Origin of the sequence: Luteibacter sp. Sphag1AF (assembly GCF_014192715.1) — a bacterium.
In the GTDB taxonomy this organism is placed as follows: Bacteria; Pseudomonadota; Gammaproteobacteria; order Xanthomonadales; family Rhodanobacteraceae; genus Luteibacter.
On the sequence record NZ_JACHYH010000002.1, the window covers coordinates 171,549 to 520,296 of the forward strand.

The 348,748-nt window shown below is 62.6% G+C and carries 341 protein-coding genes, 8 tRNA genes and 8 pseudogenes (1 of these 357 running past the window's edge); 166 read left to right on the top strand and 191 right to left on the bottom strand.

What is annotated here, in order from left to right; all coding sequences use genetic code 11:
- The 7 genes from smc to asnB form a co-directional block, all read right to left on the bottom strand.
- A protein-coding gene (smc, locus tag FHW69_RS07635) for a chromosome segregation protein SMC (RefSeq protein ID WP_183422456.1) crosses the window boundary here: on the bottom strand, positions 1-3,451 show its 5' portion. 50 nt of this gene lie to the left of the window's left edge; only the first 3,451 of its 3,501 coding nucleotides appear in the window; its start codon is at positions 3,449-3,451; the stop codon falls past the left edge of the window.
- A 142-nt stretch (positions 3,452-3,593) separates the two neighbouring features.
- Entirely contained in the window at positions 3,594-3,857 is a 264-nt protein-coding gene (locus tag FHW69_RS07640) for a BolA family protein (protein ID WP_183422457.1), read from the bottom strand.
- Entirely contained in the window at positions 3,854-4,153 is a 300-nt protein-coding gene (locus FHW69_RS07645; protein WP_183422458.1) for a YciI family protein, read from the bottom strand. The genes FHW69_RS07640 and FHW69_RS07645 overlap by 4 nt, the downstream gene beginning before the upstream one ends.
- 48 nt (positions 4,154-4,201) lie before the next feature.
- Positions 4,202-4,657: a hypothetical protein gene (locus FHW69_RS07650; protein ID WP_183422459.1), complete on the bottom strand. Its 456-nt coding sequence runs from the start codon at positions 4,655-4,657 to the stop codon at positions 4,202-4,204.
- A 5-nt stretch (positions 4,658-4,662) separates the two neighbouring features.
- Entirely contained in the window at positions 4,663-6,195 is a 1,533-nt protein-coding gene (lysS, locus tag FHW69_RS07655; protein WP_183422460.1) for a lysine--tRNA ligase, read from the bottom strand.
- A 96-nt stretch (positions 6,196-6,291) separates the two neighbouring features.
- A protein-coding gene (gene prfB / locus FHW69_RS07660; RefSeq protein ID WP_183422461.1) for a peptide chain release factor 2 occupies positions 6,292-7,417 on the bottom strand; the annotation gives its coding sequence in 2 pieces (ribosomal slippage) (positions 6,292-7,341 and positions 7,343-7,417; 1,125 coding nt in all).
- 90 nt (positions 7,418-7,507) lie between these two features.
- Positions 7,508-9,178: an asparagine synthase B gene (asnB, locus tag FHW69_RS07665; RefSeq protein WP_183422462.1), complete on the bottom strand. Its 1,671-nt coding sequence runs from the start codon at positions 9,176-9,178 to the stop codon at positions 7,508-7,510.
- Between the two features lie 341 nt (positions 9,179-9,519).
- Between asnB and FHW69_RS07670 the strand changes: the two genes are divergently transcribed.
- Positions 9,520-10,062, top strand: coding sequence for a hypothetical protein (locus tag FHW69_RS07670; RefSeq protein WP_183422463.1), 543 nt, complete (start codon positions 9,520-9,522; stop codon positions 10,060-10,062).
- Positions 10,063-10,067: 5 nt separating this feature from the next.
- Here FHW69_RS07670 and FHW69_RS07675 read toward each other — a convergent pair whose 3' ends face one another.
- The 15 genes from FHW69_RS07675 to FHW69_RS07745 form a co-directional block, all read right to left on the bottom strand.
- Positions 10,068-12,155, bottom strand: a complete 2,088-nt coding sequence (locus FHW69_RS07675) for an ImcF-related family protein (protein WP_183422464.1) — start codon at positions 12,153-12,155, stop codon at positions 10,068-10,070.
- The gene (icmH, locus tag FHW69_RS07680; RefSeq protein WP_183422465.1) at positions 12,152-13,291 is read right to left on the bottom strand and encodes a type IVB secretion system protein IcmH/DotU; all 1,140 of its coding nucleotides are present in this window, start codon (positions 13,289-13,291) and stop codon (positions 12,152-12,154) included. Before icmH ends, FHW69_RS07675 begins: the two co-directional genes overlap by 4 nt.
- Positions 13,288-14,625 (bottom strand): type VI secretion system baseplate subunit TssK, encoded by a 1,338-nt coding sequence (tssK, locus tag FHW69_RS07685; protein WP_183422466.1) that lies wholly within the window; start codon positions 14,623-14,625, stop codon positions 13,288-13,290. Before tssK ends, icmH begins: the two co-directional genes overlap by 4 nt.
- 3 nt (positions 14,626-14,628) lie before the next feature.
- Positions 14,629-16,665: a type VI secretion system tip protein TssI/VgrG gene (tssI, locus tag FHW69_RS07690; RefSeq protein ID WP_183422467.1), complete on the bottom strand. Its 2,037-nt coding sequence runs from the start codon at positions 16,663-16,665 to the stop codon at positions 14,629-14,631.
- Positions 16,655-17,044, bottom strand: a complete 390-nt coding sequence (locus FHW69_RS07695; RefSeq protein ID WP_183422468.1) for a DUF4280 domain-containing protein — start codon at positions 17,042-17,044, stop codon at positions 16,655-16,657. The genes tssI and FHW69_RS07695 overlap by 11 nt, the downstream gene beginning before the upstream one ends.
- Positions 17,041-18,018 carry a type VI secretion system baseplate subunit TssG gene (gene tssG / locus FHW69_RS07700; protein ID WP_183422469.1) on the bottom strand — a complete coding sequence of 326 codons (978 nt, stop codon included), beginning with the start codon at positions 18,016-18,018 and terminating at the stop codon, positions 17,041-17,043. Before tssG ends, FHW69_RS07695 begins: the two co-directional genes overlap by 4 nt.
- A complete protein-coding gene (gene tssF / locus FHW69_RS07705) occupies positions 18,015-19,823 on the bottom strand; it encodes a type VI secretion system baseplate subunit TssF (protein ID WP_183422470.1) in 1,809 nt (602 codons plus the stop codon). Before tssF ends, tssG begins: the two co-directional genes overlap by 4 nt.
- Positions 19,816-20,208, bottom strand: coding sequence for a GPW/gp25 family protein (locus FHW69_RS07710; RefSeq protein WP_183422471.1), 393 nt, complete (start codon positions 20,206-20,208; stop codon positions 19,816-19,818). The genes tssF and FHW69_RS07710 overlap by 8 nt, the downstream gene beginning before the upstream one ends.
- A gap of 107 nt (positions 20,209-20,315) precedes the next feature.
- A complete protein-coding gene (locus FHW69_RS07715; protein WP_183422472.1) occupies positions 20,316-20,810 on the bottom strand; it encodes a type VI secretion system tube protein Hcp in 495 nt (164 codons plus the stop codon).
- Positions 20,811-20,850: 40 nt separating this feature from the next.
- Positions 20,851-22,329: a type VI secretion system contractile sheath large subunit gene (gene tssC, locus FHW69_RS07720; RefSeq protein WP_221195458.1), complete on the bottom strand. Its 1,479-nt coding sequence runs from the start codon at positions 22,327-22,329 to the stop codon at positions 20,851-20,853.
- Entirely contained in the window at positions 22,326-22,802 is a 477-nt protein-coding gene (gene tssB / locus FHW69_RS07725) for a type VI secretion system contractile sheath small subunit (RefSeq protein ID WP_221195478.1), read from the bottom strand. Before tssB ends, tssC begins: the two co-directional genes overlap by 4 nt.
- Before the next feature lie 37 nt (positions 22,803-22,839).
- On the bottom strand, positions 22,840-23,832 hold the full coding sequence (locus FHW69_RS07730; RefSeq protein WP_183422474.1) for a type VI secretion system ImpA family N-terminal domain-containing protein: 993 nt from the start codon (positions 23,830-23,832) through the stop codon (positions 22,840-22,842).
- A 98-nt stretch (positions 23,833-23,930) separates the two neighbouring features.
- Entirely contained in the window at positions 23,931-25,652 is a 1,722-nt protein-coding gene (recJ, locus tag FHW69_RS07735; protein ID WP_183422475.1) for a single-stranded-DNA-specific exonuclease RecJ, read from the bottom strand.
- Entirely contained in the window at positions 25,649-26,563 is a 915-nt protein-coding gene (locus FHW69_RS07740; protein WP_183422476.1) for a phosphoglycerate mutase, read from the bottom strand. The genes recJ and FHW69_RS07740 overlap by 4 nt, the downstream gene beginning before the upstream one ends.
- Before the next feature lie 2 nt (positions 26,564-26,565).
- Positions 26,566-28,446, bottom strand: a complete 1,881-nt coding sequence (locus FHW69_RS07745; protein WP_183422477.1) for an ATP-binding cassette domain-containing protein — start codon at positions 28,444-28,446, stop codon at positions 26,566-26,568.
- 196 nt (positions 28,447-28,642) lie between these two features.
- Here FHW69_RS07745 and FHW69_RS07750 point away from each other — a divergent pair, with 196 nt between their 5' ends.
- The 6 genes from FHW69_RS07750 to FHW69_RS07775 all read left to right on the top strand — a co-directional run bounded on the left by FHW69_RS07750 (position 28,643) and on the right by FHW69_RS07775 (position 33,072).
- Positions 28,643-28,987 (top strand): hypothetical protein, encoded by a 345-nt coding sequence (locus tag FHW69_RS07750; protein ID WP_183422478.1) that lies wholly within the window; start codon positions 28,643-28,645, stop codon positions 28,985-28,987.
- A gap of 121 nt (positions 28,988-29,108) precedes the next feature.
- The gene (locus FHW69_RS07755; protein WP_183422479.1) at positions 29,109-30,155 is read left to right on the top strand and encodes an agmatine deiminase family protein; all 1,047 of its coding nucleotides are present in this window, start codon (positions 29,109-29,111) and stop codon (positions 30,153-30,155) included.
- On the top strand, positions 30,152-31,042 hold the full coding sequence (locus FHW69_RS07760; RefSeq protein WP_183422480.1) for a carbon-nitrogen hydrolase: 891 nt from the start codon (positions 30,152-30,154) through the stop codon (positions 31,040-31,042). The genes FHW69_RS07755 and FHW69_RS07760 overlap by 4 nt, the downstream gene beginning before the upstream one ends.
- A 31-nt stretch (positions 31,043-31,073) precedes the next feature.
- Positions 31,074-32,306: a TraB/GumN family protein gene (locus FHW69_RS07765; protein WP_183422481.1), complete on the top strand. Its 1,233-nt coding sequence runs from the start codon at positions 31,074-31,076 to the stop codon at positions 32,304-32,306.
- A 77-nt stretch (positions 32,307-32,383) separates the two neighbouring features.
- On the top strand, positions 32,384-32,704 hold the full coding sequence (locus FHW69_RS07770; protein ID WP_183422482.1) for a cytochrome c: 321 nt from the start codon (positions 32,384-32,386) through the stop codon (positions 32,702-32,704).
- Between the two features lie 17 nt (positions 32,705-32,721).
- Positions 32,722-33,072 (top strand): cytochrome c, encoded by a 351-nt coding sequence (locus tag FHW69_RS07775; protein ID WP_183422483.1) that lies wholly within the window; start codon positions 32,722-32,724, stop codon positions 33,070-33,072.
- Positions 33,073-33,119: 47 nt separating this feature from the next.
- Here FHW69_RS07775 and FHW69_RS07780 read toward each other — a convergent pair whose 3' ends face one another.
- Positions 33,120-33,728 carry an NfuA family Fe-S biogenesis protein gene (locus tag FHW69_RS07780; protein WP_183422484.1) on the bottom strand — a complete coding sequence of 203 codons (609 nt, stop codon included), beginning with the start codon at positions 33,726-33,728 and terminating at the stop codon, positions 33,120-33,122.
- A 144-nt stretch (positions 33,729-33,872) separates the two neighbouring features.
- Between FHW69_RS07780 and FHW69_RS07785 the strand changes: the two genes are divergently transcribed.
- Both FHW69_RS07785 and FHW69_RS07790 read left to right on the top strand, forming a co-directional pair.
- Complete coding sequence (locus tag FHW69_RS07785) at positions 33,873-34,214, top strand: 4a-hydroxytetrahydrobiopterin dehydratase (RefSeq protein WP_183422485.1); 342 nt, start codon at positions 33,873-33,875, stop codon at positions 34,212-34,214.
- Complete coding sequence (locus tag FHW69_RS07790; protein ID WP_183422486.1) at positions 34,214-35,611, top strand: CPBP family intramembrane glutamic endopeptidase; 1,398 nt, start codon at positions 34,214-34,216, stop codon at positions 35,609-35,611. The genes FHW69_RS07785 and FHW69_RS07790 overlap by 1 nt, the downstream gene beginning before the upstream one ends.
- A 10-nt stretch (positions 35,612-35,621) precedes the next feature.
- On the opposite strand, the gene FHW69_RS07795 is transcribed toward FHW69_RS07790, so the two are convergent.
- Positions 35,622-36,566: an RluA family pseudouridine synthase gene (locus FHW69_RS07795; protein ID WP_183422487.1), complete on the bottom strand. Its 945-nt coding sequence runs from the start codon at positions 36,564-36,566 to the stop codon at positions 35,622-35,624.
- A 351-nt stretch (positions 36,567-36,917) separates the two neighbouring features.
- On the opposite strand from FHW69_RS07795, the gene FHW69_RS07800 reads away from it, so the two are divergent.
- Entirely contained in the window at positions 36,918-40,481 is a 3,564-nt protein-coding gene (locus tag FHW69_RS07800) for an Rne/Rng family ribonuclease (protein WP_183422488.1), read from the top strand.
- Between the two features lie 466 nt (positions 40,482-40,947).
- Here the strand turns inward: FHW69_RS07800 and FHW69_RS19010 are convergent.
- Positions 40,948-41,088: pseudogene (locus FHW69_RS19010) on the bottom strand (IS3 family transposase); the annotation flags it as partial.
- Between the two features lie 301 nt (positions 41,089-41,389).
- Complete coding sequence (locus tag FHW69_RS07810) at positions 41,390-42,043, bottom strand: response regulator (RefSeq protein ID WP_183422489.1); 654 nt, start codon at positions 42,041-42,043, stop codon at positions 41,390-41,392.
- 308 nt (positions 42,044-42,351) lie between these two features.
- Here FHW69_RS07810 and FHW69_RS07815 point away from each other — a divergent pair, with 308 nt between their 5' ends.
- A complete protein-coding gene (locus FHW69_RS07815) occupies positions 42,352-42,630 on the top strand; it encodes a hypothetical protein (RefSeq protein WP_183422490.1) in 279 nt (92 codons plus the stop codon).
- A gap of 93 nt (positions 42,631-42,723) precedes the next feature.
- Entirely contained in the window at positions 42,724-42,888 is a 165-nt protein-coding gene (locus FHW69_RS07820; protein ID WP_183422491.1) for a hypothetical protein, read from the top strand.
- Between the two features lie 212 nt (positions 42,889-43,100).
- Here the strand turns inward: FHW69_RS07820 and FHW69_RS07825 are convergent, their stop codons facing one another.
- From FHW69_RS07825 to FHW69_RS07900, 15 genes and pseudogenes are all read right to left on the bottom strand, one after another.
- Complete coding sequence (locus FHW69_RS07825) at positions 43,101-44,189, bottom strand: fimbrial protein (protein ID WP_183422492.1); 1,089 nt, start codon at positions 44,187-44,189, stop codon at positions 43,101-43,103.
- A gap of 27 nt (positions 44,190-44,216) precedes the next feature.
- The gene (locus FHW69_RS07830; protein WP_183422493.1) at positions 44,217-44,774 is read right to left on the bottom strand and encodes a fimbrial protein; all 558 of its coding nucleotides are present in this window, start codon (positions 44,772-44,774) and stop codon (positions 44,217-44,219) included.
- Between the two features lie 103 nt (positions 44,775-44,877).
- The gene (locus tag FHW69_RS07835; RefSeq protein ID WP_183422494.1) at positions 44,878-45,441 is read right to left on the bottom strand and encodes a fimbrial protein; all 564 of its coding nucleotides are present in this window, start codon (positions 45,439-45,441) and stop codon (positions 44,878-44,880) included.
- Positions 45,438-48,242, bottom strand: a complete 2,805-nt coding sequence (locus FHW69_RS07840; protein ID WP_183422495.1) for a fimbria/pilus outer membrane usher protein — start codon at positions 48,240-48,242, stop codon at positions 45,438-45,440. Before FHW69_RS07840 ends, FHW69_RS07835 begins: the two co-directional genes overlap by 4 nt.
- A gap of 118 nt (positions 48,243-48,360) precedes the next feature.
- Entirely contained in the window at positions 48,361-49,107 is a 747-nt protein-coding gene (locus tag FHW69_RS07845; protein ID WP_183422496.1) for a fimbria/pilus periplasmic chaperone, read from the bottom strand.
- A 75-nt stretch (positions 49,108-49,182) separates the two neighbouring features.
- Positions 49,183-49,761, bottom strand: a complete 579-nt coding sequence (locus tag FHW69_RS07850; RefSeq protein WP_183422497.1) for a fimbrial protein — start codon at positions 49,759-49,761, stop codon at positions 49,183-49,185.
- A gap of 623 nt (positions 49,762-50,384) precedes the next feature.
- Positions 50,385-50,828: pseudogene (locus tag FHW69_RS07855) on the bottom strand (SDR family NAD(P)-dependent oxidoreductase); the annotation flags it as partial.
- A gap of 141 nt (positions 50,829-50,969) precedes the next feature.
- Positions 50,970-51,045 (bottom strand) — tRNA-Gly (locus FHW69_RS07860).
- 113 nt (positions 51,046-51,158) lie between these two features.
- A complete protein-coding gene (locus tag FHW69_RS07865) occupies positions 51,159-51,506 on the bottom strand; it encodes a hypothetical protein (protein ID WP_183422498.1) in 348 nt (115 codons plus the stop codon).
- 1,418 nt (positions 51,507-52,924) lie between these two features.
- Positions 52,925-53,434 (bottom strand): hypothetical protein, encoded by a 510-nt coding sequence (locus FHW69_RS07875; RefSeq protein WP_183422499.1) that lies wholly within the window; start codon positions 53,432-53,434, stop codon positions 52,925-52,927.
- Positions 53,435-53,603: 169 nt separating this feature from the next.
- Positions 53,604-54,470, bottom strand: coding sequence for a hypothetical protein (locus FHW69_RS07880; protein WP_183422500.1), 867 nt, complete (start codon positions 54,468-54,470; stop codon positions 53,604-53,606).
- A gap of 45 nt (positions 54,471-54,515) precedes the next feature.
- The gene (locus tag FHW69_RS07885; protein WP_183422501.1) at positions 54,516-54,692 is read right to left on the bottom strand and encodes a hypothetical protein; all 177 of its coding nucleotides are present in this window, start codon (positions 54,690-54,692) and stop codon (positions 54,516-54,518) included.
- A gap of 60 nt (positions 54,693-54,752) precedes the next feature.
- Positions 54,753-55,025: a hypothetical protein gene (locus tag FHW69_RS07890; protein WP_183422502.1), complete on the bottom strand. Its 273-nt coding sequence runs from the start codon at positions 55,023-55,025 to the stop codon at positions 54,753-54,755.
- 249 nt (positions 55,026-55,274) lie between these two features.
- Positions 55,275-55,640, bottom strand: coding sequence for a hypothetical protein (locus tag FHW69_RS07895; RefSeq protein WP_183422503.1), 366 nt, complete (start codon positions 55,638-55,640; stop codon positions 55,275-55,277).
- Positions 55,641-55,795: 155 nt separating this feature from the next.
- Positions 55,796-56,620 carry a hypothetical protein gene (locus tag FHW69_RS07900; RefSeq protein WP_183422504.1) on the bottom strand — a complete coding sequence of 275 codons (825 nt, stop codon included), beginning with the start codon at positions 56,618-56,620 and terminating at the stop codon, positions 55,796-55,798.
- 24 nt (positions 56,621-56,644) lie between these two features.
- Between FHW69_RS07900 and FHW69_RS07905 the strand changes: the two genes are divergently transcribed.
- On the top strand, positions 56,645-56,926 hold the full coding sequence (locus FHW69_RS07905) for a hypothetical protein (RefSeq protein ID WP_183422505.1): 282 nt from the start codon (positions 56,645-56,647) through the stop codon (positions 56,924-56,926).
- A 515-nt stretch (positions 56,927-57,441) separates the two neighbouring features.
- On the opposite strand, the gene FHW69_RS07910 is transcribed toward FHW69_RS07905, so the two are convergent.
- The 13 genes and pseudogenes from FHW69_RS07910 to FHW69_RS07975 form a co-directional block, all read right to left on the bottom strand.
- Entirely contained in the window at positions 57,442-57,969 is a 528-nt protein-coding gene (locus FHW69_RS07910) for a hypothetical protein (RefSeq protein WP_183422506.1), read from the bottom strand.
- Between the two features lie 415 nt (positions 57,970-58,384).
- Positions 58,385-58,819 carry a hypothetical protein gene (locus FHW69_RS07915; protein ID WP_183422507.1) on the bottom strand — a complete coding sequence of 145 codons (435 nt, stop codon included), beginning with the start codon at positions 58,817-58,819 and terminating at the stop codon, positions 58,385-58,387.
- 2,172 nt (positions 58,820-60,991) lie between these two features.
- A complete protein-coding gene (locus FHW69_RS07920) occupies positions 60,992-61,177 on the bottom strand; it encodes a hypothetical protein (protein ID WP_183422508.1) in 186 nt (61 codons plus the stop codon).
- A complete protein-coding gene (locus FHW69_RS07925) occupies positions 61,177-61,455 on the bottom strand; it encodes a hypothetical protein (RefSeq protein WP_183422509.1) in 279 nt (92 codons plus the stop codon). The genes FHW69_RS07920 and FHW69_RS07925 overlap by 1 nt, the downstream gene beginning before the upstream one ends.
- Before the next feature lie 101 nt (positions 61,456-61,556).
- Complete coding sequence (locus FHW69_RS07930; RefSeq protein ID WP_183422510.1) at positions 61,557-61,760, bottom strand: hypothetical protein; 204 nt, start codon at positions 61,758-61,760, stop codon at positions 61,557-61,559.
- A gap of 47 nt (positions 61,761-61,807) precedes the next feature.
- A pseudogene (locus FHW69_RS19015) lies at positions 61,808-62,698 on the bottom strand (DUF5309 domain-containing protein).
- Between the two features lie 62 nt (positions 62,699-62,760).
- Positions 62,761-63,330 (bottom strand): hypothetical protein, encoded by a 570-nt coding sequence (locus FHW69_RS07945; protein ID WP_183422512.1) that lies wholly within the window; start codon positions 63,328-63,330, stop codon positions 62,761-62,763.
- 33 nt (positions 63,331-63,363) lie between these two features.
- On the bottom strand, positions 63,364-63,624 hold the full coding sequence (locus FHW69_RS07950) for a hypothetical protein (protein WP_183422513.1): 261 nt from the start codon (positions 63,622-63,624) through the stop codon (positions 63,364-63,366).
- A 360-nt stretch (positions 63,625-63,984) separates the two neighbouring features.
- Complete coding sequence (locus FHW69_RS07955) at positions 63,985-64,287, bottom strand: hypothetical protein (protein ID WP_183422514.1); 303 nt, start codon at positions 64,285-64,287, stop codon at positions 63,985-63,987.
- A 125-nt stretch (positions 64,288-64,412) separates the two neighbouring features.
- Entirely contained in the window at positions 64,413-65,822 is a 1,410-nt protein-coding gene (locus FHW69_RS07960; protein ID WP_183422515.1) for a hypothetical protein, read from the bottom strand.
- A 432-nt stretch (positions 65,823-66,254) separates the two neighbouring features.
- A complete protein-coding gene (locus tag FHW69_RS07965; protein ID WP_183422516.1) occupies positions 66,255-66,530 on the bottom strand; it encodes a hypothetical protein in 276 nt (91 codons plus the stop codon).
- A gap of 473 nt (positions 66,531-67,003) precedes the next feature.
- Positions 67,004-67,657: a phage terminase large subunit gene (locus FHW69_RS18870; RefSeq protein ID WP_343204001.1), complete on the bottom strand. Its 654-nt coding sequence runs from the start codon at positions 67,655-67,657 to the stop codon at positions 67,004-67,006.
- Positions 67,658-68,784: 1,127 nt separating this feature from the next.
- Positions 68,785-69,024 (bottom strand): phage tail protein, encoded by a 240-nt coding sequence (locus FHW69_RS07975; RefSeq protein WP_183422517.1) that lies wholly within the window; start codon positions 69,022-69,024, stop codon positions 68,785-68,787.
- A 1,362-nt stretch (positions 69,025-70,386) separates the two neighbouring features.
- On the opposite strand from FHW69_RS07975, the gene FHW69_RS07980 reads away from it, so the two are divergent.
- Positions 70,387-70,557, top strand: a complete 171-nt coding sequence (locus FHW69_RS07980) for a hypothetical protein (protein ID WP_183422819.1) — start codon at positions 70,387-70,389, stop codon at positions 70,555-70,557.
- A gap of 618 nt (positions 70,558-71,175) precedes the next feature.
- Here the strand turns inward: FHW69_RS07980 and FHW69_RS07990 are convergent.
- The 15 genes from FHW69_RS07990 to FHW69_RS08060 form a co-directional block, all read right to left on the bottom strand.
- A complete protein-coding gene (locus FHW69_RS07990) occupies positions 71,176-71,610 on the bottom strand; it encodes a hypothetical protein (protein WP_183422518.1) in 435 nt (144 codons plus the stop codon).
- Positions 71,611-71,625: 15 nt separating this feature from the next.
- Positions 71,626-72,450, bottom strand: coding sequence for a metallophosphoesterase (locus FHW69_RS07995; protein WP_183422519.1), 825 nt, complete (start codon positions 72,448-72,450; stop codon positions 71,626-71,628).
- A complete protein-coding gene (locus tag FHW69_RS08000) occupies positions 72,450-72,914 on the bottom strand; it encodes a hypothetical protein (RefSeq protein WP_183422520.1) in 465 nt (154 codons plus the stop codon). The genes FHW69_RS07995 and FHW69_RS08000 overlap by 1 nt, the downstream gene beginning before the upstream one ends.
- Positions 72,915-72,995: 81 nt before the next feature.
- A tRNA-Gly gene (locus FHW69_RS08005) sits at positions 72,996-73,069 on the bottom strand.
- Positions 73,070-73,272: 203 nt separating this feature from the next.
- Complete coding sequence (locus tag FHW69_RS08010) at positions 73,273-73,776, bottom strand: hypothetical protein (RefSeq protein WP_183422521.1); 504 nt, start codon at positions 73,774-73,776, stop codon at positions 73,273-73,275.
- Positions 73,773-74,126 (bottom strand): hypothetical protein, encoded by a 354-nt coding sequence (locus FHW69_RS08015; RefSeq protein ID WP_183422522.1) that lies wholly within the window; start codon positions 74,124-74,126, stop codon positions 73,773-73,775. Before FHW69_RS08015 ends, FHW69_RS08010 begins: the two co-directional genes overlap by 4 nt.
- Positions 74,123-74,452: a hypothetical protein gene (locus FHW69_RS08020; RefSeq protein WP_183422523.1), complete on the bottom strand. Its 330-nt coding sequence runs from the start codon at positions 74,450-74,452 to the stop codon at positions 74,123-74,125. Before FHW69_RS08020 ends, FHW69_RS08015 begins: the two co-directional genes overlap by 4 nt.
- Before the next feature lie 10 nt (positions 74,453-74,462).
- Positions 74,463-74,717, bottom strand: coding sequence for a hypothetical protein (locus FHW69_RS08025; RefSeq protein WP_183422524.1), 255 nt, complete (start codon positions 74,715-74,717; stop codon positions 74,463-74,465).
- Positions 74,711-75,001 (bottom strand): DUF1364 domain-containing protein, encoded by a 291-nt coding sequence (locus FHW69_RS08030; RefSeq protein ID WP_183422525.1) that lies wholly within the window; start codon positions 74,999-75,001, stop codon positions 74,711-74,713. The genes FHW69_RS08025 and FHW69_RS08030 overlap by 7 nt, the downstream gene beginning before the upstream one ends.
- 138 nt (positions 75,002-75,139) lie before the next feature.
- On the bottom strand, positions 75,140-75,547 hold the full coding sequence (locus tag FHW69_RS08035) for a hypothetical protein (protein WP_183422526.1): 408 nt from the start codon (positions 75,545-75,547) through the stop codon (positions 75,140-75,142).
- 5 nt (positions 75,548-75,552) lie between these two features.
- Positions 75,553-75,738 (bottom strand): hypothetical protein, encoded by a 186-nt coding sequence (locus FHW69_RS08040; protein ID WP_183422527.1) that lies wholly within the window; start codon positions 75,736-75,738, stop codon positions 75,553-75,555.
- Between the two features lie 194 nt (positions 75,739-75,932).
- Positions 75,933-77,270: a DnaB-like helicase C-terminal domain-containing protein gene (locus FHW69_RS08045; RefSeq protein ID WP_183422528.1), complete on the bottom strand. Its 1,338-nt coding sequence runs from the start codon at positions 77,268-77,270 to the stop codon at positions 75,933-75,935.
- A 187-nt stretch (positions 77,271-77,457) separates the two neighbouring features.
- Complete coding sequence (locus FHW69_RS08050) at positions 77,458-78,078, bottom strand: hypothetical protein (RefSeq protein ID WP_183422529.1); 621 nt, start codon at positions 78,076-78,078, stop codon at positions 77,458-77,460.
- A gap of 209 nt (positions 78,079-78,287) precedes the next feature.
- The gene (locus FHW69_RS08055) at positions 78,288-78,494 is read right to left on the bottom strand and encodes a hypothetical protein (protein WP_183422530.1); all 207 of its coding nucleotides are present in this window, start codon (positions 78,492-78,494) and stop codon (positions 78,288-78,290) included.
- A 30-nt stretch (positions 78,495-78,524) separates the two neighbouring features.
- The gene (locus FHW69_RS08060) at positions 78,525-78,710 is read right to left on the bottom strand and encodes a hypothetical protein (protein ID WP_183422531.1); all 186 of its coding nucleotides are present in this window, start codon (positions 78,708-78,710) and stop codon (positions 78,525-78,527) included.
- Between the two features lie 257 nt (positions 78,711-78,967).
- Here FHW69_RS08060 and FHW69_RS08065 point away from each other — a divergent pair, with 257 nt between their 5' ends.
- From FHW69_RS08065 to FHW69_RS08135, 15 genes are all read left to right on the top strand, one after another.
- The gene (locus tag FHW69_RS08065) at positions 78,968-79,756 is read left to right on the top strand and encodes a S24 family peptidase (RefSeq protein WP_183422532.1); all 789 of its coding nucleotides are present in this window, start codon (positions 78,968-78,970) and stop codon (positions 79,754-79,756) included.
- 674 nt (positions 79,757-80,430) lie between these two features.
- Positions 80,431-80,610 carry a hypothetical protein gene (locus tag FHW69_RS08070; RefSeq protein ID WP_183422533.1) on the top strand — a complete coding sequence of 60 codons (180 nt, stop codon included), beginning with the start codon at positions 80,431-80,433 and terminating at the stop codon, positions 80,608-80,610.
- A 64-nt stretch (positions 80,611-80,674) separates the two neighbouring features.
- Positions 80,675-80,968 carry a hypothetical protein gene (locus FHW69_RS08075; RefSeq protein ID WP_183422534.1) on the top strand — a complete coding sequence of 98 codons (294 nt, stop codon included), beginning with the start codon at positions 80,675-80,677 and terminating at the stop codon, positions 80,966-80,968.
- Positions 80,965-81,351, top strand: a complete 387-nt coding sequence (locus FHW69_RS08080) for a hypothetical protein (protein ID WP_183422535.1) — start codon at positions 80,965-80,967, stop codon at positions 81,349-81,351. The genes FHW69_RS08075 and FHW69_RS08080 overlap by 4 nt, the downstream gene beginning before the upstream one ends.
- Positions 81,352-81,495: 144 nt before the next feature.
- Positions 81,496-81,720: a hypothetical protein gene (locus FHW69_RS08085; RefSeq protein WP_183422536.1), complete on the top strand. Its 225-nt coding sequence runs from the start codon at positions 81,496-81,498 to the stop codon at positions 81,718-81,720.
- A 152-nt stretch (positions 81,721-81,872) separates the two neighbouring features.
- Complete coding sequence (locus FHW69_RS08090) at positions 81,873-82,148, top strand: hypothetical protein (protein ID WP_183422537.1); 276 nt, start codon at positions 81,873-81,875, stop codon at positions 82,146-82,148.
- A 68-nt stretch (positions 82,149-82,216) separates the two neighbouring features.
- Positions 82,217-83,005, top strand: a complete 789-nt coding sequence (locus tag FHW69_RS08095; protein WP_183422538.1) for an AAA family ATPase — start codon at positions 82,217-82,219, stop codon at positions 83,003-83,005.
- A 2-nt stretch (positions 83,006-83,007) separates the two neighbouring features.
- Positions 83,008-84,063 carry a hypothetical protein gene (locus FHW69_RS08100; protein WP_183422539.1) on the top strand — a complete coding sequence of 352 codons (1,056 nt, stop codon included), beginning with the start codon at positions 83,008-83,010 and terminating at the stop codon, positions 84,061-84,063.
- A 9-nt stretch (positions 84,064-84,072) separates the two neighbouring features.
- On the top strand, positions 84,073-84,330 hold the full coding sequence (locus FHW69_RS08105) for a hypothetical protein (protein WP_183422540.1): 258 nt from the start codon (positions 84,073-84,075) through the stop codon (positions 84,328-84,330).
- Complete coding sequence (locus tag FHW69_RS08110; protein WP_183422541.1) at positions 84,327-84,650, top strand: hypothetical protein; 324 nt, start codon at positions 84,327-84,329, stop codon at positions 84,648-84,650. Before FHW69_RS08105 ends, FHW69_RS08110 begins: the two co-directional genes overlap by 4 nt.
- Before the next feature lie 103 nt (positions 84,651-84,753).
- On the top strand, positions 84,754-85,434 hold the full coding sequence (locus tag FHW69_RS08115; protein WP_183422542.1) for an ERF family protein: 681 nt from the start codon (positions 84,754-84,756) through the stop codon (positions 85,432-85,434).
- Positions 85,431-85,835: a single-stranded DNA-binding protein gene (locus FHW69_RS08120; RefSeq protein ID WP_183422543.1), complete on the top strand. Its 405-nt coding sequence runs from the start codon at positions 85,431-85,433 to the stop codon at positions 85,833-85,835. The genes FHW69_RS08115 and FHW69_RS08120 overlap by 4 nt, the downstream gene beginning before the upstream one ends.
- On the top strand, positions 85,813-86,454 hold the full coding sequence (locus tag FHW69_RS08125; protein ID WP_183422544.1) for a hypothetical protein: 642 nt from the start codon (positions 85,813-85,815) through the stop codon (positions 86,452-86,454). The genes FHW69_RS08120 and FHW69_RS08125 overlap by 23 nt, the downstream gene beginning before the upstream one ends.
- Positions 86,455-86,691: 237 nt before the next feature.
- Positions 86,692-87,396: a hypothetical protein gene (locus tag FHW69_RS08130; RefSeq protein WP_183422545.1), complete on the top strand. Its 705-nt coding sequence runs from the start codon at positions 86,692-86,694 to the stop codon at positions 87,394-87,396.
- Positions 87,397-87,961: 565 nt separating this feature from the next.
- Positions 87,962-88,171: a hypothetical protein gene (locus FHW69_RS08135; RefSeq protein ID WP_183422546.1), complete on the top strand. Its 210-nt coding sequence runs from the start codon at positions 87,962-87,964 to the stop codon at positions 88,169-88,171.
- A 372-nt stretch (positions 88,172-88,543) separates the two neighbouring features.
- Here the strand turns inward: FHW69_RS08135 and FHW69_RS08140 are convergent, their stop codons facing one another.
- The 12 genes and pseudogenes from FHW69_RS08140 to FHW69_RS08195 form a co-directional block, all read right to left on the bottom strand.
- The gene (locus FHW69_RS08140; protein WP_183422547.1) at positions 88,544-89,515 is read right to left on the bottom strand and encodes a site-specific integrase; all 972 of its coding nucleotides are present in this window, start codon (positions 89,513-89,515) and stop codon (positions 88,544-88,546) included.
- Positions 89,516-89,668: 153 nt separating this feature from the next.
- Positions 89,669-89,752 (bottom strand) — tRNA-Leu (locus FHW69_RS08145).
- Between the two features lie 45 nt (positions 89,753-89,797).
- A tRNA-Cys gene (locus tag FHW69_RS08150) sits at positions 89,798-89,871 on the bottom strand.
- Between the two features lie 74 nt (positions 89,872-89,945).
- A tRNA-Gly gene (locus FHW69_RS08155) sits at positions 89,946-90,021 on the bottom strand.
- A gap of 46 nt (positions 90,022-90,067) precedes the next feature.
- Positions 90,068-90,673, bottom strand: coding sequence for a CDP-diacylglycerol--glycerol-3-phosphate 3-phosphatidyltransferase (gene pgsA, locus FHW69_RS08160; protein WP_183422548.1), 606 nt, complete (start codon positions 90,671-90,673; stop codon positions 90,068-90,070).
- Between the two features lie 29 nt (positions 90,674-90,702).
- The gene (uvrC, locus tag FHW69_RS08165) at positions 90,703-92,541 is read right to left on the bottom strand and encodes an excinuclease ABC subunit UvrC (protein ID WP_183422549.1); all 1,839 of its coding nucleotides are present in this window, start codon (positions 92,539-92,541) and stop codon (positions 90,703-90,705) included.
- 198 nt (positions 92,542-92,739) lie between these two features.
- On the bottom strand, positions 92,740-93,528 hold the full coding sequence (gene kdsB, locus FHW69_RS08170) for a 3-deoxy-manno-octulosonate cytidylyltransferase (RefSeq protein WP_183422550.1): 789 nt from the start codon (positions 93,526-93,528) through the stop codon (positions 92,740-92,742).
- A gap of 111 nt (positions 93,529-93,639) precedes the next feature.
- Complete coding sequence (aroA, locus tag FHW69_RS08175; RefSeq protein ID WP_183422551.1) at positions 93,640-94,950, bottom strand: 3-phosphoshikimate 1-carboxyvinyltransferase; 1,311 nt, start codon at positions 94,948-94,950, stop codon at positions 93,640-93,642.
- Positions 94,947-96,059, bottom strand: coding sequence for a histidinol-phosphate transaminase (gene hisC, locus FHW69_RS08180; protein ID WP_183422552.1), 1,113 nt, complete (start codon positions 96,057-96,059; stop codon positions 94,947-94,949). Before hisC (FHW69_RS08180) ends, aroA begins: the two co-directional genes overlap by 4 nt.
- Positions 96,056-97,123: pseudogene (gene pheA, locus FHW69_RS08185) on the bottom strand (prephenate dehydratase); the annotation flags it as partial. The gene hisC (FHW69_RS08180) and the pseudogene pheA, both read right to left, overlap by 4 nt.
- A 112-nt stretch (positions 97,124-97,235) precedes the next feature.
- The gene (gene serC, locus FHW69_RS08190) at positions 97,236-98,318 is read right to left on the bottom strand and encodes a 3-phosphoserine/phosphohydroxythreonine transaminase (protein ID WP_183422554.1); all 1,083 of its coding nucleotides are present in this window, start codon (positions 98,316-98,318) and stop codon (positions 97,236-97,238) included.
- Between the two features lie 34 nt (positions 98,319-98,352).
- The gene (locus FHW69_RS08195) at positions 98,353-99,123 is read right to left on the bottom strand and encodes an FHA domain-containing protein (protein ID WP_183422555.1); all 771 of its coding nucleotides are present in this window, start codon (positions 99,121-99,123) and stop codon (positions 98,353-98,355) included.
- A 144-nt stretch (positions 99,124-99,267) separates the two neighbouring features.
- On the opposite strand from FHW69_RS08195, the gene FHW69_RS08200 reads away from it, so the two are divergent.
- Positions 99,268-99,543: a polyhydroxyalkanoic acid system family protein gene (locus tag FHW69_RS08200; protein ID WP_183422556.1), complete on the top strand. Its 276-nt coding sequence runs from the start codon at positions 99,268-99,270 to the stop codon at positions 99,541-99,543.
- Between the two features lie 86 nt (positions 99,544-99,629).
- A complete protein-coding gene (gene infA, locus FHW69_RS08205) occupies positions 99,630-99,848 on the top strand; it encodes a translation initiation factor IF-1 (RefSeq protein WP_183422557.1) in 219 nt (72 codons plus the stop codon).
- A 170-nt stretch (positions 99,849-100,018) separates the two neighbouring features.
- Here infA and clpA read toward each other — a convergent pair whose 3' ends face one another.
- Entirely contained in the window at positions 100,019-102,286 is a 2,268-nt protein-coding gene (clpA, locus tag FHW69_RS08210) for an ATP-dependent Clp protease ATP-binding subunit ClpA (protein WP_183422558.1), read from the bottom strand.
- A gap of 76 nt (positions 102,287-102,362) precedes the next feature.
- Complete coding sequence (gene clpS, locus FHW69_RS08215) at positions 102,363-102,695, bottom strand: ATP-dependent Clp protease adapter ClpS (protein ID WP_183422559.1); 333 nt, start codon at positions 102,693-102,695, stop codon at positions 102,363-102,365.
- A gap of 120 nt (positions 102,696-102,815) precedes the next feature.
- On the opposite strand from clpS, the gene FHW69_RS08220 reads away from it, so the two are divergent.
- Genes FHW69_RS08220 through hflD form a run of 3 tightly spaced genes read left to right on the top strand, consistent with a single transcriptional unit; the run spans position 102,816 to position 105,062 of the window.
- Positions 102,816-103,304: an NUDIX hydrolase gene (locus FHW69_RS08220; protein WP_183422560.1), complete on the top strand. Its 489-nt coding sequence runs from the start codon at positions 102,816-102,818 to the stop codon at positions 103,302-103,304.
- Entirely contained in the window at positions 103,301-104,401 is a 1,101-nt protein-coding gene (gene mnmA, locus FHW69_RS08225; protein WP_183422561.1) for a tRNA 2-thiouridine(34) synthase MnmA, read from the top strand. Before FHW69_RS08220 ends, mnmA begins: the two co-directional genes overlap by 4 nt.
- 34 nt (positions 104,402-104,435) lie before the next feature.
- A complete protein-coding gene (hflD, locus tag FHW69_RS08230; protein WP_183422562.1) occupies positions 104,436-105,062 on the top strand; it encodes a high frequency lysogenization protein HflD in 627 nt (208 codons plus the stop codon).
- A 7-nt stretch (positions 105,063-105,069) separates the two neighbouring features.
- Here hflD and FHW69_RS08235 read toward each other — a convergent pair whose 3' ends face one another.
- Positions 105,070-106,005, bottom strand: coding sequence for a LysR family transcriptional regulator (locus FHW69_RS08235; RefSeq protein ID WP_183422804.1), 936 nt, complete (start codon positions 106,003-106,005; stop codon positions 105,070-105,072).
- 215 nt (positions 106,006-106,220) lie between these two features.
- Here FHW69_RS08235 and acnA point away from each other — a divergent pair, with 215 nt between their 5' ends.
- Positions 106,221-108,962, top strand: a complete 2,742-nt coding sequence (gene acnA / locus FHW69_RS08240; protein ID WP_183422563.1) for an aconitate hydratase AcnA — start codon at positions 106,221-106,223, stop codon at positions 108,960-108,962.
- Positions 108,963-109,049: 87 nt separating this feature from the next.
- On the opposite strand, the gene FHW69_RS08245 is transcribed toward acnA, so the two are convergent.
- Positions 109,050-109,481: a hypothetical protein gene (locus FHW69_RS08245; protein WP_183422564.1), complete on the bottom strand. Its 432-nt coding sequence runs from the start codon at positions 109,479-109,481 to the stop codon at positions 109,050-109,052.
- Between the two features lie 125 nt (positions 109,482-109,606).
- Here FHW69_RS08245 and FHW69_RS08250 point away from each other — a divergent pair, with 125 nt between their 5' ends.
- Positions 109,607-111,292 (top strand): AMP-binding protein, encoded by a 1,686-nt coding sequence (locus FHW69_RS08250; protein WP_183422565.1) that lies wholly within the window; start codon positions 109,607-109,609, stop codon positions 111,290-111,292.
- Between the two features lie 37 nt (positions 111,293-111,329).
- Here the strand turns inward: FHW69_RS08250 and FHW69_RS08255 are convergent, their stop codons facing one another.
- Together FHW69_RS08255 and dinB are read right to left on the bottom strand one after the other, a co-directional pair.
- On the bottom strand, positions 111,330-111,695 hold the full coding sequence (locus FHW69_RS08255) for a PilZ domain-containing protein (RefSeq protein WP_183422566.1): 366 nt from the start codon (positions 111,693-111,695) through the stop codon (positions 111,330-111,332).
- Positions 111,696-111,810: 115 nt separating this feature from the next.
- A complete protein-coding gene (dinB, locus tag FHW69_RS08260) occupies positions 111,811-112,995 on the bottom strand; it encodes a DNA polymerase IV (protein ID WP_255494713.1) in 1,185 nt (394 codons plus the stop codon).
- 367 nt (positions 112,996-113,362) lie between these two features.
- Between dinB and FHW69_RS08265 the strand changes: the two genes are divergently transcribed.
- From FHW69_RS08265 to arsC, 4 genes are all read left to right on the top strand, one after another.
- A complete protein-coding gene (locus FHW69_RS08265) occupies positions 113,363-114,256 on the top strand; it encodes a ScpA family protein (protein WP_183422568.1) in 894 nt (297 codons plus the stop codon).
- Positions 114,257-114,353: 97 nt separating this feature from the next.
- On the top strand, positions 114,354-115,214 hold the full coding sequence (scpB, locus tag FHW69_RS08270) for an SMC-Scp complex subunit ScpB (protein WP_183422569.1): 861 nt from the start codon (positions 114,354-114,356) through the stop codon (positions 115,212-115,214).
- The gene (locus FHW69_RS08275; RefSeq protein ID WP_183422570.1) at positions 115,211-116,788 is read left to right on the top strand and encodes a pseudouridine synthase; all 1,578 of its coding nucleotides are present in this window, start codon (positions 115,211-115,213) and stop codon (positions 116,786-116,788) included. Before scpB ends, FHW69_RS08275 begins: the two co-directional genes overlap by 4 nt.
- Before the next feature lie 6 nt (positions 116,789-116,794).
- Entirely contained in the window at positions 116,795-117,139 is a 345-nt protein-coding gene (gene arsC, locus FHW69_RS08280) for an arsenate reductase (glutaredoxin) (RefSeq protein WP_183422571.1), read from the top strand.
- A 102-nt stretch (positions 117,140-117,241) separates the two neighbouring features.
- On the opposite strand, the gene hisIE is transcribed toward arsC, so the two are convergent.
- From hisIE to FHW69_RS08325, 9 genes are read right to left on the bottom strand one after another with little or no spacing between them, the layout of a single operon-like run.
- Complete coding sequence (gene hisIE / locus FHW69_RS08285) at positions 117,242-117,865, bottom strand: bifunctional phosphoribosyl-AMP cyclohydrolase/phosphoribosyl-ATP diphosphatase HisIE (protein WP_183422572.1); 624 nt, start codon at positions 117,863-117,865, stop codon at positions 117,242-117,244.
- On the bottom strand, positions 117,862-118,632 hold the full coding sequence (gene hisF / locus FHW69_RS08290; RefSeq protein ID WP_183422573.1) for an imidazole glycerol phosphate synthase subunit HisF: 771 nt from the start codon (positions 118,630-118,632) through the stop codon (positions 117,862-117,864). Before hisF ends, hisIE begins: the two co-directional genes overlap by 4 nt.
- Complete coding sequence (hisA, locus tag FHW69_RS08295; RefSeq protein ID WP_183422574.1) at positions 118,626-119,378, bottom strand: 1-(5-phosphoribosyl)-5-[(5-phosphoribosylamino)methylideneamino]imidazole-4-carboxamide isomerase; 753 nt, start codon at positions 119,376-119,378, stop codon at positions 118,626-118,628. The genes hisF and hisA overlap by 7 nt, the downstream gene beginning before the upstream one ends.
- Positions 119,375-119,965 (bottom strand): imidazole glycerol phosphate synthase subunit HisH, encoded by a 591-nt coding sequence (gene hisH, locus FHW69_RS08300; RefSeq protein WP_183422575.1) that lies wholly within the window; start codon positions 119,963-119,965, stop codon positions 119,375-119,377. The genes hisA and hisH overlap by 4 nt, the downstream gene beginning before the upstream one ends.
- On the bottom strand, positions 119,965-121,029 hold the full coding sequence (gene hisB / locus FHW69_RS08305; protein ID WP_183422576.1) for a bifunctional histidinol-phosphatase/imidazoleglycerol-phosphate dehydratase HisB: 1,065 nt from the start codon (positions 121,027-121,029) through the stop codon (positions 119,965-119,967). Before hisB ends, hisH begins: the two co-directional genes overlap by 1 nt.
- Positions 121,026-122,087 carry a histidinol-phosphate transaminase gene (hisC, locus tag FHW69_RS08310; RefSeq protein ID WP_183422577.1) on the bottom strand — a complete coding sequence of 354 codons (1,062 nt, stop codon included), beginning with the start codon at positions 122,085-122,087 and terminating at the stop codon, positions 121,026-121,028. The genes hisB and hisC (FHW69_RS08310) overlap by 4 nt, the downstream gene beginning before the upstream one ends.
- Positions 122,084-123,391 carry a histidinol dehydrogenase gene (gene hisD, locus FHW69_RS08315; protein WP_183422578.1) on the bottom strand — a complete coding sequence of 436 codons (1,308 nt, stop codon included), beginning with the start codon at positions 123,389-123,391 and terminating at the stop codon, positions 122,084-122,086. The genes hisC (FHW69_RS08310) and hisD overlap by 4 nt, the downstream gene beginning before the upstream one ends.
- Positions 123,388-124,281, bottom strand: coding sequence for an ATP phosphoribosyltransferase (gene hisG, locus FHW69_RS08320; RefSeq protein ID WP_183422579.1), 894 nt, complete (start codon positions 124,279-124,281; stop codon positions 123,388-123,390). The genes hisD and hisG overlap by 4 nt, the downstream gene beginning before the upstream one ends.
- Before the next feature lie 8 nt (positions 124,282-124,289).
- Entirely contained in the window at positions 124,290-124,619 is a 330-nt protein-coding gene (locus FHW69_RS08325; RefSeq protein ID WP_183422580.1) for a YerC/YecD family TrpR-related protein, read from the bottom strand.
- Between the two features lie 152 nt (positions 124,620-124,771).
- Here FHW69_RS08325 and FHW69_RS08330 point away from each other — a divergent pair, with 152 nt between their 5' ends.
- On the top strand, positions 124,772-125,470 hold the full coding sequence (locus tag FHW69_RS08330) for a response regulator (RefSeq protein WP_183422581.1): 699 nt from the start codon (positions 124,772-124,774) through the stop codon (positions 125,468-125,470).
- On the opposite strand, the gene FHW69_RS08335 is transcribed toward FHW69_RS08330, so the two are convergent.
- Complete coding sequence (locus FHW69_RS08335) at positions 125,458-127,362, bottom strand: aromatic amino acid lyase (RefSeq protein ID WP_183422582.1); 1,905 nt, start codon at positions 127,360-127,362, stop codon at positions 125,458-125,460. The genes FHW69_RS08330 and FHW69_RS08335 overlap by 13 nt on opposite strands.
- 50 nt (positions 127,363-127,412) lie before the next feature.
- On the bottom strand, positions 127,413-128,795 hold the full coding sequence (hisS, locus tag FHW69_RS08340) for a histidine--tRNA ligase (RefSeq protein ID WP_183422583.1): 1,383 nt from the start codon (positions 128,793-128,795) through the stop codon (positions 127,413-127,415).
- A gap of 155 nt (positions 128,796-128,950) precedes the next feature.
- Between hisS and FHW69_RS08345 the strand changes: the two genes are divergently transcribed.
- Positions 128,951-129,027, top strand: a tRNA-Pro gene (locus tag FHW69_RS08345).
- 161 nt (positions 129,028-129,188) lie between these two features.
- Here FHW69_RS08345 and FHW69_RS08350 read toward each other — a convergent pair.
- On the bottom strand, positions 129,189-130,571 hold the full coding sequence (locus FHW69_RS08350; protein ID WP_183422584.1) for an MFS transporter: 1,383 nt from the start codon (positions 130,569-130,571) through the stop codon (positions 129,189-129,191).
- A gap of 97 nt (positions 130,572-130,668) precedes the next feature.
- Here FHW69_RS08350 and soxR point away from each other — a divergent pair, with 97 nt between their 5' ends.
- Positions 130,669-131,115 (top strand): redox-sensitive transcriptional activator SoxR, encoded by a 447-nt coding sequence (soxR, locus tag FHW69_RS08355; protein WP_183422585.1) that lies wholly within the window; start codon positions 130,669-130,671, stop codon positions 131,113-131,115.
- On the opposite strand, the gene FHW69_RS08360 is transcribed toward soxR, so the two are convergent.
- From FHW69_RS08360 to FHW69_RS08390, 7 genes are all read right to left on the bottom strand, one after another.
- On the bottom strand, positions 131,099-131,503 hold the full coding sequence (locus FHW69_RS08360; protein WP_183422586.1) for a globin: 405 nt from the start codon (positions 131,501-131,503) through the stop codon (positions 131,099-131,101). The two genes, soxR and FHW69_RS08360, sit on opposite strands and share 17 nt — an antisense overlap.
- Positions 131,504-131,626: 123 nt before the next feature.
- Positions 131,627-131,719, bottom strand: a tRNA-Ser gene (locus FHW69_RS08365).
- 69 nt (positions 131,720-131,788) lie between these two features.
- Positions 131,789-131,995, bottom strand: coding sequence for a carbon storage regulator CsrA (csrA, locus tag FHW69_RS08370; RefSeq protein ID WP_183422587.1), 207 nt, complete (start codon positions 131,993-131,995; stop codon positions 131,789-131,791).
- A 281-nt stretch (positions 131,996-132,276) separates the two neighbouring features.
- The gene (gene alaS / locus FHW69_RS08375) at positions 132,277-134,910 is read right to left on the bottom strand and encodes an alanine--tRNA ligase (RefSeq protein ID WP_183422588.1); all 2,634 of its coding nucleotides are present in this window, start codon (positions 134,908-134,910) and stop codon (positions 132,277-132,279) included.
- A 76-nt stretch (positions 134,911-134,986) separates the two neighbouring features.
- Positions 134,987-135,532, bottom strand: a complete 546-nt coding sequence (locus FHW69_RS08380; RefSeq protein WP_183422589.1) for a regulatory protein RecX — start codon at positions 135,530-135,532, stop codon at positions 134,987-134,989.
- A 57-nt stretch (positions 135,533-135,589) separates the two neighbouring features.
- Positions 135,590-136,627 carry a recombinase RecA gene (recA, locus tag FHW69_RS08385; protein WP_183422590.1) on the bottom strand — a complete coding sequence of 346 codons (1,038 nt, stop codon included), beginning with the start codon at positions 136,625-136,627 and terminating at the stop codon, positions 135,590-135,592.
- 95 nt (positions 136,628-136,722) lie between these two features.
- Positions 136,723-137,247: a CinA family protein gene (locus tag FHW69_RS08390; protein ID WP_183422591.1), complete on the bottom strand. Its 525-nt coding sequence runs from the start codon at positions 137,245-137,247 to the stop codon at positions 136,723-136,725.
- 711 nt (positions 137,248-137,958) lie between these two features.
- On the opposite strand from FHW69_RS08390, the pseudogene FHW69_RS08395 reads away from it, so the two are divergent.
- The 28 genes and pseudogenes from FHW69_RS08395 to FHW69_RS08525 form a co-directional block, all read left to right on the top strand.
- Positions 137,959-138,297 (top strand): annotated as a pseudogene (locus tag FHW69_RS08395) (hypothetical protein); the annotation flags it as partial.
- 217 nt (positions 138,298-138,514) lie between these two features.
- Positions 138,515-139,525 carry a type IV secretion system protein gene (locus FHW69_RS08400; protein WP_183422592.1) on the top strand — a complete coding sequence of 337 codons (1,011 nt, stop codon included), beginning with the start codon at positions 138,515-138,517 and terminating at the stop codon, positions 139,523-139,525.
- The gene (locus FHW69_RS08405; protein WP_183422593.1) at positions 139,525-140,283 is read left to right on the top strand and encodes a TrbG/VirB9 family P-type conjugative transfer protein; all 759 of its coding nucleotides are present in this window, start codon (positions 139,525-139,527) and stop codon (positions 140,281-140,283) included. The genes FHW69_RS08400 and FHW69_RS08405 overlap by 1 nt, the downstream gene beginning before the upstream one ends.
- Positions 140,280-141,581 carry a TrbI/VirB10 family protein gene (locus tag FHW69_RS08410; RefSeq protein ID WP_183422594.1) on the top strand — a complete coding sequence of 434 codons (1,302 nt, stop codon included), beginning with the start codon at positions 140,280-140,282 and terminating at the stop codon, positions 141,579-141,581. The genes FHW69_RS08405 and FHW69_RS08410 overlap by 4 nt, the downstream gene beginning before the upstream one ends.
- Before the next feature lie 18 nt (positions 141,582-141,599).
- Positions 141,600-142,640, top strand: a complete 1,041-nt coding sequence (gene virB11, locus FHW69_RS08415) for a P-type DNA transfer ATPase VirB11 (RefSeq protein WP_183422595.1) — start codon at positions 141,600-141,602, stop codon at positions 142,638-142,640.
- Positions 142,641-142,682: 42 nt separating this feature from the next.
- Positions 142,683-143,708: a lytic transglycosylase domain-containing protein gene (locus FHW69_RS08420; protein WP_183422596.1), complete on the top strand. Its 1,026-nt coding sequence runs from the start codon at positions 142,683-142,685 to the stop codon at positions 143,706-143,708.
- A gap of 214 nt (positions 143,709-143,922) precedes the next feature.
- Positions 143,923-144,366: a TrbC/VirB2 family protein gene (locus FHW69_RS08425; protein WP_183422597.1), complete on the top strand. Its 444-nt coding sequence runs from the start codon at positions 143,923-143,925 to the stop codon at positions 144,364-144,366.
- Entirely contained in the window at positions 144,359-144,664 is a 306-nt protein-coding gene (locus tag FHW69_RS08430; RefSeq protein ID WP_183422598.1) for a VirB3 family type IV secretion system protein, read from the top strand. The genes FHW69_RS08425 and FHW69_RS08430 overlap by 8 nt, the downstream gene beginning before the upstream one ends.
- Before the next feature lie 66 nt (positions 144,665-144,730).
- The gene (locus tag FHW69_RS08435) at positions 144,731-147,199 is read left to right on the top strand and encodes a VirB4 family type IV secretion/conjugal transfer ATPase (protein ID WP_183422599.1); all 2,469 of its coding nucleotides are present in this window, start codon (positions 144,731-144,733) and stop codon (positions 147,197-147,199) included.
- A 28-nt stretch (positions 147,200-147,227) separates the two neighbouring features.
- Positions 147,228-148,118 (top strand): hypothetical protein, encoded by an 891-nt coding sequence (locus tag FHW69_RS08440; RefSeq protein WP_183422600.1) that lies wholly within the window; start codon positions 147,228-147,230, stop codon positions 148,116-148,118.
- A 138-nt stretch (positions 148,119-148,256) separates the two neighbouring features.
- Positions 148,257-149,402, top strand: a complete 1,146-nt coding sequence (locus FHW69_RS08445; protein WP_183422805.1) for a type IV secretion system protein — start codon at positions 148,257-148,259, stop codon at positions 149,400-149,402.
- Positions 149,399-149,881 (top strand): DUF4189 domain-containing protein, encoded by a 483-nt coding sequence (locus FHW69_RS08450; protein WP_183422601.1) that lies wholly within the window; start codon positions 149,399-149,401, stop codon positions 149,879-149,881. Before FHW69_RS08445 ends, FHW69_RS08450 begins: the two co-directional genes overlap by 4 nt.
- A 56-nt stretch (positions 149,882-149,937) precedes the next feature.
- Positions 149,938-150,423, top strand: a complete 486-nt coding sequence (locus tag FHW69_RS08455) for a DUF4189 domain-containing protein (RefSeq protein WP_183422602.1) — start codon at positions 149,938-149,940, stop codon at positions 150,421-150,423.
- A gap of 219 nt (positions 150,424-150,642) precedes the next feature.
- On the top strand, positions 150,643-151,125 hold the full coding sequence (locus FHW69_RS08460; protein WP_183422603.1) for a DUF4189 domain-containing protein: 483 nt from the start codon (positions 150,643-150,645) through the stop codon (positions 151,123-151,125).
- A gap of 332 nt (positions 151,126-151,457) precedes the next feature.
- Positions 151,458-151,820: pseudogene (locus FHW69_RS19205) on the top strand (lysozyme inhibitor LprI family protein); the annotation flags it as partial.
- A 129-nt stretch (positions 151,821-151,949) separates the two neighbouring features.
- Positions 151,950-152,459 (top strand): hypothetical protein, encoded by a 510-nt coding sequence (locus FHW69_RS19210; RefSeq protein ID WP_343204002.1) that lies wholly within the window; start codon positions 151,950-151,952, stop codon positions 152,457-152,459.
- Positions 152,460-152,545: 86 nt separating this feature from the next.
- On the top strand, positions 152,546-153,835 hold the full coding sequence (locus FHW69_RS08470; RefSeq protein WP_183422605.1) for an XVIPCD domain-containing protein: 1,290 nt from the start codon (positions 152,546-152,548) through the stop codon (positions 153,833-153,835).
- 47 nt (positions 153,836-153,882) lie between these two features.
- Positions 153,883-154,464, top strand: a complete 582-nt coding sequence (locus FHW69_RS08475; protein WP_183422606.1) for a hypothetical protein — start codon at positions 153,883-153,885, stop codon at positions 154,462-154,464.
- 3 nt (positions 154,465-154,467) lie between these two features.
- Entirely contained in the window at positions 154,468-155,805 is a 1,338-nt protein-coding gene (locus FHW69_RS08480; RefSeq protein WP_183422607.1) for an XVIPCD domain-containing protein, read from the top strand.
- Positions 155,806-156,004: 199 nt separating this feature from the next.
- Positions 156,005-156,589, top strand: coding sequence for a hypothetical protein (locus tag FHW69_RS08485; RefSeq protein ID WP_183422608.1), 585 nt, complete (start codon positions 156,005-156,007; stop codon positions 156,587-156,589).
- The gene (locus FHW69_RS08490) at positions 156,586-158,031 is read left to right on the top strand and encodes an XVIPCD domain-containing protein (protein WP_183422609.1); all 1,446 of its coding nucleotides are present in this window, start codon (positions 156,586-156,588) and stop codon (positions 158,029-158,031) included. Before FHW69_RS08485 ends, FHW69_RS08490 begins: the two co-directional genes overlap by 4 nt.
- Before the next feature lie 81 nt (positions 158,032-158,112).
- Complete coding sequence (locus tag FHW69_RS08495; protein ID WP_183422610.1) at positions 158,113-158,433, top strand: hypothetical protein; 321 nt, start codon at positions 158,113-158,115, stop codon at positions 158,431-158,433.
- A gap of 81 nt (positions 158,434-158,514) precedes the next feature.
- Positions 158,515-160,200 (top strand): type IV secretory system conjugative DNA transfer family protein, encoded by a 1,686-nt coding sequence (locus FHW69_RS08500; RefSeq protein ID WP_183422611.1) that lies wholly within the window; start codon positions 158,515-158,517, stop codon positions 160,198-160,200.
- 44 nt (positions 160,201-160,244) lie between these two features.
- Entirely contained in the window at positions 160,245-160,688 is a 444-nt protein-coding gene (locus FHW69_RS08505; RefSeq protein WP_183422612.1) for a lysozyme inhibitor LprI family protein, read from the top strand.
- Positions 160,689-160,711: 23 nt separating this feature from the next.
- Positions 160,712-162,283 (top strand): peptidoglycan-binding protein, encoded by a 1,572-nt coding sequence (locus tag FHW69_RS08510; protein ID WP_183422613.1) that lies wholly within the window; start codon positions 160,712-160,714, stop codon positions 162,281-162,283.
- A gap of 140 nt (positions 162,284-162,423) precedes the next feature.
- Positions 162,424-162,723 (top strand): hypothetical protein, encoded by a 300-nt coding sequence (locus FHW69_RS08515; protein WP_183422614.1) that lies wholly within the window; start codon positions 162,424-162,426, stop codon positions 162,721-162,723.
- A gap of 223 nt (positions 162,724-162,946) precedes the next feature.
- On the top strand, positions 162,947-163,240 hold the full coding sequence (locus FHW69_RS08520) for a TM2 domain-containing protein (protein WP_183422615.1): 294 nt from the start codon (positions 162,947-162,949) through the stop codon (positions 163,238-163,240).
- 85 nt (positions 163,241-163,325) lie between these two features.
- On the top strand, positions 163,326-164,159 hold the full coding sequence (locus tag FHW69_RS08525) for a hypothetical protein (protein WP_183422616.1): 834 nt from the start codon (positions 163,326-163,328) through the stop codon (positions 164,157-164,159).
- A 481-nt stretch (positions 164,160-164,640) separates the two neighbouring features.
- Here FHW69_RS08525 and FHW69_RS08530 read toward each other — a convergent pair whose 3' ends face one another.
- The 6 genes and pseudogenes from FHW69_RS08530 to FHW69_RS08555 all read right to left on the bottom strand — a co-directional run bounded on the left by FHW69_RS08530 (position 164,641) and on the right by FHW69_RS08555 (position 168,580).
- On the bottom strand, positions 164,641-165,141 hold the full coding sequence (locus FHW69_RS08530) for an Hsp20 family protein (RefSeq protein ID WP_343203996.1): 501 nt from the start codon (positions 165,139-165,141) through the stop codon (positions 164,641-164,643).
- A 245-nt stretch (positions 165,142-165,386) separates the two neighbouring features.
- Positions 165,387-165,550, bottom strand: a pseudogene (locus FHW69_RS19020) (DUF892 family protein); the annotation flags it as partial.
- A gap of 295 nt (positions 165,551-165,845) precedes the next feature.
- Positions 165,846-166,159, bottom strand: a pseudogene (locus FHW69_RS08540) (transposase); the annotation flags it as partial.
- Positions 166,160-166,239: 80 nt separating this feature from the next.
- Complete coding sequence (locus FHW69_RS08545; protein WP_183422617.1) at positions 166,240-166,662, bottom strand: hypothetical protein; 423 nt, start codon at positions 166,660-166,662, stop codon at positions 166,240-166,242.
- On the bottom strand, positions 166,659-167,654 hold the full coding sequence (locus FHW69_RS08550; protein ID WP_183422618.1) for an RHS repeat-associated core domain-containing protein: 996 nt from the start codon (positions 167,652-167,654) through the stop codon (positions 166,659-166,661). The genes FHW69_RS08545 and FHW69_RS08550 overlap by 4 nt, the downstream gene beginning before the upstream one ends.
- A 437-nt stretch (positions 167,655-168,091) precedes the next feature.
- A complete protein-coding gene (locus FHW69_RS08555) occupies positions 168,092-168,580 on the bottom strand; it encodes an RHS repeat domain-containing protein (protein ID WP_183422619.1) in 489 nt (162 codons plus the stop codon).
- Between the two features lie 453 nt (positions 168,581-169,033).
- Between FHW69_RS08555 and mutS the strand changes: the two genes are divergently transcribed.
- Both mutS and FHW69_RS08565 read left to right on the top strand, forming a co-directional pair.
- Positions 169,034-171,571, top strand: coding sequence for a DNA mismatch repair protein MutS (gene mutS, locus FHW69_RS08560; protein ID WP_183422620.1), 2,538 nt, complete (start codon positions 169,034-169,036; stop codon positions 171,569-171,571).
- A 125-nt stretch (positions 171,572-171,696) separates the two neighbouring features.
- Entirely contained in the window at positions 171,697-173,181 is a 1,485-nt protein-coding gene (locus FHW69_RS08565) for a catalase (protein WP_183422621.1), read from the top strand.
- A gap of 114 nt (positions 173,182-173,295) precedes the next feature.
- Here the strand turns inward: FHW69_RS08565 and FHW69_RS08570 are convergent, their stop codons facing one another.
- From FHW69_RS08570 to htpX, 4 genes are all read right to left on the bottom strand, one after another.
- Entirely contained in the window at positions 173,296-173,691 is a 396-nt protein-coding gene (locus tag FHW69_RS08570; protein ID WP_183422622.1) for a S4 domain-containing protein, read from the bottom strand.
- The gene (locus tag FHW69_RS08575) at positions 173,691-174,602 is read right to left on the bottom strand and encodes an AEC family transporter (RefSeq protein ID WP_183422623.1); all 912 of its coding nucleotides are present in this window, start codon (positions 174,600-174,602) and stop codon (positions 173,691-173,693) included. The genes FHW69_RS08570 and FHW69_RS08575 overlap by 1 nt, the downstream gene beginning before the upstream one ends.
- A 216-nt stretch (positions 174,603-174,818) precedes the next feature.
- Positions 174,819-176,684, bottom strand: a complete 1,866-nt coding sequence (gene htpG, locus FHW69_RS08580) for a molecular chaperone HtpG (RefSeq protein WP_183422624.1) — start codon at positions 176,682-176,684, stop codon at positions 174,819-174,821.
- 143 nt (positions 176,685-176,827) lie between these two features.
- On the bottom strand, positions 176,828-177,721 hold the full coding sequence (gene htpX, locus FHW69_RS08585; protein WP_183422625.1) for a protease HtpX: 894 nt from the start codon (positions 177,719-177,721) through the stop codon (positions 176,828-176,830).
- A 189-nt stretch (positions 177,722-177,910) separates the two neighbouring features.
- On the opposite strand from htpX, the gene gluQRS reads away from it, so the two are divergent.
- Positions 177,911-178,774: a tRNA glutamyl-Q(34) synthetase GluQRS gene (gluQRS, locus tag FHW69_RS08590; RefSeq protein ID WP_183422626.1), complete on the top strand. Its 864-nt coding sequence runs from the start codon at positions 177,911-177,913 to the stop codon at positions 178,772-178,774.
- 69 nt (positions 178,775-178,843) lie between these two features.
- Positions 178,844-179,584, top strand: coding sequence for an acetoacetyl-CoA reductase (gene phbB / locus FHW69_RS08595; protein ID WP_183422627.1), 741 nt, complete (start codon positions 178,844-178,846; stop codon positions 179,582-179,584).
- A gap of 16 nt (positions 179,585-179,600) precedes the next feature.
- Here phbB and FHW69_RS08600 read toward each other — a convergent pair whose 3' ends face one another.
- Positions 179,601-180,380, bottom strand: coding sequence for a tRNA threonylcarbamoyladenosine dehydratase (locus FHW69_RS08600; protein ID WP_183422628.1), 780 nt, complete (start codon positions 180,378-180,380; stop codon positions 179,601-179,603).
- A gap of 112 nt (positions 180,381-180,492) precedes the next feature.
- Between FHW69_RS08600 and FHW69_RS08605 the strand changes: the two genes are divergently transcribed.
- The 4 genes from FHW69_RS08605 (at position 180,493) to cqsA (ending at position 184,834) form a co-directional block, all read left to right on the top strand.
- Positions 180,493-180,882: a cytochrome c gene (locus tag FHW69_RS08605; protein WP_183422629.1), complete on the top strand. Its 390-nt coding sequence runs from the start codon at positions 180,493-180,495 to the stop codon at positions 180,880-180,882.
- 2 nt (positions 180,883-180,884) lie between these two features.
- Complete coding sequence (locus tag FHW69_RS08610) at positions 180,885-182,267, top strand: HAMP domain-containing sensor histidine kinase (RefSeq protein ID WP_183422630.1); 1,383 nt, start codon at positions 180,885-180,887, stop codon at positions 182,265-182,267.
- Positions 182,267-183,325 (top strand): response regulator, encoded by a 1,059-nt coding sequence (locus tag FHW69_RS08615; RefSeq protein ID WP_183422631.1) that lies wholly within the window; start codon positions 182,267-182,269, stop codon positions 183,323-183,325. Before FHW69_RS08610 ends, FHW69_RS08615 begins: the two co-directional genes overlap by 1 nt.
- 249 nt (positions 183,326-183,574) lie before the next feature.
- A complete protein-coding gene (gene cqsA / locus FHW69_RS08620; protein WP_183422632.1) occupies positions 183,575-184,834 on the top strand; it encodes an alpha-hydroxyketone-type quorum-sensing autoinducer synthase in 1,260 nt (419 codons plus the stop codon).
- Positions 184,835-184,858: 24 nt separating this feature from the next.
- Here the strand turns inward: cqsA and FHW69_RS08625 are convergent, their stop codons facing one another.
- From FHW69_RS08625 to FHW69_RS08635, 3 genes are read right to left on the bottom strand one after another with little or no spacing between them, the layout of a single operon-like run.
- Complete coding sequence (locus tag FHW69_RS08625) at positions 184,859-185,161, bottom strand: DUF962 domain-containing protein (protein ID WP_183422633.1); 303 nt, start codon at positions 185,159-185,161, stop codon at positions 184,859-184,861.
- Positions 185,162-185,181: 20 nt separating this feature from the next.
- Complete coding sequence (locus FHW69_RS08630) at positions 185,182-186,057, bottom strand: pirin family protein (RefSeq protein ID WP_183422634.1); 876 nt, start codon at positions 186,055-186,057, stop codon at positions 185,182-185,184.
- A gap of 21 nt (positions 186,058-186,078) precedes the next feature.
- Positions 186,079-187,137, bottom strand: coding sequence for an NADH:flavin oxidoreductase/NADH oxidase (locus FHW69_RS08635; RefSeq protein WP_183422635.1), 1,059 nt, complete (start codon positions 187,135-187,137; stop codon positions 186,079-186,081).
- A gap of 242 nt (positions 187,138-187,379) precedes the next feature.
- Between FHW69_RS08635 and FHW69_RS08640 the strand changes: the two genes are divergently transcribed.
- Positions 187,380-188,249, top strand: coding sequence for an aldo/keto reductase family oxidoreductase (locus FHW69_RS08640; RefSeq protein WP_183422636.1), 870 nt, complete (start codon positions 187,380-187,382; stop codon positions 188,247-188,249).
- Between the two features lie 18 nt (positions 188,250-188,267).
- Here the strand turns inward: FHW69_RS08640 and FHW69_RS08645 are convergent, their stop codons facing one another.
- From FHW69_RS08645 to FHW69_RS08660, 4 genes are all read right to left on the bottom strand, one after another.
- Positions 188,268-189,101 (bottom strand): alpha/beta fold hydrolase, encoded by an 834-nt coding sequence (locus FHW69_RS08645; protein ID WP_255494714.1) that lies wholly within the window; start codon positions 189,099-189,101, stop codon positions 188,268-188,270.
- Positions 189,102-189,195: 94 nt separating this feature from the next.
- On the bottom strand, positions 189,196-189,399 hold the full coding sequence (locus FHW69_RS08650) for a cold-shock protein (RefSeq protein WP_183422807.1): 204 nt from the start codon (positions 189,397-189,399) through the stop codon (positions 189,196-189,198).
- Between the two features lie 318 nt (positions 189,400-189,717).
- Positions 189,718-189,930, bottom strand: a complete 213-nt coding sequence (locus FHW69_RS08655; RefSeq protein WP_183422638.1) for a cold-shock protein — start codon at positions 189,928-189,930, stop codon at positions 189,718-189,720.
- A 305-nt stretch (positions 189,931-190,235) separates the two neighbouring features.
- A complete protein-coding gene (locus FHW69_RS08660; protein WP_183422639.1) occupies positions 190,236-190,445 on the bottom strand; it encodes a cold-shock protein in 210 nt (69 codons plus the stop codon).
- A 406-nt stretch (positions 190,446-190,851) separates the two neighbouring features.
- Between FHW69_RS08660 and FHW69_RS08665 the strand changes: the two genes are divergently transcribed.
- Entirely contained in the window at positions 190,852-191,322 is a 471-nt protein-coding gene (locus FHW69_RS08665; RefSeq protein WP_255494715.1) for a hypothetical protein, read from the top strand.
- Here FHW69_RS08665 and FHW69_RS08670 read toward each other — a convergent pair.
- Complete coding sequence (locus FHW69_RS08670; RefSeq protein ID WP_343203997.1) at positions 191,319-192,554, bottom strand: crosslink repair DNA glycosylase YcaQ family protein; 1,236 nt, start codon at positions 192,552-192,554, stop codon at positions 191,319-191,321. The genes FHW69_RS08665 and FHW69_RS08670 overlap by 4 nt on opposite strands.
- A 161-nt stretch (positions 192,555-192,715) precedes the next feature.
- Here FHW69_RS08670 and FHW69_RS08675 point away from each other — a divergent pair, with 161 nt between their 5' ends.
- Positions 192,716-193,135, top strand: a complete 420-nt coding sequence (locus FHW69_RS08675) for an EF-hand domain-containing protein (RefSeq protein WP_183422640.1) — start codon at positions 192,716-192,718, stop codon at positions 193,133-193,135.
- Positions 193,136-193,307: 172 nt separating this feature from the next.
- Positions 193,308-194,327, top strand: coding sequence for a phospholipase A (locus tag FHW69_RS08680; protein ID WP_255494735.1), 1,020 nt, complete (start codon positions 193,308-193,310; stop codon positions 194,325-194,327).
- Positions 194,328-194,400: 73 nt separating this feature from the next.
- Here FHW69_RS08680 and FHW69_RS08685 read toward each other — a convergent pair whose 3' ends face one another.
- A complete protein-coding gene (locus tag FHW69_RS08685) occupies positions 194,401-194,883 on the bottom strand; it encodes a peptidylprolyl isomerase (RefSeq protein WP_183422642.1) in 483 nt (160 codons plus the stop codon).
- Positions 194,884-195,045: 162 nt separating this feature from the next.
- Between FHW69_RS08685 and FHW69_RS08690 the strand changes: the two genes are divergently transcribed.
- The 13 genes from FHW69_RS08690 (at position 195,046) to FHW69_RS08750 (ending at position 207,816) form a co-directional block, all read left to right on the top strand.
- Complete coding sequence (locus tag FHW69_RS08690) at positions 195,046-197,040, top strand: biotin carboxylase N-terminal domain-containing protein (protein ID WP_183422643.1); 1,995 nt, start codon at positions 195,046-195,048, stop codon at positions 197,038-197,040.
- A gap of 15 nt (positions 197,041-197,055) precedes the next feature.
- Positions 197,056-197,955 (top strand): hydroxymethylglutaryl-CoA lyase, encoded by a 900-nt coding sequence (locus FHW69_RS08695; protein WP_183422644.1) that lies wholly within the window; start codon positions 197,056-197,058, stop codon positions 197,953-197,955.
- A gap of 17 nt (positions 197,956-197,972) precedes the next feature.
- Positions 197,973-198,461: a GNAT family N-acetyltransferase gene (locus FHW69_RS08700; protein ID WP_183422645.1), complete on the top strand. Its 489-nt coding sequence runs from the start codon at positions 197,973-197,975 to the stop codon at positions 198,459-198,461.
- Positions 198,462-198,475: 14 nt separating this feature from the next.
- Positions 198,476-198,940: a GNAT family N-acetyltransferase gene (locus tag FHW69_RS08705; RefSeq protein WP_183422646.1), complete on the top strand. Its 465-nt coding sequence runs from the start codon at positions 198,476-198,478 to the stop codon at positions 198,938-198,940.
- On the top strand, positions 198,937-199,512 hold the full coding sequence (locus FHW69_RS08710; protein WP_183422647.1) for a GNAT family N-acetyltransferase: 576 nt from the start codon (positions 198,937-198,939) through the stop codon (positions 199,510-199,512). Before FHW69_RS08705 ends, FHW69_RS08710 begins: the two co-directional genes overlap by 4 nt.
- Before the next feature lie 62 nt (positions 199,513-199,574).
- Positions 199,575-200,342, top strand: a complete 768-nt coding sequence (locus FHW69_RS08715) for an SDR family NAD(P)-dependent oxidoreductase (RefSeq protein ID WP_183422648.1) — start codon at positions 199,575-199,577, stop codon at positions 200,340-200,342.
- A gap of 42 nt (positions 200,343-200,384) precedes the next feature.
- A complete protein-coding gene (gene yeiP / locus FHW69_RS08720) occupies positions 200,385-200,948 on the top strand; it encodes an elongation factor P-like protein YeiP (protein WP_183422649.1) in 564 nt (187 codons plus the stop codon).
- Between the two features lie 76 nt (positions 200,949-201,024).
- On the top strand, positions 201,025-203,094 hold the full coding sequence (locus FHW69_RS08725; RefSeq protein WP_183422650.1) for an FUSC family protein: 2,070 nt from the start codon (positions 201,025-201,027) through the stop codon (positions 203,092-203,094).
- A 57-nt stretch (positions 203,095-203,151) separates the two neighbouring features.
- Entirely contained in the window at positions 203,152-204,162 is a 1,011-nt protein-coding gene (locus tag FHW69_RS08730; RefSeq protein ID WP_183422651.1) for an amidohydrolase family protein, read from the top strand.
- A gap of 12 nt (positions 204,163-204,174) precedes the next feature.
- A complete protein-coding gene (locus FHW69_RS08735) occupies positions 204,175-204,672 on the top strand; it encodes a hypothetical protein (RefSeq protein WP_183422652.1) in 498 nt (165 codons plus the stop codon).
- 10 nt (positions 204,673-204,682) lie between these two features.
- On the top strand, positions 204,683-205,957 hold the full coding sequence (kynU, locus tag FHW69_RS08740) for a kynureninase (protein WP_183422653.1): 1,275 nt from the start codon (positions 204,683-204,685) through the stop codon (positions 205,955-205,957).
- Positions 205,957-206,661 (top strand): hypothetical protein, encoded by a 705-nt coding sequence (locus FHW69_RS08745; protein WP_183422654.1) that lies wholly within the window; start codon positions 205,957-205,959, stop codon positions 206,659-206,661. The genes kynU and FHW69_RS08745 overlap by 1 nt, the downstream gene beginning before the upstream one ends.
- An 18-nt stretch (positions 206,662-206,679) precedes the next feature.
- Positions 206,680-207,816, top strand: a complete 1,137-nt coding sequence (locus FHW69_RS08750; RefSeq protein ID WP_183422655.1) for a lysozyme inhibitor LprI family protein — start codon at positions 206,680-206,682, stop codon at positions 207,814-207,816.
- A gap of 19 nt (positions 207,817-207,835) precedes the next feature.
- Here the strand turns inward: FHW69_RS08750 and FHW69_RS08755 are convergent, their stop codons facing one another.
- The 10 genes from FHW69_RS08755 to FHW69_RS08800 form a co-directional block, all read right to left on the bottom strand.
- Positions 207,836-209,077 carry a glutamate-5-semialdehyde dehydrogenase gene (locus tag FHW69_RS08755; protein WP_183422656.1) on the bottom strand — a complete coding sequence of 414 codons (1,242 nt, stop codon included), beginning with the start codon at positions 209,075-209,077 and terminating at the stop codon, positions 207,836-207,838.
- A gap of 20 nt (positions 209,078-209,097) precedes the next feature.
- Positions 209,098-210,216 carry a glutamate 5-kinase gene (gene proB / locus FHW69_RS08760; protein WP_183422657.1) on the bottom strand — a complete coding sequence of 373 codons (1,119 nt, stop codon included), beginning with the start codon at positions 210,214-210,216 and terminating at the stop codon, positions 209,098-209,100.
- Between the two features lie 23 nt (positions 210,217-210,239).
- Entirely contained in the window at positions 210,240-211,529 is a 1,290-nt protein-coding gene (locus FHW69_RS08765) for an argininosuccinate lyase (protein WP_183422658.1), read from the bottom strand.
- Between the two features lie 13 nt (positions 211,530-211,542).
- The gene (gene argC / locus FHW69_RS08770) at positions 211,543-212,490 is read right to left on the bottom strand and encodes an N-acetyl-gamma-glutamyl-phosphate reductase (protein ID WP_183422659.1); all 948 of its coding nucleotides are present in this window, start codon (positions 212,488-212,490) and stop codon (positions 211,543-211,545) included.
- 4 nt (positions 212,491-212,494) lie between these two features.
- Entirely contained in the window at positions 212,495-213,760 is a 1,266-nt protein-coding gene (locus FHW69_RS08775; RefSeq protein ID WP_255494736.1) for an acetylglutamate kinase, read from the bottom strand.
- A 37-nt stretch (positions 213,761-213,797) separates the two neighbouring features.
- Positions 213,798-214,898 carry an acetylornithine deacetylase gene (locus tag FHW69_RS08780; protein WP_183422661.1) on the bottom strand — a complete coding sequence of 367 codons (1,101 nt, stop codon included), beginning with the start codon at positions 214,896-214,898 and terminating at the stop codon, positions 213,798-213,800.
- A complete protein-coding gene (locus FHW69_RS08785; RefSeq protein WP_183422662.1) occupies positions 214,895-215,332 on the bottom strand; it encodes a GNAT family N-acetyltransferase in 438 nt (145 codons plus the stop codon). The genes FHW69_RS08780 and FHW69_RS08785 overlap by 4 nt, the downstream gene beginning before the upstream one ends.
- Positions 215,333-215,349: 17 nt before the next feature.
- Positions 215,350-216,552 (bottom strand): argininosuccinate synthase, encoded by a 1,203-nt coding sequence (locus FHW69_RS08790; protein ID WP_183422663.1) that lies wholly within the window; start codon positions 216,550-216,552, stop codon positions 215,350-215,352.
- 58 nt (positions 216,553-216,610) lie between these two features.
- The gene (locus FHW69_RS08795; protein ID WP_183422664.1) at positions 216,611-217,645 is read right to left on the bottom strand and encodes an N-acetylornithine carbamoyltransferase; all 1,035 of its coding nucleotides are present in this window, start codon (positions 217,643-217,645) and stop codon (positions 216,611-216,613) included.
- A 314-nt stretch (positions 217,646-217,959) separates the two neighbouring features.
- A complete protein-coding gene (locus tag FHW69_RS08800; RefSeq protein ID WP_183422665.1) occupies positions 217,960-218,502 on the bottom strand; it encodes a glycine zipper 2TM domain-containing protein in 543 nt (180 codons plus the stop codon).
- Between the two features lie 207 nt (positions 218,503-218,709).
- Here FHW69_RS08800 and cysS point away from each other — a divergent pair, with 207 nt between their 5' ends.
- On the top strand, positions 218,710-220,092 hold the full coding sequence (cysS, locus tag FHW69_RS08805; RefSeq protein WP_183422666.1) for a cysteine--tRNA ligase: 1,383 nt from the start codon (positions 218,710-218,712) through the stop codon (positions 220,090-220,092).
- Positions 220,089-220,520, top strand: a complete 432-nt coding sequence (locus FHW69_RS08810; RefSeq protein WP_183422667.1) for a SufE family protein — start codon at positions 220,089-220,091, stop codon at positions 220,518-220,520. The genes cysS and FHW69_RS08810 overlap by 4 nt, the downstream gene beginning before the upstream one ends.
- 96 nt (positions 220,521-220,616) lie before the next feature.
- Here FHW69_RS08810 and dksA read toward each other — a convergent pair whose 3' ends face one another.
- The gene (dksA, locus tag FHW69_RS08815) at positions 220,617-221,105 is read right to left on the bottom strand and encodes an RNA polymerase-binding protein DksA (protein WP_183422668.1); all 489 of its coding nucleotides are present in this window, start codon (positions 221,103-221,105) and stop codon (positions 220,617-220,619) included.
- Between the two features lie 163 nt (positions 221,106-221,268).
- On the opposite strand from dksA, the gene FHW69_RS08820 reads away from it, so the two are divergent.
- The 4 genes from FHW69_RS08820 to FHW69_RS08835 are packed head-to-tail and all read left to right on the top strand — an operon-like array spanning position 221,269 to position 224,311.
- The gene (locus FHW69_RS08820; RefSeq protein ID WP_183422669.1) at positions 221,269-221,877 is read left to right on the top strand and encodes a hypothetical protein; all 609 of its coding nucleotides are present in this window, start codon (positions 221,269-221,271) and stop codon (positions 221,875-221,877) included.
- Between the two features lie 25 nt (positions 221,878-221,902).
- On the top strand, positions 221,903-222,175 hold the full coding sequence (gene yidD, locus FHW69_RS08825; protein ID WP_183422670.1) for a membrane protein insertion efficiency factor YidD: 273 nt from the start codon (positions 221,903-221,905) through the stop codon (positions 222,173-222,175).
- Positions 222,168-223,505, top strand: a complete 1,338-nt coding sequence (locus FHW69_RS08830; RefSeq protein WP_183422671.1) for a dihydroorotase — start codon at positions 222,168-222,170, stop codon at positions 223,503-223,505. The genes yidD and FHW69_RS08830 overlap by 8 nt, the downstream gene beginning before the upstream one ends.
- An 8-nt stretch (positions 223,506-223,513) precedes the next feature.
- Positions 223,514-224,311 carry a M23 family metallopeptidase gene (locus FHW69_RS08835; protein ID WP_343204003.1) on the top strand — a complete coding sequence of 266 codons (798 nt, stop codon included), beginning with the start codon at positions 223,514-223,516 and terminating at the stop codon, positions 224,309-224,311.
- 44 nt (positions 224,312-224,355) lie between these two features.
- Here FHW69_RS08835 and folE2 read toward each other — a convergent pair whose 3' ends face one another.
- The 7 genes from folE2 to efp form a co-directional block, all read right to left on the bottom strand.
- Complete coding sequence (folE2, locus tag FHW69_RS08840; RefSeq protein WP_183422673.1) at positions 224,356-225,279, bottom strand: GTP cyclohydrolase FolE2; 924 nt, start codon at positions 225,277-225,279, stop codon at positions 224,356-224,358.
- Between the two features lie 98 nt (positions 225,280-225,377).
- On the bottom strand, positions 225,378-226,214 hold the full coding sequence (locus FHW69_RS08845) for a squalene/phytoene synthase family protein (RefSeq protein WP_183422674.1): 837 nt from the start codon (positions 226,212-226,214) through the stop codon (positions 225,378-225,380).
- Positions 226,211-226,891, bottom strand: coding sequence for an HAD-IA family hydrolase (locus tag FHW69_RS08850; RefSeq protein WP_183422675.1), 681 nt, complete (start codon positions 226,889-226,891; stop codon positions 226,211-226,213). The genes FHW69_RS08845 and FHW69_RS08850 overlap by 4 nt, the downstream gene beginning before the upstream one ends.
- Positions 226,888-227,595: a bifunctional 2-polyprenyl-6-hydroxyphenol methylase/3-demethylubiquinol 3-O-methyltransferase UbiG gene (ubiG, locus tag FHW69_RS08855; protein ID WP_183422810.1), complete on the bottom strand. Its 708-nt coding sequence runs from the start codon at positions 227,593-227,595 to the stop codon at positions 226,888-226,890. The genes FHW69_RS08850 and ubiG overlap by 4 nt, the downstream gene beginning before the upstream one ends.
- Before the next feature lie 35 nt (positions 227,596-227,630).
- On the bottom strand, positions 227,631-227,900 hold the full coding sequence (locus tag FHW69_RS08860) for a YciI family protein (protein ID WP_183422676.1): 270 nt from the start codon (positions 227,898-227,900) through the stop codon (positions 227,631-227,633).
- Positions 227,897-229,234, bottom strand: coding sequence for a TRZ/ATZ family hydrolase (locus FHW69_RS08865; protein WP_183422677.1), 1,338 nt, complete (start codon positions 229,232-229,234; stop codon positions 227,897-227,899). The genes FHW69_RS08860 and FHW69_RS08865 overlap by 4 nt, the downstream gene beginning before the upstream one ends.
- Before the next feature lie 111 nt (positions 229,235-229,345).
- The gene (gene efp / locus FHW69_RS08870) at positions 229,346-229,924 is read right to left on the bottom strand and encodes an elongation factor P (RefSeq protein WP_183422678.1); all 579 of its coding nucleotides are present in this window, start codon (positions 229,922-229,924) and stop codon (positions 229,346-229,348) included.
- Between the two features lie 87 nt (positions 229,925-230,011).
- Between efp and epmB the strand changes: the two genes are divergently transcribed.
- Both epmB and FHW69_RS08880 read left to right on the top strand, forming a co-directional pair.
- Positions 230,012-231,031: an EF-P beta-lysylation protein EpmB gene (gene epmB, locus FHW69_RS08875; RefSeq protein ID WP_183422679.1), complete on the top strand. Its 1,020-nt coding sequence runs from the start codon at positions 230,012-230,014 to the stop codon at positions 231,029-231,031.
- 88 nt (positions 231,032-231,119) lie between these two features.
- A complete protein-coding gene (locus tag FHW69_RS08880; protein WP_183422680.1) occupies positions 231,120-233,183 on the top strand; it encodes an EAL domain-containing protein in 2,064 nt (687 codons plus the stop codon).
- Positions 233,184-233,310: 127 nt separating this feature from the next.
- Here the strand turns inward: FHW69_RS08880 and rplS are convergent, their stop codons facing one another.
- From rplS to ffh, 5 genes are all read right to left on the bottom strand, one after another.
- Positions 233,311-233,718: a 50S ribosomal protein L19 gene (gene rplS / locus FHW69_RS08885; RefSeq protein ID WP_183422681.1), complete on the bottom strand. Its 408-nt coding sequence runs from the start codon at positions 233,716-233,718 to the stop codon at positions 233,311-233,313.
- A gap of 10 nt (positions 233,719-233,728) precedes the next feature.
- Positions 233,729-234,511, bottom strand: a complete 783-nt coding sequence (gene trmD / locus FHW69_RS08890; protein ID WP_183422682.1) for a tRNA (guanosine(37)-N1)-methyltransferase TrmD — start codon at positions 234,509-234,511, stop codon at positions 233,729-233,731.
- Between the two features lie 31 nt (positions 234,512-234,542).
- Positions 234,543-235,058: a ribosome maturation factor RimM gene (gene rimM, locus FHW69_RS08895; RefSeq protein WP_183422683.1), complete on the bottom strand. Its 516-nt coding sequence runs from the start codon at positions 235,056-235,058 to the stop codon at positions 234,543-234,545.
- The gene (rpsP, locus tag FHW69_RS08900; protein ID WP_183422684.1) at positions 235,058-235,309 is read right to left on the bottom strand and encodes a 30S ribosomal protein S16; all 252 of its coding nucleotides are present in this window, start codon (positions 235,307-235,309) and stop codon (positions 235,058-235,060) included. The genes rimM and rpsP overlap by 1 nt, the downstream gene beginning before the upstream one ends.
- Positions 235,310-235,462: 153 nt before the next feature.
- Positions 235,463-236,842 (bottom strand): signal recognition particle protein, encoded by a 1,380-nt coding sequence (gene ffh / locus FHW69_RS08905; RefSeq protein WP_183422685.1) that lies wholly within the window; start codon positions 236,840-236,842, stop codon positions 235,463-235,465.
- Between the two features lie 127 nt (positions 236,843-236,969).
- Here ffh and ccsA point away from each other — a divergent pair, with 127 nt between their 5' ends.
- On the top strand, positions 236,970-237,767 hold the full coding sequence (gene ccsA / locus FHW69_RS08910; RefSeq protein WP_183422811.1) for a cytochrome c biogenesis protein CcsA: 798 nt from the start codon (positions 236,970-236,972) through the stop codon (positions 237,765-237,767).
- A 115-nt stretch (positions 237,768-237,882) separates the two neighbouring features.
- Here the strand turns inward: ccsA and radA are convergent, their stop codons facing one another.
- From radA to FHW69_RS08950, 8 genes are all read right to left on the bottom strand, one after another.
- Positions 237,883-239,271: a DNA repair protein RadA gene (radA, locus tag FHW69_RS08915; RefSeq protein WP_183422686.1), complete on the bottom strand. Its 1,389-nt coding sequence runs from the start codon at positions 239,269-239,271 to the stop codon at positions 237,883-237,885.
- A gap of 73 nt (positions 239,272-239,344) precedes the next feature.
- Positions 239,345-240,433, bottom strand: a complete 1,089-nt coding sequence (alr, locus tag FHW69_RS08920) for an alanine racemase (protein WP_183422687.1) — start codon at positions 240,431-240,433, stop codon at positions 239,345-239,347.
- Between the two features lie 209 nt (positions 240,434-240,642).
- A complete protein-coding gene (locus tag FHW69_RS08925; protein ID WP_183422688.1) occupies positions 240,643-241,608 on the bottom strand; it encodes a CsgG/HfaB family protein in 966 nt (321 codons plus the stop codon).
- 200 nt (positions 241,609-241,808) lie between these two features.
- Positions 241,809-243,209, bottom strand: a complete 1,401-nt coding sequence (locus tag FHW69_RS08930) for a replicative DNA helicase (RefSeq protein WP_183422689.1) — start codon at positions 243,207-243,209, stop codon at positions 241,809-241,811.
- 205 nt (positions 243,210-243,414) lie between these two features.
- Entirely contained in the window at positions 243,415-243,867 is a 453-nt protein-coding gene (gene rplI / locus FHW69_RS08935) for a 50S ribosomal protein L9 (RefSeq protein WP_183422690.1), read from the bottom strand.
- Positions 243,868-243,972: 105 nt separating this feature from the next.
- Positions 243,973-244,203, bottom strand: coding sequence for a 30S ribosomal protein S18 (gene rpsR, locus FHW69_RS08940; RefSeq protein ID WP_056006113.1), 231 nt, complete (start codon positions 244,201-244,203; stop codon positions 243,973-243,975).
- A gap of 15 nt (positions 244,204-244,218) precedes the next feature.
- Complete coding sequence (gene rpsF / locus FHW69_RS08945; protein WP_183422692.1) at positions 244,219-244,647, bottom strand: 30S ribosomal protein S6; 429 nt, start codon at positions 244,645-244,647, stop codon at positions 244,219-244,221.
- Between the two features lie 149 nt (positions 244,648-244,796).
- On the bottom strand, positions 244,797-245,123 hold the full coding sequence (locus FHW69_RS08950) for an iron-sulfur cluster assembly accessory protein (protein ID WP_183422693.1): 327 nt from the start codon (positions 245,121-245,123) through the stop codon (positions 244,797-244,799).
- A 121-nt stretch (positions 245,124-245,244) separates the two neighbouring features.
- On the opposite strand from FHW69_RS08950, the gene asnS reads away from it, so the two are divergent.
- From asnS to FHW69_RS08985, 7 genes are read left to right on the top strand one after another with little or no spacing between them, the layout of a single operon-like run.
- Positions 245,245-246,648 (top strand): asparagine--tRNA ligase, encoded by a 1,404-nt coding sequence (gene asnS, locus FHW69_RS08955; protein ID WP_183422695.1) that lies wholly within the window; start codon positions 245,245-245,247, stop codon positions 246,646-246,648.
- Between the two features lie 10 nt (positions 246,649-246,658).
- The gene (locus FHW69_RS08960; protein WP_183422696.1) at positions 246,659-247,465 is read left to right on the top strand and encodes a MalM family protein; all 807 of its coding nucleotides are present in this window, start codon (positions 246,659-246,661) and stop codon (positions 247,463-247,465) included.
- Positions 247,466-247,480: 15 nt separating this feature from the next.
- Positions 247,481-247,798, top strand: coding sequence for a hypothetical protein (locus FHW69_RS08965; RefSeq protein ID WP_183422697.1), 318 nt, complete (start codon positions 247,481-247,483; stop codon positions 247,796-247,798).
- Positions 247,799-247,816: 18 nt separating this feature from the next.
- Positions 247,817-248,605, top strand: coding sequence for an SDR family oxidoreductase (locus tag FHW69_RS08970; RefSeq protein ID WP_183422698.1), 789 nt, complete (start codon positions 247,817-247,819; stop codon positions 248,603-248,605).
- Positions 248,606-248,640: 35 nt separating this feature from the next.
- Positions 248,641-250,092: an aldehyde dehydrogenase gene (locus tag FHW69_RS08975; protein WP_183422699.1), complete on the top strand. Its 1,452-nt coding sequence runs from the start codon at positions 248,641-248,643 to the stop codon at positions 250,090-250,092.
- Between the two features lie 3 nt (positions 250,093-250,095).
- Positions 250,096-250,758, top strand: a complete 663-nt coding sequence (gene can, locus FHW69_RS08980; RefSeq protein WP_183422700.1) for a carbonate dehydratase — start codon at positions 250,096-250,098, stop codon at positions 250,756-250,758.
- The gene (locus FHW69_RS08985; RefSeq protein ID WP_183422701.1) at positions 250,755-251,174 is read left to right on the top strand and encodes a Rid family hydrolase; all 420 of its coding nucleotides are present in this window, start codon (positions 250,755-250,757) and stop codon (positions 251,172-251,174) included. Before can ends, FHW69_RS08985 begins: the two co-directional genes overlap by 4 nt.
- Before the next feature lie 68 nt (positions 251,175-251,242).
- Here the strand turns inward: FHW69_RS08985 and FHW69_RS08990 are convergent, their stop codons facing one another.
- The 4 genes from FHW69_RS08990 to FHW69_RS09005 form a co-directional block, all read right to left on the bottom strand.
- Positions 251,243-251,464: a hypothetical protein gene (locus tag FHW69_RS08990; RefSeq protein WP_183422702.1), complete on the bottom strand. Its 222-nt coding sequence runs from the start codon at positions 251,462-251,464 to the stop codon at positions 251,243-251,245.
- A 145-nt stretch (positions 251,465-251,609) separates the two neighbouring features.
- Complete coding sequence (gene hutG, locus FHW69_RS08995) at positions 251,610-252,392, bottom strand: N-formylglutamate deformylase (protein WP_183422703.1); 783 nt, start codon at positions 252,390-252,392, stop codon at positions 251,610-251,612.
- A gap of 25 nt (positions 252,393-252,417) precedes the next feature.
- The gene (gene gorA, locus FHW69_RS09000) at positions 252,418-253,776 is read right to left on the bottom strand and encodes a glutathione-disulfide reductase (protein WP_183422704.1); all 1,359 of its coding nucleotides are present in this window, start codon (positions 253,774-253,776) and stop codon (positions 252,418-252,420) included.
- Between the two features lie 71 nt (positions 253,777-253,847).
- Positions 253,848-255,107 (bottom strand): FAD-dependent oxidoreductase, encoded by a 1,260-nt coding sequence (locus FHW69_RS09005; protein WP_183422705.1) that lies wholly within the window; start codon positions 255,105-255,107, stop codon positions 253,848-253,850.
- A 132-nt stretch (positions 255,108-255,239) separates the two neighbouring features.
- Between FHW69_RS09005 and FHW69_RS09010 the strand changes: the two genes are divergently transcribed.
- The 3 genes from FHW69_RS09010 (at position 255,240) to FHW69_RS09020 (ending at position 256,747) form a co-directional block, all read left to right on the top strand.
- Positions 255,240-255,794, top strand: coding sequence for a C40 family peptidase (locus tag FHW69_RS09010; protein ID WP_255494716.1), 555 nt, complete (start codon positions 255,240-255,242; stop codon positions 255,792-255,794).
- Positions 255,795-255,869: 75 nt separating this feature from the next.
- On the top strand, positions 255,870-256,325 hold the full coding sequence (locus FHW69_RS09015) for a MarR family transcriptional regulator (RefSeq protein ID WP_183422706.1): 456 nt from the start codon (positions 255,870-255,872) through the stop codon (positions 256,323-256,325).
- Positions 256,322-256,747: an organic hydroperoxide resistance protein gene (locus FHW69_RS09020; RefSeq protein WP_183422707.1), complete on the top strand. Its 426-nt coding sequence runs from the start codon at positions 256,322-256,324 to the stop codon at positions 256,745-256,747. Before FHW69_RS09015 ends, FHW69_RS09020 begins: the two co-directional genes overlap by 4 nt.
- A 94-nt stretch (positions 256,748-256,841) precedes the next feature.
- On the opposite strand, the gene FHW69_RS09025 is transcribed toward FHW69_RS09020, so the two are convergent.
- Both FHW69_RS09025 and FHW69_RS09030 read right to left on the bottom strand, forming a co-directional pair.
- Positions 256,842-257,333, bottom strand: a complete 492-nt coding sequence (locus FHW69_RS09025) for a peptidylprolyl isomerase (RefSeq protein WP_183422708.1) — start codon at positions 257,331-257,333, stop codon at positions 256,842-256,844.
- Positions 257,334-257,388: 55 nt separating this feature from the next.
- Positions 257,389-258,627 (bottom strand): MFS transporter, encoded by a 1,239-nt coding sequence (locus FHW69_RS09030; RefSeq protein ID WP_183422709.1) that lies wholly within the window; start codon positions 258,625-258,627, stop codon positions 257,389-257,391.
- Positions 258,628-258,778: 151 nt separating this feature from the next.
- On the opposite strand from FHW69_RS09030, the gene FHW69_RS09035 reads away from it, so the two are divergent.
- The 3 genes from FHW69_RS09035 (at position 258,779) to FHW69_RS09045 (ending at position 261,389) form a co-directional block, all read left to right on the top strand.
- On the top strand, positions 258,779-259,072 hold the full coding sequence (locus FHW69_RS09035; RefSeq protein ID WP_183422711.1) for a hypothetical protein: 294 nt from the start codon (positions 258,779-258,781) through the stop codon (positions 259,070-259,072).
- A gap of 57 nt (positions 259,073-259,129) precedes the next feature.
- Entirely contained in the window at positions 259,130-259,786 is a 657-nt protein-coding gene (locus FHW69_RS09040; protein WP_183422712.1) for a class I SAM-dependent methyltransferase, read from the top strand.
- A 250-nt stretch (positions 259,787-260,036) separates the two neighbouring features.
- Positions 260,037-261,389, top strand: coding sequence for a DEAD/DEAH box helicase (locus FHW69_RS09045; protein ID WP_183422713.1), 1,353 nt, complete (start codon positions 260,037-260,039; stop codon positions 261,387-261,389).
- A 45-nt stretch (positions 261,390-261,434) separates the two neighbouring features.
- On the opposite strand, the gene rimJ is transcribed toward FHW69_RS09045, so the two are convergent.
- Together rimJ and fghA are read right to left on the bottom strand one after the other, a co-directional pair.
- Positions 261,435-261,971, bottom strand: a complete 537-nt coding sequence (gene rimJ / locus FHW69_RS09050) for a ribosomal protein S5-alanine N-acetyltransferase (RefSeq protein ID WP_305067780.1) — start codon at positions 261,969-261,971, stop codon at positions 261,435-261,437.
- 19 nt (positions 261,972-261,990) lie between these two features.
- Positions 261,991-262,833, bottom strand: coding sequence for an S-formylglutathione hydrolase (fghA, locus tag FHW69_RS09055; protein ID WP_343203998.1), 843 nt, complete (start codon positions 262,831-262,833; stop codon positions 261,991-261,993).
- Positions 262,834-262,987: 154 nt separating this feature from the next.
- Between fghA and FHW69_RS09060 the strand changes: the two genes are divergently transcribed.
- The gene (locus FHW69_RS09060; protein WP_183422715.1) at positions 262,988-264,880 is read left to right on the top strand and encodes a DEAD/DEAH box helicase; all 1,893 of its coding nucleotides are present in this window, start codon (positions 262,988-262,990) and stop codon (positions 264,878-264,880) included.
- Positions 264,881-265,032: 152 nt separating this feature from the next.
- On the opposite strand, the gene FHW69_RS09065 is transcribed toward FHW69_RS09060, so the two are convergent.
- Both FHW69_RS09065 and FHW69_RS09070 read right to left on the bottom strand, forming a co-directional pair.
- Positions 265,033-265,380 carry a YkgJ family cysteine cluster protein gene (locus tag FHW69_RS09065; RefSeq protein ID WP_183422716.1) on the bottom strand — a complete coding sequence of 116 codons (348 nt, stop codon included), beginning with the start codon at positions 265,378-265,380 and terminating at the stop codon, positions 265,033-265,035.
- 56 nt (positions 265,381-265,436) lie between these two features.
- Positions 265,437-266,309 (bottom strand): neutral zinc metallopeptidase, encoded by an 873-nt coding sequence (locus FHW69_RS09070; protein ID WP_183422717.1) that lies wholly within the window; start codon positions 266,307-266,309, stop codon positions 265,437-265,439.
- 111 nt (positions 266,310-266,420) lie between these two features.
- Between FHW69_RS09070 and FHW69_RS09075 the strand changes: the two genes are divergently transcribed.
- Entirely contained in the window at positions 266,421-266,825 is a 405-nt protein-coding gene (locus tag FHW69_RS09075) for an MAPEG family protein (protein WP_183422718.1), read from the top strand.
- A gap of 8 nt (positions 266,826-266,833) precedes the next feature.
- On the opposite strand, the gene FHW69_RS09080 is transcribed toward FHW69_RS09075, so the two are convergent.
- The gene (locus FHW69_RS09080) at positions 266,834-268,405 is read right to left on the bottom strand and encodes a TerC family protein (protein WP_183422719.1); all 1,572 of its coding nucleotides are present in this window, start codon (positions 268,403-268,405) and stop codon (positions 266,834-266,836) included.
- 122 nt (positions 268,406-268,527) lie between these two features.
- Here FHW69_RS09080 and FHW69_RS09085 point away from each other — a divergent pair, with 122 nt between their 5' ends.
- Entirely contained in the window at positions 268,528-269,328 is an 801-nt protein-coding gene (locus FHW69_RS09085) for a CPBP family intramembrane glutamic endopeptidase (protein WP_183422721.1), read from the top strand.
- Here the strand turns inward: FHW69_RS09085 and FHW69_RS09090 are convergent.
- Positions 269,321-269,932 (bottom strand): class I SAM-dependent methyltransferase, encoded by a 612-nt coding sequence (locus FHW69_RS09090; protein ID WP_183422722.1) that lies wholly within the window; start codon positions 269,930-269,932, stop codon positions 269,321-269,323. The genes FHW69_RS09085 and FHW69_RS09090 overlap by 8 nt on opposite strands.
- A gap of 100 nt (positions 269,933-270,032) precedes the next feature.
- Here FHW69_RS09090 and FHW69_RS09095 point away from each other — a divergent pair, with 100 nt between their 5' ends.
- The 3 genes from FHW69_RS09095 (at position 270,033) to FHW69_RS09105 (ending at position 273,213) form a co-directional block, all read left to right on the top strand.
- On the top strand, positions 270,033-270,362 hold the full coding sequence (locus tag FHW69_RS09095) for a hypothetical protein (RefSeq protein ID WP_183422723.1): 330 nt from the start codon (positions 270,033-270,035) through the stop codon (positions 270,360-270,362).
- A gap of 136 nt (positions 270,363-270,498) precedes the next feature.
- Positions 270,499-272,010, top strand: coding sequence for a DUF1800 domain-containing protein (locus tag FHW69_RS09100; RefSeq protein ID WP_183422725.1), 1,512 nt, complete (start codon positions 270,499-270,501; stop codon positions 272,008-272,010).
- Positions 272,011-272,022: 12 nt separating this feature from the next.
- Positions 272,023-273,213: a DUF1501 domain-containing protein gene (locus FHW69_RS09105; RefSeq protein WP_183422726.1), complete on the top strand. Its 1,191-nt coding sequence runs from the start codon at positions 272,023-272,025 to the stop codon at positions 273,211-273,213.
- 14 nt (positions 273,214-273,227) lie between these two features.
- Here the strand turns inward: FHW69_RS09105 and FHW69_RS09110 are convergent, their stop codons facing one another.
- Both FHW69_RS09110 and FHW69_RS09115 read right to left on the bottom strand, forming a co-directional pair.
- Positions 273,228-274,112 carry a sensor domain-containing protein gene (locus FHW69_RS09110; RefSeq protein ID WP_183422728.1) on the bottom strand — a complete coding sequence of 295 codons (885 nt, stop codon included), beginning with the start codon at positions 274,110-274,112 and terminating at the stop codon, positions 273,228-273,230.
- Positions 274,109-274,474: a PadR family transcriptional regulator gene (locus tag FHW69_RS09115; RefSeq protein ID WP_183422729.1), complete on the bottom strand. Its 366-nt coding sequence runs from the start codon at positions 274,472-274,474 to the stop codon at positions 274,109-274,111. The genes FHW69_RS09110 and FHW69_RS09115 overlap by 4 nt, the downstream gene beginning before the upstream one ends.
- Positions 274,475-274,626: 152 nt before the next feature.
- Here FHW69_RS09115 and FHW69_RS09120 point away from each other — a divergent pair, with 152 nt between their 5' ends.
- Together FHW69_RS09120 and FHW69_RS09125 are read left to right on the top strand one after the other, a co-directional pair.
- Positions 274,627-276,072: a hypothetical protein gene (locus tag FHW69_RS09120; RefSeq protein WP_183422731.1), complete on the top strand. Its 1,446-nt coding sequence runs from the start codon at positions 274,627-274,629 to the stop codon at positions 276,070-276,072.
- Between the two features lie 65 nt (positions 276,073-276,137).
- Complete coding sequence (locus FHW69_RS09125) at positions 276,138-276,575, top strand: acetyltransferase (protein WP_183422733.1); 438 nt, start codon at positions 276,138-276,140, stop codon at positions 276,573-276,575.
- A 59-nt stretch (positions 276,576-276,634) separates the two neighbouring features.
- On the opposite strand, the gene FHW69_RS09130 is transcribed toward FHW69_RS09125, so the two are convergent.
- On the bottom strand, positions 276,635-277,840 hold the full coding sequence (locus FHW69_RS09130) for a hypothetical protein (protein ID WP_183422734.1): 1,206 nt from the start codon (positions 277,838-277,840) through the stop codon (positions 276,635-276,637).
- A gap of 415 nt (positions 277,841-278,255) precedes the next feature.
- Here FHW69_RS09130 and FHW69_RS09135 point away from each other — a divergent pair, with 415 nt between their 5' ends.
- Together FHW69_RS09135 and FHW69_RS09140 are read left to right on the top strand one after the other, a co-directional pair.
- The gene (locus FHW69_RS09135) at positions 278,256-279,836 is read left to right on the top strand and encodes an SDR family oxidoreductase (protein WP_183422736.1); all 1,581 of its coding nucleotides are present in this window, start codon (positions 278,256-278,258) and stop codon (positions 279,834-279,836) included.
- A 73-nt stretch (positions 279,837-279,909) separates the two neighbouring features.
- The gene (locus FHW69_RS09140; protein WP_183422737.1) at positions 279,910-280,845 is read left to right on the top strand and encodes a peptidylprolyl isomerase; all 936 of its coding nucleotides are present in this window, start codon (positions 279,910-279,912) and stop codon (positions 280,843-280,845) included.
- Between the two features lie 8 nt (positions 280,846-280,853).
- Here the strand turns inward: FHW69_RS09140 and FHW69_RS09145 are convergent, their stop codons facing one another.
- The 7 genes from FHW69_RS09145 to FHW69_RS09175 form a co-directional block, all read right to left on the bottom strand.
- Positions 280,854-281,657 carry an RDD family protein gene (locus FHW69_RS09145; RefSeq protein WP_183422738.1) on the bottom strand — a complete coding sequence of 268 codons (804 nt, stop codon included), beginning with the start codon at positions 281,655-281,657 and terminating at the stop codon, positions 280,854-280,856.
- A gap of 150 nt (positions 281,658-281,807) precedes the next feature.
- Positions 281,808-282,623 (bottom strand): DUF3014 domain-containing protein, encoded by an 816-nt coding sequence (locus FHW69_RS09150; RefSeq protein ID WP_183422739.1) that lies wholly within the window; start codon positions 282,621-282,623, stop codon positions 281,808-281,810.
- Between the two features lie 88 nt (positions 282,624-282,711).
- On the bottom strand, positions 282,712-283,722 hold the full coding sequence (locus tag FHW69_RS09155; RefSeq protein ID WP_183422740.1) for an RDD family protein: 1,011 nt from the start codon (positions 283,720-283,722) through the stop codon (positions 282,712-282,714).
- Entirely contained in the window at positions 283,719-284,108 is a 390-nt protein-coding gene (locus FHW69_RS09160; protein WP_183422741.1) for a VOC family protein, read from the bottom strand. Before FHW69_RS09160 ends, FHW69_RS09155 begins: the two co-directional genes overlap by 4 nt.
- Positions 284,109-284,136: 28 nt before the next feature.
- Entirely contained in the window at positions 284,137-284,958 is an 822-nt protein-coding gene (locus FHW69_RS09165) for an alpha/beta hydrolase-fold protein (RefSeq protein ID WP_255494717.1), read from the bottom strand.
- 5 nt (positions 284,959-284,963) lie between these two features.
- The gene (locus FHW69_RS09170) at positions 284,964-286,283 is read right to left on the bottom strand and encodes a hypothetical protein (RefSeq protein WP_183422742.1); all 1,320 of its coding nucleotides are present in this window, start codon (positions 286,281-286,283) and stop codon (positions 284,964-284,966) included.
- 165 nt (positions 286,284-286,448) lie between these two features.
- The gene (locus FHW69_RS09175; RefSeq protein ID WP_183422743.1) at positions 286,449-287,342 is read right to left on the bottom strand and encodes an alpha/beta fold hydrolase; all 894 of its coding nucleotides are present in this window, start codon (positions 287,340-287,342) and stop codon (positions 286,449-286,451) included.
- Positions 287,343-287,496: 154 nt separating this feature from the next.
- Between FHW69_RS09175 and FHW69_RS09180 the strand changes: the two genes are divergently transcribed.
- Both FHW69_RS09180 and FHW69_RS09185 read left to right on the top strand, forming a co-directional pair.
- Complete coding sequence (locus tag FHW69_RS09180; RefSeq protein WP_183422744.1) at positions 287,497-287,844, top strand: YXWGXW repeat-containing protein; 348 nt, start codon at positions 287,497-287,499, stop codon at positions 287,842-287,844.
- 191 nt (positions 287,845-288,035) lie between these two features.
- Positions 288,036-289,139, top strand: a complete 1,104-nt coding sequence (locus FHW69_RS09185) for a Glu/Leu/Phe/Val dehydrogenase (protein ID WP_183422745.1) — start codon at positions 288,036-288,038, stop codon at positions 289,137-289,139.
- A 385-nt stretch (positions 289,140-289,524) separates the two neighbouring features.
- Here the strand turns inward: FHW69_RS09185 and FHW69_RS09190 are convergent, their stop codons facing one another.
- On the bottom strand, positions 289,525-290,199 hold the full coding sequence (locus FHW69_RS09190; protein WP_183422746.1) for a hypothetical protein: 675 nt from the start codon (positions 290,197-290,199) through the stop codon (positions 289,525-289,527).
- Between the two features lie 623 nt (positions 290,200-290,822).
- Here FHW69_RS09190 and FHW69_RS09195 point away from each other — a divergent pair.
- The 18 genes from FHW69_RS09195 (at position 290,823) to FHW69_RS09280 (ending at position 308,178) form a co-directional block, all read left to right on the top strand.
- Positions 290,823-291,092, top strand: a complete 270-nt coding sequence (locus tag FHW69_RS09195; RefSeq protein WP_183422747.1) for an acyl carrier protein — start codon at positions 290,823-290,825, stop codon at positions 291,090-291,092.
- 11 nt (positions 291,093-291,103) lie between these two features.
- Positions 291,104-291,880, top strand: coding sequence for a glycosyltransferase family 2 protein (locus FHW69_RS09200; RefSeq protein ID WP_183422748.1), 777 nt, complete (start codon positions 291,104-291,106; stop codon positions 291,878-291,880).
- Entirely contained in the window at positions 291,880-292,503 is a 624-nt protein-coding gene (locus FHW69_RS09205) for an outer membrane lipoprotein carrier protein LolA (protein ID WP_183422749.1), read from the top strand. Before FHW69_RS09200 ends, FHW69_RS09205 begins: the two co-directional genes overlap by 1 nt.
- The gene (locus FHW69_RS09210; RefSeq protein WP_183422750.1) at positions 292,503-294,860 is read left to right on the top strand and encodes an MMPL family transporter; all 2,358 of its coding nucleotides are present in this window, start codon (positions 292,503-292,505) and stop codon (positions 294,858-294,860) included. The genes FHW69_RS09205 and FHW69_RS09210 overlap by 1 nt, the downstream gene beginning before the upstream one ends.
- 31 nt (positions 294,861-294,891) lie before the next feature.
- Positions 294,892-296,118, top strand: coding sequence for a beta-ketoacyl-ACP synthase (locus FHW69_RS09215; RefSeq protein WP_183422751.1), 1,227 nt, complete (start codon positions 294,892-294,894; stop codon positions 296,116-296,118).
- On the top strand, positions 296,115-297,314 hold the full coding sequence (locus tag FHW69_RS09220; RefSeq protein ID WP_183422752.1) for a beta-ketoacyl-[acyl-carrier-protein] synthase family protein: 1,200 nt from the start codon (positions 296,115-296,117) through the stop codon (positions 297,312-297,314). The genes FHW69_RS09215 and FHW69_RS09220 overlap by 4 nt, the downstream gene beginning before the upstream one ends.
- Positions 297,311-298,048 (top strand): beta-ketoacyl synthase chain length factor, encoded by a 738-nt coding sequence (locus FHW69_RS09225; protein WP_183422753.1) that lies wholly within the window; start codon positions 297,311-297,313, stop codon positions 298,046-298,048. Before FHW69_RS09220 ends, FHW69_RS09225 begins: the two co-directional genes overlap by 4 nt.
- Positions 298,024-298,812, top strand: a complete 789-nt coding sequence (locus tag FHW69_RS09230) for a lysophospholipid acyltransferase family protein (protein WP_183422754.1) — start codon at positions 298,024-298,026, stop codon at positions 298,810-298,812. Before FHW69_RS09225 ends, FHW69_RS09230 begins: the two co-directional genes overlap by 25 nt.
- A complete protein-coding gene (locus FHW69_RS09235) occupies positions 298,809-299,078 on the top strand; it encodes a phosphopantetheine-binding protein (protein ID WP_183422755.1) in 270 nt (89 codons plus the stop codon). The genes FHW69_RS09230 and FHW69_RS09235 overlap by 4 nt, the downstream gene beginning before the upstream one ends.
- Complete coding sequence (locus tag FHW69_RS19025; RefSeq protein WP_255494718.1) at positions 299,066-300,253, top strand: hypothetical protein; 1,188 nt, start codon at positions 299,066-299,068, stop codon at positions 300,251-300,253. Before FHW69_RS09235 ends, FHW69_RS19025 begins: the two co-directional genes overlap by 13 nt.
- Complete coding sequence (locus tag FHW69_RS09245) at positions 300,246-301,193, top strand: glycosyl transferase (RefSeq protein ID WP_343203999.1); 948 nt, start codon at positions 300,246-300,248, stop codon at positions 301,191-301,193. Before FHW69_RS19025 ends, FHW69_RS09245 begins: the two co-directional genes overlap by 8 nt.
- Before the next feature lie 4 nt (positions 301,194-301,197).
- Complete coding sequence (locus FHW69_RS09250; RefSeq protein ID WP_183422756.1) at positions 301,198-301,620, top strand: acyl-CoA thioesterase; 423 nt, start codon at positions 301,198-301,200, stop codon at positions 301,618-301,620.
- A gap of 34 nt (positions 301,621-301,654) precedes the next feature.
- Entirely contained in the window at positions 301,655-302,377 is a 723-nt protein-coding gene (locus tag FHW69_RS09255; protein ID WP_183422757.1) for a class I SAM-dependent methyltransferase, read from the top strand.
- Positions 302,374-303,561 (top strand): beta-ketoacyl-ACP synthase, encoded by a 1,188-nt coding sequence (locus tag FHW69_RS09260; protein ID WP_183422758.1) that lies wholly within the window; start codon positions 302,374-302,376, stop codon positions 303,559-303,561. Before FHW69_RS09255 ends, FHW69_RS09260 begins: the two co-directional genes overlap by 4 nt.
- Positions 303,561-304,031 carry a hotdog family protein gene (locus tag FHW69_RS09265; RefSeq protein WP_221195466.1) on the top strand — a complete coding sequence of 157 codons (471 nt, stop codon included), beginning with the start codon at positions 303,561-303,563 and terminating at the stop codon, positions 304,029-304,031. The genes FHW69_RS09260 and FHW69_RS09265 overlap by 1 nt, the downstream gene beginning before the upstream one ends.
- Entirely contained in the window at positions 304,024-304,752 is a 729-nt protein-coding gene (gene fabG / locus FHW69_RS09270) for a 3-oxoacyl-ACP reductase FabG (protein ID WP_183422760.1), read from the top strand. Before FHW69_RS09265 ends, fabG begins: the two co-directional genes overlap by 8 nt.
- Positions 304,753-304,781: 29 nt before the next feature.
- Positions 304,782-306,911, top strand: coding sequence for a YccS family putative transporter (yccS, locus tag FHW69_RS09275; protein WP_183422761.1), 2,130 nt, complete (start codon positions 304,782-304,784; stop codon positions 306,909-306,911).
- A 109-nt stretch (positions 306,912-307,020) separates the two neighbouring features.
- Positions 307,021-308,178: an isovaleryl-CoA dehydrogenase gene (locus tag FHW69_RS09280; RefSeq protein ID WP_183422762.1), complete on the top strand. Its 1,158-nt coding sequence runs from the start codon at positions 307,021-307,023 to the stop codon at positions 308,176-308,178.
- Between the two features lie 49 nt (positions 308,179-308,227).
- On the opposite strand, the gene FHW69_RS09285 is transcribed toward FHW69_RS09280, so the two are convergent.
- Complete coding sequence (locus FHW69_RS09285) at positions 308,228-310,993, bottom strand: autotransporter serine protease (protein WP_183422763.1); 2,766 nt, start codon at positions 310,991-310,993, stop codon at positions 308,228-308,230.
- 307 nt (positions 310,994-311,300) lie between these two features.
- Here FHW69_RS09285 and FHW69_RS09290 point away from each other — a divergent pair, with 307 nt between their 5' ends.
- The 6 genes from FHW69_RS09290 (at position 311,301) to FHW69_RS09315 (ending at position 319,292) form a co-directional block, all read left to right on the top strand.
- On the top strand, positions 311,301-312,482 hold the full coding sequence (locus FHW69_RS09290; RefSeq protein WP_183422764.1) for an acetyl-CoA C-acyltransferase: 1,182 nt from the start codon (positions 311,301-311,303) through the stop codon (positions 312,480-312,482).
- Between the two features lie 196 nt (positions 312,483-312,678).
- Positions 312,679-313,071 carry a hypothetical protein gene (locus tag FHW69_RS09295; RefSeq protein WP_183422765.1) on the top strand — a complete coding sequence of 131 codons (393 nt, stop codon included), beginning with the start codon at positions 312,679-312,681 and terminating at the stop codon, positions 313,069-313,071.
- A gap of 183 nt (positions 313,072-313,254) precedes the next feature.
- On the top strand, positions 313,255-314,862 hold the full coding sequence (locus tag FHW69_RS09300; protein ID WP_183422766.1) for a carboxyl transferase domain-containing protein: 1,608 nt from the start codon (positions 313,255-313,257) through the stop codon (positions 314,860-314,862).
- Positions 314,863-314,959: 97 nt separating this feature from the next.
- Positions 314,960-316,303, top strand: a complete 1,344-nt coding sequence (xseA, locus tag FHW69_RS09305) for an exodeoxyribonuclease VII large subunit (RefSeq protein WP_183422767.1) — start codon at positions 314,960-314,962, stop codon at positions 316,301-316,303.
- A 72-nt stretch (positions 316,304-316,375) separates the two neighbouring features.
- Positions 316,376-317,806, top strand: a complete 1,431-nt coding sequence (locus tag FHW69_RS09310) for an aldehyde dehydrogenase family protein (protein ID WP_183422768.1) — start codon at positions 316,376-316,378, stop codon at positions 317,804-317,806.
- A 58-nt stretch (positions 317,807-317,864) separates the two neighbouring features.
- Complete coding sequence (locus FHW69_RS09315; RefSeq protein WP_183422769.1) at positions 317,865-319,292, top strand: phospholipase; 1,428 nt, start codon at positions 317,865-317,867, stop codon at positions 319,290-319,292.
- A gap of 5 nt (positions 319,293-319,297) precedes the next feature.
- Here FHW69_RS09315 and FHW69_RS09320 read toward each other — a convergent pair.
- Positions 319,298-319,374: transfer RNA gene (locus FHW69_RS09320), tRNA-Arg, on the bottom strand.
- A 59-nt stretch (positions 319,375-319,433) separates the two neighbouring features.
- Positions 319,434-319,700 (bottom strand): hypothetical protein, encoded by a 267-nt coding sequence (locus FHW69_RS09325; protein WP_183422770.1) that lies wholly within the window; start codon positions 319,698-319,700, stop codon positions 319,434-319,436.
- A 205-nt stretch (positions 319,701-319,905) separates the two neighbouring features.
- Between FHW69_RS09325 and FHW69_RS09330 the strand changes: the two genes are divergently transcribed.
- The 5 genes from FHW69_RS09330 to murB are packed head-to-tail and all read left to right on the top strand — an operon-like array spanning position 319,906 to position 325,079.
- On the top strand, positions 319,906-321,441 hold the full coding sequence (locus tag FHW69_RS09330) for an aldehyde dehydrogenase family protein (protein WP_183422771.1): 1,536 nt from the start codon (positions 319,906-319,908) through the stop codon (positions 321,439-321,441).
- Positions 321,442-321,461: 20 nt separating this feature from the next.
- Complete coding sequence (locus FHW69_RS09335) at positions 321,462-322,211, top strand: SDR family oxidoreductase (protein ID WP_255494719.1); 750 nt, start codon at positions 321,462-321,464, stop codon at positions 322,209-322,211.
- Positions 322,212-322,222: 11 nt separating this feature from the next.
- Entirely contained in the window at positions 322,223-322,999 is a 777-nt protein-coding gene (locus FHW69_RS09340) for a class I SAM-dependent methyltransferase (protein ID WP_183422773.1), read from the top strand.
- 11 nt (positions 323,000-323,010) lie between these two features.
- The gene (locus FHW69_RS09345) at positions 323,011-324,039 is read left to right on the top strand and encodes a quinone-dependent dihydroorotate dehydrogenase (protein WP_183422774.1); all 1,029 of its coding nucleotides are present in this window, start codon (positions 323,011-323,013) and stop codon (positions 324,037-324,039) included.
- Positions 324,036-325,079 (top strand): UDP-N-acetylmuramate dehydrogenase, encoded by a 1,044-nt coding sequence (murB, locus tag FHW69_RS09350; protein WP_255494720.1) that lies wholly within the window; start codon positions 324,036-324,038, stop codon positions 325,077-325,079. Before FHW69_RS09345 ends, murB begins: the two co-directional genes overlap by 4 nt.
- A gap of 192 nt (positions 325,080-325,271) precedes the next feature.
- Here murB and FHW69_RS09355 read toward each other — a convergent pair whose 3' ends face one another.
- Entirely contained in the window at positions 325,272-326,522 is a 1,251-nt protein-coding gene (locus FHW69_RS09355) for an MFS transporter (protein WP_343204000.1), read from the bottom strand.
- A 114-nt stretch (positions 326,523-326,636) separates the two neighbouring features.
- Between FHW69_RS09355 and FHW69_RS09360 the strand changes: the two genes are divergently transcribed.
- The gene (locus tag FHW69_RS09360) at positions 326,637-327,443 is read left to right on the top strand and encodes a helix-turn-helix transcriptional regulator (protein ID WP_183422775.1); all 807 of its coding nucleotides are present in this window, start codon (positions 326,637-326,639) and stop codon (positions 327,441-327,443) included.
- A 116-nt stretch (positions 327,444-327,559) separates the two neighbouring features.
- Positions 327,560-329,722, top strand: coding sequence for a polyphosphate kinase 1 (gene ppk1, locus FHW69_RS09365; protein WP_183422776.1), 2,163 nt, complete (start codon positions 327,560-327,562; stop codon positions 329,720-329,722).
- A 109-nt stretch (positions 329,723-329,831) separates the two neighbouring features.
- On the opposite strand, the gene FHW69_RS09370 is transcribed toward ppk1, so the two are convergent.
- The 3 genes from FHW69_RS09370 to FHW69_RS09380 are packed head-to-tail and all read right to left on the bottom strand — an operon-like array spanning position 329,832 to position 333,798.
- Positions 329,832-332,099: a thiamine pyrophosphate-dependent enzyme gene (locus FHW69_RS09370; RefSeq protein WP_183422777.1), complete on the bottom strand. Its 2,268-nt coding sequence runs from the start codon at positions 332,097-332,099 to the stop codon at positions 329,832-329,834.
- A gap of 51 nt (positions 332,100-332,150) precedes the next feature.
- On the bottom strand, positions 332,151-332,639 hold the full coding sequence (locus tag FHW69_RS09375) for a hypothetical protein (RefSeq protein ID WP_183422778.1): 489 nt from the start codon (positions 332,637-332,639) through the stop codon (positions 332,151-332,153).
- Positions 332,629-333,798 (bottom strand): acyl-CoA dehydrogenase family protein, encoded by a 1,170-nt coding sequence (locus FHW69_RS09380; protein WP_183422779.1) that lies wholly within the window; start codon positions 333,796-333,798, stop codon positions 332,629-332,631. The genes FHW69_RS09375 and FHW69_RS09380 overlap by 11 nt, the downstream gene beginning before the upstream one ends.
- 196 nt (positions 333,799-333,994) lie before the next feature.
- Here FHW69_RS09380 and FHW69_RS09385 point away from each other — a divergent pair, with 196 nt between their 5' ends.
- Positions 333,995-334,531, top strand: coding sequence for a hypothetical protein (locus tag FHW69_RS09385; protein ID WP_183422780.1), 537 nt, complete (start codon positions 333,995-333,997; stop codon positions 334,529-334,531).
- Positions 334,532-334,603: 72 nt separating this feature from the next.
- The gene (locus FHW69_RS09390) at positions 334,604-335,497 is read left to right on the top strand and encodes a DMT family transporter (protein WP_183422818.1); all 894 of its coding nucleotides are present in this window, start codon (positions 334,604-334,606) and stop codon (positions 335,495-335,497) included.
- 14 nt (positions 335,498-335,511) lie between these two features.
- On the opposite strand, the gene FHW69_RS09395 is transcribed toward FHW69_RS09390, so the two are convergent.
- The 3 genes from FHW69_RS09395 to FHW69_RS09405 all read right to left on the bottom strand — a co-directional run bounded on the left by FHW69_RS09395 (position 335,512) and on the right by FHW69_RS09405 (position 342,249).
- Positions 335,512-336,447: a 5'-nucleotidase gene (locus tag FHW69_RS09395; RefSeq protein WP_183422781.1), complete on the bottom strand. Its 936-nt coding sequence runs from the start codon at positions 336,445-336,447 to the stop codon at positions 335,512-335,514.
- 20 nt (positions 336,448-336,467) lie between these two features.
- Entirely contained in the window at positions 336,468-337,229 is a 762-nt protein-coding gene (locus FHW69_RS09400) for an NAD kinase (protein WP_183422782.1), read from the bottom strand.
- Positions 337,230-337,326: 97 nt separating this feature from the next.
- Entirely contained in the window at positions 337,327-342,249 is a 4,923-nt protein-coding gene (locus FHW69_RS09405) for an NAD-glutamate dehydrogenase domain-containing protein (protein WP_183422783.1), read from the bottom strand.
- Positions 342,250-342,525: 276 nt separating this feature from the next.
- On the opposite strand from FHW69_RS09405, the gene FHW69_RS09410 reads away from it, so the two are divergent.
- Genes FHW69_RS09410 through FHW69_RS09420 form a run of 3 tightly spaced genes read left to right on the top strand, consistent with a single transcriptional unit; the run spans position 342,526 to position 347,837 of the window.
- Entirely contained in the window at positions 342,526-343,182 is a 657-nt protein-coding gene (locus FHW69_RS09410; RefSeq protein ID WP_183422784.1) for a TetR/AcrR family transcriptional regulator, read from the top strand.
- Positions 343,179-344,435 (top strand): efflux RND transporter periplasmic adaptor subunit, encoded by a 1,257-nt coding sequence (locus tag FHW69_RS09415; protein WP_183422785.1) that lies wholly within the window; start codon positions 343,179-343,181, stop codon positions 344,433-344,435. The genes FHW69_RS09410 and FHW69_RS09415 overlap by 4 nt, the downstream gene beginning before the upstream one ends.
- A gap of 12 nt (positions 344,436-344,447) precedes the next feature.
- A complete protein-coding gene (locus tag FHW69_RS09420) occupies positions 344,448-347,837 on the top strand; it encodes an efflux RND transporter permease subunit (RefSeq protein ID WP_183422786.1) in 3,390 nt (1,129 codons plus the stop codon).
- 110 nt (positions 347,838-347,947) lie between these two features.
- Here FHW69_RS09420 and FHW69_RS09425 read toward each other — a convergent pair.
- On the bottom strand, positions 347,948-348,748 hold an 801-nt coding region (locus tag FHW69_RS09425), incomplete at its 5' end, for an XVIPCD domain-containing protein (RefSeq protein ID WP_221195468.1).

Genomic DNA, 348,748 nt, shown 5'->3' on the forward strand with positions numbered 1-348,748 from the left:
GGCGGGACACGCCCGGTTCGCGCATCGTAACGCCGCACAGCTGATGCGCGGCTTCCATCGTCGCCTTGTTATGGCTGACGAAGATGAACTGAACCTTTTCACTCATCTCTCGCACCATGGCGGAGAAGCGGCCCACGTTGGCTTCATCCAGCGGTGCGTCCACCTCGTCCAGCAGGCAGAACGGCGCGGGATTGAGACCAAAAATGGCAAACACCAGCGACACGGCGGTAAGCGCCTTCTCGCCACCGGACAGCAGCGTGATGTTGCTGACGCGCTTGCCGGGCGGTCGGGCCATGATCGCCACACCGGTATCGAGCAGGTCTTCGCCGGTCAGTTCGAGGTAGGCGTGACCGCCGCCAAACAGGCGCGGGAAGAGCTCCTGCACACCTGCATTGACGCGGTCGAAGGTTTCCTTGAAGCGCTGGCGGGTTTCGCGATCAATCTTCTTGATCGCGCCCTCCAGGGTTTCCAGTGCGCTGCCCAGATCGGCCAGCTGCGCATCGAGGTAATCCTTGCGCTGCGACTGCTCGGCGTGTTCCTGGATGGCGGCCAGGTTGACCGGTTCCAGGCGCACGATTTTCTGCGCCAGATCGGTCAACTGCTGCTGCCAGCGATCCGGCTCGGCATCTTCGGCAAGCTCGGCCAGCAGCGTGTCCAGTTCGAGGCCGGAGGCCACGATGGCATCGGCCAACTGTTGCGCGCGAAGCTGCAATGCCTGCGCAGCGAGACGTTTCTCGCCCACGCTTTCACGGACCTGATTGAGCGCGTGCTCGATGCGCTGACGTTCCTGTTCCAGTCGGCGGAACTCGGCGTCGCAATCTTCCAGCGCCCGGCGCGCTTCAACCAGCTGCCTGTCGACCAGCAGGCGCTGGTCGAGGTAGGTCTGGCGTTCCGCTTCCAGTTCCGCGATGGGATCGCTGCCGGCTTCGAGCTGCGCTTCAATATCGGTGCGGCGCGCGATGATCTGGCGCAACTGGGCGTCCATGCGCGCCAAAGCCTGCTCCAGCGAGGCCAGCGCGGAACGCTTCGATTCCATGCCCAGCGCCAGCTGATGCGACTGCTCTGCCGCTTCACGGGCGTTGATGCGTGCTTCTTCGCGGGCTTCCAGCAGTTCGCGGCGCTCGTTTTCCAGCGCGCGACGCTCGTCTTCCATGTCGCCCATGTTGCCCACGGACTCATCCAGACGCGCGCGCGATTCCCGCGTGGTGCCGTCCAGTTCGTCCAGTTGTTCGACCAGCACGGCGATTTCACCGGAGACTTTCTCCGAGCGCGCACGCGCCGTTTCCATCTTGCCACGATGGCTCTGCAACTGACCGGCCAGCTCGGACAGGCGGCGGTGTGCTGCGTAAAGCTCGCGCTGCGCGTCGTCGCGCTGGCGCTCGGTTTCAAATTTGCGCGTGCGCAGCGTTTCGAGCTGTTCGGTCCACTCTTCCGTGCTGCCTTCCAGCGATTCGATCTGGTCAGCCAGCTGGCGGATCTCGCGCTCACGCGCCAGCACACCTACCTGGTTGCCTTGCGCACGCAGGATGCGCGCCCAATGCGGACCCATCCATGCGCCGTCGCGCGTGATGATGGATTGATGTGGCGCCAGCGACTCCACGCGTGCGCGGGCCTGCTCCACCGAATCGGCGACAAACACCTGCGACAGCAGTGACACGGCGGCGACCGGGCCACGCACATGCGCGGCCAGCGTGCCTTCGGGACCGGGGCCCGCCTGCTCGCGTGCGAACAACGCAACGTCGGCATCGCCCAGATCAGCGAATTCACCGGACAACGCGATGGGCGAGTCGACCAGCACGCCATCGAGAACGCCAGCCAGCACGGTTTCCACGGCAGATTCGTAGCCGCCGTCCACTTGCAGCGTTTCGCCAAGGCGACGCGATTTATCCAGACCCAGCCGGGCAAGCCAGCCGCTGGCGGCCGTTTCTTCCTGCCCCAGTGCCGCGTGCTGCAAGGCTTCCAGCGAGGCCTGGCGGCCGCGCGCGGTCTGCAACTGCTGGCGGGCCTCGTTGAGTGACGACTGCACTTGACGCTCTTCGTCCAGCACGCGCTCATGAGCGACCTTGTGCTGGTCCAGCAGCGAGCCAAGCGATTCGACGCGCTCGCGCTGGGTGTCATGTTCGATGTCCAGCGACTCGGCGGCCGCTTCCAGCGACGTGAGGTCGGTAGCTTTCTGTTCGGCTTCCAGTGCTTCGCGGCGCTTGGACAAATCCACCGACTGACGGTCGAGGTAAGCGAGCTTGGTGCGCTCCACTTCCGCCGCACGCGCCGCCTCACCCGCCGAACGGGTATGGGTGTCCCAGCGCGACTGCCAGTCGGCCAGACGGGCTTCCGTCACCCGCTGGGTGTCGCTGGTTTCGTCCTGAATCTGCTGCAGCGCTTCGAGTTTGGGCTCGCCTTCGGCAAGCGCCATGCGCAGCGTTTCGATCTGTTCGTGGTCGGCGCTGATATGACCTTGAAGTTCGTCGTGCTCGCGCGCTGCTTCAGCCAGCGAACGGGTAAGACGTTCGTTGAGGTCGCGGCTGTGGCGCACCTGCTGCTCAACGCGCGCGATTTCCGAGCCAACCTTGTAGACCTCGGCCTGAACCAGATTCAGATGCTCGCTGGCGCCTTGATGACGATCACGCACGCTTTCCAGCTGCGCTTCCACCTGGCGCTGCTCGGCGATGCGCTTTTCGATGTCCAGCTCGGCCTGACGCAGACCGTCGCCCTCGCCTTCGTGGCGACGATGCAGCGTGCGGTATTCCAGCGCGCGCAACTCGGCCTCACGGCGGGTCTGTTCTTCCTTCAGCGCTTTCCAGCGCTCGGCCGCGCGGGCCTGGCGGTTCAGGTGGTCCAGCTGCTTGTCCACTTCGTCGCGCACGTCACGCACGCGGTCGAGGTTTTCGCGGGTGGCCTTGATGCGGCTCTCGGTTTCTTTCCGGCGTTCTTTGTACTTGGAGATGCCGGCGGCTTCTTCCAGGTGGGTGCGCAGGTCTTCCGGAGCAGCCTCGATAATCTGGCTGATCATGCCCTGTTCGATGATCGAATAGCTGCGCGGGCCCAGGCCCGTGCCAAGGAACAGGTCCGTGATGTCGCGGCGACGGCAGCGTGCGCCATTCAAGTAATACGAGGACTGACCATCGCGGCTGACCAGACGCTTCACCGAGATTTCGGCGTAGGTGGCGTATTCGCCCTGGATGGTGCCGTCGCTGTTGTCGAAGATGAGTTCGACCGTGGCCTGGCCCACCGGCTTGCGCGCGCTGGAGCCTGAGAAGATCACGTCAGTCAGCGAGTCGCCGCGCAGACGGCTGGCGGCGCTCTCGCCCATCACCCAGCGAATGGCATCGATGATGTTGGACTTGCCGCAGCCGTTCGGGCCGACAACGCCGGTCATATTGGTAGGCAGATGCAGCGTGGTGGGGTCAACGAACGACTTGAAACCCGCCAGCTTGATCGTGGTCAGACGCATGAATTCTTCCGGTGGGACAGCCCGTTTCCCCTAAGGAACGGACGAATCGGTCACTCTGCCAAAGGGGCCGACCGGGCGCAATCGGGCGAGTATACGCGAGCGGAGGTTAGCTTTCCCCCGCATCCCTTTGGATTTCCGGCATTTATTCGCCGGGAGCCTTGGCCTCGATGGCCAGCGCGTGAATCTGATCCGGCATCATGGACGCCAGCGCCCCATAAACGAGCCGGTGCCGGCCGATGGCCGACTGCCCCGTGAAGGCCGGGCTGACGATGCGGACAAGAAAGTGCCCCTTGCCTTCCCCGCCATGCCCCAGGTGCTTGTAGCCCTCGTCGACCACTTCCAGCGAATCCGGGTCAAGCGCACCGGCCAGCAGGTTGTAGATCTGATCGACCTTTTCAGCGGTCATGGCAGCGTCTGGCGGAACGGGCGCACCGACACGTCTTTATAGACGCCCGCAGCCTTGAACGGGTCGGCGTCGGCCCAGGCGGTGGCGGTGGCTAGGTCGGCGAATTCGGCCACGATCAGGCTGCCAGTGAAGCCGGCTTGTCCCGGATCGTTGGAGTCGATGGCCGGAAACGGGCCGGCAAGCACCAGACGACCTTCGGCCTGAAGAGCTTTCAGGCGATCCAGATGAGCCGGACGATGGGCCATGCGGCCTTCCAGCGAATTGGGATGATCGAGTGCGGTGATGGCATACAGCATAGGGATGCTCTCCGTGGGATGAGGAAGGCGCCGCGTGGGCGTCGCCGGTCAGTCGATGGCGTGAAACAGACCTTCGGCCGGGTCAGTGGCGTCGGTTTGCAGGCGACCGCTTGCGCTGTCCACCTGGAAGCTGAAGACGCGCGGCGACACGCCCGGATCGCCACCGCAGGTGTCGTCGTGCCGTTCGTGCACGTCCACGATGAAGCCGGTGCCCGCCGAGTACGGGATATAGCTCAGGCACTCGGGCTTCAATGTGGTCAGGTGGTTCTTTTCGATCGAGGCTTCGACCCGCTGGACCGCTGCCTTTTCATCAGCCACGACCGGAATGGGCGCCGCCTCGGCATCGGCCGCCACAGCCGGAACATTCGCAGGCGCCGTGGCCGCCGCAGCGGCCGGAGGAACCGCCGGCGTTTCCGCCGCCTTGTCGTTCTCGTCGTGCGAGCAGGCTGCCCCGCTCGCCACGAGCAACCCTGCCGCGACCCACTTCAGGACGCTACGGGCCATGAGCCTCAGGCCTCCGGGCGCATGTAGGGGAACAGCAGCACGTCACGGATGGACGAGGCGCCGGTCAGCAACATCACCAGACGATCCATACCGATGCCCAGACCGCCCGTGGGCGGCAGGCCCACTTCCAGCGCGCGGATGTAATCGGCGTCGAAGTGCATGGCCTCATCGTCACCGGCGTCCTTCGCGTCCACCTGAGCCTGGAAACGTGCGGCCTGGTCTTCGGAGTCGTTCAACTCCGAGAAGCCGTTGGCAATTTCCTTGCCGTTGATGAACAGCTCGAAGCGGTCGGTGATGCCCTTGTTGGTGTCGCTTTCGCGCGCCAGCGGCGAGACTTCCACCGGATGGTCGGTAATGAAGGTGGGCTGCACCAGCGTGTGCTCGACGGTGGCCTCGAAGATTTCGAGAAGGATCTTGCCCCAGCCAAAACCGGGCTTCACGTGAATGCCAAGACGCTTCGCGTGCGCGGCCATCTTCTCGCGATCGCGCAGGTCCGATGCCTGAATCCCGGGATTGAGTTCAAGCACCGCATCTTCCATGCGCCAGCGGCGGAACGCCGGAGCCACGTCGATGCTGGCACCGTCCCACTCAAGCGTGGTCTTGCGGACCACATCCTGCGCCAGGGCACGGATCAGGCCTTCGGTGATATCCATGATGTCGTGATACGTGGCGTACGCCTGGTACAACTCAAGCATGGTGAACTCGGGATTGTGCCGGGTGGACACGCCCTCGTTGCGGAAATTGCGGTTGATTTCGTACACACGGTCGAAGCCGCCCACCACCAGGCGCTTGAGGTAAAGCTCCGGCGCCACACGCAGGTACAACGCCATGTCCAGCGCGTTGTGGTGAGTGACGAACGGGCGCGCCGTAGCGCCGCCGGGGATGACGTGCATCATCGGCGTTTCCACTTCCATGAAGCGACGCGGCGATTCTTCCAGCCAGCGACGCGTATGGCCGATGATCTGCGAACGCAGCGCGAAGGTGCGGCGCGCTTCCTCGGTCACGATGAGGTCAACGTAGCGCTGGCGATAGCGCTGCTCCACGTCGGCCAGACCGTGATGCTTGTCGGGCAGCGGACGCAGCGACTTGGTGAGCAGGCGCAGGCTGTCTACCTTGATCGAAAGCTCGCCGGTCTTGGTGCGCATCAGCACACCGGTGGCACCGATGATGTCGCCAAGGTCCCAACGCTTGAAGGTGTTGTAAGTCTCTTCACCCAGCGTGCCCTGATGGACGAAAAGCTGGATGCGGCCGGTACCGTCCTGCATCTGCACGAAGCTGACCTTGCCCTGCCCGCGCATCAGGATGATGCGGCCGGCTACGGCGACGCGACGCGGTGTGGCCTCGATGGCCTCGGCGGTGAAGGTTTCCGCATCCTCGAACTCTTTCTGCAGGTCGCCCGCGAAGCTGTCGACCCGGAAATCGTTAGGGTACGCGATGCCCGACTGGCGCAGCGCCTTGAGCTTTTCGCGGCGTTCGGCAATCAGCTTGTTCTCGTCGGCGACCGGCGCGGTCGGCGTCTGGGTAGCGTTGTCAGTCATGGGAAGCTCTTCGCGTTGAATGGAGGGGATGGGGTTCTGCCGGTAAAACGTGCGAGGGACGCGTGGGCAGGGATGCCTTCCGTGGCACCCCTTTTATTACGCGTCCAGACGTTTGGAACCCGCTTCCAGGCCGGACTTCAGGCTGGCTTCCACGAAGCCGTCGAGGTCGCCGTCGAGCACCTTCTGGGTGTCGGTGCGCTCGATGCCGGTGCGCAGATCCTTGATGCGCGACTGGTCGAGCACGTAGTTGCGAATCTGGCTGCCCCAGCCGATATCCGACTTGGTGGCTTCCAGCGCATCCTTTTCGGCGTTGCGCTTCTGCACTTCCAGCTCGTACAACTTCGCCTTCAGCATCTTCATGGCGCGGTCGCGGTTGGCGTGCTGGCTGCGCTCGGTCTGGCAGGCCACCACCGTGTTGGTAGGCACGTGGGTGATACGTACCGCCGACTCGGTTTTATTGACGTGCTGACCACCGGCACCCGACGAGCGGTACACGTCGGTTTTCAGATCGGCCGGATTGATGTCGATTTCGATGTCGTCATCCACTTCCGGCGACACGAACACCGAGGTGAAGCTGGTGTGGCGGCGGTTGTCCGAATCGAACGGGCTCTTGCGCACCAGACGGTGCACGCCGATTTCCGTTTTCAGCCAGCCGTAGGCGTAGTCGCCTTCCACGCGGAACGTGGCGGACTTGATGCCCGCCACTTCGCCCGCGCTGACTTCCATCATCTCGACCTTCCAGCCTCGCGACTCGGCCCAGCGCAAGTACATGCGCAGAAGCATTTCGGCCCAGTCCTGGGCTTCGGTGCCGCCCGCGCCAGCCTGCACATCGACGAATGCCGAGGCCGAATCCAGCTCGCCGGAGAACATGCGCTGGAATTCCAGCTTGCTGACCTGCGCGTCTACCTTGCTGAGGTCCTCGAGGATGGCGTTGATCGTGTCCTCGTCGCCATCGCTGGCGGCCATGTCGAGCAGGTCTTTCGCGTCGTCCAGGCTGGCCGACATGGTGTCGATGCCGATGACGATCTGTTCAAGACGGGCGCGCTCGCGACCCAGTTCCTGGGCGCGGGTGGGGTTGTCCCACACGGTGGGGCTTTCCAGCTCGCGACTTACTTCTTCCAGCCGTTCTTTCTTGACAGCGTGGTCAAAGATACCCCCTAAGCGACTCGACCCGGCCCCGAAGGTCCGAAATCTGCGCAAGGATCGGATTGATCTCGATCATTGTGTTTACCCGAAGTGTGCGGCGCGGGAGGCGCCTGCAAAGACCAGGAATCTTAGCAAAACCCCTCCCTTGCCGCATCGCCGCATGGCGTCAGCCAGCCAGCGCCTCCCGGTGTACGCCCCGGACGGCACGTCCGGAAGGGTCGGCGGCGGTGGCGAAGGCCGGATCCCAGGCCAGCGCTGCCGGAGATGAGCAGGCAATGGACTTCCCGCCCGGCACCGTGGCCGCACAGGCTTCACCCGGGAAATGCCTCTCAAAGAGCGCGCGGTACAGGTAGGCCTCCTTGCTGGCCGGGGTGTTGTGCGGGAAGCGGCTGGCGGCGGCGGCGAACTCACGGTCGCTGACGGTTGCCTCCGCATGCGCTTTCAGGCCGTCGATCCAGCCGTAGCCCACGCCATCGCTGAACTGCTCTTTTTGCCGCCAGAGGATTTCGTCCGGCAGCAGGCCCTCGAAAGCCTCGCGCAGAATGCCCTTCTCGATACCCTTGCGGCTGACCATCTTCGCCTGCGCGTCGAACGACATCGCCACGTCGAGGAACACGGTGTCGAGGAACGGCACCCGCGCTTCCACGCCCCAGGCGGCCATCGACTTGTTGGCACGGAGACAGTCGTAGTTGTGCAGGGCGTCCAGCTTGCGCACCGTTTCTTCGTGGAAGGCGCGCGCCGAGGGCGCCTTGTGGAAATACAGGTAACCGCCAAACACTTCGTCGGACCCTTCGCCCGACAGCACCATTTTCACGCCCATGGCCTTGATCCGGCGCGCCAGCAGGAACATCGGCGTGGAGGCTCTGATCGTGGTGACGTCGTAAGTTTCGATGTGCCGGATCACTTCGGGCAACGCGTCCAGTCCTTCCTCGAAGGTGTACCGGAACCCGTGATGCACGGTGCCCAGGGCCTCGGCAGCTACGGCAGCGGCGGCCAGATCAGGCGAGCCTTCCAGACCGATGGCGAAGGAATGCAGGCGAGGCCACCACGCTTCGCCCCGATCATCTTCCTCGATGCGTCGACGCGCGAACCGTGCTGCGATGGCGGCCACCAGCGAGGAATCCAGGCCACCGGACAGAAGCACGCCATACGGCACGTCGGTCATCATCTGGCGATGCACGGCGGCTTCAAACGCTGCGCGAAGTTGCGCCGGTTCGATCTGCTGCCCGGCCGTGGCATCGTATTCGCGCCACGGACGCTGCCAGTAGCGCACAAGTTCACCCTGCGCGCTGTCGTAGTAATGGCCGGGCGGAAACGCCGAGGCGTCGGCGCACACGCCCACCAGCGCCTTCAGTTCCGAGGCCACGCAAAGGCGCCCTGCCCGGTCGTGACCCCAGTACAACGGCACGACGCCCATCGGATCACGCGCGATGAGGAAGCGACGCTTCGCGCTGTCCCACAGGGCGAAGGCAAACATGCCGTTCAACTGGTCCAGAAAGTCCACACCGTGTTCGCGATACAGCGCGTTGATGACTTCGCAGTCAGACGCTGTCGTGAACGGATAGGCGCTGTCACGACGCAGTTCGCGATGGTTGTAGATCTCGCCGTTTACTGCCAGCGCCAGTTCGCCATCGGGCGAGCGCAATGGCTGGGCGCCACTGGCGGGATCAACGATGGCCAGGCGCTCGTGTACAAGGATGGCGCCATCGTCCACATACACGCCGCTCCAGTCCGGACCACGGTGCCGCTGCCGCTGCGACAGCTCCATGGCCTGCACGCGAAGGGCCGCCAGATCGTCATCGGCATGAAGATGGAACATTCCAAAAATCGAACACATGACACGGGGCTCCTGGTTATCGGACGTCAGAAACGCAAAAGGCCCGCCTTGGAGGGCGGGCCTTTTGCGTAGGTTTGGTGGATGTCTATCCGCCTAAACGCCGGCCCTCCCGATGTTCCGGGCATTATTATTGGCGTTATTGGCGTTCACGCGCGGCATCGCATTCGCGGGAAGCGAATGGTTGGCACATACGGCAAAGTGAGCGCGGGACATCATGGATCGAATAGATCACGAACGATGTCCTGCGCGCAATAGGCACAGTGCAGGAAATTGTGAAATGCCACCGGCCACGGCAGGCCGTCATGGCGTAGGGTCCGGTGCCTGCAAATGGAGCTTGCAACGTGCACAGCGAAAAACGGGCCATACCATTACGACGCAGCCAGTCGATCACCGACTACCTGTCCCGGCCGTCCGGACAACGACGGCTGGTCATCGGTTGCGGGCGCACGCCCGAACACGTGCACATGGGTTCGGTGGAGGGCATGCCCTGCTCGCTGGGCCAGACGCACGAGCACGACTTCACGGTGGACGTGAACCCGGACGCATCGCCGGATATCACGATGGATATCATGCTCTGGCGCAGCTCCCCTCTTTTCACGCTGGGTACGGGACAGTTCGATCAGGTGACGTTTGAGTATCTTCAGCGAGGACCCAGGCGCCCGTTCAGTGCGACCCACATCGACCTGTGGATCGACGCAGCCCATGCGCTGCTGGCACCGGGTGGCCTGCTGCGGTTTTATTCCGGGCTGCCCGCCTATCTGAATGCGGCCACGCAGGCCATGAACAGGCACGGCTATCGCGTGCAACGCGGGACTATTCCGCCCCAGGGTGTGCCGCATAACCGGCATGGGCACCAGTGGTGTGAAGGCGCGCGCCCGCGCTGAAGCACTCACGTGCCCGCGCTCGACGTTGCCGGAGGCGGGGCCTCTCCACGCTTTCGCATCATGGCCCGCGCGGCGGGAAGCACATCGTCAAACAGATGGCTGAACACGCCAGGCCCCTGTGCGACCGTGGCGGCCAGACGATCCACCGCGCCGGGATCGTAGCCCGCCGGGGTAATCGCATCAGGCGCGGCGGCGACCACGTCCAGTTGCAGGGCCAGTGCCGCGAGATCGGCCCGCAATACACGGCCCCACGCATGCGGTGCCGGACCATCCGCCGAGCGCATGGCGCGAAAGCGCCACGCCAGCGGATCGTCGTCGTTCACTCCGGAGGTTTCCACGGCCACCCCATGAATCAGGCTGGCCAACGGCGAATCCTCACCAGCGAGCAGGTTGAGACGCCGCGCCAGCGCGGAAGGTGACGTCGCGTTGACCACGCGCAAATCCGATAACGCGGCCTGCCAGACGGCAATGTTCTCGCGGTGATGCAGGTCCAGTACCGCCTCGCGGGTTGTCTCCAGCGGCAATCGCGCCCCCATGACCCACGCTTCGTCTTCAAGCGCCTGCTGGGTCGCAGTGGACACGCGGGCCACGAATTCGCGATGACCACTTGCCGAAGCCCAGAGCGGCAGCACCGCGTGCAGGGACACGCCGCTGCGCCTGCGAAGCAGCCCTGCGGCGGCGCCACGTGTCATGGAAGCGATGGATATCGTCCTCCCCCGCGCAGGCATGATCTCCGTGACGGCGCGGCGGTAGATGCGTTCCACGGGCGAGGTCCGGCCCAGTTGCGCGCGCGCAGCCGTCACCAGTTGCATGTCCACACGGCTGTCCGGTGGATGGGTGAATCCTTCCAGATGCCTGTGCGCAGCCGCCTCGGTCAGCCACGGCGACAACGCGGTCATGTCTGGCCCGGCGGCGTGCAGGGCGAGATAGGCACGCAGGGCGGCATGCAGACGATCCGGTGCTTGTGTCGCTGGCGAACTCAGCACGGCGTGGATGCGCCCGGCGACCGCAGGCAGCAGGCGCCCCGCGATCGCATCGTGGTATCGCTCCGCTGCCGTGCCGCGCAAATCACTCACGCGCGCATCCTGCGCATCGGTGTCGGTGTCGGTGGATGCCAGTGCCCGCAATGCGTCGAGGTGGCGCCACGGGCCCTTGTCGGCATCCGCAAGCGTGGCTTCGGCGGACACCACCCGACCGGTCATGCTGTCAAGCGCGCGACTGCCCTGATGGAAACGCACGCAGCCAAAGGCCAGACCCGCCACACCGATCAACACCAGGCTTCCCGCGATGAGTCGTCTTCGCCACATGCGGCTCACGCGACGGCGCAGACCGCGCGCGGCGTCCAGTGCATCATTCAACGACAACGCAGGTCGCGCGGCAACGTCGAAGTGAATGCTCGCAGGCCATAGCCGTCGCGCCCTGCCCTCGCCCGGAAACATCTGCGTGATGCTGGCGGCAAGCACCTGCGCCATGGCGCTCCACGTACGCGGGAAGCGATAGATGTCCCCACACGCTGTCACGTCGGGTGCGCGGTGAAGGCGTGACACCGGGCAGACCACGTCTGCACAGGAGCGTTCCTGCAACACGGTGGCGAGAGCGTGCATGGAAGCCGGAGCAACCGCGACATGGCCAGCAGCGGCGACTCCTGTCGCCATCCAGCGCGTGTAGCCGGGAATGTCATCACACCCGGTCACCAGCACCCGTACCTGAGGACGGCGACCAGCGACATCGACGATATCCCCCAACAGCTCCCGCCAGTGCAGCGCTGCCGCAGCACGTGTGGCCGGCGCGGCAGCGCGCAGGAAGCCCGCGTGCACAACAACCATCACCAGACACGGACGGCGACGTCCCCGCAGCGCGTCGACTACGGCTTCCCAGAGCGTGGTTTCTTCACTCTGGCAAACGTTTCTTGCAACCGTCAGCAGCGCATGACCGTTGACGCGTGACACACGCACGTCCTCCCGCAGCGGCTCCGTGACATCCCCCTCTCCGAGCAGCAGCGCACCGGGCCAGTGACGAAGCTGCGCGCACCAGCTGCGCACGGTTTCCCGAATGGCGTGTCGACGCGCGTCCAGTTCGCTGGTGGCCGTCATGCGGTGGGCGCCTGTGCATCCAGATAAATGTCGACGCGACGGTTGACCGCGCGATCTGCGCTCGTGTCATCCGGGCCGAGGGGACATGCCGCACCCTTGCCGTCCACAAGGACAGTGTGGTCATGCGAGCGAAGTTGCATCAGCTGATGTACCTGCTGCGCACGCCGCAACGACAGTGCACGATTGGCAGCCGGGCCGCCTGCGAGAGGCATGCTGTCGCTGTGTCCCACAATGCGTACCGGCCCAGGCCACTCGTCCAGAAGCCCACCCAGGCGACGCAGGGTATCTGCATGACGGGATGCAACGCGGGCCGATCCGGAAGCGAACAGATCAGGCGCCACCAGACGCAGATGAGGTGCCGGCGAAGCGCGGACGATTTCGAGCATGTCGCCACTGACGGAAGCGGCGATGCGACGGATGAGGTCTTGCGAGGAATCGGCACGCGGCACGGGATCGGCCGGCGGCGGAGACAGGGCAAGAATGCGCTGCTCAAGTGCGCTGGCCCTCCTGTCGAGGTGACGCTGCGTGAAGACGTGCAGACACGCTATGAGCATCACCACGGCCGCACCGGCGAACAGGTATCGGACCCACGGAGGATGACGTCGAGGCTCCGCACGAGGGGGTGGCTCCGCATCCCCGACCAGAAGGTACAGATGATCGCGACGCCGCCGGATTTCTTCCTTGCCCTCGGCGTCGATGCGATAGCGCCCCTCCATGCCAAGTGCGAGACACACGTAGTAAAGCTCGGCAAGAGCGAGGTCAGGAGGATCGCTCCAGCGGCAGGTGTCTATCAGGTCGAAGACGCGCTCACCACCTCCGCGCTCGGCGTGAAAGTGCATGAGCAGACTGCTGGCCGCCCAGCGCCCTGCCCCCCAATCGGTGGAGCCAGCCATTTCGTCCAGCAAAGTGCACAGTGCATAGCTGCCGTGCGCAATGCTATCGGGGGCCACACCGGCCTTTCGCGACGTGGCCTGGAAACGGACGATCGCGGCGAGCATGCCTTTGCGAAGCACGGCGATGTCGGGCGTGGGATGCGATCCCTTGAGGAGTGCCGCGATGTGCAGCGCGTCTGACGCAAATCCGGTCAGCGTCCCGGTGGAAGGCGCCGGGGTTTCGGGCACCCGTTGTGCTCTCACGACTCCCCCCGGATGGCCCACAACGCAAACCGTGGCGCAGGCAGATCCCCTGACACGTGCATGCCTATGCCCGCCGAGCCAGCGAAGCCGACCCATTGCGGATGTCCCCGGTCAAACTCGAAATAGCTGAAGCCGGGATAGGCCGGAAGCTCCGGTGGAACGCCCGGCAATGCCTGCACGGGCAAGCCCGGCAGTTGCAGGTCCACCAGATCGCGCATGCGCTCGGAGGGTCCGACTTTCAACGCTTCCGGCAACGTGCGAAGGAGCCGATCCACCGGCAACGACGAGCTGACGCCGAGCACGAAACGTGCGTTGGCATAGAGCGATGCGTCAGCAACAGGTGCGTGATAAAGACCGAAGGTGCGCTCCTCAATCGGCAATGCAATCACATTGTCCGCCACAGCTACCGCGATGGCGCGGCCAAGCTCGCCCATCAATGGCGCGAAACAGGACGCCAGGCCATCATGCCGATACGGTGGCAGCGATGGCATGCCTCGTCCCCGCTCGAACACAGCCAGTTCGCCACGCAGTGCCACCAGTCCTTCATAGATGCGCTCCGGATGCATCAGCTGTTGTCCCGTGACGTGGGCCAGCCACGCTTCGGCACGTCCCAGCACCTGAGCCAGGAGGAACTGCTGCACTTCGGTGAAGCCTCCCACACCCGGACGGCGCAGCCCTTCATACAGGCCATGCACGCGCTGCCTGAGCTGGGTGAGGAAGGAGTGCAGCATCGTGGCGAGGCGTCCGGACACGCGCCAGCCGAGCACCGGGGGAATGAAATGTGGATCGAGCTGGACCACGCCGGCCTCGTCGCGGCACAGCACGCGCACCACACCCATCCACGTATGTCCCTGCACGGCCTCTCCCGCCGGCATCAGCGACAGGTGCGGCCTGGCCAGTTGTAACGTGGCCGGATCGCCGCCGTGATAGTGGCTGTCTGCCACATCGGCCTCGAATACCGCGAAACGCGCGAGACTGGCCGGCGACGGATCGGCCTGGGTTTCCACCGCACCACGGCGCCTGAGTGGCAACGCAAGCACGATGTCCGTTTCGCGCGCTCCTTCAGGAATGGCGCAGGCCACGCTGGCAATGTCGTCGCGCAGGTCGAACGGCGTACCGTCACGCATCACGCCCGCGCAACGGGTCAGCCGGATGCGGCCGCAGGCGAGCTCGCCCTGGTCAATGTCCAGCTCCGTGAATCCCCAGCCATGCATGCTGGTCGCGCGGATGGTGGCCGCAATCTGCGCAGCCACATGCCTGTCCTGCTGTTGAAAGTGATGTGGCTGGAGAAACATGCCTTCCGACCACACCACCTTTTCGCCTCGTTCAATCATGGATCATCCATTTCCTGCCGCTTCCTGCGGCACAGCAGAGGGTTCAGTTATCGTTGCGGCCCGGGGCGGCTTAGGGCGGCGGGGCGTGGCCCGCTGCGCATTGCGTGCATGGCGCGAGGGTGGAGGCGCGCCACCATGAATGAGCACATCGCCCGAGCCATCCAGGGTGATTTTTGTGCCGTGGAGTGCAATGCCATCGGCGTCGATCACCAGAGAACTTGATCCCGCGCGCAGAATCAGCGCATCGCCGGTCTCTATCGTGACCGTGCCTGTGACTTTGACGTCGATGTCTGCGCCGGCCGTGAGGACCGTATCCGCATCGATGCAGAGTTGAACGGAGCCCGCGACGGTCTGTTCCAGGTCGCCTCCCACGCGCTGGACCTGCCTGCCCAGCACGTCGCAGTGCGCGTCACCGCGAACCAGCCGGAACGTGTCGCCGCCCGTGTCGGCGTGGCAATCGGCGGCATGACGCGCGAACGCGTTGCCGTCGATCACGTGATGCGACTCGTGCTTCACGTGCACCGCGATGTCGTGGTCGACGATCAGCGACGCATCGCGGCCCGCATGCATGTCCAGCGATTCTTCGCCTGCCGTGTCGTCGAAGCGCAGCTCGCTGCTGATGGCGGCGTCGCCCAGCGAGCGGGACCGATAACCCGCCAACGTTCGCGCTGGCAGATATTCGTACGGGGGCCGCTGTCCTGCGTTGTAGACGGAACCGGTGATGATCGGGCGATCCGGATCGCCGTCCAGATAGCCCACCACCACTTCCTGCCCCACTCGCGGCAGGAAGCTCGCGCCCCATCCCGCGCCCGCGAGCGGTTGCGCCACACGCACCCAGCACCCGGCGTCGTCGGACGGACTGGCCGCGTGCTCCCAGTGAAAGCGCAGCTTCACACGCCCGTCGGCGTCCGATACCTGCGTGCCCATGTCACCACCGACCACGATGGCGGTCTGCACGCCGGTAATGACGGGTCGGGGGATCGGATCGGCGCGAAAGGAACGCTGCACGGAGAGTGCGTGAAATTCACCACGAATGACTGGCTCGACGTGGTTGCCCACGTTCTCCGATGGCGCACTGATACTCAGCGTCAGCCGCGTCACGACAAACCGGCCACTCTCCCCGGCCATACGCTCGTCGTCCAGCGCAATGGCCTGACCGACGCTGATGGCCGGATGGCGGGTGCCCGCCCGGCAAAGATTCGCTGCGGCCTGCACGGCATCCAGCTGCTGGCGTGCCAACGCGTCGGCATGACCGCGCTGCTCGCTGCCCGCCGGGTAATCGTAGATCGCCAGTGCGTATTCGTCCGCTGGCGCCATGGCTTCGCCACAGAGCATTGCTGCGCTGCGGTTCGTGGCCCGTTGCCAGGCGAAGTCACCCAGCGTCACCGCCGTGGACGTTACGGCGGCGGCAGACTCCCAGGTCACATTGCTGTCGCCCATGGCGGCCAGCCATGGCAACGCCTCGCCATCGGACACGGCATGCGAGGCCGCCGAATCAACAATGACCATTTCTTCGCCCGCGGGCGTGTGCCGGAAAAAGAAGTACACACCGATATCGGCGAGCAGGCGCGTCACGAAGCGATAGTCGCTCTCCCGGTATTGCACGCAATGCTCCCGGGGCGGGTCGTCGGGCGAACACTCCCACGCCACCCGTGCCGGATACGCAGACAGCACCTCATCCACGATGCTGCGTACGCTGCGCTGGCGGAAAATCCGGCAGTCAGCAGCCAGCGTAGCCAGCCACAGCCACGGGCGAAGAACAAAGCGATAGCGCCCGCGCTCCATGCGAACCACCTGCGCCAGCACGCCCTGGAAACGACGGTACACACGCTTGCCTGCGCACACTTCCAGTGTGGCCAGCGCGCCAGCCAGCGATTGCGCGGTGCGCTCGGGCAACGCATCCGGACAGGTCAGCTGATAGGTGGGAAGTTCGCTCAATGCATCGGACAGCATGAGATGGCTGACGCGCAGCGGCTTGCCTGCGTTCTCAACGATCAGCCAGCAACGAAAGACGTCCACGGCATCAGATTCACGCGACATGGGTGCGCACCGCCTGCGGCATGGAAATGCGAACGACGCCGCCCCACATGCATCGGCATTTGCAGTTCGCGTCGAGCACGGCAGCCACGGCCACCCGCGCTTTCTTCGCGCCGGGCTGCCATGGCGGCTGTGTGGCAGGTACACACGGCTGCGGCGTCAGCACGCCCATCGCCGCCGACGTGGCAGCGGCCACAGTGGGATTGGCCAGCGAGCGGCACATGCCGAAGGGTTGAATGTTGAGCAGGGGCACACCGTCCATCACCGTGGCGGCCATCTGGCCCTCGATGCGGAACCTGTGCCCCGGAGCCACCACCAGGCGCGATGGTGCCATTCCGAACGAACAGATCAATGTGGCTCCCGCCACGGCAGCAAGCGTCATGAGTTCTTCCCTGATGAGTCTGACTCGTGTGTCCGCGCAACGGCGTAACGCACGGAGTCGTAAATGAAGCCTTTCGAGCCGCCCCTGGCACGTCCTGACAGCCACGCGGAATGGCCAAGACGGTAGCCATCGCCCAGTCGCATCACAGGGCAGGCCCCGGGTTCGATGCACAGCGATGCGCGCCACTGCATGCTGCCGTCCACGTGAGAGTCCACCATGCGCGCCAGATCGCGGCCATCTGGCTGATCGGGGAGCAGGCGGCGGTACGTCGGCCACGGCAACGGCCCCAGGCGAAGGTGAAACGCGTGCTGGATATTCCACCCGCGCTGGCCAGCCAGCGTGTCCACGCCAAGCCGCGCGGGCCTTCCGCCTCCCAGTTGCAAGCGGTCGAGGCGATGGCGCGCCATCCATCGTCCGGCGAAGGGAATGACCCGCGCCTGGACGTGAAAGCGGGAGCGGAGACGTTGTTCAAGCGCGTCGGCGCTACGGCGCTGATCGCTGTACACCAGACGGATATCGGGCAGTGCCATGGGCGTCGCGCGGCCACCCAGAGCGCACAAGGCCGCTGCGAAGACGTCCGGATCGTTGATATCGCCATGCGGTCGCGCCTGAGCCCAGGCGCGATACAGCAGGCAGACCAGGCGGTGATGGAGCATGTCCATCAGCCGCGGCATCGGGTCGTCGGGGAGGCAGGCACGCATCAGTACTTCTTCGCTGACGTGCCGGGGCATGGGCCCATTCACGCCAGTCAGGCCGAAGAACGTGACTTCGACGTGCGGCGTGCTGAACGGCGCGGCGCGCGAAGGAAAGCGCACCTCCGCCGGATCGAAGGCAAGCGAGAGCCCCGGCACGAAGCGCACGGGATCATCGGCAGGGCGCGTTGACGTGCCGACGCGGGGCAAGTCCGGACGAAGGCGTTCCCACGCCCGCACGGCGCCGAAGAAGCTTCGGTTGTCCGGGATCACGCCCGTCACAGCAGGATGCCCCTGCCCGCCCGCGCCGGCCACGATGCCACCCGACCGCGCGTTGCTGTTTCCACCGAGGTTTCAGTGAATGTGTTGAGCGCGGCGTAGCGCGCAAAGAATGCTTCCAGCGCTGCGCCGGCAACCCGCACACCCACGCCTTCGCAGGCGTCGTCATCAAGAGTGACAGTGAGCCGCAGGCCGCGTGCAAACGACACAGGGCCGGGGCCGGGCACCCTGCGAAACACGCTCTCCGAACGCAGTCCGATCAGACCGTCGATGAACCGCTGTGCTGCCGCGTTGCCATGGTCGGTCTGCGAGCGCAGCAATTCGCCCAGCGTGGCCGCCCCTCGCCAGGCATCGTCCGAGCCCAGTTGCAGATAGCTGCGCGATACGTGGGACAGCGCATGCCACAGGCGACGGTCGGGCGGCGGCGAACTCATGGGTCGGGACGGACCCGCCAGACAGCGCACGTTCTTCACCGGCGCGCTGGCATCAAGGACCGCCGAACCGCCACCCGCCTGCGCGATGGCGTAAGGCAGCACGCCATTGGAACACCAGGCCACGATGGAGAGCTCACCCGCACTGACGCCAGCCGCAGACGCCGGATCGTCGATCAGGCTGATATGCGTATCGCCGTGAACATAGTTGCCCTGGGGCACATCGGCGGGGATGGACAGGCGGGGCGTTCGGCGAAGGCGATAGTAAGCACCCTCCGGAGAAGGCGCCGTGGAGTACACCGGCATGATGGCGCGCGTGCGTCCCTGCCCCATGTGCGCGGTGACGTCGGCGATGCTGTAGATGTCGAAATCGCGGGGCCGCGAACGATCCACCACGATGCGCAGGTCGTCCGCGCGCCCGTCCAGCACGATGCGTTCGGGTCGTTTGCGAAATAGATTGATCGCAGGCGCACAGAACAACGCCAGACAGCCGTTTTCCAGGCGCGCGGGCAACTGGCGTGCCGCGCGGCCCAGCGGCAACAGCACATCGAAGGCATCCCCGGCGCAATCGGCCAGAGCGCCACGCAAACCCTTCAGTCGCACAAAGCGACATGCGGCAGGAAACGCGAGAAAGTGGCGCAGGTTGCGCAACGCGCTGTCGCCCAGATCGGGTAACACGTCAGGCACCGGAACATCGGTGGGTTCGGCCGAACAGCGGATGACGTGGCGCGTTGCCGCTGCCGGATCGCCTTCCACACACGCACGGGCAAATGCCACGCCCGATGGCGCGGACAGGGTGTCGTACAGCGCGTTGGTCAATGCCCCGCTTCCGGTCACGAACAGAACCAGCTCGTCCATCGCAAGGGATGCGAGCCGGTGACCGGTGAGGGCGCGAAAACGCAGGCGAAGATGTGACCCCGCACGCCCGGTTTCGCGCACCTGCTCGACGCCGGCAAGGCTGAGCGGCCACAGCGTGGCGTCACGCAGTGTGCGAAATTCGCAGACCCGGGTATGACTCCCGGACACCCGGACAGGCGTGCCAGCGCGCAACGGATGACCGAAAGCAAGCGAGCGCTGCGCGGCATCCGGATCGAAATGCAGTACGGCCATGGACGGAACGGGTGCCAGTGCAGCCGGGTCAATCAGCGCCAGAAGGCTTTCACTGAATTCCGGCAGGCTGGCATCCATCCGCTGTTGAATGCGTGCGGTGAGAAATGCCAGGCCTTCCAGCAGACGTTCCACATCCGGATCGACCGTGGCGTCTTCGCGCATGCCCAGTTGCCCGGCTGCCGAAGGATACGTGCGCGCGAATTCGGCGCCCATCTCCCGCAGAAATCGCAGTTCCTGCTCGTAGTGATGCAGCAGCGCGCTATCCATGCGCACGCTCTGCGCCGCTGGCGAAACGGACGCGCGCCACGCCGGTCTCGGCATCCCACTGCGAATACGCCCGAAAGCCCATGCCCTCGTCCGCCCCCGCCAGTTCACCCACGATGGCAAAAGTCACCTGAGCACACGGCAGGTCTGGCAGCCAGACACGTTCGACGGTCAGGGTGTGACGCTTCACGCGCGGCTCGAAGGCCACGATGGCGGAACGAATCTGCTCCGCCAACGTGTCACTTGCGGCGCCGGCCACCAAACGCCCCGCGATGTCGCCGAGCCCATAGTTGAGGACCGACCGAGCCGCTTCGCGATAGCGCCCACGCGTCACCTCATCCACGGACGCGGTGGTGTTGAACAAGGCGGAAAGACTCGCCTTCAACATCGATGCCGGATCATCGGGGACCGCCGTCTTCGGCGCGCATGACGCGCGGCGAAGACGTTCGAACAGGCCCGCCCGGGAACGGAGCGGCACCCTCGCCGCACGCATGGTCATCCGCGTCGGCGTTCCCGCAAATCCCACACCTTGGGCGTACCGGTGAGCTGCTTGGCACCATCGTACTGGTTGCCCTGAATCGACAGCTTCATGAAGTGAAGCTGGAACGTCTCGGTAGGACGACCCATGGACGCGGAGGTATTGAAATGCGTGATGAGCACTTCGTCCATCTTCATTTCGACGAGCACTTTCTCGGCGTTGGCGGACCCTGTTTCAAGCACCCGCAGCGTGGCGGCGCCAAGCGACGCACCATCCACGGAATTGATGAAAAGCTCTGCGGACGCCATGTCAGCCGTCTTCGTGCAGAGCATTTCAGACACCTGGCCCGCGCCGGTCTTGCGGTTGTTGCTTCCCTCGTCCATCACCACGCCACGCCCGCTGGACACGCTGTAGCTTTGCAGGAGAATCCAGTCCTTGTGCTCGGGAATGCTCGACGAGCCTTTGATTTCCTTGTCGAACTTGATGACGATGTTGTTGACGCTCGAACTCATGAGTTGACCTTTTCAGTGAATGAACGCGCGCAGGCGCGGCTTACCCGGTGATGGACGGGAGTCGTGATACGAGGCGCAGCGAGACGGTGAGCCCCTCCAGCTGGTAGTGCGGGCGAAGGAAGAATTTGGCCTTGTACATGCCCGGATTACTCTCATCCTCTTCCACCACCACCTCCGCGCCGGCCAGTGGCTTGCGCGCCTTGTCGAAATCAGTGGCCGTAGACGGGTTGTATTCGACGTATCGGCCGATCCAGTTGTTGAGCCAGGTTTCCATGTCCGCGCGTTCGCGGAAGCTGCCGATCTTGTCGCGCACGATGCACTTGAGGTAGTGCGCGAAACGGCAGGTGGCGAACAGATACGGAAGCCGCGCGGAAAGCTGTGCGTTGGCCGTGGCAATCGGATCGTCGTACTCCTGCGGACGATGCAGGGACTGCGCACCTATGAAGGCGGCCGATGTCGTGTGCTTGCGGTGCACCAGCGGCATGAAACCATTGCGGGCCAGTTCCAGTTCGCGACGGTCGCTGATGGCGATTTCCGTCGGACAGGTCATGTCCACGCCACCCTCGTCTGTCGTGAACACATGCACGGGCAGCCCGTCCACGCGGCCACCGGACTCGATGCCACGAATCTGCGAGCACCAGCCGTAGAGGCTGAACGACCGGTTGATGTTCACGCCCATGGCATAGGCTGCGTTGGCCCAGACATAGCGCGACGAGTCACCGGCCGTGTCCTCTTCGAAATCGAAATCGTCCACCGGCAATGTGCGCGCGCCATACGGCGGTCTCGCGAGAAAGCGCGGCATGGTCAGACCCACGTAGCGCGCGTCGTCGGATTGGCGGAACTCGCGCCACGCAGCATGCTCGGGGGTCTGGAAAATCTTGCCGAGGTCTCGGGGATTGGACAGCTCGGCCCACGAATCCATCAGCATCACAGAGGGGTCTGCCGCCGCGATGAGCGGCACGTGCGCGGCAGCGGCAATACGCGACAGGGAACGAAGCAGGTCGATATCCGCCGCCTCATGACTGAATGCCATGTCTGCGACGATCACACCGTAAGGCTCACCTCCGAACTGACCGTACTCGTGTTCGTATATCTTGCGGAACAGCGGGCTCTGGTCCCACGCAACACCACGATACTTGCGCAGTTCGCGGGCAAGTTCCGCCTTGCCGGCGTCCAGCACGCGGATTTTCTGCCGCTCGCTGGTCTCGGTGTTGGACACCAGGTAGTGCAGTCCCCGCCAGGAGGCTTCCAGCGCCTGCCACGACGGATGATGAAGAATGGCGTTGATCTGGGCGGTAAGGCGCTGGTCGATGGCGGCAATCAGCGCCTGCATGGTGTCGATGACATCGCCGGTGATGATGTCCAGCGACTGGAGCGCCTGCTCGGCCAGCGTGCGCACGGCCTGCTCCACGGCCGCGCGTGCTTCGTCGGAGCGCGGATGAAGCTCCTGCTGGAGCAATGCCGTGAAATTGCCGGCGTCGAGGTCCAGCGTATCCAGCTGCTGGGTAGCTACCATCATGATGCAAGCGCCTTCATCACATCCGGGCGCGCGAGCAACGATGCAACAAGTGCCTCGGCACGCGCCTTGCCATCCATATAGGTGAGCAGTGTGGCCAGTTGCTCGCGCGCCACGAGAAGCTGACGCAGCGGTTCGACATGGCGGGCGATGGCGGCAGGGGCAAAGTCGTCCATGGACTGGATCGTTACGGTGACGGGCAACTGCCCTTCTCCGGTCAGCGCGTTGTCGACAACACACTGCACGGTCGGCCCGATGGCACGCAGGCGTTCGTCGAAATTGTCGATGTCGATGTCCAGAAACTGGCGATCCGCAAGCGGCTGCCTGCGCGCATCAGCAGAACCGGCCAGGTCGGCAATGACGCCGGTGACCAGCGGCAGTTCAACGACGGCCTGCGCGCCGTTGACCTCCACGTCGTATTCAATCTGCACACGTGGTGGGCGATTTCGCGCGAGAAACTTCTGACTACTTTCCATGCCGGTCATTGATGGTTCCTGATGGGCGTTAGGTTTGCTAATCGTCTGTCGAGGCGCCCAGCGCATCGCGGAACTCCCGCCCCGCGGACGGGGAAAGTTCGTCGACAACACCGAGAAAATCGAGCGACGCCAGACGACGTACGCGCTCCACCAGAAAAGGCACGGGACTCGAAGGCTCGCATCGCACGTAGTAGGCACTGACGGCATCGAGCAACCGGTACACGTCGTCTCGCGAGCTGCATGGGGTGGCGCCGGGTACGACCGGTGCGGGCGCACTGGGCTCTGCAATGCGCGGTACCTGCGACGCCTGACGGGCTACCTGCGCGATGCTGACCGAAACGGTACGCAGGAACACCGATAGCGGTTCCAGCGCGTTGCTGCCGTTGGCTTCGCGATCAAGGCAGCCAACGACACCGTCGACGCTGTCGATCAGCCTGTCTATCAGTGACGCAAAGCTGCTGAAGCGCTCAACGTCAATGGATGCGGCCCACGCACTGAGGGCCATCTGCGTTTCCGCCGACGTGCGCGCTGCCAGCGCATCGCGCAGCCGCAGCGGCGTGGCGAGCGGGTGCGATGGAAGGCTCCAGCGCCCCAGGGACGACAGCACGTCGACGGAAGACAACCCGACGAGCGCGTTGACCCGCGCGACAGGATCAGCACCGTCTTCGTCGTAGAGCTCCGGCCACGCATCCTGCCAACGCTCACTGACGACATACACGATCAGATCAAGGCCGGAAGCGAAGCCTTCCAGACCGCGACGCTCCATCCATGCGCGTGTCAGCCATACGGCCACGCGCAGATCGCAGGAGCGCTCCAGCATCGAAAGACAGGTATTTTCGATGGACAGCCAATCGGTGGGCGGAGCGGCGAACACGCGGTCGCCATATTGGGCATCCGGGCGCCCCTCCACACGCATGGCGAGGGTCACAAATTCGGCATCGGTTTCCAGATCGATGCCGCGCTCACGTCCGCGAAGACGTGCGATCAGCGTGGCCGCATCGGGTACGGGTGTTTCCAGACGGTTGTCCATACAAGCTCCACAAACATCGCATTGCCGCGCGACGTCCAGGGACTTTAGTCATCGTATGAAACGAAGGCTCTCAGACCAGTCTGAAAAATCCGGTTTTATTACGGGCCCTGGTCGCAGGCTTCCATGTGCTGCACCAGCAACCGAACAGACTCCCTGCCCTGCCAGTCGTTGATGGTCAGCTCATAGGCCACGCGTACCTGCGCCGGAGGGGGGGTGCCGTGATACGCGTTGAACATCACCGCGTCGTGAACCACGCCCGATTGATGGCAACGCAGTTGCAGGCGCAGGTGCCGCTGTCCCATCACCTTCCAGGACACGCACTCGAAGCGCTGCTCGAATACCGGCTGCGGGAAGCCCTGCCCCCAAGGGCCGGCATCGCGCAGCTGGCGGGCAAGGTCCAGTGTGTGATCGTGTCCGTGAATTTCGCCATCGGTGACCACGAGTGCCTGAAGCCGCTCGTCGTCCAGCTGGGCACGTGCCAGCGTGTCAAAGGCCGCTGCGAACGCATCGAAGTCACTCGCGCGCAGACTGAGGCCTGCCGCCATGGCGTGGCCGCCAAAACGCAGGATCAGGCCGGGGTGCCTGGCATCAATGTCCGCCAGTGCATCACGGATATGAAAGCCAGGGATCGAGCGGGCCGAGCCGCGCAGTTCATCGGAGTCGTCGCCCGCGGGGGCAAATGCCATCACCGGTCGGTGCAGCTTTTCTTTCAGCTTCGATGCAACCAGCCCGACGACGCCCGGGTGCCAGCCCGCGTCGAATAGCGCGACCCCGACGGCGTCGCTATGTGCGGCGCTGGCTGCCATGGTCTCAGCTTCATCCACCATGCCCGCCTGCAACTCGCGCCGCTCCTGATTGATGGCCGAGAGCTGATCCGCGTAACGACGCGCCTGCGCGGCATCGTCCGTGATGAGGCACGCAACGCCCAGCGACATGTCTTCCAGCCGACCTGCCGCATTCAGGCGCGGGCCGATGGCAAAGGCCAGGTCGGTGGCGCTGATGGTGGACGTTGCCCGCCCGCTGGACTGAATGAGCGCCATGATGCCTGCGCATGCGCGACCGGCGCGCATCCGCTTCAATCCAGCATCCACAAGCACGCGATTATTGAAATCCAGCATGACCAGATCAGCCACGGTGCCCAGCGCGACCAGGTCCAGCAATACCTGCAAATCCGGCTCGCCATCCGTAAAAGCATTCTGTGCACGCATCTGCGCACGCAGCGCCAGCAGCAGATAGAACATGACGCCTACGCCAGCCAGCGCCTTGCTGGGGAAACCATCGCCACGGAGGTTGGGATTGACGATGGCATCCGCATCCGGCAACGCATCGCCGGGCAAATGGTGATCGGTGATGACCACGGCCACCCCGCGCGCACGCGCTGCTGCCACGCCCGCGATGCTGGCTACGCCGTTGTCGACGGTGACAATCACGTCGGGCGCAGGATCAAGCGAGGCAACCAGCGCTTCGCTCAAACCGTAGCCGTGCACAAAGCGATTGGGCACCACATGCGCAACATGCCGCGCACCCAGCATGCGCAGCCCACGTACGGCTACTGCCGTGCCGGTCGCGCCATCGCAATCGTAGTCACCGGCCACCACGATGCGCAGATCGCGCTCAATGGCATCCATGAGCAACGCCACCGCGCGATCCATGCCGCCCAGCAGTGCCGGTGAAAGCAATCGCGCAAGGCGATGTTCTGCGCCTTCGGGCGTCGCCACACCTCGCGCCGCGTAAATGCGCTGAATGACGGGATGCACGTGGGCCGGCCAACCCGACGGCTCATCGGTCACGGGGCGGCGGCGCCATTGGCGCGTGGTCATGCTGCCGGCGCCCGGCGCCAGAACCTCAACCGATGGGCGGAGCGCAGAAGGTAACGTTCGCCACTTGCGAAACAGATGCGCAGGTCGTCGCCGCCACGCAGGCGGGCGGCGAGTGCCGGCCACCAGTCGCGCGCGAAGGTGCCAGCATCGGTGTCCTGAAGATCGACCAGTGCGAAATCGGGCGCGTCGCTGATACGCGCGACGTCACGACCAACGGTGTCGACACCGGCACGGGCAGCAAGCGCCCAGACCAGAAGGTCGTCGCTGATGACCTGGCCCATGCCGCAATCCACCCAGCCGGGTAGCGCACCACCACCCCACAGCCACACGCTGTTGACCGGCGTGCCGCCATGCGCGCGGCGCGTGACGTTCCATGGAGCGTTGTGCAGCACGATCTGCGCCTCGTTGATGAGTGCGCGCCAGCGACGGCCCACCTCACCCTGCGGCAGTTGCTCAAAGAGGTCCGCGCCCAGCGCTTCTTCGGGTTCCGGAAAACGTGGCAGGTCGAGATAGCTGGGCACCTTCAATTGCCAGTGCTCTGCGTCACCCACGTGCAATTCCATGCCTTCAGAAGCAAACGTGGCCGACAGCTCGTTCACCAGTGTGGCGGCATCGTCCCGACGCAGGCCCAGATTGCCGCATGCCAGCAGGCGCGCGCCGTTCATTTCCGGCTGCACCCATGCCGGATCAGCGCACAGCCACAACGCATCCCCGGCATCGCCCGCCACAAGCTGGCGGATCAATGCAGCGACAGGAAGCGGACCTTCGGGCAGGCCGAAGTGCTCACGCAAAGCCACTACGTAACCGGCGTCCTGGTCGGCAAGGCGCGTGCCGCGCGCCAGCCAGCCGGCGAAATCGCTGCTACCTGTGTAGCGCGCCGATGAGCCCAGCAGAACGTTGAGCGTGCCCATCCTCAGGCCTCGATCTGCTCAAGCAGATCCATCCATTCCGCTTCCAGTGTTTCCTTTTCGCGGCGCAGGTCGCCCTGGCGCTGGCTGAGTTTCATCAGCTCGCTGGTGGAACCTTCATAGATGGACGGATCAGCGAGCTTGCCCTGGATGGTGCCCAGTTCGCGATCCATCGTTTCCACCAACCCTTCAATCTTCTTGATACGTGCGCGCAGCGGTTTTTCTTTCTCGCGCTGCTCTGCGGTGGCCTTGCGACGGTCGCGTGAGGATTCCGCTGCGACCGGCGCCGACGCGACAGCCGCGGTGGTCTTGGTGGTCTGACGGCTGCGTAGCCAGCGCGCGTAGTCGTCCAGATCGCCGTCGAACGGCTCGACCACGCCATCGGCCACGCGCCAGAATTCGTCGCAGACCATGCCCAGCAGATGGCGATCATGGGAAACCAGCACGATGGCGCCATCAAACTCGGCAAGCGCATCGGCAAGCGCTTCGCGCATGTCCAGATCAAGATGGTTGGTGGGCTCATCGAGAAGCAGGAGGTTGGGCTTGTCCCAGGCGATGAGCGCCAGCGCGAGTCGCGCACGTTCACCACCGGAGAACGCATCCACCGGCTCGAACGCACGATCCGCCGGGAAATTCCAGGTGCCCAGGAAGTCGCGCAGTGGCTGCGCGCCAACGCCCGGCGCCTTTTCCTGCAGATGATCGAACGGGCTTGCGCCTTCGCGCAGGCTTTCCACCGTGTGCTGCGCGAAGTAACCGATGCGGACGTCCCGATGGAATGCGCGTTCGCCAGCCAGCGGCTCAAGATCACCCACCAGCGACTTCACCAGCGTGGACTTGCCGGCGCCGTTGGGACCCAGCAAACCGATGCGATCACCCGCTTCCAGACCGAAACCCACATCGTGCAGCACCACGTGGTCGCCATAACCGGCATCCACGTGATCCAGGCGCAGCATGGAGGTGGGCAGTTTCTCCGGCTTGGCAAAGTCGAAGCTGAAACCGCGCTCGGCGCGCACGGCTTCGGTGCCCGCCATTTTTTCAAGGCGCTTCACGCGCGACTGCGCCTGCTTGGCCTTGCTGGCCTTGGCCTTGAAGCGGTCAATGAATGATTGCAGATGAGCGCGCTCAGCCTGCTCGCGCTCGTGCGCAATCTGCTGCTGACGCAGGTGTTCGGCGCGCTGGCGTTCGAATGCGGTGTAGTCGCCCGTGTAGAGCTTGGCGGTGCCATCGTGCAGGTGCAGCGTGTGCGAGATCACGCCATCCATGAATTCGCGGTCATGCGAGATGACCAGCAGCGTGCCCTGGTAGCGGCGCAGCCACTCTTCCAGCCACAGCACGGCATCCAGATCCAGATGGTTCGTGGGCTCATCGAGCAGCAGCAGGTCCGACGGCGCCATCAGCGCGCGAGCCAGGTTCAGGCGAACGCGCCAGCCACCGGAAAACGAGGCGACGGGACGCTCATGGGTTTCGGCCGGAAAGCCCAGGCCGTGCAGCAGGCGGCCAGCGCGGGCACGCGCGTCGTAACCGTTGAGTTCTTCGATGCGGATATGCGCCGCGGCCACGGCTTCGTGATCTTCCGCCGCCGCGGCAGCCGCTTCGGCGCGTAGCACGGCAGCCACTTCTTCGTCGCCGCCCAGCACGTATTCAATCGCCGGATCGGGCAATGCGGGCGTTTCCTGAGCCACGGCGGCCATCCGCACGCGCGAGGGCATGTCCAGATTGCCCACTTCGGCCTCGATTTCCCCCTTCAGCGCGGCAAACAGACTGGACTTGCCGCAGCCGTTGCGGCCGACAACGCCGACGCTCCAGCCACTCTGCAAGGTGAGGTCAACGTTGGCGATCAGCGTACGGCTGCCGCGACGCAGGGCGAACTGGCGAAAGGAAATCATCGGAAAGGGGTCTGAACAGCGAGATCAACGCCCATGATACCCGGCCTTAGCCTTCGCGCGTCGGAGCGCCCCTTGTTACGCCAAAACGCGACGGGCGCCACAACGATGAAAGCCGGAGAACAACTCCGATGGCGTGAAGGCCCCACATCTGTTACAACGCTGCCGCAGCGCTACGTGGGGAGCGTGGAGAGCCGACATGTTGAAGTTCAAGCCTTTTGTATCGACGATCGCCCTTGTGGCGGCTCTGGCCGGCGCGGCCCCGTGGCACACCGCTCGTGCAGACAGCCTGCTGATGAAGCGCGTGCAGCAGGAACAGGGCATGAACCTGCCGGGCAAGGGCATGAGCATGGCCGAGGTGGAACGCCGCTTTGGCGCGCCCACCGCAAAGCTGCCCCCGCGCGGTGGCGGCAGCAAGCAGCAGCCGGTCATCAATCGCTGGGAATACCCCGGTTATATCGTGTATTTCGAGCGCAGCCACGTGGTTCACACCGTGCTGAACACGCCCGCTGGCAACAATACCAACCCCAGTCAGGCTCACTGACCCACCTGACGTGGCCCACGGGCGCAAACCCGCCCCCGCCACTGCACGACCCGTTACAATGCCCGGCCCCGGGCATTGCCGAGAGCGATGCCGTCCCCATATCCGACGAATGACATCGCCCATGAGCCAACACACCCTTCGACTGCCTGCGGAATGGGAAAACCAGTCCGCCGTGCTGATCGCGTGGCCGCACGCCGACACCGACTGGGCCGACCGCCTCGCCGCCGTCGAAACGACGTATGTGGCACTAGCAGCGGCCGTCACCCGCTTTGAAGACCTGATCATCGTCGTAGCCGACGCAGCACTGCGCGCTCACGCCGAAGCCGCCATCGGCGCCGCCGGCGCCGATCTGGCGCGCGTCCGTTTCGTGGAATTGCCGTACGACGACACCTGGCTGCGCGACTCCGGCCCCATCACCCTGGTGGGTGACGGTGGCAAGGCGCAGCTCACCGATTTCCGCTTCACTGGCTGGGGTGGCAAGTTCGGCGCCGAGCAGGACGACGCGCTGGTCGCGGGCCTGGTTGAGGCCGGCGTCTTCGGCAACGCCGCACATCGCCGCATCGACTGGGCGCTGGAAGGCGGCGGCATCGAGAGTGATGGCGAAGGCACCGTGCTGACGACGTGGCGCTGCCTGGTGCAGCGTCACCCGGACGAATCGCGCGAGGCGATGAGCCAGACGCTGGCCGACGGCCTGCATGCCAGCCGCGTGCTGTGGCTGGACTACGGCTATCTGGAAGGCGACGACACCGACGCACACATCGACACCCTGGCCCGTTTCGCACCCGGCCACGGCATCGTGTTCCAGGCATGCGACGACGCCTCGGACCCGCATCACGACGAACTGACCCGCATGGGCGCCGAACTGGCTGCCCTGCGCACGGTGGACGGCCAGCCGTACACGCTGCATCCCCTGCCCTGGGCGCAGCCGATCATCGACGAAGGCCGTCGCCTGGCCGCGTCCTATGCCAATTACCTGATCGTCAATGGCGCAGTGCTCGTACCCGCCTACGGCGATGCAGCCGACGATGAAGCCGCACGCATCATCGGCGTGGCGCATCCGGGCCGCGAGATCGTGCAGGTGCCCTGCCGTCCGCTGATCTGGCAGAACGGCAGCCTGCACTGCATCACGATGCAGCTTCCCGCCGCCCTTTCCGGGAGAACCGCATGACCCGCAAGACCCTCAAAGTTGCATTGCTTCAGGAAACCGACCGCGGTAGCCGCGACGCCAACCTGGACGCCATCGAAGCGGGCCTGCGCGAAGCCGCGAGGGCTGGCGTGGAACTGGTGCTGCTGCAGGAACTGCACAACGGCCCGTACTTCTGCCAGCGCGAAACAGTCGACACGTTTGACCTCGCTGAAACGATCCCGGGCCCCAGCACCGAGCGCCTGGGCAAGCTCGCCGAAGAGCTGAAGCTGGTAGTGATCGCGTCGCTGTTCGAGAAGCGCGCCACCGGCCTGTATCACAACACGGCCGTCGTCTTTGATCGTTCGCGCGAGATCGCCGGCCGCTATCGCAAGATGCACATCCCTGATGATCCGGCGTTCTACGAGAAGTTCTACTTCACGCCGGGCGACCTCGGTTTCGAACCGATCCAGACCTCCGTCGGCAAGCTCGGCGTGCTGGTGTGCTGGGACCAGTGGTATCCGGAAGCCGCGCGCCTCATGGCGCTGGCTGGCGCCGACCTGCTGTTCTATCCCACCGCCATTGGCTGGGACCCGACCGACGACGACGCCGAGAAAGGTCGTCAGCGCGAAGCATGGATCACCGTGCAGCGCGGTCACGCGGTGGCCAATGGCCTGCCGTTGCTGGCAGTCAATCGCACCGGCTTCGAGGCAGACCCCTCGGGCGTGGGCAATGGCATCCAGTTCTGGGGTTCGAGCTTCGTTGCAGGTCCGCAGGGCGAGTTCATCGCACAGGCCGGCACGGACGGACGCGCACTGCTGATTGCAGACGTGGACATGGAGCGCAGCGAACACGTTCGCCGCATCTGGCCGTTCCTGCGCGACCGTCGCATTGATGCGTACGCCGACATCCTGAAGCGTTACCGCGACTGACACCTTATATAAGACAGGACTTCCCGCGCGAATGAATGCCCACGAGAACGACGTCACCTTGCCCGCCGCCCTGGAAGGCCAGCCCATCGAGCGCATGACGCGCGACGGCATCGAGTACGTGGTGCTCGGCACGGCGCATGTATCGCGCGCCAGCGTGGACGCCGTCAATGCGCTGCTGGAAAGCGAGCATTTCGACGCCGTGGCGGTCGAGCTGTGCGCCAGCCGCGCGCATGGCATCCGCGATCCGGAAGCGTTCAAGCAGATGGACCTGTTTCAGGTCATCCGCCAGGGCAAGGCGGGCATGGTGGCGGCAAGCCTCGTGCTTTCCTCGTTCCAGAAGCGCCTGGCTGCGCAGTACGGCATTGAGCCGGGCGCGGAGATGAAGGCCGCGATGGATGGTGCCGATCAGCGCCGCACGGCCATCTGGCTGGTGGACCGCGAAGTGGGCACGACCCTCAAGCGCGCATGGCGCAGCGTGGGTTTCTTCCAGCGCTTCGGCCTGCTGGCCGGCATGCTGGCCAGCGTGTTCGAGCGCGAGGAAATTGCCGAGTCGGACATCGAAAAACTCAAGCAGAGCGATCTGCTGGAAAGCGCTTTCAGCGATTTCGCCCAGGGTTCTGCGCCGCTCTACCGCGCATTGATCGGCGAGCGCGACGAATACATGGCCGCTCGCCTGCGCGAAAACGCAGCACGCTTTGAGCCGGGTGAAAGCAAGCGGGTGCTGGTCGTGATCGGTGCCGGTCACCTCAAGGGCATGGTCGAACAGTTGCGCACACAGGTAGCGGACCCGCAGTCCACCGCCGACATGCTGGCGCAGACGCCGCCGCCCTCGCCGTGGCCCAAGTGGATTGCCATTGCCCTCGTGCTGGCCGTATTCGTGGCCATCGGCTTCGCCTTCCACCGCAACACCGAACTCGGCGCTGCCGCACTCAAGAGCTGGATTCTGTTTACCGGTGGACTGGCCGCACTGGGCGCACTCATTGCGGGCGGTCATCCGCTGAGCATCATAGCGGCGTTCATCGCAGCACCACTCAAGCCATTCCGTCCCGGCATTCCGGCAGGTGGCGTCAGCGCCATGGCCGAAGCGTGGGTACGCAAACCTCGTGTTGTGGACTTTGAAAACCTGCGCGACCAGATCACCCACTGGAGCGGCTGGTGGAAAAACCGGGTGGCCCGCACGCTGCTGAACTTCTTCCTGGTCAGCGTCGGCACCATCGCCGGCGAGTACATCGCTGGCGTGCATATCCTGCGCAGCCTGTTCTGAGTTGTCGCCCGGAGCGAACGGCCTCTATACTCGGTGGGCTTTCAACCCGGTCGCAACCGGAACTCCAGGGACCCTCCATGAAGCGATTGCAATTGCTTGGCCTGGCCATTGTCGCCCTGTGCGTCACTGCCGGGGCACATGCCGAAGGTGATAAGGCGCACGGCCGTGAACTGGTTTACACATGCGCCGGTTGTCATGGCGTTGATGGATATCAGAACGTCTACCCGTCGTACAACGTGCCGCACATCGCGGGCCAGAACGAGCAATACATCATCAATGCCCTGCACGCCTACAAAAATGGCGAACGCAAGCATCCGACGATGACCGCCCAGGCTGAAAGCCTGTCCGACAAGGAAATCGCGGACGTCGCCGCCTACCTGTCCAGTCTCGCCAAGTAAGTCGCCGAGGACTACGCATGAAGCATGCGATCACGATATTTACGCTCGGCGCCGTACTGGCGCTGTCCGCTTCCCAGGCGTTTGCAGCCGGCGATGTGGCCCGCGGCAAAACCAAGGTGGCAACGTGCGTGGCCTGCCATGGCCAGGACGGTCAGTCGATCGACCCGCAGTACCCGCGACTCGCGGGCCAGTACGCCAGCTACCTGGCGCAGAGCCTGCACGAGTACAAGGACGGCCGCCGCACCAACGCCATCATGAAGGGCTTTGCAGCCGGGCTGTCCGATCAGGACATCGACGATGTGGCCGTGTATTTCTCCAGCCTGCCCACCAAGCTGGACGGCCTGGAACATCACATCCAGGGCAACTGACCCGTCGCCTACACACAGACAGGCCCGCTTGCGCGGGCCTTTTTCGTTCAGGTGAGCGCCGATGCGCCTGAGGCACCCGCATAGAACGGGGTCTTGCCGCTCTTGTGGTCGGTGGCATCACGCACTTCGGTGATTTCCGGAATGCGCTCGCGCAGGGTTTTCTCCACGCCGTTCTTCAGCGTGACATCCACCATGCCGCAGCCATGGCAACCGCCGCCGAACTGCAGGATGACCACGCCGTCGGCATCCACCTCAATGAGTGAGATGCGACCGCCGTGCGAGGCCACGCGCGGGGCGATTTCGGCCTCAAGCACATAGCGCACGCGCTCAACGAGGCTGGAGCCTTCGCCCGGCTCTTCCCCCTTGATGCGTGGCGCGCGGATATTGAGCTGACCGCCTGTGGCATTGGTTTCGTAGTCGATGTCGGCCGGATCGAGCCAGCGGACGCTGTCGCCATCCACGTACAGGTTGAAGCCCTTGCACTCGACCGTCCACTCGTTGCCCGTGAGCTCGCCCGCCTCGCAGAATTCCAGCTCGCACTGTGCTGCGGGCGTGCCTGCCGCGACCACGCGCAGGCGAATGCCCAGCCCGTCGCTGCCCTGCGTGGAAAGCAGACGCAGGAAGTGGGCCTGCGCCCGTTCGGAAATGTCGATCATGATTGCTCCAGTACGGCGCTCCGGTGGGGAGCCGGAGGAAACAGTACGATTTTAGTCCAGATTCAATCTGGATGCGGAGCTTTGACATTTCAACGGCAACCTTCGACGCTTCGCATCCCATCCGCCCCAGGTGACCAACGGACCATGAGCACTCATCCCCTCGCTTCCCAGCACTGCCAGCCGCGAAGCGGTGCCGAACACGCGCTGGATCGCGCCGCCATTGAGAAGCTGCTTCCCGAGGTCCCCGGCTGGACGGTAACGCCTGATGGCAAGGCGCTGGTCAAGGACTTCCGTTTCCACGATTTCCATCGCACGCTCGGCTTCATCAATGCCGTGGGCTTCATGGCCAACCACGAAGACCACCACCCGGACATCGAAGCCGGCTACGGCCACTGCCACCTGCTGTGGTCGACCCACGACGTGGGCGGGCTGTCGCTGAACGACTTCATCTGCGCCGCCCGCACCGAGGCACTGATCGCCCGTTGATGAGCGTGATCCGCGCCGGCCGCGCCCTCCTTCCGTGGATCATTGCGGCAGCCATCCTGTGGCTGCTGCCCCTGCTGGCTGCACGGGTGGTTTCTCACGAACTGGTGGCTCAGAGCGAGCGCGAGACCGCCGCCTATGACAGCGACTCATCGCCATGGGCGTGGTCATTCCGGCGCCCGGAAGACCTGGTGGCCTCACGCGCCTTCGGCGGCGGTCGCCTGGACAGGGTGCATGGCAGCCTGAAGGTGACGGCCGTGGCCGACACGCCAGTGGAGGTCGGCTTTCCCATGAGCCGCCCGGCGGACATCGTGGATCTATCGCGCCTGCGCCTGGACGTGACGGCACCACCCGCCACCCCGATGACCCTGCTGGTGCGCGAGCACCTGAATACCCCGGCCGTCACGGCCACACTGCCGGCGAACGTGACAGCCCAACGCCCGTTCGAGGTGTCGCTGGGCAAACTCCCCTGGAAAGACGATGCCGGTCACGACGTGGCGTCGCCGAAGCGCGCGGCCATGCTCCGCCTCGTCCTGAATCTGCCCAAGGGCGGCTCAGCGGACCTGCATGCCGCCGCCCTTCTGCCCTTGAGCCCACTCCGCGCGACACCCGTGGCATTGCCCGCCCGGGGAAGCGCCGAAGCCCTGCTTCAATGGCGCGATCTCATCTGGGCCGGAGACCCTTCAGCCCGACTGGGCAGCATGCCGCTTCACGGCCGGGAACCCCGTGGGCCGGTGCTCGACTGGTTGATCCTGGCGATCTATGCCTCGGCGCTGGTCGTCCTGACCCTGCGCCCCGTCCGGGGCCGTGGCGGGCAAATCGTGGAGGCGCTGGCCGCCGTGGCCGGCCCTCTCTGGCTGATCGCGGGCATGAGGCTCGGCCCCGTCGCCGTCCTGCCGGCAGGCATCTGCTTCTTGTGTGGGCTTGGATTCGGCGTCGGTCTGGCGATACGCAGGCGGCTTCCCGAATGGCATTGGCTGGGCAGTGCCCGCGCCATGGCGCTGCCGTTACTTGCGGTTCCCGCAGCCACGCTTGTGGTGGCGGCCTTTGGGCACGCGCTTGCCTGGCCCGCACCGGGGCGCGCACTTCTTTATGTGGCCTGGGCGTTGTTGCAGCAGTGGCTGATGCTGGCGGTGACTGCGGCCCTGCTTGACCGACTCGTTCCCCGCGCCTGGGCCGTACTGGCCGTGGCGACACTGTTCGCCCTGCTCCATACGCCCAACGGGCTGCTGATGCAGATGTGCTTCGTGGCCGAACTTGGCTGGGCGTGGTGCTTTCTGCGCTACCGCGCACTGGGCCCCATCGCGCTGGCCCACGCGGCCAGCGCCGTGTTGCTTCAGGCGGGCCTGGCCGGCGGGATACTGCGCTCGCTGGAAGTGAGCGCGCGGTTCCTCAACTGACGAACCGATCTCAGAGCTTGTCGAGAAAGGCCTTCAACTCGTCCGGCAGGGGCGAGGAAAAATCATAAGAGCGGCCGTCCAGCTCGAAGCTCATGTGCGACGCATGCAGGAACATCCGCTTCAGGCCCTTGGCCCGGAACTTCTTGTTGGCCTCTTCGTCGCCGTACTTCGGGTCGCCCGCCAGCGGGTGACCGATGGACTGCGCATGGACGCGGATCTGATGCGTGCGCCCCGTACCCAGAGTAGCCTCCATGAGGCGCGCTCCGGAGTATTGCTCCAGCTCGCGGAAGAAGGTCAGCGAAGGCTTGCCCGCATCGTCCACGCGGACCATACGCTCGCCGCCGTGCATCACTGACTTGAGCAGCGGCGCGTTGACGTCGAATTTTGCCTTGCGGGGATGACCCACCATCAGGCACATGTACTGCTTCACGACCTCATTGGTACGGATCAGCGCCTGCAGGCCGGTCAGGCCGGCCCGGGTACGGGCAAACACGAGGATGCCGCTGGTGTCCCGATCCAGGCGGTGGACCAGCTCCAGGTGCTCGGTGGGCCGGGCCGCCCGCAGAAGCTCGATGGCGCCGTGGCTGACGCCGCTGCCACCATGGGCCGCAATGCCCACGGGCTTGTCGATGACGAGGAAGTGCTTGTCTTCAAAGATGATCGAGTCGGTTACCGCGCGGACCATGCCTGTGGGGGCGGACCCGGTCGACTCCTTTTCAGCCACGCGCACCGGAGGAATGCGCAGCATGTCGCCCGCTGCCAGGCGTGTGTCGGGCTTGGCACGCTTGCCATTGATGCGCACCTGACCGGTGCGCAGAATCCGGTAGACCAGACTCTTGGGCACGCCTTTCAGGATGGTCATCAGGGCGTTATCCACCCTCTGCCCGTCTCGTTCCGGGCCGATTTCCAGCTGCCGTACACCTTGGCCGCCGTCGAGGGAAGTTGCCGTCTGCATTGATAAAACTCGAAATTGATAGGATACTCGGGGAGCGCCAAGCCCCGCCTGCGGAGTACATCCCTTTCGGGGCGCCCGTCCGCCACGTCGGCGAGGATTGCGCCGAACCCGCCCCTTGGCGGTCGGTCGCAGCTCCCTTTCATCGTAACGGTTCGGGTCGCAGTTGTCCGGTAATTCCACAGGGATGCGGGACCGGTTGCGAAGCGCAATGCCAAGAATCACGCCGGGACCAGGAATCGGTCACGGAACCTAAAGTCGCTTCACGCTTCACCGCTTGCGGCGCGTTCCCCGGCAGGCCGCCATAAGGCGCCACCGCGGCGCGCGGCCGCGCGGCAAGGCCGAGGAACTACAATGAAACGCATGTTGATTAACGCGACTCAGCGCGAAGAGTTGCGCGTGGCCATCGTTGATGGCCAGAATCTTTACGATCTCGACATCGAAATCCCGTCCCGCGAGCAGAAAAAGGCCAATATCTACAAAGGCCGCATCACCCGCGTCGAGCCCTCCCTTGAAGCCTGCTTCGTCGATTACGGCGCTGAGCGTCACGGCTTCCTCCCCCTGAAGGAAGTGTCCCGCGACTACTTCCTGGAAGGCGGAAAAGGCAACAACATCCGCGATCTTCTGAAGGAAGGTCAGGAAATCATCGTCCAGGTCGAGAAAGAAGAGCGCGGCAACAAGGGCGCTGCCCTGACCTCGTTCATCAGCCTGGCCGGCCGCTACATGGTGCTGATGCCCAACAACCCGCGTGCGGGTGGTGTGTCCCGTCGCATTGAAGGCGAAGATCGCCAGGCCCTCAAAGAGGCCATGGAGCACCTGAACGTCCCGGACGAAATGGGCCTGATCGTGCGTACCGCCGGCATGGGCCGCGACGCCGAAGAGCTCCAGTGGGACCTGGACTACCTGCTGCAGCTCTGGAAGTCGATTTCGTCGGCAGCCAACTCGCAGAAGGCCCCGTTCCTGATCTATCAGGAATCGAAGCTGTTCATTCGCGCCCTGCGCGACTACCTGCGCAACGACATCGGCGAAATCCTCGTGGACGAGGAATCGCTGTTCAACGACGCACGTGATTTCGTCCAGCAGGTGATGCCCAACAACCTGCGCAAGCTCAAGCTGTATCAGGACCCGACGCCGCTCTTCTCGCGCTATCAGATCGAAACCCAGATCGAGAGCATCTTCGAGCGCAGCGTCCGCCTGCCCTCGGGCGGGTCGATCGTCATCGACCAGACCGAAGCGCTGACCGCCATCGACATCAACTCCTCGAAGGCCACCAAGGGCAGCGACATCGAGGAAACGGCGTTCAACACCAACTGCGAAGCGGCGGTGGAAATCGCTCGCCAGCTGCGCATCCGTGACGCTGGCGGCCTGATTGTCATCGACTTCATCGACATGGACAGCCCGCGCCACCAGCGCGAAGTCGAAGAGAAACTGAAGGAAGCCCTCAAGGCCGACCGCGCCCGCGTCCAGATTGGCCGCATCTCGCGCTTCGGCCTGCTGGAAATGTCGCGCCAGCGTCTTCGCCCGAGCCTCGGCGAAGCCACGCAGATCGTCTGCCCGCGTTGCGAAGGCCACGGCCACATCCGCAGCGTGGAATCGCTTGCCCTGTCGACCCTGCGCCTCATCGAAGAACACGCGATGAAGGAAAACACGGGACAGGTACTGGTCCAGTCGCCACCCGCCGTCGCCAACTTCCTGCTCAACGAGAAGCGCGCCAGCGTGGTCGAGATCGAGCTGCGCCATGCCGTGCACGTGGTGGTGGTGGCCGACGACAAGCTGGAAACCCCGCACCTGGAAATCACCCGCATCCGCGAAGCGGACATGGGCGAGCACAGCAAGCCGAGCTACGAGCGCGTGACGCCCGTGTCTGCCACCGCGCTGCCCAAGATGGGTCAGGCGCTGGGCAGCGGCGAGCAGCCGCTGGTGACCGGCGTCGTGCCCTCCACGCCCGCGCCGGTGCGCGACGAAGCCGCCGAGGCTGTCGAGGCACCGGTAGCTGCCGCACGCCCCGCCAGGGCGCCCGCACAGAGCGGTGGCTTCTTTGCAGCCATCGCCGGCTGGTTCCGTCGCGCAACGGCCGCACAGCCGGAGGCCGACGCCGCACCGAAGCGTCAGGACAACCAGCCGCAGGCTCAGCGCGGCCAGCGTCGTGATCGTGATGACCGCGGCCAGGCCCAGGGCCGTGGCAACAACAACCAGCAGCAGCGCCAGCAGCGCGGCGGCAAGGAACAGCAGGGTCGCGGCGGCAAGGATCAGCAGCCCAAGAGCGGCAAGCAGCCGCGTGCCGAGCGCGGTGAGCGTGCCGAGCGCCCGGAGCGCGACAACAGCCAGCAGCGCAACGCGCAGGCACAGGCCGGTGGTCGCCAGGGTCGTCAGGATCAACCGCAGCAGCAGGCCAGCGAGCCGCGCAAGCAGCAGGCACAGCAGCAGCCCAAGGCCGAGCGCCAGCAGCAGCCGCGCCCGTCCGCCGAAAAGCTTCCGGCTGCCGCCGCCACTGCCGAGGCGGTGATCGACAAGGACAAGCTTGTCGTCGTCTCCGCCGGTGATGACGCCGTCCATGGCGATACCTCCATCGTGGACGTCAACAACGCCTCTGCTCCCACCGATGGCACCAAGGACACCGAGGGTGGCCAGCGCCGTCGTCGTGGCCGTCGTGGTGGCCGTCGCCGCCGTCGCCAGGATGAGACGGGTGCAACGAATGCCGGCTCCGCCGATGGTTCCGATTTCGACGACGAAGACGGTGTCGACGAGGGCGAAACCTCGAACGAAGCACCGCGCAAAACCGAACGCGTCAGCGCCAGCGTCCCGCCGGTTCTGGACACGGCCGCTGCATCCGAAGCCGCTTTCGCGGTGGAAGCCCCCACGTCTGCCGCTGCCACGCGCCCGTCGCGTGACGCCGACAGCAAGCCCGTTGTGCCCGCACCGGTACTGAGCCTGCCGCCGCTGCCGCCCATTCCGGGCAGCACGCCGCCGAAGGCGAACGCTGCGGCCACGCCTGCGCCCATCAGGCCGGCCCCGGTGGCCACGGCCACGCCTGCCGATGCCGCCGACGCCCGCACGACCGAGCGCGACCAGACCGAGTCCACAGCTCCGCTGGCCGAGGCCACGCGCCCGGCTGCGCCCGTCGTCGCCCCGACGCCGGCCGCTCCGGCGGTTGAAGCTCCGGTGACGCCGGCTCCGGTGGAGAAGATCGAGGCATCGTCCGCTCCGGCTGAAGAAGCCCCGAAGCGCACGCCCGCTCCGATCGAAACACCGACGCCGACCGCCAAGGCTCCGGATACTGCCGTTCACGCAGAACCCGAAGTGAAGGCACCCACGCCCGTCATGCCCGAAGCCAAGGCTCCGGTGGCTGCGGCTCCGACGCCGGTGGCCACGCCGGTTTCGAGTGAGGCTCCGGCCGTCGCCGCAACTGCCGCTCCGTCGCATGCCGCCAAGGAAGTCAGCGAAGCCGCACCGGCTGCGGTTGCACCGCCCACGCCTGCGCCGACACCCGCCCCGACTGCCGAAGCTGCAAAGCCGGTGGCCGAGCCGGTGAAGGCTGAAGCGCCGAAAACGCCTGCCATCGAGCCGGTGGTTGTCAGCGAAAAGCCCGCCTCGCCGCTGGACGCTCCCGCTCGTGGCATGCTCCCGGACGCAGACGAAAGCACCGACGCTGCCGCACCCGTGACCACGCCGGCGCCCGTTTCCAGGCAGGTTCAGCCGGTGGAAACCAAGGCGCCCGTCGTGGCCGCGCCGGAAGCGCCGAAGACTTCGCCGGCCCCCGTCGTCGTTGCCCCGGTCGCGCCGAAGGCACCGGAAGCACCGGTCAGCTCCGACGTGAAGGTATCTGCGCCCGCGTGGACGCCGCCTGCCCAGGGTGATCTCCTGACGCGTCCGCGCCAGGAACCGACGGATGTACGGGACCCGTCGAAGGAAGACTGATCGCCCAGTCTCCGTGCCCGTCCTGATTTAGGTTGACACCTGCAAGGACGGTATAGCAGCAGGCTGGTACTGCCGAAAGAACGCCCGATGAGGTCCATCGGGCGTTCTTCATTTTGGCGGTAGGTGAGGACGCTCGTGGTTGTAGATAGCCACCGACTCCCTGACCATCTGTCGGGCCTGTCGCAGATCAGCCGGCCGTTGCAGCGGCAACTCCCCTTTCCTGCTGGGCGCGACCAGCAAGCGGGCACCCCCCGGCAGCGCAAACAGGGCATCACGTCCCAGCCGATGCCGATACGAGGCTTGCGCAGCCGTACCTCCTGCACCTGGCCCACCACCGTGGCGCTGCGAACCGCGCGATCCGCTTGTCGTCGACAGTGCTGGTAATACCCTTGCCGGCTCCAAGCCGGGGACGGGCTTTTGCGCGAGGACTTGCCCAAAGGCTTTTTTACGCGACCCATGACGCACTTTTGGTCCAGTCGTGCCGACCATGCTCGCGCAGCCACACCAGCACCGTCGAGCGCCCCTGGATCCCATAGCGTGACTGCGCCTGCTTATCGGTCAGCTCGCCTTTTTCCACCTGCGCCGCCACGGACCATGTAAAGGCCAGGGTGTAATCACGCTGCGTTCGTTTGACCCTGAATTCACGGACTCGCCTTTTCTTGAGGGAAAAGGTGTCAGCTCATTTCAGGACGGGCCACCGGACGTAAAGGCGAGGTCGCGTCGCGCCTGCATGAGTAAATGCTCAATCTCATCACCCAACCATGTTCCGCAAAATCCGTGGACGCCCGTTGGCGGGGGGCGAGTTCGGGGGCGCAGGACGCTCGCGAAAATACGTCACTCCAACCCCAAAACAAAAAAGCGCCGGACAAGCCGACGCTCTTCACTTCACAACATTGGGCTGCGTTTTATCAGGCACCGACCTGATGGTTATGGGTATCCAGAAGCCCATGCACGGTCATCAGATGCGCCAGGCCGACGATGTGATCGACGTGCAGTTTTTCCATCAGACGCTGCTTGTAGGTCGATACTGTTTTCGGACTTAGATTCAGACGGTCACCGATCATCGTGAGCGGCATGCCGCGCACCAGCATCATGGCCACTTCCATCTCGCGACTGGAGAGGCTGTCGAAAGGTGAATCAGACCCGTCCAGCGTGGCCAACGCCAGCTGCTGAGCCACGGAAGGCGCCAGATAACGCTTGCCGGAAGCTACCTGACGGACAGCCGACATGAGCTCTTCAGCGGAGCAGGCCTTGGTGAGATAGCCGAGTGCACCGGCATCCAGAAGACGCTTCGGAAAGCGCGCGTCATCGACCACCGTCAGAATCACTACATTCGTACGAAGCTTGGCGCGGACAATGCGCTCGGTCAGCTCCACGCCGCTCATGCCGGGCATATGCACGTCAATCAGCGCGAGATCAGGGCCTGTTGAACGAATCAGGCGCATGCCCTCTTCGGCCGTGCCCGCTTCGCCACGTATCCGCACGTCGGGGTGCTGTTGCAAAATCATCCTGAAGCCGGTGCGTACCAGCTCGTGGTCATCAACGAGTACCACGTTAATCATACGATTGCCCTCCCTGGGCCGACTGTATATCGGTTACGCCCGACTGGGCCGGAAATTGACAGGTCCGGCATACAATGCCAGATGTGCAGGGCCGACAGCCAGCGCCCCGACATCATCGTCGTTAGCCTTGTCACTCAATAGCGGCCAGCGCCTACGCACTTGCGTGACACGGCCTGAGGATCGTGTCATCTTCTCCCCCAGCGGCTCGCACGGGATTATGCCGCGCCCGTCTGTCGGTTTTACGACAGGATACTTCGGGTTCGGAGACGTCAGGCTCACCGGCCCGGTTAACGACAAGGAAGGCATACATGGAAGATTCTCCCTACCTGCGCGGCTCACTGGCTGCTGCCCAATCTGCTCTTGAACTCGCTCTGGCCACTCATCCGCATCCGGAAACCGTCATCCAGGCGGTCTCCGAGGCCATGACGACGTATCGGCCTGACGACGATCTGGGCGATGTACGCGCCTTTGCCGAAGGCTGGATGGCCGTACTCGTACCCCTGCTGACCGAGCAGGCGCTGCGCGACAGCTTCTACAACTCCCCTGACGCAGTCGCCCTGCCACGCGGGCGCCGCACGCACCACTGAGCACGGCACGCTCACGAGGCGCCTACGCCGCCGTCAGGGCACAGGCGCCATGGTTCTCCTCAAGGCAATCGTGCCCTTGCAAGGAGATCCGTTATGGCGAACGAAAAAAATCGTCCCCCGGCTGTGCCCGGTCAGGAAGCTGACGCCGAGGCCCGTCGAAAGGATGACCGGAATCCTGACCGGCAAACGCCCACCGACTCGTCAGGCGATGCGCTGGACGGTACCGGCGAAGACAACCACAAAGCAGACAGAAGCTGACCTTTCCGCGCGCACGGCACGTGCCGTGCGCGCGAAAGACCAGTATGGACCGCGAGGACACTGGCAACAGTTTCGCCAGAAACCAGTCGCGTGCGATTTCTGACCGGTGTCGTTCGCTGCGACACCCACGGCAATGCCAGGGCGAAATTTCTGAAGCTGAAATGCGACGCCGACCAACTGCGCGAGCCTGTCGCAACACGAAGCGACGTTCGTCAGTTGTAGCTCATGTTGAGCCGGACCTGGCTTTCCACAGCGCCTTTACCGACCGACGCCCCGGTTTTGTAGTACTGCGCTTTTAATGGCAACGTCGCGCTACCGCCCGTGATCGTGACCCGACGTGAGTTGTTGGTTCCATTGGCACCGATGGTTTCGTCTGCACCGGTAAACAGGCGGATGCCTACCCCCGTTGCACCACCCACGCTTGTGTTTTTGAAGATGAGCGGGTTTGCAGGGTCCGGAGTGCCATTGGCAAAAGTGAAGGTCGCAGCGATCGCCCCCAGACGGCATTGATCTGCGCGAATGCTGAATTCCGTGGTGCCAATACCCGGCGTATCACGAAAATCGTGCGCTCTCACCGGATTGAGCTTCACCCGCTTATTCAGATCGCCCACGCTGATATCACACGTGGGATTTTCAACGATGACCTGACCCCATCCGTTATTGAACTCGATAGCCGTCTGAGTGGCGACAACGGTGGCATGCGAGATCGCGGAGGCCCCTAATGGCGTGTTCAGAGTGCCTCCACTGCCCACGCTCTCGCGCGTTCTGTAGTAGTCGATCTGAATGCGCCTTTCGCGCGGCGGCAAAGGGCGACCCGTTCCATCCATCGTGAAATACCAGTCGATCCCAAAATAGACGTGAGAATGAGTCCAGTATTTGCCGGTGTCCGGATCCTTCACGGTAAATCCGACTCCCGAAATGTTCGTTCGTTGAATCGGCATGTTCTCACTGTTGAAGGAACCTGAGAACGTGGGGGTATAAACCATGACCGGCCCGGGGTTCACGTTGGAGTCGTATGGATCACAACGGAAGCCATCAGCGGAATAGGTCTTCGTTTCGCTCCACAGAACCTTTCCAATCGGATCGTACTGACTTACCTTGATTTTTGGTGATGTAAACAGGACGTAGATGCCCAAGCCCACGACACGGCAAGACGCGGCTTGAACGATACATGGTGCGCACAACAGCACCAGACAAAGCGACCTGCGAAAAAACACCAAATCAAACGTGAGCACCATCATTACCTCTGACAAAAAGGGGCTGCCAACTTGCTGGCGCGATCCCGATGTCTGCGCCAGCACGATGCATCTGCGCAGACGAAAACGTCGCTACAGATAACTCATGTCGAGCTGAATCGGGGCAATGACACTCCCCGCCACGACATTGTTTCCGACCTTGTAATACTGCGCCGCGACGTGCAAACGGGATTGATGGTTGGTCACCCACCAGTCGATATGGCGCCCGGGGTAGATCACCGAGTCCGACCCATCTCCCTTGAAGTAGATGCGTACGCCTACACCTTTTGCGTCACCGAGATTCCTGAAAACCTCATGGAACGGCGGATCAGCTGCGCTTCCGGAAAATGCGAACCGCGCGATCAAGGCATCGTCATCGCAGTTGTCGACGGTGATGAAAAAATCCTTGTCGCCTCCACTCACGTTGCTGTTGAAGTGCGATGAGGGAAGGGTAGCCAGCTCGACTGTCCTGTCACGATCTCCTACCGAAATGTCGCACGTACCTCCCTCCACGATGCCTTTGATCGTGACCGTGGTCGTATTCTCTGCAAGCGCCTTGTGCGAGAACACTGCCAGCAAGGACGCAGCAAGGGACGGAAACGCAATCTGCATGAGGAAGCAATTGCGTGCCGGCGTCGAAAGCGATGTCATGAACTTCTCCCGCACATGATGTCTGACGCCAGGGATGCGCATCAGAACAGACGGCCAAATCGAACAGAGTCGACGTATTTCAGTTTCAGCTCGTGGAAGGCCGCTATTCGTAAGACATTTCAACCGTTGCCTCTGCCAGCACGGACCCCGAGCGGGCAGCCGTGCCTGACACCCGCCAATACGCCGCAATGAGATCAATCGTTGCCTGGCCTGCTGTCACGGCCACCGTGCGCGCGTTGTTCTTTCCGTTCGCATCAATCGTGGCGCCTTTTGCATCGGTAAGCTCCACGGCCACGCCGCGTGCGGTGCCGGTATTCAACCAGCGCAATGGATCAATGGGGTCTCCTCTGCCGGTGAAGGTGAACGTTGCATCGACAAGGCCCGGGCTGCAGTTGATGACCTGCAATTGAAAGTCACCGCCAGCAGGAATCACTCCGCTGGCCGGCAGGTCAGCAAGGGTGATGGCCTTCAGTTCAACCTTCTTGTCGCGCGAGCCCACCGACAGCTCGCACGTCCCCTGTTCAATCGCTCCCCTTACCGTGATCGTTGTGCTGTTGTGCGCCTGCGACGGCACGACAGGCGTGCCCAGTGCGGCAAGACCCATCACGCACGACAAGGCGCGGTGTCTACTGACATGTCGACGAATCATCACGATATGGATGGTCATAGGTCCTGGGTTCTCAAAGAGAGAAACACGTCGCGCTTAACCGGCTCGTCGTGCCGCTGCGACATGAGCGGCTGAGGCTGAGATGGACACGTTGCGACCAGGCCGTTGTGAACGGGCGTCATGGCGGTCCAGTTGGCATCCGGCCCATATCGACCGGTCCACTGCCTGGAGTCGCGCTCTTTGACACACGGAAGGTGAAATCGCTCGAAGTCACGCTGCTTTTTTTTGTCGCTCGCTGGCGGCAGATCCAACTGGATGCGGCAGCGCTCGTCGGCCGAACTACCCCACTTCACGACCAGCCCGGATGACTCGTCTATCCCGCGTACAAACACGCGACCGCCCTGCCCCACCACGCCAACGCTCTCGCCTTCGGCGTTGTACACGACGGCGCCGAATGGCAGTGCCGCGCCATCGGAGAGCACTGAGTCAATCATCAATGCCCGGCCGCTGACCGTTTCATACGTCAGCGCCACCACCGAGCGGGCGCGCGGCGCCACACTGGCCGTGGTCGTCTTCAGCTCAAGGCCGGCGCGGCTTCCCTTTGGATCGATGGATACGGTATTGCGCTGATAGGGCTGCAGGCCTGCGACCACTGCGTAGCCGCGAGCGTCAACAACAGCGCTCTGCACGCCTTCTACGGAGGCGCCCGCCGCGTCCGGCGCATGCACCAGCGCAAAGGTGTCGCCGGAATACGGCGTCAGCGTGAATCCGCCGGAGTGCGCAACCACGGTACCGGAAGCATTCGCGCTTACCTGACGATAGCCCCGCCCCTGTCCGATGCCCGCCGCCAACTGGGCAATCGGGCTTCGATAATTCATGTTCGCATTGATCGCGTTGCCGTTGGCATTCTGGCTGAGGTTGATGCCATAGCCTGCACTGGCCTTCCTGCCCAGCGCACCACTGACGCTCAATTGCGTGCTGTTTCCACCCTGCTGCGCGCGATCGAACGTCGCCGCGAGATGCGGCGATCTGCTTGCTGTGCCCAGTGGCATGCTGATTGTGACGAAGAACCGAGTATCGCGCCGGCCTTCCACCCGGTTGGGACGAAACGTCGGGGCAACGCCACCGACGTCGTAGACAGGCGCCAGGACGGAGTAGTCACTGATCCTGCTGCGCTGCGCTGTAAAGCTATAATTGATCGACTTCCAGCGATGGCTGTAACCAGCCGAGAAATCTATCTGGCGACCGCCGCCTGCCCAGAAATCCCGTGTGGAACTGGTCAGGAACAGTTGCCCCCGATCTTCGCCCAGCGGCTGATTGATGTTGACGTCAAAACGGCTTCGCTGGCGTTGCACGTCGGCACCCTGGGGGCCACGCGCGCTGGCGTCGCGCAGAAGGACCGCATCGTCGAGCCCTACAAAACCGCCCGTGGAGTAACGATAAGCACCCAGTGCAATGTTGGTACCCGTGACCGGAACATTGGCACTGTATCCCAGGCGATAACTCCAACCGCGGGTCTTCCGATTCCCAGGGGCATGATTACTGGCGTGCGTGACATCCAGCGACACGGCCCCCATACGCGTATTGAAAGCGGAACCGACAACGGCAGACCGGTAACCGTTGGCATACGTGATACCCCCGTAGGAGGTGACGCTGTTTGACAGGCCACGCTGAAGCGTCGCCTGGACCAGACCGGGGGTTTCGCGCAGATTTTGCTGAGTAACCTGCCCTGCCGCCACACTCCACTGCACCTGACCGGGCCGAAGCAACTCGGCGATGGATGCGTACGGCACAACGATGTGATTGACGCGACCGTCCGCCTCGATGACCTCCACATTCAGATCACCGTTGGTTCCTGTTGGATAGAGATCGTCGATCGCGAACGGACCCGGCGCAACATTCGTGTCATAGATGACGTAACCGCCCTGGCGTACAACGACGTGCGCGTTCGTTTCGGCGATACCACGAACTACCGGCGCGTAGCCGCGCTGCGAGTTGGGCAACATGCGCGGGTCGCTGTATAGACGCATGCCCCGCACGCGCACGCTATTGAACATGTCGCCGGGGGTAAAGGTGTCACCCACGACCAGTTGCCCCATCACCGAGGCAATGTCGTGCTGGAGATAGGTGGAACTGTTCTGGTAGTTGCGCCCCGAGCGTTGTGACCAGTTCAGTGCGCCAACATGCATCACGTGCCACGAGCCGAGATTCAACGATGCGTTGATGCCAACGTAACCGCTGGTGTCCGACGTATTCTGGCTTCCCGAGCGATAAACATTCGCGTTGTAGTTGAGAACACCTGCATTGATTCCGTCGTCCCACTGGGACGGATCGACGTAGCCCCGGGCCGTGCTCGCCATGTATATCTGGGGAACATTGATCGCCAGCTCCTGTGTGGAAACATCGAACAGGGCTGAAGCGCCAGGCACGTAATCTTCCAGCGCACCACAGAACGTACCCGCCGCTGGTATCGGCCTGGCCGGCGCGTGCGTTGCATCGCTTGCAATCGCCTGCAGATCCACGCCGAAGCCGCTTAGCGTCTTCACGTCGAAGCATGGCTGCACACTCTCGCCATCGCTCGCGCTGACAAAGGTGATATCCGAGCGCGACTGCCAGGACGTGTTGACGATGATGTCGCCCCGGTACGTGCCGGGAAGGACGGCGTTGGCCCTCTCGAACCGGGTCAGATCCACCTTTGCGTTGGAACTACCGGATGACAGGAAGTTCTCGTTGAACTGAATGAGCTCTACCCCAGACGCGTCAACGGCCTCGACTGAAGCGGCGCCAGCCGGCGCTGCTACAGAACCGAGAACGAGCGCAGGAAGCAACGAGGTCTTCCACGGGGAATCGGGCAGACTCACCTCTGGCCTCCTGGCACGACACAACATAGCGATACCTCCAAACAAGCGGCCAAAGCCAACACCTTGCCGCTTGAAAGCAGCATGGCCGATCACGCCGGCGATTGAGTGCGGCGGAGGGTCAGCGACCGATTGGCGCGTCCATGGATTTCACTGCGCCATAGTCATTGATGACCTTGAAGTGCGCCCTCGCTTCACCAAGGTTCATACCGGAAGAATCCGGCAGCGGAAAAGTTGTCGTACCACGGGGAAGCACCATGCCACCATTACGCGACCGGGCAGACCGGTCGCCGGCCATCAGCCCGACTTCGCTGAAGCTCACGTGATAAGGCGTCGGGTTGACGACTTCCAGAATGACATCGCTGCTGGCGTCGTTTCTGGCCAGCTTCCACGTGAGCTGGGACGCCGCGGACTCGACCTCACCGTGAAGCCCTTCCGGCCGGAAGAAAACCTTGATGCGCGTTCTCAGCGCAAACTGAAGCGCGTTGGTCGCATCCTTCCCTGCCTTTGGGGGAATCTCAAGCACGTTGAACCAGAACAACGTTTCTTTGTCCTTCGGCAACGGCTCATCCGTGTACACCAGGCGCACGGCCTGTCCCTTGCCACCTTCCATGCGAAACACAGGAGGCGATAGCACGAACGGAACCTTGGCCTGTTCAGGTGACAAGGAGCTGTCGCCTGAATCAAGCCACGCCTGCACGAGCACCGGTCGCTCCCCCTTGTTGGTGAGCTTTACCGTCACCTCCTTCTCTTCCGATGAATAGACCACGCGCGTACCGCTGATGATCACTCCACTGCGTGCCTGTCCTGCGAGTGCTCCCAGGCACACCGCGAACGCCGCAATGGCGCAATGCCGGATGTAGGACATGCCAGATGTCTCCTGTCGTCGGAGTGTCAGCGACCGAACAAACGGTCGCTGACGCGGAAATCAACTACGAGGGAATCAGTTGTAGTCAACCGAATAGATCAGGTCGGCCTTCACCTGACCGGACGTCGCTGCACCACCAGCGGCCAGATAGCGCGCCTTGTAAACAAACGAAGCTTCGCCATTGGCGTCAATCACTGCATCCTTGACATACGAGCGCGCCAGGTTGATCGGCGTGTCGTCTTCTTCGGTCAGCTGGATATTGACGTTGGTCGCTGCCGCGCCAAGACCTGTCCAGATATTTTCCAGAGCACCGGTGGACGGATTGATGTTGCCCAGCGTCTGGAACGAGAGACGTGCCAGCTTGGTGGTGTCGCAATTGTCTTCCGGCAGCGAACCCACCAGCATCGAGAACGTGCGACCTGGATGGGTGTCGCCCGCGGCGGCCAGGTCCGACTCATTCACGTCATCCAGGCGGACTTCAAAGCTGCCACGACCCTGGTTCGTGCCCGGACCACCCACCACGGAGCAGGTGTTGTCCTTGACCGTTCCGTAGAACGTGATGGTGCCGCCGCCAATGGTAGCGGCGTTGGCCATGCCAGCCGCCACGATACCTGCGGTCAGCACGATGGCGGAAACGATCTTGATATGCTTCATTCGCATGAATCCTTCGATGGTTGTTTCATCCATCGGGAGGATGTGGTCGCCACAAGGGTAGCGACCGCATCCTCCCGACATGCATAAGGACATGGAAATCGCACGGACGTCCAAACGACCTCGCCCATGGACTGCCAAAGCCCCATCCGACACGCGACCTCATGCACTTCATCGTGAAGCGTGCAACGCATGCGTCCGCGCACTGGTCCTTCACAGGATCAGTGGACGCGGATGGTAGGAGCGGCGTGGCAAGTGCCCGGATAGAGATCGTCTGAAATGGCGTGATCTCCATCTTTGCCTTGCAAGGATGGTTCCGGCGCAGCGCACGCGAAAGCGGCCGGACACTGAACTTCATTGGCCGGCGTGATCGTCCTTGAGGGCACCAGTCAGACGTTTCGGCGAGAGCGTGTGGTCATCTGCTTACACACGTACGGATGCGGGCTTACTCGACGACGAGGCATTCTCCTACAAGGATAAGCGCGCCATTCACACACGGAACGTGCGCGGTGAATGCCACGCAGAGGTATCGACAGGAGCGCTGTGCGGCGAGGATGTGTCGATTGCACAGCGCCCGGCTTTTCACGGGAGCGGATTGCCGCCAGTAACACCATGGATTCCTGATGCGTCTGCTTTCCAGCCACATTGACGAGGATGTCCAGCCCACCCAGCGCAGCGCTGGCGTCGGCAACCAGCGACTGGCAGAAGGCTTAGCTCTTCAGGTCACCGGCCATGCCTCGCGCCGTCCTGCCCTCCGCTTCGATCAACGCGATCACCTCATGCGCGTCAGCTTCTTCGCTGGGCAGATACGCGATCACCACGTCAGCTCCCTCGCGCGCAAACGCAATCGCCACCGCGCGGCCAATCCCGCTATCGCCCCCCGTAATCAGCGCTCGGCGGCCGTTCAATTTGCCCGAGCCGCGATAGCTTGTTTCGCCGTGATCGGCTTTAGGTTCCAGCTTGTTTACCGATCCTGGCGCGGACTGCTTCGGCGTATCAAACGGAGGACTGGGGAATGTTTTCGTCGGATCGACAAGACGAGGCGCATGGTCAGCCGGGGGCTTGGTCATAAGAACTCCTCAATGCGTGAGGAAGCCAAGACAGGCGGCGCTGCGTAGGGATGCCGTACATGCCCCGTCAAGGACTGGGCAGCGCTTTGCACGACGGAAAAAAACAAAACCCCGGGCAAGCCCGGGGTTTTGTTTGAAATCTGGAGCGGGAAACGAGACTCGAACTCGCGACCCCGACCTTGGCAAGGTCGTGCTCTACCAACTGAGCTATTCCCGCGTCGTGAGCCGCTTAGTCTAAAACAGACGATGGGCACATTACAACTACCTGCATTGAATTCGAAACACAGAAATCAAAACGTTCGCGATGCTGGCTCGGCGCTGGCCGGCTGGTTATTCCAGCTCCATGCGCTCGTCGGGGTCCATAGGCTCACGAAACCCAAGAACAATCTGAAGTGGTGTGTCGCGGCCGGCCTGGCACGACGCAACGAACAGGAAGCGGTCACCGCGCTCCCAGGCGCTTAGTGCACCGGCATCGGGATGAAGCTCCCATACCCACTCCCCACGCGTCTTGTGCGTCGCGTCGGGCGTCCCTAACTTCGACTCGCACAGTTCGCGCCAGCTGGCGAAGCGAGCCTTGTGTTCCATCAGTATGGCGTCGAGAGCCCCCTCCCCGTTCTCGTCATCCACACCCGGCACTTTTTGCTGGAACACCACCAGCTCATCCGAGGGGTTAGCCAAGAATGCGTCCAGTACCTCGGTATCGTTCCCCACCATGTCGACTTATCCCCTGTCATGCGCTGACTTGCGCCCGAGAATTCTCAAGCGTTGCTGCGCAACGGGTCAAAACGCCTTTGGAACCCTCAGATGGTGCCCGGACTGGGAATCGCAAATTGGCTTAAGATGGGGCTTTGAGGCGTACCATGTGCAACATATGTGCAGATTTTTAAATCACCGCGAACGCCTCCGCCAGTGATTCTCATGGATTGATTACATTCTGTTGTCCGTTACCGTGAAGCTCTTGCTTCCCGTGGCTCCAGCAGCGTCAGTGGCGACAACACTATAAACGCCGCTCACCGTCCCGGCCGGTGGGTTGGCAAGGCGGCGGAATGCCGTTGTTGGGCTGGTAGGTGTGGAAATGGTAAACGCGGCCCCCGAGACATACGAAATATTGTATGTGTACGGTGGCGTTCCACCTGATGCGCTTGCCGAAGCCGATCCAATGATGGCGTTGCCCGTGCCTACCGATGTCGATCCCGTCACGTCGGGCTGAGTGACGTTGATGGTGGTGGTTGCGGATGCTCCGCAAAGCTGCCCCATAGATATAGGGAGTGCGGTCGGGACATTTGCGTTCTGGGCCGTGTTTGGCACATAGGGTCCGCCGCGAAGAAAGAATCCAAGAGGACTACCTGCGGGTGCCCCAAACTCAGCGTAGACCTGCCCAAGCGTAATAGGTGGCGTTGCAGGAAGCGTCACAGTAGCCCCGCCTTCTTCAGGACGCCTTCAAGGAAGGCCACTCGCTCCAAGGCAATAGCTGCCTTGTCGATGCCAAGGTATCCCTCGTGGGTCGTAAAGACGTACTCAGGGGCGACCTTGCGAACCTCCTGAGCGACAAGGCCAACGGCGTACTCGTCCGTCTTCTTCCACGTCCAACTCTTGAGCTGGAGGCATGAAAGATTTCGCGGCTTGAACTTCCCAATGATCCTCTTGAGGCGCCTGTCAGAGGTCTGGATGACAGTCGGAGCCGTAATGGTCCCTCCGAATGTGACCTAGCCTCCGCTAGCATTGAAGCTCATGGGTAGAGCCACTGATGCCGCATCGCTGTAGGAATCAATGGCTGTGTTCGTTCCGCCCGTGGCCACGTACATATCCACTCGCTGGCCGGTTCCAGAGGCCCCTCGCGTAACACGTAGAACGGGGAAATCGGTGGCTCGGACGATGGCCCCGAAGCCGCTCGTCACAACGGCATTAAGCTACCCAGTGGTAGTAGTTCCTGTCACTGACAGGGCTCCAGGAAGATTCACGGAAGTGAGGCCTTCATGGACAACCCGGTAAGTCGTTGTGGTTAGCGAACCTCCACCAATCTTTAGTACATTGTCTGCGTCTAAGCCGAAGTTTATGCCGTACTGCCCTTGGCGAATGAAGTTGATATAAGCGGCCTAAGCCGATGTACCGGAAACCTCAGCCTGAATGACAAGGCCCCTTGTTGGGTTATTGACTGAATTAGCGATGGTGGAATCTTTCGCAGAGACGAGATTTTTCCCGCTGAGGGTAATGTCGCCAACCGGACGCGATGAGTTTACCTGCGTCCAGTTGCCTGAACCTTGACTGCGAAAGGTAATCACGTCTCCAGCATTTGTCGTGATGTCTCCGCCACCGACGAGAACAATTGCCGATGAGTTTTTGATCGTGCAGGCGCCCGAGAAATACACCTCTCTCTTTATGCCTGCCGCGACGGTTCCGAAGCTAGTGATAGTAGAAGCCCCGGTGACCGTAACCGCCTCTGCGTCAGCCGTACCGAGATCGGTGGTAGAGGCCGAGGGAATGGACGCCGAAGAAATGCCGTTCGTGCTCCGGGTGATTGCGAAGCCTGCGCGCAGGTAATCATCAAGACTATTTCCAATTGCGTCCGAGCCAGCGGGGCTGTTGTTGGCAGCAATCGTGAACAAATCCTACATCTTTACAGGAACACCCATGTTTGATCCTCAATCGTTCTTCGTTCGACTATTCTTAGGGCTGATTATTGCGCCAGCAATAGGAATTTTGCTCTTCGGGACGGCCCGACTCATTGCCATGGCCATTGCTAAGTGGATGCCGGAATCAGCGTTGAAACGCCGCCTACTGACGGACACCGAGAGCGGACGACTGGCTTACAAGCCCAGAAGCTCCGGCCGCGACATCCGCAAGGGCTGAGCGCTGCTTGGCTGTCATCCTCGCGATGATTGCCTGCGACTCAGGCGCCTGCGGGTTGGCGATTACGCCGGCCAGCTTAGACTTTATCGTGTCATTTGTTCCGAACATTTTATAAAGAGCGTCCAGCGGCCGCAGGACGGTCCCCAGTAGACCGCTGTCGGCAAGACCTGGCAAGCCCAGTCCGTTAGCAGCCTCTCCCAAAAGGTTCTGGCTGGCAAGGTTCTGGACAGTATTAGATCCTGCCGACTTTCCGACACTGTTAGCCACTTTGACGCGACTCAGATCACCCAGAAGGGACTGGATGCTTTCCTTCTGCTGTGGGCTAAGGATGGCGTCCGCTGAGGCATTCTTTTGCCCCGTAATCTTCGCTGCCATCTGATCGAGACTGCCAACCGCGCGACCGAACGCGTCAGGCCGGATCACCTGATTACCTAGCGCGTCGATGTCTGCTGGATTGGCCGTGACGCGGCCAAGTAGGCCCTGAGCTAGCTCAAGCCGATTTACTGGAGCGCTACCCTGGGCGAACGACTGCCGTGCCTCACGGTACGCCGGGTTCTGCCGCTCCAATTCCCCGACAAATTCCCGTTTGGCGCTGGCGATGGCGTTCTGTTCCGCCTTTCCGATACCCATCTGAGGGGCGACGTTAAGCGCATCGTCCAGAGCCATCTTGACGTAGTGCTGGCCCTGCAACGTGCTCATCGGATCACCGATGTCTATGCCTGCATTCGCGGCGATATTTTTCGCCTGTTTAATCGCCGACTGGATTACCGGGCGTTGAGCAAGCTCCTGCATTTTCCCGGACGGAGCGAGGATGCTTGATGCCTATTCTTGGGCAGCCTATTGAATTTGCTTCGGCATGCCAGACCCCGCCAGAAGACCGGCATCCGCTTTTCCTTGCACCAGCGTTGCTGCTGCGTTCTGCTCCCTGGCGAGTCGCTGCGAATTGAAGTCGGTAAAGGCCTGGCCATACTTGGCCTGCGCCAAGGTATCCCGAGCTGATTTAGCTGCGGCCACATCAGCTTCCGTGCCAGCCATCTGCTGAAGGAGGCCAAGACGTGATGCGTTGTTCCCGGCCTACTGCTCGGCGAACTGGCGAGCGATGGCCGGATCGCTATCCGAAACGGCTCGCCGAAGCTGGGCAATACCTGCGTCACCGGTCTGCTCTGCAAGGTCCGCGTTAACCCCCGGAACGGCACTGGGCGTCGCCCGTTTGGCGGCATCACCGCCGAACCGGCTTAGCGTGTTGGCAACAATCTGGTCCTGACCACCACCAAAGAATGGGGCTAGAAGACCTTTCGCGCCACGGATACCTGCCCCGATGACGTTGACAGCCCCTTGGCCAGCCACGCCAGCACCAGCACCAAGCAACGTGTTGCCTGCTCGGCTCAACTCCGTCTAGTCACCTGCCAGCGGCTGTAGCGCACCCAGAAGGCCGCCAGATGCCGCCGCACCACGGTAGCCAGCAGGAAGAATGCCGCCGCTTAGGCCCGCCCCCTTGAGCGCTGTGCCGCCAGCAACCGCCATCCCTGCCTAGCCCGCAATATTGCCTGCGATACCGGCTTTCGTGTGCATGAGGGCCGCATCTTGATCGTTCGTCTATTGCTGCTCTTGCTTCAGGCGGTCATAAATGCTCGCCGGATTGATCGCGTCAGGGATGGCGTCCTGCGATCCGAGGGAGTGTCGCTGAATAAAGGCTGGGACGGCGATTGCGGCCTGCTTAAGGCCCTGCCACGTATCCGCAACAGCCTTTCCCGCACCCGCACCGAAGTTCTGAGAGTCAGTGCCGAGACCGTTAGCCGGAGCATCATCCAGTCCCACTAGATGCCCTAGCCCAGCCTTCCTGTAGAAATCTGGCGCAGGAACATCGGCGTAGTATTTTTGCCGGATAGCAGCCGCAAGCTTTCCGTCCGGAACATCGGCGTACTGGGGGTACTGCTGTCGAATGTCATCAAGTATCGTCACAGGCCAAGTCCAAGCGGGTCTTTTGCGTTGAGGTCGATAGTTCCGCCACCCATCTAAGGCGCGGCAGCATGTCCGTCGCCACCAGCAAGTTTTGCAAAGGTTGCGGCTGCTTTAGGAGTGACTACCTAGAGGCTCTTGGACCCATAACCGAGGGACTAGTTGGCCTGATCTTGCATTGCGGCCAGCCGACTCTGAACAAGTTCAGCATATGTCCTTAGGGTGGCCTTCAATTGTTCTTTCGGTAACCCTGCGTCAAGGCTATGAGCAATCTCTTGCCGGTCGCCTAGAGCGCTTTGACCACCTGCGAACAACTTCGCAGATTCATCGCCAACTGCTTTCGCTGCGGTGCCATAGGTACCTAGAGATGTAGCTCGGCCTGTGTTACCGAGGGAAGCGCTGATATTGTTCAGCTTATTCAGTGGGCCAAAATTGCTATTGTCGAGCTGGTCGAGTGCATCGTTTAGAGTACTCAGATGACCAGCGAGAGTATTCAGAGACTTCACCTGCTCGCCAAGCTTCCCCGAAGTGAATGCCTGGCGAGCTGCCGCACGCGACTTGTAGTTTCCAGCGTCAAGGGTTGGGTCTACCTGCTGTGCCACCTGCACGAGGCGTTGCCAGTTGGGGTCCATTGCCTGCTTGCCAGTCGGAACAGGATAGCGTCCGTCCACAATCGACTGCACGGTGGCCTTGTCAGCGGGAGACAGACTGTCGAACGTAACCGGTGCGCCGCTGGCGGCACCGCCAATCCCCAGCTTTGCCCTAATGTCATCCTCGCTCGCCCCGTACTGCTTGAGAAGCGCAATCTGCTGGGCAAGAGCTGATGTCGCCGATTGCTGAGGGGCAAAGCGTCCTGCCGTGGCAATTGTCTTGTAACTGCCATCGGCCTGTTGTTCCTGTGTGAGGATGTTGCTCCCCTGCTCGATCTTTCGGATGTCGGGCGTATTCAAGTCACGCTGCGCTTTCTGCGACTGCAACCCCACCAACTGATTCCGCAATTCGTTTTGATGAAGCTCCATCGCTGCCTACGGGTCGAGCTGACTAAGTGCCGACTGATAGCCCGGCATATCAAATGTTCCGTCAGGCTTGGCGAACTTAAGGGCAAGGTCCTATATCTGCTGGCGTCGCTGCATCTACTGCTGCTGATCCTGCATCTGCGCCTGCTTGAAGCGGTCCTGTATAAGCTGCTGACCGCCCTGCTGCACCGACTGAAGTCCTCCGAGAAGTCCACCTGCAAGAGCCTCGCCGGGGCTGACCTGCCGGGAATTGTTTGCAGCAAGTGCGGATAAGCCTGCTTGCAGAAGACCACCGCGCACCAGTTGCTGCTTATCGGCTTCGCTCAGTCCTGGCTAGTCACCAACAATACCGTCATACCAAGCCATTAGCGAAGCCCACCAAGAAGAGTCGGATAATTAGGAAGCACGTAGCCCGCAGGGGACTACTGAACTTGCCCAAGTTGGGCGACGGAGCTACGTCCTGGCAGCTGTGGCGTCTGGCCGGTGGCCTGAGTGGGTTTTGTCGCACCATAACTTGCGAGCAGCTTTTGCCAGTCCGTTCCAGGCTGGCTCTAGCCAGAACCGGGGAACTGATTCTGCTAAAGGGCCCACTGGCCTATTTTGGAGAAGTCCAGGCCCTGAGTGACCGGCGCAGCATTGCCACCGCCAAGGATTTGCGAGTAGTCCATCCCCTGCGGCGATCCCGCATTCCCAATGCTCTAATACTGCTATGCGTTAGCCCCCGCCACAGCATTCTGATTGGGAGCCGATGTTCCGGAAAGAAAGTCAAAAGTACCCATATCTACGCCTTAAAGGTAGTAAGAGAGCGCGCCTGCGGCCGCTCCGATGGCCGTTCCCCATCCCGGATAAATCTGCGAGCCAGCCGCTGCACCTGCGCCCGCCGAGGCCAGCGCACCGCCTGCCGTCTTGGGCCTGTATGCGGGGTTTGCTCCCGTCGTGGCCGTGCTCTGAAAGGACCCGGAGGTAGAGTTCAGGGCGTTTCCGTAGTTGGCCAGACGCTGCTGATCGTAACCGTAGTTTTTCTGATACCAGTCGTTGTAAGCCTGGTCGATATTTCCCTGGTTGTAGTCCTGCTGCAACTGGCCAAGCCCTGCATACGAATTAAGATACTGGTTCTGCAAGGCGCCCGTGCCAGTGATGGCGTTAGAAGCGTTGAGGATGGTCCCTGCGTTCTGCTGTGCGGCGGCAAGCTGATTTTGGAAACCCTGCTGCCACCTGTCGGCCTGAGCGTTGTAGTCCTGATAGCGCAGATTGCTTGTGTTGTCTGAAAGGCTCTTCGCCAAAGTCTGCTGACTGGCATCCTGAGCCTGTTGCATCGCAGATCCACCGAATGCACCGCCCTATGCGAACTGCGTAGGAAGTCCCACGCCAGCCCCGCGTAGGTATGAGTCGGTGATGTCGCGATTCGAGTTACTCACTACCTGATCGATATACTGGTTCGGGCCAGCATATGGGCTCTGCTGAGCATTCACGCTCTGGCCGCCATTCAGTAGGTTCTGGAGAGCAACGTTCTACGACTGGTTGCCTTGCGCACCCATCCGGGCAATCTGAAGCGCATAGTTCTAGTCGGCCGTGGGTGCCGCCGTGAGGTCGCCAGAATAAGACTGATACGGCTTAGCGTTTACTGCGTTCGTCTGATTGAAGAAGGACGTATAAGCATTCGACAGCCATGCTGGAAGCTCTGTCTTCGTGGTCGTGGTCGTGTTGCTCGGGGTTCCGCCGCCGCCCATATCAATTCACCTCATACCATGTGTGCAATTTAGTGGCGTACCGTTCCGGCCACTTGTCTTGCGGTGTGCAGAAAACAAGCCTCTCGTAAGGCGAGTTAGCCAGAACCATCTTCGCAATCTCGATGCCATAGTGCCCCGTGGATGGCTCCTTTGTGTAGCCGAGCCACAGATTCAGGGCCGGAGGCATAAACGGAAAGTGGTGAGGGGCAAGGACCGCAAAACCTGCGTACTCGTGCCCACCTTTCGTCACCATATACATGGCAGCGTGGCCCGACGCGATAGCGTGAAAAACATCCTCCGGGATGAATGGCTCATGGTTCGTGGAAATGATTTCCTCAATCCCCGGCCGAACAATGGGCCAGACCTGCCGAATGTCATGGACATGACTGAAGTGCATTACGCCATCAGCCGTTACACCATTAATCAAGTCGTTCATCAGTTGCCCGTCAGTGTTCTAACCTGAACCCATGTGCCCGGCGTGCCTGCCGCCACGCACTGCCAGCCGTGCACGATATATTTCGCACCTGCTGAGCCAGCTTCGACAGGCGCGGAATTTCGCACGAAGTCACCCAGCGCGTTCTGCCCCTGAGTTGGAATGGTAGCCTGCGCGTTGTACACAGCCGCCGTTCGTCCCTCCGTCAGTAGATTGACCTACGTGGCGATATTTCGGAACAGATCAGACAGCCTTAGAACGAGCTGCTGGGAGTCCGATGGAAGGGTGGGATTTACCTAAAGTTTCATTCGGGAGTTGTTGCCTTCAAGTCTGGCGTATACCCATCAAGAGATACCGTGCTCGGCCAGTCAATGCGAACACGATGCCACCGGGCTACGCGGAGAAAATCGAAGCGCTGCCTTGCCTAGGCAATCGTTGAGTCCTGAATCGGCGTTGATCCAAGGTCATAACGGTAGAGATTGGTCGCCTAAGCCGATGGCGGCGTGATCCGGTAGCGCGGCGTCACCCTTTTGAGCAGGGAGTAATTCGTCTCATCGCCAATATCGCCCGTCACGATGTACGAGGGGCCAGGGACGCCAGTCAAACTATAAAGCTTGTGATCCGTCGAAATAACGCCAGGGACAGTGTTGTCCGCGATCCAGAATGGCGAGTCGTAGGCAATATTCGGGAGATTGTCATACGTGCTGTACAGCGACCCAAGGCCGTCATAGGTAACCGTGCCAGAAGAGTACTGGATCACAGCCTCGATGGATCGGGAAAACTTACCCCACTTGTTTGTACGGATATTGTACACCACGCACATATCGCACACTCCGGTGCTGGCCGTGCTTGGGAAGTACCAGTAGACCAGGTCACGCGTCAGGTCCGCACCTCCCCTGATATTGGCACGCTGCTGGCCGTTTAGGTTAGTGAAGAACCACTCTCGGACGGGAGCGCCGATAGATCTAGGCACTGTGCCGTCATAGACAAAGAAGTCATTCGGTCCAACGAAGAAATGGCTCGCAGCTACAACAACGACAGCCTCCTACCCGGAACAGCCGATATCGCCCGGGATGCGTTGCCACTGCCAGATCAGCGGGGGGCCGACATACTGCCCTCGATACATGGACTTTTCTTTGTAGGCAACGACATCCGCCCCGAATTCACGCGCCGCAGTGATTGGACCAGGAGAGTCAACGATTCTGGCGTTTGCAGCTTGAGAGCCAAGCGTGGGCGTCCATGCAGTCTGGTCAAAAAGGTTGGAACACCACCATCCATCCGGCTGATCGCCGTAACTTCCCGTTTGATCTGACCAGTTGAACGCAAGTACGAAGTTGGACGCCGAGCACACGATAGATGCTGCGGGAGCCGTTGGAATATCAGAAAAGGCCCCCGATGGAGCCGCCTGCTAGATTCTCTGGGCACGATTCGTCGCGATGATGTTGCTTCCAAACATCGTGAATCGCCATGGTGAAAGGCCCGTGTATGCACCTGAGCGACTACGATCCACCCATGCACCACCGGCGATGTCATAAAGCTTGGCCTGGGTGCCCGCAACAATCCGTTTTGTTCCGTCGAGCAAGGTTCCCACATAAGCGCCCTTGCATGCGCTGTCTAATGGACTAAACCCGGCATCCACCAGGCTATTCCCGGACGAAAATCCCTTCGTGGTAGGGATGATGTTATCGCAGTCCATCAAAACGCCAGGCGTTGATGGGTCTAGGTCCGGACCAAACCCAATGAGCTAGATTGAACTCATGGGTTCACCGCCGTTGCAGGACGCATACGGGCGTTGCGAAGACGAGCCATCCTATCTGCCTTCTCAAGGGCTGCCACAGCATTGCTGTATCCCGTTCCCCATACAGGCGTACGAGGATCATCCTGAAGATAGACGCTTGCCTCAAGAAGTGCTGCATACAGGTAGATCTGTGGTTGCGCGAGGATAAGCCAGTTCTGGGGAGTCGCATCCGAAAGAGATGGGATCTTTGCGAAGTAGTGCAGTGTGTAGGCTTCTGTGCCCTAACCACCGAATGTCTGTATGGCCGTTGACCCAACACGGAAATTGCGCGGCACACTTCCGAAGGTTCGGTTATACGATTCTGTAATCGACTGCGGCTCAAGTGAAAATTCAACGCCACCCATCTGAATTATCAGCGACCGTGCTTCCGCGAAATCCTATGGAAGCGTGGCCTGATAGTTTGCCAGCACGCCAGAGAGGGCCGCATCCATCTGGCGGACACGAATCTCTGCTGAGATCCTTGCCTCAGCAAGCTGGATGAAGTCAGGGATGCGAGCCGCCAAGTCAGCACGCGAAAGCCAAGCCGCCACCGCCGCCTGTAACGTGCTGTAGTCATTAATCATTAGACGCGCCCCTTCCAGATGCGAAAGTCAGCGTTATCGGGATCGTTCAGGAGGTTTTTCAGGTGCTGGGGATCTTGCCAGAACTGGTCGTAGGTGATGCCGCGCTTGTTCATGTAGGCATAGACATGAAAGTCGTGAACCTCCATAGCCAGCTTCATATCCTTGGTCCCTACGTCACCAGCACTGCTCATCGCCTTGGCTTTGTCGGCAAGGGACGTCAGGTCGGCCGTGTAGGCAACCGTCATCTTGTCATCGTCAAGGACAACCTGTGTGCGCATCAGACGTCCAAGGGAGAAATGTGGACAGTTCCCGTCGCCGAATCCTGAATAACGGCGAAGTACGGCATGTTGATTGTGCGGAAACGATAGATGCCTGCGGGCTACAGAAGCCAGTCGGTAGCAACTGCGGTAGGTGCCGCCGTAGCACTGAAGCGAATGTGCGCAGCCTGAGTGGCCGTGACGTACACGTAGTCAGGAGGAAGTCCGTCCGACCCAAGAGGAAGCGAGCCGCTGACCGATGTTGCACCCGTCGTCGTATTGCTGCCCGTCTTGGTGACAGCGTAGGTATTAGTGATGAATTCCATGATTTCCCCAAGTCGGGAGGGGCCCGAAGGCCCCTCCCTGTGGTGAATTAGCTCAGGTCAGCGACCAGTGCCGAAGCCGCCTCATTCGAGGCCTGCAACGCGTACTCACAAACCATCGCGTACTTGTAGCCGTCGCCCGTCTGGCCGAGGTCAAGATCCTGCATCCAGCGGCCCTTAAGGGGGCGCAGCTTCCAGTGCGACATATCCGCAAGGAACGCGAAGTTGCCGATGGTGCCGGTACGAATGGGGACGATCTTGATGGGACCGAATTCCGACACGTACACCTGGAACGAGGCATGGATCTTGTTACTGTCAGCCTCTTCAAAGCGCGTCGTGCCACCATTGAATGCCGAGGTAAGCACCTTGTCCGAAGGCCGAACAAACAGCGTGTCAGGCGAGCCGCCCTGCGTAAACGCATTCTGCATCGCCGTCTTCAGCATCGCCTCGGTAAACGTGCGATTCGTACCCGCCACTGGAGCCGTATTGGTGGCCAGAACCGGAGCAGCACCGCCCGCGCCGAACTAGACGTTAGTGGCGACCCAGCCACGCACGCCACGCGTCTGACGCGCGACCGTGGCCGAGCCAGCGTTAAAGGTCGTGTTCTGGAGCAGCGCGTACTCAATGTCCTTCTTGAGTTCCTTGCCCTGCTTCAGCTTCTGGTAGTTGATCTCATTCGGTCGGCCAGCCGACTTGATAGCCTGCTGGGTGTTGGAGATGATGAACTGAATTCGGCTGATCTGGGTGTAGTTGCCGATACGTGCGGTCGGGTTGACGGCCGCGAAGGTAGATACGTCGTCACCTTCGACCTGTGCGTTTGCACCTGCCGTACGGAGCGCATCGGTCTGCCATTCCGTGTAAGTGTTTTCGGCGGTCTCCTTGGCGAGGCCAGAGAGGAAGGGTGTTTCGGCGGGGCTGATGTTGTCGATCAGGTCGCTCAGGTCTTCACGATTGCCTTTCGCCTGGTAGGACTAAAAGGTAGTTGCCGGTGCTGCCATGGTAGTTAATTCCTATCTCGTGCATTGAGGGCGGCGAGTGCGTCCTCCAATGAGCCCGTGCGCTTCAGCTTCTGAAATGCCTGCTTGGCTGACTGGTTAGTAGGTGCATCGCCAGACTGTGCCGTAGCCTTAACGGGCTTTACCGGGGCAACCGGAGCCTGCGTTTTCTTGGCCTTGGCTTGCTGTAGTTGGTCGAAAAGCGCGGCCTTGCGGGCCACCACAATCGCGCGAGGATCGTAGACGGCGTTGATTTCGTCGTCCTGATAGCCCGCGCCACGCAGAACACCCGCGACCATAGCGGCCTCTTGCGCCTGCTTATTGTGATCCCTCCACTCCGGGATGAGATTCAGGAGCTGTTCCTGTTTCTCGGCCACGAATTCAGGCGAAGGGGGCTGATTTGCTGCTGTGACTTGCGACTTCTGAAATTCATCAGCCGCCCGGAAGGCCTCAAACAAGCGACCCTGCTTTTCATCGAAGCGAGCCCTTGCCTGGATATAAGCCACCGGATCAGTTTCCAGCAACTGCGACAACTCGGCTTTGTCCCCTACGAGTTCCTGTGCCAAAAGGTTGACCATCGAATGCAATCGGTTGGCCGTCTATGACAGCTCCTATGCCTTCGCGGTAGCAGCCTCATGGAACTGGGCTTTCTCTTGTGCGTGACTTGCCGTCTTCTGGCGGTAATCCGCCTCCCGCGAGTATCCCGCGAGCAGTTCCGACTGCGTTACATTCAGAACCTTTCCCTGCACCTTGACCTGATAGACAGGCTCTTCAGGCTCAGCTTCGGGATCAGCCTCGGGCTGTTCCTCCGGATCAGGTTCGGTTTCCGCCTCGTCGCCACCCTCGCTTTCGTCCTGCGACTTATCCTCCAATGTCTTCGCAGCGTCGTCCTCGTGGCCTTCTGGTTGGCCCTATTCGGGCTCATCCGGCTACTCGTTCAGTCGTGCGAATGCTTCATCAAGGCTAAGGCCGCTCGCCGCGTCGCTTGCGGTGGACGAGAGTTCCGTTTCCGGTTGACTCATGTGGTACTCCAGTTTGATTGATGCCCGTTGTGGGCGTTATTGAAACGCGTTAACTCCAAGGGTGCTCGTCCCCGATCCATGTCCCGTCACTCAGTCGGACGGCGAAATGGGAGCCCTTCTTTACCTATACCCCGCAGGAGATGTGCGGCCAGTTCGATGAGTGCGGGTCAAAAGTAACGTAAGCCCGCACGGGCCGGTTCCCCTCATCTATCAAGTAGGTAAGTCGTTCTGAGAGTTCAGCCCAATCGCCCGGGAAGCCTTCCGCACGAGGAACTGTCTGGCCACCTGTCCCGTCTGCGCGACCGACTGAAGTTGCGTCTTTACCATGCCTAGCGCCTTTAGCATGCGCCATATGTTCTCCCTCTCATCGTTGTCTTTATAGGATGTGGCCTCCCACCGCTTTCGGAGATTGTCCTCCACCGCATCAAAGCACTCTTGGTACAACTCGTCTTTCAGCAGCTGGTCGGCCCTGTCGCCACGCGAACCGAGCTTCATTGCCATCTGGTCGTCCATCAAATGGGCTCCTGTGATTCTTGGTAGGCCGCATCCTCGCTGGCGGTACTGGCATCCTTTGCGCCCATGGCCTTAGCGGCCAGGATCTTCGCCTCCGCGTTAATTCTGGCTACCTCAATGGCCGTCTACTGCGCCATCTGAGCCTTTGCCATGGCGAGCTGGTATTCAAGGTTGGCCTTCTCTCGCGCAAGAGCCAGATCGTTCTGCGCCTGCATGCGATTGCGCTCAGCTTCAAGCTGGGTCCGCGCCTGTGTCTCCTGCGCCTGATATTCCTGGCGCATCCTCTCTACCTCTACATCACCCTGCTGCTTCTGAGCCTGTAGCTGTCCCTTCTGCTGAAGCTCGGCCATCTTCGCCTGCGATTCGGCCTGCACCTTGGCCATTCCCGGATCAGGTTGCTGAGGCGGCGGCGGGGCGTTCTGCGGGTTCGTGATGTATTGATCGGGATTGTGCTCGCCAGACGCTTTAATGAGTTTGGAGAGTAGGTTGTAAACATTCTCAGGTGCGACCAGACCGGGGATTGCTCCGCCTGCCTGCTGCACCGCATTCCCGATCAGCATCAGGTTCTGTACCTGCTCTTTCTTGCTCGCCGTGCCGATGCCCACAGATACGGTCATGTCGTACTTCGTGGCCCACGCACGAGGGTTGATGGCAAGCCACTCACCGTCAACCATGATCTGGTCGTGTCGATTCATGTGCTGGGTGATGCACTTCAGCATGAGCGACCACACACGCTTAAGACCACCCTCAGCAAGGTTGCGCGCGATCAGCTCAATGCGCTGCTGGCCCTGATTGAGAAGCGACTCCACTCCTTCTGAGCCAAGGGCCGATTTCGACAGCTCGCCACCAGTAAGCCCCTGGTTGAAGCTAGACACGCCGCTACGGCCATCGCGCACCGTCGAGTAGTAGTCAAGCATGGACAGGCCAGCCTGCCCCACAAACGGCGTCACAAGCTCGCTTACGCTGCCCTGCACGTCATCCGTCAGGACAATCCCGTTTGGCTGCGCATGGATCAGGGCGTCAAGATCAGTATTGCTGTTGGCGTTCACCAGCTTTCGCGGGTTGTTCGCCATGTACAGGTTATCGAGAACCTGGCGCGTCACTGCCGTTTTGATGCGCTGGAGATCTTCCAGAAGGTCGTAGATGCCTATGCCCACCAGCTTGTACGGCATGAGCAGACAGTCGAACATGGCAAACGGATGGCCGTCGCACACCTCGTTCTCGAAGATGTATGAGCCCGACTTTACGATATGACGGTACTCGGCAACCCCATCGCCATCGAAGTCAACGCGCATGTAGACATCTTGCAGGTCAACGACGCGCTGACTCTTCTCGGGTGCCGGAATCGTGTCCCAACTGTCGTCGTAATCGCCTCGCTCTATGGGCTCTTCGGTGATGTTGTTCAGATCATCGGAAAGCTGCTCAACTTTTTTCCGGTCATATCCCAAGCTAATCAGGTCGGAAATGGTCTTCTCTTCCCGATGCTCGATATAACGGAGATCCTCGATCAGTCGAGATTCCTTGCTAGTACGCATGCGCTCAGGCGGGACGCCCTCGATAACAACCTTGGACTAGTCCTTTACGCGCTTCGCCTTGATGTTGAAAACTCGCTCCTGCTGAGGCTGAAGCGGCATGGCCACTGGGTTGCCACCACCCAGAGCATCGGGCGGAAGCATCGGCTGGGGCGGCTGGTCGGATACATTCGGCATGCCGATTGCAGAAACCTCTTCTACCTCAACAATCTCTATCTCTGGGTCCTGACGAAGTGCCTCAAGGTCAACCTCAGAAAGACCCTCATAGGTTTCGTCTTCGTCAACGTGTGTCTCGTCCCAATAGACTTTAACGAACGCATGCCGAGATATCAGCGCGGACTTAATGGCATCGGAAAGCGTGTAGTAGCCAGGGTTTTTACGCCAAAAAAGGTAGGAGCAGTACTCGCTAGCGGCCTTAACCTGATCCTCATCGCCCTAACACGTCGGCTCAAACTTGATGACCGCATCAGATCCAGCAAACGTCCGCATCAGGGTTGGATGAATCCATTCCACGACCTCCTGCACATCCTTAGACACGACGCGACTGCGTCCGTCCGTATCGGGAGGCGCAAGGTCACCCTTTGCCTCCCCCATATAGAACGACATGGCCACCGCTCGGTCGCGAGACAGACGGTCGTTAGCACCGATGCCGTTTGCACTCTCGGTCTCGATCAGAGCGCACAGCTCGGTATCGGTCATCTTCTTTTTCATGCTATCCCGAGTCGTGGGTAAATGAGTTTCTTCGTGCTGGTCGTTGAGTGCGATGTATGGTCAACCGCCATCAGGCCGAAAGCATCCGAGCCGTGGCTAGACCAGTCGTGGCAAGGACCGAGTCCGACACCGCGAATCTCGTCCTTCTTTTCGTGATACCAGCCAAGGGCATCACGACCGGCCTCCGTCGTTTCGGCATTGAACCAGCACTGGGGAAGAATGCGCCTGACCGTCTCAACGCGGGTATTGGCAGCACCTGCACCTATATTCGGCACTACCCTCACCTGAAATCCGGCCTGCCTAAGCGTGCTTTCGTAGCTGACCCGATAAACCTTGTCGTGCGTCGCTCCGTCATGGGGAAGTACGCACAGTGCCTTGTCATATTTTTTTGACCTCAGCCAGTCGATGTGCGTTGCCAGCTCCTGGCCAACGGCCTCGTAGTAGTCGAGGACGCGAATCTCTTTGCCGACGAACTACACGATCCAGATAGCGCACGCATCAGCCTTTGCCCCAGTACCGCCGATGTCCCAGTAAGCACGGAGCGTCATCAGTTGGTCGGCACTCAGCCTCCCTATGCGTCCGTCATCCTTGGCATCTGCAAGGCCCTTGGCGAAGTAAGCGCCCTCTACCGCCGTCTTGAATCCGCCCTCCCAAACATGATCGTAACTATCAGGACGCTCCGTCTTGTCCTTCTGCCTCAATCGCTCCAGGATCGCCGGGAACCACGGGTTGTCACGCCAATTGCACTCCACGACCTTCACGCGCGGGTCTTTTGCCTCACGGAACCTAAGATGTGTCGCGCTGTTCTTGCGCTCGGGATTCCACGTCACCCATAGCTCGCTGTCTTCCTCGCGAAGCGTTGGCAGCAACTTGACCCACGCCGTCTCGGTGACGGGCTCAGCCTCATCTACCCATGCCAGCTTAATGCGTGCCTTCGACTTGATGCTGTCGATATTGCGATCAAGGCCGGTGAACTTGTAGGCAATGCGACCCGACTTCGTGCGCACATACTTTTCGCCGATGTCGAAATGCGGCCTGAGCCACGCCTCTGACTCAATAGCCGCCTTGATTTCCTCAAGGGAGGAATCGTCCAGCGAGTTCATGAACTGACGGCCGCACAGAATGATCCCCTCGTCACCGGCCTAATCCCACATGTAGGCTCGCACAGCCGTCATCTTCGCGAAGCTGCGCGTCTTGGCTGAACCTCGCCCACCGTAAGCCCCACGAACGTCTGCGTCGCCCGTAAACACGTCGATGAGTTTAGGCGGCAACTCAAGCTTTATCGTTGACACCGGGAACCAGTTCAATTCTCAGGATGTGGGCCAACGGACTATCGCTATCGCCGGAAACCTCAACAGACTGACGGGGCTTGCCCCAACCTCGGTCAAGCAACGTCTCCGCCGCCTTCACACGCGCAGCTGGCGGCTTTCCGTCGTCCATGGCAATTCCGATAAGCACGCCCAATGCAGCGAGCGTGTGCTCGCGGGCAGCGTCCTACACCTCAGCAAGAAGCTTAGGTCTGCCACCTGGGTTGCCCGATTGTCCTTTCTCGAAAGCCATTGTTCTCTGTTGTTCTCAGTTCAGGTAAGTGCGCCGTTCAGGATCTAGCCGTGTTCATGAAACATGAACTGAGCCGATTGGATCGGAGATTCGGCTCAACCTCGGGCCACCAGTCTTCCGTAACCTCTTCGCCGGTATCAGCGTTGATGTAGATAGGGCCCAGCGCTGTACCCAAAGTGGCGGGGGTGGACAGAATCGAACTGTCATTAACGGGTTTAGAATCCGTGTCAGCGCCCAAGCGCACCCCAGCAATCTTAGTCATCGGACGGCTCATCGAGCGTCCTAAGAGATTTCGCTTGCTCGGCGTATAGGGCCTGCAAGACCACACTCAGGCGCGTCACCTCAGCAAAGTCGCCTGCATTATTGGCACTCACCAGCTGGGAATAGACTTCATCGTGGTTCATTCTCTCGGAGCCGCCACTCATACGACGACCCTGATAAGAAACTTCGTGACCTGCACAGGGTGGATGTTGTTGTGCGGCCCACTGGAACCTGCCGCCGCTGTAGAGGCTGTCGGCTGTGCGCTAACCCGATTGCTGCTGCCCAGGAGGTTCAAGGTGGCATCTGTCGCGACAGTGGTTGCCGTGTAGCTGTGCGAGTGCGAGGGCATCTGCGCAACAGTAAGTGTGTGCGTTTCCGCCCCAAGCTTTGAGCCTGCTACTCGCGACGTTCCCGTGGTGCCGCCCTCGGCCGTCTAGCCTACGCCATCGCCCATAGGAGATCGCCCCCGGAAGTCGGGGAGGTTGAACGTACTACTGCCATCGCCAGGGCCATAAGTCGTGCCGATGACGCCAAAGAGAGGGCCATACGCCACTCGATCCATAGCCGATCCATCGCACACGGCCCAGTCCGCAGGAATCTCTGTGCCCGCGTACATGATGACCATGCCCAGGAGAGATATCTGTGTGGTGCCCATCGGCTGTATCAGACTCATTATGCGGTCGCGTTCGATGGAGCAAAGTTGGCGGCCAGGTAATAGGCCAGCGCATCCCAAGTCTCGAAGGAAACGGACTGCTGGGCTGGATCGGCAGGGCTCTATACGACAGCGAAGCCGTTGAACGTCTTGACGATAGTGATTGCGGTGCCGCTCAGAAACGTCGGGATGCCAGTCATTTGATGCCTTTATGGTTTTGATTGGACCAACCGCAAATGTCCTTGCCAGTCAGGTCATGAGAAAGAATCTGCTTTGCTGTCCCATCCGTCAGCACGTCATCTTTGGACACATAGATGGGCCTTGCCCACTCGCACCCATCAGTCGCGTGACCACTCGTCGCGCAGCTACTGAGCAGCGGAATTATCAGGAGCGGAAGCCACAGGCACAGTAGGCGCTACAGGAAGGTTGTTAACCTAATCATCCACATGTTGACGCTTACCCCGATGCTTGCTTGCGGCCTTTTCGGCCCTCTATTCCTGAGCCTGGCGCTCATCAGATGATGCCCTGTGATGGACCCACAAGAGGCTAGAAAGCCAGAGGGCCACCACTCCGACAACGCCGTAAAGCCAACGATTCACTTACCGTCCTCCGCATCGCAATCGCAAGGCCCCGGAATGTGTGCTGGAGACCTACTGGTTGCGCAGTCACTACTGTGCGTTACCTTGCCGCTCTGCCGTATGTATTCGGCCGCTAAACACTCGTTAAGAAGTCCGGCTGCCATCGACGCCTGGTAGTTAGTCATCGCCGGGGCTCCCCATGACCATCATGACAACGACGATGCCAATCGCCCATGGCAGGACTTTAAGGAGAATGATGGCCATATCCGACCTACTCATACTCTTCAGCGGTGAAGACGATAGGCAGTGATCCCATCAATTTAAATTGGACGCCTTCGTACACCTTGCTAAGGCAGAAACTTGTCACACCTACAATGTCACCCTAAGCGTCGAAGATCCCGGACCCAGAATCGCCAAAGAATCCGTTGACGTCATAGATAGTGACCAGCCTTCCATTGTCACTATCAAAACCTGCAACGCGTCCCAGTCGGAACATATCGTTCAAAAAACCGGGGTTCCCCCATAGGAAGACCTCATCGCCCTGCTTCGGTGAGCTGCCGATATGCGACCAGTGGCTGAAGGTCGTCGTAACAACCAAGAGCGTGTGGTCGTTCCCGTCATCAACGCTTCGTACAACTTGGGCCGGTATGCCGTTAATCGTCAAACTGACAAGGCCGACGAAACAGTGGGTGGCGGACAAAATCACGTGTGGACCTACCGCCGTACCACTGCAAACGCCATCCCCATTCATCTCTAGCCGAAGGGTCGTCATGTGGGATCGTGCGAACACATCGGAAGGAGGAGCATGCGCGCAGGCCCCCAGAGCAAGAGCAAGCATGAAAGCCAGGGCTGCGCAGATTTTCATATTTCTTTCTCAGACCGACTGGCGGTCATAGTGATGGCCACCCAGGGCCGTTTTTTCCCTTTCGCGCTCAATCCTTCACGCACAAACGATATTCAGCGTTACGACGATTGACGAGGCCCTGAATCTTGCGGCCCTTGGCGTACACCCAAAGAAGGATCGCCTGGCACGAGCCAGGGAGATCCCCCGCATTGGCCAACTTAGCTGCGGTGGAACGGCAGAAAGCCTACACACCGATATTGAAGGTCAGAGAAGTGAAAGCTGCCGCCTGGTTAACAGTCAGGGGCGCCCTGTTAACACATGAAGCTACTCCAGAAGCGGCAATTGTGATGTCTCGCTTGAACCATGCGTCGCACTGATACTCGTCGTAATACTTGCCGAGGATGACCTCCGGCCCCGTGTGTCCAGTGCATGCCGTGGTAATCCCGACAACATCGGAATACGCCACATGACGCACACCCTCCCACGGCTTGATAAAGGCCATGGAAACGGCGACGACTGCGGCAAGTGACCCACCAATGATCTTAGGGTTTGGGCGCATGCGCGACTCGCCAGGCCTGATACCACTTGTAGATCTTCTCCGCGATCAGGAAGCACGTGTACATGCTCGCCACGACGTAGGAAAAAGTATCCCACTAGAAGCCCATCAAGGAAGTTCCTACGAACCCCACGATGGGAGTTGACTTGACCGCATCGGCGATGTGTTCAGCCTGCATATGCGGCCTCGATTAGTTATAACGAAATGGTCCGGACGGGACCACCAGTGAATGGGTCGAGCTTGGCGGCAATGCGCACGGCATCGGCCGCTGACTTGCCGGAGATCATGGCAGCCATGGCGAACTGCTGACCCGAACCTGCCGCAAACGTTCGCGAAACCTCATAGGGGATCATGCGGTCAGCCTCCAGGCAGAATACGCGCCTACGCCCGACGATGATGTACACGCCACCGTCGTCATCATCACTCGCGCAGAGTGGCGAAAAATCGCCTGACTCAACCTGAGCGAATGCCCTATCAAGCAAGTCCAATCGTCCGCACGCCCCGAACAGCGATCCAGCATGCGGGCCGATGGATACCTTTCTTATCTTGTTACTCGTACTGAACTTGAAGTTGCCCGTTACCTGCGAATCGGCTGCCAGAATCCCATCTTTAGTAGCAATGGTGGTCAACGAGGTGCCCTCATCTCACGCAACTCTGGCGAGAGAGAAGCGACGCTCGGCGTTCTTGTATTTTCGCTTCAAGTAGGAGGCCAGTGAGCGACCCTCATACTTCCGGCACAGGTAATCGAGCGTCAGCGGCATTTCGCAGAATGTCCCATCACGAACCTCGTTCAGCACGACAATCCCCCTCCAGTGCGAGTTAGCCATGCCCTTGTACGGCTCGTCATGCAGGTAGCAGCTACCGGCCACGATGCCGTGCCGCATCTGCCCCGTGGCGTACTGCACTGACCCTTGGAGAAGTCCCTGCACATGACCCTGCACAAACGTTGTGCCAATTTTGGCAAGGCGATTGCTGATCGTTCCGCTGATCGGCTTGCCAGTATTGGGGTTGGCGAAGTAATGGGCGTAGGTCACGCCATCAATAACTCGTGCGCCCGGAGACCCGTGTACATAGTCGATCACATCCCAGCCGAGCTTTCGATCTACGAACTGATGAAACCCTACGGCTCCGGCCCACTTGGGGCTGGACGAGATGGCACGCTCAAGTCGGTTCTCGTGATTTCCACGCAGAATTACCTTATACCCCTTCCAGCCGCCCATGGACTCGTGGAGACGAATCAGGGCCTCATTGCCCGCATCGAGATCATCCTGATACCGCAAGCCCTCAAGGTCGATGGAGCCCGGCGAACTCCACGATGACAGGCTCTCGAAGTCCCAGTGGTCGCCCAAATGAATGACCACGTCAGGCTTGTAGTCCTGAATCGCACGGCCCACCCATTCGAGGTGGTCAGTCGGAGCGCCTGGCTTGACCTGGGTGTCAGGGACAATCAAATGGCGTCGAGGCTTCATCAGTCTTCCCTGTCAGCCAGGGGGAACGAGTAGCCAGCGCTCGGCGTATGGTCCGCCTTGGCTTTCAGAACCTCATGCAGCATCCCTGACGCATTGAACAGGACCGCACAAAGGTTTTCGACTAGGCCGTCCGGCGTCGCGATACCCCGATTTTCCTCCCAAACGGCGAAGAAGTGCCGCCAGAGAGATTTCATATAGACCTCGCGGCCAATCCCCAGCTGCCAGTTGTCCGATGCTCGCTGGGAGCCGTCGGGAAGCTGGCGATGGCGATTCATGTATTCGCCGTAGGCTCGGATGGTGAGCGGGCTCAAAAATCCCTCGAAGTCGATTTTTCCCGCATCTTCGTCCCTGGTCGCGCCGGTATCGAACTGGCGGACTGAACGATGCTGCTTCCCGGCGTCGCCATCGCTAATAGCTGAGCTAGCAAACACCGAACCTACCGGTCCAATCGTTCCGCGAATCATGCTGCCTCCCGAAAGGCTTGTGTAGGGTGCCGGTGCCCTGATTCGGGCAGGGCGGGCTGTGCGCCTCAACCGGCATAGAAGTGGAGCGTCCGACCCGAATCGAACGGGCATCTCTCGCTTGGAAGGCGGCGGCTCTACCATTGAGCTACGTACGCATGTTTCCGCTTACCGGATACGGAGCGCCCCACCAGGCGCGGCCCGCCATTGCGGCGGTAAACTCGGGCGTCTTCTGGCGTTGCCATAGCACCTAGCATTCGCTGTGTTGGCAGAGGCTTGCCCGAGTATGCGAGGGCATTTCTTCTGCCCACGGATAATTTATGCGGCGTTATGGAGATTGCCGCAGTGAGGAAAAAAATATTTACGCCACCAGTCGCGCATCTCGAATCACTGCGGCGTATTGATGTTCAAGCTCAGCCTGGTAGTTCTTCAGGCCTACGGCCATGGTCGCTGCAAGCTCACCCCGGATGCGCTGGTACTTGGTATGCCACACCCTGAGCCGCTCTGCCGTCACGCTAGCTGGATCACCGTATCGTCCCGTGATGACGAACTCCAGGGCATCTATGCCAGCCTGTGAAACCCAGTTATTTCTGCGTCCACGGGGGGCAACAACCGCGTGGCCATTTCCTTTACGCGCCCTGACATAGGCACGGGCCATGCCGATAGCCCATGCGGCGAGACGCCGATCAAAAATCGTGTCCCCGCGAACAATCCGCGAGTAAAGTTCCCAGCCGGGGTACTCGGGGGCGAACATCTTCGCGGCCCGATTGATGGCATCCACACATTCATCAGAAAGTTCAGGCATTGAGAACGCATCTTCTGCGCTCATCATCTCAACCCCAAGAATCCCCCGGCAATTATTCATGCTGCCTTCCTTTCCGTGTAATCCGCTGCCCGCTGAATCTGAGCCCATGCCCAAGCTGGCTCGATGCCCAGAAGCTCCAGAATGTTGACGCGGCCTCCCTTCCGGGTCTTTATGAATCCCGTCTTGGCGGTCACCTCAGCCGATGGAAATTCCAGATCCGTCAACCGATTTCCGCAGTGCACCCCGAAGTGGTCAAGGACTGCGCGCTCGTAAAGTCCGAACAGGAGAGCTGCCTCACCACTATTCCAGCCACAGATCGCATCGTTCGGGCGGCGTTGCTCGCGGCTGCACAGATCGGAGGTCATCGCGATGCGGGACAGGGCTGCTTTGATATTGATAGTGTTGGTCATGACAAATCCACAATGCGCTGTTTGTAGTGGCGGCGGTTGCCCACCTTCTTGGACGTCCATCCATGAACGTGTATCGTCCACCCGGCTTTCCGACATGCCGCCAGTGCTTCGGCGTGCTCGTCGTCTGTGATCTTCTTAACGCGCGCCGCCACTCCTGTAGAAGTCGTCTGGATCGCGATGGTTCCTAGATCGCCCACTCCGATCAGGTCGAACATTCCATACAAGTCAACGCGCTTACGGGAAAAGCTGTTGTAGTACTCAACAATCCAAGGCACGTACCCCATGGATCGCATCCATGCGAGGCTGTTTTGCGTAGGTGAGTTCACGTCACCTCCATCAGTGCACCCGCCCGGCAGTCGAATATGCCCACTGCTCGGCACCCGAACGAATGAGGTTCGAGTAGGCCTGCTTCGAGTCATCAAGCCTGATGCGAAGGTCGATGTTTTCGGATGCCATGCCGAGATATTTCTCTTCGGAATCGGCAAGTCGTTCCTGGAGAATCTGTGTTTCGGCAATCCAATATCGGGCACGCATCTCCTGGACCAGGAGCATCCCGAGAAGCACCAGGGTAATTACGGTCAAGATCAGCATTTGATTAGCCCCTCATTTAGAAGTCGTACCTGAGTCCTGAAAATTCCCTCGTAAAACCATCGCTTCACGTCATCCGATGAAAGATTCCGCGTACGTCGGTCTACCTCGTCATGGCATGCCGAACAGCAATGTGCGCCGAGAATGTCCGGTGCCTTCTGCGCCCCTCCGGTAATTCCCGCGATGCGAACGTGGGCGAGAACCGTTGTGTCCGGATCGAAGTTGCAGATACCGGGCAACCTTACTTCGCAGGCACGGCCTTTAGCGGCCTTCCGGAGGTCAGCCATCTGCAAACGCCGCGAGGACGCCGGTCATAAAGCCAATGACAAGAGATCCCATAAGAACATGGCCGCCCGCGATGAGGGCGAGGCCCACGGTCTGCAAGGAAATTCCGAAAAGAAGCTTGTTGTTGCAAAATAAATTCATCACGAAACCTCACCAGGGTCAGGAATGAAGACGCCGTGCTTGGATGCGAATCGCTGCACGAAGGCCACGTAATCGGCGAACTCTCGTGCGGTTAGAACTGAACGCTTTCCGTTTTCGTCGGTAGTCGTGGTGCGCAGCGGAACCGTCACCGTCCGTTTGCCAGGAACTCGCTTTTCCTTTCCGCCGAAATACTCGATACATAGGTATTCGCTGATGTCATCTCGCTCGTATCCGGTGGCATCGCTCAGGATCTTGTAGGCCACGCCATTCAAATACCGGCACTGTGGGCTACTGCGATCTTTCCGGTATTCCTTCACTTCGACCTTGACACGCTTCCCGGGCAACGCTGCCAGCAACACGGCAGCCAGGCGACGGATATCCGACTCCCTGTCGGTTGCTGGCAGCACGGCTATCACTTCTTTACGGTGTAGGTCAGTGCGGTGGCCTGCGCGATGCGCTCGCCCCTCGTGTGATCGGCGAATTCCCGTGCCCACTTGCGAGTGCTGGCATAGGTGATAACCGCCCCCTCCTCGTTGATGACTAGCCACTTCGGGAAGTCCGTTGCCTTGACGGTGGTGCCAGTGCGGAGATTGCTCATCGTTTCTTCCTCGCTCTTGATTTGATGAATTCAAAGAAATCATGCATCGCTATTAGTTGGTCGGCATCCAGGCTTTGCGAATCGTCCCGTTCTTCCCGATGGATCTTCCGTTTTCTTCTGCGTAAATCAGCTTCGGTTGAAACTCTGCTAACTGGTCCATTAGCTCAGCTGCGTACGGGAAGTCTTCGCGGTTCTTAGTCCTCGCGGCCTCTCGCTTGGAAACCTGAGATGCGGCCAAAGCGGCCATGCGATCCACTGGGCTTACGTTCTGGTTCGGACTCATACGGAAGGTCCTCGCAATCGGCGAAGTGCATCTGGCTCAGGTGGGCGCGAAGTGGCTCGGTTCCCGTCTCGTCCTCGCGGTTCTTACGGAAGATGAGTTCGGCAAATCCCTTCTGCGGGCTTTCGGAGTGGTAGTACTCGTCCCGGTACACCATGGCGACGACATCTGCGTCTTCCTCAATGCCACCTGATTCGCGCAGGTCGGCGAGGATTGGGCGACGATCCTGACGAGACTCAAGAGAACGGTTCAACTGCACGAGGACAATGGCAGGAATGTCGAGCTTCTTTGCCGTGTTGCGGATGTCTTTGGTAATGGACCCCGTTTCAAGGTCAGGCCGACCCTTGCCCGGCAGCTTGAACAATCCAAGATGGTCCACGACGATCAGCGACAACGGGGAAGACATGTGGTGCTGCTGGACTCGGGCGGTCAACGACTCCTTCGTCTGCGCGGGCGTCTCATCGATGATTAGGCCGGACTTGTTCAGGATTTCGGTCGCCGACACAACCTTCATCCAGTCCTCTTCCCGTAACAGCTTTGGGCGCCGGATCAGGCCATAGTCAACTCGGGCAACGTAGGCGATTGCACGCTCCATCAGTGCGCGTGCGGACATCTCCATCGTCGCGATGTAAACCCTCTTGCCAGTTAAGGCCACATTCACCGCGATCTGCATCGCCAGTGCCGTCTTACCCATGGAGGGGCGCCCGGCAATGATCGTCAGTGTCTGCGAATGCAACCCGGAGGTGCGACGGTCAAAGTTACCGATACCCGTCGATAGGCCGGTGATGCTGCCGTCCATTTCAAGGCGCGACTGCATCCCGTCCATAACTTCCACCAAGACCTCTGGGGCACTCTTAGAGGACTTCGCGTTGCGGGGCGCTACCTGTGCCAGGATCGCCTGCGCCTCGTTGAATGTAGGAGCTTCCAGGGCCATCCTGCGGCCTGCCGCAACCACCTTCCGGCGCTCACTGTCCTGACGAACCACATCGGCATAGGCACGGGCGTTCGCAGCACTGGTTGCGTTGTTCGCCACGTCCATCGTGTAGGCGGACATGTTGCGGTCGCCGAAGCTCTCGGCCACGACGAAGAAATCTACCGGGCTACCCGCTTCGCAGGACTCCTTCAACTTGGCGAAAAGTCGGGCGTTGCGCTGGTCGCCGAAGTCTTCGGCCCCGATGATGTCGGAAACCTGCCAGTACGCGTTTGCGTCCAAGAGGATCGCCCCAACCACGGCCTGCTCGGAGGCGCTCATGTATTCACCGTTATGAGCAAGATGATTACTGCGAGTATTCCGAACATGATCGACCCAAAGGCGAGCATCCCTGCTTCAAGCGTTCCCCACGCAACGCCGCCAGCAACGCCGCAAACGAGACCGCATAGGCAAGCGAATGCAAAAACAAGGAGGCTTGAGAGCGTCTGAGAGATGACTTTTGAGTCCCTCATGTGGCCACCTTGTTTTCGTATTTGCCTTCACTGACCTTGATGTGATTCGCGGACTCAATCAGCCACTCGAAGTCACACCCGGTCCAAGCGTTGTTTCGTCCCGTCAGGAAGTCGGACAATGCGGCGTAGGCGAAAAACTCCTGCCAGTATTCGACCGATTGCCGTTCCTTGCTCTCGGTCCATCGGGCGCGCAGCTTGCGACGACGGGCGTCCGAGAACGTGCGCACCCCGGGAAGCATCGGGAGGTGCTCGTGGTAGGCGTCGAGGATTTCCGTGTACGGAATCTGATCTGCCTTGCCCGACTCGGACAAGTCGTCGCCAGGCGACAGAGTATTTATTCCCTTCCTCTCCTCTCCCTTCCCTTCCCTTCCCTTCCCTTCCTCCGACGAACGTTCGCGAACGTTCGCGAGGATTCGCGAGGATTCATCGAATGCTGGAATTTTCGACTGGGAAGGCTTGTCAATTTTCTGGTGATTCAACCAGTTAAGAATCTGGATGTAGGTGCTTCCCTCAGCTGCATAGCGAGCGATGCAACCTTCTTGCTCAAGCTCGCCCAACCAGGTGTCCATCAGCTCGGGAGCATCGTCGTCATAGGGGAAAAGAAGGCTCGCGAGCATTCGCGAGGCTCCGCGAGTCCTTCCGTGATCGTCGCTGATCGTCCACAACTCAATGAAGAGAAGCCGCGCATCCCGAGATACGCGACCCATGCTCTCCGACTGTGGAAACTCGGGCTTTATGGATCGAATGCGAGCCATCTAATTACCTGCTATGGACACTACGTTGACGGGGCTTTTGATCGCATAAGCGATGCTGGGGAACGCCTTGCTCAAGACTGGAGCGGCACTTTCTGCGATCTTTTCAGGCCCTCAATTGGGACCACCAGTCCGCCTGTACTTTCAAACCGATATTTCGATTGCACGGCCGCTTCCGTGGCCAATGATGCGAATGCTTCGGGCGTCATCCCTCGCCTTTCGGCCGCTTTTCGCAGCTCGGTCATCTGCTCGTCTGAGAGATGACAAATAATTTCAGGCATTGGGGCCTCCTTCGGGACCGGTAAGCCACTTCAAGCCGCCTGCGCTTCTTCGTTACGCTGATCGAGCTGGGCAATCCCACGCATCAGGAGTTCTCGCGCGAACGCGGCGGGCTGCCTCTTATTGAGACGTGCAAGCGCTTCAATGGCTGCGTACTCGTCGTCATTCAGCCGAACTTTGATGGGGTTGTCCCGGATGTGGCTGGGGTCTGCGTACATCGTTGGTTCCTTTCGTGGCTCTCGCGTGGTTGGGAGTCTGGATTTACTTGGACTTGTGGACGTCAGCTGCCTTACCCTTGTAAGCACCGCTCTCGCAGAATGACTCAGGGCGAAGCTCGTATCTGATTCGCAGGTAATGGGCCTCGGGGATGTAGTCGCCACGCCACATGTAGATGGCTTGGCGTGACCTAAGGCCGAGTGCGGCACGAAGCCGCTCGACACTTCCGAAAAGCTCTATTGCCTGGGACTTGGTAAGCATGACTGACATTCTCAATCCGCTGACAGTAGTTGTCAATACACTTACAAAAGATAATTGTAAGCTCACTTACATGACTCTTGCAGAGCGGGCGCGCTACGCCAGAAAACGGCTCCAGATGACTCAAGCCGATGCAGCCACGCTGATCGGGTGCAGCCGGGGCACCGTTGCCATGTGGGAAAGCGGAGGGAGTGCCAGCATCGGGCAATACCTTTTACCCGCCGCAAAGGTGTACAAGGTCAACCCGGACTGGCTTGATTCCGGCAAGGGCAGCGATGACTACCCGTGGACAGGACGAGTAATCCCGGTGCGTGCCTTCGAGGTGGAGGCGGTCGAGTCAGATGAAGATTTCGACCCAAGCAGTGAGGTATGGGTCGATGGGGTAGAGGTGGAAGTAAGCGGGGGGAGCGGGCGCATAGTGCCCGAGTTCGTGCCGACGCAATATCGCCAGCGATACACGCTAAAATGGTTTCAGGAGACAGGCGCAAATCCGGCAAATGTTAAGGTTATGCGGGTTCGCGGGAACAGCATGGAACGCACCCTGTTCGACGGGGACAAGGTCGCGGTCGACACTGGGAATGTTCGCCTAGCAAGCAACCATGTCTACGTCGTCGTAATGGGTGACGAGGTAAGGGTAAAGAGACTATTCAGGACGGCGGACGGTCGGGTGCGGATCGTGTCCGACAATGCCGACAAGACGCTATATCCCGATGAATTTGTCGAGGACGACGCGTTCTCTTTCATGATAATTGGCCGTGTCATCGACCGTAGCGGTAGGGGCGGCCTATAGCCTGGAGAAGACAGTGAGGAACGTCGTAATTTTGGCTCTTGTCGTCATGTCACTGGCAGGCTGTGCCGTGGCCCACAAGACAGTTATGCCGGATGGTAGGCAAGGTCTGTCGATCAACTGCTCAGGCGCAGCCATGTCGTGGAACTACTGCTATGAGAAGGCCGGGGACAGGTGCCCGCATGGCTATGACGTCATCAGCAAGGATGGGGACGGTGGTAACAGCATGGCTGGCGGCGGGGCTAGCGGTTTTTTCGGTTCGGCTGGAAACACCCGCTCCCTGATGATCTCCTGTAAGGCTTAGCCGTGAGCTGGTGGCAGGCTCTTTCGGTCGCCGTGATATCCATATGGCTCGGCGTAGCTTGGATTGAGGACGCCGTTGAAAAGATCGTCGCTAGGCGACTTGCTGCGCACCTAATAAACCTTGAGGCCATGCTTATAGAGAGGGGCATTATATCGCCCGATACGCCATGGCCTGATGACCCCAATGATAACCCATAGCCCGCTATAGCGGGCTTTTTTACGCCTGAAAATGTCAATAGACTTGCTCTATTGTCAGCTATTGTCAGCATAGAAACAATTTATGGTCAGCACACTTGCATCGAGCTGTCATTTCGCTTACATTGGTCACCAAGCCGCCAACCACGCCATCCCGGCGATGCGGCTAGGAGACAACCATGCAATCCCATGCATATATCACCGTCCCCATCAGCTACGTCAACGCAGCGAATCGGCTCATTGAAACCTCTGAGGTGATCCGCGACTCCATGTCGATTGCCGATCAGCAGAGCCTGCATGCTCGGCTCCGCTCGGATATCGACAGCGTCAAGTGGTTCGATCTGGGAGACGAGAGATGAGCGCCTTAAAAGTGGCTGCACTCTTCCTGCTTGTCGCTGCCGCTGGTCGGCTTGCGGGGCTCGTATGAAGCACTGCGCAGTCTCCCGCGATGAGCGTTCGTACCTCGCCGACATTGACGAGCAGGAACGCCGCGACGATCACCTGTACCACCTTTCCGGCGAGCTGATTGCCGATGACGAGTCTTTTGCTGATGGACTTGTCGATGCGCTATACACCCCCGGCATCCGCGAAAACGTCATCGCCCTCTTCCGCAATAACGACCTCATGGCCGCTGCGAAGCTGATGGCGGATCACGTGCCCACTTACTGCAACGAACGTGCAGAGGTCATCGTGTCTGAGAAGGAGAAGGCGGCATGAACATCACACTGGCCACGCTGGCGAAAGCCACCCCGCAAGAAATCTTCGATCAAGTGGCTTCGCATCTGCTGACTCAGGGACGGCAATCCCTTAGTGCGCAGGTTGACGGCGGGTGCGCATACCGTGGCACTGACGGGTGTAGGTGTGCTGCTGGATGTCTTATTAGTGATGACGAGTATCGCCCCGGAATGGAAAGCAGGACTTGGGTGGACGTTTATCGGATTTTTAAGACTTTACCTTATGCTGGCACAGCGACGATTGATTTAATTGACGTGTTGCAGACTGTACATGATGCGTGCGAGCCGTATGAATGGCGCGAAGAACTCCGCAGTGTTGCCAAGAGCTACGGCCTTTCTGACAAGGTGCTGGAGGCGTTCGCATGAACAACAGAATGTTCCGCTGCCGCCTCGCACGAATCGTAGATGGCGTCATGCAGGTGGTTGTGTATGTCGGCCCGTACGAATCCATCCCTCATGGATGGTCGATGTTTGTTCGTGAGGTAGTGCGTCGCAACGAGCGTGCGCGTCATGGATGAGAATAACGTCGAGGTGGTACTGACTCATATTTCTTTGATTCGTACGGGCGACGCAGTCGAACACAACGGCAAGTTGATGACGGTCAGCCCCGGCGACATCAAGTGTGGGTTCATGGGTCACACGCTCTTCGGCGACTCCTACCGCCTAGGCAGTATTCCTGTCAGGAAGATCAACCTCACTCATGCCATGCCCGCCCGAGTCGGAAGTGCCACATGACTCCCCTGGACCGCGCAGAACGCCAGTGTCTTATCGCGGGTGTCGGGCTTCCTCTCATCCTCCTTCTCATCTCGTACTGGCTTAGCCACTAAGCCATCCAACGAAGCAGTACCCAGCCATTAGATGGCACAAACAACCCAAGGGAACATCTCATGACCACGAAGATTATTGCGGTGAGCGGCGGCTTTTATTTTTTCGGCACCGAGGTTAAGGCCCCTGATGGCTACGTCTCTCTGAAGAGTGCGGCGATGTTTGGCGGCTTCGGCGGCGGCAAGGGCCTTCCGGGCGTCTCGCGGGGCGACAAATCGGCAACGGTCACGCTTGATCGTTTTGACGCGGACGAGGAGCTTTTCTTCCCGCTGACGGCGGTTTTCGCAGTGATGCCGTCGATTGACCTGTACGCCTTCAAGGGAACGACGATCCGCTAATGGCGGGCGGTATCCACACATACGGCAGAGCAGCGCTCACGCGCTGCTCAAGTCGTCAAGGAGACAGCATGAAGCACTTCTTTTCCCCGCAGGTTCCCGTTCTGCTCATTGGCGCTCCGGGCGTGGGCAAGACGGCAAGTGTTCAGCAGCATTTTGACCACGCGGAAGTGGTTCTTACCTCTACGCTAGTGGAGGAGGATATTGCAGGCCTTCCGTACCGTGAGGGCGAGTACGACTACCGCACGGTGCCTTCTATCTTTCGTCGACTGACCGAGGCGTCCGCTCAGGGGAAGACCACCGTATTGTTCCTTGACGAGCTGGACAAGGCGCGTCGGGCTGTGGCGGACACTTTACTCACCCTTGTGGCCTCACGTCGCGTAGGCGGAGCCACGCTTCCCATCGACACCTGCATCGTGGCGGCGGCCAATCCTCCCGAGTTCGGTGGTGGTGACGGCATCAGCGATGCCATGCTGTCGCGATTCGCCGCCATTGATTACATCCCGGACGTTGTTCGGTGGTCGGAATGGGCAAGATCCCAATTCGATACGGCAGAGTCGCGATTGGTCATTGATGCCGTGTGCAATGGCGAACTGGCCATCTTCGACATGGTTGGCGAAGGTCTTTCCAAGCGGATCACTACGCCTCGCACGCTGGCCATGGCGCTCAAATCACTGGAGCGTCATGGGCTGGGGACGGATGCCTTTGACACGGTTATCCGTGGGCTTCTGACGGCGGAATCGGCCAGCAAGATTCTCCATATCGTCACCCAGACCAAGAACGACGTCATGAGCCATGGCGTTAGCAACGTACGACGGAGCCTTCAGAAGGGCCGCGCATCTAACGTCCTGAGGCTTTGACCATGAAGCTCATCTGCGCCCCTGTTATTCGTAAGCCCCTTGAGGTCATGGGTGTCGCGGGGATGACCGATTTCGTGCGGATCTATATTGCGACCGAATTGAACAAGGACGAATACCGGACCACGCTTCGGCATGAGCAGGGTCATGTGTGGTCTGGACACAATCGACGCGCACCCAAGGGCGCCGATGACGAGACATGGCGTATCGCCTGCGAAATGGAAATCGCCAGGACTATCTATGACCAGGCCGATATCGACAACATCAAAGCGCCTCGCTCGCGCTTGGCGGGAGTGTACGTCCCGGATTCCATCCCTGGTATGCCGGGACACATCACGCTCGCAGAAGACATTTACGAGTGGCTGATGGAGCATCCGGACGATGTGCCCAAGATGGCCATGTGCGTTATCTGCAAGGCTCCGCCTGAAGGAAAGGCGGAAGAGAAGACGCCGGAAGCAATTGGGTCAGCGCAGGAAGCTCGCGCACGCCTTGACGAAGAAGAGATGAAGGGGAAGTCGCAGGCGGCTGTGGAGAGCGCCTATGCAGCGCTGAAGAGCCGAACGCCGTCGTTGTCGTGCGCTGTGGATGCTGCACTCCGTGTGCGTATTGAGCGCGAGCGGACACACCGTCGTCCCTCGCGAAGGTCGGCCGATGATTCAGTGATTCTTGCCGGGGCCGTATCCAAGCCACGTCCACCGCTGGTTGAGATTTTTATTGACCGAAGCGGATCATTTACACCTCAGAAGACCGCGAAGGCGGAGATCAAGCTGAAGGAAATTCTTCAGCGGTACGGATCAACCATCGCGTCTGATGTGTGGTTTTTTGGTAATGGCAAATTGTCGGAAGTGGACTATGGCGGTGGTGGTGACACGCCATATCACCTGATTCCGCATCACCTGGAGCGGACTAAGCCGAAGCTGGCCATCATCATCACCGACGATGATCCCGTCAACAAATGCGTCCTTCCCATTGATAAGACTACCTCGGTGCTGTGCATACCTATTGAATGTGCGATGACGAATCTTGCGCGTGCCCTTAATGGCATAGATGTCAAAGCTTGAAGAGCTTTCATGGAAATTTCCATACTCACTGGTGACGCGATGAAATATCCAAACGGCAATGGCGATGGCTATGGCTATGGCACTGGCGATGGCTATGGCGATGGCACTGGCGATGGCTATGGCTATGGCTATGGCACTGGCAATGGCTATGGCTATGGCACTGGCTATGGCAATGGCTTTGGCAATGGCTATGGCTTTGGCTATGGCTTTGGCAATGGCGATGGCACTGGCTATGGCCGTTATCCGTACCTTCTGGTGACGCGATGAAATATCCAAATGGCACTGGCGATGGCTATGGCTATGGCACTGGCGATGGCTATGGCTATGGCACTGGCGATGGCTATGGCACTGGCTATGGCTATGGCACTGGCGATGGCTATGGCTATGGCACTGGCAATGGCTATGGCTATGGCTATGGCACTGGCAATGGCTATGGCTATGGCTATGGCACTGGCAATGGCTATGGCACTGGCAATGGCAATGGCTATGGCAATGGCTATGGCTATGGCTATGGCACTGGCAATGGCGATGGCACTGGCGATGGCACTGGCTATGGCCGTTATCCGTACCTTCTGGTGACGCGATGAAATATCCAAATGGCACTGGCGATGAAATCATGTTACCCGAAAGCGAGGAGTACGCATCCGGGCAGTATCCAAGCGATGACGAAGCAATTGACGAGGGCTAACTATGAATTTGCAGAGTGAAAAAATTGAGGTAATTGTCCCGGCACTCATTAAGGCGCGCGCGTCGTTCAAGGCGGCCGTAAAGGATGCTAGTAACCCTCACTTCAAGTCCCAGTATGTGACGCTTGATGGCGTTGTTGAATCGGTTAATCAGGCGCTTTTGGATAGCGGCATCTTCTGCACCCAGCAGACCGATGTCGTAGATGGTCGAACAGTCCTTTACACACGATTTCTGCACGAATCTGGTCAGTGGATTGGTAGCGCATACCCAGTACACCCCATCAAAAATGATCCCCAGGCGGAGGGCTCGGCACTCACCTATGCCCGCCGCTACGCCCTGATGGCGCTGGCTGGAATTGCTCCTGAGGATGATGACGGGAATGCGGCATCGAGGAGTTCCAGCAAGTCGAATCACGACAAGCAGGCTCGTGACATTGCTGGCACGCCAACAGCTGGAGCGTGGGAGTCGATGAGTGAGGAAGAGCAGGTATTTCTTTCTGACATAGCCATTCACGCCGCCGAGCTTCTGAGTAACGATGACGCGCTGGCAGCGCATGACCATATCCAGTCACAGAATCTCGCATCCGAAGAGAAGATCGCACTATGGACCCGCTTTGATAGCAAGCAGCGAAGTGCACTCAAGCGTGCTGATGCTGCCTCTAAAACAAAAAAGGAAGCAGCATGAGCATTAATGTCTTCACCTTCTCCGGACGTATCGGTCGCGATGCCGAGGTTCGCCGTACCTCGGGCGGCAAGGTCGTCACCGGATTTCCCGTGGCTGTTGATGTCGGCTACGGAGATAACAAGTCCACGTTGTGGGTGGATTGCTCTATGTGGGGCGAGCGTGGCGAGAGGCTTGCCGAATACTTGCCCAAAGGCTCGTTGGTCACAGTGACTGGCGAGGCAGACATGCAGACCTATCAGTCCAGCGGACAGGACAAGGCGAAGCTTACGTGCAGAGTCAACGACGTGCAGCTTCCTCCGCTCAACAAGGATCGCCAGGAAAAGCCGCGCCAAGATCGGCAGGAATCGCGAAGCACGACTCCCGTGAATGACGGCTTTGATGAAGACGACATTCCGTTCTGAGCGCACCCAAATGAAGGAGCCGAATGATCCGGCTGGGCAAATCGCCCGAGCAGAAAATACCATCTCCCCCAAGGTTCGCGAAGGTGATTGCATGACAGGTGAATTGATGACGCCACAAGAAATAGCCTCGGCGCTTCGAGCACTACCCGGTGCATCGCAGTGGGGGAAGCAGGTCCTCCTTGGTGTGGAACTTGGCGCACGGATGGTGACTTCGCTAGAGGCTATGGCCCATCCCCTCCCCAGTTCTCCGGAAATTCCGGATAACTCAACGGGTGCGCAGCTTGTAGAGACGAGGGATGCTTTTACGCCCATTCCTGAGTCCGTCAACGCGCCGACGCCTGAACTTTGGCGCGCATATGAGGCGTTCAACGACACCTATCGCGGTTACAACACTCAGCAGGCACTGCGAGCGGCAATCAATGGCGTTCTTGCCGAACGGGAAAAGCTCGCGCAGGAAGAGCCTCGCATCGCAAAGCTGACCGCAGAGAACGCGGAGCTGCGCGCCGTACTTAAACGATTCGTGCGCGCGAATAGCTTTTTTGCCGAAGGATCGCCCTCCGAAATCGTAGCCGCGTGGAAAGCTGCGCGCGACGCCGTATCAGACAAACAGGATAACTAACATGCGCTTCACTACCGATAAGCCAACGCGCCCCGGATACTACTTTGTGCGGGGTTTTGATCCTGGCTCCCTAAAGCGCGTCGCAGCGGTGCAGGTTGGTATGGTGAACGGCGAATTGAGGGTCAATCTCGATCAAAGTAACACGGACTTTGAGGGTGTTAGGAGCGGGTACTTTATCTCCGACGTTAGCGAGGAGTTTGAGTGGTGCGAGCTGTGCCCAGTGAGCGAGGATAAATAATGAGCACCATCACACACTGGCAACCCATTGCGACCGCGCCAAAAGACAATGCGCGGAAGCTGTATCTGGCGAGCTTTGACGAATCGGGCGAGCTTGTAGCACTAGACTTCGACGGGAAATGGCAACACATGCATGTGGACGCATACGACTACGGGTATGAGAGTTATTGGGCGAGCGCCTGCGGCATTAAAGAGCCCACCCACTGGGCCTATCAGGACGAAGCCGTTCCACGAATCGTGCAAAACTTCGGATTAACGGACGAACATGTCGCATGCGTTGCCGCGTGCCTAGCTGCTGGGCGCTATGTTAGCGATACTACGTCGCGCAGTGACCGATTCAAGAAGGTTCTACGCTATGCGCTGTTTGAAGCCGCCCGCTCATTCCCGCCCACGGTCGAGCAGGCTGGGCAGGTAGACGAGACTTCGTACCGCCGAGGGTGGCACGCTGGATACAACGAAGGGATGACGCACAAGGGTACTGCCGAAGAAGCATTTCAGCGCGGATTCGATGCTGCCCTTGCCCAGCCGCGCCCCGTGGGCGTGCCGGAGGGGTGGAAGCTGGTTCCGATAGAAACAACGACAGAGATGGAAATCGCTGGTGGGGATGCAATCGTAGAGAAAGCATCAAACTACTGGAAAGCGTTGCAGGTCTGGAAAGCCATGCTCGCTGCCGCGCCCGCTCCGGGCAAGGGTGGTGAAGCATGAAGCCACTAGAAATTAAAGCTTTCGCTGTATTTCAAGATTCAACAGGTGAGATTGATGGTGAAATTTCTGAGTACCTAACAGATTTCGATTACTCGAAAATTTTGACCGGATTCACGGTGTACGAAGTTAGCGTTAAGCCGATAAGGGAAATCCTCAGGCGCAAGAAGGAAGGCCATGAAACATCCCATTGACCGCTACAAGGAAGTGCAAGCCATGCGTAACCGTATCGAACCACTCCGGGAAAGGAGCCCTGAGTAATGGAGCATGAGCGATACCAGGAACTAATGTGGCTTTGTAAAGGCGACTTAACAGAGGCCGAGATGAAGGAAGGTTGGCACTGGTGCCGCGACTGGGACGGCCTACTCGTAGGGCCGGGGATGTTCGAGACATCAGCTTGCACATGCGAGGAACGTAAGCCATGACACTCACCGTGACTGCCAGTCGTGGAGTCCGGGCGGCTCAGCATATTTCCGAGTCGAATGCATGGCATGTGGCACCGCAACTGGGTATGAGGCTCCCGAGTCCGCCGCTATCGCTGCATGGAACCGGCGCCAGGAGATCCTTCATGAGTGAGTACTACAAGGGCTGCATCAAGGTAGTCGGGGCAGATGCGATGTGTTTCCGCGTCGATCCAGCAACGCTAGATCCTATGGGATGTAGCGTTTACGACCCGTTCCACTACCTGCCTGAGGATGGATGCCAACCTGTTGAGGTGATCGGGCTTGGTGAGTGGAACCTGCGGCGCAACAAGCTCAGAGAATGCCGCGATGAGTGAGTCAGGGATTATCCGCATTTCGCATTACTGCGATTTCTCATTCGGTCACTGCGCAAGAAGGGAAGCTAGATCTGCAATCCGAAAGGCGATACACGACTCGCCGGAATACCGCCGTCAGGTTGAAGCTCTAAAGGAGCTATCCAAGATGATGAAGATTCAAGGAGAGTCACTGGGAGTGAACGATGAGCGCGGCTAACGACGATTCCATGTGGAATGCTGAGGCCGTGTGCCACTTTATGGGCGACATCTCGCGCAGGCATTTCTTGGAACGGATTGCATGCAAGCCGGGGTTCCCTACGCCTTTTGTACTGAGCCGTAAGGTAAAGCTATGGTATCCAAGTGAGATTCGCGAGTGGGTAAAACGCAACCGGATCAATCAAGCCGCTTAGCCATGTCCTCGGCAGACTCGTTGTAGTAAATCATCAAGCTCTTGATGTCTCTATGACCGATGGCGCGCGCGAGCTGCAACACGTCGAGTTTTTTTGACAGTCGCCAAATTGCTTCCGCGCGGCTGTCGTGAAAGGTCAGGTCATTCACCCCGCTACGGTTGCGGATCTTTCGCCACAGGGCGTCCCTATCGTCGTCGCGAAGTCCGAAGCACGGACCATCCGTATGTGGGAGTTCCTTGAGAATGCGCACGGCCTCTGACGATAGGGGTATGTCGCGCGCGTCGCCGTTCTTGGATTTTGTAAGGTGTGCAACGCGCTTGCGAAGGTCCACGTTGGGCCATGTCAGCCCCACGATCTCACTAGAGCGCATCGCGGTCTCTAGAGCGAACAGGAAGGCCATGCAGGTGCGCTCGGTGGCCGTCTTTACGGCATATCCCTGATCCAGACCACCGGAGAGCCGGATGGCCTGGATTTCAGCCTCAGAGATGCGCCGACGACGTCCCGGAGGAGCTTTGGGAAGGCTCATCCCCTCCAGGGGGCTTTCCCTAAGCCATCCCCAGTCGCCGATGCATCTCTTAAAGACAGCGCGCAGAAGATTGACGTCCCGAAGAACAGTCGCGGGCTTAACCTCTTTGAGCCGGGCATCCCGCCAACTCGAAAGGTCAGATCGGCTCAAGTCCTTTAGGAGGATGTCGGCCATCTTTAAGCGGCCAATGGCAGTGCATCGCACGACCTCCCACGACTCACCGGCCCTTCCCGGGGCGACCTCCGTCGCATAGCGGTCTAGGGCGTCCTTAAGCGTGCGGCTGGGCATCTTCCCTACCCTTCCTGCGGCCTCCTTATCCAGCGCCCATGCCGCCGCCTGCTGCTTTGTCGCAAAGACCTCAGTCTCGCGCAAGCCACGAATCGAAACCTGGGCCCGCCACTTCTTTCCCACCCGGTAGATGCTTGCCATGGATCACCCGTGCACACATGTGTGCAGCAATTGTGCACCACGGTGTGGGCGATGGGTATTCACGGCGGGAGGCGCGCATACGAAAAGCCCCTAAAAACCCTTTGTTGTTGGGCATTTAGGGGCTATCGAGGTGTAGAGCGTGATGGAAGCTCGTGCCCGGACTGGGACTCGAACCCAGATACCCTTTCAGGTGAGGGATTTTAAGTCCCTTGCGTCTACCGATTTCGCCATCCGGGCATAAAGAAAAGGCGCCCCTGCTTGCACAGGCGCGCCTTGATGCGATGGAGGCCTGGGTCGGAATCGAACCGGCGTACGCGGCTTTGCAGGCCGCTGCATGACCACTCTGCCACCAGGCCATCGCGCGCTTCGCGAAGGTACTGCAAAGCGCTTAAAAAACAAAACCCCGGATGTCCGAGGCTTTGAGAAAACTTGGAGCGGGAAACGAGACTCGAACTCGCGACCCCGACCTTGGCAAGGTCGTGCTCTACCAACTGAGCTATTCCCGCGTCGTAGTCCGGTCATTTTAGATGATGAAAGGTTTGTGTCAACACCTTAATCCGAACTTTTTTCACTTTCCTTAACATTGAGCGAGTCGGCGCTGAGGCTCGGCCATGCCGCCCGCAAATAGCCGATGCCCGACCAGATGGTGAGGATGCCCGCAATGACCAGCAGCGCTTCGCCGATGTGATACAGGCGCAGCGTTTCCGCATCGTGCTGCAACAGCAGTACCACCAGTGCCACCATCTGCATCGCGGTTTTCAGCTTGCCAATGAAAGCGACCTTGACTGTGGAACGCGCCCCGATCTGTGCCATCCATTCGCGCAGTGCTGAAACGCTGATCTCGCGACCCACGATGATCGACGCCGTGACCGCCATCAGAATGCCCTGCCACCCGCCCGGATGAGATTGAACAAGCAGGAAAAGCGTGACTGCCACCATCAACTTGTCGGCCACCGGGTCGAGGAACGCACCGAACGCCGATGTCTGATTCAGACGACGCGCAAGGTAGCCATCCAGCCAGTCGGTGACACCTGCCAGCACGAACACGACCGCCGCGGCAAGGTTGTTGCCCTTGAAGGGCAAATAGAACACGACAACCATGACCGGCAGCAGGAGTACGCGGAATATGGTGAGCCAGGTCGGCAGGTTGATACGCATGATGACAGTGATTCCGGATGTACCGCTTTTCAGGGATGCAGCATGGCATAGATGCGTTCGGCGAGGCCGCGATCAATGCCCTTGACCGTCATCAATTCTTCGACGCCCGCCGCTTCCACGCCGGGCAACCCGCCAAAGGCCTTCAACAAGGCTGCGCGGCGACGTGCCCCGATGCCCGCCACGTCTTCCAGCGTGCTGCGCTCGCGCGCCGCCTCGCGGCGACGCCGGTGCCCGCTGATCGCAAAACGATGCGCCTCGTCCCGGACAGCAGCGACCAGATGCAGCGCCGGTGAGGCCGAACCGGGATGCAGCGTGCGCCCCGTGTCCGCCAGCACCAGGGTTTCCTCACCCGCCCGACGGCCCGGCCCTTTGGCCACACCGATCACACGGATACCTTCCACGCCCAGTTCACGCAGGACGTCCAGAGCCTGACCCACCTGCCCCGTGCCGCCGTCGATCAGCAGAATGTCGGGCCGCACACCGCCCTCCACCACCTTGCGGAAGCGGCGCGTCAGTGCCTGATGCATGGCGGCGTAGTCATCGCCCGGAGTGATTCCCGCGATATTGAAGCGTCGATAGTGAGACTTCTCCGGCCCTTCAGGACCGAACACCACACACGATGCCACCGTAGCCTCACCGCGCGTGTGACTGATGTCGAAACATTCGATACGTCGGGGCGACTCGGGCAGGTCGAGCACCTTTTTCAGGTCATCGAAGCGGGCCAGAAGCGTGTGCCGACTGGCCAGTCGCGAGGTGAGCGCGGCCGAGGCATTGCGCTGGGCCATCTCCAGAAAGCGGGCGCGCTCGCCCCGGACACTGGGCTTGAGCGTAACCGCGTAGCCTGCGTGCTCGGAGAGCACGCCCGCCAGCACGTCGGCATCTTCCACCGGATCACTAAGCACCAGCTCACGCGGCACCTGGCGATCCAGGTAGTACTGCGCAATGAATTGCGCCAGTACGTCGCCGATTTCCGCATCCATGGGCAGGCGCGGGAAGAAATCGCGCGAACCGAGGCTTACACCGTTTCGGAAGAACAGTACGCTGACGCAGGCCATGCCGCCCTCCATGCAGCAGGCGATCACGTCCATGTCCGCGCTGGCGCCCTGCACAAAGTGCTGGGCCTGCAAGCGCCGCAGCGCTGCAACCTGATCGCGCAGCGCCGCCGCTCGCTCGAAATTGAGCGACATGCTGGCCTTTTCCATCGACGAGGCCAGTTCGTCGATGACGGCGCTGCTACGCCCTTCCAGGAACATTTCCGCGTGGCGCACGTCGCTGCGGTATTCCTCCACATCAATGAGGCGTACACACGGCGCACTGCAACGGCCAATCTGATGCTGGAGGCACGGGCGCGACCGGTTGCGGAAATAGCTGTCTTCGCACTGGCGGACCTTGAACAGCTTTTGCATGAGGCCAAGGCTTTCGCGCACCGCGAATGTGCTGGGATACGGGCCAAAATAGCGCCCCGGCCCTGTTTTCGCACCGCGATGAAAAGCCAGGCGCGGATAGTCTTCGTTGCCTGACAGATAAATGTAGGGATAGCTCTTGTCGTCGCGCAGCACGATGTTGTAGCGCGGCTTCAAGGTCTTGATGAGCTGCGATTCAAGCAGCAGCGCTTCGCCCGCCGTACGCGTGAGGGTCACCTGCGCGTGCGCAATCTGCGACACCATCGCGGCAATGCGCGGCTCCATGCGCGGCTTCAGAAAGTAGCTGCCCACCCGCTTCTTCAGGTTCGCTGCCTTGCCCACGTACAGGAGCTCGCCGTCGGCATCGAAGTAGCGATACACGCCGGGCGAGGTGGTGAGGTTGCGAACGAAGGATTTGCCGTCAAAAACAGGGGTTTCGGACGATAGCGGCTCTGTGTGGTCCATCCGCGCATTTTAGCGCGGAAGGGCTGAACATCGCGCCCGGAACGGGAAATCCCGGCATGGCATTGCTGCCATGCCGGTCACCATCCCTGGAGGGCCGCCCGTCCCTGGATATCCGTAGCGGCCGAGATCAAGAGTACGCAGGCTCGCCCGCGTGGTATGTCGGGCAATTCCGACAACTTCACCCGGCGCTGGCTGTACTCAGGCGTCAGGATGCCCTGCAAGCCAGGCCTCGGCCCGCGCCAGGTCGGCAGGCGTGTCAATCCCTGCGGGGAACGGTTCGGGCGACTCCCGAACGGCGATGGCATAGCCGTGCTCCATGGCGCGCAGTTGCTCCAGCGCCTCGACCTGCTCCAGGTGCGTGCGCGACAGGGCGGCGAACCGGCTGAGGAACCCGGCCCGGTAGGCGTAGATACCGATATGACGCAGGAAGCCCACGCCCTCGGGCAGCGTTTCACGATCTGCCGCAAACGCGTCACGCGGCCAGGGCACCGGCGCACGGCTGAAGTAGAGCGCCTTGCCCGATTCGGAGACCACCACTTTCACGGCATTCGGGTCGAACAATTCTTCGGCCGAGGTAATCGGCGTGGCGAGGGTCGCCATGGGTGCGTCCGAGTCTGCCAGGGTGCTGACCACGGCACGGATGCCTGCCGCCGGGGCGAAGGGCTCATCACCTTGCAGGTTCACGACGATGGTGTCGGCCGGCCAGCCGAAGCGGGCCACGGCTTCGGCGATGCGGTCGCTGCCCGAGGCATGGTCGGCCCGGGTCATGCACACCACGATATCGCCCTCGCAACCGCGAAGCTCCTGCGCCACGCGTTCGTCATCAATGGCCACGACGACCTGAGCCGCGCCCGCAAGAGTCGCCCGCTGCGCCACCCGGCGAATCATCGAGACGCCCCCAATGGTCGACAGCGGCTTACCGGGAAGCCGCGTCGACGCATAGCGCGCCGGAATCACGACGACAAACGGAGGGATTTTCTCGGACATGGGGACCTCGCAGCGGGGGCCGCAAGCGTAGCGCCATTGGCCGGATGGGTGCCATGGCGCTACGGGGCTGGGGTAGGCGGACGCTTTCCGGGGAGTGCAGCGACGACGCGGTTACGCCGCCTCCCCCTTCAACGCAAAACCCACCCCATTGGCCAGCTCGACGAACCCCGGGAACGACGTCGCCACGTTGGCGCAGTCACCAATGGTGATCGGGCCATCCGCCACCAGGCCTGCCACCGCAAACGCCATCGCAATGCGGTGATCGCCATGACTGTCAATGCTGCCAGCGCCAATGCGGCCACCGACGATCATCGCGCCATCGGGCAACTCTTCCACGTTGACGCCACAGGCGATCAGACCCGCCGCCATGCTGGCAATGCGGTCGGATTCCTTGACGCGCAACTCAGCGGCGCCACGAATGGTGGTCATGCCCTCGGCAGCCGCAGCGGCCACGAACAGCACGGGGAACTCATCAATCATGTCCGGAACGATATCCAGCGGCAGCGCGACGCCGTGCAGCGGCGCATAGCGCACGACGAGATCGCCGACAGGCTCGCCACCACTCTCGCGTTCGTTTTCCACTTCGATATTCGCACCCATCAGCTCAAGGGCTGCCAGCAAGCCGGTACGGCGGGGATTGAGACCCACCGAACGCAGGCGAAGCTCCGACCCCGGAACAATGCATGCCGCCACGATGAAGAACGCGGCGGACGAGAAATCAGCCGGCACATCCACGTCGGTGGCGCGCAAGGCATGGCCACCTTCCAGTGAGGCCTTGCCGGGCGAAAACTCGATGGGCCAGCCAAAGGCTGCGAGCATGCGCTCGGTGTAATCGCGCGTCGGATGCGGCTCGATGACCTCGGTGCTGCCATCGGCGTAAAGCCCGGCAAGCAACAGTGCGGACTTCACCTGCGCGCTTGCCACCGGCAGCGTGTACTGGATGCCACGCAGCGGCGCGCCACCACGGATGACCAGCGGAGGAAGGCCATCCTGCGTCTCGATGGTCGCACCCATCGCCGCCAGCGGATCGGTCACCCGACGCATCGGCCGCTTCGACAGCGACTCATCCCCCACCAGCGTGGAATCAAACGCCTGCCCCGCCAGCAACCCGGCCAGAAGGCGCATGCCGGTACCCGCGTTGCCGCAATCAAGCGGGCGTGCGGACGCACGCAAACCATGCAGGCCCACGCCATGGACAATGCGCTCGCCCGGTGCCGGCGTTTCAAAGCGAACACCAAGCTCACCAAGAATGGCGGCCGTGGCGCGCGTGTCCTCACCTTCGAGGAAGCCGCGAATATGAGTGACCCCTTCGGCCAGCGCGCCGAACATCAGCGCGCGATGGGAGACGGATTTGTCGCCAGGCACGACCACCTCGCCACGAAGCGGCGTGCCGCGATTGCTCAGCCAGTCCAGGCGGCTCATGACAGATTCTCCAGAAGACGTTGCAGCTCGTCGCGGCTGCCGATACTGATGCGCACCGTATGGGAAAGGCCGTAACCGCCCATCGGTCGCACGATCACCGCGCACTCAAAAAGATGTTGCTCGAAGGCGGTGGCGTCGCCACCGGTATCCACGAGTACGAAATTGGTCTGCGACGGCAGCACGCGCAGACCACGCGCGCGCAGCGCCTCGGCAAACCACTCGCGGTCGCGCGCATTCACCTCACGCACGCGGGCGCGATGCTCGTGATCGCCCAGGGCTGCCTCGGCGGCCGCAAGCGCCACGGCGTTCACGTTGAACGATTCGCGAAGGCGCTCGCACACCGCAGCCACCGATGGATGGCTCACCATGTAGCCAATGCGCAGACCCGCGAGCGCATACGCCTTGGAAAACGTGCGCGTCACAATGAGGTTGGGATAGCGGTCCAGCAGGTGCAACCCCGTACTGAGGCCCGCAGCGTCCACATACTCGTGATAGGCCTCGTCCACGACCACCAGCGTGTCGGTGGGTACGCGCGCCAGGAAATCCTCCAGTGCGGCGTCGGTAAACCAGGTGCCGGTGGGGTTGTTTGGATTTGCCAGATACACCAGCCGCGTGGAGGCCGTAACCGCACTGGCGATAGCGTCCAGATCGTGCCCATACGGCGCAACCTCATCGTCCGCAGGCAGCGCCGGTACACGAATGGCCGGCGCACCCGCCGCCGCCGCCGCGATGGGAAACACAGCGAAACCATACTGCGAATGGACCACCGGATGCTCTGCATCGGCGAAGCACTGCGCCAGCAACATCAGCAACTCGTGCGACCCGTTGCCCAGCGTGATGCCGGCAACCGGAACACCCAACTCCGACGACAACGCCTGCTTCAGCGAAGCCCCCAGCGGATCGGGATAACGCCACACGTCGGCAAGCACGGCAGATGCCGCCTCCATCGCACGCGGGCTGGGGCCTAGCGGGTTTTCGTTGGAGCCCAGTTCGGACAGCACGCCACCGTAGCGCAGGCGCAACGCCGGAAGGTCGTGACCCGGATCGTAGGCACGCAGTGCCGACGTCGCGCGATTGGCGAGCGCGGCCGCATCAAATGCAACACTCATGGCAGTGCGACGGGGTAAGAACCGAGCACGCGCACTTCGGCAGCGGCGGGCTTCATTTCTTCCAGCGCAGCCTGCACGGCCGCGTCTTCCACATGACCGGACACGTCGATGAAAAACGCGTACTGCCACTTGCCCGTATGCGCAGGGCGCGATTCGATGCGATTCATGCTTACGTCGTGACGGGCCAGCGGGCTCAGCACATCGTAAAGCGCACCAGGCTTGTCACGCACGGTAACCAGCAGCGACGTGCGGTCGTTGCCCGAGCGGGCAAACAGCGTGCGGCCAATGACGAGGAAGCGCGTGGTGTTGTCCGCGCGGTCTTCGATGGGGCCAGCCACGGTTTTCAGGCCATACACGCGCCCTGCCGTCTCGCCGGCAATGGCAGCCGCGTCGTCTGCCGTGCGCGCCATGCGCGCGGCCTCCGCATTGCTGGAAACGGGGATGCGCTCGGCGTTGGGCGCGTTCATGCGCAACCATGCCTGGCACTGCTGCAACGACTGCGGATGGGAATAGATGCGCTTGACGTCTTCGAGCTTGCCCGAGAGCGACAGCAGATTCTGATGCACGCGCAGCTCAACTTCGCCGCAGATCGTGGCGGTGGATACGAGAAACATGTCCAGCGTCATCTGGATCATGCCCTGCCCGGAATTCTCCACAGGCACGACGCCAAAATCGGCGTTGCCAGCGGCCACTTCCTGGAACACTTCCTCAATGCTTCCCAACGGCAGGCCATAAGCTGCGTGACCGAAATGCTTGCGCACGGCCTGCTCGCTGAACGTGCCTTCCGGCCCGAGGAAGCCGATTTTCAGCGGCTGCTGCTGCGACAGGCACGAGGACATGATTTCGCGGAACAGACGGATCAGCTCGCCATCGGGCAGCGGGCCGTCGTTGCGGTCGATGACACCGCGAAGCACCTGAGCTTCCCGTTCGGGTCGGTAATAGTCCACCGCCGCCTTCAACGGGCCCTTGGCCCGGCCGACCTGCTGTGCCCACTGGGCACGCTCGCTGATGAGCTGCTGCAGTTGCTGGTCGATGCTGTCGATGCGTGTGCGTGCCTCGGCCAGCGTGGCTTGTTTGTCGGTGGTGGATTTGCTCATGGACTTCTTATCGCGTCGGTGAAGTGTGGAGGGCCCGCAAGAGTGACAGGATTTTTTAGTTACATCAGTGACTGTTACATCAGTGACGGCGGCGGAAGTCCTGCATGAACGCGATCAATGCGTCCACGGCCTCCTCCGGCACGGCGTTGTACAGCGACGCACGCAGGCCACCGAGGGCCTTGTGGCCCTTCAGCGCCATGAGGCCCGCATCGGCAGATTCCTGTACAAAAAGCGCGTCGAGCGCGCTGTCGTGGATGCCGAAACGCACATTCATGCGCGAGCGCGCCGGAACAGCGACGGGCGCGCTGTAATAGCCGTCCGAACCGTCGATGGCGTCGTAAAGCTTCTGCGCCTTGATGCGATTGCGCTCGCCCATCGCGACCACGCCACCCTGCTCTTTCAGCCACTGGAACGTCAGGCCGGCGAGATACCAGCCCCAGGTGTTGGGCGTGTTGAGCATCGAATCGTTGGCCGCGTGCTCGGCGTAGCGGAAAATTTTCGCCATCGGGCGGCCGGGGCGCGCCAGCAGGTCGTCACGGACAATCATGATCACCAGCCCGGACGGGCCGATGTTTTTCTGCGCACCCGCGTAGATCAGGCCGAAGCGCGACACGTCGATGGGGGCGGACAGAATGTCCGAGGACATGTCAGCCACCAGCGGCACGTTGCCGACGTCCGGGATGTCGCGCATCTCGATGCCGTGGATCGTCTCGTTGGTGGTGATGTGCACATAGGACGCCGCAGGATTCAGATCCCACGAGGCGCGCGGCGGCACGTCCACATAGCCGCCATCGGCCGAACTGGCTGCCACGCGGGCCGTGACGTATGGCGAGGCCTCGCGCACGGCTTTTTCGCCCCAGTGGCCTGTCACCACATAATCGGCGCTGGCGCCTTCGGCAGCCAGGTTCATCGGAATCTGCGCAAAATGCTGGGTGGCGCCCCCTTGAAGGAATAGCACGCGGTAGCCGTCCGGGATGCCCATCAGGTCGCGGAGGTCCTGCTCAGCGCGTGCGGCCAGTTCCATGAAGGCCTTGCCGCGATGGGAAAGCTCCATCACCGAGGCGCCGCCCCCGTTCCAGTCAAGAAGTTCGCTCTGTGCGCGACGGAGTACCGCTTCGGGGATTGCTGCCGGTCCCGCGCTGAAATTCCAGGCCCTGCTCACTGCTTCACACTCCGGATGTTGGGTGGATGACGCTCTAGAAATGAACGAACAACACGACGGCAATGCCCAGCGCCAGCAGGGCTGCCGTAAGAATCAGCCACCAGACTTCACCACGGGGACCGGCGGCGTCTTCGGGCAGCACTTCGGGCTCGGGCGCGGGCGCCGGAACAATGACGGGCTCGGCCGACCAGCCGGGTCCATCCAGCACGAAACGATGAGCCCCGACCCCGATCTGGTCGCCCGGCTGCAGGCTGGCCTGAACCACGCGCACGCCGTTCAGCCGTAATGCGTGACGGGCGGGCACGCGGGAACCGTCCAGCCGAAGGGCGCCATCGTGCCAGTAGATCGAAAGGACGGCGGCGTCTCCCTGAGGCAGCTCCAGGGGCCATGCGCTATGCGGGGCGCCCAGTTCCAGGCGGTCTCCCACCGGCAGCGTGCGACCGGACAGTGGCCCCGCCACCGGGCGCAGCGCCACCGTGCAGTGGGCGTCGGTTGCGGGAATGAGTTCGCGCTGCTCGATGTCGTCGTCATCGCGGATCAGCATGCGGCAGTCACCGATGCTCAGGCTGTCGCCTGCTCGCAGCAGAGCCCGCTCACGAACAGGACGCGCGTTGACATAAACGCGACCGACCGAAGGCGCCACCTCAAGGGTGAGCCCGCGGCGATCTTTCAGAATGCTGACGTGATGAGCCGCCACCTGCGGCTCGGCGACCACCAGGTCGTTGCCATCGGCGCGCCCGAGCCTGAGCACGGGCTGCGACCAATGGAAGTCACCGCGGGCCGAGCTGACGAATTCGATGCGCATGGATGAACCGTGTCGATAACAATTGGACTCTAGCAGAGCATCGCGCCCCGGTGCAGCGGCTTTTGATGCATTGCGGTATCGCAGAGCCACGCCCGTCGGGGTTAGACTTGCCGGTCCAACCTGCCCCACTGCAAAGGACACCCCATGGCCCGTATCGACATCCGCCGCCCGCACTCGCTCAGCGTCGCCGATGCTCGCGCCGTGGTGGAAAAGGTGGCCGACCGCATGCGTGAGAAGTTCGGCACCGAAAGCCAGTGGACCGGCGACACGCTGACCTTCCAGCGCTCCGGGGTAAAAGGTGCCATCGCCGTGGCCCCGGCAGACGTTCATGTGACGGCCGAACTGGGCATGCTGCTCTCCCCCCTGAAGGGCACCATCGAGGACGAAATCCGCCGCAAGCTGGACGAGCATTTCGCCTGATCTGGCGTGGGTTTAACCTCGGGGCGTTCCGTGGCATAATAGCGGGCTTATACGGCCATTCCGGCCGTGCATCCGACCCGGAACACATGGCAAAAGACGACGTCATCGAAATGGAAGGCACGGTTAATGAAACCCTGCCCAACACCATGTTCCGCGTGCAGCTCGAGAACGGGCACGTCATCACTGCCCATATCTCTGGCCGCATGCGCAAGCATTACATCCGTATCCTCACGGGCGATAAGGTCAAGATCGAAATGACCCCTTACGACCTGTCGAAGGGCCGGATCACCTACCGCATGAAGTAATACCGACCCGGGATTCGCCCGACGCAGCCCGGCTGCGCGCGATCCCGCTCCGATGAGAGGCCGCGCCTTGCGCGGCCTTTTTGCGTGCCTGAAATCCGGCCTCCTGCTCGCCTGGGGCGAAAAAAAGGGCCGCGCTCACGCGCGGCCCTTTCTTCACATCCGATCCGGCCTTACACGACAGCCGGCAGGTGCTCTGACGACTCGGTTTCGACGTGCAATTCGCCGTCCAGCACGCTGAGGGTAACCTTGCCACCCTCGGACAGCTTGCCAAACAGCAGCTCGTCGGCCAGTGCGCGCTTCACCTTGTCCTGAATCACGCGGGACATCGGGCGGGCGCCCATCTGCGGGTCAAAACCGTGCTCGGCCAGCCAGCGGCGGGCTTCGGCGGTCACATCCACACTGACCTTTTTGTCGGACAGCTGTGCTTCCAGCTCGATCAGGAACTTGTCCACAACGCGCAGGATGTGGTCGAAATCCAGTGCATTGAACTGGATAACGGCGTCCAGACGGTTGCGGAACTCCGGTGTGAACATCCGGCGGATGGTCTCCATCGCGTCCGGCGCGTGGTTCTGCTTCACGAAACCGATGCCACGACGCGATGCCAGCTGCGCGCCCGCATTCGTCGTCATCACCACGATCACGTTCTTGAAGTTGGCTTCCCGACCGTTGGTGTCGGTGAGCACGCCACGATCCATGACCTGCAACAGGATGTTGTAGACATCCGGGTGAGCCTTCTCGATTTCGTCCAGCAGCAGCACGCAATGCGGATGCTTGGTGATCTGCTCGGTCAGCAGGCCACCCTGGTCAAAGCCCACGTAGCCCGGAGGCGCACCGACCAGCCGCGACACGGAATGCGCCTCCATGTACTCGGACATGTCGAAGCGGACCATCTCGATGCCAAGCTGCATTGCCAGCTGACGGGTCACTTCCGTCTTGCCGACGCCCGTGGGGCCAGCGAGCAGGAAGCTGCCGATCGGCTTGGCAGGATCGCCCAGACCGGAGCGGGCCATCTTGATCGACGAGGCCAGTGCTTCAATCGCCGCATCCTGACCGAACACCACCATCTTGAGGTTGCGCTCAAGATTGCGCAGCACGTCCCGATCCGACGCAGACACCTGCTTGGCGGGAATGCGGGCCATCTTGGCAACGATGTACTCGATCTCCGGCACATCGACCTTGCCGGTGCGCTCTTCCTCAGGCAGCAGGCGCTGACGGGCGCCCGCTTCGTCGATGACGTCGATGGCCTTGTCCGGCAGCAGGCGGTCGGGGATGTGCTTGACCGACAGATCCACCGCAGCACGCAACGCCTCGGCGGTGTACTCCACCGAGTGATGGTCTTCGAAGCGGCTCTTCAGGCCACGCAGGATCTCGATGCTGTCGGCCACGGTGGGCTCGACCACGTCGATCTTCTGGAAGCGGCGAGCCAGGGCGCGGTCCTTCTCAAACACGCCGCGGAATTCCTGGAACGTGGTGGAACCGATGCAGCGCAGCTCACCGGAGGCCAGCATAGGCTTGATGAGGTTGGACGCGTCCATCGTGCCGCCCGACGCCGAACCCGCACCGATGATGGTGTGGATTTCGTCGATGAACAGGATGGAGTTCGGCTGCTTCTTGAGTTGCGCGATAACCGCCTTCAGGCGCTTTTCAAAGTCGCCACGGTATTTCGTGCCGGCCACGAGGGCGCCCAGATCCAGCGACCAGATGGTGCAGTCTTCCAGCACCTCGGGCACCTGGCCTTCGACGATGCGCTTGGCCAGACCTTCAGCCAGCGCGGTTTTGCCCACGCCCGCCTCACCCACATAAAGCGGGTTGTTCTTGCGGCGGCGGCAAAGCACCTGGATGGTGCGCTCCACTTCGTCCTGACGACCGATCAGCGGATCAATCTTGCCCTGCAGGGCCAGCTCGTTGAGGTTGCTGGCGTACTCGCTGAGCGGATTGCCCTTGCCCTCGCCACCCTCCTCACCTTCGCGCTCGGCACTGGGTGCCGCAGCGGCGCTTTCGTCGCCGATCTTCGCGATGCCATGGGAGATGTAGTTGACGACGTCCAGCCTCGTAATTTCCTGCTGATGCAGGAAGTACACGGCATGGGAGTCTTTTTCGCCGAAAATGGCCACCAGCACGTTGGCACCGGTGACTTCTTTGCGGCCCGAGGACTGCACGTGATAAACCGCTCGCTGCAACACGCGCTGGAAACCCAGCGTGGGCTGCGTATCGCGCTCATCCCCGGCCGGCAGCACCGGAACGGTTTCCGCGATGATTCGCTGGAGATCGGCCGACAGACGCGGCAGGTCGACCCCACAGGCGCGCAGGGCTGCCAGGGCCGAGCTGTTCTCGGTCAGGGCGAGCAAAAGGTGCTCCACGGTCATGAATTCGTGGCGCTGTTCGCGGGCCTGCTTGTAGCAGTGCCCGATGGTGACTTCGAGATCCTTGCTGAACATACGGACCGTCTCCGTTTAGCGTTGGCGGCGGGGGTGACCCCTTCTAGTGCCGCATGACGTTCAGATGGGGCGCCACCTACATCTTTTCCATAGTGCACAACAAAGGGTGTTGATGAGAACGTGAGTATTCATTTACCTGAGTGACCTTGGTTTCGGCCACTTCCCGGGTGAATACCCCGCAGACACCCTTTCCACGTGTGTGGACGTGCAGCATGACTTGAACGGCACGCTCCTGATCCATGCCGAAGAAACCACGAAGCACCTCTATCACGAAGTCCATGGGGGTGAAATCGTCGTTCAGCAGTACAACCTGGAACAGCGGCGGGCGGGCAACCTCCGGGCGGGAGATTTCGACTGCCAGCCCATGTTCGTGGCTTTGCTCGTGTTCGTTTTCATGTTCGTGGGACATCGATAGCCAACCTGAATGCGCGATTCGATTATATACACCCGCTTGCGCGGGCACGGCAGCGTTGAATCGCCAAGGTGATGGCACAATAACCGCTTTTCCAGTCTTGCTTCGGTCATTTACATGTCTCCCGCCAACAACCAGGACACATCCGTGTGGTGCCCGCGCGTGACTGTAGCTTGCGTCATCGCACAGGGTGACCGCTATCTGATGGTTGAGGAGGATGTCCTCGGCCGTGTGGCCTATAACCAACCGGCGGGCCACCTCGATCCGGGCGAAACGCTGGCGTCCGCGGCGGTGCGCGAAGCCATGGAAGAGACCGGCTGGCGCGTGGAGCTGGATTGCCTGGTGGGCGTGACGCAGTGGCTCAGCCCCGAGCACGGCGAGCAGGTACTGCGCTTCTCATTTGCAGGCCGGGCCGTGGAACACGATCCGGAGCGCACACTGGACGACGGCATCCGCCGCGCAGTCTGGCTGCGGCGCGATGAAATCGCCGCGCTGGGCGACCGCCTGCGCAGCCCGCTGATCCTACAGAGCATCGACGCGTGGCTGGACGGCGTGCGCCTGCCACTGAGCACGGTGGGCAGCCTCTTGCCCGGAGTTGTCGCGTGAAAGTGATTCTTGGCATCTCCGGCGGCGTGGATTCCTCCGTCGCCGCCATTCTGCTGAAGGAAGCCGGCCACGACGTGGAAGGCATGTTCATGCAGAACTGGGAAGAAGACGACCGCAACGGCCCCTGCACGGCCGACACCGACCGCAAGGATGCCGTGGCAGTCTGTGGCCGCCTGGGCATTCCCTTCCATGCCCGCAATTTCGCCAGTGAATACTGGGATGGCGTGTTTGCCTATTTTCTTGCCGAATACGCCGCAGGACGCACGCCCAACCCGGACGTGCTGTGCAATCGCGAAATCAAGTTCAAGACCTTCCTGGAGCACGCGCAGGCGCTGGGCGCCGAGAAAATCGCCACGGGCCACTATGCGCGAGTGGATTTTCACGAAGGCCGTTACCGCCTGCTTCGCGCCGTGGATGCCGCCAAGGATCAAAGCTATTTCCTGCACGCGCTGGGCCAGAACCAGCTTGCCGCCACGCTCTTTCCTGTGGGCGAAATCGAAAAGCCTGTCGTCCGTGAGATGGCCCGGGCAGCCGAACTGCCCACGCACGCAAAGAAAGATTCCACCGGCATCTGCTTCATCGGGGAGCGCGACTTCCGCAGCTTCCTCGCGCAGTACCTGCCGGCGCGTCCGGGACAGATGCTGTCGCCCGAGGGCGAAGTCATCGGCGAGCATCAGGGTGTGATGTATTACACGCTGGGCCAGCGCAACGGCCTGGGCATTGGCGGCCGACGCGACATGTCCGGCCACGCCTGGTATGTCGTGGGCAAAGACGTCGAAAAGAACATCCTCTACGTGGCACAGGGTGGCGAGAACGCCTGGCTTCACTCCACCCGCCTGCACGCCACCGACGCACACTGGATCGCGGGCCAGCCCCCGGGCATGAGCTTCCGCTGCACCGCCAAAACCCGCTACCGGCAGGCCGATCAGGCCTGCACAGTGACGGTACACGGCAACACCCTCGATATCGTGTTTGATGACGCCCAGCGCGCCGTGACACCGGGCCAGTCCGTGGTGCTCTACGACGGCCAGGAGTGCCTGGGTGGTGGCGTGATTGCCGCAACCGATGCACCCTACGGCGGGCTGACCGCCCCGTGACCCCCATCCCCCTTCCGCTTGACAGGCTGTACCGATGAACGAAGAACGCGTCCTCGCACTCGCGGGGGTCTTTCAGGGCGCCGCCCTCGCCCAGCAGCTGGCCTCTGACGGCCGCTGCGACGAGGCAGCCATGGAGGCAAGCCTTGCCAGCGTCTTCCGCATTGATGCCGACTCGGTGGCCGGGGTATACGGCAACGTCACTGGGGTGCGCAAAGGCCTGCGCTCGCTGGTAGGGCAGTTCGAAGACCAGACCCGCGATGTGGCCGTCATGCGCATGGCCATCACCGTATTGCGCCTGGAGCGCAGCCTGTCGCGCCACCGTGCGCTGCTGGACAAATTGCACGAAGGCATCGTCGGCGCGCAGCGTCAGGTGGAACACTTCGGCCTCACTCATCCGAATGTCACGGCCCGTCTTGCCGAGCTGTACTCATCCACGTTGTCGACACTGAAGCCGCGCATCATGGTCACGGGCACGCCCGCTCAGTTGCAACAGAAAGTGGTGGTTGACCGCGTCCGTGCTGCCCTGCTGGCAGCCGTGCGCTCGGCCGTGCTGTGGCATCAGCTGGGCGGCCGCCAGTGGCAGCTGCTGATTTATCGCAAGCAGTGCAGCATGCTGGCTCGCGGCCTGCTGACGGGCGCCACGCTGGACGACGGGGGCTGATCGCCCCTCAGGCGGCCATCAGCCCGGGAATATGCCGGGCCAGGTCACGCAGCCAGTCGGCGAAGGCGTGCATGTCGTCCTGCCAGGGCGACGCGCTGCGCCAGTAAAGGGCGATATGCCGCCCCGGACACGAGCCTTCCACGGCCGTCAGCACCACGTTGGGAATGGAGCCCAGCCGCTCGCGCGCCAGGATGGGCACCAGCGAATATCCGCCACGCAGCGCCACCAGCGTGGCGAGGCTTTCCAGGCTGAGATCCTGAATCCTCTCGGGATTGGCGGCCGCCTCGGCACCCAGATCGGCTGATGCCTGACCGTGGCTTTCCGCCATCAGCGTGGCGTCTGCCGGATCCAGCTCGCTCATGGCCACCTGTGCACGGGATGCCAGTGGGTGGCCGCCGTGAAGCATCAGTTCATAGGGCTCGAAGAACAGCGTGGCTGACTCGATGCCGTTGACCGGCGTGGTCGGTGGCGCCAGTACGGCGTCAAGCTCCCCCTCGTGCAGGCGGCGCAGCAAGCCGCGCGGCTTGCCTTCGGAAATGGTGAGGCGAGCGCCGGGAAAGCGCTGCGGGAATGGCTCGATGAAGTGCGGCAACAGATAGGGCCCCAGGGTCGACGGCACGCCCAGGCGAAGCTCCCCGCCAAATGCGCGCGCACCCGCGCGAGCGCCCTGCTCCAGCAACTGGGCAGCGGCCAGCACATCGTCAATGCGGGCCAGCAATCGCTGACCGCTGGCCGTGGGCGCAACCCTCCGCCCGCCACGCTCGAACAGCGGCACACCGAGGGCCTGTTCCACTTTCTGCACCTGATGGGACAAGCCCGAAGGACTGATATGCATGGCGCGCGCAGCGCTGTTGAAACTGCCCTGCCGTGCCACTGCCTGAACCAGCGCCAGGTCGCGCAGCGACACGGCCGAGAGGGCCATCGAAATCATCGAACGCTGCATGCCGTCAAAAGCGTTTGCACCCATCGCCTGCCCATTCCATCCTTTCGGCGCCGAAATCGGGCGACGATACGTCGTAAGCCCGCATTCTACCGCGACAACACGGTCCCCGCGCTCGCCGCGGGCCGTGGTTTTGCGCGATAATCACGGCTTTGACGGCGCCCCACACAGGCGCCGGACGCCTCCCCAGCAAAGATCGTTCACGCCAGGAGTACCGCATGAAAGACTCGTTCTCAGTCCGAGACACTATTGAAGTCAACGGCAAGCGCCACAGCATCGCCAGCCTGGCCAAGTTCGGCGAGCGCTTCGACCTGAAGCGTCTCCCCTACTCCATGAAGATCCTGCTGGAGAACCTGCTGCGCCACGAGGACGGCGTCAACGTCACGGCGAAGGAAATCGAAGCCGTTGCCAAGTGGGACGCGAAGGCCGAGCCGGATATCGAAATCTCCTTCATGCCGGCGCGCGTGGTCCTTCAGGACTTCACGGGCGTTCCCTGCATCGTCGATCTGGCCGCCATGCGCGACGCCGTGACGAAGCTCGGCGGCAATCCGGACAAGATCAACCCGCTGGCTCCCGCCGAACTGGTCATCGACCACTCGGTGCAGGTGGATGCCTTCGGTTCGTCCAGCGCACTGGAAACCAACGTCCGGATCGAATTCGAGCGCAACCAGGAGCGTTACTCGTTCCTGCGCTGGGGCCAGAAGGCGTTCAACAACTTCAAGGTGGTGCCGCCGCGCACGGGCATCGTTCACCAGGTGAACCTTGAGCATCTCGCCCGCGTGGTGTTCACGGCCGACAAGGCTGATGGTTCCTGGGCATACCCGGACACCGTGTTCGGCACCGACTCGCACACCACGATGATCAACGGCATCGGCGTGCTGGGCTGGGGCGTGGGCGGTATCGAGGCAGAAGCCGCGATGCTCGGTCAGCCGTCGTCCATGCTGATCCCCCAGGTCGTCGGTTTTGAACTGAAGGGCAAGCTCGGCGAAGGCGTCACCGCCACCGACCTGGTCCTTACCGTGACCCAGATGCTGCGCAAGCTCGGCGTCGTCGGCAAGTTTGTGGAGTTCTTCGGCGAAGGCCTTGCTGCCCTCCCGCTGGCCGACCGCGCGACCATCGCCAACATGGCTCCGGAATACGGTGCTACCTGCGGCATCTTCCCGATCGACCAGGAGTCGCTGAACTACCTGCACCTGTCCGGTCGCGACGAGAACGAAATCAAGCTCGTTGAAGCCTATGCCAAGGCCCAGGGCCTGTGGCACGACGCCAACACGCCGCACGCCGAATTCACCACCACGCTGTCGCTGGACCTCGCTGACGTGCGCCCGTCGCTCGCCGGCCCGAAGCGTCCGCAGGACCGCGTGCTGCTGGAAGGCGTGCAGCAGAGCTTCCTCGATGCCGTGGGTCCGCTCACCGCCAGCCGCAAGCCGAAGAACGGCGACGTTGCCAGCTTCAACAATGAAGGCGGCGGCACCGCTGTCGGCAACGAAGCCAACGCTGTCAGCAGCGAAGGCGTACTGGTCGAGAAGGACGGCAAGAGCTTCCGCATCAACGATGGCTCGGTCGTCATTGCCGCCATCACCTCGTGCACCAACACGTCCAACCCCGCCGTGATGCTGGCGGCCGGTCTCGTGGCCAAGAAGGCGGCCGCTCTCGGCCTGACCTCCAAGCCGTGGGTCAAGCCGTCGCTTGGGCCGGGTTCGCTGGTCGTGACCGAATACCTCAAGAAGACGGGCCTGCTCACCGAACTGGAGAAGGTCGGCTTCTACGTCGTGGGTTATGGCTGCACCACCTGCATCGGCAACTCCGGCCCGCTGCCGGTCGAAATCAGCAAGGGCATCGCTGATGGCGACCTGGCCGTTGCCTCGGTGCTGTCGGGCAACCGCAACTTTGAAGGCCGCGTGCATCCGGAAGTGAAGATGAACTACCTGGCTTCGCCGCCGCTGGTGGTTGCTTACGCGCTGGCCGGTACACTCGACATCGACCTGACCACCCAGCCGCTGGGCACGGGCAGCAATGGTCAGCCGGTGTTCCTCAAGGACATCTGGCCGTCCAACAAGGAAGTGTCCGACACCATCGCGGGCGCCATCAATCCGCAGATGTTCAAGGACAGCTACGCCGACGTCTTCAAGGGCGACAGCGCATGGAACCAGATTGCTTCGCCCGATGGCGACACGTACAAGTGGGACGACTCCACCTACATCAAGAACCCGCCTTACTTCGACGGCATGTCCGCCGAAGCCGGCACCATTGAAGACATCCACGGCGCACGCGCCATGGGCATCTTCGGTGACTCGATCACCACCGACCACATCTCGCCGGCCGGCTCGATCAAGAAGGACTCCCCGGCGGGTCGCTTCCTGATCTCCAAGGGCGTGGAGCCGAAGGACTTCAATTCCTACGGTTCGCGGCGCGGTAACGACGATGTGATGGTGCGCGGCACCTTCGCCAACATCCGCATCAAGAACCTGATGCTCAATGGCGTGGAAGGCGGCTACACCAAGTACGTGCCGACCGGCGAAGAAATGGCCATCTACGATGCCGCCATGAAGTACAAGGCCGACGGTACGCCGCTGGTCGTGCTGGCAGGCAAGGAATACGGCACCGGTTCGTCGCGTGACTGGGCTGCCAAGGGCACGCTGCTCCTGGGCGTCAAGGCCGTAATCACCGAAAGCTTCGAGCGCATCCATCGCTCCAACCTGGTCGGCATGGGCGTGCTGCCCTGCCAGTTCCAGGAAGGCGAGAATGCACAGACGCTCGGCCTCAACGGCGACGAAGTATTCGACATCACCGGCCTGAACGGCGGCGAGTCGAAGACCGCCACCGTCACCGCGACGCGCGCTGACGGCTCGGTCAAGACCTTCACCGTCAAGGTGCTGCTGCTGACCCCGAAGGAACGCGAGTTCTTCCGCCACGGCGGCATCCTGCAGTACGTGCTTCGCCAGCTGGCCAAGGCGTAACTTTCAGGTTGTTCGGATGAGAAGCCGCCCCGGGAGACCGGGGCGGCTTTTTTGTGGCTGCGTTGATGAATGCCTGCAAACGAAGACCTACAGCGCCTTTTCCCACGTCGCCGAATAACACCGCCAGTCACCACCCTCCTTGCGCCACGCCGACTCCACGCGCCACACACCCGCTTGCTCAGGCAGCACACCGATGCCTGCCGTCAGCGTCACGGTAAACGTCGCCACCAGACGCTCACCCCGAACATCCGTCGCAATCGGCCCGACAAGCGCATGCACCGACTGTCCCCGCAATCGCAGAACTCTCAGAAGATTCTGAAGCCCCTGCCTGTCCAGCGTGCCGTGATTCCCCTCGAAGTCATCCGACAGCGATGCCACCGTATCCGCTGGATGTCCTGCTTCGGCCGCCGCCGCTGCGGCAGCAACCGCTTCGCGGACACGCTCCTCGTCAGGTTTATGCCTGCATCCGGCAACACTTGCCGCCAGCAATAAAACCAGCATCAACCACAATTTCGCCATGCCATCATTCCCCTTCAATCTCACGCTGCAATGCGGCTTGCCGCTGTACGCGAGCGTATGCTCCAATGCCGGCATGGTATGACGCAACGTCGTCCGCCTCCCTTTCTCAGGAGCTTGACCGATTCATGAGCAATGAACGTCCGTGGCTCGACCACTATCCGGACGGCATCCCCGCCGAGATCGATGTCAACAGCTACCGCTCGGTAGCAGCGGTATTTGACGAAGCCTTCAAGCGATACCGAGAGCGCCCCGCCTTCACCAACTTTGGCCGCACGCTGACCTACGGACAGCTGGACGAACTGTCGTCCGCGTTCGCCGGATACCTGAGCGGTGAGCTGAAGATGGTGAAGGGTGATCGCATCGCGATCATGCTGCCCAATGTGCTTCAGTACCCCATCGCGCTGTTCGGCGCCCTGCGCCTCGGCCTGACGGTGGTCAATACCAATCCGATGTACACCGCCCGCGAACTCAAGCATCAGCTTGAAGATTCCGGCGCGAAAGCCATCGTGGTGCTCGACAACTTTGCCGCCACGCTGGCGCAGAGTGTCGCGGGCACGCACGTGCAGCACATCGTCACCACGGGCATTGGCGACCTCATCGGATTTCCGAAGGGCGCCATCATCAACTTCGTGCTCAAGCACATCAAGAAGGTGGTGCCGGCGTTCTCGCTGCCGACGGCTGTACGTTTCCGTGACGCGCTGTCCCGGGGCAAGGCCCATCCGATGCCGAAGGTGGACGTCAATCACGACGACATTGCCTTCCTTCAGTACACGGGCGGCACCACGGGCGTGGCCAAGGGCGCGATGCTCACCCATCGCAACATGATCGCCAACATGCTTCAGGCCGATGCCTGGATCGGCCAGTCGGCCAAGGCCGGCGAAGAAATCATCATCACGGCACTGCCGCTGTATCACATCTTTTCGCTCACCGCGAACGGACTGGTGTTCACCCGCCTGGGCGGCCTGAATTACCTCATCACGAATCCGCGCGACATGCCCGGCTTCGTGAAGGAGCTCAGCAAGGTCAAGTTCACGGCACTTACGGGCGTCAACACGCTATTCAATGGCCTGCTCAACACGCCCGGTTTCGACAAGCTCGACTTCTCGAAACTGCATCTGAGCCTTGGCGGCGGCATGGCCGTACAGCGCGCTGTGGCCGAACGCTGGAAGAAGGTCACGGGCGTCACGCTGGCCGAGGCCTACGGCCTGACCGAGACCTCGCCCGCGGTCTGCATCAACCCGCTGGACATCAAGGCCTATAACGGCTCGATCGGCCTGCCGATTCCCTCCACCGATGTGGCCATCTGGGCCGAGGACGGCACCCCGTTGCCTATCGGCGAAGTCGGCGAGCTCTGCGTGCACGGCCCGCAAGTCATGAAGGGCTACTGGAATCGTCCCGACGAAACCGCCAAGGTGCTCGATGCCAATGGCTGGCTGCGCACCGGGGACATCGCCCGCATGGACGAGAACGGCTACGTTTACATCGTGGACCGGAAGAAGGACATGATCCTGGTCTCCGGCTTCAACGTATATCCGAACGAGATCGAAGACATCGTCATGCAGCATCCGGGCGTCGCCGAAGTGGCGGCGGTAGGTGTTGAGGACGAGCATTCGGGTGAGGTGGTCAAGGTCTTCGTCGTGCGCAAGGACCCGTCCCTGACCGAAGAAGCACTCAAGGCGTTCTGCCGCGAAAATCTCACCGGCTACAAGCGCCCGAAGTACATCGAGTTCCGCGACAGCCTGCCCAAGAGCAACGTGGGCAAGATTCTTCGCCGCGAACTTCGCAACGAAGAAAAAGCAAAAGCCGCCTGACGGCGGCTTTTGCTTCGCGTGCGGAACGGGGAGCGGTTCACTCCTCGCTCCACGCCTCCAGCGTATCGGCATAGCCACCCAGCAAATCCCATAGCGGCGCCTGCTTGTCGTCCGGAATATGCGTATATTCCATGCCGATCTGCCGCGCGGACACGCGTGCCACGCACGCCTCCATATGAATATGCAGGTCGTGGCCGAAAATCATGTCCAGCACCCAGGTCTCGCCCGGCGCGCCGCGCCAGCCCAGAGGCCGTCGCATCAACGCGCCTGTTGCGGAGATGTCCACCAGATCGGTGGGGTGAGCTTCACCGCCCCGGCTCATCAGAACCGCGGTCTCCACTTTCATGCGCGCATGGCGAAATTTCATGCGCTGAGTAAGACCGTCCGTGTCGTCGCCCGTCATCTTGGTGATTGCCTCGTTCCGTAGTGCTGACCGTCTTGCGGCGCACCGCCCGTGCCGCTTCCGGTCGTTCAGTGCGCTTACTGCGTCATAAAGCGACACATTAGCGCAACATTCGCTACTCCGATCCCCGGGTTTTCAGCACGCCTGCACGCATCAGCGCACCGGCACCGAACTTCTCGTTGATCTTGTCCTGCAACCCGTCCACACGTCGTTTTTCCACGGGGGCAGCGAACATATCCTGTTGTGGCACATCGTGCTTGCCGAATCCGGAAAGGCTTACGCCCAAGAGGCGAAGCTTCGGTCGCGGATGCTGCTCCCACCAGGTACGAAGCAAGCGTCGTGCCACCTCGTAAATCTCGGGCGTGCCGTTGCCGGCGACCGACATCTGTGCCTGTCGGCTGTGCGTAAGAAACGGCGGCTCCCGCAATTTCACCGAGATGGTGCGCGCTTCCAGCCCACGCGCACGCGCCCTGGCGCCCACCCGCTCGCACTGACGAAGCATCCAGGCCTCCGCGATAGGCAGCTCAGAAAGATCGGTCTCGAACGTCCACTCCGCGCCAATGGATTGCTCGGCAGCCTCGGCGACAACGGGACGCTCATCCGTACCCTGCGCCAGCGCGAGGATTTGCCGTGCGTGACGTTCGCCCAATGCCTTGTGAAGGCGCCAGGCATCGGCGCGCACCAGTTCGCCAATGGTGCGGATGCCCACCCGGTGCAACGACTCCTCAGCCACCCGCCCAATCGTCCACATCTTGCCGACGGGCAACGGATCGAGGTATCCGCGCACCTCGTGACGGTGAATGCGCAGGAAGCCGTCAGGCTTGGACGATTCACTGGCCAGTTTTGCCAGAAGCTTGTTGTGGGCCATGCCCACGGATGCATTGAGACCCGTCCGCTCCCGGATACCGTCCTTCACCCGGCGACCGATGGCCTCCACCGAGGCGAAAAGCTTGAGGCTGGCGGTGACATCGAGGAACGCCTCATCCAGCGACAATCCCTCGATCTGAGGCGTAACTTCGCCGAAAACGTCGAAAACAACCGAGGAAACCTCCTGATAGCGATCGTGCCGGGGGAATACATAGACCCCGTCCGGGCACAGCCGCCTGGCCTCGGCCGTAGGCATCGCAGAACGCACGCCGAAGCGGCGGGCCTCATAGCTGGCCGTGGACACGACGCCGCGCCGGCCCAGCCCGGCCACAATGACCGGCCTTCCCCGCAGACTCGGGTCGTCCAGTTGCTCCACGGACGCGTAAAAGGCGTCCATGTCGACGTGGATAATGGCTCGGTCGGGTGCAGGCATAGGCCCTATTGTGCGCCGGGGCAGGCGCTGTGTCCCGGTGGCACATGGCCGGGCGCTGGACTTGCGACGACACAGGCGATACCCTGTGCTCTATCGGGTGAACCTCAAGAAGGCCGCGCGTCCCTGTCGGTTTGATACCGGGGTCGTGGGTACTCCCATTCCCGAATGACCTTTAAGAACGAGCTGCCCTCCTGGGGCACCCCTTCGATGCGCGTACGTTGCCCCGTTTCAGACGTGGCGTGGCGCGGCATAACGGGGATGGCCGGTAGTACCGGCGTTGTATTCGGAATCCGGCGCGCACCTTTGTGCGCACGCGGTGTTGGCCTTGCACTCCGACCGCCACAGGCGGTCAACCTGACGTGTGCCGATGAGCAACGAACCAGCCGAAGCACAGGTGGTCGAAAAAGCGCTGGATGCCTTCGCGGGCATCCCGCAACAGCAGGAAATGCCCCTCGCGCTTGTGCGCGGGCAGCCCGTGCTGCAAATGCCGCAGGATCTGTACATTCCGCCGGATGCGCTTGAGGTTATTCTCGAATCGTTCGAAGGTCCGCTCGACCTGCTGCTTTACCTGATCCGCCGGCAAAACCTCGACATCCTCGACATCCCTGTCGCCGAAATCACCCGGCAGTACATGGACTACATCGACATGATGCGTGAGGTCATGCGACTGGAGCTGGCGGCTGAGTATCTTCTGATGGCCGCGATCCTTGCCGAGATCAAGTCGCGACTGTTGCTGCCGCGACCGCCAACAGAAGAAGGTGTGGAAGAAGATCCGCGCGCCGAGCTGGTCCGCCGGTTGCAGGAATACGAACGCTTCAAGAAGGCGGCCGCCGATATCGACGAGCTGCCCCGCCTGGAGCGCGACACGGTACCCGTGCACGCCTTCGTCGGCGAACACAACGTCGTACGGGTGCCGCCGCCACTGGATCTGAAAGAACTGCTGCTCGCGCTGAAAGACGTATTGAACCGCGCGGACCTGTTCACCCACCATGCGATCCAGCGGGAGCCCCTGAGCGTCCGCCAGCGCATGGGCGACCTGCTGCAATCGCTGGGCACGGGCACGTTCCACCGCTTCGAAACACTTTTCGACGCGACAGAAGGCCGGCTCGGCGTGGTGGTCACGTTCCTGGCAATGCTGGAACTGGCCAAGGAAATGCTTGTGGAAATTGTCCAGGAAGAAGTGCTTGGACCCATCTACGTCAAAGCCAAGGTACTGACCGAGGCCGACGTGGATACGCAATCCGAACAGGACGTCGCCTGAAAGCGCCCGCTTACAGTGCGATAAAGACAGCCCGCCGGCACGCCGGTGGCTTGCCGCACGAACCGATCCGCGCCCACGCGCGGCATTGATGAGGCTTATGCAACCCGATCAGCTCAAACCCATCGTCGAGGCGGCGCTGCTGGCGTCCACCCAGCCGATGACGATCACCCAGTTGAAAGCCCTCTTCGTCGACGAAGACGAGGTGAGCACGGACGACCTCGACGTGGCGCTGAAGGCGCTGGCTGAGGATTGCGACGGGCGCGGCGTTGAACTGATCGAGGTGGCCTCCGGCTTCCGGTATCAGGTTCGTCAGCATGTGCACACGTGGGTCTCGCGTCTTTGGGCCGAAAAGCCCAGCCGCTACTCGCGCGCCCTGCTGGAAACGCTGGCCCTCATCGCTTACCGCCAGCCGATCACCCGCCCGGAAATTGAACAGATTCGCGGCGTGGTGGTGTCCTCCAGCATCATCAAGACGCTGGAAGAGCGTGAATGGATCCGCATCGTGGGTTACCGCGATGTACCGGGCAAGCCGGCCCTGTTCGGCACCACCCGCGGTTTTCTCGACTACTTCAACCTCAGATCGCTCGACGCGCTGCCCCCACTCTCCGAGATCCGCGATCTGGAAGAGCTGAACCCGCAGATGCGCCTGAACGGAGAATCGGAACCCCTGCCCGCACGCGTGCAGGTTCCCATGGACGACGTGGCCACGGACGAACCCATCCAGGACGACCCCGACGAAGCCATCGTCACCGCGACGCCCGACGCATCAGTCGTCGAGGCATCGGAAGAAATTGCCGTCACCGACGTTGAAGACTCGACGAACGACACGGACGCACCACACGACACGCCTGCCGACGCCAACGACGTCGCGGCTTCCCACACTGCCGACGAGGCAGAGAATCTCGCGGACGTCGATGACGACGCCGCCACGCAAGACACCGAGGAGTTCCGCGCATGAATGCGCCCCAGCGTTCCCTGCTTACCCTGAAACGTGACACCCGCGCCGACGACGGCGTGCAACTCGAAGAGCGCCTGCACAAGGTACTCGCCAACGCCGGACTCGGCTCGCGCCGGATGCTCGAACAGCGCATCCAGGCTGGCGAGGTCGAAGTCAACGGCACCGTCGCCACCATCGGCTCCAGCGTGCATGCCGGCGACCGCGTCGGCGTCGACGGCAAGCAGTTTGTCGTCGCCACCGACACCCGTGACGATGCCGAAGTGCTGGTCTACCACAAGCCCGAAGGCGTGGTGACCACCCGCGAAGACCCAGAAGGCCGCCCCACCGTTTTCGAACAGCTGCCGCGCCTGAAGGGTGCACGCTGGGTCGCCGTGGGTCGTCTGGACATCAACACCACCGGCCTCCTGCTGCTCACCACCGACGGTGAACTGGCCAATGCGCTCATGCATCCGAAGAGCGGCCTTGAGCGTGAGTACCTCTGCCGCGTGCACGGCGAAGTGCCTGACGAGATCATCGAACGCCTGAAAGCGGGCGTCGAACTCGAAGACGGCCCGGCCCGCTTTGACGAAATCGCGGTCATCAGCCGCGGTGGCAGCCATAGCTGGTTCCGTGTGGTCATCCGCGAAGGCCGCAACCGCGAAGTCCGCCGCCTGTGGGATTCGCAGGGCTTCCTGGTCAGCCGCCTGAAGCGCATCCGCTACGGCGCCACCGAACTTCCGCGCGCCCTGCGTCGTGGCGATTGCGAATCGCTGGACGAAGAGGCCATCAAGGAACTCCGTCGCAGCACGGGTCTGGGCGCTCCCGCCCCGGTCCTGACGCTCAGCGCCGTGGTGCATCAGCGTCGCGCCCCGCGCCACGTTACCGAATACAGGCCGGACAACCGCAGCGGCAGCACCAACGCGTGGAGCTCCGGCAACCGCGATGAAGCACGCGAACTCACCGCGTTTGACCGCATCCGTGACGAACCCTCGCGCGGCCCGCGCGGCGGCCGTCGCCCGGGTGGCTCGCCGGGTCGCGAAGTGAACGGCAACGTCGCTCGTCCGGAACGTGGCGGCAACGCCAGCGGTGGACAGCGCAAGCCGTCGCGCCGCGTCGCTCCGGGTCAGGAGCTTCCTTCGATTCGCACGTGGTTCGCCGGTGACAGCCGCAAGGGTGGCAACACCGCAGGCGGCGCTGCTTCCGGCAACTCGGCCGGTCGTCCGGCGGGTGGTCGCGGTGGTCCGCGTCCCGCAGGTGCCCGTGGCCCGAATTCGGGCGCAGGCCCTGGCAATCGTTCCGCAGGTCCGGGTAACCGCTCTGCGGGCCCGGGTCGTGCCGATGGCAATCGCGCTGCGGGTCCGGGTCGTTCGGACGGCAATCGTGCCGCGCCGGGTGGCCGTTACGAAGGAAACGCCAGTGGCAACCGTTCGCGTGGTCCGGGTGCTGGCGGCGGCGGTGGCAACCGTACCGGCGGTGGTCCGCGTCCGGCAGGTGGCAACCGCGGTCCCCGTCCGGGCGGCGGTGGCGGTAACCGCAGCGGTGGCGGCGGTGGCAATCGTTCGGGTGGCGGCGGCAACCGCAGCGGCAATCGCTAAAACGCGATGCTGCGGATCTACCACAACCCGCGTTGCTCCAAATCGCGCGAAACCCTCGGCCTGCTGACTGGCCGGGGGCTCACGCCCGAAGTCATCGAGTATCTGCAGACGCCTCCGGGCGTCGATGAACTGGGCGCCATCATCGACATGCTGGGTATTGAGCCCCGTGCGCTGATGCGTCGCGATGAAGCGGAATACACCGACCTGGGTCTGTCCGACCCGTCGCTTGGCAGGGATGCCCTGCTGAGCGCGATGGTCGCGCACCCTCGCCTGATCCAGCGGCCGATCGTCGTGAATGACGGTCGCGCTGCTATTGGCCGTCCACCGGAAGCGGTGCTGGCCATTCTTTGAGCTACGAGTGTTTCTGTGAAGCCGTTGCAGATCATTACTGCGCGGCTTCGCAGGCATGGTGAGCAAGCTCACTCCCGTAGCGCCTGCGCGCGATGGAACGCCTCAGCGATCCGGCATCACCGATGCCGCGTGGCGCGCCTGCAACTTGTCCACCACGTCGCTCCACCCCAGCCCTCGTGCACGCAACACCACCATAAGATGAAACACGAGGTCGGCGGCTTCGCCGATCAGTGCGTCGTCATCCTGCGCCACGGCAGCAAGCGCGGTTTCCACGCCTTCCTCGCCCACCTTCTGCGCCATGCGTCGAATGCCGCCCTCAAACAGGGATGTGGTGTAGCTCCCTGCCGGACGCTCCACGTCGCGCCGCGCAATCAATGCATCAAGCTCACCCAGATACCCCTTTGGCATCGGCACCGTATCGCCAAAACAGCTCCGGCTGCCCGTGTGGCACGTGGGACCCGAAGGCCACGCGCGCACAAGGAAGGTGTCGTTGTCGCAATCGAGCCGCACATCCACCAGCGTCAGCACGTCTCCCGAGGTCTCGCCCTTCGTCCATAAACGTTTCTTGCTGCGGCTGAAAAACGTGACCTTGCCAAGCTCATGTGTCGCAGCGAGTGCCGCCTCATCCATGTAGCCAAGCATCAACACTTGGCCCGTGCCAGCGTGCTGCACGATGGCCGGAAGCAAGCCGTCGCCCTTGGCAAAATCGGGAATGTTCGCGCTCATGACCTGACCTCGATCCCGCTGTCGCGCAGCGTCTGTTTCAATGAAGGAATGGCGATGTCACCGCTGTGGAATACGCTGGCTGCCAGCGCCGCATCCACGTCGGCCTGTCGAAACACATCGACAAAATGTTCCGGTGTACCTGCGCCGCCCGAGGCAACGAGCGGGACGTGACACAGCGCACGCGCCTCACTCAGCTGAGCCAGGTCATAACCACCACGCACGCCATCGGTGCCCATGCAGTTGAGGACAATTTCACCGGCACCGCGCTCCTGCGCTTCGACAAGCCAGTCCATGGTCCGGCGCGCGAGTGCGCGTGTCCGCGATGGATCGCCGGTGTACTGACGCACACGCCACTGCCCGTCTTCGTCCCGCAGGCTGTCGATGCCCACCACCACGCACTGCACACCAAAGGCATCGGCGAGTTCGCCAATGAGTTCCGGTCGCTCCAGCGCGGGTGAATTGATCGAGATCTTGTCCGCACCGGCATGCAGCACGTCGCGCGCATCCTCCACGCTGCGGATGCCACCGGCCACACAAAACGGAATATCAATCACCCGCGCCACGCGCTCGACCCAGGCACGATCCACACGGCGACCTTCGGGGCTTGCAGTGATGTCGTAAAACACGAGTTCGTCGGCGCCTTCGTCGCGATAGCGCAGCGCCAGATCGACAATTTCGCCGACCACGAGGTGATCGCGAAAGCGCACGCCCTTGACGACCTGCCCGTCGCGCACATCCAGGCAAGGCACAATGCGGCGACTCAACATGCGGCGGCCTGCGCTGTCGCCGAAAAGGCTTCGGAAAGCTGGAACTCGCCCTGCAACAGCGCCCGGCCGAGAATCACACCCGCCATGTCTAAACCGGCAAGTGCGGCGATATCGGCGACCGAACGCACGCCGCCAGATGCCTGGATCTGCATGCCCGGCACGATCCGGCGCAGGTGTTCGTAGAGGAAAAGGTTCGGCCCGGCCATCATGCCGTCGCGGTCGATATCGGTACACAGCAGATGCACCGCACCGGCCTGCGCATACCACGGCGCCAGTTCATCCAGCGTGCGCGCCTCATCCTCCGTCCAGCCCGCGCTTGGCAACCGCCATGCGCCGTGGCGAAGGCGCGCGTCCAGCGCCAGCGTGATCGACTGCGCACCGTAGCGCGCGATCCATTCCACCACCGTGTCGGGCTCGCGGATGGCCACGCTACCCACCACTGCGCGCGACACGCCCGCGTCCAGCAGACGACGCACGCCCGCTTCATCACGCACACCACCGCCCGCCTGCACTTTCAGCTGGCCTGCCGACGCAATAGCCGCGATCACGGCGAGGTTTTCAAACTCCCCCGAACGGGCACCATCCAGGTCCACAACGTGTAGCCACGTCGCTCCCTCGTCGGCGTATCGCTGCGCAAGCTCTGCGGCATCGAATTCAAACGTCGTCTGCTGTGCGTAGTCGCCCTGGCGAAGTCGCACCACGCGACCCTCGCGCAGATCAATGGCGGGAATGGGCAAGGTGGTCATAGTGCAAGAAATCCAGCGAGTAGCCCCGCGCCCACGCTTGCCGAGCGCTCGGGGTGAAACTGCATGCCAAAGAAATTGTTTCGTCCGATCACCGCAGAAAACGATTCACCGTACTCGCACGATGCCAATGTGTAGTCACCCACAGGGACGGCATAGCTGTGCACGAAATATGCGCTGTCGCCATCACGCAGGCCCGAGGTCAACGCGTGCGTGCGCGTGGCGGTCAGGGTGTTCCAGCCCATGTGTGGCACACGCAAGCCAGGGCGTCGTTCAAAGTGCTGCACGGTGGCGGGAATAAGCCCGAGGCAGGTCGTGTCGCCTTCCTCGGACGATTCGCACAGCAACTGCATGCCAAGGCATACGCCGAGCACCGGCTGTGTGAGACCACGCAGTACATCGGCCAGCCCGGCTTCATTGAGCCGGCGCATGCCAGGTGCCGCCGCGCCCACACCGGGAAGAATCACGTGCGACGCAGCCCGAATGGCTGCCGCATCGGAAGTCAGCTGCGCGTCCACACCAAGTCGCTGCAAGGCATAACGCACCGAGCCAATGTTGGTGCCGCCAGCGTCGACCAGAACAACGCTCATCAAAGCGATCCTTTCGTGCTGGGCATCTCGTCGCCATCGCGACGAATGGCCTGGCGCAGCGTGCGCGCCACCACTTTAAAGCACGCCTCCACCATGTGATGCGCATTATCCCCGCGCACGGCCAGGTGCAGATTCGCGCCCAGGGTTTCGCACAGCGAGCGGAAAAAATGGGGTACCAGCTCGGTGGGAATATCGCCGACGCGCTCGCGCGGAAACGTGCCTTCAAACACGAAATAAGGCCGCCCGGAGATATCCAGCTGCGCGCTGGCTGCCGACTCGTCCATCGGCAGCGAGAACCCGTAACGGCCGATGCCACGTTTGTCACCGAGCGCCACACGCAGCGCCTGACCCAGCGCCAGCGCACAGTCCTCGATGGTGTGATGTTCATCCACGCCGATGTCACCCTCGCAGGTGATGTCGAGCGCGAACCCGCCGTGCTTGCCGATCTGTTCCAGCATGTGATCGAAGAAGCCCAGCCCGGTGTGCACCTTGGGATCGGCCACCTGATCCAGATCCACGCTCACACGAATGGACGTCTCTCGGGTACGCCGTTCAACCGCCGCCACGCGGGGTGCATCAAGCAGCGCATGCGCAATCTCAGGCCAGGTCTGCCCTGCCGGCCCCACACGGAAGCCACGCACGCCCATATTGGCAGCGAACGCCAGATCGCTCTCCCGGTCACCCACCATCGCGGACTGTGCGCGACTCCAGCTGTCGTCAGCGAGAAAATGGCGCGCCAGCCCCACACCCGGCTTGCGCGTATCCAGACCTTCGTGGGGGAAACTGCGGTCGATGAGTTCTTCGCGAAATACGATGCCCTGCGATGACAGAATCCGCAGCAACAGCGCATGCGGACCATCAAAGGTCGCCTGAGGAAATGATCCGGTGCCCAGCCCATCCTGATTGGTGACCAGCACCAGTTCGTAGCCTGCCGATACGCAGCGCTGCAATGCGGCGATCACGCCAGGCAGCAGAGCCAGCTTTTCGTAGCTGTCGATCTGCTCGTCGGCGGGCTCCTCAATGAGGCAGCCGTCGCGATCGAGAAAGAGGATTTTGCGACTCATGCCTGCATCGCCTCCGCACTCAGCGTGGCGATCACGCGGTCGTTTTCGCCCGCCGTGCCAATGGTGATACGCAGCGCATCGCTCAATCCGCGATACCGCGTGAGGTCTCGTACCAGCACGCCTGCCGCAAGCAATGCGGCATAGGCACGGTGCGGATCGTCGAAGCGAACGGCAAGGAAATTGGCGTCAGACGGAAGGACTGCCTTGACGCACGGAAGTGCCGACAGTTCACGGAACATGCGTTCGCGCTCGTGACGCACGACCACCACATGCGCGTCCGATTTCATCATGGCCTCATCCGACAAGGCAGCGAGCGCCGCATCAATGCTCGGCCGAGGCAACGGATAAGGCGCCATGATCCGGCGAAGCAGCGAAATGATCTCTGGGCGGGCAATCAACGCACCCACGCGCGCACCCGCAAGCGCCCATGCTTTGGACAACGTACGAAGCACGGCGACGTGTTCAAAGCGGTCGATCAACGGCGCCGCACGCGGCCCGTGCGTGAATTCCACATACGCTTCGTCCACGATGAGCAACGCCCTGCCCTCCAGCGCCACCGCCAGCCGTTCAAGTGTCGACGCGGGCACAAGGTTGCCGGTCGGATTGTTGGGCGAACAGACGAAAACCAGCCGGGTCGTCGGCGTCACGGCTGCCAGCAACGCATCGGCATCGAGGCTGAAATCATCCCGCAGGGGCACCTCGATCACGGCGGCTCCCTGCACGCGTGCCGATACGGCATACATGCCGAAGGTCGGCGGCGAAATCAGCACGGCGTCGGTGCCAGCGCGACAGAATGCGCGCACCAGCAAGTCGATGGCTTCGTCGCTGCCACGCCCCACCAGCACGCGATCCGCGGGCACGCCGTACAGGTCTGCCAGTTTCGCGACCAGCGCAGCGGGCTGCGGGTCCGGGTAACGATTGAGGCCCTCACCGCCCGGCGGAGCCCAGGCGCTTTCGTTGGCATTGAGAAACACCGAGCCGCCACTCGCCTCCATGCGCGCGCTGGCATACGGCGTCAGGGCGACGATATCCGGGCGAGCCAGATTGAGCACGCTCATGCGCGGGCCTCCATCTCGGCCAGACGCAAAGTAACGGCACGGCGGTGTGCTTCCAGACGCTCGGCGGCAGCCAGCGTCGCTGCGCAGGGGCCGATGTTGCGCAGACCTTCTTCGCTGAGTTCCTGCACGGTGATCTGCTTCTGATAACTGGCGACGGACACGCCGCTGTAGCTGCGTGCATAGCCATACGTGGGCAGCACGTGGTTACTGCCGCTGCAGTAGTCGCCCACCGATTCAGGGGTCCACGCACCCAGAAACACCGAGCCGGCCGAGGTCACGGACGTCAGCAACGCGCGCGGATCAGCCGTCTGGATGATCAGATGCTCCGGTGCGTAGCGATTGCTGACCTGGACCGCCTGGTCCAGATCAGCGACTTCGATCAGCCGGCTGCTCGCCAGCGCCTGCGCTGCCACGGCGGCGCGGGGAAGCTGCGCGAGCTGGCGGGCCACCTCGTCGGCTACCCGGTCGATCAGGCTGGCCGACGGGCTGACCAGCAGCACCTGCGAGTCCGGGCCGTGCTCTGCCTGCGACAGCAGATCCGCCGCGATAAAAACAGGACTGGCGCCAGCATCGGCAATCACCAATACCTCGGAAGGACCCGCAGGCATGTCGATGGCTGCGCCATCCGGATCGCCTGCTACCTGCAATTTGGCCTCGGTCACCCACGCATTGCCGGGGCCGAAGATTTTCGCGCAGCGGGGCACCGTGGCGGTGCCATAGGCCATCGCAGCCACCGCCTGCGCGCCACCCAGCTTGAATACACGATGCACACCCGTGCTGCGGGCAGCGAACAGCACCGCGTCATCACAACGGCCATCGGACTGGATCGGTGTGCACAGCACCACCTCCGGACAACCTGCGATGGCCGCCGGCACGCCAAGCATCAACGCCGTGGAGGGAAGCGGCGCGCCGCCGGCAGGAACATACAGCCCCACCCGATCCATGGCACGGAGCACGCGCTCTACCCGTACGCCCGGCGCGGTTTCGACCACCACGGGCTGCGGGGCTCCCGCGCGATGGAATGATTCAATGCGCCCTGCCGCTTCCACGATGGCTGCCTTGAGCTCATCGGAAAGACGCGATTGGGCATCGGCAAATTCGGCTTCGCTGACTTCCAGCGCATCGAGTGACACGCCGTCATAGCGCGACGTCAGCTCCCGAAGCGCGGCGTCACCATGCGCGCGCACGTCGGCAAGAATGGTTTCCACGCCATCGCGCAATGACGCGGCACGGGACTGTGCGGGGCGGGCCAGCGCACCGATCCTGGCCGCCTCGTCGAGCGAACTCCAGACATAGCGTTTCATGCCAGCATCTTCTCCACGGGCAACACCAGCATGTCGCGGGCACCGGCACGCTTCATGTCTTCCAGCTGGCGCCAGCTGACCGAGCCTGCACACAACGCCTGAAGCAGCACCTGATCCGGCGCGCCATCCACGCTGGTGAGCGTGGGCGTCGGGCCGCCCGGCAACAACCGGGTGATTTCACCCAGAGCATCGCGCGGCACCTGCATCAGGATGAGGCGCGAATCACGCACCTGAATCACGCCGTCGAGACGGCGCAGAAGCAGCTCGGCGATTTCGCCCCGCTCGTCCAGAGGAAGCTCGCGGCGACCGGCAAGCACGGCTTCGCTCTGCACAACGACGGCCGCTTCGCGCAACTGATTGGCTACAAGGGTCGCGCCGCTGGACACCAGGTCGCAGATCGCATCAGCCGTGCCCAGGCGCGGCGCGATTTCCACCGAGCCGGCAAGCATCACCACGCGGGCGTCCACATCGTGTTCGCGCAACCATTCGCCCAGCAGGCCCGGATACGAGGTGGCGATGCGCTGGCCGCGCAATTGCGACGGCTCGGCATAGTCGTCTTCCTGCGGCAACGCAATGGACAGGCGGCAGTGGCCAAATCCCAGGGGACGAAGCTCGTCCAGGCCATCGCCATTGGAAGCGTGGGTGAGCTGGTATTCGCGAAGCACGTTGCGGCCGACGATGCCCAGATCACATACGCCTTCGGCGATCAGTCCGGGGATGTCGTCGTCCCGGACAAGCAGCAGATCTACCGGCTCGCCTTCGCCGAAACAGAACAGCTTGTCCCGGCTCTGACGGAACTTGAGCCCGCATCGGGAGAGCAGGTCCTGGGCAGGCTCGGTCAGCCGGCCGGATTTCTGCATGGCGATACGCAGGCGGTCGCGGGATTTCATGGCGAGTGTCACTCCTGATCCGCGACGGGCAGACCGCCGGCGCGACGCGCAGCGGCGGCCATGTAGCCCCCGCTGCCCTGATTGAGATAGCGGGCGACCCGCCCAATGGTCGTGATGCTGACGGCAGTGCGCTCATGGATATCGCGATAGGAGCGCCCTTCAAGCAGGTAGGGCACCACGCTCCAGCGGTCCACCATCACCTCCAGCTCGGCCGGGGTGCACAGGTCGTGCAGGAAGGCGCGCATCTCCGGCACGGTCTTCAGGGCCAGCAAAGCCTCGCAAAGACTGGCTTCGGAGGAGTCGGCGGAGGTTTCAGGATCCAGGGATCGACGCTTCATAATGTACTAACGCATTAACACAGTGGAGCAGATCATAGTCCCGGCACCCGGCCAGAGCAAGCCACTCCCCGACTGGCGTTTACGACTTGTTCGATAGTGCCCGGCCGACGGCCGCGCCAGCATGGGGACCTCGCAGAAACGAGATACCTCTCATGTCCACCTCCGTCATCGTCGCGGACGACCACCCCATCGTGGTCGCTGGCGTCGAAGCCGCACTGCACGCGCACGGATGCGAGGTCCTGGGCCGCGCCCACGACCCCGAAGCCCTGTTCGCTGCCCTGGCCAGAACGCCCAGCAGGGTCGTTGTCACTGACCTGTCCATGCCCGGTGGCACCGAAGCCGACGGCCTGGCAATGATTCACCGCCTGCGCCGGGACTGGCCGTATACCGGCATCGTGGTGCTGACCATGCTGACCAACCCGGCCGTGCTGCGCACGCTGCTGGACCTTGGCGTGCACGCCGTATTCGACAAGCGCGCCAGCATGCGCGACCTACCGGTGGCAGTGCATTCGGCCAGTGTGGGACGCACGTACCTGAGCCCCAGCGTGCGCCGCCTCTTTCAGGAAGCGGACTGCGCGGATGCCAGCGAAAATCTGTTCGACCGGCTGTCGCGCCGGGAAGTGGAAGTGATGCGGGTGTTCGCCACCGGCATGTCACTGAATGAAATCGCCTCGGAAATGCGCCGCAGCTTCAAGACGATCAGCCGGCAGAAACGCATGGCGATGGTAAAGCTGGGCCTCGCGAACGACGCCCAGCTTTACCAGTATCTTGGGAACCTCAGTGCGCTTGCCCTGGAAGACCCGGCCTCACCCCTTGGCGAGGCCGCGCGCCCGGCCACTCAGAGCGACTGATTCGCCACCAGCTGACCTGAGGCCACCAGTTCGCAGATGATGCGTACCTCGCCATCCATAGCGCGGTCACGCTGCATGAAACTGATGTGCGCACGCAGGGCCGCCAGCGCCTCGCGCACCGCCTCGCCCGCATGGAAGTCGTCCGCACCGGCCAGCGCGGCCATCAGCGCCTTCACTTCCGTTTCGAACTGCGGGTAGTGCGGGGAGTCCTGTCGGGGTGCGCCGGAGATCTTGCTGGCGATAGCCTGCCAGTCACCACGCGCCGCGAGGGATCGGGCCGCATTGAGCATGTCCTGGCGGTACTCCAGCGCCTGTGCGGCGGTGTACAGCTCCATGGCCAGCACGTGACCCAGGTCTTCGGTCATCTCAAGTACGTGACGCGCTTCGTTGGCGCCCATCGACACGTGATCTTCCGCGTTGGCACTGGTCGGCACCGAATACACCGATGCCGGATGCGCGCGCGTGGCCAGATCGTTGACCAGCGCGGCGGCGGTGTACTGAACGATCATGAAGCCCGAGTCGGTCGCATCTTCGTTGCCGATGAGGAATGCCGGCAGGCCATCGTTGTTGGCCGGATCAACCAGCTTCGCCGTGCGACGCTCGGAAATGGACGCCAGCACCGGAATGGCCGCCTTCACGTAGCTCATGGCCAGCGCCAGCGGCATGCCGTGGAAGTGACCGGCCGAGATCACCTGGTCTTCGATTACTTCCGGATTTTCTGCATCCGGGAACACCAGCGGGTTGTCGGTGACGGCATTCAGTTCGACGTCGAACACGCGACAGGCCTGTGCCCATGCATCGCGTACCGCGCCATGCACCTGGGGCGCGCAGCGCAGGCAATAAGCGTCCTGCGGCTGGTGTTTCTTGCCGCCCTTGAACGGCAGGAAGCGCGCGTAGAACGCTTCCTTGCCATGACGCTGCGTGGCAGGAACGTAGTCCCAGCCGATATCGAAGCGGTTACCCTGATCGGCCGGATCGGACCAGGAATCGGCCAGCCACGGCCGGAATCGCGGCACGAGGTGATAGGCGATGTCCGCCAGCGTGGAGCCGTTGAGCAACTGGAGGAACCGCGCAGCGGTGTCGACCTGCCCCGGGTGCGGACGCAGCGCGTGCACTTCCGGTGCGTAGGCGCGCGTGCGGCCCGCAAAGGCGTCCAGCGTCATGGCCGCGGCGAGGTCTGCCGTCTTGATGAGGGTTTCCAGCGTGGCAAGTGCAAGCACGCCCGTGGCAAGCATCTGCGTGGTGCCGTTGTTGAGCGCCAGGCCTTCCTTGAACGACAGGCGCACCGGCTTCAAGCCCGCACGACGCAGCGCTTCCGCACCGGAAATGCGCTCGCCTTCATAGAACGCTTCGCCACCACCCAGCAGCACGATGGCCAGATGCGACAGCGGTGCGAGATCGCCGCTGGCACCGACCGAACCCTTCTCCGGAATGACCGGAATCACGTTGCGGTTCAGCAGTTCGGCAAGCGAGCGCAGCGTGTCCACGCGAATGCCCGAGTGACCACGCATCAACGTGTTGACGCGAATGGCCAGCATGGCGCGAACCACATCCACCGGGAACGGCTTACCGACACATACCGCGTGAGTGATGATCAGGTTGCGCTGCAACTCTTCCAGCAGCGTGCCGTCGGGTGCTTCCGGATTGCCCCCCGGCAGCTCGTCGCGCACGCGATGCGCGCCCAGCAGCTTGTCGGCGTTGCTGCCGAAGCCGGTGGTCACGCCGTAGATCGGCTCACCGCAGCTCACTTTTTCCGCAAGAAAATCAGCAGCGCGCTTCACCTTCAGAAGCTGCGTTTCATCGAGGCGGATGGACGCGCCATGGCGCGCAATCGTGACCACCTGCGCGCGGGTGAGGCTGCGGCCGTCAAGAAGAATGCTTTCGTGGGTCATGGATATGCCGGGGAAGACGAGGGGGATGGGCAGCGAAAGAACGGGGCGCGTCAGCGCCCCACTTCAGCCTGGGCAAGTTCGACGCGGAGCGCTTTGACCAATTCGTCGCGCGCCACTTCAAACTGATCTTCGCGGCGAAGATCCTTCACGGTGACAACGCCCTTGGCAACTTCGTCTTCACCGATAACGATGGCAAAGCGGATGCCCGCACGGTCGGCGTACTTGAACTGCTTCCCGAGCTTGCCGCCGTCCATCACCACTTCGGTGGCGATGCCCGCGTTGCGCAATTCCGTAGCCACGGCAAGGTAGGCAGGCATGTTCTTCGCATCCATCTGCGTGACCAGCACGTCGACGGTGCTCTGCGCCGAGTTGATGAGACCGGCGTCGCGAAGCTGCCAGTACAGGCGCGTCAGGCCGATGGAAATGCCAACGCCCGGCAGGTGCGACTTCGTGTACTGACCCGCGAGGTTTTCATAGCGGCCACCCGAGCACACCGAGCCGATGGCCTGGTGATCGTTGAGCGTGGTTTCGTACACAGTGCCCGTGTAGTAATCCAGGCCGCGCGCAATCGACAGATTCAGTGCAAAGTGCGTTTCAGGCACGCCGAAATCGCGGATGAGGCCCAGCACCTCCTTCAGCTCGGCACGCCCCTGCTCGAACTGCTCCGAACCTGCGCCCAGCGCATCAAGCTTTTCGAAGGCATCCGCCACCGACGTCGAACGCACCTGCACGAACGCAAGAATGCGATCAGCCACATCGGACGACAGGCCGAAGGCATCACCGGTCAGCACGTCGCGCACGTAGTCGGGACCGCGCTTGTCCAGCTTGTCCACTTCACGCAGCACGAGCGTCTGCTGCTCGCTGTCGGCAACACCCAGGCTCTCGAAATAGCCACGCATGAGCTTGCGGTTGTTCAACTGGATGGTGAATGCGCCCACGTTCAATTCGCGGAAGACGCTGTAGATCACCGCCGGAATCTCGGCGTCGTAACGTACCGACAGCGAGTCCTTGCCGATCACGTCGATGTCGCACTGGTAGAACTCGCGGAAACGGCCGCGCTGGGCGCGCTCGCCGCGATACACCCGCTGCATCTGGTAACGGCGGAACGGGAAGCTCAGATCGTGCTCATGCTCGGCCACATAGCGGGCAAGCGGCACGGTGAGATCGAAACGCAGCGCAAGCTCCGGCTTGTCGCCCTTCTCGGCGGCACCCAGCGAACCGGTGGACTGCACGAAGTAGACCTGGCGCTCGGTCTCCCCGCCCGTCTTGGTCAGCAGGACATCGCTGAATTCGATGACTGGCGTTTCCACCGGCAGAAAGCCGAAACGCTCGTAGTTGCGACGAATGGTGTCCAGCATGCGCTGAAAAGCGATCTGATCGAGCGGCAGAAGCTCGAGAACACCAGGCATGGTGCGGGCCGGGGTGAGTGCCATGAAATCCTCTGGACAGGCTGAACGACGCCGCGAATGCGGCAGCCGCATAGCCTAGCAGATAGGTGCCCCAAGGCCTTTGAGGGTCACATGTAAAAAAATGTGCGCAGCCCTGTTGCGTATCGGGGGAAGGATCACTAATATACGCGGCTCGCCGTCGGGGTGTAGCTCAGCCTGGTAGAGCGCTACGTTCGGGACGTAGAAGTCGCAGGTTCGAATCCTGTCTCCCCGACCAACGAATGCTTCAATTCGTTACAGAATCGCCGGCCTTGAGCCGGCGTTTTTGTTTGCGCCGTTTGCAAAAAAACGACTCTGCGCAGAAACGACCGGATGGCTGTGGGAGCGGGCTTGCTCGCGAGTCCGAAAAGCCACGCGAAACCAGCCCGCCCTCCAGACTTACCGCGCGTGCGTGCGCCGCGCCACGACCATGCCAAGTACCGCCAGCACACCGGCCAGGGCGAAGTTGGCGAGGAAGGCGCCCGTCGACGAGGAAGCAATCAGCGCGGCGAACAGCGAGCCACCCACTGCCAGCGTGGTGGCGACTGTCACTGACTCGCACAGTTGCAAAGCCGAACTGTTGGCGCCCTGCTCTTCCGGCGGCGACAGCTTGAGCATCAGCACCGAAAGGCTGGCGTAAAGCAGGCCCATGCCAAGCCCGGTGAGCGCCCAGCCCGCAATGGATACGGCCACGGGCACCACAGGCCACGCGGCCGACGCCGTGACGGCCACGCCGACGGTCAGCGCTCCGGTTCCCAGCTTCAGCAACGCCTCCCGCGACATCGTCGCGTAGTGGCCCTGATACCAGGAGCCGGAGAACCAGCCCAGCGCACCCGCACTCAACGCCATGCCCGACCACAGGGGCGACAGGCCGTGCTCCCGCGACAACAGCAGCGGCAGAAACGCCTCGCAGCCAAAGAACGCCGAGGCGGCCAGTCCGCGCAAAAGAATCACGCTGGGCAGCCCACGCGCCGCCCGCAACGTGCCAGCAGGAAGCATGCTGCGGGCGCAGCCGCCCAGCAGCGCCACAGCGGGCACCAGCACCGCGGCAGCCACCCAACCCTGCTGCTGACCAGCGATGAACACCAGGCACACGCCCACGGCAGCACCGAAGGCCAGATACACCGCCCGGGCGGACGGTCGCGCACCCGGGGTCATCGCAGGCAACTGACTCAGCGCCGGGCGCAGGATCACCGCCGCAGGAACAGCGAGCAGCGGGACACCCAGAAACACCCAGCGCCAGCCCACGCTCTGGACGATAAGACCGCTGACCGCCGGGCCGATCATCGACGGCACTACCCAGCCAGCGGAGAACGCCGCAAAAATTTTCGGCCGCATGACCTCCGGGTACAACCGGCCAACGACCACATAGAGCGCGACCGACATGCCGCCCGCACCCAGGCCCTGCACGAGCCGCCCCAGCAGAAGCATGTCCATCGTGGGGGCGAAGCCCGCGAGCAGCAGGCCAGTCACGAAACAAGCAAGACCCGACCACAGCGGCAGGCCGGGGCCACGGATATCGCTCCAGCGCCCTGCGAGCGTCATGCCGATGACACTGGTGGCCAGGGTGCCGCCGAAGGCCAGGGCGTACAGCTTCAGGCCGTCGAGCTCGCGCGCTACCGCGGGCATCGCCGTGGTGACCGCCAGCGCCTCAAAGGCAATGAGAGAAATGAGGGCGACCATGCCAAGCGTCGCAGCGCGGTAGCGCGGCGACAGCAGGCCCTCGGGATGCGCCGCATCCGGCGCGGAGAAAAACGGGGTTTCAGAAGTGCTCACGCTCATGATTGTCTCTTGGAAGCAGGGGGCGAGGCTACGCATGACTTGCTGTTGCCTGCGGGGACGAGCAGGATGCGACCTCAACCAAGCTTGAGGTCAAGACATGCAGGAACTGACTGTCGGCGAAGCCGCCCGCCGCAGCGGGGTAGCCATTTCGGCGCTGCACTTCTACGAAAAGAAGGGACTTATCAGCAGCCTGCGCACGCCGGGCAATCAGCGCCGCTACGCGCGCGACGTGTTGCGCCGGCTGGCCGTGATCCGCGTGGCGCAGCGAGTAGGCATTCCACTGGAAGCCGTACGGCGCGCGTTCGCGACGCTACCGCAGGAACGCACGCCCACGCGCGCCGAGTGGGCAAGAATGTCGGCCCTCTGGCGCGAGGAACTGGACACACGCATCGCGCAACTGAACCTGCTGCGTCACCAGCTCACAGAGTGCATCGGCTGTGGCTGCCTTTCGCTGCAACGCTGCCGGCTGGCCAATCCGGGCGACGTGCTCGGTGAATCAGGTGACGGCCCCCGCGCCTGGGACGAGGTCAATAGCCACGAGTGAACGCATCAATGACCTTGCCCATGGCGTCGCGCCAGCGCTGCTCCAGCATGGGCGTCACCTCCGGATCGCTGTCGCGGATCACGGTGAGCAGGCTTTCCAGCCAGTAGGCATAGAATTCCGGAGGGATGGGCGCGCGCCCTCCCCGTCCGTGCACCCGAATCATCTCGTCCATCGGAGCCCGCGCCATGCCCGCGCCGGCGGCCCAGGAAATAGCCAGACTGATGCCACGACGCAACGCCAGACGCTGCTGCCGGAAATCGGTCTTTGCAAACAGCGGCGCCAGCGACGGATGCGACTGAAGCAGCACATCGTAAAACCGGCCAATAAAATCCTTTGTCCGCAGGCAACGACCGAAGCTGACTTGCAGATCATCGTACGTGGGTGACATGCCGCGACTCCTTTGCGCAAAAGCCGCAAAGGTTATCGAGAGCAAAAAATCGCCCATTGATGCAGGTCAAAAAGGCATACGTCAGAAACGAAAACGCCCCACAAGGGGGCGTCTTCGTAGTACTGGCGGAGAGAGAGGGATTCGAACCCTCGATAAGGCTTTTGACCCTATACTCCCTTAGCAGGGGAGCCCCTTCGGCCTCTCGGGCATCTCTCCGGGTATTGTTATCGCGTTCTTCCGCGATGAGCCGGCAAGGATACTTGCACAAGCCCCGGCCGTAAAGCCTTAGTGATCGTTGTGATGTTCGTCGGATGGATCAGACGACTCACCCTCATTCTTGATGCGCTGGTAAATCTCTTCGCGATGCACGGCAACGTTCTTAGGCGCGTTGATACCGATGCGCACCTGATTACCCTTGACGCCCAGCACCGTGACGGTCACCTCGTCGCCGATCATCAGGGTTTCACCGACCCGGCGGGTCAGAATCAGCATGATTGATACTCCATAAATCAGGTATTGGCTTCCCACCCAACGACGTCACCCCGAGTGCCAGCCGTTGATGGATCGACATCGTCCTTGAAAGGCTTATGGCCTTCCGCGGCTCTCATTTGACCTGCTACCAGCGACCCGCCGATCCAATCGATCTTAAGGAAACGTCCGACATTCGGCTGATACTAGCCGAGCGAAAGCCGATGGCGCAACGCGTCAGTAGCCAGAACGAAAGGTTCCCGTCACGATCGACACGCGTTACGCCCAGCTCTCACGCCGTTGGCTTACGAAAGGCGAGACTTCACCCAGTCCGGAATCGAGGCAAGAATGGTGGCCAGTGCCGGGGTGTCATTGCCGCCGCCCTGGGCCATGTCCGGGCGACCACCGCCTTTACCGTCGATCTGGCCGGCCACATGGCTTACCAGGTCACCCGCCTTAACGCGACCCAGTGCCGATCCGTTGACGCCCGCCACGAGCGACACGCGCCCATCGGCTGCGCCCGCCAGAATCACCACGCAGTCGCCAAGCTGCTGTTTAAGCGCATCCAGGCTGTCGCGCAGCGACTTGGCGTCCATACCCTCCAGACGCGCCGCCACCACACGGATGCCCTCAACGGTGGCGGCACTGGTTGCCAGATCAGCAGACGCCGAGCTGGCCGCCCTGGCCTTGAACGACTCCAGCTCGCGCTCCAGCTTCTTCTGCCGGTCAAAGAGCTGGCGCAACTTCTCGATGGCGTCGTCGCCGGAGGACGACAACAAGCCGGAAAGCTCGCCGAGACGACGCTCCTCGTCCGCCACGTAGTCCATCGCGCCGACACCCGTCACCGCTTCGATGCGGCGTACACCGGCGGCCACGCCAGACTCGGCCACGATCTTGAACAGACCGATATCGCCCGTGCGCGAAACGTGGGTTCCGCCGCACAATTCGGTTGAGAACTCACCCATCCGCAACACGCGAACCTCGGCGCCGTACTTTTCACCGAACAGCGCCATGGCACCGAACTCGATAGCGTCGTCGTAGCCCATGTGATGCACTTCAGCAGCCGCATTGCGACGCACTTCGTCGTTCACCATGCGCTCGACCTGACGCAGCTCTTCGGGCGTGACCGCCTTGAAGTGTGCGAAGTCAAAACGAAGACGCTCCGGCGCCACCAGCGAACCCTTCTGCACCACATGATCGCCAAGCAGCTTGCGCAGTGCGGCATGCAACAGATGCGTGGCCGAGTGGTTGAGCACGATGGCCTGGCGTTGCAACGCATCGACCGACGCACCCACGCGATCACCCTTGCGCAGCGGGGCCGCACCCTGCCAACGACCGAAATGACCGAAGAACACGCCACCCAACTTATGCGTGTCTTCAACCGTAAAGCCGCCCGCCGTGTTGCGCAGCACGCCCGTGTCGCCCACCTGGCCACCCGACTCGGCGTAGAACGGCGTGCGATCGAGCAGAACGATGCCTTCTTCGCCGTCGGCGAGCGCTTCCAGCTGCTTGCCAGCGCGCACGATGGCAACCACTTCAGCGTCGCCCAATTCAAGCGCGTCGTAACCGGTAAACACCGTAGGCGTCAGCGCACTGGCGACTTCGGCGGGCAACTGGCCCTTGGTTTCAAAATGACTGGCGGCGCGCGCGCGGGCACGCTGCTCACCCATGGCACGCTCAAAGCCTTCCATGTCGACCGTCATGCCGCGCTCGCGAGCAATGTCTGCCGTCAGATCGACCGGAAAACCGTAGGTATCGTAAAGGCGGAATGCGTCGGCGCCCGGAATAACCTGGCCGGATTTGCTTGCCACGTCATCGAAAACGCGCATGCCATTTTCCAGCGTTTCGCCAAAGCGATCTTCCTCGGCCTTCAGCGCCTGCTCAACGAAGCTCTGCTTCTTTGCCAGATCCGGGTAGGCCTCGCCCATTTCTTCCACGAGCGGCGCGACCATTTTCCAGAAGAAATCGCCACGCACACCCAGCATCCAGCCGTGACGCAATGCGCGACGGATGATGCGGCGAAGCACGTAACCCCGACCTTCATTGGACGGAAGAATGCCGTCAACAATGAGGAAGGAGCACGCACGAATATGATCGGCAATGACGCGCAGCGACTTGTTGCTGATGTCGGCGGTTGCCGTGAGCCTGGATGCCTCGGCAATCAGATGCGCGAACAGGTCGATTTCGTAATTGGAGTGCACGTGTTGCAGCACAGCCGCCAGGCGCTCCAGGCCCATGCCCGTATCCACGCAGGGCGCGGGCAACGGCGTCAGCGTGCCATCCGGCGCACGATCGAACTGCATGAACACCAGGTTCCAGATTTCGATGTAGCGATCACCATCTTCATCGGGTGAGCCTGGGGGGCCACCGGCGACGTCATCGCCATGATCGAAGAAAATTTCCGTGCAAGGACCGCACGGGCCAGTGTCGGCCATCTGCCAGAAGTTGTCCGATGCGAACGGCGCGCCCTTGTTGTCGCCGATGCGCACGATGCGCTCGGCCGGTACGCCCACTTCCTTGTTCCAGATGTCGTAGGCCTCGTCATCGGTGTGATAGACCGTGACCCACAGGCGCTCGGACGGGAGCTTGTAAACACTGGTGAGCAGTTCCCACGCATACGCAATGGCGTCGCGCTTGAAATAATCACCGAACGACCAGTTGCCCAGCATCTCGAAGAAAGTGTGGTGGCGCGCGGTATAACCCACCGCATCCAGATCGTTGTGCTTGCCGCCTGCCCGCAGGCAGCGCTGCACGTCAGCGGCGCGGACATAGCCCGGCTTCTCGCTGCCGAGGAACACATTCTTGAACGGCACCATGCCCGAGTTGGTGAACAACAGGGTGGGGTCGTTCGAGGGCACCAGCGATGCCGACGGCACGATGGTGTGGTCCTTGGAACGGAAAAAATCGAGGAAGGTCGAGCGGATTTCGGCGGTTTTCATGAGGTCGTGGCGTCAAAGCTGCGAAAGTCACCACGGCCTGGAACCACGCCTGCACACGATAAGGCCAGGAAGCCTGTCAATCGTCGTCAGCGGCGTCGTCCACGTCAGCGTGGGTAAGACTACGTACTGTGGCGGCGGCGAAGCCCCGGCGCAAGAGGAATTGCGCCCTGCGGGCACGCTCGGCAGGGTCGACAGAGGGTCCGCCGTATCGGCGGCGAAGCTGGGACGACGCCAGATCGCGCCAGTCCACGTCGGCCGCCTCCAGCAGTTGCCGGATGGCTGCGTCACCAATTCCCTGGCTTTTCAGCTCGGCGCGAATCCTCGCCGGGCCATAGCCCTGCGAGATGCGGCTGCGAACAAGCACTTCGGCATACCGGCTGTCGTCCTGGTATCCGAGATCTTCCAGCCGTTCGACGGCGGCGGATGTTTCGTCACGGGCAAAACCGCCCCGACCCAGCTTCTGCCGAAGCTCCCGCTGCGAATGCTCGCGGCGGGCCAAAAGCCCCAGCGCCTTGTCGAAGGCGCTTCGGGGTGCGCGGGGCTTTTTGCCAGACCCGGAGGCATCGCGCTGATCCGGGCTACCGTCGTCCGGACCCTGGCTTGATCCATCCCGGCGCCTCATAAGGCGCCGGAACCCGATGGCGATGCCACCGGGGAAGTATCAATGCCCCGCATCGACTCAGACTTCTTCCAGCGCGTCGGCTTCCGCGTCCGCGGACTTCGGGCCTGCCTTCACCAGCAGGCGGGCGCGCAGTTCGGCGTCCACTTCGTTGGTGATGGCCGGATTGTCACGCAGGAACTGGCGGACGTTTTCCTTGCCCTGGCCAATGCGATCACCCTTGTAGCTGTACCAGGCACCTGACTTGTCGATCAGGTTTTCACGCACACCCAGCTCGATGATCTCGCCTTCGCGCGAAGTACCTTCGCCGTACAGGATTTCAAACTCGGTCTGGCGGAACGGCGGTGCGACCTTGTTCTTTACCACCTTGACGCGGGTTTCCGAACCGATGATTTCCTCGCCCCGCTTCACCGCGCCAATCCGGCGGATGTCCAGGCGCACGGAGGCATAGAACTTCAGCGCATTACCGCCGGTGGTGGTTTCCGGGCTACCGAACATCACGCCGATCTTCATGCGAATCTGGTTGATGAAGATGACCAGGCAATTGGACTTCTTGATATTGGCGGTGAGCTTGCGCAGCGCCTGGCTCATGAGGCGGGCATGCAGGCCGACGTGGGAGTCGCCCATCTCGCCTTCGATTTCCGCCTTCGGTGTCAGAGCGGCTACCGAGTCGACCACCACGACGTCCACGGCGCCCGAACGCACGAGCATGTCGGCAATCTCCAGTGCCTGCTCGCCGGTATCTGGCTGGCTGACCAGAAGGTCGGCAACGTTCACGCCCAGCTTTTCAGCGTAAGTAGGATCAAGCGCGTGCTCGGCATCCACAAACGCAGCGGTGCCACCGGCACGCTGGCACGATGCGATGACCTGAAGCGTCAGAGTCGTTTTACCGGAGGATTCCGGACCATAGATTTCGACCACACGGCCACGCGGAAGACCGCCGATGCCCAGCGCGATATCCAGGCCCAGCGAACCGGTCGAAACCGTGTCGATGGTGTCATCCACGCGATCACCAAGGCGCATGACCGCACCCTTGCCGAACTGCTTCTCGATCTGGCCGAGGGCACTTGCGAGCGCCTTGCGCTTGTTGTCGTCCATCGTGGTTCTTCCAATAGCGTTTATGTAGGGAGGTATCTTGCCCGGCCGCCGTCTCAGGGACTGCGATCCGTCAGTTGATCAGTTTGCCACATGCGTCAAGAGGCGCCCGCCCAGTTATCGAGCTCTCTGCTCATTCCAGCCAATGCGGCGGCCACGGTCTGTCGGCGGACGGCCTCACGGTCGCCATCGAAGAGAAAACGCTCCGCGTGCGCGTAGCCCCCGCGCCGCTTCCAGCCGATCCACACGGTGCCGACCGGCTTGCCCGGCGTGCCGCCGGTGGGCCCTGCGATACCGGTGACGGCCACCGCAATGCCCGCGCCATAACGGGCCAGCGCGCCGGACACCATTTCCACGGCGACCGCTTCGCTGACCGCGCCCTTCTCCTCCAGCGTCCGCGGATTGACCCCGAGCAGGGCCTCCTTTGCGCTATAGCTGTAAGTAACGACGCCAGCCTCAAACCAGGCCGAGCTGCCGGCAAGGTCGGTCAGCGTCTTGGCGATCCAGCCACCCGTGCAGGACTCCGCCGTGGCGACCATGACGCGCTGGCGCAGTGCGGCAGCGGCCACGTCGGAGGCCAGCGCCAGGAGGTCGGCGTCTGTAGGAATGGATGCGTGCGACATGCGTACTCCGCGAACAGTCGATGTAAGGATACGGATCAAAGCGTTCCGTTCTACTCCGACGCCACCCACCCGCCAAGACTTGACTGCCGCAACGCAACAAGCGCGCACTCTACTTAATATGCAATGTATTCACATTTGTATATGCGGCCTTCACATTATGATTTACGACAGTCCCATTACATATTTAAAAGAGTGGTTGCGTGAGATGGATCACACAAATTTACCGAATTCGCACTAGCCAACGGAAACTTGTTCGGTTATTTTTCCCCTGCGGGAACAGGGCGCGACTTAAAGCGCGGGGACAGGGCACAAAATCGGCAAATTGTTAGGAGAAAGAGCAGGCGAATTCCGCCTGGGCTTGCTCCCTTTTGCGTCGATGCTCTGTTGAATGGGCTGGCACGGGCGGAGGGATCGCCCGGACAGGAAGTCTGCATGAGACAGAACATTGCTAGAGACCGGAGCCTGCAAGGCTTTCCCGGTGCAAGGCGTGGGGCGACATGCATCGCGGGGCGGCGCCGACTCCACAGCTTCACAACCATCCAGAATCATGGTGGCCCAAACGGCCAGAAACTCTTTTAGCGCTTATTACTTAAGCGCTGACGCACTTGTGTGCGCGTCTTATGGTGCGTGCGACAAAATGCGGTTGGTATTTCATTGCATTCATCGACTTACGAGTATCACGTGAAGAGATCTTTACTGAATCGTGCCCTGATGGGGCTCGCGCTGATAATAACGTTAGCGCTAACAGGATGTGGCACTCCACCCGCCAGGGACTTTGGCGGCTCGTGGAAGCCGGTTAATCGCTTTCAGGACACGCCGGCGGAAATCCCGCTTTCGGTCGCCTATACGTTTTATGCGTCGCCGATGGATGGCACGCTCAAGACGATGCTTACGCGCTGGGCGGACGACTCGGGCATGACCCTGTCCTATCGCCTGCTGTCCGATTTCACTCTTTATAAGCGCGTGTCGGAGATTCACACGCCTGACGCCCGTGAGGCCGCTGCCGAACTGAGCTCGATCTACGCGACCCAGGGCGTTTCGGTGTCAGTCATCGGCCGGGAAATCCGTGTCGAATCGGCCAGCGCCGTACAGCCGACCGCCGCCGATGTGTCGGCACCCGCTGCTGCGCCCGCAAGCGCGCCGGTTGCTGCCACACCTTCCGCAGATTCAACGCCCACCCTTGGTAAAGCCGGCTCGACTACGACGCAGGACGCCAAATGATCAGCACAGGAACATGCGTCGTGACGACTAAGGCGGGCACTCGCTAATGCGCAACAAGAAATCCAGTCCGAATATCGACGCCGCCATCTCGAAGTCTGTGAATTTCGAGCTGACCGTTGCCGATCTTGCCCGGCGCAGCGAGAAGCGCGCCTGGATGGTCGCCGGTGCGTCCGTCATCATGTCGCTCATCCTCGTGGGCGGCTACTTCTACATGCTGCCCCTGAAGGAAAAGGTGCCGTACATCGTCATGGCTGATGCCTACACGGGCACCAGCTCGGTGTCGCGGGTCACCGATGACGTGGTCAACCGCCGTATCAGCGCCAGCGAAGCCATCAACCGCAGCAACATCACCCATTTCGTGCTCGCCCGCGAGTCCTACGATGTGGCCATGATCAACTTGCGCGACTGGGCCACGGTGCTCACGATGTCGTCGCCCAACGTCGCGGCCGCGTACACCAATCTGCACTCGTCGACCAACCCGAACAGCCCGTACAAGACCTACGGTCGTACGCAGGCCATCCGTGTTCGCATCCTGAGCATCGTGCTGATCGGCGGCGGTGACGGCACGGCGCCGAAGGGTGCCACGGTTCGCTTCCAGCGCAGCCTGTACAACAAGACCACCGGCATGACCACGCCGATGGATTCGAAGATCGCCACGATGGCGTTCTCCTACAAGCCGAACCTCAAGATGGATGACCAGTACCGGGTTGAAAATCCGCTCGGCTTCCAGGTCAGCGACTACCGCGTCGACAACGATTACGGTACGGCCCCGCCGGAAGAAGTGGCCCCCGCGCGCGATTCCAGCGCTGCCGCCGGGCTTGACCCGGATGCGATGGACGCCCCGGGCACCGGCGCGCCAGACGCTCAGGCACAGACGGGCGTACCGGCTTCGCCGATTCCCAATGACTCCGGCTACCCTGCCGCCGCGCAGGGTCAGGCACCAGCTGCGCCCACGTATCCGGCAGCAGCACCCGCACCGACCGCTGCACCGGGCGCCCAGGCTCCCACCGCACCTGCTACTGCGCCGCGTGGCGCCGCCAACGGAGGGCGTCGTTGATGAATCGCTTGACTAAGGTTGGCCTCGCCTGCGTGCTTGGCCTCGCTGCCACCGGCGCGGCCACCGCGCAGGTGGTGCAGCCGTACGAGTATCAGCCCGATCACATCTATCAGGTGCGCGCCGGCCTGGGCATCACCACGCAGATCGAGCTCAGCCCGAACGAAAAGATCCTCGACTACAGCACTGGCTTCAGCAGTGGCTGGGATCTGACCCGTCGCGACAACGTCTTCTATGTGAAGCCGAAGAACGTGGACGTCGATACGAACATGATGATTCGTACCGCCACTCACTCCTACATCTTCGAGCTCAAAGTCGTCGCCACCGACTGGAAGACCCTGGATCAGGCGCGCCGCGCCGGCGTGCAGTACAAGATCCAGTTCACCTACCCATCTGACACCAGTTTTGTCAGCGAGCAGAAGAAGGTCGCCAAGACGGCAGAGCTCGACACGTCACTGGTGAAGGGCCGCGACTACAACTTCAATTACGACTTCGCCATGCGCCGCAAGACTGCGCCGTGGCTCGTACCGGTCAATGTTTACGACGACGGCCAGTTCACCTATATCAAAATGAGTGACCTGAAGCAGTTCCCGACCGGAAATTTCCCCACGGTGTACATGCGCGAGCGCGAGCACGGTGAAGACTCGGTAGTGAATACGACAGTCGAGGGCAACACCATTGTTGTCCATGGCACGTATCCATTCCTTGTCATCCGGCATGACAACAACGTTGTGGGTCTGCGAAGGAATACCAAAAAGTGAGCTCGAATACGCCCAATCACCCGGACGACGAAGCCGCAAACGGCCACACCTCGCCGTACGAAAACACGGCGCCGCAGCAGCCGCAGCAGCCTGATCCGCTGGCAAACAATCCGTACTCGGCGCAGCAGCGCCAGTCCGAGGCGCCCGATCTGGATGCCGGCGCGCCCCAGCTGGCTTCGTCGAACGACCTGCGCCGGATGAACCGTCGTGCGCTGGGCTTTCTCGCGGGCATCGTTGCGTTGCTTCTGTTCGCTGCTTTCTGGATGTTGAAAAGCGGCGAGTCGAAAACCGAAGCGCCGCAGAAGCCCCGCGAAGAAACGGTCAGTGTCCCCGAGGCACCGACGGCTCTTCCGCCTCCCCTGCCGCGCGTGTCGCAGCAGGCGCAGGCCATCCCGCTCGCTCCGCCTCCGCCGCTTCCCACCGATGCGCAGAAGCGTCCGCTCACCATGCCGCAGCAACCCCGCGGGCCGTCGCTCGTTGAGCGTCGCATCATGGAAGCGGAAGCCGGTGGTGGCGGTCAGCAGTACGCTGGCGGCGGCCAGGGTGCAGCGCCGGGCGGCATGCAGGCTCCGGGCGGCGCCTATGGCGGCATGATGGGCGGCCCCGGCGGCATGGGTCCGGGCGGCATGCTTCCCAACAACGGTGTGCCGGTCAATTCGGCCTACGGCCAGAAGCCCCTGCCGGAAGTGTCCAGCGCCGAACCGCTGACGCACCCGGACACCCTGATGCTGCGCGGCACATTTATCCGCTGCGTGCTTGAAACCCGCATCATCACGGACATCCCGGGCTTCACGTCCTGCGTGGTGACCGAACCGGTGTATTCGTTTACCGGCAAGCGCCTGCTGTTGCCCAAGGGCTCCAAGGTGCTTGGCCGATACGAAAGCGAACCCAATGGCCCGCGCGTCGCGGTGATCTGGGACCGCATCGTGACGCCCACCGGCATCGACGTGAGCATGGCCAGCCCCGGCGTGGACACGCTGGGCGGTGCCGGCCATCCGGGCTACTACAACGCGCACTGGGGCAGCCGTATCGGCGCCGCCCTGCTCATCAGCATGCTCAGCGATGCATTCAAGTACGAGGCTGCCGAGCATGGTCCGAAGAACACCACCGTCAGCAATGGCGTGGTGACGCAGACTCCGTTTGAAAGCAACACCGCTTCCACCATGCAGATGCTTGCGAACCAGGCCGTGCAGCGCGCAGCCAATCGACCGGCTACTGTCACGATCAACCAGGGCACCGTGCTTGCCATCTACGTCGCAAAAGACGTTGATTTCAGCGGTGTCGTCGCACGTTACTGACAGGGAAATTTTTTGAGCATGTCCGACGCTACTGTTGCAGATGTTCCGAATGAATTTCTGGAATACCAGTACGAAGTACTGGGAGTCCGGGATTTCATGGCGTCGCCCGACGTCACGGAAATCTGCATCAACAAGCCCGGCGAGCTGTATCTGGAAAGCCGCGGCGCCTGGCGCCGCGTGGAAGTGCCTTCGCTCACCTTCGAGCGCGCTCGCCAGTTCTGCACCGCCGTGGTGAACGAAAGCAATACCGGGCAGCGCATCACGGACGTGGATCCGGTGGTGTCGCTAACCTTCCCGACCGGACAGCGTGCGCAGTTCGTGATCCCCCCGGCCTGCGAAGCGGGCCATGTGTCGATCACGATCCGCCTGCCGTCCAAACAGACCAAAACGTTGGCGCAATACCAGGAAGACGGCTTCTTCGACCAGATCGTCGAGGACGCCAATGTCATCAGCGAGCACGACCGCGAACTGCTGGATCTTCGTGGACAGCGCCGCTATGCCGACTTCTTCCGCAAGGCAGTGCTCAGCAAGAAAAACATCGTCGTTGCAGGAGCCACCGGCAGCGGTAAAACCACTTTCATGAAGTCGCTGGTCCACCACATTCCGGACGACGAACGTCTGGTGACCATCGAAGACGCCAGGGAGCTTTTCATAGATCAACCCAACGTGGTGCACCTGCTCTACTCAAAAGGTGGACAGAGCGCCAGTAACGTCACCGCGAAAAGCTGCATGGAGGCCTGTCTGCGCATGAAGCCGGATCGGATCATCCTGGCCGAGCTTCGCGGTGACGAATCGTTCTATTTCATCCGTAACTGCGCATCCGGCCACCCGGGTTCGATCACAAGCTGTCACGCCGGCAGCATCGAGCAGACCTGGGACCAGCTTGCGCTGATGGTGAAAGCTTCAACCGAGGGCTCAGGACTTGAGTTCGCGACGATCAAACGACTGTTGATGATGACCATCGACATCGTCGTCCATATCAAGGCGCATGCCGGGCGCCGCTACATCACCGGTATTGATTTCAACCCTGGCCGGGCTTTCGCTCCGACCGCAGGGTAACGACGACCGGCTATGCCGGTCAGGAAGACAGGAGTTGTAAAGGTGCTACCAGGAATGGAAATGTTAGCGTGCCCCAACCTTGCCGTACCGGCCGAGGTGATGCAGCACGTCGTCGAAGTCGAGTCCAGCCGCAACCCGTTTGCGATTGGCGTCGTCGGCGCGCAGCTGGTCCGTCAGCCCAACAACCTCGACGAGGCTGTCGCCACCGTGCGCATGCTCGAAGAGAAGGGCTACAACTATTCCCTGGGTGTCGCGCAGGTCAATCGCGCCAACCTCAGCAAGTTCGGACTCGACTCGTACGAGAAGGCTTTCGACGTCTGCCCCAATCTTCAGGCGGGCTCGAAGATCCTTGCCCAGTGCTATGCAAGCGCTGGCGGCGACTGGGGCAAATCCTTCAGCTGTTACTACTCCGGCAACTTCACCACCGGCTATCAGGACGGTTACGTGAAGAAGGTGTTCGACTCGATGAGCCGTCAGGCTGCCATCGGCAACGCCTCGCCCATTCCTCTGCAACTGGTCAGCGCAGCGCCCGGCGTGGGCTCACGCAATGCCAGACAGGTCACTACCCTCACCACCGACAACGCGGCCTACCGCGTGGCCATGCGCAGCGTCCTGGACGCCGCCGCATCCGCCACGATAGCCGTCGCCATGGCTCCTTCTGCCAGTAATGGCAGCACGACCGACGCAGGGCTGCCCACCGCGCAGATGCCTGTGGCGCCGTCCGCCATGGCAATGGCCCAGCCAGGCATGCCCCTCAGCATGCCCATGGGACAGATACAGAACACACCCATGAGTCCCGCCGCGGCAGCCGTTGCCGCGCAGACCATCGGGCCGATAGCGCAGGCAGCTTCCGCCCTCGCGAACCAGCCAACCATGGCTGGCACGCTGGGTTCGGAAGTATTCGTGCCGCAGGTTCGCGGCCCGAATGATCCTGTGGCTCCCGCCAACGCCCCCGTTGCAGCCATGCCCGTCAATACAGGCGTGGCCGCTCCGCAAATGGTGCAGGCACCGGCCGGCGATCAGGCCGACCTCCGCAGGGGAGCGCGCGATGACGCCTTTGTTTTCTGATCTTGCCGGCCATGTGTTTTCACGTGCCGGTCTTACCGTGTCTGCCAGTGCGCCCCGGCGCCTGTCGCGATGGCCTTCGGGCCGCAATATCGCTTCGGCATCATGCCGCAGCGAGTCGAAAGTGAACCAGGCTGCGTCACGCACAGCCTTCCTCAGCGCGGCCGTCAGCCGACAGCCGCATCATGTTGAACCGTTAACTCAAGGAAATAACGAGATGGCCCTGCCCTTCCTCAACGACTCCAACGTTTCGTCCCAGACCTCGCTGTCGCGAAAGGTTGCCTTCTTCGCCATGATGGTAGCCATCATGCTTCCCGGCCTCGTGCTCGCCGATCCCGAAGTGGGCGTGGGCGAGACGTCCACGAAGGTCTGCGGCTTCTTCCAGAACATCAACTCGCTTCTGAACGCTGCCTCGATCGTCGTCGTGACCATCGCCGTGATCTTCTCCGGCTACCAGATCGCCTTCGCTCACAAGCGCATTGCTGACGTGGCTCCGGCTCTCATCGGCGGCGTGCTGATCGGTGCGGCAGCTCAGGTCGCCACCATGGTCGTCGGCGGTAGCGGTGGCGCTGCCAAGGCCTGCACGTCCACCAGCGGCGCGACCACGATGATCTTCGATCACCTGCACACGGCTGCTCAGTTCCTGCACCTGTATGCATAAGAACGCGCTGTTTCGCGGCTGCACCCGCCCGCCCATGTTCATGGGGGTGCCTTATGTGCCCTTCTTCGTGGGCGCGGGCAGCGGCTTGCTGATGGCGATGTACTTCAACATGTGGTTCCTGCTGCTCATTCCGATTTCGGTTTTCGTGATGCGTCAGATGGCGCGTTCCGACGAACTGATTTTCCGCCTGCTGGGCCTGCGCCTGCAGTTCCGCACGCGTGTTCGGAATATTCAGCAGCACGATGGGATGTGGGTGTTCACGCCAAACTCCTATCGTGAGCCACAGAAGAAAGCGTAAGAGACTGATAGATGCCCTGGCATTCGTGCCAGGGCCTTTTTTGCGATCCATACGGTATCGATAACCATGTTTACTCCAGACGCACCCATTGGCGAGTTTCTTTCACTCTCCACCCACGTATCGCCCACTGTTCTGAAAACGACCGGCGGCGACTTCGTGCTTGTATGGCGGCTGGGAGGCCTGCCCTTCGTGGGCCGTGAGGAATGGGATCTCGAACACCGCCACAACACGTTCAACCGCATGCTGCAGACGCTGCGTGCTCCCGATTTCGTGAACGTGGCCTTCTGGGTTCATGACGTGCGTCGTCGGCGCCAGATCAAGAACAAGAGCCACTTCAACCAGAAGTTCAACCAGACGATGTCCGACGCGTACTACGACGCGCTGTCGGCACAGAAGCTGATGCAGAACGAGCTGTACCTGACGATGATTTATCGCCCGGTGGTCGCCGGCAAGCGCTTCTCGGAGAAATCGGCCGACGTCAGCCAGCTCCAGGCCGAGCAGACCCAGGCGATTGCCACCATTCTCGAACTGGCCGGCAACGTCGAGGCCGTGCTCAAGGATTACGCGCCGTATCGTCTTGGCATGTACGAGGCATCCAACGGCGTGGTGTTCTCAGAGACCCTGGAGTTCTACGGGTATCTGCTCAACCGCATTGACGAGCCCGTGCCGGTGCTGGATGCACCCGTGCATAGCTACCTGCCGGTCAGCCGCCAGCGCTTCTCGTCCAAGACGGGCGACTTCGTGCTGACCACGCCCACCGGCGTGAACCACTTTGGCGCCATCCTCAACATCAAGGAATACACCGAAGGCACCTACCCGGGCATCCTCAATGGCCTGAAGTATCTGGACTTCGAATACGTCATCACACACTCCTTCAGCCCGATGGGTCGCCAGGACGCACTCAAGGCGCTGGAACGCACCAAGGGCATGATGATTTCCTCGGGTGACAAGGCCGTCAGCCAGATCATCGAGCTGGACCAGGCAATGGATCACCTGGCTTCGGGCAACTTCGTGCTCGGCTCGTACCACTTCTGCATCGCGATCTACGCCGCCAGCCAGGAACAGCTGTCGCAGCAGATCGCAGCAACCCGCGCGGAGCTTTCCAACGCCGGCTTCGTGTCGACCAAGGAAGACCTCGCCGTCACCGCTGCGTTCTACTCGCAGTTCCCTGGAAACTGGAAGTACCGCACGCGCATTGCCAACGTCAGTTCGCTGAATTTCCTTGGCCTGTCGCCGCTGCACAATTTCGCCACGGGCAAGAAGGAAAACAATCCCTGGGGCGATTGCGTCACCACGCTGCAGACCACCAACGGTCAGCCGTACTATTTCAATTTCCACGCCACCCACCCCGCCGAGAACTCGCTGGGTGAGAAGGCGATCGCCAACACCATGGTCATCGGCAAATCCGGTACCGGTAAAACCGCGCTCATCAACTTCCTGCTGAGCCAGGTGCAGAAGCTGACGCCGTCCCCCACGATCTTCTTCTTCGACAAGGATCGCGGTGCGGAGATCTTCGTGCGCGCATGCGGCGGCAACTACCTGGCCCTGGAAAACGGACAGCCCACCGGCTTCAACCCGTTCCAGTGCGAGCGCAACGAAGCCAACGTGCAGTTCCTGGCAGATCTGGTGAAGGTGCTGGCAGGCAAGAGCGTCTACAGCTCGCGCGAAGAAGAAGACATCTTCCGTGCCGTGGAGAACATCCTCGACACCCCGATGCACCTGCGCAACATGACCAACTTCCAGAAGAGCCTGCCGAACCTGGGCGACGATGGCCTGTTCATCCGCATGCGCCGATGGACGGCTGGCAACTCGCTGGGCTGGGTGTTCGACAACCCGCGCGATACCGTCGACCTGAGCCGCGCGAACATCATCGGCTTCGACTACACCGACATCATCGACAACCCCGAAGTACGCGCCCCGGTCATCAACTACCTGCTTCACCGCCTCGAAGCGCTGATCGACGGTCGCCCGCTCATCTACGTGATGGATGAGTTCTGGAAAATCCTGGACGGCAAGGGCGGCCTCAAAGAGTTCGCCAAGAACAAGCAGAAAACCATCCGTAAGCAGAATGGTCTGGGCATCTTCGCCACGCAGAGCCCGGAAGACGCGCTGGCCAGCGACATCGCAGCGGCACTGATCGAACAGACCGCCACGATGATCCTGCTGCCCAACCCGAACGCAAGCCGCGAAGACTACATCGAAGGCCTGAAGCTGACGGAAGCGGAGTATCAGGTGGTGGTCAGCCTCGACGAGCGCTCGCGCTGCTTCCTCGTAAAGCAGGGCCATGCGTCATCGGTGTGCCAGCTCAACCTGCGCGGCATGGACGACTCGCTGGCCGTGATCTCCGCGTCCACCGACAACATCGAAATCATGCACGACATTCTGCGCGAACGCGCAGCGGCCGAAGGCGTACCAGCCGACGATCTTCGCCCGGAACAGTGGCTGGAAGCGTTCTACGAGAATCGCAAGGGCAGCGGAAAGAAGCCCACCAAGCCTACTCAATCTGCACAGCCGACCCGTTCGGCCGCGGTCTGACCCGTTCGCCATGAAGATGGAGAATCCCATGAAGACAATGACACTCATCAACATCTCGCCTGTCGCCCGCCGCTTCGTCGGCGCCGTCGCTTCCCTGCTGCTGTTCTGCGCCGTGGTGCCCAATGCCCACGCCCAGTGGGAGGTCACCGATTCTCAGGTGACCAGCAACACCAGCGCCATCAAGGACAACACGGGCGAGATCAAGACCAACACGGCCAACATGCGCGATGCCATCGGCAATCAGGGCAGTGGCGGCAACAACACGGTCAACGCCAACCTGTATCACATTGATCAGAAGCTGACCCTGGCCGATGACAACTATCTGAATACGCAGCCCGGTACCCGGATGGCCGATCCGACGGTCAATCTGCCTACGGCTGCCAGCAGCGCCAAGCTCGACGATGGCTCGCGCTGCAAGAGCGTTGCCCAGCCGCAACAGGCTACCTGCCAGAAAATCGTGGATATCGAGAACTCGCAATACCAGTACATGCTGACGGTGTACGAAACCAGCAAGACGCGCGACACGATGCTGCGTGACCTCCTGAAGGAGCGCGAGAAGATCAACAGCAGCGGCCCGAATCAGTTCGCGATGCTGGAAAACAACACCAACAAGCTCACCGCGCTCTACAACCTCATCGCGCTGGATCATCAGCAGATGCTCGCAGTGAACTATGCCTATGAGGCCAACCTCCGCTACCTGCGCCAGACGCAGACGCTGGCAGCCAACGCGGCCGCCACCGGCAAGACAACCGATAGCCTGGGCAGCATCAGCATTCCAGGCATTGGTTCCATCGACATCGGCCAGGCCATCAGCGGCCTGACGACGGGCATGGCCCTTGGTGCCGCGCTTGATGGAGTGGCGACGTCGGCTCCGTCTGGCATGCAGCGCCTCTCCATCACCGACTCGAGCAGCTGGTGACATGCGTTTCGTCGTCTCTCTTCCAGTGGGAATGCACCCCGCCTGCGCCGGGGCTGACGTCTCGCCGTTTCACGTAATGAGGAACACCGTGCCATGCTGGACATGACCTCGGGCCATTTTGGCCACTCTGCTATTGCCATGGCAGGCGATCCTCTGGATGCCGCCTCACAGTTCGTCTTCTTCTACTCCATCAACAAGTTCCTCCGGAACGAAATTGACATCATGCAGTGGAAGTTGCTGACCAACGCGGCGACGATCATCGGCTTCGTAGCCGTCTCCGTGCTTACCGTCTGGATCATGTTCCAGGGTTTTCGTATCGTCACCGGCCAGTCGCGCCAGCCCATGATGGTGTTGGTCGGCGACGCGCTCAAAGCAACCCTGATCATCTTCGTCGCCACGTCGGCAGCGTACTCGTCATCGTCCATCTACTGGACGCTGACTGACGGCGTGTCCAGCACCATCTCAAGCTATATCACGGGTGATTCCAACCCATTCACGTCCATCGACAAGAATCTGGCCGGCATGGAAGCGGCCATGGCAACCATCGACGCCATTGATACCGGCGGCAACGATGCCGCGCAGGCGTCCAAGGACCGCGATCGCTGGTTTACCGGCATCGGCATTGCCGGGCCCAGCGTGATCGCCGGCTCCATGCTGCTGCTCAACAAGATCGCCCTTGCCCTGTTTGTGGGCTTCGGCCCCATTTTCATCATGTGTCTGCTCTTTGAGCAGACCAAGAGCCTGTTCAGCAAGTGGCTGCTCTACGGTATAGGAACCGTGTTTTCGCTCGCGGTACTCACAACCATGGTCAGCATCGCCATGAAGATGATGGCTGCCATCACCGCCGCCTTTGCCGTGAAATATCTGCTAACGCTGCCCAATGTAGGGGGTATCGGGTCCACCGATGGCATCAACAGCATGGCGATGCAGCAGGGTGGCCTCGGTCTTATCCTGTCAACCCTGATCGTCATGGCTCCCCCAATGGCAGCCGCCTTCTTCCAGGGCACCCTCGGCCAGTTCGCCTCGTACTCGTCGTTCGGCAACATTGGCGCCCATGGCGCCGGTGCACGCGACGCACAATCGCTTGCCCGAGGCATTCCTCCGTCGGGCGGTGGGGGTGTCGGTGGCGGCGGAGGTGGTGGCGGAAACAAGGAGGACGGTTCCAGAAGCACAACGACGCCCAACCACAACTTGTCCGGGCTCAACAACATGAACGCTTCGTCTCTGGCACTTAATGACACGACGAAAACAAATGTATCGCGCCCCGGTGAATCCACGGCATGAAGCCCGTCCATATCCTGATCGCATTGGCAGCAATGTACACACCGGTCGCGTGGTCTCAATGTGCTCCTGGCATTCCTTCCGCCGGAAATCCGGGCTGCATTCCGCCCGGCCAGAGCAACTCTCCTTACTCACAGGCGGCTCCAGCTCAACCGGAGCCTGTGTGGGCGAGCCGTTGGGGCGCCATTGCCGTTGATCTGAACACAGCAAGAAGCGGCACGGCAGCTGATGAGGAAAGCCAATCGAACGCCGAAAATACCGCGCGGCGCGTTTGCGAGAGCAACGGCGGCAGCAATTGCGAAATCATTCTTTCTTACTTCAACCAATGCGCTGCCGTGGCACAGAATCCTGAGGGTGGGCCTTTTGGAAAGGCGCATGCAGTAACGCTTGAAAAGGCGGAGTCGATGGCGCTTGCGGCGTGTCCTGGCAGCGGCTGCAAAGTCATCTACAGCAAGTGCAGTCTTCCCGTAAAAGTGCGCTAGGCGCACCCTTGTACACGACGAAGACAAAATGTATCGCACCCCGGAGAATCCACTGCATGAAGCCCTTCCATATCCTGATCGCATTGGTAGCAATGTACGCACCGGTCGCATGGTCGCAATGCGCGCCGGGGATTCCTTCCGCAGGTAATCCTGGCTGCATCCCGCCCGATCAAAGTAATTCACCGTATTACCAGGGCACGGCTCCTTCGGCACCCCAGCCTGTCTGGGCAGATCGTTGGGGGGCGGTGGCGGTGGACCTGGGGACGGGGCAGAGCGGCGCAACATCCGACCAGGGCAGTGAATCGCAGGCGAGGAGCGAGGCGCTCAGCGCGTGTGAGCGCAACGGGGGCACGAAATGCGAAATCGTGCTCTGGTACTTCAACCAGTGCGCTGCCATTGCCGAAAAGCCTGAAGGAGGCAGTTTTGGCAAAGCTCATGCTGACACTGTGGAGCGAGCTGAACAGCTTGCCCTGCAGGCATGTGGTGGCGGCTCCTGCAAGGTCATCTACACCAAGTGCAGCTTGCCGGTAAGAGTCCAGTAGCTGACGAATGAACCGATGTGACGACGGCCGAAGGAATAACATCAGCAGTCGCCAAAAATGCCAGCGGTAGATTGGTAGAGAAGCAGCATTGGCTACTGTTGAGCGTGTATCAGAAGTGCAGGACTACTCCGGCCAGCAGGCACTGTTGATAAGAGTGCGCCAGGCGCACGCTTGTACACGACGAAGACAAAATGCATCGCACCCCGGAGAATCCACTGCGTGAAGCCCTTCCATATCCTGATCGCATTGGTAGCAATGTACGCACCGGTCGCATGGTCGCAATGCGCGCCGGGGATTCCTTCCGCAGGTAATCCTGGCTGCATCCCGCCCGATCAAGGTAATTCACCGTATTACCAGGATGCGGCACCTTCAGCGCCTCAGCCCGTCTGGGCAGATCGTTGGGGGGCGGTGGCGGTGGACCTGGGGACGGGGCAGAGCGGCGCAACATCCGACCAGGGCAGTGAATCGCAGGCGAAGAACGAGGCGCTCAGCACGTGTGAGCGCAACGGCGGCACGAAATGCGAAATCGTGCTCTGGTACTTCAACCAGTGCGCTGCCATTGCCGAAAAGCCTGAAGGAGGAGGCTTCAGCAACGCTCATGCTGATACTGTGGAGCGAGCTGAACAGCTTGCCCTGCAGGCATGTGGCGGCTCCTGCAAGGTCATCTACACCAAGTGCAGCTTGCCGGTAAGAGTCCGGTAGCCGACAAATGAACCGATGTCACGACGGCCGAAGGAATAACATCAGCAGTCGCCAAAAAGACCCGTGGTGGATGGGTGGAGAAGCAGCAGCGGCTACTGTTGAGCATGTATCAGAAGTGCAGGACTACTCCGACCAGCAGGCACTGTTGAAATGTGGCGACAACTCGCAGTGCAAGACGATCTATCACGATTGCAGCTATGCCCGGCAGCCGTAGTAACCCGAACTGAATCCTGTCAACGCGGCCTCATTCATCCGTGACGTCTTCTGCTAGAAAGGACGACTCAGTACGCACCCCAAACTGGCGTTTTGCTTGCCTCAGGAATTCCGTCCCCATGAGCCGATCCCCCATCTTCAGTCTTCTGGCATTGTGCGCCGTCGCTTCGTCGCCTGCGTTCGCCGCGGCAGACTCCCCGAGCCTGAGGCCCGCCTACACGCAGTGCGTCGAGGCCGCGCACAGCGCCACTGATCGCCAGCTCTGCGTGGATGCCGAATATGCCTATCAGGACGGCCGGCTCAACGCGGTGTATCGCAACCTGCAAACCGCGCTGGATACGGGTGAAAAAACGTCTCTGCGCGACCGTCAGCGTACCTGGCTGGCAGACAAGACGAAGTCCTGCACGAATACGGCCGCAACAGGCGGCACTTCGCAAAATGGCAACGCGAACGTGTGTACATTAAACAAGACTGCGGCCCGGGCTGACGAACTGGAAGCCATGCTGGCCAGCCATGCCGCGTCGAATAATCCATACGCCCGCAAGGCATCAGATGCGGGGGCAACGGGCGCCGCCGCATCCTCCGTTGCCGCACAGGACAAAGGAAGCAAGATGGACGACCTGAAAGCGTTTGCGACGGGCGGTGCGAAGATCCTTGATTCCCAGACGGGCGACCTGAATGCCGACGGGCAGACAGACGCCCTGCTGGTGCTGGACCCGCCGTCCACGGCCAATCACAAGCTGGGCGAAGGCCCCGCGCGTGACGTGGTTCTTCTCGTGCGCGACAGCTCTGGCCAGCTGAAGAAGTTCGCAAGCAACGACCGGATCGTTCCGTGCGCCACCTGTGGCGGCATTTCCGGCGATCCCTTTGGCTATACGCGCCTTGAACCGGGCCAGTTCACCATCGTCAATGGCGGCGGCGGCCGCGAACACTGGGCCGACGAATACACGTTCAAGTATTCGGCTGAGAAGAAAGACTGGCTGATCGCACGCGTCGTTCGTCGCGTGGAAGATCGCGATACCGGTAAGCAGCAACGCATCGAGCTGACGGCCAAAGAGCTGGGCGCCGTGACGTTCGGTCATTTCGATCCCTCCACCCTGCCCGAGGTCGAACTGCCCTGAGATGACATTGCCGGACAGGAAGGCCGGTGCAAGACAGGCGCAGCGAACGCGCCGACATGTTGTGGATGGTCAAACAGGAGTTACACATGGCGATTGATCGAGAAACACAAGTGCTGACGGAAGCCACCGCAGCCGGGATCAGGTCACCGAAGGAACTAGCCAATTTCATGGCCCAGGTCACCCATGAGTCCAATGGGTTGAACCGCCTTGAGGAAAGCTTTCGGTACACCAAAGGTATCTCGCAGATTCCCGTGGAATCTGCATGGCGCAAGGGCGAGGCTGCTCTTGAATCCGCACGCAAGGAAGCCATGCAAGGCAAGCCTGAGAAGCTGGCCGAACTGATGTACGGCGGTCGCAACGGCAACGATGAGCCGGGTGACGGCTACAAGTACCACGGTCGCGGTTACATCCAGCTCACTGGCAAGGACAACTACCGCGCCGCCGGACAGGCCCTGGATCTGGATCTGGTCAACAAGCCGGAACTGGCCGCCAAGCCTGAAAACGCCTCGAAGATTGCCGTGTGGTACTGGGAAAACCGTGTTCCGGATGCCGCGCGTGAAGACGTCAAAGGCGCCACCAAAGCCATCAACGGCAAGTACAACGGCCTGGAAGATCGCCGTGAGCGCTTTGCCGATTGGGAAAAGCGGCTGACGCCGGAAGTGATGGAACGGCTCGCCCATGGCCAGGTCGGTCATCCCGTCCGCGGTCACGTGCAGGAAGCACCCGCCCATGGCGTCCTCAAGGACCACTCCCATGGCACGCCCGTGTCGAAACTCCAGGCGGAACTCAATGGCCTGGGCTACACCGATGCACACCACAAGGCACTGAAAGTGGACGGCAGTTTCGGGCCGGCCACGAAATCTGCCGTGGAAGCATTCCAGCGTGACCATCACCTGAAGGTGGATGGCATCGCTGGTGCAAAAACGCTGGAGGCGCTTGCCGCCGCCCAGCATCACCAGAAAACGGCCAGTCAGGCGCACCCGCGCCTGGATCAGCCAAACCATCCCGATCATGCGCTTTATGAGCAGGCCCGCAAGGCGGTGCATCAACTCGATGCACAGCACCACCGCACCCCGGATCAGCGAAGCGACAACCTCGCCGCCGCGCTGACCGTGGCGGCCAAACGGGACGGCCTGAGCCGGATCGACCACGTGTCGTTGAGTAACGATGCCTCCCGCGCCTATGCGGTACAGGGCGACATGAACTCACCACTGAAACGCGTGGCCGACGTGCCCACCCAGCAGGCCGTGAATACGCCCGTTGAGAAAAGCACACAGCAACTGGCCCAGCACGCGCCCGCCCAGCAGCCCGCCCAGGAACTGGGGCAGCAACAGGCGCAGGCGCACCCGTCTGGTCCGACGCCGGGTCATCCATGAATCGCATGAGTGCGGCAGCTACGCGTAGCGCCGCGAAGGGAGTTGTCATGAAATCAGTTATGCAAACCGGCTTGCTCGCGTTGTGCCTTCTGGCCAGCGGCGCGCATGCCGCCGCTGCAAAGGAAACGGCCGAGTCAGCCCGCGCGCGTCTTGCGGGCATGGCGCCGTCCGCGAACATCCAGTGCACCACCGGCAGTCACGGATTCGTGGAATGCACGGCCGATGGTTTCGACATCGCATTCTCCGACTGCAATGCCGATACCAGCTACGGCAGCATCATGGCCGACAAGAGCGTGACGCTCAGCGACGCCATTGATGGCAAGGGCAAGAAAGCCATTGCCGCCCTGCCCCACGACCAGTTCGTCTGCATCGCGGCCACGGCCACGAAAAACGACATTCAACGCTACTACGTCAAGGCGCTTCCCACCGACATCGTCGACAGCTGCAAAGGCAGCGACCTGTGCAAGAGCTACAACGCACAGCCCGTGCAATGGCTTGGCCCCAGAACGGGCAAGGCATGCCAGCACGACAGCCACGGCAATTACATCGGTGATTGCGCGTCGGGCTGGGTCGACAAGGACGACGTGGAGGCTTTCTCCATGGGTCTTAAAACCATTGGCGGGGAGTAAGACATGAGCGGCGATATCTTCAACGAAGTCAACGAGCACTACTTCAAGTCGGGCAAGAAATTTGAATACGGTCGCCCGGACCACTCGTTCAACAACAACAGCCCCAACCACCGCAGCGACCGCAGCCGCACCGAGCAGGATCTGGACGGCGATGGCCGCCTCGGTGTCGATTGCTCGTCGTTCGTGTGGCGCGGCCTCAAGGACGCCGGCTACAACGTGGGCAACGAACCCTTCGCCACGTCGAAGCTGTTCAACGGTACGCATCCCACCGACTATTCGAAGAGCCACTTCGACATCGTGTCCGCACAGGATGCCGCCAAGCCCAATGGCTCGTTGCAGCCTGGCGACATCCTGATGTTCAAGGACATCCACGGAAGCGGTCAGCACGTGGGCATCTTCAAGGGATACGACAAGGCAGGCCACGTGCAATTCGTCGGCTCGCAGGTCAGCACCGGCCCGGCGGAAGTCACTGTAGTCAACGACGGCTACTGGAACCGCAAGCCCGGCAGCACCGCGCCGGGCGTGGAAATCGTGGGTGCGCTGCGTGCCAAGCCGGAATTCCGGGTGGCCGAACCGCTGCACGGCCGCACGCATGGTGAGCCGGCAGTGCATCCGGTCGCACCGCCCAAGGCCGCGGCAGAACCCGTTGCCAAATCAGCTCCGGAAGCCCACCACACCACGCCCGCCCGGCATGACGTCAAGCATGATGCCGCACCGCATATGCTGCGCAAGGGCGAGCATGGCGAGAACGTGCGCGATCTGCAGCATTCGCTGGCGAAGCTCGGGTATACCGACGCCAACGGCCACGCGATCAAGGCCGATGCGCAGTTCGGCGCCCACACCCAAGAGGCGCTGGAAAAATTCCAGAAGTCGCATGGCCTGGAAGTGGATGGTGTGGCCGGCCCCAAGACCATGGACGCCCTCCACAAACAGATGGCCACGCCACGCGTGGATCAGCCTGCGCATCCGGACCACAAGTTGTTCGAGCAGGCGCGCGACGCCGTGCATCGCCTGGATGCCGAACACAAGCGCTCGCCGGACCAGCACAGCGACAACCTGGCCGCCGCCCTCACGGTGGCAGCTCGCCGCGAAGGCATGCACCGGGTGGACCACGCCGTGCTGAACGACGATGCCACGCGTGCGTTCGCCGTGCAGGGCCATCTCGACTCGCCACTGAAGCGCATTGCCGAAGTGGAGACGCAGAAGGCCGTTGCCACGCCGATTGAAAAAAGTACCGAGGCCTTGCAACAGGTCGCGGCGCAGCCCACACAGGGCAAGGTTGCGCCGCATGAACAGCCGATGCCCACCCCGCAGCAGACAGGCCACACACCGGGCCTGTAAGCCGTGTGGCGGCCGGTGAGTTCGTCACCGGCCGCCATGTGACGTGTCCATCGACCACGCCTCGAAGGCTGTTCATGACCAGCAAGGGACTGACAATGCCGTTCACCGCTTTCCGGGTGCCCTCCGGGGCAACCCCGGCGCTTTGCGGCGCGTCGAGCGACGCGCCTCATCTGCTCAATCCATTTCGAGGATGGCCAACATGACCCGCCGGATCACCTGTGCGCTGGCCCTGTTACTGGCCCTGACCACCACCGCCTTTGGATCGACCATGAAAAAGCCCGACATCAAGAAGAACCCGCAGCCGCGCATGCGCTACGACATCACCGTGACGGTGGATGGCGCGCCGGCCACGTTTGATCGTGTGGAAGGCTCCGTCGACTACGTCGTCAAAAACGAAGAATGCGTGCCGCTCACGCCCATCGCAGGCGCCCGCGTGCGTCCCGAAGAACGCGTGCCGCTGGAGCTGACCCACGCCGGCGGCAACGTTTACCGCGGCGTGATCTATGCCGATCAGTTTGTTGATGAAGATTACTTCGGCCGTGGCGTCTGCCATTGGGGCATAGTGGGCGCTGCCGCGCGCCTGAAAGCAAATCAGGTGACCATCAGTGCCGCCCTGTACGGCAACGACATACTCGCATCGGGCAGCAACACCCGCTACTACGCCAACCGAACCTTCCAGGTCCCCATGGAGCTGCTGGATAACGGCGAGCCGGCACGCGCGAACTTCAAAGAACCTGGGCAGACGTTCTCGGTGACGCTCAAGGCTGAGGAGCGCACCCCATGACCGTATCAACCACCGACTATGCGCTGCTGGCGCAGAACTCGTACCAGACACCGGTCGTCGACAAGCTCGTCAAGCTCAACGGCGTGGAATACACGACTCTCGCAGCGGCAGACAATCCGCACACCGGCTTTCAGGCAACAGCATATCGCCGGGAAGATACCGGTGAGGTCGTGATCGCGTACCGCGGCACCGAGTTTGACCGCGAACCCGTGCACGATGGTGGCGTGGATGCAGGCATGGTACTCACCGGCTTCAACGCGCAGGCACCGGACGCTATCGCCTTTACCGAAAAGGTCATGGAAAAGGCCAAGTTCCTCGCCGAAACGCGCGGCCAGCCGCTGGACGTCACGGTGACCGGCCACTCCCTGGGCGGCACACTGGCCGAGATCAACGCGTCGCGCTTTCACCTCAAGGGCGAAACGTTCAATGCGTATGGCGCGGCTGGCCTGCTGCACGGCGTGCCGGAGGGCGGCAATCAGGTCATCGACCATGTACGTGCGGGCGATCTGGTCAGCGCGGCGAGCCCGCATTTTGGCGAAGTGCGCGTCTACGCGGCCCAGCAGGACATCGACACGCTGAGCAAGGCAGGCTACCGCGACGACAGCGGCCCGCTGAGCCTGCGCAATCCGCTGAAAGCCACCGACTTCAGTGCGCACGCGATGGACAACTTCGTGCCCAACAGTGAAACCCTGGGCAAGAGCATCATCAGCCCGGAAGGTCAGGCGCTGTACGAAGAACATAAAGGGATGGTCGATCGCTACCGCGACGACGTGCGCGACATCCGCACCACGATCTCGGCGCCATGGGAAATACCCAAAGCCATCGTCCATACCGTGCAGGAAGTTGGCCACAACGTGGCGGAGAAAGTGGAAGAAGGTTTCCACGCGGTAGAGAAAGCCGCCAGCCACGCCGTTCACGAAGTGGGTGAAACACTCAGCCACGTTGGCCACGAGATTTCCGAGAAGGCGTCCAGTGCGTGGAACACCATCACTCATCCGGGCTCCTGGTTTGACGACAAACCGAAAGTCGCGGAAGCCACGCGCCTGGATCAGCCCAACCATCCCGACCACGCCCTTTTTCAGCAAGCCCGTGGCGGCGTGCACGAGCTGGATGCAGCTCATCAACGCACACCCGACCAGCGTAGCGACAACCTGGCCGCTTCGCTGACGGTTGCGGCACGCCGTGATGGCCTGACCCGCATTGACCACGTAACCCTCAGCGACGACGCATCCCGGACGTACGCCGTCCAGGGCGACATGCAGTCGCCGCTGAAACGCGTGGCCGATGTGTCCACGCAGGAGGCGGTGGCCACGTCCGTCGACAAGAGCAGTGCGAACTGGAACCAGGTGGCTGAGCAGAACCAGCAGGCGCATGCGCAGCTTGCCAGGCAGAACGAACAACAGGCATCGGTACAGCGATCCAGCCCCATGCCGGGGCAGTAACCGTTCCATCGCGCGTGCCGGGCTCAGGGCCCGGCACGTATTGTCCAATTCATCATTTCGGAAACACCGCAGGGGGATTCTATGAAGCGCTGGATGTTTGCTTTGTGTTTTGTTCTGTTTTTCATTGCTGACGCCCATGCGCAGCTGACGTATCGCAACAATGATCCGTTCGTTTTCTGCCGTTATGGCCAGAAAAACCCTGATAAGTGCTGGCAGCCTCTGCCGCCTTACACAGGACCCTACATGATTAGCGCCTGGTGCGAACCCAACCCCTACGGCAAGGAATGGACCGCCGATGATTACGCATCCCTTGAGGAGTACAAGTTTTATTGCCCGAAGGCTAAAAAAAGCGGATCGTGGACCGGCCCCGGCACAGGCGAACAGTCCCGCGGCATGCATTAATCTGCAACGTCACACGCGATAACCGTCGCGTCATTACCGGAGCACATGCTCCGTGCACCACACGCACCAGGATAGATCGGCATGAGTAAAAACAGGGGATATTGGGCAGCCGCCTTGCTGGCGGTTGCCCTGGTCGCGGGCAACTACCTTTCGGGCATTCTGATACTTACTTTCCTGAAGCGAACTGACGTTCCGCTTCAGTGGAATACGTATTGGCAGTACATCCGCGCCCTTGGTCGAGCCGATGTGCAGCACTACACGAAGCACATCCAGATGGCAGGCGCCATCGGCTTCCTGTTGCCGATCATCCTGTGGCTGGTGGTGCTGTATTTCATGACGCGCGAGAAAAAGCAGTCCATGCACGGCGATGCCCGCTTTGCGCGGGCCAGCGACCTGCGCGAAAAGGGCATGCTGAAAACCTCGAAGAACGGCATCCTGGTCGGCAAGTTCAAGGGTGACCTGGTGCGCCTGAGCGGCCAGCAGTTCGTGATCCTCGCGGCCCCCACCCGCTCGGGAAAGGGCGTGGGCGTCGTGATCCCGAACCTGCTGGACTACCAGGAGTCCATCGTGGTCCTGGACATCAAGCAGGAAAACTTCGACCTCACCAGCGGTTGGCGCAAGAGCCAGGGGCAGGAAATTTTCCTGTTCAACCCGTTTGCGGAAGATCGCCGGACGCATCGCTGGAACCCACTGAGCTACGTGTCCAGCGACCCGGCGTTCCGCGTATCCGACCTGATGAGCATCGCCTCGATGCTGTACCCGGACGGCTCGGACGACCAGAAGTTCTGGGTCAGCCAGGCACGCAATGCGTTCATGGCCTTCTCGCTGTATCTGTTTGAAAAATGGGATGCCGATCAGAAGAACGATCTGCCCATGATCCTGCGCACGAAACCCACGCTGGGTGCGCTGTATCGACTGTCGTCCGGTGATGGCACCGATCTGCGCCAGCTCTACACCTGGCTGTCGCAACAGACCTTCCTCACCAGCAACGCACAGGCGGCCTTCGCGAACCTGCTGTCACAGGCGAACGAAACCTTCTCTTCGATCCTTGGCACGTTCAAGGAACCGCTGAACGCCTGGATCAATCCGGTGCTTGAAGCGGCCACCAGCGCCGACGATTTCCTGCTGACCGACGTGCGCCGCAAGCGCATGACGATCTACATCGGCATCCAGCCCAACAAGCTGGCCGAAAGTCGCCTCATCGTGAACCTGTTCTTCAGCCAGCTGATCAACCTCAACACCAAAGAGCTGCCGCAGAACAACCCGGAACTGAAGCATCAGTGCCTGCTGCTGATGGACGAATTTACCTCCATCGGCAAGGTCGAGATCATTGCCTCGGCCGTGTCATACATGGCCGGCTACAACATCCGCCTGCTGCCCATCATCCAGAGCATGGCCCAGTTGGATGCGACCTACGGCAAGGACGTGTCGCGCACCGTCATCACCAACCACGCCCTGCAGATTGTTTACGCACCGCGCGAACAGCAGGACGCCAACGATTATTCGGACATGCTCGGTTACACGACTGTCCGCAAGCAAAACGTCACCCGCGGCAAGGGCCGCGGCGATGTTTCGCGCAGCGAGTCGGAAGAACGCCGCGCACTGATGCTCCCCCAGGAGCTGAAGGCCATGGGAACAGACACGGAAGTGTTCCTCTACGAAGGCATTCCACACCCGGTGAAATGCGACAAGATTCGCTACTACCAGGACAGCTATTTCACATCCCGCCTGCTACCCAAGGTGGATGTACCCAAGCTGTCGGTCTGACCTTCCATACCAACCGTACCAAATGCACGATCAGGAGTTACATCATGAAAACGGTCAACAAACTCGCCATCGCGGTCGCTCTCGTCGTTTACGGCAGCGCCTCGTTTGCCGACGCGAGCCGCAGTCAGGAAATCAAGCAGGAAGCGCCCAAGGGCATCACGGCCGCGTTCTACGCGTGCATCACCAAAGCCAACGACCCGACGTCCAGTGGCGCCTGCCTTTCGGCAGAGAAAACCAGACAGGACGCACGACTCAACACCACGTACAAGGCCCTGATGGCCAAGCTCACCGGCAAAGCCAAGGATGACCTGGTCAACGCCGAGCGCGCATGGGTGGATCTTGAGGACAAGACCGGAAGGTTCGAGACCTCGCTATACGGCGACGAAACCGTCGCCGATCTGCAAGTGACCCAGAACGAAATCTTCCGCATCTGCGAACGCGCCAACGCCCTGGACAAGTACCTGTCCGTGGCGAACACGTTGCTCTGATCCGAACTCAAAGGAATAACACCATGCCAGGTCTTGATACCCATAACGCCGAGTCACTCACGGGCGCCACATACTTCGTCGTCGGTCGGGGCACCGAAGGCGGCGCCTCGTCCTACCATCTGTCCATCGCAGGCGTGACTGCCGGCACCAGCGATCCGAACTGGGGCAACACCAACAAGATCGTCGCCAACAGCGGCTATTCGCTCGGCACGATCCAGGTGGACCTCGGTCAGCGCGGCACCTGGGCGCTCGGCTCTGCCGATGGCGCCAAGCCCAAGCCCGGTGAAACCACTTACGTGGACGGCATCATCGAACAGTCCGGCAAGTACGCGAAGGACCATAACCTGCCCTTCCCGCAGGACACCAAAGAACTCCGCCAGGATCTGCTGAGCCACGGCAACGGCCTGAAGGGCCGCACCACTCTGGACTTCATCGACACCGGCACGCGCGACAGCATCAACGCGTGGGCCTCGTCGCAGGACGGTCAGAAGTGGATTCACAAGAACATGGACTATCCGCAGGTCAAGGAAGCCACCCAGACCGCCATGGACATGCTGGACAAGTACGGCAAGAACATCCCGGAAGACCGTCGCCTGGAAACCGTGGCCATCCTGGCCAAGACGGCCAACCAGATGCCGAACCAGCTGAAGTCCTTCCAGGACGTGATGGAAAAAGGCGGCGACTACGATGCTGTGCTGAAGCGCGCCAACGACCTGCACAAGGCCACCGGCTACTACGACGGCCCCAAGGCTGCCGCCATCGCCGAGGAATACAAGAACGCCTATAAAGACCCGGAAAAGGCTGCCGCGATGGATCGCGCGCATACCAAGGTCGGCGACCCGAACTTCGACCCGTCCAAAGCCGGCAACGATGCCGACATCAAGACGGCGCTCAAGGCCGTGGGCCAGGGCGGCCGCACGCACGCTCCGGCAGGCAATACGCTGCGCGAAGGTGCGCACGGTGAAAAGGTCACTGCCCTGCAGAACGACCTGGTCAAGCTCGGCTTCACCGATGCCAAGGGCCGCGATCTGCATCCGGACGGCGACTTCGGTCCCGGCACGAAGGCTGCCGTCGAGAAGTTCCAGCGCGCGCACGACATGAAGGTCGACGGTATCGTGGGCCCCAAAACCCTCGAAGCCGTGCAGAAGGCAGCCCATCCGCCGCAGCCGAGCCTCGCTGACCCGAAGAACCCGGGCAACGCGATGTACAACCAGGCACTGCAGAACGTGCAGGCCATCGACGCCGAGCGCGGCCGCAAGTCGGACCAGATGTCCAACAACCTCGCCGGCTCGCTGGCCACCGCCGCCCGTGCACAAGGCTTGAGCAGCGTCGACCACGTGGTGATGAGCGACGACGGCAAGCGTGCCTTCGCGGTACAGGGCGACATGAACTCACCGCTCAAGCGCATCGCCGAAGTCAACGTCGCACAGTCCGTCGCCAAGCCGCTGGAACAGAGCAGCTCGGAGTTCCAGCAGGTCTCGCAGCAGCAGAGCCAGCAGCAGGCCAATACCCAGCAGCAACAGCAGGCCCCGCAGCAGCAACAGCAGCAGGCTCCGCAGCAACAGCAACAGCCTGCTCAGCCGGGCATGCACTAAAGCGAATCGTTCGGATGACCTCCTTGCAGGCATTCCGGACAAACAGGGCGACGGTCTCACGACCGTCGCCTTTTCTTTGGTCGCCACACACACGCAAACGTCGACCTGCACGCAACGCCGACAGAGGTCCAGAGATAAACATGAAATTGATCGCCTTTCTGCTTCTGGCCCTCTGGGCCACCAACAGCCGCGCACAGACCCAGGTTTGCGAACCGATGACCAAAGCGCAGGCGGACGCGGTACTACCACGCCTGAAAGAAGCCTTCACCCGCGCTCACCGACTTTCGATGGACACGATCGCCATTTCCCCGGGGACCGATTGTGGCGACGAGATATCGTTTGTGTTCAAGGCCAAACCGGAGGCGGCGAATTTTGGATCACGCTGGATCATTAAAATGAAGAAAGGCAATCACAAAATTGATATTCAGGAAGGCGTCTAGACTTCCCGCTGTGCTTGCTGATCATCAAGGCCGCAGCTCGTAATGCCCATCCTCTGCGCGACGTCGGCCACCGGCCTTCCGTGCCCGGTCAGCTGCCGCCCGCTCTTGCCTGACGTATCCGACCCAAGACCCACAAAACATCTGCTAAAGATCTGACCCTCCCTGCCGATACCTGCCCACTGGCGAGCGCGTTCGCCGAATGATTCGGAACAGGGAGATACAAATGGCTTTGGTGTACTGCAGGGAATGTGGCAAGCAGGTGTCGGACTCCGCGTCCTCCTGCCCGGGTTGCGGTGCGGCGGTTGCCGTGACCGGAACGAAGAGCCACATCGCCGCGGGCGTACTGGCGTTGGTGGTTGGCGGGCTTGGCGTGCACAAGTTTTATCTGGGGCGTACGGGTCAGGGCATCCTTTACCTGATTTTCTGCTGGACCTTCATTCCCTCGCTCATTTCGTTCATTGAGGGAATCATCTACCTGTGCACGAACGAGCGGGATTTCCAGGCCAAGTACGGCTGAAGAACCCATCCATCTTTTTTTCCTGCCAACCGACATTGCCCCGCCTTCCGGGGCGATGCCTTCGGCGTGGTACCAAGGAGCACCCATGAAACTGAAGTACGCAACGCTCGCAGTCGCCGCCCTCGCCCTCGCCGGTTGCGGCAAGCACGACGCCCCGGCTGGCGATCAGGCTACGCCCGCAACGCAGGCGGCTGGCACGGAAAAGACGGGCGACAACGCCGCCGCTGCTCAGGCATTTGCTGATGCGCAGAAGGCCAAGGAGGATGCACGCCCGAAGGCCGACATGAACGTGCCGCTGGCCAACTACACGCAGCTGGATCAGGCTGACGGTGGCACCTGGCTGACCTACGTCGCCGTGTCGCGCGCCACGCCGCAGCCGGCTGACGAAGAGAAGCTGGGCATGTTCTCGCCGAAGTATTACAACGAGCCGGACGCGTTCAAGAAGCACGATCTGGCCATCTCCGAACTGCCGGGGATTCAGGACAACCTGAAGCGTTTCGCTGACCAGAGCTACTACGCCATCCAGTTCGGCGACGTGGGCAACACCCGCGGCGCCATCAGCCCGCAGATCTCGTTTATTTCCGGCTATGACTTCACGACGCAGAGCTTCGCCTTCAATGGCACGAAGCAGTGCTGGACGATGGGCTACGGCAACAGCCAGAACGTGATGCTCGACCTCAACAACGCCGACTCCAACAACGTGTGCGCCATCAAGGTCGCCGATCAGGATCTGGCCAAGAAGATCGAGCAACTGCGCGCCGCCGGCAAGCTGAGTGCCAAAGGCACGCTGTTCTTCCACGTGGATGAAGTGAAAAACGGCAACCGCGTGGCAGCCACGGTCACCCACATGCATGTCGACCTTTACGACGCGCCAGTGTGGGACAAGCACGCCCAGGTGTTCACCTCGTTCGACATCTGATGTCCCCAGCGGCATGCCGATAACGAAGGCCGGGCATTGCCCGGCCCTCTTTTCATGGGCTCGCCCGCCAGGCAACGCCATGTAGCCATCAGCCCGTACCACTGGATCAGTTCGCCGACGCTCGCATCCATACCGGGCGATACACACGCCGAATCGCGCTGAACGGGACGCGGCCGGGTCGGTGAGCGAATCGTGCGGGAGGCCGTCCGTGACTCCGACGACATCTGTTCACGGGATGCTCCATCGCACTCGTCCGATTGCGACGCGGTATGTGTGCTGCGACTCCTCAGCCGATAGACGACCGGTTTGACGACGGAACACCGAAGCGTCGCTCTTGTGAGCTTGCTCGCTCAAATGCAGGCCATCCGCAAGGATGTCCAGACGCCTGGCGAAACCGGATAGTGGAACGGTTGGCGTTTGCCAGCGCGGCTCAGGAAGTCGTAGAGAAGAGCCCCGCATCCTTGCGAGGCTCTTGCCTGGTTCAGGCTGCGGCCTGATCGAGCAATTGGCGGACGCTCTCTTTGGCGTTCGATCCGGCCCCCGACTCGATGTCGATGCGGCGAGGCTTCATCGCCTCGGGAATCTCGCGCTTGAGGTCGATGGACAAAAGGCCGTCTGCGAGCTTTGCCCCGACGACGTGGACATGCTCGGCGAGCTCGAAGCGGCGCTCGAACGGGCGGTTCGCGATACCCCGATGCAGGTACTCGCCCTCCGGTTCAACCGAGCGCTCGCCGCGGACGGTCAGCCAGTTTGCCTGCGTGGAAATCTCCAGATCCGCTTCCCGGAAGCCGGCCACCGCCATGCTGATGCGGTACTGGTCGTCCGCAAGCCTGACCGAATCAAAGGGGGGATAGTTGTCAGCGGCCTGGCCGCGGGACGCGGCAGCTTCCAGCAAATCGAACATGCGGTCGAAGCCGACGCTGGAACGGTGAAGGGGTGCAACATTCAGAAGAGTTCGCATAGCCATATCCTCAAGCAACATGGTTAGGAGTTCTCTGCGCCGCCCCCGAAGCGGGCGACGAGGCTGGTCCCGAAGCGACCAGCGGGAAATAATTTATGCAGTTGAAGCGAAATTTCAAGAGGCGGGATTCAGGCTTCGTTTAGCCGTCCATATTGCACGATAAAAGGGCCCTCAACGACGCAAGGCTCACGATGCGCGGTATTGCGCTGAGCGCGGCGCTGGCTGGGTGGCAACCTGACCGACGTGCTGTTTCGCCACCGGCTTATTGCCAGAAGAAGCGGCGCGGCCTTGTGTAATCAAGTTGCTTGGCGACTGCGACAAGCATGCCGTGCGAGGCAATCTCATAGTGCTCGACTCTGTTGCCGCCAACGAGGGCGACGTTGCGTAGCGGCCCCTTTTCGATGTCTTCAATGACTCGTTGTCTAGCCTGCGCGTCGGCACGGCGCTTCGCCAGCGCTTACCTGCGCTGAACCTTCGCCGGACGGGTGGCAATGATGGCTTCCCCGGTCGCCTTCGGATTGCGCGCAGGGAAAACCCGGCGCTGCATCTGCTCCAAACGCCACCCTGCGCGATCAACCACGGCTTGGGCTCTGGCCCGTTCCACAATATCCCGAGTACGCGCGTGGCGGCGCGGCGTCCTGCCTCGACCGCCCGAACAAGGGCTCGCTCACTCTGCTTTCGCGCATCCCCTCAATCGCAGTATGCGCTCGGCAAAATTCGCCCCAGTGCTTCGCCACGAAGCCAAACTTCACGTCGATCCCTGGCGAAACAGACCGCGACTTTTTTCAGAATGTCGCGCTTGATCTTGAGCTTGGCGTCTTCCTTCTTCAGCCGCTCGATTTCCGCTTGCTCCGGCTTCATCTGTCCTTGCCCGGAGCGCCTGCTGTGGATCGGCTACCAACTCTCGTACCCATTTGCGCAGCACATTCTCATGCAGCCCCAGATCACGAGCCGCCTGCGCCCCCGCTACACCACGCCCGTTGATCAGTCGCACTGCTTCAAGCTTGAACTCGCGACGGAAGGTCGTTCGTATGCCCATAGACCACTTCCGACTTCATCACCCCATCTAAACTGGGTGCCTGTGAAACCGGGCGAATTCCACTTCTGCCCAGAGCTTGCTTATTTCCCCAAAACAATTTCGGGCGGCGGCTGATCCGCCAGATTGATAGCCGTGAGATTACATCCAGCCAATTGCAGATAAGGTTCTTTGCGAATATCTTTTGTAAAAACCCCGGTTAGAATAAGCATTTTATGGTTATATTTTTTCATGTTAGACAGAATTCTACCCGCATTAACTATGGTAACGCAGGTTTTGAAAGAATCTTCTGTCAGAGATGAAGCCCGACTGTCGTAGAGTTCACGCTGCTCAAAACCGACGTTTACAAAACCTCTGACATGAACCAGCTTTCCGTGATAAAACGCACGATTTGCATTGAGCTGACTCGGAGTGACGGTGACGATTTTTGATGGAGAAGCAGCCTCGGCAGCGAGCACGGAAGTTGAAATCGTAAATAGCGTAAGAAAAATAGTAAAGTTTTTCATTGCCCGCTCCCACCCGCAGTATTTTCAAAATCTTTGAGTACGCGATTTAGATTTGCTTGTGAAGCTTGGATTTCATGAGGCGACATTGTTCCCTGCAACATGCGAAGTTGTGGAACTCCATTCACTAGCTCGTTCACACCTACACGTCCATTGCTGACCACAGCATTTGGTAATCCTTTTGACACGGCCGAAAAGTCACCTAACGTTTTGGTGTCACTTACAACACCGTCCGATTTTCCATCGATATGGCCATGAATAATAGCTTGAGCACCTGCAGGAGCATTTGCAGTTGCCGTATCACGGCCTGCTTCACTAGTCGTCGAAACGTTAGTAGCGCGAACCACTTCACTGCTCCCGTCGCTCTTAGGTAAGACAAAGCCGACTTTTTCTTCTCGCAGGTCAGTTTTGCGTACCGCAATCAAGGCTTTGCCTGCCACCATTGCACTTGCGACCGCTTCCGTTGCAACAACATTTCTCCCCGACAATCGCGATGGATCTGTTACATCAGCCTGTATACACACAGATGCTTTTTCCCCAGGACATGCCGCCTTCCCTGTGGGATCGATGTTGACGATCGGATTGTTGGATGCGTAATCATACCGATTGAAGTTGAACGGATTGCCCGATGCCGGTCCCACTGGATCCGTGCTGATAAACCGCGCTACCGCCGGATCGTAATAGCGCGCCTGCATATAGACATACCCGGAGTCAACATCGTTCACATGCCCCGTATACCCCGGCCCCTGCTCAGGCGTACCCAACGCCTGACTGCCATAAGGCCGATAGTCGGAACTACCAAGCACATTCCCTGCACCATCCGCCGTAGCCAACACGGTGCCCAGTGGGCTCGTGTAGTAATACGTAACCGTCTCGGCAGCCTGCGCCGTCACCAGCAACGAAAGCAGCATAAACGCCGTAACGACAGCTCGGTAAAAGCCCGAGGCCCGTCGCGCTCCAGTACGCACCCGATCCCAACGACCATCAACGCTCATACCAACACTCCCCTACTGCTCCAGGCGACCATCTCCCGCGATACCAAGGCCGACATACCCTTCGTCTGGTTGCCCATAACATTACTCCCCCATATCAAGTCAATGTCAGCCGCCGGGCAATACGCCGAGTACTGACTGCATTGCACGCGCGTGCAGTGTATTCGAGGATATCCTGTGTCATGCACTCGGGCGCGACAACACGCACCGCAGCATCCATCGACGACTCATCAAACGCCGGAAATAGTTTGTCGTGATGTGATCGCCCGCAGTCGTCCACACCCGCGCGTCGGTTACCGACCGCGCACCACCTGCCGGGTAAACCAAGATGGTCGTCAGATCGCCTTGTTCCGACCGAACGGTGGTAGACACCGGCCGCTCGAGCACATCATAAATCGTCGTGGTCTCCAAGGTGATCGCCGAGCGATCCGGCGCAGCATTCACGGCAACGACTCGAAGGTCGTGCGGCCGGCCCGGTCGTACTCGGTTCGCGCCGATACGGACAAGGCACTCGTGTCCGCTTCCGACTTACCGGCCATGACCGGCGTCAGCAAGGCGTCGAAGTCCGTCTGCTGGGTCAGGGCGCCCTGCTTCGTATTGCGCACCCAATGCGCAGTACGAAGCCCACGCCCGTCAACCACGTAGCTGTAGCTATAGGTCTTGGGCGCCCACGCCACGGAATCGCCCGACGGATAGTCGATGCGCACAGTGCGGCCAATGGCGTCGTAGCCATAGCTCGTCGTCACCCCGGCTTGGTCGGTGAGAGATGCAATCTGCCCGAAACCATCGACCGCCACCGTCTGCGACGTGGCATCCGTATACGCGACGGAATCGGGGATGCCGAACGCAAACCCGCCCAGCGTCGTGGTCTTCCCGTTGTCGTCCGTGAAGCTCGCCAGCTGCCCCTGCGCGCTGAAGGTGCAATCCATCACCCTAGTACCGAATCAATAGCGCTCGGTCGGAGTCAACGTGATCGCGTCGCCAGAAGCCACGTAGCGCGCCCTGCGCCCCATCCGGGAACCGATAAGCCTTTCGGCCAGCGTTCGGCTCAAGGAAGGTCTTATCCTGGGCATCCACGGCGGGACGCTGATCGGCCGTCAACGCGCGCAACATCGACTGTGACAGGCGATACTTCACGTCTTTCGATTTAGGCACGGTGAGTCCCTGTGTCCATGACAAGGCCCGTTTCACACGGCGGCACCCTCATGGACATACGCAAGCTTCGCCATCCTGTCTTGTGAACGCAATGTGGGCACAACGACGTGCCCATTTCGAGAGATAAGGGCAATGATCGAGTCGATCGCACAATCAAGGTTAAATTCTAAGTGACTGATTTAGATAGCACTAAATTCAAATCCGCTGTGGACGGGCATACCCCTTTCATGCGCCAGTATCTGGGCGCAAAAGCGGAGTATCCGGACATCCTCCTGTTTTTCCGGATGGGCGACTTCTACGAGCTGTTTTACGACGACGCCCGCAAGGCGGCGCGACTGCTCGATATCACCCTGACTCAGCGCGGCCAGTCGGCAGGCGCCCCCATTCCCATGGCGGGCGTGCCCTATCACGCCGTTGAGAATTATCTGGCCCGGCTGGTCAAGCTGGGCGAATCGGTCGCTCTGTGCGAACAGATTGGCGATCCGGCCACCTCCAAGGGACCGGTCAAGCGCGAGGTCGTGCGCATTGTGACGCCGGGCACCGTGACCGACGCGGCCCTGATGGAAGAACGCCGGGACAACCTGTTGTTGTCCATTGCAGCAGGTCAGACGGGCTATGGCCTGGCGTGGGTGGATCTGTCTACCGGCCGCTTCCTCGTCAACGAAGTGCCGAATGCCGAAGGCCTTGCCGCCGAACTCGCACGCCTTCAGCCGGCGGAGACGCTGGTCAGCGACGATGTGACGTGGCCGAAGCTTGTGTCCTCCCTGCCTGGCGTGCGCAAGCGCCAGCCCTGGCATTTCGAAGTGGACAGCGCGCGTCGCGAACTGTGCCGGTTCTTCCGCACCCGCGATCTGCTGGGCTTCGGTGTGGATGGCATGCCGCTGGGCATCGCCGCTGCCGGTTGCCTTCTGGGTTACGTGGAAGAAACCCAGAAGAGCGCCCTGCCCCATCTCACCGGGATGGCCGTGGAAAGCGCGCGCGAGACGATTGCGATGGATGCGGCCACGCGCCGCAACCTGGAAATCGACACGCATCCCACGGGCAACGTCGAGAACACCCTTCTTGGCGTGCTGGACGAAACGGTCACCCCCATGGGCGCACGCCTGCTGCGCCGCTGGCTCAACCGGCCGCTACGCAGCCGCGATGTGCTGCGTCAGCGCCATCAGGCCATCGGCAGCCTGATTGACGCGCGCCGTCACGGCACGCTGCGCGAGCGCCTGCGCGGCATCGGCGACCTGGAACGCATCCTCGCCCGCGTGGCGTTGCGCTCTGCCCGTCCCCGCGACCTCTCCACCCTGCGCGACGGCCTTGCTGCGGCTCCTGCGCTGCGCGAGGACATCGCTGGCATAGACAGCCCGCTGCTGCACAGTCTGGTGGAACGCATCGGCGATCATCGCGAAACCGCCCAGCTTCTGGCGCGCGCGATCATCGAGCAACCAGCCGTACTGCTGCGCGATGGAGGTGTGCTGGCAGAGGGTTACGATGACGAACTGGACGAACTGCGCCGACTCTCCACCAACGCTGACCAGTTTCTGGTCGACATGGAAGAGCGCGAAAAAGCGTCCAGCGGCATCAGCACGCTGAAGGTCGGCTACAACCGCGTCCACGGTTACTACATCGAAATCAGCAAAGCACAATCCGACAAGGCGCCCACGCACTACACGCGCCGGCAGACCACCAAGAACGCCGAGCGCTACATCACCGAAGAGCTGAAGCTGTTCGAAGACAAGGTGCTTTCGGCCAAAGAGCGCTCGCTGATGCGCGAGCGCGCCCTGTACGAATTGCTGCTCGACAAGCTGATCGAGCGTCTGGCGGAACTGAAAATCGCTGCTGCCGCCATGGCCGAACTGGACGTTCTGGGCAACCTCGCGGAACGTGCCGAAACGCTGGATTGGGCAGCGCCCACGCTCACCGAAGAGCCGGGCATCCATATCTCGCGCGGGCGCCACCCGGTGGTGGAGAAAGTACGCGATGAACCGTTCGAGCCCAATGACCTGGCGCTCGGGGATGCGCGCCGCATGCTGGTCATCACGGGTCCAAACATGGGTGGTAAGTCCACCTACATGCGTCAGAACGCGCTGATCGTGCTGCTTGCCCACGTGGGCAGTTACGTACCGGCCAGCTCGGCCACCATCGGTCCCATCGATCGCATTTTCACCCGCATTGGCGCGGGCGATGATCTCTCCCGCGGCCAGTCCACCTTCATGGTGGAAATGAGCGAGACGGCGAACATCCTGCATAACGCCACCGAGTGCAGCCTGGTACTGATGGACGAGGTCGGTCGCGGCACCAGCACGTACGACGGGCTGTCCCTGGCGCGCGCCGCAGCCGTTCACCTGGCGGCCACCAGCCGGGCGTTCACCCTGTTCGCGACACACTACTTCGAGCTGACGGAGTTGGCAGCCGATTTCCCGGCCATCGCCAACGTCCACCTGGACGCCGTGGAGTACGGCGAGCAGCTGGTCTTCATGCATACCGTCAAGGAAGGCCCTGCCAACCGCAGCTTTGGCTTGCAGGTCGCCGCACTGGCCGGCCTGCCCAAAGCCGTGATCGCCGACGCCCGCCGCTATCTGGCCGCACTGGAGCAAGGGCATGACGTCACGGCGGCGGTAGCGGCACCTGCCGCGCCCGCGACGCCGCAGATGGGTCTCTTTGCGCCATCCCTGCCCTCTCCCGTGGAAGAAGCCGTCCGTGCGATTGATCCGGACAACCTGACCCCGCGTGAGGCGCTGGACGCCCTTTACCGCTTGCGCCGCATGATCTGAGCCGATTGATGGGACCTATCGGACACATGCGAATTATCTAATTCAGCTAATGGCAATTTCTGCCTATAGTCGGACGACCAGCCCGGGGATACTCGGGCCTCGACGCCCGACCCGGAGAAACTGCCATGACGACCGACCGCGATACGCTCACAACTGCCGGTGGCTCGCCCGTAGCCGATAACCAGAACAGTCTGACGGCGGGCCCGCGCGGCCCGCTTCTCATCCAGGACCGCGAACTTTTTGAAAAGCATGCCCACTTCAACCGGGAGCGCATTCCTGAGCGTGTGGTGCATGCAAAGGGCTCGGCAGCGTTCGGCACGCTGACCATCACCCACGACATCTCCCGATTCAGCAAGGCAAGCGTGTTCGCATCCGTCGGCAAGAAGACCGACATGCTGCTGCGTTTCTCCACAGTTGCTGGCGAACGCGGCGCCGCCGATGCGGAACGTGACGTGCGCGGCTTTGCGCTGAAGTTCTATACCGACGAAGGCAACTGGGATCTGGTAGGTAACAACACGCCGGTGTTTTTCGTCCGCGACCCGTTCAAGTTCCCGGACTTCATCCACACGCAGAAGCGCGATCCGCGTACCAACATGCGCAGCAACACGGCCGCGTGGGATTTCTGGTCGCTGTCACCTGAGTCACTGCATCAGGTCACCATTCTCATGAGTGATCGTGGACTACCCAAGTCCTACCGTCACGTGGACGGGTTTGGTAGTCATACCTACAGCTTCATCAATGCGGCTAACGAGCGTTTCTGGGTCAAGTTCCACTTCAAAACCCAGCAGGGCATCGTCAACATCACCAACGATGAAGCCGCAGCACTCGTAGGCACCGACCGCGAATCGCATCAGCGTGACCTGTTTGAAGCCATCGAGCGCAAGGATTTTCCGCGCTGGAAGATGTTCATCCAGGTGATGCCCGAGGCGGACGCGGAGAAGACCTCATACAACCCGTTTGATCTCACCAAAGTCTGGCCTCACGCGGAGTATCCGTTGATCGAAGTGGGCGAGTTCGAACTGAACCGCAACCCGGATAACTACCACGCGCAGGTGGAGCAATCGAGCTTCTCGCCGGCCAATGTGGTGCCGGGCATCGGTTACAGCCCGGACAAAATGCTTCAGTTCCGCCTGTTCTCTTATGCGGATGCTGCCCGTTATCGCCTGGGCGTGAACCACGAAGCGCTGCCGGTGAATGCGCCGAAGTGCCCCGTGCACAACTACTATCGCGACGGGCAGATGCGCTTCGATGAGAATGGTGGCGGCAGCGTCAATTACGAACCGAACTCGTTCGGTGGACCGGTGCAGAAGCCGTCGGTGAAAGAGCCGCCGCTGAAGATTTCCGGCGATGCGGATCGTTACGACCATCGCGAGGGCAATGACGACTACACGCAGCCTGGCAATCTGTTCCGCCTGATGAACCCGTCACAGAAGCAGGCGCTGTTCCATAACATCGCGGCTGCCATGCAAGGTGTTCCAAAGGAAATCATTGAGCGCCAGCTGGTTCATTTCGCGAAAGCCGATCCGGCATATGCCGAAGGCGTGCGTAAAGCGCTGGCAGCGACATCGCCCTCCGCACCGGAAGGTCGTACGGTGGAAGAAGCCGTCTGATGTGATGAAAGCGCTGAAGCGATCAGGGAGGTTTTCTGGTCGCTTCAGCGCCGCGCTTCTCAGGCATCGGGCAAGCAAGCTCACTCCTGCCCGACCTGCCCGACCGCCTGCGGGCTACAGCGAATCTTTCATCGCCTGGATCAACCTGCGAGCCTTCTTGTCAGGACGCGAAGCCGGACGCAGGAGGGCGCCGCCGGTCATACGGCGGTCTTCACGCTGACGTTCGCGACTGGCCACGCTTTCTTCCGTTTCGCGATAGAGCTTCTGCGCTTCCACGGCCGGGCCGCGCTTTTCGGAAAGCGCCGCGACCTCGCATTCAAGCTTTTCTTCTCCGCGAGACACCCGCACACGATCGCCCACATGCACGCCCCGTGCGGGCTTGCAGCTCAAACCATTGAGTTCGACCTTGCCCCCATCAATGGCCTGCTTGGCAAGACTGCGCGTCTTGAAGAAGCGTGCAGCCCACAGCCACACGTCGATACGCACTTCACGCTGGGATAGTTCGCTCATCATCCAAAACTGTAGGTTAGCCAGAGATTCCCAAGGGGGATGGTTATCAGCGACAGCGCGATGCCCGCGCCCAGTACCGTATTGGCCAGGCGGGGCTCAAGCTCGTACTGATCGGCCAGAATCGCCGCCGAAATCATGGGAGCCATCGCCGCCTGGAGCACACCCACAATCAGCGTCACGCCAGTGACGCCCGCCGCCACCCCCAGGCCGAGCCCCATCAGAGGCGCAAGCAGCAGCTTCCAGCCGAGGCCGGTGGCGAGCGCACCCAGTTGCTCGCGCTGCAAATGGAGTTTGAACTGGAGGCCGACGGAGAACAGCGCCAGCGGTGTAAGCGTGCTGCCCAGTTGCATCAGCACACGGTCGACGGCGTCGGGCCAGCCCCCGAACACTCCGACAAGCACGCCCGCGATCAACGCCAGGAATGCCGGAAAAGTAAGTAGTCGTCGCGCCACAAGGCCCACGCTGGCAGAACGGCCCGAGTAGAGCGAGGCCACGATCACACCCGCGGCGGCCAGAAGCGGAAAGCACGCCAGCTGATCAGAGATGACCGCGATGGCCAAACCCTCCTTCCCGTGCAGGGCTTCCATCATCGGGTAGCCCATGAAGGAGGTATTGCCCAGCCCGCAAACCAGTGTCAGGCATCCAATGCGCGCACGTGACCAGCCAAGCATTCGCCCCAGCACGGCAAAGAGCAGCCAGGCACCGAAGAAGCCAATGAAAATGGCCGCGACGGGAAACCACAGATGCGCATCAACGTGCACGCGCGGCACCAGCGCCAGCACCAGCGAAGGCAAGGCGATGTTGAGCACGAACCAATTGATGCCCGGAACGATCCCCTCAGGCAGGGACACGAAACGCCGGCAGAGGATGCCAAGGGCGAGGCAGACGAAAAGAATGAGAAGTGCGGACATCGCGAAACGATAGCAGCGTCGGCCTTGGGCCGGGGTGGCACATCTGGCATCGGCCGCGCGCAGATCGTTGCACGGTATCCGAACAACGCATGGCAAGGGGAGCGCAACAGCCCGATGGCGGCACAGCGGCTACGGCAGATCGGCCTAAGCCGTGCCACGCCCCCGGGAAGGACTGAAGGGACGCGCGGGCCATGCCTGCGCGCCCCTTCCTGACGATCAGCCCAGCAGCACGCGATTCATGCGCTGCACGAAGGCCGCAGGATCATTGAGCTGTGCGCCAGCCGTGATTTCAGCCTGTTCCAGCAGGAGACCCGCCAGATCGGCGGCCTTCGCATCGTCGGTCTCGGCGCCGAGGCGCTTCACCAGAGCATGCTCAGGATTGATCTCCAGTGTGGGACGGGCTTCGGGCACGTCCTGACCTGCCTCGCGGAGCATGCGGGCGAGATGCGGAGCCATCTCGTAATCCGCCAGCGCCAGACACGAGGGGGAATCGGTCAGGCGCGCAGATACCAGGACGTCGCCCACGCGGCCATCCAGCAGGGTCTTGATGCGACCCAGCAACGGCTCCGCCGCTTCGGTCGCTGCGCTCTGCTTCGCCTTGTCGGCTTCGTCCAGCGGGAACTCGCCCTTGGACACGTTTTGCAGGCGCTTGCCCGCGTATTCGTTGAGGTAGCCGAGCATCCACTCGTCAACGCGGTCAAACATCAGCAGGACTTCGACGCCCTTGGCCTTCAGTGCTTCAAGCTGCGGGCTGCCAGCGGCCGCTGCGTAGCTGTCGGCGGTGACGTACCAGATGACGTCCTGGCCCACGTGCATGCGGCCGATGTAATCGTCAAACGATACGGTCTTGCCGGCGCCCTCGCCCTTCGTGGACGCAAAGCGCAGCAGCTTTGCGATGCGCTCGCGATTGGCCGTGTCTTCGACGATGCCTTCCTTGAGCGTGTTGCCAAAGGCGTTGAGGAAGGTGGTGAACTTCTCTGCATCGTCGCGGGAAAGCTTTTCCAGCAGATCGAGTACGCGCTTCACGCACGCGCCACGAATGCGCTCAAGCTGACGCTTCTGCTGCAATATTTCGCGGCTGACGTTCAACGGCAGGTCGTCGGCATCCACCACGCCACGCACGAAGCGCAGGTAGTTCGGCAGCAGCTCTTCGGCCGCATCCATGATGAAAACGCGCTTGATGTAGAGCTTCAGGCCCTTGCGCTCATCACGGCCGCCCATCATCAGGTCAAACGGCGGCTGGGCCGGGACGTAGAGCAGCGTGGTGAAGCTCTGGCTTCCTTCCACACGATTGTGCGTCCATGCCAGCGCGTCATTGAAGTCGTGGCCCAGGGCCTTGTAGAAGCTCTGGTACTCTTCGTCGGAAATCTCCGACTTCGGGCGCGCCCACAGGGCCGATGCCGAGTTGATCGTTTCCCACTCGGACGGATCGGGCTTGCCGTCCACGTCCTTGGGGAAACGGATCGGAAACGCCACGTGGTCCGAGTAACGGGTGATGGTGGAACGCAGCGTCCACGGCTGGAGGAATTCGTCCTCGTCGGCCTTCAGATGCAGAATGACGGTGGTGCCGCGGGTGGGCACGTCCGCCTGGTCAAGGGTGTACTCGCCCTTGCCGTCGCTTTCCCAACGCACGCCTTCGTTCTCAGCGCTGCCTGCGCGGCGGGTCAGCACAGTCACGCGGTCGGCGACCACGAAAGCGGAGTAGAAGCCGACGCCGAACTGACCGATAAGGCGGGCATCCGCTTTCTTCTCGCCCGACATGGCTTCGAGATACCGACGGGTTCCCGAGCTGGCAATGGTGCCGATGTTGGCCACGACTTCCTCGCGGCTCATGCCCACGCCGTTGTCGCGCACACTGACGGTGCGCGCTTCAGGGTCCCAACTCACCTGGATGCGCAGGTCCGGATCGTCGACCAGCAGCTCAGGCTGCTCCAGGCCTTCGAAGCGAAGCTTGTCGCAGGCATCGGAAGCGTTGGAAATCAGCTCGCGCAGGAAGATCTCCTTGTGCGAGTAAAGCGAATGAGTCACCAGATGCAGAACCTGGGCGACTTCAGCTTCGAATTTGCGGGTTTCCTGGGTCATGTTTGATTCGTCCTTAGCTGACACATGAGGGCAATTATGTGATGGACGCCGCCTGCCTGCGCAATAGCGGGTTGCCCCGCCACGGCAGACAGAAAAACGGCCGACACCGCGAGGCGTCGACCGCGGGTGGTCCGGTCAAGCTCTTAACGCTGCTGCGAGGCCTGCAGCGCGGCAATACGCTCTTCAAGCGGCGGGTGGCTCATGAAGAGGCGCTTGAACCCGTGAGCCAGATGGCCGGAGATGCCAAAGGCCTGGATGGTCTGCGGCAGCGTGGACTCACCGTGGTTCACCGACAGCCGCTGCAAGGCCGAGATCATGGCGCCGCGTCCGGCCAGATTGGCGCCCGCGGCGTCGGCGCGGAATTCGCGCCAGCGCGAGAAGGCCATGACGATCATCGAGGCGAACAGACCAAAGACCAGTTGCAGCACCATCACCACGGCGAAGTAGCCAAGGCCGCCACCGCCCTCGCGATCACGACCGCCGCTGAGCCAGCTGTCTACCAGACGGCCGACCACGCGCGCCAGGACGATCACCAGCGTATTAAGTACACCCTGGATCAGCGTCAGCGTGACCATGTCGCCATTCGCCACATGGCCGATTTCGTGGCCGAGCACGGCCGAGACCTGCTCGCGGTCCATCTGCTGGAGCAGGCCGGAGCTGACCGCGACCAGCGCGTTGTTCTTACTCATGCCGGTGGCGAAGGCGTTCATCTCCGGGCCGTCATAAATGGCGACTTCCGGCATGCCGATGCCAGCCTTGTCCGCGTGGCGGCGTACGGTGTCCAGCAGCCAGCGCTCGGTTTCCGTCGACGGCTGGGTAATGACCTTCGCACCGGTGGTCATCTTGGCCATCCACTTGGAGATGGCCAGCGAGATGAAGGCACCGCCCATGCCGAACACGGCAGCCATGACCAGCAGGCCAGACAAACCGATGCCGCGCTGAGCGGCCCACGCATCAATGCCGAACAGCCGGCAGACAATGCTGAGCAAAATGAGTACCGCGATATTGGTACCGAGGAAAAGGGCAATTCTAAGCATGGCTATCTCTCAAGGGGGCATTGCTATGCCCTCTAGTTTTCGGGGTGATGCCTGAACGATTCAAGGGGTGAAGCCCGCATGGCGCGCGCACTCAGGGCCGCCGCAAGGCATGATCGCCTACACTTTCCGGCTCACGCCACTTTGGCATGAGATTTTTCTCAATCCACGCCAGTCATCCCTCGCTGCGCCATGACATACCGCGGTCGATTTGCCCCCTCCCCTACCGGCGCGCTACATCCCGGCTCACTGGTTGCCGCTGTCGGCAGCTGGCTTTGTGCGCGCCACGCCAAGGGCCAATGGCTGGTACGGGTGGAGGACATCGACCCGCCCCGCGAAGTGGCGGGCGCCGCCACCCGCATTCTGGCAACGCTGGATGCCTTTGGACTGGTACCGGATGAGCCGCCGGTCTATCAGTCGCGTAGGGGACACCTTTACGAGGCGGCGTTCGAACGGCTCCGTGCCGCCGGACAGGTTTTCCCCTGCTGGTGCAGCCGGGCCGAGCTGGCACCCTTCGGTGGCCTGCACCGCGATGGCCAGTGCATTGCTCCGCCCGATCCGTCCAGACCGCCCGCGTGGCGCGTGAGGGTTCCGGACACGGTGGCAAGTTTTGTCGACGGACTTAAGGGCCCGCAGCGCCAGGCGCTACGTGACGAAGCGGGCGATTTCGTCCTGCGACGGGTTGAAGGCCTGTGGTCTTACCAGTTGGCCTGTGTCGTCGACGATGCCGACCAGGGCATCACCCACGTGGTACGCGGCGCCGACCTGCTGGATTCCACGCCACGACAGCTATTCCTGCAAACGCTACTGGGGCTCCCTCACCCGCAGTATCTGCATCTGCCGCTGGTCACCGATGCGTCGGGCCGCAAGCTGTCCAAGTCGGCGGCCGACTTCCCCGTGGACGGGGCCGATCCACTGCCTGCGCTTCGGCGCGCCATCATCCAGTTGGGACTGGACGACCCCGGCGACGCGGCCAGTCCTGAGCAGATGCTGCATCACGCGCTGAACGGCTTCCATCCTGCGACCTTGAGCCACAGTAGCCATCCATACGGCTGAGAGGCTATAAGATTCGCTTGCCCGCGGCATGTCCTGCCGCCTGGGCGTTCACTTCCATAAGAGGCAGGCATGACGCAGCGCACCGCATTGGTCACGGGTGGCACCGGAGGTATCGGCACCGCGATCGTGCGTTATCTCGCCCGGCAGGGACACCGGGTGGCAACGAATTATCGGGATGAAGCCCGCGCCGCCGCATGGCGGGAAGACATGATCCGCGACGGCATCGAAGTGGTGATGGTGCCGGGCGACGTCTCCGATCCGGTATCGGCCGAGGCCATGGTTCGAGGGGTCGAAGACCTTGCCGGCCCCATCGACGTCCTGATCAACAATGCAGGCATCACCCGCGACACCACCTTCCACAAAATGGACTACCAGCAGTGGACCGAGGTCGTGAACACGAACCTCAACGCCTGCTTCAATGTGACCCGTCCGGTCATCGAAGGCATGCGCGCACGCCGTTGGGGTCGCATCGTGCAGATCAGCTCGATCAACGGACAGAAGGGCCAGTACGGCCAGGCCAATTACGCAGCCGCCAAGGCCGGCGTGCATGGCTTCACGATTTCGCTGGCCCAGGAAAATGCCCGTTTCGGCATCACGGTGAATACCGTATCGCCGGGCTATGTGGGCACGGATCTGGTGATGGCTGTCCCTGAGGATGTGCGCGACAAGATCATCGCGCAGATTCCCATCGGCCGACTGGGTCGCCCCGAGGAAATCGCCCACGCCGTGGCTTTCCTGACGGCCGAGGAGTCGAGCTGGATCACCGGCTCCAATCTGGCCATCAACGGCGGTCACTACATGGGCTGGTGAGCCTGCGGGCGGCGGCTCAGGCCTTCGTCAGCAGACTCATGACCTTGCCGACCGCAGCAAAGGCAAAGGCGCCAGTCACGTGAGTGGCGGCGCCCAGGCCACCACCGCAGTCAAGCTTCAGCGCGTCACCGCCTGGAGGGCGCACGCCGCAGACCGTACCGTCGGGCTGGGGGTAACGCACGTTCTCCAGCGAGTACACCGCCGACACGCCAAAGAACCGATCCGGATTGCGCGGGAAGCCGTGCTCCTGGCGCAGTCTTTTACGGATCATGCTGAGCATGGCGTCGTGTTCGGTGCGCGAAAGGTCACGCACCCGGACCAGCGTAGGGTCGGTTCGCCCGCCCGCCGCACCCACGGTGACCAGCGGCAGCTTCCGGCGACGGCACCAGACAATGGTGTCCAGCTTCACTTTCAGGGCGTCGCAGGCATCCAGGACCACGTCGTATTTGCGATCCAGCAGCTCATCCAGGGTGGATGACGTCAGGAAACGCTCCATCGCCTCCAGCCGGATGGCCGGATTGATGGCATGCGCACGTTCGGCAATGACACCCACTTTTGGCTTGCCATACTGACCTTCCAGCGCGTGCAGCTGCCGGTTGGTATTGGAAAGACAGACGTCGTCGCCGTCGATCAGGGTCAGCTGCCCCACCCCGCTGCGTGCCAGGGCTTCGGCGGCCCAGGAGCCCACCCCGCCTACACCGATAACGCAAACGTGCGCCTGGGACAGACGGTCGAGGCTGCCGGTGCCGTACAGCCGTTCGATGCCGGCAAAGCGCTCGGCCTGAAGGGGATTCATGTGAGGGGGAACTCCAGCGTTCAACAATTCGGCCACAAGGCACTGCCAATTGTCCCATATTGAAAGAATCGACCCTTTCGCTATGCTGACCACCCGCTCCATTGGATTGACCATGCGTGCCCTGCTTCTGATCCTCCTGGGCCTCGCCATCGGCGCCATGGGTGCAACCGCGGCCATCAGCGCACTGCGTCAGGGAACGCCGTACCACCGTGGGGTCATGGCGGTGATGCAACATCATATGGGCGTGTTGCGGGATCACGTCCGCCAGGGCCAGTGCGAGGCCACCAGCATTCAGAAGCACCTGTCGCATCTGTCGGACGGCGCCCGGGATATCGACGAGGCGTTCCCCTCGATGGATGACGGGTTCTACACGGCCGCCCGCCGCCTGGATTCGGCGCTGGACGCCGCCCAGAAGGCGGGTCCGGCCACCTGCGAGGCGCTGGCTGCTGCGCTCAAGCCGGTGGGCGATGCTTGCCAGTCCTGCCACCAGAATTTCCGTTGAACATGCACGGCCCCCACCCCTCCGGACAAGGCTCGGGAAAGGTCTCTGGCTTCCTGAAAATGCAGTTGTGGCTGTTTCTGCGTGCCCTGTCGCGCTTTGAAACGACCATGTTTGCCCGCACCCGGTATTCGCAACCGAAAATGGTCGCCATCGGGGTGGTCGGGTGCCTGTCGCTCGCCGTCTATTACCCGGTCTGGGCCTATCTGTTTCCCCAGCCCTACGAAAACCTTCCGCTGCGCCTGCTGTGCAGCGCCACGTTCCTGCCACTGGCGCTGTTGCAGTGGTGGCCCAGGCGCCTGAAGTCCTGGCTGCCCACGTACTGGTATCTGGCCATGACCATCGCCATGCCTTTCTTCGTGGGCTACATGACGTTACGCAATGCCACGCCGTCCTGGCTCATGACCCATATGGCGTGCGTCATGCTGCTCATGATGCTGTTCGACGTCGTCAGTTTCCTGCTGGTTTTCACGGCAGGCAGCCTGGTGGCAACGCTGGTCTTCATTCTGTCGCCCACCGCGGTGCTGCATCCGCAGCCATTGCTGGAATATATCCCCTTGTTGCTGTTCGCAATGGTCGGCGGCGCCGTGTGCAGCGTGTCCTCGTCCATGGCCGAGCAGTCCCGGCTGGATGCGCTGACTGCCTCGTCGAACAACATTGCGCACGAGCTGCGTACCCCACTTGGCTCCCTGCGTATCGCAGCGAAGGCCGTGGGCCGCTTCATGCCCGACCTGATCCGCAGCCATCGCCTGGCCGAAGCCGAAGGGCTGCGCGTGCCGGAATTGCGTGAGCAGAATCTGCATGCACTGGAGCGCAGCCTGGGCGTGATGGAGCGTGAGGTCACTTACGCCAACACCATCATCGACATGCTGTTGCTGGCCGCCCGCCCGATCGGCGAGGTACCCCTTCAGCGACTGTCGGCCCGGGAGTGCGTGGAACAGGCATTACGCCGGTTTCCTTATGGCTCACGCGCGGAACGGGACAGAATCACTCTCTCGCCGGTAGGTGATTTCGCGCTGGAAGGTGCGGAAAGCCTGTTTGTTCATATCCTTTTCAACCTGCTTCGCAATGCACTTTTTCATACAGGACGTGCGGGCAAGGGCGAAATCGTGATTTATATCGAACCGGGCGATGACTCCAACCACATCAGGGTCTACGATTCCGGGCCGGGTATCCCGCCTGACGTGGTGCCCCGGGTGTTCCACCGTTTCTATTCGTATTCCAGCGACAACCATGAAGCGGGGGTTACCGGTTTGGGAATAGGGCTCGCTTTTTCTCGCGCGGCGATGGAGCATATGGGCGGAGGCATTGTCTGCCGTTCCCAGTGGGGTGAATTTACCGAGTTCACCCTGGACTTTCCGCATCCGGATGCCGGCGACACGCAGTGATGACGTTGAACGCGCAGGGCGATATCCAGCCCTTCCATTTCCCCACCACGACCGTGCTGGTGGACGACCACGAGGAATACCTCGACGTCGTCCCGTTGCTGCTCGATCCGATGATGCGCGTGCGCACCTTCAGTTCGCCGCGCTCGGCCCTTTCAACGCTGGGCAATACGGGCAGCCGTCCGGTTCCCGGTGGCGGCTGGCTTTACCGCTGGAAAGACCGCCCCTCCGAAACCCAGGAGCTGGTGGCGCTGGACATTGATTCGATCCATCGGGTGGTCTATGACCCGGAGCGCTTCGCCGAAATCTCTGTCGTCGTGGTCGACCAGGCCATGCCGGACATGGATGGCATCACGTTCTGCAAGCGTCTGCCCAACCCGCATATCGGCAAGATTCTGCTGACGGGCCGGGCGGATGACGCCACCGCCATTGACGCTTTCAACTCCGGCGTCATCGACCGCTTCATCCGCAAGAACGACCCGCTGGCCATCGAAAAGCTGCAGACCGCCATCGTGGAATTGCAGCGTCGCTACTTCGACCGGGCCAGCGCGTTTGTGGCAGAAACGCTGGCGCTCGGCAATTTCCGCTTCCTCAGGGATCCTGCCTTCCGCGAAGTTCTGCAAAGTGTCACTGCCACCTTCCAGCCGGTGGAGTGCTACGTGCACTGCAATCCCACCGGTCTTCTGCTTCTGGACGCCTGGGGCATCGGCAGGTTTTTGCTGGTGCAGACGGACGAAGACCTGCGCACGCATTTCGAGATCGCTTCGGATCTGGGTGCGCCCGATGAAGTGCTGACGGCGCTGCGCAGTGGCGAATCCCTGCCCTGGTTTGCGTCGCGGGACGGCTTCTACAACAAGGGCATCTCGCATCCGGAAGCGCACATGTACCCCGCCACTGCCGTGTCGGGCGAACAGTGGTACTACTATGCGTTGATCGATGACGTCGACCGCTTCCGCTTGCAGCACGTGAAGTCGTACCGCAGCTGGTTGCGGGAACAGGATCTGAGCCTGGCCGCCGACAGCCGCGACCGATTTCCCGATAGTCGCGGCCCGTTCATCTAAGCAACCTTTCTCCGGGTAAGGTATTGCCGCACAGTCCCGCAAGCGGGGACCGACAGCGGTGTGCGTTCGCGCCTGAATCTTTGCGCCCACCCGCCTACCCAGATGACACATGGGGGACGCTCCAAAGGGCGCCTCTCAGTCTCCCTCTTTGAGCGTCGACACGGGCGAGGTCGGCGCTTGCACGTCGTGGGCATTGTGGCCCGCTGCGTGTGTCATGTCGTCCTGACATCAGCGAAGAGAGGAACATCCATGGAGAACGTTTCCGTCCTGCAACGTGTCGTCAAAGCCCCTGCACTGCCCGACTTTGTTACGAGCCGCGTGGACAAATTTCACAACAAACGCGTGGCCATCGACTGGGGTGGGCGTCACATTCTCAGAGGACGCACCCCAACGTCACGTGATCTGGTTTTGCAAAGCAACGATTATCTGGCCATCGCCGGCCACCCCGCGATTGTGGAAGCACAGCGTGATGCGCTCGCAAGCGGTGGCCTGGGCATGATGATGTCAGCGTTGTTCATGCAGGATGCGCAGGCACCCTTGCACCGCGTGGAAGCCGAACTGGCCCGGGCTGTGGGCACCGAGACCGGCATCCTCGCGCAGTCAGGCTACGCAGCCAACGTGGGCCTGATTCAATCCATCGCAGGCGAGCGGGTGCCTGTATATATCGACATGCTGGCGCATGCCTCGCTGTGGGAGGGCATCCGCAGCTCCGGCGCCACGGCGGTCCCCGTGATGCACAACGACCTTGCACACCTGGAACGCCAGGTACTTCGACACGGGCCTGGCGTGATCGTGGTCGATTCGGTGTACAGCACGAACGGAAGTCTGGCGCCGTTGCAGGGCATCGCCGACATAGCGGCCATACATGGATGCGTGCTGGTGGTGGATGAATCACACTCCCTCGGCACCCATGGCGTGCGCGGCGAAGGGCTGGTGGCAAGTCTTGGCTTGCAGGACCGCGTGCACTTCATCACCGCAAGTCTCGCCAAGGCCTACTGCTCGCGCGCCGGATTCATCGCCTGCACCACGCGCTTCAAGGACTACTTTGGCTGCGAGGCACTACCGGCCATCTTCAGCTCGTCGCTGCTTGACTACGAACTGGCGGGAATGTCGGCCTCGCACCGCGTGATTCAAACCGAAGGCTGGCGACGAACCCGCCTTCGCCAGGTCACCCGGCACGTGCGTGGCGAACTTACCCGGCTGGGCTTTCCGATCGGCGACGGCACGGAGCAGATCATCGCCTTTGAGGCCGGCGTCGAAATCCTCACGGGCAAGGTGCGCGACATTCTGGAAGGCTACGGCGTGTTCGGCTCAGTATTCAGTGCGCCAGCCACCACCGCGAGTCGTTCGCTGCTGCGCCTGACCCTCAACGCAGGAATGAGCGACAGCGACGTCACGCGCCTGGTGGATGCATGCTCCCGGGCGCGGGATGAGCTCAACCTGCCTGCCTGGAGTGCCAGCCGACGCGCTGCCCGGCGCAGTGAACCGGAACTGGAATCGGTTGCCTGACAGGCAAGGCGAGTGTGGCGCTCATCAGAGCGTCACACGTCCCTTCAGAATCTGCCAGAACATCACCCAGTCACCCATCAGGCTCCAGACCGGATGGCGGAACGTGGCAGGCCGGTTCTTCTCAAAGACGAAATGACCCACCCACGCAAATCCATAGCCGCCGACCAGCGCCAGCCAGAGCCAGCTCAGGTGCCCAGTTGCCACCGTGGCCACCAGCGCGGCAATGACGACCCAACTGCCTGCAAAATGAAGACGCCGGCAGCGCACGTCGCTGTGTTCACCGAGGTAATAGGGGTAGAAATCGCGAAAACTGGCAAATTGCGCCATGTCAGCTGACCTCCGGAGTATCAGTATTCAGGCAGCGGAATGTACTCACTATCGTCGCCGGGCACCGTGCCCATGCGTTGGGCCGACCAATCGGCTTTCGCCTGTTCGATGCGGTCTTTGGAGCTGGATACGAAGTTCCACCACAGATGACGTTCGCCATCCAGGGGAGCACCGCCAAACAACATGACCAGCGAGCGTTCGCGTGCCGTAAGTACCGGCGCCGTCCCACCGAACTGCACGCCCATCCCAAGCGCAGGAATATCCAGATCACCCAGCGTGGCGTGCCCTTCCACCACGTAGGCGCCCCACTCAGCATGCTGCTCCGGCAACGTGATCGACGCGCCCGCGTCGAGCCGTGCCTCGACAAAAAACATCGGCGCGAAGACTTTGACCGGCGAGGTTTGCCCGAAAGCATCGCCCGCGATCACCGTCAGGCGCGCCCCCGCACTTTCCACGCACGGCAAGTCGGCGGCACCGTGATGATGAAACTCCGGCTCCACTTCCTCGAACGCCTTGGGCAGCGCCACCCACACCTGGATACCGTGCAGATCCTGTCCATGGTGGCGCTCATCCGGCGGCGTGCGTTCGGAATGCACGATGCCGCGACCGGCAGTCATCCAGTTCACATCGCCGGGGTGGATATCCACGTTGCTGCCCAGACTGTCGCGATGGCGAATGGCGCCGCGGAATAGCCAGGTCACCGTGGCCAGACCGATATGCGGGTGAGGCCGCACATCCATGCCGGTGTCTTCGCCAAACGAAGCAGGCCCCATCTGGTCGAAGAACACGAAAGGCCCCACGTGCCGGGCTTGCAGGTGAGGAAGCAGGCGGCGAACGACGAAGCCGTCGCCCAGATCTCGCCGGCGGCCTTCAATGGAAATCGGCGTGTGGGACATGGTCATAACCGTAGGATTGCGTTACCAGGCACGAGCGTACTGCTTCGGCGCCTCAATCGTCACACCCAGAGCCTTGGCGGCCGTCCGCGGGAAATACGGATCACGGAGATTCTCCCGCGCCAGAAGAATGACGTCGGCCTGCCCCTTCTGGAGGATCTCGTTAGCCTGGATGGCCTCGGTGATCAGGCCCACAGCACCGGTGGGAATATCTGCTTCGGCGCGAATGCGCGCTGCGAACGGCACCTGATAGCCGGGGGCGACAGGGATGCGAACGCGCGGCACGAGGCCGCCTGTGGAGGTGTCGATCAGATCCACGCCCAACGGCTTGAGCAGGCGCGCCAACGCCACGGTGTCATCCGGAGCCCAGCCGTCCTCCGTCCAGTCGGTGGCCGACACGCGTACCCACAAAGGAAGATGCGCGGGCCACACCTCACGCACGCTGGCCACCACCTCACGCAGGAGACGGCTTCGACCTTCAAGGTCCCCGCCATAACGGTCGTCGCGTTGATTGCTCAGCGGTGACAGGAATTGATGCAGGAGGTAACCATGCGCAGCATGGATTTCCACCAGATCAAACCCCGCTGCCAGCGCGCGAACCGCACCAGCCCGGAAGTCGGCGACGATTTTTGCGATGCCCGCGTCATCCAGCGCCGTGGGTACATGCCAGGTGTCGTCGAACGCGATGGCTGACGGCGCAACGGTTTCCCATGCGCCGTCCTCCGCGCTCAGCGGGCCGCCACCCAGCCACGGTGCGTGCACGCTGGCCTTGCGGCCGGCATGTGCCAACTGCACGCCGGGCACCGCGCCATGAGCCCGGACAAAATCGGTGATGCGTTTCCACGCCGCCACCTGGGTGTCATTCCAGATGCCCACATCGCCCGGAGAAATGCGGCCCTCGGCCGACACGGCTGTCGCTTCAGTAATGACAGCGCCCGCGCCGCCTACCGCACGCGACCCCAGATGCACCAGATGCCAGTCATCGGGCACGCCATCGGTGGCGCAGTACTGGCACATGGGGGCGACCATGATTCGGTTGCGAAATGTTACGTCCCGCTGCTTGAAGGTTTCAAAAAGAGACATGCGCCATCGCCTTGAAGTGAACCCCAAACGTGCTGTCATGCCCCGCCCCATTCAAGTGCGCACTTCCATTCAGGCACTTCCAGAGAAGACCGGCCCTCCTATCCCTGCCACCGGTTCGCACGACATAGTTTGCCGACAGGCGGATTTTCGTCTTGTAACAAACGCCACGATGTGAATAAGCATGGACACGCAAGGGCACAACGATCAGGTACGCTGGCCCGACCCGTCGCAGGAGTTACCTCATGCCCACCACGCTTCGCTCCGACACCTTCGTACTGGGAGATCGCCCGGTGAGGCGACTGGGATATGGCGCCATGCAGTTGGCGGGCCCCGGCGTCTTCGGACCACCGCGCGATCATGCCGGCGCACTGGCGGTGCTGCGTGCTGCCATCGAGGCAGGCATCAATCACATTGACACCAGCGACTTCTACGGCCCGCACGTCACCAATCAGCTGATTCGCGAAGCGCTGTCGCCCTACCCGGACGACCTTGTGATCGTCACGAAGGTGGGCGCGCGCCGCGGCCAGGACAAATCCTGGCATCCGGCATTTTCACGCGACGAACTGATCCAGGCGGTGCATGACAATTTGCGCAATCTGGGGCGCGACGTCATGGAAGTGGTCAACCTGCGCGTGATGTTCAACACGCACGGCGTGGCCGAAGGTTCCATCGAAGAGCCGCTGACGGTACTGGCCGAGCTTCAACAGCGCGGGCTGATACGGCATATCGGCCTGAGTAACGTGACGCGCACGCAGGTTGCTGAAGGACGTTCGATCTGTTCCATCGCCTGCGTACAAAACCTCTACAACCTGGCGAACCGTCATGACGACGCGCTGATTGACGAACTGGCGCGCGAGGATATCGCTTACGTGCCTTACTTCCCGCTGGGTGGCTTCACGCCCCTGCAATCCACGACGCTGTCGGAGGTGGCAGCACAACTGGATGCCAGCCCCATGCAGGTGGCCATTGCGTGGCTGCTCCAACGCTCGCCCAATCTGCTGCTTATTCCCGGCACGTCATCGGTGGCCCATCTGAAAGAAAATCTGGCCGCCGCATCACTGAGCATTCCAGCGGACGCGATGACCGCGCTGAACGGCATCGCTTCGCGGTAACGACGGGAGCACGCTCCGTCAGGGAATCCAGCGGGCGATACGTGCGGCGATCGCTTCCGGTGCCTTCATCCATGCGAAGTGGTCGGCTTTCTGCCCACCGAGGTCGTCGGCATCCAGCACTGCGGTGTCGCGGGCGGCCAAAGGCATCTTGTCGAGCAGATAATCCAGCGACGACGCGGGCGCCAGCCAGTCATCAGCCAGGCGAATGCCCAGAATCGGGGACGTCTGGCGGCGCAAGGCAGCCTCCATGTCCACCGCCACTCCGCGCGCCGCATACCGCCCTGTCCGCCCGGTGCGCGCCCAGTCGCTGATCACGCCCCGGGCTTCACGTCCGCCGAACCCGATCCGGCGCCCGGGCAAATACCCACAGATGGCGGCCAGCATCGGCGCGGCGACGTAGGCCAACCCGACGTTTGTACTGAAGTTGCGCCAGTACGGTGCTCCGCTCGCTACCAGAGCAATGCCAGCCACCGGCTCGCCAAGGCTTGCCATCAGACAAGCCAGCTGGCCACCCAGACTATGACCGCCAACGTAGAGCGGCAAATGGGCCGTACCCTGCGTGAGGGCACGTCGGCTGGCTGGCAGATCGACGGCCAGAAGCTCCCGATAGCCCCAGTTGTCCCATCGACTGGCTCGATGGTCGCTGGAACCGATGCCGCGCCATTCATGCAAGCCCACCGTCACGCCGCGCGAGGCCAGCGCACGCGCAAGGGGCTCATAGTGCCGGGCCGCAATGCCCATGGCCGCCACCCATAGCAGATGCGCCCGCGGCGCGGCGGCGTGGAAAAGCTGAAGCTGGGCGGTAGCGCCATCCGGGCTTTCCACCGTCGGATTGTCACGGACTGGTTCCAACGGATTGTGATCTGTCATCCGATACGTCTCTTTCGCCCATCAAAAAAAGAGCCGGACGTCGCCGCCCGGCCCCTTCAGCCAATCCGTTATCCCGTTAAACGGTCTTAACATTATCGGCTTGCGCGCCTTTTTGACCCTGTGTCACCTCAAAAGTGACCTTCTGGCCTTCCTGCAGCGACTTAAAGCCGTTGCCCACAATGGAACGGAAGTGAACGAATACGTCGGCCCCACCATCATCCCGGGAGATGAAACCAAAGCCCTTCGCATCGTTAAACCACTTTACCGTGCCATGAATCATGTCGCCCATAACACCCACCTCAATCCAGACTCTTGAAATACCGGCCAGACGGCCGATGACGTGCTGAGCAAGGAGGACGGGTGATGCGATGGAGCGGATATCTCGCTTTCATCGGGTCACTCGCGTGACCACACAAACGCAGCGACTTAGATATTACTCACATCTGGCGAGAGTTCTGTAGGAAAAAACCTACAACTGTCGGAATATTGACGCACAGGTCTCAATTCTGAAAAGAAGTGGCCAGGGTCAATAAATTGCGCCCATAAAAAAAACCGGGCGTTGCCGCCCGGCTTTTTTGGTACAGCAGGTCGAAAGGCCTTAGACGGCCTTCACTTCCTCAGCCTGAAGGCCCTTCTGGCCGTTCACGACGTTGAAAGAAACCTTCTGACCTTCGGCAAGGCTCTTGAAGCCATTGCCCTGAATGGCACGGAAGTGCACAAACACGTCGGCGGTACCGTCATCCGGCGAAATAAAGCCGAAGCCCTTCGCGTCGTTGAACCACTTAACCGTACCAGTCTTGTTATCAGCCATCACACACACCTCGATCCACACATAAAAAAATCGGCTTGCCAGCCGACGACTTACTGAGCATGCAGGAACGGGTGAGGCGATGTAGCGAAAGGTATCGCAGCATCGGGCCACTCGCGTGACCGCGCAAACACAGCATGTCGATCATAACGAGTTTCGGGCGAAGTTATGTAGGGGATTGCCTACAAAGATGCCTTTTCTCGCGTTTTGTTGTGAATTCTGAGTGAATTCAGGCAAGCCAGAATGATAAAACTACAAAAGAACCGAACATCAGTGCCCGGCTCTTTCGTTGCCAGATGTCGAAACCGTTAAACGGCCTGGACTTCCTCAGCCTGAAGACCCTTCTGGCCATTCACGACCTTGAAGCTGACGCTCTGGCCTTCGACAAGCGACTTGAAGCCATTGCCCTGGATGGCGCGGAAGTGAACGAACACGTCCGGACCACTTTCACGCTGGATGAAGCCGAAGCCCTTAGCGTCGTTGAACCACTTAACGGTGCCGATCTCACGATCTGACATAGAAACACTCCACTTTACATTGCTTTAGTTGGCGCTGACCTGCAAAAGCCAGCCTGTGAAACAGATAAAAGTCGCCCTCCGAAATGCCGGAAGCCAACTTACTGGATTGCAAGGAACGCGAGGAGCGGAACGATGTGGCAGACACAAAATCAGCGGCATCGGGTCAACAAAACTCTTTGACCCCGGCAAACACAGTGGAAGGATCATACCCCCACCCCGGCCAAATAGCGATGTGCCGACCCATCCCTTGCCTGAACAGCCAGCGCCGGTGGCGCGGATGGCCCGCAATCTCGCCCCGCCCTGACATTACATTCACTCCCCGCCATCGCATGCTTGGCGCTACCGCGATGCCCTCAGGCCTTGAGCCCGTGGGCCTGTCCAACACCCATCCCAAGGGGGAATCCGCATGAATACCCGTCCGCTCACCCGCCTGGTTCCACTCGCATTCTGCGCTCTCGCGCTGGCCGCCTGCGCAGATCACAAGGCCAAGCCGACCACCACGACGACGCGCACCAGTACCGAAACCGTGACGGCACGGCCCGCATCCGGCACGACGACCACCACCAAGACCGGCACAACGACGCGCACGCCCCGCACCTCGACAGCTGCCCTGCCGGACAACACCGGCATCGCGTCGTGTGATGAGTATCTGGCCAGTTACAAGAGCTGCCACCTGGCCGCCGGCATCTATAAGACCTCGGACATCGAGAACCGCTACGAAGACATGCGCACCAGCCTGCTGCGCCAGTCGCAGGACCCGGACATGCGCGACCAGCTGAGCGCCCGCTGCACGTCGCTGGCTTCCCAGTTGAAGGAAGCCCTGCACGGCAAGTCGTGCGCCGATGTGCCGGTACCTGCCCCGGCCTCGACCCGTTAAGCCTTCTTGCTCAACATGCGGTTGAGCCCCGCCGCCAGTGCGCGGGGCTCGCTGCGACGAACAGTTACAGCCGGCGTGCCGTGCCATTGCGCGCACTGCTGAAGCATCAGTACGAGAGCACGCATCAGCGCGTCGTCGGCCCGAACCCCGTCTTCCAGCCAGAGCCCCTTCACCTCGAAGAGGCCGTCCTTCCGGTACGCCTTCGCATCAAGGCGCCCGACGAGATGGCCGCGGCAAAGGATCGGCAGCGTGAAGTAGCCGTACTGGCGCTTCGCCTCCGGTGTGTAGCACTCCAGCACATATTCAAAGCCGAACATGGCCAGTACCCGCGCCCGATCCCACACCACGGGATCAAAAGGCGACAGTAAGGTTGAGCGCGTCGCTCGCAAGCCCGAGCGTGCTGCGACCTGCAACGCATCGCTGTGCGTCCGGTGCACATAGCCAGGATCGTCCCAGCCGTCCACGCTTACTTCGATCAACTCACCGGAGCGAACCAACGGCGCAAGCTCTTCGTCCGCTATGCGTTTGGGCAAACGGTAATAGTCCGCTATCCAGCGGGCCTGCGTGACGCCCAGGGCACGAACGCTGTCGCCCATCAGGTGCGCGCGCAACGCGGTGTCGTCCAGCACTTCGGAGGTAAGTGGCTGCGCCCAGGCACTGTGCACGCGTTCGGCCAGATCGTAGATGCGCTGAAACCGGTCGCGCCGCGCCACCATCAGATCGCCCCTGGCGAACCACGCCTCCAGCCAGCGCTTCTCTGGCTTCCACCCCCACCATCCCGTGCCACCTGGCGTTTCGCGCTCGAAATCGCTTGCGCGCACCGGGCCTTCGGCACGGATGCGCGCAAGCAACGCATCCATATCGGCGCGCGCTCCCTCGTACACCTCCGACGCACGACGGTGCGCCCAGTGACCCGCGCGACTCAGACGGAAATCCCGGTGATACCGATAGTCTTCTGCCGCAACAAAGCAGGCTTCGTGCGCCCAGCATTCGGCGAGCCGGCCTTCGGCCAGCGCGTCTTCCAGCCACTCCATCGGGTACGTGCCCAGTCGCGAAAAAAGCACCAGATATGGACTGCGTGCCACGACGTGGATCGTGTCGATCTGCAACATGGCCATGCGGCGGATGGCAGCCACCACGTCATCACGACGCGCGCGCCGCGTGGGCGCGGTGAGCAGTCCTTGGGCATGGAGATGAAGCAGTTGAGCCGAACGCGGAGAAAGCCGGATCACGGTCAATGTGCACAACCTGTCTGAACCCCGTGACGTCCCGGTGCAGGCGTCTTTCGGGTTGGGTTGCCATTAAATCGTTACTTGCTAGCGTGGGCAATGAAACCCATCGCGGCAGGTAAGCGATGGCGGCTCACCAGGCTCTCTCTGAAGGAAGCTAAGCCATGAACAAATACGTTCGCACCATGCTTGCTGGTACCTCACTGCTGTTTGCCGGCGTCCTGTTTGCGCAGGATGTTCCGCCCCCGTCGCAGCCGCTTCCGCCCCCGCCACCGGCGGAAGCCCCGCCGCCGCCCCCGCCGGGTGACATGCCGCCGCCTCCCCCGCCGCCTGGCGACATGGGGGCGGGTAGCACCACCATGTCGACGCCGCAGGGACAGGTCACGGTGAATCAGGCACCCAATCCGATGCCGCAGGCGGGTCCGGCGCCGGACTTCGCCACGCTGGCTGGCGGAAAGCAGTACATCACCGAGTCCCAGGCGTCGGCCTATCCGCTGCTGGCCAACGACTTCCAGTTCGCGGACAAGAACCGCGACGGACACATTTCCAGAAGCGAATACCAGGCGTGGCTGAAGCATAAGTAAGAGCCCCACTGGCGGGAGAGGCGTCCCTCTCCCGCCACGGCGCGGTCCATTGCACAAAATTCACACATCCGTGCCGGATACACTCCCTTCAGCCTGCGGGCATTAAAGGGAGCTTTTGCGAATGAAACGACTGACGACGGCCACCGCCGTGGGTGCGCTTGCGTGCCTGAACATGGGAACGGCCCTGGCGCAGAATCCCGACCCGATGGACATCCGGGCCTGCTCGGCCATCGAGACCGACGCGCAACGCCTGGCCTGCTATGACAAGGCCACCGGTCGCACACAGATGGAAACGGCCAATCGCCGGCAGGATCGTGCCGCGGCCGGTTCCGAAGTGGTGACCCGCGCCGCGCCCGCCAGCCACGACGTGGATCGCGCGCAGTCGCTGCTGGACAGCCGCTGGGAGCTTTCGCCCGAATCGAAGCTGGGTACGATGAATCTGCGCGGCTATCGCCCGACGTACGTGCTGCCGTACTTCGTGACCAGCAACCAGAACCAGACACCCCACAGCCCTGCCCCGGACCACACCGTCGAAACGCCCGCCGGGTTGCAGAACGCGGAAATGAAGTTCCAGCTCAGCCTGAAAACCAAGGTGTGGCAGGGCGTGTTCGGCGACCAGGGCGACCTGTGGGTCGGCTACACCCAGTCCTCGCGCTGGCAGGTCTACAACAAGGAACTCTCGCGCCCGTTCCGTGAAACCAACTACGAGCCCGAAGCGATGCTGGTGTTCAACACCAACTATCAGATCTTCGGATGGACCGGACGCATGGCAGGCATCAGCCTTACCCATCAGTCCAACGGCCGCAGTGATCCACTGTCACGCAGTTGGAACCGCGTCATTGCCGACGTGGGCTTCGAGCGCGAAGGCTGGACCGTGATGCTGCGTCCGTGGTGGCGCATCCCGGAAGACCGCAAGACCGACGACAACCCCGACATTTCCAATTACATGGGCCGCGGCGAAGTGCAGATCGTGCGCGAATGGGGTGCCAACGAATTCGCACTGGCGGCGCGCCATTCGTTCCGCAGCGGCGCCGACTCCCACGGATCGCTGCGCTTCACCTGGAGCTTCCCGCTGGTCAACAACCTGCGCGGCTTCATGGAAGTGTTCAACGGTTACGGCGAAAGCATGATCGACTACAACCATCACGCGACCTACCTGGGTCTGGGCGTGTCGCTGCTCGACTGGTACTGAACAAAGAAAGGGCCGGAATGACCCGGCCCTTTCTCAAACGCAGGCCCGAAGGCCCTCACAGGTTGCCCTGCGATCAGTGGTGATGACCACCTTCGCCGTGCACGTGACCGTGCTGGAGTTCTTCTTCGGTGGCTTCGCGCACGCCCGTGATCTTCACGTCGAAGTGCAGCGTCTGGCCGGCCAGCGGATGGTTCGCGTCGATGGTCACTTCGTTGCCGACCACGGAGGTCACGGTGACGTTGATGCTGCCCTGGTCGTTACGGCCCTGGAACTGCATGCCCGGCTGCAGGTCTTCCACGCCCGGGAATGCTTCGCGCGGCACGACCTGGACCATTTCGTCGTGACGGATGCCATAACCTTCTTCCGGCTTCACGTCCACCTTGAACGCGTCACCCACCGAATGGCCTTCCAGCGCCTTTTCCAGGCCCACCACAATGTGGCCTTCGCCATGGATGTAAGCCAGCGGTTCGCGACCTTCCGAGCTGTCGATCACAGTGCCCTGGTCGTCGGTCAGCGTGTAATGGAAGGAAACGGCGTGGCGATTGGCAATCTGCATGAAAAACTCGCTGATAGGGGAATTGAGGGGCATAAGGCTAGGGGAGCCGCGCTTTGACTGCAAATCCCGAGGTCTTTCCGGGGCATTCTTGCTGCGCCGCAACCCGCGAAAATGCCCGGATCTGCTAGCGTTCGCGGTTTGTCATTGCTGGAATGGCCCCGCATGTTCGACTGCATCCTGATAGCCAACCGTGGCGAAATTGCCTGCCGCGTGATCCGGACCTGCCGCCGCCTCGGCATCCGGACAGTGGCGGTCTATTCAACCGCTGACGCGGACGCCCAGCACGTGCGCCTGGCCGACGAGGCCTACCCCATCGGCGGCCCGCGGCCGGCTGAGTCGTACCTGCGCGGCGACGCCATCATCGAGGTAGCCCGGAAGGCCGGTGCCCAGGCCATCCATCCCGGTTACGGCTTCCTGTCTGAAAACACCGATTTTGCCCGCGCATGTGCCGATGCAGGCATCGTTTTCATCGGCCCGCGCCCGGAAAGCATTGATGCGATGGGCTCCAAGGCGGCCGCCAAGGCGCTGATGGAAACCCATGCCGTGCCGCTGGTGCCCGGTTACCACGGTGCAGATCAGGACCCGGCACGGCTTGCACTCGAAGCTGAGCGTACGGGCTTCCCGTTGATGATCAAGGCGGCCTCGGGCGGCGGTGGCAAGGGTATGCGCATCGTGCGCGACGCAGCCTCGTTCGCCGAAGCACTGGCCTCCGCCCAGCGCGAAGCGGCCAACGCGTTCGGCAACACGCGCGTGATTCTTGAGCGTTACGTCGAGCATCCGCGCCACATCGAGTTTCAGGTGTTCGGCGACACCCAGGGCAACGTCATCCACCTCAACGAGCGCGAATGCTCCGCCCAGCGCCGTTACCAGAAAGTGCTGGAAGAAACGCCCTCCCCGTTCCTCGACGCGCAACGGCGTGCCCGCATGGGCGCTGCGGCCGTGGCCGCCGCGCAGGCAGTGAACTACGTGGGCGCAGGCACGGTGGAATTCATCGTGGCGCAAAACGGCGAGTTCTTCTTCATGGAAATGAATACGCGTTTGCAGGTGGAACATCCGGTCACCGAAGAAACCCTCGGTCTGGACCTGGTGGAATGGCAGTTGCGCATCGCCTCGGGTGAACCGCTGCCGCTGGCACAGGAAGACATCCGGGCGCACGGCCATGCCATTGAGGTTCGCCTGTATGCCGAAGATCCCGAGCAGAACTTCCTGCCCGGCTCCGGCACCCTGCGCCGGCTGGTGCTGCCGCGCGCAAACGCGCACGTCCGCCTGGACGGTGGCGTGGTGGAAGGCGATACGGTCACCATTTTCTACGACCCGATGATCGCCAAGCTCATCGTCCATGACGTTGACCGCCCGTCCGCCCTGCGCCGCCTGCGCGAAGCGCTTGCTGCCAGCAGCATCGTGGGGCCGAAATCCAACATTGCCTTCCTTGAGCGGCTGGTCCGCCATCCGGCTGTCGTGGAAGGTCGCATCGACACCGGCTACCTCGACCGTCATCTCGAAGAATTCCTGGCCGGCGACACGCAGACCGATCCGGAAACGCTGTTTGCGGCCGCCACGGCAGCCTTGCTGACCGAGGAAGCTACCGTGCAGGCGAACGACCGTTATCCGGGCTCGCCGTGGGCCACCATGGATGCCTGGCGCATCGGCCATCAGGGCAAGCGCATCGTTGCGCTGATGGAAGGTCATGTGCGGCACGAAGTGGAAGTGCACGGTTACGCGGGACACTACACGCTGGTGCACGCCGGACAGCGCTGCGTCATCTCCGGAGCACGCCTCAGCGACACGGCACTGAGCGCCCGCTTCGACGACGAGGCCCGCCGCGTACCGCTGCTGGTCAGTCATGGCCGCATCGGCGTGCACGATGAGGCCGGACAGCGCTGGACGTTCGAGCAGGCGCCTGCGTTCGCCTATGTCAGCAGCGAGGCCGCGAGCGCGCGGCACGTCACCGCACCGATGCCCGGTCGCGTGGTGCTGCTTAAGACCAACGTCGGTGACACGGTGGAAGAAGGCCAGGAACTCATGGTCATGGAAGCGATGAAAATGGAACTGGCCTTGAAGGCCCCACGCGCCGGCACCATCGAATCCATTCATGCCGCTCAGGGCGATTTCGTGGATGCGGACAGCATCCTGATCCGCTTGCGCGACGCCGACTGACCCGGGAAACGCGCCATGCATGATTCCAGCTACGTACGCATCGTCGAAGTGGGCGCGCGCGACGGCCTGCAAAACGAAAAGACCCTGCTGCCCACAGCGATGAAGATCGAACTGATCGACCGCCTTTCCGCCACGGGTCTGCCCACCGTAGAGGCCACCAGTTTCGTCAGCCCGAAATGGGTGCCGCAGCTTGCCGACGCCGCCGACGTGTTCCGGGGCATCCGTAAGGCATCCGGCGTGGCCTACCCCGTGCTGGTGCCCAATCTTCAGGGTTACGAGCGCGCGCGCGACGTGGGCGCCACCGAGGTGGCTGTATTCACTGCCGCCTCCGAGGCGTTCAATCGCGCGAACATCAATGCGTCCATCGACGAATCCATCGAGCGATTCATCCCGGTGATGGAACGCGCAAAGGCCGACGGTGTGCGCGTGCGCGGTTACGTGTCCACCGTGCTGGGCTGCCCCTATCAGGGCAAGGTTCCCGTGACCGACGTGGTGCGGGTGGCGCGCCGCCTGCACGACCTTGGCTGCTACGAGATTTCCCTGGGCGACACCATCGGCGTTGGCACGCCTGCTGCCGCACGCGCCATGCTGCACGCGGTGGCGGCAGAAGTGTCCATGGATGCCCTGGCCGTCCACTTCCACGACACCTATGGGCAGGCGCTGGCCAACATCCTGTCCTGCCTGGAAGAAGGCGTGCGCGTGGTGGACAGCGCCGTATCGGGAACGGGCGGTTGCCCGTACGCCAAGGGCGCCACGGGCAATGTGGCCAGCGAGGACGTCGTCTACATGCTCCAGGGCATGGGCATGCGCACGGATGTCGATCTGGATGCGCTCGTCGCTACCGGCGCGTGGCTCGCCACGCAATTGGGCAAAACCACCGAAAGCCGGGTCACCCGGGCCCGTACCACGCACTGATCGAACGGGTTTCCCCCATGACCATTTCGTTCCGCCTTCGCCCTGTGCACGTCGAAGACGACGCCAGTGTCGCCAGCATCATTCGGCAGGTCATGCCCGAATTCGGCGCTGACGGCCCCGGATTCGCCATCCACGACGCCGAAGTCGACAGCATGACCGCCGCTTATGGCGTCCCTGGCCGCGCGTATTTTGTGTTGATCGTGAACGATAAGGTGGTGGGCGGTGCCGGCATCGCCCCGCTGGATGGCGGCGAGGCGGATGTGTGCGAACTGCGCAAGATGTATTTCCTGCCCGAAGCACGCGGCATCGGAGCAGGCGGCGCCATGATCGGGCGCTGCCTGGATGCCGCCCGGGCCATGGGTTACCAGCGCTGCTATCTGGAAACGCTCAGCGGCATGGATGCGGCCCAGGCGCTGTACCGGCGCCATGGCTTTCGTGAAATCAGTGGTCCCATGGGCGGCACGGGACACTTCAGTTGCGATAAGTTCTTCCTTCGCGACCTTTGACGGAAGAACCCGCCTTGTCCCAGCCGCCGCAACTCCTTTTTGCCATCGACGACCCGGGTCGCACGGACGTGCAGCCGCTCATCGCGCAGCTTGATGGCTACCTGTCGGGCCTCTACTCGTCCGACAGCCACGAAACCATCGGCGTGGAAGCCCTGCGACGCCCCAACGTCACCTTCATGACGGCGCGCGTGGATGGCACCCCGCTGGCCTGTGGCGCGTGCGTCGATCATGGCGGCTATGTCGAGCTGAAACACATGTACGTGCTCCCGGCCACGCGCGGCATGGGCCTGGGCAAACAGATGCTGGAAGCGCTGGAAACCCAGGTGCGTGCCGCAGGTGGCCGCATCGTGCGCCTGGAAACGGGTACGGCGCAGACCGAATCCATCGAACTTTATGAGCGCGCAGGCTATCGTCGCTGCTCCCCCTTCGGCGATCACTTTGCCAACCCGTCGAGCATTTTCATGGAAAAGCACCTGTGATCCGCGTTGCCACCGGGCACGACGCCGCGGCATGCCATGCCATTTACGCCCCCGTGGTCGAAACCAGCGCCATCACGTTCGAAACCGGACTGCCCGGAGACGAGGCCATGCGCGAGCGCATCCTCACCCGCATGCAGACCTACCCGTGGCTGATCTGGGAAGAAGACGGGCAAGTGCTGGCATACGCGTATTGCGGCCGTTTCCGCGAGCGCGCGGCATACGACTGGATTGCGGAAACCTCCATCTACGTGCACGAAAACGCCCGTCGCCGCGGCATTGCGCGGCGTCTTTACGGCACCCTGCTTGAGGTGATGAATCTCCAGCACATCAATCAGGCGGTGGGCGTCATCACCCTGCCTGGTGATACCAGCGTCGCACTGCATGAATCCATGGGATTCGAGCCGGCCGGTGTCTGGCGCGACGCGGGCTACAAACTCGGCCGCTGGTGGGATGTGGGCGTGTGGCAGAAAACGTTGCACACCCCGCCTGCCGATCCCCAGCCCATGCGCGCCTTTCCCACACTGATCGGCACGCCCGAACTCCACGCCGTGCTTGAGGCTGGCGCGGCATAACGCTGCTGCCGCGCCTCTTTCGTTACCATGGCGCCCCTTCTCTTTCCCCGCGAGCCATTCCCATGCATCTCGAACAGGTCAAAGCGATCATTACCGGCGGCGCCTCCGGCCTCGGCCACGCGGTAGCCCAGAAACTGGTGGCTGCGGGCGGGCAGGTCGCGCTGTTCGACGTCAACGAAGAAAAGGGTCACGCCGCGGTCGCCGCCCTGGGTCCGCACGCCAGCTTCCAGCGCACCGACGTCACCTCCGAAGATGGTGTGGCCGCCAACGTGGCCAGGGCCCGTGACGCGATGGGTGGCCTGAACGTGGTTATCAATTGCGCCGGCATTCTTGGCGCAGGTCGCGTGCTGGGCAAGGAAGGCCCGATGCCGCTGTCGACGTTCGCCACTACCGTGATGGTCAACCTCGTGGGCAGCTTCAACGTGGCCAAGGCGGCCGCATCGCTGATCCAGAGCAATACCGCAGGCGAAGACGGCGAACGCGGCGTCATCATCAACACCGCATCGGTGGCCGCGTATGAAGGCCAGATCGGTCAGGCCGCTTATGCCGCCTCCAAGGGTGGCGTGGTGGGCATGACGCTGCCGATGGCGCGCGAACTGTCGCGCTTCGGCATCCGCGTGGCCACCATTGCGCCGGGTATTTTCTGGACGCCGATGGTCGACTCCATGCCTGCGCAGGTGCAGGAATCGCTCAGCGCGTCCATTCCGTTCCCGTCGCGCCTGGGCAAGCCGGAAGAATTTGCGGACACCGTCGCCTTCATTCTCACCAGCCGCTACATCAACGGCGAGACCATCCGTCTGGATGGCGCCGTGCGTCTGGCTGCCAAATAATCATTCATCGTCACATCCACGCACTCACCACCGGCTCATCCCATGAAAGCATCCGAAGTCAAAAAAGGTAACGTCGTCGAACACGAAGGCACCGTGTATCAGGTGCGCGACATCGAACGCAGCTCTCCCAGCGCGCGCGGCGGCAACATCACCTATCGCTTCACGCTGTACACGATTCCGGCCGGCCGCAAGTTCGACCTCAGCCTTCGCTCGGAAGACGAACTGAAGGAAGTCGATCTGGTTCGTCGCGAAGCCAACTTCTCCTACATGGACGGCGAAGCATTCGTCTTCATGGACAAGGAAGACTTCACCCAGTACATCCTCGACGCCGCCGTGGTGGGCGAGAACGCCGGCTACGTGGTCGAGGACATGGACGGTTACTACATACAGGTGATCGACGATGCACCGGTTGGCCTGCAGATTCCCACCAGCGTCGTGCTGACCGTGACCGAAACGGCTCCGGAAATGAAGGGCGCCAGCGCCACCAAACGCACGAAGCCCGCCACATTGCAGACCGGCGTGGAAATCCAGGTCCCCGAGTACATCACCACGGGCGAGAAGGTCACGGTCAACACGCTGACCGGCGAGTTCGCGGGTCGGGCGTAAACGCCCTCCCGCTCCTGTCCCAGTCAGCCAGCATGGGGCAGAATCACAGACTCATCGGACGAGTCAACGAGAAGCCATGACCACGGGCGGCTATTCGCTCCGCGCCAGCGTGCTGGACAGCCTCATCAAGACCAAGCGGCCCGACGTGCCCATGCGCGTCGCGCTGCGCAACACGGCGGCCGTGGTGCTGCCGCTGGTGCTCGGCGTGTACCTGGGCTACCCCCAGGTCGGCATCGGCATCGCGGCCGGCGCGCTGGACACCATGTTCTCGGACCAGCCCGGTCCCTATCAGCAACGTCTCAGTCGCCTGTTCCTTGCCGCGCTTGCGGCAGGACTGGCTTCGCTCGTCGGCTTCCTGATGGGCTCATGGGTGTTGCCCATGGCCATCGCTACCGCGCTGTGCGGCTTCTTCGGCGGCATGCTCGTGGTCTTCGGCCCGGACATCGCACGCGTAGGCATGACCAGCATGCTGCTGCTCGTGATCACCGCCGCCACGCCCAAGGGCATCGACGATGCACTGATCGGTGGGGGACTGATTTTTTCCGGCGGCATGCTGCTCGCCCTGTTCTCCGTTGCCGCGTGGCCACTGCAACGCTATCGACCCGAGCGTCAGGCGCTGGCGAATGTATATCGCGGGCTCGCGGAGCTCGCACGACAACGCGAGAACGACAGCGACGCGCCCGGCCTCACCGACTCCATGACCGTGCTGCAAACCACGCTGCTCGGCCGCCATCGTGCGCGTGGCCGCGCGATGGAAGCCTTCCGCGTGCTGCTTGAACTGGCCGAACGCATCCGTCTTGAACTGGTGGCCATGGGTGAACTGGATCGGCGCCGCGACGGCATGCAGGACATGTTCCGCGCCGACGCCGCGCGCGTGCTTGCCGCCACTGCCGACGCACTGGACGACGCCGAACCGCCCGAGCGTGCCGAACGTGCACTCAACACCCTTCAGGCCAGCGAGCGCGCCCTGCTTGGCGGCAGCGCGGGCGAAGGCATGACCGCCCATATCCGCGCACTGTCCGGCCAGCTGGCAGCGGCGGTGCGAAACACCAACTGGGCAGGCAGCCGCGGCGAGCTACGCGCACAGGCGGCAGAAACCGCGTTGCCGGAAGCGCTACGCAGCGCCTCCACGCTGGCAACCCTGCGCGCCAACCTCACGCCCAACTCGGTGGCCTTCCGCCACGCGGTGCGCTGCGCGGTGGTGCTGACGCTGGCGTTTGTGGTCTCGCGCTACGCCGAGCTGCCACACGGCTACTGGCTGCCGATGACCGCGGCCATCGTGCTGCGCCCGGACTTCGCCGCCACGCTCAATTTCGGACTGCTGCGCGTGGTCGGCACCATCCTGGGCCTGGTGCTGACCTCCTTCCTGCTCAGCATCACGCCCAATGTCATCTGGGCACATATCGCGCTGATGGGTGTGCTTTGCGTCGCCTTCCGCTATCTGGCCACGGCGCACTACGGCATTGCCGTGGCCGCGCTCACGGGCACCGTCGTGGTGCTGTTGTCATTCGAGGGCGTGGACTCGGCCGCCGCCATGTACGACCGCGTGCTCAACACCGCGCTGGGCAGCGGCCTGGCGCTGCTTGCGTACGTGCTCTGGCCCACATGGGAGCGCAACCGCGCGCGCGTGGCGCTGGCCGAGATGCTGGACGCGTACGCCACCTATGTGCGCGTGCTGGCCGCCCCCGATTCACGCACGCACCGGCACGATGCCCGCACCGCCGCACGCACGGCGCGCACCAACGCGCTGGCATCCGTGGACCGCCTGCGGGCCGAACCGGGCACCCCGGCGCATCTGCAGGAACTTGCCGAAACGATGTATGCCAACGGCAATCGCCTGGCCCGAACCGCCATGACGCTGGAAGCCCTGATCGACGGCGAGACAGTGCCCGCCGAGTGGATTCTGGTGGCGCCCTTCATCACGGCCTGCGCCGACCACCTGCACGAGCAGGCCCTGGCGCTGGGCGAGGGCCGCGAGCCCGTGCCGCCGGCTGACCTGCGTGCCATGCAGCGCCAGCTGGCCGAGCACATGGCACGCATGCGCGACCGGGAGCTGGCCGACTCCATCGACCGGGTCACCGACCGTCTCACCGACAACGTGGACACCATCGGGCACGTGATTGCCCGCCGCAACGCGGAGGCCTGAGCGGCGTTGTTGCAGCGCGAAACGGGTGTGCAACGGGATGCAGCTACACTCGATGACATGCTGAAAATCGACACGCACGCACACATCCTCCCGCGTGACTGGCCGGATCTTGCCGGCAAGTACGCCGACGACCGCTTTCCCGTGATGACCCGCACCGGCGGCCACCACCGGATCTACAAGGACGGCAAGTTCTTCCGGGAGGTGTGGGAATCGGCGTTCGACCCACAGCACCGCATCGACGACTACGCGAAGTACGGCGTCGACGTCCAGGTCATCTCCACCGTGCCGGTGATGTTCTCCTACTGGGCGCCCGGCTATCAGGCGCTGGAACTGCACCGCCACCTCAACGACTCCATGGCCACCGTCTGCAACGACTACCGTCGTCACTACGCAGGCATCGGCACCGTGCCGCTTCAGGCTCCGGACATGGCCATCCGCGAGATGGAACGCTGCCTGGATGAGCTGGGCCTGCAAGGCGTGCAGATCGGCTCGCACTGCAACGACTGGAACCTGGACGCCCCCGAACTCTTCCCCTTCTTTGAAGCGGCCGCCGACATGGGCGCGGCGCTTCTGGTGCACCCCTGGGACATGATGGGCAGCGCCGGCATGCCCAAATACTGGCTGCCGTGGCTGGTCGGCATGCCCGCCGAACAGTCCCGTGCGGCCTGCTCGCTGGTGTTTGGCGGCGTGCTGGAGCGGCTGCCCAATCTGAAGATCATGCTGGCTCACGGGGGCGGCAGCTTCCCCTATTCCATCGGCCGCATCGAACACGGTTTCCGCATGCGTCCGGATATCGTGGCCACCGACAACGCGCGCAATCCCCGCGAGTACCTTTCGCGGCTGTATTTCGACTCCTGCGTGCACGATCCGCTGGCGCTCCGGTATCTGCTGGATGTGACCGGCGTCGAGCGCGTGATGCTCGGAACCGACTATCCTTTCCCGCTTGGGGAACAGGTGCCCGGAAGCGGGATCGAGGCACTGGGGCTTGATGACACGTCCCGCGCGCGCCTGTTTCATGGCACTGCGCTGGAGTGGCTGGGTCTTCCCGCATCCCGCTTCCCGTCCTGACAGGAACCGCGCATGACCCGTAGTCTGAGTGTGCTTGCCACCGCGCTGCTGCTTGGCAGCTCCACCGCCTTTGCGGGCGACGTGCAGATGGCCGGAGGCACCGTCCGCTTCTCCACGCCCGACACCTGGCTCAGCATCATGCAGACCGATGGCGATCCGGAAGTTCAGGTATTCCAGGTGCCGGACCCGTCGCCTTCCGCCAGCACCATGGCGCGCGTGACCGTCACTGTGAAACAGGTGAGCAATCTGTCCGCTTTCAACCAGTATGTGGACGGCTTCGTGGTGCGCGCCAAAGGCATGAAAGGCTATGCCGCCGGCAAATCCGCCACGGCCAACGACTTCCTCTACACCGCCGAAGAAAGCGGCGTGAAGGTAAGCTATCGCGAGCGTTACTGGTTTGCGGGCAATCGCGCCATCCAGCTGCGCTGCGCACGTCCCAGCGGCACCGCCGCGTGGAACGCGGCGTTCGACCGCGGATGCGACGATGTCGCGGCGCGCATGACCCTCTGAAGAATTTTCCATGACCTCTTACGAAGCCACCCGCGCCTGGGCCGACGCCCGGGACGCCGCTGATCCGCTGCGGTCATTCCGCGACGAGTTCCTGATCCCGCCACACCATGGCGCCGACAGCCTGTACTTCTGTGGCAACTCGCTCGGCCTGCAACCGAAAGCCGTGCGCGCCGCCATCAACGACGAGCTGGATCAATGGGGCACCGAAGCGGTGGAGGGCCATTTCCGTGGCCCGCTCCCGTGGCTGACGTATCATGAAACGGTTCGTGAGCATCTGGCCGAAGTGGTCGGCGCGCGGCCGGACGAAGTCGTGGCGATGAACACGCTGGGCGTGAATCTGCACCTGATGATGGTCAGCTTCTATCGGCCAACTGCGCAGCGCCCGGCCATCCTCATCGAAGCGGGTGCCTTCCCGACGGATCGCTATGCGGTGGAATCGCAGATCCGCTTCCATGGCTTTGATCCGGCCACGGCACTGATCGAAGTGGAACCGGACAGCGAAGGCGGCGGCATCTCCCAGGCCACCATCGAACGCGTACTGGCCGAACACGGCGCGCGCATCGCGCTGGTGATGCTGCCGGGCATCCAGTACCGCACCGGTCAGGCGTTTGACCTGAAAGCAATCGTGGACGCCGCACATGCGCGCGGTTGCGTGGTGGGCTTCGATCTTGCCCATGCGGTGGGCAACCTGCCGCTGCAACTGCACGACTCCGGCGCGGACTTCGCCATCTGGTGCAGTTACAAATATCTGAACAGCGGCCCCGGCGCCGTCGGTGGCGCGTTCGTGCATCAGCGCCACGGCAAGGCGGACCTTCCTCGGTTCGCCGGCTGGTGGGGTCACGACAGGGCCACGCGCTTCCGCATGGGTCCGCAGTTCGTGCCGACGCCGGGCGCGGACGGCTGGCAGCTGTCCAACCCGCCCATTCTCGCGCTGGCGCCCATGCGCATCTCGCTGGACATTTTCCATCGCGCCGGCATGGATCGCCTGGTCGCCAAATCGCGCGACCTCACCAGTTATCTGGAGTGGCTGGTACACACGCGGTTACCCGAAACCCTGGACGTGGTTACGCCATCGGATCCCACCCAGCGTGGCGCTCAGTTGTCCATTCGCGTGCGTGCCGGACGTGATGCCGGACGCGAGCTGTTCGAATACCTCATGGAACACGGCATCGTGGGTGACTGGCGCGAGCCCGACGTCATCCGCATCTCGCCCACTCCGCTGTACAACCGTTTCAGCGACTGCCTCGGCTTCACCGACGCGGTGGTTGCCTGGCGTGACCGCTGATGGCGGTCACAGACGTCTATCCGGCGCCCTATAGCGAACAGGGCACGGGCTTTGCCGTGCAGGCCGTGACGCACTGGCTGCGCACGGTGCCAGCACGCAGCGCCATGGGTCTACTGCCCGGCGGCCGCGATGTGGCGCTTCCCCCGGTTCCTGCGGGCCTTTCCCATCGCGGTCTTGAGGCCGTCACCAACGGCTACAAAATCAACAGCGTCGACGTCAGCGCCGCATGGCTTGCGGAGAACCGCACGATCAGCGACCGCTACGTCGCCGCGCTGATCGCCGTGCTTGCGCACCGGAGCGCTCGCCCCGACGGCTACTCAGGCATGCTGGCGATGCAGGGTGCGGTGGAAGTATTCGCCGGTCCCCGCATGGATCGCATCGACCTGTTCGCGGATGAGCCGGACACATTCCGCGCGCTGATCGACCTGCTCCGCCACGCACCAGCGGATATACGCACGCCCGTTGCCCACGCACCGGACGCCGGCGCATCACGCTACGACCATCCGGACTTCATCCTGGGCACGCAGGCATGGATCGACGGTCAGCGCGTTCTCATCGAATACGTATCCCAGGATACGGGCCGCCCGGAAACCGTGGCGCTGGATCGACACGCATTCGCCGATGCACTTGATCGTGCTTACTACGCGATGGCCAACGAATCGGATCGTCTGCGCGCCGCCCTGTCTCACTGGTTTCCCACCTGAACTGACATCGGATCGTTCATGAAGAAGTACTTTCTGGCGCTCGTCGCGCTCGGCGCCTTGCCCGCACACGCTGCATCGTTCGACTGCGCGAAGGCGCAGACCCCGACCGAGAAAGCCATTTGCGCCGACCAGAGCCTGGGCAGCCTGGACGATCAACTGGCGGAGGCATACAAGAGCGCACTGGATGCCTCAACCACCACCGAGGCGACGGCGCTTCGCGCCAGCCAGCGCATGTGGATGACGCAGCGCGATACGTGTGCTGCGCGGGCAGACTGCCTGCGCGACAGCATGACCCATCGTGCAAACGAGCTGGAGGCCGTCCGCGCGCGTTCTGCGAAAGCGCTGGACGCCGCCATCGCCCGCATTCCCAACGATCCCAAGGGCGCCGCCACGGTACTTCGCACGTACCGCGGCGGTCTGGCTTCCGCCTGGCTGGCCTACCTGCAACGCTTCGCGCCGGCTTCGGGCGTGACCGCAACGGAGGGTCAGAAGGCGTTCCAGACAGCACTGGCCGCCATCAGCGAAGACAGATTCGCGCACGGGATTGTTGCCGACATGGCGAAAGACCCCCGGAAATCCCGCGACGTCGTAGTACTGACGCTGTTGCGCATGCATATCGAACAGACAGAACGGCCTTACGTTCACTGCTTCGTGTTTGCACGACAAGGCGATGCCGCCTATCAGGCCATGGGCGGCCTCTACGGCTCGTCCCGTGACTCCTACGCGCCGGTATGCGAACCGGAGCCGGGACTCTTCGACCAGCCTGCATGGAAAGCACTGGCCGCCGCCGTCGGCCCCGCTGTCGATCTGGCCAGCGCCAGCGCAGGTACCATTCGTTTCGCCTCCTACGCCCAGTGGCGCATCGACGCCCTGCGAGCTACCACTGCACCCCGCGATTTCCTCAATCCCAAAGTTGCTGCCAAAGAAGACGCCACGGCCACCATCCGCGCATGGAAGGACGACGAGACCTGGTCACCGGGCAATCGCCAGAAAGCCCTGGCCGCCATCGGCCCCGCGCGCGACGCGACTGCCGCCTGGTTGCAGACACATCGCGGAATGTCGGCCGACGAAGCCAGACGCGTCGCTGCCGCCATAGTAAACACGTGGATATCGGAGCGACTGGACTTCGTCGACGAATCCGATAGCGCAGGATGAGCTTCACGGCGGGTGGGCGCTAACGGATTTGTCCTGTTCCCCGCACCACGAAACGTTCGACGGTCAGCGACTCGGCACCCATCGGGCCATAGGCATGCAGACGCGTCGTGGAGATGCCGATCTCAGTGCCGAGACCCAGCTCACCGCCGTCGCTGAAACGCGACGACGCATTGACCATCACAACCGCCGAGCGCAGCCCTCGCACGAAATGCTCCGCTACCGCTTCATTGCGCGTGGCGATCACTTCCGTATGGTCCGAACCAAAACGACGGATATGCGTCATGGCCTCATCCACATCCGCCACGACGCGCATCGCGATTACCAGATCCAGAAACTCCGCGCCGTAGTCGGTATTGTCGGCAGGCGCGAGGTCGGCGACAAACTCGCGCGAGCGCTCACACGCACGGACTTCCACGCCCCGCTCGCGCAGCGCGGCCACCGCAAGCGGCACGAAGCTCGCGGCGATATCCGCATGCACAAGCAGCGTTTCCAGCGCATTGCACACACCCGGGCGACTGGTCTTGCCGTTGATCAGCAGACCCAGCGCGAGGTCGACATCCGCATCGCGATCCACATACAGATGGCATACGCCCTTGTAGTGCTTGATGACGGGAACGCGTGCATGTTCGGTCACAAAACGGATAAGGCCCTCGCCGCCGCGCGGAATGGCCAGATCCACGATATCGACCAGCTGCAACAGCTCCACCATGGCATCGCGCGCGGTGTCACTCATCAGCGTCAGGGCAGCCGCGGGCACGCCGTGAGCGGGTAGCACCGAGCGCATGGCATCGGCGATGGCGCGATTGGAATGCCGCGCATCCGACCCTCCACGCAAGATCACGCCGTTGCCGGCCATCAGGCAGAGCGCGGCCGCATCGGCCGTGACGTTGGGGCGAGCCTCATAGATCATGGCGATGACGCCCAGCGGCACGCGCACGCGCTGCACACTGAGCCCATTGGGACGAACCTCGGTGCGGGTCACCTGCCCCACCGGGTCGGGCAGCATGGCAACCGTTTCGATGGCGGCAACCATCGCCTCGAGCCTCGCCGGGTCCAGCCGAAGCCGGTCGAGCATCGCGGGCGCCATGCGCGCGGCCTGGCCCTCGGCCATGTCCTTCGCGTTGGCCACGAGCACCGTTTCGGCAGCGGCGGCCAGCGCGGCGGCCATATCGCAAAGCAGCGCCCGCCGGGCGGCGGTGCCGAGTGTGCCGACAGCCAGCGAGGCATCGCGGCAAGCCAGTGCATCGTCCCGAATCGACATGAGCCTCGTCTCCCGCTGAATCAAAGCGCGACCAGATCGTCGCGATGGATGATGTTTTCGCCGTAGCTGTAACCGAGTATGGACTCGATCTCGCGCGTGTGGCGCCCGAACAACCGATGGATATCGGTGGCCGCGTACTGACTGACCCCCCGCCCGATCACGCCGCCGTCGGGGTCGACAATCTCCACCACATCGCCACGCGCGAACTCGCCCTCCGAGCGCACGACGCCTCCAGGAAGCAGCGAGGCGCCCCGTTCGCGCAACGCGATGCGCGCACCCGCATCCACCACGATCCGCCCGCCTGCCGGTGCATGGCGCAACCAGTACTTTCGCGCGGCCAGCCGCGTGCGCGCCGCGTGGATACGCGTGCCGTACAGGCGCCCTTCGCCCAACGCCCGTGCCACCTCGCCACTGGTGCCGTCGAACAGCACGGTGTCGATACCTGCGGCTGCGGCTTTTTCGGCGGCTTCCAGCTTGGTGCGCATGCCGCCGGTTCCTGACCGCGTGCCACTGCCACCCGCCATCGCAAACAGCTCAGGCGTGATGGCCGCCACATCCGCGATGGGCACGGCGTCGGGCGACGTGCGCGGATTGGCGCTGTACAGGCCGCCGATGTCGCTGGCGATCATCAGCAGGTCGGCATCGACCAGCGCGGCGACGATGGCGGCAAGATTGTCGTTGTCGCCGAGCTTCAGCTCGTCGACGGCCACCGTGTCGTTTTCGTTGATGACGGGAATGACCCGAAGCGCGAGCAATTCGCGAAGCGTGCTACGCGCATTGAGATAGCGGCGGCGATGGCGCAGGTCGTCGTGCGTGAGCAGCACCTGGGCCACGGGTTCGTCGAAGAAACTCTGCCACAGAGCCATGAGGCGACTCTGTCCAATGGCGGCCAGCGCCTGGCGGGCGGGAAGCGCCGTGGGCGAGGAAGGGCCGGCCAGCGCGCGGCCCGCAGCGACGGCCCCCGAAGAGACAATGACCACGTCCCTCCCCTGCGCACGGCTCTGGCGCACGAATGCCGCCAGGGCGGCGGCGTAACGAGGACTCAAACCACCGTTGTCGGCAGCAAGCAGGCTGCTGCCGACCTTCAGTACCGCACGCCGCCAGGATGGCAGCATCTGTTCCTCGAACCGAATTGCCATCCCGCTCCCCTTTTACACGTCGATCAGCTCCGGCTAAGACGCGCGCGAAGCACGTCCAGACGCAGATCATGTCCGGCGCCCGGCGAGACACGCGCCGCCAGGCTGGATTCGGGCGTACGCCCCTCACCCGCCGACGCGGCCGTTTCCGCCGCCGCGCGATAGGCATCGCGGAACGGCACGCCGGCCACGGCCTGCTCGATAGCCACGTCCGTGGCGTACATGGCAGGTTCGATGGCGGCACGCATACGCTCGGCCTTCCATTCCATGCGGGCCAGCATGTCCGGCAGAAGTTCCAGCGCGGCCAGACCGTGTGTGAAGCCATGGAACAGCGAGCCCTTGGAGAACTGCAGGTCGCGCTGGTAGCCGGAGGGGAGCGACAGCAACTGCTCGATCTCCGTGCGCGCAGCGGCCACGGCCGCGTAGCTGCCACGCAGCAGTTCCACCACGTCCGGATTACGCTTGTTCGGCATGATGGACGAACCGGTGGTGTACTCGCCCGGCAGGCGCACGAAGTCGAACTCGGCTGTCGTGAACAGCGACAGATCCCATGCCAGGCGACGTGTATCGAGCAACGCCGTCCCCACGGCGTCCAGCGCTGCCATTTCAAATTTGCCGCGCGACAGCTGCGCGTAGATCGGCGAAATCTGCATGCGGGCAAAGTCCAGGCGCTGAGTCGTATGCTCGCGATCCAGCGCCACGTTCACGCCATAGCCCGCGGCCGTGCCCAGCGGATTGGCATCAATCCAGTCCAGTGCCTGGCGCGCACGCAGCGTGTTGTCGATGAAGGCCTCGGCGAATGCCGCGAACCACATGCCCGTGGACGACACCACGGCGCGCTGGATATGCGTATAGCCGGGCATCGGCAGGGCATCGCCAGCGGCACGATCCAGGCAGACCTCGGCCACCTGGCGGCACGTGGCTTCCAGCGTGGTGAGCTGTTCTTTCAGCCACAGACGCGTGGCCACCAGAATCTGGTCGTTACGGCTGCGACCGGTGTGCACGCGACGCCCAGCGTCACCCAGGCGTTCGGTCAGGCGCGCCTCGATGGCCGAGTGGCCATCTTCAAAGCGCTCGTCAAGAATGAACTGGCCCGCCGAAAAATCGGCAGCCAGCGCATCCAGTTCGCGCAGCAGCGCATCGCGTTCGTCGGTGGATACCACGCCGATGTTCGCGAGTCCTTCCACGTGCGCCTTGCTGGCGACGATGTCGTGCAGGAAAAACTCGCGATCAAGAACCACGTCGTTGCCGGCGAGGAAGCGCATGATGCGCGGATCGACCTTGCTGTCGGATTTCTGCCAGAGCGGCTGGGTCATCGTGATGGGCCTTTCAAACCGGAATGGAGGTGTATTCGTCAAAACCGAGCGTGCGGTTCACGTTCTGCATGGCCTGGGTGGCAGCACCCTTCAGCAGATTGTCCAGCGTGGCTACAACGACCACGCGACGGCCATCGGCAGACATCTCGAAGGCGCCGATTTCCACGTGATGCCTGTTGGCAATGCGGCTGACCCACGGCGCATCGTCCAGCACAGTGACGAGCTTTTCGTTCTTGTAGGCGCCATGGAAGCGTGCCACCACTTCATCGCGCTTCATGGGACGGGCGAGGTAAAGATTGGTCGTGACGGTCAGGCCGCGGAAATGAGGTGCAACGTGCGGCATGAATTCCACAGGCACGCCAAGGTGACGGCTGGCTTCGCGCTCGTGCATGTGACCGGTCAGCGAGTACGGCATGAGGTTGTCGCGGAGTTTTTCCGGGTCGTTGCGATCCGAGGGCGTGGTGCCCGCTCCCGAATAGCCCGACACGCCGAAGCACACGGGCGGTGCGGCCAGCATGTCCTTGATGGGAGCAATCGACAACTGCACAGCCGTGGCGTAGCAGCCCGGGTTACTCACGCGCTTCTCGCCGCGCCACCGCTCGCGATAAAGCTCCGGCAGGCCGTAATACCAGCGCTCGTCGAAGCGATAGTCGGCCGACAGATCAACGATGACCATATCGCCAGCTGCCGCGTCGATGGCTTCGACAAACGGCTTGGCCGCACCGTTGGGCAGAGCAAGGATGACCACGTTCACACCCGAGGCAGCAACCGCTGCCGCATCGAGATTCGTGAAATGAAGCTCGCCCTGGTAAGCCTCGTTGTGATCGGCCAGACGCTGGCCGGCGAGTTCACGCGACGACACGAAGGCAAGCTCAAGGCCAGGATGGTTCGCTACAAGGCGAATGAGTTCGGCGCCCGTGTGACCGCGCGCGCCGACGATACCGATGGTTTTCTTCGACATGGAATCAGTCCGTCAGGGTGGCGGCGCGCGTGCCGCTGTGGTTCACGCAGGCTTCGATATCGGCGAAGTTGTCCAGCCCATACCAGAACACCTTCCAGCGATCCTGCTTGAAGCAGCCGTCGGATTCAGCGTAGTAGAAATGATTGATGATGTTGCCGTGGCGCGAACGCCAGAACAGCTTCGGGTTTTCATCGCGCATCACCTGCCACACGGCGCGACCGAGGCCTTCGCCCTGGGCCTCGTCGAGCACGGCGAACTTGTCCAGGTACGCGAAGCCGCCCTCGTTGGTGAGGATCATCGCAGCGCGATAGTTTTCACTGACGTAGAGGCGATACAGCTTTGTGCGGCTGAAATAGTCTTCCACCAGCGTGCGGCCGAAGCTCGATTCAATGAGTTCGCGCATGCGCGTCAGGTCCACGCCCTCCCACGACTCGAAACGCAGCACGCGCTCACCGCGACGCACCAGCGTGCCCGAACCCTTGTGCGTGAACAGTTCCTTGGCAAGCTCGGACGGACGCGTGATCGACACCGACGAGGTCAGCGGCAGATCGTCCAGCAGGTCCTTGATCTGCTCGATCTTCAGGCGCATGCCCGAATGCAGCCACGGCTGCGCGAGCAACTGGTCGTATTCGGTGGAGAGGTTGATCGAGTCGATGATCTCGCCTTCGCCGTTCAACAGGCCGCCGGTGCCGGTAAGGAACACGATCTTGTACGGCTGCAACACGCGCACCAGTTCGTTTGCGGCGAAGTCCGCATTGATGTTGAGGATCTGGCCAGCGTCGGTTTCACCCAGGCTGGCGATCACGGGAATGGACCCCGCACGCAGGCTCGCCTCGATGGGAGCGAGGTTGATCTCGCGCACCTTCCCAACCAGACCGTAGGTTTCCGGATCGAGATAGTCGGCCGTGAACACACCGGACGGTACGGAGGTGGCGCGCGTATCGGCTTCCTGCAGTGCCTCGACCAGACGCAGGTTCTGCGACTGGAACACCTTGCGCACAATAGCCAGCGCTTCGGGTGTGGTTACCCGCAAACCATGAACCGTGTGCTTTTCGATGCCGGCAGCCGACAGCTCTTCGTCCAGCTGCGGACCCGCGCCATGCAGCACGATGGGCGTGAGGCCCACCTGTTGCAGGAACGCCAGCGACGAGGTCAGCGCGGGAAGATCATCGCGCAGCACGGCACCGCCCACTTTCACGACGGCAAAGCGCTTCGCATCCAGCTGCGAGAAGCGCTTCAGGTACTGCTGGATCTCGCGCGCGCTGCCCATGCTGGACAGCAGGCGGACGATGGTCTTGCGGGTGTGCTTATGCGTTTCCACTTTCAACGATCCGGTAGATGGTTTGCGCGTAGTGCTGCAGCTGGTCGAGAGCGACCCATTCGTCGGCCGTGTGCGCCTGGGCGATGTCTCCCGGGCCGTACACGAAGGAGGTGTAACCGGCAGCGGAGAACAGCGCTGCTTCGGTCCAGAAGTCCACGGCGTTGCCTACCGGAATCTCCAGTTCATCGGCAATATCGCGCGCGGCAAGGCGACGGGTTTCGGCCGAAGCCGTGTCGCCTGCGGGCAGCGAGTCGCCGCGGAAGGTTTCACCGAAGGTCACCGGCGCCGGCTCCACCAGCGTGCGGAAGGTTTCCAGCATCTGGTCCGGATTCATCGTCGGCAGCGGACGGAAGCCGAAACGGATGTCTGCGGTGGGCGCAATGACGTTGGCCTTGATGCCGCCTTCGACCTTGCCGATGTTGAAGCGCAGACCGGTGAGGCCGCCGAAGCGCTCATGCGACTGCGCCTGGACGAAGTCGAGTGCCGCCGCGCCCCAGCGAATGGCCTGATGCAGCGCGCTGTCGCTGGGCTTCTGGTCGCCGGAAGCGTGCCCTGCCCGGCCGCTGAAGCTCATCTGCACCGAATGGATGCCACGATGCGCCAGCACCGCTTCGCCCTTCGTCGGCTCGGCGACGATGATGGCGGCATAGTCACGTGGCGTCTTCAGGAAGCCCTCGATGCAACGCGCGTCGTTGGCTTCCTCGTCGGTGGACAGCAGCAGCGCCATGTCGCCCTGCGACGCGTTGGCTACCGCCACCAGCGCGGCCGCCGCGCCCTTGATGTCGCACGAACCCAGACCCACCGCGCGATCCGCGCCCACGCGCAGCTCGAACGGGCTGGCCGTCCAGTGCGGGGAGTCCGGCACCGTGTCCAGATGCACATTGAACAGATACTTCGGCTTGCCCCGCACCGCGTAGAGATTCACGGCACCGGCGCCGAAATCGACCACCTGGACTTCAAAACCCGGAAGTACCGAGGTCAGGTAATCGAAAATGCCACCGGTACCAATGGTTCGCGGCGGGTTGCGCGTGTCGAACCCGACCAGCGCGCGCAGATGGGTCAGGGTATCGTCCAGTAGCTTGTTCATGAGGTTCCGTTGATGGCGGCCAGTCCGGCCGCGTCCGTATAGACGTCCGGATGGTAACGCTCCATGAGCGTTTCCGGCCGGGTGGGACGGTTGAATCCGAACAGCTGATACAGCGTATGGGCATCCGATGTCGCCAGCATGAAACGACGCAGCCCCTGCAAGTCAGGACAGGCCATCACGGCTTCCATGAGCCGCTTTGAATAGCCCTTTCCTCGATGCTCTGGCAGCACGAACACATCGGCCAGATAGGCAAACGTGGCCCGGTCAGTCGTTACCCGCGCGAACGCGACCTGCTGATCGCCGAGGTAGCCGCCGAAACACAGCGAGTGTTCGATCGACCGCTCCACGATATCGCGGGAAATGCCCTTCGCCCATGCCGTCTGCGTGGAAAGGAAGGCATGCACGAGCCCGATATCGAGCTCGTGCTTTTCCATGCTGATCCGCAGCTCGCTCACTTGGTCTGACGATCCACTTCAGCCCACACCGTGGAGCTCATGCCGTAGAGCTTGATGAAGCCCTCGGCTTCCGCCACGCCCCAATCGGCTGCCTGTGCATAGGTAGCCTTCGAGGTCTGCAGGATATTCTTCGATTCGACCTTCACGGCATACACGGAACCGCCGCGCGTTTCGATGATGACCGTGCCATCGACCTTGCGCTGGGTAGAGACCAGATAGGCTTCCAGATCGGCCTTGATGGGGTCGTTGAAGAAGCCCTCGTATGCCACTTCCGTCCACTTGCGGCCAATTTCCGGCTTGAAGCGGTTCTGCTGCTTGCTGAGCACGGTTTCTTCCAGCGCACGATGCGCCGTGAGAAGCGCCGTGAGTGCCGGTGCCTCGAACACGATGCGGCCCTTCAGGCCGATGTTGGTATCGCCCGTGTACAAGCTGCGACCCACGCCGTACTTCGCCAGTTCATGGTTGAGGTACTGGAGAATTTCCGGACCCGACGCCGGCTTGCCGTTGAGCGACACTGCGGTGCCCTTCTCGAAGCCCAGTGAAATCTGCTTCGGTTCCACCGGCCATTCGCTGCGCGGTGCGCACCAGCCGATGGCGCCCTCACCCGGGATTTCCCATGCGTCGATTTCGCCGCCAGAGATGGTCACACCCAGAACGTTCTCGTTGATGGTGTAGTGCTTGGTCTTGGCGCGGACTTCAAAGCCCTTGTCTTCCAGGTACTTCTGCTCGTACGCACGGACCTGCGTGTGTTCGCGCTGAATTTCGCGGATCGGCGCGATGATCGTGTAGTCACCCAGCGCCTTTACCGTGAGGTCGAAACGCACCTGATCGTTACCCATGCCGGTGCAGCCGTGCGCGAAGAGCTTCGTGCCCAGTTCGTCGCAACGCTTCAGTGATTCCTGCACGATCAGGTAACGGTCAGACACCAGCAGCGGGTACTGGCCCTGATAGAACTCACCTGCCCAGATCAGCGGCGTGACGAAGCTGTCCCAGATGGCCTGGCCTGCGTCTGCCGTGCGATGCGAAGCGGCGCCCAGTTCGATGGCGCGCTGCTCGATGTACTCGCGCTCTTCAGCCGACACACCACCGGTATCAACGAACACGGTATGCACGTTGTAGCCGCGCTCCATGAGGTAAGGCACGCAGAAGCTGGTGTCGAGGCCGCCGGAAAACGCGAGGACGATATCTTTGCTGGACATGAGTGGAAAAGCTCCGGAAAGTCTTTAAGGGCGAGTCAGAAGAAAAAGAAAAGGCGGATCAGAAACCGAGGCCGGACTTCTGTGCCTGCGAATGCGCCATGAGCGACGCCATCACGGCCTTCTGCACGTGCAGACGGTTCTCTGCCTCGTCGATGGCGATGCACGCCGGCGAATCCATGACGGCATCGGTCGCCTTGACGTTACGGCGGAGCGGCAGGCAGTGGCTGAACAGACCGTTGTTGGTGAGCGCCATCTTGGCCTCGTCAACAATGAAGTGCCTGTTGGCCTCGCGGATGGCCTTCTCTTCGTCCCAGCGGCCGAAGAACGGGATCGCGCCCCAGCTCTTCGCGTAGATGACGTCGGCATCGCGGTAGGACGCTTCGATGTCATGAGACACCTTCAGCGAGCCGCCGTTTTCACGCGCGTTGGCCTTCGCAAATTCCATGTAGCGCTCGTCGAGCACATAGTCCGGCGTGGGACACAGGAGGGTGACGTCCATGCCCATCTTCGTCGCGATCATCAGCGCCGAGTTGGCCACGGCGGTGTTCAGCGGCTTGGGGTGGTACGTCCAGGTGAGAACGTATTTGCGGTTCTGCAAATTGCCCAGGTGCTCTTTCAGCGCCAGCGCGTGGGCCAGCTCCTGGCACGGGTGAGTGATCGTTTCCAGATTGATGACCGGTACCGTCGCGTAGTGGGCAAAGGCCTTCAGCACCTTGTCTTCGCGGTCGACCGACCAGTCCACGAACTTCGGGAAGGCGCGTACGGCAATGATGTCCACATAGCGCGACAGCACACGCGCCACTTCGGCAATGTGCTCTTCGGTATCACCGTCCATCACGCTGCCCACCTCGAACTCGATGGGCCATGCGTCCTTGCCCGGCGACAGCACGATGGCGTGACCGCCCAGTTGGAACGCCCCTAGCTCAAAGCTGGTGCGCGTGCGCATGGAGGGGTTGAAAAACATCAGCGCGATGGACTTGCCGGCCAGCTGGTGGCCTGCGGGCGAACGCTTGAACTCAGCGGCCTGCTCCAGCAGGGCGTCGATCTCGGCGCGGCTGTAATCCTGGGTGGAGAGGAAATGGCGAACGGTCATGGCAATCCAGTTCGGAGCGAAAAGTGGAAGGGAAGATCACGAAACCCGGAAACAAAAAAACCCGGCACGTGGCCGGGTTTTTAGTCGATACGTATGAATCGCGCGCGACAGCCTACCCGGCCATGTGTCCGATGTACGGTCGACGAGCACGCGAGGTCATTCCTGCGGCCATGCGGGCGCTGGTAAGGACATTCGCGGTGTAGACAGCGGTGGACACAAGGAGGGCCTTGGGAAGCTATGAGTCGGCATCATGCCGACAATTGGTGCGTCGCGCAACAATAAACCGCCGCCCCGGAAGGCGGCGGTTTGTGGGGTCAGTCGGCCGGGGCCACGCTGACGCGAACCCGGAGGCGCTCGCCCGGATCGTAATTCAGACGGGAAACATACACTTCGCCGCGATACCGATATTCCACATCATATCCGGCGATGCGGCGCTGTTCCGAGATGGAACTGACGTCGCGGCAGCGGGTTTCCGTGCCCTGGTAGACCCGATCGTCGCCACGGCTGACGTTGTTGCCGACCGCACCGCCCGCCACGGCGCCGATCACCGTGGCGGCCTTGCGACCGTCGCCCTTGCCGACCGTGTTGCCGAGGACGCCACCTACAACGGCGCCCAGAATGGTGCCGGCGGTGCTGCCACTGCTCTGCTCACGGCGCACGACGGGCTGGTCGTAGCATTCCTGGCGCGGGGTCTCGACACGCGACACACCGTAGACCGGATCGACGCGCAGAACGTCGGCCCACCCGAAATGGGTGTTGTCGTCCTGCTGGGGAGGAGGCGGATAACGACCGTCTTGCGCGCTGGCGCCAGTGGCGACAAACGCGAGAAGGAATGCGGGAATGAGCAGGCGGGACATGTAGTGCGACCTCCGAAGGCGCGTTTCTTGCAGCGCTATAACTTGCATTTCACCAAGTTCACGCTGAATCCACGCTTAGAAATTCCCGGGCGAGCCCTCAAAAGCGTGTCAACCAAATGCCCGGATGTGCGTGGGAACTGTGGAAATGCCGCGCGCGGGCCTTGACTGGCTTGGTAATATCGGGGACTGGCCGATAACGGACTCCCGATGGCGATTTCGCTCTACAACACCCTGACCCGCCGCACCGAGGCGTTCTCCCCGCAGGACCCGGATCGGGTGACCATGTATGTCTGTGGACCCACGGTCTACAGCTACATCCACATCGGCAATGCCCGGCCTCCGGTGGTCTTCGACGTGCTGGCGCGCCTGCTGCGCCGCCATTACCCGAACGTGGTCTACGCGCGGAACATCACGGACGTGGACGACAAGATCAACGCCGCCGCTCATGCGAAGGGCGTGCCGATCTCCGAGATCACTGACCGTTTTGCCAGCGCCTACCGCGAGGACATGGCCGGCCTGGGCGTGGCTCCGCCCGACATTGAGCCGCATGCCACGGACCACATTGCGCAGATCATCGACATGATCGGACGGCTTCTGGCCAGCGGCCATGCGTATGCCGCCGAGGGCCATGTGCTGTTCGACGTGGCCTCCTACGCGCAATACGGTCAGCTGTCGGGCCGTGACCCGGACGAATTGCTGGCCGGTGCCCGCGTGGAAGTGGCGCCGTACAAGAAGAACCCTGGTGATTTCGTGCTCTGGAAGCCTTCTGATGACACCACCCCGGGCTGGGAAAGTCCCTGGGGTCGGGGCCGTCCGGGCTGGCACATCGAGTGCTCGGCCATGTCCGAGGCGCACCTGGGCGAGACCATCGACATTCATGCCGGCGGGGTCGACCTGACCTTCCCGCACCACGAAAACGAAATCGCCCAGAGCACCTGCGCCCACGGCGGCAAAGTGTTCGCACGCTATTGGCTGCACAACGGCATGTTGACCTTCGACGGACGCAAGATGTCCAAGTCCGTTGGCAACGTGCTCCAGTTGCACGAGCTGCTGCGCCAGCACCCGGCCGAGGCACTGCGCCTGATGCTGCTGCGAGGTCATTATCGCCAGCCGCTGGACTGGTCCGACAGCGCCATGACCCAGTCCGTACGCACGCTGGACGGCTGGTACGGCGTCCTGCGCGACATGGCCGACGTGGAAGTCGGCACCCTGCCCGTGCCGACGGTCGTGGAAGAAGCACTCTGCGATGACCTCAACACCCCCCAGGCGCTCGCTGAAATCTCGCAGCTGGCCGACGCTGCCCGTCAGGCCAGCGGCCCGGATGCCCGGCGTGAGGCCAAGGCGGCCCTGCTGGGCGGTGCCGCCTTGCTCGGCCTGCTTCAGCAGAACCCCGAAGCGTGGTTCAAGCAGGCCAGCGACGGTTCCGAGGTGGATGCCGATGCCATCGAGGCGCTGCTGGAAGAACGCCGCCAGGCCCGGGCCAACCGCGACTTCGCCCGCTCCGATGCCATCCGCGACGAGCTGAAGGCACGCGGCATCCTGATCGAGGACGGTGCCCAGGGCACGCGCTGGAGTGTGGTAAAAGCATGAGCCAGCCACAGGAAAGCACCGCCGCCGAGGCCCAGGCCGCCATCGCGGAGGAGTTCGCGTTCTTCGGAGACTGGACCGAGCGCTACCAGTACCTGATTGACCTTGGCCGCCAGCTGGCCCCGTTCCCCGAAGAGTGGAAAAGCGAGGACTACCGCGTCCATGGCTGCCAGTCGATGGTGTGGCTGGTGCCGGGCGGCGACGCCTCGCGCATGCATTTCGATGCCACCAGCGATTCGGCCATCGTATCGGGCCTGATCGCCCTGGTGCTGCGGGTCTATTCCGACCGCTCTGCCCGGGAAATCGTGGATACCGAGCCCACCTTCATCCAGACCATTGGCCTGGCCAAGCACCTGTCCCCCACCCGCTCCAACGGTCTGGCGGCCATGCTGGTCAAGCTGAAGGCACATGCGGCTGCGGCGCTGGCCTGAAGGGATCGCGAGCAAGTCCCCACAAGGCGGCCAACCGCCGCGCCACAAAAAAGCCCCGCGCAAGCGGGGCTCCTCGTCTCACGGACAAGCGACCAATCAGTCGCCCATCTGCTTCTGCAGGTGCTCGCGACGCTCCTGGGCATCCAGGGACAGCGTGGCGATGGGACGGGCGTCGAGACGGTCAACGCCGATCTCTTCGTCGGTTTCTTCGCAGTAACCGTAGCGGCCTTCTTCGATGCGGCGCAGGGCCTTGTCGATCTTGGAAATCAGCTTGCGGTAACGGTCGCGGGTGCGAAGTTCGAGGGAGTTCTCGGTTTCGCGGGTAGCGCGCTCGGCTTCGTCGCCAACATCACGAACTTCCTCGCGGAGGTTGTCCATGGTCTGACGCGATTCCTCAACAAGCTGATCGCGCCAGTCGCGAAGCTTGTTGCGGAAATAAGCGAGGTGACGGGGATTCATGTATTCCTCGTCGGCCGACGGGCGGTAGCCGGTCGGAAGCTCGATCTGCGTCGTGGCCGGCAGCGCGTAGCGGCCGTCTTCGCGAGTTACGCCGTTATCGGCGGTTTGGGAGGCAAGGCTATTCATTCGTGATTGCGTGGACTTTTCGTTCTTGGATGAAGAGCGGCTGGACACCGCGGACGCTGTCCGGGGTGCCGCGGCGGCAACGGCGGATGCTGTACGACCCTCGGCGGGCTTTACGGCATCTTGCACGACAGCGGATGGTTTCGCTGCAGGTGCGGAACCCGCTTTGGACGAGGCAGCTGCCTTGACCGGGGCGGTATTCCTGGAAACGGATGCTACGGGTGTCTTCGTGACAGGCTTGGTAGCCGCAACCGGTGTTTTGGCTGCCGGTTTGGTAACAACTGGCCTGGCTGGCGCTTTCTTCGCCGGGGCGGGGGCCGCGACTTTGGCTACCGGCTTGGGCCTGGCAACGACGGCGGCTTTTTTCGCCGGCGTTTTCTTTGCCGGAGCTTTGGCCACCACGGATTTGGCGGGTGTGGGCTTTTTCGGCACTGCCTTGGCCGGCGCCGCCTTTTTCACGGCCGCCTTGGTGGCGACGGGCCTGGCGGGTGCCTTCGCTGTCGGCTTCACGGCCTTGGTCGATTTCACTGCCTTGGCAGCAGCACGAACCGGCGACTTCGATGTGGATGTGACGCTCTTCCCCCCGGAAGCGGCCGTCCGGCCTTTTTTCGCGTCACCGGTCTTCACCCCGCCTTTTCCGGCGGCTGCTTTGGCTACTGCGGAACTACGAGCGGTTTTCGCCATATCCTTCACCTTAGTGGCCGTGGCGGCGGGGTGTTATAGCCCAGATGTGTTACCCCAGCAACCCGTCTTCTGGAATACTTATAACCCTTAAAGGTTGCCGGCACCCTGCCCGGCCGATGCCGGATATCGTGACCCGCCTCCTCATTTACCTTCTTTCCCTCTACAAGCGCTGGCTCAGCCCACTGCTGGGACAACGCTGCCGGTTCCATCCGTCCTGTTCCGATTATGCACGCGTAGCCATCGCGCGTTTCGGTCCCGCACGCGGCATTGTCCTGACTGGCTGGCGCCTGATGCGCTGCCAACCGCTTTGCGAGGGCGGAGAAGACCCCGTCCCCCACACCTTCGTCCTGCGCCGCTGTGGCGCTCAAGGAGCACATTCGCATGACTGACGCCTGGCTGTTCAAGAACGCTGAAATGATCAACGAGGGCCGCCGCTGGACTGGTGACCTGCGCGTACGCGATGGAAAAATCGCGACTATCGGCACAGATCTGCAAAAGGAGGGTGACGAGCAGGTGATCGACGCGTCAGGCCTGTGGCTGATGCCGGGAATGATCGACGACCAGGTGCACTTCCGCGAACCGGGCCTCACGGCGAAAGCCGACATTCACAGCGAATCGCGCGCCTGTGCGGCGGGTGGCATCACCAGCTACATGGAAATGCCCAACACCAAGCCGCCTGCGCTTGATCGTGACTCGCTCGAAGCCAAGTACACCCGCGCCGCTGAAACCTCGGCGGTGAATTACGCCTTCTACCTGGGCGCCAGCAACGACAACCTGGAAGCCATCCGCACGCTGGACCCGAAGTCCGCGCCGGGCGTGAAGGTGTTCATGGGCGCATCCACCGGCAACATGCTGGTCGACAACCCCGAAACCCTCGACGCCATCTTCCGCGATGTGCCCACGCCGATCATCACGCACTGCGAAGACACGCCGATGATCGACGCCAATCTGGCCAGGGCGCACGAGGTCTACGGCGACGACATTCCCGCCCGCGAGCACCCGCTGATCCGTTCGCGCGAGGCATGCATCAAATCCACCCGCCTGGCCATCGCGCTCGCGAAAAAGCACGGCACGCGCCTGCACGTGCTGCACATCTCCACCGCCGACGAGCTGGCTCTGTTTGAGCCGGGCCCCATCGAGGGCAAGAAGATCACGGCCGAAACCTGCGTGCACTTCCTGCACTTCGATGATCGCGACTACGAAAAGCAGGGTTTTCTCATCAAGTGCAATCCGGCCATCAAGACCTCCGATGACCGCGAGCGCATCACCGCTGCGCTGGCCGAAGGCCGCCTGGACGTGCTGGCCACCGATCACGCGCCGCATCTGCTGGAAGAGAAAGAACAGAAATACGACAAGGCTCCCTCTGGCCTGCCGCTGGTGCAGTTCGCCTTGCAGGCCGCGCTGGAGCGCGTGTTTGAAGGCAAGCTCACGCTTGAGCGCGTGGTGGAAGCGGTATGTCACGCGCCGGCCAAGCTTTTCGACGTGGACAAGCGCGGCTTCCTGCGCGAAGGCTACGCCGCGGATCTGGTGCTGGTCGATCCGAAGAAATCGCACACGGTCACCCGCGAAGAAGTGCTGTCCAAGTGTGGCTGGTCGCCATTTGAAGGCCATACCTTCCAGGCCAGCATCGCCTCGACCTTCGTCAACGGCCAGCGCGTGTGGGACGGCAAGACCGTGAACGATGCCGTGCGCGGCCAGCGTCTGGCGTTCGACCGTTGATCCGTCGAATTACCGCTTCGCTGCTTGCTCTGGCTGCCTGCGCTGTTGCGCAGGCAGCCGACCTGCCCACCTCGCTGTCGCAGGGTGGACTGGTCATTGCACACGCCGACCCGGGCTCGAAGGTCACCGTGGGGGGCAAACTGGTGCGCGTGGGCGAAGACGGCACGTTCGTGTTTGGTGCCGGTCGTGATGAGGTCGGGCCGCTGGTCGTCGTCATTCGCTCGGCATCGGGACAGTCGCAAACACAGCGACTGTTCGTCACACCGCGCGAGTGGCCGGTAGAACGCGTGGAAGGCGTCCCTGCAAAAACCGTGAATCCTCCGCCGGAGATCGCGGCACGCATCAAGCGCGAGCAGGCTCTGGTTACCGCTGCGCGCAATCGCGACGACGACCGGGAAGATTTCACCCACGGATTCATCTGGCCCGTACAGGGTCGCATCAGTGGGCGCTTCGGCAACCAGCGCATTTACAACGGCGATCCGAAAGCGCCGCACTCGGGCATGGATATCGCGGTGCCGCAGGGCACGCCAGTGAAGGCACCGGCCGCAGGCATCGTGACGTTCGCCGCACCGGATCTGTACCTGACAGGCGGCACCATCCTGCTGGATCACGGCTTCGGCCTGACCTCCAACTTCCTGCATCTGTCACGGCTGGACGTGAAAGTCGGGCAGCGTGTCACGCAGGGGCAGGTCATCGGCGCAGCAGGCATGACGGGGCGGGCCACCGGGCCGCATGTGCACTGGGGCTTCAACTGGTTCGGCACCCGCCTGGACCCGTTGCTGCTGCCGGGCATCGCTCCTCCGTAGCGAGAGCGAACCCTGTGGGAGCGAATCCGCTCCCACAGCTCGAATCAGCGCGCCTTGCTGGCGAAAGCCACCGCATCATGCGGATGCAGGCTTTCGTGGTGCGCGATGCGTACGTGGAAGTCAGCGATGCGTGCGTCCTCTTCCAGCGTTTTCTGGATACGACGTGCCGCATCTTCGCAGAACATCAGGTTGCCCCCGTTGGCCAGCGCGAAAGCCTGCTCGTCTTCACGCTTCACAGCCGTCTGCACAGGCGTGCCCAGCGCGGACTCCACGCGGTCGATCATGTCGATCAGCGGGAAACCTTCCTCGCTGGCCGGACGAACACGCAACGTGGCGGTACTGCGCTGTGCATGCGGCGTGGCCACGATGCCCTGCTCGCTGCCCAGCCACTTCAGGATGGTGTCGCGATCCAGCGCCGCTTCCGCCGGGAAGTTCTGCGCAAACCGATCCTGGATCAGCTGACGCGACAGCGCAGCGGATGCCGGGCACGTCGATGAATAGACCACGTCGGTGGTGATTTCCAGCGAGAAGCGCTCGCCCGCCAATGTGGCATCCAGGGTGATCGGGTAAGCACGCCAGCCGCTGTTGTCGCTGCGCAAGGCACGACGACGCACCAGGTGCTCGAAGCGGATGGTGATGCGGGCGTGATCGGACAACCCCTCATGCGATGCGAGGAATGCCTGCAACAGCGTTTTCAGGCCCGCAGGGGTGACCGGGCCGGCGGACAGGTACTGTTCCACCAGCAGGTACAGGCGCGACATGTGGATGCCACGCGCTTCGGGACGGACCAGATTGACCCATGCGCCCACTCGCGCGCTCGTCCCGCGGACGTCGCCGTCCCCGGCGTCGAAAGCGACGGGCATTTCCATGCCGTCCATGCCTACCCAGTCGAGCGTGCCGATGGCCAGCGCGTGTTCCTGCGAGGCCACATCAGGCATGAGACGGGGGGCGGAGTCGTGGATGTACATATCAGGTCCTGATTCTTGCCGGCCTTCGTGCCGGTCTGCGTCACCGTTATGGGGCCTTCCCCCGGTGGCTCAATGGTGCGGCGGTGGAAACGCTGCGTTCACGACTGCCGTCGGCTGTCCCGGGCGGAGCGCCAGGCACGGAACGCGGTGACCGGCCCCGTGCGCGACTGGCCCTTGTGAAGCTCCAGCATCGGATCGCCAGCACGCGATGCCGTGGCGGCGATGGCGCGGGCCGTGCGACCCTCAAGGCCGCGAAACACGCTCAGGGGCCCGGCCAGCGCCAGGGCCTCACGCAGGGCTCCGGCAAGATCGCCAAGCTGCCCACGCATCGCCTCGCGCCTCTCAGGCGTGTCGGTCTTCAACTGCTGACGGCTGACCCCATGCCGGGCCAGGCGCGACATGGGCAGCGGCAGCCGCTCGTGATCGGCATCCAGTTCCAGACGTGACAGCGAAAACAGCAGGTGCGACAACGTGGCAATGCGCGCGGCACGCTCCGTGGGCGCTTCGGCGCCATACCACCAGGCTGTTTCCAGCCCGGCCAGCGCGCCGTGCATGCCGCGTGCGGCCGCAATCTGCGCCGGGAAATCCGATGCGGTGCCCTGGTCAATCTGGGCCATGGCAGCAAGCACGGGAGCCAGCCAGCGGTCTGCCGGCACACGCGCAGCGCGCTCGCTGGCCCACAAGGCCTTGGTCAGCGGATGGCGACCGCCGCTGGCCGGCGCACCGGAAAGCTCTTCCGCCCACCAGTTGAGTTTCGCGGCAGCTACGTGCGGCTCGCGGATGCCGTACGCCGAAGCGATCAGTTCCTGCTCCAGCGCTGCCAGAGCAACGTGGGCGTCGCGCTCGGCGGGCTCCACGAAAGGCAGCGCAATCCGCTGCTGCGGCTGCACGGCCAGCCATTTGTCCACGTAGCTGGAGATGGCGCCCTCGTTCACGCAGCAACCCCGACAAGACCAAGCAACGCGGCCAGTTCGGCGGGCGAGTCGACTACGATGTCCGCTCCCCAGCTGTCCGGGTCGCCGCCATCGAGGTAGCCCCAGCGGACAGCGACGGTGTAAAGGCCTGCCGCCGCGCCTGCCTGCACGTCGCGACGATCATCGCCCACAAACACGCAGCGGGCCGGGTCCACTCCTGCGCGCGCGCAGGCGAGCAGCACGGGCGCGGGATCAGGCTTCTTCACCGGCAACGTATCGCCGGAAATCACGGCGGCCGTGTTCCAGTGCGGCACCAGACGCGGGAGCAGCGCATCGGTGAGGAAACCGGGCTTGTTGGTCACCACGCCCCACACAATGCCCCGAGCGTCCAGCCCTTCCAGCAGAGCCGGAATGCCGTCGAAGGCCACGGTGTGCGTGGCCATGGAAGCCTCGTAGATTTCCAGATAGCGCGGCACGCGTGCGAGCAGCGCGGCATCGTCGGCTTCGGGGAAGGCGCACGACAGCACGGCGCGCGAGCCGCGCGACACGACTTCGCGAACCGGCGCATACGGGGGCGGTTCCACGCCCTCTTCCGCGCACTGGATCAACAGCGCGCCGTAAAGGTCCGGCGCGCTGTCCAGCAGCGTGCCGTCGAGATCGAAGAAGACGCCAGCAGGCGTGAAAGGCAGCGTGCTCATGCCAGCTTCCGGGCGCTCAGCACGTAGTTGACGGCAGTGTTGCCGGTGAGGCGTGCGTTGCGGGTCAGCGGGTTGTACGCCAGTCCCTGGATGTCTTCCAGCTCAAGATTGAAACGACGGAGCATGCCGGCGATTTCAGATGGCTTGAGGAATTGCGCGTAGTGATGCGTGCCACGCGGCAGCAGGCGCATGAGGTACTCGGCGCCGACAATCGCTGCGCCAAACGCGGCGGGCGTGCGGTTCAGCGTGGACAGGAACAACTGGCCGCCGGGCTTGAGCATCACCGACAGATCGCGGATCAGCGCAGCCGGATCGGGCACGTGCTCGATCATTTCCATGCAGCAGACCACGTCGAACGATGCCGGTTCGGTTTCGGCCAGTTCCGTGGAAGACTGAACGCGATAGTCGACGCTGAGATTCGATTCGAACAGATGCAGCTTCGCAATTTCGATGAGCTTGGCGCCCAGATCAATCGCCGTGACGTTGCCACCCGCACGCGCCAGCGCTTCGCTGAGAAGGCCCCCGCCGCAGCCCACGTCCACCACGCGCGCACCGCGCAGGTTGGCGCGACCGGACACGTAGGCGGCACGCACGGGATTGAGGTCGTGCAGCGGACGGGACTCGCCGTCCGGGTCCCACCAGCGGGAAGCGAGTTTTTCAAAGCGCGCGATTTCTTCGGCGCTGACATTGGCATTGGCTTGCATGGTGACCACCTCGGGAGGCAGGGAACGGCGACGCGTCAGCGCGTCTGCCATTCGTGAATCGTGAGTACCGACGATGCGGTGATGTGAAGCGGGTCCGATTCGACCAGCGCCGTCGCCGTGGCCAGGTCCGGGGCGCGCAGCAGGTACGCGCCACCGGTGCCATCGGCGAACGGCCCGGTGAGGTCGATCAGGCCCTGTACGGTCAGGTCGTCAATGAAGGCACGATGCGCCTGTCCCGCTTCCGGATCAAACTGCGGCGTGCGCATCGCGAGCACGAGGTAACGATTCAGCGGCACGGTCGTCATTGGACGTCTCCAGCAGCAATGATGTCGCGCCACCGGCGCGCCTTCGCGCGAATGCCATCCACATCCACATCGACCAGCACGTTGCCGGCCAGCTTGCGCTTGCCGTCGATCCACACATCGCTGACCTGATGGCGACCGGTGGAATAAACAAGCTGCGAGGCCACGTGATACAGCGGCTGGGTTTCCAGGTCGTCCAGACGAATCGCGGCCAGATCGGCGCGCTTGCCCACTTCGATGGAACCCACCCGGTCGCCAAGGCCCATGGCCATGGCGCCATTGAGCGTGGCGGCACGCAGTGCGAAAGCGGCATCGAATGCTGCCGCATCGCTAGCCACAGCCTTCGCCAGAAGGGCCGCCGTACGCATTTCGCCAAACATGTCCAGATCGTTGTTGGACGCACAGCCGTCCGTACCGATGGCAACGTTGACGCCCGCAGCGCGCAGCTTTTCAGCCGGGCAGAAGCCGGAGGCGAGCTTGAGGTTCGACTCCGGGCAATGCACCACGGATACGCCCGCCGCCGCGCACATGGCGATTTCGCCATCGGTCAGCTGGGTCATGTGCACGGCAATCAGCCGTTCGTTGATGATGCCAAGACGCTGCAGACGCTCCAGCGGACGCATGCCGTGGTCGCGGATGCTTTCTTCCACTTCCTGCGCCGTTTCATGCGTATGCAGATGAACGGGGATGTCCCACTGAGCGGACTGTTCGCGAATCCGCTCGAAACTCTCGTCCGACACGGTATAGGGCGCATGCGGCACGAACGAGGTGGTGATCAGCGAATCACCCTTCAGATCGTGGTGAACCTGTTCGGCGCGCGCGAAATATTCATCGCGCGTCTTCGCCCAGGGGCTCGGGAATTCGATGACCGGCAGGCCCACCACCGCACGGAAGCCCATGCTCTGGTAGGTCGATGCGATCACGTCGGGAAAGAAGTAATTTTCGTTGGCGCAGGTGGTGCCGCCACGGATCATTTCCGCCACGGCCAGTTCCACGCCATCGCGAATGAACTCAGGCCCCATGACACGGCCTTCGGCCGGCCAGATGTGCTGCTGCAACCAGGTCATCAGCGGCAGATCGTCCGCCAGCCCGCGCATCAGCGTCATCGGGTTGTGCGTGTGCGCGTTGATGAGACCCGGAATCAGGGCGTGCTCGGCAAGCTCCACGCGCTCGCGAGGCGTGTACAGCGTGCGTGCTTCGCTGATGGGCACGATGGCGACGATATTGCCCTCATGGATGGCCACCGCGTGATCGTCGAGCACCACGGCGTGCGGTTCGACCGGGACGACCCAGCGTGCTTCGATCAGCAGGTCGATGACGGTTGGACTCGGATTCATGCGCGCCTCGGGGAAAGGGGGAAAAGTGCCGGAGCCCGGTAGAGCCCGATAAAAAATCGGCACGGCGCCTGTGGGGCAGCCGTGCCGATCAATGCATCGAATAACAGCGGCTTACTTGACGCGGCTGTCGTATTCGCCGGTACGGGTATCGACCTTGATGACTTCGTCCTGATTGACGAACAGCGGCACGCGAACCACCGCGCCGGTTTCCAGCGTGGCCGGCTTGCCGCCACCGCCAGAGGTATCACCACGCACGCCCGGGTCGGTCTCGCTGATCTTCAGCTCAACGAACTTCGGCGGCTGCACGCTGATGATGTTGCCGTTGAACAGGGTGATCACGCACTCTTCGTCGCCCTTGAGCCACTTCCAGGCATCGCCCATGGCGGCCAGGCTGGCGCGGTATTGCTCGAACGTCTCGGAGTGCATGAAGATCCACTCCCGATCGTTGCCCAGACCTTCCACGTACGAGAAGGAGGCGTCGGTATCGACGGCATCGGCTTCCTCGAACGAGTCGCTGGATTTCAGCGTCTGCTCGGTGGTGCGGCCATCTTTCAGGTTGCGGATGCGAATGCGGGTGAACGCCTGGCCCTTGCCCGGCTTGACGAACTCGGCTTCGGTGATGACCCACGGGTCACCGTTATGAAGGATCTTCTTGCCCGTTTTGACATCATTGAGGCCAAGGGTCGCCATGCGTTGTGTGCTCCAGAGGTAAATCCGCCGCGTTCGGCGGTTAAAATAGGGGAGTTACGGGCCCGATGGCCCGCCCCAAGGCCGCCAATGATAACCGCAAGCCCCAGCGCCCGCCTATCTCGCCCCGACTGGCGCGAGGCGTGGCGCGCCGCCATCACCGATCCGGTTCAATTGCTGGACCTCGTCGGCTTGCCGGAACTGGCTTCCCGGCTGCCCGCAGACAACGCCGGTTTCGCGCTGCGCGTGCCCCGGGGCTTCGCCGCCCGGATGCGCCGTGGCGACCCGCGGGACCCCCTGCTACTCCAGGTCTTGCCCCAGCTGGCCGAACTGGACGTCGTGGAGGGGTTCGTCCGCGATGCGGTGGGCGACATGGACGCCAAGACTGCCCACGGCATTCTTCACAAATATGACGGCCGCGCGCTCCTGATCGCCAGTGGCAGCTGCGCCATCAATTGCCGCTACTGCTTCCGCCGCCACTTCCCGTATGGCGACGAGATCGCCGCCGCCGGCCAGTGGCGCGACGCGCTGGAGCACGTGCGCAACGACAGCTCCATCAACGAACTGATTCTCTCCGGCGGCGACCCGCTGGCACTCACCACGCGCAAGCTGGCCGAACTGACCGATGGCCTGAAAAATGTGCCGCACGTCACACGACTGCGTATTCACAGCCGCCTGCCGGTGGTGCTTCCCGAGCGCATCGACGACGAACTGATCGACTGGCTGGCCAGTCTGCCGCTGCAAAAAGTGCTGGTGCTGCACGTCAATCACGCACGTGAATTCGATGCCAGCGTGGATGACGCCTGCCGTCGCCTGCGCGATGCGGGCGTTACGCTGCTCAATCAGGCCGTGCTGCTGGCCGGCATCAATGACGATGTCACGGCACAGGCGGACCTTGCCGAGCGCGGTTTCGCCGCCGGCGTGCTGCCTTACTACCTGCATCAGCTCGACAAAGTGGCCGGTGCTGCGCATTTTGAAGTGCCTGACGAGCGCGCTACCGAGCTGATGATCGAGCTGCGCAATGCCCTTCCCGGCTACCTGGTTCCGCGTCTTGTGCGCGAAGTCGCAGGCGAGCCGTCCAAACGCCCCGTTGCCTCCCGGGCGCGCTAGTATGTGATCCAGGTGGATGGCTTCAAGTCCGGACGCAGGGTGCGATCCTCAAGGATCGTTTGGGGGAAAGGCTCTGGCCAGTGAACACATGAAACACGACAACGTGATCAAGATTCTCTTCATCGAAGACTCGGTCGAAGACGCCGAGTTGCTGATCAACAATCTGCGTAATGGGGGCATCGCCGTACGACCGGCGCGCGCCACCTCGCTGGACGAACTTCAATCCAGCCTCGATGAGCTGGTGCCCGATCTGGTCATGCTGAACCCGGCCATCGCCGGCATGAATGCCACCGACGTGGCCCGCCAGCTCGACGCCAGCGGCCGCGACCTCGCACTGCTGGCTGTGGTCGACACCCTCAACGACAACATCGTGGCTGACCTGTTTGCCAGCGGCGCGCGCGGCGTATTGCTGCGCAGTCGGCCCGATCAGGTGCTCGCCGTGGTGCAGCGTGAATTCGAGTCGCTTTCCACGCGCCGCCAGGTGCGCAAGCTGGAAACCTCGCTGCGCGAATCGGATCGCCGCTGCGACGCGTTGCTGGATTCCTCGCGCGACGCCATCGCGTATGTACACGAAGGCATGCACGTCCGGGTCAATCAGGCCTACCTCGAAACCTTCGGCTTCGAAAACCTGGACGACATTCTGGGCCTGCCCATCCTTGATCTGATCGCCAGCGGTCAGGCCGACGAATTCAAGGCGCTTCTGCGCGGTCTCTCGCGCGGCGACAAGCCGCCCTCTCACATCGACCTTCAGGCACGCCGCGACGACGGCAACACCTTCAAGGCCCGCGTGGAATTTGCTCACGCCACCTTTGAAAACGAGCCCTGCCTGCAAATCATCTTCCGTCAGCAGGCGGTCGATCCGGCACTGGTAGCGCAGTTGCAGCGCGACCCGGTCACCGGTCTGTTCAACCGCGCGCGCACCCTCGCCTGCATCGACGAGGCGGTGGCAGCCGCCGCAGGCGGTCAGGACGGCCAGGCCGTGCTGCTGGTAGAGCCGGACAACTGGAAAGACCTCGTGGGCAGCATCGGCATCGGCCAGGCAGACAGCCTGTTTGCCGCCATTGCCGCCAAGGTCAGCGATGCCATCGACGAAGACGACATCGTCGGCGTACTGGGTGACCACACGCTGGGCATCATCCTTTCCCCGCGCAATGATCTGGAGCATGCGGCCCTGACCGAACGGCTGCGCGCCGCCGTCGCGGAAAGCATCTTCGATGCAGGCACGCGCTCGGTCACCATCACGCTGACCGTGGGCGGCACGCTGCTGGCAGAGAAGAACGCCAAAACCGAAACCGTGCTGGATCAGGCAGGCACCGCGTTGCGCAGTGCGCAGAATCAGGGCGGCAACCGTTCGGAAATTCACGACCCCAGCGCACGCGAAAAGGCAGATGCCGAGCGCGAGCAGTACTGGCTGGACCTCGTCCGCCAGGCGCTGGACAGCGATGGCCTGCGCCTCTATCACCAGCAGATCATCAGCCTGCAGGATGCCTCGGGCGAGTTCTACGAAATCCTGGTGCGCATGCGTGGACCGAAGGGCGACGTGCTGCCCTCGTACTTCCTGCCGGTGGCCGAGCGTAATGGCCTGCTACCCGCCATCGACCGCTGGGTGCTGGGCCACGCCATCGACGCCCTCGCCCACCGCGAGAAAGATGGCCTGACCACCACGTATTTTGTGAAGGTCACGCTGCAGGCAATCCAGGAGCCGGACCTGCTGGTCTGGCTGCAACGCCGGCTCGAAACGGCCAGGCTCCGTCGCAGCACGCTGGTCATCGAAATGCCCGAGAGCAAAGTGCTGACAAGCCTGCGTCCGGTGCAGGAATTTGTTGCCGGCTGGCGCAAGGCGGGTGGCAAGTTCGCTCTGGAACAGTTCGGCTCCGGCCTCAACTCATTCCAGCTGCTCACTCACGTGGAAGCGGACTTCCTGAAGATCGACCGCAGCTTCATGACGGACCTGCCGCAGCACCCGGAAAACCAGAAAAAGATCGCCGAGATCTGCAAGGAAGGTCACGCATCCGGCAAACAGACGGTCGCCGAGTGGGTGGAAGATGCCGCCAGCACGTCGCTGCTGTTTGCCTGCGGCGTCGACTTCGTGCAGGGCAACTTCCTGCAGGAACCGGCCAAGGTGCTGGCCGAGGAATACTCAGCGGTGTAATGCGCTTTACGCCCACCCCACATGGGTGGGCGTTATCTTGCCCGGAGCATCCAGGCCAAATTGCAGGCACGAAAAAACCCGCGAACCGAAGTTCGCGGGTTTTTTTGTGTCGCTATACCGGCCGATATTACTTGGCGGCAGCAGCGGCCTTGGCGGCAGCCTGCTTCGCGACCTTGGCAGCCGCGGCGGCAGCCACGTCTTCCTTGATGCGGGCAGCCTTGCCTTCCAGACCACGCAGGTAGTACAGCTTCGCGCCGCGAACCTTACCCTTGCGCTTCACTTCGACCGAGTCGATAGCGTGGCTGTGCGACTGGAACACGCGCTCGACGCCCGTGCCGTGCGAAATCTTGCGCACGGTGAAAGCGGAGTTCAGGCCACGGCTACGCTTGGCAATGACGATGCCTTCGAAAGCCTGGACGCGCTCGCGAGCGCCTTCCTTAACCTTCACATTGACGATCACCGTGTCGCCAGGACCGAAATCCGGCAGCTGGCGGATGATCTGCTCGGCTTCGAACTGTTGGAGAAGTTTGTTCATGGCACACCTGTCAATTTTTGTTACGGCGGTCGTTGTCGGCCGCACCGTTTAGCCGTGCATATTCACGGCGAAATTCATCCAGCAATGCACGCGATTTGTCATCGAGCACACGCTGCGTGAGCAAGTCCGGCCGGCGCAGCCAGGTACGACCCAGCGACTGCTTGTGGCGCCAGCGGGCTATGGCCGCGTGGTCGCCGGAAAGCAGCACCTCCGGCACGCCGCCCCATACATCGTGATGTACAGGCCGGGTGTAATGCGGGCAATCCAGAAGACCGTCCGAGAACGAATCCTGCTGGGCAGACTGCGCGTCGTTCAACGCACCGTCCTGAAGACGACCTACCGCATCGATAATAACCGCTGCGCCAAGCTCCCCGCCAGACAGCACATAATCGCCGATAGAAAGTTCTTCGTCGACTTCGTTCTGCAGCAGGCGTTCGTCCACGCCTTCGTAACGTCCACAGATCAGAGCAACTCGCGGCGTTTTTGCCAGCGCTTCCACTCTGGACTGCGTCAGCCGCGCGCCTTGCGGGCTGAGATAAATCACGTGCACCGGTTCAGGTGCCGCCTCCCGTACGGCCGCGAGGGTCGCACGCAAGGGATCAATCAGCATCACCATGCCCGGTCCACCGCCAAAGGGGCGGCCGTCCACAGTGCGGTAGTTGTCGGTGGCGTAATCGCGGGGGTTCCAGGTTTCCACCTGAAGAAGCCCACGCTGCTGCGCTCTTCCAACTACCCCGACATCAGCCGACTGGCGGACGAAATCGGGAAAAAGTGTAACGACATCGAAGCGCATGACCCTCAACCCACCTGCGGAATGATCCGCTTCAGAATTCAGGGTCCCAGTCCACGACCACACGGCCGGCAGACAGGTCGATCGAGTGCACGTACGGACCCCTGACATAGGGAATCAAGCGTTCGCGCTCGCCGTTCCGGACCACCATGACGTCGTTGGCGCCGGTTGCGAACAGATGACTGACGCGACCGAGCACTTCGTTTTCCAGGGTGACGACCTCGAGACCTTCGAGATCGGTCCAGTAGAACTCGCCCTCGGCGGGCGCCGGCAGCTGATCGCGTGCGACTGTGATTTCACAGCCGATCAATGCAGCAGCCTGCTCGCGATCATCGATACCCGGCAGGTAGGCCACAAGACCTTTTCCCTGCGCGCGTCCGTTGATCCCGCCGATTTCCTTTTCCACACCCGGCGCGCTGAGCAGCCAGGGCTGGTAACGGAAAATCTGGATGCGGGGCTCGGTCCAGGATTCAAGCTTGACCCAGCCCTGCACGCCATAGAGTCCGACAATGCGTCCCAGACGGACGCGCTTACCGGACTCCGTCGTCATTAAGCAGCCAGCTTGCCGGCTTCTTTCACGAGCGCACGGACTTTATCGGTCATCTGCGCACCCTTCGCGATCCAGGCCTGAACCTTGGACACGTCGAGTTCAAGACGCTTGTCTGCGCCCGAAGCGACCGGGTTGTAGTAGCCGACACGCTCGATGTTACGACCGTCGCGCTTGTTGCGCTGGTCGGTCACGACGACGTGATAAAACGGACGGCCCTTGGCGCCACCGCGCGAAAGACGAATCTTAACCATAGTTACGAGCTCCAGAGTTGCCGGGTACCGGCAGGCGCACGCGATGCGGGCGCGGTAAACCCGGCATTTTAGCGAATAAAAGGAAAAATGGAAGGCCTTTCGGCCAGTTGGGGGCGAATGGGTTCATTCACCCCCCTTTCGATCAAGGCCGGATCAGCGCATGGGCGGCATGCCGCCCATGCCTCCCATGCCCTTCATGGCGCCCCGCATCTGCCGGAGCAGACCCTTGCTGCCGCCCTTGGACAGCTTGGACATCATCTTTTCCATCTGCATGAACTGCTTGAGCAGACGGTTCACATCGGCCGGCTGCGTGCCCGAACCCCGCGCCACGCGGGCTTTGCGGGAACCGTTCAGCAGATCGGGGTGACGGCGCTCTTTCTTCGTCATGGAGCCAATGATGGCCACCATGCGCTTGAGTTCACCATCGTTGACCTTGGATTTCACGCTATCGGGAATGTTCGACATGCCGGGCAGCTTGTCCATGAGACCGGCCAGGCCGCCCATGTTGTTCATCTGCTCAAGCTGGTCGCGCATGTCGTTGAGATCGAAGCGCTTACCCTTGATGACCTTTTCGGCCAGCTTCTGGGCTTTTTCCTGATCGACCTTGCGCTCCACTTCCTCGACCAGCGACAGGACGTCGCCCATGCCAAGGATGCGCTGAGCCACACGATCCGGATGGAACGGCTCCAGGGCATCGGACTTTTCCCCCGCACCCAGGAACTTGATGGGACGGCCCGTGACATAACGGACGGAAAGCGCGGCACCGCCGCGGGCATCGCCGTCTGTCTTGGTCAGCACCACGCCGGTAAGCGGCAGGGCGTCGGAGAAGGCCTTCGCGGTGTTGGCCGCATCCTGACCCGTCATGGAGTCCACAACGAACAGGGTTTCGATGGGATCAAGCGCGGCGTGCAGCGCCTTGATCTCCGCCATCATGGCCTCGTCCACGTGCAGACGGCCCGCGGTATCCACGATCAGAACATCGACCACCTCGCGGCGGGCGGCGGCCATGGCATCGCGTGCGATGACGACCGGGTCCTGCCCGGCCTCGGACGGGAAGAACGAGACCTCGACCTGCGAGGCCAGCGTACGCAGCTGTTCGATAGCGGCCGGACGGTAAACGTCGCAGCTGACCACCATTACTTTCTTCTTCTTGCGCTCTTTCAGGAAGCGCGCAAGCTTGCCCACGGTCGTGGTCTTACCCGCACCCTGCAGACCGGCCATCAGCACAACGGCCGGCGGCTGGGCGGCAAGATTCAATTCGGTGTTCGCGGTACCCATCACGGCCGTCAGCTCATCGCTGACCACCTTGACGAGCGCCTGACCCGGCGAAAGGCTGCGAAGCACTTCCTGACCCACGGCGCGAACCTTCACGCGCTCGATCAGGGCCTTCACCACCGGCAGGGCGACGTCGGCTTCCAGCAGCGCGATGCGGACTTCACGCAGGCTCTCGCGGATGTTTTCCTCGGTCAGGCGGCCACGGCCACTCAGGCGCTTGACGGTTTCGGAAAGGCGTTGGCTCAGCGATTCGAACATGGCGAGTCGGTAGTCTGGTGTAAACGGCGGATTATAGCCCTACCCGGGGCCCCACGTCGGCATCCTGCCTCAAATGCCACTGTGTCGCATTCACGAAAACCCGGGTGCTATGCCACACTTCCCCGCCATGATCATCCTCGCCCTCACGCTGCTTGCCCTCGCCCTGTATCTGGCCTCCGCAGCCGCGCTGGCCCGTCCGCTGTTCACGGGCAATCAGCCACTGACCCGCGTGGCGATGAGCATGGCCTCGGTCGCCGCCCTCGCCCACGTTGGCGTGTTGCTGCTGGCTCACCATGGCACGCTGGACTTTCATTTCTTTGCCGCGCTGTCGCTGATGGCCTGGGTGGTGTCCGTACTCACCCTGATCGTCAATCTCACCCTGCCCGTGGCGGGGCTGGGCGTATTGATTTTCCCACTCACCGCGGCCCTGCTGGCGCTGGACGTCTTCATTGCTGGGCCCAGCGCGCCCAAGCCGATGAACTGGCAGATCGAGCTTCACGTGACCATGGCCGTGCTGGGCTTCGGCCTGCTGTCGATCGCCGCGGCGCTGGCCATCCTGCTGGCCATCCAGGAGCGTGCCCTGCGACGCAGCCAGTTCGGCCACTGGCTGCGCGCCCTGCCCCCGCTCACGGCTACCGAAGTACTGTTCTTCCGGCTGATTGCCGTTGGCTTCGTGCCACTGACCCTTACCTTGGTGACGGGCGCGCTGTTTGTCGGCAACCTTTTCAGCCAGCACCTCGTGCACAAGACGGTGCTCTCGATTGCGGCGTGGATCGTGTTCGGCACGCTACTGTGGGGCCGCTGGCGCTACGGCTGGCGCGGCCGCCGCGCAGTGAACCTCACCCTGATCGGCATGGGCGTCCTGCTGCTGGCTTTCTTCGGCACCAAAGCCGTACTGGAACTGATCCTGCATCGCGGCGGCTGACGCCGACAGAGCCCTCAAGGTAGCGCGCTTGCTCGCGGTGCCCGTGAAGCCAACGGCCAGGGCCAGCGCAAGTACCCGAAGCAAGCAAGCTCGCTCCCACAGCGGGCCCGATCATTCACTCGCGACAGGCGTCAATGGCCTGCGACAGCCTCTCCACACCGATGACTTCCATATCGCCAACCTTCCCACGCTTGGGGGCATTGGCCTGCGGAACCACCGCACGGCGGAAACCATGGGTTGCCGCCTCCTTCAGGCGCTCCTCGCCATTGGGCACCGGGCGAATCTCGCCTGACAGCCCTACCTCGCCAAAGGCAATCGTTTTTTCGGGAAGCGGCCGGTCGCGCAAACTGGACAGCACCGCCATCAACACCGGCAAATCCGCCGCCGTTTCCTGCACACGAATGCCGCCCACCACATTCACAAAAACATCCTGATCGTAAGCGGCAATACCGCCATGCCGATGCAGCACGGCCAGCAGCATCGCGAGGCGATTCTGCTCCAGACCCAGCACCACGCGGCGCGGATTGCCCAGCGACGACTGATCGACCAGCGCCTGCACCTCCACCAGCAACGGCCGCGTACCTTCACGGGTGACCATCACGGCACTGCCGGGCGTCGGGCCCGAATGAGCGGAAAGGAAAATGGCCGACGGATTGGGCACCTCGCGCAACCCCTTCTCCGACATGGCGAACACGCCCAGCTCATTCACCGCGCCGAAGCGATTCTTGAACGCGCGCAGCACACGAAACCGGCTGCCGGATTCGCCTTCAAAATAGAGCACGGCATCCACCATGTGCTCCAGCACGCGCGGGCCGGCAATACCGCCCTCCTTGGTCACGTGCCCCACCAGGAACACAGACGTACCGGTTTCTTTCGCAAAACGCGTGAGTTTCGCGGCGGATTCTCGTACCTGACTGACCGAACCCGGGGCGGCGGTAAGCTGCTCCGTCCAGATGGTCTGAATGGAATCAATGACCAGCACGCGCGGACGGGCCGACACTGCCTGCTCAAGAATGCGCTCGATGCATGTTTCGGCCAGCGCCTGCAGCGGGGCAAGCGGCAAATCCAGGCGCTGCGCCCGACCCGCCACCTGAGCCAGCGATTCTTCGCCCGTGACATACAGACTGGGCAGCACCACACCCAGCGTGCCGAGCATCTGCAACAGCAATGTCGACTTGCCGATACCCGGATCGCCGCCAATCAGCACGACTGATCCATCGACAAGGCCACCGCCAAGCACCCGATCCAGTTCGCCGATGCCCGTATGGGTACGCGCTTCGGCGGTAAGCAGCACTTCGGTCAGCGGGGTGATGCGCGGAGCACCCGCCGCGTCGCCGGCATAGCCACCGCGCCGGGCGCCCGCAGAGGCCACCACGGGCTTGGCGGCCTGCACCACGAACTCACTGAGCACATTCCATACGCCGCATTCGGCGCATTGCCCCTGCCACTTGCTGTGTTCTGCACCGCATTCGGTGCATACGTATGCCGTTTTGGCCTTCGCCATGATTCGTGCCGTGTTATTACGCGAAGGAGACTTATAACGCACCCGCGTCGCACGAACCGATACGCAGACCGATTCAGCGCTCGTCTTCGACGAACAGCACGCGACGGGTCATGCCACAGGTAAGGTCATAAGAGATGGTGCCAGCGGACGCCGCCACCTCCTCCACAGGCAAGCCCTCACCCCATAACACCACCGGATCACCCACGCGCGCCTCCGGCACGTCGCGCAAATCCAGCGTGATGAGATCCATCGACACGCGCCCCACCAAGGGAATGCGCCGTCCGTTGACCAGCACGGGCGTACCCGTGGCCGCGCTGCGCGGATAGCCGTCGCCATAGCCGATGGCAGCCACACCAATGGCCATGTCTTGCGGGCACTCATAGGTGCCGTTGTAACCCACGCGCTCGCCACGACGCAGCATGTTGATCGCCACCAGCCGCGTGGACAGCGTCATCGCCGGACGGAAACCAAAATCCGTACCCGACTGCCCCTCCACGACCGACAGGCCATAGAGCAACCCACCCGTACGGACCCAGTCGCCACGCGCATCCGGCCAGCCAAGCACCGCCGCCGAATTGGACATTGCCCGCGAACCCGGCAGACCTTCGGTAGCTTCCGCAAAGCGCTGAATCTGCTCACCCGTATCCGGATCGTCAAACGCCTCAGATGAAGCGAAATGAGTCATCAAGCCGACGTCTGCATCGACAGCAGGCATGGCCGACAACAAGCCGTGCACTTCGCGCACGCGATCAGGCGAAAAGCCAAGCCGATGCATGCCCGTATCGACCTTCACCCACACACGCAGGGTGCCACGCTCCGGATCGGCGCGTGCCAGCCACGGCAACTGGGCATCGTGGTGAATCAGGGCCTCCAGGCGAAGCCGCTGCATTTCCAGGATGTCGTTGGGGCTGTCGGGACCGGACAGCACAACGATGCGCTGCTTGTGTCCTGCCGCGCGCAGGCGCAGGCCATCACCGATGGCGGCAACCGCAAACGCGTCAGCATCCTTGGAAAGCGCGCGCGCCACACGCTCCAGCCCATGGCCGTAAGCATCGGCCTTCACGACGGCCATGACCTGAGCGGGCCCGGCCAGAGCTTTCACCCGGGCCAGGTTGTGGCGCAAAGCGCCCAGATGAATGGTGGCGACAGTTGTACGACTCATGCTTCTCCAGCGCGAAAGAGCAGCGCCACGAAGTGGGGGTTGAACGGAGACCGGCGCGCTCCGCAGAACGCGTCGCCGGGATGGTAGCAGCACGGGCCTGAAGCCCTGACGGCACACCCCCGGAGCATGCCTGCGGGCAAAGCCCGGGCCCTGTCAGTCCCGGGGCATTTACCGGGCAAAGCAACGGCCCGAGACCAACCGCAGCCAGGCTACTTTGACAGTTGCAGCAAAGCGGACGAGACCCACCCTCGATTGCCCATTTCGTCCTCGACCTCCCACATCACGCCCTGCTTGTTGCCAGTGGGATAGACCATCATGCCCGGGTCAAGCGTTCGCACCGCCTTTCCAGTGCCCGCAGCATTCGGCAACAGGCGAGCAGGCTTGGCAACGGTAGCGGCCTGTCGCGCGCCTGCCGCGGAAGCATTGGCAGGCAATCCACCCAGCTCGGTCACAAGTTTCGTGTACGCATCCAGGTACGCCATGGTGATGACCTGCCCGGCTTTGGTATTGGTGTAGCCACCCAAGCCTGCACCTCCCAGACCCGAACCACCCCACAGGCCACCGCCCGCGCCGAATCCGAAATCGACTTTCTCTGCATGACCCTCGACCATGGCCACCTGCTCGGACGAACGCACGTCGGTCACGGTCAGAACAACGTCCGCCGTCTTTGATTGCAGGTTTACCGAAGCAACAAGACCACCAGCCGGTCCACCAATGAGCCCACCCAGCAGCCCCGTTGCCGCACTTCCGCCGGCGTCCTGATTACTGGAAATGAGATCAGGCAAAAGGACGTAGTCGGCGGCTTTGACCTGGCCCTTGCCCATATTGGAACTGCCGCGAAGCTCACCACCTGAGGCAAGCGCGCGCTCCCGCATCGCCGCATCCATGCCCGCGCCGCGATCGAGCAGCGTGAAGCATCCGGACTTGTTGACGAATACCTTGATAAGCCTCGACGGGGACGGCAAACGCTGACCTGTCCACCAGTCCTTGACAGGATCGGGCTCCTCGACCGAGATCGAGCCGATTTTTTTTGTGCAACGGGGTATTTCCGCCACCTTCTTTTCGTGCTCCTTCTGCGCATTCTTGACCTGCGGATTGATCTGGCATCCCGCCAGCGCGGTCGTGAGCGTAAGAAGCAACGCACCTGCGAATACAGGTTTCCTGCAGCATTCCATGGAATGACTCCTGTCCAATATGCCCCTGGGTTGAACGAACGCCTCCGTGCCGGCTCGTTGTAACGAGCGGACACGACAAGATGCGGCGCGCGTGTTTCCACGATACGCACCGATCCATTCCAGACCCAGTTGGCTTATGCACTGGAAGCAGCAGCCCATCCCTGAAAACCATCGCGGGCGGCCACCACAGCAGGAAAGCCTTAGTCGAAGCTACCCACGTACGAGTCGGGCGCGAAGTTTTCGAACTTCGTGTAGTGGCCCAGGAACGCCAGCTTCACCGTATCGGTGGGGCCGTTTCGCTGCTTGCCGATGATGATTTCGGCCAGGCCCTTATCGGGCGATTCTTTGTTGTAGTACTCGTCGCGGTAGATGAACATGATGACGTCGGCATCCTGCTCGATAGCGCCGGACTCACGAAGATCGGACATCATCGGACGCTTGTCGGCGCGCTGCTCCAGCGAGCGATTAAGCTGGGAAAGCGCGATGACCGGCACATTGAGCTCCTTGGCCAGCGCCTTCAAACCTCGGGAAATTTCCGAAATTTCCGTCGCGCGGTTTTCCTTGTTGCCCGGCACCTGCATCAGCTGCAGGTAGTCGATGACAATCAGGCCCAGGCCATGTTCACGCTGAAGGCGGCGCGAGCGCGAACGCATCTCCACCGGCGAAAGTGCCGGCGTGTCGTCGATGAAGATTTTCGCATCGGACAGCATGGTGATCGCAGAGGTCACGCGCGGCCAATCTTCCTCGGCCAGGTCACCGTTGCGCAGATGCTGCTGGTGGATGCGGCCCAGCGACGAAATCAGACGAAACGCCAGCTGGGACGCCGACATTTCCATCGAGAACACGGCGACCGACTTCTTGCCACGCATGGCGGCAGCTTCGGCGATATTCAGCGCGAAGGCCGTTTTACCCATCGAAGGACGTGCTGCCACGATGATGAGATCGGACGGCTGCAAACCGGAGGTGAGCTCGTCCAGATCGGTAAACCCGGTGGAAAGGCCGGTGAGCTGTCCGCGCTTCTCGTAGCGCTCAGTCAGCATGCGGAACGCCTCGCTGACAGCCGTACGCATCGACACGATGTCTTTCTTGCCGCGCGCGCCCGATTCCGCAATATGGAAGACGCGCTGCTCAGCAAGCTCCATCACTTCCTGGACGCTCTTGCCCTCCGGGCGATAACCATCTTCCGTGATGGACGTTCCCGCGTCGATCAGCATGCGCAGCACGGATTTTTCGCGAACGATGTCGCCATAAGCGGCGATGTTGGCGGCACTGGGCGTGGAGTTGGCCAGTTCCATCAGATAGCTGGCGCCACCGACCATGTCGGCCATGTCGTTGGCCGCGAACCAGTCGCCCAGGGTGATGGCATCGCAGGGCATGCCCTTGTTGGCCAGCTCGTTGATGGCCCGCCAGATCATGCGGTGATCTTTGCGATAGAAGTCTTCGTCCGTGAGCTTGTCGGCCACCTTGTCCAGGGCATCCGGTGCCAGCATCAGGCCACCCAGTACGGCCTGCTCGGCCTCGATGGAATGCGGCGGAACGCGCAGTGCCTCGATGGCGGGATTACCGCTGCCACCAGTTTTGCGTTCGGGAACAAAGGACATGGACTACCTCACGGTCTGGCCGCCGACGACGGCGAGCCTCTGCAAAACCATCATACGCGCGAGCGTCTCGCGCGTTGAGAGCATAAGTCTGTGGATAACCTGTGGATGACTGTGGATAACCCTGGGCGGGCTGGTTCCACGCATCCCGGAAACGAAAACGGGCGCCCGTAAGGCGCCCGCTCTCTCAAGTGGCGAAAAGCTTCGCTTACTTGTTGTCGGCGACCACGATCACCTTGACGGTGGCCTGGACGTCAGCGTGCAGAGCAACGATAACGTCGAATTCGCCGGTATTGCGGAACGGGCCTTCGCTCTGGATGACTTCGCTCTTGTCGACTTCAAAGCCAGCAGCCTTGAATGCTTCAGCGATGTCGCGCGGGCTGACCGAGCCGTACAGCTTGCCTTCCGGCGACGCGTGCACGCCAATCGTCACCGACTGACCTTCGAGCTTGGCCTGACGGCCTTCGGCGCCGGACAGCTGGTCCTTGGCCTTCGCTTCGTACTCGGCACGACGTGCTTCGAACGCAGCGATGTTTTCGGCATTGACGCGAACAGCCTTGCCGGTCGGCAGGAGGAAGTTACGACCGTAACCCGGCTTGACGTTGACCTTGTCGCCGAGGTTGCCGAGGTTCTTCACCTTCTGGAGGAGAATCAGTTCCATGGGTATTCCTTACTTTTCGTTAGCACGGGATGGGCCCCATGCAGCCAGGACGGTTGTCCGAAAGATGCCTTGAAAGATGCCCCCTGAGGATCAGGGGGCAACTCATCAGACGTCGTGGTTGTCGGTGTACGGCAGCAGCGCCAGGAAACGGGCGCGCTTGATGGCCGTGGCCAGCTGACGCTGGTAACGAGCCTTGGTACCGGTGATGCGGCTCGGAACGATCTTGCCGTTCTCGGTCACGTACTGACGGAGCGTGTTGAGATCCTTGTAATCAATCTCTTTGACGCCTTCAGCGGTGAAACGGCAGAACTTGCGGCGGCGGAAAAACTTGGACATGTCTTTGGCTCCCGATTAGTCGTCGCTGTCGCGGTCGTTGTCGCGATCATTATCGCGGCTGCCACGGCGATCATCGCCTTCGCTGTCGTCGTCACGGCGACGCGAACCCTTCTGCTCGTCCTTTTCCTTGCTCTTGAGGATGAAGGACGGCTCGAGGTCGGCTTCGTCGCGGCGAACCACGAGGTGGCGCAGGACGGCGTCGTTGAAACGGAAACCGGTCTCGAGTTCGTTCAGCGCGTTCTGGCTGACCTCGATGTTCAGCATCACGTAGTGAGCCTTGGCGAGGTTCTCGATCGGGTAGGCAAGCTGACGACGGCCCCAGTCTTCAAGACGGTGGATCTTGCCGTTGTCGCCCTCGATAAGCGCCTTGTAGCGCTCGATCATCGCGGGCACCTGCTCGCTCTGGTCCGGGTGAACCAGGAAAACGACTTCATAATGACGCATGGTGTCTCCTTGTGGATGCACCCCTTGCGGGGATGGCAGCCTCCCGTTATTGGCGGTGAGGCAAGATGGCCGTCCGGACGGACAGCCAGCCGCGCATTGTAGCGGGCTAATCAGGTCAGGGGCAATGGGCGGCGCCGGAGCGCCGAATCTCAGCCGACGGTGAAACTCTCACCGCAGCCGCACTCCCCCGTGGCATTGGGGTTGTGGAAGACAAAAGCTGCGTTGAGCCCCTGCTTCTGGAAGTCGATCAGCGTGCCATCCACCAGCGGGAGGCTTTTTGGATCGACGATGACGCGGATGCCGTCGATATCCAGCACGGCATCGCCCTCGGCCACGGCGCTGGCCAGATCCACCACGTAGCCGAAGCCCGAGCAGCCGGTGCGCTTCACGCCGAAGCGCACGCCTGCCGCCTCGGGGGACGCCGCAAGAAAGCCACGCATGCGGTCATTGGCAGCTGGAGTGATCTGAATCGTCATAAAAAGGCCGTTTATCTCATTTAGCGTTGCGAACGGGTCGCCGTTCACCTTACGCCTACATTATCATCTGGGGTCGATCTACATGCGCCGATATGCGGCGCTCCTGACGGAGTTTCAATCAATGACGGTGGTAAGCGTCAAGCAGGCACTGGCTGGCGGTACGTCCGCAGCCGAGCAGGAAGTCACGGTACGCGGCTGGGTGCGTACCCGGCGTGATTCAAAGGCCGGACTGTCCTTCGTTAATGTGAGCGACGGCTCCTGCTTCGATCCGATCCAGGTGGTTGCCACCGCCGAACTGCCCAATTACGAGTCCGGCGTGAAGCACCTGACTGCCGGCGCGGGCATCATCGCCACCGGCAAGCTGGTGCCTTCGCAGGGCAAAGGCCAGGCATTCGAGATCCAGGCCACCCACATCGAGATCACCGGCCTGGTGGACGATCCGGAAACCTATCCGATCCAGCCCAAGCAGCATTCGATGGAGTTCCTGCGCGAGGTCGCCCACCTGCGTCCGCGCACCAACCTGTTTGGTGCCGTGACCCGCGTGCGCCACACCATGATGACGGCCATCCACCGCATCCTGACCGAGCAGGGCTTCTTCTGGATCAACACCCCGATCATCACCACGTCCGATGCCGAAGGCGCGGGCGACATGTTCCGACTGTCCACGCTGGACCTGGCCAACCTGCCGCGCGACGACAAGGGCAACATTGATTTCCGCAAGGATTTCTTTGGCCGTGAAGCATTCCTGACCGTGTCCGGCCAGCTCAACGTCGAAGCCTATGCGCTGGCGATGAGCAAGGTGTACACGTTCGGCCCGACCTTCCGCGCCGAGAACTCCAACACCACCCGCCATCTGGCGGAGTTCTGGATGGTGGAACCGGAGGTCGCCTTCAACGACCTCACAGCCAACGCCGATCTGGCCGAAGTGTTCCTGAAGGGCATCTTCAAGGCCGTGCTCGACGAACGCCCCGACGACATGGCCTTCTTCGCCGAGCGCGTGCAGCCGGACGCCATCACGCGCCTGGAAGCATTCATCGCAAAACCCTTCGAGCGCATCGAGTACACCGAGGCGGTGTCGATCCTGCAGAAGTCCGGCAAGAAGTTCGAGCACCCGGTCGCCTGGGGCATCGACCTGCAGACCGAGCACGAACGTTACCTGGCTGAGGAACACATCGGCCGTCCCGTGGTCGTTATGAACTACCCGGAACAGATCAAGGCTTTCTATATGCGCCTGAACGACGACGGCAAGACCGTGGCGGCCATGGACGTGCTGGCTCCGGGCATTGGCGAAATCATCGGTGGTGCCCAGCGCGAAGAGCGCCTGGACTATCTGGATCGCCGCATGGAGCAGTTCGGTCTCGACAAGGAAATTTACAGCTGGTATCGCGACCTGCGCCGCTACGGCACCGTGCCGCACGCCGGCTTCGGCCTCGGTTTTGAGCGTCTTCTGGTGTATGTCTGCGGCCTTGCCAACATCCGCGATGCCATCCCGTATCCCCGCGCGGCAGGGAGTGCCGAGTTCTGAAGAAGCGATCATGGCCAGACATCCGATCCAAGTAGCACTTACGACCCTGGCACTGCTCGCGCTGGCCGCGTGCAGTGCCATCGTGCCGCCCAACCTGCGCCCGCCGGAAAACCCGACGGGCACCATCGACCTGGCACGCAAGCAATTGCAGGGCGCATCGCCGTGCTGCGGCAGCTTCGCGGATCTGTCCTACCAGGACATGCTGCCCTGGCAGCCCAAGCGCTTCCAGCTCAACAGCAACAGCCCGGTCGCAAACCTCAATGGCGACCGCAGCTACTTCCTTGCATTTCGCCTGCCGGGCGCCGCCAAGATGCCCTACACCATTGCGCTCAAGTCCGAGCTCAATGGGCGCTGGCTGAGCTCCAGCTACCTGTTCGCACCCACGGCCGTGCTTCTGGATGACGCCTTCCAGCCGATCCATTCCGAAGACCTGCAACTGTGCGAGTACATCGGCTGGACCAGCGAGACTACGGGTGCGTTCGGCAGCCTCAAGGTGATGGACGACAAGGCGCGCTATCTGGTGGTGTATTCCTCCGCCAAGCAACAGGCCGCGCAAACCTACTGGGAACAGTCGCCCACCACGTTCTCGGCCGAAGCGCCCATCAAGATGAATTCGGCCGGCAGCTTCAAGATTCCGCACGGCCCTGATGGCGTGCTGTATGTCGGCATCCAGAACGACACCTATCGCAAGGCGCTGCAAAATGCCGTCTGTGGCAAGCAGGAAAGCGGCAACGGCGTGATCTCCACGCTGCGTTCTGTCGTGGACAACAACCTGTTGCATCACGACGTCGACAACCCGAAAGACAAGGGCACGTAAGCCCACGGACATGACGTGCTGATTCTCTACATCCTGCTTCTGTTTGCCGGCATTGGCGCGTTCTTGCTGAGCTTCGTCGCGCAGTACCGCTTTGCCGCCATCCTGCGCTCGCGCTATCCGGACCAGTGGAAGATCATTTCCGTGCCGGACCACGGCAAGCCCAGCGGCATCCGCACGTGGATGCGAATGCAACACGTGCTTCGCTCAGAAGCACCGGTATTGTTCGACGACGCCCAGCTCTCGGCCTGGCAGCGACGCTGGCGCATTGCGCCACGCATCGGCTGGGTCTGCTGGTTTGTCGCCATCGCCATCCGGTACTTCGCAGCTCACTGACCCACGAGGACCCATGCCATGCAATTGAATCTCACGGGGCGCCACGCGCTCGTATGTGGAGCCTCGCAAGGCATTGGTCGCGCCACCGCCATGGAACTGGCGCTTCTGGGCGCCAGCGTCACCCTGCTCTCGCGCTCTGCGGATGCCTTGCAGGCCGTAGCCCATGAACTGCCCCGCGATGCGGGACAGCAACATCATGTCGTGGTGGCCGACACGCTGAATACCGGCCACCTTGCCTCCGTGGCCATTGATGTCGTGCGTCGCTCACCCGTGCACATCCTCATCAACAACAGCGGTGGCCCGCCGGGCGGCCCGGCCAGCACGGCCGAGCCCGACGCGTATCTGGCCGCCTTCCGCCAGCACCTCATCGCCGGACAAACGCTTGTGCAGGCCTGCCTGCCCGGCATGCGCGAGGCGCGCTACGGCCGCATCGTCAACATCATTTCCACGTCGGTGAAAGAACCGCTGGCCAACCTCGGCGTATCCAACACCGTGCGTGCCGCCGTCGCCGGCTGGGCCAAGACGCTTTCCGGCGAACTGGCAGCCGATGGCATCACGGTCAACAACGTACTGCCCGGCTACACGCGCACAGCGCGCCTGGACAACATCCTGGCCACCACCATCCAGCGCACCGGCAAGAGCCAGGCTGAAGTGGAGCAAGGCATGCTCGCGGGCGTTCCGGCGGCCCGCTTTGGCGAAGCGGCCGAAGTCGCCGCCGTGGCCGCGTTCCTGTGCACGCCCGCAGCGGCTTACGTCAACGGCGTCAGCATCCCCGTGGATGGCGGTCGCACCCGTTCGCTGAGTTGATGCCGCAGGCCCGGTCATCGCATTAGACTGGGCCAATGATCATTCTCGCGAACCTGATCGACGGCCACGCCGCACCTTCCCGCACGGGCCGCTACCTCGACGTATTCGAGCCTGCCACCGGGCAGCCTTTCGCGCGCTGCCCGGCTTCAGGTCCCACGGATGTGGACGCCGCCGTCCAGGCGGCCTCCCGCGCCGCGCCCGGATGGGCTGCGCGCAGCGCTGAAGATCGCGCCGCCATCCTCATGCGCCTGGCAGACCTGATCGAAAGCCGGACGCAAAGCTTCGCCGAAGCCGAATCGCAGGACAGCGGCAAACCCGTCGCCCTCGCACTGCGGCTGGACATCCCGCGTGCCGTCGCCAACCTGCGCTTCTTTGCTTCAGCCATCACCCAATGGCAGGGCGAGTCGCACGCCATGGCCAGCAACGCCATCAATTACACCCTGCGCCAGCCCATCGGCGTGGTGGGCTGCATCAGCCCGTGGAATCTGCCGCTGTACCTGTTCACATGGAAGATCGCGCCAGCACTGGCAGCGGGCAATGCCGTTGTCGCCAAGCCATCGGAAGTAACGCCGTACACGGCATGGCTGCTTGGCACACTCACCATGGAGGCTGGCTTCCCGCCCGGCGTGCTGAACATCGTGCACGGCGCAGGACCGGACGTGGGCGCTGCCATCGTGGCGCATCCCGCAATCAAGGCGGTGTCATTCACCGGCAGCACACGCACGGGTGCCGCCATCGCCACTGCGGCGGCGCCGGTTTTCAAGAAAGTGTCGCTCGAACTGGGCGGCAAGAATCCCGCCGTGGTGTTCGATGACTTCGACTTCTCCGACGAAGCCATGGCCACCATCGTGCGCTCGGGCTTCGCGAATCAGGGCGAAATCTGCCTCTGCGGCTCGCGCCTTCTCGTGCAGCGCTCCATCTACGAGCGATTCCGCGAGCAGTACGTGGCGCGCGTGCGCGCCTTGCGCGTGGGTGATCCCAATCATGCCGACACCGACGTCGGCGCACTGGTTTCCGAACCGCACTTCAACAAGGTCCGCCACGCCATAGACCGCGCCCGTGACGAAGGCGGCCATCTTCTTTGCGGCGGCGAGCGCGTCATCGTTGACGGCCGCTGTGCCGATGGCTGGTTTATCGAGCCGACCGTGATCGAGGGTCTGGCCAACGATTGCGCCACCAATCAGGAAGAAATATTCGGCCCCGTCGTCACGCTGATCCCCTTCGACGACGAAGCCGACGCGCTGCGCATCGCCAACGGCACGCCATACGGCCTTGCCGCATCCGTGTGGACACGAGACATCAGTCGGGCCCACCGTGTGGCAGCCGCGCTTGAGTTCGGCATCGTGTGGGTCAACTGCTGGATGTTGCGCGATCTGCGCACCCCGTTCGGCGGAGTCAAACAATCGGGCATCGGACGCGAAGGCGGCACCGAAGCCCTGCGCTTCTTCACCGAAGCGAAAAATATCTGCATCGACTACCGGAACTGAAACATGCCTCTTAACCACCTGCTGGAAAGCAACCGCCTCTGGGCGGAGTCGGTCAACGCCAACGATCCCACGTTCTTCCAGCGCCTTTCCCAGCAGCAGGCGCCTCGCTATCTGTGGATCGGCTGCTCGGATTCGCGCGTGCCCGCCACCCAGATCGTGGATCTTCCGCCCGGTGAAATCTTCGTCCAGCGCAACGTCGCCAACGTCGTGTCGCACACCGACCTCAACTGCCTCAGCACGATCCAGTTCGCGGTGGATGTACTGAAGGTGGAACACATCATCGTCGTGGGCCACTACGGTTGTGGCGGCGTGCAGGCCGTACTGGAACAGCGCCGCATGGGCCTGGTGGACAATTGGCTACGGCACGTCAACGACGTGGCGGTCAAACACGCCCCGGTCATTTCCACACTGGAGCGCGCTGAAGTACGCAACGAGTATCTGTGCGAACTCAATGCCATCGAGCAGGCCCTCAACGTCTGCCAGACCACCGCCGTGCAGGACGCCTGGGATCGCGGCCAGCCGCTTACCGTGCATGCGTGGTGTTATGCGCTCTCTGACGGGCGCGTGCGCGACATGAAGATGGAAGTGAGTGATCGCGAATCGGTGCAGTCGGCTTACGAAACGGCCGTGGGTCGCATGACCCGTCGCGCGGAATCGGCGGCATGAGCGTCGTGCGCACCGATCAGGCGCCCCAGCCCGTCGGGGCCTATCCGCATGCGCGGCGCGTGGGGCAGTTCCTGTTTCTTTCGGGCGTGGGCCCGAGGGTGCCGGGCAGCAACGAGGTGCCGGGTAACCGTACCGATGCGCTGGGCAATCTGCTTTCGTACGACATCGAGGCTCAATGCCGGCAGGTGTTCGCCAATGTGCGGTCGGTGCTGGAGGCCAGCGGTGCACGCTGGGAAGACCTGGTGGATGTCACCGTCTATCTGACCGACATGGCGGCTGACTTCCCCATGTATAACCGCCTCTACGCTGAATACTTCGCGGGAGTGGATGCCTGTCGCACCACGGTCGGCATCACTGCCCTTCCGACACCCATCGCCATCGAACTGAAATGCATGGCGGTGCTGCCGGAGGGCTGACGTCACCTTGAGGACGTGGGGAGGGGCCGGCGTTTACCACCCGGCACCCTCCCCGTCCGTTCTATCGCTTATTCGCCGCCCGTCTCACCGCCAGCAGCCTTTTCCGTCGAGGCATTCTTGGTGCTGGAGGTCTTGGTGGTCGCCGCCTTGTGATGCTTGGCGTGCTTGGCCGGCTTGGCAGTCGCGGAGGACTTGGCTGCGCCCGAAGCGGGCGCGGCGGTCTGCGCGAACGCCGAACCAGACAGGGCAACAGCAGCAACGAGAAGGGAAGCAATAGCAAGCTTACGCATGGGGTACACCTCGATGTGAGGTCGCGGACCGGGAAGGAACCCTTCCGCCCCGGGTGGCGCGACGGGCCCTAACTTGCGCCATGTGAGGCATACGTAAACTGAACAGGATTTGGCGTTTTTTCCTGCGAAATCAACGCGTAATAACTTACGACGCAGCCACGCACAGCTGAAGCATCTGCCGCAGCAGCCACTGTGCGCCTGCCGCCTTTTCCGGCAGGTACGCGAAGCTGTCTTCGTCCATGTAGTTGATCTGCGCCAGCTCCATTTGCACCGTGCTGATGCCTTCATCCGGACGTCCATACGCCCGTGTGATGTAACCACCCTTGAAGCGTCCGTTGACCGCGAACGAGTAGTCGTCCTGCGTTTTCAGCACCTCGACAAGACGCGCTTCGAGTTCGGGCGCACAGCTCGTGCCATCGGCCGTACCAAGGTTGAAGTCGGGAAGCCTGCCATCGAAAAGCATCGGCACGTGGCTGCGGATGGAATGGCCTTCCCACACCACCACGCGTCCGTGTTCGGCCTTCAGCCGGTCGATCTCGCCACGGATCGCCTCGTGGTACGGACGCCACCAGCGATCCACGCGCAGGGCGATTTCCGCCGCATCGGGTTCCTGGCCTGCTTCATATACGTCGTGACCATCGAACATGATGGTGGGCACGAGACCGGTTTCCTTGCGGCCCGGATACAGCGCGTGCCCATCAGCAGGACGATTCAGGTCCACCACGTAGCGCGACGCAAACGGTCGCAGCACGCTGGCGCCCAGATCGCGGGCGAAGTCATATAACTCCGCCACGTGCCAGTCGGTGTCCACCGAGCGGCGTGCGCGCGGCGTCATGCGCGCCGCGATGTCATCAGGAATGGCACTGCCGTTGTGCGGCAGGCTGACCAGGAGCGGCGCTGTGCCGCGATGCAGGGTATAGGGAATCATGAGATGGAAGTGTACCTGTGGCTGCCTAACCCGGCACGCGGTCGCCCATCAGCACCATTTCCTCGGCGGACGTGGGATGGATGGCGACCGTGGCATCGAAATCGGACTTGCGCGCGCCCATCTTCAGCGCCACGGCAAATCCTTGCAGCAATTCATCCGACGAAGGCCCAAGCATCTGGATGCCAACGATCCGCGAATCCTTGCCGGTGCAAATCAACTTGTAGACGCTGCGCATGCGTTGCCCGGCCAACGCCAGCTGCATCGGGATGAACGACTGCTTGTACACGTGCATGTCGGCGCCGAATGCCTCCTTCGCCTCCTGCTCCGACATGCCCACGCTTGCCAGCGGCGGATGCGAGAACACCACACTGGGAATGTTGGAGTAATCCAGCTTTGCCTCTGGCATGCCTCCAAACAGCCGGTCAGCCAGACGCCGCCCGGCCGCAACCGCGACAGGCGTCAATGCCTTGTTCGGCGTCACGTCGCCCACGGCGTATACGCCACGGACATTCGTCTGTTGCCACTCATCCACGATCACATGACCGCGCCGGTCAGTGGCCAGGTCGATGGCACCGATATCCAGTGTGCGCGTGTTGGCATGCCGGCCTACCGCCCAGATCAATGCTTCATAAGGGCCGGGATGATCGCCCTTGTCACAGTCCAGAAGAATGGCGCCATCTTTTTCATGCGCGGCCGTGATCTGGCACTGGTAGTGAATACGGATGCCGTGCGCACGCATTTCCTCACCCAGCAGATACGCCATCTCTTCGTCGAAGCCGCCCATCAGGCGATCACGCACGTAGATGTCCACGTCACTTCCGAGCGCACGCAGCACGCCTGCCAGTTCCACGGCGATGTAACCACCACCGACAATGGCGGTGCGACGGGGGCACGCGCGCATGGCAAAAAAGCCATCCGATACCACGCCCACATCAAAACCTGGCGTATCCAGCCGGTTCGGTGCGGAACCTGTAGCGACGAGCACATGCGGTGCATGAATCTCGCGGTCGCCAGCCAGAATGCGATCGGCCGCAATGAACCTTCCGGTTTCGCGAATGACGGTGACTTTGGATTTGTCCAGCGTCTGCGCGTAACTGGCGCGAATGTTCTCGATGTACTTCTCGCGGAATGCGATGAAACGAGGCCAGTCGAGCGCGCCGGGCTTTTCATGAAAGCCGTAGTCCACCGCAATGCTTTGCGCCTGCGCCATCTGCGCGGCGTACCACATCGCCTTCTTTGGAATGCAGCCCACGTTGACGCAGGTGCCGCCCAGGTCTTTGGGCTCCAGAAGTGCTACGCGAGCACCATGCCTTGCAGCACGGATGGCCGAGGAAAGACCACCGGAACCGCCGCCAATGACGATGAAATCAAAATTTTCTGGCATGAACCACTTTCACTCCATGACGAGCGATGACGATAGTCCGCGCCGGGACAAATTGCAGTGACGGCGCGCGATCAGATTCCGAAGCGTGCCGGCGAGTACGGCGCCGCATCCAGCATGGGTGCAGGTCCGGCAAGCAAGCCCGCGATCAGTTCGCCCGTGGCGGCCGACATGCTGATGCCCAACATGCCGTGTCCCGTGGCGAACACCAGATTCGACCAGCGCGAACTCGGGCCGAGGATCGGCACTTCGTCCACGGTCATCGGCCGCCAACCCCACCAGGGTACCGCGGCGCCGCGCCCTTCAGGCACCGTGAGGAACGCGGAGGCGCCACGACGGAGCGCGTCGATGCGAACCTCATTCAAGCCTTCCTGATACCCGGAAAATTCCATCGTGCTGCCAAGACGAAACCCGGATGCCCATGTGGTGACGCACACCGCCGCCTCACGCAGCACCAGCGAATGCGTGGGCGCCAGTGCAGGCGCCTCGGGCCACGTGAGCGAATATCCCTTGCCCGGCTGCATGGGCACATGCAGCCCCAGCATGCGCGCCACGGGTGGCGACCATGCACCCAGCGCCATCACGATGCGCTCGGCAGTGAACACACCACCGGTCGTGCGCACGTGGGAAATGCGCTTGCCTGTCGTGCCGAAATGATCAATGCGCGCGCCGGTTTCGATCTTTCCGCCCAGTTCACGGACACGGCGCGCCAGCTCGGCAACGTAGCGGTCAGGCCGCAGACGCGCGTCATCCGCGTGATACAGACCGCCGACAGCACCCTCGCGCAAAGCGGGTTCCATCGCATGCACCTGCGCAGCATCCAGTGATTCCACAGACATGCCCAGCCGTCCGAGCAGATCGACATGCGCCTGATCGGTCTCCCGCGCCCTGGCCGTGCGATAGACATACAGCTCGCCCACTTCGGCGAACTCACAGTCCAGCGACTCCTGGACGATCAACTCCCCCAGCAACGCGCGTGAACGCGCCAGCAGCGCTCCGCGTGCCTCACCGGCGCGGTTGAAATCCCGCCAGGTGCAATGACGCGCGAAGGACGCAAGCCAGCGCAGGCGATCCAGATCGGGGCGCGGATTCACGTAGAGCGGCGCGTCACGATGAAACAGCGAACGCAACGCCGTACCCACCATGCCAGGCATGGTCAGCGGGGTGGCGTGGCTGGGCGTGATCGTGCCGCAGTTGCCGTGCGAAGCGCCCGATCCGGGCAAGTTCTGCTCCAGCACCCGGACAGACAGGCCCGCACGCAGCAGATAAAGAGCACAGGCCAGGCCGATGACGCCTCCGCCCAGGATCAATACGTCACTTCGGGATGCATCCATCAGACAAGTTTAATCGCTGGATAGGCCACGTGAAGCTGTCGCGGAAGTAAATTCGACTGTTCTCTGAGATGTTTCCCGCAACTAATTGATTTGCTAACCTTCCTCCGTCGCGATCCATGCAGGGAACGTCCGATGGCCTACCTCGCCAGCCAAACATGCCTTTCCGGGGCGATGCGCTCCGTCAAGCTGGCCGCACCCTTGCTGCTATGTGCGCTTCTTGCAGCCTGCGGCAGCGCTCCCCACAAGGCCCCGCGCCCGTCTCGCCCCATGAATCTGGGCTGGTCCACCCGGCCCGCAGACGCCATTCCGCCGGATGCCGCCAACGATGTGCTGTTCCGCGCCATTGGACTGGTGGGCACGCCCTACCGCTGGGGCGGCAATACACCTTCGGGCGGGTTCGACTGCAGCGGATTGGTCAACTACATCTACATGACCTCTACGGGCGTGAAGCTTCCCCGCACGTCCCAGCAGATGGCAGCGCTTGACCGTCCCCGCCTGGAGGAAAGCCAGCTGGCCAGTGGAGACCTCGTCTTCTTCGGCAAGCGCGGCATCACCCATGTGGGCGTTTATGTCGGCAAAGGCCGCTTTGTACATGCGCCCAATTCGGGCGGCACGGTGAGGCTGGACGATCTGGACGGCAGCTACTGGCGCGACAACTTCGTCTACGGGAAACGCGTACTCAACTGAACGGATGGCAACAAGGCGGTTCAGTTGCGACTAATTATATTGCGCACAATTTAATTGCGTGCTTTCATTGATTCCATGAAAGCCACCCTCCGCCTCGACGACCAGCTCTGCTTCGCCCTGTATGCGGCGTCGCGCGCCATGACCGCCACATACCGGCGGCTGCTCGAAGACATGGGCCTCACCTACCCGCAATACGTCGCCATGCTGGCGCTGTGGGAACGCGATGGCCTGACGGTAAGCGAGCTCGGCGAGAAGCTCCTGCTCGACTCCGGAACGCTCACTCCGTTGCTGAAGCGCCTGGAAGCAGCAGGCCTCGTGCGCCGCGTTCGCCGTCCGGAGGACGAGCGCAGTGTGCTCGTCTCGCTGACCGACGAAGGTCGCGCCCTGCACGAACGCGCCCAATCCATCCCCAGTCAGTTGCTGTGCCAGACCGGCATGGCCACCGACGACGTCATCCAACTGCGGGAGGAACTCAAGATCCTCACCGCCCATCTCGTCAATGACACTTCCGAAAAGGGAAACACACCATGAGCCTGTCCAAAGTCGTTTACACCGCTGAAGCCACCGTTCACGGCGGCCGCGAAGGTCACGTTGAAAGCAGCGACGGCATCCTGAAGCTCGACCTGCGCCTGCCTAAGGAAATGGGCGGCGCTGGCGGCGCCAGCAACCCGGAGCAGCTATTTGCAGCGGGTTACGCTGCTTGCTTCGAAGGCGCAGTGCGCTTCGTTGCCGGCCAGAAGAAAGTGAAACTCGAAGACCCGTCCGTGCACGCCAAGGTCGGCATCGGCCCGCGTGAGCCGACCGGCTTCGGCATCCAGGTCGAACTGGACGTCAGCCTGCCGGGCATCGACAAGACGCTGGCCCAGGAAATCGTGGACACCGCTCACAACGACATCTGCCCGTACTCGCACGCCACGCGCGGCAACGTTGATGTGACGATCAAGCTGGTCTGATTCTTAAAGCGCGCTTCGGGAGCCCTTCCCGCCAGCCACAAAAAAGGCGCCCACCTCACGGTGAGCGCCTTTTCTTTATTCGGAACAGCCTGACTTAGTGCGCGGCTTTGCCGTCTTCACCCGGGTGGGCGTGACCGTGCTGCACTTCCTCTTCCGAGGCGTCGCGCACGCTGACCACATCAACGTGGAAATTGAGCGTCTTGCCGGCCATCGGGTGGTTCAGATCGACGTCGATCACCGACATGCCAACCTTCTGCACCACAACCACGCGCTGGCCGCCTTCCTTCAGCGACAGCACGGTCGAATCGCCGACCTTGAGCTTGGCGCCATTCTGGAAGAACTTCTTCGGCACGCGCTGGGTCATGCCTTCCTGACGCGGGCCGTAGCCCTGCTCCGGCGTGATTTCGACGTCGAACGAATCGCCCGCCGACTTGCCTTCCAGACCGGCTTCCAGGCCCGGGATCAGCTGGCCGTGGCCAAGCAGGATCCAGAGCGGCTCGCCCGCGTCTTTGGAGCTTTCGACCTGATTGCCATCCACGCCCAGCGTGTAATGGAACGAAATGACCTTGTCCTTGCCAGCCTGCATGGGTGTATCCCGAACGAATTCAAAGCGGGGATGTTAGCGGGCGACCGCCCCCGCGTCACGCCGTCTTCCGACGGTCCTTGCCGAAGTGCACGCCCCGGGCCTCCGGACCCAGCCAGAGCAGCAAGGCCAGCACCAGGGCGACCCCGGCGATCCACACCGACATGGAGAAGGCAAAATCCCCGCCGCGACGCTCCGCAAGCCAGGTTTGTGCGGTCGCCGTAATGGCAGCCAGCAGGTTGCCCATCTGATAGGCGAAGCCGGGCAACGTGCCACGTACCGAGTCGGGCGACAGCTCATTGAGATGGGTGGGCACCACGCCCCATGCGCCCTGCACCATCACCTGAATCAGGAAGGCGCCCAGGCCCAGCAGGATCAGCGACCCGCCGTACATCCACAGCGGGATGACCGGGATGGCCAGCACGGCAGCAATGATCATCGCCCGGCGACGCCCGATCCGCTCAGACCACGCGCCGAAAGACAGGCCACCCACCAGCGCGCCCAGGTTGAGCAGCGCGGTCAGCATGAACGCCGTGCCCGAGCCGGGTTTCAGGCCGAGGTTTTCGTGCAGGAAGGTCGGGTACATGTCCTGCGAGCCATGGCTGAACATGTTGAAGGCAGCCATCAGCAGCATCAGATACACAAAACGCATCCAGTGCCCACGCATCGACACCATCACACCCTGGCGCGCTTCATGCCGACGCTCTTCCCACACGGGCGATTCCGGCACCTTGCGGCGGATATAGATGACAAGAAGCGCAGGCACCGCACCCACAATGAACAGCCCGCGCCAGCCGATATGATCGACCAGCAGCCAGTTCGCCAACGCTGCCAGAAAGAACCCGCAGGGATAACCACTTTGCAGCAACCCCGACACCAGCCCGCGTGACCTGGCCGGAATGGATTCCATCGCCAGCGACGCGCCGATGCCCCACTCGCCCCCCATGGCAATGCCAAACAGGAACCGCAGTCCCAGCAGCACGCCCAGTGTGGGCGCGAACGCGCAGGCCACTTCAAGGATGGAAAACAGGATGATGTCGAACATCAGCACCGGTCGGCGACCGTACCGGTCTGCCAGCCGCCCGAAAATCAGGGCACCCAGCGGCCGTGCTGCAAGAGTAAGAAAAAGCCCGTAAGTCACCTTGCTGTCGGGCACCTGGAACTCGTGCGCCACGGCCACGATGACGAAGGTCAGCAGGAAGTAGTCAAAGGCATCCAGCGTCCAGCCCAGAAAGCTGGCCGCAACGGTATGTCGCTGCGTGCTGTCGAGTTCGCGCAAGGCGGCGGGAACGAACATCTGCAAACTCCTCGGCAACGGGCGGCGCAGAGGCTAGCATACGGACGCAGGGCGCTTTGCGAGCCCCGCCATGTCGTGACGGATTCCGGCAGGGACCGCCACGGCGACGAACCGGACGTTTTCCGGGCACCAAAGGAAAGAAGGAGGACTCATGAAGTACTCGCTTTTGATCGCCACCGCAGCATTCGCTGTCGCTGTCGTTTCCGCCCCCGCCATCGCCGCTCCTGCCCCGCAGGATCAGGCCAGCCACGATGCTCCCGCATTCTCCGATCTGGACAAGGACAACAAGGGTTACCTCTCCCGGAAAGACCTGCCCAAGGATGTGGACGCATTGAAACCGTTGCGCGCCCATTTCGGCGAAGCCGATACGGATCACAACGGAAAACTGTCCCCGGCCGAATACAATGCCTACGTCCATAAGGACTCGGCACCCCAGCAGCACTGACCGCTGCCGGATAAACACCGTGCGCGGGGCGTGCCCGCCCGCAGGGAGGCACGCCCCGTGATACTTGATAAAGCCCAGCGCCGCGCCATCGCGTCGCGTTTTGATCGCCGCGGCGACCGTTTCTACGTGACGGGCAAGCTCGCCAGCGACCCGGTATATGCCGCTACAGCCCGCGCACTTGCCGGCCGGCGGTTGCCCCTGATCGACATTGGTTGCGGCATGGGCCTGCTGGGCCACTACCTGCACGCATTCGACGCGCTGGACCAGTACACGGGACTGGATCACGATCCGGCCAAGATCGCGACCGGACAGGCCGCTGCCGAACGTGCCGGCCTCGGGCAACGCCTCAACCTTCAGGTGGCCGACGCCACCACGCCGCTGGCCCACCAGGGACATGTGGCCCTGCTGGACGTGCTGCACTACCTGCCGGCTGACCGCCAGGCGAGCCTGCTGAACTACGCCGTGGACCACCTTGCCGAGAATGGTGTGCTGGTACTGCGCAACGTCATCCGCGACGGCTCATGGCGTTTCCGTGCCACCGTGTGGGAAGAATGGGTCATCAAGGCCAGCCGCTGGATTCCCGGTGGCGCCCAGTATTTCCCCAGCGAGCAGGACATCCGCTCGGTGCTGGAGGCCCGGGGACTGCGCGTGGTATTCACTCCCTTGTTCGGCCGCACGCCCTACAACAGCTACCTGATGGTCGCACAGCGTTAGTCGTCAATAACTTACGGACTTCCGTTCAGGTGCACGGTGACTTGTGCACCGCGACAAGGTATACTCCCGCTGGTCTTGCCGTCGCTCCGACTCCCTTGCGAACTTCCGGCGCGGATTCTTCCCCGCCCGTTCTGCCGCCCTCGATAGCGCGCTCGACACCGACCAGCCTCCGTTTCCGGTGCGCGGTTGCCAATTCATAACTCGCAGCGCGGTTTCTGGGAACGCTCCGGGTACAAGCAGGAGCTTCTCCATGTCTTTCGAATCGCTGGGCCTTGCGCCCGCGTTGCTGCGTGCGTTGTCCGAAGCCGGATACGAAACCCCCACCCCCATTCAGGCGGCTGCCATTCCTGAAGTGCTGGCCGGCCGTGACGTCATGGCTGCCGCGCAGACCGGCACCGGCAAAACCGCGGCGTTCTCTCTGCCGCTGCTGCAGAAGCTTGCCGGTGACGACCGCGGCGAAGGCCGTCGTCCCATCCGCGCGCTGGTGCTGACCCCGACCCGTGAGCTTGCCGCTCAGGTGCAGGACAACCTGCGTGACTACGGCAAGTACGTTCGCCTTTCCAGCACCGTTATTTTTGGTGGCGTGGGCATGGGCAACCAGCTCAACGCGCTGCGTCGCGGTGTTGACGTTGTGGTGGCCACGCCCGGCCGCCTCATCGACCACATGCAGCAGCGCTCGGTCGACCTGTCCAAGGTTGAAGTGCTGATCCTGGACGAAGCCGACCGCATGCTCGACATGGGCTTCCTGCCGGCGCTCAAGCGCATTCTGTCTGCCGTGCCGCGCCAGCGTCAGACACTGCTGTTCTCGGCCACGTTTGCGCCGGAAATCAAGGCCCTTGCCCAGCAGTTCATGCGCGAGCCGAAGGAAATCTCCGTGTCGCCGGCCAACACGGTCGCCAACACGGTGACCCACCACGTTCACCCGGTGGACGCGGCTGCCAAGCGTGACCTGCTGCTGCACCTGCTCTCTGCCGACAGCCGTCGCCAGACGCTCGTGTTCAGCCGTACCAAGCACGGCGCCGACAAGCTGGTCCGTTTCCTGGAAGGCGCCGGCCTGCGCTCGGCCGCCATCCATGGCAACAAGAGCCAGAACGCCCGCACGAAAGCACTGGCCGACTTCAAGTCGGGCCGTGTCACCGTGCTGGTGGCCACCGATATCGCAGCCCGCGGCATCGACATCGACCAGTTGCCCATCGTGATCAACTTCGATCTGCCGATGGTTGCCGAAGACTACGTGCATCGCATTGGCCGTACCGGCCGTGCGGGTGCCGAAGGCCAGGCGATCTCGCTGGTCAGCCACGATGAATCGGGCCTGCTGCGCGACATCCGTCGCCTGCTGAAATCCGACATCGCCATCACCGAAGTGGCCGGCTTCGAGCCCAGCCATCCGCTGCGTCTGGATGCCGGTGCGCCGCGTCCGAAACAGCAGCAGCGTCAGGCACGCCCGGGCGGCAACAGCGCTCGTCCTGCCGGCAATGGTGGAGCGCGCCCGGCCTCGCATCGCCCGCATGGTCACTCCGGTGCCAGCACCGGTGAAGGCAATGGCGCCCACAAGCGTCGTCGCCAGCGTCGTCCGGGCGGCTCGGTCAGCGGCAAGGCGTGATTTCCACGCTGACCCGCGCGGCATTTGCCACGCGGGTCAGCGCGTTCACCCTTCGGCGCGCACCTTTGCGGTAAGCACGTGGTCTTCCCAAAGACCATCAATCTTCAGATAACGCTTCGCATAGCCCTCGCGCTCGAAACCCAGACGCTCCAGCAAGCGACCGCTGCGTTCATTGCGCGGCATGTAGTTGGCCATGACCCGATGGAAGTCCAGAGGGCCAAAGGCATAACGCACCGCCGCATCCAGTGCCTCGAACATCAGACCCTGTCCTTCATGGCGGGACGCGATGCCGTAGCCAAGATGGCAGGCCTGGAACACGCCGCGTACCACGTTGGCCAGCGTGAAGCTGCCAATCATGTCGCCGCTGTCGGGCGTCAGGATCACGAAGGGATAACCACGATCGGAACGGGCCGCTTCAATACCTGCCTCGATCACCTGCCTGCAGCCTTCCAGCGTGTAATGGGAAGCCTGGCGCAGAGGTTCCCACGGCTCCAGATGCGCACGGTTTTCCATGCGGTATCGGAGCAGGATCGGCGCCTCATCCGGCTCAAGCAGCCGGATGATCGTGCGGGAGGTTCGCATCCGTACGGGTTGACCCATGTCAGGCCAGCGCGGCGGCGTGATGTCGAAGGTGATCTTCGATATAGCTTTGAATGAAGTAGTACAAGTGGTCGTAGCCGCGGTGCATGCGCAGATCCAGCGCCTGCCCCACCTGCGCGCAACGGCTCTCGAACAACTCAGGCCTGAGCTGGTTGTCCAGGAACTCATCGGCACTGCCCTGGTCAATCAGGATCGTGCCCGGGAACGTGCCACGCGACAGGAGTTCAGTGGCATCGTAGTCGGCCCAGCGGCGGCGATCCGGCCCCAGATAGCGGCCAAACGCTTTCTCGCCCCACGGCACCTGCATGGGCGCCACGATGGGAGAAAAAGCGGATACGGAGCGGTAACGGTCAGGATGTTTCAGCGCGATGGTAAGCGCGCCATGACCGCCCATGGAGTGGCCAAGGATGCCCTGGCGCGATGCGTCCACAGGAAAATGCTTTGCCACGAAAGCCGGCAGTTCATCGGTCACATAGCTGTACATGCGAAAGCGATCCGCCCACGGTGCCTGGGTGGCATCGAGGTAGAAACCGGCACTTTCACCGAATTCCCAGTCGCCTGTGGCGCCTTCATAACCCGTGTCACGCGGGCTCGTGTCGGGCATCACAAGCGCCAGTCCCAATTCCGACGCCACGCGCTGCGCACCGGCCTTGATCGTGAAGGTTTCGTGGGTGCAGGTCAGGCCAGCGAGGCAATACACCACGGGCACCCTGCCCTCGGCTGCGGCCGGCGGCAGGTAGACCGCGAACCGCATCGCACCGCGGGTTTCCCGGGATTCATGGCTGTAAAAGCCCTGAGTACCGCCAAAGCAGCGCTGTTCCGATGTCGTTTCGATTTGAGACACAAGTTCTTCCTTTGCCATACCAACCCAACCCCAGAGTCTAACCTCGAATGCGACACATTCCGTCACGAAAACAAAGCGTTCGACAGTCATCACTGGTAGAATAATCCCACCGCCTGGCGTACAAGACGCCGGTGTGCCCCGCTTCGAGGTCGCCATGTCATCCCCTGATTCAGATACCGCTCCGGCACAGCCCGGTTTCAGCGCGCTCGCGCTTGACGAAAAAGTTATGCGCGCGCTTGCCGACGTCGGCTACGAGGTTCCCTCGCCGATCCAGGCTGCCACCATTCCTCCCCTGCTCGAAGGCCGCGACGTCATCGGTCAGGCGCAGACCGGCACCGGCAAGACCGCTGCCTTCGCACTTCCCGTCCTGTCGCGCATCGATGTGCGTCCGGGCAAGCCGCAGGCGCTGGTGCTCGCGCCGACGCGCGAACTGGCCATCCAGGTGGCTGAAGCCTTCCAGAAGTACGCGACGCACATGCCCGGGTTCCAGGTGCTGCCGATCTACGGCGGCCAGAGCTACGGCCCGCAGTTGCAGGGCCTCAAGCGCGGCGCACAGGTCATCGTGGGCACGCCCGGTCGCGTCATCGACCATCTGGACAAGGGCACGCTCGACCTTTCCGCCCTGCGCTTCATCGTGCTGGACGAAGCCGACGAAATGCTCCGCATGGGCTTCATCGACGACGTCGAGAAGCTGCTGCAGGCCACGCCGGCAGGTCGTCAGGTTGCACTGTTCTCCGCCACCATGCCGGCTCCCATCCGCCGCATCGCGCAGACCTACCTGAAAGACCCGGTCGAAGTCACGATCAAGAACAAGACCACCACCGCTGCGAACATTCGCCAGCGTTATTGGTGGGTCAGCGGCGTGCACAAGCTGGACGCCCTCACCCGCATCCTCGAAGCCGAAAGCTTCGATGCGATGATCGTGTTCGCACGCACCAAGCAGGCCACCGAAGAACTGGCCAGCAAGCTGCAGGCACGCGGTTTTGCGGCTGCCGCCATCAATGGCGACATCGCACAGGCACAGCGTGAGCGCGTGATCCAGCAGCTGAAAGACGGCAAGCTGGACATCCTGATCGCCACCGACGTTGCCGCACGCGGCCTCGACGTCGAGCGCATCAGCCACGTGCTGAACTACGACATCCCGCACGACACCGAGTCCTACGTGCACCGCATCGGCCGTACCGGTCGTGCCGGTCGCAGTGGCGAGGCCATCCTGTTCGTCACACCGCGCGAGCGTAACCTGCTGCGCGCCATCGAACGCGCCACGCGCCAGCCCATCGAACAGATGCAGCTTCCGACCATCGAAGCCGTCAACGATCACCGCATGACCAAGTTCACGCAGAAGATCACTGACACGCTTGCCACGGGTGACCTCGGCATCTTCCAGCAGCTGGTCGAGAAGTACGAGCAGGAACACAACATTCCCGCCATCGAGATCGCCGCCGCTCTCGCGCGCATCGCCCAGGGCGACGCACCGCTGCTGCTCGATCCCACGCCTGTGCGTCGCGAATACACCGACCGTCCGCAGCGTGACTTCGACTCGCGCGACAGCCGCCCGGATCGTGGCGACCGCGGTGATCGTGGCGACCGCGGTGATCGTGGCGACCGCCGTGATCGCCCGCAGCGCGACAGCGAGCGTCCGCCGCGCGAAGGCATGCGCCAGCCGCGTGCGCACGTCACCGAGCACGGCAAGAAGACCTACCGCGTTGAAGTGGGTCACGAACATGGCGTGAAGCCGGGCAACATCATCGGCGCCATCGCCAATGAAGGCGGCATCGAAGCCCAGTTCATCGGCCGCCTCAGCATCCGCGACGAACACAGCCTGATCGACCTGCCCGATGGCATGCCGGGCGACGTGTTCACGCACCTGAAAAAGGTGTGGGTCTCGGGCCAGCAGCTGCGCATCAGCGAGTGGGACGGCACGGAACCGCCGTCGTCCTCGTCGGCACCGTCGTCCGCCCCGCGCCCGCCGCGTGGCAACTTCCGCCCGAACGGCCCGCGTCCGGCCGGTGGTGGCAAGCCGCCGCGTCGCAAGAAGGACTTCTGATCCCCGTCGACTGACCCATTCAGTCAACGCATCAGATGCTCGAACAACGAACCCGTACGGTGCGCAAGCGCCGTACGGGTTTGTCGTTTCAGGGCCATGAATCCGCGCACCGGAGCATCGGCTGCGCATCGCGGGCAAGCTCGCTCCCGCCCTTAACTTGCGAAGCTTTCCGGGGTCAGCGGAGGCAGGCCGTGGGCGGCACGGGCGCGGTCGCATTGAGGGCTGGGGTTGCCGTCTTCCCAGGCGGGAATCAGATCGTGACAGGGCGACGGGCGGCGCTCGTAAATGCCGCAATGCGCGGCCTCCCCGACCTTGCCCACCAGCGAACGGCAGCGCGGATGTTTCTGGTTCGTGCCGTGCATCGCCAGACGATGCATGTCGAGCTTTTCAGTGAATTCAGGCGGCACGACGCCGCCGCCTTCCGTGTCGGCTTCCATCCAGTGGAAGGCGACGCGGAAGTGGGCGCAGCAGGCGCCGCAGGAGAGGCAGGGATGAGTCATGGGCGCGGATGGTAATGGGTTTGCCAGGCGCCTGCGTGACTGCGATCCCCACGTGGCTAAATGGCGCCGGAGAACGTGTTGCACGACCCCATGTCGCCGCTCTGAAGCCCCGCCTTGAACCACTTCACCCGCTGGGCTGACGTGCCATGCGTGAAGGAATCAGGCACCACCCGTCCCTGACCCTGTTCCTGAAGGCGGTCATCACCAATGGCCGTGGCGGCATTGAGGGCCGACTCCACGTCCCCCTCCTGCAACCACTGCTGGCGCTGCTGCGACTTGTTGGCCCACACACCGGCAAAGCAGTCGGCCTGCAACTCCTGACGCACCGACAACCCCGTGGCCCCCTGCAACGCGGCGCCCTGCCGGCGGGCCTGATCCACCTTGTCGAATACACCGATCAAGTTCTGCACGTGGTGACCCACCTCGTGCGCGATCACGTAGGCGCGGGCAAAGTCGCCCGACTCATGAAATTGAGACTGCATCTGCTGGAAGAAGGTCAGATCCAGATACACCCGGTGGTCTCCCGGGCAGTAGAACGGCCCGACCGCCGACGACGCCGAACCGCAGGCTGTGCGTACGCTGTTGCGGAACAGCACCAGTTGCGGGCGCTCGTAGGTCTGCCCGCGGGCCTGAAAGATCGCCGTCCAGGTGTCCTCGGTCTCGCCTAGGATCGCGCGGACGAAATCGACCTGAGGGTCGTTTTCATTGAGAGGCTGAGCCGCTTGCTGCGTCTGGCCCGGCGGTGCCGCCGCGCCCGGATCGCCCTGCCCCAGCAATGCCGTGGGGTCTTTGAAAAACACCAGTCCGAGGATGGCCAGAATCACCATGCCACCCAGACCCAGCCCGCGGCCGCCCATGCCGCCACCACCGCCGCTGCCTGTGCCGCCATCGACCACATTGTCGCTTCTACGACCCTTCTGCCAGAGCATGCGCCTCTCCCGTTGCTGATTCGTGGCCGAATTGGAGCCCTTTTCAGGCTGATGGTATCTGCCTTTCCCGTTACAGTACGCCGTCCCCTTTCCGCCCCCACAGGACGTTTCATGACCAGCCAGTTACCCGCCATCGTCACCGTGCTGACGCTGATTCTGTTGTTCGCCACGTTGACAATGGTCGGCCGCGCCCGCTCCCGTTACGGTATCAAGGCGCCCGCCGTGAGTGGCGATCCCGCTTTTGAACGCGTATGGCGCGTACAGATGAACACGCTGGAAAGCGCCGTCATGTTCATTCCCGCCCTCTGGCTGGCCTCACAGTACGCCGATCCGCTCTGGGCTGGCATCGCTGGGCTGGTCTGGCTGGCCGCCCGCGTGTGGTACGCCATGGCCTACTCGCGCGACGCCTCGCGTCGCGGCCCGGCCTTCATCCTGTCGCTGGCCGCCTGGGCAGCCCTGATGGTGATGTCCGCCGGTGGTATCGGCATGGCCATCATGGAGAACAACGCGCCGTAACCGGCGCGTCAGTCCTCGTCCCGCTCCAGCGCCATCACGCGAATGCGCTGGATGCGGGCGCCCTCCATCGCGGTCACTTCGAACTCCATGCCATCGCTTTCAAAGCGGTCGCCCGGCGTCGGAATGCGGCCCAGCCGCTGCAGCACGAAGCCCGCCAGCGTGGAGAAATTGCCGTCACCGGGAAGACGACGGCCCAGCAGGTGTTCAACGCGGCGCACATCCAGACTGGCGTCCAGCAACCAGGCACCATCCGGCTCACTGACCGCCGAAGGGTCACCTTCGCGGTCGTCGTCGGGGAATTCACCTGCGATCACTTCCAGCACGTCAGCCGGCGTAACCAGGCCCAGAATGCTGCCGTATTCATCGACTACCAGCGCCATCTGCAACGGCGCGCGGCGGAATTCATCGATCAGGCGCAGCACGCTCAGCGACTCCAGCACCGTGATCGGCTTGCGTACGATGCGCTCCACATCCACCCGGCCGTGATCGTTGAGGCTGGCCAGAAGGTCGCGCGACGACGCCACGCCTATCAGCTCGTCCAGGTCGCCCCGCGCCAGCGGCATCCAGTGATGCGACGACTCCCGCGACTCGCGCAGCAGCGTGTCGAAGGAATCGTCCGGGTCCATCCAGAAGATTTCCGTACGCGGGGTCATGATCGAACGCACTGGCCGCTGGGACAGGTCCAGCACGCCCTGCACCATCTCCAGCTCGTCCTTGCCGAACACGGACGGCTCGGCGGCTTCCGACGCCTGGGTGTGCTTGGTGCCCGGTTCGTTCTCGTCGTCCGCGTTGCCACCCAGCAGACGGAGCACCGCCTTGGCCGTGCGGTCACGCATCACCCGGCCGCCCACCAGCAGCGACCGGCGGCGATTGCGGCGCATGGTCTGGTTGAACGCCTCGATCATGATCGAGAAGCCGATGGCCGCGTACAGATAGCCCTTGGGAATATGGAACCCGAAACCTTCGGCGATCAGGCTGAAACCGATCATCAGCAGGAACGAAAGACACAGGATGACGATCGTCGGCCGCGCATTGACGAAGTTGGTCAGCGGCTTGCTGGCGCTGATCATCAGGGCCATGGCGATGACCACGCCCACCATCATGATGCTGAGGTGGTCGACCATGCCCACGGCGGTGATGACCGAGTCCAGCGAGAACACGGCATCCAGAATCACGATCTGCGCCACCACCAGCCAGAAACTGGCGCGGCGGGCGCCCTTGCCATCGCCGTCGTCGGAAGCCTCCAGGCGCTCGTGGAGTTCCAGCGTGGCCTTGAACAGGAGGAAGGCGCCACCGATCACCAGGATCAGGTCACGCCAGGACAGCCCGAAACCGTTCCAGTTGAACAACGGTTGGGTCAGCGTCACCAGCCAGGACATGGCCGCCAGCAGACACAGGCGCATGACCAGCGCCAGCCCCAGGCCGAGCAGCCGCGCGTGGTCGCGCTGGCGGGCGTGCAGCTTGTCGGCGAGAATCGCGACAAACACGAGGTTGTCGATACCGAGCACGATCTCCAGAACGATAAGCGTCAGGAGACCCGCCCAGGCGGAAGGATCGGCAAGCCAGTCGAAAGCGAACATGGGTTGGCGCCCTGAGCGCCAGATTTCCTCCATTAGGGACGCAACACTATACAGGTGTCGCGCGAACACGCTGTGCCATCAGGCCCGTTGCGGGATTCGGCCGGGGTCAGCTAGGGTGCCCCATGACTTCATTTCCACCCCCGCTTCCTGCTCCCCTGACGCTTCACTCCATTCCCGCCCCCAACCGCCCTGCTCCGAAGGTGCTGGATGGCGTGGGGGCGATGATCTTCTATTTTATTGCCCAGCTTGGCCTGGGTCAGGTCTTCGGATGGCTGGCGCGTCTCTACGTGGGCATGAGCACCTCCGACCCGGCCCAGATTGACAGGGCGGTGCGGCAGCCGGATGTTGTGATCGTTCTGGTCGTGTGCACCCTTCTGGCCTCCTGCGTCGCCACCTACGCGCTGGTGAGGTGGCGCTGGCGCGACTGGATGCAGGTGAGCGGGCCCGGAGGCATCGGCCTGGTACGCCCTTCCGGCGGGTTCATGCTGGCGGGCTTCGTGTTTGGCACGTTTCTCCCGGTGGTCGGCGCCCTCATCACCAACATGGTGGCGCAGGATCACGAAGTGACCCAGGCGGTGAGCGAGCTGGCCGATAACGCGTCGATGGGCATGCGCTTCCTGATGCTGCCGGTCGTGGTGCTGGCCGGCCCGTTCGTCGAAGAGCTGATTTTCCGCGGCGCCCTGTACGGCACCCTTCGCGCGCGCTATACCGCGTGGATTCCCGGAACGATCTCGGCGCTCGTCTTCGGCATGGTGCACCTGCCTGACCTGTCCTGGGCCTGGTACGCGGTGCCCAACCTGGTGCTGATCGGCGCCACGTGCGCGTGGCTGCGCGAACGCAGTGGCTCGCTGTGGCCCTCGATTGCCGCCCACGCCGTCAACAATGCGCTTGCCTCCGCGGCGTGGTTCGTCGCCTCTACCTGACCGGCAGCTGCGCCCGCTCCAGCGCGGCAACGTGCCGTTCCAGCCTTGGCCCCAGATAGCACTGTGAGCCACAGGGCAAAAGGCCCGCTTCGGAGAACTCCCGCAGATACCACGCGGGCGGTCGGGAAATGAAACCCTCGCGGTCGCCGCCCACATCGTCCTCTCGCGTATAAGCCTCAAGAAACGCCAGGCCTTCCAGCATCTCGCCGATACCGGTCAGGCCCGCGCGAATCTCCGCAGGCTTCAGGTAATGCAGCACATCGGTGCAAACGATGAGGTCGAAGCGGGTATCGAAACGCAGTTCGGCCAGCTGACCGAAGCGTGCCAGACCAATGTTGCGCGAACGGCCATAACGCGACACCACGTACTCGCTGGCGTCCAGCCCGCGATAGTCGATGCCCGGACGCATGGCACGCAGCACGGCGCGCCATGGCGCCTCGCCGCATCCCACGTCCAGCACATTGCGGACAGGGCGCCCCAGATAGAACTCCGCCTGCCCCAATACCATGGCGACCTTGCGCTTGAGTTCTGCGGGTGAGCGTACGGAATGGTCCGGGTGCCGGTACCACTTGTCGAAATAAGCCTGGTCGTATGTCTTTGCCATGGGCGTGATCTTAACGGCAAATGCCCATACACCTCCGGCATACATCCACGGATGCAGCATCGGTTGCGCATTTGTCTTTCCATCCGTTCAAGGAGCTCCCATGCCTACCATCCGCCTGCGCCTCACCGGCTCCCGCGATGCATTCGACACGATGCTGTCTGCCATTGAGGGCGTCGAGCAGGTTGACCGCGTCGAAGAAATTGATGACCTGATGAACGAGATGCGCGACGACTCCAGCTCCAGCGAAATGTCCGACGACCTCGCCGGCTCGACCTCGTACGTGGCAGAAGTGCAGGCACCGAGAGGCAGTATGGAACTGGTGCGTCGGCTCGCCGAAGCGACCGCGCGAAACATGGAAGCGGCGCTGGAGTTCCTGGGCCCTGAAGACGATGAAATGTTCGGTCGCGATGAAGACGACGATGATGAGTAATCATTCGTAAAATCATGCGCATGGCTGGCGGATAAACGCGCGATCAGCGTTTTGCCTTCGCAGTAAACGCTGCCACCCCAACATCGTTTAGGGTTCACACGGCGCGCTCATCCGGGCGCGAATCGAAGGACTCCGAATGCGATGGTTCGCCCTGCCCGCACTGCTGATGTTTCTTGCCCCGGCCGCCGCACCTGCGGCCGACGCGCCGTTGAATCACGACGACGTGGCGTGGCTGCAGCGGGTCACCTTCGGCGCTGACGCTGCCACAGTCGCGCGCTTTCGCGAACTGGGCAAACGCCGGTTCCTCGACGAACAGCTTGATCCCAAAGGCGACGCCCTGCCGGCCAACGTGCGCGCGCAGATCATGAGCTTCGACGCCATTTCCCAGCCGCTGACCACGCAGATGGACAGCGTGCGCGACCAGTACAAGGCCATCAAGGACCTGCCTGATGGCGATGCGCAGCAGCAGGCAAAGAAGGCACTGCAAAAGCAGGGCAACGACTATGCCCAACAGGCTCAGCAAGCCCAGCTGTTGCAGGCCGTGTACGACGAGCGACAGCTGCGCGAGCAACTGGTGTGGTTCTGGCTGAACCACTTCAGCGTCTTCCAGCAAAAAGGCCGCGTGCGCTGGCTCGTTGCCGATTATGCGCAGAACACCATCCGGCCCCACGCGCTGGGCAAGTTTCGTGACCTGGTGATGGCCACGCTGAAAAGCCCCGCCATGCTGGAATACCTGGACAACGCCCAGAACGCTCGCGACAAGATCAACGAGAACTATGCCCGCGAGCTCATGGAACTGCACACGCTGGGCGTCAACAGCGGCTACACCCAGGAAGACGTGCAGCAACTCGCGCGCATCCTCACCGGTGTGGGCGTGAACTTCGACAACGAACCGCGCCGGCTGCGCCCGCAATGGCAGGCGCTGTATGTTCGCGAAGGTGTGTTCGAGTTCAACCCCGCGCGCCACGACTTCGGTGACAAGGTTTTCCTCGGCCAGACCATTCACGGCAGCGGCTTTGCCGAAGTGGAAAAAGCCGTGGACCTCATCGTCAGGAGTCCCGCCTGCGCCACCTTCGTATCCACCCACCTCGCCAGGTATTTCGTCTCGGACAATCCACCCCCTGCGCTCATCGAGCACATGGCGCGCACCTTCCGGCATACCGACGGCGACATCGCCGAAGTGATGCGCACCATGCTGACGTCGAAGGAATTTGAAGCCTCGCTGGGCAAGCGCTACAAAGACCCCACGCAATTCGTCGTATCGTCCATGCGCCTTGCTTACGAAGGCGTCGCCATTCCCAACGCCCGCCCGATGATCAACTGGCTGAACGCACTGGGTCAGGCACCGTTTGGCCGCATTACGCCCGATGGCTGGCCCCTCAGTGATACGGAGTGGTCAAGTTCCGGACAGATGTCCAAGCGCTTCGAGATTGCACGCTCCATCGGCAGCGGCGCCAATCACCTGTTTGACCTGGACGAGGACGGCAAACGCCACACGGGCGGCTTCCCGCAGCTGGCCAGCCGCACGTACTACGACACTATCGAGCCGTTCCTCAACGCGAAGACGCGCGATGCGCTGGGCCAGTCCAGTTCGCAGCAGGAATGGAACACGTTCCTGCTTTCCTCCCCCGACTTCAACTACCACTGAGGCGAGAACCCCATGGATCGTCGCCAATTTCTGCGCGCCACCGCGCTTACCCTTCCGGCCCTGACCATGGCCGGCCAGCTGTTCGCTGCACCCGCTTCCACACCACGCTTCCTGCTGGTGTTTCTGCGCGGTGGTTACGATGCGAACAATCTTCTGGTCCCCTATGGCAGCGACTTCTACTACGAGTCACGACCCAGCATCGCGCTGGCGCGGCCCGATGCCGGCAATCCATCCAGCGTTCGCGCGCTGGATGCCCACTGGGGCCTTACACCCGCGGTCGCTTCGTCGATGGGGCCGTTATGGGACAGGAAGCAACTCGCCTTCGTGCCGTTTGCTGGCACAGACGATCTGTCCCGCAGCCATTTCGAAACCCAGGACAACATTGAATCAGGCCACGCCGCCGACAGCCGGGGTGACTACAACTCCGGATTCATGGCACGCCTCTCCACGGTGCTGCGTGGCTCGTCCCCCATTGCCTTTACCGATGCACTGCCACTCAGTTTCCGTGGTGCGGGCGATGTTCCGAACATCTCGCTGAAAGGCGACGGCAAGGCCGTGTTCGACGACCGCCAGGCATCCATTCTCAGCAGCATGTATGAAGGCACGGCGCTGCATGCCGCCGCGACCGATGGCCTGCAACTTCGCCAGCAGGTGGCGAAGGATCTGCAAACCGAAATGGTCGCCGCCAGCCGTGGCGCCGTAAGTGCCAGGAACTTCGCTGCACAGACCCAGCGCATCGCCACACTCATGCGTGACCGCTTTCGTCTGGGCTTCGTGGATGTGGGCGGTTGGGACACCCACGTGAATCAGGGCGGCGCACAGGGCCAGCTGGCCAACAACCTGGATAACCTCGGCCAGGGCCTTGGCGCGTTCGCCGATGCGCTGGGTGACGAATGGAACAACACCGTCGTGGTCGTCGTTTCCGAGTTCGGCCGCACGTTCCGCGAAAACGGTAACAAAGGCACCGATCACGGTCACGGCACCACCTACTGGGTGCTGGGCGGCAAGGTATCCGGTGGCCGCATCGCCGGTCAGCAGGTGCCGATCAACGCCGGCACCCTGCTGCAAAATCGCGACTACCCGGTGCTGAACAACTATCGCGACGTCATTGGCGGCTTGCTGAAACGTGGCTGGGGCTTGTCTGGCGACGATCTGCAAAAAGTGTTTCCAGGCTCGTCGCCACGCGATCTGGGGCTGGTGTAACAGCCCCTTGAGGATCAGCTTTTCACAAGAAAGTGGCGGGCGATCTGACCATGCACCTGACCTAGGCCACGCACCATGTGCAGCGTGGCAAACAGCAGAATCACGCCTGCAAAGCCCAGTGCAATCGCACCGGGCCAGTTCACGTCGACGTGAACATTCCCGTGGAAGAAGATGTCCATGCTGTCCGCGGCGCGAGCGACCGGAGCAAGCGTGAAGGCGATCGACACCGCGATAAACGTGATGGTGAGCGTGAAATAGATGATGCCCAGTGGCAGCATCGCCAGCATGTACAGCAGCGATCCCCACGTGCGCGCATCGACGAACATGGCGCCGATGCGTGACCACAACGTGCCCTCACGTGCCGGATAAGGCGGCCGCCGCGGCATGCGCACGCCCAGCATCGACTCGACAATGCGCCCTTCCACCAGCGACAGCGCACGCACCGTGCCGATGAACAGGATGACGAAGGGGATGCCGATAATCAGCACGGCCAGACCCGCCGAGAGGCTGATGCCAACGACCGCCCAGGTGAAATAGAAGATGCCCGTCACCAGTGCCAGCAGCATGTAGAACAGACTGCCATACGTGCGCGAGTCCATCGCCACGCCGAAGAATGCACCCCACAGGGAGCGCCGTGCCGGCGGCTTCGGCGGTCGCAGCGCGCGCTGCACGGTGACCTCGCGGCCACGATAGATTTCGGCCACTTCCTCCGGATTGCCGTAGCTGTTCACCACGTGATCCAGCATATCGGCCTCGGAGCGATCCGGATTCTCGGCCAGTTCGGCGCGAAGATGTTCCTCGGCGTCGTAAAGCGCGTCCTGAATCAGGGCGGGGTCCTGACCACGCAGCGCGTCGCGCAACTGGTCCAGGTATTGGGCGATGGTGCGGGGCGTGCTCATGACATACCTCCTTGCAGAACGGTGTCCACGGATGCCCGCGTGGCGTGCCAGGCCGAAGTCCACTCGGCGAGCACGGCGCGACCATCTGGCGTAATCCGGTAATAACGACGGGGCGGTCCACTGATGGACGGCTCCATTTCGCTGGCAAGCAGGCCGCTGCCTTCAAGGTTGCGCAGCACGGGATAAAGCGCGCTTTGCTTGCCGGCCAGCACACTCTCCCCCGCCCCTTCCAGCTGTTTGGCGATCTGGTAGCCGTACATCGGCTCACGCGCCTTGGCGAGCACGGCCAGCAACACCAGAGAGACGGTGCCCGCCGAAAGCTCCTTCTGGAACTTTTTCAGGTGCACACCGAGATCATCCATAAAGCCTCCCCGAGCTCACTGGCTAGGTTGGAGATCAATCTAGTACGAAGTTCGCACTAGTGCGTGTGCTTGAAGTCACGGGAGGTGCGGGTACTCTGCGTGTCCGGCGCTCCGGGCGCCCGGATGGACCACAGGACGGGACAGGGGATTAGATGACCGACTCAATGCACTACGCCACGCCGGAAGACATCCGGGCCGATCTTGCTGGCGCCACCAAACCGACGGTACACGAGCTTCAGGATGGATACCCGTTCTCGCTTCTGTCCGACCGCCAGTTCGAGTGCCTGCTGCACAGCATTTTTTCTGAGCACGCCGCGCAGAAAAATCATCGCTACGGTGATTTCGACACTGCGGTGCTCATGCAGGGTGTCAGCGAACGGGGTCGCGACTGTGCCCTGCTGAAAGACGGCGTGCACGTGGGCGTGATCCAGTGCAAGCGCTACGAATCGCTCATCACGATGCCCGATGCCGTTCGCGAAATCATCAAGTTCTGCCTGCATGCCCTGGCTGATCCCCGGCTGATGCCAGACCCGGAGACATTCACATACATCTTCGCGGCATCCAAAGATTTCAACGAGCCCGCGAAATCGTTCTTCCTCTCCGTCAGCACATCGCTCGATGAAAGCAACATGCTGGCCGGATGGATCGGCGAAGTAGTCAGTCAGTACAAGGCATTCAAGAACATTGATCCGGCGCAGGTGCTTGGGGAGATCGACGCCTTGCTGCGCAAGATCACTATCCGCCTTATCGGCTTCAACGAACTGAACACGCTGATGATCGGTCACACCGACATTCAGGACCGTTATTTCTCGGTCAGGAAGGTGGTCGACAATGCGGAAGTTCAGAAGCTTGAAAACACGATCAACAACCTGACCATGACGCTGATGGGAAAGGATGTCCGCCGGGTACTGGATGTGCTGGGCGCCGTGCCGGAAGACCGCCGCATCGACATGGGGATACTTTCCATGTGGGGCTACCCGGAAGCCTTTATCCAGAAACTCGTGAAATCGAACGACTTCAAGGGCATCCTGTTTTCGCTGATGGACGGGAAAAACAAGCTCGACCTTCAGTTCACCGACTTTGTCGTGGAACGCGTTCACAGCGAAATACAGGCCCATATCACCGCCAGGCGCCAGTTCTCTCCGATCACGATTTCAGGTGCAGCGCCGTATCTCGTCGGGCGCCTGCTCATGCGATGGCACCGGATTCAACAAGGCGAAGTACTCGCCACCATTGCCTCGCCGCGTACCGAAACCGATGCGCTTTCCGTGCGAAAGCGAATACTCGACAGCGGCCGCGACTTCCTGAAAGATGACTGGAGCGGATATGTTGGTGAGGGCGAGCTCCTTGAACTGAAAAAGGATCTTGCCAGGCACGTCTACGGGCGATACGCCTCCACGGAACAGATGGCGCAGACATACGACAGCGAGTGGACCACCATGTCGCCCATCCTCGATGCGATCGAACGCCGCATCGAAAAGGACTTCCCCGCCTCAACCACCGTCGTCCTTGGCCAAACCACCTGGTTTGACGACGAGGTGCGTGTGCGGGAGATATTCGATGCCATGGCGAAACTCGCCAAGCCTCCACCGACCTGATACCAACCCGGCGGTCACCTCACGAACGACCGCCACCGACAACTTCCACGACCGAGCACGACCGCATGCCCACTCTTCGCCTGTCCACTCCCGCCGACGGTCCCCGTGTCATGGACATCTGGCGCAGCGCCGTGGACGCCACACATGATTTCCTGTCCAGCGACGACCGGCGCGAGATCGAGCGCGAGGTCGAACATTTCCTGCCCACGGCCCCTCTGTGGCTTGCCGTGGACGGCAATGATCGCGCCATCGGCTTCATGTTCCTTCACGAGGGACACATGGAAGCGCTGTTCATCGACGCCAGCCAGCGTGGAACGGGTACGGGACGCGCCCTGCTCAACCATGCCCTGGCCATGCACCCGGGCCTGACCACCGACGTCAACGAGCAGAATGCCCAGGCCGTCGGCTTCTACGAACGCATGGGATTTCAACGCACGGGACGCTCGGCATCCGATAGCCAGGGGCGACCTTATCCCCTGATCCACTTGCGCCACGGGGGCTGAGTCGAGCCGGCGGTCGCCTCACGAACGACAACCGCCGAACTACAAACAGCCAGGCACTGCTACCGAAACAAAGGGCAGTCTGTAAATACGCCAGTGCCATGGCCGAAGACATCCGGCGCCGCCAGCAGCGGCTTGGTAATCATCAACGGGCAAAACGGCTGCGGCCAGCTATCCGTCGGGGCGCCAACCAGTCCGCGCATATCGGCGGCGAAGTCGTTATCGCCGTACGACGCAAGCCGTGCCAGAAGACTGTTGATGGTGGGTCTATAGTCCTGCATTGCCATGCGCGCGCTGTTAGTGGTGCCCTCGCGCCACGCAGTGAACGCATTCTGCGCCTGCGCATTAAGATTCGGCGGGATGGGTGGTGGCGCGTCTGTCACGACGTTGTTCAACCGCTTCGCACCGCAGGTATCAATCACGGTTGCAGTACGCAGGCTGACGATCTGGTCTACCGCAGGCGAGTCACGTTTCTCATTCATGAGTTGCCAGGTCCAGTAGGTTTGCAACTGCCCCAGACAGAACGCCCATTTATCCGTATCGCACGGATTGCAAGACGGAGGAGGAAGCGCCACCGTGGTATGGGACACGTCTGTGAGGACGGGCCGTGCCGGCAGCGTCTTCGTAAAATTGCCGAGGGTGGTAGAAACAAGCACGGTCAGAGGCTGCTCGGGCTTGCGCAAAATGACTTGCCCTACGGGTGACGGCAACGCCGCCCCCGTCCAGTCCTTGAACGAACGGGCACCGGCCACATCCATGGAAACGACTTTGCCAAGGAAGTCGGTTCGCACAGGGACGAGCTGAAGGACGGCCGTGTCATAGTCACCTGACGTCGCAGCATCAAGCGAGGCGAACAGCAACTTTCCCTGGCCACCGACACAGGCAATGTAGGCTTGCCACGCATCGCTCGACACGAACTCCGTTCGGAACCTGTTCATCGTATCGGAGTCGAGACTCTGGGCATGCTGGCTGACATAGTCAGAGCGCTGCTGAGATGTCGATCCACTGTTTGAACCAGCGTTGCCATCCAGCTTGAATGAACCAAGAAAGCCGAACCCTCCCGACCATCCGGATGTATGGTTCTGAATCGACTCCTGGGATGCGTGCTGCAGGTCGAACAGCGCCTGCGCCATGGTCTGGCTGCTTTCGGAATAAATGATGGTCTTGAGAGCCGGGGAAAGCGGCGTGTCGCAGTTTTGCGACATGGCAACGCCCGGCGCTGCTATCCACAGCAGGATCAGCAATACGAAAACGATACGTGCACGCATACAGTCCCCCAACGAAAGTTGTGAAACGGGTGACGGGCCAGGTTTCCGAAGTGAGCTGCGGTACTTGCGTTGCGGTTAACAGCATCCCCCGACACATCCGGCACCGCCGTCCTGTGCAAGTCGTAGCGTGAAGGATCTTACGATTCCCTCCCGGAGGAATCTGCTGGTCAAAAGATATATACCCTCGTTCGCGCGTCCCTCCAGCAGGAGGGACGAGTCGGCCACAAACAATTATTTTTCAATACGTTGCACAGCACCCCAGGGCCGACAATGGCATGACGGGGAGCCGTGGGGAAGGCCCGGGAAGGGCGTCGTCGGGGCCGTCCCGGAAAAATCAGGCAAAATAGCCGACTGGCGCCGCCCTTCAGGCCGCATCTGGCCCGCCATTCCTTACGCTGAAACGGATCGAACCGAAGTGAACACGAATACTGCCCCCCTGCCCGCGCAGGACGACGGGGAACTCTCGCTTGTGGAGCGCCTGCGCGCTGCTACCGAGTTGCTTGAAGCTGTCGCCGCCGATCCGCAGATGCTGGAACAGGTTTCCGGGCAGGAGCGCGGTCGCCTGCATCAGGCCGTGGCCAGCGTGTACGACCCCGATCCGGTCGCCCGGCGTGTGAAGCTCAAGGCGGCAGAAAAGGCGCGCTATGCGGAAAAGATCCGCGCCGATGACGAGGTACTGGACAACACAGGCATTCGCGCGCTGCGCCGCAAGCCGGTATTCAGCACACCCAACGTGTTTGCGCCGGTGGGCTTCGATCCGCAGGACATCCATCCGGATGTGGACGCCAGCAAGCCGCGTGAATCCACGCTGCCGCAGCACTGCTATGTGTGCAAGACGCGCTATACCACGATCCACTTCTTCTACGACCAGCTGTGTCCCGAGTGCGCTGCGTTCAACTACATCAAGCGCACCGAGAACGCCGACCTTACCGGTCGTGTTGCATTGCTCACGGGTGGTCGCGTCAAGATCGGTTACCAGGCAGGCCTCAAGCTGCTGCGTGCAGGTGCCGAACTGATCGTGACCACGCGTTTCCCGCGTGATTCCGCTGCCCGCTATGCGCAGGAACCGGACTTCGCCCAGTGGAAGGATCGCCTGCAGATTTATGGCCTGGACCTGCGCCACACGCCCAGTGTGGAAGCGTTCTGTCAGGAACTGATCGCCACACGTCCGCGCCTGGATTTCATCATCAACAATGCCTGCCAGACCGTGCGCCGTCCGCCGGACTTCTACGCGCACATGATGGAAGGCGAAACTGCGGCACTTCACGACTTGCCGGCAGAAGTACGTGCCCTGGTCGGTGACTACGAAGGCATGCGCGGTGCCGACATTCTCGGCACGGGCGAGGCAGCTGGCACCGGCATGGCCGCCTCGGGTACCCCGCTTCCCGGCCTGACCCGCGCCGCCGAACTGTCACAGGTTCCACTGCTGCCTGAAGAACTTCTGGCTCAGCAGCACCTGTTTCCCGAAGGCCGCCTCGACCAGGACCTTCAGCAGGTAGACCTGCGTGAACGCAATTCGTGGCGACTGCTGATGGCTGAAGTGCCATCGGTGGAACTGCTGGAAGTGCAGCTGGTAAACGCGATTGCGCCGTTCCTCATCAACGCGCGCCTGAAGCCGCTGATGCTGCGCACGCCGGAGCGGGACAAGCACATCGTGAATGTGTCCGCGATGGAAGGCCAGTTCTACCGCAGCTTCAAGACCACCCGCCATCCGCACACCAACATGGCCAAGGCCGCGCTGAACATGATGACGCGCACCTCTGCCACGGACTACCAGAACGACGGCATCCACATGAACAGCGTGGATACCGGCTGGGTCACCGACGAAGATCCGGCCGCGCTGGCTGCGAAGAAGGTGCTGGAAGAACGCTTCCATCCGCCGCTGGATATCGTGGACGGCGCCGCGCGCATCGTGGACCCCATCATCCACGGCATCAACTCCGGCGAGCACGTGTGGGGCCAGTTCCTCAAGGACTATAAGCCGACCGACTGGTAATGACCTGCGGCACCGCCCGCGGTGCCGCGACTCTGCTACTTTCCCCTGGGTGAAAAACACCCAAGGGGAACCCATGCTGAAACGCACCTGCCTCGCCTTCGCCCTGACCACCGCCCTTCTGGCGGGCCCGGCTCTTGCCGACGAGGCCAAGAAAGCCAACGCAACGCCCACGGCCAGGGAGCTGCTGGCCAAGGCCAGCCCCGCCGAATGGCGCACGCCCGATCCGCAGAACCTCGTGTACATGGACCTGCCGCAGGGCCGCGTCATCATCGAGCTGGCGCAGGACTGGTCGCCGGAGCATGCGGCCAACATCCGCACGCTTATCCGCGAGCATTATTTCGACGGCACGGCCGTCATTCGCGTGCAGGACAACTTCGTCACCCAGTGGGGCGACCCCGATGGCGACGACAAGGCCAAGGCAAAGAGCATCGGCTCTGCCAAAGAGACCCTGCCACCGGAATTCGTGCGCAAGCTGGACAAGTCGATCCCGTTCACCCGCCTGCCCGATGGCGACGTGTACGCGCCCGAGGTCGGCTTCTCACAGGGCTTTCCCGCAGCCCGTGACACGGCACACGGCCAGGCCTGGCTGACCCATTGCTACGGTGCCGTGGGCGTGGCGCGCGACGTGGGCGCGGAAACCGGCAATGGCAGCTCGCTGTACGCCATCATCGGACAGGCGCCGCGCAATCTGGATCGCAATCTGGCCGTGGCCGGTCGCGTGATTCAGGGCATGCAGATCCTCTCTGCGTATCCGCGCGGTGGCGAGCCGATGGGCTTTTACGACAAGCCCGAACAGCGCGTCACCATCAAGACGGTGCGCCTGGCCGCCGATGTGCCCGAAGCCGAGCGCACCCCGATTCAGGTACTTCGCACCGACAGCAAGACCTTTGCGGCCGTGATCGACGCCAAGCGCAACCGCAAGGATTCCTTCTACACGTTGCCTGCCGGAAAAATCGACATCTGCAATATCTCGATTCCGGTTCGCGACCCGTCGAAGGCCGCGCCGTAACGCATGGATCAGTGATGCTTTCCCCACCAGGAAAGCATCCCCTGCATCACGCACACAAGGATAGTCACCGCTGTCGCGACAAAAGCGCGGCCGGGGCCCCACACGGCGTGTGTCACCACCAGGCCCTGGCCTTCATCCCAGGGCGTGTGGCCTTCCTCGGTCAGCAGCCGGTACGACAGCGCCGGGCAGATCAGGCCAAGGATCGGAAGGCTCAGGCCCATGCCCTGAGCCACCAGCCACAGGGTGCGCCGGAATGCCTGATTCGCCGAAGGAAGACCGCCGTCCACGCGGCGGACGCGGATACCAAATACCCAGCGCGCCGGGGTCGTGCCAAACACCGACAGGCACATGACCTCGATCGGAATCCACACAAGCGTGAGCAACAGTCCCGACACCAGCGGCACCTGTGCCAGGTGGACAACGCGGCTGGCCAGCGGGTGCGAGATCATGGCAATGACGAAAACCACCACGAAAAAAGTGGCCAGACCGCTCGTCGCAATGTCCACCACTTTTGCGATGTAGCGGCGCCACGGATGTGTTTTGGGCAATATGCGCGCGTTGTCAGCACCGAAGCGAGTCGCATTCGATGCATCCACCGTCGACTCGCCATCGACAGCTGGCAGCATGACTGACTGATTCAACACGGCGCTGTAGGGAGCCCAGTCCGGCATGCCCTGGCACCACACCAGCGTGCCGTCGTCCACGTCACCGTAGCGATACAACGCAAGAAGATTCGCCTCGGTCACCGGCCCCGCCTGCTGCCGGTCACGATTGACGTAGTACCAGACTGCCACCTCACCCGTCATTGCCATTGCCCCCTGTTGCGTTGGCGGGGCGGGCGCGAGCGAGCGGTGACACTGCCACCACCACGCGCAACAGACACAGCAGCCCCTTCAAGGCGCGGCACAGCGTGCCACACAGCTCACCGGCGCGAGCTTACCTCAGTAGTCGCGACACACGCATCACTGGCCCGGCGCGATCACGCCTTCGCGAATGGCACGCAGAGTGGACTTCATCTGCGCCTCGCCCGCAGGGCCGAGGCGGATCATGAATTTCTGTCCTGCCGACAACGACTGCAACGACGGATCGGCGAATTCGTAAGCGGCTTTGGGATGAACCAGCGCGACAGGACCGTGCGGCTCAGGCGCGGCAAGCAGATGATCTATCACTGCCACCAGGCGGTCGTTGAAATAGCCGTCCGCATAACCGAGGTCGCGATAAGACTGCTGGAACAGCGGATAGTACCGCTTGTACCAGCTCACGACGGCCTTGGGATTCATCCTCTTGGCCACGTACAGATACGTGGCATAGCGTTCGCCGTTGTGTTCGGATAGCACAGCCTGTCCGTTGTCGTCATGGGACGCGACGAAGCTGCCTGTGGGCGTGCGCAGCGGAAGCAAGTTCAAGCCCACGCTCTGCTTCGGCAGCGCATCCACCGTAGCGACGATGCGCGGCACGATGTGTTCGGGCACCAGCAAGGTCTTCAGCGCATCATCACCGGCCATGGCGAGCAGCGATGCCAGCACGGCACTATCGCTGCTTTCCAGTGGCGGCAGCGCCACTGTCGATGCCCCTGCGGGTGCTTCGTTGATGGGGTGTTGTATGCCCGTTGGGCTCTGGGCTGCGGTTGCGGTGGATGACGACGACGGTAACGTTACGGCCGTGGAAGACGGGCTGGCGGCCTTCTCCTTCTGCCAGATCAGCCACGCCGCACCCACGGCGGCCAGAATCACGACACCCCACAACAGAACCACGGCACCCGACGATTGCTTGCTCATTTGCATTGCCCATATCAAAACCCAACCCCGAATCAGACTGATCCCGGGGCCGATGGTTCAATGGCCAGATGTGTGCAAGCTCGGCCGGTCAGGGTTCGATCGTGTAATCGCGGAAGCGAGCACCGCGCATGATGCCCATGTCGTAGCCGTACATCAGGCGGACAGGAAGATTTTCATCAAGGCCGCATCCCTCCTGCTTCGCCTTGTCGCGCACCAGACGCTTTGCCAGTGCCTCCTGCTCGATGCCAGGGCCACGCAGTACGAATTTCGCTGACACGCAGATCTTCTCCACCCCGCCCTTGGCTGGCGCGGGCGTCGGCGTGGGTTTAGCTTCGCCCGATGGCTTGTCGGCTTTTTTGGGCTTGGTCTCCATCCATCCCGCGAGGACCACTGGCGTGCCTTCCGGCGCCGCGCCATCGGCCAGCTGAGATTGGGACAAACCGGCGAACCGAACCGCTACCGGAAAGCCAGACAGCACAACCGCTGCGCAAATGACGACGATGCCGGCAACGTAGTAAAGGTGCGGACGCCATGTAGACACGCCGGGCATCGGGTAGTGCCAGGTGTCTTCCCGGACCACAAACGCGCCAGTGACAAGATCGTGCAATCCCTGTCGCGTGCGGCGGTTGATCACCAGAAGATACAGCGACCCAACGGCCAGACCACCCATCACGCCATCGAACACGCGCTGCCAGAGTGGCGCATCCTTCAGGATCATCGCCGTGCCGCAAAGCACGAAGGGAGTCATCAGTACGAAGGCACGCAGAAGCGACTTGCCAAGGGGAAGCTCGTCACCCCTGGCATCCACGACGCGAAGCTCCAGCGCCCTCTGTCCCAGCGTGCAGGCGCCCCATCGCTTGCTGGTCGTCAAGCCGATGTAGAGCGTGGCAATCACCAGGCCGATAAGTCTCGCCCAGATGCCCAGGCCCGCCAATTGATCGAAGAAAACCGCACCGATGATGAGGCCCAGCACATTCAGCACCACAGCATCGATCACGAACGAGAAGAAGCGGCGAAAAATGCCAGCCATGCGCACAGACGTTGCCGCCGGCTTCGCAGCAGCCTTGCGACGTCGCCACGGAACAAGGGACGGACTCATGCGCCCACCGGCGAACAGATTTCGAGCAGACAGCCGTTGAGGTCGCGCACGTACGATACCTTCTGGCCCCAGGGCTTCACTTCCACCGGATGCACGGGAACAGCGCCCGCAGCAATCGCACGCTCATAGGCCGACTCCGGCTCGTCCGTCACCAGGCACAGCTCGATACCCGCCGCCATCTTTTCAGGAAGATTCGGCCGAACCGGAATGCCAACGCCTGCGGACATGCCGTGCGCTGCGAAAGCCAGCGCCGTGCTGCCCGTTTCCATCTCGGCGTACTGCCCGCTCTCATGCACGAAGCGGCGTTCGAGGCCAAAAGCGCGCTCATAGAAATCAACCGTCGCCTCGACGTCCGCGACATAAACCAGCGTATAACCCAGACGCATGCGTTCAAGCTCCGTGCAATAAGTAGATTCAGTGGCCGACCGGATAAGCCGCTTTCAACGCGGATTCTTCAGATGCCCGATAGATCGTGTCGTGGTGCTCGGCGGGACGCGGCTCATAGACCAGCCTCAGGCCCGGCAACTTCGCCTGCTTCAGCGCCCTGGCGAACGTCGCGACGTGAGGTGCGATGGTGTCCTCATCCGCTGACGTCAGATAAACAAGGCGCACGGCGGCCTGCTTCGTTTTCAACTTGTCCAGTGGCCCCGCAGCCAGCGCTGCGTTGTTCCACCAGAGGCTGGGACTGATCGCGATGTACACGTCAAACAGCGACGGTTGTCGGACCAGCGTCTCGACAACGAAAAGGCCCGCCAGCGATTCACCGATCAGGCCCCGCTGTTTCGTCGTGCGATAGTGGCTTTCGACGTGCGGAATCAGCTGCCCGGCAATGAACGCGCGGAAATTTGCGGATCCACCGACACGTGGCGCAATGGCTTTGTCAGATGCCACCGTGGTCGGACCTGTCATGTCCCTGCGGCGCTCGGTGTTCTCTATGCCCACGATCAGCACGGGTGCCATCTCGCCGGCACGAATGAGCTTGTCTGCCATTTCGGCAACGTGCGGGAAATCTTCCTGAAGGCCGCCGTCGGGCATGTACAGCACCGGGTACGACAGGCCGGACGTCGCGTAACCGGGCGGGGTGTAAACCACCATATGACGATCTTCCGCCGGTACGGTGGAGTGCACGGTGAAGGTGTCCACGCCCGGCACCGGTACGTCTGCCAGCGCCTGCGCACACGGCCCTGCGGCCAGCACGGCCAGTGCCATCCTGACCATGACCTGTTTCACACCCATGCGCATCAACGTTCCTTCGGCAAAGACCACCCGTCCACCCAGCCGGAGCCCGGACCATGCGGCGAAATAAGCAGACTGCGGCCATCGTCGGAGACGCGCAAGTGACGTGAGTCATCCACGTGCATCCATGCGGGACGGGCAGCCAGGCGCTGATCGAGCGACTGTCCCGGGGCCGGGTGCTGCGCGAGCCACAGGATCGTCGCGCCCATCCGCAGCGACGCTACGATGTCTTCGTCCCGATTGAGGGTCGATTCATGCATCGGCGCACCGATCTGCATGAGGACGATGCCGAATGAGTTGGAAACAGCGTCGAATGCGTCCGGATGCACAAACCACTCACCCGGGGTAATCGGCTGGTCCATGAGCAAGCGGGACAACCCTGCCTCCGAGCAGGCAGCGGCATAGCGTGGGGCGGCCAGCCGACGACTGTGCTCCAGCGACATTTTCCACCGATCCGTCCACGGCAGGTCCGCTTTCCAGAGATCGGGTGAGAGTGTCTTGTTGAAGTCAAACTGCATCAGCGCGCAGCGATCCACGTCGCTGACGGTCAGCGGGGAGAATGCCCTGGTGCAACTGGCAGGCAATGGCTGACCCTCCGGGGCCTCGCTCAGCATGTCCGCGAACAGATGTGTCGCCTGGGACATGGTCATCCCGCCGAGGATATTGACCACAGAAGCATTCGTGCCTTTACGCAGACGCCTGCGGGTTTCGATCTGCGTACAGACACTGTCAAAGGCCCGGTCGAATTTGCCGTCCACAAAATCAAGCGCGGCGGATGTCGACCACAAACCACGGGAGTCCGAACTGGAAACGAGAAAATCTGCGGTGGGCCCCTCGGTCAGGTCAGACCACACGTAGTCGTAGCCGGCAAGCGCCCGCTCGTGCTCCAGTCTTACATGATGCCTGGCCAGAGAGGCACGCACGGTGTCCTGATTCTGGCGCACCTTCGCAAGACAGTGCTGGTCGCGAGCGAGGCAGAGTCCATCGCTTTCCACCGGCCGGGGCAAGGATGGATACGGCACCGCGGGCTTGTACCAATGCTCCGGCGTAGCGGTCAGCATGTCGAACGTCAGCCAGTGCAGCGCGCGTGGCCGCTCAGCGGCGTATACCTGGTCAATCTTGTCGGCAGGCACATCCACGTTGGAGAAAAACAACGCGCTGAACGCGTTGCGCCCCTGCGTCGGCTGCGACGGACGCGCCAGCAACGAAAGCGCCTCGATCTGCTCCGCCGTGGGAGGACGCAACCGTCCCCACGCGAACATGCCACCCAGTACAAACAGGCACAACGCAAGCAAGCCACCCACCACCGCCGCAAAACGCTTCATCCGATGTCTCCCCCTGTCCCTGCGCCCTTCGGGAGGCGCTCCCTCCGGCGTTATCCACAACCGGTGTGGACAGCCGCTGCATAAGCATGTGGATAACCCGCAATCTCCCTTCCCCGGCGGGCACTTGCATTGTGCTGCTTAAAAAACAGCCATTCCCGACTCGTGTCAGTCCGCTGCTGAAACAAACGAAATGATCAACGCCACTACATCACCATCTTCCACGATCTTCCGGTGGCCCAGCCCCGTCGTACGCACCAGCCGCGCGCCCGGCCACAGCGATTCATAAAGTTCGCCCTCCGCCAGCGGCACGTCGCGATCCTTTGCGTCGTGAACAATCATCACCTTCTGATGGCGACGCGGGGCGTGCAACGACACATGGAGGTCTTCGATAGCCACCTGCGTGCGCTCGGCCAGCAGCCTGTGCAATTCCGGTCGAAGCCGGTCTGCCAGACGGACGAAACGGGCGAAGCGGCGCGTTGCCGCTTCCGGGTCGGCCGCAGGCGCGATCAGTACCACGCGCTCCGCACTCCACCCATCACCCAACGCCAGCGTCACCGCCGCACCACCCAGCGAATGGGCGATCACCGCGTGCGCATTCCCGTAGTGGCGCCCCACCGCCGCTGCCGTGCGGGCGAAGTCGGGCAGCGTGCACAGCGTGCCGGCGCTGCAACCATGCCCGGGCTGGTCAAACGCCACCGCCGCGAAACCCAGTGCCTGCAAACGTGCGGCCCAGGCCTCGAAACGCAGCCCGAAACTCGACCATCCGTGCACCAGCAGCACATAGGGCTGACGGGCCGGATCACCCCATACGTAACTGGCAATCGCCTCGCCATTCACATCCAGGGTTTCCCGACGCGCGCGGGTCACCGGCAGCGCGGCGGCTGCGCGCGTCCGGCTGCTGGGCAGCGGCGTCTGGAACAGCGTTGCCGCGTGAGCCACGGTGCGCGCGGGTCGCAAGCGGCTGCCCAGCCGATAGGCGGCACGCAGGCCCAGCAGCGTGGCGATGTCGCGCAGGCGAAAACGCGGCGCAGGTCGGGTGGATGTGTTGGCGGAAGTCATGTCCGCCTATTGTGGCGCGCATGGCCCACGGGACCAACCGGCCGGTCCCGTCACAAACATGAACGGTCCACGCAGGCCATCGTCAACGGCGGCGCCTGCCCGCCGTTTTCGACACTGACTCCGCGACCGCGGAGGTGACGAGGAGATTCATCCCATGACCACTCTCACTGCCAGAATTGCCCTCATGGCCGCACTTGGCCTTGGTGTTGGCGCCGTGGCCTATACGCCACCTGCCGCCGCCCAGGGCTATGTGTCGGTGACCGTCGGCACCCGCCCGCCACCGCCGCGTTTTGAGCGTGTCCCACCGCCGCGCTATGGCTACATATGGGCTCCGGGCTACTGGAACTGGGTCGGCAGCCGCTACGTCTGGGTGGGCGGACGCTGGTACGGAGCACGTCCCGGCTACATTTACCGCCCGCCGGTCTACCGTCCATACGGTCACGCATGGCGCTACGAGCGCGAGCGCTGGGACCGCGATCCGCACTGGCACGGTCGCCGTTAATTCACCCCGTTGCTGCGGCGCACCTACAAAGCGCGCCCGCAAGGTCTAAACTACGCAGCTGAACACCTCGCCCCGGCCCCTGCCGGGGCGAATTTTTTTGTCGTTCCACCGCGCTGGCCGTCCCCACGCCCGGCATTCACCTGCAAGCGGCCGATTAAAGGTCGCTGAATGTTTACTGGAGTCTGCGTTCGATGATTTTCGAAACCATCGCCCAAACCGGTCACGAAGAAGTCGTCTTCTGCCATAACAAAGACGCTGGCCTGAAGGCCATCATCGCGATCCACAATACGGTGCTCGGTCCTTCGCTGGGCGGCCTGCGCATGTGGCCGTACAAGACCGAGCAGGATGCGGTCAACGACGTGCTGCGCCTCTCGCGCGGCATGACCTACAAGAACGCCGTGGCCGGTCTGAACCTGGGTGGCGGCAAGGCCGTCATCATCGGCGATCCCTCCAAGGACAAGTCCGAAGCGCTGTTCCGCGCCTTCGGCCGTTTCGTCAACTCGCTCAACGGCCGCTACATCACGGCAGAAGACGTGGGCATCGACGTCAACGACATGGAATATGTGTTCCGTGAAACCGAATACGTAACCGGTGTGCACCAGGTGCACGGCGGTTCGGGCGACCCGTCGCCGTTCACCGCATTCGGCTCGCTGCAGGGCCTGATGGCTGCGCTGCAGTTCAAGCACGGCAACGAAGATGTGGGCAAGTACAGCTACGCCGTGCAGGGCTGCGGCCACGTCGGCAGCGAATTCATCAAGCTGCTGCGCGAGCAGGGCGCAAAGGTGTTCGTCACCGACATCAACAAGGATGCCGTGCAGCGCTGCGTCGACGAACTGGGCTGCGAAGCCGTGGGCCTGGACGAAATCTACGACGTCGACGCTGACGTCTACAGCCCGTGCGCCCTGGGTGGCACGCTCAACGAGCAGACCATCGACCGCATCAAGGCGAAGATCATCTGCGGCGCCGCAAACAACCAGCTGGCCACCGACGCCATCGGCGACGAACTGGCCCGCCGTGGCGTTGTCTACGCTCCGGATTACGCCGTCAACGCCGGTGGCGTGATGAACGTGTCGCTGGAAATCGACGGCTACAACCGCGAGCGCGCCATGCGCATGATGCGCACGATCTACTACAACGTCGGTCGCATCTTCGAAATCTCCGCCCGCGACAACATCCCGACCTACAAGGCCGCGGATCGCATGGCAGAAGAGCGCATCAGCGCCATCGGCAAGATCCGCCTGCCCCACATGGGCAACGGCGCTCCCCGCTTCCAGGGCCGCATGCGCGGTCAGTAATGGGTGGGGTCCGCTGGAGCGAACCGCCCTCCAGAAGTTGGGCAGTTCGAGCCAGAAGCCAAAGGCCCGAGTCCGGCACTACGCCGGGCTCGGGCTTTTCAGTCTGAGCTTGAAGTCGAGACCGAAGCAAAGGTGGCCGGGACGCCGATCTGGTGCTGGGGTAGCACCCACTGAAGGACGTCCTCGCGCGAAAGTTCTGAACCAGACCCGGCGATTGGAGCTGAGTCTGGCGATGCAAAACTAGTGCATTCCGCCGTGCGTCATTACCGGACCCTGCAATTGCACCTGGTCCTGTGCGGCCTGCAGGCTCTGCGCCTGTTGTTGCTGTTGCGCCTGCTGGAAATGCTGCATGGCTTCTGGCCATTTAGCTGCGCCTCCTGTTCGCTCAGAGACCATCCGTGGTTTGCAATGCGCGGAAGCATTCATTCCCATTGGGCGCTACCACCAGGTCGCTGCCAATCACCGTGAGTACGACATCGTTCTTCACAAAGTCCACGGAGTCCACATTGCCAATTTCGGAGCGACGAAACCGCTCAACGAACCCATGGGCCACGAGCTGTTGACGCAAGGCGTCCAGGCTCAGCACGCAGATGGGCGTGGGGTCCGCCCTCCGGTCCTGATTGAAAAGCCAGAACTCGAAGCCACGCTTCATGATTTTGTTGGACGGCGTCACCTTCAGTCCGTACTTCCAGCCGCCCCCGAGGTCTGGACTCATGTAAATCGAATCCTCCTCGCGCGGGGTGAGCGGCACGCCAAAGCATTGCCCAACGTGCTCTGCAGTGAACTCTTCGCTTGCCGTGAGATGGGTCAAAAAGTCGACCAGGGCTTGGGTCACGCGAACGGCATCTGCCGAACGGTGTGGCGCGGCAGCGGTCATACAAGCTCCTTGCGGGGATGGGCTGAACGACAATGTGGGGGTGGGCGCCGAGACGGGGCGCGCAGCATCGGCGCTCCGGGCGGGCGGTGCACCTGGGGGTGAGGCGGCGGACGCCAGGGCAACTGGACCGAACAGGCCGGCGACCAGCAGCACGGCGCGACAGGCGTAACGCAGGTAATTCATGCGCTCGGCATCCTCGACTCCTTGAGATGGGCGCGGGGGCGACCCTCGGCTGAGGGCATCATAGCGGCCCCGCTGGGCCACTGCATGGCGACGGGAACACGGTTTCGGCAACCTTCCGCCACCAGTCATCCATCATCGGACGCGCAGCCCAGAACAGCATCGGGCGCTCACCGGCAACGCGAAAGCCCGCACTTCCCCGGGTCGTCATCCAACACGACTGCTATACCTCAACGCAGGTGTCACCCTAAATCAGGACGGGTCAGGCCAACGCCACGCTGCGCTTGCCCCCGAATCGCTCCCGGCCCTTCCCTCTCGTTAATCGGTCGCCACCCGCGAAGGGGTCAGGGCCTACAAACCTCCACGGGCGGGGACTACCGCCACCTGATCCAACGAGCCCCACCTACACATCCTCGGCCGGATACATCTGTTACAATTCAACGGTTAGCGAGGATTTACTCAGGCTTGTCCCGGCTGCCACGTCCTCGAAATAGGGGGCCCGTTTCACGGGCATCAATAGAACTTCACACTTTCGAGGGGCGACACGTCCCCTGGACCACGTCGTGCCCGCCTGGCGCCATGGGCGACGTAAACAGGGAACGCGAGCGAAGAAAGGGACATCAAGCATGACCACCGACACGGCTGAAGCCTTAAGCAACGACGACATCCTGGCCCGCCTGAAGGAAGTGCTCAACGGCACGTTCGAGATCGACCCGGCACGGGTCACCCTCGATGCGCACCTGTTCACCGACCTTGAGCTGGACAGCATCGACGCCATCGACCTCGCCATCCAGGTGCAGGACATGACCGGCGCACGCATCAAGCCCGAAGATTTCAAGAGCGTCCGTACCGTCGGCGACGTTGTCGCCACCGTGCGCACCCTGATCGAACGCTGAGCGGCAAGTCCATGTCGGCCGACGGCGCCACCGTGGCGCATCGTTTCGCGCCCTGTGCGCTGATTCCGATCTACAACCATAAAGAAACCATCACCCGCACCGTGCAAGCGTTGCGCGCGCACGGGCTGCCGGTGGTGATCGTGGATGACGGCAGCGACGCGCCCACCCGCGACGTGCTGGACACGCTGGTTGCCGACACCCCGCAGGTCACGCTCATCCGGCTTGCCCGGAATCAGGGCAAGGGCCGCGCGCTCTGCGCCGGCCTGATTGCGGCGCACGACGCAGGTTTTACCCACGCGCTGCAAATCGACGCCGATGGCCAGCACGACGTTGCCGACGTGCCCGCCTTTCTTGCCGCATCCCAGGCGCGTCCCGCTGCCATGGTCTGTGGCAAGGCGCTGTACGACGACAGCGTGCCGCGCGCCCGCCTGTATGGCCGCTACCTCACGCATGTTTTCGTCTGGCTGGAAACGCTGTCCTTCGACATTGCAGATTCGATGTGCGGCTATCGCCTGTATCCGCTGGAAGCCACGCGTGCCGAAATCGCGCGCGCCCCGCTTCCGGCACGCATGGACTTCGACACCGAAATCGCCGTGCGCCTGCACTGGCGCGGCGTGCCCGCGCTGAATCTGCCCACCCGGGTCATCTACCCGGAAAACGGGCTCTCCCATTTCCGCATGCTGCGCGACAACGCGCGCATCACCGCCATGCACACGCGACTGGTGCTCGGCATGCTGATCCGCGCGCCGCGCATCCTGGGTCGCCGTCTCTCCGGAGCTTTCCGCTGATGCGTTATCTGCTGCTTTTCCTGCTCTGCCTGCTGCCCGTGGGCCTGGCCCATGCCGATGCCACGGCGCCGCGTCCCGCCCTGCTCGATCAGGTGCTGCAACAGCTGGCGCGACACGGCAAGGTGCGCGCGAACTTTACCCAGACGCGCGAGAACCCCGCGCTCGCCCAGCCTCAGGCAAGCCACGGCGACCTGCTCTTCGTGGTCGGCCACGGCATGATCTGGCACATGCGCGAACCTCTGGAAGACACGCTGGTCATGACGCCTTCCGGTGCATCGCGTATCGACGCCAACGGCGACATCGCTCCCGTACGTGACGGCAACCGGGGCGTCACCCAGGTGTCGCAGATGCTGCAATCCATGCTGGCTGGCAACGCGGACGAGCCGTTGCGCCAGTTCGACGTCACCGTCGAGGGATCGCTCGCTCACTGGAGCATGCGGTTCACACCCCGCCAGTCGCGCATGGCAAAAGTGCTGGCCGCCATCCAGTTGAGTGGCAACGAATATCTCCAGGCCATCGACGTGGAGCTGCGCAGTGGCGAAGCCACCCGCATCCGCTTCGAAAACACGCGCGACGCCGGTGAACTCACGGGCGTGGAACAGCGGGCGCTTGGCGGCCCATGATGCGCCTGACACCCGGCCTCCGTGCGAGCCTGTTCGGGCTGGGTGCGCTCGTACTCACGCTGCTGGGCGCGTGGCTGCTGTTCGGTCGCGGCACCTCGCCATTGCAGACCGACCTGCTGGCCATGCTGCCGCCCACCGAGCGGCAGCCGGTCGCGGAAGAAGCCGTGGAGCGTCTTTCGCGCGCCAGCGGTGATCGCCTCGTATTTCTTCTGGCCAGCAAGAACGATGACGACGCCAAAGACGCTGCACGCACATTCGGTGCGGCGCTTGCGGGCAAGCCTGGCATCGCCAGTGCCATTGCCGAACTGCCGCCGTTTGATCTGGATCAGCTGACCACGCCGTTCCTGCCGTTCCGCTTCCACCTGCTGACCGCCGCAGATCGCGCGCTTTGGCAGGCGCCGTCTCCTGACGTGGCCGGAATGCTCACCCGGCGCCTCAACGAGCCGTTCGGTGCAGGCATCGGCACACGTCTCACCGACGATCCGTTCGGCACGTTGCAGCACTGGCTCAACACCCAGCCATTCAATCGCAGCACCCTGATTCCCGAAGACGACCTGCTGACGGCACACCGTGGCGACACGACCTACGTGATGGTCATCGCCACGCTGGCCGGATCGTCGTACGACGATCAGATCCAGCGCCCCGCGCTCGCCTCGGTAGAGGCCGCCACACACACAGTCACGGCCGCGCATCCGGACGTGCACATCCTGCGCACTGGCACAATGTTCTACGCCGCCGCCGCACGCGCGGGCGCCGAGCGCGATGTGCACGTGGTCGGCATCGCCTCCACCGTGGGCATCGCACTGCTGCTGATTGGCGTGTTCCGCTCGCCACGGCCGCTGCTGCTCGCGTTTCTTTCGACCGCCATTGGCGTGATTGCAGCGATCACCATCACCATTGCGATCTTCGGCCAGTTGCATCTGCTGACGCTGGTGTTCGGCGCCGCGTTGCTGGGCGAAGCGGTGGACTACTCCATCCAGTACCTGTGCGCACGTGCCAACGCAGCGCAGGCGTGGAACGCCGAAGCCGGCGTGCGACAGGTTCGGCCGGCGTTGCTTCTCGCCCTTGCCACGTCGCTTCTGGGCTACGCACTGCTTGGCATGGTGCCGTTCCCCGCGCTTCGTCAGATGGCATGCTTTGCCATCGTCGGCATGCTGGTCGCCTGTTTCAGCGTGCTCTGGCTGCTGCCGGCACTGGCCAGGCCCGCAGCACGCCGACCCGTATCGCCTGCGCTATCGCGCATCGCGCTGTCGTGGCAACGCCCCGTCAGCACGCTGGCGCAGGCACGTCGCGGACTGGTCGTTCTCGGCGTGCTTGTAGTGGCCGCCGCGCCAGGCTGGTGCCTGCTGGACCATGACGACGACATTCACCTGCTGATTTCGCCGCCCGCCGTGCTGGAGCAGGACACCCGCGACATCGCCAGCATTGCCGGCATGGGCACGGGCAGCCAGTTCTACCTCGTGCAGGGCGACACCGTGGAGCAGACGCTGCAACACGAGGAAGCGCTGACGGCACGCTTGCAGGCGATGATCGAAGCGAAACAGCTCGATGCATGGACAGGCGTGACCACCATGCTTCCCTCGGCGCAGCGCCAGCAGTCCAACAGGGATGCCTTCGCACGCGTCCTTGAAAACCGTTCCGTTCTTGCGGACGCCGCCGAAAAAGCCGGCTTCCGCGCTGGTGCACTGGATGCCTTCGCCAACGCGTGGCCCGGTCGCCCGATGACGCTGGACGACTGGATGGCGATGCCCGTCTCCATGCCGTTCCATTATCTGTGGATGGGCCAGCGTGGCCACGCGTTTGCCAGCATCGTGCTACCCCAGGGACAGGACGACTCCGCACAACTGGCCGCTGCGGCCGACGGCCTTCCCGGCATCACGTTCGTGGACAAGCCGGCCAGTGTTTCCGCACTGTTTGGCCGCTATCGCGGCTACGCCGATGTATGGCTGGGTGCCGCCCTGCTGCTGGTGGGCGTCGCCTTTGCCTGGCGTTACGGCTTGCGCGCCGCGCCGCGCGTGCTTGCGCCGCCGTTGCTCGGCATTGGCCTCACACTGGCCGCACTGGGTTATCTCGGGCAGCCACTCACCCTCTTCCACGTCATGGCCTTGATGCTGGTGCTGGGTGTGGGCGCGAATTACGCCGTATTCCTGCGCGAAGGCGAGCCACATACCGCGCAGCGTCCGGGTGCCGCCTATGCCGGCGTGCTCCTTTCGGCCATCACTGCCCTGTTGTCGTTTGGCCTGCTGGCATTGAGTACGATGCCGGCCCTTCGTCACTTCGGTACCACCCTGCTTCTGGGTATCGGCTTCACCGTGCTTCTGGCACCGGTCAGCCTGCCCCGCGAGACTTCCCGATGAACACTGCATTCGCACTACGGAGTAACCGCCCATGAAACGCGTCGTTGTCACGGGCATGGGCGGCATCACTCCACTGGGTAAAGACTGGGACACCATCGAAGCCCGGCTTCGCGCGGGTCACAATGCGGTGCGCCGCATGCACGAATGGGACTACTTCGATTCCCTGAACGGGCGCCTCGGCTGTCCTGTGGACGACTTCGTGCTGCCGGACTGGCCGCGTCGCCACCTGCGCTCGATGGGCCGCGTCGCCCGCCTCGCCGTCGCCGCCAGCGAGCTGGCGTTGCGCGACGCCGGCCTCGAAGGCAATCCGGATATCAGCGATGGACGCATGGGCGTGGCCTATGGCTCGTCCGGCGGCAGCATCGAACCGGCACGCACCATTGGTCACATGCTGGAAACCGGCTCGATGCAGGGCGTCACTGCCACCAGCTACATCCAGATGATGTCGCACACCACGGCGGTGAACATCGGAGTGTTCTTCGGCCTGAAGGGCCGCATCATTCCCACCTCCAGCGCGTGCACCTCGGGCAGCCAGGCCATCGGCTACGGCTACGAGGCCATCCAGCAGGGCAAGCAGACCCTGATGGTCTGCGGTGGCGCGGAAGAACTCTCCGGCCCTGGCGCAGCGGTGTTCGACACGCTGTTCGCCACCAGCACCCGCAACGACGAGCCGTCGCTGACGCCCCGGCCGTTTGATGCCAGGCGCGATGGCCTGGTGGTGGGCGAAGGCGCTGCCACGCTGGTGCTTGAAGAATACGAACACGCGAAGGCACGCGGCGCGCACATTTATGCGGAAGTCATCGGCTTCGGCTGCAACTCCGACGGCGCGCACATCACCCAGCCCACTCGCGAAACCATGGCCGCCGCCATGCGCATGGCCCTGGCGGATGCGTCGCTCGCACCGGAAGCCATCGGTTACATCAGCGCCCATGGCACCGCCACCGATCGCGGAGACGTGGCAGAGAGCCATGCCACCGCCAGCGTGCTCGGCACGGACGTGCCCATCAGTTCGATGAAAAGCTATGTCGGCCACACGTTGGGTGCCTGCGGTGCACTGGAATCGTGGTGGGCCATCCAGATGATGCGTGAGGGCTGGTTCGCTCCCACCATCAACCTGACCCAGCCCGATCCCGAATGCGCACCGCTGGATTACGTGACCGGCGAAGGACGCGCGATCCGCACCGATCACGTCATGAACAACAACTTTGCCTTCGGCGGCATCAACACGTCGCTGATCTTCAAGGCGTACCACGGATGAAGCGCGTGGTCGTCACCGGCATGGGCGCGGTGTCCTGTCTGGGTACAGGCGCCGATGCGCTGCTGGACGGCTTGTTCGCCGGGCGCAGCGGCATCGTGCACGTACCGGCATTCACTGAGCTTGGCATGCGTTGCCAGGTGGGCGCGCCGGTCGATGCAGGACTGCTGGACGAAGCTCCGCGCAAACTGCGCCGTTACCTCTCGACGCCGGCCACGTATGCGTGGCACGCCATGCGCGAAGCCATCGCACAGTCCGGACTGGAAGACACATCGCTGGCAGGGCGCGACTGCGGCCTGCTCATGGGTGGCAATGCCGCGCTCAGTGAACATGAGGCTGCCTTGCACGCGCATCGCACGCGCGGCATCTCACGCATGTCGCCATTCACGGTGCCGCGTTGCATGACCAGCGCGCTACCGGCCAGCCTGGCGCACGCATTCGGCATCGGTGGGCGCAGCTATCTGCTGAGTTCAGCCTGCGCCAGCGGCGCGCATGCGATAGGCCAGGCCATGGAACTGATTCAGCTGGGTCGACAGAACATCGTCATCTGCGGTGGCGCCGAAGAGCTCGACGAAAAAACCGCCATGTGTTTCGACGTGATGGGTGCGCTGTCTGCCAGCGGCGTGTCGCGCCCGTATGACGAGCAGCGTGATGGCTTCGTGCCGGGTGCGGGCGCTGCCGTACTGGTGCTTGAATCCCTCGAACATGCCACCGCGCGCGGCGCGACCGTCCTGGCTGAGCTCGTCGGCTATGGTGCCGCCAACGATGCGCAAAGCATGGTGCAACCGGGCGTCGACGGCATCGCGGAAGCCATGCGTCAGGCGCTGGAACAATCCGGCGCCACTCCCGATTACATCAACACGCACGCATGCTCCACACCGCAGGGCGACCTGATGGAGTGGCAGGCCATCCACGCCGTGTTTGCTGAACTTGGCCACACGGTACCGGGCATCTCATCCATCAAGGGCGGTATCGGCCACGCTCCGGGTGCAGCGGGTGCCCTCGACGCCGTGGCGTGCATCGGCATGATGCAGCGTCAGTCCGTCCCGGGCATGGCCATCGCACAGCGCGAGGCGGCATTTGCATCGACGCCACTGCTGACCGGCACGACTGCGGCAACGCTCCGCACCGTGCTGAGCAACAGCTTCGGCTTCGGCGGCAGCTGCGCAACGCTGGTTTTCCGGAGGGAGGCGGCGTGATCGACATCCAGATTGACGCATGGCGCGCGTGGGCACCGGGCATTGACGCCGATGCCGCCTGGCGCGACTGGGCAAGTGCACCGCGCGCGCTGATCGACAGCGGCCAGCAACCGTCATGCGCGTTCATTCCCGCGATGCAACGCCGTCGCCTGAGCCGGCTGGCGCGCATCACGATGGATGTCGCCTGGCCGCTGTGTGCCGACGACGAACAACTGCCGTTCGTCTTTGCATCGCGTCATGGCGAAACGCCGCGCACGTTCGCGCTGCTGGAAGACATCGGCCGCGATCAGCCCCTGTCGCCGACCCAGTTCGGCCTGTCGGTGCACAACGCCATCGCCGGACAATGGTCGATTCTGCGTGGGCAGAAAGGCGAATCGGTCGCGCTGGCCGGCGAAGGCGACACCTTCGAGCACGCCATGCTGGAAGCGGCGGCGCTCCTTCACGAAGGCGCGCCGTCCGCGCTGGTCGTCATGGCAGAGGAACAGCCCGCCGAAGCGCTGCGGTCGTGGATCGACGATGTACCGTTCTCCTATGCCGTCGCACTGCGCGTGTCGTTGCCCGACGCCTCCTCATCGGCTACCCGCTGGCGCCTCAGCCTGCACGCCAACGACGCCGATGCCCGGCCCGGTGCATGGCCAAATGCACTGGATTTTCTGCGCGCTTTGCATGACCCTCACGCGCCCGTTCAACATGCATGGAGATCACGCCAATGGAAGTGGCACCGACTACCGTGACCCGGCGCACCAACGCCTATCCGCTGCGCCTGGTGTCCACGGCGCTGAGCTTCGCTTTTTTCGGTATGGGCGGGCTGTTGCTGCGAGCGCTCATCCTGCCCGTGGTGTGCCGTTGGCCGGGCAGTCCCGAAGTGCGCCGTCGCCGCGCCCGACGCACGGTCGGCTGGGCGTTCTGGCTGCACTATCGCTTCATGATCGCCAGCGGTGTCCTGCACTTCCGCTTTGAAGGCAAGGAGCGCCTGGGCAAGCCCGGGCAGATGATCGTGGCCAACCATCCGTCGCTGATCGACGTGGTGTTTCTTCTGGGCAACATCCGCGACGCCAACTGCATCGTGAAGCGCAGCCTCTGGCGCAATCCGTTCATGCGTGGGCCCATCAGCACGGCACAGTACATCAGCAACAGCGGCGGCCCGGAAATGCTGGACGAAGCGGCACAGGTCCTCGCCGATGGCCAGGCTCTGCTCGTGTTTCCCGAAGGCACCCGCACCACGCCGGGTACCGCACCCTGCTTTCATCGTGGCGCCGCAGCCATTGCACTGCGCAGCGCGCGGATCGTCACGCCCGTATTCATCACCGTCACCCCGTCGATGCTGACCAAGGCCGAGCCCTGGTACCGCATTCCGCATCGCCGCCCCACCGTCACCATTCGGGTGGGCGAGGACATCGAGGTTGCCACCTTCAGAGAATCAGCGCCCCTGCCGATAGCGTCGCGCCGGCTCAACGATCAGTTGCACGACCTCTACGCAAGGGAACTGGGTACATGACCGATCTTGAACGCGACATTGCCCAACTGATCATCGACACACTGAATCTCGAAGAGACCACCGTGGCGGACATCCCCGCGGACCTGCCACTGTTCGGCCAGGGTCTCGGGCTGGATTCGGTGGATGCCCTGGAACTGGCGCTGGCGCTGCAAAATGTCTATGGCATCAAGCTGGCCGCCGACTCGCGTGATGCGCGCCAGCATTTCGCCACTGTCGGCAACATGGCCCGGTTCGTTGAAGCACAGCGCCTGCCATGCAACGACTGAGCTCACTCATCCTGGCCGTGGTTGGCGTGCTGTATCCCTTCATCGTGTATTTCGGGATGGAGCACATGTCCACGCCGCTGTTCGCGATGCTGCTGGGCGCCATCTGGCTGATTCGCGCACCTGCACTGATGCGCCAGCCCGGTGGTCGCTGGATGCTGGGAGCGGCACTGGTTTACTGCATGTTTCTTGCCGTCAGCGGTGAGTCGGTGGTGCTGCGCTGGTATCCCAGCCTGATCTGCGCGCTGCTGCTGTGCGCCTTCGGACTCAGCCTGCGCTACGGGCCGCCGATGATCGAACGCATCGCGCGGGTGACCGAACCGGACCTGCCTCCGGCTGCCGTGCGTTACACACGCAAGGTCACCTGGGTCTGGGCGGGCTTTTTCGCGTTCAATGCGATCACCTCCGGCGTGCTCGCCGTGTATTCGCCGCTGAATCTGTGGACGCTGTACAACGGCATCATCGCCTACTCGATCATGGGCGTGCTGTTTGCCGGCGAGTGGCTGCTGCGCCAGCGGTTGCGTCGACGCATCAGTGACGCACCCATGAATGCCGCGGCACAACGCCTGGCGACGCATCCATGGGTCGAGCAGGCCCATGCGGGCTATGCGGGAAAGCTCGGGGCGGGCATGGTCGTGCTGCTGTCTGCGGCCGGTCGCATGGCACTGCTGCGCCACGGCCGCAAAGGACTGGTCAGCGAGCTATCCACGCAGGCCGTCGATCCGGCAGACACCGAGCTGTCCGCACCGCGCATGTGGCGCTTTCCGGATGCGTTGCCGTCCGTGGTCACGCGCCGTCATGTCGATACCTGCCTGCGCCAGCCGCTGCCGGTGGCGCCGGTTATCCTCGCCGAGCGCAGCACGGAGTCAGGTCACGTGCTGGAACTGGCACTGCCGCTGGATCTCGCCTGCTTCGCCGATCACTTCCCCGAGGCTCCCGTGTTGCCGGGCGTCGTGCAGGTGGGCTGGGCGCTGGATTTCGCGGCTGCGCGCCTTGGTACGCCCCGGCAATGCCGCAGCATGGATGCGCTGAAGTTCCAGAGCCTGCTGCGACCCGGGGATCGTGTGGACCTGGAGCTGACCCACGACGCCGAAAAGCAGCGCCTCACCTTCGCGTGGCGCCGTGGACAGACCCACTATTCCTCCGCACGAATGCAACTGGAGACCGTGGGTGTCTGATCCCGCCGATGGCAGCCTGCACTGGGCCGCACAGCGCGAGCGTGGCAACTTCATGGCCATCAAGCTCACCGCCTGGGCGGTGCGCTCGTTTGGCCGCCGCACCATGACGCCCCTGCTCTACGCCATCGTCTTCTATTTCTTCGCCACCGGCCGCACGGCACGGCGGCACATCCGTCTTTACCAGAAGCACCTGGCTGACTGGAGCGGACGCCCCGGGCTCGCTCCGCGCACAGGCAGCGTCTTCGCCCAGTTCATGCGCTTTGGCGAATGCCTGCTTGATCGCCTGGATGCATGGCGAGGCAAGCTCGGCCCCGCCGACGTGGACATGCACGACCCGTCCGGCGTGCGCGATGCGCTGCGCGCCAGTGGCAATGGCGTGCGTGGCCAGATTCTGGTCTGCACGCACCTGGGCAATCTCGATGTTTGCCGCGCCATGGCCGAGGCCGGGGAGCGCGTGCCGCTGAACGTGCTGGTGCACACCCGCAACGCCGTGCATTTCAATCGCGTGATGAATGAGGCAGGCGACCACGGCATGCGCCTCATCCAGGTCAGCGACCTGGACACCGCCGTGATGATGGACCTGTCGCAGCGCCTTGCGCGCGGCGAATGGATTGCCATCGCCGGCGACCGTATTCCGTTGCACGGGGGCCGCAGCGTCACCGTCGATTTTCTCGGGCGCCCCGCCGCCTTCCCGCAGGGCCCATGGCTGGTGGCCAGCCTGCTGCGCTGCCAGACCAACCTCATCTGCTGCCTCAAGATCAAAGGCCGCTACCGCATCCATCTGGAACGTGGCCCGGACGCCTCGGCGTGGGACCGCCGCGAGCGCGATGCGCGTATCAGCGAATCGGTGCGCGGTTATGCCCACTGGCTGGGCCAGCGCTGCCTCGATGCGCCACACCAGTGGTTCAATTTCCACCATTACTGGAACGACAAGGACTAAGCCCATGCGAGCCAGCGGCGTACTGCGTGCGCAGATTTCTGTCGACGTGCCCTTCTTCGATGTCGACTCGATGGATGTGGTCTGGCACGGCCACTACGTGAAGTATCTTGAACTGGCACGTTGCGCGCTGCTGGACGACCTGGGCCACAACTACGCCCAGATGCGCGCAGCGGGTTTCGTGTGGCCCATCATCGACATGCAGCTGCGCTACGTGCGCGCTGCGCGCTTCGGTCAGAAGATCACCGTTCGCGCCGACCTCATCGAATGGCGCAACCGACTGAAAATCCATTATCTCATCAGCGACGAGGCAAGCGGCGAGCGACTGACGCTTGCAAGCACCGTGCAGGTCGCGGTCAACGGCGCTGGCGAGTTGCAGCTGGAATCCCCCGCTGTATTCATCGACGCCGTGGAGCGCCGGATCGCATGACTTCCCTTCCTCTCATCTGCACGGCTGCCCTCCCATGAAGTACGCCAGCGCTACCTACGTTGAAGAAACCCGCCTGGGATTCATCTTTCTTCGCACGCACACCTGGCAGCACCACGTGCTTCGCGTGGCCATCAATGACCTGAAACGCGTCATCGGCGAACCGCTGCCGCAAGGCGGCTGTCTGGTGGACGTGGGGTGTGGTCAGGGCCGCTCGTTCCGTCACCTGCGCGATACGTTCCGCCCGGATCGCCTGATCGGGCTGGACGCCGACCCGCACAGCGTGGATCTTTCGCGGGCCGAAGCGAAGCGAGAGAACATTCCCGTCGAGTTGATCGTGGGAGACTGCGCGCACATTCAATTGCCTGACGCCACCGCAGACATCATCTTCTGTCACCAGACGTTCCATCATCTGGTGGAGCAGGAACGCGCGCTGGACGAGTTCTGGCGTGTGCTCAAGCCGGGCGGCCTGCTGCTGTTTGCCGAGTCGACCAAGGCCTATATCGACACGTGGGTGATCCGCTGGTTCTTCCGCCATCCGATGCATGTGCAAAAGAGCGCGGACGAATATCTGGACATGCTGCGTGGTCGCGGCTTTGTCTTCGAACCGTCGGCTGTATCGCTGCCCTATCTGTGGTGGAGCCGTTCGCGTGATTTCGGTCTGCTGGAGCGCTGGGGCATCAAGGCAGCGCCGCCGGTAGGGCAGCGCGAGGAAACCCTGGTCAATGTCGCGGCACGAAAGCCGCTCGACGCCACGTGAAAACGTATCTGAATGCGCTGGGAGTGGTGTGCGCGCTGGGACAGAACAAGTCCAGCGTGGCCGAGGCCCTTTTTGCAGGCGAACGCGGTGGCGTTCGCTCCACGCCCGGCTGGATGCCAGCCCGTCAGGTGGCGCTGGCGCATGCGCCGCATACGCTGAACGCCCTCCCGGCCGGTACGGCGACGTGGCGCGACAACCGCAACAATCGCCTCCTGCTTGCCGCGGCACGCGACATCGAGGTAGACGTACGCGACGCCGTAAGCCGCTTCGGCGCCTCGCGCATCGGCGTGGTGATCGGCAGCAGCACCACCGGCATCGAAGACGCCACGCGTGCCATCGCGCAGCGCGAACGCGACGGCGAGTGGCCCGCTGACTACCACTATGCCCATCAGGAACTGGGTGCGCCTGCGGCCGTACTGGCCGACCATTTCCAGCTGAGTGGCCCGGCGTATGGCATCTCCACGGCGTGCACATCCAGCGCACGCGCCATGCTGAGCGCCCGTCGCCTGTTGCGCATGGGCGTGTGCGATGCCGTGATCTGCGGCGGCGCCGACACATTGTGCCGCCTGGCCATTCACGGCTTTCATGCACTGGAAGCCGTGGACAGCGACACCTGCCGCCCCTTCTCGCGTGAACGCGGCGGCATCAACATCGGCGAAGCGGCCGCCCTGTTCCTCATGACGCGCGAACCTGCGCGGGTGGAACTGGCCGGCGGCGGCGCCAGCTCAGATGCCTGGCATCTTTCCTCGCCAGACCCGCAGGGCCACGGCGCCTTGCAAGCCATGGAGCGCGCACTGGCCAGCGCGGGCATCGCAGCCCACGCCATCGACTACATCAACCTGCACGGCACGGCGACCGAGCATAACGACGCCATGGAAAGCATCGCCGTCGCGCGGCTGTTCGGTCAGGTGCCCTGCTCGTCCACCAAGGCCATCACCGGACACACGCTGGGCGCGGCAGGTGCACTGGAAGCCGCATTCTGCTGGCTGTCCCTGAATGACACCGCCGCCGCGCGCCGCCTGCCGCCGCACGTCTGGGATGGTCTGGCCGATGCCGCGCTACCCGCTTTGCGCTTCACCGACGCGAGCAGCCGCCTGCCTGAAGGCGGCCGCCGCTATCTGATGAGCAATTCCTTCGCGTTTGGCGGCAATAATGCGAGCCTGATTCTGGCGGATGCTGCGTGATGTCCTGGCCCATCGAACAATTGCTGCCGCACGCCGGCGCCATGATCCTGCTGGACGAACTCATCGAGTGCGAAATCGAACGCGTCGTGTGCACGCGCCGGGTGCAGCGCGGTGCCGCCTTCACGGATCGCGATGGCCTTCCGGCATGGGCAGGCATCGAACTCATGGCGCAGACCATCGCGGCATGGAACGGCTACAACGCCCGCGTGGCAGGCCAGCCCGTGCGTCCCGGCTTCCTGCTGGGCACGCGCAGCTACCGCTGCAACGTGCAACATTTTCCCATCGGCACTGAGCTTCGCATCGAAGCCGTGCGCGGCTTCCACGACGACGAAGGCATGGCCGCGTTCATCTGCCGCATCGAGGCCCAGGACATGCTGGCCGAAGCACGCCTGACCGTGTTCAGTCCGCCGGATGCCAGCGTCCTGCTCGACCCCGAAACAAACATCATCAAGGAGCCAACTCATGGCTGACACCATTCTGGTTACCGGCTCCAGCCGGGGCATCGGTCGCGCCATCGCGCTGCGCCTGGCGCGCGCCGGATACGACATCGTGCTGCACTGCCGTTCGCGTCGCGACGAAGCGGAAGCCGTGCAGGAGGAGATCAGCGCGCTGGGGCGCGATGCCCGCATCCTGCAATTCGACATCTCTGACCGTGCCGCCTGCGCACAGACGCTGGAAGCCGATGTGGCCGCACACGGTGCGTACTACGGCGTGGTGTGCAACGCGGGCCTGACTCGCGACGGCGCCTTCCCGGCACTGACCGGCGACGACTGGGACCAGGTGCTGCGCACCAACCTCGACGGCTTCTACAACGTGCTGCATCCGCTGGTCATGCCCATGATCCGCCGCCGTGCGGCCGGCCGGATCGTCTGCATCACGTCCGTGTCCGGCATCATCGGCAATCGCGGGCAGGTCAATTACAGCGCGTCCAAAGCGGGCGTGATCGGCGCAGCCAAGGCCCTGGCGGTGGAACTGGCCAAGCGCAGGATCACCGTGAACTGCGTGGCTCCGGGCCTCATCGACACAGACATGGTGGACGCCGAACTGCCGCTGGAGGAAATCCTTGCAATGATCCCCATGCAGCGCATGGGCAACGTGGAAGAAGTAGCCGCCACGGTGCAGTTCCTCGTCAGTCCCGACGCTGGCTACATCACCCGCCAGGTCATCGCGGTGAATGGCGGCCTCTGCTGACGTCACGGATTTCGCGTTAGGCTCGACCCATGAGCCCCCTGTTTGCCCAGCGTCTGTCTGCGGTCGTCGAGTCTGACCGGCTGGCCGATGTGGTGCGCGTGCTGCTGGCTCTGGGAGGCGTACTGCTCTGGTGTGCCATCCACGGGCCACGTACCGCCGCCATTCCGGCGCTGCTGGGCGCCATCGCCTGCGCGCTGGCTGAAACCGACGACGCATGGCGCGGCCGCCTGCGAGGATTGGCCGTCACGCTTGGATGTTTTGCCGTGGCGGCCATCGTGGTGCGCTGGCTGATCGCCACGCCGTGGCTTTTTGCGCTTGCCCTGCCGGCAGGAGCTTTCGGCCTGGTGATGCTGGGTGCCATCAGCGGGCGATACGCCACGATTGCCGCCGCCACGCTCATCCTGTCGGTCTACACGATGATCGACACCGACACGGCGGGCACATCCGGCATGAACTGGGCGGGCACGGTGCACCTGCTGGGAGGCGCGGCCTGGTACGGCGTGCTGTCGTTGCTGTGGAGCGTTCTGGCGCCGCAGCGTGCGCTACGCCTGTCGCTGGCACGGGTTTTCCAGGCGCTGGCCGCACAACTGGAAATCAAGGCTGCGCTGTTTGAGCCCGTGCACGACCTGGATCGCCATGCGCTGAACGTGACGCTGGCACAACGCAACGCGCGTACCGTTGAGGCGATGAACGAAGCGCGCACCGCCCTGCTCGACCGCATGGGAAGGCGCCAGCCCCGTGGCCGCATGGCGCAGCGATTGCGTCTGTATTTCACCGCACAGGACATCCACGAGCGCATCAGCTCCGCGCACTACCCATACGACGCACTTGCCGACGCCCTGTTTCACAGTGACATCCTGTTCCGCTTCGGCCGCCTTCTCCGCCTCCAGGCGCAGGCATGCCGGCAACGTGCGGACGAAATCAGGCGCACGTTGCCACTGGGATCACTCGCGCTGCCACACGCCGCGCTGGACGACGTGCGTGCCGCGATCGCGCACCACGGAGAACCCCGCGATTCGTCCATCGAGGAAGCGCTGGCCGGATTGCTGCGCAATACCGAGCGCCTGCAAGCCGCACTGGAAACCGAGAGCGACGGCGTACGCGAGGTCGACTACACGCTGCAAAATCCGGACCCACCCACCATGCGCGACGCATGGCGTCGCGTGCAGGTCCAGGCAACGCCCCGCTCCATGCGGTTTCGTCACGCCGTACGGCTTGCCGCCGGCATGCTGGCCGGGTACGCATTGCTGCTGGCGGTTCATCCCAATCACGGCTACTGGATACTGCTGACGACGCTCTTCGTATGCCAGCCCGGTTACGGCGCCACACGCCGGCGGCTCATACAACGCGTGGGTGGCACGCTGGCTGGCCTGCTCGCGGGATGGGCGCTGCTGCACCTGCTGCCGGGCGGCGACTGGCGACTACCCGTGATCGTCCTGTCCGGCGCAGCATTCTTCGCGTTTCGCCACAAGCGCTACACGCTGGCCACGGCAAGCATCACGCTCTTCGTGCTGCTGTGCTTCGATCAGACGGGTGCGGGCTATACGGCGATAGGTCCACGCCTTGTCGACACATTGATGGGGGCAGCCATCGCAGCGCTCGCGCTGCACTTCGTGCTGCCGGACTGGCACGCGCGACGACTGGAAGACCTTCTTGCCGACAGCCTGGCCGCCGATGCGATCTACCTGCGGCGCATCGCCCATCAATATGTGAGGGGAAAAGTGGATGATCTTGCGTATCGCGTTGCGCGCCGGGATGCTCATAACGCGCACGCCGCGCTTGCAGGCTCCGTCACCGAAATGCTGGCCGAGCCTGTGCATTCGCGTGAACGTGGCGAAGTAGCACTGCGGCTGGTGACGGTGTCGCAGTCGGTGCTGGCGCATCTGTCCACGCTGGGTTCGCACCGGGAAGCGCTTCCTGCCGGCGTGGATGCGGAATCAACACTCGCGGATGTGGAAGCGCTTGCAGCGCACTTTTCCAGACTGGCCGCTGCCGCCCGCAGTCATGGTGTCGTCGCGCCGTGCGCTGGCGCGGCATGGGTCACCGAACTGGATGAACACGCCAGCACCCGGACAGGCCTCGTCCGCCTGCTGGCCCTGCAATGCGCCCTGCTGGCCCGCGATGCCGACCGCTTCGCGGCTCTGGTAACCGAACTGTGAATGCACTCTCCCGTATGGGAAAAGCGATGCTCTTTGTGCGTTGCGCCAAGGCTTGCCGGGGCCGGCGCGGTACGATGGGCAGCTTTTTCCTTCTTCTGGAGCTTCCTCCATGCGCCCGTTTCCCCTCGGCGACGATCTCGACACTCTGCGCGAAAGCGTCCATGCCTTCGCCGAAAAAGAGATTGCCCCACGCGCGGATCGTATCGACCGCGACAATCTGTTCCCGGAAGATCTCTGGGCGAAGTTCGGTGACATGGGCCTTCTGGGCATCACCATCCCCAGCGAATACGGCGGCAGTGATCTGGGCTTCCTTGCGCACATGGTCGCCATGGAAGAAATTTCCCGCGCGTCTGGCTCGGTAGGTCTCTCCTACGGCGCGCACTCCAACCTGTGCGTGCAGAACATCTATCACAACGGCAACGAAGCGCAGCGCCGGAAATACCTTCCCAAACTCGCCAGTGGCGAGTGGATCGGTGCATTGGCCATGAGCGAGCCGGGCGCCGGCTCCGACGTGGTCGGCTCGATGAGCTGCCGCGCCGAGCTGGTGGGTGACGTCTGGGTCGCCAACGGCACGAAGATGTGGATCACCAACGGCCCCGACGCCAACGTGCTGCTGGTCTACATGCGCACGGCGCCGCGCGCGGCGGGCAGCCGCTGCATGACGGCCTTCATCGTCGAGAAGGGCATGAAGGGCTTCTCCACCGCGCAAAAGCTCGACAAGCTCGGCATGCGCGGCTCGAACACGTGCGAACTGGTGTTCGAGAACTGCGAAATCCCCGCTGAGAACATCGTGGGTGAAGTGAACGAAGGCGTGCGCGTACTGATGGGTGGCCTGGATACCGAGCGCCTCGTGCTGTCCGGCGGACCCATCGGCCTCATGCAGGCAGCCGTGGATCTCACCCTGCCGTATGTGCGTGAGCGCAAGCAGTTCAACGCACCCATCGGCACGTTCGGCATGATGCAGGCGAAGGTCGCCGACATGTACACGGCGCTGCAATCGTCGCGCGGTTTTGCGTATATGGTCGCGCAGCAGTTTGACGCGGGCATCAAGTCACGTATCGACCCGGCCGCGTGCCTGCTCAATGCATCCACCAATGCCGTGAAGGTCGCCCTCGAAGCGATCCAGGCGCTGGGCGGCAACGGCTACATCAATGAATTTCCGGCCGGCCGCATCCTGCGTGATGCCAAGCTCTATGAAATCGGCGCGGGCACGAATGAAATCCGCCGTATGCTGATTGGCCGCGAGCTGTTCCACGGCAAGTCCTGATCCGCAACATCCTCCTGCGCACCACGGTGCGCAGGAGGATAAGCGGCTGTTACCAGTTCATCCGGAACGTGGCGCTGGCCGAGCGGGAGTTGTCGCGATCCGCCAGGCGCTGGTCCACATTGAATCCCAGCTGCGTGCGCTCGTTGAGATCCCAGCCCAGCGTCATGCCCGCCGTACCCGCACGGCGCGACAGGCCAATACCTTCCACGGGCGCCCACTGCGACACACCGGTATAACGCGCCGAGAACACTTCCCCGCGCGTGGCAAACGCGTTCTGCCAGCCCAGGCGCGCATCCAGGCGAAGCTTGCCCCACGAGGTAAGCCACGAGCGTCCGCCGCGAACACCTACGCCTGCCTGCCAGCGCGACGTTGTCTGCGCGTTGGCACTCAGGCCAAAGCCATCGCCACCGGATTCAGAGAACGCCGAACGACGGATGCTGGCGTACTGCATGTTCATGAACGGCGTGAACGAGAACGCGTCCGTTTGTCCCTGATAGCCGAATTCGCCATATGCCACGTTGTAACGGCCGGTGGCATCGCTGCCAACGAACGCGGCCTGCTCACCGAACTGGAGCGTGCGCTGCATGTTTTCGCGGTAGCTGCCGAAGCCCACGCGACCCACGCCGTACCAGCTGCCGCTGCGCGTTCCGGCGTAAAGCATGCCTTCCGTGCCGCGGCTGCTGCGACGGTCAGCGCTGCCGGTCAGCTGCCCCGTGGTGTTGTTCTGCCCCACAGCCATGCCGATAAAGCCGGTGCTGCCCAGGCGGATATCCGTGCCGACCAGCGCGCCATTGAGCGCAAACGACACATTGCCGAAGCCACCCCGGCTCATGCTCCCCTGCTGGCCCAGCGACTGCGTCCACGCACCCACCGGATTCGCGTTGTTCATCCGGTCGAAATGCGCCATCAACGCATCGTTGCTGGCGTCGATGCCTGCCAGCGTGACGGCGGTGCTGGCCGCGTGCAACTGACCGGACAGCGACTCAAGCGACGCCTGAGCCACCTGCGTGGTCGGCGACTGCTGGATTGCGCCCGCCGCGATGAGCATGTTCTCGTTGAGCGACGCGCTCCCTGCGGGGGCCGCAAGGCTCTGGTTGATCTGCTGGAACGCGCCATCCAGACGCTGCGCCGACGATAGGGCGGCCGACGACCCGGACATGCTCTGCGATGCTACTTTCGTGACGCTCAGTTGGCTCGTATTGACCCACACTTCCTTGGGGAGGTATTGCAGCTGGCTGGTCAGAAACACGCCCTGCGCGAGCGTCGTGGTGGCGAACTTGCCGTTCACGAATCCAGTGGTGGTCAGCACCGACTGATGCGACGTCACCGTGTATCCGGTCACGGCGCCCGCCACATAGAAATCGCCCCCCAGCGTCGCCGAGCCACTAACGATCAGCGGCGCACCAAGAAGCTGCGACAGCCGGCCCGTGGACGACTGCGTGTAATTGCCCGCGATATGAACCGCCGCCTGATCCGTCTGCAACGTGCCGTTATTCACCACGGTGCCACCGATATCGGCGCGCGCGATCAGCGTGCCGCCCTTATCGAGATTCACCTGGCCGGGCACTGCGTGCGCGGAATCCACGATGGAAGCGGCGCCGATATAGGTCGGGCTCGTGTATGTGTTGTTGCCGGTGAGCGTCAGCGTGCCCGCGCCGGATACCTGAAGCCCGCCGGTGCCACTGAGGTCGTTGGCAAACGTGTAGTTCCGCCCGCCCATCGTGGCCTGGAAAATGCCGTTGACCAGCTGACCCGGGCCGCGCACCGCTCGCCCGACGTTGACTGCGCCGTAGCCAAACACGGCATCGGGCCCGGGCGCGCCAAGATCGGTAGCCGTGCCCAGCAGCGTGGTGACGATCGACTGGTTGGAAAACGTGGGAAACGCGCTCCACACCACGGCAGCGGCGCCCGACACCTGCGGTGCGGCCAGCGACGTGCCGGTCCACTTCAGGTAACTGACGGAGGAGGTCGTGTCATTCGTGCCGCTGGTGACCACGGTGCCCTGTGCGGCGAGACAGTAATTGCGCGCGATGCCGCATGCGTTGGAATACGAGGCCAGCTTCGTCGGGTCCGTTTCGTCCAGTGCGACAACGGTCAGCCAGCTGCCGATCAGCTGGCCATTGGCGCGCGCAGGCAGCGCCGCGACGTCCGAGGGATTGGCTTTGCCATCATTGCCCGCGGCAAACACCACAATGCCGCCACCGGCAAATTTGGAATACGCGTTGACGAAGCTCTGCGTGGTCGTGGTGCTTGAGGCATCCCAATACACACCACCCCATGAGTTGTTCATCACGCGGGCGCCCGCGTTGTACAGATTCTCGTTGACCTGCTGCAACGGGTCAGCCGAGGTGACCTGGTTGCCCTGGCCCGAACCGTCGTCCGTGGGCGCCTTGTCGGAAATGATGCGCGCCGAAATGATCGTCGCACCCGGGGCCACGCCCCCGGCAAATTGTCCGAACGCCTTGCCGGCGGCAATTTCCGCCACGGCCGTGCCGTGACCCACCACGTCATCGACGTTGAGGTTATTGGTCGAGGGATCGACGTAATTGACGTTGGAGGTGACCCGTCCCGCCAGGGTGGGCTGATTGCGCATGACGCCGGAGTCGACGATGCCGATGGTCACACCTGCGCCGGTAAATCCCGCCGCCTGCGCGGCAGCGGCGTTGGTCTGCACGATCTGTGCGTTGTAGGCAGGGTTGGAAACGTTGGGAACCGTGGGCGCCACCACCACACCACCACCCACACTGCCGTTCATGGAAACGCCGCCACCACCGCCGCCGCAGCCGGAAAGGCCCACGACAAGACCAATTGCCAATACCAGCTCCCGCTGGCGCAACGAACTTACTGCGTTCAAAAGTATTCCCCTGGCTGACTTCAATGTCTGCGTTCGCGCTGAAACCGGCCGCGTCGCCCCTGCGCGGAGGATGCCACAGCGCATGCCACAAGTTGCGAAAAATCCGGCAACCCTGTGACGCCGCTCACTTTCTTCGCTGCACCGCAACATTGGCGTGACGAGCGCGACATCCGCCGTGTCGTTTGCCGCCCGCAGTCTCCCGCTGCGATACTTCCGCAGTTACCCGCACCCTTTCCGGTTGCGGCCATCTGAGTACCACGGAGTTCCCATGTCCGACGCCAACGTTGTCATCGCGGGTGCCAAGCGCACCGCCATCGGTTCTTTCCTCGGCCAGTTCACCGGCGTTCCCACGCCCAGGCTGGGCGCCATCGCCATTCGCGCTGCGCTGGCGCAGTCGGGTATCGATGGCAAGGACGTCAGCGAGGTGATCATGGGTTGCGTGCTGCCCGGTAATCTCGGCCAGGCCCCTGCGCGCCAGGCGTCACTTGAAGCGGGCCTGCCCACCAGCACTGGCTGCACCACCATCAACAAGGTGTGCGGTTCGGGCATGAAGGCCGTGATGCTCGCACACGACCTCATCAAGGCCGGTTCGGCCAGCATCGTGGTCGCCGGCGGCATGGAATCCATGACCAATGCGCCGCACATGGTCAATGCACGCACGGGCATCCGCTACGGCGATGGCCAGCTTGTGGACCATATGGCGTGGGATGGTCTGACCAATCCGTACGACGGCAAGGCCATGGGCGTGTTTGGTGAAAGCTGCGCGGACAAGTACCACTTCACGCGCGAGGAGCAGGATGCCTTCGCCATCGAATCGGTTCGCCGTGCGCAGGCCGCACAGCAGTCCAGCGCATTCGCCGACGAAATCGTTCCCGTCACCGTGCAGGGTCGCAAGGGCTCGCAGGACTTCAGCGAAGACGAACAGCCGGGCCGTTCCGACATCGCCAGGATTCCTACCCTGAAAGCCGCGTTCCGCAAGGAAAACGGCACCATTACAGCAGCAAGCTCCTCCAGCATTTCCGACGGCGCTGCCGCGCTGATCGTGCTGGGCGAAGACGATGCCCGTGCTCGCGGCATCACGCCGCTGGCCCGCGTGGTGGCCCATGCCACCCATTCGCAGGAGCCGGAATGGTTCACCACCGCGCCTGTGGGCGCGATCCAGAAGCTGCTGGAGAAGGCTGGCTGGTCGGTGGGCGATGTGGATCTTTTTGAAATCAATGAAGCGTTTGCCGTCGTTCCGATGGCTGTTATGCGCGAACTCGACATTCCTCACGAAAAGGTGAATGTCCATGGTGGCGCCTGTGCCCTGGGCCATCCGATTGGGGCGAGCGGCGCGCGGATCATCGTCACTCTTCTCAATGCGTTGACGGCCCGTGGGGCAAAAAGGGGTGTCGCCGCGCTTTGCATCGGCGGTGGCGAGGCAACAGCGATCGCTATCGAACGACTGTAAACACGGCGTCCGCTTTAATTCGATAAACAGAAAACGGTCAATTAATTAACGCACGCCCCGGTTTATCGACGGTTTATCAGGATGGCTACTTTTTAATGCCCCCTGAAGCGCTTTCAGTAAATCGGTAGCGAACCATGAACGACTACGCTATTAATACGCCCGCCTGACGGCATTCCACGGTTAAGGAGAAACAAAAATGAATTTGACGCGTACCCTTCTCGCCTCTGCGCTCGTCGCGCTTCTGGCAGCATGCAGCAACGGCGCGCAGGATTCCGCGCAGGATGCCCAGAAGCAGGCTGCTGATGCCCAGCAGCAGGCGGACAAGGCACAGCAGGCTGCTGATTCGGCAACCAACCAGGCCACCAGCCAGGCTGCCACCCAGGCACAGACCGCTGCTGACGACGCCAACAAGGCCGCCAGCCAGGCTCAGGCCGCTGCTGCCAATGCATCCTCGACGGGCGGCGCTGCTGCTGACGCTGCCAAGGATGCTGCATCGAACGCAGCCGACCAGGCTGGCAACGCGAAGGACGCAGCGAAGGAAGCTGCCGACAACGCGAAGAGCGCTGCTGACGACGCCAAGAAGAACTAAGCGTCTTAAGTTCAGTGTGCAATACGAACCGGCTGCCTTCGGGCGGCCGGTTTTTTTATGCGCGCGACCGTGCGGCTGGCACCACCGTTCTGCCACCCGCTTCACCCTTCCCGTTGTGCCCCGCAGCGTTAACCCTACCCGCCGCACCGCTATGATGTGCGTTTAGCCTGATCGCGAACGCCCATGCCTACGCTCACCTCCGCGCTCGATCCCCGTTCACCCTACTTCATCGCGGCCAGCCAGCGTCTGCGCGCCTTGACTGACGATTTGCGTGAAACCCTGCGCAAGACAGCCGAAGGTGGTGGCGCCAAAGCACGTGAGAAGCATGAGGCGCGGGGCAAGCTGCTTCCCCGTGAGCGCATTCGCGCCCTGCTGGACCCGGGCTCGCCCTTTCTGGAAATTGCGCCACTGGCCGCGCACGGCATGTACGACGACGCGGCCCCCGCCGCGGGCCTGATTGCCGGCATTGGCCGGGTTCGGGGTCAGGAAGTGATGGTGCTGGCCAACGATGCCACCGTCAAAGGCGGCACGTACTTTCCCATGACCGTGAAGAAGCATCTGCGCGCGCAGGAAGTGGCGATGGAAAATCGCCTGCCCTGCGTGTACCTGGTGGATTCCGGCGGTGCCTTCCTGCCGCTTCAGGACGAAGTGTTTCCTGATCGCGAGCACTTCGGCCGTATCTTCTACAACCAGGCCCGCATGAGTGCGCAGGGCATCGCGCAGATCGCGGTGGTCATGGGTTCGTGCACGGCGGGCGGTGCGTATGTGCCCGCCATGAGCGACGAAACCATCATCGTGCGTGAGCAGGGCACCATCTTTCTCGGTGGCCCGCCGCTGGTGAAGGCGGCCACGGGCGAAGTGGTGGATGCCGAAGCGCTCGGTGGCGCGGACGTGCACACCTCGGTTTCCGGCGTGGCCGACCACTATGCAGAGAATGACGCGCACGCGCTCTCCATCGCGCGCGACATCGTGGGCAGCCTGAATCGCGTGAAGCACGTACCGGTTGCGTTGCAGCCGGTGATCGAGCCGCGCTATCCGGCCAACGAACTGTATGGCGTGATTCCCGAGGACACCCGTCGCCCGTTCGATATCCGGGAAATCATCGCGCGCATTGTCGATGATTCCGAATTCCACGAATTCAAGGCGCGCTACGGCAAGACGCTGGTCACCGGCTTCGCGCACATTCACGGCTATCCTGTGGGCATCGTGGCCAATAACGGCATTCTGTTCGGCGAATCCGCGCAAAAAGGCGCGCACTTCATCGAGCTGTGCAATCAGCGCAATGTGCCGCTGGTATTCCTGCAAAACATCACCGGCTTCATGGTCGGCCGCAAGTACGAAAACGGCGGCATCGCGAAAGACGGCGCCAAGATGGTCACGGCCGTCGCCTGCTCGCATGTGCCCAAGTTCACCGTCGTCATTGGCGGCAGCTTCGGCGCGGGCAATTACGCCATGTGCGGCCGTGCCTATGGTGCGCGCTTCCTGTGGATGTGGCCGAATGCGCGCATCAGTGTCATGGGCGGCGAGCAGGCAGCCTCCGTGCTGGCCACCGTGCGTCGTGACGGCATCGAGGCCGCTGGCGGACAGTGGAGCGCTGAGGAAGAAGCGGCGTTCAAGGCACCGATCCGCGATCAGTATGAACATCAGGGGCACCCCTATTACGCCAGCGCGCGTCTGTGGGACGACGGCATCATTGATCCGGCCGATACCCGCCGGGTGCTGGGGCTGGCGATCTCCGCCTCGCTCAATGCGCCCATCGAGCAGGGACGATTCGGTGTCTTCCGCATGTGACAAGGCGCCAGAAGGCATTGGAGACATTGGTTTAGCTCAGCTGGCTAAGTCACTGCCCCATCGACATTCCTTGTCGCCGTGCTAACCTCGGCGACCCATGTCCGAGCACCACGATCCCGCAAGCCCGCACGTCCTCACGCCTACCGGTCTGAACCGGCTGGTGCGCGACTTGCTGGAAGACGCCCTGGGCACGGTGTGGATCGAAGGCGAGTTGTCCAATGTCGCTCGCCCTGCCTCGGGCCATGTGTACTTCACGTTGAAGGATGCTGGCGCGCAGGTGCGTTGCGCCATGTTCCGCACAGCCGCTTCACGACTCCGCTTCAAGGCGGTGGATGGCCTGCATGTACTCATTCGCGCGAAGGTCGGGCTGTATGAGGCGCGCGGTGAATTCCAGCTCGTGGCCGAGCACATGGAGCTGGCCGGAGAAGGCGCGCTGCAACGCGAGTTCGAGCAACTGAAGGCACGCCTCGGCGCCGAAGGCCTGTTCGACACCGCCCGCAAACGCGAACTGCCGCCCTTCCCGCGCCGCATCGGCGTCATTACCTCGGCGACCGGTGCCGCAGTCCGCGACGTATTGAGCGTGCTTGGCCGCCGCCTCCCCATCGCGGAGGTGGATGTGCTTCCCGTGCCCGTGCAGGGACGCGAAGCGCCACCGGCCATTGCCGCCATGCTGCGTCGCGCGTCGGCCAGCGGACATTACGACGTGCTGCTGCTCACCCGCGGCGGTGGTTCGCTGGAAGATCTCTGGGCTTTCAACGACGAAGCCGTGGCACGCGCCATTCACGCCAGCGCTGTGCCTGTGGTGTCGGCGGTGGGCCATGAAGTGGACTTCACCATTGCCGACTTCGTGGCCGATCTCCGTGCCGCCACGCCGTCCGCTGCCGCCGAGTTGCTGGTGCCTGATGGCGCTGATCTTGAACGCCGCCTGGAACGCCTGCGCCAGCGCATGGCCACGTTGATGTCGCGCCGTCTGCAAGCGCAGGCCCAGCGCGCGGATCATCTGCGGGCGCGCCTTCAGGCTCAACGCCCGCAGGCAAGGCTCGCTCGCGATGCGCAGCGTCTGGACGCCCTGCGTCAGCGCCTGCTGCGTGCCGTGTCGCAGGCCAATGCGCTGCGTGCCGCACGACTGGACCGACTGCACGGCCGTCTGCTCGCGCAACATCCCCGACAGAAGCTGCTGCCCTGGCAGCGACGCATCACCGAATTGCAGATGCGTCTGCGTTCTGCGATGGAACGGCGCATCGAACGGGACCGCGCCCGACTGACCCAACAGGCACGCACCCTGCACGCCGTGAGCCCGCTGGCCACGCTGGAGCGCGGCTACGCCATCGTGCTGGACAGCCACGAACGCGTGGTGCGCCAGGCCGATAACGTCGCGCCGGGCGATGCGCTGAAAGTGATGCTGGCCCAGGGCCAGATGACGGTCGTCCGCAAGGACTGACCCGGTCACGCCGGCTGAACGAGCCGTGCCGGATCATTCATCTCCACTCTTCCCCTGTCTTACGAGGCGATCATGCTCGATAAGAGTTATCCCTATTACGTGGCCAACAAGCCATACGCCCCCAATACCGATCTTGCCGTTACCGACAAGTATTCCGGGGAAATAGCCGCACGTGTGGCCATGCCGGACGATGCCGCCGTGGAAAAGGCCATTGCCGCCGCTGTCGCCGCGACCGGCCCCATGAAGGCGTTCAAGCCCTATCAGCGCCAGGCCGTACTGGAGCACTGTGTTCGGCGTTTCGGCGAGCGCCAGGACGAACTGGCCTATGCCCTGTGCGTGGAGGCGGGCAAACCCATCAAGGATGCGAAGGGCGAAGTGGTTCGCCTGATTGAGACATTCAAGATCGCCGCCGAAGAATCCGTGCGCATTAACGGCGAAACCATAAATCTTGAAATTTCCGCGCGCAGTGCGGGCTATCACGGCTACACCAGGCGCGTGCCGATTGGCCCCGTGGCATTCATCACGCCATTCAATTTCCCCCTTAACCTGGTTGCGCACAAAGTGGCACCTGCCATCGCGGCCGGCTGTCCCTTCGTGCTGAAACCTGCTGAGCGCACGCCGCTTGGCGCGCTGATCATCGGCCAGATTCTCGCCGAGACAGATCTTCCCGAAGGGGCGTTTTCCGTATTGCCGCTGGAAGGTCGCGCCGCCTCGCCCCTGGTCACCGATCCGCGCCTGAAAATGCTGTCGTTCACCGGCGGCCTCATCGGCTGGGATTTGCGCGCACAGGCCGGGCACAAGAAAGTGACCCTGGAACTCGGCGGCAACGCCGCGTGCATCGTCGATGGCGATCAGGGTGCGCAGCTGGACAAGGTCGTGGAACGCATCGTTTTCGGCGCTTACTACCAGTCCGGACAGAGCTGCATCAGCGTGCAGCGCATCCTCGCCCACGCGGCCATTTACGACGAACTGAAATCCCGGCTGGTCACTGCCGTCAAGGCGCTGAAATCCGGCGACCCGAAAGACTCCAGCACCTTCCTCGGTCCCATGATCGACGAGGCTGCCGCCACCCGACTTGCCTCGTGGGTGGAAGAAGCGCGCAGTGCCGGCGCCACCGTGCTGTGTGGCGGTGGACGCAAAGGCGCCATGCTGGAGGCCACGCTGCTTGAAAACGTGCCGCACGACGCACGCGTGCAGCGTCAGGAAGTTTTCGGCCCGGTCGCCCTGATGCAGCGCGTGGAAAACTTCGACGAAGCGATCCGCGTGGCCAATGACTCGGATTTCGGACTTCAGGCCGGCGTCTTCACCAACGACCTGCGCCATGCGATGCGCGCATGGGACGAACTGGAACAGGGTGGCGTCATCGTCAACGACATCCCCAGTTTCCGCGTGGACAACATGCCTTACGGCGGCGCGAAGTCGTCCGGACTCGGTCTGGAGGGCGTGCGCTACGCCATCGAAGACATGACTGAATTGCGCCTGATGGTAATTCGCGACATCTGACACATAACCTGCAACAGCGCCAGCTCAAGCTGGCGCAGTACTTTCCTGAGGCTAGCGGATGACAACCCTCATTTTCCTCCAGGGCTGGAGCGTCACCGACACTTCCACTTACGGCCAGTTGCCCGCCGCCATGCGTGATCGTGTGGCGCAGCAAGGTGGCACGCTCACCACGCTGGACATTCACCTGGCCGAATACATCACGTTCGTGGATGCGGTGACCATGGACGACATCGTGCGCGCGTTCGACAGCGCATTGCGAAAACTGAACCTTCCCAACGGGGAGTTCGACTGCATCGCCCATTCCACGGGAGGGCCGGTCGTCATGGCATGGCTGCGCGCGCAACACGACAAGCCGTCGCTGTACGCGCCGCTGAAGTTGCGCCACCTGATGATGCTGGCACCGGCGCATTTTGGTTCCGCACTGGCCCAGTTGGGCAAAGGCGCGCTCGGCCGTCTGAAAGCCTGGTTTGGTGGCGTTGAGCCCGGCCAGCGCGTGCTCGACTGGCTGGAGCTGGGCAGCGACGAATCACTGAGACAGAACATCGACCTGATCCACGGCACCGACTTCTCCCTCAGCGGTACGTATCTTTTTGGCCTGATCGGCGACCGCCCTGACCGCAAACTCTACGACGTCATCAACTCCTACACCGGCGAAGATGGCTCCGATGGCGTCGTGCGGCTGGCCGCGGCGAACCTCAACGCCACGCATGCGGTGCTGGCGCAGGACCCGGTGACGATGCAGTTCTCCGTCACGGTAAAGCGCTCACCCCGCACCGCGTTTCGCCTGATGCCCGGCCTTGCCCACACGGGGAATCACGGGATCATGGCCGGCACACCCACGCCTTCGATCACGGTGGACACGCTGCTGCGGTGTCTTGCCGTGAATTCCCAGGCGAGCTACGCCGCGTTGTGCGATGCGTTTGCCAACGAGAATGCCGCGCGCGACGCCGACAAAGTCGAACTGGAACCTGCGGGCATTTTTTCTCCGCGCGTGCACATTCACGATCCGCGCAGCATGCTGATTCTGCGTCTCGCCGATGACCGCTCTGAGCCGCTGCCCGACGCGCAGTTTCAATTAACCGCAGGTCCCGACGCCAGCGAGAACGAATTGCCGCAAGGCTTCATGCTGGACCGGCAGGCCAATTCACAAAGCGCTGGCGTGGTGACACTGTTTCTCAATTACGACGTGATGGCAGGCGACGCAGCCGTCACCGATCCACGCGATTCAAGCAAGACATTGCGCCAGGCGCTGGTCGGCCATCGACCGTATGGCGCACGCGTGGCGCCGAAAGATCTGAGCGGACTGGTCCACCACCTGGTCGGCGTGACCGCAACCGACAGCGATTTGCTGGACAGCATGGGCCCGCATGAAACCACGGTGGTTGACGTCGTACTAGCCCGCCGCGTGACCGAAGGGGTGTTCCGCTTCACGTCCAATCTGGCCCCGGAAGATTTCCGCCAGCCCGTGCAGGGTGCGGATCTGTAGACAGATGGTGACCCCGGCGCGATTCGAACGCGCGACCTGCCGCTTAGGAGGCGACCGCTCTATCCAGCTGAGCTACGGGGTCATCGCCCGAAGGATAGCGGGGAACAGCGTATCGGGAAAGGCTGAGGATCTGGCGCAGCCTCAATGCTGGAGGGTGCCTACAGGCAGCAGCGTCGGATCGAGCGGACGTTTCACGTCGCCGCCGAAAGCCCGGCGCACGCCATCGGCGCCTTCCACAGCCACGAGGGCGCGGGTGGAGTCGTGCTCAACGTGCGCAGCCCGGTTCATGGCAAAGCGCAACGCGTCCACCCGCGAGGGGAACTGCGCAACCACGCGATTGTCCTGGCGCACGTCCCACGCCCGATTTTCATTGGGGCGATAGGGGATGTCGAATACAACCGTCGGCATGAGAAGTCCTTTGAAATCTCGGAGAACACGGTGCCAGCATGAACTTGCGGGTGTCGTTGGCGGGTCTGCTGGCGCGCTTATCTCCGCGACACTTCCGTGACATTCGTGCACGTCGCGCCGCACAACGGGGTCTTACCACCCGTTTGCTAGAATCGCGGTTTTACCAAGGCCGGAAGTCATCCTCCGCGCCCCCACAGGAGCCGTCATGTCCGCAAAGATCCTTGAGTCGCTCGGTCTGTCCGCCAATGAATCGGGCACCTATCTGGGCCGGGGCCAGTGGTCGTCCACGAAGGACGCCGGCACGCTCAGCCCGACCAACCCCGCCACCGGCGAGGTCATTGCCACCGTTCAGGCCAGCAGCGCCGCCGATTACGAGACCATCGTCCAGCGCGCTCAGGAAGCCTACGCGGTATGGCGCACCACCCCGGCACCGCGCCGCGGTGAAGCCGTCCGCCTGTGCGGTGAAGCACTGCGCAAGCACAAAGACGCCCTCGGCTCGCTGGTCGCCCTGGAAATGGGCAAGATCAAGCCCGAAGGCGACGGCGAAGTGCAGGAAATGATCGACATCGCCGATTTTGCCGTTGGCCAGAGCCGCATGCTCTACGGCTACACCATGCATTCGGAGCGCCCCGGCCACCGCATGTATGAACAGTGGCACCCGATCGGCCTGGTCGGCATCGTCAGCGCTTTCAACTTCCCCGTGGCCGTGTGGAGCTGGAATGCGTTCCTTGCCGCCATCTGCGGCGACATCTGCATCTGGAAGCCGTCGCCCAAGACGCCGCTGTCCGCCATCGCCACGATGAAGATCTGCAACGAAGCCCTGAACGATGCCGGTTTCCCGGACATCTTCTTCCTGTTCAACGACGCAGGCACCGAACTGGCGCAGACGTTCGTTGACGACAAGCGCATTCCGCTCATCAGCTTCACCGGCTCGACCAAGGTGGGCCGCATGGTCGGTGAGCGCGTTGCAAGACGCATGGGTCGCAGCCTGCTCGAACTGGGCGGCAACAACGCCATCGTGCTGGATCGCAGCGCCGATCTGAAGCTGGCCATCCCGGCCATCGTCTTCGGCGCCGTGGGTACCTGCGGCCAGCGCTGCACGTCCACGCGCCGCGTGCTGGTGCACGAGTCGATCTACGACAACGTGCTGGACACGCTGGTCAAGGCATACGGCCAGGTCGAGCAGAAAATCGGCGATCCCACCGACGCCGCCACGCTGATGGGCCCACTCAACAGCCCGGAAGCCGTGAAGGCCTACCTCGACGCCATCGAGAAGGCAAAGGCTGCCGGCGGCACCGTTCGCACAGGTGGCAAGGCCCTCACCGACCGCAAGGGCAACTTCGTGCTGCCCACGATCATCACCGGCCTGGACAACTCCAGCGACGTGGTGCAAACGGAAACCTTCGCGCCCATCCTCTACGTCATGCCGTTCAAGACGCTGGATGAAGCCATCGCTATGCAGAACGCCGTGCCGCAGGGTCTGTCCTCCTCGATCTTCACCCAGGATCTGAAGGGCGCCGAGCAGTACCTGTCGGCAGCCGGTTCCGATTGCGGCATCGCCAACGTCAACATCGGCACGTCCGGTGCAGAAATCGGCGGCGCGTTTGGTGGCGAGAAAGAAACCGGTGGTGGCCGTGAATCCGGCTCCGACGCATGGAAGGTCTACATGCGCCGCCAGACCAACACCATCAACTACTCCGATGCGCTGCCGCTCGCCCAGGGCATCAAGTTCGACTTCTGATGATGGCAACGCACGCAACCATGCCGGGACTGATCGGCAAGCGGGTGATCGTCGCCGGCGGCAGCAAGGGCATCGGGCGTTCCATTGCCGTAGCCTTCGCCGCCGCGGGCGCGGATGTGTCCGTCTGCGCGCGCGGTGAAGCCGCTCTTGCGGAAGTCACCTGGCAGATCGCCCAGCATGGTGTGCGTGCGCATGCGTCGTCCTGTGACCTTGCCGATCCGGCCGCCATCGACCGCTACGTGGCCGAAGCAGCCGAAGCGCTCGGGGGCATCGACATCCTGGTGAACAACGCCACCGGCTACGGCATGAGCAATGACGAAGACGGCTGGGCCAGAAGCATCAACGTCGACCTGATGGCAGCGGTGCGCACCTCGCGCGCCGCCCTGCCATGGCTGCGCGATGGCCGCGATCCGTGCATCCTGCACACCGTGTCGATCTCGGCGTTCTACGCCAGCCCTCGCAGTGCGCCGTATGCGGCGATCAAGGCCGCCGTGTCCCACTACGCCATGTCGCAGGCACTGGAACTCGCACCCACCGGCATTCGCGTGAACGCCATTGCACCCGGTTCCGTCGAATTTGAAGACGGCCTCTGGGAGCGCCGCAGAAGCACCGATCCGGAGCTTTACGAACGCACGCTGGCAAGCATTCCTTTCGGCCGGTTTGGCCGTCCGGAAGACATCGCCGGCGCCGCACTTTTCCTGGCCTCGCCGCTGGCCGGCTGGATCACCGGACAGACACTGGCAGTAGACGGCGGTCAGATCCTTACCTGAAGGGCTGTGCCATGAATGACCTGCGCTCGACCGAACGCTTCTCCGACCGCGTGGAAGACTACGTCCGCTACCGGCCAGACTATCCGCACGCACTGATCGACTGGCTGGCACATCTGGGTGTCACGGCAGACTGGATCGTGGCCGACATCGGTGCGGGCACTGGCATCTCCAGCCGCATGTTCCTCGATGAGGAACACACCGTGATCGCCGTGGAGCCCAACGCCCCCATGCGTGCAGCCGCCGTGCAGTGGCTGGGCAGCGACCCGCGCTTTCGTGCCGTGGATGGCACGGCAGAAGCCACCGGCCTGCCCGACGGCAGCGTCGACCTGGTCACCGTCGCCCAGGCATTCCACTGGTTTGACCAGGCCAGCACCAAACGCGAATTCCACCGGATACTGAGCCCGCGTGGCCTCGTAGCGGTGTTCTGGAACTCCCGCAGGCTGGTCGGCACGCCCTTTCTGGAAGGCTACGAGCGCCTTCTTCTCGAATACGGCAACGACTATGTGAGCGTGGCCGAGCGCTATGCCGACGACGACACCATGGCCGAATGGTTTGGCGACGGCTATCGGGGCATGGCCTCTTTCCCGCACACCCAGAAGCTGGATTTCGATGCCCTGAAGGGGCGTCTGCTATCGTCCTCCTACGCGCCCCGCCCCGGCCACATCAACTACGAGCCGATGCTTTACGCTCTGCGCGACCTGTACGACGCCTGCGCCAGCGATGGCGGCGTCGACTTCGACTACGACACCCGCATTTTTGCGGGCTCGGTACACCCAGCCTCATCCTGACGGACCCACCGATGTACGACCTGATCCGACCGCTACTGTTCGCGCTGGACGCCGAGACGGCCCATGGGCTCACCCTCTATCTGTCTGATGTAGCGCATCGCAGCGAGCTGTCCCGCTGGATCGCCAGACCGCCGGCTGCCCTGCCCGTGCGCGCATTCGGCATCGACTTCCCCAATCCCGTCGGCCTGGCCGCCGGTCTGGACAAAAATGCCGATCACCTGGACGGCCTTGCCGCCATGGGCTTCGGCTTCGTGGAAGTCGGCACCGTCACGCCGCGCCCCCAGGCAGGCAACGACAAGCCGCGCATGTTCCGCCTTCCGCAGCACGAAGCCGTCATCAACCGGCTGGGCTTCAACAATGCGGGCGTGGATGCGCTGGTACGCAACGTCGAGCGCGCGTCATTCCGCGGCGTGCTGGGCATCAACATCGGCAAGAACAAAGACACCCCCAACGAAAACGCTGTCGACGACTATCTGCACTGCCTTGATCGCGTGTATCCGCTGGCCAGCTACATCACCGTCAACATTTCTTCGCCCAATACCCAGGGCCTGCGCGATCTGCAGGAAGAAGACACGCTGCGCCGCTTCATCGGCACGCTGCGTGAGCGCCAGGAACAACTGGCCGGTCAGCACGGCGCACGCAAACCCATGCTGCTGAAAATCGCTCCTGATCTTGCGGAAGCCGAACTGGACGCCATCGCCGAAGTACTGCTGTCGGCCAGCGTCGATGGCGTCATCTGCACCAACACGACCATCGCCCGCGATGCCGTCGCAGGTGATCCGCATGCGGGAGAAACCGGTGGCCTGTCCGGGCGCCCTCTTTTCCAGCGCTCCACTGAAGTGCTGCGCGGCATGTCGCGCCGCCTCGGTGGCAAGGTTGGCATCGTCGGCGTGGGTGGCATTCTTGATGGCGATGGCGCCGCAGAAAAAATCGCCGCAGGTGCCTCCCTCGTGCAGCTCTACTCCGGCCTTGTCTATCGCGGCCCGAAACTCGTGGCCGAGGCCGTCGAGGAAATCCGTCGTCAGCAGGTGTCCGCATGAACAACGAACCGGTCGACATGGGCGGCTTCACGCTCGCCAGCGACGCACCGCTGGGCACGCGCAACACCCTGCGTGTGGATGCACGTGCAAAGCTTCTGGCCGAAGTGCGCGATCCCACCAGACTGCCTGAACTGCTCACCTACCCCGCCGTCAAGGACGGCAAGGTGCTCGTGCTTGGCGAAGGCAGCAACGTGCTGCTGGCAGGTGACTACAACGGCACCGTCGTGGTGATGGCAACCCGTGGCGTTGAAACCATCCAGCGCGACGACCGCGTACTGCTGCGCGTGGCCGCCGGCGAACGCTGGGACGACTTCGTGCGCTGGTCACTTGGCCAGGGTTATGCGGGACTTGAAAACCTCATCCTCATTCCCGGCACCGTGGGCGCGGCACCCATCCAGAACATCGGCGCCTATGGCGTGGAAGTTGCCGAGTTTGTCGACAGCGTGGAAGCGTGGGACACCCACGCAAACCAATTCGTGATCCTGGATCGTGCGCAGTGCGCATTCTCCTATCGCCATTCCAGCTTCAAGGCGCAGGCCGGCCGCTGGATCATCACCGCCGTCACCTTTGCCCTGCCACGCGAACGCCCTCTCAACATGGACTACGCAGGCATCGGTGAAGAACTGGAACGCATGGGCGTACCGAAGCCCGCGCCCTTCCACGTCGCCGAAGCCGTCGTCCGCCTGCGCAGCCGCAAGCTGCCCGACCCCGCGGTCATTGGCAATGCGGGCAGCTTCTTCAAGAACCCCATCGTCAGCTCGGCCACGGCAGATGCGCTCGCCCTCGCCCACCCCGGCCTGCCCGTCTGGCCGCACGCCGGAGGCACCGCCAAACTCTCCGCTGCGTGGCTGATCGAAGCCTCAGGCTTCAAAGGCCAGCGCGACGGCGATGCAGGCATCTCCAACCGCCACGCCCTTGTACTGGTCAACCACGGCAAGGCCACCGGCCCCGAACTGCTGGGCTTCGCCCGCAAAATCATGAGCTCCGTGGAAGCCCGCTTCGGCGTCCGCCTGGAACCCGAACCGCTGGTGGTCTCCTGAGACGTCAGTGATCTGCTGCACCAAGCCGCAGTACCCGGAGAAAGGCATCCGCCGCCCTCATCGGGAGCGGTAGGAGCGCGAGGGCCTTCGGGCGGAAAAGGCCCCGCAGCGGTGGCCGGCAGGGATGCCGCCTTCTCGTGCCTCACCGTGCTTTTCGCAGCCGCGAGCAAGCCCGCTCGCCAACACCCACGATCAAGCCTTGCGGCGACGCTCCACGTCGGGAAGAAACAGCGCGAAGATGCCGATCAGCGGAAGATACGCGCACAACTGGTAGACGAAGTCGATGCCGTGGCTGTCGGCCAGTCGGCCCAGCAATGCGGCGCCAATGCCGCCCATGCCGAACGCAAAGCCGAAGAACAATCCCGAAATCATGCCCACACGACCGGGCACCAGCTCCTGCGCGTAAACCAGAATCGCTGAGAACGCCGACGCCAGTACCAGTCCGATCACCACGCTGAGCGCCGCCGTGGCAAACAGGCCCACATGGGGAAGCAGCAGCGTGAATGGCGCCACGCCGAGGATCGAAATCCAGATCACGTACTTGCGTCCAATGCGATCACCCACGGGCCCGCCAATCACCGAACCTGCCGCTACCGAGAACAGAAAAACAAACAGATACGTCTGCGCACTGGGCACCGAAACACCGAAGCGGTGAATCAGATAAAACGTGTAATAGCTGCTCAGGCTGGTCAGATAAAAATACTTCGAGAACACCAGCACTCCGAGCACCGACAGCGCGAACGCCACCTTGCCGCGTGACAGCACCACACCGCCCTCACGCTGCTTGCGCGACACACCGCGTGTTGCGTGATTCAGCGCGTACCAGCGACTGATCTGCAACAACACGACGATGGCCAGCAACGCCGCCAGTGAGAACCACGCCACGCTGCCCCGACCGTGCGGCACGATGAACCAGGCGGCCAGAAGAGGACCGACTGAAGACCCCGCATTGCCGCCCAACTGGAACAGCGACTGCGCCAACCCATGCCGTCCACCCGACGCCATGCGCGCCACACGCGACGACTCCGGATGGAAAACCGACGATCCCGTCCCCACCAGCCCGGCGGCCACCAGCAGCACGCCATACGTGGGCGCCACCGCCAGCAACAGCAGACCCACCAGCGTAAAGCCCATGCCGATCGGCAGCGAATACGGCATCGGCCTGCGATCCGTCACCATGCCGACCACCGGTTGCAGCAGCGACGCCGTCACCTGATACGTCAGCGTGATAATGCCGATCTGTCCGAAACTCAGATGAAAACCCGTCTTCAGGATCGGATAAATCGCCAGAATCAACGACTGCATCATGTCGTTGAGGAAATGGGCAAAACTGATCCCACCAATCACGCCAAACGCCGTGCCTTCAGCCACCGGTGCGGCGACTGCAGAAGCAGATGGAACAGGCGCAGACGCGACAGGCATCGGTTCGATTTGTGCGGACATGGGAAAGCTCGTGGGGAAGGTACTGCGCTTGCGCGCTCAGGTAGCACACCATAAAGTGGGCAGCGAAGGCCCGCATTCGTCACCGGGTCAACTTTTGTCGAAATTGGGCCAAAGATGCGAAATGCCCGCGCCTCCACCCTCGAAGACACGCCCCGCGACGTCATTGCCACGGGCAACGAATACGTCGCCGACACCGTGCTGCCCGCCCACAACCACCGGCGCGGACAGCTGCTTTACGCCTCGCAGGGGCTGATCGAAGTCTTCACCGACCAGGGCAGCTGGTTGCTGCCCCCACGTCGTGCCCTATGGATTCCACCCGGCGTAACGCACGAAGTGCGCATGATCGGCGCCGTGTCCACGCGAAGCGCTTACGTACTGCCGCATGCCGTCGCCGCTGCCGGGTTGCCGGTGGCATGCCGGGTCATGACCGTGTCGCCGCTGCTGCATGCCCTGCTCAGCGAAGCCGTGGACCTGCCCACCCTTTACGAGGTCAACGGGCGCGATGGCGACGTCATGCGTTTGCTGCTGACCGAGACAGCCATCATGGAAGAGTTGCCGCTCAACGCTCCGCTGCCCGCGCATCCGCGTCTGGCTGCGTTGTGTCGCACCTTGCTGGATGACCCGCAGCGCGACAAGGATCTGGACGCCATGGCCAGCAGCGCCGACATGAGCCGGCGCAACTTCACGCGACTATTTCGCCAGGAAACCGGCATGAGCTTCGCAGCATGGCGGCACCAGGCCTGCCTGATGACGGCACTGGCGCGACTCGGTCAGGGCCAGGCCATCACCCGCGTTGCAGCGGACCTTGGGTACGCCAGCCCCAGCGCATTCTCGGCAGCCTTCCGCAAGACGCTGGGCAGCGCACCGAGCCGCTACTTGCAGTCCCCCGGCGCCCATGTCACCGCCCTGCAAGATGCCTGACATATCGTTAAGGCGACGACGGCCCTTCGACGCCGTACCGGCGTACCATGGGTCTCCCGCACCGGTATGGAGCTTGCGCCGCCAGCCCCTCTACCGGAGCGCCGAACCTGGACACGATGACCATTTCCACCGACGCCATTCCCGCTGCCAAGCCGTTGCCTCCTGGCAAGGCCTCCAGCACGCCCGACGCCTCGCCCGTCGATCTTTCCGATGCCAGCCTGTACGTCAACCGCGAGCTTTCGCAGTTGCAGTTCAACATCCGCGTGCTGGATCAGGCGCTGGATGAATCCAAGCCGCTGATCGAGCGCCTCAAGTTTCTGCTGATCTTCTCGAACAACCTCGACGAATTCTTCGAGATCCGCGTCGCAGGCCTCAAGCAGCAAATTGCCTTCGACCACGAAGTGATCGGACAGGACGGCGTATCGCCCAAGCGCGCACTGGCGGAAATCGCCGACATTGCGCACCGGCAGATCGAACGCCAGTACGCCATCCTCAACGAAAAAATCCTGCCGGAACTGGAAACCCACGGCATCCGCATCGTGCGCCGCAATCAGTGGACGCATAAGCAGAAGCTCTGGGTGCGTCGCTATTTCCGTCAGGAAGTGGCGCCACTGATGACGCCGATCGGGCTGGACCCCACGCATCCGTTTCCGCGCCTGGTCAACAAGAGCCTCAACTTCATCGTGCAACTGGAAGGCACCGACGCGTTCGGCCGTGACTCAGGCCTGGCCATCGTGCCGGCGCCACGCGTCCTGCCGCGCATCATGCGTTTTCCGGACGAAGCATGCGAAGGCGGCGACAACTACGTACTGCTTTCCTCGATCATTCACGCGCACGCCGATGACCTTTTCCCCGGCATGCGGGTACTGGGTTCGTACCAGTTCCGCCTGACCCGCAACGCCGACCTGACCATCGACCCGGAAGACGTGGAAGATCTGGCGCGCACACTGCGCGGTGAACTCTTCTCGCGCCGCTATGGCGATGCGGTACGCCTGGAAGTGGCGGACAACTGCCCGAAGCCGCTCGTCGATTACCTGATGAAGCAGTACTCGCTGGAAGCCGATTCGCTTTACGAAGTGAACGGCCCAGTGAACCTCGCGCGCCTGTTCGCCATCACGCTTAAAGCCGATTACGCACGCCTGCAATACCCGCCGTTTGTTCCCTCGCTGCCCAAGGCACTGGGTGACGCAGACGACATGTTCCAGGTCATCGGCAAGCAGGACATCCTGCTGCTGCATCCGTACGAGTCGTTCTCCCCGGTGGTGGACCTGCTGCGTCAGGCGGCGAAAGATCCGCAGGTGCTGACGATCAAGCAGACGCTGTACCGCAGCGGCGCCAACTCCGAGATCGTGGACGCGCTGGTGGAAGCGGCGCGTGCGGGCAAGGAAGTGACCGCCGTGGTGGAGCTGCGCGCGCGCTTCGACGAGGAATCTAACCTCACCCTCGCCTCGCGTCTGCAACAGGCCGGCGCCGTCGTGATTTACGGCGTAGTCGGCGTGAAAACCCACGCCAAACTGATGCTGGTGCAGCGTCGCGAGAACGGCAAGATCGTCAGCTACGCGCATCTTGGCACCGGCAACTACCACTCGGGCAATGCACGCCTTTACACCGATTACAGCCTGCTGACGTCCGACGAAGCCCTGTGCGACGACGTCCATCGCCTGTTCCGCCTGCTGACTGGCATGGGCAAGGTGCTGAAGATGAAGCGCATGCTGCATGCGCCGTTCACGCTGAAGAAAACCTTCCTCGAACTCATTGCGCGTGAAGCGGCCAACGCCACGGCTGGCAAGCCCGCGCAGATCATCTGCAAGGTCAACGCCATCACCGATGCGAAGATCATCCGCGCGCTGTACCGGGCCAGCCAGGCCGGGGTGAAGATCGACCTCATCGTGCGGGGCATGTGCTGCCTGCGTCCGGGCGTGCCGGGGGTGTCTCAGAATATCCGCGTCCGCTCCATCGTCGGCCGCTTCCTCGAGCACAGCCGCGCCTACTGGTTCCAGAACGTGGACGAGCCCCTGCTCTATCTGGCCAGCGCCGACCTGATGGAACGCAATCTGGAACGTCGCGTGGAAACCTGCTTCCCCATCGAGGGCAAGAAGCTCCAGCAGCGGGTAAAGAAAGAACTCGATCTGTACCTCACCGACAACCTCTCGGCGTGGAACATGCAGCCCGATGGCAGCTATGTGCTGGGACAGCCGTCAGCCGGGCAGCCCGTCCGCGATGTGCAGGCGCAGCTTCTGGAGAAGTTCTGCGGCGCGGTGGCCCTGCCTCCGGCCTGATCCTGTATTTGCCCCGGATGCATTAATCATCACGCATGCCCCTGACAACTGAGCCAGAACGAGGCGCAGTTGTCAGGGGGCATCGGGCAACGCCAAAAGCTGACGCCGGTTACGCCAGCAACGCCGCAGCCGCAACCACGTCGTCATCCCCGGGAAGAACGAGAAACGCTGCGCCAGCCAGTGGTGTAAACGTGTCCGCACCCACCACGCGATGCAACGGCGTGGCGCCATAGCCACCTTCCACAATGGCCGTAATGACGCCCTCGCCTACGCCCGCACTCTTGCGGCCTTCATCCACCACCAGGATGCGTTTGGCCGATGCGGCCTGTGCCTGAATGAATGGATCGTTGAGCGGCACCAGCCAGCGCAGATCCACGACCCGCACCTTCCAGCCATGCGTCGCTTCAATGCGGCGCGCGGCGCGCAGGCTCATCGGCACGCCGTTGCCAAAGGTGAAAATGACCAGATCGTTGTCCGACGCTTCGCCGTAGATGCGGCCTTCGCCCAGTGCCATCGCCTCACCCGGCGCCGGATAGCTGAACTGCCATGCGCCATCACCCGCTTCATGGAGGTCTTTGGTCATGTACAGCGCGATGGGTTCAAGGAAGGCACAGACACGACCGTCCACCTTGGCCAGCGCCGCGAGCGTACGCAGCATGGTTGCCGCATCGTCACCCCGGCTGGGGCAACCCACCACCAGACCCGGAATGTCGCGCAACGCGGTAATCGAGTTGTCGTTGTGGAAATGGCCACCGAAGCCACGCTGATAACCCAGCGACGCAATGCGCACCAGCATGGGATTGCGATACTGGTCGTTGGAGAAAAACTGCAACGACGCCGCCTCGCCGCGAATCTGATCGCACGCGTTGTGAAAATAGGCCAGGTACTGAATTTCCGGAATCGGCAGCATGCCCATGTTGGCGTAACCCTGGGCAAGCCCAAGGATCATGGTTTCATCCAGCAGCGTGTTGAACACGCGCGCATTGCGGAATGTCTTGTGCAGCCCCTTGGTTACGGTATACACGCCGCCCTTCTGGGCCACGTCCTCGCCAAACAGAAGCGTCTGCGGATACTTCGCCATCAGGTCGTGCAACGCCTGATTGATCTGGATGGCCAGATGACGCGGCGCCTGTGCTTCGGGCAATTTCTCCGCACCGCCGAATGCGCGCTCGCGCGCTTCCACATAGTCCGAACGCTCTGCTTCCGCGCGCACGGCATCGGGCGTATAAGGCGCCAGCGGCGCCATCACGTCAGCCAACGAGGAAAGACGCGGGCGGCCGTCGGCATCTTCGGCGGCCTCGAAGCAACGGCGACGTATGCTGTCGTACAGCGCGAGCAGCGTGGGCTTGTCGTACAGCCCCGACGACAGCGCAATCGCTGCCGAGCGCAGCAGCGGATCGGTGGCTTCCAACGCCACCAGTTCTTCCACCGAACGCCATTCGATCTCGAAGTCCGTACCAGCGTGACCCATGATGCGGGTGGTGTTCAGATGCAGGAACGTGGGCCGGCGCGTGTTGCGGCAGTGCGCTACCGCGCGCTCCACATCGGCGTAGCCGCCGGACAGGTCCAGACCGTCCGCGTAGAAATAATCCAGATTGGCACGCTGGCGGAAATTGCTGGCCACCCAGCCGCCCGGCGTTTTCACCGAAATGCCGATACCGTTGTCTTCGCATACAAACAGCACGGGCGCGGGCAGCTTCTGGTAGGCCGTCCACGCGGCGGCGTTGAACGCCGTCTGCGCCGTCGCGTGATTGGACGATGCGTCACCGAACGAGCAGATGGTGATGGAGTCGTCGGGAATGGGCAGCGTATGACCGATGCGCGGCGCCTGCTCGATGGCAATGGCCGTACCCAGCGCCTTGGGCAGATGCGAGGCGATGGTCGAGGTCTGCGGAAGCACCCACAACGGTTTGCTTCCCCACACCTTGTGGCGGCCGCCCGATGCCGGATCTTCCTTGCTGGCCGCAAACGACAGCGCCGAATCCATCACCGGATCCATGCCCGGCAACTTGCGGAAGCGCTCGGCCATGAAAGCACCGCTGCGATAGTGCAGAAACGCCGGATCGGTGTGCCGCGTGGCGCGCGCCACCATGGCGTTGCCTTCGTGCCCCGACGAGCCGATGGTGTAGAACACCTTGTTCTGCACGCGGAGCACGCGCGCCATCAGGTCAAGGTGACGGCTGATGAGCTGCGACTCGAAGAGTTCGCGAAAACCACGCGCATCCAGCGAACTGCCCGGCAACACCGGATCGTGGTCGCGCGGCGTGTCGCCGACCTCGCCCTGCCAGAACTGCACAAATTCCACGAAATTCTGATCAACGATCTCGGCGCGGTTAAAGCCCTTGTGACGGGCGGCAATGGCGTGCGGAATGGACATGGGGTCGGACTCGAAAGAATCGAACGAAAGAAGGGGGAGGTGCGGAGGACGTCAGGCGTCTGCCAGCACGTGAAGCAATGCGTGAGCGCGCTCGTCGTCCTTGGGCCGTCCAAACAGCGCCAGCAAAGCGCGCTGATCGGTCACAGAAGCCACCCGGATGTGGCGCAAACCGTCCACCGCCCGAGAGCGGGAGACGGCAACGTTCTGCCAATGGCCGTCGACGGCGACTTCCAGGCCGCCCATCACTTCCACCGGCATGCCGGCCCACGCGTAGCGGGAAAAACGCGAGCGGAAGCGTCCACCATCACCGGGAACATAGCCTGGCTGGTGCCAGGCCGACCACGCGGATTCGATACGGATGGCGTCTTCCACACTGGTAAGCAGGTCGATATCGGCCACCTCGACATCGGCGCCTGCCAGCAGCGCCGCAGCGCTGCCGATCACGATCACTTCGGAAACGCCCGTGCCCACCAGCGCGCTGTCCACCCGGGACAGCGCGTCGCGAACGCCTGCGGCGATCCCGGAGAAATCAGAACGCATTGATGCCGGTCAGTTCGCGGCCCACGACCAGCTGGTGGACGGTTTCGGTACCTTCGTACGTGATGACCGATTCCAGATTCAGCGCATGGCGGATGGCGCCGTGCTCCGTGGTGATGCCAGCGCCGCCCAGAATGTCGCGGCACTCGCGCGCGATATCCAGCGCCATGCGCACGTTGTTCCACTTGGCCAGCGACACCTGCGTGGGATGCAACTTGCCCGCATCCTTCAGACGGCCCAGCTGCAACGACAGCAACTGCGCGGTGGTGATGCGGCGTGCCATGTCGGCCATCTTCGCCTGGGTGATCTGGTTTGCTGCAAGCGGACGTCCAAACAGGATGCGCTCCGCGGTGTAATCGAGCACTTCACGCAGGCATGCCTGCGCGGCGCCGATGGGACCCCAGGTGATGCCGTAGCGTGCCTGATTGAGGCAACCCAGCGGTCCCTTCAGGCCCACCACGTTGGGCAGCCGTGCCGAATCGGGCACACGCACATCGTCGAAGAACAGCGCCGACGTCACCGAAGCGCGCAGGCTCATCTTCTTGTGCACTTCCTGCGCGGTGAAACCCTTGGTGTCGGTCGGCACGATGAAGCCCTGGATGCCGTCTTCGGTCTGCGCCCAGACGATGGCGATATGAGCGACGTTGCCGTTGGTGATCCACATCTTGGCGCCGTTGATGACCCAGTCGCCGCCATCGCGACGCGCCACGGTCTTCATGTTGGCCGGGTCCGAGCCGCCGTGCGGTTCGGTCAGACCGAAGCAGCCGATGACTTCACCGGCGGCCATGCGCGGCAGGTAGTTTTTCTTCTGCGCTTCGTCGCCATAGGCGTAGATCGGGTACATGCAAAGCGAGCTCTGCACCGAGGCGAAACTGCGCAGGCCAGAATCTCCGCGCTCCAGTTCCTGGCAGATGAGGCCATAGCTCACCGCATTCATGCCGGCGCAGCCGTATTCCTCCGGAAGCGTGGCGCCCAGGAGGCCAAGCGAAGCGATTTCCGGAATCAGCTCCTTCGGGAAGCGGCCCTGATCGAAGCAGTCGCCGATGATCGGCAGCACTTTCTCGTCGACGAACCGGCCGACGGTGTCCTGCACCATGCGCTCCTCGTCGGTAAGCAGCGAACGGACGTCGTAAAGGTCGAGCGGATCGAGGCGGTGGGCCATGGCGCAAATCCCGAAAAGGAATGGGGGAAACCACCGATTGTAGCCAGCGGCCCCACGGCGGTCATGCCGGGCCGCAACATCTTTGCCTACGCGCATGTCGGGCACTGAATCGCGTTCAGTCGGCGTTTCGCCGACAGGCAGCGGAACAGCGGGCGAGCACCATACCCGGCCTTCCCCCACCGATACGGAGTTGCCCATGAATCACCACACTTCCCGCCACCCGGCGCGCCTTGCCGCGTTCGCCGCCCTGTTCTGCGTGGCCTCGCCCGTTCTGGCCGAGCGCATCAGCGGCCCCCTCGTGCTCGTGGATGAACGCAACGCTGCCCAGACCGTGGTGTACGGGTTCCGTACCGATGGCGGTTCGGATCTCCTGCCCGTCCTGGATGCGATGGCGGGCGGCAAAGCCGCCTGGGCGAAGGCGGACCTGACCCGCCTGCTGGGCGAGCCGGCCCTCCAGCGGGTGGAAGCACCGGGCGAAGGCTCCTCCGGCACGGTGACCGATGGCACCGGCTACTGCCTGGAGCGCGTGGGGCTACAGGTGAAGTGGACGACCTGCGAGCAGCGCCCGGGACAGACCTGGACGATGCTTGCAGGTGGCTACCTGCTAAGCGCTTCGGGCCTCCCGGCGTCGCTGGGCTTCGACCCGGCATCGTCCGGCCAGCAGGGTGCCTCGGCGTTCCATTCGGCCATCATGCATCTGGACATGTCGCTGATGACGCGCACGGCTCCGTAAAGCGCCGTTCGCCTCCTGACCCCAGCCGCCTGCCATAATGAGCACGCCCCCTCCTCCCCGGGAAGCATGCTCGTGATCAAAGGTGTCCTGCTGGGTTTTGCCTGTTACGCGGCCTACGCGTGCAGCGACGCCTTCGTGAAGTTGCTGGAAGGCTCGCTGCCCGCGTATGAGGCTGTGTTTTTTGGCGCCGTGCTGGCACTGGCAGCCATCCCTTTCCTGAAGAAACCCGGTGACCAGTGGCGCGAGATCATCGTGTCCAGGCGCCCCGCCCTGTGGCTGCTGCGCGCGCTTGCCGGTGCCGTGGGCAACGTTTCCGCCGTGATGGCCTTCACCGCACTGCCCATGGCCGAAGCGTTCGCGCTGATCTTCCTGCTGCCGATCTTCGTCACCATCCTGTCCGTCATTTTCCTCAATGAGCACGTGGGCTGGCGTCGCTGGTCGGCTGTGATCGTCGGCTTCATTGGCGTGCTGGTCGTCTTGCGGCCCGGCTTCCGTCATCTGGGCCACGGGCACGTCGCCGCGATTGTCTGCGGCATTGCCGGTGCGCTGTCGATCATTGCGCTGCGCATGGCCGGAGCGCATGAAAAACGCATCACGCTATACGGTGCGGGCGTCATCGGCCCCATGGTGGCCGGTGCGGTACTGATGCTGCCTGCGTTTGTGTGGCCCGATGCACACCAGTGGTTCCTGCTGCTGGGCTACGGCCTGCTGGCCGCCGCCGGCGCCGTGCTGCTGATGTTTGCCACGCAGAATGCACCTGCCAACCGCATCGCGCCTACACAGTACAGCCAGATGCTGTGGGCCATCGTGTTCGGATACTTCCTGTTTCACGACACGCTGGACTGGCCGATGCTCATCGGCATCGCGCTGATTCTTGGAGCGGGCCTTTTCACCTTCGTGCGCGAAGACAAGAAGACCAACTGGTGGCGGCGCACGCGCGTGGTGGGCGGCGCAGGATCGGCCTGATTCAGGCAACTCCCTCAGGGATTGCTGACCCCATGCGGCACGTGCCCGGTCGCCACATGCCGACGAGCGGATTCCACATTGGCCGGGGAATCATCGAAGAAGATGTCGGCGCCGAACGCATCAAGGAAGGGCCCCTTGTCGCGCCCACCCAGAAACAGCGCTTCATCAATACGCACACCCCAACGACGCAATGTGAGAATCACGCGCTTGTGCGCAGGTGCCGAACGCGCCGTGACGAGGGCGGTGCGAATGGGCGAGGTTTCCGCCGGGAATGCGGCCTGCAACCGGTGCAATGCGGCGAGAAACCCACGGAAAGGCCCGCCTGACAGCGGCTCGGCCCACAGTTCGTTCTCGCTGCGATGGAAGGCGTCCAGTCCCTGCTCCCGCGACACCCGCTCGCCTTCGTCACCAAAAATGACGGCATCGCCATCAAAAGCGATACGAAGCTGCTCGCTGGAACGCTGCGGTGCCGTGGACGGCAGAATGGTGGCGGCAGCAACGCCCGCACGCAGCGCACGGCCCACGTCTTCCGCATTCGCGGAAAGGAACAGGTCCGCACGGAACGGACCAATGTAGTCGGACGTGGGCGCGCCACTGGTGAACGCCGCACGCGAAATGTTCAGCCCGTAATGTTGAATGGCGTTGAAGATGCGCAGCCCCGTGTCGCCCGAGTTGCGCGATAGCAGAATCACCTCCACCGGCGGCAGGTCAGCGGACAGCGCATTGAGTCCGAGCAGCTTCTGCACGAGCGGAAAAGCCACGCCCGGCTGGAGCAAGTCGTTCTCATGCTCGATCTGGAACTGCCGGTAGGCATCCAGACCATCGCGCTCGAACAGCTCGTGGCTGTCACCCATGTCGAAGAGCGCACGCGAGGAAATGGCCACGACCAGGCGATTGTCGCCAACGGACGCAGTGTCGTGGGCATTGTGTTCGGTCTTCGGCGTAGTCATCAGGTCACTTCGGTAAGGCGTTACGACAGGGCGAACTGTTCGTCGAGAATCCGCTGCTGGAGATTGTGCTCCGGGTCGAACAGCAAACGCACGCCATGCCGGCGCGACTGGCGGATTTCCACCACGCGCACGTCACGCACTTCGTGGAAGTCGGCCGTGGCACTGATCGGGCGCTTGTTGGGATCGCGCGTTTCAAATCCTACCCGTGTGGCATGCGGCAGAATCGCGCCGCGCCAGCGTCGGGGACGGAACGGGCTGATGGGTGTCAGCGCGAGCACGTTGGCGTCCAGCGGCAAGATCGGGCCGTGGGCCGAAAGGTTGTACGCCGTGGAGCCGGCCGGTGTGGACACCAGAATGCCATCGCACACCAGTTCTTCCAGTTTCACCGCGTCGTTGAGACGAACCTGCAAATGCGCCGCCTGGTTGCTCTGGCGCAGCAGTGCCACTTCGTTGAACGCCAGCGCGCGCTGCTCGCTGCCATCCGCGCAGGTCACGTGCATTTCCAGCGGGTGCAGTACGGCCGGATGGGCGCGCTCGATGCGTTCCACCAGGCCGTCAACGGCATGCTGGTTCATCAGGAAACCGAGACGGCCGAGCTTCATCCCGTAGAACGGGACAGCAAGGGTGCGGAAAGTGTGCAGGGTACGCAGCATGAAGCCGTCCCCTCCCAGCGACACGATGATCTCGGCCTCGGAGGGATCAACGTCCCCGTAGTGCTTCACGAGAACATCGCGAGCCTGCTGGGCGACATCGGTTTCGCTGGCAACGAAAGCTAGGCGCATGAGAGAAGGAAGCCGGTACTGGAACCAGCGTCGAGCTTAGTGCATTGGGGATGGACGTGGGAGGTGGCATGCCACCTCCCACGCCATCAGGGCCGTTTTAGCCCAGCGGAATCTGCGCCAGCTGTGCCAGACGACGCACCGCCACGGAGGCGATCGGGTAGTCGGCATTCTGGGTCAGGATTTCCGCGAGCATGGCCCGGGTGTACTTCAGCGTGGCGTCGTCACGCTCCAGCCACGCCTGTACCGGGCTGAGGTCCGTGCGGTTGCCCGCCACGTTCAGGACCTGAAGCGCCAGCGCACGGTGCTGGGCATTCAACTCATCAAGCAGCGAACCGCGAGCCTGGGCGTGCCATGCGCCTTCGACCGGCAGCGCTTCGATCTGATCGCGCAGCCATTCCAGATCCAGGGCTTCGCCCAGTTCGTAGAACACGGCCGCCACCTTCTGGATCGGGTAGCCGCTCTGCTTGGACACTTCGACCATGTCCAGCGCGGCGCGCAGCACCGGTACACGGGCCAGACGAACGGCCAGCGCATCCGGGCAACCCAGGCCTTCCCACTTTTCCTGGCTGGACGAGAAGTCGCCACGACCGGTGTTGGTGAGGGCCGAGGGCAGTGCTTCGCGCAGCGCCGTGACTTCGGCGCCGTAACGCTCCACGTTGGCCGCGATGTCCAGCGTGCCGCCCGGGCGGTTGAGCAACCAGCGGGTCAGGTGACGCAGCAGCGACCAGATGTGCAGGATGGCGTCGATCTGCGTGTCTTCCGCGACCTTGCCGTCCAGCGCCTCGATTTCAGCCCAGAGACCACGAGCGTCCAGGATTTCGCGGGCAGCGGTATACGCCTTGGCGATGGCTGCCGGACCCTGGCCCGTATCTTCCTGCATGCGCATCATGAAGGTGGCGCCCATGCGGTTGACCGTCGAGTTGGTCACGGCAGTGGCGATGATTTCACGCTTCAGGCGATGGCGCTGCATGTGCTCGGCATACTTCTCATGCAACGGCAGCGGGAAGTAACGAACCAGCTCGCGGGACAGGTACGGATCTTCCGGCACGTCCGAATCGAGCAGCTGCTGGAACAGGCGGATCTTGTCGTAGGACAGCAGCACCGACAGCTCCGGACGCGTAAGGCCGAGGCCGCGCGCCTTGCGTTCGGTGAGCTCCGCTTCGCTGGGCAGCGACTCGACCTGACGGTCGAGCATGCCCTCGCCTTCCAGCGTGCGGATGAAGTGGGCCATCGAGCCCAGGCGGCGAACCGACTGGTGTTCCATGACCGTGATGGCCTGGTTCTGGCGATAGTTGTCCCACAGCACCAGACGGCCGACTTCGTCGGTCATCTCGGCCAGCTGACGATTGCGTGCCTCGAAGGTGAGTTCGCCACGCTGCACGGCATCGTTCAGCAGGATCTTGATGTTCACCTCGTGATCGGAGGTGTCCACGCCGGCGGAGTTGTCGATGAAGTCGGTGTTGAGCAGCACGCCGACGGTGGCCGCTTCGATACGACCCTTCTGGGTCATGCCGAGGTTGCCGCCTTCGCCGATGACCTTGCAGCGCAGCTCGTTGCCGTTGACGCGCAGTGCGTTGTTCGCACGGTCACCGACTTCTGCGTGGGTTTCGGAGGTGGCCTTCACGTACGTGCCGATGCCGCCATTCCACAGCAGGTCGACCTGCGCTTTAAGAATGGCGCTGAGCAGATCGGTGGGCGGCATGTGCGTGACTTCCGCGCGAATGCCAAGCGCGGCGCGCACTTCCGGCGACACCGGAATCGACTTGGCGGTACGCGGATACACGCCACCACCGGCCGAGATCAGCGACTTGTCGTAGTCGTCCCACGACGAACGCGGCAGCGCGAACATGCGCTGGCGTTCCTTGAACGAGCGGGCAGCGTCCGGCTTCGGGTCGAGGAAGATGTGACGGTGATCGAACGCGGCCAGCAGCAGGATGTGCTCGGAGAGCAGCATGCCGTTGCCGAACACGTCGCCGGACATGTCGCCCACGCCAACCACGGTGAAGTCTTCGGTCTGGCAGTCGCGGCCCAGTGCGCGGAAGTGACGGCGCACGGATTCCCACGCGCCCTTGGCCGTGATGCCCATGCCCTTGTGGTCATAGCCATTGGAGCCACCCGATGCGAACGCATCATCGAGCCAGAAGCCGTGTTCGGCAGAAATCGCGTTGGCGATATCGGAGAACGTGGCGGTGCCCTTGTCGGCAGCAACCACCAGGTACGGGTCGTCGTTGTCATGACGGACCACCGAGTGCGGCGCCACGATCTTGCCTTCCACCAGGTTGTCGGTGATGTCGAGCAGACCGTTGATGAACATGCGGTAGCACGCAATGCCCTCGGCCAGCTGCGCGTCGCGGTCAGCGGCCAGCGGCGGACGCTTCACCACGAAGCCGCCCTTCGAGCCCACCGGCACGATGACGGTGTTCTTGACCATCTGCGCCTTGACCAGGCCCAGCACTTCGGTGCGGAAGTCTTCGCGACGATCCGACCAGCGCAGACCACCGCGCGCCACAGAACCGAAGCGCAGATGGATACCTTCCACGCGCGGCGCATAGACGAAGATTTCGCGGAACGGCACCGGCTTGGCAAGGTCGGGCACAGCGTGCGAGTCGAACTTGAAGCTGATGTACGGACGCGCAACGCCTTCCCACTCCTGGAAGAAGCTGGTGCGCAGCGTGGCGTGTACCAGCGCGATGAAGCTGCGCAGGATGCGGTCTTCATCGAGGCTGGACACATTTTCCAGCAACGCGTTGATCGCCTCTTCCACCGCCTTGACCTGTTCGGCACGCGGCAGGGCCAGCGACGCGATGAGGTTGCCCACGAGCGCCGGCTGGGTGGTGAGGGTTTCTTCGTCGATCAGCGCGCGCATTTCAGTGGCGAGCATGGTTTCCGCACGCTGGCGGGCTGCACCGTCGAGGCTTTCGCGATTCGGATCGAACTTGGCGTTGAACAGCTCGATCAGCAGACCGGCGATGGCCGGATAACGGTTGAGCGCATCTTCCATGTACGCCTGCGAGAAGGTGACGCCGGTCTGTAGCAGGTACTTGCAGTAGCTGCGCAGCACGGCCACCTGGCGCCAGCCAAGCTTGGCACCGAGCACCAGACGGTTGAAGCCGTCGTTCTCGGCATTGCCGCGCCAGATCTGCTCGAACGCATCTTCAAAAAGGTTGCCGACCTGCTCCACCTCGAAGGCGAGGCGACCGACCGGCTGCACTTCGAAGTCCTGGATGTACAGCGGCGTGTCGCCGGACTTCACTTCGTACATGTGCTCGGTGAGCACGCGCAGGCCCAGGTTTTCCAGCTGCGGAAGCACTTCGGAAAGCGCAATGTCCGAACCGCTGCGATACACCTTGAAGCGGAGTTCTTCCGGGCGATGCGGCGGATGATAGAACGACATGCTGATGGCGTCCGGACCTGCCAGACCCGCCAGCGCGCCGACGTCGGCCGCGGCGATCTGCGGCGACACTTCGTCCACATAGCCGGCAGGCAGCGCCTTGCCGTAGCGGTTGGCAAGGATGATGCCCTGCTGCTCGCCCTGCGCGGCGACCAGGCCTTCGCGCAGTTCGTCGAACCAGTTGCGTGCGATGGATGCGATGGACGCTTCCAGCGCCGCCGCGTCATACACCGGACGGTCGCCGATGCGCGGGCGCACCACGACATGCAGGCGTACCAGCGCAGACTCGCCCATCAGCACGGCCGAATCCACATGCTCGCCGTGGAACGCGTCGCGCAGCAGGTGTTCGATGCGTTCGCGCACAGCCGTATTGAAGCGGTCGCGCGGCACGTACACCAGGCAGGAGAAGAAGCGGCCGTAGCTGTCACGACGGATGAAAAGGCGCGTGCGCGTGCGCTGCTGAAGCTCAAGAATGCCCGAGGAAAGCGCATACAGTTCGTCGGCGCTGCACTGGAACAGTTCTTCGCGCGGCAGCGTGTCCAGGATGTGGCGAAGCGACTTGCCCGAGTAGGAGTCGCGCTTCAGCCCCGAGCGGTCCATCACGGCGTCGCACTTCTCGCGCACCAACGGCACGTGCTGCGGACGGGCCATATAGGCATTGGACGAGAACAGGCCCAGGAAACGCTCTTCAGCGACCGGACGACCGTTGGCGTCAAATTTCAGGACACCGATGTAATCCATGTAGCCCGCGCGGTGAATCGGCGAGCGTGCATTCGTCTTGGTAAGAATGATGGCGTCGGTGGAACCGGACTGCGGCAGCTCGCTGGCCACCAGGCTGCGCACCGAACGCGGAGCCAGCGAACGCTCGCCGCCACGCAGGATGCCCAGGCCGGAATTTTCCACGGCGCGCAGCACTTCGTCGCCATCGACGGGGGCAACTTCGTATTCACGGTAACCCATGAACGTGAAGTGGTCCTGGGTCGTCCAGCGCAGGAATTCGGACGCTTCGCGCACTTCGTCGGCGGACAGCGGCATGGCGCGCTGATGCAGGGATTCGGCAATCGCGACCATCTTGTCGCGCATCGGGGCCCAGTCGGTCACCGCTTCGCGCACGTCGGCCAGGGCCAGTTCGACGTTGGTTTTGAGCACATCCAGCTCGGTGTCGTCGATGCGGTCGATTTCAAAGCGCATGAACGATTCGGAGTCCGTGCCCTCACCCAGCGCTTCAAGCGCTCCGGAGGCGGCACGGCGGACGGAGACCACCGGGTGGATGATCGCGTGAATTTCGGCATGCGCCGCAGCCACCATCGACACGGTGTCTACGAGGAAAGGCATATCGTCCGTGACGACTTCGATCACGGCCCGGGTACCGGACACGCCCGGATTGAACACGCGCACGCTGGCCTTGCCCGGCGTACGCGTCTTTGCAAATTGCAGGAGATCCTGGATCAGGGCAGCCCAGCGGTCGGGCGCGTGCAGGGCGTAATCACCCGGCGCCATGCGCTCGAAGAAGGCGTTGATAAAAAAGCGCGCCTCATTGAGGCGCTCCGCGGAAAGGTTGCTCTTCTTCATTTCTTCGAAGACAGCGGCGGTGAACTGGCCGTCTTCGGCAGCACGAATAGCATTCATGGCGGACATCGATGTGGGGAAGGGAAGAAATCCGCAAAAGCATAGCTCTGCTTCATTCGCGTATCCACCCGTGTGATTGCGCGCAGTAACGCTTTGTACATCGCATCGCGACAATTTACGTCGCGCGTCGATACGTAATAGCCAACGTACCGCGAGATGCTTGCAGGAAGCGTGCCGCCGCGACGCAACAATGCGCATGCGCATGGAGGTTATAGTCGTTGACGATTGTCACTTGTAGATTCTAAACTGGACGGTATAGTCCAGCTTGGTACACCCATGTCCCGCCCGGATCCCCGACCCGCTTCCGACCACCAGCAGCGGGTCCTCCAGGCAGCTTGCGCGCTTTTCCTGCGCGACGGGTACCGGGTAAGCATGGGCGCTGTGGCGCGTGAAGCGGGGGTATCGAAGCAAACGGTCTACGCGCACTACGAAAACAAGGACAGCCTGTTCTACGCTGCCATCGAGCAACTGGTATTGCCGCTGCATGAAAGTCTGGAGCCGGAGCGCCGCACCCTGGCCGCTACGCTCGAAGCCCTTGCCGCAGCCCACCAGCATCACGTGATGGACAGGACCAAAGTCGCGCTGGCGCGGATGCTGATCTCCGAAGCTCCCCGCTTTCCCGCAGCCGCGAAGACATTTTTCCGTACTGCCATCGACACCCTGGTGGAACGGCTCGCTTTACGGATGTGCGACGCGATGGAACGCGGTCAGATGCGAACGGACGACCCGGCCGTGGCGGCCGAGTTGTTCATGTCCATGCTCCATGGCCTTGAAGGTGACCGGCGCCTCTTCGGAATGCGCGGCCGGGGCCAAAAGGCACAGGACGACTGGGCCCGGCATGCAGTAACTGTATTTATGCACGCGTACGACATCCTCCCCGATGAGCGGCCGCGAAAGAACACGAAACCTGGAAAAAGAACGGAGTTCTCATGAAGCCCCTGCCCCTGCGCACATCCCTGCTGTGCCTTGGCCTTGCTGCCGCCCTCGCCGGCTGCGGCAAAGGCGCCGATAAGCAACAGCAGCCGCCGCCGCCCGAGGTGGGCGTCATTGAGGCCACTCCGCAGAACGCACCCCTGGTGCAGGATCTGGTGGGTCGCCTGTCGCCGTATCGCAGCGGTGACGTGCGCGCTCGCGTGCCCGGCGTGCTGATGGCCCGCACCTATGAAGAAGGCACCGATGTAAAGAAGGGCCAGGTGCTCTTCAAGATTGATCCGGCCCCCCTGCGCGCGGCTCTTGATGCCTCCCTGGCCAACCTGGCCCAGGCCCAGGCCACCGCTGCCAACAACAAGGCAGCGGCGGATCGCGCGTCCAGCCTCGTGGGCAAGGGTTATGTGTCCCGCGCCGACTACGACGCGGCCATCGCCGCCCAGCGCACCGCTGATGCGGCGGTGAAACAGGCCCAGGCCGACGTGCAGACCGCACGCATCAACCTCGGCTTCACCGACGTCACCGCGCCGATTGACGGCCGCGCCGGCCAGCAGCAGGTCACCGAAGGCGCCCTTGTGGGCCAGTCGGACGTCACGCTGCTGACTACCGTGGACCAGATCGACCCGCTCTATGTGAACTTCACCCTCGGCGTCAGCGACGTTGAACAGATGCGCCGCGCTGCGGCCTCCGGCGGCGCCACGCTGGCCGAGCGCAACAAGACCAAGGTGGATGTCGCCCTTCCGGACGGCACGCCGTACGGCCAGGCCGGCACGCTGGACTTCGCGTCGGTCACGGTGAATCCGCAGACCGGCACGGTGAACCTGCGCGCGCAGCTGCCCAACCCGGACAAGTCGCTGTTGCCGGGCACCTACGTGACCATCAAGGCCTACATGGGCGACCTCCACGGCGTGTTCCTCGTGCCGCAGAAGGCCGTGCAGCGTGACGCCAACAGTGCATACGTGCTGACCGTGGGCCCGGACAACAATGTCGTCCGCAAGAATGTGAAGGCCGACAACCAGCGTGGCCTGGACTTCCTGGTCACCTCGGGCCTCGCTGCCCACGACAAGATCATCGTCGGCGGTCTGCCGAAGGCGAAGGAAGGTAAACCCGTCAATCCGAAGCCCTACGATCCGAAGCAGGATCAGGCAGGCGGCGCCCCTCAGGGTGCAGCTCCTGCCGCGCAGGGTCAGCAGGCATCCGCCAAGGGCGAACAGGCCAAGCCTGACGCCAAGTCGGGCAGCCAGCCCGAGAAGCAGTAAGGGAGCGGTCTCATGCCGAGTTTCTTCATCGACCGCCCGGTATTTGCGTGGGTGGTAGCCATCTTGATTACCCTGTGCGGCACGCTCGCCGTGCTGAACATGGGTATCGAGTCCTACCCCAACGTGGCACCGCCGCAGGTTACCGTGTCGGCAACCTACGCTGGCGCCAGCGCAGATACCACAGAAAAAACCGTTACCCAGGTCATCGAGCAGCAGCTGACCGGTATCGATCACCTCATCTACTTCAACTCGCAGTCCAGCTCCAACGGCCGTTCCACCATCACGCTGACGTTTGAAAGCGGTACGGACCCGGATATCGCGCAGGTGCAGGTGCAGAACAAGGTGTCGCTTGCGACGCCGCGTCTGCCCGCCGAAGTGACCCAGCAGGGCGTCGTGGTGGCCAAGGCCAACGCGGGCTTCCTGATGCTGGTCGCGCTTCGTTCGGAAAATGCCAGCATCGACCGCGATGCGCTGAACGACCTTGTGGCTTCGCGCGTACTCGACCAGATCTCGCGTATCCCCGGCGTCGGCAGCACGCAGCAGTTCGGTGCCGAGTACTCCATGCGCCTGTGGATCGACCCGGACAAGCTCCAGGGCTACGGCCTCTCGGCGACGGACGTATCGAACGCCGTGCTGGCTCAGAACGTGCAGTTCGCTGCCGGTTCCATCGGTGCGGCACCTGCCATCCCGGGCCAGGGCTTCACCGCCACGGTTTCGGCGGAAGGTCGCTTCACCAAGCCTGAGCAGTTCGAAAACATCATCCTTCGCGCGAACACCGACGGCACTGTGGTCAAGCTGAAGGACGTGGGTCGTGTGGCGTTCGGTGCCTTCACCTATGGCTTCGACACCCGCTGGAACGGCGCCCCCACCGGTGCGTTCGGTATTCAGCTGCTGCCCGGCGCCAACGCGCTGGACGTGGCCCATGCGGTGCGCGCCAAGATGGACGAACTGGCACCCAGCTTCCCGCAGGGTGTGAGCTGGTTCATTCCTTACGACAGCACGACGTTCGTCAACATCTCCATCGAAGAAGTGGTGCACACCCTGATCGAGGCCATCATCCTCGTCTTCCTGGTGATGCTGATCTTCCTTCAGAACATCCGCGCCACGATCATCCCCACGCTGGTGATTCCGGTGGCCCTGCTCGGCACCTTCATCGGCATGCTCGCGCTCGGCTTCACCATCAACCAGCTGACGCTGTTCGGCATGGTGCTGGCCATCGGCATCGTGGTGGATGACGCCATCGTCGTGATCGAAAACGTCGAGCGCATCATGACGGAGGAAAACCTTCCTCCGAAGGAAGCCACCCGCAAGGCGATGGGCCAGATCACCGGCGCCGTCGTGGCCATCACCGTGGTGCTGGCCGCCGTGTTCATTCCCAGCGCATTGCAGGCGGGTGCGGCCGGCGTCATCTACAAGCAGTTCGCGCTGACCATCGCGGTGTCGATGTTCTTCTCCGCGTTCCTGGCACTGAGCTTCACGCCTGCGCTGTGCGCCACGATGCTCAAGCCGACGCATCACGGCAAGTCGAACATTGTGTTCCGCACGTTCAACAAGTACTTCGACAAGATCAACCACACCTACACCGGCCATATCGGCAGCGCGGTTCGTCATGCGCCCCGCTGGATGATCGTGTTCGTGCTGATTACCGTGCTGTGCGGCTTCCTGTTCACCCGCGTGCCCACCGGCTTCCTCCCCGAGGAAGATCAGGGCTACGCGCTGGGCATCATCCAGCTGCCGCCGGGCGCCACCCTCGAACGCACCAACAAGGTGATGGACGAGATGCGTGCGGTGCTGCAGAAAGACCCGGCCTATAGCGACGTCTTCCAGATTTCCGGCTTCAGCTTCCTGGGTCAGGGCGAAAACGTCGGCATGGCGTTCATCAAGCTCAAGCCCTGGGGCGAGCGTGGCTGGACGGACAAGCAGGAAGAACAGAAAAAGCAGTACGACGAAGCCGTGAAGGCTGGCCGCGCTCCGAAGGTTGACCCGTCCGTCACCGCCACCGACTACATCGCCCGCACCATGGGCGCTGTGCAGGGCGTGCGCGATGCGACGATCTTCGTGGTGAACCTGCCCACCGTGCAGGGCCTCGGCCAGTTCGGCGGCTTCGACATGTTCCTGCAGGATCGTGCCGGTGCGGGCCGCGACGCCCTCACCCAGGCTCGCAACGTGCTGCTGGGCAAGGCCAACCAGAACCCGGTTCTGACGGCCGTGCGTCCCAACACGCTGGAAGACTCCCCGCAGCTTCAGCTGGAAGTCGACCGCGTGCAGGCGCAGTCCATGGGCCTGTCGGTCAGCGACATCTATAACGCGATCCAGCTCATGCTGGCTCCGGTATACGTCAACGACTTCTTCTATCAGGGCCGCATCAAGCGCGTGTCGATGCAGGCCGATTCGCAGTTCCGCATGAGTCCGGATGCGCTCAAGCACATCTTTACTCCGAGCACGCTGGCAGCAACCTCCGCCAGCACGGCATCGGGCAGCACCTCCACGACCGGCACGCAGATGATTCCGCTGTCCAACGTGGTGAAGGCTACCTGGTTCACCGGCTCGCCCTCGCTCACCCGCTACAACGGCTATTCCGCCGTGGAAATCGTGGGTAGCCAGGCTCCGGGGCGCAGCTCCGGTGAAGCGATGAACGAGATGCAGCGGATCATCCAGAACGACCTGTCGACCGATTACGGCTTCGACTGGACCGGCATGTCGTATCAGGAAATCCTGTCCGGCAACCAGTCCACGATGCTCTTCATCCTGTCCATCGTGATCGTGTTCCTCTGCCTTGCCGCCCTGTACGAAAGCTGGTCCATCCCGGTTTCCGTGCTGCTGGTGGTTCCGCTGGGCGTGCTGGGTGCCGTGCTTGCCGCGCTGATGCGTGGCCTGCCCAACGACATCTACTTCAAGATCGGTCTCATCACGATCGTGGGTCTGGCGGCGAAGAACGCGATTCTGATCGTGGAGTTCGCTGTCGAACAGCAACAGGCAGGCAAGACGCTGCGTGAAGGTGTGATCGAGGCCGCCCGCCTCCGTCTGCGCCCCATCCTGATGACCTCGCTGGCCTTCATCGGCGGCGTGTTCCCTCTGGCCATTTCCAGCGGTGCGGGTGCGAATGCCCGTCACGCGATCGGCACGGGCGTCATCGGCGGCATGGTGTTCGCCACCTTCCTGGGCGTGCTGCTGATCCCGGTGTTCTATGTGGTGGTCCGTCGCCTGCTGGGTGACAAGCTGGATGAGGTATCGCACAAGATGCCGCATCACGGCGATGACCACGACGGCGGCCCGGATGGCCACGGCGGCAATGGTGGTGGCAACGGCGGCAACAATCCGTCCGGCACGCCCCACGCCACCAACGTCGGCGATATGAGCGCCTTCGATTCCGACCCCCGACGGGGCCAGAACCGGACGTAACAGAAAAAGTCCGGCGAAATGAACTACACCCCAGAAGTTGGACACCCGTCCAATCTCTGGGGTGTTTTTTTTTGCTCCGAGCCGGCCTGCTCCGAAGTCAGACCCTCTCGTTACAGCGAGCGCCCCATCCCGTGCGAGTGCTCCCTCGCCAATTCATGCTGCCGCTGCAACGCGCGTTCCTGAAAGTGTTCGTCAGACTGCTGAAACTGCTGGTAGGACTGCTCCGGTGGAGTAACGGATGCCGTCTTGACGTCGGTTGAGCTTTCCGGCGTGTAATCACGCTCAGGGTCGCCGTTGTACGCAAAGATGTAGCGATTCACATCGGGCCGATCGTTGTCGTCGTAGCTGAACTCCAGCGACGTCACACGCGTCATGTTGGAGCGCCGCGCATCGGCCATGATCGCAGCCGTCATGTTTTCAAGACGCGGTTCGGAAAGGCTGATGCTCTGTTCCGCATAGAGCGCATGCAACTGTCCGCGCACGCTGCGATACATCGCATGATGCGGGTGACCCGGATGGCGCGGGTCGGGAGGCGACGACGGCGGCTCCGGTGCCTGCCGTTGATGCATCTGGATGGACTGAGCGGCGCGACCGGGCGCCGACTCATGGAAGTAGCCGGGCGGAGATGGCTGCATGGCAAGTTGCCCGTACGCCTGTACCTGCGGTGCGACATGTCGCACTTCCGCATACCCGGGATTCATGGAACGTCCATCCACCCTGTGCCGTTCACCCAGAGAGATCGCAAGCAACGGGTCCACCGGATCAGGCGGTGCACACGTAATCACCATCCGGCAATGCGGCGGCGAAATCTGCGCACCCATCACATCACGCATGCCGTCCCGCTCAAAGGTCGAGGTACCGTAGATGAACAGGTGTTCTTCGGAGCGGTGGATCACGTACCGTGCAGGGTC

What these genes read in the sequence shown, in the direction of transcription:
- cysS (WP_183422666.1), top strand. Translation starts at nt 218,710, where the DNA reads ATGGCGATTTCGCTCTACAACACCCTGACCCGCCGCACCGAGGCGTTC.
- FHW69_RS08850 (WP_183422675.1), bottom strand. Translation starts at nt 226,891, where the DNA reads ATGAGCACGCTGCCTTTCACGCCTGCTGGCGTCTTCTTCGATCTCGAC.
- FHW69_RS09070 (WP_183422717.1), bottom strand. Translation starts at nt 266,309, where the DNA reads ATGCTCTGGCAGAAGGGTCGTAGAAGCGACAATGTGGTCGATGGCGGC.
- hutG (WP_183422703.1), bottom strand. Translation starts at nt 252,392, where the DNA reads ATGATTCCCTATACCCTGCATCGCGGCACAGCGCCGCTCCTGGTCAGC.
- FHW69_RS08490 (WP_183422609.1), top strand. Translation starts at nt 156,586, where the DNA reads ATGACCGTATCAACCACCGACTATGCGCTGCTGGCGCAGAACTCGTAC.
- murB (WP_255494720.1), top strand. Translation starts at nt 324,036, where the DNA reads ATGAACAACGAACCGGTCGACATGGGCGGCTTCACGCTCGCCAGCGAC.
- clpA (WP_183422558.1), bottom strand. Translation starts at nt 102,286, where the DNA reads ATGTTCAGCAAGGATCTCGAAGTCACCATCGGGCACTGCTACAAGCAG.
- FHW69_RS09310 (WP_183422768.1), top strand. Translation starts at nt 316,376, where the DNA reads ATGCTCGATAAGAGTTATCCCTATTACGTGGCCAACAAGCCATACGCC.
- tssC (WP_221195458.1), bottom strand. Translation starts at nt 22,329, where the DNA reads ATGATGGTAGCTACCCAGCAGCTGGATACGCTGGACCTCGACGCCGGC.
- xseA (WP_183422767.1), top strand. Translation starts at nt 314,960, where the DNA reads ATGTCCGAGCACCACGATCCCGCAAGCCCGCACGTCCTCACGCCTACC.
- FHW69_RS09340 (WP_183422773.1), top strand. Translation starts at nt 322,223, where the DNA reads ATGAATGACCTGCGCTCGACCGAACGCTTCTCCGACCGCGTGGAAGAC.
- FHW69_RS08135 (WP_183422546.1), top strand. Translation starts at nt 87,962, where the DNA reads ATGAGTGAGTACTACAAGGGCTGCATCAAGGTAGTCGGGGCAGATGCG.
- aroA (WP_183422551.1), bottom strand. Translation starts at nt 94,950, where the DNA reads ATGAGCCGCCTGGACTGGCTGAGCAATCGCGGCACGCCGCTTCGTGGC.
- FHW69_RS08080 (WP_183422535.1), top strand. Translation starts at nt 80,965, where the DNA reads ATGAACATCACACTGGCCACGCTGGCGAAAGCCACCCCGCAAGAAATC.
- FHW69_RS09410 (WP_183422784.1), top strand. Translation starts at nt 342,526, where the DNA reads ATGTCCCGCCCGGATCCCCGACCCGCTTCCGACCACCAGCAGCGGGTC.
- FHW69_RS08545 (WP_183422617.1), bottom strand. Translation starts at nt 166,662, where the DNA reads ATGAAAAACTTTACTATTTTTCTTACGCTATTTACGATTTCAACTTCC.
- kdsB (WP_183422550.1), bottom strand. Translation starts at nt 93,528, where the DNA reads ATGTCCGAGAAAATCCCTCCGTTTGTCGTCGTGATTCCGGCGCGCTAT.
- FHW69_RS08360 (WP_183422586.1), bottom strand. Translation starts at nt 131,503, where the DNA reads ATGTCACCCACGTACGATGATCTGCAAGTCAGCTTCGGTCGTTGCCTG.
- efp (WP_183422678.1), bottom strand. Translation starts at nt 229,924, where the DNA reads ATGGCGACCCTTGGCCTCAATGATGTCAAAACGGGCAAGAAGATCCTT.
- proB (WP_183422657.1), bottom strand. Translation starts at nt 210,216, where the DNA reads ATGGCAATTCGGTTCGAGGAACAGATGCTGCCATCCTGGCGGCGTGCG.
- hisF (WP_183422573.1), bottom strand. Translation starts at nt 118,632, where the DNA reads ATGTTGAGTCGCCGCATTGTGCCTTGCCTGGATGTGCGCGACGGGCAG.
- FHW69_RS07910 (WP_183422506.1), bottom strand. Translation starts at nt 57,969, where the DNA reads ATGCAACAGGCTCAGGATGCCAGTCAGCAGACTTTGGCGAAGAGCCTT.
- FHW69_RS09060 (WP_183422715.1), top strand. Translation starts at nt 262,988, where the DNA reads ATGTCATCCCCTGATTCAGATACCGCTCCGGCACAGCCCGGTTTCAGC.
- FHW69_RS08925 (WP_183422688.1), bottom strand. Translation starts at nt 241,608, where the DNA reads ATGGAATGCTGCAGGAAACCTGTATTCGCAGGTGCGTTGCTTCTTACG.
- FHW69_RS09185 (WP_183422745.1), top strand. Translation starts at nt 288,036, where the DNA reads ATGATTTTCGAAACCATCGCCCAAACCGGTCACGAAGAAGTCGTCTTC.
- yccS (WP_183422761.1), top strand. Translation starts at nt 304,782, where the DNA reads ATGAGCCCCCTGTTTGCCCAGCGTCTGTCTGCGGTCGTCGAGTCTGAC.
- yidD (WP_183422670.1), top strand. Translation starts at nt 221,903, where the DNA reads ATGCCGGATATCGTGACCCGCCTCCTCATTTACCTTCTTTCCCTCTAC.
- FHW69_RS09120 (WP_183422731.1), top strand. Translation starts at nt 274,627, where the DNA reads ATGACCGACTCAATGCACTACGCCACGCCGGAAGACATCCGGGCCGAT.
- FHW69_RS08435 (WP_183422599.1), top strand. Translation starts at nt 144,731, where the DNA reads ATGTTTACTCCAGACGCACCCATTGGCGAGTTTCTTTCACTCTCCACC.
- FHW69_RS08685 (WP_183422642.1), bottom strand. Translation starts at nt 194,883, where the DNA reads ATGCAGATTGCCAATCGCCACGCCGTTTCCTTCCATTACACGCTGACC.
- acnA (WP_183422563.1), top strand. Translation starts at nt 106,221, where the DNA reads ATGAAAGACTCGTTCTCAGTCCGAGACACTATTGAAGTCAACGGCAAG.
- FHW69_RS08050 (WP_183422529.1), bottom strand. Translation starts at nt 78,078, where the DNA reads ATGCTCGCGAGCCTTCTTTTCCCCTATGACGACGATGCTCCCGAGCTG.
- yeiP (WP_183422649.1), top strand. Translation starts at nt 200,385, where the DNA reads ATGAAAGCATCCGAAGTCAAAAAAGGTAACGTCGTCGAACACGAAGGC.
- hisA (WP_183422574.1), bottom strand. Translation starts at nt 119,378, where the DNA reads ATGACCACCTTGCCCATTCCCGCCATTGATCTGCGCGAGGGTCGCGTG.
- FHW69_RS07980 (WP_183422819.1), top strand. Translation starts at nt 70,387, where the DNA reads ATGCGCGCAGGCCCCCAGAGCAAGAGCAAGCATGAAAGCCAGGGCTGC.
- FHW69_RS09165 (WP_255494717.1), bottom strand. Translation starts at nt 284,958, where the DNA reads ATGGGTGTGAAACAGGTCATGGTCAGGATGGCACTGGCCGTGCTGGCC.
- FHW69_RS08555 (WP_183422619.1), bottom strand. Translation starts at nt 168,580, where the DNA reads ATGGATTGCACCTTCAGCGCGCAGGGGCAGCTGGCGAGCTTCACGGAC.
- FHW69_RS09405 (WP_183422783.1), bottom strand. Translation starts at nt 342,249, where the DNA reads ATGAATGCTATTCGTGCTGCCGAAGACGGCCAGTTCACCGCCGCTGTC.
- FHW69_RS08635 (WP_183422635.1), bottom strand. Translation starts at nt 187,137, where the DNA reads ATGTCTCTTTTTGAAACCTTCAAGCAGCGGGACGTAACATTTCGCAAC.
- FHW69_RS08665 (WP_255494715.1), top strand. Translation starts at nt 190,852, where the DNA reads ATGAATACCCGTCCGCTCACCCGCCTGGTTCCACTCGCATTCTGCGCT.
- FHW69_RS07730 (WP_183422474.1), bottom strand. Translation starts at nt 23,832, where the DNA reads ATGGACAACCGTCTGGAAACACCCGTACCCGATGCGGCCACGCTGATC.
- FHW69_RS09020 (WP_183422707.1), top strand. Translation starts at nt 256,322, where the DNA reads ATGAGCCTGTCCAAAGTCGTTTACACCGCTGAAGCCACCGTTCACGGC.
- FHW69_RS07760 (WP_183422480.1), top strand. Translation starts at nt 30,152, where the DNA reads ATGACCCGCAAGACCCTCAAAGTTGCATTGCTTCAGGAAACCGACCGC.
- FHW69_RS09090 (WP_183422722.1), bottom strand. Translation starts at nt 269,932, where the DNA reads ATGGCAAAGACATACGACCAGGCTTATTTCGACAAGTGGTACCGGCAC.
- FHW69_RS07675 (WP_183422464.1), bottom strand. Translation starts at nt 12,155, where the DNA reads ATGACGGCCACCAGCGAACTGGACGCGCGTCGACACGCCATTCGGGAA.
- FHW69_RS09115 (WP_183422729.1), bottom strand. Translation starts at nt 274,474, where the DNA reads ATGGATGATCTCGGTGTGCACCTGAAAAAGTTCCAGAAGGAGCTTTCG.
- kynU (WP_183422653.1), top strand. Translation starts at nt 204,683, where the DNA reads ATGACCTCTTACGAAGCCACCCGCGCCTGGGCCGACGCCCGGGACGCC.
- FHW69_RS08335 (WP_183422582.1), bottom strand. Translation starts at nt 127,362, where the DNA reads ATGACCCACGAAAGCATTCTTCTTGACGGCCGCAGCCTCACCCGCGCG.
- argC (WP_183422659.1), bottom strand. Translation starts at nt 212,490, where the DNA reads ATGTCGAAGAAAACCATCGGTATCGTCGGCGCGCGCGGTCACACGGGC.
- FHW69_RS08120 (WP_183422543.1), top strand. Translation starts at nt 85,431, where the DNA reads ATGAGCATTAATGTCTTCACCTTCTCCGGACGTATCGGTCGCGATGCC.
- FHW69_RS07820 (WP_183422491.1), top strand. Translation starts at nt 42,724, where the DNA reads ATGGCGAACGAAAAAAATCGTCCCCCGGCTGTGCCCGGTCAGGAAGCT.
- FHW69_RS08060 (WP_183422531.1), bottom strand. Translation starts at nt 78,710, where the DNA reads ATGTACGCAGACCCCAGCCACATCCGGGACAACCCCATCAAAGTTCGG.
- FHW69_RS07770 (WP_183422482.1), top strand. Translation starts at nt 32,384, where the DNA reads ATGAAGCGATTGCAATTGCTTGGCCTGGCCATTGTCGCCCTGTGCGTC.
- FHW69_RS08470 (WP_183422605.1), top strand. Translation starts at nt 152,546, where the DNA reads ATGGCGATTGATCGAGAAACACAAGTGCTGACGGAAGCCACCGCAGCC.
- FHW69_RS07800 (WP_183422488.1), top strand. Translation starts at nt 36,918, where the DNA reads ATGAAACGCATGTTGATTAACGCGACTCAGCGCGAAGAGTTGCGCGTG.
- FHW69_RS08105 (WP_183422540.1), top strand. Translation starts at nt 84,073, where the DNA reads ATGGAAATTTCCATACTCACTGGTGACGCGATGAAATATCCAAACGGC.
- FHW69_RS08325 (WP_183422580.1), bottom strand. Translation starts at nt 124,619, where the DNA reads ATGAAGCGTCGATCCCTGGATCCTGAAACCTCCGCCGACTCCTCCGAA.
- FHW69_RS07695 (WP_183422468.1), bottom strand. Translation starts at nt 17,044, where the DNA reads ATGACGCTTGCTGCCGTGGCGGGAGCCACATTGATCTGTTCGTTCGGA.
- FHW69_RS08520 (WP_183422615.1), top strand. Translation starts at nt 162,947, where the DNA reads ATGGCTTTGGTGTACTGCAGGGAATGTGGCAAGCAGGTGTCGGACTCC.
- FHW69_RS08930 (WP_183422689.1), bottom strand. Translation starts at nt 243,209, where the DNA reads ATGTCCTTTGTTCCCGAACGCAAAACTGGTGGCAGCGGTAATCCCGCC.
- FHW69_RS08440 (WP_183422600.1), top strand. Translation starts at nt 147,228, where the DNA reads ATGAAGACAATGACACTCATCAACATCTCGCCTGTCGCCCGCCGCTTC.
- mutS (WP_183422620.1), top strand. Translation starts at nt 169,034, where the DNA reads ATGCGCCAGTATCTGGGCGCAAAAGCGGAGTATCCGGACATCCTCCTG.
- FHW69_RS08425 (WP_183422597.1), top strand. Translation starts at nt 143,923, where the DNA reads ATGGCCCTGCCCTTCCTCAACGACTCCAACGTTTCGTCCCAGACCTCG.
- hflD (WP_183422562.1), top strand. Translation starts at nt 104,436, where the DNA reads ATGAACGAAGAACGCGTCCTCGCACTCGCGGGGGTCTTTCAGGGCGCC.
- tssF (WP_183422470.1), bottom strand. Translation starts at nt 19,823, where the DNA reads ATGGATAGCGCGCTGCTGCATCACTACGAGCAGGAACTGCGATTTCTG.
- FHW69_RS09205 (WP_183422749.1), top strand. Translation starts at nt 291,880, where the DNA reads ATGCGTTATCTGCTGCTTTTCCTGCTCTGCCTGCTGCCCGTGGGCCTG.
- FHW69_RS08115 (WP_183422542.1), top strand. Translation starts at nt 84,754, where the DNA reads ATGAATTTGCAGAGTGAAAAAATTGAGGTAATTGTCCCGGCACTCATT.
- FHW69_RS08140 (WP_183422547.1), bottom strand. Translation starts at nt 89,515, where the DNA reads ATGGCAAGCATCTACCGGGTGGGAAAGAAGTGGCGGGCCCAGGTTTCG.
- rimM (WP_183422683.1), bottom strand. Translation starts at nt 235,058, where the DNA reads ATGACGACGGAGTCCGGTAAGCGCGTCCGTCTGGGACGCATTGTCGGA.
- FHW69_RS08550 (WP_183422618.1), bottom strand. Translation starts at nt 167,654, where the DNA reads ATGAGCGTTGATGGTCGTTGGGATCGGGTGCGTACTGGAGCGCGACGG.
- FHW69_RS09415 (WP_183422785.1), top strand. Translation starts at nt 343,179, where the DNA reads ATGAAGCCCCTGCCCCTGCGCACATCCCTGCTGTGCCTTGGCCTTGCT.
- FHW69_RS09375 (WP_183422778.1), bottom strand. Translation starts at nt 332,639, where the DNA reads ATGCGTTCTGATTTCTCCGGGATCGCCGCAGGCGTTCGCGACGCGCTG.
- scpB (WP_183422569.1), top strand. Translation starts at nt 114,354, where the DNA reads ATGCAACCCGATCAGCTCAAACCCATCGTCGAGGCGGCGCTGCTGGCG.
- FHW69_RS08445 (WP_183422805.1), top strand. Translation starts at nt 148,257, where the DNA reads ATGGCAGGCGATCCTCTGGATGCCGCCTCACAGTTCGTCTTCTTCTAC.
- FHW69_RS08695 (WP_183422644.1), top strand. Translation starts at nt 197,056, where the DNA reads ATGCATGATTCCAGCTACGTACGCATCGTCGAAGTGGGCGCGCGCGAC.
- FHW69_RS09030 (WP_183422709.1), bottom strand. Translation starts at nt 258,627, where the DNA reads ATGTTCGTTCCCGCCGCCTTGCGCGAACTCGACAGCACGCAGCGACAT.
- FHW69_RS09255 (WP_183422757.1), top strand. Translation starts at nt 301,655, where the DNA reads ATGAAGTACGCCAGCGCTACCTACGTTGAAGAAACCCGCCTGGGATTC.
- FHW69_RS09150 (WP_183422739.1), bottom strand. Translation starts at nt 282,623, where the DNA reads ATGAGCAAGCAATCGTCGGGTGCCGTGGTTCTGTTGTGGGGTGTCGTG.
- FHW69_RS08625 (WP_183422633.1), bottom strand. Translation starts at nt 185,161, where the DNA reads ATGGCGCAATTTGCCAGTTTTCGCGATTTCTACCCCTATTACCTCGGT.
- virB11 (WP_183422595.1), top strand. Translation starts at nt 141,600, where the DNA reads ATGTCCGACGCTACTGTTGCAGATGTTCCGAATGAATTTCTGGAATAC.
- FHW69_RS08330 (WP_183422581.1), top strand. Translation starts at nt 124,772, where the DNA reads ATGTCCACCTCCGTCATCGTCGCGGACGACCACCCCATCGTGGTCGCT.
- FHW69_RS07915 (WP_183422507.1), bottom strand. Translation starts at nt 58,819, where the DNA reads ATGAACGACTTGATTAATGGTGTAACGGCTGATGGCGTAATGCACTTC.
- trmD (WP_183422682.1), bottom strand. Translation starts at nt 234,511, where the DNA reads ATGCGCTTCGATGTCGTTACACTTTTTCCCGATTTCGTCCGCCAGTCG.
- FHW69_RS08960 (WP_183422696.1), top strand. Translation starts at nt 246,659, where the DNA reads ATGGCCAGACATCCGATCCAAGTAGCACTTACGACCCTGGCACTGCTC.
- FHW69_RS07920 (WP_183422508.1), bottom strand. Translation starts at nt 61,177, where the DNA reads ATGATTAATGACTACAGCACGTTACAGGCGGCGGTGGCGGCTTGGCTT.
- FHW69_RS07785 (WP_183422485.1), top strand. Translation starts at nt 33,873, where the DNA reads ATGAGCACTCATCCCCTCGCTTCCCAGCACTGCCAGCCGCGAAGCGGT.
- FHW69_RS09200 (WP_183422748.1), top strand. Translation starts at nt 291,104, where the DNA reads ATGTCGGCCGACGGCGCCACCGTGGCGCATCGTTTCGCGCCCTGTGCG.
- FHW69_RS08725 (WP_183422650.1), top strand. Translation starts at nt 201,025, where the DNA reads ATGACCACGGGCGGCTATTCGCTCCGCGCCAGCGTGCTGGACAGCCTC.
- FHW69_RS07810 (WP_183422489.1), bottom strand. Translation starts at nt 42,043, where the DNA reads ATGATTAACGTGGTACTCGTTGATGACCACGAGCTGGTACGCACCGGC.
- asnS (WP_183422695.1), top strand. Translation starts at nt 245,245, where the DNA reads ATGACGGTGGTAAGCGTCAAGCAGGCACTGGCTGGCGGTACGTCCGCA.
- FHW69_RS08860 (WP_183422676.1), bottom strand. Translation starts at nt 227,900, where the DNA reads ATGACGACCGTGCCGCTGAATCGTTACCTCGTGCTCGCGATGCGCACG.
- FHW69_RS09175 (WP_183422743.1), bottom strand. Translation starts at nt 287,342, where the DNA reads ATGACTTCCGCCAACACATCCACCCGACCTGCGCCGCGTTTTCGCCTG.
- FHW69_RS08605 (WP_183422629.1), top strand. Translation starts at nt 180,493, where the DNA reads ATGCGTGCCCTGCTTCTGATCCTCCTGGGCCTCGCCATCGGCGCCATG.
- FHW69_RS07960 (WP_183422515.1), bottom strand. Translation starts at nt 65,822, where the DNA reads ATGCGTACTAGCAAGGAATCTCGACTGATCGAGGATCTCCGTTATATC.
- FHW69_RS08565 (WP_183422621.1), top strand. Translation starts at nt 171,697, where the DNA reads ATGACGACCGACCGCGATACGCTCACAACTGCCGGTGGCTCGCCCGTA.
- FHW69_RS07955 (WP_183422514.1), bottom strand. Translation starts at nt 64,287, where the DNA reads ATGGACGACCAGATGGCAATGAAGCTCGGTTCGCGTGGCGACAGGGCC.
- htpG (WP_183422624.1), bottom strand. Translation starts at nt 176,684, where the DNA reads ATGACCCAGGAAACCCGCAAATTCGAAGCTGAAGTCGCCCAGGTTCTG.
- FHW69_RS07780 (WP_183422484.1), bottom strand. Translation starts at nt 33,728, where the DNA reads ATGATCGACATTTCCGAACGGGCGCAGGCCCACTTCCTGCGTCTGCTT.
- FHW69_RS07930 (WP_183422510.1), bottom strand. Translation starts at nt 61,760, where the DNA reads ATGGAATTCATCACTAATACCTACGCTGTCACCAAGACGGGCAGCAAT.
- FHW69_RS07945 (WP_183422512.1), bottom strand. Translation starts at nt 63,330, where the DNA reads ATGGTCAACCTTTTGGCACAGGAACTCGTAGGGGACAAAGCCGAGTTG.
- FHW69_RS09215 (WP_183422751.1), top strand. Translation starts at nt 294,892, where the DNA reads ATGAAACGCGTCGTTGTCACGGGCATGGGCGGCATCACTCCACTGGGT.
- FHW69_RS08865 (WP_183422677.1), bottom strand. Translation starts at nt 229,234, where the DNA reads ATGAATCCGAGTCCAACCGTCATCGACCTGCTGATCGAAGCACGCTGG.
- rplS (WP_183422681.1), bottom strand. Translation starts at nt 233,718, where the DNA reads ATGAACAAACTTCTCCAACAGTTCGAAGCCGAGCAGATCATCCGCCAG.
- FHW69_RS08780 (WP_183422661.1), bottom strand. Translation starts at nt 214,898, where the DNA reads ATGAACAAGCTACTGGACGATACCCTGACCCATCTGCGCGCGCTGGTC.
- FHW69_RS08610 (WP_183422630.1), top strand. Translation starts at nt 180,885, where the DNA reads ATGCACGGCCCCCACCCCTCCGGACAAGGCTCGGGAAAGGTCTCTGGC.
- FHW69_RS07925 (WP_183422509.1), bottom strand. Translation starts at nt 61,455, where the DNA reads ATGCGCACACAGGTTGTCCTTGACGATGACAAGATGACGGTTGCCTAC.
- FHW69_RS08650 (WP_183422807.1), bottom strand. Translation starts at nt 189,399, where the DNA reads ATGATTCATGGCACGGTAAAGTGGTTTAACGATGCGAAGGGCTTTGGT.
- FHW69_RS07995 (WP_183422519.1), bottom strand. Translation starts at nt 72,450, where the DNA reads ATGAAGCCTCGACGCCATTTGATTGTCCCTGACACCCAGGTCAAGCCA.
- FHW69_RS08045 (WP_183422528.1), bottom strand. Translation starts at nt 77,270, where the DNA reads ATGAGCGCCTCCGAGCAGGCCGTGGTTGGGGCGATCCTCTTGGACGCA.
- FHW69_RS09045 (WP_183422713.1), top strand. Translation starts at nt 260,037, where the DNA reads ATGTCTTTCGAATCGCTGGGCCTTGCGCCCGCGTTGCTGCGTGCGTTG.
- FHW69_RS09280 (WP_183422762.1), top strand. Translation starts at nt 307,021, where the DNA reads ATGCGCCCGTTTCCCCTCGGCGACGATCTCGACACTCTGCGCGAAAGC.
- FHW69_RS07640 (WP_183422457.1), bottom strand. Translation starts at nt 3,857, where the DNA reads ATGACCGCTGAAAAGGTCGATCAGATCTACAACCTGCTGGCCGGTGCG.
- FHW69_RS08600 (WP_183422628.1), bottom strand. Translation starts at nt 180,380, where the DNA reads ATGAATCCCCTTCAGGCCGAGCGCTTTGCCGGCATCGAACGGCTGTAC.
- FHW69_RS09075 (WP_183422718.1), top strand. Translation starts at nt 266,421, where the DNA reads ATGACCAGCCAGTTACCCGCCATCGTCACCGTGCTGACGCTGATTCTG.
- FHW69_RS08950 (WP_183422693.1), bottom strand. Translation starts at nt 245,123, where the DNA reads ATGACGATTCAGATCACTCCAGCTGCCAATGACCGCATGCGTGGCTTT.
- FHW69_RS09360 (WP_183422775.1), top strand. Translation starts at nt 326,637, where the DNA reads ATGCGAAATGCCCGCGCCTCCACCCTCGAAGACACGCCCCGCGACGTC.
- FHW69_RS09395 (WP_183422781.1), bottom strand. Translation starts at nt 336,447, where the DNA reads ATGACTACGCCGAAGACCGAACACAATGCCCACGACACTGCGTCCGTT.
- FHW69_RS08450 (WP_183422601.1), top strand. Translation starts at nt 149,399, where the DNA reads ATGAAGCCCGTCCATATCCTGATCGCATTGGCAGCAATGTACACACCG.
- FHW69_RS08525 (WP_183422616.1), top strand. Translation starts at nt 163,326, where the DNA reads ATGAAACTGAAGTACGCAACGCTCGCAGTCGCCGCCCTCGCCCTCGCC.
- FHW69_RS08085 (WP_183422536.1), top strand. Translation starts at nt 81,496, where the DNA reads ATGGATGAGAATAACGTCGAGGTGGTACTGACTCATATTTCTTTGATT.
- FHW69_RS08975 (WP_183422699.1), top strand. Translation starts at nt 248,641, where the DNA reads ATGATCATTCTCGCGAACCTGATCGACGGCCACGCCGCACCTTCCCGC.
- hisC (WP_183422577.1), bottom strand. Translation starts at nt 122,087, where the DNA reads ATGAGCGTGCTCAATCTGGCTCGCCCGGATATCGTCGCCCTGACGCCG.
- FHW69_RS09295 (WP_183422765.1), top strand. Translation starts at nt 312,679, where the DNA reads ATGAATTTGACGCGTACCCTTCTCGCCTCTGCGCTCGTCGCGCTTCTG.
- epmB (WP_183422679.1), top strand. Translation starts at nt 230,012, where the DNA reads ATGATAACCGCAAGCCCCAGCGCCCGCCTATCTCGCCCCGACTGGCGC.
- alr (WP_183422687.1), bottom strand. Translation starts at nt 240,433, where the DNA reads ATGAGTCGTACAACTGTCGCCACCATTCATCTGGGCGCTTTGCGCCAC.
- FHW69_RS08500 (WP_183422611.1), top strand. Translation starts at nt 158,515, where the DNA reads ATGAGTAAAAACAGGGGATATTGGGCAGCCGCCTTGCTGGCGGTTGCC.
- FHW69_RS08090 (WP_183422537.1), top strand. Translation starts at nt 81,873, where the DNA reads ATGACCACGAAGATTATTGCGGTGAGCGGCGGCTTTTATTTTTTCGGC.
- FHW69_RS09140 (WP_183422737.1), top strand. Translation starts at nt 279,910, where the DNA reads ATGCTGAAACGCACCTGCCTCGCCTTCGCCCTGACCACCGCCCTTCTG.
- FHW69_RS08570 (WP_183422622.1), bottom strand. Translation starts at nt 173,691, where the DNA reads ATGAGCGAACTATCCCAGCGTGAAGTGCGTATCGACGTGTGGCTGTGG.
- FHW69_RS09220 (WP_183422752.1), top strand. Translation starts at nt 296,115, where the DNA reads ATGAAGCGCGTGGTCGTCACCGGCATGGGCGCGGTGTCCTGTCTGGGT.
- FHW69_RS08745 (WP_183422654.1), top strand. Translation starts at nt 205,957, where the DNA reads ATGGCGGTCACAGACGTCTATCCGGCGCCCTATAGCGAACAGGGCACG.
- FHW69_RS08485 (WP_183422608.1), top strand. Translation starts at nt 156,005, where the DNA reads ATGACCCGCCGGATCACCTGTGCGCTGGCCCTGTTACTGGCCCTGACC.
- FHW69_RS07745 (WP_183422477.1), bottom strand. Translation starts at nt 28,446, where the DNA reads ATGATTTCCTTTCGCCAGTTCGCCCTGCGTCGCGGCAGCCGTACGCTG.
- FHW69_RS08195 (WP_183422555.1), bottom strand. Translation starts at nt 99,123, where the DNA reads ATGCGCATCGAATTCGTCAGCTCGGCCCGCGGTGACTTCCATTGGTCG.
- FHW69_RS09250 (WP_183422756.1), top strand. Translation starts at nt 301,198, where the DNA reads ATGCGAGCCAGCGGCGTACTGCGTGCGCAGATTTCTGTCGACGTGCCC.
- radA (WP_183422686.1), bottom strand. Translation starts at nt 239,271, where the DNA reads ATGGCGAAGGCCAAAACGGCATACGTATGCACCGAATGCGGTGCAGAA.
- lysS (WP_183422460.1), bottom strand. Translation starts at nt 6,195, where the DNA reads ATGACTGACAACGCTACCCAGACGCCGACCGCGCCGGTCGCCGACGAG.
- FHW69_RS08220 (WP_183422560.1), top strand. Translation starts at nt 102,816, where the DNA reads ATGTCTCCCGCCAACAACCAGGACACATCCGTGTGGTGCCCGCGCGTG.
- clpS (WP_183422559.1), bottom strand. Translation starts at nt 102,695, where the DNA reads ATGTCCCACGAACATGAAAACGAACACGAGCAAAGCCACGAACATGGG.
- FHW69_RS09015 (WP_183422706.1), top strand. Translation starts at nt 255,870, where the DNA reads ATGAAAGCCACCCTCCGCCTCGACGACCAGCTCTGCTTCGCCCTGTAT.
- rpsR (WP_056006113.1), bottom strand. Translation starts at nt 244,203, where the DNA reads ATGTCCAAGTTTTTCCGCCGCCGCAAGTTCTGCCGTTTCACCGCTGAA.
- folE2 (WP_183422673.1), bottom strand. Translation starts at nt 225,279, where the DNA reads ATGTACATCCACGACTCCGCCCCCCGTCTCATGCCTGATGTGGCCTCG.
- FHW69_RS07830 (WP_183422493.1), bottom strand. Translation starts at nt 44,774, where the DNA reads ATGACATCGCTTTCGACGCCGGCACGCAATTGCTTCCTCATGCAGATT.
- infA (WP_183422557.1), top strand. Translation starts at nt 99,630, where the DNA reads ATGGCAAAAGACGACGTCATCGAAATGGAAGGCACGGTTAATGAAACC.
- FHW69_RS08430 (WP_183422598.1), top strand. Translation starts at nt 144,359, where the DNA reads ATGCATAAGAACGCGCTGTTTCGCGGCTGCACCCGCCCGCCCATGTTC.
- FHW69_RS09315 (WP_183422769.1), top strand. Translation starts at nt 317,865, where the DNA reads ATGACAACCCTCATTTTCCTCCAGGGCTGGAGCGTCACCGACACTTCC.
- FHW69_RS08245 (WP_183422564.1), bottom strand. Translation starts at nt 109,481, where the DNA reads ATGGCGAAATTGTGGTTGATGCTGGTTTTATTGCTGGCGGCAAGTGTT.
- FHW69_RS08475 (WP_183422606.1), top strand. Translation starts at nt 153,883, where the DNA reads ATGAAATCAGTTATGCAAACCGGCTTGCTCGCGTTGTGCCTTCTGGCC.
- phbB (WP_183422627.1), top strand. Translation starts at nt 178,844, where the DNA reads ATGACGCAGCGCACCGCATTGGTCACGGGTGGCACCGGAGGTATCGGC.
- rpsP (WP_183422684.1), bottom strand. Translation starts at nt 235,309, where the DNA reads ATGGTTAAGATTCGTCTTTCGCGCGGTGGCGCCAAGGGCCGTCCGTTT.
- FHW69_RS09130 (WP_183422734.1), bottom strand. Translation starts at nt 277,840, where the DNA reads ATGCGTGCACGTATCGTTTTCGTATTGCTGATCCTGCTGTGGATAGCA.
- FHW69_RS09005 (WP_183422705.1), bottom strand. Translation starts at nt 255,107, where the DNA reads ATGGATGCATCCCGAAGTGACGTATTGATCCTGGGCGGAGGCGTCATC.
- FHW69_RS07905 (WP_183422505.1), top strand. Translation starts at nt 56,645, where the DNA reads ATGAAGCTCCATCGCTGCCTACGGGTCGAGCTGACTAAGTGCCGACTG.
- FHW69_RS08400 (WP_183422592.1), top strand. Translation starts at nt 138,515, where the DNA reads ATGCGCAACAAGAAATCCAGTCCGAATATCGACGCCGCCATCTCGAAG.
- FHW69_RS07775 (WP_183422483.1), top strand. Translation starts at nt 32,722, where the DNA reads ATGAAGCATGCGATCACGATATTTACGCTCGGCGCCGTACTGGCGCTG.
- FHW69_RS08075 (WP_183422534.1), top strand. Translation starts at nt 80,675, where the DNA reads ATGAAGCACTGCGCAGTCTCCCGCGATGAGCGTTCGTACCTCGCCGAC.
- FHW69_RS09325 (WP_183422770.1), bottom strand. Translation starts at nt 319,700, where the DNA reads ATGCCGACGGTTGTATTCGACATCCCCTATCGCCCCAATGAAAATCGG.
- FHW69_RS09100 (WP_183422725.1), top strand. Translation starts at nt 270,499, where the DNA reads ATGCGATGGTTCGCCCTGCCCGCACTGCTGATGTTTCTTGCCCCGGCC.
- FHW69_RS08660 (WP_183422639.1), bottom strand. Translation starts at nt 190,445, where the DNA reads ATGTCAGATCGTGAGATCGGCACCGTTAAGTGGTTCAACGACGCTAAG.
- tssK (WP_183422466.1), bottom strand. Translation starts at nt 14,625, where the DNA reads ATGATTGAACGAGGCGAAAAGGTGGTGTGGTCGGAAGGCATGTTTCTC.
- FHW69_RS08640 (WP_183422636.1), top strand. Translation starts at nt 187,380, where the DNA reads ATGCCCACCACGCTTCGCTCCGACACCTTCGTACTGGGAGATCGCCCG.
- tssB (WP_221195478.1), bottom strand. Translation starts at nt 22,802, where the DNA reads ATGGAAAGTAGTCAGAAGTTTCTCGCGCGAAATCGCCCACCACGTGTG.
- FHW69_RS08380 (WP_183422589.1), bottom strand. Translation starts at nt 135,532, where the DNA reads ATGAGGCGCCGGGATGGATCAAGCCAGGGTCCGGACGACGGTAGCCCG.
- FHW69_RS08390 (WP_183422591.1), bottom strand. Translation starts at nt 137,247, where the DNA reads ATGTCGCACGCATCCATTCCTACAGACGCCGACCTCCTGGCGCTGGCC.
- FHW69_RS08265 (WP_183422568.1), top strand. Translation starts at nt 113,363, where the DNA reads ATGAGCAACGAACCAGCCGAAGCACAGGTGGTCGAAAAAGCGCTGGAT.
- FHW69_RS09335 (WP_255494719.1), top strand. Translation starts at nt 321,462, where the DNA reads ATGCCGGGACTGATCGGCAAGCGGGTGATCGTCGCCGGCGGCAGCAAG.
- FHW69_RS08655 (WP_183422638.1), bottom strand. Translation starts at nt 189,930, where the DNA reads ATGGCTGATAACAAGACTGGTACGGTTAAGTGGTTCAACGACGCGAAG.
- dinB (WP_255494713.1), bottom strand. Translation starts at nt 112,995, where the DNA reads ATGCCTGCACCCGACCGAGCCATTATCCACGTCGACATGGACGCCTTT.
- rpsF (WP_183422692.1), bottom strand. Translation starts at nt 244,647, where the DNA reads ATGCGTCATTATGAAGTCGTTTTCCTGGTTCACCCGGACCAGAGCGAG.
- FHW69_RS09300 (WP_183422766.1), top strand. Translation starts at nt 313,255, where the DNA reads ATGCCTACGCTCACCTCCGCGCTCGATCCCCGTTCACCCTACTTCATC.
- FHW69_RS08040 (WP_183422527.1), bottom strand. Translation starts at nt 75,738, where the DNA reads ATGAGCAATCTCCGCACTGGCACCACCGTCAAGGCAACGGACTTCCCG.
- fabG (WP_183422760.1), top strand. Translation starts at nt 304,024, where the DNA reads ATGGCTGACACCATTCTGGTTACCGGCTCCAGCCGGGGCATCGGTCGC.
- FHW69_RS08515 (WP_183422614.1), top strand. Translation starts at nt 162,424, where the DNA reads ATGAAATTGATCGCCTTTCTGCTTCTGGCCCTCTGGGCCACCAACAGC.
- hisH (WP_183422575.1), bottom strand. Translation starts at nt 119,965, where the DNA reads ATGAGCGTTGTTCTGGTCGACGCTGGCGGCACCAACATTGGCTCGGTG.
- FHW69_RS08615 (WP_183422631.1), top strand. Translation starts at nt 182,267, where the DNA reads ATGACGTTGAACGCGCAGGGCGATATCCAGCCCTTCCATTTCCCCACC.
- FHW69_RS08680 (WP_255494735.1), top strand. Translation starts at nt 193,308, where the DNA reads ATGGGAACGGCCCTGGCGCAGAATCCCGACCCGATGGACATCCGGGCC.
- FHW69_RS07710 (WP_183422471.1), bottom strand. Translation starts at nt 20,208, where the DNA reads ATGTTGAAGGCGAGTCTTTCCGCCTTGTTCAACACCACCGCGTCCGTG.
- FHW69_RS09080 (WP_183422719.1), bottom strand. Translation starts at nt 268,405, where the DNA reads ATGTTCGCTTTCGACTGGCTTGCCGATCCTTCCGCCTGGGCGGGTCTC.
- tssI (WP_183422467.1), bottom strand. Translation starts at nt 16,665, where the DNA reads ATGTCGCGTGAATCTGATGCCGTGGACGTCTTTCGTTGCTGGCTGATC.
- FHW69_RS07740 (WP_183422476.1), bottom strand. Translation starts at nt 26,563, where the DNA reads ATGGGCACGCTCAACGTTCTGCTGGGCTCATCGGCGCGCTACACAGGT.
- FHW69_RS09110 (WP_183422728.1), bottom strand. Translation starts at nt 274,112, where the DNA reads ATGAGCACGCCCCGCACCATCGCCCAATACCTGGACCAGTTGCGCGAC.
- FHW69_RS08830 (WP_183422671.1), top strand. Translation starts at nt 222,168, where the DNA reads ATGACTGACGCCTGGCTGTTCAAGAACGCTGAAATGATCAACGAGGGC.
- arsC (WP_183422571.1), top strand. Translation starts at nt 116,795, where the DNA reads ATGCTGCGGATCTACCACAACCCGCGTTGCTCCAAATCGCGCGAAACC.
- FHW69_RS07645 (WP_183422458.1), bottom strand. Translation starts at nt 4,153, where the DNA reads ATGCTGTATGCCATCACCGCACTCGATCATCCCAATTCGCTGGAAGGC.
- FHW69_RS09085 (WP_183422721.1), top strand. Translation starts at nt 268,528, where the DNA reads ATGACTTCATTTCCACCCCCGCTTCCTGCTCCCCTGACGCTTCACTCC.
- FHW69_RS09095 (WP_183422723.1), top strand. Translation starts at nt 270,033, where the DNA reads ATGCCTACCATCCGCCTGCGCCTCACCGGCTCCCGCGATGCATTCGAC.
- FHW69_RS08505 (WP_183422612.1), top strand. Translation starts at nt 160,245, where the DNA reads ATGAAAACGGTCAACAAACTCGCCATCGCGGTCGCTCTCGTCGTTTAC.
- FHW69_RS09265 (WP_221195466.1), top strand. Translation starts at nt 303,561, where the DNA reads ATGTCCTGGCCCATCGAACAATTGCTGCCGCACGCCGGCGCCATGATC.
- FHW69_RS09170 (WP_183422742.1), bottom strand. Translation starts at nt 286,283, where the DNA reads ATGAAGCGTTTTGCGGCGGTGGTGGGTGGCTTGCTTGCGTTGTGCCTG.
- FHW69_RS09230 (WP_183422754.1), top strand. Translation starts at nt 298,024, where the DNA reads ATGGAAGTGGCACCGACTACCGTGACCCGGCGCACCAACGCCTATCCG.
- FHW69_RS08125 (WP_183422544.1), top strand. Translation starts at nt 85,813, where the DNA reads ATGAAGACGACATTCCGTTCTGAGCGCACCCAAATGAAGGAGCCGAAT.
- FHW69_RS09355 (WP_343204000.1), bottom strand. Translation starts at nt 326,522, where the DNA reads ATGTCCGCACAAATCGAACCGATGCCTGTCGCGTCTGCGCCTGTTCCA.
- FHW69_RS08985 (WP_183422701.1), top strand. Translation starts at nt 250,755, where the DNA reads ATGAGCGTCGTGCGCACCGATCAGGCGCCCCAGCCCGTCGGGGCCTAT.
- FHW69_RS08990 (WP_183422702.1), bottom strand. Translation starts at nt 251,464, where the DNA reads ATGCGTAAGCTTGCTATTGCTTCCCTTCTCGTTGCTGCTGTTGCCCTG.
- recJ (WP_183422475.1), bottom strand. Translation starts at nt 25,652, where the DNA reads ATGACCACGCGCCAATGGCGCCGCCGCCCCGTGACCGATGAGCCGTCG.
- FHW69_RS08800 (WP_183422665.1), bottom strand. Translation starts at nt 218,502, where the DNA reads ATGTCCCGCCTGCTCATTCCCGCATTCCTTCTCGCGTTTGTCGCCACT.
- soxR (WP_183422585.1), top strand. Translation starts at nt 130,669, where the DNA reads ATGCAGGAACTGACTGTCGGCGAAGCCGCCCGCCGCAGCGGGGTAGCC.
- alaS (WP_183422588.1), bottom strand. Translation starts at nt 134,910, where the DNA reads ATGAAAACCGCCGAAATCCGCTCGACCTTCCTCGATTTTTTCCGTTCC.
- FHW69_RS08630 (WP_183422634.1), bottom strand. Translation starts at nt 186,057, where the DNA reads ATGTCCCACACGCCGATTTCCATTGAAGGCCGCCGGCGAGATCTGGGC.
- ubiG (WP_183422810.1), bottom strand. Translation starts at nt 227,595, where the DNA reads ATGCAAGCCAATGCCAATGTCAGCGCCGAAGAAATCGCGCGCTTTGAA.
- FHW69_RS08200 (WP_183422556.1), top strand. Translation starts at nt 99,268, where the DNA reads ATGGCCCGTATCGACATCCGCCGCCCGCACTCGCTCAGCGTCGCCGAT.
- FHW69_RS08275 (WP_183422570.1), top strand. Translation starts at nt 115,211, where the DNA reads ATGAATGCGCCCCAGCGTTCCCTGCTTACCCTGAAACGTGACACCCGC.
- FHW69_RS09195 (WP_183422747.1), top strand. Translation starts at nt 290,823, where the DNA reads ATGACCACCGACACGGCTGAAGCCTTAAGCAACGACGACATCCTGGCC.
- FHW69_RS08790 (WP_183422663.1), bottom strand. Translation starts at nt 216,552, where the DNA reads ATGTCCAGCAAAGATATCGTCCTCGCGTTTTCCGGCGGCCTCGACACC.
- FHW69_RS09010 (WP_255494716.1), top strand. Translation starts at nt 255,240, where the DNA reads ATGGCCTACCTCGCCAGCCAAACATGCCTTTCCGGGGCGATGCGCTCC.
- FHW69_RS08970 (WP_183422698.1), top strand. Translation starts at nt 247,817, where the DNA reads ATGCAATTGAATCTCACGGGGCGCCACGCGCTCGTATGTGGAGCCTCG.
- FHW69_RS09420 (WP_183422786.1), top strand. Translation starts at nt 344,448, where the DNA reads ATGCCGAGTTTCTTCATCGACCGCCCGGTATTTGCGTGGGTGGTAGCC.
- FHW69_RS07965 (WP_183422516.1), bottom strand. Translation starts at nt 66,530, where the DNA reads ATGAAAAAGAAGATGACCGATACCGAGCTGTGCGCTCTGATCGAGACC.
- FHW69_RS07835 (WP_183422494.1), bottom strand. Translation starts at nt 45,441, where the DNA reads ATGACCATCCATATCGTGATGATTCGTCGACATGTCAGTAGACACCGC.
- ccsA (WP_183422811.1), top strand. Translation starts at nt 236,970, where the DNA reads ATGATCATCCTCGCCCTCACGCTGCTTGCCCTCGCCCTGTATCTGGCC.
- FHW69_RS09345 (WP_183422774.1), top strand. Translation starts at nt 323,011, where the DNA reads ATGTACGACCTGATCCGACCGCTACTGTTCGCGCTGGACGCCGAGACG.
- FHW69_RS08575 (WP_183422623.1), bottom strand. Translation starts at nt 174,602, where the DNA reads ATGTCCGCACTTCTCATTCTTTTCGTCTGCCTCGCCCTTGGCATCCTC.
- FHW69_RS08235 (WP_183422804.1), bottom strand. Translation starts at nt 106,005, where the DNA reads ATGCAGCGTTCGATGATTTCGATGGCCCTCTCGGCCGTGTCGCTGCGC.
- FHW69_RS09160 (WP_183422741.1), bottom strand. Translation starts at nt 284,108, where the DNA reads ATGCGTCTGGGTTATACGCTGGTTTATGTCGCGGACGTCGAGGCGACG.
- FHW69_RS08675 (WP_183422640.1), top strand. Translation starts at nt 192,716, where the DNA reads ATGAACAAATACGTTCGCACCATGCTTGCTGGTACCTCACTGCTGTTT.
- recA (WP_183422590.1), bottom strand. Translation starts at nt 136,627, where the DNA reads ATGGACGACAACAAGCGCAAGGCGCTCGCAAGTGCCCTCGGCCAGATC.
- hisG (WP_183422579.1), bottom strand. Translation starts at nt 124,281, where the DNA reads ATGAAATCCCGCGACCGCCTGCGTATCGCCATGCAGAAATCCGGCCGG.
- hisIE (WP_183422572.1), bottom strand. Translation starts at nt 117,865, where the DNA reads ATGAGCGCGAACATTCCCGATTTTGCCAAGGGCGACGGCTTGCTTCCG.
- FHW69_RS08350 (WP_183422584.1), bottom strand. Translation starts at nt 130,571, where the DNA reads ATGAGCGTGAGCACTTCTGAAACCCCGTTTTTCTCCGCGCCGGATGCG.
- FHW69_RS08095 (WP_183422538.1), top strand. Translation starts at nt 82,217, where the DNA reads ATGAAGCACTTCTTTTCCCCGCAGGTTCCCGTTCTGCTCATTGGCGCT.
- FHW69_RS08110 (WP_183422541.1), top strand. Translation starts at nt 84,327, where the DNA reads ATGAAATATCCAAATGGCACTGGCGATGGCTATGGCTATGGCACTGGC.
- FHW69_RS08455 (WP_183422602.1), top strand. Translation starts at nt 149,938, where the DNA reads ATGAAGCCCTTCCATATCCTGATCGCATTGGTAGCAATGTACGCACCG.
- FHW69_RS07815 (WP_183422490.1), top strand. Translation starts at nt 42,352, where the DNA reads ATGGAAGATTCTCCCTACCTGCGCGGCTCACTGGCTGCTGCCCAATCT.
- pgsA (WP_183422548.1), bottom strand. Translation starts at nt 90,673, where the DNA reads ATGCGTATCAACCTGCCGACCTGGCTCACCATATTCCGCGTACTCCTG.
- FHW69_RS08735 (WP_183422652.1), top strand. Translation starts at nt 204,175, where the DNA reads ATGACCCGTAGTCTGAGTGTGCTTGCCACCGCGCTGCTGCTTGGCAGC.
- ppk1 (WP_183422776.1), top strand. Translation starts at nt 327,560, where the DNA reads ATGACCATTTCCACCGACGCCATTCCCGCTGCCAAGCCGTTGCCTCCT.
- hisS (WP_183422583.1), bottom strand. Translation starts at nt 128,795, where the DNA reads ATGGCACTCACCCCGGCCCGCACCATGCCTGGTGTTCTCGAGCTTCTG.
- FHW69_RS07880 (WP_183422500.1), bottom strand. Translation starts at nt 54,470, where the DNA reads ATGCAGGAGCTTGCTCAACGCCCGGTAATCCAGTCGGCGATTAAACAG.
- csrA (WP_183422587.1), bottom strand. Translation starts at nt 131,995, where the DNA reads ATGCTGATTCTGACCCGCCGGGTCGGTGAAACCCTGATGATCGGCGAC.
- asnB (WP_183422462.1), bottom strand. Translation starts at nt 9,178, where the DNA reads ATGTGTTCGATTTTTGGAATGTTCCATCTTCATGCCGATGACGATCTG.
- htpX (WP_183422625.1), bottom strand. Translation starts at nt 177,721, where the DNA reads ATGCTTAGAATTGCCCTTTTCCTCGGTACCAATATCGCGGTACTCATT.
- FHW69_RS08025 (WP_183422524.1), bottom strand. Translation starts at nt 74,717, where the DNA reads ATGCTGATCTTGACCGTAATTACCCTGGTGCTTCTCGGGATGCTCCTG.
- FHW69_RS08055 (WP_183422530.1), bottom strand. Translation starts at nt 78,494, where the DNA reads ATGCCTGAAATTATTTGTCATCTCTCAGACGAGCAGATGACCGAGCTG.
- FHW69_RS09380 (WP_183422779.1), bottom strand. Translation starts at nt 333,798, where the DNA reads ATGGCCCACCGCCTCGATCCGCTCGACCTTTACGACGTCCGTTCGCTG.
- FHW69_RS09155 (WP_183422740.1), bottom strand. Translation starts at nt 283,722, where the DNA reads ATGAGTCCGTCCCTTGTTCCGTGGCGACGTCGCAAGGCTGCTGCGAAG.
- FHW69_RS08785 (WP_183422662.1), bottom strand. Translation starts at nt 215,332, where the DNA reads ATGGAAAAGCACGAGCTCGATATCGGGCTCGTGCATGCCTTCCTTTCC.
- FHW69_RS08700 (WP_183422645.1), top strand. Translation starts at nt 197,973, where the DNA reads ATGACCATTTCGTTCCGCCTTCGCCCTGTGCACGTCGAAGACGACGCC.
- hisC (WP_183422552.1), bottom strand. Translation starts at nt 96,059, where the DNA reads ATGAGTGTTGCATTTGATGCGGCCGCGCTCGCCAATCGCGCGACGTCG.
- FHW69_RS08065 (WP_183422532.1), top strand. Translation starts at nt 78,968, where the DNA reads ATGACTGACATTCTCAATCCGCTGACAGTAGTTGTCAATACACTTACA.
- uvrC (WP_183422549.1), bottom strand. Translation starts at nt 92,541, where the DNA reads ATGGACCACACAGAGCCGCTATCGTCCGAAACCCCTGTTTTTGACGGC.
- can (WP_183422700.1), top strand. Translation starts at nt 250,096, where the DNA reads ATGCCTCTTAACCACCTGCTGGAAAGCAACCGCCTCTGGGCGGAGTCG.
- dksA (WP_183422668.1), bottom strand. Translation starts at nt 221,105, where the DNA reads ATGAATAGCCTTGCCTCCCAAACCGCCGATAACGGCGTAACTCGCGAA.
- FHW69_RS09065 (WP_183422716.1), bottom strand. Translation starts at nt 265,380, where the DNA reads ATGACTCATCCCTGCCTCTCCTGCGGCGCCTGCTGCGCCCACTTCCGC.
- FHW69_RS08015 (WP_183422522.1), bottom strand. Translation starts at nt 74,126, where the DNA reads ATGACCAACACTATCAATATCAAAGCAGCCCTGTCCCGCATCGCGATG.
- FHW69_RS08010 (WP_183422521.1), bottom strand. Translation starts at nt 73,776, where the DNA reads ATGAATAATTGCCGGGGGATTCTTGGGGTTGAGATGATGAGCGCAGAA.
- FHW69_RS08750 (WP_183422655.1), top strand. Translation starts at nt 206,680, where the DNA reads ATGAAGAAGTACTTTCTGGCGCTCGTCGCGCTCGGCGCCTTGCCCGCA.
- FHW69_RS09235 (WP_183422755.1), top strand. Translation starts at nt 298,809, where the DNA reads ATGACCGATCTTGAACGCGACATTGCCCAACTGATCATCGACACACTG.
- FHW69_RS09370 (WP_183422777.1), bottom strand. Translation starts at nt 332,099, where the DNA reads ATGTCCATTCCGCACGCCATTGCCGCCCGTCACAAGGGCTTTAACCGC.
- FHW69_RS09330 (WP_183422771.1), top strand. Translation starts at nt 319,906, where the DNA reads ATGTCCGCAAAGATCCTTGAGTCGCTCGGTCTGTCCGCCAATGAATCG.
- FHW69_RS09210 (WP_183422750.1), top strand. Translation starts at nt 292,503, where the DNA reads ATGCGCCTGACACCCGGCCTCCGTGCGAGCCTGTTCGGGCTGGGTGCG.
- FHW69_RS09035 (WP_183422711.1), top strand. Translation starts at nt 258,779, where the DNA reads ATGAAGTACTCGCTTTTGATCGCCACCGCAGCATTCGCTGTCGCTGTC.
- FHW69_RS07850 (WP_183422497.1), bottom strand. Translation starts at nt 49,761, where the DNA reads ATGAAGCATATCAAGATCGTTTCCGCCATCGTGCTGACCGCAGGTATC.
- FHW69_RS07715 (WP_183422472.1), bottom strand. Translation starts at nt 20,810, where the DNA reads ATGAGTTCGAGCGTCAACAACATCGTCATCAAGTTCGACAAGGAAATC.
- FHW69_RS08000 (WP_183422520.1), bottom strand. Translation starts at nt 72,914, where the DNA reads ATGATTCGCGGAACGATTGGACCGGTAGGTTCGGTGTTTGCTAGCTCA.
- FHW69_RS08255 (WP_183422566.1), bottom strand. Translation starts at nt 111,695, where the DNA reads ATGACGGGCGACGACACGGACGGTCTTACTCAGCGCATGAAATTTCGC.
- FHW69_RS08480 (WP_183422607.1), top strand. Translation starts at nt 154,468, where the DNA reads ATGAGCGGCGATATCTTCAACGAAGTCAACGAGCACTACTTCAAGTCG.
- FHW69_RS19210 (WP_343204002.1), top strand. Translation starts at nt 151,950, where the DNA reads ATGGACGACCTGAAAGCGTTTGCGACGGGCGGTGCGAAGATCCTTGAT.
- gluQRS (WP_183422626.1), top strand. Translation starts at nt 177,911, where the DNA reads ATGACATACCGCGGTCGATTTGCCCCCTCCCCTACCGGCGCGCTACAT.
- FHW69_RS07795 (WP_183422487.1), bottom strand. Translation starts at nt 36,566, where the DNA reads ATGCAGACGGCAACTTCCCTCGACGGCGGCCAAGGTGTACGGCAGCTG.
- hisB (WP_183422576.1), bottom strand. Translation starts at nt 121,029, where the DNA reads ATGAGTCGCAAAATCCTCTTTCTCGATCGCGACGGCTGCCTCATTGAG.
- FHW69_RS09125 (WP_183422733.1), top strand. Translation starts at nt 276,138, where the DNA reads ATGCCCACTCTTCGCCTGTCCACTCCCGCCGACGGTCCCCGTGTCATG.
- FHW69_RS07750 (WP_183422478.1), top strand. Translation starts at nt 28,643, where the DNA reads ATGTTGAAGTTCAAGCCTTTTGTATCGACGATCGCCCTTGTGGCGGCT.
- FHW69_RS09105 (WP_183422726.1), top strand. Translation starts at nt 272,023, where the DNA reads ATGGATCGTCGCCAATTTCTGCGCGCCACCGCGCTTACCCTTCCGGCC.
- FHW69_RS08405 (WP_183422593.1), top strand. Translation starts at nt 139,525, where the DNA reads ATGAATCGCTTGACTAAGGTTGGCCTCGCCTGCGTGCTTGGCCTCGCT.
- FHW69_RS08530 (WP_343203996.1), bottom strand. Translation starts at nt 165,141, where the DNA reads ATGTTGCTTGAGGATATGGCTATGCGAACTCTTCTGAATGTTGCACCC.
- FHW69_RS09025 (WP_183422708.1), bottom strand. Translation starts at nt 257,333, where the DNA reads ATGCAGGCTGGCAAGGACAAGGTCATTTCGTTCCATTACACGCTGGGC.
- ffh (WP_183422685.1), bottom strand. Translation starts at nt 236,842, where the DNA reads ATGTTCGAATCGCTGAGCCAACGCCTTTCCGAAACCGTCAAGCGCCTG.
- FHW69_RS08130 (WP_183422545.1), top strand. Translation starts at nt 86,692, where the DNA reads ATGAGCACCATCACACACTGGCAACCCATTGCGACCGCGCCAAAAGAC.
- FHW69_RS19025 (WP_255494718.1), top strand. Translation starts at nt 299,066, where the DNA reads ATGCAACGACTGAGCTCACTCATCCTGGCCGTGGTTGGCGTGCTGTAT.
- rimJ (WP_305067780.1), bottom strand. Translation starts at nt 261,971, where the DNA reads ATGCGAACCTCCCGCACGATCATCCGGCTGCTTGAGCCGGATGAGGCG.
- FHW69_RS07845 (WP_183422496.1), bottom strand. Translation starts at nt 49,107, where the DNA reads ATGTCCTACATCCGGCATTGCGCCATTGCGGCGTTCGCGGTGTGCCTG.
- FHW69_RS09385 (WP_183422780.1), top strand. Translation starts at nt 333,995, where the DNA reads ATGAATCACCACACTTCCCGCCACCCGGCGCGCCTTGCCGCGTTCGCC.
- FHW69_RS08810 (WP_183422667.1), top strand. Translation starts at nt 220,089, where the DNA reads ATGAGCCAGCCACAGGAAAGCACCGCCGCCGAGGCCCAGGCCGCCATC.
- FHW69_RS08495 (WP_183422610.1), top strand. Translation starts at nt 158,113, where the DNA reads ATGAAGCGCTGGATGTTTGCTTTGTGTTTTGTTCTGTTTTTCATTGCT.
- FHW69_RS08030 (WP_183422525.1), bottom strand. Translation starts at nt 75,001, where the DNA reads ATGGCTGACCTCCGGAAGGCCGCTAAAGGCCGTGCCTGCGAAGTAAGG.
- FHW69_RS07755 (WP_183422479.1), top strand. Translation starts at nt 29,109, where the DNA reads ATGAGCCAACACACCCTTCGACTGCCTGCGGAATGGGAAAACCAGTCC.
- FHW69_RS08715 (WP_183422648.1), top strand. Translation starts at nt 199,575, where the DNA reads ATGCATCTCGAACAGGTCAAAGCGATCATTACCGGCGGCGCCTCCGGC.
- cqsA (WP_183422632.1), top strand. Translation starts at nt 183,575, where the DNA reads ATGGAGAACGTTTCCGTCCTGCAACGTGTCGTCAAAGCCCCTGCACTG.
- FHW69_RS08250 (WP_183422565.1), top strand. Translation starts at nt 109,607, where the DNA reads ATGAGCAATGAACGTCCGTGGCTCGACCACTATCCGGACGGCATCCCC.
- FHW69_RS08100 (WP_183422539.1), top strand. Translation starts at nt 83,008, where the DNA reads ATGAAGCTCATCTGCGCCCCTGTTATTCGTAAGCCCCTTGAGGTCATG.
- FHW69_RS07790 (WP_183422486.1), top strand. Translation starts at nt 34,214, where the DNA reads ATGAGCGTGATCCGCGCCGGCCGCGCCCTCCTTCCGTGGATCATTGCG.
- FHW69_RS08690 (WP_183422643.1), top strand. Translation starts at nt 195,046, where the DNA reads ATGTTCGACTGCATCCTGATAGCCAACCGTGGCGAAATTGCCTGCCGC.
- hisD (WP_183422578.1), bottom strand. Translation starts at nt 123,391, where the DNA reads ATGAAACGCTATGTCTGGAGTTCGCTCGACGAGGCGGCCAGGATCGGT.
- FHW69_RS08510 (WP_183422613.1), top strand. Translation starts at nt 160,712, where the DNA reads ATGCCAGGTCTTGATACCCATAACGCCGAGTCACTCACGGGCGCCACA.
- FHW69_RS08730 (WP_183422651.1), top strand. Translation starts at nt 203,152, where the DNA reads ATGCTGAAAATCGACACGCACGCACACATCCTCCCGCGTGACTGGCCG.
- FHW69_RS08070 (WP_183422533.1), top strand. Translation starts at nt 80,431, where the DNA reads ATGCAATCCCATGCATATATCACCGTCCCCATCAGCTACGTCAACGCA.
- FHW69_RS09400 (WP_183422782.1), bottom strand. Translation starts at nt 337,229, where the DNA reads ATGCGCCTAGCTTTCGTTGCCAGCGAAACCGATGTCGCCCAGCAGGCT.
- FHW69_RS08765 (WP_183422658.1), bottom strand. Translation starts at nt 211,529, where the DNA reads ATGACCCAGCCGCTCTGGCAGAAATCCGACAGCAAGGTCGATCCGCGC.
- FHW69_RS09290 (WP_183422764.1), top strand. Translation starts at nt 311,301, where the DNA reads ATGTCCGACGCCAACGTTGTCATCGCGGGTGCCAAGCGCACCGCCATC.
- FHW69_RS09190 (WP_183422746.1), bottom strand. Translation starts at nt 290,199, where the DNA reads ATGAATTACCTGCGTTACGCCTGTCGCGCCGTGCTGCTGGTCGCCGGC.
- FHW69_RS08795 (WP_183422664.1), bottom strand. Translation starts at nt 217,645, where the DNA reads ATGACCGTTCGCCATTTCCTCTCCACCCAGGATTACAGCCGCGCCGAG.
- FHW69_RS07765 (WP_183422481.1), top strand. Translation starts at nt 31,074, where the DNA reads ATGAATGCCCACGAGAACGACGTCACCTTGCCCGCCGCCCTGGAAGGC.
- FHW69_RS08755 (WP_183422656.1), bottom strand. Translation starts at nt 209,077, where the DNA reads ATGTCGATTCGGGACGATGCACTGGCTTGCCGCGATGCCTCGCTGGCT.
- rplI (WP_183422690.1), bottom strand. Translation starts at nt 243,867, where the DNA reads ATGGAACTGATTCTCCTCCAGAAGGTGAAGAACCTCGGCAACCTCGGC.
- FHW69_RS09180 (WP_183422744.1), top strand. Translation starts at nt 287,497, where the DNA reads ATGACCACTCTCACTGCCAGAATTGCCCTCATGGCCGCACTTGGCCTT.
- FHW69_RS09145 (WP_183422738.1), bottom strand. Translation starts at nt 281,657, where the DNA reads ATGGCAATGACGGGTGAGGTGGCAGTCTGGTACTACGTCAATCGTGAC.
- FHW69_RS08880 (WP_183422680.1), top strand. Translation starts at nt 231,120, where the DNA reads ATGAAACACGACAACGTGATCAAGATTCTCTTCATCGAAGACTCGGTC.
- gorA (WP_183422704.1), bottom strand. Translation starts at nt 253,776, where the DNA reads ATGCCAGAAAATTTTGATTTCATCGTCATTGGCGGCGGTTCCGGTGGT.
- FHW69_RS07975 (WP_183422517.1), bottom strand. Translation starts at nt 69,024, where the DNA reads ATGAGTCTGATACAGCCGATGGGCACCACACAGATATCTCTCCTGGGC.
- FHW69_RS07650 (WP_183422459.1), bottom strand. Translation starts at nt 4,657, where the DNA reads ATGGCCCGTAGCGTCCTGAAGTGGGTCGCGGCAGGGTTGCTCGTGGCG.
- FHW69_RS08775 (WP_255494736.1), bottom strand. Translation starts at nt 213,760, where the DNA reads ATGGGCAGCGCGCGCGAGATCCAGCAGTACCTGAAGCGCTTCTCGCAG.